Origin of the sequence: Vibrio chagasii (genome assembly GCA_041879415.1) — a bacterium.
GTDB lineage: Bacteria > Pseudomonadota > Gammaproteobacteria > Enterobacterales > Vibrionaceae > Vibrio.
The window spans coordinates 749730-1211102 of sequence record CP090851.1 but is presented as its reverse complement, the minus strand read 5'-3'; the positions used below and the strand labels follow the sequence as shown (position 1 = coordinate 1211102).

Below are 461373 nucleotides of genomic sequence, written 5' to 3'. Positions count from 1 at the left end.
CCATATCATTCCTGCTATCAAGGCTGGTCGGAAAGTCGTAACCAATGTCACCTTAAACGTGCCCTATTTTCAGAAAGTCTTTGGCAATGACGTCTTGGACTTGATTGAAGTTGTTGATGGTAAGTTAAACCAATATGGCTCGATGGATAGACCGTTTTCAAAGCTTGAGGACTACGTTAACGACTGGAGGGATGCTGATAACAAAGGCCCCTTATTTGTTATCGATGAAGCTCATATGGTTTTGCCGAATAAGCAACTCGATAGCAAAATCCTTGAGTTCTATTCTCTTCACGGCCACTACGGCATAGACATCATCTTACTGACTCAGAATCTTAGAAAGATTCATAAAGACGTTAGAGATATGGTTGAGATGACTTACTACTGCGCCAAGAATACCGCGTTTGGTAGTAAGAACACTTACACGAAAAAAGTGAGAATTGGTGCAACGACCGAAGTCGTTAATGAGGAACAACGCAAATACAAGAAAGCATTTTTTCCCTTTTATCAGTCTCATACGCAAAGTAGTGGCAGCGTAGCCGAAGCGATGAGTAACGACATTAAACCAATTTGGCATCGTTGGCCGTTTTGGATGGGTGGAACCTTGCTTGTCTGCGGAATCATTTTCAATATCTACGCTTGGTCTGGTAGCGATAAAGAACTTGAGCCTGTTCTTAAACCTGAACAAAGCAATGTTATCGCCCCTGCTAAAGTTTCAGTTCCTGACGGTGTTCCAGGTCAAACCTTAAAGCCTGTAAAAAAGTCTTCTGGGTTCGGCCCACTCGATGACTTTGATTTATCTGTTACTGGGTATTCACGTCAGACAGCTTGGACAGACGTCTCACAAAACCTCGTCGATTTCCAAAACTCATTCATGCGTATCTATATCGAGGTTCGTCAGAACGACAGTAAGCTTTTTACGTTTGACCATTCAGAGCTCATTGAGATGGGTTATGGCTTTAAGGTTTTGGCTGATTGTGTGTATCGCGTTACTTGGGGAGAGTCCGTTAGGATTTTAACTTGCGTTGAGTCTAAGGATGATAACCCTATAAATGATCCTTTTGATTTCGGTAAGGCTGTAAAAATATAGTGATTGTCACCCTATTCCAATACGTATGATTTAGAAAGAACATATCTTATTGATATTTCTCACATATCCGACCGACTGATAAAGTAATCCTAATGCCTACTCATACTGGATTAACTCATATGGAATTTGTGTTTATCATTGTCTTTCTTCTAATACTTGCTGTTGCAAAAGTACAGTTTTTTCCCATAAAGGGTGACCATTCACATGCAACTCACGATCACACCACACCATCAAATTACGAGTATCAACCGATAAAGAAACTCGCTACACCAAATGAGTTAGCTTTTTATCGAGCACTGCTCGTTGTCACGCAAGGAAAACATACTGTGTTTGCCAAGGTCAGGATTGCTGACCTAATGACACCAAGGAAAGGAGTGCATGATAAAAAGACATGGTGGCGTGCATTCAACGCTATTGCAAAGAAGCATGTGGACTTCGTACTTTGTGACCCGCTAACGCTTGAAGTGAAGTGTTTGATTGAGTTAGATGATTCAACTCATAATCGACCAGATAGAGTAGCGAGAGACAAGTTAGTTGATATGGCCGCAGCTTCCGCAGGGATTGAACTTAAACACTTCAAGGTGGAAAACAAGTATGACTATTTTGAGCTAGAAAAAGAGTTATATGGACTCAGCGACACGCCACAACCTGAAAGCATTTATACTCAATAGATATCGCTGAACAAGCCCCGCAGGGATAAGGGCACTCGATATGGTTCTGGGGTGCACTGTCCCAAATGCCCGATAAGTAGCGAAGCGTAGCTGTTTTATTGAAACCACATCACCGCCCTTCCTCATTGCCAAGATCACCCTAGCAGAGCCTCACAATACCAGTGGGGCTTTTTGCTACTGCAACCCATAGAACTTCCAACGCTTATGCTTTCGGTATGTTTGGTTCGCAGCTCGTTGGGAGGGACCCGTTTCGTCGGGAGGGTCCCAACGAGCTGCGGGCCAACAACCCCCGTGTTGTATCACGGGGGTAAATTCGACCTATCTATCAGCACTCACCTAACCTGCTCTAGTTGCAAGCTTGCGCGCTAGTTCTTAATTTAAACGAGAAAAACATTCTTTATTTTTATCGTTGGATTTCTGCTATACCCCACTGTTTTTAAAGAAAAAAATCCGCTAATATTTGCTTAATATAGTTCTAGTTAGAAAGAAAATTTCTGAATCCATCATGCAAAATTCTTATCTAGCAGCTTTCAATACATTAGGAGTTGAAATAAATGAGTGATAAAAATTTGGTCGAATGGTACATAAAGTCTCAGCCAGTGTTCAAAAGGTTATCGAACAAAGTTGAGTCTTTTTTGATTGAATATTTTGAAATGAACTCCATTGGATATCACATAGTTACTTCTAGAGTAAAGTCTATTGATAGCGTAAGAGAAAAAGGAAAATCGACGAAGTACACGGATCCAATAAATCAGATTCAAGACTTCGCTGGCATTAGAATTATTACCTATGTAGAGGATGAAGTTACAACAATCAAAGAAATTATTGAGAATAACTTTGATATTGATGAAGCAAACAGCTCTAATAAATCAGAAGCCTTGGGGGTTGATAAAGTTGGTTATCAATCTGTTCACTATGTTGCAAAGTTAAAAGAAGACAGACTAAGACTACCTGAGTATAAGCAATACGAAGGCAAGTGTTTTGAAATTCAAATCAGGACGATTCTACAACATGCATGGGCTGAGATTGAACATGACCGTAACTATAAATTTAGTGGTAAATTGCGTGATGACCTTAGTCGAAGATTCAAAATACTTGCTGGAGTCTTAGAGCTAGCCGATAAAGAATTCAATGCAATCTCTAAACAAATTGATGAATTATCAGCTAGCGTAGATGAAGGTGCAAGGACTGGGAACTTGGATATACAAATATCTTCAACGACACTAAGTCAATATTTACAGACAAGGTTTGCGCCGTTAATTGAGGAGTTGGGTATACCCGGACACGATACCGACGGTATTCTCATTCAGGAATTGCGTCATTTTGGAATCGATACATTAAGTCAACTAGAAGCGATAATTCCTGAAGATATTGAAGATTTCTACATAGCATCCGCTAATGGAAGTTTGCATGAATGGGGTATGGTACGAAGCCTGTTGATTTTACACGATTACAAAAAGTTTGGTGAAATGATGTCGGCAACCGATGGTCACGGTGACTGGTGCACCTCTAGAACCCATAACGACCTTGAATTCGAGATGGAATATTACAAAAAACATGGGGTTGATTGGGACGAGTTAGAGAACAAGTACAACTTCGCTTTTGATCGGGATCATGACGAAGTTTTCTAAACAGCAACAAGATTAAAGCCCAACGATTAGAACTTTCAATTCCACCGTTGGGTTTTATTTTCTTGTCTACTACATAATAATCTTAACTAACGTTTATCTCTTAATGTTAGCTATTGCCCTAGCTAATCCAAGAAGATGTGTTGAGGTTTTAATCTCGAGTTCTGATTGAATACCCAACAATGCTATCCCTGCCAAAATTTGCTGTGGCCTCACCACTTGGCCAGTTGGCAATTCCATTCGGTCGTATAACATTTTGAACTGTTCCCAGTCTTCACTAATGCTTAGTTCCCGACCCTTTGCCATTCTCATGAGCCTTTTACACTCTGGAGGTATTGGGTTTCCTTCATCCCAACCTGTGACAGTTCTCACAGATTTAAAACAGAGTTCAGCGACCTCTTCTTTGGTCATTTGGCATTCTAATTCTCGAAAAATGTAATTCTTACTCATTTCGCGATACTTCACAGATAAAACCTCTAAATACAAGAGGTTGCACTGAGTTAATCAGATATGCACCATTGAACATAAGCAGACATAATACGCAGTTATCATATGTGAAATCTGAGAGCTTTACGAGCCTTATCCCTGACAGATTTCACGTACAGAATCACTTAATTCACTCGCTTATCCATTTTTATGGGTTTGACTACACGTTGAATCAAACTAACTCGCGCCATCTTGATTACATCAGCTAAAACCTCGTACGGAATCTTTACGCAGCGCCTTTTCAAATTAACTCTTAACTCTTTAACTCTTTAACTCTTTAACTCTTTAACTCTTTAACTCTTTAACTCTTTAACTCTTTAACTCTTTAACTCTTTAACTCTTTAACTCTTTAACTCTTTAACTCTTTAACTCTTTAACTCTTAGATGCTATCCATCCAATATTTAACTTTCTACAACCGATGGCTACACATTGCTTGTGTAAGTTATGAAAGTAATCGTAATCCTATTGTTGTGCTTTCAGATTTCACACACGCCACATACACAACATCTAGAAACTTGGTTTCAATTGAGAATCCTGGTTCATCTTCCAACTGCAACTGATAAAGTATTCAAAAACTCCAACACATTACTGAACCCAATCTGACTTGCTGATGTGGACTCTTCAAGTTGAGTTCGTTTCAAGCTCTATATTCGCGTAGCTCTCGTTACTTAAGGTTCCATGAACTTGTCTCTGAAACCCAAATGAAATTATGAACAAGCTACATTGAATTCAAAGTATATGCGTAGTTAATTTCACAGGTTGCAAGTTAACAATAAGTGACAACGCAACGCATTTCCTATTCACCACGTTCTGGAGTGATCAATTGCACCTTGTCTTACAACTGCGATGCTGATACTTCTATTATCTACAAGCTTTTAAAATCAGATATTTAGACAGGTTTCGTATTAACTAAATACATCTTTTGTTTGATAACATGTTCGGGAAATCAATAACTTACTATATAAAAGGTTTTATATGAAAAGCAGTATGGTCGCCCTATCACTATTCTCTATTTTCGCAATGGACTCGTACGCGCTTGCTAGTGACAAAGAGAACTCAAAAGAGCTTGGCCAATTCTATATTGGCGCGGATATCGGCTTGTATAATGAAACCGAATCAGAATATCTTGGTCGTTCAATTGAGGATTCGTCAGACCTGTCTAACCTAAGCTATAACCTAGTTGGAGGCTTCGAATTCAATACACATGACGTTGTTAAATTGGGGCTGGAAGCCGAATATCGCAAACTTGGCAAAGTAACTTATAACGAGATAATGGATATCGAAGGTCAGGCTTTCTTCGTCAACGTAAAGCCGAAATTCATTGTTGAAGGCGACGTATTAGATTTGTACGTGTCCCTGTTGGCTGGTGTCGGATCTATGGATATGGAGGTCAAAGCTTTGGGAGCATCTGCGTCTAAATCTGAAGCAGCATACCAAGTTGGTGCTGAGCTTGGTGCAATAGTTTCAGATAATATCGACATTCACTTTGGCTACCGAAATGCACGCGTTGAGATCGATAGTGTCGATATTTCATCGCAAACCGCCTACGTTGGAGCTCGCTACAAGTTTTAATCCCTTCAAATAACCGATATTAACCCATTTGAGTAAAGCCGACTTTATAAACTAAAACGTTACGTTGTATCTTATTTAACATGAACCTAGAAATCTTAAGGGCCGATGTATGGCAAAATAAACCACCTAAACAGGCCACTATTTTGTGTTTAAATTTTGATCTATCAAACAGTTATAATTAAAAATAAGGTGATTAAGCAATCAAATGCTGTGCATTCGGACTTGCATTACCTATTAAAGTGTTAACATCAGAAAATGTTGTAAACTAGGTGTTTGATATGTTGCCTAAACTTTATAAGTTCAGATCGCTCCACGATAGAAACATACAATCGATATCCGAATGTTCGTTGTGGTTTGATTACGCTAAATCCTTTAATAACCCTTTTGATTCTAACCACATCTTCAGCCAATGCCTTCAAAATGATTTTAAGGTGATGTGTTTCTCACAGTCCAGCGACCACCCAATACTGTGGTCTCAATACGGTGATAACTTCAAAGGCATGTGTATTGAGTATGACCTTAACTGTTATGAGGGTGACGCAAACCTAAACTGCTTCGAGGTCCAATATGAAGACCACCCAAGCAATATCTGTTTACCCTTATTAGAGAATTTACCGCCATTACGCTTAGGCACCGAGCTCTTTAAGGTGAAGCATTCTAATTGGCGCTATGAACGAGAATATCGCTGGGTACTACCTAATGAAGAGCTCGTCGGCAATAAACTGTTTCTCAACAAGCAATGCCTAACTTCAGTCATTCTCTCAGAGCACGCTCCAGCCGATAGAAAGCTAAAACTGTTAATGACATGCCAACGCTTAGGTATTCCAGTTAAACAAGCAATAGCCAAACAAGACTCATTCACCTTTGAAGTCGTTTGCTAAGACGTACCTATGATAATTGTCATTATAAACAAAAGTGACAGTGCAACTTAAACAAAAAGAGCCACATCAATTGTGGCTCTTTTTATTACATCTTATCGGTTATTTTACCTGGTACCCTATTCTGCATTTGCTCAATCGTCGTTGCTGACATTTGAACATTCGAGAACCAATAAGGTCTGTGCTTAATATTAAAGAAATCACTGTTGCTCAATGCTTCAAAAATTGAGAACTTTCTTCCTTGAGCTAATGCAGCTCCGTAGAGGGTTCTTTCTAACACTGGAACATCGTTCACTTCCTCTAATAGAGCTCTCTTTATAAACTGGTTGCCAGGACTCCAATCAATGAATTCAACAAGCTTCTGAAGCAGTTTCAACTCAAGTTGCTCTACCATAGACTCCAGAAACTGAGTATTTGGAATGACTTCAGCACAAGCGTAATATTCTTCATGCCTGTCGCTGGCATCTCGATAACCGAGCATAGTTTTCACCAAGGCATCTTCGAAAGTTGAAGAAAAGTGATTACAAATCAAGAATAAAGGTAACACTCTCAAAACGCCAAGAAGGATGCCAACGTTCGGATCTTTAACGGACGTTTCTTGTAGTCTTATACGCGTAGCATTCGAAGTCACCACCAAGTGTTGCCAAACCTTTGGCACAATATGCTTGATATTGCCGTCGTTCCACTTGATCAACTGTTGGCTCATCAATAATGGAAACAACAATCGACAGTTTTCTATACCAATTTGCCTTGCTGCAACTTTAGGGTCGAGTATGATTTTCGATTTCTTGCCGTATTTCTCTGTAAACTCACGATTGGAAACAAACTCAACAAGACTAGAGCTGAGTCCCCGGCTCTCGGATGAAATTTTGTGTAACTTGGAAAAGTTTAAAGATGGAGAATACGCCACACTCGCAAACTGATTGTAATCTGGCAGCTGTGTGAACAGAGAGCTTATCAGTGTACCTTGAAGCTTCTCTAACATGAGCGCTGAAGCCGCGTCACTCACATCGTCAATAACGTAACGCAGTGTTTGTTGTTTGGCCGCTACCTTCTCACGTTTGGCATTAACTCTATCTTGTTCACAACGCAAAAGAATACGTTGGTTATGTGAGATTCGGTCTGCCTCATTAAAGATGACGCTCTCGCAGTATCTATTTTCTAAGCTAAGTAGCGTATCGACCGTGGATTGGTCAAGTTTATACTTTTCAGATATCAACCACTTAGTAAAACGAGTCTCAACGTTAATTGAAACTTTTCTAGAGATCTCTATGACTTCTGGGGTGTAATTTTTATTTGCTAGCAACAACCGAGACTTTCCTTTGCCCTAATCTTCTTTTTGGCAGCATATGCCTACTTTATAAGTGAGCTAAATATTAATAGAAATTAGAGATTGGTTCACGAAATTGTTTCATTAAAATTATAGATATTTAGTTATAGTGCATCAGATGGTAGTTATTCTGATATGTGGAGACGAATATATTTCTCAGGAAAACTGTACTTAAACTTTTTACGCTTGGGCAAGTGCTTTTTAGCCTCTTTACAGATTTTGCTATCCCCAGATGTTCTAACCTTTTTGATTCGTGCATAGCCTTTGGCATGCTTCATCTCAATCATAAGGTCACAATACCCTTCTAGCTCAATATGGCTCTTGTTGAGATCTTTAAGCACGGTGGCTTTGATCTTTTTTGCGACTGGATTAATCAAAGAGTCGTCTGCAATTGCTAATAGTGGCAAACAACACAATAAAAGTGCTAGATATCTCATACTGTTCTCTATTCTTGAAAATTGAAAACAGTATGAAGACAATAGAGAGGTGTTTAGGACTAACTTAGTATGGTGTTATATCAGACAACACGTAATTATCAGAAATTACGCTTTCTTTGAGCCTTTCGATTTAAATCCGTTATGCGGGAATACATTACGAATCCTCTGTTGCACACTTTTAGGCACATCCTTGGTGAACTTCAGATTGTAACCAGAGCGCTTCGCGTACACTTTCAGCTCACCTTTGAACGCATTATTGTGGCCAATTTCTTGAAGGTTATGTTTAAAACTCGGTGGTAGATGACCTTTGACTTGCTCAATAGCCCCATCATTGAATTTTATTTTTAGCACGGGCCTATCGACAGCAACCAGCCAAAATATCAATATTGCACCGATTAAGATTACATACATCATGAGGTCACCATTAATGTTGATGGTTATTTATCGTCAGAGAGGAGCTTGCTTAAGTCTTCTTTAAGGCTCGTTACCGTTTTACTCGCCTGTTCGCTACGAGATGCTTCACTTACCAGGTATTCGATGGCGTCAGACAAGGTGCACCCCAACTCATTCGCTCTTTGAGATAGCTTTTCCCACACGCGGTAATCGAGGTCGATTGATTTCTTTTTTGTGTGAACCTGCTCAGCGTTAAAATGGCGTTTTCGCTTCGCTCTGATCGCTTGTTTAAGCTTATTATCGAGCTCTGGAGACATATTGTCAGAGATCCATTCAAGTACGCCAGTTGGTTGATGCTCAAGCTTTAACAGCGCTTGTATTGCGACCTCAGCTTCACTTGAATCAATATGGCAGGTGATCGATTCGCCTTCTTTCCATTTTTTGACCAGATAGTTCCATTTCCAACCACATTCCAAGTTTTCAAGTTGCTGATATTTCATGTCTAATCTCGCGTGTTAATCCTAGTGACAGCGTAACCCAAAACAGGCTATTTAACAATTATTGTCTTGAAAGAATAGACTAAGATCATACTTATATTCGCCCCGTGATTGATCGCGTTGATATAGAGCTACAAGCGAGATCAGTTTTTCTATATACTCCCTACCTTATTATCCTAATCAGAAACCTAAATGACTCAAGTAGATTGGCGACATGTTACGCCTCAGTACGACGAATATAACGCTCAATTAGAGCAATTCCATGACATCTCGCCTCTCCCATTCTCAGTTATTCAACACCGATTCAGAGATGCGTTAACTCGCTTTGTCCGTTTATCTAACCTTTCACGCGTATTATTGGTGAATTCCCCGGACAACTCGATCTATCGCCAAATGATCGTTGAATCTTTAGTTGCTGAATTAGATGACGATACAAAGCCGGTTATCAAAACCGAATCTTTGAACGCAACCTCTCTGTTTGATCAAGTTCAATCACGTGATGGCAAAGTTGTTGCTACGAAACCCGGTTTACTCGCTAGAGCGAACAATGGGTATCTGATTGTGTCAGCCAACTTGATTCTTGCTAATCCAGGAAGCTGGTTGCTATTAAAGTCAGCACTGCTTGGTGAAGCTGTGGAGCCAATCAGCAGTAACCCTGAGCACTTGAATCAATCACCAACGCTTCCTCTTACATACAATATTAAATTGATTGTCGTTGGAGACCGATCGCAACTCGGTGACCTTGATTACTTAGATAGCGATATTCAAACTGGTTTTTGTCTTTTCAGTGAAATTGAACAAGACATCAAGCTATCTGAAGAAACTCTGACTCAATACCTTGGCTACCTTAAGTGGCTTGTGCAACGTTATGATCTACCAAACATTACACAAAACGCGTTAACGGCGATTTTGACCGCTGGCGCACGAGAAACGGAAGATCAAAATTATATTCCACTGTGTCCAATTTGGCACAACGCATTACTGAGCGAAGCACTGGTTGAAGCCAACAACGGTGAAATTGACATCCACCATGTCCAACAAGCTCAACAACACAGATACAATCGAGAATCATACCTTCCAGAGCGCGCTCTAGATGACATTCGTGATGGCCAAGTCATCATTGAAACCGAAGGTGAACAAGTTGGCCAAGTAAATGGCCTCACCGTCATCGACGTTCCAGGTCACCCAATCTCTTATGGTGAACCAGCGCGTATTTCATGCGTAATTCACTTTGGTGATGGCGACATTTCCGATGTTGAACGTAAAGCAGAGCTTGGTGGTAACTTACATGCGAAAGGCATGATGATCATGCAGGCATTTGTTAGCAGCGCATTAAACCTTGAAGACCCATTACCATACGCTGCATCAGTCGTGTTTGAGCAGTCGTATTGTGAAGTTGATGGCGACAGCGCATCTCTCGCAGAGCTTTGCTCTCTAGTAAGCGCACTGTCTGAGTACCCTATCGACCAACAGATTGCTGTAACAGGCGCTGTCGACCAGTTTGGCCGTGTACAAGCCGTTGGTGGCCTTAATGAGAAAATCGAAGGCTTTTACCATGTTTGTAAGCACCAAGGACTCACTGGCAAACAAGGCGTCATTCTGCCGAGATCGAATCTAAGGCATCTTGCTCTTAAACCAGACCTTATCGAAAGCATCAAAAACGAAGAATTTCACATCTGGTCTGTGTCGAATGTAGACGAAGCTATTCCTCTAATTATGAACAAACCATTTAGAGATGATGAAGAAGAAAGCGTTCTTAGCAAAATCGCGGAACGTATTGAAAACTTTGAAAGACATGAGCACCCAATGGGAATTGTGGGACGCATCAAAAACTGGTTTGTCTAGTACTGATCGGACTTGTTTAGCGTACACCTGTTCACTAATATGCACCTATCAAAAATCGGAGTAATTGATAATGCAAAACAAACGTGATTCTTACACTCGCGAAGAGCTTCTAGCTTCAAGCCAAGGCGAACTATGGCCACAAGGTCCTCAACTACCAGCACCAAACATGTTGATGATGGACCGCATCACTAAAATGTCTGAGACTGAAGGTGATTTCGGTAAAGGTTTGGTTCTTGCTGAGCTCGATATTACTCCTGACCTATGGTTCTTTGATTGTCACTTCCCTGGTGACCCAGTAATGCCTGGTTGTCTAGGTCTAGACGCTATGTGGCAGCTGGTTGGTTTCTACCTTGGTTGGGTTGGCGGCGAAGGTAAAGGCCGTGCTCTAGGTGTCGGTGAAGTTAAATTCACAGGTCAAATCTTGCCTACAGCGAAAAAAGTAACATACGAGATCCACATGAAGCGCGTTGTTAACCGTCGCCTAGTTATGGGCCTTGCAGATGGTCGCGTACTTGTTGATGGCAAAGAGATCTATGTTGCTAAAGATTTGAAAGTTGGCCTTTTCCAAGATACGTCAGCATTCTAATTAGATAGTTAGATTTAAATAAAGCAGCCAATGGCTGCTTTATTTTTGTCGTCAAGATATTTAGTTATAGTGCACTAGGTCCTGATTTAAGGTATGAGCCTACTAAATCCACCAGCAATGAATGAAACATGAATATCATAGAAACATTGCTCTTGGCCGTTTGCAAACTTTACCTCCCCTTAAACTAACAAGGCTCTATTGTATGAAACAATGGAGCCTTGACCTGAATTCGTTGCGCTCTATCTACTTGTAGAGACCTGCTTGTTTGTCATCTCTGGCATCTCGCCAACCACCTAACCAATAAGACCGAGAATCCATTTGGCTATATGGGCAAGCTTCTTGTGACCTACCGTTTAAACCAGCTTTATAGCCTTGAGATTGTGCTCGTTCTAGTCGATCACGCTTTTGTCTCTTCATAGTGCAGTCCTCATACGGGTATTTCGATTTACTAACATACAATGATTACAACTTTGCGGAGTTTTTGTGACTCCAAGTTTAAGAATCGACCAATTTTTCGATTTTCTCAAGGCGAAAAAAAGCCCGAGTTCAGAATTGTGAACTCGGGCTCAAGAGAAGAAATTATTTAAATTTTCTACGGAACCCTAATAGACCAAGCACAGTCAAAGTTAACCAACCAAGGCTACCACCTTGACGATCGACTTTCTCTGAGTCGGCACTACGAGCTACGACACTATCAGTGTCAGAGCCGGTGTCATACCTTGCTCCCTTGATTGGGATAAGCTTAACCGCTACAACTTTTTCAACGGCATTAGATGACGCGCCACCACAGTATGAGTTATGTGAGGTTGTATCATATGGCTGGTCTTTACCATCGACTGTACACTTAATAGCCGTTGCAGAAATCACACCAGCATCATTGATGTCCGTTGCGTCAATGATTCTAAACTTATTGTTATCACCAGAAGCATCACCATCGTTAGTTAGATCGTCTAACCACCATGCTTTACCGCCAAAAACATCAACACGACGAGCATCAATTGAAGAAGGTAAATTGTATGGGTAGATAAAGCCTCTGTGCCTACGCTCGCTACCGTCAACTTCACGAGTCGTTTCAGCATCTATCTGTCCAACAATCTCGTTGAAATTATTAACTGCCTTAGCTTCACCACTAGAACCATCAAAGAAGATACCACCAGTTAAAAATTCAGCTTTAGGATCTGCAGCATTTTCAACGACAAAGATCTTATTGCCTGCACTACCATTCTCTGGCACATAGCCATTACGTTTGGCATAACCAACTGCGAACAAGTTATCGTTAATGTCGGTCGCCACGGAGTTACTGTATCTAGCATCGTCGTTAGATGAACCAGACTTAACCTCTGCACCGCTAATCTGCGTAGTTGTCCATTTTGCAGTATTGAGTTCTAAAGAGTCACTAACAAAAACACTGGCATTCATATCTTGCAGGTCACCATTACCATCAGCAGTGTTGTAGCCTACACCATAAAAGATATCTACCGTTGGCTGATCAGCTGTTTGCGTAATTGCAATCGAGCGCATACTGCCTTGAGCAAAGTAATCACCTTGTTGAGCGTTGCCACTTCTAATCCAATCTAGCTCTTTTGTTATGTTTCCATCCCAAATTGCAGCCTTTGAACTAAACGTTGTATCCGAAGTATCTGTGCCTGGGCCTTTTGTCGACACACTACCTACATTGTACACCGTGCCGTCACTAGCTTTGATAGCACGCCATGCACGAGTTTCAGAAGTACCTGTTGGTCCATTTGGTGTCGTTGTGAACATCGCATTATTACGAACGTTCCCGTCGGATTTAACACCCAATGGCTTAGCATCGTCATCTAATGAATTAATTACGGTGTTACGGCTGTCAAAAGTATCGCCACCTTCAACAAACGCTTTAGCATTTACGTAGGTAAGATCGTTTCTTTCCTTGCTCCAAGTATCATTCCAACGATTTTGAGCCCAGCTTTCGCATGTAGAATATCTAAGCTCACGATAACAATAGTTTTCAAAATCTTCGAACTCTTGGATATATTGGAACGGAGCATCCATAGCAAAGGGCACTTCTTCACGATAGCTAACGGCTTCAAGCGTATCTCGTGTTTCGCCTGCTAGTACATATGATGAACATGCTTTGCCATCAATGTTGTCCCCACCAAAACAACCTAAAGTAGCCGTAAGGTCTTGTGCTATTGTAGGAAATGCTGCTGGCTCAATCGCTACACCAAAGATTTCAGATGCACCGGTAATCGAAGGAGTTACTTCAACTACCTTATACAGCGCAGCGTTGGCATTAGTTGCAGCCAAAACTAGTGCTGCAACTGTTGTTAGTTTAAATTTAGTACAAGTCATTATTACTTCTTAACTTTCCTGTTGTAGTGCCTCGAGCTCTTCCCAGCGCTCAAATGCAACTTCAAGCTCCTGCTCTGTTGCAGTTAGCTTATCTAAAACTGGCTGTGTCTGCTCTACAGATTTCGAAAAGAAGCTTGGATCGTTAACTTCTTCCTGCAGAGCTTCAATTTGTGTTTCCAATTCTTCTAAACGTTGTGGTAACGCTTCTAGCTCTCGCTGTAGCTTATACGATAACTTCTTAGGTTTAGCTTTAACTGGTGCAGTTTTGGGAGTTTCCTCAACTACTTTCGCTGGCTTTGATGGCTTTTCAACCTGTCGGTATTCAAGCGCCTGCTTTCTTTGCTGTTGAGCATCGTGGTAGCCACCAACAAATTCTTCAATCACGCCGTTGCCTTCGAAGATCCAACTTGTCATCACTGTATTATCTACAAACTGACGATCGTGGCTTACTAAAAGAAGCGTACCCTGATAGTTGGCAAGCAAATCTTCTAAAAGTTCCAAAGTTTCGATATCTAGATCGTTGGTTGGCTCATCGAGAATCAGCAAGTTGTTCGACTTAAGGAAAATACGAGCTAATAACAGACGGTTTTTCTCACCACCAGACAGCGCTTTAACAGGAGTACGAGCACGTTTAGGAGAGAATAAGAAATCTTGTAAGTAGCTAAGCGCATGACGCTCACGGCCACCTACTGTTACTTCTTGCTTACCATCCGCTAGGTTATCGATAACCGACTTCTCTGGGTCAAGGATTTCACGGTATTGGTCAAAGTACGCCACTTCAAGTTTCGTACCGCAATGCAAACGACCTGAATCAGGTTTTAGCTGGTCAAGAAGCAACTTAAGAACCGTACTCTTACCACAACCATTCGGACCAATCAGTGCAATACGATCGCCACGCATGATGTTGAAGCTAAAGTCTTTAACGATCTGTTTGCCTTCGAAGCCAAAGTTAATGTTCTCAGCTTCAAATACAATCTTACCTGAGCGCTGTGCATCATCGATCTGGATAACCGCTTTGCCCTGCACTTCACGACGATTCAAACGCTCTTCACGTAGCTTTTTAAGTGCACGTACACGACCTTCGTTACGAGTACGACGAGCTTTGATGCCCTGACGAATCCATACTTCTTCCTGAGCGAGCTTTTTATCGAATTCAGCGTTCTGCATCTCTTCAACACGAAGCGCTTCTTCTTTCTCAACTAGGTAATTTTCGTAGTCACCAGGGAAAGAACTCAGCTTACCGCGGTCAAGGTCTACGATACGTGTTGCCATCGATTTAATGAATGCACGGTCGTGCGAAATAAAGATGATTGAGCCGCGGAAGTCTTTCAGGAAGCCTTCTAACCATTCAATAGTAGCAACATCCAAGTGGTTAGTCGGTTCGTCTAGTAGAAGCACGTCAGGGTCACACACAAGCGCACGGGCAAGAGCTGCTTTACGTTGCCAACCACCAGACAGGTCTGTCAGTTTAGTTTCCGCAGTCAGCTTTAGAGCGCCCAGAACATTAGTTACACGGTCTTCAAAACGCCATGCATTAGCGTGATCCAGCTGTTCTTGTACACGAGTAAGGCGGTTTAGATTCTTTTCACTAGGGTCGGTTGCGATCAGATCAAGAAGATCATGATAGATCTTTAGCTGCTCGCCAATCTCTGCAAGGCCACCAGCCACATAATCATAAACTGTGCCTTCTTCGTTACGCGGTGGATCTTGTTCCAAGCGAGACACAACCACATCTTGTGTGATTTGCATCTTGCCGTCGTCCATGATGATGCTGCCAGAGAGCACTTTCATCAACGTAGACTTACCGGCACCATTGCGCCCTACTAAACAAACACGCTCATTTTCTTGCAGTGCGAAGTCTGCACCGTCTAATAATGGGTGATCGCCAAACGCTAACTGCCCATTATGAATTGTAAGTAATGCCATTCTTCTTTAACCAATCATTAAGTTCTAACAAGCCAAATGGCCAGTTAAGCTCTGAGTGTTGAGAACCGTCAGAGCTTTCAAATTTGAGCACGGGAATAGTGACCCCGTAACGGGAAAAGAGCTCATCATCGAATGCAATATCAACAACATTGACATGATGACTAATGTTTAACTGTTCCGTGAGTTGGAATGCCATCTCACATAGATGGCACCCTTCTGTACTGTATAAAGTCAGCACTATATATCCTTATAAAATCTCTTAATTACTTGTGGGTAATCAACCAGCAGTTATGAATATGCTTATTACGAGAGAAATCTAGAGGCAATGTCTTAGCAGAGATGTTCTGAGCTTTAAGGCCTAGCTCTTCTAAAGCTTCTAAATCCATTTTGAAGTGACGTTTATTGTTAGAGAAAACAATCGTACCTTCTTCACGAAGCAGACGCTTTAGGTTCTCCATCAGCTGGATATGATCACGTTGAACGTCGAAAGATTGATCCATACGCTTCGAGTTTGAGAACGTTGGAGGATCAATGAAGATCAGATCATACGAGCCTTGCTCTTTAGCCAACCATTGTAAGCAGTCAGCTTGAACAAATTGATGTTGACGACCTACACGGCCGTTAAGCTCCATGTTCTCTTTCGCCCACTCTAGGTAGGTATTAGACATATCAACAGTAGTTGTAGAGCGTGCGCCACCCACTGCTGCATGTACAGATGCACTACCTGTATAAGCAAACAGGTTTAGGAAATCCTTGCCTGCCGCCATTTCACCGATACGACGACGAGTAATCTTATGATCAAGGAATAAACCTGTATCTAGGTAGTCGTGAAGGTTAACAATCAGCTTAACACCGTATTCGTTTACTTCTAGGTTCGATGAATCTTGAGAAAGCTTCTGGTATTGAGAGCGGCCTTTTTGCTTCTGACGAACTTTCAACACAACGTTATTGGCTTCAACACCAGTCACTTGAATAGAAGCACGGATGATATCGGTTAGACGACGCTTTGCTTTCTCCTCCGGTACATCTTTAGGTGCAGCGTATTCTTGAATAACAAGGTGACCTGGATATACGTCAATCGCTACATTGTATTCAGGTAAGTCTGCATCGTAGATACGGTAACAATCTAGTTGCTCTTTCTTAGCCCACTTGCCAATTTTGCCGATGTTCTTCTTAAGGCGGTTCGCGAAATCAGGCGCAATCTGCTGTTCTTGCTGCTCTGTTGGACGCTCTGACATAGGACGATCGGAAATTGAGTAGTTCTTCTGGTGACACGGTAACGCACCATTGTTCAATTTGAACTGTTTATCTGCACGCATACGCAAGCAGCTTAAAAGCTCGTCTGAGCTAGAGAAGATAGATGCGTTACAGCCACCAAACTCCGCCTTAAGCTGTGCGCCAAATGCGGTGTAAAGTGCAATCAAGCCAGGCTCAGTACCTAAACGCTCACCATAAGGTGGGTTTGATACAACCACGCCATTGTCGAATTCAGCAGGACGCTTAACAAGTGCAGCATCGCCTACTTCAAATTGAATTAAATCTTCAACGCCGGCACGACGCGCATTGTCACGTGCAGTCTTGATCATTCGCTCATCGTTGTCATAGCCGTAGAACTTACACTCTACTTTCTTCACACCACGGCGACCTTGAACATTCGCTTCTGATTTAACTTCAGCCCATAGCTCTGGTTCAAAATCTTCTAGAGCTTCGAAACACCATTTCTGACGCTTAACACCCGGAGCCATGTTCGCAGCCATCATTGCCGCTTCAATCACAAGCGTACCTGAACCACACATCGGATCTAAGAAAGGTTTTGTTGCGTCCCAGCCACTACGAAGAAGAATCGCTGCAGCAAGAGTTTCACGCAATGGTGCGCGACCTGATTCAGGACGGTAACCACGCTGGTGAAGACCGCTACCGACCATATCAAGGCCAAGAATCGCTTTGTCACGGTGTAAGCGAACGTGAATACGAACGTCTGGGTTTTCTTTGCTAATAGAAGGACGAGGTAATGACTTCTTCTCGAAGCAATCGACGATAGCGTCTTTCACTTTCATCGCGCCATATTGGCTGTTGCGGATTTCACGGTTAGTACCATTAAAGTCAACCACAAAACGCTTAGAGCTATGGAATTGATTAACCCAGTTAACCGCAGTGGTCGATAGGTACAAATCCATGTCGTCCTGACAAGTGAATTCAGAAAGGACACGTACAAATCGAGAAGCCAAACGACTCCACAAACAACAACGATAAATTTGCTCATTGGTCGCTTTGAATTTAACACCTGCCTGAACAGGTTTTGCGTTTGTAATCCCTAGTTGGGTTAGTTCTTCAACTAATAAATTCTCAAGGCCGTTTGAGGTAACCGCTAGATATTGATTCATAGTGTTCTTTTATTGATAAAAATGAGCTCGATTATACCTGATTTTGTTACCAGAGCATCACTCTAAACTCGTCTTTTCATTGAATCTTTCGACTAACTGGCTAGCAAACACTCATTACTGAAGCGATCGCTTACCCACATCCCCTTAAAACATAAGACCTAACGAACTCACTCGTTTAACACCCGATTTCCGAGCAATTCGCCATTGTGAATTAATATTCACCCCAAAATTGGTATATACCAAATAAAAAATAAGGGTGAAATTTAGCTACAAAAGAACAAAAACAGGGAATAAATATGGGTAAATTACACTTTTGGGGAAGTAAACAAGGTGAAATTAACGTAAAAAAAATCGTCTTAACTTCACTATTTTGATGGTTAATGAGTGATGCATTTATCAGGGTGAGGTTTTTTAGGCACAAAAAAATCGGCTATTAAGCCGATTATTTGGAAGGTTTGGTGAGGATGTTCGCTGCTACGTATGGCCGAAATGATGTATTAAATTTGAGTTAGCCAACCATCGCAATATGATGAGATTGATGCAGAATCGCGTTAGCATCAAGCATTCTATCGTGCATCACCTTGATCGAGTCACCAAAGCGTAATCCCTTTGAAGGAGTCAGCAGGAACTCTTCTAGGTCTACAAATGCACATAAGCTCGCACACTCGCCCACTTCTAACACGATGAAGTAACCAAGGCTATGCTCGTTATTCATTTGTACAATATCCCCTTCCTGAGGATACTCATGGCCTGCGCCTTGAGGTGCGAAGAACCAGCTCTTTGGTTGTACAGGTTTGTGGAAACGCTTAGCAGCCACGCAGTAAAGCGCTAGTTCTGCTTGGCGAGGCTCAGATAGCTCTAAGCCAGAAATTTGTTCTTTGAAGGTTTGGTATGAGGATGCGTCATCAACGGTGAATTCATTATCTCGAAACGCGCAGTCCACCAGCTTATTGCGGACCAGATTCGTTTTGAAAATCATATCCTCTCCGAGGTTTAGCATTAATGAACATTGCTGCTCATCGTAATACCAACTCCATGTATCGCTAGGTTTAAGCATCATTTCGTCTCACACTGTTGAACCATTCCATTAGGTAAAACGCAAAATTACCTTCAATTGCAGTAATTTTACTGAGCAATAGGCAAAAAAAAAGAGGAAATGAATTCCTCTTTCTTATCGCTTTTCTCTACAACTCAGGGAGTTACAGTGTCTCTTTTAGTAAGACGATGTCAGTTTATAGATACTTTTAGATTAGTGCTCTATAACGACTATAGTTGGTGAACTACAGGTTTTTGACAATGTCAGCTACAAGGCGTGGACCTTTGTAGATGAAACCAGAGTAAACTTGAACAAGCTGAGCACCTGCCATCATTTTCTCTTTTGCAGCAACATAAGAGTCAACACCACCTACCCCGATGATCGGCAGTTTGTCACCTAGCTCTTGGTGAAGTTTACGAACTACTTCAGTGCTACGAGATTGAACTGGACGTCCACTTAGGCCACCCGCTTCGTCGCAGTGTTTCATGCCTTCGACAATTGAACGATCCAAAGTCGTGTTTGTTGCGATCACACCATCGATCTTGTTTTTGATCAATGATTCGCAAATTTGGCTGATTTCATCATCACTTAGATCCGGTGCAATCTTAAGAGCTAGAGGAACATACTTACCATGCTTCTCTTCTAGTTCCGCTTGTTTTGCTTTAAGTTCAGACAACAAATCATCAAGTGCTTCGCCATATTGTAGAGAACGTAGCCCTGGTGTGTTTGGTGAAGAGATATTTACCGCAATGTAACCCGCGTATTGATATACCTTCTCCATACAGATCAAGTAGTCTTCTGCGCCCTTTTCAATTGGCGTGTCTTTGTTTTTACCGATGTTGATGCCTAAGATGCCATCGTAGTTTGACTTCTTAACATTCTCAACCAGGTTATCTACACCTAGGTTATTGAAACCCATTCGGTTGATGATACCTTCAGCTTCAACAAGACGGAATAAACGAGGTTTATCGTTACCTGCTTGTGGACGCGGAGTAACAGTCCCTACTTCTACAAAACCAAAACCCATTGCGCCAAATGCATCAATACATTCGCCGTTCTTATCTAGGCCTGCCGCTAGGCCGACTGGGTTTTTGAAAGTAAGACCCATGCACTCGACAGGTCGGTGAGGTAATTGTTGGCGATACAAAAGATCAATAGGTGTGCCAGTAAAGCGCTTGAAGTTTTGAATTGCGAGATCATGTGCCTTTTCGGCATCAAGTTGGAAAAAGCCAGTTCTGGCTAGACGGTAAAGCATTGTGCCTCCGATAGAAAAAAGCCCCGTGTAAACGGGGCGATATTATTTACTTATTTCCCCAACTATTCAATCTATTACTGTCTGTAGGGGTAAGATAATCGAGTTTGCTAACGAATGAGCTTCTTTATTAAGCAAACGTTATCGTATATTTAGCATATCGAGCACCTTTACTTCACTTTCCAACGAATCGCTTTAGTGCCCCGTGAATTGACTAACACTTTCCAAGCTCAAACCAATCGCACCCAAAAACGAAAAAGGCAGACCAAATGGCCTGCCCTTTAGTACTGTCTATCTAATCGTTAGTCTTTCGACATACAGTTTAGATTCAGTAGCATCAATTCACGCAACGCAACTGAGAACTTAGCAAACTCATGAACAGAACCCACTTTGAATTCGTTCAGGATGCTTTCCCAGCGGTGTAGAGAAACAGAGTTGCTTTCCATCCACTCATCTAGCGCTTTAATCACATCAAGATCAGAACCACAACCACAGTTAAGTACTTGGCCTGTTAGCTGGCGTTGTTGCCAATCCAGATCTTCTCTGAATGCAGCACGTGCCAATGCTTGCCAGTTGTTATCGACTGCTTGACCATTGATTTGCTTCAAGAACCAGTGCAGAGACAAACGGTCGCCCAGATTGAAGTAAAGTTTAGACGCTTGTTGCACTGTTTTACCCGTTTCACGAGCCACTGTAGATATATCCAGTGCTGAGTACAAGCTAGACAAACGCGCAACTGAATTCGCTAATTCAGCGGTTACGCCTTGCTCAATCCATACTTGCGCCATTGCTTGATGCTCTTCTACTTCTGCAGCAACTAGATTTTCATCCAGTTTCTCAGTAATCGCTACTACATCGCCTTGGTAAAGTTCAACTAGTGCTCTCACAGATTGCTTGCCAGTACGGTTTCTTAGCAACCAACGAGTCAAACGGCGCAGTGTACGACGTACATGGTACAGCAACTCATATTGAGCCTGTGAGCTAGAGATATTATCCAATTCACGGATACTCTTTAGCACTTGACCCAAACCATAGATTTCACGTGATGCCGCGTAAGCATTGGCAATATCGACGATGTTTGCGCCCGTCTCTTCTTGCAGACGAGTGATGAAGTTACAACCCATCTCGTTAACCATTTGGTTAGCAAGTGCAGTAGCAATGATCTCTGCACGCAGTGGATGGTTATCCATGTGTTGAGAGTAGTTACGGCGTAACTCAGTTGGGAAGTATTGCATCAATTGTTGGGCATGGAACTCATCATTCGCAATATCGTCGCTCACAAGATCTTCTTTCAGAACCATCTTACCGTAAGCGATCAATACAGATAGCTCTGGTCGAGTCAGACCTTGACCTTGCTTCTCACGCTCTAACAGAGTTTCGTCATCTGGGATGTATTCTAGGCCACGATCCAGATACCCTGCTTTCTCCATTGTGTGAATGAAGCGGATTTGCTCTTTAACTAAGCTCACGCCTTGGTGTTCAGTTACCGAAATAGACTCAGCTTGGCAGTAAGCGTCATCAAGTACAATCTCACCAACTTCATCTTCCATTGACTCTAGAACTTGGTTACGTTGCTTAACGGTTAGATCACCATTAGACACCAAGCCATTCAAGAAGATCTTAATGTTAACTTCGTTATCTGAACAGTCAACACCACCCACGTTATCAACAAAGTCTGTGTTCACTCGACCGCCGGTAAGCGCATATTCAATACGACCCAATTGAGTCATACCCAAGTTACCGCCTTCACCAACAACTTTTGCTTTCAAATCGCCGCCATTGATACGCAACACGTCGTTAGCACGGTCGCCAACATCAGTGTGAGTTTCACTTGAAGACTTAACGTAAGTACCGATACCACCATTCCACAGTAGATCAACTTCCATCGACAAGATCGCTTTGATCAAATCATTTGGCGCCATTGATGCTTTCTTGGTACCCAGCATTTTCTGAATTTCAGGTGTTAGAGAGATAGACTTCGCTCGACGAGAGAAGATGCCACCACCCTGAGAAATCAGTTCTTTATTGTAATCTTCCCAGCTTGAGCGAGGTAGATTGAACAAACGATCACGCTCTACCCAGCTTGATGCTGAATCTGGATTCGGATCAATGAAGATGTGCATGTGGTTAAATGCCGCTTGTAGACGGATGTGCTTAGATAGCAGCATACCGTTACCAAATACGTCACCCGCCATATCACCAACACCGATAGCAGTGAAGTCTGTAGTCTGGCAGTTAATACCCATTTCACGGAAGTGACGCTTAACCGATTCCCAACCACCTTTTGCTGTGATACCCATCGCTTTGTGGTCGTAGCCGTTAGAGCCACCCGAAGCAAACGCATCACCTAACCAGAAGTTGTACTCTTCAGATACTGAGTTCGCTAAGTCAGAGAACGTTGCTGTACCTTTATCGGCTGCAACAACCAAGTACGGGTCATCTTCATCATGACGAACAACGTTCTTAGGTGGGATAACCTCACCTTCAATGATGTTGTCTGATACGTCCAGTAGTGCACGGATGAAGCGCTTGTAACAACGTTGCCCTTCAGCAAAGATCTCGTCACGGCCAGACATAGTGTGCTGACGTTTACAAACGAAACCACCTTTTGCACCTACAGGTACAATTACAGTGTTCTTAACTTGTTGTGCTTTAACTAGGCCCAGAATCTCGGTACGGAAATCTTCTTGACGGTCAGACCAACGTAGACCACCACGAGCCACTTTACCGCCACGTAGGTGAACACCTTCAATATCTGGTGCGTATACGAAGATCTCAAATGCAGGCACTGGAGCCGGGATATCTGGAATTTCGCTTGGTCTCATTTTCAGAGCCAACCAAGGTTTAGCTTGCTTGTTCTCGTCTACTTGGTAGTAGTTAGTGCGAAGCGTTGCAGTGATCATCTCCATGTAGCGACGAATGATACGATCATCATCCAAGCTTTCTACATGATCGAGTTGCTCAGTGATCTTCTTGATAAGATCTTGTTGCCCCTTCGCGCTACCCTTCAGTTTCGGATCAAAACGCTTACCAAATAAGCTGACTAGACCTTTAGCTAAATCTGGGTAATGAGACAAGGTGTCTTCAATGTATTGTTGACTGAATGGGAAACCCACTTGACGCATGTAACGAGCATAAGCACGTAAAATTGAGATTTCACGACCAGATAGACCCGCACCAAGTACCAAACGGTTAAAGCCATCGCTATCTAATTCACCAGCCCAGATTGCTGCAAATGCTTGTTGGAAAAGATCGCGAGCTTCACGAAGATCAATCGTTTGGTCACTCTTATGAAGCATAGAGAAATCTAAGATCCAATAAGTAGTACCGTTAGTCTTACGAACTTCGTATGGTGATTCACCAATAACGCGCAAGCCAAAGTTTTCAAGCATTGGCATCACATCAGAAAGGTGAATTGGCTCTGCACTGTGGTAGAACAGTTTTAAGCGCACTGCTTTCGAGTCTGCCGCTTCTTCCTGAGGACGGTAGAAAAGCATACCAAGTTTATTATCTTCACTTAGTGCTTCTAAACGCTCGATATCTGCAACAGCAGAACCTGGCATCATGTCTTCTTTGTACGAACGTGGGAATGCACGCATGTACTCTTTCGACAATGGAAGACCTTTGCTCTCACCAAAGTTTGCAATGATTGATTCAGATAAGCGGTCATCCCACGTAGACGATACTTCCATTAAATTTTGCTCGATTGTTTTCACGTCCACATCCATGTTGTTGTTATCAACACGAACAATATAGTGTGTTCTTGCCAGAGGGCTTTCAGAGAAATACGTTGTAAATTCAACTTCTTCTTCACAGCCAAAGTATTGCTTCAAGATGCGCTGAGTTTGGCGACGAAGCTCGGTGTTGTAACGATCTTTTGTTACGTAAACCATACAGCTAAAGAAACGGCCAAACGGGTCTTTGCGTACAAACAAACGCAGAAGATCACGATCTTGCATTTGTACTACACCGGTACCTACTTCAAGTAACTCTTCTTCTCGAGCTTGAAGTAGTTCATCACGTGGGTAGTTTTCAAGGATATTGTGCAGTGCTTTGTATGAGTATGAACCCTCACGGTAACCACTTGCATCCAAGATTCGTTCTACTTTCTCACGAACCAGAGGAATCGTTTCAACGGTTTGGTTATAAACCGCAGAGGTGTAAAGGCCAGTAAAGCGATGCTCACCAATAACCTTACCGTTCTTATCAAACTTCTTAATACCGATGTAATCATTATAAGCTGGGCGGTGAATGCGTGAAGCCGTGTTGCCCTTGGTTACGATAAGTACGTATGGTTTTTTCGCTTCTAGACGTGCAGAGTCAGAAAATTCAGACAACTTAACGTTACGTACACGATCTGAATTCGCAAACAAACCAAGACCTTGCTCCTTGGTCGGTTGCAGCTCAGTATCGCCATTAACTGAAACTAGGTCATATTCCTTATAACCCATGAATGTAAAGTTGTGTTCACCTAACCAACGAAGAAACGCCAACGTCTCATCGAAACGTTGGCCGTCTACTGGAATGCTGTCTTTCTGCTGCTCAACCTGATCTGTTACTTCTTTCAGTCTTTCAACCATTTTAAGCCAGTCGTTAACCACTAAGCTTGTATCGGTGAAAATGTCTAGAAGTTCTGTTTTCAATGCCGTCATTTCAGCTTTGCTGCTCAAACGGTCAACCTCAATATGGAATAGAGATTGGAAAACACCCTCGCCACTGCTCACACCCACTACACTTCCTGAATCAGAACGAGAGATTTGTGTTGGGTTGTGCAACATAAGGTGAGAAGAAAGGTCTAGACGAGTAAGTGCCATTTTTACAGAATCGACAAGGAATGGGCTGTCTGGTACCACGATCTCAACGATAGTGTGAGTAGACTGCCAACCTTGACGACTTACCGTCGGGTTGAAAACGCGTACCGAGATTTCGTCGGCTTTCTTTTCGTTGATGTGGTGCCATAAGCTAACTACAGCACCATATAAATCGGATTCGTTTCTCTGAGTCAGATCGTCGTGAGAAACGTTACTAAACAAGTGTTGAGCAAGTTGAGTTACGAGAGGTCGATGAGCAAGGTCAAGTTTGTCTTGAATCAGCTTGTAAACTTTTTCAAGTAAAACTGGAACCACAGTTTCACGTGCGGTCATAGTCACACTCCACAATTAGAATTATATTTTATTATTAGGGGGATCACTTAATCTGGTGTTTGAATTACGCCGTTGAGCGCTTGTCTACTAACGAGTTAAGCAAAGGTAATGCATTCATTTATTGTAAAAGCATTATTGAAAAATGGTTAATTGTTTTAACTGTGGTAGGAGGTGAAATGTTTGATTATGTGATTAAGATTCCTTTTAACTCACTAGGCATGCCAAGCTTTACAGAGCTTCCAACTTGATAAACTTATTTTTTTGGTCAGTTGTCAGCCTAAATTGCCCTCTAACCCCTATTTGTGTAAGAAAAGGTCTGAATCGAGTTGCAGGTAACTGTATGCGCAATCCTGTTGTTGTTATTACTTGAACTTGACTTGCCGCACCCGAATAACTGGCCAGAAACTGCTGATATGAGATGTTAAGTTGGAAAATATAGTGATTCATACGATACCTGTATAAATGTACAGTACCAGTGTTATTTGGCACTTAACGATGTCTAACTGTAAAAACGTTCGGTCTGAAAAGCTTGGGAGTTAACTTTAGCTTACCTAAATGTCGATCCCCCATAAACAAAAAATCAGTGGTAGATACTCTCTACCACTGATGAATTTTCTATATGAGTAAACCGCTTCTTAGCAAGCTGCTTACACTATTGAGTTCTTCACTTAAGCTTCTAGTGCTTTTGTTACTTTCTCAAACAGGTCTTTTGCAAGATTATCCATGTTCTTCAGCGTCTCAAGCTCTGTTTTGATAAGTGCTTGACGCTCGTTATCATACTTACGGAACTTAAGCAGTGGATCAATCAGACGCGAAGCAACTTGCGGGTTACTGCTGTTTAGTTCACGCAAGATCTCACCAGCAAATGCATAACCCTGTCCCGATTTATCATGGAATTGAACTGGGTTCATGTTGAAGAATGAACCGACTAAATTACGCGTACGGTTAGGGTTCTTCAAGCTGAATGCCTGATGTGACATAGACTCTTTGATTACTTCAAGTGCATTTGAACTTGGGTTGGTACCTTGCAGCGCAAACCATTTATCCATAACAAGACCATCATGCTTCCACTTGTCGCTGTAATCTGACATCAAGCTTTCACGACAAGGCAATTTTGCACTGTTAGCGGCGCCCATTGCAGCCATCGTGTCAGTCATGTTGTTTGCTGTTTTATACATCTCAACAACCAAGTCGTTACCCTGCTCTGTATGAGCTAAGTAGCTTAGACAAACTTTACGCAGAGTACGCTTACCAATTGAGTCGTGATCAATTGTATAGTCCGTTAGCGCATGGCTGTGATAAACCGCAGCCAACTCATCTGCAAGCTCTGCTGCTAGCGTCACCTTCATCGAGTTAAGCACTGACGCGACAGCATCAATATCAACACGCTCATACCACCCTGACACTTCATTGTGGCTTGGTAGTGAAAGCATTTCTGCGATGAATGCCGGTTCTAGCGAGTCACTCAATAGTACGCCGCGGAATGCATCAACAACAGATGCTGATAACTCAAACTTCTGACCTTGTTGAACGTTCTCAACATTACTGCGAATGTATTTAGCCAATAGCATTTGACCCGCATCCCAGCGAGAAAACTCATTGCGCGCATTCACCATTAAGAAAATAAGCTCTTCATCTGAATAGTCGTATTCAAGTTTTACTGGTGCAGAGAATTCACGAAGCAATGATGGCACTGGTTTCTCGCTTACGTTCTCGAACACAAAAGTCTGTTCAGCTTCTTTCACATCTAACACATTGTGAACAGGCTTACCGTTACATTGTAACTCAATCACATCACCTGTCGCTGTGTATAGTTCGATGTCTAGAGGAATATGCAGGGCTTGCTTTTCAGCTTGCTCATGCGTTGGCGCGGTTACCTGGCGAGTTTTTAGTGTGTACTGTTTTTTCTCTGCGTCATAATGGCTTTCAACAGACAGCGTCGGTGTACCAGATTGGCTGTACCATAAACGGAACTGAGACAGATCAACGCCCGATGCATCTTCCATTGCGGCTACGAAATCTTCACACGTTGCTGCTGTACCATCGTGGCGTTCGAAGTAAAGCTTCATACCTTTTTGGAAGCCTTCTTCGCCCAGTAATGTATGAATCATACGAATCACTTCGCTGCCCTTTTCATACACTGTCAGAGTGTAGAAGTTATTCATTTCTATCACTTTTTCTGGTCGAATTGGGTGAGACATTGGGCTCGCATCTTCTGCAAATTGTGGACCGCGGATAATACGTACGTTGTTGATACGGTTTACTGCACGAGAACCAAGATCTGAAGAGAACTCTTGGTCGCGGAATACCGTTAAGCCTTCTTTCAGGCTCAATTGGAACCAATCACGACAAGTCACTCGGTTACCAGTCCAGTTGTGGAAATATTCGTGACCAATTACCGCTTCAATACCTAAGTAATCGGTATCCGTTGCTGTTTGGTCATTCGCTAAAACAAACTTAGAGTTGAATACGTTGAGACCCTTGTTCTCCATCGCACCCATGTTGAAGAAATCAACCGCTACGATCATGTAGATATCAAGGTCGTACTCTAAGTTAAAGCGCTCTTCATCCCACTTCATTGAATTAATCAAAGACACCATTGCATGGTTTGCACGGTCTAGGTTGCCTTTATCAACGAAGATTTCTAGGTCGACTTTGCGGCCAGATTGCGTGGTGTAGGCATCGCGAAGTACATCGAAGTCACCAGCTACTAGTGCAAACAGGTATGCTGGTTTCGGGTGCGGGTCTTGCCATTTAACCCAGTGACGACCATTTTCTGCCTCACCTTCATCAACACGGTTACCATTACTTAATAAGAATGGGTTTTCTGCTTTGTCCGCGATAACGGTAGTCGTGAACTTTGCCAGTACATCAGGGCGATCCATGTAGTAAGTGATACGACGGAAACCTTCAGCTTCACACTGAGTACAGAACGCGCCGCCTGATTTATAAAGGCCTTCTAGTGCCGTGTTCCCTTCAGGGTTAACTTCAGTAACGACAGTTAGCGTAAATTCTTTTGGAAGTTCGTTTAACGTAAGTTGAGTTTCAGACTGTTCGTATTGCGACCACTCTTGACCATCGACCAAAACAGAAACCAACTTCAAGCCTTCTCCATCCAATACTAATGTCGAGCTGCCTTTCTCTTGCTTAACACTAGAAACCGCTGTGATGATGGATGCTGAATCGTACAAATCGAAGGTGAGATCGATTTCAGCAATAGTGTGAGATGGTGATTGATAGTCTTTACGATACTTGGCTTGAGGTGTATGTGCCATGACGAGTTCCTTTTGATCGTTATACGTAATTATTTTTAACTGTATATATCTAAAGGTTGAGCGCCGAGAACACAAGGGGAATATTGAAAAAAGGAGGCATTGTTAAAAAATGCCTCCATGTTTTGCTATGTTATCAGTCAAATCAGATAGGAACGCCTAATAAATGACCTGAGAACCATATTATCAACAAGCTTGGATTTCAGAGACCACATCGACATTTAGCGGATACGGTTCAGCACCGCAAACATGTCTCCCTCCTCACCTTGGAGCGTTAATACATCACTGTTTAGCGTGTAACGAGTACCATGTTCACCATCTTCGTAAAGCAGGACCAGTTGATCCCCTTCCGTGTAGTAGACACCGCGACGAACTACTTCGCTGCCCGCATCATCAGAGACACGGAACATGAATATAAAGTCAGGCTGAAGGACCAAATCCATCTTTTGAATATTGCTCGCTCTTAAGTCACTGCCGGACAACTCCGCACTCGACCAAATCCCCGCCAGTGCGTTAGGTAATGCTTTGGTAAACATCACGCCATTGAGATTCAGCATATTGTGATTACTACTATATGAGTAGACTTGCGGCTCAGATGTATTCAACCCCAGGATGATCGTATCTTCATTAGCATTATATAAACCTTCCCAATGATCGACACTGTAGTCTTTTTTCTGGATATCAATCGTAAATGAGTAATTTGAATCGAGAGTCAGCTTGATTGCTCTAAAGTTTTCAGTGCCTTGCTCTGGATCTGGGTTCATTAAATACCAATCACCAAGCAACAGAGGAAGGTCAAAGTGGGATAGATTACTATCGCTTTTTGATTGTTGACCATTAGAAGCAGCTTCGCTCCCAAAAGCAGCGAAACTTAAACAAGATAAAAATAATAGAATCCATTTCATAAGCGTCCCCTCGTTTTCTTTAAGCTTAGGCACGTAATGAATAGAAAGCGAAAAAATATGATCCAAGTCACTAAATTTTAAATGCGAAGTAACTTAAATGTCATTATTAACCAAACGAAAATCTAGAAAGCTCACGGGGAACTCCCTCGCTAATTTTCAATAAAAGCCAAAATAAACAATTAGATAGAGTCACATCAGACCGAATAGATACAAAAAAAGCGAGCCTAAGCTCGCTTTTTAGTTTCAACAGGTAATAAACCTATTTGTTGATCATATCTAGCATGATTGCAACCGACTCATCAAGATAAGCGTCTGGCGCTTCATAATCGTTAGGAACATCATCCAACGTTTTAAACAGCTCTAAATCAGCAGCTTTTTGACGTTGATTGATACGTCCTAAACGAAGTGCTTCCGCATCGTCACTCTCTTGTTGGCGAACTTTTTCATTCAAAGAAAGTTCGTTGTCGTCTTTATCTGCCTTATATTTTTCAATATCTTGCGCGATAAAGCCAAATTCCATGTCTGTCGCGATACGAGCTCGGTGTTTAGCCGTTAACGCAGCTATCTGCTTATCGTTACGTTGTAACACTGAGTATTTCGCTTTGTCGATACTATCCCAAGGTAGTGCATTATCTTCAACACTTTCACCAGTATCTGCTGGATCGATCGGCGTTGGGTAAGCAATATCAGGGACTACCCCTTTGTTTTGCGTACTGCCACCGTTGATACGGTAGAATTTCTGGATTGTGTACTGAACATAGCCCAACTCTTTATCGAATAAATCATAAATATGATTCAAAGAGCGGTGCTGTTGTACCGTTCCTTTACCAAAAGAGTTTTCACCTAGAATAATCGCTCGACCGTAATCTTGCATTGCTGCAGCAAAGATCTCAGATGCCGATGCACTGTAGCGATTAACTAAAACCGTTAGCGGTCCTTGGTAGCTAATCTTACCATCGGTATCACTGTTCACTTTGACACGACCATAGCTGTCACGAACTTGGACAACAGGTCCCTCTTTGATAAATAGACCAGAGAGTTCCGTTGCTTCGGTCAATGCACCGCCGCCATTGTTTCGAAGATCGACAATAATACCTTCAACACCTTGCTCTTTAAGCTCAGTGATCAACTTGTCGGTATCTTTCGAAAGACCAACGTAGAAGCTTGGTACTTCTAGCACACCAATCTTCTTACCGTCTTTCTCGATAACTTCTGATTTAACAGCGCGGTCTTCTAGACGAATCTTGTCACGGACAATTGTGACAACGTGACTTTTTGCATCTTTACCATCTGGCAAGATCTGCAGCTTAACTTTGGTCCCTTTCGGGCCTTTGATAAGTTGTACTACATCATCTAAGCGCCAGCCGATAACATCAACAATCTCTTCGCCATCTTGACCAACACCAACAATGCGGTCGCCATCACTCAACTGTTTACTGTTAGAAGCCGGTCCACCAGCAACTAAAGAACGAATAACGGTGTAGTCGTCTGTCATTTGAAGCACAGCACCAATCCCTTCCAAAGATAGGTTCATCTCAGATTGGAATTGCTCTGCATTTCTAGGAGAAAGATAACTAGTATGAGGGTCAACCTCTCGCGCAAATGCGTTCATGTAGATCTGGAAAGCATCTTCGTTATGCGATTGCGTGATACGCTTCATCGCATTGTTGTAACGCTTTTCCAAAACTTCTTGAATTTCTGGCCACTCTTTACCAGTCAACTTTAGATTCAACGCATCATATTTAACGCGTTTTCTCCAAAGCTCATTCACTTCAGCGATATCTTTCGGCCACGCAGCCTCACTGCGATTCAGTTCAATAGTTTCATCGGTATCGAACTTGATCTCGTTATCGAGCAAAGACAGTGCATACTGAAAACGTTCAAAACGCTTCTGCATAGACAAATTGTAAACATCGAAAGCAATCTGGTTGTTGCCTGCTTTTAACTGGTCATCAATTTGTTTAGATGCCGCAGAGAAAGAGTCAATATCAGCTTGAGTGAAGATATTACGATTGTAATCCAGCATCTCTAAGTAACGATTAAAGATAGCTTGAGAAAAATCGTCGTTGAGATTGAAGTGTTTATAGTGGGAACGAGTAAATCGAGAAGTAACACGTTTACTAGCAGTTTCGTGTTGGACCTCAGGAGCGAGTAGAGGTAAATCGTCCTGATCTAATTTGGCTTCAAGAGCCTGAGCTGAAGCTGCTAGCAAAAAGCTAGCAGCAATCAGTGTCAATTTTGAACGGCATTTCATGCGTAGGAGTATCTCCTTTAAGCGCGCAAGTGCTCCGCTTTAACAACCATTTGTAGGCCGTTTGCTAACTGAACACGTACATCTTCCTTATTGATTTCAACAATGGTCGCAGCCATGTTTCCTTTACCCATGTTCACATTTACTTCTTTGCCAGCGATGAATTCGTCAGCGTTCAAAGCGCGTGTTTCTACAGGCTTTTCTACTTTTGGTGCTTTAGGCGCTTGGCGACGAGGCTGTGGAGCTTTCTTCGCCTTAGGTTTCGCTTTGCCTTCTTCACGAGCTTTTTGTGCTTGCTCTTTACGACGAGCTTGAACTTTAGCTTTGCTTTCTGCAAGTGTAGCTTTAGCGTGCTCAACGTGCTCTTCTTCTAGTGTGCCACACGCGTTGCCGTCTAGGTCAACACGCTCTGCACCAGCTTTTACGCCGTGCAGGTAACGCCATGATGATGTGTACTGTCTTAACGCTGCACGAAGCTGAGTCTTACTTACTTTTTCGTCTTCATTTAGACGTTCAGCAAGATCTTGAAAAATACCAATTTTAAGTGGCTTCGCTTCACCTTCTAAAGTAAAGCATTTAGGGAAACATTCAGCAATATATGCGATAACTTCTTTGCTGTTTTTTAACTTTTCAGTGTTTTCCATGTGGGTTCCTGGTTTTTGCGGTTTTCCGCGAGCATTAAGAAAATATTTTTACGTATTATAGAGAGATGCTTGGGAAAAACCACAGTAAGAGAATAATTTATGCCTTGTTCGCGTGCGAATTAAGCAGCTTTTCCACTTCAGCCATGAAAAACGTCAGTCCTTCCTCGTCAATTTCGCTAAATCGACCAACATTTGGGCTATCGATGTCAAGTACACCCGCTACTTTTCCATCAATCGAAAACGGAATCACGATTTCGGAGTTACTTGCAGCGTCACAAGCAATGTGACCCTCAAACTCATGCACGTCGTATATACGTTGAACAGAGTTCGTTGCCACTGCAGTACCACATACACCACGGCCAACAGGGATACGTACACATGCAGGTTTACCTTGAAATGGACCAAGAACCAATTCATCGCCCTTCATTAAGTAAAAGCCTGCCCAGTTAAGATCGTCAAGTTCCATCGACAGTAATGCACTGATATTTGACAAATTTGCGATCATATCGGTTTCTGATTCGATTAATGCAACGGCTTGTTTGGTTAAGCGATGGTAATGTTCTATTTTCATTATTAACTTCCAATTAAATTGTGACTTCCATTATTAAGAGAACACAGTAGAATGCGACCACCCACCTAAATAGGACTTATTCTCATTAAAATGACCAATTCAGATGACACTATTAGCCGTTCTTGGCTGATAACTCAAGTAAAAAAACACAAGTCCAAACTGGTGTTTGCCAACATCATCGCGGTGCTCGCGACACTAATCAGTGTCCCTATCCCGCTGCTCATGCCACTTATGGTGGATGAGGTACTTCTCGACAAGCCAGCATCTGGGCTTGAGATGATGAACCATCTGCTGCCAACCTCAATGCAAACGCCTACTGGCTATATTGCGTTGACTCTTTTACTTGTCATTTTGATGCGCACTGTCAGCCAAGGGCTTAATATCCTTCAAGGACGTCAGTTCACTCTAGTCTCTAAAACCATCACTTATAAGATGCGCAGCAAGATGATCGACAAACTTGGTCGTATCAGCATCAGGCAGTACGAGACAAAAGGCAGTGGTGGCATCAATGCTCACTTGATCACAGACATAGAGACCATCGATAAGTTTATTGGTTCAACACTGTCTAAATTCCTAATCAGCTTTTTAACTGTGTTCGGCACAGCGATCGTTCTATTGTGGTTAGAGTGGCGTTTAGGCCTGTTCATTCTACTGGTCAATCCTGTTGTCATTTACTTCTCACGTAAACTAGGTAGTAAAGTTAAGCACTTAAAGAAACACGAGAACCAATCGTTTGAACGTTTTCAAAACCGATTAGTTGAAACACTAGACGGCATCTATCAACTGCGTGCAGCTAACAAAGAACGTATTTTCCTTGATGAACTCAAAGTTCAAGCGAACCAAGTAAGAATCGATGCTGACAAATATGCATGGCAATCAGAAGCCGCTGGTCGAGTTTCTTTTCTGCTCTTCTTACTAGGTTTTGAACTGTTTCGCGCGGTAGCCATGCTAATGGTGCTATTCAGTGACTTAACCATTGGTCAAATTTTTGCTGTATTCGGCTACCTGTGGTTTATGTTAGGCCCGGTACAAGAGCTGCTCGGTATTCAATTCTCTTGGTATAGCGCTAAAGCAGCGCTGCAACGTATAAATGACCTTCTACAACTAGAAGAAGAGAAGCGCCCAGTCAGCAAAGTGAACCCGTTCAGTGATGATGAAGAAGTGACAGTCGACATTGATAACGTTACATTCTCTTACACATTAGAAAACACTGTTTTAAATAACCTCTCGCTGCACATACCTGCTGGTAAAAAAGTGGCATTGGTTGGGGCTAGTGGTGGCGGCAAATCCACGCTAATCCAATTGCTGATTGGGGTTTATCAAGCAGACTCTGGATGTATTCGCTACAACGGTGAAACCACCGATGACATCAGTTTTGATATTATACGCAATCAAATTGCTGTTGTTTTACAACAACCTATACTCTTCAACGATACATTAAGGCATAATCTGACCCTTGGTGCTGACTACGATGAAATGTCGTTGTGGCGCGCGCTTGAAGTCTCTCAAATGCAAGACGTGATCAAGCAGTTGAGTAACGGCTTAGATACTCAAATTGGTAGGAACGGTGTTCGCCTTTCAGGTGGTCAACGACAACGTCTAGCCATTGCTCGTATGGTGCTGAGCAATCCTAAGTTTGTTATTCTTGATGAAGCAACATCAGCATTAGATACGGCAACAGAGTCTGCACTGCATAAAGCGTTGAGTGAGTTTTTGAAAGACCGCACAACTTTAATCGTGGCTCATCGCTTATCAGCGGTGAAACAAGCCGATCTAATCTATGTTTTAGAAGATGGACAAGTCACACAGACGGGAACACATGGTGAACTGGTTGAACAACAAGGACTTTATCAAACACTCTATGGCAGTGTGCAATCGCACGCCTGATAGTTATTGTCCTAGCCACATACACCACACTTCTAAACTGACATACCATTCAATGCGGGAGGTCGCATGACCTCCCCATCGGTAACCCAAGGTTTATCAACGACCAAGCATCAAAGCGACAGTAGCTCTGTCCGTTTGTGTCAGGGCTGTGAGCTTCCTATCAACAAGGTGGACATCCCACTAGGAAAATCCGCCTATTGCCCGAGGTGTGGTACCCAGCTTTACCGAGGTGGCACCCCTAGCCTTTCTGGAAACCTAGCAATCGCGATAACCTGCTTGTTGCTGTTTATCCCGTCTCACTTTTTCGATTTCATTAGCATTCGTCTTATTGGGGTGATGATTCCCGCTACGCTGCCATCCGGCGTATTTACCTTGATGAATGAAGGTTTTCCACTGCTCGGCTTACTCATCCTATTCTGTAGTTCAATAGCGCCGTTGCTCGTTTGTAGTTCTGTATTAATCAGCCACTTCTCGCTTCGTTTTGGCTTCTTTACACCGTTTCGCTACTCGCTGGTCATCATTCAGACCTTAAAACATTGGATGATGCTGGATGTGTTCTTAGTGAGCGTGGCGATCTCCTGTTTTAAGCTACAAGACTACTCTGACATATTTGTTGGTCCCGGTTTAATTGGCCTGATCTTACTCCAGCTATTTAGCGTGTTACTGGTGAGCCGAATTAGTGTTCGCCGCTATTGGGAAGCGTGGGCAAAAGAATCGGAATATAGTTTTACCAAAAACAAGAACGTGCACTGCCACAACTGCCACCTTTCTCAGCCTGACGGTCACGCTTGTGTTCGTTGTCATCATGCTTTGTATCACCGCAAGCCTTACTCGATCCAAAAGACATGGGCACTGCTTTTTGCTGCCGCCGTTGCGATTGTGCCAGCGAACGTGATTCCTATATCTATTCTTATTACAAACGGCCAACGACTCGAAGATACGATCATTTCAGGTGTCGCCTCTTTGATTAATAGCGACATGTACGGCATCGCTGCCATCATTTTTATTGCGAGTATTGTCGTTCCCGTGGCCAAAATTCTTGGGCTTGCTTACATATTGATTTGTATTCAAATGAAACGAGCGCTTTACCACAGACAACGCATGACCATCTATTTTATCGTGAAATGGGTGGGGAAATGGTCCGTTATGGATCTGTTCGTTATTTCGATCATGATGACATTGGTCGACCGTGGACAAATTTTAAACTTCACACCAGGTTATGGTGCAGTCGCTTTCGGCGTGGTTGTTGTTCTAACAATGCTGGCAGCGGAAAGCTTAGATCCTAGGCTAATTTGGGATAACTATACCTCTAAAGATGAGTCAGTGAATGAACGACAATAACCAATCACAAACATCATATTCACCGGAAGTCAGAAAAAACAAAGGGATTTCTCCTTTGTGGATTCTGCCGATCCTCACCGTTGCACTTGCTGGCTGGCTAGTCATGAAGTCAGTCCATGATGCAGGCCAACGTGTGCAGATCTACTTCTCAGATGCGGCAGGCTTAGTCGCAGGACGCACCACGATTCGCTACCAAGGCTTAGAAGTGGGTATGGTCCGCGATATTACCCTATCGAAAGACTTATCTAATATCTATGTTGATGCTGATATCTATCCGGAAGCAAAAAAGCTGTTATCTAAAGGCACTCGTTTTTGGTTAGTGAAGCCGACCGCAAGCTTATCTGGAATATCTGGGTTAGATGCGTTGGTATCCGGTAACTACATTGCAATTCACCCAAGTGAAACGAAACAAGAACCAGAAACTGTTTTCCAAGCTTTGGAGTCTGCACCTTCTGACTTGTTAGCTGCCGATGGCTTGAACATATCACTGACTACAAAAGATTTGGGCGGCGTCTCTGTTGGCTCTCAGATTGTTTATCGTAAAATCCCAATCGGTGAGGTCTACAACTATCAGCTTAACGAAAGCGGAAAGTCAGTCACGATTCAAGCGGCTATTAAAGATGAATACAGCCATATCATTACCGACCAAAGCCGTTTCTGGAACGTCAGTGGCTTAGGTGCAAGTATCGGATTTTCTGGTGTTGATGTTCGCTTGGAAAGCCTAAGCGCTCTGTTAGGTGGTTCTATCGCCGTAGACTCACCTGGAGATGGTCAGCCAGTTGAGATGAACACCAAATTCAAACTCTACCCAGATCTAAAAACCGCTGGTCGTGGTATCTCTATTAAGATTGCTGTCCCTGATGATAATAAGATCAGTGCAACTGGCGCTCCAATCATGTACCGCGGCATCGAAATCGGTCAAATTACCGACTTATCACTCAGCGAAGGTCGTGAAAATGTCATCGCATCTGCAGCTATCCAACCTGCGTTCAGTGATTTCCTTAACAGTGGCAGTAAGTTCATCCTCGAAGAAGCTGAACTATCGCTGACAGGAATGAAGAACATCGCTAACTTGGTGACGGGCAACTTCTTAACGCTAGTGCCAGGTGAAGGTGAAAAAGCACGACGTTTCACTGCGATTCGCAAAACGGAATATAGCCAAGAGCAAGAAAAATCCGTTGCTATTCGCCTTACCTCGAACAATTCTTTTGGTCTCGATGTAGGCACACAACTACTCTATAAAGGCATACCTGTTGGCTCAATCATCAAAGTAGGTTTAGTTGATGGAGTTGGTACCGGAAGCGATAAGCACGAAGTGTTCATGGACGCGCTGATCGACAATCAATACGCTCACCTTATCAAAAGTAATAACCGCTTCTTCGTAACCGGCAGCGCGAGCGCTGAACTGACAGAATCAGGCTTAAGTGTGACCGTCCCACCAGCAAAACAGCTACTGACAGGCTCTATTAGCTTCGTGAGCGAGGGTAAAGATCAAACAAGAGAAAGCTACCAACTTTTCCAAAGTAAATCACTCGCTGAGATTGCAAAGCTCAACCAATCGGGCTCTAAGACACTAACGTTGTTCGCAAGTGAGTTACCATCAATTTCTAAAGGTAGCCCACTACTCTACCGCAACCTACAAGTTGGTAGTGTGAGTGATTTTCAGCTTGCTGACGGCGGCGTAAGAATCCAAGTTACCATCGAAAACCGCTACACACACCTACTAAACAACAATACCGTTTTTTGGAATCGTTCTGGTGTTGAGGTCGACGCGTCTTTATCAGGCATCAGTATCAAAGCGGCACCAGTGAAAACATTAATTCAAGGCGGCATTGCGTTTGATTCACTACCGGGTATCGACAATAAACTCGGTGATGTTTGGAAGCTCTATAACGACTCTAAATCTGCGCGTAAATTTGGCCGTGCCATCACGATTACGTCGTCAGGTGATCAAGAAGTCAGCAAAGGCACGCCAATTAAATATCAAGGCGTCAATGTCGGTGAAGTGACTTTAGTCGTTCCCAATTTCACTAAAGGTGGCATTGAGATTACGGCTCGTATCCTTCCTGAGTATGTCGATAAAATAGCCGTTGCTGGCAGTCATTTTTGGCTAGCTGAGCCGGAGATTGGTTTGAACGGGATTAAGAATGTCTCTTCTCTGATTTCTAAGCACATTAAAGTTGAACCGGGTAAAGGAAACAAAACCACAGCATTCAAGCTAAGTAATGGTCCAGTTCAACCTGAAGGCAAGATTTTCACACTACAAAGCGAGAGCCGTGGTTCGGTATCAGAAGGTACGCCAATTCTGTTCCGCGAATTAGAAATCGGTACAGTGATTGACGTTCAACTTGGTGAGTTTGCAGATCGTATTATCTCTACGATTCAAATCAAACCAGAGTTCGCTTACTTAATTCGTGCCAACAGTGTGTTCTGGAATGTATCAGGTGTAGATGTATCTATCGGCTTGTCTGGTGCAAACATCAAGGCAGGCACTGTCGATAGCTTAATCAGAGGTGGCATTACTTTCTCAACACCGCCAACCGATGAACTGCAGCCTTTGGCAGAAGAAGACCAGTCATTCTACTTGTACCCTAAAGCGGAAGACGAGTGGAAATCGTGGAGAACGGCCATCCCTCGTCCATAGGCTTGACTCATAGCTCCAGTCCTCTGAGCGAATAACCGACAATTCACATCTAAATGCAGCCCTAGGGCTGCATTTTTATTGTTTAAAGCAAATTTGGTTTAGGACAGCCTCATTTTGCTTTAAACTGCTCGCATTCACGCTAAAAATCGAGATACCCATTTGCACGCTAACGTATATATCCCAGAAGAATTCCTTACTCATATTGAAAGCATTATGCCTAGCCATTTAGACATGGCTTCGTTTGTCGCTTCTTGTCAAAAGCCACTTCGTAAAAGTATTCGAGTGAACACTCTCAAAATCAGTGTTGAAGACTTTCTGGTGCGCGCAAAAGATAAAGGTTGGGAACTGGAACCAGTACCTTGGTGTGAAACGGGTTTTTGGATCACGGCCGATGAAACTGAAGCGCCACTAGGTAACACTGCCGAGCACATGTCTGGTTTGTTCTACATCCAAGAAGCCAGCTCAATGATGCCACCGTCAGCTCTTTTCCAAGGTGAAGAGAACTATCAAGCAGTTCTAGATACCGCTGCGGCTCCAGGTTCTAAAACCACTCAAATTGCAGCGCTGATGAACAACCGTGGTGTGTTGGTTGCCAATGAATACGCAGCAAGCCGAGTTAAAGTGCTTCACGCTAACATTGAACGCTGCGGTGTAAGAAATGCAGCACTCAGTAACTTTGATGGTCGTGTATTTGGTGGCTGGTTACCTGAACAGTTCGACGCTGTATTGCTAGATGCACCCTGCTCTGGTGAAGGCACAATTCGTAAAGATGCCGACGCAATGAAGAACTGGACGTACCAATCGGTTGTTGAGATTGCAGACACGCAAAAAGACCTCATTGAAAGTGCATTCCACGCTCTTAAACCTAATGGTGTATTGGTCTACTCGACATGCACGTTAAGCACAGAAGAAAACCAACAAGTATGCCATCACTTAAAAGAGACCTTTGGTGATGCAGTGGAATTTGAATCTCTAGAGTCCCTATTCGATAACGCGAAAGCAACCACAACAGAAGAAGGCTTCCTACACATCTTCCCTCAGGTATATGACTCTGAAGGCTTCTTCGTTGCCCGTATCCGAAAACTAGCTTCTGTGACACCACCAGAAGTGAAGAAGCGTTTAGGTAAGTTCCCATTCGAGAAGGCTTCGAAGAAAGCACAACAAGAAGTTGCTGAGCAGCTTTTAAGTGCACTAGATATCGAGCTGCCATCAGATACTCAGGTGTGGATTCGTGACAAAGACGTCTGGTTATTCCCTGAAGCATTGGAGCCAATGATCGGTGAATTCCGTTTCTCTCGCATGGGCATCAAGATCGCAGAAACCCACAAAAAAGGCTACCGCTGGCAACACCAAGTGGCAACGACACTAGCCACTGGCAACGAAGCTAACATCGTTGAACTCACTATCGAAGATGCTCGTGAGTGGTTCATGGGTAGAGATGTTCGCCCGGAAGGCTTATCTGGCAAAGGTGAAGTGCTGGTCAAATACAATGGCGCAATCATTGGCCTTGGTAAGTGGGTTGGCAATCGAGTTAAAAACGGTCTGCCACGAGAATTAGTACGTGATAAGAACCTGTTCTAGCCACAATTCCAGCCCTACCGCTGAATAGGCAGATAGGCGAACAAACAAAAAGCCCAAACAACGTACGTTGCTTGGGCTTTTTCTATTGAACTTAAGTCATGCGATCTATGCAAAAAGGTCTTCGAAGCACGCTTAATTATAAAACCATCAATTCAAGTCGCTATTTTCACAGTCAAAAATCGCATATTGGGAAAATTAAACTAAACTACATCTAGTAAATAAAGAATTGAAACGATTAGCGTAGGCTCTTCGGAGCCCTTTCCCCTAAGCCCAAACAGGAAAGTTTGGGCTTTTTTTTGACCGAGGGTTTGGCTTATTTAGCTAGGCTGATGCCTTCTTTATCGATAGAGATCTTGCCAGCCTTGTACAAACCACCGATGGTCTTTTTGAATGTACCTTTGCTGGTTCTGAAAGCAGAGAAGATCGCTTCAGGTGAGGACTTATCATTCAAAGGTAAAAAGCCGCCTTTCTTCTCAAGCAAGTCTAAGATCTTAACGCTTAGGTCATCCATCTTAGCTACACCCACTTTCTGAAGAGAAAGGTCAATCTTACCGTCTTCTTCACGAATGTTTTTAATGTAGCCTTTCAGCGTTTTACCAATAAACAATTTACCGATAATGTCAGATGGGAAAATCATGCCCCAGTGCTCGCCATTAACAATCGCTTTATAGCCTAACTGACTGCGTTCAGCGATGATTAAGTCAACTTGCTGGTTGCGTTTGTAATTCGCCGGAGTGTTGTCTAACCATTTGTTAAACTTAGTTGTACCTACAATACGGCTAGATGCTTTATCAATGTACACATATACTAAGATTGACTGGCCTTCGTTTAATCGACCACGTTGTTCGCTGAAAGGAACCAGTAGGTCTTTACCTTTCACGCCCCAGTTCATGAATGCACCGGTGCTGTTTACACCTTCAACAGTCATCAAGCCAAACTGGCCAACTTGTGCGATAGGTTTTTCAGTCGTTGCAGCGATCTGGTTGTCAGAATCAATGTATAAGAACACATCTAACTTTTGACCAATTTCAACACCTTCAGGAGTAAATCGTTTCGGCAGCAACACGGTTCCATAGTCGCTAGCGTCAAGGAATACACCGAAATCTGCTTGTTTTACTACTTCTAAGTTGTTTATTTGACCAATATTAATCATCAAGATTGTCTCTACTTTAAATTTGGCGGAGATTATACGTGATCTCTGATATGCTTTCGCTAGTTTCATTCATATTTTTACATTCTAGGAGCCATCGTTGATCACCGTTGATAAACAAGATGCGATAACACTCAAAATTAACCATGCAATGGCTAAGACAAAAAAGCTCGACATGGACGTTTATCTATTCATTCCCGGTGAACTTGGACTCACTCCAGAAGTACTTTCTGAGAGCGCATTTTTCTATAGCTCAATCACTCAAAAACGCGCGTACTACAGTGATAAAACACTACTGCCTCTGGTACACAGCCGTTTGGCAAAACGTGGACGACTCTCTACCACTCAATACCGTGTAAGTTTGAGCTTGTTCGCCTATCAATATGTTATCGCATTAGATAAAGCCGTTAGCAGCTTAAACAAGAATGATAGTGACGACGTAACGGCAGACGAAGTGGATGAAGTTATCGAACTGGCTTTAGACATATTAAAGAAGCTGCGTCGAAGTATCCCTTATGAAGAAAACTTAAAACGCTACTACGCCAATATCGACAACTACCTATCTTGGTACACCGAGCAAAAATTCCTATCGCTAGTGTCACACATGCCTCGTGGTAGCGAGTATTCAACCATTAAAGAGCGCCTTTTAACCCTTTGCGATAAAGAGACCGCTCATAGAAAACTGAACCGATACAACTCAGCCAAGGTACGAGAAGACGTAACCCGCTTGAGTAACAAAATGCGCTTACTGCGTCGTTTAATTGAGCACCCTATCGTACTCAAAGAGAAAACCACCTCGATGGGTAAAAACGTGAAACGAGCCGTGAAAGGTGTTGCGACAGGCTTAGTGATGGTAGTTGTAACCACAACGGTTATCTTAGCCCGAGATTTCCTTGGAGAGATTACCGCTTCTTTCATCGTCGCGATGTCTTTTATCTATGCGCTACGCGAGATCTTCAAAGACGATTTAAGAGATATTCTTTGGCGCTGGCTTCGTAAAGGCAAGCCAAAGTGGAAACGCCGTTATTACGATCCAACGACCAATAAGTCAGTTGGTCATAAACTCGAGTGGTTGGACTACGCAAGCTTTTCTAAACTCGCAGACCGCATTCAGTCGATACGCAAGAAACGTGTGGTGCAGCGTGAAGAGCAAATCTTGCATTACCGCTCGCATACGGAGATGTCGACATCAACGTTTATGAGTGGCTATGAGGAAACGCGGGAAACCTTATCGATCAGCCTAAGAGCGCTGACACGCTTAATGGATAAGGGCTCAAATAAGATTTATCGATTGAACGAAGGCCAAGTGAGTCGAGAGTCCGTTGAGAAGCGTCATCTACTCAACCTAATCATCAAAGAGAACAACCACGACAACGAACCAACTTACTATCGTTGGAAGATCGTCATGAACCGTTCAAAGATTGTCGATATCGAACAAATCACACAAGAGTCATAGTGCTAAGACGAATGTTACTATTACGGTATGTGGATATACATTCACATACCGTTTTTTTTGGTTTGAATCCCACCCAATGTCATATGAACAGCTACTTGTGACTACTTTCTAGATGGGATCTTTTTGATAGAAAGCGTGAGCGTAAATTCTGCCATCGGCTCATCGCCATGAAGAGACGGGCATGTTGCGACAATGGTTACTGGCTGATTCACTCGCTCCCCGGTCGACATGGTTTCTGCCAGCATAGTGTTGATCAACTCACCATCAGTGCAAGTGAAATGCACATCACCTTCAGGGCGCTTCAGAAAGTTACCTGTCACCTCTTTAAACGCCAAAGAGATCTTCTCGCCTTGCTGCTGAGATTTACTCATCGCAAGAAAGCCGCCTGCCACATCCGCACCCACAGCTAAAACACCAAAGTACATGCTATTTAGATGGTTTTTGGTCCGCCTTCTGAGCGGAATTTTCACCTCTACACGCTCGTTATCGAGTACCAGAAGCTTTGGTCGACACAGCCAGATGAGTGGGACTTTGAAAAAGCCAAACATGCTTAAATAGAAATTTGCTTTTTGTAGAGGGGTTAACATTCGAATCACCTAGCCTAATTAGTCATCAGACCAGTTAATCGACTAACGATTTAAATGTCAAAAAAATGTTACAAAAAAGAGATATCATCACACAATGATATCTCTTTTATCCTCAAGGCGTTAGCACTTAGCATCAACTCATAAAGCAAGTTGATTAATTAAAGCAATAAGCTAAATTATGCCGTCACAACGGTTTCAACACCTTCAAGATCAGCGATGTAACCTTGTAGGCGCGGATAATCAACCAAGCCTTGCGTCACAAGCAAAACGGGTTTCTTAGCGTTCTGTGTCGCTTTTACAATCATGTCTAGCAACGTAATTACCGCTTCGTTTTGTGGGTCAAAAGCATGTTGCTGCGCTTCATTCTGCTTATCAACACCAAGTGTGAAAGACGCTAGGCTGTCGACATTCACTACCACACCATCAAAATAATGCAGTAGACGTTCACTCAGTAGAACCGCAGATGGCACATCGCATGAGAACAACACCTTCAAGCCATTCAACCCACGAGGCAAACCTTGTTCTGCAAGTAAATCGATGATCTTAGCCGCGTCGCTTAATGCGCGCACATAAGGAACCACCACTTCTACATTAACGCCTTGTTCACGCAGAGTCTTAACTACCTGACACTCCAAAGCAAAGGCTTTGCTGTACTCTTGTGTCGCATAACGCGCAACACCACGAACACCAAGTGCTGGGTTTACTTCTTCCACTTCGCAATTGCCGCCTAACAGCGAACGAAAGCCGTAGCTGTCAGCGTTGCTTAACGCGATACGTACAGAAGCATGATTTGGTTGAACTGCCGCTTGAATCGCCGTAACTAAGTTAGAAACGAAATGCTCATCAACGCTTTTGCCACCAAGAATGGCGTCTAGAGAGGTTTTCTCTATATCAGAAAGTGTATCTAAATGGCTTTCAATACTTGGATGGTAGAAGACACGATCCATGACCAATTCAGAGAGAGAGACGTATAAGTGGTTAGAATTATTATTATCGTTATAAGAAGGCAGCACATCGCCTAAGACTAGTTCTGGGTGCAAAGTGCTTTGATTTTCTTGAGTCATTGCTGCTCCAGCATTTTTATGTTGTGTTCAAACGAAAATACCGATAGCTGCCTGTTAATACAAGTGAAAATCCCGTATTTAGCGTCGGGCTGCTGATAAAAATAAGAATATTAGTAATAACAGAGATAACTTTGACTTAAGAGAGTTTATTCCTCGGTTCAATTCCGTTATCTTAACCACTTCGCAATAGAATAAAAAAGCTATCACATGCCATTAAAAACTGATGAGTTGAGAACCCAAGCTCTGGGTCCTATGCCAACTCCTGCCGAATTAGGCAACGCACACCCAATTACTGACGACGTTGCTGAGCGTATTGCAAATTCTCGCCGCCAAATCGAAGATATCCTAACTGGTCGTGATAACCGCCTATTAGTTATCGTAGGCCCTTGCTCTGTTCACGATACAGAAGCGGCACTTGATTACGCTGAGCGCCTGAGCCAAATTCAAGAACAATACAAAGACGAATTGTTTGTTGTAATGAGAACCTACTTCGAGAAACCGCGCACGGTTGTAGGTTGGAAAGGTCTGATTACCGATCCAAACCTTGATGGTTCATACGCACTGGAAACAGGTTTAAACAAAGCACGTCAGCTTCTGCTTGATATCAACAAGCTTGGCCTAGCAACCGCGACTGAGTTCCTTGATATGATCACGGGTCAATACATTGCAGACCTAATCACTTGGGGCGCAATTGGTGCTCGTACTACAGAATCTCAGATTCACCGTGAAATGGCTTCAGCACTGTCTTGCCCTGTTGGCTTCAAAAACGCGACAAACGGCAACATCAAGATCGCTATTGATGCGATTCGCGCATCACAAGCTTCTCACTACTTCTACTCACCAGATAAAAATGGTCGTATGACGGTTTACCGCACTTCAGGCAACCCATACGGTCACGTCATTCTACGTGGTGGTGATAAAGGTCCAAACTTTGATGCAGAATCTGTTGATAACGCATGTAAGCAACTTGCTGAGTTCGACCTACCTCAACGTTTAGTCGTAGACTTCAGCCATGCTAACTGTGAAAAGCAACACCGCAAGCAGTTAGACGTTGCAAAAGACATCTGTGAACAGATTAAATCTAACAAAAATCAAATTGCAGGCATCATGGCGGAAAGCTTCATTAAAGAAGGTAACCAGCCAATGACGGATATCAATAACCTAGAATACGGCAAGTCGATTACCGATCCATGTCTAAGCTGGGAAGATACCGCGACAATGTTAGACATGCTTGCAACAGCAATTAAAGATAGAAACTTAGCTTAAGGAAATAACACAATGCCATCATTTGACATTATCTCTGAAGTAGAAGCAGTAGAACTACGTAACGCTGTAGACAATGCTAACCGTGAACTATCGACTCGTTTCGATTTCCGCGGTGTTGACGCAAGCTTTGACTACAAAGATGAGTCGGTAAAACTGACTGCTCAAGACGATTTCCAGCTTAAGCAAATGCGCGATATTCTTCGTAGCAACCTAACGAAGCGCAATGTTGATCCTAACGCGATGGAAGCGAAAGCAGCAGATCAAACAGGTCGCACTTGGCACCAAACGGTTATCTTTAAGCAAGGTATCGAAACTGATGTTGCAAAGAAAATCGTTAAGCTAATTAAAGATAACAAGATTAAGGTTCAAGCGTCTATTCAAGGTGAAAAAGTACGCGTAACAGGTAAGAAGCGTGACGATCTACAAGCTGTAATGGCACTAGTTCGTAACGGTGAACTTGGTCAACCTTTCCAATTCGATAACTTCCGCGACTAATTGGGATTTGAGCAACCACGTTTATCCGTTGCTCTATCCTAGTCACAATTTGTGTTCGAAATAGCAAAAAGCCACTTCCTGCGAAGTGGCTTTTTATTTATCTGGCTGTTTCGTTAAGCATATCCCTAAGCAGCAATGACAATCCCTAGACGGATATGACTTCTATAAGTGCCATGCTTATTAGCTTCAGCTTAGAACCTTGGCAGAAGAGAGCTTCAAGTCTTTTCCTACCAAGAGGTTAAATTCAACACTCGCTGGTGGGATGAACACACATACTCTTAAGTTTTCAGCTTTTGCTTGCTCAAGCTTAGTCGAGAGCTCTCCGCTATTAGCATAGCTTTCTCTTTCTGCATCACGACGACACAGGTCCACATATTCAAATGGGCACTCTGTGGGAGCCAGTACCAATTCAGCTTCCTGCATTAAGCGTAACGCCTTCATGGACAACAACTCGACATCTTGTTCAAATTCGATCCAAGTTACCTGCCCTTCGCTATCAACGCCTTCTGTCAGCGCTTGTTGGTAATGCGCTTCTAATTGCTCTCTATCCGTTACCTGCTCGATAAAACTGGATGATAAAAAGCGCTCCCAAAACTTGCGACGTTCATCGACGGTAGGAAACGACTCTTTGATCGAGTTGCGTTTTGATGCACCAAAGTCAGCGAGAAGACCGATATTCTGAGGTAATACTGTTTCGAGTTTTTCTCTAATATTTCTCACCAAAACAGGTGATGCACCACCACTGGAGATCGCAATTTGGATTCTTCCACGATTTATCATTGAAGGTGTAATGAAGTCGCAGTATGGCAAATCATCAACCACGTTGACTAAAATACCCAGTTTCTTTGCATCATTATACACTTGATGATTCAAGCTAGGGTTGTCTGTAGTAGCCCATACTTGAAGGTATTCTTTAGAGATGATTTGTGACGAGTAAAAATTTTGCACCCAGTGAAGTTTGTTCTCATCAACAAGCTGTTGTAAGTAAGGTGCTACCTTGGGAGACACTAAAGTGACATCGGCGCCGGCTCTCAGCAAGCTGTCCACTTTACGGCAAGCAACCTCACCCCCACCGACCACGAGAATAGGCTTATTCTCTACATCCAAAAACATTGGGAAATAACGCATGTTCTTCCTTGAGATGACTTCAATAACTATTCAACCATGCTACCAAATTTGGAGCATATTAATAACTATCGAAGTGCAATAAAAATATTTATTGACCAAATTTCAATCTTTTTAAAGTTTAATCTTTCACCAGTGTGAGATTCATTCAGGATTTTTATCTAGTCGATTATCAATATAAAAATCTAAATCTTGTTGCACCAACAGTGTGAACCTTTTCACTATTTACATTCAGTTAACATTTGGTCATTCTAAATGTGTTCGGATTTGTGATTTCATTCAAAAATCTTTTTAAATTATACATTTGTGAAACTACAGATCCTTTCCTAACCTTATAAACAGTTGATTAAATCGCACACAGTTTCATTTGCAAAATGCAACTCGTTTGATTTGAACAACAAGGTCATAGAAAACGCAACACATATAGAAAAACTCAAATGAGCACGAGTATCAGGTGTCACCTGGTTAACAAGGAAGGATACAAATGACAAATAAACTAACACTTCTTGCTTCAGTAGTAGCTGCATCAACTGCGATGATGGCAACATCAGCATCAGCGGCAGAAAGCACTCTGGACAAAGTCACATCTCAAGGCTTCTTAACTTGTGGTGTAAGTACAGGTCTTCCAGGGTTCTCTAACCCAAACTCAAAAGGTGAATGGGAAGGAATCGATGTTGAGTATTGTCAAGCTCTTGCAGCGGCTGTACTCGGTGACAAGACTAAAGTTAAGTATGTACCTCTAACAGCAAAAGAGCGTTTCACTGCGCTTCAATCTGGCGAAATCGACGTACTGTCTCGTAACACAACATGGACACTGCATCGTGACACGGCTCTAGGTCTGAACTTCGTAGGCGTTAACTACTACGATGGTCAAGGCTTCATGGTTAAGAAAGATCTTGGCCTAACCAGCGCTCTAGAACTTGATGGCGCTTCTGTATGTGTTCAATCAGGTACAACGACTGAGCTAAACCTAGCCGATTACTTCCGTAACAACGGCATGTCTTACAAACCAGTGGTATTTGATACAGCAGCACAAACATCTAAAGGTTTCGACGCAGGTCGTTGTGATGTGCTAACGACTGACCAATCTGGTCTATACGCACTTCGCTTAAACCTAGCTGATCCAAAATCTGCACAAGTACTTCCTGAAATTATCTCTAAAGAGCCTCTAGGCCCAGTTGTTCGTCAAGACGATGACAAATGGTTCAACGTTGCTAAGTGGACACTTTCAGCAATGGTTAATGCGGAAGAGTACGGTATATCTTCTAAAAATGCTGACGAAATGCTTAAGTCAAAAGATCCAAACATCAAGCGTATTCTTGGTGTAGACGGTCCTAAAGGTAAAGGTCTTGGCATTCGTGACGACTGGGGTTACCAAATCATCAAGCAAGTTGGTAACTACGGTGAGAGTTTCGAGCGTACTGTTGGTACAGGTTCTCCACTTCAAATCGATCGTGGTGTAAATGCGTTATGGAATGCGGGCGGCTTTATGTACGCTCCACCAATCCGTTAATAGCACACGACGTGATTACTTGTTCGTAAACGTTGCTATCAAGCCTTTTAACTCGATAGCAACAACCCGAAAAATGAATAATTGAGTAACACGATTTAGGGCGGTTTTTCCGCCCTAAATATTAAATGGATTTGAGGTTATTGCAGTATGAAACCTAACAACACTCTTACTCCTTCCCAGGAAAAGCCCGAAGCTAAAAGTGCTAACCTGTTATACAACCCGACTTTTCGATCTGTTGTTTTCCAGATCATCGCCATCGGAGCACTTGGCGCCTTCTTCTATACTATCGTAAACAACGCCCTTACCAATCTGGAAGCCCGAGGCATCGCCACTGGTTTTGACTTTTTGAGTCAAGAGGCGGGTTTTGGTATCGGCCTTACCCTCGTCGAGTATGACGAAACCTTCTCATATGGTAGAACTTTCGTTGTCGGCTTATTAAACACCGCTTTGGTATCGGTACTAGGTATTATTCTAGCCACGGTACTTGGTTTCACTATGGGCGTCGCTCGACTGTCATCTAACTGGTTAGTGAGCCGTTTTGCAGCGGTATACATTGAAATCTTCCGAAATATCCCACTACTACTTCAAATCTTCTTTTGGTATTTCGCGGTTCTTCAAGCTCTCCCATCGGCAAGACAAAGTCTCAGTTTGGGTGAAGCTATCTTCCTAAATGTGCGTGGCCTTTACCTACCTGCTCCTATTCTTGAACAAGGAAGCAGCTTCGTTATCGGCGCGTTAATTGTTGGCATCATTGCCACCATCATCATTAATATTTGGGCTAACAACAAACAGAAACTGACGGGGCAACAAACCCCAATGCTTCGAATCGCATTGAGCTTAATCGTTGGTCTACCTCTGGTTGTCTACTTTGTTCTTGGCATGCCAATCTCGGCGGAATATCCAGAGTTGAAAGGCTTTAACTTTAGAGGTGGTATCAGCATCATCCCTGAATTGGCCGCTCTTGTATTGGCCTTGAGTATCTATACGGCATCGTTTATCGCAGAGATCGTACGTTCTGGTATTAATGCGGTTAGCCACGGTCAAACAGAAGCTGCGATGTCTCTAGGTCTTCCTCGAGCTCGCACATTAAAACTGGTTATTATTCCTCAAGCGCTGCGAATCATCATTCCACCGCTAACCAGCCAATACTTAAACCTCACTAAGAACTCTTCGTTAGCAATGGCTATTGGCTACCCTGACTTAGTTTCTGTGTTTGCAGGTACGACTCTCAACCAAACAGGTCAAGCAATCGAGATTATTGCCATGACCATGGGTGTATACCTAACGCTAAGCTTATTGACCTCTGCGTTAATGAATATCTATAACCGTAAAGTAGCATTGGTGGAGAGATAATATGAGCACACATCAATTTCAACCGGATCTTCCACCTCCCGCTAATACCGTTGGTGTAGTCGGTTGGTTAAGAAAGAATCTCTTTAATGGGCCAATCAACAGTATCGTTACCGTTGTTCTAGGTTACATCGCTTTCTCACTACTCTGGACAACATTCGATTGGGCTTTCCTAAATGCAGACTGGGTCGGAACAACACGTGATGCTTGTACTAGTGAAGGGGCTTGCTGGGTGTTCATCAGCGTACGTTGGGATCAGTTCATGTATGGCTTCTATCCAGAAGCTGAACTGTGGCGCCCTCGCCTTTTCTACGCAACATTGGCTATCTTTGTCGCGCTATTAGCCTACGAGAAGACACCTAAACGCACTTGGATTTGGTTATTCTTCGTAAACATCTACCCATTCATCATTGCTGGCTTGCTATACGGCGGTGTATTTGGATTGGAAGTTGTTGATACGCACAAATGGGGTGGCCTACTTGTTACGCTTATCATTGCGTTAGTAGGTATCGTTGTGTCACTACCGATTGGTGTCGCATTGGCGCTTGGCCGTCGCTCTGAAATGCCGATCATCCGTAGTATTTGTACTGTGTACATTGAAATTTGGCGTGGTGTCCCACTGATTACGGTGCTGTTCATGGCATCTGTAATGCTGCCACTATTCCTTACTGCGGGTTCTGAGACCGACAAGTTATTCCGTGCGCTAGTAGGTGTGGTTCTATTTAGTGCCGCTTATATGGCCGAGGTTATTCGTGGTGGCCTGCAAGCTATTCCAAAAGGACAGTACGAAGCTGCAGATGCTCTTGGTCTAACCTATTGGAAAAAGATGGGGCTGATTATTCTTCCTCAAGCGCTGAAAATCACAATCCCATCAATCGTGAACACATTCATTGGCTTGTTCAAAGATACCAGTCTGGTACTTATCATCGGTATGTTCGATGTACTGGGTATTGGTCAAGCGGCGAACACCGACCCTGAGTGGTTAGGCTTCGCAACAGAAAGTTATGTATTTGTCGCGTTAGTGTTCTGGGTGTTCTGTTTTGGCATGTCGAGATACTCGATATGGCTAGAAAACAGACTTCACACCGGTCACAAACGATAGTTAATAAGATCAAGGACGTATTATGACGCAACAACTAAACCCAGAATCGCAAGAGTTAATGATTGAACTTAAAGACATGAACAAGTGGTACGGTGAGTTCCACGTTCTTAAGAACATCAACTTAGAAGTTAAAAAAGGCGAAAAAATCGTTATCTGTGGCCCTTCTGGCTCAGGCAAATCAACGATGATTCGCTGTATCAACCGATTAGAAGAACACCAAAAAGGACACATCTTTGTGTCTGGCAATGAGCTGACTGAAGATCTAAAAAACATCGAAGCCGTTCGTCGTGACGTTGGCATGTGTTTCCAGCACTTCAATCTATTTCCACACCTTACGGTACTAGAGAACTGCACCCTAGCCCCTATCTGGGTGAAAAAGATGCCGAAAGAAGAAGCTGAAGCCATTGCGATGAAATACCTAGAACGTGTAAAGATACCAGAGCAAGCAGACAAGTTCCCAGGTCAGCTTTCTGGTGGTCAGCAACAGCGTGTAGCGATTGCACGTTCTCTATGTATGAACCCACAAGTAATGCTGTTTGATGAACCAACATCAGCGCTCGATCCAGAAATGGTTCGTGAAGTTCTAGATGTTATGGTTGAGCTGGCAGAAGAAGGCATGACCATGCTTTGTGTAACGCACGAGATGGGTTTTGCTAAGGAGGTTGCCGATAGAGTTATCTTCATGGATGCCGGGGAAATCATAGAAGAGAACAACCCTGTCGACTTCTTTGAAAATCCGCAGTCAGACAGAACGCAAAACTTCTTAAGTCAAATCTTACACCATTAAGGTGTTATGATGCATAATTAAGAAAGGCGGCTGAGGTCGCCTTTTTATTTTTCAAATTGATAGTTGGTTTATAGGAGGATATAAATAGGTAACGCAAGTATAAAGGTTAAACATCGGGTGTCCGTGGCACTTTGATATCAGCATAAGACATACTTTGTTACACCTTCAGAAATACTTAACCAGCTATTTTGATTATTATTTTAAGTATACAAGTGGACTGTAAGACTTGATTTTTCGAACTTTCAGCCCCATAAATGTACTAATAACTATTGAAGTCACCTTACGAGGAAGATTATGAACAGCCCTATGTTTTCACGCACAGCATCTCAAGAAAGTGCTCTGCAAACCAATAAAGTGTTGCGTAATACCTACGCACTACTGTCTATGACACTACTTTGGTCTGCTGTTGTAGCAGGCGTATCTATGGCGATGAACCTTCCTCGTCCTGGTCTTATCATGATGCTAGTTGGTTTCTACGGCCTACTTTTCCTAACAGAAAAGAACCGTGACAACAGCATGGGTCTAGTCTTTACGTTCCTGTTTACAGGTTTCCTAGGCTACACCATCGGTCCAATCTTAAACATGTACGTTGGCGCAGGCATGGGTGATGTTATCCTAACTGCTCTAGGCGGCACGGCATTAGCATTCATGGGTGCATCGGCTTACGCTCTTACTACTAAGCGTGACCTATCTTTCCTAAACGGTATGCTGCTAGCAGGTTTCGTCGTGCTACTTGTAGGTATGGTTGCAAATATCTTCCTACAAATGCCAATTCTGTCATTAGCAATGAGCGGTATGTTCATCCTGTTCTCGACTGGTGTTATTTTGCTAACAACGCAAAACATCATCCGTGGCGGTGAAACTAACTACATCTCAGCGACAGTTAGCCTATACGTATCGATCTACAACATCTTCATCAGCCTACTAAGCATCCTAGGCATCATGGGCAGCGACGACTAATCACTCGCCTAATTGAAGAATATCTAGCCCAAGAGCCCATCTCTTGGGCTTTTTTGTATCTATAGGATCAATATTTATCAAGATCACTACGATATCTATTGAGAAAGGTAAACTTGGTCATGTACCCTATCCAAATAGTTAATTGGATTCTGGACTAAACATGTTTGAATATAACGGCAAGCAAATCGAAACCGACGCTCAAGGCTACCTATTGGATTACACACAATGGGAAGAAGGTATGATTGAAATTCTTGCACAAGACGAAGCCATTGAGCTTACGGAAGCACACCTAGAAGTCGTGCATTTTGTAAGGAGCTTTTACGAAGAGTTCAACACATCCCCTGCGGTTCGCATGCTTGTTAAAGCGATGGAAAAAGCCCACGGTCCTGAAAAAGGCAACAGTAAATACCTGTTCAAATTATTCAAAAAAGGCCCAGCGAAACAAGCGACTAAACTTGCAGGCTTACCTAAGCCAGCAAAGTGTCTGTAACAACAGATTACTGACTAGCTCAATCAAATACTGTAGTCAGTTAGCTACAGTATTTGAAACTCCCCGATACGCACATTGCGCTTTTCATCTTCTCCCAACCTTTGCTTAACCACACTGTCTACCGATGCGCTGGCAGGACCTACTTGCAACCATTGGTATAGCTTGTCTACCTGGCCACTTTCGCCAACAGCCAACACTTCAACTCGACCATCATTTAGGTTCTTAGCGTACCCTGAAATGGCTAACTTCTGAGCTTGTCGACTGGTGTAATATCGAAAGCCGACACACTGAACTACGCCTGATACGACAAATATAGATTGTGAATTTTTCATAACGTTGCCTCATAAATTGCATGAATGATATAGTTGAGACTCTATTCATTCACCGCTTATTGGTGGACTTACTTCGAGTATAACGATTATGAAAGAAATCCCATTTCGTTGGATTGATAAATATCTCATTCACCTAAAAATCCAAGAAAAGTTCTATCTCCTCTTTTTATTACCTCTTCTCGCTCTTGTTATATTAACTCTCGTTTTAGATAGTGCAGCGGATTCATTACTGGCCCACCTTTATCAAGAAGAATTACTCTTAATGAAGGGGCTTATCGAAGCTGGTCAACTCACCAAGGAACAAGTTGCTCAACTGGTTAATAGCTCCGAAACTATCTCCCTTGGTTATGGCGTAGGCTCTGTTTCAGTTATGAATGGTGCATTTAGCTTGGTTGCTAACCACGACCAAAACCTATGGTCTGCGCTCTCAGCGACACAGATATCGATCATTGCGGTAACTCTAACTTTGATTGCACTTGGTGTTTACTACATCATGACTTTCATTGGCGGAGCAATGTTCTCTATGAACAAAGCACTGAGCACACTCGCGAATGGTGACCTAACTTGTCGTATGAACTATTTCCCTGTCCGTGATGAGTTTAGCGAAATCGCAATTACTATCGACAAAGTTGCGGAACGTGAGCAAAACATGGTGCTTTCGATTCAAGAGTCTGTAGCGCTCATGCAGCAAATCAGTTCTGACCTAAATCAGTCGACACAACAAAGCTCAGATATTTCAGGCAATCAGCAAGAACACTTGAACAGCTTAGCAAGCGCTACAGAGCAAATGGCTGCGACAATTCGTGAGGTAGCAACCCTAGCTCACGCATCGAGTTCACAAACTATGGATGCTCGTGGTGTTGCACAAAGTGGCCAAGTTAAGGTTTCAAACACGCTGGAATCTATCTCTAACCTATCTCAAGAGATTCAATCTGCATCACAAGCCGTTGAAGAGCTGGACGCAAACGCAGCGCAAATTGATGAAGTCGTGACAACCATCAATGGTATTTCAGAGCAGACCAACCTACTTGCATTAAACGCCGCTATCGAGGCTGCTCGTGCGGGTGAACAAGGCCGCGGTTTTGCGGTTGTTGCCGATGAAGTTCGTGCACTTGCCGGTCGAACTCAACAAGCAACGGTTGAGATCCAAAGCATGATTGAATCATTACAACGTAACAGTCAGTCGTTGACAAAGCTGATGGAAGTGACGGTTAACAACGCAAATGAAGGACAAACATTGATGTCTGAAGTGAATGTTGAGATCGGTTCGCTCGCTGAAAAGAATCAATCAATTTCTGATAGCAGTACTCAAATCGCGACGGCAGCTGAAGAGCAAGGTGTTGTTGCTGATAACATTGCACAGAGCGTCGAAGAGATTCGTCACCAATCTGATAGCATCTGTGAAATGATCAGCAAGAGTAATTCTAATGTTGACCAGCTTCGTAAGCAAAGTGACACGATGGAAGGGTTATTGACAGGCCTTAAGGCATAATCTTGGTCTTTCAAAGGCAGTATTTCGAATATTGCTATCTAACTGATTAAAATCATGACAAGGGCTGCTCACGCAGCCCTTTCTTATTTGCTTTTCACCTGCACTTCCCCGACAATACCCCTCCTTCAAATTCAACAAACAGAGTAAATTATGACTCCTTCTATTCATCTAGCGAAAGGCCGTGACAAATCATTACGCCGTAAACACCCATGGGTATTTTCACGCGGTATCGATAAAGTCGAGGGCGAGCCAAAACAGGGTGAAACGGTAGACGTATATGCTCACAATGGTCAGTGGTTAGCGAAGGCTGCTTACTCACCATCTTCTCAAATTCGAGCACGTGTTTGGACATTTGAAAAAGAAGAAATCAACAAAGCGTTCTTCGTAAAACGAATTCAAGACGCACAATCATTACGTGAAGACATCATTGAACGTGATGGCCTAACGGGTTACCGCCTGACCGCTGCGGAATCAGACGGCTTACCAGGTATCACCATCGATAAGTATCAAGACTACTTGGTTTGCCAACTTCTCAGCGCAGGTGCTGAATTCAACAAAAGCGTATTGGTAGAAGCTCTAATCGAATGCTTCCCAGACTGCAACATTTACGAGCGCTCTGATGTGGCGGTTCGTAAGAAAGAAGGCTTAGAACAGGTAGTTGGCGTTCTTCACGGTAAAGAGCCACCAAAATCTATCGTCATTGAAGAGAATGGCGTTAAGATCAGCGTAAATATCATGGAAGGCCACAAAACAGGCTTCTACATGGACCAGCGCGACAGCCGTAAAGAGTCTATGAAATACGTAAAAGGCAAAGATGTCCTTAACTGTTTCTCATACACTGGCGGTTTTGGCCTTTACGCACTTAAAGGCGACGCCAAGCGTGTTATCAACGCTGACGTATCTCAACTCGCACTTGATACAGCGAAATTCAATGCTGAACTTAACGAGTTTGATATTTCCAAGAAGCGTGCCGTGTTCCTTAATGCCGACGTTTTCAAGCTACTGCGTGAGTACCGTGACCAAGGTACTAAATTTGACGTTGTTATCATGGACCCACCAAAGTTTGTTTCAAGTAAGAACAACCTAACGTCAGGTGCAAACGGCTATAAAGATGTAAACATGCTAGCGATGCAGATCCTAAAACCAGGCGGCACGCTACTCACCTACTCTTGCTCTGGCTTAATGGGTACAGACCTATTCCAAAAAATCATCGCAGACGCAGCGATTGATGCAGGCAGAACCGTTAAGTTCGTCGAGCGCTTCGAGCAAGCAGCTGACCATCTAACAGACACGGCCTACCCAGAAGGTTTCTACCTAAAAGGTTTTGCTTGTAAGGTGCTTTAAGCTATCTAGCTTTAAATAACCAATTGATAAAAAGGGCCTTTCGGCCCTTTTTTATTATTGGTCTGGTAACTGTTTGAACAACTGGTTCATTAGGTCGTTCAATTGTTGCCCCGTCACCTCTCCTGAGCTCAAGCCAGAAACTTGGTTCGCTGCACCATCAAGGACAATCGTTTGTGTATCTCCTGTATGACCTGCTGATTCTGAAATCGTAATAACCAAATCGTTTCCAGAAGCCTTTTCAATAACAATATGTTCTAACAGGTCACTCATCGTATTCTCATTCGGTAATAACTGAGAAATATCTAAGTGGTCTTCATCGAGAGTAAAATCAGTTATTGTATCGACATCATTCTGGAATGGCTGATCAACCCACTGGAACAAATCGTCACCGTCATCCCCTGTTAAGATATCATCGCCAATACCACCAATAAGAATGTCGTCATCACCTTCACCTCTCAAGTGATCGTCGCCTGCTCCACCAATAACAATATCCCTGCCACTACCAGCTCGAATATAATCATTTTCAGAACCACCATCTAAATAGTCGTCACCAGAACCACCTGATATCAGATCGATGCCGGCTTCACCCAAAATCACATCATTACCAGAACCTCCTTGACCGACATCAGCCCAACTCGGTGCTACATAAGGAGACTCTAGCGTACCGTCTTCAGTATCCCCTTGATAGATTTGAGAAACATCTGCCTCGACAAACTCTACAGCGTCTTGAACATCAAATGCCGCATTACTGCCACTATCACCTAAGTGAATAATGTCATTGAAATCGCCACCTTCAACATGATCATTATCACCACCTGTTACTATTAAATCTGAGTCATCGGCAAGTTGAGGGGTTTGTTGCCCTCGTTCAACTTTTACGCCATTAACCGTTATAGAAGGTTCTGGCTGGCTTTGCCAATTGTCGCCATGATTACTTGAAACAGTCCCTTGTGGCATATAAACCGCATTTATGCCGTGTCCGTCAGATATTGTGTTACCGCTATGCGCTGTTATCGAAACCGACATAGTAGCACTGTCACTATTTCCATTTTTATCCGTTGCAGTGTATGAAATTTCAACGACATCACCGGCGTTAGCATTAACATTAGGTACGAACAATACTTGTCCATCAACGATTGATACTTGGCCAAGCGCAGGATTTAGCAATGTTACGCTTGATAGAGTCAAAATCGATGTCAAAGCATGTGGGTTGTAGTCATTGGCCAATACATCAATCAACACCGGAACCAGTTCCGTAGTAGACTCATCATCGTCATTAGCTTCCATCACCGGAGCTTTTATATTGAAAGTCATGCTACTGCTACTAGTGTCCCCATCGTTATCTGACAACTGATAATCGAAATCTAACGAAATATCTGAGTCCACTACTGCAGCAAAGAATTGGTAAGAGCCTGTGGCCATATCCAAAACCAATGTGTGACTATTATCGATAAATATAGAAACTTGGCTTCCATCTATCGCTGTACTCACACCAGAATCAAAACCAGAAACAGAGGCTCCGGTACCATTATAACTAACCGTCACACCACCAAAGGTAACTTCAGATACGTAGCCGCCATCTGCACCGAAACCGCTTATGGAGCCATTGCTACCATCATTAACCACTTGACCGGATATAGGATCGACAACAGATTGCAAAATAATAGGAGGAAGCTGAGTAATGTCAGGAACCACTACCGCTCCGATCTCGCTATCGGTAGCACCATTGTACGCTATATCCTCTAGGTAAGTGATTGGCACGGCTTCACCCATACCGTAAGCAAGTGCTGTAATGTCATTGGACTCTACAAAGCTCTCCCAACTCGATTTTTCAGAATCTGTTAGGCTACCGCCGGAGTTTGGTGCACCGTCTGACAAGAAATAAGTTATGTTTGAAGGATTGCCATCAACCTTTCCAGTGTCACCCCAGTGATCCATAGCCGCATCAATAGCAGTGTCGTAATAAGTTGCACCGCCAGCAGCCAAATTATCTATCAAGTCAATAGCTTCTTTTACAGACATCCAACTCGTACCGCTCGCTCCACTTTGCGCATCAGAACTACCTGAGAATGTGACTATTTGTACCTGTGTAACACCTAAGCTTTGGTACTCGCTAAGTAACTGCTTTGCCGCATCTTGCATAATGGATAGACGAGACTCATTAGTAACCGTCGAACTACCAGTTACTGAATCCCAAGCCATCGAACCAGATACATCTAAAATAAGCTGTACGTTTGCTCCCGCCTTAGCCGAAGGCTGCAAATCATTAATTATTGGCTGTGCAATTGGAGTATCGTCGGCAATAGACAATGATATGGTGCCGGTTTGACTGCCATTGCTGTTCGAAGCAACTACTCCAATATCAATCGACATTTGGTCTAGCGGTGTATTGCCATCCAAATGATCAACGGGTCCACTCAAACTTAAGTCATAGTTACCGGCATCATCGATAGTCGCAGTTACAACTACTGAACCATTGGCACTACCGACAAGCGTTTGCCCGGCGTTCGAAGAAATCCAAGTAATACCATGTCCATTTGATGTATAGCTTTCAGAAGGTTCCTGCAAAGTAATACTGTCAGCATAGAGTATATCTATATTCCCCGTAACAGACTGTGTCGCGCTAACGTCTTCAGAAACATCACGCGAGACACTTGTCACTTCAGGAGAAGGTTTCACGATAGATTCCGTCTCAATCGTAACTTGCGCTGTTGAACTCTCTAAGTCACTAGAATCTTCTGCTTTGTAATCAATGGTCTCTGTAACTTTTGCATCAACTACGTCAACGCCTTTAAAGGTAATATTTGAATTTCTATTAGGGTTTGATGATCCATCTTGAGTTGTGAAAACTCTTAGTTCAGTAAACGGAATAAACCCACCATTACCATCAGGAATCGAGACATTAACAGTGGCATTACCGCTAGAATCAATGGATAACGTATACTCGTTTCCAGAATTGGAATTATTTTCGGTATTGAAGTTAAACGTACCAACCACGTTACCAGCAGAGTCCAGAGCTACTACATTAATTTCGCCGTCAGCTGTACTACCAGCAAAGTAGTTCCCATAAACGCTACCGAAACCTAGATTAGCAGACAAAATTTCCGCACCACTATTCCCAAAGTCGACAGAAATAAACTCTTTAGACGTTACATCTAACTCACTACGACCGCTCTTGTTGGTAGAAACACCAAAACCATCTTCAACACCACTGCCGTCATAGTTCAGATAAACACCAGGGTTACTCACAACATCGTTACCAACAGGTGAATTTCCGGTGTATGTACCAACAGAAATCGAAATCAGATCGTTAAAATAAGAAATCGATGTACTTCCGTTTGATGTGTCAATATCAGAAGCAAGATCAGCTGCACTAAAGCTAAGCTGCTCAGCAATATCTGAATCTACGACATATTCAAAATTATCAGCATCGCCATACTCTTGACCAATCACAACTTCTGTTTTAGTACCATCATCTGCTACTTCATACAAAGTGCCGAAAATAGGTTCACTCTCGACAATTACCGAAGTTTCAATGCCAGCGGCGTCATCTTCTTCGTCGCTAGTATGTGGCGCGAAATAGACTGTTGTTGAACTGTTAGTTGTGGTTTCAGTGAAATCGTCGGCTTCCGGCGCGTCATTCACGTCCGTCACCACTGGGGTGTCGCTGCCTGTGCCTGTCAGGCTGCTGTCGTCGTTCTGAGTCACCGTCAGAGCGATGGTATCTAAGTCTTCACCCGCATTGATCGCATCTACACCCGCTTGCGTCAGCACCACTTGGCCGCCAACCAACTCGTAGTGGTTGTTGCTGTTTGTGCCCGGCGTGAACGTCACGGTTACCGCATCGCCTTCTTCGTCAGACGTCACGTACGTGCCCGCTACATCGCCCACTGCTGCGCCAGCGTCTTCTGTGAAGTCGTTCGCTGTCACTGTGATTTCCGGCGCGTCATTCACGTCCGTCACCACTGGGGTGTCGCTGCCTGTGCCTGTCAGGCTGCTGTCGTCGTTCTGAGTCACCGTCAGAGCGATGGTATCTAAGTCTTCACCCGCATTGATCGCATCTACACCCGCTTGCGTCAGCACCACTTGGCCGCCAACCAACTCGTAGTGGTTGTTGCTGTTTGTGCCCGGCGTGAACGTCACGGTTACCGCATCGCCTTCTTCGTCAGACGTCACGTACGTGCCCGCTACATCGCCCACTGCTGCGCCAGCGTCTTCTGTGAAGTCGTTCGCTGTCACTGTGATTTCCGGCGCGTCATTCACGTCCGTCACCACTGGGGTGTCGCTGCCTGTGCCTGTCAGGCTGCTGTCGTCGTTCTGAGTCACCGTCAGAGCGATGGTATCTAAGTCTTCACCCGCATTGATCGCATCTACACCCGCTTGCGTCAGCACCACTTGGCCGCCAACCAACTCGTAGTGGTTGTTGCTGTTTGTGCCCGGCGTGAACGTCACGGTTACCGCATCGCCTTCTTCGTCAGACGTCACGTACGTGCCCGCTACATCGCCCACTGCTGCGCCAGCGTCTTCTGTGAAGTCGTTCGCTGTCACTGTGATTTCCGGCGCGTCATTCACGTCCGTCACCACTGGGGTGTCGCTGCCTGTGCCTGTCAGGCTGCTGTCGTCGTTCTGAGTCACCGTCAGAGCGATGGTATCTAAGTCTTCACCCGCATTGATCGCATCTACACCCGCTTGCGTCAGCACCACTTGGCCGCCAACCAACTCGTAGTGGTTGTTGCTGTTTGTGCCCGGCGTGAACGTCACGGTTACCGCATCGCCTTCTTCGTCAGACGTCACGTACGTGCCCGCTACATCGCCCACTGCTGCGCCAGCGTCTTCTGTGAAGTCGTTCGCTGTCACTGTGATTTCCGGCGCGTCATTCACGTCCGTCACCACTGGGGTGTCGCTGCCTGTGCCTGTCAGGCTGCTGTCGTCGTTCTGAGTCACCGTCAGAGCGATGGTATCTAAGTCTTCACCCGCATTGATCGCATCTACACCCGCTTGCGTCAGCACCACTTGGCCGCCAACCAACTCGTAGTGGTTGTTGCTGTTTGTGCCCGGCGTGAACGTCACGGTTACCGCATCGCCTTCTTCGTCAGACGTCACGTACGTGCCCGCTACATCGCCCACTGCTGCGCCAGCGTCTTCTGTGAAGTCGTTCGCTGTCACTGTGATTTCCGGCGCGTCATTCACGTCCGTCACCACTGGGGTGTCGCTGCCTGTGCCTGTCAGGCTGCTGTCGTCGTTCTGAGTCACCGTCAGAGCGATGGTATCTAAGTCTTCACCCGCATTGATCGCATCTACACCCGCTTGCGTCAGCACCACTTGGCCGCCAACCAACTCGTAGTGGTTGTTGCTGTTTGTGCCCGGCGTGAACGTCACGGTTACCGCATCGCCTTCTTCGTCAGACGTCACGTACGTGCCCGCTACATCGCCCACTGCTGCGCCAGCGTCTTCTGTGAAGTCGTTCGCTGTCACTGTGATTTCCGGCGCGTCATTCACGTCCGTCACCACTGGGGTGTCGCTGCCTGTGCCTGTCAGGCTGCTGTCGTCGTTCTGAGTCACCGTCAGAGCGATGGTATCTAAGTCTTCACCCGCATTGATCGCATCTACACCCGCTTGCGTCAGCACCACTTGGCCGCCAACCAACTCGTAGTGGTTGTTGCTGTTTGTGCCCGGCGTGAACGTCACGGTTACCGCATCGCCTTCTTCGTCAGACGTCACGTACGTGCCCGCTACATCGCCCACTGCTGCGCCAGCGTCTTCTGTGAAGTCGTTCGCTGTCACTGTGATTTCCGGCGCGTCATTCACGTCCGTCACCACTGGGGTGTCGCTGCCTGTGCCTGTCAGGCTGCTGTCGTCGTTCTGAGTCACCGTCAGAGCGATGGTATCTAAGTCTTCACCCGCATTGATCGCATCTACACCCGCTTGCGTCAGCACCACTTGGCCGCCAACCAACTCGTAGTGGTTGTTGCTGTTTGTGCCCGGCGTGAACGTCACGGTTACCGCATCGCCTTCTTCGTCAGACGTCACGTACGTGCCCGCTACATCGCCCACTGCTGCGCCAGCGTCTTCTGTGAAGTCGTTCGCTGTCACTGTGATTTCCGGCGCGTCATTCACGTCCGTCACCACTGGGGTGTCGCTGCCTGTGCCTGTCAGGCTGCTGTCGTCGTTCTGAGTCACCGTCAGAGCGATGGTATCTAAGTCTTCACCCGCATTGATCGCATCTACACCCGCTTGCGTCAGCACCACTTGGCCGCCAACCAACTCGTAGTGGTTGTTGCTGTTTGTGCCCGGCGTGAACGTCACGGTTACCGCATCGCCTTCTTCGTCAGACGTCACGTACGTGCCCGCTACATCGCCCACTGCTGCGCCAGCGTCTTCTGTGAAGTCGTTCGCTGTCACTGTGATTTCCGGCGCGTCATTCACGTCCGTCACCACTGGGGTGTCGCTGCCTGTGCCTGTCAGGCTGCTGTCGTCGTTCTGAGTCACCGTCAGAGCGATGGTATCTAAGTCTTCACCCGCATTGATCGCATCTACACCCGCTTGCGTCAGCACCACTTGGCCGCCAACCAACTCGTAGTGGTTGTTGCTGTTTGTGCCCGGCGTGAACGTCACGGTTACCGCATCGCCTTCTTCGTCAGACGTCACGTACGTGCCCGCTACATCGCCCACTGCTGCGCCAGCGTCTTCTGTGAAGTCGTTCGCTGTCACTGTGATTTCCGGCGCGTCATTCACGTCCGTCACCACTGGGGTGTCGCTGCCTGTGCCTGTCAGGCTGCTGTCGTCGTTCTGAGTCACCGTCAGAGCGATGGTATCTAAGTCTTCACCCGCATTGATCGCATCTACACCCGCTTGCGTCAGCACCACTTGGCCGCCAACCAACTCGTAGTGGTTGTTGCTGTTTGTGCCCGGCGTGAACGTCACGGTTACCGCATCGCCTTCTTCGTCAGACGTCACGTACGTGCCCGCTACATCGCCCACTGCTGCGCCAGCGTCTTCTGTGAAGTCGTTCGCTGTCACTGTGATTTCCGGCGCGTCATTCACGTCCGTCACCACTGGGGTGTCGCTGCCTGTGCCTGTCAGGCTGCTGTCGTCGTTCTGAGTCACCGTCAGAGCGATGGTATCTAAGTCTTCACCCGCATTGATCGCATCTACACCCGCTTGCGTCAGCACCACTTGGCCGCCAACCAACTCGTAGTGGTTGTTGCTGTTTGTGCCCGGCGTGAACGTCACGGTTACCGCATCGCCTTCTTCGTCAGACGTCACGTACGTGCCCGCTACATCGCCCACTGCTGCGCCAGCGTCTTCTGTGAAGTCGTTCGCTGTCACTGTGATTTCCGGCGCGTCATTCACGTCCGTCACCACTGGGGTGTCGCTGCCTGTGCCTGTCAGGCTGCTGTCGTCGTTCTGAGTCACCGTCAGAGCGATGGTATCTAAGTCTTCACCCGCATTGATCGCATCTACACCCGCTTGCGTCAGCACCACTTGGCCGCCAACCAACTCGTAGTGGTTGTTGCTGTTTGTGCCCGGCGTGAACGTCACGGTTACCGCATCGCCTTCTTCGTCAGACGTCACGTACGTGCCCGCTACATCGCCCACTGCTGCGCCAGCGTCTTCTGTGAAGTCGTTCGCTGTCACTGTGATTTCCGGCGCGTCATTCACGTCCGTCACCACTGGGGTGTCGCTGCCTGTGCCTGTCAGGCTGCTGTCGTCGTTCTGAGTCACCGTCAGAGCGATGGTATCTAAGTCTTCACCCGCATTGATCGCATCTACACCCGCTTGCGTCAGCACCACTTGGCCGCCAACCAACTCGTAGTGGTTGTTGCTGTTTGTGCCCGGCGTGAACGTCACGGTTACCGCATCGCCTTCTTCGTCAGACGTCACGTACGTGCCCGCTACATCGCCCACTGCTGCGCCAGCGTCTTCTGTGAAGTCGTTCGCTGTCACTGTGATTTCCGGCGCGTCATTCACGTCCGTCACCACTGGGGTGTCGCTGCCTGTGCCTGTCAGGCTGCTGTCGTCGTTCTGAGTCACCGTCAGAGCGATGGTATCTAAGTCTTCACCCGCATTGATCGCATCTACACCCGCTTGCGTCAGCACCACTTGGCCGCCAACCAACTCGTAGTGGTTGTTGCTGTTTGTGCCCGGCGTGAACGTCACGGTTACCGCATCGCCTTCTTCGTCAGACGTCACGTACGTGCCCGCTACATCGCCCACTGCTGCGCCAGCGTCTTCTGTGAAGTCGTTCGCTGTCACTGTGATTTCCGGCGCGTCATTCACGTCCGTCACCACTGGGGTGTCGCTGCCTGTGCCTGTCAGGCTGCTGTCGTCGTTCTGAGTCACCGTCAGAGCGATGGTATCTAAGTCTTCACCCGCATTGATCGCATCTACACCCGCTTGCGTCAGCACCACTTGGCCGCCAACCAACTCGTAGTGGTTGTTGCTGTTTGTGCCCGGCGTGAACGTCACGGTTACCGCATCGCCTTCTTCGTCAGACGTCACGTACGTGCCCGCTACATCGCCCACTGCTGCGCCAGCGTCTTCTGTGAAGTCGTTCGCTGTCACTGTGATTTCCGGCGCGTCATTCACGTCCGTCACCACTGGGGTGTCGCTGCCTGTGCCTGTCAGGCTGCTGTCGTCGTTCTGAGTCACCGTCAGAGCGATGGTATCTAAGTCTTCACCCGCATTGATCGCATCTACACCCGCTTGCGTCAGCACCACTTGGCCGCCAACCAACTCGTAGTGGTTGTTGCTGTTTGTGCCCGGCGTGAACGTCACGGTTACCGCATCGCCTTCTTCGTCAGACGTCACGTACGTGCCCGCTACATCGCCCACTGCTGCGCCAGCGTCTTCTGTGAAGTCGTTCGCTGTCACTGTGATTTCCGGCGCGTCATTCACGTCCGTCACCACTGGGGTGTCGCTGCCTGTGCCTGTCAGGCTGCTGTCGTCGTTCTGAGTCACCGTCAGAGCGATGGTATCTAAGTCTTCACCCGCATTGATCGCATCTACACCCGCTTGCGTCAGCACCACTTGGCCGCCAACCAACTCGTAGTGGTTGTTGCTGTTTGTGCCCGGCGTGAACGTCACGGTTACCGCATCGCCTTCTTCGTCAGACGTCACGTACGTGCCCGCTACATCGCCCACTGCTGCGCCAGCGTCTTCTGTGAAGTCGTTCGCTGTCACTGTGATTTCCGGCGCGTCATTCACGTCCGTCACCACTGGGGTGTCGCTGCCTGTGCCTGTCAGGCTGCTGTCGTCGTTCTGAGTCACCGTCAGAGCGATGGTATCTAAGTCTTCACCCGCATTGATCGCATCTACACCCGCTTGCGTCAGCACCACTTGGCCGCCAACCAACTCGTAGTGGTTGTTGCTGTTTGTGCCCGGCGTGAACGTCACGGTTACCGCATCGCCTTCTTCGTCAGACGTCACGTACGTGCCCGCTACATCGCCCACTGCTGCGCCAGCGTCTTCTGTGAAGTCGTTCGCTGTCACTGTGATTTCCGGCGCGTCATTCACGTCCGTCACCACTGGGGTGTCGCTGCCTGTGCCTGTCAGGCTGCTGTCGTCGTTCTGAGTCACCGTCAGAGCGATGGTATCTAAGTCTTCACCCGCATTGATCGCATCTACACCCGCTTGCGTCAGCACCACTTGGCCGCCAACCAACTCGTAGTGGTTGTTGCTGTTTGTGCCCGGCGTGAACGTCACGGTTACCGCATCGCCTTCTTCGTCAGACGTCACGTACGTGCCCGCTACATCGCCCACTGCTGCGCCAGCGTCTTCTGTGAAGTCGTTCGCTGTCACTGTGATTTCCGGCGCGTCATTCACGTCCGTCACCACTGGGGTGTCGCTGCCTGTGCCTGTCAGGCTGCTGTCGTCGTTCTGAGTCACCGTCAGAGCGATGGTATCTAAGTCTTCACCCGCATTGATCGCATCTACACCCGCTTGCGTCAGCACCACTTGGCCGCCAACCAACTCGTAGTGGTTGTTGCTGTTTGTGCCCGGCGTGAACGTCACGGTTACCGCATCGCCTTCTTCGTCAGACGTCACGTACGTGCCCGCTACATCGCCCACTGCTGCGCCAGCGTCTTCTGTGAAGTCGTTCGCTGTCACTGTGATTTCCGGCGCGTCATTCACGTCCGTCACCACTGGGGTGTCGCTGCCTGTGCCTGTCAGGCTGCTGTCGTCGTTCTGAGTCACCGTCAGAGCGATGGTATCTAAGTCTTCACCCGCATTGATCGCATCTACACCCGCTTGCGTCAGCACCACTTGGCCGCCAACCAACTCGTAGTGGTTGTTGCTGTTTGTGCCCGGCGTGAACGTCACGGTTACCGCATCGCCTTCTTCGTCAGACGTCACGTACGTGCCCGCTACATCGCCCACTGCTGCGCCAGCGTCTTCTGTGAAGTCGTTCGCTGTCACTGTGATTTCCGGCGCGTCATTCACGTCCGTCACCACTGGGGTGTCGCTGCCTGTGCCTGTCAGGCTGCTGTCGTCGTTCTGAGTCACCGTCAGAGCGATGGTATCTAAGTCTTCACCCGCATTGATCGCATCTACACCCGCTTGCGTCAGCACCACTTGGCCGCCAACCAACTCGTAGTGGTTGTTGCTGTTTGTGCCCGGCGTGAACGTCACGGTTACCGCATCGCCTTCTTCGTCAGACGTCACGTACGTGCCCGCTACATCGCCCACTGCTGCGCCAGCGTCTTCTGTGAAGTCGTTCGCTGTCACTGTGATTTCCGGCGCGTCATTCACGTCCGTCACCACTGGGGTGTCGCTGCCTGTGCCTGTCAGGCTGCTGTCGTCGTTCTGAGTCACCGTCAGAGCGATGGTATCTAAGTCTTCACCCGCATTGATCGCATCTACACCCGCTTGCGTCAGCACCACTTGGCCGCCAACCAACTCGTAGTGGTTGTTGCTGTTTGTGCCCGGCGTGAACGTCACGGTTACCGCATCGCCTTCTTCGTCAGACGTCACGTACGTGCCCGCTACATCGCCCACTGCTGCGCCAGCGTCTTCTGTGAAGTCGTTCGCTGTCACTGTGATTTCCGGCGCGTCATTCACGTCCGTCACCACTGGGGTGTCGCTGCCTGTGCCTGTCAGGCTGCTGTCGTCGTTCTGAGTCACCGTCAGAGCGATGGTATCTAAGTCTTCACCCGCATTGATCGCATCTACACCCGCTTGCGTCAGCACCACTTGGCCGCCAACCAACTCGTAGTGGTTGTTGCTGTTTGTGCCCGGCGTGAACGTCACGGTTACCGCATCGCCTTCTTCGTCAGACGTCACGTACGTGCCCGCTACATCGCCCACTGCTGCGCCAGCGTCTTCTGTGAAGTCGTTCGCTGTCACTGTGATTTCCGGCGCGTCATTCACGTCCGTCACCACTGGGGTGTCGCTGCCTGTGCCTGTCAGGCTGCTGTCGTCGTTCTGAGTCACCGTCAGAGCGATGGTATCTAAGTCTTCACCCGCATTGATCGCATCTACACCCGCTTGCGTCAGCACCACTTGGCCGCCAACCAACTCGTAGTGGTTGTTGCTGTTTGTGCCCGGCGTGAACGTCACGGTTACCGCATCGCCTTCTTCGTCAGACGTCACGTACGTGCCCGCTACATCGCCCACTGCTGCGCCAGCGTCTTCTGTGAAGTCGTTCGCTGTCACTGTGATTTCCGGCGCGTCATTCACGTCCGTCACCACTGGGGTGTCGCTGCCTGTGCCTGTCAGGCTGCTGTCGTCGTTCTGAGTCACCGTCAGAGCGATGGTATCTAAGTCTTCACCCGCATTGATCGCATCTACACCCGCTTGCGTCAGCACCACTTGGCCGCCAACCAACTCGTAGTGGTTGTTGCTGTTTGTGCCCGGCGTGAACGTCACGGTTACCGCATCGCCTTCTTCGTCAGACGTCACGTACGTGCCCGCTACATCGCCCACTGCTGCGCCAGCGTCTTCTGTGAAGTCGTTCGCTGTCACTGTGATTTCCGGCGCGTCATTCACGTCCGTCACCACTGGGGTGTCGCTGCCTGTGCCTGTCAGGCTGCTGTCGTCGTTCTGAGTCACCGTCAGAGCGATGGTATCTAAGTCTTCACCCGCATTGATCGCATCTACACCCGCTTGCGTCAGCACCACTTGGCCGCCAACCAACTCGTAGTGGTTGTTGCTGTTTGTGCCCGGCGTGAACGTCACGGTTACCGCATCGCCTTCTTCGTCAGACGTCACGTACGTGCCCGCTACATCGCCCACTGCTGCGCCAGCGTCTTCTGTGAAGTCGTTCGCTGTCACTGTGATTTCCGGCGCGTCATTCACGTCCGTCACCACTGGGGTGTCGCTGCCTGTGCCTGTCAGGCTGCTGTCGTCGTTCTGAGTCACCGTCAGAGCGATGGTATCTAAGTCTTCACCCGCATTGATCGCATCTACACCCGCTTGCGTCAGCACCACTTGGCCGCCAACCAACTCGTAGTGGTTGTTGCTGTTTGTGCCCGGCGTGAACGTCACGGTTACCGCATCGCCTTCTTCGTCAGACGTCACGTACGTGCCCGCTACATCGCCCACTGCTGCGCCAGCGTCTTCTGTGAAGTCGTTCGCTGTCACTGTGATTTCCGGCGCGTCATTCACGTCCGTCACCACTGGGGTGTCGCTGCCTGTGCCTGTCAGGCTGCTGTCGTCGTTCTGAGTCACCGTCAGAGCGATGGTATCTAAGTCTTCACCCGCATTGATCGCATCTACACCCGCTTGCGTCAGCACCACTTGGCCGCCAACCAACTCGTAGTGGTTGTTGCTGTTTGTGCCCGGCGTGAACGTCACGGTTACCGCATCGCCTTCTTCGTCAGACGTCACGTACGTGCCCGCTACATCGCCCACTGCTGCGCCAGCGTCTTCTGTGAAGTCGTTCGCTGTCACTGTGATTTCCGGCGCGTCATTCACGTCCGTCACCACTGGGGTGTCGCTGCCTGTGCCTGTCAGGCTGCTGTCGTCGTTCTGAGTCACCGTCAGAGCGATGGTATCTAAGTCTTCACCCGCATTGATCGCATCTACACCCGCTTGCGTCAGCACCACTTGGCCGCCAACCAACTCGTAGTGGTTGTTGCTGTTTGTGCCCGGCGTGAACGTCACGGTTACCGCATCGCCTTCTTCGTCAGACGTCACGTACGTGCCCGCTACATCGCCCACTGCTGCGCCAGCGTCTTCTGTGAAGTCGTTCGCTGTCACTGTGATTTCCGGCGCGTCATTCACGTCCGTCACCACTGGGGTGTCGCTGCCTGTGCCTGTCAGGCTGCTGTCGTCGTTCTGAGTCACCGTCAGAGCGATGGTATCTAAGTCTTCACCCGCATTGATCGCATCTACACCCGCTTGCGTCAGCACCACTTGGCCGCCAACCAACTCGTAGTGGTTGTTGCTGTTTGTGCCCGGCGTGAACGTCACGGTTACCGCATCGCCTTCTTCGTCAGACGTCACGTACGTGCCCGCTACATCGCCCACTGCTGCGCCAGCGTCTTCTGTGAAGTCGTTCGCTGTCACTGTGATTTCCGGCGCGTCATTCACGTCCGTCACCACTGGGGTGTCGCTGCCTGTGCCTGTCAGGCTGCTGTCGTCGTTCTGAGTCACCGTCAGAGCGATGGTATCTAAGTCTTCACCCGCATTGATCGCATCTACACCCGCTTGCGTCAGCACCACTTGGCCGCCAACCAACTCGTAGTGGTTGTTGCTGTTTGTGCCCGGCGTGAACGTCACGGTTACCGCATCGCCTTCTTCGTCAGACGTCACGTACGTGCCCGCTACATCGCCCACTGCTGCGCCAGCGTCTTCTGTGAAGTCGTTCGCTGTCACTGTGATTTCCGGCGCGTCATTCACGTCCGTCACCACTGGGGTGTCGCTGCCTGTGCCTGTCAGGCTGCTGTCGTCGTTCTGAGTCACCGTCAGAGCGATGGTATCTAAGTCTTCACCCGCATTGATCGCATCTACACCCGCTTGCGTCAGCACCACTTGGCCGCCAACCAACTCGTAGTGGTTGTTGCTGTTTGTGCCCGGCGTGAACGTCACGGTTACCGCATCGCCTTCTTCGTCAGACGTCACGTACGTGCCCGCTACATCGCCCACTGCTGCGCCAGCGTCTTCTGTGAAGTCGTTCGCTGTCACTGTGATTTCCGGCGCGTCATTCACGTCCGTCACCACTGGGGTGTCGCTGCCTGTGCCTGTCAGGCTGCTGTCGTCGTTCTGAGTCACCGTCAGAGCGATGGTATCTAAGTCTTCACCCGCATTGATCGCATCTACACCCGCTTGCGTCAGCACCACTTGGCCGCCAACCAACTCGTAGTGGTTGTTGCTGTTTGTGCCCGGCGTGAACGTCACGGTTACCGCATCGCCTTCTTCGTCAGACGTCACGTACGTGCCCGCTACATCGCCCACTGCTGCGCCAGCGTCTTCTGTGAAGTCGTTCGCTGTCACTGTGATTTCCGGCGCGTCATTCACGTCCGTCACCACTGGGGTGTCGCTGCCTGTGCCTGTCAGGCTGCTGTCGTCGTTCTGAGTCACCGTCAGAGCGATGGTATCTAAGTCTTCACCCGCATTGATCGCATCTACACCCGCTTGCGTCAGCACCACTTGGCCGCCAACCAACTCGTAGTGGTTGTTGCTGTTTGTGCCCGGCGTGAACGTCACGGTTACCGCATCGCCTTCTTCGTCAGACGTCACGTACGTGCCCGCTACATCGCCCACTGCTGCGCCAGCGTCTTCTGTGAAGTCGTTCGCTGTCACTGTGATTTCCGGCGCGTCATTCACGTCCGTCACCACTGGGGTGTCGCTGCCTGTGCCTGTCAGGCTGCTGTCGTCGTTCTGAGTCACCGTCAGAGCGATGGTATCTAAGTCTTCACCCGCATTGATCGCATCTACACCCGCTTGCGTCAGCACCACTTGGCCGCCAACCAACTCGTAGTGGTTGTTGCTGTTTGTGCCCGGCGTGAACGTCACGGTTACCGCATCGCCTTCTTCGTCAGACGTCACGTACGTGCCCGCTACATCGCCCACTGCTGCGCCAGCGTCTTCTGTGAAGTCGTTCGCTGTCACTGTGATTTCCGGCGCGTCATTCACGTCCGTCACCACTGGGGTGTCGCTGCCTGTGCCTGTCAGGCTGCTGTCGTCGTTCTGAGTCACCGTCAGAGCGATGGTATCTAAGTCTTCACCCGCATTGATCGCATCTACACCCGCTTGCGTCAGCACCACTTGGCCGCCAACCAACTCGTAGTGGTTGTTGCTGTTTGTGCCCGGCGTGAACGTCACGGTTACCGCATCGCCTTCTTCGTCAGACGTCACGTACGTGCCCGCTACATCGCCCACTGCTGCGCCAGCGTCTTCTGTGAAGTCGTTCGCTGTCACTGTGATTTCCGGCGCGTCATTCACGTCCGTCACCACTGGGGTGTCGCTGCCTGTGCCTGTCAGGCTGCTGTCGTCGTTCTGAGTCACCGTCAGAGCGATGGTATCTAAGTCTTCACCCGCATTGATCGCATCTACACCCGCTTGCGTCAGCACCACTTGGCCGCCAACCAACTCGTAGTGGTTGTTGCTGTTTGTGCCCGGCGTGAACGTCACGGTTACCGCATCGCCTTCTTCGTCAGACGTCACGTACGTGCCCGCTACATCGCCCACTGCTGCGCCAGCGTCTTCTGTGAAGTCGTTCGCTGTCACTGTGATTTCCGGCGCGTCATCAACAGGCAACACCCCAACATTCACAGTAATAGTATCTGTGCCGCCGTTTCCGTCGGTGACAACAACAGTGAAGCTATCGCTTCCGTTGTAGTTTTCATTTGGTGCGTAGGTCCAATTACCGTCTTCATCTACGACGACGGTGCCGTTGGATGGATCGGTGCCTTTAGAGAAGTTTAATGAATCACCATCAGTGTCTGATGCGGATAGGCTTCCGCTAACTGGAGTATCTTCGTCGGTAATTGCAGATACACTATTGCCAAGTGGATTACCATTGGCGTCTGTGATGATTGGCGTATCGTTCGTTGGGTTAACACCAACATTTACGGTGATCGTGTCAGTACCACCTTGGCCATCGGATACCACAACAGAGAAACTATCATCACCATTGAAGTCGTCGTTTGGAGTGTAAGTCCAGCTTCCGTCACTGTTTAAAAGAACGGAGCCATTGTCGGGAGATTGTGACAAGCTAAACGTAAGAGCGTCATTATCGTCGTCAGAAGCACTTAATGTACCGCTTACAGGGGTATCTTCATCCGTTGTGAAAGAAACAGTATCTCCGACAACGACATTGTTGGAATCTGTAAATAGAGGGGCGCTATTTGATTGAGTTGAAGATTCTGAGATAGAGCGATAGGCATCAAGAAGACTTAAACTTTGGGTACGAGACATGCCCAAAGCCTCAAAGCCTTCAGTGACGAATTCGGTATCAGGGATAGTTTCTTCGCCATCTCGCTCAATGGTGCCACTGGTACCTAAACTTGAACCATTTTGACCGGCAGCAGTTGCAAATTCTTCACCTAGTTCAGCGGGATCTTGGCCTTCTTCTAGAGCCTCAAAAATGTTCGCAATATCTTGGTCTAGTTCAACCTCACCGTCTTCTGGTGAGAAGCGCTTCGCGGATACGTCAGGGCTATTTGATTCATTTAGAGATTCAAGAATGACATCTCCCGCCTGAAGTGGCTCGCCTTGTTCTAGGACTTTAATCGTACCATCTATTGAAATAACGATGCGCTGACCAAGTGCCAATGCACCGCCTAGATTCAATGTTGTAATGTCCATATTAACCCCTAAAAACCCATCTTTTGCTGTTAACGTCAAAATAGTGACATCTTTTTTATAATATTAGTTAAAATATAACACCTAAAATCATATCATTCATAGTTATGAATCTATTATTTAACAACCTTAGATGTAAGGTAATGACAATGATCACAGCAAGTGACAATTTAGGTGCTTAAAACATCAATATAAGTTACTGTGTTAGCGAAAGATAATGAGAATATTAATATAAGATTTAAGTGCCCAAAAACAACATAAAACGCACAGCGATCGGTTAACAAATTTACAACCATTTACGGCAGCTTCTAGAGCGAACGTTATTTTTTTGGCGGTTCACCTAAATTTGGTGTCTTTATATAGTAAAGCTCAGATTTTGGTGTCAGTCCATTTGGGGAGATGGAAATTGAATTGCACTCAAGCAACAACATTAGGATTAGCAATAGCATTAAGCTTGCCTGCTAGTGCACAAACCTTAGAACAGGCCGTAGCATTTACTTTAGAAAGTAACCCTGAGATCAAAAGTGCTTACAATGAATACATTAGTAAGCGTTACCTAAACGATGCTTCTGGTGGAGCCTACCGACCTAGTATCGATTTAGACGGTGGCATAGGATACGAACACACAGACCTTGCCACAAATACCGATACAACCGACCTGACTCGTAAAGAAGCAACGATCACACTAACCCAACTAATATGGGATGGCACTAATACATCGAACGATATCGACCGTACAGCAGCCGATGCTGAGTCGGTACGTTACCAGCTACTATCTAACGCTCAAGACATCGCATTAGAAGTAACTAAGGTCTACCTCGACGCAGTGAAGGCCTATGAAGTGCTATCACTTTCCGAAAGCAACCTAGCTACGCACAAGGAGATATATAGTGATATTCGTAAACGCGTTGAATCGGGGATTGGCTCGACAGCAGATATGTCTCAAGTAGAAGCTCGTATTGCAAAAGCACATGGCAACCTACTGGCGGCTCAAAATAACCTGTTTGATACCCATACTCAATTCAAGCGACTTGTTGGTCAATCTCCACTAGGTCTCACCTTCCCTCGCGCTGATGCGGGAGCTATTCCATACACAATCGATGGTGCATTGGCAAAAGCATTCAATCAACACCCGGTAATCAAGATAGCGCAAGCCGACGTTGACTCTGCAAAGTTTCAGTATAAGCAATCGAAAAGCACTAACTACCCAACCGTGTCTTTTGAGGCCGCTCAAACCTGGCGTGATGATGCCGGTGGTACAGAAGGCAGTAGTGATGAGTTCTCTGCAATGGTTCGCTTGAGGTACAACCTTTACAACGGTGGTTCAGATCAAGACCGCGCTGAAAGTGCTGCCTACCAACTGAATAAAGCCAAAGATCTCCGTGAAAGCACTTATCGCAATGTCGAAGAGAGTTTGCGCCTTTCCTGGAGTGCGCTTGACCTAACCGTTCAACAAAAAGAGTTCCTATCTGATCACGTAGACTCGGCATCAGATACCGTTATCTCCTATGAGAAGCAGTATCGCATCGGTAAACGTACCCTTCTCGATTTGCTCAACACCGAGAATGAATTGTTTGAAGCTCGTAAAGGCTATTTAGATGCCAAGTATGACGAGCAATACGCAAAATATCGCGTGATGAACGCAACTGGCAACCTACTTACCGGCTTACGAGTTGAGATCCCTGAAGAATGGAATGAAAAGGTGGAATATTAATGAAGCTAACAAACACGGTTTTATCGCTTTGCTTCGTGGTTGTATCTACCCATGCTTTAGCTGACAACAATGAGGATGAATTTGAGTATCGTGCGCTTCCGCCTGTCACTCAAATTTACGATCTGCAAGATGACGACAACGATGGCGTTATCAATGCGCGTGATCTGTGTGCTGATACGCAGATTGGTGCAGAAATAGATAACGACGGTTGTGGTTCATATTTCGAGTCGTCGGAGAAGAAAGAGCTCCATATACTCTTCGCTAATAACTCTACAGAAATTAACCCAGCTTTCCTTAACCAGATACGCCAGATGGCTGCCTTTTTGAAGCGTTACGAAAGCACCACTATTGAATTGCAAGGTTACGCCAGTAAGGTAGGTAATGCCGAACATAATCTAAAGTTGTCAAAAGAGCGTGCTGCCAACGTTAGACGCGCACTTATCAGTAACGGCATTCAACCTTCTAGAGTCAACATCGTTGGCCATGGTGATGTTGAGTTCAGTAGCAATGACACTGAAATTAACCACGCACTTCACCGTAAAGTCGTTGCTTCTGTTGCCGGGTTTAAAGGAAATATCAAAGAAGAGTGGCACATCTTCACTAAGATTAAGAAGTAACTGTCGTCGCACCTAACCATACTGAAACGTTATCTTAAGTTAACGTTTCAGTATGGTGATAATTCCTTGAATAGCATGTACCTAAGCCGTCTATAATGTTAATCTTGCCACGTTATCAACATAGAGAATTAATCCATGAGCAAACTAACAGCTGATACTCAAGCAAATCTAGAACTTTTCGTTTCTGAAACTCAAGAAACTAAACTGGTATGGGGCCTTCGCAACGAAGAAGGTTGGCTAGCATGTGACTCAAGTGAATTCGAAAACAGCGAAGTGATGCCTTTCTGGTCTTCAAAAGAAGATGCTCAAACTCACAACGTTGAAGAGTGGGCTGACTTTGAAGTACTAGAAATCCCGCTAGACATCTTTGTAGAAGATTGGCTACTAACTCTTGCTGAAGATGGCGTACTAGTAGGTGTTAACTGGAACGAATCTCTAGAAGGCAAAGAGCTTGAGCCTTCTGACCTAGCGAAATTATACATCTAATTTCAAGTATCGGCCGTACGAATCGTGCGGCCGATATCTCTCTGATAAAACTGAATAAATTAGAGATCTAGTTCGCAATACCTCTCACAAATACCCCTCATAATTTGAAGCAAGATCAAACTAACCATAGAATATCGTTCTTTATCCTGATTGATAGTTACTTGTGACTCGTTCGATTTTCCTTAGCTTTATATTCTTGGTTAGCTTTGCAACCCACTGCCAACCAGTCACTCCAAGTCACTCTTCAGACTCATCTATCCCTTTGCCAAATACGGCTGGTATCGACACTCCAAATGCTGATTGGAATGCACTCTATCTCACAACATTGAGTCACTATCCTTCACGTGCACTTACCATGCTTCAAACACGCTACATGAGTACAAACTCGTATGGAGAAAAGCTCTACCTTTCAGGTCTGTTATATCAATACATGAGCGAGCGAGATCAACCATTTTATGGGATTGCATCTAATGACAGTGAATATCAAGCCATAGAGCAAGCGTTTGTTGCTGCTCTCGTTGAAGACAGTCAAGGACAGTATGAGCTCGCACAACAACGCTTCCTGATGCTGTTAGCAAAAATGCAATCTCGTAGCGATTCAACCGGTAAAGCACTGCTCAAGTACCAATTATGTCGCTCCCTAAACGAACAAGCTAAATACCACCAAGCAAACTACTATTGCTCAGGGCTTGAATCCGACTTACATGATGCCATCGATCCTGTGCTGCCCAAGTTCATTACTTATCGGGTCATTGCTAACAATCATCATTTTCGTAGTGACTACCATACAGCGTTGAATACCTATCTCTCTTTGATCAAGGCATTTCCAAAAGGACATGATATCTCTGGGGTTTACAACGATATTGGTAACTTACTCAAAGAGCTAAAGCAGTATGAAAAATCAACTCAATACCTAGAGGAAGCGCTTGCCCTAAGAGCCGATGCTTCCGGCATAATGAAGGCTCAGGTTCATCACAGCCTTGCTGATCTCTATTTAAATCAAAGCCAAAGCGACTTAGCGATTCATCATTTTGAAAAAGCGCAGAAATTACTAAGAGAATCATCACATAACTTCGGCATTGCACTCACTAGCTTAGGGCTCGGGAAAGCCTACACGCAAACACAAGATTATGATTTAGCACGAAGCTATTTAGTAGAGTCACTCGAGGCAGCCAATGAGTTGAACAATGATGGGATTCGTATCAATGCTTATTTGGCAGTCAGTGATATGTTCGAAGAGAAGAAGCTGATGGCTGAGGCAATTAATTATGCCGAACAAGCTTTGAGGCTAGCGGAACAGGTATCAAGACACAAATACACAGCTCAAGCTCTGCTTCAATTATCTGAAGTACACAAAGCGCTTAATGATTACCAACAAGCGTTTATCTATTATCAACGATATTCATCCATTCAGATGGAAGCGCGAGATACAGACAACCGGCTCGCACTAGAGGCGCTCGATATTGCCCATACCAAATATGAACAAGAACTAGAGAGCTCCTTATTGCTTCACCAAGCGAACATTGACCGCCTTCATATCGAGAAAATGGAGCGCCAAAGCTGGGTTTACAACATCATTGTAATTCTCTTGTTGTGTGGTGCGAGTTTTATGGTGTTCGCGAATAAAACAATTCGCTCAAAAGCTGCGATTGACGCTATGACCAAAGCGTACAACAGAACTGAAATCATAAGACTAATTAAACGGGTCAAGCGTTCTCAAGAAACAAATAAGCAGCATGTTCTAATCCTATTAGACCTAGATAAGTTTAAGAAAATCAATGATGAACATGGTCATCCAACTGGGGACAGAGCACTCGTCCACATTAGCAGACAAATCAGAAAGCACTTGATGAGTGGAGAGTTGTTTGGTCGTTTAGGTGGTGAAGAGTTTGTAATAATGCTGACAGACACCACTCCATCGGAAGTAAGAGAACGAGTCGAAGAGTTACACTATGTAATCTCAAGCACCGTTTTTCTATCAGAAAGTAAAAAGCCACTTAATGTAACCGCGAGTTTTGCTTACTTAGCAACCTCAAACGCATTAAGTGACTTCGATGAGCTCTATTCAGTGCTTGACCAAGCTCTATATCAGGCAAAAAGTAACGGCCGAAACTGCATTATTGATGCGTATAACGACCCCATTGACCTGCGTGAGATTATTTATTCTCAGCCTGCTTACGAACCAGTTCAGCCATAATAGATTCGCGATCACTTAGGTAGTCATTGAGGCCAACTTTTCTCAGTTCACATGCAGGGCAATCGCCACAGCCATCACCGATGATACCGTTGTAACAAGTCAGGGTTTTATTACGCACAAGCTCAAGAGCTGAGTATTGATCAGCCAAGGCCCAAGTTTCAGCCTTGTTTAACCACATTAGTGGCGTTTTAATATCCAGCTCCTTGTCCATACCTTGCACTAACGCAGAGTTCATCGCTTTTACGAAGTCATTACGACAATCAGGGTAACCAGAGAAATCCGTTTCACATACACCAGTAATCACCGTTTCTGCGCCGATTTGATATGCGTAAATACCAGCAAGCGTTAAGAACAGAATGTTACGACCAGGGACAAACGAATTCGGTAAACCGTTCTCTTGCAGTTCATGAGAAACAGGAATATCGTCACGAGTTAAAGAGCTGATAGCTAGCTCATTTAATAGAGTCACATCCATCACTTTGTGCGCTTTTACGCCTAACTCTTTAGCTAATGATTCAGCAACTTCAATCTCTAGTTTATGACGCTGACCATAGTCAAACGTAATCGCATGAACTTCATCATACTCTTTTAGTGCTTGAACTAGACACGTGGTTGAGTCTTGACCACCACTAAATACTACAACTGCTTTTTTCATTTCTATTCCTACCTAAAACTGACGAGCTTTCTACAACGGGTAAGCACTCTGCAAAGTTAAAAACTATGCGATGCTCAAGTACTTATGAGTTTGAATTGATAAGCGCCAATTACGCTCAATGCAGGTATCAATACAAAGCTTCGTCGCACGATCTTTTTGGCTAATTGGTTGTAGAGCAATCACAGTATCGTCGGATACTTCTGCTCGTTCCAGTAAACCATCAAGTTGCTCAATGTCCTTACCTGTTCCTACTGGGTGCTTAATTTCGTTAGCACGCTGTAAAGCGCTGTCTAAGATTTCCAGTTTCGCTTTCATTGCCACCTTAGGTGACACCGTAACCCAAGTGTCAGGTGTGGCTTTGACTTCTGATGTACCGCTAGTCTCAATTTGGCAGCGACAGCCGTGTTTCTCAAATGCTTCAGTAAGAGGGACAAGATCATAAATACATGGCTCACCACCTGTAATCACAATGTGTTTAGCAGTGTAGCCTTGTTTAATGTATTCATTCACGATTCCTTGAGCATCAATAGAAGACCAAGTCGGTGAATCCTCTGTCTTAACCATGATATCACCAAGGCTAGTCTCGTCTTCTGGCAAAGCTTCCCATGTCTGTTTGGTATCACACCAAGAGCAGCCTACAGGGCAAATTTGCAAACGAACAAAAACAGCAGGAACGCCGGTAAACACGCCCTCACCCTGGATGGTTTCAAACATTTCGTTAATCTTGTACAACTTTCCCTCAGCTCAATCATTTGATGAAATTAATCAACCGCAGACCTTAAAGCACTTGCCTCTTTTGGTCAAACAAATGAGTACTGATAAATCACTTGATCAAAGCCCTAGCCTAGCGTTTGAAGTTCCCTTATCCTTTCGCCCATTAGATTTCGTTAGCTTTTTATTTTTAGTAAGGAACAACATGTACAAACTGATCGCTCTTGATATGGACGGTACGCTGCTCAACAGTGACAAAGTAATTTCTCAAGAGAACAAAGACGCAATTACCAAGGCTCGTGCTGCAGGTGTGAAGGTCGTTCTAGCTTCTGGGCGCCCTTTAGAAGGCATGCAGAGCAAACTTGATGAGCTTTCAATTAACGGCGAGGATGACTTTGTACTCTTCTACAATGGCTCTATGGTTCAGAATGTAACAACAAAAGAGATCATTCATAGCGAGATCAGTAATGGTAAAGCGGCAAAAGAAATCGCAGCACTTGCCGAGCAGCTTGGTGGCTATGTCCATGCATTCAGCAAAGTTCATGGTTTAATTACACCTGAGAACAACGAATACACTGGCATTGAAGCGCGCATTAACGGCTTAGAGATTACCGAGTTCGATTTTTCTCAATTGGAAGACGACCACGAAATCATTAAAACCATGATTGTTGCTGAGCCAACCAAACTGACAGACATCATCAGCAAATTGCCACAAGAGCTTAAGAATCAGTTTACTATTGTTCAGAGCGCACCTTTCTTCTTAGAGTTCTTAAATCCTAACTCAAACAAAGGTGTCGGTATTGAAGCCATTGCCGAACACTTAGGTATTACAGCCGAAGAAGTGATCTGTATGGGCGATGCTGAAAATGACCATCATATGCTGGAATACGCGGGCCTGGGCATTGCAATGGACAACGCGATGGAAGAAACCAAGAAAATCGCTGATCATATCACTGCAAGCAACGACGACCATGGTGTAGCGGTCGCGATTGAAAAGTTCATCTTCAACTCTTAACGATTAGATGCCATATCATTGATACTAAAAAGGCTGTGCACTGCACAGCCTTATTTTGTTTAACAGGTCATTCGCTATTTTCTTGCCCAAGGCAAACGAAATGCCACAACACCAACCAGAATCAAGATAGGGAAACGCAGCGTATCGACGACAAATGAAGCGATACCACTAAATGAAACAAAGCTCCCCGCCCAGCTAATCAACAGATTTCCCGCTAACAACATCACCATAACACCAAGCACGATCTTAAATGAGAACTGGCCGGTTAAAGGTTTAGAATCCGTTAACGTTACCAAGCAAGCGATGGTCATTAAAATAGCGACCCAGAATGAGAACGTTGGCAATGGCCAGATAACCGTAAGTACGATTGATAGCAGGCATAGGCCCCACCACACGCCTTTGGAACTCAATAGCACACTAATATCAACATCGGGTTTACTATCTAGTCTCACTATATGCCAAGTCGTTAAGGCGCCTAACAAACCACCCATCAAAACATCACTGAAAAACGCACTGCCTGTGTAAGCTTTGAAAAGCATAATCCAAAGTAGCCCAGCAAGTACTATCAGTATCGATTTCTGTTCAAAAAGACGTTTCAACTTCCACAACACCAACAAAATCAAACTCACCCATAGCGCTGCCAACAAACTTGGAAAACTGTAACCACTGCTCATAACTAGCTTCAATGTTGGAAGATAAGCGTGTGGGCGTGGGAAACCGAACCCTTGGTGGGCTATCAAAGTCAGCAGTGTCACCGATATCAAAGTGAAACCGAACTTCAACGCAAAATTGCGACCAAAATGCCAAGCGATTAATGGCAAGATCACAATGAAAGCCCATGGTTTTGCGAGTATATCGGTCAATAGAACCGTATTAGAAAAGATACTAGGTAGGTTATCGAACATGTTTTGCAGCGAAACAATCCAACCTAGTTCAACTTGATGAACTTTTGGCGCTGCGCCCACCAGCTCCGTTACATAAGTCACAGGTTGGTTTGTAGCAGAAAGAAACAATTCATTAATCTCAGACCACTGCTCTGGATAACGGTATTGATTTGCTGGCAATGCAGTCGGAGGAAGTAGCATCGCCCTACTCACTTCCACTCCATAATGAGGAGCGAACCAAATGGGAAGCTCAAAGCCACCCAACTCATTTCGAGCTTGATAGCTGATGACTTCAGAATCAGAGATACAATCATAAACAACCGCACTGTCGGTGTAGCCGAGTACATCACCGACCGTTACAGATAGCCCTGCTTCTTCCCAAGTTTCACGTTGCGCTGCAATAGCTGGATCTTCACCAGAAACAACAGTGCCTCCCGGTAAAGACAATTGCCCAGTGATCAACTCATCAACCAACACAATTTGGTTATCAGCGCGTACTACACACAATGCGCCCGCAATATGATCGGGCAAGATGTTGTTCGCCCAAACGGAAGTAGTACTCAATAGAGACAGAATAAGAACCAATAGATATCGAATAACCAACGAATTTACCTACAAATAATAGAAGAAATTGAGACTGCTATCGCAGTTGAACTATTGTAATGAAACACACACAAAATCGCTGTCTATGTTTTGTGCAAAGCCTTTCTCATCCATTGAATGTGAGGTGTGAACCCCATTTTTTGATAGAAGTCCTTGGCAGGCGAATTAAAATCCCAAACCTCGACGAACACTTGAGTGACACCATAGTCATCAAAAGTGGATTCAATACGTTGAAACAACATCTGCGCCACGTCTGCTTTACGGTATTCAGGAAGAACAAAAAGCTCATCAACACTCCCCATTTGAACCGGCTTGCTCACTGTAGAGATCAGCTCACAAAAGTGTCCTGATATGAACCCAACGATTAGCTGGCCTTTGAGCGCCACATACACTAAGCACTCTGGGTCATCTAAGTACCTTGCAATACTCTTTTCCTGCTCAATCTCTTCTGCTGTTTTAAAGTGCTCAGGGCAGGCAATATGATGGTGGTGGTGAAGATCAAACATCAACTCATTCAGTTGATCTAGATCGGTGTGTGTTGCGGCCCTTAAGGTGACATTCATGACGAGTACAGTTCTCAAACGAGTTAATATCTAAATTGAGTCTAGTTTACTTGCCATTGATATCTATACAAGTGATTGAAATAATTCGTGCTTTGGAGAGGATGTTTTAGATACGAAAATGACCACATTATCGTGGCCATTTAGTCTTGAGTTGGTTCATTCCAGAACTTATCGAACGAGTGCTATTACATTAAACACCATCATCCTGTTTTTCTTTTTTAAGCTCTGCAAGCTGTTGCTCTAACTCAATCAGCTTAATTTCGGCTTCAACTTCAGCGACTCGCTTCTCAGCGTCAGTTCGATTATCTTGTGACAAGCCATCAGCTATAACTTGCGTTCTTTGAGCATTTCTAGCGTCGTCTGTATCTTTCATAGAACCAGCAACACCACCAGTCACACCACCTAATGCTGCGCCCTTTACCGCTAAGCTGGCATCTCCAGTCAGTGCACCTGCTGTTGCTCCCAATAAAGCACCACCTACCGCACCACGATTTCGAGCAGCGTTCTCATTTTCATTGTCCATTGCTGGTGACGCGCAACCAGAAAGAGTCGCAACCAAGGTAGCTAAAAGAATAGGTTTGATGAATTTCATAGGAGTCTCGCTTCGTTCTTCGTTTGGATTGAAGCCATCTTAAAGAGAAGCGTAAATCAGATAAATAAAGCCACGTTTAGACAAAACATAATACTCAGCTATGTATTAGCCAAACAACACATAGTTAGCAATCAAGGTATAGTTATCTTTCAAGCTATGGTTTCGATGCCCCTCATTTTTCGAAAATAAAAAAGCGACCAATAAGGTCGCCTCTTTCATTTCTGTTTAACCGTACTTTTAGCCTTTGGACCAAAAGTTTTGCATATTCTCTGCTGTCGGTGGTGGTCGTACGCCACAATCACGATAATGGTACTTATCACCGATTCCGAGTATCTTGCCGTTTTCTTCATCAATCATCGCAGCGACTTGAACACCATCCTCCTCGTGACGAGTCAGTACAACAATTTCACCCGCTCTTTCCGCTCTAACTGCGCCCAGTATTTGATATTCGTAACGACCTTTCCTTGAATTAACGATCATTTTTGAGTTAATAGGATCAGCGTCATACCCAGCACCAATGTCAAACACCGCTTGGTACAAGTTAACTCCCGTCTTCGAGATACATTGGAAGACCTTAGGGTGGCTTAAGGGCTCTAGCAATGCTCTACTCGCTTCATCCTTTGAGACACCTGCGTTAGCTAAACTACTAGCAAATAAAGTCATTAACAAAAGATAAGCTCGCATAAAAAAGACCTCATTATTGGTTTGATAACAAGGCCATAGTAAACACGTTAGATCAACAGATGAATAAACAAGAGTTTAGATAAAGCATAACGAGTTGTTATGCTTTACTCATTGAGAAATAAAAGCCCATTCTATTTGCCTAGCTTTTCAGCTATTTCCGTTAAGCTTGTTGGATCATCAATCGTCGAAGGCACCACATACTGTTCACCCTCTGCTATTTGTCGGATGGTTCTACGCAAAATCTTACCCGAGCGAGTTTTAGGCAACCTCTCGACCACCAAGGCTTGCTTGAAACAGGCGACAGCACCAATTTCATTTCGGACCTTACCGACTAACTCCGTTTGAAGGTCATCGCCGTCCACCTTCACACCGTCTTTTAGCACAACTAGCCCCAGCGGTAGCTGACCTTTAAGCTCATCGTGAATACCAACCACAGCACATTCAGCAATTGCAGGGTGACCTCCAACAATCTCTTCCATTTCACCAGTAGACAAACGGTGCCCCGCCACATTTATCACATCGTCGATGCGACCCATGATAAATAGATAACCATCTTCATCAAGATAACCGCCATCACCCGAGACATAATAACCTGGGAACTGGCTCAAATAACCAGATTCAAACCTATCGTGGTTGCGCCATATCGTAGGTAAGCAGCCAGGAGGAAGCGGTCGTTTAAGTGCAACGAAACCTTGCTGGTTAGCTTGTGCCGGATCGCCCAACTCATTGAGGATCTCCACTTGATAACCGGGTACAGGCTTGGTTGAAGAGCCCGCTTTCACAGGCAAAGACTCAAGCCCCGTCGGATTTGCGGAAATCGCCCAACCCGTCTCGGTTTGCCACCAGTGATCGATAACCGGTTTGCTCGTGTGAGATTCGACCCAGTCCAATGTTGGCGGGTCTAAACGTTCACCTGCCATGAAAATAGACTTGAGTGATGATAAGTCATACTTGTTGAGCAACTCTCCTTCGGGATCTTCCTTCTTAATTGCCCGGAAGGCCGTTGGTGCCGAGAAAAGCACATCGACAGTATACTCTTCACACACGCGCCAGAAAGCACCCGGATCAGGCGTCCGCACTGGCTTACCTTCAAACAGAATCGTGGTGCAGCCATGAATCAGTGGTGCGTAGACAATATAAGAATGCCCAACTACCCAACCCACATCGGAAGCCGCCCAAAACACCCCGTCTTGCGGCATATTGTAGATGGTACTCATCGAGTATTTCATCGCTACCGCGTGACCACCATTATCACGAACCACGCCTTTAGGTTTGCCCGTTGTACCAGAGGTATACAAAATATATAACGCATCCGTTGCCAAAACAGGTACACATTCATGAGGCTCAGCGCTAACAACGGATTGTTGCCAATGTAAGTCGCGCTCATGACTGAGTTCTGCTAGGCATTGTTCCCTTTGGAAAACTACGACTTTCTCAGGTTTCCAACGGCTGTCCATGATTGCTCGGTCAACCATCGGTTTATACGGTAGAACTTTGTTGATTTCGATACCACAAGACGCAGTCATCAACACCTTCGGCTCGGCATCTTCAATTCGTACTGCGAGCTCATGCGGAGCAAAACCACCAAACACCACAGAGTGAACGGCACCTAGCCTTGCACATGCAAGCATTGCCATTGCGGCTTCAGGCATCATTGGCATGTAGATCACCACACGATCACCCTTGGTTACGCCTTGCTCGGCAAGCATTCCTGCCGTTTTTGCCACTTGTTCGCGGAGTTCATTATAGGAATAAGAGGTCTTGATGCCCGTTACTGGCGAATCATAAATAAGCGCAACCTTGTCACCGCGTCCATGTTCACAATGATAATCCAGCGCTAACCAACAGGTATTCATTACCCCATCAGGAAACCAACGTTCGATACCATTCTCATCGGCTTGTAAGATGTTTATTGGTGACTCAAACCAATCAATGGCTTGCGATTGTGTTTTCCAGAAAGATTGCGGATCGTTAAGTGACCATTGATATTCAGTGTCGTAACCCGTGTTACCGTCTATTCGATTTGTAGCAGACATAATGTCTCCTCCATGATTTGTCCATTACTCCAAGCGCCTAGCGTTAGCCGGCTCACTTGAGTGCACTCTTCTCTGCATGCTCAGCTGTTACTGGAACAGCTACAGCATCGTTTTATTTAGAAAAAGGCACACGAATGGCACCTTCCATGATCACTCGGGCACTACGACTCATAATCGCCCTCTCTATCTTCCATCCATTCTCAGTCTGCATCGCTTTAGCACCCACCTTTAACGTTCCTGATGGATGACCAAAAGTCACAAAGTCACGAGAGCCTCCTCCCGCCGCTAAATTCACTAGCGTACCAGGCACACTCGCAGCTGAAGCAATCGCAACCGCAGCTGTGCCCATCATGGCATGATGCAGCTGCCCCATAGACAAAGCACGGACCAAAAGATCGGTGTCAGCGACGGCAACTGCCTTGCCACTTGAAGCTTGATACGCTTGAGGTTTGGCTACAAAGGCCACCTTAGGGGTGTGCTGGCGTGATTCCGCTTGTTCTAACGAATCAATAAGCCCCATCGCAACTGCGCCATGCGCTCGGATAGATTCAAACATTTCTAGGGCTTTTGGATCACTGTTGATATCTGATTGAAGCTCTGTGCCTTTATAGCCAACCGATTCTGCATCAATAAAAATGGTCGGTATTCCCGCATTAATATAAGTCGCTTTGATGCAACCTAGATCTGGGACATCTAAGAAATCGACCACATTTCCTGTAGGGAACATTGACCCACTCCCATCTGCCGGGTCCAGAAAATCGACCTGAATTTCAGCGGCGGGGAAAGTGACACCATCGAGCTCGAAATGTCCCAACTCTTGGACTTCTCCATCTACTATAGGCACATGAACAATAATGGTTTTCTCTATGTTCACTTGCCATACTCGTACTTCGACCACTCCGTTTTCCGGAATACGACTTGAATCGACCAAACCACTGTGAATGGCGAACGGACCAATTGCCGCAGACAAATTGCCGCAGTTACCACTCCAATCGACAAATGGCTTATCAATGGCTACCTGCCCAAAGAGATAATCAACATCGTGACCAGCTTTACCACTCTTCGACACGATGACGGTTTTGCTGGTGCTGGACGTCGCGCCTCCCATACCATCGGTTTGCTTACCATAAGGATCTGGGCTGCCAATAACACGCAGAAGAAACTCGTCTCTCGCTGCCCCCGTAACTTGTGCTGCTTCTGGTAAATCATTCAAGCAGAAGAAAACACCTTTGCTGGTTCCTCCACGCATATAAGTTGCCGGGACCTTTATCTGTTTAACTTTCATCACAGGCTCCTATTGCGCGAGAAAGTCTTTGGCAAAGCGTTGTAATACGCCACCTGCGCTATACACACTCACTTCGTCTGCAGTGTCTAATCGGCAGGTCACGGGCACATCACGCTTTTCACCGTTTTTACGAGTAATGACCAACGCCAAATCTGAACCCGCTTGGATGTCGCCATACACATCGTAAAGTTCAGTACCATCGAGTTGTAAGGTGTTGCGGTCCGTCCCCTCTTTGAATTGCAGAGGTAAGACGCCCATACCGACTAAATTGGTTCTGTGTATTCGCTCAAAGCCTTCAGCGACGATCACTTCAACACCCGCTAATCGCACGCCTTTAGCCGCCCAGTCGCGTGATGAACCTTGTCCATAGTCTGCGCCTGCGACAACAATCAAAGGTTGTTTACGGTTCATGTAGGTTTCTATCGCTTCCCACATTCGAGTCACTTGTCCTTCAGGCTCCACTCGTGCCAATGAACCCTGCACCACGTTCCCTGACTCTTTGACCATTTCATTGAACAGTTTCGGATTAGCAAATGTTGCTCTTTGTGCCGTTAAATGATCACCTCGGTGAGTCGCATACGAGTTAAAGTCCTCTTCTGGAACATCCATTTTTGCGAGATATTCACCTGCCGCACTTGATGCAAGAATCGCATTTGATGGTGACAGATGATCGGTGGTGATATTGTCACCTAAAATTGCTAGAGGTCTCATACCAGCAAGGTTTCGTTCACCTGCGAGCGCACCTTCCCAATAAGGCGGTCTGCGAATATAAGTGCTCTTAGGTCGCCAATCGTATAGCGGCTCATTGCTTAGCTGCTCATCATCTGGCTGGAACATTTTCACGTAAATTTGTTGGAATTGTTGTGGTTTTACATGCTCGCCAACAACCGCATCGATCTCCGCATCACTCGGCCACAAGTCACTTAAATAGATAGGGTTGCCGTTGCTGTCTACGCCTAGGCTGTCCTTCTCGATATCAAAACGAATCGTGCCAGCCAAGGCATAAGCAACCACCAATGGCGGTGACGCTAGGAAAGCTTGTTTAGCATAGGGATGGATTCGACCATCAAAGTTTCGATTTCCTGATAACACCGCAGTGGAATAGAGGTCGCGCTCAATGACCTCTTGTTGAATTTGCGGATCCAATGCCCCGCTCATACCATTACAAGTCGTACATGCATAGCCGACAATGCCGAAACCCAACTGCTCCAGTTCTGGGAGCAAACCTGCTGACTCTAGATAGAGCTTGGCGACTTTAGATCCTGGCGCAAATGACGTTTTCACCCATGGCTTACGAACCAAACCAAGTTGATTGGCTTTTTTCGCCACTAGTCCCGCTGCTACCACGTTTCTTGGGTTACTGGTATTGGTGCAAGAGGTAATCGCGGCGATAATTACCGCGCCATCTGGCATTTGCTCTTCGCTATATTGTTCAGCGTGTTGCGCTTTCCAAGAGGCTTGACTGATACCTTGCTGGGCAAGTTTACTGGTTGGTAAGCGGCGATGAGGGTTCGAAGGTCCTGCAAGGTTTCGCTCAACTTTCGATAAATCAAATTCGAGTACACGCTCATATTGAGCCGAATCGAGATCATCCGCCCACAGTCCGGTTTGCTTAGCGTAAAGCTCTACTAACTCTACCTGCTCAGGCTCACGACCCGTCAACTTAAGGTATTGAATGGTCTGTTCATCGATGTAGAACATGCCCGCAGTCGCCCCGTATTCAGGCGTCATGTTTGAGATAGTCGCACGATCACCAATAGTCAGTGCACGAGCACCTTCACCGAAGAATTCCAAGTAGCTTGAAACTACTCTTTCATTGCGAAGAAACTCAGTAATAGCAAGCACAATATCGGTTGCTGTAATGCCTTCTTGTCGCTGACCGGTAAGTTTAACGCCCACAATATCTGGCAAACGCATCATCGAAGGGCGACCGAGCATCACTGTCTCGGCTTCCAATCCACCTACACCAATTGCAATGACGCCCAGCGCATCAACATGAGGTGTATGGCTGTCGGTGCCAACACAGGTATCTGGGAACGCGATACCTTGTTTAGATTGAATAACCGGAGACATCTTTTCCAGATTAATCTGGTGCATAATTCCGTTACCCGCAGGAATCACACTGACGTTTTTAAACGCCGTTTTACACCATTCAATGAAATGAAATCGGTCTTCGTTGCGACGCTCTTCAATTGCGCGGTTTTTATCAAACGCTTCGCTGTCAAATCCTGCATGTTCGACAGCTAAAGAGTGATCCACAATCAGTTGAGTTTCGACCACTGGGTTTACTTTGGCTGGATCCCCACCTTGGTCAGCAATCGCATCTCTTAAGCCCGCTAAATCAACTAAAGCGGTTTGACCCAGAATGTCATGACACACGACACGCGCTGGATACCAAGGAAAGTCTAAGTCGCTCTTGCGCTCGATGATTTGTTTCAAGCTATCTTCAAGAGCTGCTGGATCACAGCGTCTTACCAATTGCTCCGCCAATACTCTCGACGTATATGGCAAGGTCTTATAGCTACCCGGAGATATCGCGTCTACCGCTTCACGGGCATCGAAATATTCTAAGCCAGTTCCCGGTAGAACCTTTCTGTATTGGCTATTTTCAACGCCTATATTTTGATCAAGGCTCGGGGGTTTCTCAATGTTCACATCAGACATACATACACCATTATCTAAAATTCTATTCATTGGCTCTCAAGGACAACTCGATATATGAGTCGCCTTGAGACAAAAGGATTAACGTAAATGAATAGGCAACCAGTCTTGATGCTCTGGCCCGGTGTAGTCTGCACTTGGACGAATGATGCGGTTGTTTTCTCTTTGCTCAAACACATGTGCCGTCCAACCGGTAAGGCGACTCATCACAAAGATAGGCGTAAATAGTTTGGTAGGAATATCCATGAAGTGATAAGCAGAAGCATGGAAGAAATCCGCATTACAGAACAAGCCTTTTTCACGCTTCATTACCGCTTCAACGCGTTCAGATACCGCGTAAAGCTGCTCGTCGCCAACTTCTTGTGCTAGCTCTTTTGACCAACGTTTAATTAGCGCGTTGCGTGGGTCACTCTCACGATAAATGGCATGACCGAAGCCCATAATTTTGTCTTTGTTAGCAAGCATCTTCATGATATTCGCTTCAGCTTCATCGGCGGTTTTCCAATCTTGGATCATTTCCATTGCCGCTTCATTCGCACCGCCATGTAGAGGACCTCTTAATGTGCCTATCGCTGCAGTTACACACGAATGAATATCTGATAGTGTTGATGCACAAACACGAGCTGCAAAGGTAGAAGCATTAAATTCATGCTCTGCGTAAAGCGTAAGCGAACAGTGCATGACCTTCTTATGCAGTTCACTCGGAGCTTTGTCCGTTAGCATCTTCAAGAAGTAGCCACCTAAACATGATTCGCTTTGATCCTGTGTATCAATTCGCGCACCATCGTGACTGAAGCGATACCAATAGCAGATAATGGCAGGGAAAAGTGCAAGCATACGTTCTGTTGCCGATAGCTGCTCAGAGAAGTCAGATTCTTGCTCTAAGTTACCCAACATTGAGCAGCCTGTTCTCATCACATCCATAGGGTGAGCGTCAGCAGGGATAAGCTCTAAAGCGTCTTTCAACGGTTGAGGCAAGCCGCGTAAACCAATCAACAATGTTTTGTAGTCGTCTAACTCTTTTTCACTGGGTAAATGACCTCTCAATAGCAGGTGAGCTACTTCTTCAAATTGAGCATGATTCGCAAGGTCGGTTATGTCATAGCCACGGTAAGTTAGACCCGTTCCTGATTTGCCAACCGTACATAGCGCCGTCGACCCCGCGCTTTGCCCTCGTAGACCGGCACCACCAATCGCTGGCACTGAACTTGTTTGTTGGTTTACTGCTGAAGCATTATCGACAGTTGCTTTATCACTCAAAGATACAGACATGATGAACTCCTTCTCTGGGTTAGCCGCCCTGCACTCTTTGGTGCTGACTATTTATATTCAGTGACCGCAACTATCTCATTCGATTTCACGGACCCGATGTGACTAACTAACCATTCACGTTATTGGATTAAGTTGATGTTTTAATGTTTGAAACTGTGTTTATTCTTCACTCGAAAACAATTGATCCAGCTTGTTCTCGTAGTCGTGGTAATTCAGATGTTCGTAGAGCTCTTTACGAGTTTGCATTGAATCCAAAAGTGCTTCCTGATTACCTTCAACTAGCAAGTGCTTATAAACATTCTCTGCCGCTTTGTTCATTGCGCGGAATGCACTGAGTGGATAAAGCACCATGTCGACATGAGATTGTGCCAGCTCTTTGCAGTTGTAGAGTGGTGTTTGTCCAAATTCAGTGATATTGGCCAAGATTGGCACATGCTTACCTGTTGCTGATTTGAGCGATTCAGAGAACTTTACATATTGGTCGAGCTGGTTCATCGCTTCAGGGAAGATCATGTCAGCACCCGCTTCAACACACGCAATCGCGCGTTCAATCGCACTGTCTATACCTTCTACGGCCAGAGCATCGGTTCGAGCCATGATCACAAAACTCTCATCAGTTCTAGCATCTGTTGCCGCTTTTACTCGATCGACCATCTCCTGTTGGCTAACAATCGCTTTGTTTGGTCGGTGACCACATCGCTTCTGAGCCACTTGGTCTTCCATGTGAATGGCAGCAGCGCCCGCTTTTTCCATCGCTCGAATGGTTCGTGCAATATTAAACGCCCCACCAAATCCCGTATCAATATCCACCAGCAAAGGTAAATCACATGCGTTGGTAATGCGTTCCACATCCACCAACACATCGTTCAATGTGGTAATACCCAGATCTGGTAAGCCGTAAGACGCATTGGCGATACCTCCACCAGACAAGTAGATAGCCTGATGACCTAAGTTCTTTGCCATCATCGCGCAATACGGATTCACAGTGCCGACGATCTGCAGTGGATCATTGTCTTGTACAGCTTGGCGGAACTTCGCTCCTGCTGATAACTTCATAATGACGCTCCCTGTTTAATGTTGATTTTGTAAGTTTTTAATCCATGTCTTTAGATTGAATTTGTTGTTCGATAAGCAGACGACTACCGGATATATGTCGTCGCATCAGCATTTCTGCTAGCTCTTCATCACGGTTACGAATTGCTTGTAGGATATATTTATGTTCATCAAGCGCCTCTTTTGGTCGAGACTGTGCACGTGGCGATTGATAGCGATACATGCGTAACAAGTGGTAAAGCTCATCACACAGTAGAGAAATAAGTTTGCTGTTGCGGCTGGCTTTAATGATTCGATAATGGAAATCGAAATCGCCGTGTTGATGAAAGTAGGAAGACCCCTCTACTTCATCGATATGTTTGGAATGTGTCGACAATAATCCTTCAAGCCCGATAAGCTCTTCTTGTGTGATATGTCTTGCTGCTAACCTTGCAGCCATGCCTTCTAGAGCCTCTCGAACTGCGTAAAGCTCAAGTAGCTTGTCAGCAGAAAAGGTAATCACTCTTGCGCCAACATGAGGAATTCGCTCAATCAGCCCTAACCCTTCGACGCGCATAATCGCCTCACGCAATGGGCCTCGACTTACCTCAAAGCGTTTAGCTAACTCGGGTTCAGAGATCTTGCTGCCCGGCGCTAAGTCACCGTTGACTATCGCTTCAACCAAGTATTCCGTCAGGCTTTCTGACTTAGTATTTTCTTTGTCACCAACACGCGTTTTTGTGTTAGCGCTTAAGGTAAGATCTTTTATCGCAGTATTCATATTCACTCTGCTCACTTCTCATTGTCGAACTAAAACTGTCAACAACTTAACAACATGAACATAAAATACACGATCAAATTGTCGACAATCAAGATAATTGTCGACAATTTAGACTAAGGTAGTATTTTATTTAAGCAACGAGAGCAGGCTATCACGAGGCGACAATAATCAGTAACCAATTGTCTTATATAGATAAATATTTTGAGTAACCAATCCACTTCTATACTTACGCTCAAACAAGCTACAAAAACCTGTCGACAATTAGGCCTCAATTAGGAAAACAAGCGTTATTTGCCTATATCAGCATGCCCACCAAAATGCAGACATAAAAAAGGCGTACCCATGTGCGCCTTTTCTTCATGAAGCTATCTAGCACGTAGCTAGGCTATCTGACGAGTCACTTCTAGATATTTATTGATATCTACAAAATCAATTTGCTCAGGTTTCAAATACTCCTGCGCATAACGAATATGCGTACCACTCGTTAGGAACAGCCTAAACAGTTCGAGATCGATGTGCTCATCTAATGCCATTTTATACATGATATCGACGGCAACACTGATAGGCTTCGCTTTCTTATAAGGTCTATCAGCAGCAGTCAACGCCTCAAAAATATCCGATATAACCAGGATACGTTCTGGAATTGAAAGGTCTTCAGCAGTCAGCTTTCTTGGATAGCCTGTACCTTTAAGAGTTTCATGGTGAGTGGAAGCATAACGCGGTACACGGCTTAACTCTTTCGGGAATGGCAGGTTTTCAAGCATTTTGATAGTGCCCAACATATGCTCATTGATTTTGAATCGATCTTCAGCCGTCAAGGTGCCACGAGCAATACACAGGTTGTAGACCTCACCGAGATTATATAGATGTTCAGGCACATCCATTTTTATCTGATGTTTTGGATCGAACTCTAATGGTCGGTCTCGTTTCACTATATGTTCTGGCCTATCACTTAAAAGCTGCTCTATAGCAGGTAAGTTTGAGCTAGGTACCCGATTCATCACCTCTATTGGCGATAAACCCAATTGGTCATCAAAGTTACGCGTCCAAGTTGTTTCAGCGATAGAACGAATACGCGCGACCTTATCATCACTCATGAATTCACCACCCACATTAGATGTCGCGATGAATGCAAAATCGTCTTGTAGCTTTTGCTTGGTTACCGCTAACTCTTCAGCTATCTGATCCGTTGGTAACTCACCTTCCAGTTGCTTGCGCAAAGCCGTAATTTCTGCGTCACGCCAAAGCACCTCAAATCGTGTTCTCACCTCATGAATACGGTTATAGTTTGCTTCTAACTTAGAGCCTTTATCGACGATATGTTCAGGTGTTGTGATCTTTCCGCAATCATGCAGCCACGCAGCAATTCTAAACTCACGACGTTCATCGTCATTTTCAAATTTAAAGTCTTTGAAGTAGTCTGATTGAGACTTTTCAGCCGCTTCTGCCAACATCAAACCGAGCTCTGGCACACGGTTACAATGCCCTGCAGTGTAAGCAGACTTGTCATCGATGGCTTGCGCGATAAGTTTAATAAAGGATTCGACGAAGGCTTCCTGCGTTTGTTCGTGCTGCTTTATTTCCGCAGCCATGTCTTTAACCGCGACAGATAGCTCCCATACTTCTTTTATGCGGGTATCAAGCACCCTCACGCTATCATAATCGCGCTGTTTCACTTTGTTGGTTTCAGCTTCAAGCTGGCGTATCGGCCGAACAATCGGCGCACCAAAGATCCACGCAACAGGCAAGGTAAGGCTCATTAACAGAACTGTCACACCGATCGAAGTCGCAACTCTCTTATTAACTGCGCTGTATATCTCAGCCTCGGGGATGGCTACCGCAAAGTATTCTGAGTAATGCTCACCCGTATCGATCTTCTTCAAATATAGATGTTTAAGTTCACCATTGAGATTTAGCTCAACCATCTCACCTTCAACAGTCGCTGTTGCCGTTTTTTCATAGAGCTCCGTGTAAGGAATCGTCGTACCAGCATTCAAAGCATGATGATCAAACCACTTTTGAGCTAACGCTATTTTCTGTTCATCAGTAAGCGACTGGATGGCTTGGTTGATGATAGGTAACAGCTGTTGGTGTTTATTCTGCAAAACGATATGGAATTGATTAGGATAGTCTGTTTTTAGGTCAAGCAGCGCTTCACTTACTTTCAAGTTCTGATGGAAGAACTTATCCAATGAAAATGACAGTACAGGCTTAACATCAATTACCGCAAAAACCTCTTCGTTGTCGACAGCGTCTAGCGCTGCCTCAATATCCGTAAACTCCAAAAGCCTAATATTTGGGAAGTCTGACCTTAATTTCGGTGTAATTGACCATCCAGATAAAATGGCGACGCTCTTACCATCAAGCTCTTGGTAGTTGATTACGGCTGGAGCATCACGCTTCGTGACTACAGCAAACGGTAGTTCATAAATCGGGTCAGTGTATAAACCGATAATGCCATTACTTTCGTAATTTTGAACCGAGTGTAAGCCATCAATACTGCCCTCTTGGAATTTGCCAGTTAACTCCGCCCACGAGAAGCCATTTACAAATTCGAACTGAACTCCACTCATCTCACTGATCATTTTCAATAGATCAATCGCATAGCCGTGTGGTTTTCCTGATACCGAAAAATCCATCGGCCCCCAGTCACTTTGATTTGAAAACAATAGAGGCGATGTATTGTCTATTATGGTTTGTTGCTGTGCAGACCAGTTAATTTGGCTAGCTTGAGGGAGTATGTTACTCGACTGATAATTGCGATTAGACGCGATGATGTTGCCTGACCTTGAATAAAGGAAAGACTCAACTTTACTGTCTTCATCCAAATCCAACGCACTCGCAGAAAGCTTACTCGCTAACGAAGACAAAACAATATCAATCCCTATCACATGTTGAGTGTCGCTCACTGCTTTGGATTCAAACGCTAATGAATATGTTTGGCCTGTGATTTGAAGGTGTTGAAATAAATAAGGCTGGGTTTTCTCGACAGTCTCGGTATTGGCAGAGACATACCAAGGTCTTGTGGTTGGAAAGTAGTTGCTTGGCTCTGTCTTAGAATCTCTAAGATTAAAATCCAAGTCATAGTATTTAGTGGTACGAATCCTACCTTGATCTTGGTTACGGATTTCAATGACTACCCAACGGTCGCTATTCTGTGCACCTATCTTATCTCTAACATGAGGTGATGATTCCAAGTTAATAATTTGGAAAAAGTTGTCGTTAGATGAACCGATATAAATGCTGTAGAAGAGAGGATTATCTTTTATCGCCTCAGACAGAATCCCACGCGATTCTTCTCTGGATATTTGATGGCTGATAGATCGATGCACAGCAGAGAGCAAGCGTGCTGTATTAATCGCGTCTGAGTCGACGTTACCTATATAGTCACTTAAGTCTTGAGACACCATCGTCAGTTTTGACAAGGTATGCTCAGTCGCCATCTTTTTACTGAAGTAATATTGAAGTGATACAGCAACAATTGCCGTAAGTACCGTTGCAAGTAAAAACATCCCGCCAACGGTCACCCGTAATGAGATTTTTGTGTTTGTCATTATTCTATCCTTGAATAACCACTAGCTTAGAAATGTAACACGCTAGCAATATCTCTATTATTACTACGCGATTCCACCTCTATCAACACATTATTCTATATATTAATTAAGATATCCCTATATCCCTCTCTACGTCGCAATATTCTTGAATTTAAATGACAGTTAACAATATAAATCAACATGCAATTACCACAATTAAATTAATGGCATTTGTTTTCATAAAATAGAAAGACCTCACGCCTTTGTCATTACAGCTATTATATTATTTACTTTATGCTATAAATTTAGATATAAAACATTAACATTTAGTCAGTTCGTTAGTATTGACATGAACTTATGTCGAGACACCTTCGAGCATTATCAGGCGAGCCTATGACGGATAATTTCTCCCCTTCTGCCAGTACCATTGTGGCAAAAGATTCTAAAAGCAATGAGCATGCAGTCAGCGAGTTGACTATTTCTGAATATTTATCGAAGCCGTTTAAAATAGAATTAACGCTCATATCTAAAAGCTTTGTTATCGACGACCAGCTTGGTCAAAAGCTCGCGGTTACACGATTTGTCAATGATACCGATAACCTAACTGCTACCCGAGTGTTCAATGGTATTGTTACGCAAGTTCAGCTGTTGGGTATGGACAGCAACCTGCAATATTCGAGTTACCGCGTCACTCTTAGACCTTGGTTCTGGTTGCTAAAACACACCCACTCATTTCGTGTATATCAAAGCCAATCAACCAAAGACATCGTTTCAGACGTATTAACGCAAGCGGGCTTTAGCGGATCCTTCAAAACAGGAACCATGCCCTCTTCTAAACGAGAATATTGTGTCCAATACAATGAAAGTGACTTCGACTTTGTCAGTCGTTTATTAGCGGAAGAAGGCGTTCATTATTTTTTCCAACACAGCGATTCTGATCACTTGATGATGCTCCAAGACGCACAAAGTCCATTTCAAAAATCAGATGCCAGTAAAATGGATATGATTGAGACGCCTTCCGGCAGCAATCCTTTTATAGATAAATGGATGCCGCAAGGTCAGTTTCATGGTGCAAGTATCGAGCTCACTGCTTATGACTACTCACAAAGCAAACTGGTGAGCAGTAAAGAGAAGAAATCGAGTCACAAGATCGCGAACAACACCAAATTAACCAAACAATACTATCCAAGCCTTGGTATTACCGGTGGAATGGAAGACCTTGCCAGTAACCTAGTCAAACGACGTATTGAACAACTAGAGCAAAACTATCAAACCGTCCACGCAGAAGCACAGCATGATTCATTCGAACTAGGAACTTGGTTTTCATTGTCGTCACACCTAGATAAGTCTCAGCTTGGCGACTATCTCGTTACTGAGCTCCGTATTAGTTACAACAGTGACAACCATTGTGAAACAAACCTCTCACTGATCGACACTTCAATTCCAAATTACCCGACGCCGAGAGATAAATCCAAAATACACGGTTTACAAAGCGCTGTAGTTGCAGGAAGCACCGCTGGTGAAATTAACCAAGATGACCAAGGTCGAGTTCGAATCCAGTTTCATTGGGATACTGAAGCTTCAGGTGACAAAACCAGTTGCTATGTCCGTGTCGCTCAAATGATGGCAGGCAGCGGCTATGGTGCACAGTTTATTCCGCGAGTGGGACAAGAAGTCTTGGTGAGCTTTATCGATGGAGATCCAGACCAACCTATCATCACCGGCAGTGTCTACAACAGTAAAAATCCACCACCTTACAAAGAAGCAAACTCAACCAAAACAGGCATCACCACCAAGCTAAGTGGATTAGCCAATGAACTCTATTTTGATGATAAGAAAGACAATGAACTCATGTACATGCATGCCACCAAAGATTTCACCAAGGAAGTAGAAAACAACCTAACTGAAACCATCAAAGGTGAATTGCTTCAGAAGACGACCAAACAAGTCACAGTCTCTACAGAGGACAACTACACACTGACTTCAGACAAAGCGATCAGCGAAAAAGGTAAATCCATCTCGTTAGAAGCCGATGACAAAATTGAGCTAACCGTTGGATCAAGCAAAATTACTATGTCTTCCTCTTCGATTAGCATTGAAGCCAGCAACATTGACATCAAAGCTAGCAGCGCACTCAATCTTGAAGGGATGAACGTGACCAGCAAGGCAACATCGGCGAACAAAATATCTGGTGTAACCACAGCACTCGAAGCAACAAGCTCTAACAGTATCAAAGGCCTTAGCGTGGCGATTAAAGCAGATACTACCCTTTCCGCTGAGGGCTCACTGAGTGCCGAGTTTAAATCTGGCTTAAAAGGTACATTTGATGGTGGTGTTATGGGCGAGCTAAAAGGTGCGATTGTTAAGGTGAATTAGCAGATTCAAGCCGCTAATACTTAAACCGGACCGCAGCACAAATTTAGGTAGAACAAAAAAATGTATAAAAAGATTCCGTATCAAACAGGCCGGCAATTAATCGATCGGTTCTCTAGCTCAGACGAAGCTCAGGCACTGATCGATGAAGATCTCAGCATCAACGACTCCATTGAAGCTCTGTTAAAGAACGAACTTTACTTCGACTTGGTTCAACTTCTTGCTCACGGGCTTCCCGTTCGTGAAGCTATTTGGTGGGGAGCGCATACACTCGATGCAAGAAATGACGTGTGGTCTACCATGCAAAAGCAATGTATCTCTACAGCAAAAGCGTGGGTTAAATCGCCATCAGAAGAGCAAAGGCGCAAGAGTGAACTATTCTCAAACAAGCTCAATTTAAATTGTGGCCCATCCTGGTTGGCGCAAGCGGTATTTTGGAACGGAGCTGGCAGTATTGTGGCACCAGATTTGCCAACGGTTCTTCCAGATCCTTTTCTATACTCTAAGGCAGTAGCTGGCGCGATTAACCACTCGGCAGCGCTACCAAATTGGGACAAAACAGACGAGTACTACAAAAAATCCATCGGTATAGCACTTGAGCTTGCCAAGGGAAGCAAAGCATAGGAGTTACCGATGACATTAGCCGCACGACTCACCGACATGCATGTATGCCCAATGCAAACACCTGCTGTCCCCCCTATCCCGCATGTTGGCGGGCCAATCAGTGGGCCCGGTGTTCCGACTGTTCTGATTGGTAATATGCCCGCAGCAACACTCGGCGACATGTGTGTCTGTGTTGGTCCTCCTGATAGCATCATCAAAGGCAGCGCGACAGTTCTCATTATGAGCAAACCTGCCGCTCGTATGGGCGATACCACAAGCCACGGTGGCACTATTGTCTTGGGTATGCCAACAGTGATGATTGGAGGCTAAACACCTTACATTTCATAGGGTTTCACAAAACCGTGACATCGGTCCACTTTTTTAGATGAAGTTCAAAGTTTTAAGTAAATATCTATTTTACATGAGACTTTTCACAAAAAAGCTCTAGAATTAATAAATGTTAACAAGTGTTTACGAAACATAAGGAATATGTATCAAATGTGACACTTTGTGCGATCGGAATAACAAATAGATTTTTTACAGGATGTATATGACAGAAATCGCCGACCTACTTGTTCTAATCTCGGATGATGCGCCCTCTGGCTCTTATTTGAAATTAGATCGAAGTGCCTATCGCAGTTTAAGAAACGTTTACAATAGCGCTCAATCGTCGTTCAGACAGTTAGTTGAGACACCTGATGCATCCTCAGATCCAGCCTTGGTTGACGCCAACACAGATAACTGGGCTGAGCTACGAAAAGTCTCAGAAGAAACACTCATTTCTCAGTCGAAAGACTTAGAAATATTAGGTTGGTATATTACCAGTCAGCTTTTTACTGCTAGCCCATTCGAAAACCTTGCTAATACTCTCCCTGCTTTAAACCAATTTATCGACCAATTCTGGGATACGCTAAACCCGATGCCACCAGAAGCGAAGCTAAAAGCTTCAGATGAGGCTGGAAAAGCAAAAGAGATTGCAGAATTCAGAACCAAGCCCTTACTTCAACTCGTTGGTGAGTCCGTTGATACCAGCTCTGTTTATGTGCCTTTTCAAATGCTCGACTTCTGTGCTGGCGTTACCTATGGCGATTACTTGATTGCTGAGCGTAAAGGCAACATAAATGAACTAAAAGAATCCGCTTTAGGCGCATTTGACCAAAGCGTTTCTGAAACGCTTTTTCAACTGGCAAGTATCTACAACGAACTAGAACTGGTAGAGAAAAACTTGGCGGAAAAATGCCAAGCAGTAGGTGCAACCCTAATCAGTTTTAACTTCATCAAGACTAACGTCCGCGACCTCATCAAGGCGATACACTTCCTAGTGGGTGAAAAATTCGCACCTTGGCCTTTAGATGACGATTTCCATGTGCTCAAAGCCTCGTCAGAAGTCGCAGTAGAAAGCGATTCGATACCTGCGGCATTAGAGCAAAGTGATGTGGCCCCTATTGACGCTAATTCAGCGACAACAGTCAGCCAAGATTTCGGGCAAGCAGCCCAAACAAATCAAGCACAATCTCATGCGTCAAATGTTCAGTTAACTCAGAATCAAGTTCAAGCTGTCGTTCAGAACGTATCGAGCATCAACGGTATTGTGAATCGTGATCATGCCTTCCAAGAGATTAGAAAGATCGCCGAATACTTTAAAGAGACTGAACCTCATAGCCCTATCGCATTCTTACTCGAGCGCTCTATTCGTTGGGGATATATGAGCTTTCCTGAGTTGCTCCAAGAGATGATTGGCAATGAACAAAATGTGATTGCCCAAATCAATCAAATGACCGGAATGGACAACCTAGACAAGATGGATTTGTCAGGTAAATCGGTTCCTGTAATGACTTCTGCTCCGGAGGCAACTCCGCCAGCAAAACCGACTATTGAAGAGCCAGCGAATGTAACGTCAGTTCCCGATAGTTCAAATAGCACCACAGATACAAACCAAACATCTGAATCTACTTCCGACTCATCATCGAGCAGCCTGCAAGATTTTGAGTGGTAAAGCACATTAATGCGTCAGCAAGGAGAAAGTAATGGCTTCTATTTTTATGAGAATTGATGGTACGACACCAAAAGGTGCAGCAACCGTAGAAAAAATCGGCGGCAAAGATGGTTTCTTTGCTCTTGATAGTATTTCTTGGAGCGCTGTTCGTGGTGTTGGTATCGATGTAGGTAATGCGAACAATGCGGACCAAGGTATGGTTGCTCTTGGTGAAGTCAACATGACTCGTGGCTGTGATGGTGCAACACCACATCTAACCACATTCTTATACGCGCCAGGTCCAGAAGGTCGCACTGTTGAAATCGTGATGACAAAACCAAACCGTGAAGGTTCTGGTGCTGATCCATACCTAATTCTAACGCTAAAAATGGCTCGTATGTCTAGCTATAACATGTCAGGTACTGACGGTTCCCTTCCAAGCGAATCTTTCAGCTTAACCTACACTGAGATTTCTAAGGCTTACTACATTGAAGCAGACGGCGGTAAGATCGAGAAAGGCCCTGAGGTTGGCTTCGATGCTACTACAGCTAAAGTCACTTCGACTGCTAAGTAATTAAACAAGGAGAGTTACCGTGGCACTAAATTCCCAACATAAACGCGTAAGTAAGAACCGCGTAAGTATTACCTATGACGTTGAGACTAATGGCGCTGTAGAAACCAAAGAGCTCCCTTTTGTTGTTGGGGTTATTGGTGACTACTCAGGCCATAAACAAGACAAAGAAGAAGTGGAAGATCGTACCTTCTACAACGTTGATAAAGACAATTTCGACACAGTAATGAAGCGCGTTGGCCCTGAACTATCCCTAAAAGTAGATAACGTACTTGCTGGTGATGATAGCCAATTTGAAGCGAACCTTAAGTTCGATTCAATGAAAGACTTCGAACCTGAAGCGATCATCGAACAGGTTGAACCGCTTAAGAAACTTGTCGAAACCCGTAATCAACTGAAGGTACTTCTTTCGAAAGCCGATCGTTCTCGCGACCTAGAGAAACTGCTGAAAGAAGTTCTACAAAGTGCAGATACGATCAATGCTCTTTCTGATGAGCTTGGCATTAAAGAAGAAGGAGCTGAGTAATGAGTACTGAAACTGAAAATCAAGCGCAACCGGAAGCTGCTGAAGGCTCACTGAGCTTTCTAGACCGTGCGATTGAAGCTACCACTCAAACTCCCGCAGACACCACCAAAGAGCTGTTTTCTGTTCTAACAGAGCAGGCGCTTTCAGGCACAGTGACGTGGGATAAAAACGTTACAAAAACCATCGAAAACGCGATTTCAGAGATCGATAAAAAGCTATCCAAGCAACTGTCTGAAGTGATGCAGCAAAAGGATCTGCAAAAACTAGAAGGCTCTTGGCGTGGTCTACAAAAACTGGTTAAAGAAAGCGAACTTGGCCGTGATCTGAAAATCAAAATGGTCGATTTCACCCAAGAAGAGCTGCTTGACCAATTTGAAGATGCACCTGCAATCGACCGTAGCCCACTATTCAATGCCGTTTACCAAGGTGAATTTGGTACAGCCGGCGGTGAACCTTATGGAACCTTCATTGGTGACTACGAGTTCAGCGCAAAAGATGAAGATGTTGCACTACTTCGTTACATGGGCGAAGTTGCTGCTGCCTGTCACGCTCCATTCGTTGCTGCTGCAAATGCAGAAATGTTCGAGTTTAATGATTTCCAAACCTTCTCTGAAGGTAAACCTGTTGCAGCGGGCTTCGACTCCCCAGCTTACGCAGCATGGAACTCATTCCGTGAGAGCGATGATGCGCGTTACGTAACACTCACACTTCCACGAACTCTTGCTCGTCTACCTTATGGTGGAAAAGGCTTGAGTACCGATGTGTTTGCTTACGAAGAGCTCGATACAGATATGGATGGCAACCCTAAACCTAAGAGCAATGATCAGCTAGTTTGGTCAAATGCAGCATATGATCTTGGTCTTAAAATGACTCAAGCTTACACAGCTTCTGGTTGGTGTACTTCGATTCGTGGTCTTGATAACGGTGGTAAGGTAGAAAACCTACCAAACCTAACGTACAAGTCTGAAGCTGGTGACCTACTGCAACAGTGTCCAACTGAAGTAAACCTAACGGATGAGCGTGAAAAAGAGCTGTCTGATCTTGGTTTCCTACCTTTAGTTCACTATAAGAGTTCAAACTACGCCGTGTTCATTGGCGGTCAAACTACACAGAAGCCTAAAACCTTCACTGACCCAGACGCAACAGCAAACGCTGCGATCTCTGCTCGCCTACCTTATATCATGGCAAGTAGCCGTATCGCGCACTATCTGAAAGTAATGGGCCGAGACAAGCTAGGTTCGAACCTTGAAGCTCCAGACATTAAGCGCGAGCTGCAACTATGGATCGACCAGTACACCAATGCTGGTGCAATTGGTAACGAGCAACGTGCAAAAACCCCTCTTTGTGAATCTCGCATCGAAGTGGTTGAGCAACCTGGTAAGCCAGGTGCCTACTCTGCAGTCGCTCACCTAAGACCTTGGCTACAACTTGAAGAACTGACCACCTCAGTTCGAATGGTTGCTAAGATTCCTGGCTAATAGGGATTTGGCCGGAGCAATCCGGCCAAAATTTTGTATGAAGTTAAATACAGAATGGCAAAACAAATTCAACCAATTAGATGACACAGATAATTCCTTTTTAAAAGAGGCTTTATCTCTGCTATCTGAGCTAGACCAACACTGCTTGCGCTCTAAATCCTCACTAATCTCATTGATATCAACACTGATATCGAAAATCGATAGCACACTCAGTTTACAACTCGATGAAGTTATCCATGATTCGGAGTTTCAAAAGCTAGAACGTAATTGGCTTAGCCTGCAACAACTCGCCTCCCTACCCGTTAGCTATCAAAGAGCACATGTAAAGCTTCTTGATATGAACTGGGAAGAGATATCCAGCGACGTTAACCAAGCATACTCAACTAAATCCAGTGACCTGTACAACAAGATAGGCAACAACGAGCTGAATACTTTAGGGGGACATCCGTTTGGTTGTATAGCTTTTAGCCACCCTATTTCTATGGATATCGATTTTGATGCTGAATACGACGACTTGTTTACCTTGGAGCTACTTGGAAAATTAGGGGAAGCGACACTCTGTCCAATGCTGTTTTCTCCAGTGCCTACTTTTTTTGGTGAGAGCGGCGCGGACTGGCTTTCAGATATCGAACGTATCAATAAGATTCTTTCAGGCCCCGATTACACCGCATGGCAAGAACTCCGTGCTAAACCGAGTTCTCGCTTCATTGGTATGGCGCTACCTCAAGTTAGAATCAGAGAAGCCTATAAAAATCGAAGAGCCGGGTTTATTTATAACGAACAAGGCAAAGGTGCGTGGGGGTTAGCCAACATGGTGCTCGCTACCACTGTTATGCGAGAGTTCCACCGCGTGAATTGGTTCGGTTTTTTAAAATCTCGCTGGAACGATAAGCTTCAAGGCGCGGTTATCAATCTGCCTGCGAACCACTATTTCGAGAGTTACCTACAAAAGCCAGTCACCGACATTAGTTTATTCGGGCAACTATCTAACTTCTATGCGCAAAGTGGCTTCATTCCACTTGCTAAAAGCCCATTAACTGACAAATTCTACTTCAACGGTAACAATTCGATTTGGCAATGTGGGCAAAGTGACAACGACAAAGTCCTTACTCAGATCCAAACCACACTGATGTCCTGCCGAATCGCGCATTACTTAAAAGTTCAAGTAAGAGAGATGATCGGCAGCTTCAATAACGCGACGGAGTGTGAACTGTTCTTAACGCACTGGATAGAAAAATTCTCAAGCAACGTGTCGTTTGCTAACGAAGAAACTCTGTCGAAATACCCATTGAGCTTTGCCAAAGTGAGTGTCACAGAGTCGAGCTCTCAATCTGGCAGCTTCGCTTGTACTTTGCGCATTGTGCCTCAATACCAGTTTGACTATTTCAGTGGTGAAGTGGTGCTAACTACCGACCTAAATGAGGTGGCGTAATGAGTTTCTGGACCACCTTTGTTAGCGATTCCAAACCGTACCAAGATGCTGAGATAGAGGACATCAAATTCCATCTCACCAAACTGTTAGAGGCAGAGGCTTCGCTAACTGACATTGACAACCGATTAGTTGAAGTAAACCGTTCGAATTTGAAGTTTGGTATCGAAGATATTCAGTTACTCAGTGCAACACTAGAAAAAACACAACTCACGCTAAGAATCGAAAATTGGATTAAAAGCTTTGAGCCACGCTTACACAACATTTCTGTCGAGCTTGGCGAGCGAAAAGAAGGCGATAACTCATTGTCGTTCAACATCATCGCCAAAGTAAAAACCAGCCATGGTGAACAAGACCTTATCTTTGATTCAAAAATCGCATTAAGCGACTTAACGACCTCTCTGGAAGAAGATAACTATGACTGAACCTATTATGCGGTACTTTGAGCAAGAGCTGGCGTTTGTTCGCCGTTCATTGGGACAGTTTGGTCAGGAATATCCTACACACGCTGAAAAGCTCAATATTCATCAGGGTAAAATCGAAGACCCAAGCATGGCTCGTCTACTTGACGGTGTTGCCCTTTTGAATGCAAAAGTCGAAAAGAAACTCTCGGAGCAGTTACCAGAAGTCATCGAAGGGATTCTCGGTGTTTTGTACCCTTCGTACATTCAAACCGTACCGAGCGTTGCGTACCTTGAGCTGCTAGCCGAAGATGGTCCCATTGAATCCAGTACTTTGCCAAAAGGTTCACTGTTTTCGAGCACCAACACCAAAAACGAGTGCCTATTCAGGACCGTTGATGAATTGAAAATCTCGCCGTTTAGCCTAAGTAACATTAAAGCTTTAAGCGCCCCATTTAGTTTCAACAGGCCCAAAACAGCCAGTCAAAGTAACGCTGTTGTCCAAATATCACTCAGCACTGGTGATCCAGAAACTCACTTCAGTCACTTGGAACTCAATGACCTAGACTTCTTCGTCAAAGGCTTTGAGAACAACGCAGACTCTCTCGTTGAATTGCTACTCAACAACACCTTGTCGATTTCGATCTCTGATAGTGAATGCGCTCAACACGTCACCCTTGATAGCCACCAGCTAAAGAATCGAATCAGCGACCTAGAATTTAAGTTTCTACCCGAGCACGGCAATCAGTTCACTGGCTACCAACTGATCAACGAATTCTTCTTTTTCAAGGAGAAGCGTCAGTTCTTTAGGCTCAAGAACTTCGCGAAATACGCGAGCCAGTTTGATGAATCGGAAATCGTGATCAACTTATTTATGTCTTCACTGCCGTCCGAATTCATCCGCTTGTTCAATAAAGATGTTATCAAGCTAAATGTTATGCCTGCGGTTAATCTGTTTGAGCAAACCGGTGAGCCTATTTCTTACGACCATCGAACTCTTTCAGTTCCCGTCAATGCCGATGCTCATAGCGACAACAATATCGAAATCATTGAGATTCAAGATGTTTACGAAATCACACCTAATGGAGAAATCCCATTAGTCCCTCTCTTTAAAGAGAAATATGCTCATAATCAGCGATACGATTATTGGCAAAGTAAACACAATCACTTTGGTGAAATGAGCATTGCGATATCACTTTCAGATACGCCAACGGCTGAATTCAGCAAGCTACTTGGTACGCGCTTACTGTGTACAAATGGTAAGCAAGCCTGCGGTGTGAGTGGCACTTTAGAATGCCTAGAGAGCATTGATTTACCTGGTGATTTTTCCCCTATTTATCCACCTTCAGCACCAATCACTAAGGAAGTTGATCAGAATGTTCACTGGGAATTTATCAGCTTATTGAACACCAACTTTTCGTCTTTAGTGCAGTCAAGCAACCCTGTAGCCGACCTTAAACACATGCTGAGCTTATGCAGCCGAGAGCAAGTATCAAGTGCTGAAATTCAGATGATTCACTCAATTACGTTTAATTCGCAAGTTTCTGCGATTCGTGTGCTGGGTAAAAACGTCTTCTCACCCGGTACCGAAATTGAATTAACTTTGGATGCAACAGGTCCCTACTTGGCATTTGCTGATGTACTAAACCGTTTCTTCCAACAATTTTGTAGTTTTGACCGATACATTCAACTCAAGATCCGCATCTATGGCCGAGATGGTATCGTCAAAAAGTACCCTAAAATCCATGGTAGCCAATTGTGTTTGTAACAGTGCAAACGTCCGCTAATGTCCAAACCGGACATAGCCAAAGTGCTTGTCATAAGGAGGCGCGATGAAGCCTTTCGTTCAAGATCTTGCTAATCAGCCTGAAAAGTATGACTTCACTCAGGCAATGAGACGATTGGAACAGTTACAAGCACAAAGCACCACACCGTTTCAGATTCAATTAAAGTCTGAAGCGATGCCAACTGGTAATCCCCAAGAGATTCAGTACTTCTCATTAAAAGGGAACAAGGCAAAGCTCAGATTGGCGAAACAAGCGCTTTCAGGCGTCAAAGGTGTCATACCCAATTATATTTACGAAGAGTTATTAGCGGCGATACACAATGAAGATCATTCGTTACAGGACTTTTTGGATGTGTTCAATCAGCGACACTATGAGATTACCTATCGAACCAATGCTCGACGTTGGTTATTAGTAGAAAGTGAGCAAAACCCAAAAAAGACAGCCTTGTTAAACCACTTTGCAGCGCTTGGGAAAGAGCACAAAGAGTACCTGCAATACTCGCTTCTTTTGAGCCAGCAGAGCCGCAGTTTGACTACGTTGAAGAAGATCCTGAATGACTATTTCCCCTATGCCATTGAAGTGGAGTGCAAAGCGTTTGAAAGACGTTTATTGCCAGCAGACTCGCTAACTCGGATTGGTACAGATCGTGATTTTAATAGTCGCTTAGGCCAAGGCTTTTTAGTCGGGAGAACCTGTCTCGCTCACTTCAATAATCTGAGTATTTTTGTGACCCCGAAAAACCGTAACGAGTTTCTCGAGATCCAACAAGATGACCAATTTGCTAAAGCCGTATTGTCTTTAACGCAGCATTACTTAAAAGACAGCACACCAGTTGCCATTTATTTGAACGTTAAACGTTCGTACTTAACCAGACCGCGTTTATCAAGCAAGGTTTCTATAGCCGCTCGATTAGGTGAAATCGACTACCTTGCACCTGAACGTAGCCCTAATGAGACCGTAAAGATTTTGCTTTTGTAGTTCATAAATACGGAATATGTAGATTATAGAGATACAAGGAATTGACTATGACACAAGTAACTCTCACTAACTTAGTAGGAAAACTTTCTCCCGAACTCAAGCAAGCGCTAGAAGCGTCTGCGGGTGCGGCAATGAATCAAGGTGTTGGCGCGATAGAGACTGAACACTGGATTCTTCAGCTTATTTCGCAAAAAGATCCCAAGCTGATGGCTCTGTGTGAATCGCAAAAGCTTTCGTTAGACGCCTTGGTTAATGAACTGACGAAGAAAGTTTCCATATTGGCGAAAGGGAATGAAGGTCAGCCTACATTGAGTCATGGTCTCACGGAGTTAATCAAAGATGCTTGGATGATTGCATCGGTTAACTACGGTCACGGAGAGATCGTCAGCTTGCATCTAATCCAAGCACTCATGCAGCAAAATGTTTTAGGGGTAAGTACCCTACAACTCGAAACACTAAGCAACGTGTCACTCGAGTCTCTGCAAGGCTTGATCAAGAAAACTCCGATTGCACGCAACACAGCCTCTCCTTCAGCTAGCGGCTCTGTTGATACTACTCCAGCGGGTAACGATGCATTAAGCAAATACACCGTTAACCTGACGCAACAAGCACTCGACGGAAACATCGACCCTATTTCAGGCCGTAATGCTGAAGTAAGAAAAGCGATTGATATCTTATGTCGTAAGCGTCAGAACAACCCAATTATGGTCGGTGAACCCGGCGTAGGTAAGACGGCCGTTGTCGAAGGTCTAGCTTTAAGAATCGCGGCAGATGAAGTACCAAGCGCATTGCAAGGGGTACAAATCCACTCACTTGACCTTGGGTTACTTCAAGCGGGAGCTAGCGTTAAGGGTGAGTTTGAGAACCGTCTAAAAGATGTCATCAACGAAGTAAAAAGCTCTGAAGTGCCAATCATTGTGTTCATTGATGAAGCACACACGCTTATTGGTGCTGGCGGCGCAGCAGGACAAAACGATGCTGCTAACCTTCTCAAACCAGCACTAGCTCGTGGTGAATTCAAAACCATTGCCGCGACAACCTGGGCCGAGTACAAGAAGTACTTTGAAAAAGATCCAGCACTAACACGTCGATTCCAAGTCGTCACCATTGAAGAACCCAACGCAGAAGATGCAATGCAGATGCTTCGCGGCGTAGCGGCTTCACTGCAAGCTCACCACGGCGCATTTATCGCAGAATCGGCAATCGAAGCTGCTGTTAACTTATCGATTCGTTACCTTCCAAGCCGTCAGTTACCCGACAAAGCGATCAGCCTTCTTGATACCGCCAGCGCCCGAATTGCCTTAACACAAGGGGCTAAGCCAGAAGTGCTGGAAACACTTGAACAGACCATTCGTTATCAAGAAAACGAGAAGGCAGCACTAGAGAAAGAAGATGCCCTATTCTCAAACAGCGCTGAAGTAATCGAAGAGCTGACACAATCAATCGAAGAGAACCAACAGGCACTTGCCGCGTATTACACGCGCTGGGAGAAAGAGATTGAATTAGTTGATCAAATCAAGACTGTTCAACAAGAGATAACCGAAGAACAGGAGCAAGATGCCGTCGATGCCACTAAACAGAAACAACTTGATACTCTGAGAACCGAATTAGCAGACCTACAAGGTGAAGAGCCTTTGGTTTATGCGATGGTTGACGACAACACCATCGCTCAAGTGATTGCCAATTGGACAGGTATCCCGGTTGGCAACATGATGAGTGATGAAATCGCTAAGCTGCTTACCCTTGAAGACGAGCTTAATACCCGAGTTATTGGTCAAGATGTTGCTAAGAATGAGCTTGCTAAAGCGATTCGTATATCCCGCGCGGGTTTAACCGATAACCGTAAACCTATCGGTGTGTTCTTAATGTGTGGCCCAAGTGGTGTGGGTAAAACCGAAACCGCCATGGCACTCGCGGAGCAACTGTACGGAGGTAGCAACGACCTTACTGTAATCAACATGACTGAGTTTAAAGAAGAGCATAAGATCTCTATGTTGCTTGGCTCACCAGCGGGTTACGTCGGCTTTGGTGAAGGTGGTGTGTTAACAGAAGCGATTCGACGCAATCCTTACTCAGTACTGCTGTTAGATGAAATGGAAAAAGCGCACCCTGGCGTACATGACCTGTTTTACCAAATCTTCGATAAAGGCCATATCAAAGACAGCGAAGGCCGAACGGTTGATTTCAAAAACACCATTATCATCATGACCTCTAATGCCGCTGATCAAGCTATCTGTGATGTCTGTGCTAAGACTACAGACCGCATAGACAACGACGAGCTACTGGAAGCGATTCGTCCCGACTTGCAACAGTACTTCAAGCCCGCTTTCTTAGGCCGAGCTACCATTGTCCCGTACTACCCGCTTAATGATGAAGAACTAGCGAAGATCACCGAGATATCGCTTAATCGCATCAAGAAGAAGCTGGCAGAACAATATCAAGCGTCGTTCACATGGGATGCTGACTTCATTCAGTTTGTCGTGGATCGTAATACAGACCCAACAACGGGTGGCCGTGCTGTCGAGCAAATCATTAACCGCTCTCTGATGCCTAGGTTGGCTGAAGAGTGTATCGGGCGTTTAAGCCGCAGCGAACCGATTACTCATGTATCGGTCAGCGCGACAAACAACAGCGCCGATTTCGATTTAACGATTAAATAGGCCTTAGCTAATGAGCAGTAAGACTAGCCAAACCTTGACCAAAGCATCGTTACTTAACCTGTCGCTGCGGGTTAAGTTGATGTTTGCCATCATGGCGGTCTTGCTGTTTTCCATTGCATTAAACGCTACACTGAACTATTTCAATTTTGAAAAAAGACTGACTGAAACGTCTGATTCTATCTATGAGATAGTCTTAGAGGAGACTCATAACGATATTAACCAAGCGATCAGCTTAGGCTTACCTCTATCTGCCATCTCCAATATTCAGAATATGCTGGATCGCCGCCTCCAAATTGTTGATGGTATTAACGCTTTGGTGGTTGTCTCTACCTCTGGAGAACAACTGTTTGGTACCGGAGAAGGAACTGAGCAAAGTGATCGTCAGCTATCACTTGATATCACCAACTCTTTTGGCTTAGTCGAGGGGCAAGTAAAACTCTACTACTCCACCACCCTATTAGAACAGCAAAAGACCTTCTTACTTAAACTTCAGTTTCTCTATTCTGCAATTTGGATTCTGCTTTCATGTTTGGTTGCCTTTGTCGCGTTGAAATACTTATTGGAAGGTATTGTTAGTAGAGTAAAAAGTGCAACCGCCATCTTTGAGTCTGAGCCCGGTTCAGATAAGTTGCTGCCAACGATCACACAAGCTCACAAAGCGCTTCAATCTCCGAACTCGTTATCCAAGTTTGAGAAGTTTAAAAACAAACACTTTCCCGTGTTTATTATCTCCCTCGCAATCTTACTTACTATCATCGCCAACTTAGGGGTTTCATACCAATCTCTCGATAAGTTTTCTCAAATATACGAAATCAAGCTTGAACAGAAATCGAACCTAATTGGTGATTCACTAAATCAAATGATAAAGGGACTACTTGATAAGGGAGTACCTGACGACAGGCTATTTGGTTTAGAAGAAGAATTTGCGTTCTTCGTCGATCACCACAGCGAAATTCTATCGATTAACTTTCAAGGGCAACCTGGAACAACGTATCGCTATCCTGAGGTTTATGTAGAGCACCCTTCTATTCGCGAGTCTACGTTCACGCTCAATAACAGCCATACGATTCAGTTGAATGTTACGACTGACAACAATTTGATCATCAACCTGCTCAAAGAGAGCGTCATGGATATGATCACCGTGTTGGTTGCCTCTTGCCTTGTGGTGGCCGAAATCATTCTGTTCATGTGTAACTTCATGATCATCTCACCTTGGAATCAGGTAAAGCGTGTCTTTATGCTGGTCAACAGAGACATTGTGAATCACCTTGCTAAGATCTCGACTCGAGATGAGATTGGTAAACTACTCAATCTCACCAATAAAGCGATCACCAAACTGAATCCCAACCAACCATCTCAAGATATTGATAAACAAGATTTTCGATTCATTCGCTTGCCGCTATTTTTATTAGTGTTCTCTGAAGCCTCTTCGCTGGCATTTTTTCCAACGTTTGTCTCTTCATTAGAAAATACCACAGGCTGGATACCTGAAAACCTTGTGACCAGTTTACCTATTTCTCTATTCATGCTGTGCTGGGCAATCTCACTGCCATTCGCAGGCTATTGGTCAGACAAAGTAGGTAGAAGGCATTCGTTAATCACGGGTGGACTCATTACGTGTATCGGCTTAGTGGCTACCGCTTTCATTCAATCACTTGAATTGTTGTTGATCGCTCGTGCCTTTACCGCGGTTGGTTACGGCATCGTGTTTATTTCAGCTCAGGGTTATGTCTCTGATACCACCAATGACTCGAACCGGACAAAAGGCATGGCGACCTTCCTGTCGTCGTTCTTCTCCGGATCCCTATGCGGCGCTGCGATTGGTGGCATCCTTGCGGAAAAACTCGGCTATTCAGAAACCTTTATGCTGGCTGGATTGTTAGCCACGCTCAGCGTGCTGTTGGTCTATGTATTCTTTGAAAAGTCCAATAGCAGCAATTCAAGTAAACCCGTCAAGTTGCAAGACTTCAAACTGCTGTTGAGTAACAAGTACTTCGCGTTAATTACTGTCTTCAGTGCTATCCCCGCAAAGATAGTCCTTACAGGCTTCCTTTATTACATCTGTCCTGTCTACCTGCAGTTTCTTGGGGAAAGTAGCTCTGTATCCGGTCGCGTAATAATGGCTTATGGCCTCGCGATCATTCTAATCTCACCGTTGAGTGCTATTTTGGTCGACAAGCTCAAAAACAAAATGGCGTTTATCTTCATTGGTGGGCTACTGTCTGCGCTCGCCCTACTCAACTTCTATTTCTTCCAAGGTACACTGGGGCTACTTCTGATCGTTATTATCATTGGTATTGCACACGGCATCTGTGTTTCTCCTCAAATACCTTTAGTCATCGACCTACTTTCTGGACAAGGCATCGAGAAAGGTAAAATCATCGGTATCTTTAGGCTTACAGAGCGTATCGGTAATATCGCAGGGCCAATGTTAGCCGGCGTAAGCTTAAGTATTTTCGGTTACGACCAAACCATTATTATATTTGGTGCTTCCCTACTCGTAAGCTCATTAAGCTTGATTCTGTTCTTCTCAATCTTTCTTAAAGCTGACAAACATAAGCTAGGAGTTCAATCATGAAAATGATCGTGTTCATTCTAAGCTTTATTTTGATGACTCCTGCAGCGTTTGCTAATAGCGCTGAAAAACACGTCATTCTTTTGTTATGGCGGGGAGTAACTGATGCTGAGCAAGGCTTCATGGACTATTTATCTCAGCATGTGGATGTGCGATTCACGATATTAGATGCCAACCGAGATAAGGCAGCACTCAAGCAACACATCAAAGATTTAGAATATAAAAACGCAGATCTTATCTATTCATTTGGTACCACTATCACACTGAATTTATTAGGTACTTACTCCAAACCTAGTGATTTTAGAACAAACAATACGACACCAGTCGTGTTTAGTATTGTTACCGACCCCGTCGGTTCTAATTTAATTTCTGATTTATCTTCGAAAGATAGAAATTTTACGGGTGTCTCACATATTGTCCCTCATGAAATACAGTTCAAAGCCATTGATAAACTAAATAACATTTCTAGCCTTGGGGTTATCTATAACGCTGATGAAAATAATTCGGTTATCACCGCAAATAAAATGATGGAGTTATCGGAAATTTATAATAAGCGTGTTATGTTGTACCCATTAAGCATTGATAAAAGTAAGTCAAACAGCGACTTAATTAACCTCACGATAAATAATATGAAACGTGATGGTGTCGATATGGCTTACTTACCACCTGATTCATACATCATCACCCAAGGAGGGGAAGTCGTATCAGGGTTACATTCGAAGGGTATCCCAACATTCTCGGCCACTGAAAGTCCGATAAGAAAGCACCAAGCCTTGTTTGGTATCGTAAGTCGTTACTACAACGTTGGTCAGTTTGCGGGATACAAAGCGAAGAACATTTTGAAAGGAACTCAAAAAGCTTCAGACATACCAATAGAGTCACTCAGCCAATATTCTTATATTGTGAATATCGAAGCCGCACAGAAGCTCGACTATTACCCGCCAGTGTCTATATTGAAAATCTCTGAAGTGATAGGAAACTCTAATGATGTTAACTAGAGCCTCTACCATCAGATTATCGTTAGCCACTCTTATCCTCTCGGCATCTTGGTCGATGAGCGGTTTCGCTCAACTTAAAATTGGGCCATCAAGGCTTTTACTAACCACTCAAGATTGGCCGCCCTACCAAAGTTATGAAAACGCTACGATGCAAGGCATTGCTTTAGACAAAGTGAAGTGTGCCTTGGGCAAGATGGGACAACCCTACCAGCTAACAATGACTACTTGGTCTGATGCACAACTGCGTGTTCATAGTGGCAGCCAGCATGGATTTTTCGTTGCGACACAAACATCAGAACGTGATGAGTATGCGACGCTTTCCGCTCCAATCGCTAAACAGACTTTGAATTGGTATTTTGGTCCGGGAGTGGAACCGAAGGTTGATGAATTGTCAAAGTTAAACCTCAACTTTTCTGCCAAATTTGGCTCAAACAAATGGTTTTGGCTAAAACGTAACGGATTTAACGTCGTTAAGCAGCCACGAGATGCTAAAGTATTACTAAGACTTTTAAAACAAAGGGAAATTGATGTTGTTTTAGAAGATGAGTTGGTATTCAAACGGGAGCTAGAACATGCCTCATTACCACTCGATTACTTCAATTCGACGAACTTAGATACCAAGGATATGGGGGTCTACTTTTCGAATCGATTTCTTAAAACCTACTCAGGTTTCCTAGGCAGTTTTAACACAGCCATATCCAAGTGCAAGGAGTAGCCATTGTCCATCAGTGTCCACATGATTTCTGTACCTGCTGAAGAGGTTGTTTCCTCTAGAGTGTCGTATCTGCCAGAAAGTGGCGGAAGCTTAGGTCGTTCTCCGTCATGTGATATTGCGCTTCCAGACCAAACAAAATGGATTTCTCGTACTCACTGTCAGCTGTACCCAACGGATCGCGGTTACGTGATTAAGGACATCAGTAACAACGGCGTTTCGTTAAACGACAAATCACTGGCAAAAGAGAAAGAGTACGTTATTACTGATGGCGACATCATCAAACTAGGTGGTTACACACTGCTGGTTAGCCTATTAAGTACCCCCAAGGTTGAGTCAGCGAACAGCAAACAGGATGACACTTTCATAGAACCTTTCAATTTAAAACTGGATGACAGCGACACTGACTTTCTCGATGAGGCACCAGAAGTTACATCCACAAAAAAAACATCAAACTTCTCTTCAAAAAATGTGTTGAGTGATGACCCGTTCTCTTCTGACCCATTTGAGGATCTGGACGATGAAAAAGTTGTTCCCAACATTGAAGTGGACGAAATCGCTCATGGTGACACCAGCACCCTATCCTCTGCAGAGTTAGAGTATTTGCCAGTCAATATCGAGAACAACACTCGAATTGAAGAATCAATCGACAAGCTCATTACCCTAACCGAGAAAAATCAGCAGTATTTACAAAATCCACAACTGCAGCAAAAAGCCTTATTTGATGCGTTAGAGCAAACGGTTGATCAGTTCTTAAACGAATTTGCACCAACGCAGCTTGAGAGCCAATTTAGCGAATACGTAAGTAGCGGCATTTTTAGCAATAAAGATAAAAAGTATTGGAAGATCTATCGTAAACACTTCCAACACCGCCAAGACAACGGAGATTTCAGACGTCAGTTCAAAGCACTGTTTATGGAGAACATGCAAAAGCAAAGTGAGGAGAGAGAATGAAAAGGCTCATACTCTTATCCCTTTGTTTACTCGTCGCAGCATGCTCGTCATCGGACCCTGCTCCGGTCGTGACTCAATACTCGCTTACGGTAAAAGCAGACGCGACAATCAATCAGTACAACGACGATCAAGCCAACCCAGTTGTGGTTAGGCTTTACCAACTAACGGATCAACAGCTGTTCAAGCAACTGCCATTTATTGATTTATACAATAATGACTTGCAGTTGCTCGCGGCAAACTTGGTTTCAAAACAGGTGTTACCGATCGTCTTGCCAAACTCTGAACAAACGGTGACGTTAGATATCAATAAGAACACGCAATACATTGCAGCACTGGTTGAATTTGCAGATTACCAAGATGGCACGACCAAAGCCGTCCTCATGATGCCCACCGATCCAGAGCAAACTTTAGAGTTAACGATTACAGGGAAGAAAGCAGAGCTAGCCGTGATACAGCCAGACTCTAGCTGGTGGCAAATCTTTTAGTAAAACAGCCAACCAATAAAAATTATAGAAAAGGATTTTACGTGGACGCTTTCAAAAAAGTAGTGTGGCAAGAAGGGATGTTTATTGCACCTCAGCACTTTCAACAGCAAGACCGCTATGTGCAAAACTACATTCGTCAGAATATTGAAACACTGGCTGGGTTTGCCCCTTTCTTTGGCATCACCGAGTTAGTACTTAACCATGATCTATTAAAGATCGGTAAACTCTCAATCCCGAGTTGTTCCGGCGTGTTCCCTGATGGAACTCAGTTTAACCTCAAGCAAGAAATCGTTGTCGATATTCCACAAGGCACTATTGAAACCGTGGTCTATCTTGCACTGCCAATCTCTTTGCAAGGTAACAATGATTACAGCGAAGATGGTCAAGAGCAAAGCCGTTACATCACTCGTTCAATTAATGTTTTCGATACCTCAACCTCAGAAAACGCCAGCGTCGAAGTTGATGTCGCACAACTCAACATCGGCCTCAAGTTTGCAGGAGAAGACACCTCTGGTTTTACCCTAATTCCGGTCGCTAAGATTCTAGAAATCAGCGATTCCGACGAAGTGATGTTGGATCGTGCCTTTATTCCAGCTTGTTTGCACTATGGCGCGTCGACGCTGCTTAGCGAACGAGTCAAAGAGATTCATGCACTGGTAAGTAACCGTGCTCAAAACCTTTTGAAACGCATCGAAGCTGGCCAAGGGCAGAAAAGCCCGCAGTCTATGATGCAAGACTTCCTTTGGCTGCAAACGCTCAACACGTGGTTACCGTGGTTCGAATTAACCATTAGCAACACCAAGTACCCGACTCACGAGCTGTATTCAAAGCTAAAGCAGTTTGAAGCTCAAGTGATGGCACTAACACCAGCGATCCCCGGTCAATGTCAGCCCCTAAAATACGATAAGCTTTACGACAACTTTAACCCACTGTTTTCAAGCTTAAGAAACCTGCTGACTCTCGTTCAACAAGATTCTGTCATCGAGTTCAAATGGGACATATCTCTGTTTGAAAAACGCCGCTTACTTCGCACCCTTATCAAAGATCCAAGCAGCGTATACAACCGTCGCTTCGTTCTGAGTGTGAAGTCCGATATCAGCAGTACAGAGTTAAATGAACTGTTCCCTATTTCAGCTAAACTGAGCAGCAACAACAAGATTGTAGAGCTGGTTCGAAGCTCCCTGTCTGGCATCTCATTAACCCCACTGCCTATTGCGCCAAGTGAGCTCAAGCCGATGCAAGGCGTCGCTTATTTTGAAGTCGATACCAAAGACAGAAACTGGCTCGATATGCTCGACACTCGCGATGCCATTGCGCTGCATGTTGATGCTCGGATACCAACTCTCGAAGTTGTTCTTTACGCGTTGAGATAATAGCTATGGATTATTTAGACGAAGAAACACTGGTCATCGATAAAGCGTCAAAAGGCTCTGCTAATACAGGGGCTGACCAGGCTTTCTCTAAATTAGTCGCGGTGCACTCCAGCAGCGCCCAAGAAGAGTTTCTGCGTCACTTTGATAAAGCAGAGAATCAACTGATCAATATCAGCAGTGATTTACTAACCAAGACACTCAAGATCTCAACCTTATCTGAACCAGATGACTTAACCGTTTTCCGTGAGCAACTTATTCAGGGCATTAACGACATCAAAGCTCAAGCGACCGAGTTAACCTACCCTGTTGCAGTTATCGATAAGCTCTGTTTTTTGTATGCCGTGGTGATTGATGAGTTCATCATTTATACCGAGTGGGGAGAGAAACGAGGCTGGGAAAATAAAACCCTACTGAGTGAACTGTTTGGTATGCGTAACGGTGGTGAGCTGTTCTTCTCTGTTGCCGAAAAAGCCGCGAGACAGCCTCACAAATTAATTGATCTTCTTGAGATCGTTTATCTCTTTATCAATATCGGGTTCAAAGGACAATATCGGGAAGGTGGTGCTGAGCAACTAAAGGCATTTGTCCATCAATTAGAACAGACCATTAGCCAGTATCGCACTGTTAGCGGTGTTCACTGCCGCACTAAAGTTAAGCTCCCAGAAGTAAGAAAGCCGACTCGACGTAAGCGATACTTCATTACCAGTTTGTTTTTCTTTTGTCTGATAGCAACCAGTATTGGGCTCACTGAGTTTTGGTACACCAAGACTCATACCCAGCGAGCTCGCGATTTCACCTTTTTACCTAACTTTAGTGAGCGCTACGTCTTATCTGGTGAAGTTAAAGACATCGTATTTATTAGCCAAGACAACGATCTTGAATCACCACCTCGTCATGCAAGTAAAGCTCAAGCGGTTGAGACATCACAGGTTACCAGCTTAGCGCCAAGCACGGCGAATTGGTTGGTTCAATTAGCGACGTTCTCTAGTAAGAAAAATGCCCAAGCTTTTATCAACAATCTGTCGCCATCAGCTTATGAACCAATCATCTCGCCGTACAAGAAATACTACCGAGTGATATTGAGAGCGAGCACCTCAGAAGAAGCGAGAAAAACCAAAGCATGGTATGTCGAAAACGACCAAATAAATGCCATTATCGTTCGCACTTCTGCGCATGACTTAAACAAGGAAGAGTCTAACTGATTATGCCGGATGCAAAACCAAACAAGTCAGGTAACGTAAAGAAAACGGTAGGTATCTCTGCTCTAGCCTCTGTCGCGTTTTTTACTGTCGCTTCTAGCGTCATTCTTTTAACACCCCTCAATGCTTATCTGGTTTGGGCCCTTGCCACGGCTGCCATTTTATCAACCTTGGTTGGTGTCATTTGCTACTGGGTAGTGATCAAGCGCAGCGCAAAATCACAAGAAGAGTCACTCGACAAAGAGCTGATTCAGAAACGACAAAAGCAGCTGGCTAACCATTTCAACCGTATGATCAGCGGACAAAAACGCAAGACACGTTTAACCAGCCGATATGACCAGCCTATCTATTTGCTGTTAAGCCAAAATCCGAACAAAGACAAAAGCATCATCACGCAAATGGGTTATGAGGCGTATAAGCTTGACGACTTTGGCAATGACATCGAATTCCCTATCCTATTTTGGGTTAGCGAGCATTCGATTTTAGTCTCTATCAGTATGGGTGAAGACCAACACCCTGAATATTTGAAAACTCTGTGCCAATCTCTCACCGCGTGGCGACCAAGACAAGCGGCTAACGGCTTGCTGCTCACGACTGACGTGTCATCGCTATTAGAGAACAACGAGCAAATTACCCAACAGGCTGATGAACTCAAGTCGACCATTAAGACATTTAACCAAGCGTTTGGTGTTAGCCTACCGATTTATAACGTTATCTCAAACATGGGAAGTATCAGTGATTTCTGTCAGTTCTTCTCGGCTTTTGATGAGTCAAAGAGAGACGAAGTGTTTGGCGCGACAGCCCCGTATTCCAAACACGGCGGTATCGATGCCGATTGGTTTAATGATGAATATGACCACTTAATCAGTGAACTGATTGCCAATATGAGCAATGCACTTGCTGGGCAGTTGAATCAAGATTATCGAAACTCCATCGCGAGCGCCCCATTCCAGTTTGGTTTATTGAAACAAAACCTGTGGTTGTTTTTAAATCGCCTATACCGCGGAGAACAACTCAGCGATGCACTTCAGTTTAGAGGGTTTTACTTCACTCATGATGGTCAAAGCTCCGCACAATCAGACTTACTGGCAAGCACTGTCTCCTATTCTGTCGGTCACGAGCACTATCAACAGAACGAGCAAGTCCCGGTAAACCAAACCTTGTTTGCCCAATACTTGATGACGCATGTGATCTTGGCAGAACACGAACTGGTCGGTGTGAACAAACGAAAAGAGAATACCCTGCTTGTTAACCAAGTGCTGTTTACACTCTCTTGGATAGGTTTGCTCGCCGCTGTGTTATTGGTGATTAAGTTTGATTTTGATTTCCAGAACCAACGTGAGACCAGAGCCGATGTGATGCTTGAGCGTTACAAAGAAGCAATATCTGCATCGCCGTACGACATTGAGAACATGGCCGATAACATCCCGAACCTGTTCTCACTACAAAGAATCTACAACCTCTACAATCAACCAGAACCTTGGTACACCTTACCGTTTATGCCTAACCCAAGTATTAAGGCAGAGGTCGAAGAGGCGTATTTCGCCGAGTTACAGCAAGTTCTAATCCCTTCAATGGAAAACACGCTGGAGAAAGATCTCTTCGTCTATGTGAACTTAGAAGATCAGTCACAAACCCTCTCTTTGCTGAATAACTATCGCTTACTCTTCAGCAAAGACAGAACCAACGTACAAGAGCTTAAAAATTACTACGTTCGTACGCTGCAAGATCAAGGTGAAGCCGACAGCGTCAACATTGCTCAACTCGAAGTGCTGTTGGATGACATCTTTGCCCGTAATCTGACTCCAGTTAAATCAAACCATGATTTAGAAAGTTTAGCTAAGAAGGTCATCACTCAAACCGGTATTGAGACGCTGCTGTACGAACACATTCAGAGCTCACCAGATTACTCAAAACGTGTCGATATTCGTGGTGAACTGGGTGATAACTTCAATTCGGTATTCAAATTCTCACCAAGTTTTGCTGGTTACCTAGTTCCATATATCTACACACCGACGGGCTTTAATGAACTCGACTTATCGGTGAACTCCCCGACTTTAATGTCTGCATTACAATCTTATGAAGGTGTGGCGGGCGCGTACCCGAGTGCATTGGAGCTTCACCGTATTAGCCGAGAACTCAAGCAGACTTACCAAAACGATTACATTAACTATTGGCGTGACCTAATTCGTAATGTTGAAGTCAAAGAAGTTGCCGACCCGACACAGTTAAAAAATGCATTAACTAGCCTATCTGAAGCAAGCAATAACCCAATCGTTAGCTTGTATTCAACGATTGCTAAATACACCTATGTGGAGCTTGAAATCCCCGCTCAGGATGACAAAAAACAAGACCCTGCAAGCATGCCGATTCAAGATCCTGATAAAAAGGAATCCGCTCGTCAAATATCACTCAGTTTCCAAGCCTACAAAAAGCAAGTTACCGCTAGTGACCAAGGTAAAAAGCCAATAGACAACCTACTTACAGCGTTTATCAACGCGAATAAGTGGGGATATAAGTTTTACGAGGCCAAAGAGCCGCAGAAGGTCGCCTTTGATACGCTATCTGCGACTCTACAGGCTGGTAATCCTATTGCTTCACTTGCGAGCTTATCCAGCAATCACTTAGAAGTCGCTGAAGAGCTGGTGAACAAAGTGGTTCATCAAAGCAATGAAACCGTGATGTCACTGGCTCATGACTATCTGAATACTGCTTGGTCGAACGAGATCTATCAGCCTTATCAACAACGTTTGGCTTCGTTTTATCCGTTCAATCGAAAATCAAAATCTGACGTGAGTGTTGCCGACGTTAAAGCCTTCTTCGTGACCAATGGGATTGTCGATAAGTTCCACCAGACGCGCCTCAATGGCTTTATCAAGAACAGTGATGAAGCGCCCTATTTGCCGGGTTTACTACCGGGGACTGGGTTGTCAATTACACCTGACGTTTGGACAATGATGGATAAAGCAGCCGATATCAAAAGTGCGCTGTTCTTGGCCGATCCGTCCAATGTGTTGATCAATTTCCAATTGAAAGCCGTCGATATGACACCGAACATCACCGAGTTTTCCATCATCTCAGATAAACCTATCTTTACTTACCGACATGGCCCAACGCTGTGGAGCCAACAATCATGGCAAGGTGATGCGAAGTTCATCGAAAAACTCGGTGTTCAACTCAATGCTCAAGACTCAACCATAGGCCAAGATACTGTGAAAGGTACATGGAGCTGGTTCCGCTTATTTGAGCCAAACGTGAACTTTACGTCTGCTCAAAACACCCAAGTTGAATTCGTCTATGGAGACAGTAAAGTGAAGCTCACCATCAAAACCCAAGGGCAATCAAACCCATTTGTCCCAGGGTTCTTCTCAGGGTTTTCTCTGCCAAGTGGAATTTAATAGCGCTCCGTCTAATAGCTCGCCCTCCCCATCAAGGCGAGCTGCACCCATCGAAGATGATGCCTCTTCTAACCAGACGAGTTCAACTGATGAACAGCTCAGACGTGCGATCCAAAAACATGGTTATACCGACCTTGCTCGCTTAAGCTCGCGAGTATTTATAGCTCAGCATCGTAGCTGGGGATTGGTCACTATCAAATATGCTCATGAACTAAAACACCGCCACTATCTAAAACAAGAGGCAGAGTTTCTCTATTCCAACACAGATTTGGATACACAAGGCACTTACCCAAAATATCTCGACTACTTCTCTAACTACCAACAAGACTTTCTAGTACTTTCCTACATTAGTGGTCAAACACTGCGGGAGATACTAAACGACTCAAACCTACCTGAGTGTTCGTCTTTTCAATTTATTAGCTCACTAGAAACCGCTATAAACCAAATCCATAGACTTGGATTCGTTCATGGTGATCTTAAGCCATCCAATATAATCATGAGTGAACAAGGACGGGCGCATCTTATCGACTTTGGGTCTGTCACCCAAATGGGAACGGATAGAGAAAAGCTTCGCTTTAACAGCTACACCCCTCGATATTCTAGAGAGCACACTATCACGAGCAAATTGGACGATTGGTTCGCACTCGCGGTGATATTGGAAGAACTTTCGAATATAGGAAGCTTACCGAGTCGTTATCAGGTCCTTCTCAAACAACACCGCTAACCCAACGGTATCAGCAGACACAAAAAAGCGGATGACCAATCATCCGCATTTATTCTATTTCAGGAAAACTGATTTTCGTTATAGTTATTCAGGAACCAACAGAGATTCCAAACCACCAGCAACCGTCGCTGCGAGTGCTTTAGGCGCTAGGCTCTCTTTTACACTCTCTTTGATCGTCGTGCCATTGAAGAAGTTTTTAACCTGCTGTTTTCTTACTGCTTTAGTAAATGCTTTTTCATCTGTTCCCGGTATAAAGTTAGGCTCACCGCGTGCAGCATTGAGCACCTGTTTCACTCCTGGCTTATTACTCTCTAACGCGATTTCACTATTGGCGATAAACGCCTTCGCCTCTTCTTGCAGAGTAGCGTAAGCACTCAGGGTCGACTTCTGGAAAGACAACTTTATAACAGAAGGATCCGTGTTCACTTTAAAACCAAACTTTCGCTTAATTCTACGCGTTAAACGAGTCTTCATGTTTGGTGGTGGTGGCGTAATGTCGGTTATTGATAAGAAGTTATATGGAGAGCTATAACACGGCATGCACACCATGTATGACGCAATCACGGGGATCTCTTCCATTTTCATCTTGAACCAATCACGGAAGAAATTAGCGCCGATCACGTCTCTCTTTTGATTAAGCATCAGACACTCTTGCTTAAACTTACGAAACTTTCTTTCCATTACCCATTTGTCGTATAAGCCGCGGAAAAAATTAAAAATAGACAGAACCGCTTTAACAATACTGGTGACAGTCGCACCGATACCAGAACTCGCTAGGTTAATTGCAATCACACCACCATGCGCCAATGCGATCATTGAATCTTGAACAGCAACAGCACGGATCTCACCACGAATTTTATCTATTACATCGGCGCCCACGCGAGTGGTTGTCATCGAACTCAAATGGCGAGTCTTATGATTGTTTACCGCTTTACCTAAAGCGGAGTAAATTCGACTGGCTGCCTCTTTGATATCATCAATAGCAGGTGCTAAATCTGCGAAGATCTTCTTAACCAAGCTAGGGATCATACTTAGTATTTGGGCTTTGATATCATCCATCGCAATGCTGGTGATGCTCTTCGCATAATCTAGGAACTTCTCTTTGATTTGCTCGGTAATATTTTCAATCATCCCTGCGAGGCTTGTTCCACTCCCTGTCACAGCCTCTGTTATTGTACCGGTTAAACTATCTACTTCTGTTGCCGCAGCCACGGCAATTTTAACTTTGTCGATTTTGGTTACACCCACCAAATCTGCGTTCGCGAATAGCGATAGCATATCTTTCTGAATGAGAGTCAGCCCACTATTTGGCATCACACGTTCTCCCTGTAACAAGTCCACGGTAAATTCGAAAAGTTACTTGAACGACTAAGTACCTCTGAAAAGCTCGAAGTTCGTAAACTTCAACTCGAACAATTCAACCCTGATCGCACTACGACACAATCCATGCAGTTATTCTTTGTTAAATAAAGGTTAACATATAAAATATCTATTCATATTAAGGAAGTCTATTTTTTACTCTCAGATTCCAAAAACCACAATTAACCCTCCGGAAATCATGCATTTCCACCAAATTCCACTACGCTTTATTAGCATGGAATACAGCAATCTGATTAAATTTTTTAGGGACGAAAAATGAATCAAATTACGACAGACAAGCCTATTGTTCTGGTAGTCGACGATATCCCAGATAATATCCATACCCTCTCAGGGATCCTAAACGACGAATTTAAAATCAAAGCTGCTACGTCCGGTGCAAAAGCTTTAAAAATCGCCTCTTCTTCACCGAAACCACACCTTATTCTTCTTGATATTATGATGCCGGAAATGGATGGCTATGAGGTATGCCGCCGACTTAAAAGTGACCCGGTCACTGCGGATATCCCCGTGATCTTTGTTACTGCGAAAACCGATGTCGTCGATGAACAAAAAGGGTTTGAACTTGGCGCCGTTGATTACATCACTAAGCCAGTCAGTCCACCTATTGTGAAAGCTCGTGTGGTGACTCATATTTCTCTCTATGACCAAAACTTAGCGCTTTCTCAAAAAGTGAGGCAGAGAACAGAAGCGTTAGCCATGAGTAGGCTCGAGATTATTCGAAAACTGGGGCGCGCCGCGGAATACAAAGATAATGAAACTGGTATGCACGTTGTACGAATGAGCTACTACTCCAAAATTCTTGCTCAGCAGCTCGATGTTAGTGATGAGTGGGTCGAACTTCTGTTCCAAGCTGCACCAATGCATGACATAGGTAAAATTGGTATCCCCGACTCTATTCTTGGGAAACCCGGAAAGCTCGATGCGGACGAATGGGCAATCATGCAAACCCATGTCACCATTGGCGGCGATATCATTGGAGACAACGACTCTAAGCTACTGATACTCGCTCAAGAAATTGCTCTGTACCACCATGAAAAATGGGATGGCAGTGGCTACCCTCACAAACTTTCAGGCGAAGATATCCCACTAAGCGCACGTATTGTCGCTATTGCCGACGTATTTGATGCGCTCACCAGCGAACGACCATACAAGCAAGCTTGGCCAATCGAAAAAGCGATAGGCCTGATACAAGAAGAAGCTGGCCAGCACTTTGACCCTAACTTGGTGCCGATCTTCATTAGTAAGCTCGACGAGATGCTCACCATCAAAGACTCTTTTACTGATGAACTAGAACACTAAGTACGCTGGTACTTTATGAACACAGGTACTTTATGAATACTGTTTCTAAATTTGCTACTGACTCAAAAATAATCTTAGTCTCCTTTCTGGTTGCTGCCATCGTTGTGTTTTCCGTTGCTGTTGGCGCCTGGATCAACCTCAATAATCGATTAATTGGCGTTGAAGAGTACGCCTCTAGCACCAGATTATTGACTTCCCTTGATAAGCTGCGTGTTTACGAGCTCTCCTTCAGCAACGATTACAACGAACAAGTCATTGAAGAGTTTAATCAAGAAGCAGAACACACCATCCAACTCGCTAACGAATACGAAAGCGAATATGCTGCATCGCTACCTGTTGATTTGCTCACTAAGTACCTGATGCAATTCAAAGAGTATGTCGACATCATCAAGATGAGCCAATCGACTAGAACACTCATGGATGAGCGTTCAAACGCCGCAACAGAGCTGCTACGGGATATGAGGGATCTACATAATCAAGCCATTAATCAAAACAGTCAGAATATAAGGGCACTAAGATTAACCAGCGAAGACCTAACCAACGTCGCCCTAAAAACCAGTCAACTAACCACTCTTGCGGTCAACATACAAAACCTTGAGAAAGAGTACCTGCTCAACGGAAACCTAAAGACCTATTCCTTGGTCAAATTTGAGATGCAAAAAGCTTCACAGTTAGTTTTGGAGCTGCAAGAACAGATCTTAGATGACAAAGGGCAGCAACTTTTAGACATCATTGATAAAGCAAAAAATCGCTACTACACAAACTTAGTCCAGCTCCAAGGCGTACCAGCCTCCTCAACTAAGCTAAGAGCGTCACTCATCAATCAAGTCACACTCAGTGGTTCTGAATTTTCGCGCTCGGTTGGATTACTCTATCAAGCCAAGCAGAGCCAAGTGGCTGAGCTAAATCACCTCGTTTCCCAATCCCAAGCAGAGCTCTCATCTCAATTACTCATAGGGCAAGATCTGCTGGCTATTCGCACACTATTAAGTCGTTCGAATCGATTCAACCGAGACTTTCTGCTTGCCAACTCTAAGGAGCAAAAGCTAATCGCTGAAAAGGTTTCAAACGTTATCAACCAGTTGCAAGCTAAGTCGACTAACGCCCAGCAGCTTCTCGCTCTATACGCACCTAACATAAAAGTGACGGCGTTTGATGAACGCATCAGTGTTTATGAGTCTCAATTTATGGGCTTAGTTAACTCGCAAATACGAGGTCATCAATTACTGGATAGTATGGATAGCAGCTTCGTTGAACTGCGCGACTTTGTATCACAGCGCCACTTAGCAGAGAGTGTCAATGTTAAAGATTCCTCTAGTGTTACCTTCCATCTAGCAGTCGGAGGCGTCATTTTCTTCGCCATTATCTTGCTAATGGGGTTACTCGCCAACAAAGCACATTCGGCTTTAGAAGCCTTCGCACACAGCCTAGCCGAAGCAAGAGATGAGGCCGATGCCGCAAACCAAGCAAAATCCGACTTCCTCGCTAATATGAGTCACGAAATTCGCACACCAATGAACGCCATCATTGGCATGAGTTATCTCGCATTAAAGACTGATTTAACCAAGGCGCAGCGTAACTATATTCACAAAGTGAAGCTCTCGTCCGATACCCTACTCGGTCTAATCAATGACATTCTCGACTTCTCGAAAATCGAAGCCGGTAAGTTAGATATAGAAAACGTCGATTTTCATCTCGAGAATGTACTCGATAACATCACCAATCTAGTCGGCCTACGAGCATCTGAACGAGGGCTCGAACTACTCATCCAAGTTGATAGAGACGTACCAACCAACCTTATCGGTGACCCACTCAGATTAGGACAGATACTGATCAACCTCAGCAATAATGCCGTCAAGTTTACAGAGAAAGGCGAAGTGAAAATCTCCATCTCAGTTGCTGAAAGACAAGGGGATAATATCAAGCTGAAGTTTGCCGTTTCAGATAGTGGTATTGGTATGACGCAGGAACAAGCAGACAAGCTGTTCAACAAGTTCACTCAAGCCGATAGCTCTACAACACGAAAATACGGAGGTACAGGCTTAGGCTTAGCGATCAGTAAGGAGCTTAGCCAGCTTATGGGTGGGGACATTCAAGTCTCGACTGAGCTTGGCAAAGGTTCAACCTTTTCCTTCACCATCTCAACACGCGTGAGCCATTCAATTACACAAAACCGCATTGTAGTACCAGCCTCGATTAATCACTTAAGAGTGCTTGTGGTTGATGATAACGCGAGTGCTCGTTTAATCGTCGGCGATATCTTAGAGTCCCTAAAATTAACGCCAACACTATGCGCTTCTGTCGATGAGGCCATTGTAGAGCTACATTCAGCTGACGATAAAAGTGAGCCGTTTGATTTGATTATCTCAGACTGGAAAATGCCTAAGCGTGACGGGGTTGATCTACTTGCAGAACTGAACAAAGGCTTGCCCCTATCGAAAGCACCTAACATCATGATGCTTACCGCTTATGGCCGCGAAGAATTAACCGAAGCCATCACAGAACGAGGGTTCAGCATACCTAGTATATTGGATAAACCCATCACCTCATCGCACCTTTACGACTCCATCGTCTCGCTTTATGGACTAGATTCAGACCGAGTATCACGTAGTGAATTGGAGCAACAAAATCAACTTGCGAATGTTCAGCAACTCGCAGGCGCGAATATCTTGTTAGTTGAAGATAATGAAATTAACCAAGAGCTGGCAACCGAGCTTTTAGAAGGGCAACAGATCCAAGTGACGGTCGCAGAGAATGGTCAGCAAGCCATAGACCTTTACCACAAAGCAATTGCTGATGGCGCCCCTTTCGATGGCATTTTAATGGACTGCCAAATGCCAGTTATGGATGGTTATGAAGCAACGCAGTACATTCGTAACGAGATAAAAGACGTTAAAACGCCTATTATCGCCATGACCGCAAACGTAATGGAACGAGACAAAGACAAAGCGCTTAATAGTGGTATGAGTGACATCATTGCCAAACCGATCGATGTCGGATCAATGTTCGCCACATTAGCGAACTGGATTTCGCCGGCTAATCCTGTGCAGTTCACAACACCCACTCTACCATCCGAGACTAAATCACAAGATGCAGTTGTAACGCTGCCTATCATAGATGGTTTAGACACTGACATGGGATTACTACGAGCCAGCAATAACCACCAACTGTATTGGAAATTATTGCATCGCTTTGTTGAAGCCTATTCGGACCAACAAGCTTTAAACACTGAACTCACGAGCAGTGCCCAAGCTCGCTATTTACACACTCTAAAAGGCGTTGCAGGTAACCTAGGCGCGACTGAGTTGCACGCGCTATGTGAGAAGCTTGAGTCGAAACCTGCAGACTCGGAACTCATGGAACAAGTGATCACAACGACTGTCGAGTTAAGCCAAGCGCTGGCACAGTCATTCGATAAGTCAAACCCACCTGCTGATGAAAATACTGAGCAATCACAGAATATTGATTCAGTATCTGTGTCGACAAACATCGCGCTGTATAAAGCACTACTCGAAGCCGTCGCCAATGACGACACTGAAGCACTGACCATCGTTCTAAACATTGAGAGTAGCGCTGAGATTGGATTATCAGCCTCAGAGTTCAAGAAACTAGAAAACTCGTTAGAGGAATTTGATTTTGATACAGCTTCTGAAGTGCTAAGAGGCTCCTCCTTAGCCACTGAAACTTAAAGATATTAATCAACGATGAATCAATAGGTAAAGAGAGCTCAGTTAGCTCTCTTTTTTTATTCCTAGATTACCGATATCGCGACATCTCAAAGCTTTCACCCTCCGTGAACTTTATGAACTTTATTCACCCAATGTTCTTTATCCTCAATATCGCCGCATTGAAGACATTTTGTTAACACGCCGTTAACTTTAACTTCATCTGCTTAGCAACACCTAAGAGTGATGTTTAGCAGCTAGATATAAAACATAAGTTTCTCTCCATTGAAGAGATCCCCTACATAAGGAACGTGAACCATGTTCAAGGCACTGAAACCTACTCTTGCGGCTTCTATTATCGCAGCAACCTTTTCTTTCAACACTTTTGCTGCAGACGTAGAAAAAATCCACTTCCTAATCCCTGGCGGCGCTGGTGGCGGTTGGGATATGACAGCACGTGGTACTGGTGATGTACTGGTGAAATCAGACATCGTAGAAAATGTCTCTTTCCAAAACCTATCTGGTGGCGGCGGCGGTAAAGCTATTGCTCACCTAATTGAAACGGCACAACGTCAAGAAGACACATTGATGGTGAATTCTACCCCTATCGTTGTTCGCTCGCTAACGGGTATCTTCCCTCAATCTTTCCGAGACCTAACACCGGTTGCTGCAACGATTGCTGACTATGGTGCGATCGTTGCGTCTGCGGATTCTAAATACAACACTTGGGAAGACGTAGTAAAAGAGTTCGAAAGTAACCCTCGTAAGGTAAAAATCGCTGGTGGCTCTGCACGAGGCAGCATGGATCACCTAGTGGTTGCAGCGGCATTTAAAGGTGAAGGCTTTGATGCTAAGAAAGTTCGTTACATCGCCTACGATGCTGGTGGTAAGGCGATGGCAGCACTGCTTTCTGGTGAGACACAACTGCTATCAACCGGTCTTGGTGAAGTACTAGAGATGTCTAAATCTGGACAAGTAAAAGTACTGGCAGTAACGGCACCAAAACGTCTTGAAGCGGCACCAGATATCCCAACACTAACTGAGTACGGCAATGAAACTGTATTTGCGAACTGGCGTGGCTTCTTCGCGGCTCCAAACACTAGCCAAGCGAAAATCGATGAGTGGAACGAAGCGTTAGGCAAAATGTACAAAACCGATGAGTGGCAAGTGGTTCGTGACCGTAATGGCTGGATCGATAACTACAAAGCTGACAAAGACTTCTACGCCTTCTTAGAAGATCAAGAAAAACAGATGGGCGACCTAATGCGTGAGCTAGGGTTCTTGAAGTAACCAATAACGATAGAGGGTCATAGTGCCCTCTTACTCTTTCCTTGTTTCGCCGTACATGAGTTTACTAAAACTCCTTTGTTTATTCGTAACGTATTACCAAAGCTTGCCGATTCGTTGTACACGCAAGTGGCTAAAGCAGCACTGTAATTCGCTTACCTTCGGTTAGTGATCCCAGACATTACTCATTAACTCGCTCATATACGGCTTTTTTACTTTCTACACACCCCAAATGGAGTTGGATATGTCGGACTTACCAACCAAATTTTTTAGCAAAGAGTCTCTGCTTTCGAGTGATCGTCTCGGCGCAATGATCTTCCTGCTAGCGTGCTTGTGCTACGGCTACCAAACTACCCTAATTCCGCTATTTCCCGGTGATGAGTACGAACCCTTTACCGCGAGAACATTGCCTACCCTGCTGACTTTCATTGGTATCGGCCTTTCACTGATTTTGCTTGTTACTGGCCAACCAGACAAAAAGCTTAAGTGTGAAACCGCGCCTTTGAACTGGAAACTACTGATTGGTTTCTTAGTGCTAATGGCGTTTTACGGCGTTGGACTGACATACCTAGGCTTCGTTTTAGCAACAAGTTTCTTCTTGCTTGCTGGCTTTTACCTACTGGGAGAGCGCCGCAAGTCAATCTTGTTTGGCGCATCGTTTCCTTTCGTTATCGCGTTCTTTCTTCTTTTAACTCAAGGCTTAGATATCTACCTAGAGCCTGGTTTAATCTTCACTCTTTGGTAGGGACAACATTATGTTAGACGGAATTTTACAAGGACTTTCGACCGCCGTGATGCCAATGAACATCATGATGGTTATCGTGGGCTGTTTCGTTGGTACCTTCATCGGTATGCTTCCAGGATTAGGTCCAATCTCAGCGATTGCTTTGATGATCCCTATCACCTATGGTCTAGACCCTTCTTCTGGCCTTATCTTGATGGCAGGTGTTTACTATGGCGCGGTATTTGGCGGCTCGACGTCATCAATCCTAATCAACGCTCCAGGTTGTTCTTCAACAGTTGTAACCGCTTTCGACGGCTACCCAATGGCGCAAAAAGGCCAAGCAGGTAAAGCTCTGGCACTTGCGGCCTACTCCTCTTTCACAGGTGGTACGCTTTCAGCGATAATGCTTTTGATTGCAGCTCCGGCTTTAGCAAGCGTATCACTGAGCTTCCAGTCTTCTGACTACTTTGCACTGATGCTATTAGGTCTATCTGCTGTAGCAGCATTTGCTGGCCCGGGTCAGGTTATCAAAGCGTGGATGATGACTATCTTAGGCTTAATGCTATCAACCGTAGGTATCGACAAAGGTGTTGGGGTCGAGCGTTTCACATTCGGCCTAACCGACTTAATGGACGGTTTTAGCTTCCTACTACTGGCGATGGCAACCTTTGCTCTGGGCGAAACCTTAATGGGCATTCTTAAACCAGAAAAAGACACCAGTGCTGAAGAAAGCCAAAAGATGTCTGATATCGGCAGCATGAAAGTGACCAAAGAAGAGATCAAAGAGGTCGCGCCGGTTTCAATTCGCTCTTCAATCCTTGGCTTCTTTACAGGTGTATTACCGGGCGCAGGTGCCACTATTGCTGCATTCCTAAGTTACGGCATGGAGCGTAGCCTTGCACCAAAAGACAAACAGAAAGAATTCGGTCAAGGAAGCATTCGCGGTCTTGTTGCTCCAGAATCAGCAAACAACGCGGCTTCAAGCGGCTCGTTCGTACCACTGCTAACGCTTGGTATTCCTGGCTCTGGTACAACAGCTATCATGCTTGGCGCGTTAATCGCTTACGGTATTCAGCCTGGTCCTCGTCTGTTTGTTGAGCATCCAGATGTATTCTGGTCGGTAATCATCTCTATGTACTTTGGTAACATCGTACTGGTTATCTTGAACCTACCGCTTATCCCGTACATTTCTAAACTGTTGGCTGTACCGAGAACCGTATTGCTACCAATGATTTTGTTCTTCTCAATCACAGGTGTTTACTTGGTCTCTTTCAACACCATGGATGTATTTGTGATGCTGATTATTGCGATGGCAGCCATTGCATTGAGGCTGGCTAACTTCCCTCTCGCACCGCTACTGCTTGGCTTTATCTTAGGTGGTTTGATGGAAGAGAACTTAAGACGAGCACTGATGATCAGTGATGGTGAACTGAGCTTCCTTTGGGAAAGACCAATTACAATGACATTTACGATCCTAGCCGTGTTGGTTCTTGCAAGCCCAATTCTAGTTAAACTCTTCAAGAGCTTTAGAGCAAAACCTGTCGAGGCGTAACCAACATTCACACATAGTGCAAAATACGAAACCCAAAAGGAGCCTCTGGCTCCTTTTCTCTTACCCACCGCAGAGAATAAACACAACTCCAAGATGGTAGCAAACTCACAAACTCACGCTTTTAAAGCGCTCAGCTCTGATATTCTTAACAAAATAAAGTAAGGTAACCAGTCATTTAACGCGTTGGATTCAAAACTATGGATTGGTTGATTCTATTTTTATCAGGAGTAATCGGTGGTGTGCTTAACTCTATTGCTGGAGGAGGCAGCTTCATAACCTTCCCTGCTCTATTGTTTGCTGGCGTCCCTCCGATTGCGGCCAACGCCACGAATACTTTCGCCTCTTGTGCCGGCTACATCAGTGGCGCATACGCTTTACGTCATGAGATTCAGTCCGGTACCAAGCAACTCAAACTCGTTATCGCTTTATGCGTGCTAGGTGGCGGTATTGGTGCTTTCTTGTTGTTGCACACGCCAGAAGCTCTATTTACCCAGTCTGTGCCTTGGTTACTGCTTTTTGCCGCACTACTGTTTACCTTTGGTGGGACACTAAACAAATGGCTTAAGCAAGCAACCGCGAAACACAAACACGCCACCAGCGCTGGGGCATTTTTTTCAGCACTATTACTACTGATTGTTTGTATCTACGGAGGCTATTTCAATGCGGGTTTAGGCATAGTGACATTGAGCTACTTGGCTCTGGCTGGCTACACCAATATTAATGTTATGAATGGCATCAAGTTACTGGTTTCGGCTTGTGCTTCCCTCGCTGCGATAGTCTTTTTTATCGTCAAAGGTTCGATTGACTGGCCATCGGGTATAGCAGTTTTAATGGGAACCTTGGTTGGTGGTTATTACTCAGCCAAAGTCTCTCGTCGTATTCCACAACAATACGTTCGAAATACAGTGATCATTGCTAGTTTCTTAATCACGGCCTACTTTTTTTACGCCAGTTAAACGAAGAATTTTTGTTACTCATGTAAGAGTGACTATCTACACAACGTTACTCTCGAACTAGCCAGACTGCTATTCTATTGCTTATATAATAGCCACCTTGGAATGTGTGAATACCGTCATCGAATTAGTAAATTTGATATTAATTTAGGCTATTTTTTAGCCTTTACTATGAACAAAGTGGGATAATTCTCCTGTCGAAAATGAGACTTCATTAGGAGGCGTTATGAACATTAAACTCGGTCATGTCATGTCATCAAGTCGACTCATTTGCTTTGTCGCTTTTCTTGCCGCAACGTTCGCGTGGATCTTAAAAATGCCTGCTCTGTTTTCTGTATCTGCGCTTTTCTTACTGGTCAGCGCCATCGTTTATGTCGTCGATATCTGGAAGAACCAAAAGAGAAATCGCGAAGCTTAAGACTTAACAGCACTAAGCTGAATACACGAAAAAAGGAGCGCTTAGGCTCCTTTTGTATTTTGTGTTCATCGCTTTTTAGGCGTAGCGCTCGTCTCTAGAGGCGCCCCATTTATCGACGCCTTCTTATTAACGACGCTTTCTTATTATCGACGCTTTCTTGTTAACGACGAAAATTACGACCGTTGCCGCCGCGACGAGCTTTAAATGCAGAAGCCGCTTTCGCTTGAGAAGCTTGAATCGACTCGACTGTTAGCTCCATAGGCTCACGAGGTTCTAGCCCGTGGCGGAATGTACGTGAACGCGGAGGCATTTGGTATTCAATGTCTGACGCTTTAGGCATACGCTTGAAACGGTAAAGGTAGAAGTTTTCAACCTTTTCACGAGCCCACTCTGTCTTCTTAAGGTATTTAACAGCACTTGCGATAGTTGGCTTAGTGTTAAAGCAGTTCATACGCATTGCCGCATCTAAAATCTCCCAACCATAATGATCCACTAATTCAGTGATCATGGTTTCAAGCTTTAAGCCATGCAGTGGGTTATTTCGTTGCAGTTCGATTCTTTCTTCTTCAGTCATAACATTACCTTTTTCAAGGCAGATCAACGCCTTGAATATACGCGAGAACACCGTCATCACTGACCGCTTCTTGCTCAATCACTTAGGCATTATGTCCATTGCCCTTATTTATGTCGTTATGATGGCATAAAGCGCGTCGGTTATCCTATTTATCTTTTCATTTAATTTTAAAACGTTCATTAAATGCTCTGACACTCAACATTTGTGCTAGCTGTTGTTTGGACCTACACAAACAAAAGTGCGAGTTAACAAAAATGATGAGAACAAACTGAAATAGCCTTTATTTTTTTATTGTTATTATCTTTTATCCGCACGCAGTGCTATGGTTTGAGTAACGTCGAAAAATAAAAATACCCCTACTAAACAATGATATAACTATAAATAAAGGTTGGCTTGCAACATGTTTGACTACTCCCAGATCAATAGAGTAGCCGCACAGGATAAGGACATTATCGCCATCGTAGATGACCTTTTCCGGCTAGCTCGTGAACATTACCCCTCATTATCACGGCTCTCGGTCATATTATGCAGTGACAATCGAGCATCGAACTATTTTGTGTCAGATGCCCTGAGTAAAGAAGCTGAACATCGTTATATTGATCTAGAAATAAAACCAGAATCAGCGTTGTCCCGATTAGCAGAATCTCTCGATACTCGCATCATTCACGATCTCAGTTCGACTCCACTAACAGAGCAAACTTGCCATTTATTAAAGCTCGGCCATCAGAGCAGTTACACAACCCCTATTCACTATCAAGAACATAATCTTGGGTTTGTATTCGTGAATGCCTCATCGATTGGGTTCTTTTCTAAATCATCAATACAATGCGATATGGCTTATCTCACTCAAGTCATCTCAAGCTTGTTCATTCAACTGTTCGAGCGGCAACGTCACTTCCAATCTTCCTTAGCCATTGCACTGAATATGGGACACGCTCGCGATCCGGAAACCAAAGAGCATCTGATTAGAATGGGCAAATACAGTGAACAATTGGCTCGGACCCTGTCAAATACAAACACAGAAATTACCCACCAGTTCATCCATCGTATTCGCTTATATGCGCCCTTTCACGATATCGGGAAATACCGAATTCCAGATAATGTATTGTTCAGTACCGAGCGTTTCTCCGATGAGGAAAAAGCAATAATGAACAACCATACGTTATATGGGGAAGACATGATTAACGATGTGGTGTCGCTATCTCACCACAGTTCAATGTGTTTAAAAGAAATTCGGTTCATCAAGAATATCGTTCGTCATCACCACGAAAGGTTTGACGGTTCAGGACTACCCGACGCCTTAAAAGGCCAAGCCATACCGTTGGAAGCCAGAATAGTGACCTTAGCGGATGTGTTTGATGCGCTGATGAGTAAAAGAGCCTATAAGCGAGCATGGACATTAAGTGAAGTGATGGAATACATAGAGGTACACAACGGTTCGATGTTTGACCCACAGTGTGTCAAAGCGCTGAAACAGAACCTCGACTACTTCCTGTCAATTAGAAAGCAATATAACGACGATATTCAACCCCAAGCCATGACAGCTTAGTTAGGGCGTGTTGTTCTTTCGAGCTGGTTTTTGCAGCGAGTTGCTGGGTATTTGTACAAGGCTGAGGCTTTGACGTGTAGCTAGCCTACATGAGAAGCCGATAACGCAGTAGAAATGACCAGCAAACGCTGCCCGAAGGGTTCGAGCTGGGCGCCCCCGCAAAAAGCGTTTTACTCTTTGTTGAGGGAGATTTGCTTAGAATGACTAGGCTACTTCCCCCTCGCCGCGATTAAAACGCTTTTGACTAGGCGTCCCCATCCGAACAAAATTTAACCACGAAAGATCAACACGGCCTAGTACTTAACCTGCAAGATCTCAATTTAATATCAAGCGTTAACTAAACCACACACAACAAAAAAGGATGCCAATTGGCATCCTTTTGATTTCTAGCTTTCACATTTAAAAGCATCTGAGCTCTTAACAGCTTCTCACTACGATTATACGTCGTAAGTTGTAGAAGCAGTGTCGCCGCCTGTACCAGTCCAGTTTGTGTGGAAGAACTCACCACGTGGACGGTCAGTACGCTCGTAAGTGTGAGCACCGAAGTAGTCACGTTGAGCTTGAAGCAGGTTAGCTGGTAGACGTGCAGTTGTGTAACCGTCTAGGAAAGATAGCGCAGAAATCGTACATGGCATTGGGATACCAGACTCTAGAGATTTCGCTGCTACTTTACGCCATGCCGCTAGGCTGCTTTGTAGGATGTTTTTGAAGTACTCGTCAGAACCTAGGAACGCGATGTCTGGGTTTGCTTCGTACGCATCACGGATGTTGCCTAGGAATGCAGAACGGATGATACAACCACCACGCCACATTAGTGCTACGTTACCGTAGTTTAGATCCCAGCCGTTCTCGTTAGATGCTTCGCGCATTAGCATGAAACCTTGAGCGTAAGAGATGATCTTAGAAGCTAGTAGAGCTTGACGTAGTGCATCAACCCACTCTTGCTTGTCACCTTCAACTGGAGTAATTGTCTTGCCGAATAGAGTTTCAGCTTCAACACGTTGATCTTTCAATGCAGATAGGCAACGAGAGAATACAGACTCAGAGATAAGCGTTAGAGGAATACCAAGGTCTAATGCGTTGATACCTGTCCACTTACCAGTACCCTTTTGGCCTGCAGTGTCTAGGATTTTCTCAACTAGCGCTTCACCGTCTTCATCTTTGTAGCCAAGGATGTCAGCAGTGATTTCAACTAGGTAGCTGTCTAGCTCAGTCTTGTTCCAATCAGCAAACACAGCTTGCATCTCGTCAGCAGACATACCTAGGCCATCTTTCATGAACTGGTAAGCTTCAGTGATAAGCTGCATGTCACCGTATTCGATGCCGTTGTGTACCATCTTAACGAAGTGACCAGCACCGTCGTTACCAACCCAGTCACAACAAGGCTCGCCAGCGTCAGTTTTTGCAGAGATACCTTGGAAGATTGGCTTAACCGCTTCCCAAGCTTCAGCTGCGCCGCCTGGCATGATTGAAGGACCGAAACGAGCGCCTTCTTCACCACCAGATACACCAGTACCGATGAAGTGGATGCCTTTTTCACGACAGTGCGCTACGCGACGGTTAGTGTCTGGGTAGTTAGTGTTACCACCATCAATGATGATGTCGCCTTCGTCTAGAAGTGGGATTAGGTTGTCGATGAACGTGTCTACAACGTCACCAGCACGAACCATAAGCATCACTTTACGTGGCGTTTCTAGTTTCTCTACTAGCTCTTCTAGAGAGTAAGCACCAACAATGTTAGTACCTTTAGCTGGGCCTTCTAGAAACTCGTCTACTTTCGCAGCAGTACGGTTGTGAGCCACAACTTTGAAGCCGTGGTCGTTCATGTTTAGGATAAGGTTCTGACCCATTACTGCTAGGCCAATTACACCGATATCACCTTTCATTATTTATATCTCCTTGCGGCTAGTCGCAATTATGCGATAGCACTTGCTGCATTTGAATCTAGGAACCACTCTGTTTCACCAGTTTTAGACTGGATTTTCGCTGCCGGGTAAGGCAACTCTGAAGCAGGAGTAGTATGAATTTCTTTAACGATCTCAACTTTACCTGCACCCAGTACTAGGTAGCTGATTCGTTTTGCTGCTTCTAAAACTTTCGCAGTTTTAGAAACACGGATTTGACCAGACTCAGGGTGAGAAGCCAGTACAGACAGGTTCTCATCTTGGTAGTTTGTTGCACCGGGGAATAGTGAAGCAGTGTGGCCATCTGCGCCAACACCTAGCAGAATCCAATCGAAAACAGGTGTGCCGTTTTCACAAGGAATCACATCAGCCATCTCTTTAGCAAATCGCTCAGCTTCAGCTTTTGGCTCATCTTCACCACGAATACGGTGAATGTTCTCTGCTAGAAGGTTCACGTTTGAGAAAAGTAGTGCATTTGCTTCGCCGAAGTTGCTTTCTGCATCATCCGGTGCAACACAACGCTCATCACCCCACCAGAAGTGAAGGTTGTTCCATTGAATGCCTTCTGCGTATGGCGCTTGAGCCAATAGTTTGAAAAGCATTTTAGGTGTACTACCACCAGACAGTGAAATGTGAACAGGCTTTCCCTGCTCGCTGTACGCTTTCATTTCGTTTGCTAGGTTTTCAACAACTAGCTCTGGCGTTTCAAAGATCTTGTGGTTGATCATAGTTCGCAGTAATCCGTGTCTGTTAAGTTTTTGCATGGGAAACGCCATGCGCGGCCATCACGTTGCAGAAGTTCATCCGCTTCCTGTGGGCCCCAAGTACCACAAGCATAGCCAAACAGTGCTTGAGGATCTTGTTTGAAGTCTAAGATTGGTTGAACGTACTTCCAACATGCTTCTACCGCATCGGTACGTGCAAATAAAGTTGCGTCACCGTTTAGCGCATCAAGAAGCAGACGTTCGTAAGCTGTTAGCATTTGAGTTTCTGGCAAGTCAGAGTAAGAGAAGTTCATTTTCACTTCTTTTGCTTTGAAGCCTGCGCCTGGCTCTTTCAAACCAAAGCTCATCTGAATACCTTCGTCCGGTTGGATACGGATAATCAGTTTGTTCTCTGGTGCATCTTGACCAAATACTGGATGCGGCGTGTTCTTAAAGTGAATCACGATTTCCGTCACGCGTGTTGGTAAGCGTTTACCGGTACGCACGTAGAATGGCACCCCGTTCCAACGCCAGTTATTGATGTGCGCTTTCAGACCAATGTAAGTTTCAGTACGAGAGTCATCTGCAACACCGTGCTCTTCACGGTAACCCAACAAGTGCTGGCCGCGAACATCAGAAGCAGTGTACTGACCTAGCACGAGATCTTTACGTAGGTCTTCTTCTTCAAGAGGCTTCAGACACTGAAGTACTTTAACCACTTCATCACGAATAGAGTCAGCGTTAATTTGAGCTGGTGGTTCCATACCAACCATTGCTAGTACTTGTAGCAAGTGGTTTTGGAACATATCACGAACAGCGCCAGAACCATCGTAGTAGCCGCCACGTTCTTCAACGCCAAGGAACTCTGCACCTGTGATTTCAACGTAATCAATAAAGTTACGGTTCCACAGTGGTTCAAACATCGCGTTTGAGAAACGAAGCACTAGAAGGTTTTGTACCGTCTCTTTACCTAAGTAGTGGTCGATACGGTAGATCTGGTGTTCTTGGAAGTGATGATGGATCTCTTCATCTAACGCTTGAGCAGAAGCTAAATCGTAACCAAATGGCTTCTCGATGATCAGACGGCGCCAGCCATTCGTTTCATCGTTTAGGCCATGCGCAGCAAGGTTTGCTGGGATAACACCGTACAGGCTTGGCGGCGTTGCCAAGTAGAATAAAGTGTTGTGGTTTTCGAATTGGTAGTCTTGCTCAAGTTTGTCTAGACGTTGTGCTAAACGAGCGTAATCGTCTACATCTGAAGTGTTGATCGCTTGGTAATGCAAATGTTCAATAAATGCATTCAGCGTCTCTGGTTCAGTTTGCTCCATTTCCTGAAGAGACTTCTTCAGCTTCTCACGGTAAGACTCATCGCTGTACTCAGTACGGCTCACTCCAAGAATCGCAAAGGATTCTGGTAGTTGATTGCTAGCATACAGGTGGTACAAAGCAGGAATTAACTTACGGTAAGTTAGATCTCCCGACGCACCAAAAATAACGATGCTGCTGTTTTCAGGTATTACCATCATCTTTCCTATAAAAACAAGGTTTTTAGTATTCGCTAAAGGTATCAGCGACATACGAAAATAGATAATAGGTCTTGGCTATTACATCAATAGCAAGTGCCTATTACACTTGAGAATGCGTTTGGTAAACGAGGGTGAATGCTATCACCACTATTCGGGACAGTATTGTCTATGAGTATTTGATTTACATCAACCACTGTGAAGGCAATCGATTAAATATTGACTCTTTTCGAACAAAATATAATCGACCATAGATTTTTCAAGGGTTGAAACAGAAGCAAATCGGCATTCTCGAACATTGTAATCGAGAAAGAATGGCATCTGGTCTGTGGAGTGAGTAGAGAGAGGTGAAAAAGAAAGTAAAACCAGCTTATTCAACTTGGTTTTACACATAATGAGGAATAAAGGTTATCTCTTAAAAAGAAGGATAGATACGCTACCTTGTGGCTTTGTTATAGCAGCGTTCAGGTCGTCCCACTGTACCGTAATTCAAATCAGCGGCTAACTCTCCGGTGGTAATCAAGAACTCAAGATAACGTCGTGCTGTAGTTCGGCTTGCACCAATGCGTTCACCTGCCTCATCAGCCGTGATGTTCGCAGAATCTGCCTGTTGAAAAATCGCGCGAATCTTATCGAGCGTTACGCCATCGATCCCTTTAGGCAACGTCGATACTTTTCCAGAGTCGGCTTTAGCATTGGCTTGCAACATCTTATCGACCAAACCTTGGTTAAGATCTGACACACTCTCGAACTCTTGTTGCTGTGACTGATACTTCTTCAGCGCAGCTTCCAAGCGAGGAAACATGACTGGTTTCAATAGGTAATCCACCACACCACCACGCATCGCTGTCTGTAAGGTATCCACATCTCGGGCTGCAGTGATTAAAATTACATCACACCCTTGGTTGTTACCTCTAACATGATTAAGAATATCGAGCCCACTGCCGTCTGGCAGATAAACATCTAAAAGCACTAAATCTGGCTTTAAGATATCTAGCTGCATTAATGCTTCTGAATGGGTGGTCGCTATTCCGACAACATCAAAACCTCCCATCTGCTCTAGATAGCGATGGTGAAGTTCTGCAATCGCAATATCATCTTCAATGACCATGACTCTCGTGATTGCGTTCATTTAAGTTCTTCCTTTAACCATTATTTTTCCGTCACGGTGATCTTCATAGATTCACTCGTGCTCTATTGTTCTTCTTTCGGCAAATACACTGTCATGCGCGAGCCAAAGTCGTTGTTGTCGACCATTTCTAACTGCCCTTGATAGCGGTCAGTGAGCTGCTTAACCAAATACAAGCCAACACCGCGGTTTTGTTTGGCTTTACTCGACACCCCTTTTTCAGTCAGCGCATCGGTTGCCAAGTGCTTGGGTAATCCACATCCTTTATCTTCCACTTCCACGATGATCTCGTTACCAAAATCACTGATAGATACTTCAATCACTCGACGTGAAGGGACAATCTGCCCCTCTTGTTTTATCGCTGACATCGTCGCATCAAAAGCATTGTCAATCAGGTTACCAAGAATAGTGACAACGTCATCAGCGTTCAGCCAATTTGGTAATGCCTCTAGCCTAGACCCCTCTTCAACTTTGAGTTCTAAGCCTATCTCTCGTGCGCGCTCGGTTTTGCCTAGCAACATGCCCGCAATCAGTGGATCTTTTACCGTTTCTCTCAAGAACTCGATAAGGCTTTGATAGTGCGCTGTTTCTTGCCCAATCAATTGCTGAACAGATTCCAACTCACCCATCTGGATCAAGCCACTGATCGTGTTTAGCTTGTTCTTATGCTCGTGAGTTTGTGAGCGTAATAAATCGGCATATTCTTTGGTTTGCGAAAGCTGATCCGTTAAGTCACTAATCTCATCGCGCAATCGGAAACTGGATACCGCCCCTACCACTTCACCCGCTACAATGATGGGGCTTCGGTTGGCGATGATTCGTTTGTTATTGAGATACAGCTCGACGTCATGATCAGTATCACCTGTCGATAACAGCTGCTCCAAGTCACTGCCAGCCAATACATCGGAAAGGCGCTGTTGATTAAGGGCGGATTCTCTGTCGATAGATAAAATATCGCAGGCGCTCTTGTTTATTGAGCGCAAAATTCCATTCTTATCGATACTCAAGATGCCCTCTTTAACCGTACTCATAGTCACATCAAGTTCGACATATAGGCGGCCGATCTCTTCGGGTTCAAACCCCAAGATAGCGCGTTGGAAACGACGAGAAACGTAGCTTGAAATAAGAGCGTTAACCGCGACAACCAGCAATGCCATCACAATCAAAAAAGCCAAATAAGGTTCTATTCTGTCTTGGAGGGAATCTAAAAGATAACCGACCGAGACAACACCAATTATCGTGCCATCAGCATCTTTTACCGCTGATTTACCACGTACTGAAAAACCCAGAGAGCCTTTCGCGGTCGACACATAGGACTCTCCATGCACCAAGGCCTTTTGGTTATCGCCGCCTCGCATTGGTTTGCCAAGCCTATCGTCATAGGGGTGAATCAAACGAACGCCCTTCTCGTCACCGACAACGATAAATGCAGCACCAATCAGCTGAGTAAGGTTTCTGAATTTGGCTTGAGTTTCTTGTGAAAGAATATGAGGGGCACCGTGAGAATTTAAGGTTCCATTTTCTTGAATAATACGTGTCACAAGCGGTGACTCAGCAAGAAAATCAGCAACACCGAGCGCTTTCAGGCCCATCTCTTGCTCTTGAGATTGTTTTATATAAGCGAAGCCTGCCGCTGAAAGTATCAACAGTTCAACAAGGCCAGTGACCGTCATGATAATCAGCAACCTTTTTCTGAAGCTGATACTACTCCATTTCATATAAATCCGTCCCTAGTACTTAGCTGGCAATGTTAACACTAAGTTAATCACAGCACCTTTACGCCAATCCGAATTTGTGACTATTGCTCAACTAAATAATTAACCAAATTGTTAATTGATATTCCTTTATGTCCGACATTCGCGCCAATCGTTCACATTTAGAACGGATTAGCTAAAAAAACCAAATATTCGAACAAATATTGAGCTAGATCACTAAGGTTTTAGGTGTTTTTTAGGTTGTTTAAAATAAATACAATTATAATGGTTGCATATGAAGGAGTTTATTGTTGCCAAGCTATACGTTGCAACTTTAAGACAGCGTTTTAAACAAGACTGTCAGTTAACAGAAAGGTAACAACTCTTCACTCACTGGACGTATCGATAAGTAAAAGTTGCGCGCTCGCCGTTACGAATGATGAACAAACGGATCAAGTATTCTCCCCTATTCATCCATCGCTATTTCACAACCGGCTAGTTTGGCAACGAAGAGGTGACTGATAAAAAGCAGCCCCCAACAATAAAGCATTGATGAGCAGGAAGTATCGATCAGTGGCAACGTCCAATAGAAACAGGATAAAAAACATAACGTATAAACATTGTTGAAAAGGAAACCAGGCAATGAAACGCGATACTTTTGGAATCTGCCTTACAAAGGCTATGCTGTTCAAAAACTTACAATCTACTTTTACTCATGTCAGAGCATATGAGAAGAACGAGACTTCCCCTCTCGATCTAAAAGTGTTGTTAGCTTTCCCGCAAATGTCAGGTAGAGATTTATTACAAACGATGCAAGGTTCACGACAATTGGTGTGGCGTGCCGATCACCATTGCCCAAGCTTTAAATAGCACCCTCCCTTTGTAGTAATTTCTTCTATACTGAACTTAAAGAGCACGATTCGTCGTGCTTTTTTTGTTTCTTTGTCTTAAGCCGCTAAATCCTTAATAGCATTCACATTATGTTAACGATTGATTAGGTTATTTGCCTACATGAGGTAATCTGTTCAAGACAAATGATGATCCCCCTGTTAACATTAGAGTTAATACTCTAATTTGGTAATTAATGCAGATGACCAAACCGACATTCCGATGCCTTGCGATTGCCAGTATCCTTTTCGGTACTATCAGTACGCCAAGCTATGCTGCCCCGCTCACTTTTTCTGAGGCGTGGCAAATTCTCCAAGAGAACAACAATTCTCTTGCAGCTCAACAAGCTAATGTTGAGCGTTATAATCATCTCCAAAATGCAACTGGAAGCCTCAACCTGCCTTCAGTAACGCTAGGTGCTAACTACACTCACCTTGACAGTGATGTGACCATCAATGGTGAACAGTTCGCTGATAGCCTGAGTGGTGTACCAAATTTGGGAGCTATCGGAAGTATTCTGCAGCCTATATTAGGTGGCGTTACCTCAACGATTACCGAGCAAGATATCTTCAGCTCTTCTATTCGTGCAGTATGGCCTATTTTTACAGGTGGTCGAATTACCGCAGCACAAACGGCTGCTGAAGGTAAAAGCGAAGAAGCGCAAAGCCAACTCTTGATGGAAAAGCAGGCTCGCTACGAAGACTTAAGCAAATACTACTTCTCAGTGATCTTAGCTGAAGATGTCGTAGAAACGCGTCGAGCAGTCGAAGCTGGCTTAACTCAGCACCGAGATTTCGCTATCAAGATGGAACAGCAAGGGCAAATTGCACGAGTAGAACGCCTTCAAGCAGACGCTTCTTTAGATAAAGCGGTAGTGGAACGCACCAAGGCTGAAAATGATCTTAAGATTGCTCAATTAGCCCTTACCCAAATTCTTGGTCAAAGCCAAAGCGTTGAACCTTCAGAGCAACTGTTTATCAACAAAAACCTACCTCATATGGATGTGTTTATTGATCAAACATTGATGACTTATCCGGGCCTAAAAATTCTCGATGCGAAAGAGAAGCAAGCAAGTAGCTTAATCAAAGCAGAAAAAGGCAAGTACTACCCAGAGGTTTACCTATACGGAGATTACAACCTCTATGAAGACGATTCACTCGCCAGTGAAATGAAACCCGATTGGTTAGTCGGAATCGGTGTGAACGTGCCATTACTCGACACTTCAGGTCGTTCAGACAAAGTGGCGGCTGCGCACAGTGCAGTATCGCAAGTTAAATTCCTTAAGTCGCAAGCGAAGCAAGACTTAACCGTGTTGGTGCAAAAGACCTATCTCGAAGCAAACCAAGCTATTGAAGAAGTCCAAGGGCTAAACTCTAGCTTATCGCTAGCTCAAGAAAATCTGCTACTTCGCAAAAAGGCCTTCACTCAAGGGCTCTCTAACTCGTTAGAAGTGGTTGATGCTGAGCTATACCTTGCGAGCATCAAAACACAGCAATCCGCAGCACGATTTAAATACCTAATCTCTCTCAACAAGCTTTTAGCGCTCAGCAGCGAGATGAATGCTTACTCGAGTTACTTAACTTCTTCTGTTACGTCTGATTTCGACTCAAAAACAGACACCGTTAGCCAGTCAAAAGGATAATTCATGAAACCTATTAAGCCTCTTCTTCTATCTATAGTTGGTATCGGCATTGTTGGCTGGGTCGGATACAGTTTTTACCAAGCGTACCAACCTCAGCCCGTTAAGCTTCAAGGCCAAATCGATGCTCAGCAGTACAGCATCTCTTCGAAAGTACCAGGACGAATTGACGAAGTATTTGTGCGTAAAGGCGACTCTGTTGAGAAAGGTGAGTTGATCTTTTCTCTTCTGAGCCCGGAAATTGACGCTAAGTTAGAACAAGCTAAAGCTGGTGAAAAAGCGGCGGGTGCTCTGGCTCAAGAAGCAGAAAATGGTGCACGTACTCAGCAAATCCAAGCGGCCAAAGACCAATGGCTGAAAGCCAAAGCAGCCGCTGATTTAATGGAAAAAACCTACCAGCGAGTAAACAACCTTTACAATGATGGCGTAGTCGCCGAGCAAAAGCGTGATGAAGCCAAGACACAGTGGCAAGCAGCAAAATACACAGAAAGCGCAGCTTTCCAGATGTATCAGCTAGCACAAGAAGGTGCTCGTGATGAGACCAAAGTGGCTGCCGCTCAAAAAGCATTGATGGCCGCTGGTGCAGTCGCTGAAGTCGAAGCTTATGCAAAAGACACACAGATCCACAGCTGGTTCAGTGGTGAGGTATCTCAAGTGCTACTGAGTAGCGGAGAGTTAGCGCCACAAGGGTTTCCAGTTGTCACTGTGATCGATACTAAAGACGCATGGGCGGTACTTAACGTTCGTGAAGATATGCTCAAGCACTTTGAGAAAGGCGCACAATTTGAAGCTTACCTACCCGCTTTAGATAAGTCGCTGACTTTCCAAGTGACGCATATTGCTGTTATGGGTGATTTTGCAACTTGGCGCTCAACCGATGCTGCGCAAGGCTTTGACTTACGTACATTTGAAGTAGAAGCACGCCCTGTAGATACAAGCGAAACACTGCGTATGGGTATGAGCCTCGTGGTTGAGCTTTAGGTGACGTATGTCTGCTAATTCTCACTTCCCAGAACATCACAAAGCGAAAAGCAATTTGCTTAGACAGTGGGCTATTGTACGTAAAGACAAGTGGCTGCTGTCGTGCTTAACTTGGATACCCTTGCTGCTTACTGCAAGTATCTGGCTGATCTTCTCACAAGGCATCGCCCGTGACTTACCTGTTGCTGTGGTTGACCTAGAACACAGCCAAATTTCACAGCAGTTTACTCGCTTAGTCGATGCCTCACCTACCCTGCAGGTCACTCAGAAATACAGCTCCGCAAGTGAAGCAGCTAAAGCCATGATTGAACGTGATATCTACGGCTATGTTGTTATACCTAGACACTTTGACCGAGATCTTTACCTTGGGCTAAACCCGCAGGTATCCGTGTTCTACAACAGCCAGTTTATATTGATTGGTAAACTAGTGAACTCGGCTCTACTGCAAGCTCAGGGCACGTTCAACGCTCAACTCGAAGTGATTAGACAGCTTTCACATGGTGACACCACGGTACAATCTGCATTGGGGCAAGCTGTCACCGTACAAAGCCAAATCACGCCATTGTTTAACAAGAACACCAGTTACGCTCAGTTCTTGGTATCTGCCGTAATTCCTGCTTTATGGCAAATCATGATTGTAGTGGGAACAATTTTGATACTGACTGCAAATGTACGCGCGCGTGGGCTTCAAGCATGGCTATCTCACTCTTCTGTTAAAGCACTCGCATCGACACTAACCCCTTACGTTGTGCTGTTTTTGGGGTTCGGTATTGCCTTTAGTTTTTGGTTTTATCGCCTTTTAGAGTGGCCATTTAACGGCAGCTTTATGGCATTAACCATCGCACAGTTACTGACGGTTATTAGTTGTATCATTATGGGTTGCTTGTTCTTCTTCTTGACGCTTGATCCAGCAAGAGCAATGAGTTTTGCTGGCGCATTTACGGCACCAAGTTTTGCCTTTATGGGAATCACCTTCCCTGTCACAGACATGAATACGGCTGCCCAAGGTTGGAGAAGCCTACTGCCTGTTAGCCATTACATTGAAGTACAAACGGCTCAGTCTAGTTACGGTGTGAGCGCTGCGCAATCGCTGATGAACCTCACTTCAATGTTTTGGTATGTTATTCCTGCTTTTATAGTGATCTTGTTGATTAAAAAGCACTTAGCGCAAGCAGCACAGTCGACACAAGTAGAACATCAAGGAGTAAATCAATGAGCTTTACTCAATTGCTGAAACAAGAATTACTGGCGGTTCTTCGCAACCCTGTTGTATTACTGACGGTATTTGGTGGCGTGGTCTTTTACTCATTCTTGTACCCGCTACCCTACGCCAATCAAGTACCTCAACAATTGAAGGCATCAGTCGTGAACCTAGACAAGAGCCAAAGTAGCTACCACTTGGAGCGAATGGTCGATGCGACCTCTCAAATTGATTTGGTTCGCCGTGATTCCACTATCGCTGACGCGAAACAGGCTGTGCTTAACCAAGAAATTGGTGGGTTCATCGTCATTCCTGAAGACTTCTACAAAGACCTACTTTTAGGAAAAAGTCCAACGCTCTCTTATGCAGGCGATGCATCTTACTTCTTGGTTTACGGCACTATAGTTGAAGGGCTTGCGAAGGCAGGCGGCACGTTAGCAGCACAAGTCAAGGTCAGCCACCTCTTAATTGAAGGCGTGCCTTTAGAATCCGCAGCCAAGGGTTATAGTGCATTTAGCTTGAATCTAAAACCTACTTTCAATAGTCGTATGGGATATATCGATTACGTGGTTCCGGCTGTCTTTGTGTTGATCCTTCAGCAAACTCTAGCCATGGCATCCGGGTTGATTGGTGCGACACAAAACGCCCAGTCTACATTCGGTTACTGGAGTAAAATCTCCCCAGCAAAACTTATCCTTGCTCGATGCTGTACCTTAGTGGGCATCTACTATTTGTTATCGATGTACTACTTCGGCGCCAGCTTTTCGATGTACGGCATAAACCAGCTAGCCGCTATCTCACAGATTTTAACCTTGTTACTGCCCTTCTTGTTGACTAGCTGTTTAATCGGGATTTTTATCGGAGAGTTAGTACCAAGAAGAGAACTCGTAACCGTGGTTGTACTGATCAGTTCAATGCCGCTCATTTTCTCCTCTGGTTTCATTTGGCCGATTGAGATGATGCCAGAATGGCTCGTGCTGTTATCACAACTGTTCCCAAGTACACCAGCGATTCAAGGGTTCTTAGCTTTAAACCAAATGGGCGCCTCGTGGCAAGAAGTGGCACCTCAATGGACGCTGTTATGGGGGCAAGTCGCTCTATGGGGATCGTTATTGGCACTCAAGCTCTACCACAAGTCGAGCAAAAGCGTCGTTAACCATGCTACCGACCATAGCCGTTGAACCGATTAACTCATCAAAAACCAAAAGCCCTAATATAGGGCTTTTTTATTACCCTCAAAACTGAAAATGGCCCTAAGTTCTTACGACCAATCACCTCCAACCCACCTTTCCTGATTTAGCCTACTGAGATAACAACATTACAACTCAGGTTTATCAAAAGCCGTTTCAAACATAGTTACAGAGCCAAGATGAGACCATTCATGCTATGAGTCTTGCTATTTTATATGCTTTTTCCAACTCAAAAATCATCGACTTATTCCTAAAAGACGACAAAACACGAATAATTGTAAATTTATTGTAAAAATTTCTTTGACGCCATTCGTTTTATGTATAGGGTTATCAATAAGACGTGGTAAGCCGAATATCATAGTCTTAATGGTGCACGTGCCGAAAGGATATCCATATAAAACGTGATTAATAGTTATATTTATTTCGCATTTCGACTTGGCTCCAGAGCATTTTGTCGCTACCGAAGAGATAACTAAGCTATTGAAATATAAAACAAACACAACAGAAACAAACATAATTTAATAAAAAGACAGGGAAAACCATGAAAAACATAAGAGAATTATTTTTTGGGTTTATATTATTGTTTAGTTCCAGTGCATTTGCAGAAGAAGGATCATTTAATCAAGCTATTAGCAATTTAAGTCAAAGTGTTGATGGATTTTTCAACGAATACACAGGATGGTTCGTTGGATTAATATTTAAAAGTGTACCGGTAGGTGAAGCTAATTTCCCTATCATTGTAGGCTGGCTATTACTCGCAGCTATGGTCTTCACAGTTTATTTTGGTTTCGTTCAATTTAAACGTGTCGGTATGGCTATCGATATCATTAAAGGTAAATACACCGACCCTAAATCGAAAGAAGATGGTGAGGTTTCTCACTTTCAAGCACTCACCACTGCTCTGTCAGGAACCGTGGGCCTAGGTAATATTGCCGGTGTTGGTGCAGCCCTTGCGATCGGTGGTCCTGGTGCAACATTCTGGATGATTTTGTGTGGCCTTCTAGGGATGGCTTCTAAATTCTGTGAGTGTACTTTAGGTGTTAAATACCGAACTATCTTGCCGTCAGGTGTTGTTTCGGGTGGTCCTATGTACTACCTCAGCCAGGGCCTTAGTGAAAGAGGTTTAGGCGGACTGGGTAAAGTACTGGCTATCGGTTTCGCACTCATGTGTATCTTAGGTTCACTGGGTGGCGGTAACATGTTCCAAGCTAACCAAGCTCATGCAATGCTAACGTATGCGTTTGATATCCCAAGTGAGTACGGTGTTATCACTGGTCTTGTACTAGCAGCTCTTGTTTTCTCTGTAATTGTTGGTGGTATGCCTTCTATTGCATCGGTAACGGAAAAAGTAGTTCCTTGGATGGCTGCACTATATATCGGTATGGCTGTGGTTGTTATCGGTTCTAACCTAGATCAAGTTGGTCCTGCATTCAGCGCAATCTTTACAGGTGCATTTACTGGTGAAGGCGTCGTTGGTGGCTTCATTGGTGCGTTAATTCAAGGTTTGAAACGTGCTACCTTCTCGAACGAAGCGGGTGTTGGTTCTGCGGCTATTGCTCACTCAGCAGTTAAAACAAAAGAGCCAATCACTGAAGGCCTAGTGTCACTGCTAGAACCGTTCGTTGATACAGTAATCATTTGTACTATGACTGCATTGGTTATCACTATCGCGGGCTTGAACACAGGTCCATTCGATGGTTCAGGTTTAACAGGTGTAACTCTAACTGCGGCATCGTTCACTGAAACTGCAGGTTTCTTCAAATACACATTAGCACTAGCCGTTATCATGTTTGCATTTTCTACTATGATTTCTTGGTCGTACTACGGTCTTAAAGCATGGACTTACCTATTCGGTGAAGGAAAGGCTACGGAACTGGTTTTCAAAGTGATGTTCTGTGTGTTCGTTGTAATTGGCGCAACAATCCAATTTGGTGCGGTAATCGACTTCTCTGATGCAGCTATCTTTGCAATGTCTATCTTTAACATCCTAGGTCTTTACTTCTTGATGCCTGTTGTTAAGAAAGAACTGCAATCATTCGTTGCTCGTGTGAAATCAGGTGAAATCAAAACCTACGAAAAGTAATCACTCGCTAATTAACACTGTTCTAAAAACTTTGGTAATACCCTTTGCTTGAGAAAGCGAGAACAGGACATTAGCTTAATGAAAATCCCTACCAGCTTTGCTTGTAGGGATTTTTTGTACCTAAATTTTCCTGTTCACGCTGCTCAGAATCTTGGCATACTTGTATACGCTCAACCACCTCTTCTACCTCAATCATTTCACGTTGTGCTAATGGCGAATTACAATCATCGAAGCAATAAGCTACGGTGCAGTTCTCACACTGATATTCATTCATGGTCTATCCCTCCCCATCGTAATGACATGACCAAAGAACAACAGGCCGTGTGTTCATCCTAGAACAGAACCACTATGAGGCTGACAACGTCTATAAATATGCGCGCAAAGTCACCAAATACCCAACTAGTCACATAAAGCTGTTAACTATGAAGCACCAATCACAAATGGCGGAGAGGTAGATGCAAGTATTCTTAGTAGAGAGACACATTCTTCTCACCACCTAGCAACAACAAAAAACACCCACACCATTTGCATGATGTGGGTGTTTAAAATTTAAGAGTATGACTTAGCGTTTAACCTACAAACCCATCTCTTCAGTTAGGGCTTTGATTTGCTCAAGATCCATGGTGTGAACCTCAATCATTTGTCTAATGTCGCTGAGACGTGAGTTCGCGTTATCTTGCTTCTCACAAGCGTCAGACTTCGCATCCCAAGACGTACCATCTAAGAAAACATCACACGCCTTCTTCAATGATCCTAGGTTCTGCTCAATGGTATCTCTTTCTTTCTCAAGCTTTTCTAGCTCTTGAGAAATCTGTAGTTCTTTGCGGAAAAGCTCGCGAGAACGCTCAAACAAAGTCGACTGCATATCTGCCTGACGGTTTAGCTTCTGGTTATCTTGCTCTGTTTTATCTAATGTCTGTTTCTGCTCGTTTAACTGCTGCTCTAGTGAGTAATTTGCTTTCTCTAACACGGCAGATTGCTTGGCAAGATCTTGAAGTTCTTTTTGATGCGCTTCTGCTTGCTCAGCCAAAGCCGCTTCAACCTTAGCATCAATTTCAGTATCAACTTCCGCCACTTTCGCTTCAACAGAAGACACCAACTGTGTTTTGCTTTCACTCAATTCTTGATAACGAGCTTCGAGTACCTGATAAGTGGATTCCCACTTGGAAGCTGTCACTGTAGAACCAATCAAGCCACCAAGAGCCAAACCAATAACGGCAGCGATACCGATATAGAGCTGACTGCGCTTATCGCGTTCTTCAATAACAACCACTTCATCTTGTTCGCTTTGTCCAGGTTGCTGGTTCACTAGCGGGTACTCCCAAAAATATGTTAAACGTTACGCGGTCACTGGATGGTTAAGTTATATCAAACAGTGCTAACGAGTTAATTCCGAAATCATTAGGCTGGCAGTATACAAAAGGAAGCTACTAACGATAACTATCACCACCCATTTTTGTACTTTTTCGTTTGTCCTATAACGAAACAGTACAAATGCCAACGCCAATAAAAAAACAATCGCTATTAGTCGAGTCATAACTCCTCCTTGTTTCTCTATTTTATACCATTTAAATAAGCAAGTTACGTCAGAGTCGCGTTGTTTAATCATTTAGTTGAACAACATTTGTTCAAACAGATATTTTGTAGCTGACATCACAATTTATATGATCTAGGATACGCCTACAGATTATCTGATCAGTCAGGTAATTGTTCCAATGAAGACTGCAGGAGAGTGGTTTTTAACTAAATATTAACATTTAGTTAGATTGACCCGCCGAAGAAGTAAATCTTTCAGGTGCTTTATGCTGGAGAAATCCGGAAAAGTGAGGACTGTCGTTGGAGGAACCTCTGGAGAGAACCGTTCAATCGGTCGCCGAAGGAGCAAGCTTAGTGCCCATCACTTATCTAACAGTGATTCGCTAAGTGAAACTCTCAGGCAAAAGGACAGAGGAGTGGAAAGCAACAAGCCTTAATTAACAAAAGAATTCTATCTAGAAATCCGTATGTATTAAGTGGTGCTACCGATCCCTGCGATCTGCACTGCCTTCCCTCTTCTCCTTAAATTTTTAATTTATTAAGGGGAATCTATGAACCACCTACAAGCTACACTACAAACCATCAACCAATTCGTTTGGGGACCACCACTGCTTATTCTGCTAGTGGGTACAGGTATCTACTTTACTTTTCGCTTAGGCTTACTCCAGTTTAGACACCTCCCAACCGCGCTAAAAATGGTGTTCATCAAAGACAAATCTGGTACGGGTGACGTATCAAGTTTTGCCGCTTTGTGTACCGCGCTTTCAGCAACTATTGGTACAGGTAACATTGTTGGGGTAGCGACCGCAATCAAGATTGGGGGCCCTGGTGCCCTCTTCTGGATGTGGCTTGCCGCGTTATTTGGTATGGCGACTAAATACGCTGAGTGCCTTCTTGCCGTGAAATACCGCAGAACCGATAGCAATGGTGAAATGGTTGGCGGCCCAATGTACTACCTGCAATACGGAGTGGGCTCAAAAATCTTGGCGGTAATGTTCGCTGTATTCGCTTTAGGCGTAGCCTGCTTTGGTATTGGTACCTTTCCACAAGTAAACGCAATATTAGACGCTACAGAAATCTCATTTGGTGCTTCACGCGAGATGTCAGCGGTCGTACTAACAGTGTTAGTAGCAGTTGTTACATTAGGTGGTATTCAATCTATCGCTAAAGTGGCTGGAAAAGTCGTTCCAACTATGGCGGTTATGTACATCGTCGCATGTTTAAGCGTTCTGGTTTCCAATGCAGATCAACTGCTGAATGCCGTTACTCTTGTTGTTACCTCTGCGTTTACTAATACAGCAGCAACAGGCGGTTTCTTTGGTGCGAGTATCATGCTGGCAATCCAATCTGGTATTGCTCGCGGTGTGTTCTCTAACGAGTCTGGTTTAGGTAGCGCACCAATGGCTGCGGCGGCGGCAAAAACAGATTCATGCGTAAAACAAGGCCTTGTCTCTATGACAGGTACTTTCTTCGATACCATCATCATTTGTACGATGACAGGTTTGGCGCTCATCTTAACGGGAGCTTGGCAGACTGACTTGTCTGGCGCTGCAATGACCACTCATGCATTTGCTGTTGGTCTGAATGCAGACACATTAGGCCCTATGCTAGTGTCTGTTGGTTTAATCTTCTTTGCATTTACCACGATCCTTGGCTGGAACTACTACGGCGAGCGCTGCGTTGTGTTCTTGCTAGGTACCAAAGCAGTTTTACCTTACAAGGTCATCTTTATTGCGCTAGTCGCGTCTGGTGCATTCTTGAAGCTTGATATGATCTGGATAATGGCAGATATCGTGAACGGCCTAATGGCTATTCCGAACCTAATTGGCCTTATCATGTTACGTCATGTGGTTATCGAAGAAACTAAACTATTTTTCAAACCACTGAACACTTCAAGCGACTATAACGCAGTAAAAGCTTAAGTGAGATAATTGTTTGAATAAAAAGCCCGCACTTAATGCGGGCTTTTTATTTATTAAGTTAATCAGGCAAGTAAATTAACTAAAACATTACTTAAATAATTACCCCAAATATTATAAGACCTTTCAAGACATCTTATCGCTATTAAAATGAAAGCTTAATTAGGCATTACTTATATTTAATGATTATTAAATATTGTGTATTTTGGACAAACCAAAAAAAGATCAGAAAAAGTAACATGTGACTTTAATTCATATATAAGTCAGTTTATAGTCGCAAACATTGTTGAGATAATTATAATAAAAATAAAACGTTGGCTATATGATCAAATTTGACCCTATAACAAATCGTATTTATAACGACGATCGTTCTATTAAGATTGGATACAGAGAGAGCCGTGTTTTAGAACTACTACTTAAACACGCACCCGATATTGTGAGTAAGGTGGACATTATTAACTACGCTTGGGGTAGCGAGTTCATAGGAGACACCTCTCTTGCGAAAAGTATTAGTTTATTACGCCAGAGATTCGTTAAGCTCGGAGTAAAAGACTCACCAATAGTAACAGTACCTAAGGTTGGCTATCGCCTCATTGAGCATTGTGTTTATATCGATTCTGCAGATGATGATCCAATCATGACAGCGCCAGAGGAAGTAGCGCCAGTAGTTCAGCCTAGCAACGAAACCGCTCCCTCCTTAATAGAGGAAGACAGTGGACATCAAACACTATCGGTATATCGTAAACTCGCCTTTTCTAGGAACCTAGCCTGTTATGTAACTGCGGGCGTACTCGTGGCGATATCTATCGTGTTAGCACTCAGTAAGTTTCACGAAAAGAGCCTTCATGAGGTTAAACCATCAGACAGATTAACCGAGTATTGGATAGGTCAACTCCAGATATTTCAAGACCCTCAGATGACGTTAACACCTGAGTTGAAAAGACTGCTTACCAAGTATCAGTGTGACTGCATTGCGTATATTAGCGAAGAGCCAGGTTATTCTGAGCTTGCGATACTCGATAAGGTGACTCGTAAATCAGTAAACATTTTTTACGAACCATCACAGCTAGACAAAGCCAGTAAAGAGATTGAACTGTTCCTAGAAAGGGGGTCGTTATGATGCCGTTTATTGCTGTTTTCTCCGCATTAATCTTATTGGCTGGTGTGTGGAGTATTCCTGACTCGCATACACTTGAAGATCACAACTACCAACACAGTATGATCGACCTACTAGCCGAAGATAACGTATTACGCAGTGATGCGTTCACCAAAATTAAGGACAACAAAGTACTTCATATCGTCTCCATTCAAGACGATAAGATACCAAACCCTATCGTGCTTCGCTTCCAAGGAAGTGCGGGATACTCGAAGTCGTTTAGTTTCGCGATAGCAGGCACTATAGACTTACTGTCTGTGCAAAAAATCAATGAGGCCATGAATGACAATCTATTATCGCCTTACCTTTTGCTTAACAATGATCCACTAACGTTGAATATTGATATTTTGAGCTCCAATGAAGCATTTGCCATTATTCGAAGTTGTAATAGCGGTCGTACTCAACTTTTAGCCAAGCGTTGATTCAACTCTCTAGGTTAATCTAAGTAATCTTCTGATATATTGTTTTCAAATGGATTTCGGCTCCGTCCGAAATCCAAACTTTTCTCACTCCCCGGCTTACCCTACTTTACTTTCTTAATTCTGACATGTCTCATAATTGAAACTATTCACATAGCAATGAGTTTCAATTACGAATTGACTCCTTACGATAAAAATAATTATACAAACAATATTTGAAGCAAGATCTCATTATTACCCTTATATTGATAATTAAGATTAGACGATATTAACTAAGCTACACCTCATACCAAACCTCATACCAAAAAGTATTGATTAAAGAATAATTCCCACTATCCATAACCTTTTAGATCTATATATATTCTTCGAAGACTGTTATTTACTGACAACTCATAGCAAAACTAACGGTGTATTTTCAACGTCAAAATCATATTGACGTAAAATACAATCCATCACGTGGCAATTTCCTAAATTCGCTTTGATGTCAGCCGAATAACCTTTAAGCCTGTTACATTCGTTTTCATCAAAAAACAAAAAAATCAAAATAACCCACTGAATTTATTGGTTAATTTAATTCAATCATTTTCAGTATCGTTACTTTTGTCAGTATGGAAAAGTGAAATGGTCCTGTTAAAGCACGACACCAATCGCATTACCAATATAAAAATGACAAATGAGGGGATTGTTAATGATCAGTAGAAAAAAAAGCATCTTAGCTGCAGCAGTATTGTCGGTACTATCGACCGGAGTAAACGCAAAGATATACCCAGACCAAATCGTACGTGACCAACTTGGCGAAGATGTATGTCGCTCTGGTTATCGTCCGTTAGACCGCTATGAAGCTGAAGAACATAAAAGCTCACTGCAAGCACGTATGGGGACTTGGGACATTGTTGGTCTATTGGGTAACTGGGTAATTATGGGACCGGGCTATCACGGTTTGATCAAGCAGGATGTTCCGAACGGTAAGACCTTTTGCTACCCAAACAATGACCAATCAGAAATCCCAAACTACCCTGCTAAGTCAATCGCTGAAGGCAGTGAAATTGATGTTGAGTACGGCCTAGTCACTGATCGCAAGGACTTCGTTCGCCCGCTAAGTTACTTAGCTCACCATCTAGGTTACGCCTGGGTTGGTGGCAATAATAGCCCTTATGTTGGCGAAGATATGACGATTAACCGTTCTGGCGATCGCTGGGTTATTCAAGGAAACAACAACGGTTCTTGTAGTGGTTACCGCTGTGGCGAAAAAACAAAAATCATCGTAGATAACTTTACCTACACCGTTAACGACGATAATTTCTGGCATGGTGATGTAACAGAGTCAGACCGCGAACTAGTAAAAACTGTATACGCAACGGCAAAGAACTACAGCAATGTTCCTCAGCAAGTGGTTGTTGATTTAAAAGTCGACGAATCAACAAACTGGTCAAAGACAAACAGCTATGGTTTTTCAGAAAGCGTTCAAACAGAGAATACGTTTAAGTGGCCTTTAGTTGGCGATACCAAGCTCACTATTAAGTTTGAAGCGAACCAAAGCTTCTCAAACTCTAACGGTGGCTCGACTAGCGAACAAGTGACGCTTCAAGCTCGCCCTATGGTTCCAGCGAATTCAGAATTGCCGATTCGTGTAGAACTTTACCGTTCAAGCATCGCTTACCCATACCGATTCAACGCTGACATTAGTTACGATGTTGAATTCAACGGATTCCTTCGCTGGAGTGGTAATGCATGGCACACGCACCCAGATAACCGCCCTACTAAGCCACACACCTTTACTATGGGTCGTGCTAGCGATAAATCCGCTGATATCCGCTATCAATGGGACCACCGCTACATTCCTGGCGAATCAAAATGGTGGGACTGGGGCTGGGCTATTAAAGAAGCCGGTCTGTCAAACATGCAGTACGCAACAGGCGGAAGCTTACGTCCTTTCCACTCTTTCGTCTCTGGTGATTTTTACGCAGAATCACAATACGCAGGTACGATCGAAATTGGTCAAGCTAAACCATTAAATTCAGGTGGCCTACGTTCTCGTAGCGCTATTGAAGGCGAGAACCAAACCACAGAACAGATTGGTGATATTGATGTGACCACGAACTTTGATGCTCAAGAACTGAGTGACTTGGGCTTTGAAGGCGCAGAGTTCAATGTTCGTCTAGCTGACTAATATAGCCATCTAAATACACAGTAATAGAACACCTGCTGTGTAATACGATAAAGCCCACGCTAATTTGGTAACAAGAACCTCGCGTGGGCTTTCTTTTATTCATAAGAGATCAGAAACTAAGCTGGCTTTTCCATCAGAAGTTTAACGCCTAACCCCACCAATACCATACCGGTTACGCCTTCCATCCACTTCATGAAGCTTGCGTTCTTTAGTAGATTTTTAGCTGAATTTAACGCGCCAGCCAAACCGCACTGCCAAAGCATAGCGATGATAAAATGAACCGAAGCCATTAACATAGACTGCAGCAACGGCGAGCCTTCAGGATTAACAAATTGAGGTAAAAACGCCAAATAGAAGACAGCGGTCTTTGGATTCAAAACGTTAGACAAAAAGCCTTCTCGTAGCGATCGTTTGGCACTGTAGGCTTGTTGAGTTTGCTCGCCTACTTTCAACCCACCACCGTTTTTCATCAATGCACGTAAGCTACTTAAACCAAGCCAGATTAAGTAAACGGCACCCACCATTTTCAAGGCTTGAAATAGCTCTGCCGATTGAGCAAGAATCGCAGAAATACCGACGGCAGAGAAAAAGGCGTGTACATATAGCCCAGCACAGATACCAAAGCTCGTCATGCATCCGTCAGCGAGGCCTGCGCGGCTGGTATTGCGAATCACCAATGCTGTATCCAAGCCAGGCGTTAACGTTAAAATAGTGATGGCAATCAGAAATGCCTCAAAGTTCAAAATATCCATATCATTATCATCTTTGTTCAGCGATCTATCATCAATACCGTTTATCTGCGCAATTCGCAAGCAACAATTGCCACCAGCTATACAAGTCACTGATTTTGTGCACAATGGTACAGTTTAATTTGTTAAGAAATAGTAAATTCGAGCCATCGTATCGCTTGATACTATTATTGCTATATCTTCGGCTGAGAAGTACAGCATTAGTCAAAGCGAAGCCGTAATAAAGTACATGAGAAATGAACCTTATCGATCTTCGGTGCTAAGGGGCATTCAACGAAACCAAATTAAGAGTAGTCAAATGAGCGCATTCAAAAAACTAGTCGAACACTCTCAAAAATGTTCACGTTTTCAACATCTAGCTTCAATTTGTGGTTGGGACCAAGCGTCAATGATGCCAGCAGGTGGTAACCAAGCGCGTAGCGAAGCGATGGCAGAACTTTCAGTTCATATTCATGGGTTAATGACTCAGCCACAGCTGGCCGATTGGATCTCTGACGCTGAAAACGAAGACCTGAATAATGAACAACAATCATCGCTTCGTGAAATCAAACGTCAATGGCAGCAAGCGAACCTACTTCCTGAGAAACTGGTTGAAGCTAAGTCACTAGCCGGTTCAAAATGTGAACATGCATGGCGTAGTCAACGTGGAAACAACGACTGGGTTGGCTTCGAAAAAAACTGGCGTGAAGTGGTCGAACTATCTCGAGAAGAGGCTCAAATTCGTGCCGATGCAGCTAACCTAACGCCTTACGATGCAATGCTAGATATCTACGAACCAGGTACTAGCTCAGCATCATTAGACATCTTGTTTGCGGATGTGAAAACTTGGCTCCCAGGTCTCATTGATGATGTCATTGAAAAGCAATCGAGCGAGCAATTTAATGCTCCTAATGGCTTTTACGCCGCTGAAAAACAAAAAGCACTAGGCTTAGAAGTCATGAAGTTACTTCAATTTGACTTCAATCACGGCCGATTAGATGAAAGTGTTCACCCATTCTGTGGTGGTGTGCCTTCAGATGTCCGTATCACAACTCGCTACGATGAAGCCGAATTCGTACAGAGCTTAATGGGCATCGTACACGAAACAGGACACGCGCGTTATGAACAAGGCTTGCCAAAGCACCTAGCAGGCCAACCTGCTGGTCAAGCGCGCTCTATGGGTATCCATGAATCTCAGTCTCTGTTCTTCGAGATGCAAGTTGGCCGCAGCGACCCATTCATCGGGCACTTAGCTAACCTAGCAGGACAACAGTTCTCTGGTTCTGAATTTGAGAAAGATAACTTCCAGAAGATCTACACTCGCGTTAAGAAAGACTTCATCCGTGTCGATGCTGATGAGCTAACCTACCCTGCACACGTTATCTTACGCTATGAAATTGAACGTGACCTGATCAACGGCAAAATCAAGCACACTGATGTGCCGGAGCTATGGAACAGCAAGATGCAGTCTTACCTAGGTTTGAGTACGGAAGGCAACTTCACCAACGGCTGTATGCAAGATATCCACTGGACAGATGGCGCATTCGGCTACTTCCCATCTTACACACTAGGTGCAATGTACGCGGCTCAGTTCATGGCTTCAATGAAGAAAACCATCGATGTGAACTCAGTAATTGAAAGCGGCGACCTATCCCCTATCTTCACTTGGTTGGAGTCAAATATTTGGAGCAAAGGCAGCCTACTCACCACCGATGATTTGGTAAAAGGTGCAACAGGTGAAACCTTGAATGCGCAATACTTCAAAGATCATTTGAGAAGTCGTTACCTTTAATTAACGCATCAACACAGACTGTATAAAACAATAAATGAAAAGGCTGAGCAGATTACTGACTCAGCCTTTTTCATAGTAAAGTGGATCTATAATATCCTATAGATTCAGAGCTTTACCTACATTACTTACCTTTCAACATATCGAAAAAGATCTCTCTCGACACAGGTGTATTATCTCTGTGCGTCTCATACAAAACGTGTTCTTCAGCGTCTGCAGACTTCGATAATTTAATGCTCCACAATGCTTTTAGTTGGTTAGGTACGATCGAGTAACGAACATCAATAACCCGAAGCGCATCATTTGGATCTTTTGAGATAAAACCATTCGAAAACCAGCGGAAACGCTCAATATCTTTTGCTTGCTGTGAATTAGGGTCGAGCCATGGGAAATCCCTATTAACATTGAGTTTCGCAATAGACTCTCCGGGATATGTCTTGACGGATGTCCCTACTCGCACCGCATCCACGTAATAATGGCTTTCTGTTTCATACACGACTTTCCAAACCAAAGTATTCGCAAAGCTTGGCTTAGCATCAAGCCGAATAGGGACATGCTGCCTTTCTTGCGCTAGCTGCCACCCAATGGCTTCTGCTCTATCACGTTGTATCATCCCCAACGTTGGATAAATTAGTGCCCAAGCAAACGCAGCGCGGGCTAGCCATGGAGTTCGTTTCCATGTCGCCAACACCAACAATATTAAGATAGGAATAGTGTAGACAGGGTCGATAATCGAAATAGTATTCCAAGCAAACCGCTCATTAGTCAGCGGCCAAAGCAGTTGAGTTCCGTAAGTTGTGCAGGAATCTAACAATGCATGTGTGCCATAGCCCAATGCACAGTATAACCAGCCTTGTTTAAAAGAGAGCCCGTACCTTTTTGCGAATAGAGGATACAAAACCAGAGCGCAAATCAAACTGCCAAAGGGGATAAACAGGAGCGAATGGGTAAACTGTCGATGAAACTCCAAGGCTAACAATGGATCACTATCAGAGCGAATAAGCGCATCCAAATCTGGCGCCATTCCAGAGAGCAAACCTAAAGCCCCTGCGACCACCAAGTGTTGCTTTTTACTCGCCGATTGTGACAAAGAAGCGCCTAGCACGCCCTGCGTTAACGGATCCATAAATCACTCACTTTTAGCAGTCCCTTAATCTGAATACGTACATTTAGCTATAGCAACGAATCAGGTTAAACAACAAGATTTTATCAACATACTCATAGACATAATTGTATAAATGTAGACTGGCAAACAAAAAGAGCAGCCTGATGGCTGCTCCTATTAAATTTTCACGACTGGTTTCTAATCAAAGTAATTGTGTCGCCTTACTCAACAATAACTCCCAATCAGATGACTCAACCTGCCCTTTTCGAATATTCACCTTGTGGTAGCCTTTTTTGGTTAAGGATTTCACTTCAATAATAGAACGACCAAACACAGACTTTCTAACCACTAGGTTCGCTTTAATACCATGCAAATATACGATTCCATCATCTAAAGACAAGTGGCTTCTCCTGAGCCTAGAGGCAATCGCATAAAACGCAACCATTATGATGATTGAGGTAATGAGAGGAAAAAACTGCAATTCAGTTTGATAAAAGTAGCGGATCATCAAAGATACGATCGTATAGGTTACAGTCATTGATAAAACAACACTCCATCGTGGCCCATTACTTTTAAATGAGATTTCCCGTGCCATTATAAATTCCTTTGGGTCAGTGTTTGAGCACATTTGAGATATTTATAAAACAGGATGATTTTATTATGAGTAATGATGCATTAAAAGGAGGAGAGCATGTTATTGGAGGACTCGGTCGCAATTAGACATTTACATGGTATTTCACACCTAAATGTCTAATCAAGTCATCAACCGGATAAGCACGAACTGTCTGACACTAACGAGCCACCATGCTAACCGCAATAATCACCAACAATACAGAGAAGATCTTCTTAATCGTTGGAACGGGTAAATGGTTTGTCGCCTTTGCCCCCAAAGGAGCGGTGAACCAAGACGTACACACGATACCCAATAACGCTGGTAAATAAACAAAACCTGCAAATCCATCAGTTAAAGCAAAGTGGCTGCTGCCCGAGGTAATGTAACCGATAGAGCCGAATAGCGCGATGACAATACCACATGCAGACGCACAGCCGATCGCCTTTTTCATATCAACTGAAAAGAACGTGAGCAAAGGAACGAGTAACGCACCGCCACCAATCCCTATCATTGCAGACAAGCCGCCAGTAATGGTTGTCAGAACCGTTAATACACCTTTATTCGGCAGCTTTCGTTCTTTTGGCGCATCGCTTTTACTGCTTAAGAACATCTTAACTGCGATAAGCACCACACTGACCGCAAACACAATACGAACGACCTTTTCCGGCAACAAAGCCGCCATAAAACCACTAACCAAGGCACCAAGTGCTACGCCGAGCATAATCCAAGGCGCAATGTTCCAGGGCACATTTCCATTCTTGTGGTGAGCAAGTGCAGAAGAGGTTGAAGTAAATAGAATCGAGGCCAATGAAGTCGCAATTGCAGCAACAACCACTTGTTCAGACGGTAAAACATCTAGATACAGTAAAATGCTGCTTAGCACAGGCACAATGATCAGCCCCCCACCAATACCTAACAACCCGGCAAGAAAACCCACACCACTGCCTAATAACGCGCAGTAAAAAATCAACAACAGCAAATCACTCATTTCATCCCTCTTTTAATTGAATAAACCATCTTAAATAACCCAATATAATTGTGGTTATATTTCCATGAAGATAACTAATATAACTGACACCAGCTTTCATTTTCAAACAGATAGATCATGAATATTCCTCATGTTGATTGTGAAGTAATACCATTGTTAATCACAGCTCTGTCCAAGTATAAAAATACTAAGCGAATAACTTAATACAAATTCTTAAACGAAATAGCCAACACTCTTAATACGGTTACAAGCGAAAATAACGCAGTGATATAAAAGACCGAGAGTAAGTCAGACAACGAATTGGGAAGTCAGAACAGTATGAATAACGAATTTAATTTTACGATTAAGAGCATCAGCCTCGACGAAAACTACACACCCGCAGACAGTACACGTATCACAACGAACTTTGCTAACTTGGCTCGCGGTGAAAGCCGCCAAGCGAACTTGCGTAACGCATTACAGATGATTGATAATAGCTTCAATGCCTTAGCTCATTGGGATAACCCTAATGGTGACCGTTACTCTGTCGAACTAGAAATCATTTCAGTTGATATGGACATCGAAAGCAACGGAGAAGCATTCCCTTCTATTGAAGTGCTTAAAACCAACATCCTTGACAGCCAAACTAACGAGCGTATTGAAGGGATCATTGGTAATAACTTCTCTTCTTATGTCCGAGATTATGATTTCAGCGTTTTACTTTTGGATCATAATAAAGGCCAAGATAAATTCAGTATTCCAGCGGACTTTGGTGAATTACACGGCAAACTTTTTAAATATTTCGTCAACTCACAAGCTTATAAACAGAATTTCAAAAAACCACCTGTTATTTGTTTAAGCGTATCGGATAATAAGATCTATCATCGTACCGAAAATCAACACCCAGTATTGGGTTTTGAATATCAGCCGAATGAGTCTTCTTTAACGGAGCAATATTTCAAGAAGATGGGATTAGAAGTTCGCTATTTCATGCCACCAAATAGCGTAGCTCCGTTAGCATTCTATTTCTTTGGTGATTTACTCAATGATTACTCTAACTTGGAATTAATCAGTACCATAAGCACCATGGGAACTTTCCAAAAGATCTACCGACCTGAGATTTACAACGCAAACGCTGTTGCAGGAAAACGCTACCAACCTAACTTGAAAAACTCGGACCACTCACTGACTCAAATTGTGTATGACCGCGAAGAGCGCAGCAAGCTGGCTATCGAACAAGGTAAGTTCGCAGAAGAACATTTCATAAAGCCATACCAATCGGTTCTAGAGAACTGGTCCGCCAATTACGCGCTATAACGCGCTTTTGGGGAAATTAAAACCGATTTGGACAGCGATTAAACGCTTCTAGCAACCTACGGACAGGCAGAATTATTTATGAAAACACTATTACCGACTTCAACAGCAGGCAGCTTGCCTAAACCATCTTGGCTAGCACAACCTGAAACACTTTGGTCTCCTTGGAAACTGGAAGGCAACGAACTAGCGGATGGCAAACAGGATGCACTGCGTGTATCGCTTCACGAGCAACAACAAGCAGGCATTGATATTGTCAGCGACGGTGAGCAAACACGCCAACACTTTGTAACGACTTTCATTGAACACCTTAACGGTGTCGACTTCGAAAAACGTGAAACCGTGAAAATCCGCGATCGTTACGATGCCAGTGTCCCAACCGTCGTTGGCCCGGTTTCACGCCAGAAACCGGTATTTGTTGAAGATGCGAAGTTTCTGCGCCAGCAAACTGACCAACCTATCAAGTGGGCACTTCCGGGGCCAATGACCATGATAGATACACTTTACGACGCGCATTACCAAAGCCGTGAAAAGCTGGCGTGGGAATTTGCCAAAATCCTAAACGAAGAAGCAAAAGAACTAGAAGCTGCCGGTGTAGACATTATTCAGTTCGATGAGCCTGCCTTTAACGTGTTTTTCGATGAGGTGAATGATTGGGGTATCGCTTGTTTGGAAAGAGCCATTGAAGGGCTTAAATGTGAAACCGCAGTACACATTTGCTATGGGTACGGCATCAAAGCAAACACAGATTGGAAAAAGACATTAGGCACAGAGTGGCGCCAATATGAAGAAGTATTCCCTAAGCTACAGCAATCAAACATCGATATCATCTCGTTAGAGTGCCATAACTCTCATGTACCACTTGAACTGCTTGAGTTAGTTCGCGGTAAAAAAGTGATGGTTGGCGCAATTGATGTTGCCACGGATTCTATTGAAACACCGGAAGAAGTGGCTAGTACTCTAAGAGAAACACTTAAGTATGTTGATGCAGACAAGCTCTACCCTTGCACTAACTGCGGTATGGCTCCCCTACCTCGCGACATTGCCTCTGCTAAGCTGAATGCACTCAGCGCCGGTGCAGAGATAGTGCGTAAAGAGCTTTCCGTGTAACGCTGATCAAAACCTATAAAAGCGAATCCTTCAAGCTTAAGTGTCACTCGATATTTAGGCTTTTTCTTTGATTAGTAAGTTGCGGATTGAAAACTCAATTACCAAGTTTTATCCAAGTCTTTTGCGTACAAAGAGATAGCTCGTTGGTACTCTTTAATCGCCTCACTATTGGTTGTGGAAACCAATAACTCGAGTAACAGAGATGTCGCATCTTTATGACGACCTAAATTGTAGAGACACATCGCGTAAAACGGCTGAACTTCAAGGGATTGAGGGTACTCAGACATCGTCTGTTCGAAATAGCTTAAAGCCTCAGTATACTGACCTAGGCTTCGGTAAGTGCTTGCTAAGCCAAACAATGCGTCAAAGCGCTCTACCGAAGAAAGCTTCCCTTGCAGCGACAAAACATAATGCTCAATCGCCTGCTGTTCCTTGCCTTGATTATCGTATGACCAGGCTATCTGTAGGTGTGCTTTGGCTGCAAAATTTTCATCACTTAATAGTGTCGCCAACAAGTCTCGCGACTCTTGATATTTCTGTTCTTTTCGAAGCGCGATGGCTTGTGAGATAGTTGTTTCCATTCTTAATACCTGATAGCTCTGCGGTTGGGATACACGCGCTTCTAATTTAAGCCTAATGAGTTACCTAGGCAGCATAAGCAGATTAGTGCACTAAGTAAACGATGCTAGCACACAAGCAAAGTTTGAAATATTGGTTTACGTACAACCTAACCCAAAAAACAACACCAAGTTCGACACGCGAAAGTGATTCGACTCTTCTTAAGTTATGGACCCTCGTTTACATTTAAATAGCTATGACAGCGCCACAGTCGCCTCAATTTCAATTCTTAAATCAGAGTGAATCAATTTAGAGACCTCGACTAGAGAGCAAGCTGGAAGATACTCTCCATAAAAGTCGAACAATAATTCTCGAATACTGCCTAGTTCAGACATATCACAGATAAAGATCGTCAGCTTAATAAGATCACTGACTGCTCGCTGTTCATGCTCTAGTATTTGCTTGATCTGACTAAGTATCTCGTTCGTCTGCTCACCAATTCCTTGATCCTGTGTACTTGTCCCGTAAGCTGTCAAACCAGAGACATAGAGCGTATCGTTGTGCTTTGTCGCGTGAACATAAGGCCCAGCAATTGATGGTAAGCCTTGATAATTTATACGTTCAACCATGTCTTTTCCTTTATAGTTCAGCTAATTGCAGCTCCATTTCAACAAGCCCTTTCACTTCAGAAATTTTTGTAAAACCTTTTGATTGATAAAGCTTAATAGCGGGGTTCTCACTGAACACACGTAGCACTAACTGAGTCGATGCTTGATTGTTCGCATGCTTTATCACTAAATCTAAGCACCTAGAACCAAAGCCCCTGCCTTGGTATTCGGCTAATATCTGTAAATCTCGAAGGAACGTTGTCTCAATGGTATAGCTGAATCGAATAACTCCAATACGAATATCACCTACATAGACTTCATAGTTATCTAGCTCATCCCAACTGCGTAAAAACTGGTCATGACCCCAAACGATTCCACGCGTATCGTAGTAAGGCGCCATATTCGTTTTGGTTATCAGTTCTGCGAATTTTTGGTCAGACCCTTTGACCAACTTGACGTCCATATTGTGCCCTTTACTCTAGTTCATATGTAAATGCGACATTGATAAGTGCCATACATATCGATTCATTTTTAGGTGCATTTCGGCTTCATAGCCTCCCATTTGTCTTCTAACAAATTGGGCAGATTTTCACAGTTGTATAGATAGCTAAGACTGTCTTTACAATACGCAGTAAGCACTTCAGCTAACTGAGTTGATGCTTTCTCGTTGTCTTTGAGTTTTCCATACATCATTAAAGCCGTTTGGAAAGTGTCTTCGTCAAGCTCAGACGGTTGTTTCGATAACATGCCCAAGGAAACAGCATCAAGAGAGAGGGTCAATGCGATAGCGTCTCCTTCATCTCCCTCTAATTCACAAGCGCTGTAGCGCGCTAACCAGTTTGATGTTTTTATCAATGGAGCAAGATCATCTGTGTTCGCATATTTATAGGTTTCAAATCCTTGTTGTACGACAGCCTTGTGACTGTCTTGGATGCTCTCAACATAATCGGCCAGCACATGTAAACTCGCATATGCGCCTAATCCGAACGCCACAATAAACACAGCGATTAATCTGATCACTTATCTCTCCTCAAAGAACCTTATGTCGATTAGTTTTAAGCGACGTATTGCGCTCACAACCTTACTTGCCGTCGACCTTTTCTATAAACCAGCTCCCTTGGCACGGGCCATTGGTTAAATGCCAACGACCATCAAATCGCTTGCCGCTGCCAGTTGCTGAAAAGCGATAATCCCACTGGCGATGTTTGGCATATAACCGTAATGCACCGCTTTCAGAAACCCAACCCTCTAATGCTGTTCCGTTGTAGGTAAGCCTCAAAGTGGCTTTACCTTCACGAATGGTTCCGGTGATAGTTGTTCGCTCACACATATTATTGCCAGTGGTGTTAATTCGGCGACCTAGCCACTCACCATCAAAGTCAGTAGACGGCACAAAACTCGGATTATCAGGAAGTTTAGGAAAAGACTCGGAATTGCTGGACCCAAACCATTGGAGTTCGCGGCCAACGAGGAAGAAGACAACAAAGCCAATTGAGACAGCGATGACAAATCCCTTTTTCATAATCTAGTCGCCTTCTTATAAAAACTAGAAGAACCCTAACATAATGAAAATTAATGAGTTAGCCAAAATAATATCAACTTTGATGTATAACACAGATTGCAGTTTAATCTATGTTCAACCGGCTAACGGATTCTGCACCTTAGGTTGAGCGCCCTTCTGGAAAAACGCTTAACTCGGCCTGTAATTCACACCAGTTCGCTTTGTATTTTGTATAAATCTGAGCATCAATTGTGACAGGAATATCGACATCGAACGTTGATATCGCCAAGTCGATATTTTCAAGAGGTTCACCTTGCCCCCTGAAACCAAGGCTTGATCCACAGTTGGAGCAGAATGTTCGTGTTGTGCCGTTTGATGCGACAAACTCTTTCAGTCGATCTTTACCAGAAAGCCAGTTCAAGCCTTGTACACCAACTAACGTCCCGAAAGCGGCGCCATGAAATTTTCGGCACATTGAACAATGACAATTTGCTACTTTTTCGCTGAACCCTTCAACAGAAAAACGAACACTGCCACACAAACACGAACCTTTAAAAACTGCACTCATCCTGAGTCTCCTTCCCTTTCCTACAGTGTGTTAACCCACTGGCTATTGCGGGCTTCTAACCATTTAACGCATTACGCCAATATTGCACCGTTTTATCAGACACAGAACCAGTTTCATTCGCTGCTGCGATCAAGAAGTCACATAAGTTAGTCGCAATCTCTTCATTGCCTAATAAATATAAACTGCGAATAGCCCGTGTCAGTCGAAGTTGGTTGTGGTCGTGACTCTTCAACCATACATGGTTGGCTGGGCTAAGTGGCAACAATGACGATATCTCACTTTCGTCTCGCTGCATGCCCCAAAACTCAAGCATCAGATCAAGCACTTGTAGATGAGCTGTACGAAGTTCTTCTGAGTTCGCAAAAACTGCCCTATCTTCCTGAGTAACCAACGGTGCATGTTGATTAAATTTAGTCCCTTCATCGATAGGGAAAAATACTTGAATATACTTGTGATCGTGCTCCAACCAAAAGTGATTATAAGCTAACAACTGTTCAATATTACGACCAAATTTGTCTGGCACTTCACCAGAGATAAAGCGAGCAATCTCACTCATTTTAAAGTCCTACCGATTATATTTTGCATGCGGTTTTCCACTAAATGCGGGGGCGTTGGGGTCAAAATCTCAGAAGAGCCCACTGATGCTATTAGAGATTTATTCTGATTGATAACCAAACCGAGCCAAGTAATGCCAGACCTTCTTTACGTCTTGTTGGTCATAACCTAGCTCTGTCACGGCTAACCCCAGTATTTTCGCATTGATCTTGCCGTTTACCGCTAACTTTTTTGCGAGCTCTATAAACGACTGACCACGATAATCTGGGTAGCGGCTCATCTCTTCTATGCTTAACTCGTAGCCATTATGCCACTTTATCGGAACGCCCAATTTCACCGCACGTTCTTCAATAATCGACGAGCGGTAAATAGGGTCTAATACAAGGCATTCAATATCGTCTTTCAGAGAGATAACCCCATGAACATGTGCCTCAATATAATCATCAAGAAAATCGACATTCGATGACAATGCTTTATCAACTAATGCCTGCACACGGCTAGAAACGGCGAAGTCATCTGGCTCAAAGAAGCTGTCGGGATAGCAGAACGTGGTTCGTTCCAAGATCTCCGCTTTCATTTGGAAGTAGCAGGATCCAAAACGAGGTGACGCACCTGTTTCGTAATTTCGGTAGTTCAATGCACCATATTTCGGCCTAAGCGTATTCGGAGCATCATCATACGCACCGTCAAACACTCGCTTTTCCCATAACCAACGGTCACCACCTAGATAAGCCGTCATACCACCATTACTGGTACCTGTTTCAAATTGAGACTTCAAACAACCATCTTCAGCCATCGCTTCGAGCAAAGGTTTATTGTCAGACGTGTAACGATCGGGATGAAAGTTGATCGTCACCGCGCAACTCGTTAAACAATCCGTGCCTTGTGATTTCAATCGGATGTTTTTGATTGCTTGCTCTACTGCGTTGTCAGCCATGAAATCTCCTATGTTTGAGAAAGATTAGCGCGCCATTAGTCAAGAATGTGTGACGCTGACCATTAACTTAAATCATTAAATTACAAACACAAAGCTCTATCTGACTATGATAAACATGTATAGAGAAAGGACTTATCTTACCTAAGCTTGGTCGAGCTTTTCCCGCGCTAACGCTTCCTGCTGTTCAAGAAAGCGGAAAAAATTGCTCTCGCTAATAAACGGGTTATTCGAACCATCGACATTTCGTTTCTCACGATTAGCAAATAGATGATTCTTATGTGGATGATTAGACAGATTCACACTCACAACTGGCGGCTGCAAAGCAATCTCTCGGACTCTGTCCATACTCTCGAAAAACTGCTTCGCTAGCTTAGGATCTCGTGCGTTAATACTGTGTCCGCCAACTACAAATGCGCGATGTGATATACCCTTGTCCTTCACCATAAGATCTATTGAATAGTCCCCTTCCGTGTGGCCGGGTGTAAGGTAAAACTTAAACTCGGCTTCACCAACGCTAAGGCTGCTACTGTCTTGCACAAATAAGTCTACCTCGGGAGGCAAAAAGGTATTCTTACCGCTGCTTTTGTTGGCTTGAGCAATGGCTAATTCATAACCCTTCTGCGTCATCACAACTTTTGAGTCATATTCAGATTGAAGATATTGCGCTCCACCAGCATGATCAGAATGACCGTGAGTCACTAAAATGTGCGTGATGGCCTTATCTTGTAACCCAAGCTTTTCTAAATTGGTGGGGATCCACATCGAATAAGGGAAATCGAGTGTATCAATAAGAACTAATCCCTTTGTAGTCTCTACCGCATAAGACGAAACCCACCGGTCTCCAACGTAATATACGTTATCGAACATTTGGAAAGGCTCCACATAGCCGTTTTTAAGCGACATTTCCGGAACATTTTCAGACGCTATTACACTGGTCGAAACCAGTATAAATAAGCCAATAAGTAACTTTTTCATTTCCTTTCCTAGATTGCTGACATTGCATAATGTTAGCTGCAATATCCTAATTAAATTTACTGATCTAACAAACGACACTGATACTCTGCGACACATTTTAGCTCTGCTGTATGCTCAGGGAATCGTTCGTGAAGAAAACACAATGCATCCGCTAGGGTTATCTGGTGTAGATTCGACGTATACCCAAAAACCAATCGGTGTACGTTGCCATAGAGCTCATCTGAATTATCTGAGCTTTCACACTGCGCCCAGATAGCTTGATCAATTTCATCGTCTGGATCTTCCAATGGGCTATTGGCCTGTCGATAGAGATTAGAAAGTATCGAGTCATATTGCTCTTTCGACAGCTCTTCCTTGCAACGCAATATCCACGTAAGCGTAATGAGGTTGTGCCCAAAGAAACCAAACTGTTTGAAGCATGCTTGTAATACCTTATCGAGATCTACAACTTCACTTGTGTCAGTGCTTCGGTCGTCATCAGAACGGGTCGATGTGACAAATTCGGTAAAGCGGTTAAGGAATGCTGGAACTTGAGACGGCTCTAACTCACGGTAAACACGATTCAGCGCCAATAAGATAGTCACATTGTGGGAAAGGTATTCGCTGGTTTGAGAAGCCTGCGAAACGTAATAAGAGAAGATATCTTCAAAGCCCTTATTCTCATACCACTGCATTAGAGCGGCATACGCAGCTGGGTATACCCCGTTTTCCAATATCCTGTGAATACGAAAATCTGAGAACTTTGACGCCTGCACCGTTGCAGAGTACTCACCTAAAACTTCAATCTCAGTTTGGTTTATCAGCTCACTCGTTTTAAGCCAGACATTGTCTGATTTAGCGAAATAAGCATTCAGATAATTTGCCGCCAAATAAGCTTTTAAAGAATGAGGTTGATGGATACTGGCACTGCTATAAAGTGCCTTTTCCAATAGTTGGTCGCTTGTCATGTTTCCTCCGTGAAACCGAAGCTTAGAAATTAATAAATCATATTATACGGAGAGTACATTTGCCGTAATGCACAGTAGAGTGCCATGCATTACGATTCAACCAAAAGAGATTTATATCGGCGACTTAATTCGTCAGCTTACTCAAGAGCAATTTGGTTTTTACTTGATACGAGCAAATAGCCGATTAGAGGTCGTATTACGGGCTTCAGTTAACAGCTACTTCATACCGGGTCTAACTGCTTTCTAGAAATTAATCACTCGCTGCTGTGCTCCTCCATAAAAGGAGTCAGCTTTTCAATTAGCAAATGTTGCTTATTTTGAGCTTCTTCCATGCCAATTTGCGCTCCAAGCTTTGCAAGCTCAGGCGACTGTTGAATAAGTTTCTTTCCAACAGGTGTACCATAAAAGTCAATTATCTGTTTCATCTCTGACATCGTGAAATGATTTGAATACAGCTTTGCCATTTCAATGCGCATTTTTACTCTGTCCATATCATTCTCAAACCAATCTCTGTAAATCCCTTTAAGTTCTTCTGTCTCTTGAGCATTCAGCTTGAGTTTATTAGCTAACTGGTTAACGATTGGCAACATAGCCTCAAAGCCGCCTAACATTTGCTTATCCACTTCAATGACGGTCAACAGCTTTTGCGCGGTTTCAAATTCGACGGTTTCATTTGCTTGAGCAACTGAAAAAATGAAAATTGATAAAAATAGACTAAAGACCTTAAACATATGGTTCCCTTTAATTTTTAGAACTTAATTCTGTATATTTACTATTAGTTATTGGAGTAAATGAGACATTATCCATTATATCCGGCGAACAAATTACTTTAATTAACATTTATAACAAGGGGTTACGCAAAAATAGCTTAATTTTGCAATTCAAGTCATAGATTACCCTACCAACGCAAGGCTTAATTACAAATACGTCATTAAATTTTGCGATACATATTTTAATTACTATATCTACAATAGTTATAGCCACAGGCCTTGTTGTTAATATTGCAAATAAGAAAACCTGTTCAACAAGTTGAAAAACACTTTAGCATGATTGAAACAAGTCAAAATTTAATAACATCTTTCACTTCATATAATTACAACAATAATAGAAACACCCCCAATAAAAACAATTTGATCAATAAGAGTTTTTGTAAACTTTGAATTACATACACTAAAAATGAATCTCTCAAAAAAACTTGTCACAAGTCGATATGCTCTTCCAATCTTGATTCGCAACACATGGCATTTATGTGTTGCATATAGACTTCCTATTTAGCCGTTGGGAAGAAGGAGTTTATATAAAATCAGGAACAAGAAATGAACCAACAACATCAACTAAGCTGGAAAATAGCAGCCATTCTTGGTACGTCTTTCGGCTTTACTGCACACGCAGCAGAAATGGTCAGAATCGAAAATGATACATTGCTACAACAAAGCCTCGTCGCACAGTCGAAGAGTGTTGCCCCACTTGAATTAGGTTTTTCTGAAGTTAAACGGGTGGTATTGCCCAATGGGAAAACCAAAGTACGCTACCAACAAACCCACTTCGGTGTACCTGTCTTTAATACATCAGTTGTCGCCACCCTATCTAAAAATCAGCCTTTTCAAATATTTGGTTCGATGGCACAAGGGATCAGCGATGATCTCTCAAGCATCGCGCCTAAATTAAATAAAGAACAAGCCATCGAAGCCGCATTGTCCTCCCACCGTTCGTTTACCGTGGGCAAAAAGTCGATTGAAAACAAAAATGCTAAGTTGGTTGTGAGACTCGATGAGAATCAAACTGCTCAAATGGCGTATTTGGTCGACTTCTTTGTCGCTTCCAATTACCCAGAACGTCCTTTCTTCTTTATTGACGCCATGACGGGGGAAGTCCTTCAAAAATGGAACGGCTTAAATCACGCCAAAGCTGTGGGAACCGGACCTGGTGGTAACAGCAAAACCAATCGATATGAATATGGCACTGACTTTCCGGGGTTCTCGATTGATAAAACCGGAACCACATGTACGTTAGAAAACGACGCAGTGAAAACGGTCGACTTAAATAACAGAACGTCTGGTAGTTCAGCCTACAGTTACAACTGTAGCGACGACGCCAACTACACAGATCATAAATACGTGAATGGCGCCTACTCTCCCCTTAACGATGCGCATTATTTCGGAAACGTCGTCTTTGATATGTACAAAGAGTGGATGAACACATCACCTCTATCGTTCCAACTCACTATGCGTGTTCACTACAGTACCGACTATGAGAATGCCTTCTGGAATGGCTCATCCATGACTTTTGGTGACGGCAAAAATACCTTCTACCCATTAGTCGACATCAACGTCAGTGCGCATGAGGTAAGCCATGGTTTCACTGAACAAAACTCAGGTCTGGTCTACAGAAACATGTCAGGCGGTATGAACGAGGCCTTCTCCGATATCGCAGGCGAAGCGGCTGAATACTATCTGCGTGGAAATGTTGATTGGATTGTTGGTAGTGATATCTTCAAATCAGAAGGTGGATTGCGTTACTTTGATCAGCCTTCAAAAGATGGACGTTCAATCGATCACGCCTCTGATTACTACGATGGTTTAAACGTTCACTTGTCGAGCGGTGTTTATAACCGAGCATTTTACCTTTTAGCCAACAAATCAGGCTGGGATGTACGCAAAGGTTTCGAAATATTCACCGTCGCCAACCAACTGTATTGGACTGCAAACAGTACCTTTGATGCCGGCGCATGTGGCGTAGCTAAAGCAGCTGCAGATATGGGTTACACGGTTGCCGATGTGGAAGATGCGTTTAATAGTGTTGGCGTCAACGCAAGCTGCGGCCCTACCATTCCGGGTGACAATGTACTCACCAAAGGGACGCCTATCGCGAACCTAAGTGGCAACAAATATTCTGAAAGCTTCTACACATTCTCCGTAGATTCTGCATCAAGCGTAACGGTGGCAATATCTGGCGGAACTGGCGATGCAGATCTGTATGTAAAAGCAGGCAGTAAGCCAAGCACTTCAAGTTATGATTGCCGCCCTTATCGTACCGGTAATAACGAGCAATGCAGTGTTAACGCTCAGCCGGGCGTTACCTATCACGTGTTACTTCGCGGGTACACAAATTACTCTGGAGTGACTTTGCGCCTAGATTAAGCCTATGCACTTCGATTGCTGACACATAGTTAATTGCTTATAGGCGACTAATACAAAAAACCTCCGATTACGCTATACGTGAACGGAGGTTTTCATTGTTTAAGGGCTATGCAATAGTACTAGATAAGCGAGAAACACAATAAATCAGCTCCCTCGCTTAGAGCTTAACGAAAGCTTGGGATAATGGCCGGTATGCCAGGTAGAAGGCCAACCAACGCCATCACGCTTGTTAGTACAATGAACATAATGCCAGGCAACACCCAACGGCTCATTTTACTCAGCTCGCCACTACGCTCTTTACATCCAACTAAGCCTAAGTTGTCTAACAGCATGGTTAGAGACCAACCAAATGCTGGGTTAACAAGTGCTGAAGAAAATACAACGATCGCTGCCGACTGGGTGGTCTTCCCTTCACGTGTCATCTCCATTCCAGCTTCTAGCAATGGTACAAAGACCCCAACAATAAGTGCAACACAAAGCACTGGTTGCCAGATAGCTAAATCCATTGGATAGCCCCAAACAGCGGCTATGATACAGAACAGAGCCGTCAGCAGAGCACCAGCAGGAATCGGACGCTTAGCAATCGCAGCCGGTACGATGTAAGTACCCCATGAAGAAGTAAAGTTAGTACCACCGAGCAAAGAGCCGAACGTCTGACGAATTGAAGCTGTGGTCATGGTGTCATCAATATTCATATGTACTTTTTCGGTACGCTCTGGATAGCTGATTTTTTGGAATACTTGATGCCCTAGGAAATCTGGAGACCACATCGCTACCGCTAGAATCGCGAATGGCAGTACTACCATGAAGTGTTCGATCGACGGTAGGCCTAGCATCCAACCTGTATCTTCTCCCCACCAATACATAGGGTGCATGTTAGGTAAGCCTGGCTCAGTGTGGAAAGCAAATGGCGCACCCATAGCAAATGCAATCGTACCACCCAGTAAGCAGCTAAGAGGCACAGCTAACCAACGCTTACGGAAGTGCTCCAATAGTGCGTACAAGATAATGGTGCAGAAGATCACGACGAAAGCGATGTGGCTCATGCCGATTCCGTCCGCCCAAGCGAACAGCTTCTTCACTTGAGAAGCGGTTCCCACAAAACCAAGGTAAAGTAACAGTCCCCCACACACGCCTTTACTGGTGAGGTTAGCCAACATACTGCCGCCTTTACTGATGGCTAACAGCAAGCCAAACGCACCAATCAGCAAGCCAAAGGCCATTGGGTGGCCTCCAGCAGCAACCACAATAGGGATTAATGGAATAAGTGGGCCATGGGTACCTGCGAGGTTAGCTGTTGGCAGTAGAAAGCCAGAGAAAAGAATGATGAAAACAGAGGCGATGAGGAGCTCATAACGCACGTTTTCTAGAATGAAGTCTTCATTTAGCCCAAGAGCACCAGCGAAAGTTGCGGCAATAGCACCAACCATAACAACCTTACCAATGGTCGCAGCCATCGCTGGGATGGTGTCTTCTATCTCAAATCGATAATCTTTAAAGGGCAAATTCGGACGCCATCGCTTTGGCGACATAATTTGCAACTCGTGCTCTAAATACTGTTCACGTGAGTCAAACTCAGAGCTTGGTTTATGTTGTTGTTCGTAAGAGAGCTCATCCTCATTGGCTTGAGGTTTATCTGTTCTTATATGTACGGACTCTAAAGTACTGCTCATTTTGATTCCTTTCTTTCACACTCTAAGGTGCGTTGTTCCAACAAACGTTATTTAGTCACGGTACGATGTTTGATGCAGCGTCATTTATATATCCCCCATAACCAACTCGGCATATCCAAATTATTGACAGGTCAAAATCACTATTAAAACTGAAGACCGCCCGTTTCTAAGTGAACATCTAAAAGCCAAATGTAGGGGCATTTATTTATATAAAGGACTGTTCAATAAACATAAGATACCGTTACCTCACTAAAAAATAGTCTTTATAATTCAGTGATTAATACTCTATACCAAGCACATACGAACAAACAGACGTTGGTCGTTAGACATTAGTCGTAGCGTACGTAGACTCGCTGAACAGCTATAGGTAAGGAAGTTCGACCTATTTATAAACAAACTACGTCAATAAAGACTAAATAACGTTCAAAAATAGGCTGAGTGGTTATCTAAAGGGATGACAAGACAACTAGACTAATGGATAAGCTAATACACTAGGCTAGATAAACACGAAGGGAATTTATATTTTAGACAATGGCGTTTTAGCACCAAACACTAAAACGCACATTAGGATTGAATTATTTATTGAAGAAACCTGATAGCACATCCGCTGCTCGCGTTATTGCCTTTGGTTTGTAGTAAATATTGGCTGCCGTTTATGGCTTTGTGGTTAAACAGAGTACATCACTGTCGCTTCACCATCGACGGCGACTTCACCATTCGCGCTCAATACTTGAGTAGATATCACAGCGATAGGTTTGTCTTCACGCACGCTGATCACTTCCACCTTGGCTGTGACAGTTTCGCCAACAAAAATAGGACGAAGAAACTTCAAGGATTGCCCCAAGTAAATGCTGCCTGCGCCCGGCACTTTAGAAGCCAACAAGCCAGAGATAAGGCTCGATGCCAACATACCATGCACGATTGGACGCTCAAATTGCGTGGTTTTAGCGAAATCTTCATCTAAATGGATTGGGTTGTAGTCTTCCGAGACGCTGGCAAAGGCTACTACTGTTTGCTTATCTAACGTCTTTTCTATGGTGGCAGTCTGGCCGATTTCTGGCTTCATTATGCGGACTCCTTTTCCATTTCATTTTCTTGAGCGATGACATCTTGAATACGCTGCTTCACGTATTCACCTGGCGCATCCAGTTCCCCTTCTAGCTCACGAGCTTCAATCATTTCGGAGAAATTGCGCTCATCAACCCAGCTTTGCCAATGCGACCACCACGAGCCATGGTGCTTGTCGGCGCTGGCAAGCCACTGAGGTGGTGTTTGGTCGTTATCATCATTGGTCCAAAAACCATATTTATTGGAATCGGCATGGTTCATAGGCCCTGCAATATGGCCGCTCTCGGTAAGTACAAATTTATTGTCTCCACCTAGCAGTTTTGTGCCTTCAAAGTTGCCGTCCCATAGCGCGATATGATCATCAATAGCAGAGAGAAAGTAAGCCGGCGACTTTACTTTACCTAAATCAATCGCCACACCATCGATCACCAATTCACCTTTGGCTAGTCGATTCTCAAGATAGCACTGACGTAGCAGCTGGTTATGGGTCGCAGCAGTCACGTTGGTGTTGTCACAGTTCCAATAAAGGAGGTCGAATGCCATCGGGCTCTCCCCTTTCAGATAATTGGAAATGTAGTAATTCCAATACAGGCTGTTTTCACGAAGTAAGCTGAATGACACGGCCATTTGGCGGCCATCCATATAACCACGTTGGTTGTTTTGTGCTTCAATACTGCTAATGATCGGATCATTGATGAAGACCCCTAACTCACCTGGCTTTTGGAAGTCGAGGATTGTAGTCAGCAGAGTGACCGATTTAATTCTCTGTTTACGACGTTTGCCAGAAAGGTAAGCCATGGCTGCGACTAAAGTGGTGCCACCGATGCAGTAACCGATACCGTTAACTTCTCGCTCGCCTGTGACACTTTCAATGGCATCAAGTGCAGGTAGCACGCCTTGAGTCACGTAGTTGCCAAAATCGACGTCTCGCATATGAGCATTAGGGTTCACCCAAGAGATCATGAATACTGTGTGGCCTTGGCTGACCAACCACTTCACATAGGAGGTCTCTGGATTGACATCCATAATGTAATATTTGTTGACGAACGGCGGTACGATCAGCGTCGGACGTTTATAGACTTGTTCTGTGGTCGGCTTATATTGAATCAGCTCAAACATGTCATTTTGAAAGACGATTTTTCCAGGCGTTGAGGCAATATTCTCCCCCAGTTTGAACTGGTTTTTATCCGTCATTCGAATATTCAGCATGTCAGCACTTTGTTCTAAGTCCTGACGGAATTGCTTCATCCCCTGGATCAGGTTTTCACCCTTGCTCTCCATAGTCAGCTTGAGTATCTCTGGGTTGGTCGAAACGAAGTTGCTTGGCGACATCGCATTCAAATATTGTCGAGTGAAAAATGAAAGTCGAGCTTTGGTTTCATCGTCCAGTCCATCTGCGTTCTCAACTGATTGTTGAATGTTGTCACAAGCAAGTTTGTAACTCTCTTTGATGTAACGATACAGTGGCGTGTCATTCCATGAAGGGTCACGAAAACGACGATCCGTCTCTTTGATTTGTTCTTGAGTGCCGAGGATACAATCGTTAAGTAGATTAACTTGCTGCGCCCACCAATTCATCTGTTGCTCAACCATATTGGTTGGGTTCTGAGTCATTGAGCCAACCCACTTAGTAAAATCTTCCGATTGGGTTTTCATCAATGTTGATTGTGTTGGCTGCCCTAGATTGTCCATCCAGGCTTGTCCGTATTGGGACATGAGGTTCATCATACCTTCAAAGGGCGATTTATTTTCCATTCTGACATCCTTGTTAGAAGTGATGCTGAGAGATGGCGTGCTAGACGTTACGCTCCGCCATCAACCGACAAACAATAAACTAAGCACTTTTCGCGGTCTTTACCGCAGAGGCAGTAAGCTCGTCAGCGGCAGATTTAAAGTCTTGACCAAGTTGAGTCAGCTTTTGGCTATCTTCCATGAGTTGCTGTGAGATCTTACTCGCCACTTCCATCTGTTTTGAACCATAAGCTGGAATATCTTGTGGCTGCTTTAACGAAGCTAAGCTCTGCAAAGACTCATTACCTAGCGCGCTATAAGCCTGAAGGCTATCAAGCTGAATCTTGGTCAGTGTCTCTATATTCTTAGTCACTAGTTGATTGAAGTTGTAGAACGGGTTAGTTACAGACTCTAGCTGCGATGTGAAAGCCTTAAATGTTTCCTGAGTAGACATAATTTCATTCCTTGTACTGAGCAGATCGAAGAAGTAAATGTGCGCTTCCTATGCAAATTTGATTTAAATTTGTTGCGCAACAGTTAACATATTGATCAAGATCAAAGTGAAAGTCATCCCGTTAAATGCCCGATAAATCGCTCCATAAATCCATTAATTTAAACATTTGTTTGAATTTTCGGTTCGGATGCTCATCACCCTAAATAGGTAAGTGGGTTCAAAGCGAACTCAATATGAACTGCGTTTAATACAACCTGCTCAATTCAGGAGATGAATTGACAGAAATGTGAGATTAGTCACTTTGTTGCGTGAGATTGAATGAGGTTGTTCAGGACAGAACAAACCAAATAGGCTGCTAAACATGAATACTCAAGCTAGAATTTTGTAACCAGAGCGGGAGAGTTCATATTCAGAATAAAACGGGCTTTTCACCCAAGGAAGAGCTCAATGTTAACGACAAGAACTCACTTTAGATGCCTGCCGCCATCAAGATGCAATGTTCTTCCTGTCATGTAACGACTGGCCAGTACATACTTGATGCCATCAATCACTTCCTCAAAACCCGCTTCCGCCGGAATCAAAGCTTTTTGCAGAGCTTTAGCCTTATACGCCTCGTCATCATGATCATTGAATTTGATCATAGCTGGTGAGACAGTGTTTACTTTCACGTTGGGAGCCAGCATCGCCGAAAATGAAAGCGTTAAGTTATTAAGCGCAGCTTTGCTTGCCGCGTAAGCGATATGTTTTTTACTGCCTTTTTCGGCGACATAGTCACTGATGTGGATGATATCTGAGGTTTGATCGCCAGACATCAGCAGGTCTTTGAGCGACAGATTGATAAGGTATGGTACGCCGACGTGAACTGCCATCATCTGATTCATAATTTCTGAAGCGTTCTCGCTCGGGTCTTTCTTATTCTCTGGCTTCCAATCAGAGGCATTATGAACGATGGCTCGAAGTGCTCTATACTCTTGCCCTACATAATGCAGAAAGTCCTCTACGCTGCTTTGCTGGTAAAAATCGACGTACTGTAGATCTGCCCCCTTATCACGCAGCTGTTGCAACTGAGGATATTCGCTACGAAAGGTACCAATCACTTGGTACCCATCAGCTAGGAGTTGCTGAGCCAGTGCGAACCCTAATCGCTTCCCTACTCCAGTTATCAGAATCGTCTCACTCATCGTAAAAACTCAGCTCTAGTTTGAGGGTTAGTTTTGAAAATGCCACCGAGCGCCGTTGTCGTCGTTTCAGAGTTAGCATCCATAACGCCTCGAGACTTCACGCAGTAATGCGTCGCTTTAATAGTTACTGCTACATTTTCTGTTTCTACGAGAGTCTGGATGGCAATCAGAATCTGTTGGGTTAAGCGCTCTTGAACTTGCGGGCGTTGCGCGAAGAATCGTACAATTCTGTTTATTTTCGACAGGCCAAGTATCTTAGATTCCGGAATGTAGGCCACTTGAGCCAAACCGTCGATAGTAATGAAGTGATGCTCACATGTGGAGGTTAAGTCGATGTCCGACACCTTAACCATCTCATCAACCGACATCTTGTTCTCTATCACGCTGATTTTTGGAAAGTTGTTGTAATCCAGTCCCGAGAATATCTCATGTACGTACATCTTTGCGATGCGGTGCGGCGTTTCTGCAACGCTGTCGTCGGTCAGATCCAAACCCAACGTGCTTACCACTTCCGTTAACAGTCCCTTGATACGATTGTATTTTTGGTCGCTGTTCATTTCACTCGCGGTCATCGGAGTTTCAAGCCCTCTCGCCAGTAGAGCTGTTCTTACTTGTTCTGCTTCTGTACTCAACATTGGAGCGCTCCTTAGAAGTTATTATCTTGGTCTGCTTCATAGCTCAGCGTGAGCGAAACGGAGTCGGCAAAACGCAGCGCGTGAGGTTTATCAATTCTCACTTGAGCGTACCGAACCCATGGATGATCAATGCAAATTCCAAGTACGTCGCTAGTTAGCTTTTCTAAAAGCAGAAATCTTCCAGACTCGACATGATGGATGATCTTCTTGCAGATGTTTTTGTAATTAAGGGCATTGTCGACGTCATCAGAGAGGCACAGGTTATTAGCTGGATAATGAATCTCTGCGTTTATAACAATATCTTGCTGCTTGGTTTTCTCTTCCTCGTTGAAGCCGATGAAGGTTCGTAGTCTGAGGTTTGTGATGGTAATAATGGCGTTGTGGTTCATAACAGTTTCCATTCCGTCGAAAGTGATATCAGGTACGTGCTTGTTTTAAGAAAAGATCAAATAAAGGCCTGATTATAAGAGCCTGCGGTTTTTGACAGCTCTGAAGGCATTACGTGAGACTGAGCTCGAAAGGGATTGAATTGGTTTTCTGACTCGACTGGTCAAAGTTATTCCAAAGTTGTTGGTACGAGATGTTTAGGACGGGATGGTGAGCATTCGCGGCAAGGTCGACTAACGGACGAAGCACGAAAGCGTACTCGGTGATTTCACCTCTGGGTAATTCTACCCCGTCGATAATGCCCACTTGATCGCCGTAAAGAAGGATATCGATATCCATGGTTCGTGCTGCATACTCTTTAGACTCGCGTTGGCGACCGTTATCAGATTCGATTTGATGAAGCGTTTTAGACAACTCTGCGATAGGAAGATCACATTCAAACCCCACAACGAGATTGAGGAAGTTGTCTCCTTCAAAACCGACTGGCTCGCAATCGTAAAACTGAGAAATTTGCAGTGGAGCAAAGCGATGGTTCAACGCTTTGAGAGATTCCGTGATGTGGTGTTCGCGATTGATGTTGCTTCCGATGCTGACATAGACGTTGGCCATAGTATTTCTTCCTTTTTAAGTAGCCTATACGTCCTACTCGCTTTGAAGATCAGCTATATGTCGTTTAATGTCGGAGCGATACTTATAAAGGTTTTGTCGAAAGTTGGCCTACACCCTTAACTGCAGTGCATCATCGCCCGGTTGAGAGCGACGACACGCTAAACGACAAGTATTACTCACTTAACTGTTTGACTGATGTCCAGTCTTCTTGGCTAGCTTTTGCATCGCCTCTGCGAACGTTGTTGTTCCACCTTTCGCCTTAACTTGCACAACCTTGTAACCCATGTTTTCTAGCGCTTGGCGCTCTGCCAATACTGCTTGGTCGTTTTGCTGGCTACCTTGAGCTGGCTGATGAATGTAACACCCTTCTAGTTGACCATCTTCGACCAATTGGTGGTGTTTCAGTGCTTGGATATCAAAATTCATAAGTCAGTCTTTTCATTTAAATTGGAAGTCTATGTAGCAAAAGCCACCAGCATTATTCATGCTGTCATTTGTACCATAAGGCACTTTATACATGAAGAACGGATCGAATGACCAAGACGTCTACTCACATAACTGGGCGTTATCTTATATTTCGGAGCTCAAGGTTAAAACTTCGCTAGTAAACAACTCTCTTAACCATTGATTGACGATGTCATCATTACGATTGCTGTGCCAATAAACACTGAGTGAAGGCTTGATGTATTCAAAAGGAAGCTCTAGAAGCTTAATTTTATCTTTATCAAAATAGGCGTTTGCGACACCTTTGGGGAAAGTAGCTATCCAATCACTGTTGTAGATGGTGTCTGAGAAGTCTGCGATGGAATTAAGCTTTCTTGCCACTTTACGATCCGCAAAGATCGGACTGTGAAATTCAGTTAACTGATTCACTCGATAGTTATCGTGTGTGAGCATGACATGCTTTGCTGAAAGGTACTGTTCAAGAGTCACTTGATCGCTGATCTGAGAATGGTTTTGGCTGCAGACCATACACAGCTCGTCGCCCCAAATTTCCTGGCTCAACAAGGTTGGATGCGCGTTGGTTAAATCGACCACAAGATCGATCTTCTTTTCTCGAATGTCAGTCGCCATATCCTCTTTGATATTCACGACTTCGATAACGCACTCTGGAGCTTCTTCCTGAATCCTATCTAATATTTGAGGCAAGATCACACTGCTTGAAATGCTCATCGCCGCAATTCTAAATGTGTAACTGCACTCTTTCGGTTCAAAATCATGCGTTTCAGGCAATGAATGAGAGACAAGCTTATGTGCTTGCTTAAAGACAGGATACAAATCATTAGCGACTGGTGTCGGCTCAAGCGTGTACGACTTTCTTACGAACAGCAGATCACGATATTCATCTCGAAGCTGCTTTAAATGAGCGCTGAGGCTAGGCTGAGATATATTGAGCCTTTCTGCTGCGTACGTTAAGTTTCCTTCTTCATATATCGCAATAAAGTAATAGATGAGGTTTAGGTTAAATCGTTTCATTCGGGCTCTTCAGGCAGTCATTTAAATGAATAAACGTAGAAAGTAATTTCGTTTAACTGACTCGTTATTATCACAACCTAATTCCATACTTCAGTTAGGGTTATGACAGAGCTTTGTTAAAACCTTCTAACGAATATGGCTTAGCCCACCACCAATATGAACGGTAAATTATGCAAATAACGGCGCTAGTTCTTTGGTTTATATAAAGATATAGGTTTTTCTGATATCTAGTATAGGCGACGCTTTATACTAGAAGATTGATGACTTTGACATAATCATCGGCTCCTTAATATACGTCTATAGAAATAAAGAATGATGAACCGATTTGTAAAACCGATAATTATATCAGCGAGCCTTGTCACCTTATTTGGTTGTGTAGGTAGTAATGCCGTAACGGGCAAATTGATGGAATTCAACGTAAAAGCCGTTGATAACCGTTATGCTCGTGGTGGCTTAAACATGCTTCTAGCCCCTGCCTACGGTATCACGGTTGCTGCCGATTACATTGTGTTTAACTCACTAGAATTCTGGACAGGCAAAAACCCAATCAACAAAAAGCCGCACATTTTTGATACTAAAGTTGATACTTACATCGACATTAACGACCAATTAGATGAAAGCTTAACCGACGCGCCTATCGACCCATTGGCTAAGCACGTCATTGATCACAGTGAGATGAAAGTTATCAATCAAGATGAAGTTGCTATCGAACTCACGTACAACGACGGCACGCGTGCAACACTAACTGGTCACCGTTTTGGCGATGAAGTCCACTACTCTCTTGATAACCAAGTTATCGCAAAAACCAGTTTAGAAGAGATGCAGATGTACATGGCTTCTGCGGAGCAATCATAAGCTCATATTGAGTGATTAAAAATAACTAGCAATTGTCAGTGCTTATAACACGAAAAGGGGTAGCAGAACGCTACCCCTTTTTTTGACTCATTATATTAATCAGGCACTTGTTAATAAGCAAAGTAGTCAGACAGTCGCTTGATATTCAATTGCCTTGTCATATTACCTAACTGCTCTTCTCGCGTGTCTTGAAATTCATCTAGGCGCTGATAAATCGTAAAATAACGACTTATATTAGCGACATACTTTACTGGTTCTTGGCTTATGTTCTCTCTTGCGACAACCTCAACGTGATTAAACCATTTATTCGGGTTATACCCTTGCTGCGCCGCTAATTTTCGCATTCTTCGTATTTTTGCTGGTCCAGCATTATAGGCAGCTAAGCTAAAGTAAATCTTATCGATGTCAGCTATTTCAGGCTTATCAAAGTACCTGTCATGAATAAAGCGTAAATACTTGCTTCCAGCATGGATGTTACTTTCTAAATCGTGCACATTATCAATATCCACATACCAATCCCGCGCCGTTTTAGGCATCACTTGCATAATACCCACGGCACCACGGTGCGACACTTTCGAGTGGTCGAGCCCTGATTCTTGAAAAGCCATCGCTAGAAGAATGAACCAGTCGATATCGTACTTCTCACCATACGAGACAAACAGAGCTTCTAGTTTATCTCGTTGTCGGTTTTGCTGTGGGTTAGAGGCGCGACTCATCCATGAAACGCTGTCTAAATAGCGATTATCAATCACGTTCCCGAGTAACGTGCCCTGTTTCGATTCTTGCAAATACTGGTCTATTTGGGCTTTCAGTTGAGGACTATTCTTACGAATGGCCCACGCGATATCTGCATCTTCTCTAAAGGTGATTGCCTCATGGATCTTAATGCCCTTCTCTAAACTGTCCCACAATTCCAACTTATGGCTGTCGACAATGGTTGCTGTGATCTTCTCACTCTTAATCAGCTCAAGGAGTTCAAGGTCTTGGAGGTTCGCGTTGAGTAAGTGAATATAGATGGGTTCCATGCCCTTTTTCTCAAACTGTTGATTCAATTTTTGAACGCTACTGATGTAGCTAGAATCCTGCTTAAGCCACACTTCTTTACCCTGTAGTTGTGTGACATTGCTGATTGAAGGCTTAGATAGGCTTGTGACTAACACCTCATCGATATCGCGGCGAATGGGCATGCTGAAATCCACCAGCCTTTGACGCTCTTCGGTTACTGTAAGGTTCGCGATAGCAATATCGCCCCGCCCTTGATTTAACGCTTCAAGTAATTCGCTTCGCTCTACCGGAATCACCTTAACGCGCAGCAGTGGATCACTCAGTTTAAGTGCCTGATCAAAGTAATAGATTTGCTCGGCCAAAATCCCTTTCGGCTTACCGTTTTCAATGTGATAGAAACCGATGTCACCAGAGACTAAAACACGTACTACGCCTTTCTCTTTCAAAGCCGAGAAATCACCAACATAGGATTCAAGGGCGTTATCTGGCACTTCTAAACCGAAAGCGGACTTAGAAAGAATAGATATAAAGATCAATGCCTTTGATAAGCGTGAAGCGCCTTTAAAGTTCGTCATATGCAGTATTCCTATAGCGCCATTTCTAATGCGATAAAGCCAAAAACCTCAGTAATACTTGTGCAATGTAGGAAGTGTTTAACGCGAAGCAATTTAACGAGAGGAAGTCGCCATAACGTTGTTCAGTGAGGAGTGGATTGATCTTAAAAATAACGTAGTGCGCCGATCAGATCATTTCATCGCGCTAGTGATTAAGGGAGTCGAATTATACCGAAAACTCTCTCTTCCGAAATACGGCCGAGACTATAGTAGATATAGCGTAATCCTATATCGCTTTTTGGCGCCAATAGAGGTGATTCTAACGTTCCTCAAGCAGCCCTTTCCGCTTCTATTGCAACTTGAGTAAACAACGAGTTATCGATTCAACCTATATCTTATATAGGCTACGGCACATTAACCCCGCCGTTTCTCGCTTGCATAATACCGCCGAAATTTTCTTCCCATTGGAATCACCATGTTAAAAAAATCACTGTTGGCTATCTGCTGTTTCACTGCCCTCTATGGGTGCGGATCTCCTTCTCACAACCCCACACAAACGCAAGTGGATAAGCTCGCCAACAATTTGGATATGTCATTCGAGATCGTCACTAACTATGGCAAAGAAAACGGCATCGCTTGTGCTGAACTCCAGGCCGATTACGCCTCTTGTAACTTGGTCAATATCGTCCTTACCAATGAAGGCTCACAAGTGGACCTTAAAGATTGGTCGATCTATTTCCACAGTATTCGTCCCGTGCTTGAAAACCGCAACAAAGAGTTCAAAGTCACCCACATCACTGGTGACCTTCATAAAATAGAACCTAGCGACAACTTCACTGGTTTCCAAAAGCACAAAACCCACACAATCCCGATCATATCCGAAGCGTGGCAAGTCTCTTACACCGACTTTATGCCTCGTGCTTTCGTTTCTGCTCAAGGCGCAGAAGCCAAAAACATCGCTTCAACTGATACAGAAGATCTCACTATGTTCGTTAACGGTTTAGACCAGTCACAAGTTCGTTTCTCGATTGAAGATAATAACCCTCGAGCGACAGCGGAAACTCGCTTTGAACACAACCAAGACATTATATTCAGAGAATCAACTGGCGAGATTTTACCGACACCGAAACACGTAGAGTACACAGGGAGTTACTTGCCGATTATTCAAGGCCTTAATTTGGATGCCCTGCCAGTATCGGATGACACCAAGCGTGCTATCACTAATCAAGCAGACATGATGGGCATTACTAACTTAAAAAGCGGCATCGACATCAATGTTCAATTTCAAGACACCGACTTTATTTCCGATAAAGAGAGCTATCAGTTAGAAATCACCTCAGACAGCATCAACATTATTGCTAACGATGAGATTGGCGTGTTCTACGCGATGCAGTCGCTGCTTAATGTCTACGATCCATTCTCACGCTACACCATCCCAACCATGAAGGTGATTGATGCTCCTAGGTTTGAGTACCGTGGTTTCATGGTCGACGTCGGCCGTAATTTCCATTCGAAAGAGACAATATTCAAAACTATTGAGCAGATGGCAGCCTTCAAAATGAATAGGTTGCACCTTCACATGAGTGAGGATGAAGGCTGGAGACTTGAAATACCTGGGCTTCCAGAACTTACCGAGGTTGGCAGCCAGCGTTGCTTTGACGAAAACGAACAGCAATGCTTAATGCCACAGCTTGGTTCCGGGGCACATAGCGACAACTTTGGTTCAGGCTACTTCAGCCGCCAAGATTACATCGACATCTTGAAGTATGCCAAAGCGCACAAGATTGAAGTCATTCCAGAGTTTGATATGCCCGCACATGCTCGAGCGGCAGTCATGTCAATGGAGGCTAGATACCACAAATATATGACGCTTGGGGACACCGAAAAAGCAGAGCAATATCGCCTACTCGATCCTGAAGATCAGTCTAACGTCACAACGGTACAATTTTACAATCGCCAAAGCTTTATCAACCCATGCCTTGAGTCTTCAAAGCAGTTTGTAAGTAAGGTCATCACTGAAGTAAAACTCATGCACGAAGAAGCTGAAATGCCACTCACTCAATGGCATTTCGGTGGCGATGAAGCAAAGAACATAAAACAGGGTCACGGATTCCAGGACGTTAACGACACTCCCGAGGCTGGCAAAGGACAGATTAACCTTTCTAAAGAGCACAAGCCCTATGAAAAGTCACCTCAATGCATCGCCAAAATAGAATCTGGTGAAATTGAAAGCCAAGATAAGCTCCTGAGTTACTTCGCCACCGAAGTTTCTAAGCTATTACAAGAACAAGATGTAACAACATTCCAAGCATGGCAAGACGGCCTAAAGTATGTCGAGAATTCAGAAGCGCTTGCGACAGATAAGGCGCGAGTCAATTTGTGGGATACGGTTTTCTGGGGAGCAAGCGACAGTTCTATCCAACTGATTAACGATGGCTATCAACTAGTGCTGTCTAACCCTGACCATATCTACCTTGATATGCCTTACGAAGTTGATGAGCATGAACGCGGTTATTACTGGGCAACTCGAGCGTCAGATACTCGAAAGATGTTTTCCTACATTCCAGAAAACTTGCCACAAAACGCTGAACTAGCAAAAGACCGAAATGGTGACTCTTACACAGCAAAAGGAAGCCTAACACCAAATGACGCCGTTTATGGGATATCAGCAGCACTCTGGTCTGAAACAGTCAGAACAGATGAGCAATATGAATACATGGCCTTCCCTCGCCTAATGGCTGTGGCCGAGCGAGCGTGGCATAAAGCAGAGTGGGAATTGGATTACCAGCCAGGTGTTGAGTATTCAGATTCTACGGAGCACACAGACTTAAACGTCTTGAGCGATGATTGGAGTCGATTTGCCAATATTTTAGGTCAGCGTGAGTTAGCAAAGGTCGAGATGAGAGACATTAACTATCGCTTACCAGTACCCGGAGCAAAGATCTCACAGGGCAAACTACACATGAACTCTCAATTCCCGGGGCTTAACTTAGAGTATTCAACCGATAATGGGGAGTCGTGGCACCTTTACCTAAACGCGAGCAAGCCTTTAGTAGACTCTAACGTTTTGATTCGTAGTTCATCTAACCTAGAGTACAGAACAAGTAGAGTGACTGAAGTGCTATATCAGCCAACAAAATAGTCGAACGCTACTTTCCAGTTGAACCACAAAGCCTACTCTAGAACGAGTAGGCTTTCTTTTTCTTGGCTCACCTGCCCCTCCTCCATACACCATAATAGTTAATAATATTGTTATTTATATACTGAGTGGTTTATAAGCTAGAAAATATCAAGTTAGCGTTATATAAATTTCAATCAAATAAATTAAATTGAGATCTTGTGCTGCAGACTGACACAAAAAAACATGACTAGGTTTTGCACACATTCATGTGATTGATAGGTTAATCCTTGTAGGGCAAAAGCTCTATTAATGATAAAAATTAAAATAAGGATTATTTATGAGACCATCTTTTTCGATCAGTATGGTGCTTGCAACAACAGTGGTTGGCTTCCAATCTTATGCAAACAATATCAACACAACACACTCTGTTTCAGATCCACTTTCAATCGCAAATAATGCCGCCGCGCAAAAGCAATCATTGGCGCTGCAAATAAGTGCTCGCTATGCCGATCTTGAGTCTTCTTTGAAAACTCAAATCACCGAAAAAAGCCTATCGACTCCTTTAGACAAACTGAACTCGGCTCAACCCTACTCCGCCTTTTCAAGCAAAATGCACAAAGCCGATTCTAGTTATCGAAAACTTAAAGGTATCGATGAGTTTAGTGATTCAGTGTTAGAAATTAGGATGGCTGACGAAGCCATGGTTGAAGCATGGAAAAATGGTGAAAGCCCGCTGTTTGCTTACGAACCATCGGGGGATGATTCGAATTGGCAATACATCGAAGCTTACGATGTGTACGGTCAAGTTCATGAGTTAGATGTGTACCAAATGCCCGATTTTCCGGTGTTTGTGATTGACAGCAACGGTGCAGAGGAGCTCAAAGCAGGGTTAATGACCATGCAAGCTGAAATGAAAAAGCAAGGCACCGATACGCTACTTAACTCAGACAGCAGCGACAGCACTAGCAGCCAGAACAAAGAACCTCAAAAGCAGACACTATTTAGCGGTGCTGCACGCTCTTTGGCTGAATCGGAACCTGAAGAATTGAACACGACGCAATTAACTAAGATTCGTTTAGCTATTGATAGAGAACCATGGATTTCAGGTAAAGCAGAGATTTACGCTATCGTCACTGGCGTAGATTCAAGTCGTGTCGCGCCTCAAATTGATCTGATTGAGATGCCCTACTTGGACTACGACAAACAGACGTACTACCCAAGCCAAAGTATCATATTCTGGCCACGTTACCGCTGGGGGGCTGCAGATATGATCTTGATGGAACATGACGACGGGACCAACTATAAAGACCTAGCTAAGCTCCTGGTGCAAGCCGCGGAAGAAATCCTGAAAATGATTCCAGATCCAGAAGTACAGGGTTATGCCATCATCCCTCAGATCACCAGTAAGATTATTGATGTTATTCCTGAAGGTGTGCTTGTGAACGATGATGACTTCGTGGATGTGTACTACACCTTAATGCAAAACACACCTTATGTTGACCGTCCTGGAGCAGGTGGCAATGCTGTAGCTTCCTTCACTCCGGTCACTATATTGCCGACAGAATAACGCGAGACTCTTAAAACTGAATAAAGCGCATAGGCCTTTGTCTATGCGCTTTTAGTTTTGTTACTTAGAGAGAATAATCAAATACGATGATGTCATCCAATAGTGGGCGAAATACCTCTTTCAGTGCATCGTGCTCTGGATGCGGTAGATAATTTTGTCGCGCTGCTTCATCAGCAAACGTCATCAAGACAGAATGACTGTAACCTTGGTTCTTGTTCTCTGGACTATCATTTAGCCCCCACTCTACTGAAGTTACACCTTCAACCTTACTTGGCATTGCTTCAAACAGCGCCTTTAGCTTTTCAATCTCTGAAAGCTCCGCATGTTCTTTGAATTTTATCAGTAAAATATGACGTATCATCTGCTCTTCCTTTCCACGCTTAACTAATGCAGCTCAACCTTTAACAGTGACCAAAATGCCACACGTCACACACCATGCCAAGGCTTGTTAGTTACTAGCCTGCCATTAGAAGATTCCCATAACGAAAAATGCTGCACCCTAAGGCACAGCATTTTTCATGACAATGGTAGAACATTTAAAGTGGTAAGCACACTTTAAACGTTAGTCACGACGACCTGTAAGCTTGATCGCTTGGTTTTGATCTACGTTCTTTTGGAATTGGATTCCGCCATTAGAAGCTTCATTTCTTCCTTCGAGAACTAAGTCAGACTCTACACGTTCAGCTTTCACTTGATTGCCTTCACTTCTTGTCATATCGATAGTACCGGTATGTGTACCGTTAGCAGCAAAAGCAGTGTTCATTGAAAGTGCCATCAAGCCAAGTGCAAGTAACTTATTCATACATCACCTCGTTGTATTTCTAATTATCTGTTCGTCTAATATCTGTGTTGCTTTGTTGAGGTAACTTTAGCGACAGAGTGATAACGACACGAGGAAAAGCGAGATTTACCAAATGGAAAATCAAGGGATTAGCGATCTTCTGACGTTGTCCTGTCTTAGAAGTTGTGCATTACCACTATGATATTAGAGTCACATGATTTCTGGCGGCTTAGCGCACAGAGATTGCTGCCTATAAAAGGAATGATTTGGAGAGCCTGTGGACATCAACCTCGATATTCAAAATATCCTCGTCATCAAGCGGATGTATGAGCTTCGTAATGTGGGACTGGTAGCAGAGTCGCTAGGAAAAACTTCTGGAGCGATCAGTAAGAACCTTTCAAAGTTAAAAATCCAACTTAACGACCCACTGTTTATTCAAACCAAACACGGCTTCGAACCCACGACCTTTGTTGAAAATAATATCAGCAACTTTGAACAGATATTGAGTAGCATCGAGGCCATCAAACACCAAGACTTCTCTCCGAATTCTTACAAAGGTGACATCAAGATCTACGCGAACACCCTATTTTGGGAACGTTTCGGTTCGAAACTCTACTTTGCTCTGAGTAAAGCAGCGCCGCACGCGAACTATTCGTTCGTAAGATGGGGAAGTAACGCTAGGAATCAACTAATTGACGGCGAAGAAGCGATAGCGGTTCATTACTTTGATGAAACCTTGCCGCAGTCGATTTCTCAAATGGAGTTCGGAAAAGGAAAAGTGGTGTTTTTTGTAAGAGAGGACCACCCCGCAAATGACTTTATGTCACTCGCTAACTATCCAATCATTCTTTTCAAAACACCAGGATGGAATGACAACAAGTACCCTATTCTTGAGCGCCTCAGGAACATAGGTTTCGACGTCAACCCAAAGGTCGAAGTCGACCACCCAGCAATGATTCACGATGTGGTGACCAAGTCCGACGCTTTTGGTATCACACTCAGTGGCAGCGTACCAGACGGCTGCCGCAGCATGGATCTTCCGGAAAAATTAACGATAGATGTGAGCTACGTGATGAGCTGCCGCCGCTCTCAAAAAGATGCACCGTTGAATCAGTGGTTATTTCAAATACTGAAAGCAACCCTGAAGAATAAGCAAGCTTAGGCCGAATCAAATCACCTCAGACGCCCCATAACAGTTATCTCAACTCCAGAACTTCACGCGAAAAAGAAAAGGCTCCAAAGGAGCCTTTAATTATGGTTCTGATGACTATTCGCTTATTTTATTATTTTAAAATGCTTCTTCGAGCGTTGGCTGACTCTTTTTTTCAGCTGGTTTCTCATGGGTTTCCACCTCTTTCAAACGTGCAGTGAAGTGTCTTAGTACAGGTGGTTCGTAAACAAAATCGAGCCCTTTCACTTTGCTCGCGTTCTCTTTTACTTTTTCGAACGCTTCAATAATGAAGTCCATATGCGTTTGAGTGTAAGTCGCGCGTGGAATGGTTAGGCGCAATAGCTCAGCAGGACATGGATGCTGATCGCCTGTTGCTGGGTCGCGCCCTTGCAGCAAAGAACCAATCTCAACGGCTCGGATTCCCGCTACTTTGTACAACTCACACGCTAAAGCATGGGCTGGGAACTGACCTGCCGGAATGTGTGGAAGCAATTTACCTGCATCAACAAACGCAGCATGACCGCCCGCTTGTTGGCACACAACACCAATCGCTTCTAGGCCATCCACCAGGTATTGCACCTGACCGATGCGGTACTCCAACCAATCTTGGCGCATTCCGTCGTATAGCCCAACCGCAAGGCGCTCCATGGCACCACCCTCTAAGCCACCATAAGTCGGGAAGCCCTCTTGCACCACACACAAAGTTCGGCACTCTGTGTACACATCGATGAAGGAGTCGTCTTTAAAGCACAACAAACCGCCCATTTGCACCATCGCATCTTTCTTAGCGGACATGGCTAAACCGTCTGCGTATTTGTAAGATTCGCGAGTAATTTGTTCGATAGTCCAATCTTGATAACCCGGCTCTCGCTGCTGAATAAAGTAAGCATTTTCAGCGTAGCGAGCCGAATCCATGATGACGGGAATATCATACTTCTGAGCAATCTCGTATACGGCTTTGAGGTTAGCGATAGAAACAGGCTGTCCACCAGCCGAGTTACAGGTAATAGTACTCACAATGTAAGGGACATTGGCAGCACCCGCTTCTATGATCGCCTCTTCCAATTTGACGATATCGAAGTTGCCTTTGAAGTCAGCATTCACGGAGGTATCAAACGCTTCTTTGGTGTAAACGTTCTTGGCAACGCAGCAATTCACTTGAGTGTGGCCTTGCGTGGTATCGAAGAAGTAATTCGACAAAGCGACCATTTTGCTGCGGTCTAACCCCTTTTCCATCTCACGCTTTTTGATCAGAACCGGAATGTAGATCTGCTCTGCACCGCGTCCTTGGTGAGTCGGAATGGTTAGCTCATAGCCGAAGATATCTTTCACCGCATTCGACAGTGCGTAGTAACTACGACTGCCACTGTACGCTTCATCGCCCATTAACATCGCCGCTTGCATACGTTGAGTAATTGAACCCGTGCCGCTGTCAGTCAACAGGTCAATAAACACATCATCGCTATCGAGTAGAAATGGGTTCATACCCGCTTCGACGATCGCTTGCTCACGATAAGCGTAAGTCGTTCTTTTTACTGGTTCTACAACGCGAATACGAAACGGTTCAGGTAGATGTTTGAAGTTTTCCATAATAGTACCTTTCAACAAACTCAGTATTCCATAATGAAGAAATATTAAAGGAAGAGCCTAAGTTCATTATTTTTAGATGTCACAACTCACCACTATTTTTATTTGTCGCACCATCACACTCGTGACAATTACGATAAAAATTAATAGCGAGAAATAAATTATTGAATCAATGAGATATTGATTGTGATCCTATTAATAACGACCAAGATATAAATAACGATCAGCAAGAAATACAGTTCACGAACTGGTTGTTCCATTGCTTGTCGAATATCTTAAAGACAGAATTAACAGGATTGGCAAAGCCAGAAGGCTCTGCTGGGCGTGTGACGCCAAGAGGGTACTACTCTGAAGAAAGGTGGAACGAGAGCTGATGATCTAAAGTATACCAAGCTAACAGGGTTAGCCATGTTGTTGATTGCCATTTCAGATACATGTTCACAATATATCCCTATGTTGAAATCAAAGTGGTCCGAAATTTAAATATAGTGCAATTATTTTATAAATAAAGACGATTAAGGCATAAATGTGATCAATATTTAGAATCACAGCGTAGCTCTTTATTGTCTTATATCACCCTATTATAAGAGTGACTTAATGCACTATTACACTAGTTCGTTAATTTAAAGATAATAATAAGTTCAAGCATTAAAGGTTTAGAAATATAAAAAAATTTGTTTACCAAAGCGATATTACGGCTTAACCAATATCGCTTTGGTATTGTTGGCTATTTTTTCTTAGTGACTTGTTTTATCGTCATCTCAGCCAGTTTAGGCGTTGCGGCTTTCAATGCGCTCGGAGCAACCTTCTTACCCGCTTTCATGGCTTTATTAAGCTGGCCTTTTACCGAGGTTCCTCTATTGATTGCTTCGAGGCGCTGACGATTTCTCTGCACGTTATTGGCGTCTGCGATGTGTTCGATCAGTGTCTGTTTCAAAGCCTCTAAACCAAACTGTATCTTTTCTGGTGAAATCGCTAGTGGTAAAGCGATATCAGGCTTCAGAAGTGTTTGATTGTATTCAAGCGCCTGAACAATGATCTTAGCTTTTGCCGAAGTTGGATTATCCAAATCGTAAGGTGGCTGCCACTCTTCCACAGGCTTTAACCGATCCACTTGGTTGACGATGGTGATCACGATAGGCTGCTTGCGCGAGATATTCTTAGGATCCTCATAAAATGCATCAAACTTATCTTTAAGCTGTTTATCCAGTTCACGAGCAGACTGATTCGCTTTAAGTACCCATAACACCACATCAGCTTGAGTCATCTCTTTAAGCATCACAGCTTCGGTTTTAGCGTTTCCATCCAACCCTTGAAGATCAACCACTCTCACATCGTTGTCATCAACAAATGCGTTGTAAACCGTAGAGGTATCCGTTGATGGTAGAACATCCACCTCGGCCACCATTTCCTCTTTGAGAGCATTGATAATCGACGATTTACCAGAGCTAGTTTGCCCTACCAGTACAATCCTCACTGGTTCTAATTCAGGAGCGAAACGTTTCTCGTCAACTTCTGAAACATCAGACGCTTTTAACACTTCATCTTCAATGCTGAAACGCCCACTGTATAAATCGATCGCAACGGCCGCCACTTCATCGAGCAAGGCTTGTTTCGCTGCATATTGCATGTCATCCACAACGCCCTTTGTCATAGAGGCTGTCGCTTGCTCACGACCTAAGTCAGAAATAACCTTCAATGGATTCAAATACAGGTTTTTAAGGTGATTACCCCAAATCGCCGCTTTGAAGATCTTTTGCCCCAACTCACCATATTTGTCATAGGCTTCATAGCCTGCCTTGATGTAAGAAACCTTAAGGTACTCAATACCCGGTATGTGTTCTTTTACCACCACTTTGTATCGACGGCTTACCTCTTCAAACAGCTTGAGCCCTTCTGGAATTGAAAAATCGAGCGACTTCTTACCAAACTTTTTGGCGACGGACTCCAGTACCTGCAAACCAGTTTGGTCTAGATTACCCCACTCAATATCATCGACCAATTGTTGACGAACGTAATGTTTCGAGTCGTTCCAGATCGACAGTTCAGCTTGAGACCATTCATTTGACGCCTTGACCAACGCATCGTCGATGTTGTGACTTGAAAACTCAGTTTTGGCTTCATCTGTTGTATTTTTTGCCGCATCACTGTTAGTTGAACTCCGTGAAGAACGGCTAGAGATGTATAACGGAATCGTGAACAGCAAGGTACTCACAGCAATCGCTATCGACATTTCCAGTAGATAACCATACTTGATTGCCAAGAACAGGCCAAAGCCCATCATGATGATGCTCGGGAAGATTGCCGAAATCAGAGCGATGCCCCAACGCCCGCTCGACAACACGGCGAGCAATCGAAATAAGTTCTTAATTTTCTTCATAGCCCGACGCTGCCTTACCTTTTTTCAGGGATTCTTTATAGATTTTTTGCATCTCTTGTTCAGAAACTTCTTCGCCTCTGTTCTTATGATAAAAGTAGTAACATGCCGCTCGGCCAAGACCATAGCTGGTACCAAAACTCATAGCCGCAGCGGCGATGGCACCAACCGTTTGTCCATAAACAGGTATCAACTTAACCAGTTGCCGTGTACCAAGCTTCACTCCATATTGCACCGCAAAGCTACTGCCTAAAGTACCAATAAGTTCACTAAAAACTCTCTTATTCCACTCAACCCCATATTGATTGGCCAAACTGTGAAGCATTTTCGCTTGAATCGCAGGCACAGACACCAAGCCCACACCTGGAACTAAGTCGCTAGCCGCTGCACTTCCCGCATACCAAAGCACTTCATTTTCGACCTTGTCAAAGTTAGCTTCTTCTTGCGTAGCGTGTTCTTTGTCTTGCACCATCATCCCTATAACAGGGAGTATGCTGGTCAACCGTTCTAGCAATAATTCGAGGTTATAGACATCATCCTTGTCGCTCTCAAAATCAACCGCGACTGTTTCAAAGCCTTTGCCCCAAACCTTCTCTACTTGTTGAGTGTTAAATTGAACTTGCCTTGCGCGGTCTGGTTCTTGAGAAGACAACACCGCCGTATGAACGAGGAGCAAGTGCTTAATTTTCTTTTGCTTCTTAATCTGTTTCAGTGCAGACAGTACCGCCGATTGCTCTGGCTCATCCGCTTTCATCACCACCACTAACGCATTACCCGCTTGACCAATTTCTTTTAGATCTTCGTCGGGTTCATAATCTGCTTCGCCCAAGCCACGAGTATCAAGAAAGCGCATCACAGGTTTGTCTTGAGGGAAAGCATACGACATTGCTGTCATGGTACATGGTGCAAATCCGTTTCCGACTTCCACCGAGGAATCACCTGTGACCGCTTGAATAAACGATGATTTACCTGCACCCGTTTTGCCGAGCAGCCACAAAGTTGGCAAATGTTTACGTTGATATTCGTGTGCCTGAGTTAGGTCAGGATTCTTACTCGGATTAATGAAGTCTTTGACTTGTTCAAACATGATTAGGTTAACTCTCACTTGATGTTGAGGTTCGGGTTGGTGACAAGTTGCGATGAGCTATATAATCTTGATATCGCATTCAACTTACATTTGTTCATCTACGACGATTTGCAATGCTTAGGCGTTTGTTTTTATGAGCTTATTTTAGTACATGCGCGTCTATTGCGTATTGATATAGGCTCCAACCTACTGCTACGGTTTGTGCGATAAATCAAAACCATCGAACAAAAACTCAGAGAGCTCAAAAAGAAGTATGGAACAAATTTATTTAGCGGGTGGTTGCTTGTGGGGCGTACAAGAGTTCATTAAGTATGTGCCCGGCGTGATAAGCACAGAAGCAGGTCGTGCTAATGGACGTTCTCAAATAAAGGATAACCAAAGCAAACCAAGTGAATACGATGGCTACGCAGAGTGTGTACAAATTGAATTTGACCCAGGCCTCACCTCAGTAACGGCGCTAGTGGGCCACCTTTTTGAGATCATTGACCCTTACAGCATCAACAAGCAAGGTGTTGATGTAGGCGAAAAGTATCGAACTGGCGTGTACAGCACCGAAGCCAAACACTTAACTGAAGCGGAACGCTATATCGCATCACGTGAAGACGCCGAGCGCATAGCTGTTGAAGTGCTGCCATTGACCCATTATGTTGCCAGCGACGATATCCACCAGCATCATTTGAGTCACTTCCCTGAAGATCATCACTTATGCCATATCCCATGGGCTCTTCTGCATAAATACAAATCATAGTGCAAAGCTCAACCTTGCGTCCTGTCTGCATCTACCATCTGTCCAGAACCTCTTCGCAACTCCGTAGGTGAACTGGATCAGTTTCAGACGAGCCCCTACGTCAAAATTCACTTCAAAAAGTTCCGTTCCCGTTGCCTTCAATAATGAAAACTTGAAACCCAGTAATAGATACTGACAGTAGTTACGAGAAGTGAAATGCTGTTAACACATTGGTTACACTTTCCTCCCGTCCAATAAAAAGGTGTCATTATGAAGAAATACATCCCAATATTGATTGCTCTTAGTACGATGTCCTCAATGAGTTACGCAGCGACTCCACGTGAAGATGCTGTAGACTATTTACAGATGCGTAAAGGCGTGGCTTATCAAGTAAACCACTCAAAGCCCTTTACCGGTCAATTTGAAGAAAAGTTCGATAACGGTCAGATCGCTACTCAAGCCCAGTTTGCCGATGGTCTGGAGCTTGGGTTAGAAACCAATTGGTATCCAAATGGACAGATCGCTTCCAAAGTGAATTACGTCAAAGGTCAATTGCAAGGTAAAGCAGAAACTTGGTATCCGAATGGGCAGAGAAAAGCAGAGCTAAACTACAAAGACAACGAACTTTCGGGCGTCGCAACTCGATGGTATCCAAATGGCGAAAAGAGCCTCACTGCAGAGTACAATGAAGGGCTAAAAGATGGCTTGGTGACCGACTACTACACGAATGGCAATAAAGCGACAGAAGCAAAATTCGATGATGGCGAAATCGCTAACGGCAAATTGACCCGCTGGAACCTCAACGGGGATAAAGTAGAAGAAGTGACCTTTAAAGATCACCTGGTCACATCTAAACAAGTTTGGATGCCCACACAAAGCTAATTCCTGTCATTGTTGAGAGGATATAACAACGCTCACCGCGTTAGCGTATACGACTTAACCTGAAACCAACGAGCATTCGTTTACTAACTTTTGAATGCTCGTATTGCCTTCCTATTTAACACTTTCACGTTTTATCTACTAACACCAAATATCAGAACTTCGCTCAAATTATAAAACGTGACTTACCATGCAAGACAGCGCACTCTCCTAGATGCCGTGCCTAACCTACTCTTATAATTAAGTACTTTGTTTAATAATCAGGGGTTTGCTTAGTCTGAAGCAAACCCACCGTTATAGTGGGAACTAATTTATGACAACCTTGAATGAACAGTTAGCAAACCTGAAAGTAATCCCTGTAATCGCTATCAACCGTGCTGAAGATGCCATCCCCTTAGGCAAGGCACTAGTTGAAAACGGTATGCCATGTGCGGAGATCACGCTACGAACAGAATGTGCTATCGAAGCGATTTCTATCATGCGTAAAACGTATCCGAACATGTTGATCGGCGCGGGTACTGTACTGACTACAGAGCAAGTAGACGCATCTATTAATGCGGGTGTTGATTTCATCGTTAGCCCAGGTTTCAACCCTCGTACCGTGCAACACTGTATCGACAAGGGGGTTGCAATCGTGCCGGGAGTGAACAATCCAAGCCTTGTTGAGCAAGCAATGGAAATGGGTCTCCGCACGCTGAAATTTTTCCCGGCTGAGCCTTCAGGTGGCACAGCAATGCTCAAAGCCTTAACGGCCGTGTATCCGGTTAAGTTCATGCCTACTGGCGGTGTTAGCTTGAAAAATGTAGACGCGTACCTTTCTATTCCTTCTGTATTAGCATGTGGCGGTACTTGGATGGTACCAACTAACCTTATCGACGAAGGTAAGTGGGACGAGCTTGGTAAACTAGTGCGAGATGCTGTGGATCACGTTAACGATTAGTCAGTTTTGACCTTTATGTTAAGCCCTTCTGTTGTGGGGCTTTTTATTTAAATTTTAAATCAGTTTCTAAACTGGCAAAACAACACATTTACGGATGACTCATCACAAAAAACTCACTTAAATTTAATCCTATTTCTACCATTTTTAATGGTTTGATCTCTTTCTCAGATTGTTTCTGTTACTTTGATTACTACTACAAACACAACAGATAATTACAATGACAAAAACATCACTATTGCTTGCTTCTATGGCACTTGCACTATCGGGAGCAGCACAAGCTGACCAACTCGAAGACATTCAAAAATCAGGCACACTACGTGTCGGTACTACGGGCGACTACAAGCCATTTTCTTACTTCGATGGTAAAAGCTACTCAGGCTATGACATCGACGTCGCACAGCACATTGCAGAGCAATTGGGCGTAGAGTTACAGATCGTTCGTACTACATGGAAAGATCTCATTACGGATCTTGATAACGATAAATATGATATTGCGATGGGTGGTATCACGCGCAAAATGCAGCGCCAACTAAGCGCAGAGCAAACTCAAGGCTACATGACCTTTGGTAAGTGTTTCTTGGTCGCTAAAGGTAAGGCAGAACAATACAACAGCATTGAGAAAGTAAACCTCTCTTCGGTACGTGTTGGTGTAAACATCGGTGGCACTAACGAGATGTTTGCAGATGCCAACTTGCAGAACGCAAGCTTCACACGCTACGAGAACAACTTAGATGTGCCGCAAGCCGTTGCGGAAGGCAAAGTTGATGTGATGGTAACCGAAACCCCGGAAGGCCTATTCTACCAGGTGACCGACGAGCGCCTTGAAGCGGCTCGCTGTGAAACACCGTTTACCAACAGCCAGTTCGGTTATCTGATTCCTAAAGGTGAGCAACGTTTGCTGAACACTGTGAACTTCATTATGGATGAGATGAAACTGAAAGGCGTTGAAGAAGAGTTCCTGATTCACAACTCTCTTAAATAGTCTTCTAGTCTTCTAGTCTTCTAGTCTTCTAGATAAAGAATAGGCCAGCATTGCTGGCCTATTTCGTTATTTTAATCCGCTCTCACTATCGAGCCGATCAGAGCGAAAAAACTACCCATGAGTAATAACATTCTGCTGCACGAGCGCATCCAGAATATCTGAAGGCATGGTGCCGCTTAACGTCAACTGAGGCGCGAGGTCTTCAACCACAATCACTTGCTCTGTTGTACCTAAGCCATCAGGGTTAATGGTTAACTCAACATCATTCCCTTCTAACTTGGCATCAACATGCTGAAGCAATGTCGCCATATTCACATTCGCGTCTTTCAGTTCAGGTAATACCTCACGTAGGTCAATCTGGTCACCCTCGGCTAAGTTGAAGTCAGTGATCGTATCTTCGACACCATCCTCAATGTTCAGCCAAACAAATGAATCCATACCATCGCCACCAGTCAAGATATCCGAACCGCCGCCACCAATAAGCGTATCGTTGCCATCACCGCCAATAAGGGTGTCATCACCAGCTCCACCTTCAAGTCGGTCATTACCTGATCCCGCAGTCAGATCTGTTGCATTAGCCCCAGCCAGTAACTGCACATCATCGGTCTCACCAGCCAAATTAATATCGACCGCATTCGACACAATGTTCACATTTAGGTCGATTGCCGCCGATGTGGCTGTATCGTTGTTATCTAGCTCTTCAGAAACCGCCTCAACTTTAAGCGTGTAGCTACCTGGAGTTTGAGAAAGCCCAAGCACTTGCAAACTTTCAATGGCATCAGCGGTCGCCATCCATACCCCACCACCGAGATCCGTTACGGAGCCGACGTCACTGGTGATTTGAGCGCCCGCTGGCACATCACTGATGTGCAGTGTTAGCTCTTCAGTAACGTCTGTTAGAGCTGCGATGATGCCAACCAAAGGAACACCACTATTACTCACCGACTGACTCGCAGTGATGTTTCTTACGTAGTTAGAGGCCGGATCAATCGTTAAGCTTGGCGCGTTCGCTACAGGCGTCACCGCAATGTTATAAACAACAGGTGCAGTTTCAATGGCGATACCAGAAGGATTACCACTGTCTTTAGCGGTGACCTCTAGGCCGATGTTGTTGGTTGGAGCCAAGCTTGCATCAAGGTAAACCCCATTCGGGCTGGTCGGTGTGTCAATCAAGGCATTCAGATCGCTCAGCGTCCCTACTAACGTCACCGAACCACTATTGTCACCATTAACGGTCACACTAGTACCAGCAGGTAGTGATACGGAAAGCGTTCCATAATCAACGGTCAGCGTTACTGTCATCAAGTCATTAGCAAAGCTATCGACATAATCAGGGTCACTGACATTAATACCACTGAGCAGTTGTCCTGCGTCTTCATCAATCAGAGTGGTGACACTGTCACCACTAACAACAGGAGTATCGTTCACACCTTGCACAACGGCAGTGATTTCACCGGTATCTGTTAGGAAGTCATTAACGCCATTCGTCGTCCCGTCATCCTCTACCGTATAAGTAAACTTAACATCACCGTTGTATTCATCTGCTGCGGTAAATACCCAATATGGGCCAGTAATCGTAGGATCATCCGCACCACCCACGTTTTCGAAGCGTTGTAGTGTGCCTTGACCTTGATCGAGCACCAGATTGGTCACGGTAATCGTGTCGTTTTCTGGGTCTGTCGTCGCTGCTATCAAATCCTCTTCTTTGATGATCAGCTGACCTTCTTCAAGGATGGTGCCTAAATCGATATCCGTTGCATCCGGCTTATCATTCACTTCCGTCACCACAACGCTGATTTCAGCACTGTCAGTTAGGAAATCATCCACACCATTTGTCGTGCCGTCATCCTCAACGCTATAAGTGAATTTAACGTCGCCGTTGTACTCATCGGCTGCGGTAAACACCCAATATGGGCCCGTAATCGTAGCATCATCAGCACCACCCACGTTTTCGAAGCGTTGCAGTGTGCCCTGACCTTGATCGAGCACCAAACTAGTCACAGTAATGGTGTCATTGTCTGGGTCCGTGGTCGCCGCTATCAAGTCCTCTTCTTTGATGATCAATTGACCTTCTTCAAGCATGGTGCCTAGGTCAATATCCGCCGCAACTGGCTGGTCATTAACCTCGGTGACTTCAAGGCTAATTTCAGCACTGTCAGTTAGGAAGTCATCCACGCCATTGGTTGTGCCATCATCGATAATGGAGTAATTAAATTTAACATCGCCGTTAAAATCGTTGTCAGCGACAAATAGCCAGAATGGACCGGTAATCGCTGCGTTATCAGCACCACCAGCATTTTCAAAGCGCGTTAACTGACCTTGTCCCTGAGTCAGAGTGACGCCTGTTACCGTGAGGTTGTGGTTTTCAGGGTCAGAACTTGCTGCAATCAAATCACCTTCAACAATGACTATCTGACCATCCTCAGCAATCGAGCCTAAATCAACGTCTGTCGCGATAGGCGCGTCGTTTACTTCCGTCACCTTAATCGTGAAAGTCGTCTGGTTAGTCTGTGCAGTGTTCGGGTCAGCTGGGTCAATAAGACCATTGTTACCGCCGTCATCGAGCGTTGCGTTGATTGTCACCACCCCACTCTGGTTGAGGTAGTTCTGATCTGGATCCGGTTTGAAGGTCACCGCACCATTGGCCAATGCCGTATTGATGTCAGCTTCTTTACCCGTGATGACCAGTGAACCGTCAGGTTGCAGTACAAACGTTACATCCGGAGAGCTTGTAAACTCAAAGACGCCCTGTGCTCCTGGCAGTGTTTGGTCAATCTCCAACGTCAGCGTATACGGTGCATCTGGGTTATCAAAACTTGCGTCTACGTCGTAGATGCTGAAGTTATTAATCGCCACACCAGCTGAGTCTTCTTGCGTTTCAATGTTAGTAACGTTGACGAACGTTGGTTGATCGTTGATAGGATCAATCACTAAATCCACATCGAAGCTGGTTGGAGTACCCAGGTATTCAGTGTTGTCAGCATCAGTGTCCACAGAGCGAACCGTGATTTGCAATGGACCTGTAATACCCAGCGCATTACCTGTATCGCTATTGTGTTGACCAGAGTTGAATACGATCTTATCAAGTGACTGAGCAGGCACGTCCAGCGTCCAAATCTGTGTCACCGGATCGTAGCTAGCCAAAGTCGTGCCGTCTGGATAGTAGATAGAGGCATCTTGAGGTACACCAGCCACCTCTACACGAAGTGTCTCTGGCGCATTTTCGATATACGTGCCGCTGCCTGTTGCAGACAGCTCTTTATCCAAAATAGTCGCATTGATTTCGATATCAATGTTTTGGCCTTCATTGCCAGTAACAGAATCCGTTGGATTGGTATCAACATCATCCCCCACAGGCACCACATGCAACTTAAAGCTTGGCAAGTTCGAGGCTGCAGTAGGTACGCCTAACAAGGATTCTTGAGTAAAGACAGCAACGCCAAATTCCGCCGTACCACTGAAGTTTTTAGGCGGTAGGATCGAAATCTCACTCAAATCAAATGACAACCCTGATGCTTGAGGGAGTTGAACACTCCACTCACCACCACCATTGTTCTTCACTGTATATGCGGAACCCGGATCTGCACTCATTAAGAAGCCATCTGGCACACCAGTGAACTTAATCGAAACGAACTGCTCTGAGCCGTCTAGGTCAGTGAGCGCAATGGAGACAGGTCCTGTTCCCGATAGAGAAATAGCTTGATCTTCATTGCCCGTGATCTCAATGACATCAGGATCACTACCCGGCCCTGTTACAAGCACATCATCAACCACAGGCACAACTTCAAAGCTAACACTGGTATTGAACGTATCAGTATCGGTTGCCGTTCCGACTGGAGACGAGGCGTCATTGTAGGTAGCAGTATCGGTTATTGTTCCGCTGACATTCACTTGTACTTGGTTAATGTCGTTACCTGTTGGGTAATTGGGAGCAGGACGGAACAATACATTGTCCAAAGCACCGGCATTAATTTCCGCTTCATTGAAAGTCACAGACGTACCAAGCGATACACCCGCGCTTGTGTAAAACGCACCAACACTTGTGTCATCCAAAGTCAGCGTAATAGATGTGAATTTTTCGTCACCACCCTCAACTCCACTGACTTGGTCAGTAATGGTTGTGCTGAAATCAAGCTGAATGTAAGTATCTTCGTAACCCACCGGATCTTGTCCAGGTTGACCATCAGTATCGACAGGATTAAACGAGTCATCGAGCGAACCTACAACCGTTACATCAATGTCCGGGTTACCTTCAACGTCAGGAGCGACTTTAATGACGACATCGGTCACCAAGGTTTTCTCATCACCAGACAGTGTATCTTTGGTTACTATTGTGATTGGTAACCTAAAGTCGCCAGAATAGTCAGCAGGCAGGTTAAGTAGCAGACCAGAGAAATCCGTTGGAACACCCTGATCGACGGTTGTTTCAAATACATACTTCCCGTTTACGAAGTCAACATCACTGCCTCCTCCTAAACTGATTGGGAAAGTTATTCCTGGCGGGATGGTCACAGAGTCATCAATAATGATAGTTACTTGGTCTGTTGAAGCGTCTTCACCGGAGAATGTGATCAGACTATTTAGTGCCGTTCCCAAGTCTAACTGTGTGTCTTCTACAGCATCGACAACGCTATCTGGTGTCATCGTAATATCTGCAGCCACCTCGTTCCCGCCAACAAGCACTTCTGGGAATGACAAGTTCACCTCACCTTCCCTCTGAACCGCAGCTGATGACTCAGTTTCAGCGCCATCGCCTCGATCAATCACGGTACTGTAGATGGTCATCTTGATGTCATTGAAAACGCCTGGAGTGCCAGAAACTGGCGGAAACGCGAGACCGTTTGGTGCACTAATACTAAACAGGTCTTCATTGGTTACCACCCAACGGCCATTGCCTTCATAAGCGGCGCCAATAACAAGTAACTGATTGAGGACAGCATCTGATAACGCCGAGTCGTCCACATTGGTCAGTTGAATAACTAGCTGGTCAACTTCTTCGATAGCAGACGAAGCATCAGTTTCTTGATATCGAATAACAAACTCATCCGTAACCGATGTGTTATCGCTGTTGGTTGTGAATTTGAGAACACCCGTTAGAGCATCCGCGACCACTGTACCCAAGTCTGTAAGACCAGCGACCTCATCGACAACCAGCTTGTTGTTAGCATCTTCAGGCTCAACCACAGGTCGCACACGAACATCAATCGAGCCCGTGATTGTTGCTGTTGCAATACCCTGACCTGGGTCAGTTGCATCAACATATTCATGATCGCGTTCTTCAATCATGACAACCGTATTCAGCGTAAAGTCGGTGCTCGAATCTTGTTCCGGTGTTATCTGAATAAAATTATTGTTCAGTGCTATCTGGGTGAACGCTTCTGGAGTCTGCCCACTCTTAGGTGTGATGGTTAGCGTTCCGGCTACAGCATCGTAGTTCCAAATCACATCACCGTTTACAACCACACTTGCAACACCACTTGGAATACCACTGATAACGATTGAAGTGAAATGCTCATCATCGTCAATGTAATCAGTGCCCTCTGGGTGCCAATCAATGTTGATCGCCGTATCTTCATCCCCACGAGTCACCGTATTGTAGGTTGCAGAGGTATCAATCCTAGGCTCAACCAATACTCGAACTTCTTGGTCAAAGGTAAGCGTATGACCATCATTCTCGGTCACGATCACTTTACCTTGGATATGGATATTCTCTGTCGATGAATCAACAGGTCTAATACGGATGCCTGAAGTTTTCCCCGCTTCAGTGATGTTCGCTTCGTAGATAGGTTTAGAGAGATCAGGGCTACCGCCCGGTCCCGTTTCATAACCAACAAAGTTCAAGTCAATCACGGTACCATCGCCATCTTCCAGAATAACGCCGTCAGGGATGCCAGAAAGAATAACCGTTATCGACTCTGAGCCATCGTCAGGTAGTGGTGTTGTTCCGCTATCTGGTCTTCTCTCGCCAGACAATACAGTGAAGTCGAGTTCAGCGAAGCTATCGCCATTTTGACTCTCTTGAATTGTGGTTTGAACACCTGATGTTGTGCCATCGGTGATTGCTGTCCAAGCCGTACCGTTGGTACCGCCATAAGGAATATCGGCAACACCTTTAACCTCAACGTTTACCGTTTTAGTTCCTAAGATTTCTTCATCAACCTGAGGCCCAGAAGAAAGGTTCGCGGTATCTTTGACAACACCGGTAACCTCAAACGTGAAGTCAACATTGCTGTGTTTAGCAGGAACGATCTCTACATTGGCTAAATCGGAATACGCCACTTCCTGATAATCGACACCGTTGATGGTGATTGTAGGAACAGGAGTAGTGGTTCCGAGGAAATAAAGCACCGCACCTTCGGTTATATTGCTGATGCGAACAAACAACTCTTCGGAGCCATCAGTGTCCACCGAGCCATTCATGGTGATCACTTCATCCAACGTAAAGGCATCTTTGTTCGCCAGAGGTCCTAGGTAGTCTGGATCATCAATATTGTCTTCATTAATACGGATTCGGTTAACGCTGAACGAGCCAGGGTCCGCATCAGCTGTCACATCAATGATAATATTTTGCTCTACAGAGCGAGCCGTTGTCTTATCATTTGCCCCTCCGTTGGCTGCGTCATCGTATGGATTACGCGTCTCTTTCGTAATTGCGGTTGCTTTGAACTCAATTTGCCCAGAGAAGTTATCGATTGGATTAACCACGGTGCTATTGATATCTGCGGCAGCAATCGTGTAGACACCATTGACTGGCGTTAACACATTGCCATTTTGATCCAACAGCTCAAACTTCCCGTCACCTTGAACGGCTTCTAGCTCATAGGTAATCGTCTCAGTATTACTATTATCTTGCGACTCTGCGTTCAGCTGAAGTGTCACATTGTCTTCATCTTCATTCACTTGATATTGATACGTACTATTCGCATCATCCCAAGTGGCAATATCCGCTACCGCTTCAATCTCAATTCTGAAGTTTGAATTTACTGTATGATCAAGTGTGCCGTTGTTATCAATTTCAAGCTCGTAGTTGATTCGCACACCATTGTCATTTGAACCGTAGTTTTGGTCTGGAACAAAGAACAAGTTATCGATTGTCGCGATGATGTCTAATGGCTGGTTCGTGCTTGGAGCAAAGCTCTGCTGCATTTGTGGCGGACCAAACAAGATATCACCGTTTGGTTCAGCGACTAACTTGTGATATTCCACGCCATCAAAGTAATAGAACGTCCCTCTATGATTACCACTTTGAATCGTCAGTTGGCCGATAGACTCGTTATTATCTTGGTCCTTCAGGTTAACCTGCAGCGCAATTTGTGCTGGTGCATCAGGCAAACCGCTTTGGTTATCTTGAATATTCTCTACGCTTGGAGCATCACCCGTTGCGTAAGGGATTGTCGAGTCTCTACCCGCATCCTCAAACGTAGTCACCTTGAGCGATACTGCTGATGACTCTTCATCTGTGATCGTAATATTCAAAGGCGTTGATGACGTATCCAAATCACCGTCTGTCGCAATCACATTGATCGAGAAGTCGATGGTGTCTCCATCATGATCCAGATAGTTGGTCGCTCTAAACTCCACCTCACCATTGGAATTTATGCGCAGTCTACCAAGCTCACGAGTATCGATGCCGCCACTACCATCATCGGTTTGTTCATACACTCGTACCTGCTGGACACCACTGTTTAAATCAAAGCTACTGCTGTATGGCCCATTGTTTCCTGTGCGGAACACGATGTCGGCGCCATTGCTGGTAATGCCCTCTATGCGAGTCAGCGCTGCATCATCCGCACCCACATCCGTCGCATTGGCAAACATGTTAACTTTGGAGTTGCCATAACCTTGACCCTCAACTCGCGTGATCGATTGAGTGGTCACCAATGGAACATCATCGGTTACCGTAATAGTCAGGTCGATCGCGTTCGATTTGTCTTGGTCAAAATCTTCAGCCACGACAGAGAAATCAAGATCTATGGTGTTTTCATTCGCGCCATCAGGGTGCTTAAGTGGTTTAAGCAGCTCAAATTGATAGCTGTTGTTTGAGGTATCAAAAATGATTTCAAACACAGGCTGATTGCTGGTTACCGTCTGTGCTACATAAGTGAAAGTTGTACCGCTTTGTGAAACAGGCAGCCACTCTAGGCTTTCTCCATCAGAAGTTAAGCCTGCAATCACTAAGTTTTCATCGACCAATTCGTACTTAACAACACCATCAGCACCTTCATCAACTGTGAATAGCCCGTTAATAATGGTATCTTCGGATTGATCCGATCCAATCCCAGCAAGATCATCTTCATCAACCACCGTCTCACCCGTTGGCGCACTCATCACTGGCACATCATCGAGCACTTCGATCGGCAATACATACTGATTAGAGTCATCACCGTCACCATCAACTGCAACGACATCAAATGGAATCGTTAAGGTATTGGAATTCGGGCTTGTTGGATGGTTTAGAGGACCTAGCAACGTAAACGTATAAGAGCCGTCATTCGCTAGCGCGAGCGTGAAGATAGGAGTTCCGCTTGTCGTCGTACCTTGATAGGTCGTTGTGTTCGCAGCTCCAGTGACTTCTGTAATAGAAATCGCTTCAGTTCCAGAGGTCAATGTCGCTTCAAGCGCAGAGATATTACGCAGTTCGTAAACCTCTACTTGGTCAGCACCTTCTGTGGTAACAAATGCGCCTGTTGCTTGAGAAACCACAGATCCAAGATCATCCTCATCAACCACAAATGTGCTGGTCGCTGTCGTATCGGTAATGACAGGCACATCATCGGTGATAGTAACGGTCAAAGGTTTCATCACAGAATCGGTATTGTCTAGGTCGACCGCGATCACTGGCAGAGTGAATACTTGATCGTTGTTGCCTTGTACAGGCAGATGATCGAGCTCTTCCAATAAAGTGAACGTGTATTCGCCCAGCACCGCACTACTAAAAGTGATGGTAAAGATATCCGTTTGAACACCTCCACTTTCAACGAAACCAATATAGGTTCCGCTGTTGGCTGGATCTTCTTTAAGCTGAACTACCAAGCCATCCGATTTCAAATCACCAGACGTGTTGAACTGAGTGGTATCAATACGGAAATGGCTCACATCATCACTTCCCGCAGTGAAAGTAATGGTTTCAGTTTGGCTCACAGGTAAGCTCGGAGATGAGCCATCCACAAGATTCGCTTCTTCCAATGCAACCGTTGGCACCGTATCAATTACCGGTGGCGCACCATCTGAAATCGTCAGCGTCACTATCGAAGTAACAATATCGCCGTCTTTGTCTTCTGATGTCACGGTAATCGTCTTAACGATATCACCACCAGAATGATTCAGATTTCGATTAGGCTCAAAGCGCACATCGCCTTCAAGCGTGATAAACAACGAACCTTCCGTAAATACGAACTCTTGCTCACCAGTGTTGGTTTGCACCAGAGACTCTTCAGGCTGACTACCATAAGTAAATTTAGTTATGGTAGCGCCATCAGCACTTTGCGCAGGCATCACATCAAATGTCGTTGTGGTAGGCGTGCCCGTGCTTGGCTCTGTGATGCTAAGAGCACCAGATTGCATTAATTGAACGTCATCACTGATGGTCACAGAAAGCGGTTTAGACGGTGAAATATCGCCATCGGTATCTTGCGCATATACCGACAAGTCAAAGCTGAGATCGTTGTTTCCTAATCCGTCGACATGATCCAAACGCTCTAACAAAGTAAACGTGTACTCACTCGGGGTAGTGTTATCAAATTCTAGGGTGAAGATAACTTTCTCCACACCCGAGCCATCCGTGGTGAATGCTATGTAATCACCGGAACCCGCAGGCTCTTCACGCAAGCTCAATTCAAGGCCATCAGACTTCAATACACCGCTGGTATTAAACAACCCTACTTCGACGACAATCTTCTCGATGTCATCACTGCTTGCGAGTGAAGTAATGGTTTGGGTCACACTGACTGGGCTGCCACTCGGCGTTGAACCGTCAGCCAGTAAGCTTTCAGACAAGCTAACACTCGGAACGACATTCAACGTTGGTCCATCACCATCAACAATAGTGAGTGTGACCGTTGAAGAAGAAATATCCTTATCAAAATCAGATGAAGTAAATTCAATCAGCTTAACTATGTCGCCTGCAGAGTGGTCAAGATTGCGATTTGGTTCAAACCTTACATCACCATCCAAGGTGACAAACAGCGAGCCTTCAGTGAAAACAAATTCCTGCTCACCGCTAATGCTCTGATCCAAAGTAATCGCAGAGCCACCGTCATAGGTGAACTGTGTAATGGTTGCCCCATCAGCACTTGGCGTAGGCAAAACATCAACAGTCGAGGTTGTTGGTGTGCCAGTATTTGGCTCTGTGATGGTTAACGTGCCATCTTGCATCTGTTGAAGGTCATCTTGAATGGTGACAACAACATCACGCTTAACTGAGTCATCACCATCAGTATCAACCGCATAAACAGGCAAGTTGAAATTAAGGTCGTTATTAAGCGCGCCATCAAGGTGATCGAGTGCCTCAATCAGAGTGAAGGTGAACTGACCTTTGTTGACACTATCAAAATCAATGGTGAATACATTAGTTACATTACCGGCCCCATCATCAGTAAACCCGATGTAGTCGCCAGGTGAAGCAGGATCTTCTTTTAGCTGAACAACAAGACCATTTGATTTCAGCACATCACCTGGGTTGAATTCGCTGGTCGCGATTCTAAAGTGGCTTAAGTCATCACTACCCACGGTGTAGGTAATGGTTTGTGTTGAACTCACCGCAGAACCACTCGGCGTTGAGCCATCTGCTAGGTTCACTTCCGATAAGTTCACGCTAGGAACAACATCGATAACCGGATCAATCCCATCTTGGATCGTTAATGTGACATCCGCGGTATCAGTATCGTTATCAAAGTCGCTGGTCGTTACCACAATCGTTCTAACAATATCACCCGCTGAATGATCCAGATTTCGATTTGGCTCAAAACGAACTTCGCCTTCAATCGTGATGTACAGTAAACCATCGGTTACGGTAAACACCTGCTCTGTCGATACATTCGGATCCAAGGTGACAGCAGTACCACCATCGTAAATAAATTGGGTGACCTTTGCTCCATCAGCACTTTGAGTCGGCATTACATCGATGGTTGGCGTAGTTGGAGTACCTGCCACGAGATCAGCCAGTGAAGGCTCAACAATATTCAATGACCCGTCTTGTACACCTTGTACATCATCGGTAATAGTCACTGTCATTGGTGACATCGCAGACTCATCACCATCGGTATCCACCGCTATCACAGGTACATCGAAGTTTAAGGTGTTGTTCTGCAAGCCATCCGCATGATCCAACGCTTCAAGCAACGTAAACGTGTATTGCCCTAAATTGGTGGTTGAGAAGCTGATCGTGAAAACGTTGGTTTCTACGTTAGCACCGTCTTTCACAAAGCCAATGTAGTTACCAGAGTTCGCTGGCTGTTCTTTAATCTCAACCTCTAAGCCATTCGACTTCAAAGCCCCCGAAGTATTGAACTGAGCAGGGTCAATTCTGAAATGACTAACATCATCACTGCCTTCGGTATAGGTAATCACTTGAGTCATCGATACTGGATTGCCCGTTGGCGCAGAGCCATCAGCCAGATCGACTTCAGAAAGACTCACGCCAGGGATGACGTTGATGATTGGTAGATCGCCATCGGTAATGGTTAGCGTGACTGTCGAAGTCACCACATCACTATCAGAATCACTTGAACTGACGACTATCGACTTAACGATGTCCCCGCCCGAGTGATTAAGATCGCGATTTGGTTCAAAGCGTACATCGCCTTGCCGCGTGATATAAAGTGAGCCTTCAGCAACTACAAACTTTTGCTCACCCGCATCACTCTGGTCAAGCGTAAACACTGTGCCATCGTAATTGATTTGGGTAATAGTTGTGCCATCAGCCCCTTCTTGATCAAGAACATTGACGGTCGTTGTTGTCGGCGTACCCGCGGCTAAGTCAGCCACTGTCGGCTCTTCAATGCTGAGAGCACCATCCACCATGACTTGAATATCATCGGTAATCGTTACAGCCAGAGGCGACATCAGAGAGTCATCGCCATCACTATCGACCGCGTACACAGGCAAGTTGAACGTTAAGTCGTTATTCCCTTGAATCGGTGTATGGTCAATCGCTTCTAAAAGCGTAAAGGTGTATTCACCTAAAGTCGTACTGCTAAATGCAAGTGTGAAGACTGTGGTTTCTACATTTGAAATATCCGTAGTGAAGCCGATGTAGTTACCCGAGCCAGCAGGCTCTTCTCGGATCTCAATCACTAAGCCATCAGACTTCAGAGTACCGCCAGTATTAAACTCACTCGGCTCTAAGCGAAATTTTACAACATCATCACTTTGGTTAGTAAAAGTGATGGTTTCTGTTTGGCTAACCGCACTACCACTTGGTGATGAGCCATCAGCCAGATCCGCTTCTTCAAGAGCAACACTCGGCACCGCATCGATAGTCGGGTTATCGCCATCGGTTATGGTCAAAGTAACGGTTGCAGTGACAGGATCCTTATCAAAGTCATTGGATGTCACGACGATGGACTTAACAATGTCTTCGCTCACGGAATGGTCTAAGTTACGGTTGGGCTCGAAGCGCATCTCACCTTGAAGGGTGATGTACAACTCACCTTCTGTGAAACTGAATTGCTGTTCGCCTGTGATGCTCTGATCCAACGTTTTAACGATGCCACCAAAAGAAAACTCAGTAACCGTTGCACCATCAGCACTTTGGTTTGGCATTACATCAATGGTATTGGTTGTTACCGTGCCATCTGCCAAATTCGGCTCAACGATATCTAGCGTGCCATCTTGCATGATTTGAACATCATCGCCGATGGTTACATTAAGTTGAGACACTAAAGAATCATCGCCATCGCTGTCGACCGCATAAACCGGAAGATCAAAGCTCAGATCATTGTTCGCTAGGCCATCTGCATGGTCTAACGCTTCCAATAAAGTAAAGGTGTATTCACCAAGAGTCGTAGTCGAGAAGCTAATCGTAAACACTGGAATTTCAGCATTTGAACCATCAGTAATGAAGCCGATATAAGTGCCCGGGTTCGCTGAATCTTCTTTTATCTCGACCACAAAACCATTCGATTTCAGTTCGCCACCAACATTGAACTCGGTAGGTTCAATACGGAAACGGGTCACATCATCACTTTGATTAGTAAAAGTAATCGTCTCAGTTTGACTTACAGCACCGCTACTTGGCGCTGAGCCATCAGCAAGGTTGGTTTCAGACAGAGTAACACTTGGCACCGCATCAATGGTCGGGATATCACCATCAGTAATCGTCAGGGTGACTGTCGAGGTCACAGTGTCCTTATCGAAATCGCTTGAGGTGACCTCGATCTGTTTAACGATGTCTCCACCAGTATGATCGAGATTGCGGTTCGGCTCGAAGCGAACGTCACCTTGGATAGTGATATACAGTGAACCTTCAGCAACAACGAACTTCTGCTCACCAGTATTATTCTGGTCAAGCGTTAATACGGTCCCGCCATCATAAGTAAATTGTGTGATGGTCGCGCCGTCTGCCCCTTCTTTGTCAAACACATTAACGGTAGTTGTCGTAGGTGTACCCGCAGCCAAATCAGCAACTGTTGGCTCGACAATATTGAGAGCTCCATCTTGCATGACTTGAACATCATCACCGATGGTCACATTCAACTGTGACACCAATGAATCATCGCCGTCGGTATCTACCGCATAAACAGGAAGGTTGAAGCTAAGATCGTTCTTAGCTAAACCATCCACATGGTCTAATGCTTCTAACAACGTGAAAGTGTACTGACCGAGGGTAGTACCAGAGAAACTGATCGTGAACACGTTGGTTTCAACGTTCGAACCATCAGTCACAAAACCGATATAACCACCTGGTGTGCTTGGGTCTGCTTTTAGCTCAACCACCAGCCCATTTGATTTAAGCGCCCCACCAACATTGAATTCTGTAGGTTCAATACGGAAACTCGCCACATCATCACTTTGATTGGTAAAGGTAATCGTCTCTGTTTGACTGACTGCGGCACCGCTTGGCGTAGAACCATCACTCAAATTAGTTTCAGATAAAGTAACGCTCGGTACATTATCAATCGTCGGGATGTCACCATCGGTAATAGTCAACGTCACCGTAGAAGTAACAACATCACTATCTGAGTCGCTTGAAGTCACGACTATCGACTTAACGATGTCTCCACTTGTATGGTCGAGGTTACGATTTGGTTCAAAGCGCACATCACCTTGCAGCGTGACATAAAGCGAACCTTCAGCAACCACAAACTTCTGCTCTCCCGTATTGCTCTGGTCAAGCGTAAACACTGTGCCGTTGTCATAATTGATTTGGGTGATGGTCGTACCGTCTGCCCCTTCTTGATCAAGAACATTCACAGTCGTGGTTGTCGGCGTACCCGCTGCTAAATCAGCGACAGTCGGCTCTTCAATCGTAAACGCGCCATCTACCATGACTTGGATATCATCGGTGATCGTCACAGCAAGTGGCGACATTAGAGAATCATCGCCATCGCTATCAACCGCGTACACTGGCAAGTTAAACGTTAGATCGTTATTACCTTGAATTGGTGTGTGATCAATCGCTTCTATAAGCGTGAAGGTGTATTCACCTAAAGTCGTGCTGCTGAATGCAAGTGTGAAGACAGTAGTCTCGACATTTGAAGTGTCTGTGGTGAAGCCGATGTAGTTACCCGAACCTGCAGGCTCTTCTCGAATCTCAATCACCAAGCCATCAGATTTCAAAGTACCGCCAGTATTAAACTCACTCGGCTCCAAACGGAATTTTTCAACATCATCACTTTGGTTGGTAAAAGTGATAGTTTCTGTTTGGCTAACCGCACTGCCACTTGGTGATGAGCCATCAGCGAGCTCCGCTTCTTTAAGTGAGACGCTCGGTACCGCATCGATTGTCGGGTTATCACCGTCGGTGATGGTCAGAGTAACCGTTGACGTTACTGGATCTTTATCGAAATCACTTGAGGTGACCTCTATCAACTTCACGATGTCTTCACTCAAGGAGTGGTCTAGGTTACGGTTTGGTTCAAATCGCACCTCACCTTGCAGCGTGATAAATAATTCACCCTCTGTGAAGCTAAATTGCTGCTCACCCGTGTCATTTTGGTCAAGCGTTCTAAGTTGGCCGTCATAGGTGAACTGAGTAATCGTCGCGCCATCAGCACTTTGGTTTGGCATCACATCAATGGTGTTAGTGGTCACCGTGCCATCAGCCAGATTAGGCTCAACAATATCTAATGTGCCATCTTGCATGATTTGAACATCATCACCGATAGTCACATTCAGCTGGGATACAGCAGAATCATCGCCATCGCTGTCTACCGCATACACCGGAAGATCAAAGCTCAGATCATTGTTTGCTAAGCCATCTGCATGGTCCAACGCTTTTAATAGGGTAAAGGTGTATTCACCAAGCGTGGTGGACGAGAAGCTAATCGTAAACACTGGAATTTCAGTGTTTGAACCATCAGTAATGAAACCAATGTAAGTACCTGGATTCGCCGCGTCTTCTTTTACCTCGACCACAAAACCATTCGATTTCAGTGCGCCGCCGACATTGAACTCTGTAGGCTCAATACGGAAGTTCGCCACATCATCACTACCAGAGGTAAAAGTGATCGTGTTGGTTGCACTTACTGCACTTCCACTTGGTGCAGAGCCATCAGCTAGATTGGTTTCAGATAAAGTAACAGGTGGAATCAGATTGATTGCCGGGTTTTGACCATCGGTAATACTTAACTCAAGCGTTGATGTATCAGTGTCACCATCACCATCTTCTGCTAAGAATGAAAACTGTTTGATGATCGTTTCGCTACTTGAGTGGTCGATATCTCGAGCAACCTCAAAACTGAAATCACCGTTAAGCGAGATAGTGACCACTCCCTCAGTGAAACTGAAGGTTTGAGGAGCATCTGGCAGTAAGCTTTGATCTAATAAATAATCAACACCGTCGTAGTTGAATGATTGAATTGTCGAACCATCCGCACCTTCGAAATTGAACAGGTTATACGAGACAACAGTATCGCCAGCTAAAGTTGGTTCAGTAACAGATTCAACCTTATCAACCAGTTCAACGACATCATCTTTAACGTTGATAAGAATCTGGGCAGCTTCTGGAGTACTTGAACCACTGGATAACGCCGATCTATCGCCATCGGCATCTACTGCATAGATAGGCAGTGCAAAGGTTAAAAGTGCGTCTTCAGCACCTTGATGCGACAATTCTTCATAGAGGTTAAATTCATAGCTACCCAACGATGGGCTATCAATTTTTACATCAAAAACCGTAATTCTTGCGCCATTAACCTCGACATAGCCTTCGTACGTTCGCACACCATTGGTTTCATCAACCAGTTCGAGTAACACAACCTCACCGTTAGATATCAGTGTGCCGGCGGTATTAAACTCTGCAGGTTCAAGTTCATGATGATCGATAATGTCACTATCAAAAATTTCTGAAGCGACACTACCACTTCCTGAGACCGTTGCCGTTCCCTCTTGAGAACCGCCAACAATACCAGCTTCATCAACATCAATACTGTCGACATTGGTAATGACTGGTTTATCGCCATCAGAAATAGCGAGGTTGATGGTATTGGTTACGACATCTTGGTCAAAATCGGTAACCGTGATTGGCAAAGAGAAAGAAAGCGAATCAGTGCCGACTTGCTCAATTGGTCTCAACTGCTCAAATCGATAGGTACCGTCAGTATCTAAGCTAACGGTTAAAATAACATCGCTGCTACCTTGGATTGACAGTGTTATGGTACTTCCATCAGCAGACAAAGATGCAACGGTCGCCTGATTATCACTGAGCACACCATCAAATTGAGCAAGTGCGCTTGAGTCAAAAACAGCTGACTGTAGATTATCGCTACCAATATTTGAAAACGTGCCCTCAATTGCAGCACTGCTTGTTTCAACGTTGTCGATAGACACGCTTTCGGCAGACGGATCTACCCCATCAAGGACGGTTACTTGCGCATTAATCGGTGTGACGAGCTGATTACCTGCGGTGTCTTGGCCCTGTATGTCAAAGGCGATGTTGATTTGGTCACCCGTAAAGGAAACCTGTCCGCCACCAATCGACGGAACATGATCTATCGGCTGAGAAATGGTTGTCGTCAGCGATAATTCAATGTCATTTCCGACACTTACGGCATCAATATCGATGCGCAGCACTTCATCTGTACCTTGAACACCAATAATCGAATTAGAGGCTGAATCATACGTAAAAGTAACCGGTTGGCCACTAGAGGTAATGTCGCTGTTGAGTTCACTAAGGAGCGAGGCGAGAGAAAGTGTTTCTGGAGCAAAAGAATCTGGGTCAAGCGCTAAACTACCCGCAACAACGGTATCAGTAACCGTCACCGATTGAGGATAAGTATTTCCGGAAATGGAACCTTCGGTCAGTGTTTCAGCGATGGATTGACCACCCGATGAGAGCGTGATCGATCTAAGCTCTTCCCTATCTTCATCAACAGATTGATCTTCTAGGCCTGAAGTTTCAAAGAAGGTTGAAGGACGAGTTTCTGTATAGTTGTAATCAATGGTGACAAAGCCTGCATTTGCAGAACCTAAACCGCCACCGGCTGCGGTAGCTTCTAAAATTTGAGTTGGATCGGCACCACCTAAAATGGCTTCTTGAATCGCCGCAAGATCTTCATCAGTGAATGAATCATCAGCAGCTTGCGCCAAATCGATATTCACCTCTCCGGCGATCGGTGCATCTGCCCAAGCCAAGTCTTGATCGACACACCCAACACAATTGCCTTCAACCTCAACAGGGCCGCTAGGCAAACCTATTAGGAGTTCAGCATCATGCGCGGTAATAACAATCTCATTTTCACGGATGATATCGCCAACCGAAACTTTTCTGGCACTGCCGTCAGGCTTAACTACAACCACATCTCCACTGGTAGCTTCAACTACCACAGTCTGACGCGAAACTTCGATATCCATATATCCCCCGATGTCACAAATCGCTTCTTAAGAGCAGTGAACATTGTTTGTAAAAGCAATTTCAGGTTTTCATTAACTTATATCTCGCTCTTCGGAACACATTCAAACGGTTCATCGAAGAGGTACAAAAAGAGATTAAATTTCACCTGTTTTTTTATAGTTTACTTACCTTTAAGCCTAGTCTTCCCCATAAAAAATGCCATATCTGCGTGAGTAGAGCTCTTCTTGCAAATTTGTCTATTTTCCAAGGGTTTCCAGAACACTAGTTAAAAGTTAGTAGGGTGCTGATTTATATGCAAATAAACTCACAAAAATATACACCTCTCAATTTCATAAATTTATACCGCAATAAAGTTAACAAATCATTAGCGAAAATAAGGCATTAATTGAAGTGAGCTATACATCAACAACTAAACAGCAACTATTCCCATCTTTGAGACAACACGCAGGCTATCGCCTCTAGAAAACCATAAAAACACAATAAAATAGGTTGCATAATAGATGTTTAGCAGAAGATTACCCAACCTTCAGCGTCAGCGTTATCACCTTTGCGATAGCTCAGTCAGTCAAGCGGTAGAAAAAACAAAAAAGCCCACCAAGTAAAACCTGGTGGGCTTTTAAATCAGATAGCAACGCTACGCTTATAACAGCGGCATTTTATGATTTAGCTAGACGATTCGCCGTCCAAACATAAAGCAGCTCAAGCGCTATCGTAGCACCTGCTAACGCTGTGATGTCACTTTGGTCATACGCTGGAGACACTTCTACAACGTCCATACCAACCATGTTGATACCCTGCAAACCACGGATGATTTTCAGAACTTTATCGGAGTTCAAACCACCACACACTGGCGTACCAGTACCCGGCGCAAAAGCAGGATCAAGACAGTCGATATCAAACGTCAGATACACTGGCTTATCACCAACAATATCTTTCACTTGAGCAATAATCTCGTCCACACTCATGTCATTGGCTTGCATCGCATTAATGACGTTGAAACCATGGCCTTCTTGTTTGTACTCAGTACGAATGCCGATCTGCACCGAATGTTCTGGCGAGATAAGACCTTCGTTTGGTGCATGGTAGAACATGGTGCCGTGGTCGTAACGACTGCCTTGGTTGTAGGTGTCAGTATGTGCGTCGAAGTGAATCAACGCCATTTCACCGTACTTCTTACCATACGCTCGTAGTAGAGGCAGTGTAATGAAGTGATCGCCACCTAGACCTAACAGAGTTTTACCGCTATTTAGAATCGCATCAGCTGCTGCTTCCAAACGCTGAGTTAGGTCTTCTGCGTCACCGCAATCAAACACAAGGTCGCCAGCATCAATCACCGAGGTATGTTCAAATACATTGAAGTCCCACGGGAATTTCTTACCTTCCCACGCCAAGTTTACCGATGCACGACGAATCGCATCAGGTCCCATGCGAGCACCCGGGCGGCCAGATGTCGCCATATCTAGCGGCGCACCCAACACAACCACATCAGCGTCGTTGTCGATTGGGTTTTGCACCAACGGACGACGCATAAACGTCATCGCATTGGAGTACAGCGAGTAATCTGGTTTCGTAAATAGATCGTTCATTAAAAATCCTCAAGATAGGTGTAACCCATCAAGCCTTGCTCTAACTCTTCAAGTACGCTTTGCTGCTCTTGCGCTGGTACTTTCGCCGTTACCAATTCTTTGTAGTTCTGACGAATTAGGTCCATATCAATATGAACGTAACGCATCATGTCCTCTACTGTGTCGCCTTCGTTGATGTAGTCAATGTTCGCTTCTCCGCTCTCATCAACATTCACCACAACACTGTGCGTATCACCAAATAGGTTATGCATATCACCCAAGATCTCTTGGTACGCCCCTACTAGGAAGAAGCCCATTAGGTATGGTTCATCTGGGTTCCACGCTGGCACTGGCAAGGTTGTTTCAATGCCTTGACCATCAACATACTGGTCAATCGTACCGTCAGAGTCACAAGTGATGTCCAACACCACAGCACGACGCTCATCCGCATTGTCTAAACCGCTCAGTGGCAATACAGGGAACACCTGATCAATACCCCAAGCGTCTGGCAATGACTGGAATAACGAGAAGTTCACGAAGAACTTGTCCGCTAAACGCTCGCTCAACTCATCCAAAATTGGACGGTGGTAACGGTTCTTAGTACTCATACGAGTGCTTAGCTCGTAGTTGATGCGCAAAGACATCTGCTCAGCCCAAGCACGATGCTGAAGGTTCAGCATACCGGTCGCAAATTGGTTGTGCGCTTCTGCAATATCACTCTGCGTGTCGTTGTAGATCTCAATCAACGCACGGTCGTCGTTACCAGCATCAAGTTCTAAGAAGTTCTTCCACATGTTGTTAAGCAACAGTGGTGCATCTGCTTCTGGCGCTAGCATGTCTTCCGGTGAGTAGCTTTCAGTACCAATCACGTTGGTGATCAACACAGCATGGTGCGCTGTCAGTGAGCGACCAGACTCCGAAATGATCACAGGTTGTGGCTGATTGTAGACCTTACAAATGTCTCCTACCGTCATCACGATGTTACGAGCGTACTCAAGCAGGCCGTAGTTCATTGAGTTTGAAGATTGGCTACGTGTGCCGTCGTAATCGACAGCTAAACCACCACCAACATCTAAGAACTTCAGTTGAGCGCCAATATCACGCAGTTCACAGTAGAATCGAGCCGCTTCACTCACACCATTGCGCACATCACGAATGTTCGCCATTTGCGAACCAAGGTGGAAGTGCACGAGCTCTAGAACATCCAGCTGGTCTTCTGCTTTCAAGCGCTCGATAACAGTAAGCACTTGTGATGCAGACAAGCCAAACTTCGACTTCTCACCACCACTTGCTTGCCATTTACCTGCGCCTTGAGAAGCAAGACGGATACGTAAACCCAAACGAGGTTTCACACCCAGAGCTTTCGCTTCAGAAAGAACAAGATCAAGCTCAGACAATTTCTCTAGAACGATAAAAACCTTGTGCCCTAGTTTCTCGCCAATCAGTGCAAGGCGGATGTATTCTCTGTCTTTGTAACCGTTACACACGATCACAGAGCTCGCTTTTTGAGCCAGCGCCAATACCGCTAATAGCTCAGGCTTGCTGCCCGCCTCTAGGCCTAGCTGCTTTTGCTCTAATTGAGCTTGGCTCGCTAAGATCTCATCAACCACTTCTTTTTGCTGGTTAACTTTAATCGGATAAACAAGTAGGTAACGGTTGTCGTACTGATATTCTTCGATCGCTTGGTTAAATGCGTTACAGATATTGTGCACACGCTGATGCACGATTTGAGGAAAACGCACAAGAGCAGGTAAACCAATATTTCTTTGCTCTAACTGTTTTACGATCTTACTTAGTGGGACTTGATGATCCGTTTCGCTCGGTGATACATACACTTCACCGTTGTCATCAATGCCATAAAAACCTTGGCTCCAGTGCTTTACGTTATACTCAGCACGGATGCGTTCCAAATTAACCGAATTTTCCAATTCTAGAGACCTCACACTATAGGGCCATCGACAGAAGATACCTCTTTGGAATAGCGAGGTATAACCCAACAAAAACGTTCAAATACGATTTGTTGGCTGCATTAACCGATATTATTAAGAGCGAGTCCAACCATTGATATTTGTGGTTACGATTACGTTTTTTTATCGACAGATCGACTTAAAGTGACAACTAAGGAATTACAAGGTTTTAGGGCAAAAAACAGACTGAAGTGCATTAAAAATAAAGCACTTTCTAACAAAAATTTAGGTGAATAAAATAGCAATGACGCCTAAAATTCTTAGCTAATTTGGTGATGTTAAGTCAGGGTTGTGACAAATATCGGCACTTCACTATCACTACTCTCGCTATCACCAAGATAGTCAGTATCCTGTTCTTCCATACCTATTGATGAGTGTTAAATCATGTCCGAAATGTACACCACCTACGCAAAGCAATACGACTCTGCTGCTCGCGATAATATTTATAATGCCCTACTAGAACGCCCATCAACCATAGCCTTACTAGACGATGTTAAAGGGCTCGATATTGTCGACCTTGGTTGCGGTTCAGGTATATACGCACAATGGTTTATCGACCAAGGTGCCAACAAAGTCACCTGTACCGACCTATCTCAAGATATGGTTGACCTAGTGAACGGAAAACAAATCCCCAATGTGACCGCATACGCGCAAGATGCTGCTCTTGGTTTACCTAAAGAAACAGACAACAGCGCTGATGTCATCGTGTGCCCATTGGTACTGCATTACATAGAAGATCTAAAGCCTGTCTTTGATGACGTTTATCGCGTTTTGAAACCGGGCGGCTACATCGTGTTTTCCACTCATCACCCATTTGCGGATTTCGAGTGCACCCTCTCAGGTAACTACTTTGAGCGCGAATTCATTCAAGAAGAGTGGAACACGGTTGGAACACCCGTTCAGGTAAGCTTCTACCGCCGTTCATTAACGGAGCTTTGCCAAGCTGTCAGCCAATCTGGCTTGCTGATTTCACAAATCACTGAAGGCACAATCGACGAGAAAGCCAAAGCCATCTCTGAAGAAACGTACGAACGCCTATCAAAAAACGTTAACTTCATCTTTATGCGTTGCGAGAAAGTTTCAGCCTAACCCGAAAGCACATCGCGTGTGCCTTTAACGACACCAAAGGCACACGTTCACTTCTCACAAATCAGTCACTTCTTCCTGAATACCCGCTTTTCCGTTGTTGGGCCCACTTAGCTCAATTGCCAGTTCATTGCACAAAAAATAAACTTTTTTCGTCCATATCTTGTATTCGACCATAACTTCTTGTAATTTTAACTGACCAACCAATCGGTCAGCATTCGAATTTAGGGGATACTATGAGCCATAATCTAGACCTTGAACCAAACACGTCGAGCACCAACGACATGGATCAAATATTCAACCGACAGCAAGATCACTACCGTAACAACGTTAATCCAAAGCTTGAGCAGAGACGAAATGATCTCTCAGTCTTGAAAAAACTATTAATGCGCTACCAAGAGCAGTTAATTGAAGCGGTATCAGAAGATTATGGCCATCGAGCAAAACACGACAGCTTAATTGCTGACATCACCCCCTCCCTACACCAAATTAATTACAGTGATAAAAATCTTAAGAAGTGGTTGAAGCCTTCACGTCGTAAAGCCGGCTTGATGCTAACACCAGCCAAGATTACTGTGCATTATCAGCCAGTAGGTGTAGTTGGCATCATCGTGCCTTGGAACTTCCCAGTGATGCTCTCTTTGGGGCCTCTCATCACAGCATTGGCAGCAGGTAACACAGCAATGCTCAAGATGTCTGAGTTTACTCCTGCAACCAACCGTGTTTTGAAAACGATGTTGGCCGAAGGTTTCAGTGAAAAACAAGTGGCGATCATCGAAGGTGAAGCCGACGTTTCTGCTAAGTTCAGCCAGCTGCCGTTCGACCATATCCTTTTCACAGGCTCAACCTCTGTTGGTAAGCACGTAATGAAAGCCGCAGCTGCTAACCTAACGCCAGTGACACTAGAACTTGGCGGTAAGTCTCCAACCATCATCGCACCAGATTTCGATGTCGCAGACGCGGTTGAACGTATCCTGTTTGCCAAGAGCTTAAACGCAGGTCAAATCTGTGTCGCACCGGATTACATCTTATTGCCACGAGAGAAGGTCGATGCATTTATCACCGCTTACAAGCGCTACTTCAAAAAGCTCTATAAAGCAGGAATTGAGAGCAAAGACTTGACCTCAGTGGTTAACATGCGCCAGTACAATCGATTAAAAGGGGTAGTTGAAGATGCGAAGTCAAAAGGTGCCGTGATACATACCGTTACCGAGCAGGCACAAGACGACGTGAACCACAGAATGACACCGCACCTTCTCACCGAAGTGAATGATGACATGGTGGCAATGCAAGAAGAGTTGTTTGGCCCTGTGCTTCCTATCGTGCCTTATGATTCGATTGACGAGGCAATAAGCTACATCACAACAAGAGAACGTCCACTTGCCTTGTATCTAATGAGTCACGACAAGAAAACCCAAGACCGATTCCTATCGGATACACACTCTGGCGGCGTTTGTATCAATGACTCTTTGGTGCATGTGGCAGCGGAAGATGCGCCGTTTGGTGGTATTGGCCCTTCAGGCATGGGACACTACCACGGCATTGAAGGCTTCAAGGCCTTTAGCCATGCAAAAACCGTGTTGACTCGAGGCAAGATCAACTTCACTAAGTTGATGCACCCTCCATACAACAACCCAATCAAGAAAATGATGTTCAAAGTACTGAATCGATGATTACAAAAAGGCAAAAAATCCTAGATGCTGCGCTCCTACTCTTTTCCCAACAAGGGTTAGAGGGCACATCTACAGGGCAAATAGCGAAGACCGCTGGTGTAGCAAAAGCGACACTGTTTCATCACTTTGAGAACAAATCTCTACTGATTGATGAACTGTTTCGTGAACTTAAAGTAGAGCTATTTTCTACTCTGGCTCAACACACAGAAATCGCTGAACAAAATCGCTATCAAGCCTTTAAATTCATGTGGATGACCGGAATTGAGTGGGCGTTAGAAAACCCAATCGCCATGAAATTCTTCACCAATGTGCACTTTGACCCAACGACTCAAACTCGTGAAGTCATTGTTTCGCAGATGTTTGCGTCACTCGATGACATCATTTTGAAAGGACAGCAAGCCGAAGAATTGATGGTGCTAGACATTAATCTCGTTAGACACTTCATCCATAGCCACTTTTTGATCTGTGCGAACTGGCTTGTTGATCAACAAGAGCCGCAGACAGAGCAGTCAGAAAAGTATATCAACGACAGTTTTGATATGTGCTGGCGTGCCATTGGTGGTCAAGCGCAGCCGTCCTGTTAGCTAGACTATCAGCGGGCTATAAGCTAAATACCCTGCCATTAAGTAGCGTCAGATTTCATTGAATCAATAAAAGCGTCTCATCGGCGCTTTTATTATTTGGCTACGTTTTAATCACCTTACCCTGTTGACTTTTTAAGCCCGCATTCAGTACCATTCCACCATCATTTCAAAAGAGAATAACGCCATAATGAAGTACTAACATCCTGACATCCGATTTATTTTTTAAAAATCATTTGGACACTCGGGGTTAGTGGGCGTTACTTCGTCATCTATTTTCGCGACATATTAAACTCTTAAAGATCCGCCGATTAACGGCCTGCATCTTCCAGAGCAGACCTAAAAGACAGAAACCATCTCAATACCACTCTCTCTCTTTCATTGGTCATCTATCTAAGTAACGTCTTTGGCGATCTGTTGTTAGCATCCAGCTGGAGCTTGCACAGAAAAGCGCCTCGCCCCTTTTACTCGTTTATACGTAAAGGGAGGTATTTTTATGCCTACTATCTTAGCCAATAATCTCTCATTTCAGCTCGATACTGGTGAGTGGCTATTTAAAGACATCACCTTCAATTTGAACTCGCGACTGACTGGCTTGGTTGGAAGAAACGGAGCCGGAAAGTCGTTGCTACTTTCATTACTCACAGGGCAAACACAGCCGACATCTGGGAGTTTGTCTAGACAAGGCTCGATTGGTTTCTACTCACAATTGCCCTCAGAACTTTTGGATAGCACGATCAGCATTGCTGATTTCTTAGGTATCACGAAGAAACTCAATGCCTTGCACGCTATCGAACAAGGCAGCTGCGAGCTTCAACATTTTGACATCGTTGGTGACGGTTGGGATTTGCAAGAAAACACTCAGAGGCTGTTAGCCAATCTGAAAATAACCAGCGAGTTGGCCACGCCATGCAACACATTAAGCGGTGGGCAACTTGCCCTTTTACAGCTTCATCAACTGTTTACGTCAGACCACAACATACTGATTCTCGATGAGCCGTCAAATCACTTAGACAGTGACGGACGCAGCTGGTTGATAGAACAGTGCCAACAGTTTGAAGGCAAAATACTAATGGTTAGCCATGACCGAAGCCTGTTGAGACACATGGAAGGGATCTACCACCTCAACAGTTTGGGGTTACGTTTCTATAAAGGAAACTACGATGACTACTTCAAACAAATGTCGAATCAGGCCGATGCACTAGATAAACAGATTGCTCATCACCAATCAGAAAAGAGACGACTGGAGCGCCAAGCTCAAGCCAACAAAGAAAAAGCACAACAGCGAGAGGCGCAAGGAAACCGACTGCGAAAATCCGGCAGTCAGCCCAAGATCTTACTGGATGCGATGAAAGACAAAGCCGGACGAACACAAGCAGCGTCAGCCACGAATCAAAGTAACTTAAAGGAGCAAAATCTAGATAAGCTTCAATCTCTTAAAGAACAAAAAGAGCAACTGAAACCGCAGGCCTTGTATCTACAACAGAGTAATAGCAAGAAAAAGAACGCGCTATTAACTGTTGAAGATTGCCGACTTGAATATGGGTCTGGTACTGCTATCAATTTTTCTCTGTCACAAGGTGAACGCTGTTATCTAAGCGGCGCAAACGGCTGTGGTAAATCGACACTGTTAAAAGCGATTCACAACGAACACTCGCACTATACTGGTACTATCAAACGCTTAGGAGCTACGGTATACCTTGATCAACACTTTGGTTTGTTAGATACCCAGAACACTATGTTCGATAGCCTCATGACACATAGTGACGGGCTCACAGAAAGTGAAGCTCGGACATTGTTAGCAGGCATCGGCTTTAGGCGTGATTCTGTTTACCGCAAAGTCGCTCACCTGAGTGGTGGAGAGAAAATGAAGCTAGCGATGTTGATTGTCAGCCATAAGCAAGACTCCCCATTACTGCTGCTTGATGAGCCAGACAATCATTTAGATATCGACTCAAAGCAGATATTGGCGTCAGCTTTGCGTGAATACCAAGGGGCTTTTATCTTAGTCAGTCATGACTTGGATTTTGTTGAGGAGGTCAGCGTTAGCCATATGCGTATTCAGCTTTAACCTTGATATCAACGACCGCGAAGCTTAGATAGGCGAGTATTGTTGCGGATACTCGCCTTTCTCGATTGAGACAAGTACACTACGCGCCTCGAACATCTAATCATAAGGCTAAGGTTTGCATACTCTAGAACAATTAAAATCAGGGCAACTTAAAGGTATTAAGCGCTTAAAGCTATCAGAAGGTCTCACTGAATTTCCATTAGAAATCTTGGATCTCGCCGATTCACTAGAGATTCTCGATCTTTCGGGAAACCAGCTATCAGACTTACCTAAAGAGTTATCACAGCTTACTCACCTGCGTATTATCTTTGCGTCTAATAACCTATTCACGCACCTTCCTGACGTTCTTGGGTCACTTCCTAAGCTTGAAATGATCGGTTTCAAGACTAACCAAATCAAAACCGTAAGCGAAACGTCTCTGCCACCTCAATTGCGCTGGTTGATTCTGACCGACAACGTCATCGAAGTTCTACCGAACTCACTGGGTGAAAGACCACGACTGCAAAAGCTAGCACTCGCAGGCAACCAGCTTCGCACTTTACCTGAGAGTATGGAAAAGCTATCCAACCTCGAACTGGTCCGCTTGTCTGCAAACCAACTGACTGAATTCCCAGAGTTCCTTATCAAGCTACCAAAACTGGCTTGGCTAGCGTTTGCGGGTAACCCGTTTTGCAAACACCCTAGCAGCTTAGATAGCGTTCCTGCGGTTAGCTCTCAAAGCTACTCGCTGAATCAAGTACTTGGCCAAGGCGCATCTGGCGTGATCTCTCACGCAAGCTGGCTAAACAGCGACTTTGATTTCCCACAGGAAGTGGCGGTTAAAGTGTTTAAAGGCGAAGTCACCAGTGACGGCTACCCACACGATGAACTGGAAGCGTGCCTTCAAGCTGGTCACCACAACAATTTGGTAAAGTCTATCGCCCAAGTAGAGGAACAAGATTACCTAGCTTTGGTGATGGAACTCATTCCAAGCAGCTACTACAACCTAGGGCTACCACCAACACTCGAGACTTGCACGCGTGATACTTTCCCAGAAGGTTTCCAGCTTTCGATCTCGCAAATAGACAACATCGTGACTCAGATGATCGATGTATTTAATCACCTGCATGACAACAAGGTTTGTCACGGTGATTTGTACGCGCACAACACCCTAGTCAATGAGAAAGGCCAAATGATCTTTGGTGATTTCGGAGCGGCGACCATCTACGGTTACCTAACTGAAGAGCAGCAACAAGGCATTCGACGCATCGAGGCTCGCGCTCTCAAGTACTTTATTGATGACCTACTAACGGTTTGTGCCAAGCAAGATGTTGAAAGTGAACTGCACTCACACCTAACAAACTTTGAAGCGTAAACGCAGCAGATAAAGCGAGTTGATAGAGTGCTACCGCTCGGTTAGCTTCGCACAAACAACAAAGCCAACAGTGATGTTGGCTTTTTGCTTTTTTCAGGCTCGCTCGCTTAATCAAGCTCGGCGAAAAGAGTTAACGCTCAGCTTGCACCAACTTCAGATACGAATGAAGCTCGCCGTTCTTATATTCCACCGCAGAGTGGATATTTAAGTCAGCCCTAGCCACGGCCGCAAATTCATATTGGTTATCGCCTTTAATAATCTCAGCGTGCAGTAAGCCGTCTTTTAACTGCCACCGCCCTACCGTCTTGAAGCGGTCAAACAAACGGTACTCGGTTAGAGTTCCATCCGCTTTAAAATGTACTTCAGTAATGTAGCCAGCCGGACAGCTTTTTACCCAAACACGACTTTCAATATCACGGATAACAAAATTGCGCTTAGTTTCGCGCCAAGCCAAAAAACCTTCGCTGTCATACAGAGATATATCGAGATCGGCACGAGGAATTAACGGCTGATCCATTTGCTCGCGACAATAAAGCTGAAGTAAGATTTGCTGTTTAGTGTCACTCGATAACTCAGTCATTAATCCTTCCTATCTATCCAAGAAAAGCACTACAGGTTCGTTGCTAGCGATTAAACCAGCTCGTAAGAAACGACGTAAAGCTGAGAGATACCTGGGTAGATATCTTGAATCACATCTTTCAACACTTGCAGCGTCATGTTCTCTTGTTGTGCATGAAACTCACCCAGCTCATCAAACAAAATCGGTTCTACGCTGATGATCTTGAGATTACAGAATACGCGCCCTTCTTCTAACGTTGATACTTCAACAACGCTACCCGGTTGGTAATCACGCTCTGATTCATCGCGAATGGTGATGGTCTTTTTGCCAGAAAGGATGTCAGCTTCAAAACGTTCGAAGAACGTCATAGTGGTTGGTGCGGTCATTTGTTCAGTCGCTTAACATTTAAAGGTTAGGTAGATGTTTATATACCAGAATGCCTGTTCAAGCGAATAAAAATTAGATGCGAGATGCGAGATGCGAGATGCGAGATGCGAGATGCGAGATGCGAGATGCGAGATGCGAGATGCGAGATGCGAGATGCGAGAGAATATGGCAAAGATAAATTACAGGCAATAAAAAAGGAGAACCGAAGTTCTCCTTTTCTTAAACCTTAAAGCTAACTCTAAATTATAGAGATGCTTTCGCTTTTTCAACTAGAACAGCGAATGCTGCTTTGTCGAATACTGCGATGTCAGCAAGAATCTTACGATCGATCTCGATAGATGCTTTCTTAAGACCGTTGATGAAACGGCTGTAAGATAGACCATTTTGACGAGATGCCGCGTTGATACGTGCAATCCAAAGTTGACGGAATTGACGTTTCTTGTTACGACGGTCACGGTAAGCGTATTGACCAGCTTTGGTAACTGCTTGGAAAGCTACGCGGTAAACACGTGAACGTGCACCGTAGTAACCTTTAGCTTGTTTTAGAACTTTCTTATGACGTGCACGAGCTTGTACACCACGTTTTACGCGAGGCATTATGCTTCTCCTAAACTAAACGAATTTATAAACTAAAAAGAATTAAGCGTATGGCATCATACGTAGAACTTGAGCAACTTCACACTTAGGAAGGATCGAGTTCGGACGTAGCTGACGCTTGTTCTTAGTAGTACGCTTAGTCAGGATGTGACGTTTACCAGCGTGCTTAAACTTAATACCACCAGCAGTTTTCTGGAAACGCTTAGCAGCACCTTTGTTGGTTTTCATCTTAGGCATGATGAATAACTCCGCATTGTTGAGTTGTTAATAACATAGTAATTAGGGCGAATAAAACCCCGCAACCAGAGGCTGCAGGGTTCAATTACTTGCAAAGCCGTTAATTACTTCTTTTTAGGGGCCAATACCATGATCATCTGGCGACCTTCAATTCTCGTTGGGAAAGATTCGACTACTGCAAATTCTTCAGTATCCGCTTTCAAACGATTAAGAACGTCAACACCGATGTCTTGGTGAGCCATTTCGCGGCCACGGAAGCGAATTGTTACCTTCACTTTGTTGCCGTCTTCAAGGAAACCAGTCAGGTTGCGTAGTTTTACCTGATAGTCTCCAATATCAGTTCCAGGGCGGAATTTAACTTCCTTAATCTGAACCTGCTTTTGCTTTTTCTTCTGCTCTTTCGCAGCTTTGCTCTTCTCGAAGAGGAACTTACCGTAGTCCATCACACGACAAACTGGCGGCTCGGCGTTAGGGCTGATCTCTACTAGATCCATACCAGCTTCATTTGCAGCTTCCATCGCTTCTGCGATTGATACTACACCAACAGCTTCGCCGTCTGCGCCAGTTAGACGCACTTCACGAACGCCACGAATGTCACCGTTTAAACGGTGCTGGTTTTGTTTGGCCGGTTGTTGGCCACGTCTTCCGCCTTTAATAGCTATTCCTCCAGATTGAGCTTACGGCTTGAAACCTCAGCTTGGATGTATGAAATAAAGTCATCCACTTTAAACTTGCCAAGGTCTTTACCTTTACGTGTACGTACTGCAATTTCGCCGGCTTCCATTTCTTGGTCACCACACACAAGCATGAACGGTACACGTTTCAAAGTATGTTCGCGAATTTTAAAGCCAATCTTCTCATTTCTCAAGTCTGCTTTGACTCTAAATCCACTTTTTTGCAGTTTTTTCGTAATTTCTTGTACATATTCAGACTGTTTGTCTGTAATGCCCATTACAACTGCTTGTTCTGGCGCCAACCACGTTGGGAAGAAGCCAGCGTATTCTTCAATAAGAATACCGATGAAACGCTCAAGTGAACCTAAAATCGCGCGGTGGATCATAACTGGCGTGTGACGCTCGTTATCTTCACCTACGTAAGTTGCACCTAAACGCTCTGGTAATGCAAAATCGAGCTGCACTGTACCACATTGCCATGCACGGTCCAAACAATCATGCAAAGTAAATTCAATCTTAGGTCCGTAGAACGCACCTTCGCCTTCTTGAATCTCGTATGCAATCTCCATTGACTCTAGTGCTAGCTTAAGGTCAGCCTCAGCACGGTCCCACATTTCGTCAGAACCTACACGTTGCTCTGGACGAGTAGACAGCTTAACAACGATATTTTCGAAACCGAAAGTTGTGTAAGTGTCGTAAACCATTTCAATACAAGCTTTAACTTCTTGTTGAACTTGGTCTTCAGTACAGAATACGTGAGCGTCATCTTGAGTAAAGCCACGAACACGCATGATGCCGTGAAGTGCGCCAGACGGCTCGTTACGGTGACATGAGCCGAACTCAGCCATACGTAGCGGTAGATCACGGTATGATTTAAGACCTTGGTTGAAGATCTGTACGTGACCCGGGCAGTTCATTGGCTTGATAGCGTATTCACGGTTCTCTGAAGACGTTGTGAACATCGCTTCTGCGTATTTGTCCCAGTGACCAGAACGTTCCCAAAGTACACGGTCCATCATTAGTGGGCCTTTTACTTCTTGGTAATCGTACTCAGTCAGTTTTTGACGTACGAACACTTCTAGTTCACGGAAAATAGTCCAACCGTTGTGGTGCCAGAACACCATGCCTGGTGCTTCTTGCTGCATGTGGAATAGGTCCAATGCTTTACCAATCTTACGGTGGTCACGCTTAGCCGCTTCTTCTAGACGAACTAGGTGAGCTTTAAGCGCTTTTTTATCATGGAATGCAGTACCGTAGATACGTTGAAGCATCTTGTTGTCACTGTTACCACGCCAGTAAGCACCCGCTACGTTTAGTAGTGTGAAGTGCTGACAGAAACCCATATGCGGTACGTGTGGACCACGACACATATCGATGTATTCTTCATGGTGGTATAGGCCTGGACGGTCGTCTTTAGAAACGTTCTCGTCTAGGATTTCCATTTTGTATGTTTCGCCGCGAGCTTCGAAAGCATCACGCGCTTCCTGCCAGCTAACTTTCTTCTTAACAACCTGGTACTTGGTCTTCGCTAGCTCTTTCATGCGCTTTTCGATCTTTTCTAGATCTTCTTGCGTTAGAGAGTGCTCAAGGTCGATATCGTAGTAGAAACCGTTATCGATGGTAGGACCGATCGCCATTTTCGCTTCTGGGAAAAGCTGCTTAACCGCGTGGCCTAATAGGTGAGCACAAGAGTGACGAACGATCTCAAGGCCATCAACTTCATCTTTAGCTGTGATGATTTCTAGGCTTGCATCGTTTTCGATAAGATCACAAGCATCAACACGCTCGCCGTCTACACGACCAGCAATGGTTGCTTTCGCAAGACCAGGACCGATTGATAGGGCAACATCTAGAGTTGATACAGGGTTGTCAAATTGACGCTGACTACCGTCAGGAAGAGTAATAATTGGCATTATTTGTCCTTTACAGTGGTGTTGCACACCAAGCAACACATGAAAATGTTTAATATATGTCTTTCAATCAACTAGTACGCTGATTGGGGATATATGCATAATAAATATACCCACGGAGAAGCAAATACAGATGCCTCGCTCGTGGGTATCAGAGCATTGTAACGAAATAATATGAAATAACAATGACGGAGGGGAGCTCCCGACACTTCTGTCCCCTTTATCACCCGGCTTACGTAGTCTCGAATCGCTTCTTTTAAGCCTCCACAATGTGAAGCGCCTTTTCACAACGAGCCAAATCAACTTGGCTATTTCGGTTTAGTCATTTCGAACTAAGCTATATAGGTGTGCCGAAATAAGGATGAGGTATGTATGGGAAAACGAGGGACTTTTCTATCGCTTACATCACCCCTGCCCTTCATAATGCTCACAGCGGCCTGCGTACCGAGCGCTTGGGCCAATAAGGATTACGGGCCCTTAATCAGTTATACCCAAGCGCCACTGCAATCCGTTCGACTCACTCCGATGCTTCGCTCCGGTTTCCCACTCGAAGAGGACAAGCTCGAGCTGTTTACCTCTTTAACAGCCGCCAGTATCTGGGCCAACTCCCGCGACTATCATTTAGATTATTATCAAAACCAACTTCAAACAGGGCTACGATGGCAATTAACCTCTGACTGGCAAGTAGAACTGAATTACCGCTGGCTTTTCGCCGCCAACAACCACCTCGACAAAATCACCATCAACTTCCATGAACTGTTCAGCATCGACCAAGCCGGACGAGATCGAAAAGCCAGACATCAATTCGACATCTATGCTCCAGAGCACGATATCAGCATCCGAGACTTTTCTGGCGACACACTGACCAGCGCTTTCACTCTCTACACCCAATATCAAATAATAGAGAAAGAGAACCATGGACTATCTGTTGGTGTCTCGCTTTACCACAACAACGTCAGTCACGGAGCGTTTAAAGGAAGCAGCACAGAACAAAGCGCTCAACTCAACTATGCATACCAACTCGATATCAATACCTTCTATTCGAGCTTGGGATTTGCGAACCAGTCTAATCGAGATTCAGATAACGGCTTTACACATAAAAAGGTTACATGGTCTTGGTTGGGAGGCTATCAGCTAACACTCATTGAAAACCACGAATTGCATATAGAGTATCGTTGGTACGAAGGCGCTGATTACGGTGACACCGAACTTTCGCAAGCAGCCAATGAAATGATGTTTGGCTATCGCTATGTGATGCCACGCTCGGCAGTCGAGGTCTCCATCATCGAGAATGTGTTTAACATGGACAACTCCACCGATGTCGCCTTTCAATTGGCTTACCGGCATCAGTGGTGAACCTAATTCAATTGAAGGTGATGGAATCAAAAAAGCCGAACAGTTAAGTTCGGCTTTGAAATCGTATTACCTCTATTAATAGACAGAGCGACGACTAACAGAGAGACAGCTACGCACTCATGATTCTTGAAACTGCGTTGCAGATATCCGAGTCGGCCGCGTTAGCAGGCAGAGTAAATGAGATGTATTGGTCACCACGGAAGCTTAGTGAGCGGTCAATTTCGGCTAAGCAGTGCACCATAGAACCATCTACGATGAATGACAGCTCGATTTCTTTGTTATTCATGAAGCCGCCGCTGCGAAATTCAATCTCTTGGTAACAACCCGAACGTGAAGCGAAGGTGTTCCCTTTCAAGTAGCCCTTCTCTACGTCGGCTTTCACCATTGCCATACCCGAAGCTTCAACACCTTGAATGATTTTCGCGACTGTTGGCAATGGGTGAACAGAGATGAAATCACGGTCTTTAGGATCAATCGCGAAGCCGATATCTAGGTTGGTTTCTACCCAAACATGGCACTGATTCATTTTTGCGTTCAACGCAGTCACTGGCGTTTCATCATTAAGCTTAAGACGGAATGGCACCAACTTAGTCTCGCCGGGTTGAATCACAAACGGCTCTACAGCTTGAATACGGCCAAGTGAAAAGGTTTCGTAGCTGGTGCTATCTTCTGTTTCCACTTTCACTTCTGTGTTGAGCACCAAGTTAATCATGTCGATTTGTTGCTCAACATCACCACCAATGATGTGAACGTTGCCAGACAACTCGCCACCTTGGAAAACGTCAATATTATCTAAGACGGTATCGACCTTAGCTGCACCTATGCCTAGCGAGGCCTTTAATTTCTTAAACATATTCTTTCCCTTTCTAATCATCTGATTTACGAATAGTTGTTGCGTGACAATTTGCGACACTTGCCCCACAGAATCAAGACATTTGCGCTATCTATGTTGAACAAGCTCACATCCTCTGAGGAAATGTTGAAATCGTGAAAAAATCCGTTACTCTATTTGTATAGTCAAATAAGGTTTCATTATGTCGAAAGCGCCGCTCTACCTGCAAATAAAACAGTTCATAGACGATAAGATCAGCAATGGTCATTGGCCGGTTGGCTATCAAATCACCACCGAACTCGAACTCACAGAGCAGTTCAACGTGAGTAGAATGACGGTGAATAAAGCCATTCGAGATCTTGTGTCTGAAGGCAAGCTCATTCGAAAACCAAGGCTAGGCACATTTGTTTGTGAGCCAGAAGAAAAAGCACAATCTCCCCTACTTGATATCAACAACATCGCGCAAGAGATCAAAGACCGTGGCCAAACGTACACAAGCCAAGTGATCAAGCACGATAGCATCAAGGCTGATGAAAGCACCGCTACACGGTTAGGTGTGATGATCAATGCGGAAGTCTTCTATAGTGAAATCATCCATTTCGCCGATAACACACCGATACAACTAGAAGCTCGCTGGGTAAACTCGCAAGCAGCTCCCCAATACTTAGAGCAAGACTTTTCAACCTCAACACCGAATGAATACCTTTCCAAAAGTTGCCCGTTGAGTGCGATTGAACACACGGTCGAAGCCATCATTCCAGACTCCAACATCCGTCAGGCATTAAAACTAATGGAATCAGAACCTTGCTTACTTCTCAATAGAAGAACATGGAGCAAGGAGCGCCTTATCAGCTTTGCATTACTCTACCACCCAGGCTCTAAGTACAAATTAAGCTCTAAGATAGTTTTAGATTAAAGAATATCATCCTGATCGCCGATCACATTTTTGCAACATCAACTTGATTCGGGTCAGTATTTAGCCTATTTATTTGTATATACATTTATTGTTTAGCAAAGATCTAGGTGATTATGAATTTGATCCTCAAAAATGCGCGAGTGGTTTCGATGAGCTCGGGAGTCGACGGTTACCAACCTTCTTCCCCGCAAGATATCGTTATCGAAAACGGTAAGATCGTATGCCTGTCACACTCAAGCGATGAGTCACTTCATTGTGATACCGCGAGTACTAGCCGCTCTGTTGATCACATCATCTACGACTGTAAAAACAAGCTCGTTACCCCAGGGTTGATTGATTGCCACACACATCTAGTGTTTGCAGGTAATCGTGCCAATGAATTTGAACAACGCTTAAATGGTGTCTCCTACACCGACATCGCAAAGCAAGGCGGTGGTATTTTAGCGACGGTAACGGCGACACGAGCCGCACAAGAAGCCGAACTGGTTGAGATGGCGCTGCCTAGATTAGACGGTCTGCTAAGAAGTGGTGTCACCAGCGTTGAAGTAAAGTCTGGCTATGGCTTAACGCTTGATGACGAACTTAAGATGTTACGCGCTGCTAAAGCCTTAGAAAACCACCGTCGTATTAAGGTCACCACCACACTACTCGCAGCACACGCTGTACCACCAGAATATAAAGAACAACCCGATCGTTACATTGATCTGGTATGCCAAGAGATAATCCCCAAGGCTGCACAGCAAGGTTTAGCCGATGCAGTCGACGTATTCTGTGAGTCGATCGGCTTCAACCTAGAACAAACCGATCGTGTATTTGCGGCTGCTAAAGAACATGGGCTAGCGATCAAAGGCCACACAGAGCAGCTTTCTAACATGGGCGGCAGTGCGCTTGCCGCGAAATACGGTGCTCTGTCTGTCGATCATGTTGAGTACCTAGATGAAACCGGAGTAAAAGCACTGGCGAAATCAGGAACAGTCGCCACCTTATTGCCGGGCGCTTTCTACTTCTTGAAAGAGACTCAACAGCCACCAATTTCCCTACTTCGTGAGCACAACATCCCAATGGCAATCGCGACCGACTTAAACCCCGGCACTTCTCCTTTTGCTGACTTAACACTAATGATGAACATGAGCTGCACCCTGTTTGGCACAACCCCAGAAGAAGCATTACGCGGGGTAACTTGCCATGCTGCCGCTGCCATTGGCGAGTCGCAAAACAGAGGCAAAATTGAAGTGGGTTACGCTGCTGATTTGGCTATTTGGAATATCGATCATCCTGCCGACTTAAGCTATCAAGTTGGCGTACCTCATCTGCATAAACGCATTGTTAATGGCGAGGTATGTCATGACTCAATCTAAATCCAACAGCATTAACACAGTATCCACTACTCACAACTTTGTATGGACGGGACGCAATGATCTTGAAGATGGTGAGCTCGGTACTCGTGTTCATCACATTACCACGCAAGTACAAAGTACTGATTTAAATAACGGACTTAATGGCAACACTGTTGCCTTGGTTGGTTTTGCTAGCGATGCCGGAGTGGCAAGAAATAAGGGGCGTGTTGGCGCAAAACAAGCACCTAATTTGATTCGCCAAGGGTTAGCTAATATGGCTTGGCACAATGATGCACGCATTGCTGATCTTGGCGATATTGAATGTAACGACGATCAATTAGAACTCAGCCAAAAGCAGTGCGCTACTGTGATTGCCAATGCGCTATCAACCAACAAAGTGATTACCCTTGGAGGTGGTCACGAAGTCGCTTGGGCTTCTTTCCAAGGCCTCGCTGAGCATCTTCACAGAACTCAACCAGAGCACAAAGCTAAGATAGGTATCGTTAACTTTGATGCTCACTTTGATCTTCGTGAATTTGAAAGCGACATCGCTGACGTCAAGCCAAGCTCAGGCACACCATTTAATCAGATTAGCGAATACTGCAATGCATATCAGTGGCCATTTCAATACGCGTGTCTCGGTGTGAGTGCCGCCAGCAATACCAAAGCGCTGTTCAACAAAGCCGACCAACTTGGTGTGTGGTACGAACATGATCGCGATATCACCCAAGTAAACCAAATTGCTCAACTGGTTAAGTTACAAAAATTCATCGCTGATTGTGATTACCTCTATCTCACAATTGATCTCGATGTATTTCCTGCGGCGACCGCGCCGGGTGTCAGTGCCCCAGCGGCAAGAGGCGTTAGCTATGAAGCGCTCGCGCCTTTCCTAGAACAGATTTTTAAACACAGTGAGAAACTCATTATCGCGGATATTGCGGAATACAACCCAGGCTACGACGTGGATGGCCAAACGGCTCGATTAGCGGCTCGTTTGTGTTGGGATATTGCCAGCGCAATGGCCAGTGAATAAGCCAGCTATATAGATAAATACAACTACAACGATATAACGTGAAACAGAAGGAATTTCAAAATGACGGAACACCACAACAGTGACCCTCGTCTCGACACGAATCGCGAAATTCGCGCACCTCATGGCACCACTTTGCGCGCAAAATCTTGGTTAACAGAAGCACCACTTCGTATGCTGATGAACAACCTAGATCCTGATGTGGCAGAGCACCCGCATGCACTGGTTGTGTATGGTGGTATTGGCCGTGCAGCACGCGATTGGAAATGTTACGACAAGATTGTTGAAGTATTAGAGCGTTTAGAAGACGACCAAACACTGCTTGTTCAATCGGGTAAACCTGTAGGCGTGTTCCCGACTCATAAAAACGCACCTCGCGTATTAATCGCTAACTCGAACCTTGTTCCACACTGGGCAAACTGGGAACACTTCAATGAGCTCGATAAAGAAGGCTTGATGATGTACGGCCAAATGACCGCAGGTAGCTGGATCTACATCGGTTCACAAGGCATTGTTCAAGGTACTTACGAAACCTTTGTCGCTATCGCGAAGAAACACTTCCAAGGCGAAGCGAAAGGCAAATGGGTACTCACTGGTGGCCTTGGCGGCATGGGTGGTGCTCAACCTCTTGCAGCGACCATGGCTGGCTTCTCAATGATTGCGGTTGAATGCGATGAATCACGAATCGATTACCGCCTACGTACTGGCTATGTCGACAAGAAAGCCACCAGCTTAGATGAAGCGATGGCTATCATTAAAGAGTCTGACACTCCTATTTCTGTTGGCCTGCTAGGTAACGCTGCGGATGTGTTCCCTGAGTTAGTAGAGCGCAACATCACGCCAGATGTCGTGACAGACCAAACCTCTGCCCACGATCCTCTGAATGGCTACTTGCCTCAAGGTTGGACGATGGAGAAAGCAGCACAAGAGCGCACCATTGATGAAGCGAAAGTCGTTAAAGCAGCTAAGCAGTCAATGGCGATTCAAGTTCAAGCGATGCTAGACCTGCAATATCGAGGCGCTGCAACCGTGGACTACGGCAACAACATTCGACAAATGGCACTGGAAGAAGGCGTAGAAAACGCGTTTGATTTCCCAGGTTTCGTTCCGGCTTATATCCGTCCACTGTTCTGCGAAGGCATCGGTCCATTCCGTTGGGCTGCACTGTCTGGTGACCCAGAAGACATCTACAAAACAGACCAAAAAGTAAAAGAGCTGATTCCAGATAACCCACACCTGCACAACTGGCTAGATATGGCTCGTGAACGCATTCAGTTCCAAGGTCTACCGGCACGTATCTGTTGGGTTGGCCTGAAAGATCGCGAACGCTTAGGTCAAGCCTTCAATGAAATGGTGAAAAATGGCGAGCTGAAAGCGCCAGTCGTTATTGGTCGTGACCACCTAGATTCAGGTTCGGTTGCAAGCCCGAACCGTGAAACAGAAGGCATGATGGATGGTTCAGATGCGGTATCAGATTGGCCTCTATTGAATGCACTGCTAAACACTGCAGGCGGCGCAACTTGGGTTTCTTTACACCATGGTGGCGGCGTTGGCATGGGCTTCTCGCAACACTCAGGTATGGTGATTTGTTGTGACGGCAGTGAAGATGCATCACAGCGTATTGCTCGCGTACTTCACAATGATCCAGCAACAGGCGTTATGCGTCATGCGGATGCGGGTTACGACATTGCTAAGCAGTGTGCGAAAGAACAGAAACTTGATTTACCTATGCTGAACGAAGAACTTCGTCGCCTTTAATGTCTGGAGAGAACATGTTGAATTTATTACTTAAACCAGGGCATCTAGGTCTATCTGAACTGCGTAAAATCAGCCGCAGCCCGGTGAATTTGTCGCTAGACCCTGCAGCTATTCCAGATATTGAAGCAAGCATGCAGGTTGTAGAGCAAGTGATCGCTGAAGACCGCACTGTCTATGGCATCAACACGGGCTTTGGCTTACTGGCGAACACCAAGATCGCCCCAGAAGATCTCGAAGTTCTACAGAAAAGTATCGTACTTTCTCACGCAGCAGGCATCGGTAAGTTCATGTCTGACGAAACCGTGCGCTTGATGATGGTACTCAAGATTAACAGCTTGTCTCGTGGCTACTCAGGTATCCGACTCAAAGTGATCAATGCCCTTATCGATCTAGTGAACGCGCAGGTCTACCCTTGTGTGCCACAAAAAGGCTCGGTAGGTGCATCAGGAGACCTTGCTCCCCTCGCCCACATGAGTACCGTTCTACTTGGTGAAGGCCAAGCTCGTCACAACGGTAAGATCATTACTGGTTTAGAAGCGATGAAGATCGCGGGACTAGAGCCAATCACACTCGCTCCTAAAGAAGGTTTAGCACTACTCAACGGTACGCAAGCATCCACCGCATTCGCTTTAGAAGGACTATTCGCAGCAGAGGACTTATTCGCGTCTGCGACGGTATGTGGTGCTATGTCTGTTGAAGCTGCGCTAGGTAGCCGCCGCCCATTTGATCCTCGTATTCACCGCGTTCGTGGTCACCGTGGGCAAATGGACGCTGCGCTAGCTTACCGACATCTGCTCGACCAGAAGAGTGAAATTGGTGAATCGCACACGTGTTGTGAAAAAGTTCAAGACCCTTACTCACTGCGTTGTCAGCCTCAAGTGATGGGCGCGTGTCTGCAGCAGATCCGTAACTCAGCAGAAATACTGATGGTTGAAGCGAACTCCGTATCGGACAATCCACTGGTCTTTGCGGACGATGGTGACATCATTTCGGGTGGTAACTTCCACGCAGAACCCGTTGCTATGGCTGCAGATAACCTAGCCTTAGCTATCGCTGAAATCGGTAGTTTGTCAGAACGTCGGATGGCACTGCTGATTGATAGCGCGTTAAGTAAACTTCCACCGTTCTTAGTCGACAATGGCGGCGTTAACTCTGGCTTTATGATTGCCCAGGTTACCTCAGCAGCACTAGCTAGTGAGAACAAAACACTGGCTCATCCAGCTTCTGTAGACAGCTTGCCAACGTCCGCCAACCAAGAAGATCATGTGTCTATGGCAACCTTTGCAGGTCGTCGTCTTCGTGACATGGCAGAGAACACTCGTGGAATCTTGGCGGTTGAGTATTTAGCAGCAGCGCAAGGATTGGATTTTAGAGCTCCAAATCTATCTTCACCTCGAGTAGAAGAAGCGAAACAGATCCTGCGTGAAAAAGTCAGCTTCTACGACAAAGACCGCTACTTCGCACCAGATATCGAACAAGCTAACTTATTGCTCAAATTGTCTGTGCACAACCACTTAATGCCTGAAGGTATTTTGTGTAGCTTCTAAGTCGTCAAATAGCACGTCATATAAACAAGGGCTATCGATTAGCCCTTGTTGCATTGAGCCAGTCACCATATCCCCCGTAAAATCCTCACATACCATCCAACGTATTTATCTAATTGACTGATATATAAGCAAAGTTAACTGGATAGACCATTAGATCGAAGTTAGTTAGCTATAATCCATCCCAGATTTGATGACTAATAGCGATACTATGTTTCTGAAACCTTACTTTTCTACTGAAGACAATCAATTTCAATTCACTCGTGAACAAGCAAGCCACTTTGCTAAAAAAGTAGCCGGCGATTTCAACCCAATTCACGATGAAGACAACAAGCGCTTCTGTGTTCCTGGCGATCTTTTATTTGCGGTTCTTCTGCAAAAAGAAGGTATCAGCCAAAAAATGCGTTTTGATTTTTCAGGTATGGTTGGTAACGGTATTGCGTTAAGCGTTGATAACAAGTGTGAAAAAGAGAGCTCACTTATCGATGCAAATGGTAAAGAGTACCTACACATGTCTTGTGAAGGTGAAAAGAGCCACGATCAAGCATTCATCGAGCACGTAGTAACAAACTACGTTAAGTTCTCTGGTATGAACTTCCCTCACATCATGGTTCCTCTAATGGAAGAGCAACAAATGATGATCAACTGCCAGCGTCCTCTTGTGATTTACGAAAGCATGGAAGTTGAGTTTTCTCGCCTAGACCTTTCTCACCCAGAAGTTGAATTCTCTGGTGCGACTTTTGACGTTGAAGGCAAGCGCGGCATCGTGACTCTGAACTTCGATTTCAAAGAAGATGGCGAAGTAGTCGGTAAAGGCGTGAAGCGCATGGTAGCAAGTGGCCTTAAGCCATACGACCAAGCTTCTGTAGACGACCTAGTAAACCGCTTCAACGAGCGCAAAGAGATGTTTCTAGCTCAGTTCGCAGCAGCCGCTTAAGTAAGCTAATACCGAATCAAAAAGCCCAGCTTGATATCCTCAAGCTGGGCTTTTTTCATTCTACACAATAGATATTAATTTAAATCACAGGTATTTACTGAGTCCCTTCCCTCTTTGATGACGAAAGCGACTTACGTATCATAGTGCCACCTAACAGCATTGCCAGCCAATACCAACCCATTGAACCGCCTGTCTTTTTGATAGTTGGATCTTCCACCAAACTTAACTCTTTAATCTCATTACTATAAGCAAAGTTCTTAATGGTCACTCTGTCATGCCCTGCAGAACCCACCTCATCTTTGCTGTACGCAATCATGAAGCTATTGTCTTTAGCTCTAGCCATTGGCAGTTCAACAGTCCCTGATAATTGCCCCGCAAACGCGCCGACCTCAAAGCCGTTAATGTAGATCTCCATATAGTCATGCTTTTCTTCAGAAAATACGGTGAGATCCAAAGACACGGTACCAGAGGGGATACCGTCCACAATGAATGCAGTGGACTGGCTATTTCCAATATCCGGTGAAGCTATCGTATTCCCTTCTACATCCCAAGCTTCTGTGCTGTAGACAGCATTCTTAGGTATCGTGACGAGTGCATTCACCGTATCAGAAACCTTATTTGCGCCAATAGCATATGCCTTTGATATCACTACACCCGCTAGTGAGTCGGTTGACACCTTGATACCAAAATCATGGTTACCCACTGAGTCTATGTTGTAGCTTACAACCACATCACACCCTTCATTCGGTGATAAGGTCGCACAACTATTGCTCTTTATAATCGCACTACCATTGTAGGTTATAGGATCGTTTGTACCGGCAGCCAAAGATACGTTGGTTACGTTAATCTCTTGATCAGATTTGTTCGTAAATTCAAACTTGTGTTCAATCGGCCCCAAAGGTCGAGCGCCTAGCATCGCTTTAGTTCGGTAACTAAAGCCTGCCGTCTTCTTACCAATCCACTCGGCAAAGTGACTAATGTTGGTATAAACACCGTATGCCTGTGGCTGAGCGCAACCTTCTCCCCAACTCACAAGACCTAGCTGTTCGAAGTGACCATTGGTGGACAACATGATTGGGCCACCGCTATCCCCGCTGCATGAATCGCGGCCGCCTTCTTTGTAACCGGCACAAAAAGCATCAGCGCCAATATCTGCATATCCATCTCCTTGACCAAGGTTGCAATCGCTCTGACTAACTAACGGAACATTCACTTGATGCAACTGACTCGTGGATGAGTATTGCTCTTGCGATGAATTCTGGTCACCCCAACCTATGACGGTTAACATCTGACCTGCATTCAAGTTATCACGGACATAACCATCGACAAGACTGACGGTAGGTTCCGCAGGTTTGTCGCTAAGCTCAATAATGGCGATGTCATTACTCGTAGGCTCTTGAGTATAACTTTCATGAGCATAAATTTGCTCAACAGAGTAGCGGTGCTGATCTACGTCGGGCGAAGAAAGATCAGAGACACCAATGACAACCTCAAAATCTTGGTTGCTGCTTGCTTCGATACAGTGCGCTGCTGTGAGTACATATCGCTCACCAATGAAACTTGCACCGCAGAACTGCCCTTCGTAGGCGTCCATATTTTTTGAAACAAGCGCGACCATGAATGGCCAACTACCTTTTGTCGCTTCGTTACCATTGATAATTTGAGGGGAGATATCTGCCAATACCGGCATTGAAGATAGCCCAACCGCATAAATACTTAATGGCAGCCATTTTGTCTGGATAACTTTCATTACCTAACCTTTCATTTGTTTTAATAATGACGGGCAGGTTATTTGATAAAAAATAAATATAAACGGTAAGCACATCAAAATATGGCTTACCTTGAAAACGTAACGGATATTAGTGGTTGGCTAACTCATCACCGCCACAAAATTAATCAGACCCAACGCCTAACCTTTTGTTTGTAATCAACATATTCGGCACCGAATAATTGCTCTAGTGCTCGCTCTTCTGGTTTGATTTGGAACTGATTGATACCACGTTAGAAACGGAAATTGGTGGTAGCGATAACCGTGAATTCAGATCAATAAAGCCCAGCTGATTTCATCATGCTGGGCTTTTCGCGTTTAACTACAGTTGATAAGTTGGCTATCAGTCTTAAGTTAACGTCAGTAGTATAGTTTACTGATCACCTTTCATCTTCAGTGGTGAAAATGACTTACGTACAATCGCACCGCCTAAAAGGGCGATTAGCCAATGCCAAGCCAGTGAACCACCGCTGCCACCACCTGAGCTTTTTGCATTCTGCGTGCCCTCGGACTTAGATATCTTTATCTCATCGGTATACGCAAAGTTAGTGATCGTAACTCTGTCGTCCCCACCAGAAAAGGCCCCATCTTTCACATATTCAATCATAAAACTATTATTAGTATCTCGAACTAACGGGAGGTTTACTGAGCCAGAAAGCTTGCCCGATACTCTGTCGATTTTTTTACCATTAATGTAGATCTCAACAAAATCATACTGCTCTTCCGTCGATACAGTAAGATCAAACGAAACCGTGCCACTAGGGATGCCCTCAACAACGAAGGTTGTTGATTCACCATTACCAATGGGTGGTGAAACTATAATTCGTCCTTCTACATCCCAAATTTCAGTATTATAAGCGCCACTGTGAGGTACCCCCCCTAAAGCAGCCATGGCACTCGTTGTAATGCGTGCCCCTATTACAGAAGCCCTTGAAGTAACAGTACCTACTAATGCGTCAGTTTGAACATCAATGCCAAATTCATGCTCACCAACAGAGTCTATATTGTAATTAACAATAACTTCGCAAACTTGCCATTGAGACATAGCTAAACCCTGGCATCCGTCATGAGCGATGACTACATTCGTAGCAGAAGTAGGAGAAACTTGAGTAACTACAACTGTTTGATCAGATTGGTTATGAAATTTAAATACGTGAGAGTTTTCTCCCAATGATCTTACGCCTAGCATTTCGGTTGGACGGTAACTAAAACCCATGGTTTGCTCATCAATCCAATCGTCAAAATGACTGATATTGGTATAGACACCGTAAGCGTTAGCCTGTGCACAACCTTCTCCCCAACTTACAATACCCAGTTGTTCATACACGCCATTGGTTGATACAACTATTGGGCCGCCACTGTCTCCCTGACAAGAGTCGTAACCACCGCCACTGTAACCAGCACAGAATGCGTCATTGCCAATAAAGGAGTAACCATAGTAGGGAACACTATTACATTGGTACTGGTTAACCAAAGGAACATTGACTTGATACAATTCACTCTTCGATGAGTACCCATCGGATGCGTCCTGATCACCCCACCCCATAACCGTTAGCATTTGGCCGTCATTCAAGTTGCCACGAGTATAACCATCAACGAGATTAACCACAGACTCTGACGGTTTTTCTACTAGCTCAATAATAGCTATGTCATTGCCTGTCGCTACAGAGTTGTAATATTGATGCACGTAAATATTTTCAACAGCATACCTATGCTGTGCAGCTTGTGATGAAGAAAGATTGGATACACCAATCACGACGTCTAGATCTTCACGACTATTACCTTCCACACAGTGAGCGGCAGTTAATACATATCGCTCACCAATGAAGCTCGCACCACAAAACTGACCGTCATAAGCGTTCACGTTCCTTGAGACCAACGCAGCCATAAATGGCCAATTTCCGTCTGTCGCTTCTTTACCGTTTATAATTCGAGCTGAAACATCTGCCAACACCGACGTTGAAGACAGACTCACTGCATAGATACCTAGCGACAACCATTTAGCCTGAACCATTTTTATTACCCAGCCTTTTATACATTTTAATAATGACGCGCAGGCTATTTTATAAAAACACAATATGAAACATTGGTTATATTGTTTTGTGATAAAGCTCAACTAAATGATAACAATTCTTATCTAATTGTTTAATTGTTTTTGAATCCACATCAGACCCAACGCCTAACCTTTTGTTTGTAATCAACATATTCCGCACCGAATAATTGCTCTAGTGCTCGCTCTTCTGGTTTGATTTGGAACTGATTCATGTAGATAACAAAAGCAAAACTCAGCAAGACGCTGAAGATATTCTGGAAGAAATAACCAAAGCAGAACAGTAAAATGAAAAGGCCCAAATACATTGGGTTTCGCGTGTATCCAAAAACCCCGCTATCAACGACGGTAGAGGCGGTTTCGACTTTAATTGGGTTAACGGTAGTTTTCTGTTTTCGGAACTCCCAAACACTAGCCAATCCAATAACTCCGCTCAAAACTATTCCAACGCCAAGAACAATCAGTTTAAACGGCATCCCTATCGCACCTGTACTCAACTGTTGCGCACTGAAATAAGAGGCGACTAAAACCAATATAAACAGAGCAACTGGTGGGACTTTCAACTCAAGAAATTTCATAGCTTTCCTTATTAACAATTCCATTGTTAGTTTAGAAAAAAGCCCAGCAATTGCTGGGCTAAATAGTTTAAAGAATTTGTGCGAGTGCCTGTAATGGGTGGGCGAGCTTCTCACCTTCAAAACGCTTCACTTGGCTACGGCAAGAATACCCTGTCGCTAAACAACGCTCTTTTGGTAAGTCTTGAATCCTTGGCTTCCAACTTAAACCGTAGATGTCTTTCGACATTTGTAACTTATCGACCTCATGTCCAAACGTCCCCGCCATACCACAACAGCCAACAGGTACACTAGTAAGTGCTGCTCCAAAGTGTTGGAAGATAGCACCCCACTCTTTTTCAGCATTTGGCATCTTGGTTTTCTCTGTACAGTGAGAGAATAAATACCACATTTCTTCACTTGCAGAGCGCGCTTCATAGTCACCGAGCGATGGTAATAACCATTCATGAACAGTGAGTACATCAAAGTCACCACGCTTATCTGCTAAGATCTCGACATATTCGTCGCGATAGCAAAGTACCAAAGCTGGATCCACACCCACTAGCGGAATACCAATATCTGCGACCATCGACAAGAAATCAGAAGTGGATTTCGCCTCGCGGGCAAAACGACTTAAGAAGCCCTTGATGTGCAACGCCTTACCATTTGGTTTAAACGGCAGTAGCACAGGTGTTTTGCCAAGCTTTTGAGCCAGAGTGACAAAATCTTCAACCACCTCTGCATCATAGAAGCTAGTGAACGGATCCTGGACGATCAAAACATGTTGCTTCTTCTCTTCCGAAGAGAGCCCTTCTAGATATTGAATATCGAAGAGTTGCAGCTCTTTGCTTGCCAGACGATTTTTCAGCGTAGGCACCGACATCAGCGGCGCATCAACATAACCGACCGTTTTCGCAGTTGCAGATTGAACCCACTTTTGATCCAATGCCGCATTGATAACTTTCGGCGCTTTCGCCATGAGTGGCAGCATGGTTTCAATGTTAGCCACCAAGTAGTCTTTGGCAGGGCGTTGGTAGCGTGAGTAATAGATGTTTAAGAATCGTGAGCGGAAGCTTGGTACATCAACTTTGATCGGACACTGACTCGCACACGCTTTACATGCAAGACACCCATTCATCGCCTCATGTACTTCGTGCGAGAAATCGTACTCGTGGCGTTTGTTCATGGTATTACGAACGCGCTCAACCATAGTTTTGACCGGAGTATCGTCTTTTAGTGCTTCTTGCTCTAAATCGAGAATATCCACGCCTTGCTCAGTTAGCTGACGCAACCACTCTCTGACTAAACCGGCACGACCTTTTGGTGAATGTCGACGGTCAGCAGTCACTTTCATTGACGGACACATTGGCGAGCTGGTGTCGTAGTTAAAGCACAAGCCGTTACCGTTACACTCCATTGCTTGCTTGAAGCTGTCGCGCACTTGAACGTCGATCTGGCGATCATAAAAGCCACGCTTGGTGTCGGTCACTTTCACCAACTCAGCGTCACTTTCTAAAGGTGTACAGATCTTGCCTGGGTTCATCTTATTATGTGGGTCGAATGCCGCTTTAACACGTCGAAGCTCGGTAAACAGTTCTTCACCGAAGAAGTCAGGACCGTACTCAGAGCGGAAGCCTTTACCGTGCTCACCCCACATTAAGCCGCCATATTTCGCCACCAGCTTAACCACTTCATCAGAGACTTCGTGCATCAAGGCTTCTTGCATAGGGTCACATAGGTCAAGAGCTGGACGTACGTGTAGAACACCCGCATCAACGTGACCAAACATGCCGTAATTCAGCTCTTTCGAATCAAGTAGCACTCGAAATTCAGCGATGAAGTCAGCCAAGTTTTCAGGTGGTACACAAGTATCTTCAGCAAAAGCGACTGGCTTAGCACGACCTTTCGCCGCACCTAATAGGCCTACCGCTTTTTTACGCATGTTGTAGATTCGGCCAATGCTCGCCAAATCACTGCATACTTGGAAACCAATCACGCCCGCTTCTTCGCTCTCAACCATGGTTTCAAGTTTGGCTGTCAGCGCTTGAACTTGCTGTTCAACTTCCGCTTCATCTTGACCCGCAAACTCAACCATGTTGATGCCAAGCATCTCTTTGTTAGGAACGTCCGTCAGCAGGTCACTCACAGTGTGCCAAACAATATCTTGCTTCGCTAAGTTCAATACTCTTGAGTCCACCGTCTCTACAGAGAGAGCCTTCGCTTCAACCATGAACGGTGCGTTACGCAGGGCAGAGTCAAACGTGTTGTATTTCACGTTAACCAGAGTTCGCGCTTTCGGGATTGGAGTTAAGTTTAGCTTTGCTTCAGTAATGAAAGCTAAAGAACCTTCTGCGCCACATAGCACGCGAGTAAGGTCAAAGCTGTCATCGTCATCATTGATAGCATTCTTGAGGTCGTAGCCCGTCAAGAAGCGGTTTAATGGTGGGAATTTATCGAGGATTTGAGCGCGTTTTTCACGACACACCGCTTCGGTAACCGCAAGCGCATGATGAGCAAACTCACCCTCTTGTGGTAAGCCATGTGATAAATCAGACTCTAGACACGAACCATCGGCAAATACCGCTTGCAAAGACAACACATGGTCAGATGTTTTACCGTACTTCAATGACCCTTGGCCTGATGCATCAGTGTTAATCATGCCACCAAGTGTCGCTCGGTTACTGGTTGAAAGGTCTGGAGAGAAAAAGTAACCATAAGGGCGAACCGCGTCGTTCAATTGATCCTTAACGATACCCGACTGAACTCGTACCCAACCTTCCTTCTCATTAATCTCAAGAACCTGATTCATGTAGCGTGATAAATCAACCACAACCCCTTTAGTTAAGGATTGTCCATTGGTTCCGGTACCGCCACCACGAGGAGAAAAAGTTACGCGTTCATAAGCAGATTTAGAACCCACTTTACCGATAAGCACAACGTCGTGTGTTGTTTTGGGAAGAATGACAGCCTGGGGCAGTTGCTGATAGACACTGTTATCAGTCGCGACCGCCAAACGGCTAGAATATTGAGATTCAATGTCGCCAGTAAAGCCCGCTGTTTTTAGTTCATCTAAAAAGCGTACAACAACTGGATCGACATCAGCATTGAGTTGAAGTCTTGGTAACATTTGCTTCCTGCCCCTACTTCGCTGATCCTATCAGCATTGGGTTATCTGAGATTTTTAATAATTTTCTTTGAATTTCGTCACTTTACTACTATTAAGATCATATAAAAAGGTGATCAAATCAGAATCTCAGTGCAAGAATGGAGAAATAGTCACTTTCGTCTTAATTCAGTAACAATATATTGAATAACATTTTGTTTAAGACATCTCCACGAGCACATCACAATGAAAAAAAATAAAACAGTCACTACTGAAGACATTCTTCTTAAGCTTTGCCAATCAGTCTCAAGCGTACTTACTTCAGCGACGGCTTCTCAGGTGTCCTATTCAGCTATGGTGCAGAAGATCAACAAGACAAGCCTAAAGCCAGACTTTGGTTGTTTTGTTCTTTTTGACGGCGGCTTTTCTGGTCTTGTTGTCATCAATTTTACGTCGAAAGCCGCATTAGAGATCTACACCAATTACATGCGTAACATGGGCATGCCTGAAAATGAACTAGCAGTGCTGCATACATCTGATGAGGTCGGTGATGTTCTAGGTGAGCTAATGAACCAGCTAGTTGGTGATTTCACTAATAAGATCCGCAAAGAGCTGCAAACCAACATCACACAAAACCAACCAAAAATGCTGGCACTGAACAAACAAGTAAACCTGTCTGTTGATACCAACCTTGATCGCCCACAGGCTCGTCGTGTGACCTTCTCAACTGAAAACAACAACATCTTCTACCTTGAGCTAGCTATGGACAAAACTGAGTTCATCCAACTAGAAGAATTTGAGATTGCAGAAGACGAGTGCCCAGATAGCATTCTTGAAGCAACTCAGAAAAAGATGCAGGAAGGCAATAAGCCAACACAAAGTTCAGGCAACGATTCAGCAGCCGATCTGCTTGATGAACTGGGTATCTAGTTTGCGAATGCTCTAGTCATTCTAAAAAACCGTGTCACGAACGCCATCTATCCTCTTGATGGCGTTTTTATTTCTGCTCCAAAGTCCGTTTTGCTTAATTAATTGTTACCAACCCAACTCGCCCACAGAGTGAGTTTTGCTTTCTGTTGCCCGCCAAAACATGTAAAATGTCGGACTTTTCAAAATTTGCGGTAATGATTAAGTAGTCGATGGATAAGAAAAAAGCCCTAAAGAAAATAGCTAAGTGTCTTGAGCTTGGTAATTCTGCTAACGTCAACGAAGCTGCCAATGCAATCAAAATGGCGCATAACTTGATGCTGAAATATGGTCTTGAGAAAGACGATATTGAATTTATCAAGATGGGCAAGACTCAATCCACGCACCTATTACCCGCAAATATCAGTTCAACACTGCTTCGTGTTATTCGTGGTATTAATACTAAGTTCGGCGTAGAAGCTGTGCTGCTCAACCACAAAGGCCTTAAACGCGTAGAGTTCATCGGTGAAGCCGATCGTGCCATCTTTGCAGCCTTTGCTTTCGATATCATCTACCGTGAACTCAATGAGCATACCGGCCAGTTTCGTAACAGCTTTGCGGGGTCTGGTACGGGTACATTAGAAGTAACCCGTCGCGTAAATTCATTTGTATCAGGTTGGGTTGAAGGCGCACTTGAGAAGCTACCAACGATCACGCCAGACGAAGAGTCGAACAACAAGATCAATAACTACATCGATAAAGAGTTCAAAAATATCGACCGCGAAACCTTCAAACAACAGCTTAAAGAGGCGATGAAAAATCTCACTGCTGATTACGAGGTTGGTTTGAAGAAAGGTCGTAAATTGTCTGTTAATCGACCAGTTGCCGGTGCACAGGCACCTAAAAAGATATCTAAATCATAGAGCTTCTTTACATTGCTTCAGCGTATTGATAAAAACCATCAATAGGACCTATAGGACTATATGTTTGTCATTCGTAATCCATACGTTTGACAGAAGTACATGATGGAGAAAATACGTTGAAAAAAATCACACTAGCCCTAGCGCTTACTGTCGCACTTACGGGTTGTCAGGCAACTCAACGCCAAAACGCTACTACTGGCGAATCTGAGACTAACTCTGCAACTCAAGGCGCTCTAATTGGTGCAATCGCTGGTGCCGTTGCTGGTGCTGCTACCGGTGACTCTAAAGACCGTGGTAAACGTGCTCTTATTGGTGCTGCCGGTGGTGCTGCTGTTGGCGGTGGTATTGGTTACTACTTTGACCGACAAGAAGCTGCACTTCGTGAAGAGTTGATGAACTCTGGTGTTCAGGTAGAGCGTGTTGGCGAAAACCAACTTCTACTTCGCCTTGAAAACGGCATCGGTTTCGATTCTGGTTCTTACGCGCTTGAATCAAGCATTCACAACACACTTCGTGGCGTTGCTAGTATCCTAGTTGAATACCCAGACACTAGCCTAGTGATCGAAGGTCACACTGACAGCACTGGCAGTGAGTCGACTAACCAAATCCTTTCTGAGCGCCGTGCTGAATCTGTTCGTGCATTCTTGATCTCTCAAGATGTCGCTGCAGGCCGTGCCATTGCACGTGGTAACGGTGAGCGTTACCCTCTATGTGACAACAACACGTCTCAAGGCCGTGCTTGTAACCGTCGCGTAGAGATTCAAATCTTGCCACTTAAGTAGCACGATTAAAGCCCAGTCTCCTTTATCTATTGAAATAACCGCTATATAGTGGCTTGTCAGTCGTATAGCTTATTTAAAGCTGTACGACTTTATTGTTCACTAAATAGCGTCTTGATACTGATATCGGCACTGGGCTTTTTACGAGACTTATCTTTTGCTTTTCCTATCCAATTTTCGATCACCATCGCCCCTGAGACCTCTGCTTCTGAGCCTTGTTTTATTGCTTTCCTCCCTCGCCCACGCGGCAAATAAAAGTGAAGAAAGTAACGCAGCAGATTCATCACCTAAAGATTCAGTATCACAATATCAATTGGCACAGGCGTATGAACTAGGAGTTGGCGTCCCTCAGAACATCGATGATGCATTCTATTGGTATTCACAATCCGCGGAAAACGGCAATGCGAATGCACAGTTTAGATTGGCTGAACTTTACTTGGCAGGAACGGATGGAAAACCCGACAACAAATTGGCCTTGGAATGGTTTATCAAAGCCGCATTGCAAGGGAACAAGCGAGCGACAGTAGAAATCGCCAAGCTCTACGAATCTTCCTCAGAACGTGAGCTACTCAGCCCGCTAGACGCGGCACAACTTTGGTATGAAGCAGCATTACCAGACAACCCAGACGCAGAAGATGGCTACAACCGTGTTCTTGAAGCACAGTTCAATCAACAACGTGCAAAACAGATCTCTTCAATCGAGCAGCTCGACGAGGGTAACGGCTCTGAAATAAACAACAGTCAGGGGTTGCCTCAGCAAATACAATCTAACCAAGTGCAATCTAACCTCTCCAGTTCTAATCTCTTCAGCTCTAACCTAAGTGGCTCTGACTATATGATTGGTACGGCATTGGCGTTACTGATTGTTATCGTGAGTATCGGCTCGACTCTGGTGATCTCGCGAAAAAGAGAGATTCTGAAATCCAGTGACTTGGGAACGCAGAAGCAGGTGCTCGAAACTCAACTGAGCGAAAAGAACCGCACCATTAAGCAGCAAAAGCGTCAATTGCAGACCATGTTCAACGAACTGAAGAAACAAAAAGGCCCAAAAAGTTCGAACAATTTACAGCTAGCTTGTGCGCTATTTGGCTACACGCCGAGTTCTATTCCTAACCAGAAAAGCATTAAGGTGAGATATAAACAACTATCGAAAATTTATCACCCTGATGGTCAAGGATGTGATGAAGAAATGAAACGTTTGAACAGCGCGCTAAAAACCATCTTACAAAGTGTTACGAAATCGTAAACAATTACACACCTTTATCTTTCCATCTCACAGAGATATCGATTTTATTGGTGTTGCAATCGATCACCCTCTCAAAAACGAGTAACAAACTATTAACTAATAGGTCTCTGTTGTGTCATAATTTGCGCCGAAAATACACCTGACTTAAACAGGTGAGGAGAGAATATGTTCACAATAGAAGGCGTTTGTGATTGGTGCAAAAAGCCAAGCCTAGTAAAAAAGCACGACTACCTAGATGGTAAGTGCCATCATGCATGTAAAGACTGCAATGATATCGCGACCATGGATGTTCGCCAGTTCAATATTGGTGAGATGGAAATGAGAGCAAAACTCTCCCAAGCAACACTGAGATAAGCTACACCGTTGAAATATAAGAAAGCGCCTTAGGCGCTTTTTTTGTGTCCAGCGTTTATCTTCTTATCTTCTTATCTTCTTATCTTCTTATCTTCTTATCTTCTTATCTTCTTATCTTCTTATCTTCTTATCTTCTTATCTTCTATACAGGTGTATACAGTGGTTTTGACAGAAAACTACTGTATACACCTGTATAAAGCTCACATTTTTTTCCATTTCTGAGACAAAATAGAAAAATCATTCAAATTTAATTTATCTAATAATTTCAACATCTTAATTACCAAAATATCATTTCAACATAAGAAATCGTCCAATAATCCCGCAAAAAACGCTTGATCTTATAAGCAACAAAAACTACTGTATACACATACAGCATGTATATAAGGACAGCAAAATGATTCAAGCACACGTTAAAGCACAACACTCTAGCCCGCTAATTCACGGCGCATTTGCATCAGCTTCTCGCTCAGCTCATCATTCAACTGATGAAGCGTTATTTGCAAAAATGGCGTTGCTGTCCAACCAACATCAATGGCTACTATTTACGGCTCAAACACCAAGACCATCTGCTAAGCAACTGCAGAAACATAACGTATGCTGCGACCGCGTTATTCATATGAAAGCTTCTCACCAAATGACCGAAGCTGAAACAGTAGAGAAAGCAATCCGCTCTAAGAATGCGAGTGCGATCGTTGCTAGCGCGTCAATTGATCAATTTAGCCAACAATACTTAAAAACATTAGGTATGCGTTTCCAATGTGAGGTTTTCTTCATGGATGCGAACTCCGAGCGCATTCACTAAGCAACATCGCTCTACTAGATAGCTCAGTAATATAGTCCAAATATACTGCCTTCCCCTGCCCTACGATTCGCCTTAAATTTGGAGGATAGTTAGGCAGGGGTTTTTATTTGAACAGTAGATTTAGCAAACGTTTGCTTTTTCTCTGGAAGCAAACGTTAGATTGGGTATAATGCCCGTCTAATCATGTGCACATTGCACTTCTCTGTATGACGTTTGATAAAAGATAGGAATGTCTAAATGAGCCTCGCTGATCAAGTTCTTGCCGTAAATGATGACCTCCCAATCCGCACTGATAAACCTGTCCACAGTGGCAAGGTTCGTTCGGTTTACTGGTTAACTGAAGAAGATAGCCAACGACTAATTAAAGAGAAAGGCTACGACGTAGCACCTGATGCTCCTTTAGCTATCATGGTGATCAGTGACCGTATCTCTGCATTTGATTGTATCTGGCGTGGTGAAGGCAACCTGAAAGGTGTTCCTGGCAAAGGCGCAGCGCTTAATGCTATTTCTAACCATTGGTTCAAGCTTTTTAAAGACAACGGGCTTGCTGACAGCCACATTCTTGATATCCCTCACCCATTCGTATGGATTGTACAAAAAGCTCGCCCAGTAATGATTGAGGCGATTTGTCGTCAATACATCACAGGTTCTATGTGGCGCGCTTACGCAAATGGTGAGCGTGAATTCTGTGGTATCGAAATGCCAGAAGGTCTAGAGAAAGATAAGAAACTACCGGAGCTTCTTATCACTCCTTCAACTAAAGGTATTTTGAAAGGCATTCCTGGTGTACCAGAAGCGGACGATGTAAACATCACGCGTCAGAACATCCAAGATAACTTTGCAGCATTTAACTTCTCACAAGAGAGCGATATCGCGCACTACGAGAAGCTATTGAAAGAAGGCTTTAACGTCATCAGTGACGCACTAGAAAAAGTCGATCAAACCTTCGTTGATACCAAGTTTGAGTTTGGTTACGTGAACGATGCACAAGGTAACGAGAAGCTTATCTACATGGACGAAGTGGGCACACCTGACTCATCTCGTATCTGGGATACAGAGCAATACAACAATGGCAACATCGTTGAAAACTCAAAAGAAGGTTTCCGTCAGTTCCTACTTAACTACTTCCCTGATGCCGATATTCTACTGAATAAAGAGCGTATGCCAGAACGTGAAGCGCTAGCGCGTGACAATGAATTGCCATTGGATGCACTGATGTCTCTTTCTCGCACTTACCTTGATATCGCAGCAAAGATTACTGGCGCTGAGATTGTACTGAGCGAAAACCCTAAACAAGAGATCATCGACGTATTGCGTGCTGACTACGGGTTAATCGATTAATCATCATGTTGATTTAAACACCGTTACGATACAAAAAGGGCCTCAACATTGAGGCCCTTTTTAGATGTAGTTTTCAGTCTTGTTTGAGCATCGCTCTCACTGGTACAAGGCTTACAGTCGAATAGTAAACTCTTCTCCAGTATTACCTGCAATCACTAAATGACTACGCGATTCGATGTACTCGATCTGCTCTTCTTCAAGAGAATATGGCATCACTACTTTGAGCTCATTGATACCTTCTAATTTGGCAAGCTTAAGCAAAGTAACGATGTTCGATTCATCACTTTTACGTGTAGACATCGATTTTAGTGCCATTTGCCATAAGCGATCTTCTGGGCTTGCTAGCTCTTTGATGCTGTCTCGCCAAACGGTACTGAACACTGGAGCGATTGTGGTAAGTGCTTCCAGAAAAGTCCATTTTTTACTGCACGAGGCGCCAAGAAAAGTTGTGTAATCAAACTCTACACGCGTCTCTTTCTGATTATCCATGATGTCCCCCGACACTTTGGCAACACAATATACTCAATATCTATCAACTCTTTCTTTATAGCAATAGGATATAGAAGAATGGTCTTTTATGACCTTTTGATTGGTTAAAATGGCATATAAAAATCAAATTTGTAACATAATCACCACTGAAAAATCATATATGCGCCTATTTGATTAATATTTTGAAGATAAAACTTATCTATCTATTTTATATCAATAATTCGGCTCGCCTTTTTGTACTGAATACGCCAGCCAGACCAAGTCGGTAACTCCCATCGTTTCGGCGGCGATTTTCTACTACCCGACTGATAATGAACGTAAACCAGCTTTCTTCCGACAAGGTACTCAACCTCCAAGTTCAAGTCAGCAAGAGTGAGTGAGAACGGGTACTTTTCAGCGAACTCTGTGTATAGCCAACTAGGGATACCTTCAAAAGGAATGTCCGAGGCATCAAACATTTCAAGCTCAGTGACATCAGTAACTCCTAGCACTTCAAGCTGCTCAATAAACCACGATTCAAAACTCAGTTGCTCGATATCGGAGGTAAACTTGGTTTGCTCATCCAGCCCAAGTTTGACGTACAGCTGCCAATGCTTGATCTCTCGAGTGCGAGCCTCAGCAAAACCAGGAAGCTGAGTACCAGTTACCACCAGATCCACGATAGGCTTTAAGGACAACTGACCTTCTGCTGCAACCAGTTTTGTCGTGATTGTGCGACCTGCGTACACCAAATCCATCTCGGTAAACACACCATCATCATTGACCACGGTTTCGCCCTGTTGCCATTCGCCAAGTTCCGCTTCGACCATCAGATCAAGCACAATTGGTGCTGTGGTCGTTGCGAGAGTCAATGTCTGCTTAACTCCTCGCCCGGGAAGGCTGTGTGTATCAAACACCAACATAGCCTGCGCATTATCAGGAAAGCGATTTTGTCGACCAAGTACTACCTCTAGTGACCCGTTAGCAAACGCCTCTCTTCTTTTTAAACGACGTACAAACACCAACTCAGGATGCAGCTTAATGATGGTTTCAAGTAGGGCCGTTCGTTGATAGCGAGACGCAACTTCCAACTGAGGAAGCTCAAACACTTCACGCATTTGCTCGGCAAGCCCTTGTGCTTCCGCCAAAGCTTGTTGGTCGATTTCAAGGTGCGGATAATCGCGACCACGCACAATCTGAATCAACAAGGTTAAATCACAGCCCTCTTTTTCTTGCTGAACGAGCGCTTCCAAATGTTCAACATTATTGGGTAACTGATATAAACGAGCAGGGACAGACAATGCAGCCGTTAGATCGACCATCGCCTCTTTCAATGCTTTGGTTTTAATACGGGTAACAATGTCGGCATACAAAGCATCAATCGGCAGCGGGTAAAGCTTTTTTCCGTGCTCGGTAATTTGATGGTCGTCGCCAATCGCTTCCATCGTCAGCAAGGTTTGTGTTGCGCTGTGTAGCGACTTTTCTGGAATCGGATCGAGGAAAGACAAACTCTCCAAAGTGAAACCACTGCATGCCGCCGCCAACATCGGCTCAGTCAGCTCTTCACGCTGCAATTCTGGTGGCGTGACTAGCTCTAATGCTGCATGTTCGCCATACAAACGAATACAAACTCCGTCCATTACCCTACCTGCACGGCCCGCTCGCTGCTTGGCACTCGCTCGAGATATGGATTTAAGCATCAAGGTAGTTCTGCCGTTACGCTGAACGGTTCTTCTCTCTAATCCCGAATCAATCACCACACCAATATCGGGAATGGTCAGCGAGGTTTCAGCCACGTTAGTCGCGAGAATAACCTTACGCAAAGCATCGCCATCGTCCTTAGCCACATTGCGACCAGATAGCGCGAGATCTCGCTCCTTGTCACTCACCGAGGCATGCAATTTAACAACTTGCAGATCCGGATGTTTTGCCAACGCTTGCTCACACTGCACAATCTCTTTCTTGCCCGGAAGGAAAACCAAGATATCGCCGTGCGATGCAATAAGTTGATGCTTCACTTCTTCAGCGATGCGTTGCTCTAGATGTCGACTATCCGGCAAAGCTCTAGATTCATTTGCTCTGTGCTCGATATCAACCTGATAAGTTCGCCCCTCACAACTGATCCTGTTCGCTTTTAGATAATCAGCGAGACGCTCCCCTTCGATGGTTGCCGATGTGATGACCAAACGATGGCTCGCCTTCTGTTTGAGGATCGCCACCAGCAAGTCGATGTCCCAACGCCTTTCGTGAAATTCATCCACCACAATCACATCAAACCCGGCTAGTCCATCTTCCGCTAACCAACGTAAGGCAATGCCGGGCGTGACAAACACTACATCAGTCTGCTCGTTGTATTGCGCTTCAAGCTTGATGGCGTAACCCACTTTGCTGCCCAACTTCTCACCCGATTCTTTCGCTAGAAACTTAGCTAGCGAGGTACAAGCGATTCTTCTTGGCTCAACCACCAGCACACGCCCATGTTGAGATGCCCAAATTGGCAAGCGCGTTGATTTACCCGAACCGGTTTCAGCCTCTACAACAAGGTGAGAATCGGCGATCTGTTGATGGAAAGTACTTTGATAGCTATCGATGGGAAGTTGAGACATAAAAAGAGAGAGCCGCGAAAAAATGTGAGCAAAGTATAACGAATTATGACGTTAGAATTCGATAACTGTGGGATAGGAGAAAGAATATCATTTTGTTTGCCAAGATCGGGGAGAAAGTATTTACAATTGAATAACTAAACCGTTATCATTTTTCAGTTACCCTTTCTCCCATATTAGGCATCCAATGAACAACGATAAACGCCCTCTATATATCCCTTATGCTGGTCCTGCTCTACTAAGTACACCCCTTCTAAACAAAGGCAGCGCATTCACTGCTGAAGAGCGTAGCTCTTTTAACCTTGAAGGTTTGTTACCAGAAACAACGGAAACAATCCAAGAGCAAGTTGGACGTGCATATAAACAATATTGTAACTTCGAAAGTGATATGGATAAGCATATCTACCTTCGTAACATCCAAGACACTAATGAAACGCTTTTTTATCGTTTAGTTCAAAACCACATCTCTGAAATGATGCCTATCATTTACACGCCAACGGTTGGCGCAGCATGTGAGAACTTCTCAAATATCTACCGTCGTGGTCGTGGTCTGTTTATCTCTTACCCGAACCGCGATCGTATCGATGATCTACTGAATAATGCGACAAACCACAATGTTAAAGTTATCGTGGTTACGGACGGTGAGCGCATTCTTGGTTTGGGAGACCAAGGTATCGGTGGCATGGGTATTCCAATCGGTAAACTAGCACTGTACACAGCGTGTGGCGGCATCAGCCCAGCTTACATGCTACCAATCGTACTTGATGTTGGTACAAACAACCCTCAACGTCTTGCTGACCCAATGTACATGGGCTGGCGTCACCCTCGTATCACAGGTGCTGATTACGATGCATTCGTTGAAGAGTTCATCCAAGCCGTTCAACGTCGTTGGCCTGATGCGCTAGTTCAGTTCGAAGATTTCGCACAGAAGAACGCAATGCCTCTACTTGAGCGCTACAAAGATCGTATCTGTTGTTTCAACGATGATATCCAAGGTACTGCAGCTGTAACTGTCGGTTCTCTACTAGCGGCTTGTAAAGCAGCAGGTAGCAAACTGTCTGATCAACGTGTGACCTTCCTAGGTGCAGGTTCGGCGGGTTGTGGTATCGCAGAAGCGATCATCGCTCAGATGGTGTCTGAAGGTATCAGCGACGAGCAAGCGCGTTCTCAAGTTTACATGGTTGACCGTTGGGGCTTACTACAGGAAGGCATGCAGAACCTGCTTGATTTCCAACAGCGCCTAGTTCAAACCAACGCGAACACGAAAGACTGGGAAAGCGATGGTACAGGTTTCTCGCTACTAGACGTTGTTCGTCACGCTAAACCAACAGTATTGGTTGGTGTATCTGGTGCTCCGGGTCTATTCAGCAAAGAAGTGATCAAAGAGATGAACCTTCACTGCGAACGCCCTATCGTGTTCCCACTATCGAACCCAACAAGCCGTGTTGAAGCAACACCAAACGACATCATTCGTTGGACAGATGGCCAAGCACTAGTAGCAACAGGTAGCCCATTTGAGCCAGTGGTTCACAACGGCACAACTTACCCAATCGCTCAGTGTAACAACAGCTACATCTTCCCAGGTATTGGCCTTGGTGTGTTGGCTGTGAACGCTTCACGCATCACTGACGAAATGCTAATGGAGTCGAGCCGTGCACTTGCAACGTGTTCGCCACTAGCAATCAATGGTTCTGGCGCTCTACTTCCACCACTGGAAGAGATCCACACAGTATCTAAGAAGATTGCTTTTGCTGTTGGTAAGAAAGCGATTGAACAAGGTGTTGCACTAGAGATCACTGAAGAAGCACTACAACAAGCGATTGACCAGCACTTCTGGCAGCCGGTTTACCGTCGCTACAAGCGTACTGCATTCTAATAGAGCGTACTTGTTCTCAAATACCACGCTTACAAGAGCCCCTGCCATTGCAGGGGCTTTTTTCTTTACATTGTCTTGTCTTTTTAACTGATTTTTCTCATTTTTATTTGGTATTATCGAGCACTCAAAAAATAATGCTCAGTCAAAGGACTATGCCGAGAGTGAAATTCAATTCTCACATTTGCCGAAACTACTTACTAAAAGCATACAAAAAGCTGCAAGGTTTTCTGTATGGCGCCTTCCTAGTGTTCTTAGTAGGCAGCGCTGCGGTGATTGCGATTGATTATTGGGTTTCGTGGCAAGCGGAAGACCGCATCATCTATGACATCGATGAGGTGCCAGAAGTTGAGGTTGCCGTCGTACTGGGTACCAGCAAATACTTAGGTAGAACGCTCAACGACTATTACAAACACCGCATCGAAGCGGCCATTGAGCTGTTCGACCGTGAAAAAGTGGACCAATTCCTATTGAGTGGCGACAACGCTCACCGTTCTTACAATGAGCCGTGGACCATGAAACGCGACTTGTTAAAAGCTGGCGTTCCTGATGAGCGTATCAACCTTGACTACGCGGGCTTTAGGACCTTAGATTCGATTGTTCGTGCGAAGAAGATCTTCGATACCGACAACTTCCTGATCATCACTCAAAAATTCCACTGTGAACGAGCGCTATTCATCGCCAACTCGTATGACATTCACGCGCAATGTTTAGCGGTTTCCGGCCCAACTCACCACTCCGGAACATCCATACGTTTACGTGAAGTATTTGCTCGCACCAAAGCCTTCCTAGACCTGTATATCATGGGTACAACCCCGAAATTCCTTGGCCCGAAAGAGCCGATTCAATCTAGCCCAAAACAAGAAACATCACCAATTCCAAGCCCTATTTCAACCCCTTCAGAAACCGATGTGTAGAAATCTACACATTTTGAATTTGTTGCCTCACATTTCCCTACTGTTACACAAAAACACACCAACGCTCCTTTATTAACTTAAGTAACATTCCCTCAACAAAGCCCAACCCTACATGAAGTCAATATTCCTCGAAAAACAATAAGCACGGCTCAATGAAGCAAGTGCATCAATAAACGAGGATAAACAAAAGGAGCGCCTTATGACGGCACTTGTTACTACACTGAAACACTGGTTGTTTACCCGCAACAGCATGATATTAATTGGTAATTTCACGCTATTCGCACTCTTGCTCAACACCCTTCCTTTCGAATCACAAGTCAATACTGGTTTGAGTATTCTCGTGTTCGTTGCAGTTCTATGGTTAACCGAAGCTATTCATGTCAGCATCACCGCTCTGCTTGTTCCACTCTTGGCTGTCCTGTTTGGTGTCTTCAACACGCCCGCTGCATTGGCGAACTTCTCTAACCCAATCATCTTCCTATTTTTGGGTGGTTTTGCTCTTGCTGCTGCGCTCAACAAGCAAGAACTTGATAAAGCGATTGCCGACAAAGTACTACTGATTGCAAAAGGCAGAATGTCGGTCGCGGTATTCATGTTATTCGGTGTGAGTGCTGGTTTATCGATGTGGATTTCTAACACAGCAACAACCGCAATGATGCTTCCTCTTGTTCTTGGCATCATGAACAAAGTAGACCAAAGTGAAGACCGCAATACTTACGTGTTCGTGTTACTGGGTATCGCTTACTGTGCGTCTATCGGTGGTATCGCAACGCTAGTAGGTAGCCCACCGAACGCTATCGCTGCTGCGGAAGTTGGTCTTAGCTTCACTGAATGGATGGCACTTGGCCTACCAATCTCGATGATTCTATTACCAATCGCAATGTTGATTCTTTACGTGATGACTAAGCCAAAACTTAACCATAAGTTCGAGCTAGATCACGCGCCAGTAGAATGGACAAACAGCAAAAAAATCACACTGTCTATCTTCCTACTTACCGTGACTCTGTGGATTTTCGGTAAGCCAATCAACGCAATGATCGGCGGCTTCTCTAAGTTCGATAGCTTAGTTGCAATTGGTGCAATCGTACTACTTGGCGCTTCTCGAGCGGTGGAATGGAAAGATGTTGAGAAGACAACCGACTGGGGTGTATTGATTCTATTCGGTGGCGGTATCTGTCTAAGTAACATCCTTAAAGCAACTGGCACCAGTGTATTCCTAGCGCACTCACTAAGTGGCTTCTTAGAGACAGCAGGTGTTCTACTAACGATTCTAGCGGTAGTCGCATTCGTAGTATTCCTAACAGAGTTTGCGAGTAACACAGCAAGTGCAGCACTGTTAGTACCAGTATTCGCAACCATTGCTGAAGCATTAGGTATGTCGCCAGTTATCCTGTCTGCATTAATCGCTGTCGCTGCATCTTGTGCCTTCATGTTACCTGTTGCAACACCACCAAACGCGATTGTATTTGGCTCAGGTCACATCAAGCAGAAAGAAATGATGCGAATTGGTATGGTTCTAAACCTAGTGTGTATCCTGGTGCTAACACTGTTCGCTTGGATCTTCTGGTAAGAAGTAAACACTGATAAAGAGAGCTGCATAAGCAAAACCTCTGACAAAACTGGCTGCAGTCCCCCGCTCAGCCAGTATAAAAATGCCCACTCAATGTGAAGCCATCATTTACTTTAGGTATCACTAAGCGGGCATTTAAAAAGAATAATAAAACGATTTCCCTTTTTGGTGGCTCCTCGCCACCTTTTTTGTTTGGGTATTTACATCCCTATCATGTAATCATTCCCGTTCTAAAAGCCCCCCTCACGCCACACTTGGCACTACACGCGTCCAGCCGATCAGCAACATAGAGGCGCACAGCACCCAGACCACTGTTGCCAGCGACAGAGTCGACACTAAGTTATAGCGATAGCTAAACACATACACAGCCCCTAAATAAGCCGCATATGGCACCAGAGAAAACAGGCCAAACAATGCGGTAGTACGCAGCTCTACCATGGTTTGCTCTGTGCCGACAATGTAATGAGCAATCAAGGCAAAAGTAGGAAACAGAGGGACAAGCCCTGATATGTAAAAACTCTTACTTTTCGACAACAGTGCAATCAACAAAACCGCTGCGGCACCAAGCAAACATTTAAAGAACAGTGAAATCATTTCAATACGTTATCCAAACAAACCAACAAAAGCTTTAGAGAGTAAACTCATACAGCGCGCACAAAAACGCCACACGTCACATATGCACGTGTGGCTTATAAAGTAATCAAAACAATTTGCAGATTAGTGGCTCAAGATCACCTGATTGCGCCCTGAGTGTTTAGCTTGATAGAGCGCCTCGTCAGCGCGAGCGATTGTCTCTGTCACCCTCTCTTGCCTCATTTCAGCAATACCGATACTGCATGTCAGCGGGTCACCATGAACCCATAAATGCTGGCTCACCAATAATCGAATACGTTCCGCCTTACTCTGTGCTTCACCTGCCTCAGTTTCCGGGCAGAAGATGATAAATTCCTCACCGCCCCAACGGACTAGCTTATCTGTTGGGCTGATTGCACTGCCGACCACCATGCTAAACTCTCGTAGGATGTGGTCTCCCATTTGATGGCCGTACTTGTCGTTCACACTCTTGAAGTAGTCGATATCGAGATACAACATACTGAGCTTACTATGGCCTTGTTTAACATGTTGCGACTGCATCTTCAGCCAGTCTCGAATCGCATGTCTATTAAGGATTCCAGTTAACTCATCACGGTGAGCCATTTCAGAAAACTCAAAGTTTTGTTCTCTCAGCGCTCGGTTAACGTTTTTTAGGTGGTGATGTCTTTTCTCAGCAATCACCATACGTTTGCGCGAGTTGTGTAACTCTGAAATTAAGAATACGGTGCCAGTGCCAACCCAAACAAACAGCAAGATTAGGAACAAGCTCTCGCCGGTAATGTACGAGCCTTCAAATTCGATACTGCGAATAACAATGCGATGATGCCCAAGTTTTGCGCCCGAGGCTGTCGCGAACTCCACCATATTTACATTGGAATACTCAGGAGCAGAGTACTCTAGCGCAACGTCATTATCCGCTAGCCACCATGTCATCACTTGCAGGTTCTTAATCGGTATTTCAATCACGCCCCCATCGACACCTGGCGAGAATTCCATGCCATTGTACTTATGCGTATATTCATTATCCGGAACCGAATAAGCAGGGTTGTAGTTTCTCAGGTAGGTTCGTAAACGACCGCTAGAATCCGCTTCCGCATGGTAATCAATGTTAACTCTAAAGGTGTGATATTGAGATAGATTAAGACCAACCGTGATGTCTGGATTGATACGAATCGACAGGCCACAGTAAGGCCAAGGGTACTCAGACTCTTTCAATTCACAATCGAGAATGTACTGACCATTCTCAAACGATAATTCAGATGTGCTAACGCCTCGATCAACCTGATCACTGGTCGCGATAAACTCATATTTATCTGGCGTAATTGCTGTTATCACGCGATTTCCGCTCACACGGTAGTACTGCACGATGGCAAGCGTCGCGATAACTAAAAAGATGACTATCTTATGGATCCACTTCACGTCTAAGCTTCCGGCTTATATCCCTATCGTTGGGATTTCACGATATAAAATAAGTTACGTAAATTAGTGATCTTAATGCCAATAATTCACTGAAAAACGTTATATCACGGCTGAACAAAATGTCATACTATATTTTTATGCCTATATTTCATTCGGATTATTTACGTCGAGAATCAAGTAATATTGCGTATAAAAACAGGTACCATTTGTTATACTCATCGCATAATCATCGTTAGCCGTATTGCCTGATTACAAGGCAAGCGAGCCAACGAAATAATAATCAAAATACAATGAGTAATGTCATGTCTTTATTAGCGAAAGGAACACTCAAGAAGATGAGTGCTTCCCTGGATGGCGCGGTAACCTACCGTTTGCCTGTAGGCGAAGAGTTTGTAGAGCTAAACCCTCTGATTGGTAAAACCATCAACCTAACTCACACTGGTAATATTTTTTGCTGCTCTTGTGGTAAGAAAACGAAGAAAAGCTACTCTCAAGGCCACTGCTTTGTATGTATGAAAAAGCTGGCAAGCTGCGACATGTGCATCATGAAGCCAGAGACTTGTCACTACGATGAAGGCACTTGTCGTGAGCCAGAATGGGGCGAAGCAAACTGCATGGTTGATCACTTCGTTTACCTATCGAACACATCAAGCCTAAAAGTGGGTATTACTCGTCATACGCAGATCCCTACCCGCTGGATTGACCAAGGCGCAACACAAGGCCTACCGATCCTTAAAGTAAAAACTCGCCAAATCTCTGGCCTGATCGAAGTTGAGTTAGCAAAACACATTGCTGATAAAACTAACTGGCGCACACTGCTGAAAGGCGATGGCGACGACATGGAACTGGTAGAGAAAGCAAAAGAGCTGCTTCCACTGGTTGAAGATAAGATCCAAGAGATCAAAGCAAAATTCGGTGACGATGCTATCGAAGTGTTGAGTGAGAACATCACTTCACTAAGCTACCCAGTTGAACAGCACCCGGTGAAGATTGTTTCGCATAACTTTGATAAGAACCCTGAAGTATCTGGCGTGCTGCAAGGCATTAAAGGCCAATACCTAATCCTAGATACGGGCGTGATTAACATCCGTAAATTTGGTTCTTACGAAGTTGAGGTTTCTGCTTAAACAGCGGAGCACCATGAAAAGTGAGATACAAAAATGCCCTGAGGCTTCTGCTTCAGGGCATTTTTATTTCAGATGAGACGATCCGCTTTAAAAAATAACGAGAAAAGACTAGAGCGCGACCATATCCCCATCTACACAGTTCTTGCCATTGGCTTTAGCGCGATAAAGAGATTGATCGGTGAGGTTAACCAGAGCATCAATCGTCATGCCATCTTCACACGCACGGCTATCGCTCACTCCAATACTGACACTCGAATTGAATCGAATCTGCTCATCAATTTTGAATTCAGCTTGATTAAACTGTTGGCGAATTTGTTCAGAGATTTCACATGACATTTCTGCCGTCGCATTCGGAATGAAGACAATGAACTCTTCACCACCCCAGCGACCCGCGACGCCGCCCACACTCTCGACACTACGCTTGGTAATATTGGCCAAGGCACAAATCACCTCGTCACCGACCATGTGACCGTATGTATCATTAATCGATTTAAAATCATCTATATCAAGCAGCATACACACGAGATGATTTTCAGAGGCCATGTGCTCTCTAAACCACTCATAAATGGCCCGGCGATTGAGTAAGTCCGTCATCTCATCGTAGTGCGCTTGATGCACGAGCTGTTTTTCCAACATCACCTTTTGGGTGACATCTTCAAGCACAACCTGTACGGCTGGCTGACCTTCCCAAATAATCGCATTGTCATAGATATTAAAGAAACGATGGACACCATCTAAACCAATATTCTCTACCACATTACTGGTGCCTGATGGTTCACCGGATATCACCGCTTGATAACGCTGACAGATACTTTCTACATTTTGTTGTGGTACCAAATCGAGAATAGAATCGAGCTCCAATACCTGCTCAATCGACTTACCACCTTGCAGGTTCACCCAAGACTGATTGACCATCAAAGGTTTGAAATCTCGGTGCACCAATATCCCCTGCCCAGATTTCATAATCATGTCTTGATACATCTGATCTTGCTTGCGCATCATATTCTGCAATTGAATCGCAGGGCTCAGATCGATCACCGTCACCTGTAATGCAGGTCTTCCTTGCCATTCGGTCACATGATCAATAGAAAACACCGTAAACTCTCTGCCATTGCGGTCCACATTGGTAAAGGTGTGGACTTGAGGGTCGCGTTGACCACTGACGGTTTCAAGGTAGTTTTTGTAGGCAGCGACATGAAAGTCTTCTGATATGAGATCAAGAAAGCTATCTATTTGGGACATTAACTCTTCTGGAGATTGGTACCCATAAATACGAGCGTAGTTGGCATCAACACTAACCACATTCATATCTTGAATAATAATTACGCCGTACGTAGATTCGAAATTTATTGAAGACATTACCAACTCCGCACTCTAGCTATACTTCATCACTGGAGCATTACAACATATCCCACTAACCCTTCCACAGAATCTTTCAAGCATCAGGGGACATTAATATACCATCTAGTATATCGTACTGTTGGTCGCTTCTCTACAAATCAATCGCTAGCACGAGTTACCAAAAGTAGACAAGCATCTCAATCTGATTACGCGCGCCAAAAAACAAAAATAGATAACCTATAGCAATGTAATGATTAAGTTTTCTATCTTTTGCCTTCCTTAGTTTCTATCTGCCCTAGCTTCTGGCTTCTGGCTTCTGGCTTCTTAGCTTAGACTGCACTACTCATCCCAATCAGAAAAATAAGAGACCAAGAAATCTATCGCTAGCCGTGCTCTCTGAGGCAGAAAGCGTCGGTTCTGATAAACAATCCAACTGCTTGTACCCGAGCCCCAATACTCTTCTAGCACAGGAACCAGCTTGCCATTAGTTAGCCCGCCATTAAAACTGCTTCTAGGAAGGTACACAACGCCGAGCCCCTCTTCACAAGCTTTCAGTACCGCGCTTGAATTATTACTTCTCCAACGACCATGCACTCTTACCGCATTCAATGGCTTTCCATTTTGCTCAAACAGCCATTGGTCACTATTGGCAATAATGCAGCTGTGTTGTTTTAACTGTTCTGGATGAGTGGGGGCGCCATATTGATCGATATACGCTTTACTCGCCGCCGCAGCCATTGGGCGATCAACCAACTTTCTTGCCACCAGCCCTGAGTCATCTAACCGACCGTAACGAATCGCGAAGTCGATACCGTCTTCAATAAAGTTCACCATCTTGGTGTTGAAGTTCATTTCAATGGTTAGATCTGGATGAGATTTTGCAAATTCCATCAGTGCTGCCGCAACATGATTCTCGGCAAATGCGCCCGCGGCACTAACACGCAATGTACCGCTCAGCTGAGTCTGTTGAGACGTCACTTGCTCATTCGCTTGTTGTAGCCCAATCACTAAGTCTTTGCACTGTTGATAGTAAGTATGTCCAGACTCAGTCAGGCTTACCATGCGCGTTGAACGGGCAAGCAAAGCCACCCCAACTCGCTCTTCTAACCTTGAAACTTGTCGACTCACATGGCTGGTACTGCGACCTAACTGCTTAGCGGCCGCAGAAAAACCGTGGCATTCGGCAACCGCAACGAATTCGTTAATCCCTTCAAAGCTATCCATACTTAACCTACTCGCGTTTTATCTTTGCTATATAGCAACAATGTTTTGCCTTTTAAGAATATTATCACCTAAATGATTTGGAACTAGTATTAGATGTAACAAGACGGCGATAGCTAAGTAACAGTGCACAGGTTAACACCAAGCACGAGTGCTTAGAGAAAAGCGCCAACATCTAACGAGAAGAACAGCAGCTCAAAGGGACGAATCATGAAAAAAATACTAATTCCAGTGACTAACCACGCGACACTTGGCGAGACAGATCAAGCGAACGGCACTTATGCTCCAGAACTTACCCACGCTCTGAAAGAGATCTTGGCTGCTGGGTTCGAATACGACATCGCTTCTATCAATGGTGGCAAAGCACCGCTGTACGGAACTGATATTGAAGGAGATACGGTTAATGCTGAGATCTTGGCGAATGATGACTTCCAAAACCGCATTAACAACACGATTCCAGTAAGCCAAATCAATGCAGACAGCTATGATGCGATCTTCTACCCAGGTGGTTTTGGCCTGCTTTCAGACCTAGCGTCTAATGAGCAATTCGCTAGCATCGCTGCCAAGCATTATGAAGATGGTGGCGTTGTCGCGGCAGTATGTCATGGCCCAGCAGCCCTGCTACCTATCGTATTGAGCAATGGCGAAACACTTCTGAGCTCTAAATCAGTGACTGGCTTTACACGTGAAGAAGAGATCGACTTTGGCACCATCAACGACATTCCATTCCTACTGGAAGAGTCGCTAGCTCATGGGGCAGCACGTTTCAACAAGGTTCAACCTTGGCAAGAGCTTGTGATTGTTGATGAGCGAGTAATTACTGGTCAAAACCCGACAAGCGCACACGCTGTAGGTGTCGCAATTGTTGAGCACCTTTCTTAATCGAGTAATAGCTTGATGGATCTATAGCTTGACTGACTCAACTACACGAGTCCCCTAAATAAGGCTAAAAAAAAGAGCATACTTCAGACTCAATATTCTTGAGAGAAGTATGCTCTTTTCTAATTCTGTAACCCGCTTTTAGTTATTTCTAACAATGCCCTCGAGCACGTTGAACAGTAAGTCTATTTCTTCAATCGAGTTGTAATGCATGCAACCAATACGCACTACGCCCTGCTCTTCAATACCCAGCTGTTTCACTAAACCTAATGCGTAGAAGTGTCCGTTCCACACACAAATATTATGCTCGCCCAGCTTCTTAGCGATGAACTCTGGTGAGTGATTATCAAAGGTGATGGCGAATGTTGGCGTTCTTAGGTTCGAATCAAACTCCGTCTTACCGTAGAGTTTAACCCCTTCTAGATCGCCCAAGCGTTTCAGGAAGTACTCGCTCAATTGGCTTTCATGCTTGTTATACAACGCGTAGCTTTGCTCTAGGCGAGAACGTAATGAGTCGGTTGGCTCACCAAACTGTGCCAAGTAATCCACCGCAGCAATCACACCCGCTAGGCCTTCAAAACTCTGCGTTCCTGTTTCAAAACGACCAGGGCCGATGTTAGTGGCAGGCTCAACCTTGTATGGCTGTAACGTATGTAGCCATTGAGGCGCCACGTAAGCAATACCAACGTGAGGGCCAAAAAATTTGTAAGCCGAACACGCTAAGAAGTCACAGTTCAACTGCTGAACATCAATCAAGTGGTGTGGTGCATAGTGAACGGCATCAACATACACCTGAGCGCCGTGTTGGTGTGCAAGCTCGATAACTTTCGCGACATCAACAATTGAGCCCGTGGTATTTGACGCAAAGGTCACGGCAACCAGTTTGGTTTTCTCGTTCAGTAATGACTCAAAGTGTGCCATGTCTAGGCTGCAATCTGACTCGTCGACACGAACTTGGCGAACAATCGCGCCTTTGTCGTCTGCCGCTTGCTGCCAGCTCGATACATTCGAGTAGTGGTCTAGCGCAGTAACAATCACCTCGTCGCCTGCTTGCCAATCGCGGCTGATCGCTCGGCTAAGCTGAAATGTCAGCGAGGTCATGTTGGCACCAAACACAACATTGCCTGAAGATTCGGCATTCAGTAAGGCTTGCACCGACTCTCGCGCTTGCTGCATCAAGCCTGTGGTCTTCTGGCTCGAAAAGTAGTGGCCGCCTAAATTAGAGTTAAAGTGGCCAAGGTATTCTGTCATCGACGCAAGCACATTCTCAGGAACCTGAGAACCACCCGGGCCATCAAAAAAGGTAACTGGCTTACCGTCGTGGTATTGGCCTAGCGCACTGAACTGCTGGCGTACATCATTAAGAGTGAAGGACATTGCGCGCATCCTTAGCCGTTAGAACAAACACATCCATGTAACCCATCTCATCGTGGTCTATGGTGCGAATTGGTTGTGCGTTGTGCCATAGCTTACTATCTGCAAGCATTGCGACTTCGCCATCTTCAAGCACTTTTCTAAAGAACGGTGCTTCATGAGAATCTTGGTACAGCATGATTTCGCCGCCAACAATGTTATGACGGTTCACGCCAATTAACGCGATGTGGTCGAAGCCATCTTGGTGGACACCTTCTGGCGCAACCTGTGTCTCTTCATAAATGGCAGCGATACGAATTTGGTGGATTTCTATTTCTTGTCCGTCTTCAAGCCCGTTAGTTTCAATAAACAGTTCACACATCTCTTGCATGCCTTCACTGCTCAAAATCGGAGCTTCGATTGGCTCGAATTGACGAACAACATCACCTTGAAAGTGATTGATGTCTTCAGACTGAACGAAGTTATGTTTGTCTAGCTCAACGACTTGTCCATTACTGAATTCAACCACAGAGTACCTTCTCAATCGGTACTGTCCGTCTGCGTGCTCTGTGCTAGGTAGCTTAGAGAAAGAAGGTGACAGCTCCTTAACCGCGTGGTTACTGAGATGGGTAATATGTAGGGTGTTTTCGTGAGCGTGTAACATCATCGACTCCTTAATGATTGTTAATTTACTTTCAATATTTAACGTTTTGTTTACATAAAGGATACTTGAAGATCTTGCCAAATCAACAATAAACAATCATTTATCCCGCCAGAAATAAAAATTCAGATAGTAAAACCAACTTTAAAATCAAAAGCAGTGCATAACACCAGAATAAAAGATGACCAGCTCTTAAAACTAGCACACATCACTAGCCAGTTATAAACACCTTTAAAATCAATTTTAGCGATATTATTAACTAGCGCGCTGTGTTTGTTATTTTGTCAGCGCTTACCGACTAATACGCCAGCTGCGGCATCTAGCCTCATCCCCCTATTTCGACATACTTTATTTGTATGTTTTTGCACATCGAAATACGACCTACCTATCAGTGGCCAAGCTATTGATTATTTACACAACAAACTGGAATTGGTTAATTTATGAGTACGCCAGAATCCACACGCCTTTGCTTGCGCGTCTGGAACAGGTCGAGTTCGGGGGGAACTCGGCCGCCCCAAATGGCTCATCTCTTTTAAGGGAGTAAGTTGATTGTTCTTTTAGTCTCGAAGATGGTTGAAGTGGAATGTTGCGGGAGGGGTTTGAAGCAAGAGTATAAAGCGTTGGAAACCACTAAGGAAATGGATGTAAGTTACAGGTAAAAAACGTAATCAGAAACGCTAAGTATTCATGAGTAACACGTTTATAATCCGAAGTGAGTTGGAGTTTCAATTACCGCAACGCTTCCCTCAAGGTCAATTATTCATTGTAGCTGTATAAAAGTAACAGCAGTGTAAAGAGCACTACGGAGGAGATAGCAGTGCTGCTACATTTTCTAGGCCTTGCCCTAAAAGACGGGATGAGGATACCTTTAGACGCATAAAAACACGAAAAACGTGTTTTTATGCTGTTACGTTTAGTGGGCAGTTCAAGGCCTTGCAATTAACTATTGTCTTAATGACGTGGCCGTGTCGTGGTGTCAGGTCCTAACTTAGAGTAGAAAAACATTTATGCTGTTCGAGAAGCTTGTTAACCATACTTAGATTATTAATTCTAAACCTGTAATACTTTTTATCAGCTATTGGACAATTTTTATTATCAATATCTTGCTGAGGTCTCGTATCTATATGCCATTTGTTTTTCAATATCCAAAAATAAGCGGGTTTTTTTAGAATAAACAGTTCATCGCTTCCATTTTCGATTCCAAAGTCTTTGCGTATAGCATCTCTTTCCTTACTTTCTTGTCTATCCTCATGAATTACTAGCGAAAGTGGTATTTCTACGCTCCAATCTGGGTCATTAGCTAAAGTTTCGTGAGACTTCTGTTTTAGTTCTTCAGTGTCTCTATGTTCTTCAACTTCTAGCATTCGCGAAAAATGGAAAAATTTAAATTTATTTCTTAAGTCATTTTGTTCAGAGCGATCGTAAGCTCTAAACATCCAATGCTCACCGTCATGTAATATATTCAGAGGCACAATCGTTCTGCTTGAATGATTGGTGCTGTTTTTTGAGTAGTACTTACATTGTATTGCATAGCCGCTACTGATTGCTCTAGTAATGCGCTCTACATGATTAATGTTCATCTGATGAGGGAGCGTGTTTATTTTTTCGTAGGGCAAGATCGCTTTATCAGTATCAGCAACTTTATTCTTGTTAAATCCGTGTGCCAGCATCCCCATTGCCATCTCTGCGTTCCACTCGATGAGCGGCTCATAGCCTTTTTCTATTGTATTGACTCTGAGTGAGCGGTTGTAAGACATGTTGTTTGGTCGCTTTTTAGCATATTCGGCCAAGATTTTTGAGGCGGCAGCATCAGAAAGGTTAAACAGTTCAGTTATATCGACGCGTTTAATTGAACCAGTAAAACGTAGCATGAAGTCGATGAAAATAAGTCTATCTGCGTTGTTTTTATCTAAATTTTTCAATTCATTATATGTGTACATTTTGCAGTCATCATGTTGTTTGTTTTATGTGTTTAATTATACACAATGTTCGCTATAAATACATATAAACACTTGCGCACTTATAATTATTATAAGTGCACTTGCTATTCTAGTTGCAAAGTAGTATGATGCCTATGTTGTCAAATAAGAGGAGTAATAGCAGTGGCTACTAACGGTAAAGCAGGCGATAACCGCCGTCATGGGATGGTTCGCGAACGTTCACAAACTCAAACACCTTCGGGGCATTGGGTGAAGCGTGATGCGAATACAGGACGTTTTATGAGTGTTAAGCAAGATGGCACGCCATTTCGCGGCGTCCGAAAAGAAAAGTAAAAAGGCACTTTCAGTAAAATACTAAAAGTGCCTTTTTACAGTGAGGTGAATTATAAGCACCGTTGGCGCGGTAAGCTTATAAGGCCCAACACTAAGAGGTTTCAAGCCCTGTAAGAAAGGCCGATTGCTCTGATTTGTTCCGCAATCATACCTTTCTAACGTGTTCACCTCAATCATTGAATTCCCTCTTTCATCTTTTTTGGGAGGAATCTCTGATGAGTATTCGTCAAAAAGTAGTGCAAGTATGTGCTTATATGCGTCGTCGTAATGGGCGTCTTGAGTATGTCTGTCAGCATCTACGTTCTTTGCCTGGCGCATAGAAGAAACAATTACCGGGAGTCTTTAATGGGCTCCCTCTTGAAAAGCACAGTTAGAAAGGAAAGAACGATGTGCAGAAAAGATCTATTGAGAGATATCTCAAACACCTTTGCTAGTTTTGGTTTTACTGAGAGTAACAGTGGAACCGCTATGACCTACCAATCTAATGTTAGGTATCCGAGTATTTTTGCAGGTAAGAATGACTATGCTCATTTTATCGTGCATATGCCTAATAGTACTATTCAAGTAGTTGCTAAGTTCCAAGAGTCATCAGGTACAGCAATGGAAAAGCTTGGTTACACGGCATTTGATGCTGAGAGAACCAAGCATGACGCATATTTGGTTGTCTGTGGAGGTCAAGAGTTACTGCGAGATCGCCGTGCTCTCGATTTCTTAAATGAAAAACGCCATATAGCTCCTAAACTACAAGCATTAACAGTTAATGGTTTGGGGGATTACTTAGTCAATGAACTTAGTTCAGTTGCGGCTTAGGGCGTTTGAAAACCGTTGATTATCTAACCGAACGCCCGAAATCAAATGAGTTCGAAGCGTCCGTTTTGAACACTTGAAAACACGAAGCGGTTTTGAAAGCCGTCAGAAATTTAATTTTAAAGAGGAAATATGGATACCGTTAACAAGATTATGTTGGTACTCAATAATTGGTCATTTATGGTAATTTTAGTTGTCGCTGTTATTGCTTTAATACTCAAAAATCAGCGATGCGGAACTGGTGAATGGGCGTTGTTTGGGGCATTTTTAGTGGTGATCGCAGTTACTACATACTCCATAATACCGAACAACAAAGTATCGGTTTTTGACTACCCTAATGTGCTCATCACTTCTGTGTTTTTTCTAGCACTAGGCGCACGTTTTATTGGAGAATGGCTTACTGAGGATGCCAAAGAAAACACTAAAAAGGCCCGAGAAGAAAGGGAAAAAAAGAAACTTCGTCAAGAAGAGAAAGAAAAAAAGCGCGAGCAGCGAGAGTTGAATGAAATCGTGTTGGAAGCCCAAAATGACACAAACACCAAATAGCTTGGTAATGTAATGAAAAAGCCTGCAAAAGTGCAGGCTTTGTGTTTTATAAAAGCAACCAGATACTAGTTTAAATTAACAGTGACATTACTACACCTTTATGTGGTCACTGTCATTTCTCCGCCAACCGCAAAATTGCCCCTCAAGAAACAGTAAACTCTTAGTCATCATCCAAATCCGAACATCCACAGCCAGCAGTTCTACAGCGCCCCTGCAAACCAACTTATCAGCATCATTCGTACACTCATCAAATGTCTTATCGTCTAACTTGATTACCAGTTCACTCCTTTAGGTTCACCGTATAGTAAGTTTGATTACTGGCATGATATCTCATCTAGTCGACCGAACGCAGCCACGAAAACGTTTGTCTCGAATAAGTTCTAAACTATAACGATTAATTACACTTCAGCCCTTGTTTACACTTTTATTGCCTCCATATTTTCCATACAATCCTAAGCGATTATAAATTAAAACAAATTCAATTTCGGAGTCCTCATGAGCGACGTAAAGCACTGTAATTTATTGATTCTTGGTTCTGGCCCTGCTGGCTATACAGCTGCAGTTTACGCTGCTCGTGCAAACCTAAACCCAGTTCTTGTTACAGGTATGCAGCAAGGTGGTCAGCTTACAACCACAACAGAAGTGGAAAACTGGCCGGGTGATGCTGAAGGTTTAACAGGCCCAGCACTGATGGATCGCATGAAAGAGCACGCAGAGCGCTTTGAAACAGAGATTCTGTTCGACCACATTAACGAAGTCGACCTATCAAACCGCCCTTTCCGTCTTAAAGGCGATTCTGGCGAGTACACTTGTGATGCGTTGATCATCTCAACAGGTGCATCAGCTAAGTACCTAGGTTTAGAGTCTGAAGAAGCATTCAAAGGCCGCGGCGTTTCTGCTTGTGCAACGTGTGATGGTTTCTTCTACCGCAACCAAAAAGTAGCGGTTGTTGGTGGTGGTAACACGGCAGTTGAAGAAGCACTTTACCTATCTAATATCGCGTCTGAAATTCACCTGATTCACCGTCGTGACACGTTCCGCGCTGAAAAGATTCTTGTTAAGCGTTTAATGGACAAAGTAGAGAACGGCAACATTGTTCTTCACACTGACCGCACGCTAGACGAAGTTCTTGGCGACGATATGGGCGTAACAGGCGTTCGCATTAAAGATACTCAGTCTGACAAGACAGAAGATATCGACGTAATGGGCGCGTTCATCGCTATCGGTCACCAGCCGAACACTGAAATCTTCAAAGGCCAAGTAGATATGAAAGATGACTACATCATTGTTCAGTCTGGTCTGGAAGGTAACGCTACACAAACAAGCATCCCTGGCGTATTTGCTGCAGGTGATGTTATGGACCACAACTACCGCCAAGCGATCACTTCTGCTGGTACAGGTTGTATGGCTGCTCTGGATGCTGAACGCTTCCTAGATGGCCTTAACGATAAGTAAATCTGAGATTGCAGATTTGATTATCGACGCTCTCGCCTTAGTAGATGCAGGGCGTCATCACATTTTGTTGTAAATCCCTAAAGCCCAGTGGTATATCCACTGGGCTTTCTTTTGTATACTAGCCGCCCTCAACGAATAATAATTATCATTAAGCCTTCATAATGGATAAGAAAAAACAACGCAGCTTGAATAAGTGGCTTAAGCAACAAAGTAAGTTAGCAAAACGCTGGCTTATGATTGCGATTAGCCTTGGCGTACTTTCAAGTGTGTTTTTAATTGCTCAAGCAGCGCTTCTCGCCTCTATTCTTCACCAGTTGATCATCGAGAATGTCGATAAATCTGAACTGGTTGGTCATTTTGCTGGCTTGGCACTCTCGGTCGTTGGCCGTGCGGGCTGTACATGGGGTCGTGAAATCGCAGGTTATCGCTGTGGTGAACAGATCCGTGTCTACATTAGGCAGCTCATTCTAGACAAGCTTCGAGAACTTGGCCCTGCTTACATCAAAGGTAAGCCTGCCGGTACGTGGGCAACGCTGTTGCTAGAACAAGTTGAAGACATGCAAGACTTCTTCTCACGCTACTTGCCACAGATGTCTTTGTCGGTACTGATTCCATTCATTATTTTGGTTGTAGTATTCCCAGTAAACTGGGCTGCCGGCCTTATCTTCTTACTGACTGCGCCACTGGTACCGATGTTCATGGCATTAGTGGGGATGAAAGCCGCAGACGCAAACCGTAAGAACTTTAAAGCGCTTCAGCGTCTTTCTGGTCACTTTTACGACCGTTTGCAATCAATGACAACCATTCGTCTTTTCGACCGCACTAGCTCTGAAACAGAAGTATTGAAAGGTGCATCTGAAGTGTTCAGAACGCGCACTATGGATGTATTGAAAATCGCTTTCTTGTCGTCTGCAGTGCTTGAGTTCTTCACGTCTATCTCGATTGCGATGACAGCAGTTTACTTTGGTTTCACTTACATCGGCGAGCTTAACTTCGGCCACTACGGTGTTGGTATTACGCTATTCGCGGGTCTGTTTATCCTTATCTTGGCGCCAGAGTTTTACCAACCTCTGCGTGACTTAGGTACTTTCTACCACGCGAAGCAACAAGCGGTGGGCGCAGCCGAGAGTATTGTTGAGTTCCTAGAAACCGACATCACTAAGGTTAAATCAGGTGACACTCAACTAGACCCAGCTCAAGGCATCAATATTGAAGCTCAAGATCTGAAAGTGCTGAGCCCTGAAGGTGTTCAACTGGTTGGCCCTATCTCGTTCGCCCTGAATACTCGACAATCGACGGCATTAGTTGGCCCAAGTGGCGCGGGTAAGACAAGTTTGATTAATGCCATTCTTGGTTTCATGCCTTATGAAGGAAGCTTGAAAATCAATGGTATTGAACTGCGTGATTTAGACTTGGCATCTTGGCGTAAGACCATAAGCTGGGTTGGTCAAAACCCACTGTTGCTTCACGGCAGCATCCGTGACAACGTCACTCTAGGTAAGCAAGATATTACAGACCAAACGGTTCAAAACGCACTAGACCAATCTTTTGCTAGTGAGTTTGTTAATGAGCATGGCTTGGACTACATGATTTCTGATCGTTCTGGCGGCCTGTCTGTTGGTCAATCTCAACGTTTGGCGTTGGCTCGTGCGATGATTCAAGACGGTCAATTCTGGTTGCTTGATGAACCTACTGCTAGCCTAGATACTCGTAGTGAGCAGCTAGTAATGAAAGGCATCAACAGCAACATTGAAAGTCGCACTGCCCTGCTTGTGACGCACCAACTGGCTCCTCTTCAATCGGTCGATAACATTATGGTTATGCGCGATGGTGGCCTTGTTGAACAGGGTCATTACGCACAGCTTTCGACTGCGGGTGGTTTATTCGAAGAGATGCTAAACGCGAACTTAGCTCAACAAGACAATAAGGGTAATTTAGATGCGTGATTTACTGCCTTACCTGAAACTCTATAAAAAGCATTGGTTTGGCCTATCGCTAGGCATGCTACTGGCTTTTGCTACTCTGTCAGCTTCTATTGGCTTGTTAACGCTATCGGGTTGGTTCATTTCAGCTTCTGCGGTTGCTGGCCTGACGATTGCACGTGAAACCTTCAACTACATGCTACCGGGCGGTGGTGTTCGTGGTTTAGCAATGAGCCGTACTGCGGGTCGTTGGGGTGAACGTGTTGTAAGCCACAATGCGACATTCAAACTACTGACTGATTTACGTATCTTCTTCTTCAAGAAGCTGGCTCCGCTGATCCCAGGTCGTATTTCAAACCTTCGTGACGCTGACCTACTGAACCGCTTGGTTGCTGATGTCGACGCCATGGACCACGTTTACTTGCGCTTAGTAAGCCCTGTGACGGTTGGTGTGTTTGGTATCTTCTTCCTGACTCTGTTCTTGATGTGGTTCGATACCTCGCTAGGCCTGATCTTAGGTTCTATCCTGCTTATCATGCTGTTGATTTGGCCAGTCTTGTTCTACAAGCTGGGTAAGCGTAACGGTGGTGAGCTTACGCAGAACAAAGCGGATCTTCGTGTTACCACTCTGGATTGGATTGAAGGCTACAGCGAACTGACTCTGTTTGGTGCAGAAGAGCGTTACCGCAACGCGATTCTAGAAACTCAACAGAAGCTAATGGCGAACCAGTTTGTGAACGCTAACCTAACCGGTATGGCTTCAGCAGCGCTGATGCTGTTCAACGGTTTGACACTGGTTCTGATGCTTTGGCTAGCGGCTGACGGCGTGGGTGGTAATGCACCTGATCCGTTTATTGCGCTAATGGCGTTCGCAACCATGGCAAGTTTTGAACTGTTAATGCCAATCGCAGGCGCGTTCCAGCATTTAGGTCAGACTCTGTCTTCTGCACGTCGCTTGAATGAAGTGATTCTGTCCGAGCCTGAAGTTCAATTCGCGGAAGAAAAACTCGACATCAACAAGCCGCTTGATATTACGTTCTCAAACGTGACGTTCAACTACCCTGACTCTGAGCGCAGTGTTCTGAACGCTGTCGACCTAACGATTCCGGCAACGAACAAAGTGGCGATTGTGGGTCAAACGGGTTCTGGTAAATCGACACTGATTCAGCTTCTAACTCGCTACTGGGATCCTAAGAAGGGTTATATCTCTATCGCGGGCATTGAACTAACACAATGGAACGAGTCACAACTGCGTGAATCGATCAGTGTGGTCAGCCAGCGTGTCGACATCTTAAATGGCAGCCTACGCGACAACTTGTTGATTGCGAAACCAGATGCCAACGATGAGCACCTAGCTAACATTCTTAAAGACGTTGGCCTAGAAAAGCTGCTGGAGAACGATGGTCTTGATAGCTGGTTAGGTGACGGTGGTCGTCAACTGTCTGGTGGTGAGAAGCGCCGTGTTGGTATTGCACGTGCCATCCTTCATGATGCCCCTATCCTGCTGCTTGATGAGCCAACAGAAGGCCTAGATAAGCAAACAGAGCAAAGCATCATGGCACTGTTTGAGAAGCACTTTGAAGGCAAGACGGTTATCTTCATTACGCACCGTTTGATCGGTCTGGAAGCGATGGATTCTATCGTTCTGATTGAACAAGGTGAGATTGTAGAGCATGGTTCTCACGAGACATTGTTGAACGAACAAGGACGCTATTTCCAACTTCGTCAGGCAATCTAGTCGCCTCATCGATGACAAAGAAACATCCAAAGCCCGAGTTCATACTCGGGCTTTTTTATTACCTATCGATTTTTCTGTATCTCAAGAGGCCCCCCTCCCATTCTACTCACCGTCACGTTCTCGCCTTAAACGAACAAGAAATAGCCTCAAAGTAATATTCAAATCATGAGCTTAAGCAAAACAGCTTTAATGAATCACTTTTTAAACCATAAAGCTAAAAACACACCAAAACCACACATTAGCAAACCGTGTACTTTCGGTTATTACTTAAACAATCCAATAGATAAAAATATCAGCACTAACACAAGCACTGTTGCTAATCAGGAGTTAAACGTTGAAACGTATTTATCTAGCAGGACCAGAAGTATTTCTAAGTGACGCTGTCTCAATCGGTGATCAAAAGAAGAAGATTTGTGAAGCTTATGGCTTCGAGGGTATTTTCCCACTCGACAATATTCTAGAGTTGAATGAACCTAGTCCTCAGCAAAATGGCTTAAAGATTGGCCGCGCTAACGAAGAGCTTATTGAGAGCTGTGATATCGTCATCGCCAACATGACCCCTTTCAGAGGCGCGAGCTGCGATGTGGGTACAGCCTATGAGATGGGCTTTGGTAAAGCGCTAGGTAAAACGGTACTTGCCTACAGCAACAACTCCGATCTTTTCCTAAAAAGAAACCTAGACCAACTGCCAAATGCTAAGCAAGTCGATGAGCAAACCTATGTGGATGGCATTGGTATGACGCTAGAAAACTTTGGCTTAATTGATAACCTAATGCTAGATAACGCAGTATCAGGCCCGATAGAATTAGAGAATGTTGGCGTGTTTTATGATCAAACAGACGTGTATCGTAACCTACGTGCATTCATCCGTTGTCTAGAACAGCTAAAGAACGACGCTAAGGCTGCGTAAATCGCTATCTAAACTGAATGACATTGATTCTCCCAGCATCCTCAACAATGCTAGGAGAATTTTTTGTAAATATAGAGAGGAAAACTATGAGCGAGATTTGCATGATGTCTCTTACAAAAGACGAAGTAGCGGAACGTAAAGACTATGATGCGATCAAAGCGTCATTTGATGATTTATGGTCTTCGATTAACTCAAACGAAAACGCCAACGTTAGTATTTGTACCAGTGAAGGGACTTGTCTTTTTGTAGATCGAGAACAACAGCTCTACAACATTAAGCTTGGTGTTGATCAGAAGGAAGGATATGTATCGTGTAGAGTGAACCAAGTTGAAACTGAAGAGGTTGAGAGGTTTCTCCATGCCTATTGCACCTACAGCAAAAGCCAATTGATTCAGTTAATCCAAGAAAGCAATTCAGAAACAAAATCAAAAAGAAATTCAGAAAACGAACTGTAATCATCGATTAGAATACTGATAGCCCTCCCCCAGCGTCTAAACCGTTCAATCCAGAGTTATTCAAATACAACTCACTCATATCGATATCACTAGCCAAAAAGCTAACCTCCCACACGAGAGGTTAGTGAACCGAAGAGTAGTAGTTCAGATAAGGGAAATCGACAGATTGGTTATTTTGAGCGCGGTTTCAGTCACTCGGTGATTTAAGCGCTTTTACTCGTTATTCTGGTTTTCTTATTGAGGTAGGTGTTTAGCCTGAATTTTTCATCTGGCGTGACAACACCTTGGTCTAGCATGTTTACGGGATAAGATTTAGGGAAATCTATGTGGTAACCCTGATAATAATCAGCCCCATACTGAGCCGCAGCACGTAAGTTATCTACGTTCTCAATCCCCTCAAAAATCACCTTGATACCTTGTATCGTCGTAATGGTGTTCAGTTCTTCCAAAAGGTTGTCATCTTGAGAGCCGCTCATAGCAAATTCAATCAACATATCACGGCTCACTTTGAGGTAGTCAGGCTTCACGACTGCCATGCGGCTATAACCCGCCCAGCCAGAGCCAAAGTCATCCAGTGCGAACGAAATACCTATGTTTCTGAGGTATTCAGTACCTCGATGTAAGCTCTCTATGTCAGCTAAAGGGCAATAGTCCTCAACAATTCCCACGACGATTTGACTCAAGTCTACCTGCTCCTCCTTGATTAGCGGGAGGTATAAGCTGTTTAAGTCGTTCCCGTATGAAAAGTACTTAAAAAAGCATGGGGTAACATTGAGAAACAGCTTCAGATCACGACCATAGATGCTCGAGTTCCGAAAATTTCTCAAGTGCATAATGTTCAAGAAAAACTTAAATCTAAACTCAGACTTCTCACCGAAGTCCTCAAGAATTTTATAGAAGCGTTTAACGTTTACCTTCGCACCTTGCATCTCTACTCGGCATATCGCCTCATAGCCAAACACATTTTGGTCAGCGTCACTAATCGACTGAAAGACACTATGCACTTTAAATCCAAGAACCGACGTCTCGTATCGACGGTGTTCAGAGTTCCACTCAAGCATCAGTTAGTCTCACTTGGATTGTGCTGGATTGCATAGCGGGCTAATAGAATCCATTAATATCGCTTCAGCTTCTTCCAGTTCCATTTTTTGGGCAAAGGCTAGCTCTTCTGATATCAAATCCTTGATGTGGTCTACTAAGACTTGGCGATCGTCTTCTGAGATTTTCTTGCTCTGAAGGTGACATAAGCGAACCAATAAGCTGATGACATCTAAGCCTTTGGATTCAACACAAGCTACCTGTTTATATTCTTCAATGCTGCCTAAAACACGTGTAACACTTTCTTTTGATACGACTTTCATCTTCACTCCCAAAAACAAACAACGTTATTAATAATCCCTATATCTGTTGATGTTCTATCCGTGAATTATGCGTCTATCGTACTTGCGCCCAACCTAAACCACATCATTCAAAACTCACTAAAAACACACCAAATATAAATTCCACACATTTTTCAAACGAACTTGATTTTTGATAGCCAAAGCGATGAAAAAAAATAGAATCGACGACAAGTTGGTCTAGGCGTAATAACAATAAAAATAATTAATTTGAGAGAAGTAGAATGATTAATGATAATTCACTTGTAATTAATGATGAGTTACATATAAACCTGAGCGATCGTTCGATAATGAATATCGAAAATAAAACCTTAATCAAATTAAGGCCAAAACCATTCCGTGTTTTACTCTATTTGCATAACCACAATGGTCGATGTGTGAGTAAAGATGAGCTTTTTAGTGAATGTTGGAATGGTGCCATTGTCTCTGATCAATCTCTAACCAATACGATCAGTACGTTAAGAAAGTCGCTCAAAACGATTGGTATTAAAAATACAAAGCTCACCACTGTAAGTAAAGCTGGCTATTTACTTGAGAAAATATCCAATGAAGAGCCATCAGAACCCCATCTACCTGATGAAAGCAATTCACCGACTGAAACCAGTCTAACTTCCGAAATCCAGGAAGATGACACAATAGCCGCTGCTGCAATAGATGGAGCAACGAGCGAAGTCTCAGTAGCTATCGAAGTGACCGATAACCAAGAGTTGCCGAATAAACCCCACGAAACTTTGGTTTATCTTAAAAAGCTATTCATGTTAATGCTGGCCATTACTTCCTTGTCACTAATTAGAGGTTGCTATAACACAAATAATATCAACAAAAATATGACTCAGCGTTTGGTGTCCACTGAAAATATCTCATATAACCTTGTTGATCATACGGGGATGTTAGACCTTGAAAATATGGAGGGAATAATCCGAGTAAGCTCATATAAGGATTGTAGAGCTAGACATATTGACATAACAGTAACTAAAAATAGCGAAGGTGTTTTTGAGACCGACTTTTCGATAGTTTATAAGAATAAAGCCCATAACTACTTGCATTCATACAAAATAAAAAATGACAGCTCTGAAGTTAGGATATTACAAATATCCAAGATACTCAGCTTATGTAAACTCTCATTTTAAATAGGGTCTTATTCTCTTAGTCGTTGATATTTTATAATAAAATCGAACGGTGTGATTTTCATTATCTGTTGGTTTGAACAAACCGCATCTTATTTCGCTAGAGTTCGCTGCGCTTGAAACTGAGCTTAACTAATATAATTCAAGAGACTCAACATGAAAAAAACGCTAATCACGCTAGCGGCACTGATTCTAACCACAACGGCTGGTGCTGCGGACTACTTAACAACCAGTGAAACGGCTCCAACAGGGAAAGACAATACGCTGACTTTATACTACGAGACAACGTTCAACCTTGTCGGTAATAGCTTGGCTGTTGGTGATTACCTGCCTTCAGTGACATTGATGACAAACAAAAACCAGCCGTACGATACCACAGCAAAAACAGACAAAGTGCGTATCTTTAGTGTACTGGCTTCGATTGACACACCAGTATGTAACCAACAAGCTCAGGATCTGTCTAACTTTGTAAAAGCAAACCCTGAACTGACAGATAACATTGAATTCATCGGCCTAAGTGCAGACACGACTTTCGCACTGGATCGATTCAAGAATGAGAAAGGTATTACAGACAACCTAACTTTGCTTTCAGATGCCAAAGACCACGTTTTTGGTTTTGAATCCGGCACACAAATCAACGAACTTGGTTTACTTGCTCGTAGCACATTCGTTGTCGATAAAGACAACAAAATCGTTCATATTCAGCGAGTTCCAGAGCTGACTATGATTCCAGATTTGGACAAAGCTGTTGAAGTAGCGAAAAAATACTTCTAATCCAGACTTCAGTAGTGGGCCATTATGCCGCCCACTACTCTCCCACCCGATTTCCCCGCCCTAGCTTATCTCGCCAAGTCAACCAATCGCTTGAACCAATTGCCTATACAAATCTTTAATGCGTCATTTGTAAGTAATATCAATACATAACTTACAAAAGCTTACTAAGAGAAAATACCATTTCTTGTAACATGCGAGCTTTATTGCTTGCAGATAATTTGGTTCTCTATGATAAATAAACTCATTATTCCTACTCTTGTTGTTACAACAATGCTTACTGCGTGTGGCGGCGGAAGCGGTGGCGGTAACAATAACAGTGCTTCAAAAAATGTCATTGACGCATCTAGCGCCAACTCAGTGGTTAGCTTGGGCAACAATTTCTCGCTGCAATTCAGCGTAAAGTCGATTAAAAATGGCGCAGACAAAAACGTGAACGTTGATATTACTCAGTACGGTAATAATCTAAAATCGAGCGGCAGTTTTGCTCAAGTTCATGGTATCCCAGAGCGCAACTATAAGACTCAAAATGACGCAGACATTACGTTTAAAGTGACGGCAACAAACTCGTCTGGTAAAACGTATGATGTTGAAAAATTTAACATTTACTACGAGAACTTCAACTCAACTACAACACCAGAAAAACTTGCTGTTGCTAAAGTCGAAAACAACATCAAGAACATCGTTCTCTGGAAAAAAGCCGACACCGTAACCATCAACAAGCAATTCATCATCGATAGCACTGGCGACAAGTTTAATATCGACCAAATGAGACCGATGAACCTTTACGTGCGCGTGGGTAACACCCTAAGTAACGCTATCCAATTTGTTCCAAGCTTTGCTCAAAGTGCTTCAGAGACGTTCGCTCGTGTTCCAACAGGTGATTGTTCTGTTATTTTAGACACAACAGGCGACTTGCTTAACAATGGCATCAAGCAACGCAGTTGTGTAGAAGCTCATGGTTACAAGATCCCTTTACTGATCGAAGACAAAACACAGAATGACGGCACGGCTAAAGTTGCGCACGTTAAGAAGATCATGCAGTACTACCTTGATAACTTCCCAGCTGAAGTGACCAAGGCTATCTACGACAGCAAAGCTGCGATGGCGTTCTTTTACGATGATGATTGGTCTAAGAGAGATGCGGGCGATTACTTAGATGAAAACTACCGCTTCCAAGATCTATTCGCGACTGAAACGACAGATACTACAGCAGGCGAAAACAAGCCGGGGTTAGTGACAAAAAGAGACGCTGCGTTTGAAGAGATCATTCACTTTGTACACGACTACGGTGTGATGAATTTGGCGGTACAATCACCTTCATCAAAGTGGGGTGTGATGCAAAAAGAACTCGATGAGCTGAATGAAAAAGCGATTCTTGCGGGCTCTTACTTTCCAAATGGAAAAGACTCGACAATCGTTGAAGCTGACCTAGACGCTGAGTCATACGATCAAGAATACCTAGCTTACTCTCTGTATGCTTACTACGACGTAAACTACAAAGGCTACAGCGCTCAAGAGCTAAGTTCCGCGACATTCACAGAGCTTCAAAAGAACGACCCTGCGATGGTGAAGTTTATGGAGAAGTACTTCCCTACTCGCGCCAATCTAAAAGCGAAGTTCCCAGGTTACCCGAACAACTAGTTCTCGATGCCTAAGCCTCCAAATAAGAGGCACAAAAAAGCCGAATGTGATTATCACATTCGGCTTTAAATTTACGCTTTAGTGCTTACAGCTTGAAGCGACTGATTTCGCTCTCTAGCTCGTGAGACAGTTCAGACAGCTGAGCTGCTTGCTCTGCCGCTTGGTGTGCTTCGTCTGCTAGCTCGTTAGATACGTCACGGATTCCCTCTGTGTTACGAGTAATCTCAGACGTTACAGACGCTTGCTCTTCTGCCGCAGAAGCAATCTGTGTTGCCATATCGCTGATACGTTCAACAGCAGCATGAATTTGCGTTAGGCTTGCAGCCGCTGAGTTTGCGTCATCAACACTCGTTTCAGCCAAAGTACGGCTGTCATTCATGATGCTAACCGCTTTGCCTGTTGTACCTTGTAGCAATTCGATAGTCTGTTGAATCTCTTGTGTTGAACCGTGTGTACGTTGGCTCAGAACACGAACTTCATCAGCAACAACCGCGAAGCCACGACCTTGCTCACCTGCACGTGCCGCTTCAATCGCTGCGTTAAGTGCAAGTAGGTTTGTCTGTTCAGCGATGCCTTGAATGTTAGACAAGATAGCGTTGATGCTATTACCGTGCTCTTCAAGCTCTAGGATCACATTAGTTGCAATCTGAACTTCTTGAGCAAGATTTTGGATTGAGCTTTGAGTCTGTGTTACTTGACCAGTACCGTGCTCACACGCACCAACCGCTTCAGATGAATTCTGTGCCGTATGGTCTGCGTTACCCGCGATCTCTTGTGTCGCCGCTGCCATTTCGTTGACAGCCGTTGCAACCATGTTGATCTCGTCTTGTTGCATCTGGATGCGAGCGCTACGCTCTTCCGCTTGTGATGCAGTTTGACGCGCTTGGTTACCCAATGCAGCAGACACTTCACTTAGCTTGATCACCATTGTGTGCATGTTGCCCACAAAACGGTTGAAGTTTTGTGCAAGCTGACCAATTTCGTCGTCGCTCTTAGGCTCAAGACGCTGAGTAAGGTCACCTTCACCTGAAGCGATTTCTTCAAGTGCCGCAGAAACTCGGTTTAGGTCGCGGAATAGGAAGCTCACCAACCAAGAAACCAGTACGATCACGATAAGCGTAATCACTACAGCAGTCATAATGAGCTGAGTAAGTAGTGTTGAGTGGTTTGCTTCTTCAGTCGCTCGGTCCATCTGAACCGCGAAGATCCAGTTAGTGTTCGGTACTTTCGTGAAGTAAAGCAGCTTCTCAGCGCCACGTTCTTTAATGATCTCGATGCTACCAGTACGCACTGCGTTCTCGATGATTGGCATAGAGATGTCATTAGAAAGCTGACTTACTGGCTTCAGGCTTAGTGCTGAATCTGGGTGCGCTAGGAATGTGCCGTCAGACGCATCGATTAGCATTGCGTAAGCATTGTCACCAACATCTAGGCTGATTACGTCGTTAACCAATTGGTCGATAAGTACGTCCGCACCTACTACGCCAACAAGCTGACCATTGTGACGAACGGGTTCTGCGATGGTTACTAGTAGTGCTTTAGTGATTGCATCTTGGTAAGCCGTAGTAATGATCTGCTTACCTGCTGCATTTGCTTCTTGGTACCAAGGGCGTTGACGTGGATCGTAATCTGCACGATTACGTTCAGGGTGTGAACGGTACATGCCACCTTCTGGTGTACCTAAAAAGATATCGTCAAAACCACCCGCTACGCGAGCTTGCTTTAGGAAAGGAACAACATCGCTTTCTCGTGAAAAGTCATTAAATGCTGATGCGATATCCGTGCGAATACCAATCCAGTTTTTAATACCTTCAGATGCTGCTTCTGATACGCTTTCAGCTCGTAGGTATACGCCATTACGAGTCTGTTCAAATAGTTGGTTTGCTGATAGCCAGGTCAACGCTGTTGCCATAACTATAACAGCAGATAGGCTAGCACCTATTAACTTCTGTTTTAGTGTTAGTTTCATGTCAAAGTTTCACGAGTGGTGGGAAATCCCGCGCATACTACCCAATATCAGTATTAAATTCGAGCGATTTCACAATTTAATATCGTAATATATTTTTATGTAAACCATAGTCTTAGCTTATGCCAATTAGTTGGCATATCGCCAAATTCAAGGCGCTATTAACGATATGGTTATTACAATTTTTGTCAGCTTCAGTACGGTAAAATAGGTATGAAGATTAGACAAAAAATAGATGTAAAAAAGGCAGGTGATTCTCTCACCTGCCTTTATTCATTGTTTACTTCAAACGCCTATTCATGCATCTGATTTTAGCAATAAGCGTTAGCGTTTTTCTGTACACATACCCATTAGCAAGCTCACACACATCAGCAACAGAATGATGGTGAATGGCAGTGCCGTCGAGATAGCACCAGCTTGTAGAGCTTGTACTGCTTCAGTACCGCCAACCCACAACAACGCCACTGCAATCGCACCTTCAAGGAACGCCCAGAAAACACGTTGAGGCACCGGCGTATCCACTTTACCACCAGCGGTGATGCTATCGATAACCAGAGAGCCTGAGTCAGACGATGTAATGAAGAACACTAGAACCAATACCACTGCAATGATTGACAGCAACGTACCAAACGGCAGTGCATCAAACATCTGGAACATCGCTAGCGATACGTCGGTTAAGCCTTCACGACCAAGTGTACCGATGTTATTTACGATTTGATCGATCGCCATACCACCAAATACTGACATCCAAATTACTGTCACAGTCGTTGGAACAATCAGAACTGCTGTGATGAACTCACGAACCGTACGACCTTTAGATACACGTGCGATGAACATACCTACGAATGGTGACCATGAAATCCACCAAGCCCAGTAGAATACCGTCCAACCGTGCAACCACGCTTGGTCTTCACGACCGTGAGGGTTACTCAGTGGAATGATGTTCTCGATGTACGCCATTAAGGTTGTTGGGATAGAGCCTAGTGTTACTGCATAACCGATTAGTGCCACTAAGATAAGCAGTAAGAAGGCTACCAGCATGTTGATGTTACTGATAACTTTTACACCGCCATCGATACCACGAAGTACCGATACGACCGCGAGTAAAGTCACCACTGTAATCACGATAACTTGTAAGCCCAAACCAGCTTCAAGGCCAAATACGTGTTGAATACCACTTGCTGCTTGCTGTGCACCTAGACCTAGCGACGTCGCCAGACCAAATAGAGTCGCCAGTACCGCCAGAATATCAACAACGTGACCAGCCCAGCCCCATGCTCTATCACCTAAAATTGGGTAGAAAATAGAACGAATCGAAAGCGGTAGTCCCTTGTTGTAAGAGAAGAATGCTAACGAAAGAGCAACCACGCCATAAATCGCCCAAGGGTGTAGACCCCAGTGATACATGGTTGCGCCTAGTGCTAATTTAGCTGCTTCTGGTGTGTTCGGTTCAACGCCAAGTGGTGTCTCAAACCAACCTGTGTAGTAAGCCGCTGGCTCAGCCACACTCCAGAACATCAAACCGATACCCATACCCGCTGCAAATAGCATGGATAGCCAAGACATGAATGAGTAGTCTGCCGTTGCATCAACGCCACCAAGGCGGATTTTACCAAACGGAGAAACGATCAAACCTAAGCAGAAGATTACAAAAATATTGCCTGACCAGATGAACAGCCAATCGAATGAATTGATGATTTGCCCTTTAACGCCATCCAGTGCTGCTTTCGCCGATGCGGTATCCGTAACCAAAACACCAATCAAAAACAGAGCAATCAAACCTGCACTAATGCCAAATACTGGGTTGTGGACATCGAAACCCCATTTTTGAACATTATCCTGACCAACAGTGTAATCGGTACTGTCGATACTGTATTTATCTATACCTTTAGTCATTATCCCTCTCTACGGAATACTACTAATATCCCTTACTTACCTGTGACCCAATCACAAACTCGACCCTACAATCCAAGTAGTACAAGCTGTTGTCACATTAATTCAAATACTTGGATGTCTGAAGTTTAGCAGGTTAACTTGTTGTTTTCAGTAAACCTGAATCGGTTCGTTTGGTTTTCATCCAATATTCACGTAAATACTCAAATTACTGATGAAAAAAAAGCCGAACATGTCGGCCTTTTGTTTAATATTACTTTTAGCTCAAAGCATTTTGATGTTTAACCAATTGATTTTCTGTTCGTAAACCTAGCAATAAGCTTAGGCACATAAGCAATAATATGAACGCAAATGGAAGCGCCATAGAAACCGTACCGGCTTGTAATGCTTGGATAGATTCTGTACCACCAACCCACAACAGAACCGCAGCAATCGCACCACCAATTACCGCCCAAAAAACACGTTGAGGAACCGGTGAATCTACTTTACCGCCAGAGGTAATGCTATCGATCACTAGAGAACCCGAGTCTGAAGAGGTGATAAAGAACACCATAATCAAGCCAATCGATACCACAGATAAAACAGAGCTCATTGGCAACGCATCGTATGTGTGGAACAGTGAAAGCGTAATATCTTGTAGGCCATTCATGCCTATCTCACCGACTTTATTCGCAACTTGGTCTATCGCGATGCCGCCAAAAATCGCCATCCAGATAATGATCACTGTTGTTGGAATAAACAGTACTGCGACGATAAATTCACGAATCGTACGGCCTTTAGAAATACGCGCGATAAACATGCCTACAAATGGTGACCAAGACATCCACCACGCCCAATAGAATACCGTCCAACCTTGCATCCAAGTTTCATCCTCACGACCATGTGGATTACTTAGAGGAATAAAGTTTTCGACGTAACCCATAAGCGCCGTTGGGATAGCTTTAATGCCTGCCATACCACCAGCAATCGTCACGAAAATCAGCAAGCCTAAAGCCACCAACATATTCACATTGCTTAGCACCTTTACGCCGCCGTTGATGCCACGCACAACCGACATCGTTGCCAGAAAAGTGACCACAGCAATCACAACTAGCTGCATGCCAATACCGCCATCAGTACCAAACACATGGTTAATGCCACTTGTCGCTTGCTGCGCGCCTAAGCCTAATGAAGTTGCTAAACCAAACAGCGTTGCGAGTACCGCCACGATATCAACAATATGACCGAACCAACCCCAAGTTCTGTCACCCAGAATCGGGTAAAAAATCGAGCGGATTGAAAGAGGTAAACCTTTATTGAAGGTAAAGAAAGCGAGTGCAAGAGCAACAACAGCGTAGATAGCCCAGCCGTGTAAGCCCCAGTTATAGATGGTTGCACCCAGTGCAAGCTTAGCTGCTTCAGGTGAGTATGCTTCGACACCAAGTGGCGTTTCATACCATCCAGTAAAGTAAGCGACTGGCTCTGCAACACCCCAGAACATCAAACCAATACCCATTCCTGCGGCGAATAACATCGACATCCAAGAAAGGTTAGAGTGCTCTGCTTTGGCATCATTGCCACCAATACGTATCTTGCCATACGGGGAGACAATGAGGGCAAAACAGAAAATAACAAAGATGTTGGCTGCCCACATAAAGAACCCATCGAAGTTGCCGATGACTTTCCATTTTATACCATCAAGTGCAGATTTCGCGGTCTCTGGCTCTGCCACCAAAAGTGCCAACAGGAAGATGATGATCGACCCTGCACTAATACCAAATACAGGATTATGTACATCAAAACCCCATTTCTGAACGTTATCTTGTCCTACGGTATAATCAGTATTCTCAATACTATATCTATCCTTAACAGACTCCATGTTTCCTCTCTAACTTTGCAGAGCTCGGTTTGCAACATTGCATTCGGCACTTAAATTTCGAAAGGAAGAATATCAGCCTGTCGCAAAAATACTAAAAAAACCTCCATAATGGAGGCCTTAATTACACATTTAGTAATTAAATTACACATTTAGTGTAATTTAGCGTAAGATCAATCCACAAGCCCACAATTGACAGCGTACTTGGCAAGCTCTGCAGTAGAGTGAATGTCGAGTTTATGCTTAATGTTTTGTCGATGGGTTTCGACAGTTCGGTAGCTTATATTCAGCGCCTTCGCCACCTCTTTACTGCTCTCCCCTTTCGCCACTAATTTCAGTACCGCTTCTTCACGTCGACTCAGTGGATTCTTCACAGATGGTGTCGGAGTAATTGGTTGAGTGAACAAATTTTGAGTCACTTTTTCGCAGAAATACGTCGATCCTTGATTCACCGTTTTGATGGCTTGAACCATTTTTTCGGCAGAAATTTCCTTCAACATATAGCCGACTGCACCCGACTGCATCACCTTCATAATATATTCACGGTTGTTATGCATGGTCAGCATCAGCACCTTCGCTTGCGGGTTTTCTTCTTTGATTAGGTGAGTGGCATCAATACCGTTCATGATAGGCATACTAATGTCCATCAACACCACATCTGGACGTAAGGTCTTAACCATCTCAACCGCTTCTAAACCGTTGCTCGCGGTACCAATCACGCTAATATCAGGCTCGAGTTCCAATCTCGCCATAAAGCCATCAAGTACCACTTGGTGATCGTCAGCAATCACAACTCGAATAACTTCACTCATTCATTAATCCCTCTAGTGTCAGTAACACTGTAATTTCCGTTCCGAAGCCAACCTCGCTCATCAGTTCAAAGTCGCCCCCGATAAACTCCACTCGCTCACGCATGTTTCTTAGGCCAATCCCTCGCTTTTCCATCGCCTTATAAGTATTAAAACCAACACCGTTATCTTGAATAAGCAATTGCAGCACATTGCCAATTTGCTGCGCGATGACCGTTACTTTGGTCGCTTGTGCATGTTTCTCTATGTTGGTTAACGACTCCTGAACCACTCGATACAAGGTAGTCGCCGCCTCTGACTTTAACTTGCCCGGTTTAGTCGCGAACAAGGTTTCTACCTCAATCCCCGAGTGCGCTTGAAAGTCTAAAAGCAAAGACGACAAAGCGGCTTCCAGACCAATATCATCCAATGAACTTGGACGAAGTTGATGCGAGATATGCCTCACTTCCTCAATGGCTCTCATCAGCGAGTGCTGTGACTTATTGAGGTGAGCTTTAAGCTCTTCACTCTGTAACTTATTACCAAGTAGCTCCAAATGGCAACGACTCGACACTAATAATTGATTAATACCATCATGCAGCTCGCGCGCTAGATGCTTCTTCTCGTCTTCTTGAAACATCACCGTCTTATGAGCCAGTTCTTTCAAGTTGTTATCGGCAATTCGATGTTCATGCATGTTGATGGCTAAAGTCAGCACGATGATCACCGCCACGGTAACACTCAAGATCACCACGATAGAGAAAAACGTGGTTTCAATGTTCTTGTTGATCGCAGCCTGCATTGAAGCGACTTCTTGATGCACATCTTCAATGTATAAACCAGTACCAATCATCCAATCCCAACGTTCCAACCAAGCGGCATAACTCAGCTTGGATACAACCTCCCCTGTGGAAGGCTTTTGCCACAAGTACTGATGAAAGCCTCCTCCGGTTTGTGCTTCTCGTAATAAGGCTTCAATTAGGAAATCGCCATCTTCATCTTGAAGTTGCAGTAAATTCTGGCCGATCAATTCCGGCTGTATTGGATGAACAAGATTGGTTCCGTGGCGATCGTAAGCGAAGAAATAGCCATCCGCGCCATACCTAAGTTTAGACAATATGGCTCGAACTTCCGTTTTGGCTTGGGCTTCTTGAATATCGGGATCGTTGTAGATGTGTTCGATGGCGTCGAAAGCGAGATCGACAGTGTCCTTGAGTGCATTTTCACGAGACTTAATCAGGCTATCTCTGAAGATCTCGACCTCTTTATCACCCAGGGTTTTAGTCTGGTGTAATGAGATCCAACTAATGCTCGCCGTAACTAGCAGCAACGGGAGTAGCGTCAGCAGAATCAGCTTGGCTTTTAGAGGCATTCCTTTTCCTCACGAAAAACGGCTTATTGAACATCAATAAGCCGTTTTATTTTAGCAATTTATAGATAGCCGTTGAAACATATCGTTCACATTCTTGGCGTCACTCACATTCCATAAAACGCAGGGAACGCGAGAAGTGACCCAAGTACGAGTATCTGAATCACAATGAAAGGCATCACACCTCGGTAGATGTCTTTAGTCGTTACGCCTTTTGGTGCCACGCCTTTTAGGTAGAACAAACTAAAACCAAATGGTGGCGTCAAGAAGGAGGTTTGTAGGTTCATTGCAATCAAGATAGCGAACCACGTCATATTGATGCCCATTAACTCAGCAACAGGCGCTAAGATTGGCACGATGATGAAACAGATCTCTACGAAGTCGATGAAGAAACCCAGAATCAAAATAACCAGCATGGTAATGATCAGGAAGCCCCACTTCTCACCAGGAAGCTGTAGCATCCACTCTTCAACCAGATAGTCACCGCCAGTATAAGTAAACGCCATCGAGAAAGCGGTCGCACCCAGCAAGATGGCAAAAACCATCGCTGTTACTTTTACGGTTTCTTTAGAGGCGTCATATACCATTGACCAACTAAACTGACCGTATAGCAATGCAAGTATCATCGCACCCGCGCCACCTAATGCGGCAGACTCTGTTGGCGTCGCCACACCCGCAAAGATAGAGCCCAGTACTACTATGATTAACGCGAGCGGCGGAAGAATCGCTTTAAGCGCATCAATCACTTCTTGTTTACGGCTGATTGAATCGTCACGTTCAATTGGTTGAGCGGCTTCAGGGTGCAGTTTTGCGTATATTAAAATGTAAACAATGTACGCCCCCACCAGCATCACACCCGGCCAGATAGCCGCCTGAAACAAGTCACCAACCGGTACACCAAGTACATCACCGAGTAGAATCAAAACAATAGATGGTGGGATGATTTGACCTAAGGTACCAGAAGCACAAATGGTACCGCAGGCTAAGCCTTTGTCGTAATTGTACTTAAGCATTACTGGCAAAGAGATAAGGCCCATCGCAACAACAGAAGCACCAACCACGCCGGTTGAAGCAGCAAGTAACGAACCTACTAGTACAGTAGAAATCGCGATACCACCACGCACACCACCAAACAAGCGGCCCATAGACTCAAGTAGCTGTTCAGCAAGTTTGGTCTTTTGCAGAACAAGCCCCATGAAAACGAATAATGGAACGGCCATCAGTACCGTATTTTCCATGATCGATTGAATTCGATATGGCATGAAAGCAAACATCTCTATGCCTTCTGCCCACACACCAAAAATTAAGGCGATACCACCAAAGGTAAACGCAACTGGGAAGCCAAGTAATAGTGCAAACAAGGCTACAAAAAACATTACTATTCCAATCATGTTTAGCCTCTACTTATGATTTGCATGGATAAGGTACGGATTAAAAATCTTGTTGAGTGAGTGCAGGATCAAACCTACGCCACTCAATGCCATCAAGAAGAACGACAACGGGATCATAGCTTTGATGATCCATCGATATGGCAAACCACCGGGATCGCCTGAGGTTTCACCCAGTTCATAACTCTCTTTGGCAACATCAATACCGAACCAAGCGACGAGTAAACAAAAAGGAAGAAGAAATATAAGCGTACCTAGCAGGTCAATAATGGCTTGTGCTTTGAAGCTCAGTTGCTCGTAGAACACATCGACTCGAACATGGCCACCCGCTTTGATGGCATATGGCACACCTAATAGGAAAACAGCAGAGAACAGATGCCACTCCATCTCTTGAAAGGCAATTGAGACATCGTTGAATGCATATCTCATGACAACGTCATACACGACGTTGGCGATAAGTAAAATAAACAACATACTGGAAAGCCATCCCAGTGCATCACCGATACGATTAAATATGCGTTCAATATAAATTAGACTTCGCATTCCCGACTCCATGGAATTTGAAAAGACATCGTGCAGCTGAATTAACAAGCTGTAGGACGTAGAAAAGGTTCTTGAGCGTAATACAGGTTAGTTATTATTTTTTAAATGAACCCTCGGCTTATTCACTCATAAATACTTAATAAGAAAAGCTTTGGGTTCATTTAAATTTAGTTCTACAAGGGGCGATTATTTCGCTTGGCTATTTAGATAAGCTCTGTGTGAAATATCCGTCCATGAACGTACTTGCTCTAGGTAAGCAGCTTGTGAAGCTTGAATCTCTTTTGCTAGCTCATCTTTCTCAGCATGGGCAGCAAGTAGACGGTCGTTCGCTTCTTTCATTGCAGACATAACCTCTGGCGGGAAGTCTTTCACTTGTACATCTGGGTACTCAGTTTTCATAGAAACCCAGTTCTTACCACTTTCGTGCGTTGCTTGTGTGTACATGTCGTAAGCCGCTGTACGCATTGCAACACGCAGGATTTCTTGTAGATCTTCAGGAAGCTTGTTCCAAGTGCGTTTGTTCACTAGGAATTGAAGCTCTGAACCCGGCTCGTGCCAACCTGTGTAGTAGTAAGGCGCGATTTTGTGGAAACCCATTCGCAGATCCAGTGAAGGGCCTACCCACTCTAGCGCATCAATCGTGCGACGCTCTAGAGATGTGTAAAGCTCACCTGGGGCAATGTTGGTCGGTTTAGCGCCAAGCTCTGCTAGGATTTCACCCGCAAAACCAGGGATTCGCATTTTCAGACCTTGTAGATCTTCAACACTGTTGATCTCTTTTTGAAACCAACCACCCATTTGAATGTCCGTGTTACCACCAGGGAACGACATCAAGTTATGTGGAGAGTAAACCTGCTCCATCAACTCCATACCGCCACCGTGGTAGAACCATGCGTATTGTTCTGCTGGCGTCATACCGAAAGGCATAGAAGTGAAGTAAAGAGTGTTTGGAACTTTACCTTTCCAGTAGTAAGAGCCTGAGTGACCCATGTCGTATTGACCAGACTTAACCATGTCAAAAACGCCTAGAGGGGCTTTGTGTTTATTCGCTGAATCGATTCTGATTTGCAGTCGACCATTCGACATTTTCTCAGCCATCGCCGCCATATTCTTCGTAGCGTCACCGAAAACTGGGAAGTTTGGTCCCCACGTTTCAGCAAGTTTCAAACGGTAAACCTTATCCGCAGCTGTTGCACCAGTAGCGACTAAAGCTAAACAAGCCGCAGCGGTTACCGCTACGTTTTTAAAAACTCGTGTGAGGGAGTTAGAAATGAGACTCATGTTCACGTCCTTTGTTGGGTTAACACTCTTTCTTTGAGCATTTTTTATGATTCAACATAAGAGTGCACCGCGATGAGGCAACAAGATATCAGGGAGAGCACGCACGAATACTCCGCACAAAGATACGTATTAGACCAAAGAACTAAGTAGAACTACGTAGGAGTTAAATGACCAGTGCCAGTTTTAAAGGACTAAGACTATTCACACGAACAATGTTTATTGATAAATACCTAAGTAGTTACAATGAAGCTGTATTAACAATTGTTTGCTATTTCGTGATGAAGCTCTATTCATCGCTTTAGTTTCGGGGGAAATTATCGGTGTTTTGTTCGAGATTCGCCCTACTTTGGTGCTTACTGATGAGAGGCTAAACCAGACGTCAAACTAAACAAGCGAACAAGAATTTTGGAAGGAATATAGGAGCGAGCCTTGTGTTGCAGATATAAAAAAGCCTCGATAATCGAGGCTTAAAAACTTAACGAAGCGAATATCATCCCATGGGATTAGATAGCTTTGTAGATAACCTTGTTACCTGCTAGCTGCTCTTTCGCTACTAGGTTTTCTTCAAGAAGTTTTTTCAATGCGCCTGTTGCCCATGAAGCTGCTTTCGCGTCTTCTTGACCAGCTGCTAGGCCGATACCTTTAGGGTTAATGCCTTCAGCATTGCTAACAACGATGTCTAGAACTTGTTGTTGCTTAGGAGTCAGTGCTACTGCAACTTCTTTAGTTGCTGCTACTGTTTTCTCTACCGCTGGTTTTGCTGCTACAGTTTTTTCTGCTACAACTTTCTCTGCGACAGGCTTCGCTTTTTTCGGCGTTGCCACTGCTTTAACTACAGCCGCTTTAGTGCGTTTCTGCAGTTTAGCCTGCACCTTACGCTTATGAGCAAGTCTCATTGAATATTTCTCCAGTTCACTGCTCTTTTCGCAGTGGTGAAAATTTGAAGCGCGATTTATACCAAAAAACAGGAGCTATTTGTAGAGTGAAGCGCCGAAAGTCGACGAAAAATACCGATATTGTCTACTAGCGTCTATTATTTAAACATCGACTTATCAATTCAGGGTCATATACACTGGTTATCCATCCAGACAAAAATATGAAAACTTGGTGTTGCCTATGGACACTCGTCATCTCACTAATTTCTCTTTGCCTTCGTTCACTCGAGCATACCGTATTCTAGCTGTTATTTTGGGCTTTATTTGCTTCATCATTGCACTCTATAGCGATAATCCAAAGTTACTGATCGTAGGCGCTTTTTGCATTATTACGTTGCTTGGAGCAGGCTATTATTTAATGCTACGCAGCCGAGTGATGTTCACACTCACTCCAACACATTTTCAGCAGCACTTTTATAAAGGTGGATGGGTTTTAAAATGGAGCAATATCCAAAAAATCGGCTTGTGTACTTATGAACAAGATGGCTGGCATCAACCTCTTCCTTGGATCGGTATTAAGGTCAAAGATTACTCACCCTACTTGGATTCCATATGCCCTAAAATCACCTGCGAATTACTGCTCAGCCAGCGCGCACTTTTGTACTTGGGAGCCAAACAAGCGGGTAAGGAGTCGAACTTTGAAGACATGGTTCTCGACTCTTCGCACTACCACACTCGCTGTACCGAAGCCGGCTGTGTAGAGCTAAGTAAATTTAAAGAATCAGAAAACACTGAAGAGCGCTATTTCAGTGACAACCAAACACAAGCAGCATCTAAACCCTCTAAAGCATCAAATGACGAGAAAGCCGTCATCAAAGATTATTCTGGACTACAGGCGATGCTCGCTAACAGAATGAAATATCAGCGAGGTTTTCACGGCTACGATATCTTTATATCAACCAATGACCTAAATATTAGTGGGGAAGAGTTTGTAGGCTTGGCTCGGCGCTACCTAGCCGCTGCCGAGCGTGTTTCTGATTAACCCCCAAAAGGCTTAGAAAGTAAACCCGCAAGCTAACCCACGATGAACCATAAAAAAAGCTTAGCTTTCAGAAGAAAAGCTAAGCTTCATTTTCAATCGCTCTGATGCGCTATGACAGACTTAGTATAAAGGCATCTCATCGGCTACGAATGGGTTTGATGCACGCTCACGACCGAATGTTGATTCAGGACCATGGCCAGGAACGAAGGTTACATCGCTGCCTAGTGGCCAAAGCTTGGTCTTGATCGATGTGATAAGCGTGTTGAAATCGCCTTGTGGGAAGTCAGTACGACCAATGGCACCATTAAACAGTACATCACCAACAAACGCTAAACGAGCTTGCTCGCTAAACAGTACAACGTGGCCTGGTGTGTGGCCCGGAGTGTGAATCACATCGATGACTTGGTTACCAAACGTTACTTTGTCGCCCTCTTCTAACCAAGTATTTGGTTCAAACGCTTTACACAGTGGAAAACCGAACATTTGGCTTTGATTCTCTAGGCCTTGTAGCCAGAAGTTATCTGCCTTATGTGGGCCAACAATCTCTACCTTCAGCATCTCAGAAAGTGGTACCGTACCACCCACATGATCTAAGTGACCATGAGTCAGCACCAAGTTCACTACCTTAACGCCCAGCTCTTCGATGATTGCAGCCAGCTGTTGAATGTCACCACCTGGATCAACAACGATGCCTTCCATGGTTTCATCACACCACACAATCGAGCAGTTTTGAGCGAAAGAGGTAACAGGTACAACTTGATACTTAAGAGACATATACAAACCTTAGAGGGCAAACTGAAATTTGGGCAAACTATGACATTGGATCTCTACTTTGACAAGTACCTACCGCTTTGCTCACCCATTGAGTCTTGCTCTACCAAGTTCGCACAGGGCCAGTATCAATGTGGATGAAGTTGCTACGAGCATAGTAACCCACTCCACCCGCTTGTAGGCTTCTTGCTACGTCTCTCAACTCTTTCAAATCAACACCATCAATACGGAAATCGATCGCTTTACCAAGCATGTGGTAGCTCTTTTTAGCGACACCGCTCGACTTAGAGCGTAATGCTTCGTTGGTTGCTGGAGAGCGATAGCCAGAGATGATCTGAACTTCTTTTTGAATACCTAAGATATTTTGAATCTGAGTGATTTGATCAAAAAGGTTTTTATCCATTGGGTGTATTTCGTTACGGCGGAAGTCACGACATAGTTTGCTAAGGCGCGCCATCTCATCACCAACATAGTTAGTACCATCGAAATAGCAGCTCTCTAACCTTTCACCGGTGTGGAGGTTGTTCATGCTAATCGTTCTTGGTTGATCAGGGTATGAAGCAAAGGCAATAGAAGGAGTAAGTGAGGCAACAACAGCAGTACCACCAGCGTAAGTCAGGAACTGACGGCGTGAAAATAAACTTTGAGACATACAGCAAGAAAACCCCATTAGATCGAACAAAAAACGCACGATACATAATGGAAATTGCTGCGTCAACGCACAAAAAACGTGCAAAACGTTAGTATTTGTAACCTTTGCACGGTTAGTTATTGATACTCATTATAATTTTATCAATAGAAGGTTAGTTGTCATTTTTTGGTCAAGATCACCATTCTATGCATATCTGCCATTAGCCACCCTGTTTATCGTATTGATAAATGTCGCCACGGTACTGTATGCCCTCTTCTTCAAACAACACAGTTTGGTAAATAATGTGTACCGGAATTCGCTTCTTGAGTCGAACCTTTGTATTGGGAGCAAGTTCATCATCCTGATTGGGTACTTTCTTTACCTTAGTCGCAAATAACAACTCCGCGAGTTCCTCGGCATGCTCAACACGAATGCAACCTGAGCTATAGGCGCGGAAGTCATCGTTAAACAAGCTTTTACTTGGGGTGTCATGGAGATAGATGGCTCGCTTGTTGGGTGTATTGAACTTGTACAAACCTAATGCATTGCTAGAGCCTGCTTGTTGGCGCATTCGATAAGGGAAAGAGTTGAAGTTGATTGTCTGCCAATCAATCTCGGTAGTGTCGACGGTTTCCATCGAACGCCAACCATCGATCACTTGAAAATTGTGTGTTTCAAGATAGCTCTCGTCGGCTTTTACTTTTGGCAAGATATCTTTAACCATGATTTTCCATGGCACATTCCAAGTCGGGTTTAAGATAACCGAATCAAGTTTTATCTCTAAGAGTGGCGTTTTTCTCGATTTTCTTCCGACCACGACTTTAGACTCGAAAACCTCTTCCCCGTCTTCCCAGTACTTCATATCAAAACTAGGTACATTCACCACAATCAGTGAATCTCTATTTCTTGGCCATAAACGGGCACGCTCGGCGTTCAATGCCAGGGAAGTGAGTCGATCATCAAAGCCCATGTTGATCCACTTGATCGTGTCTGGTCCGATAATCCCGTCCGCGGTAATCCCATGCATGCGTTGAAAAGCTTTGGTCGCGATTTGCAAGTCTCGATCAAACCGAGGGGAGTCGACAGCGATCATTGAAGTATCTACGCCAACCAATGCAATGCGCTCGACCAGCGTTGCTTTGTCTGAAAGCTTATCTCCCAAGCGTTTTAGGCCTTTCTGGTGGTAACGTTCAATACCAAGCTCAGATGCCGTGTTTAAAACAGAATAGGTTGCTTTGAATTGGTCAAAATCGCCAACCGGTGGCGCGTAAGACAACACCATCTCCAATAAGTAATCATTGGCGACGCTGCTTTTAAGTCTCATAACAATATGAGGTGAAGGCGCGGGCAATTTAGAGTGCAGCTGCCCAGAGAAATACCACTCCTTACCTATGATTGGCGCATTCTCAACGTAGCTCAGATAGTAGATGAAGGTGTCGGTGAGCAGTATGTCTAACTCTTGCCACTGCTGGCGAGATTGGTACTGACGAATCTGTTTGAGCTGTCGTTCGAAAAGCGGTGCCATCTTCGCTTGCTCAATCAGCGATAACTGGAATTCAAACGCTTTAACAAGCTCTGGAGAGTCCCACAAGAATGGAAATGAGGTGTCTTGATAAATACTCTGGGTGAGTTCGGGATAGATAAGCATGAAAGAGAGCTCTGAATCTGCCGGAATAAACCGACGCTCCTCAGAACTCGTATAGCTCCATGTGTTCATGGAAACTAGCAGCAATAATCCACAGAAGTATTTCGCTAACATGCTCACTCCACCTTTATCCATCCCATAAGTATGGCAAAGAAATTGGAGTCAGCATGTTATTTTTAGATGACGTTATAAATCAGATAGAACTCCAGTGGTTATCCCACTGAATGGAGGATTGCTGTATTGATTTCTCATATGGTCTGCGTTGACTAACGACACTCCCCGCCCCAGAACTCAGTCTAAATTCCCCATCAAGAAGCACTGCACCGGAAGCATCAGACAGTGCCGATAGCTCCACTAACTCTTTGGTTTGTTTAGACCAAATACCGTAGCAATTACCTCGTGGAGAGGTGGCGATAATCCAATCATCGGATGCTGCGATACTTGCAATGTAATGATTAAATCGCGCCCATTGCTCTGGCTCTGCGTTCAAAGATTCGAACTCGCCGCCTTTTGTATGCATAGCCAAAAGTGAAGGATATTCATCAGGTTCGCCACGATATTGCTGACCACAAAGTACAGTCTCAGCCCCGTCATGCGCTAAGTGTCGAATACTTAATTTCTTATCCAACAATTCAACCTGATCAAGCAGTTCACCTTGCGATGAAACATAGCTCAAACTAGGCTGCATGGAATCCAAATTTTTCGGTGTTCGGCCATCAGTGTGTACACCGCCAACACCGATAGCAAGATTACCATCCGGCATGATGATCACCTCGTGAGGGCCAATGCCAAAACCGGTGAATTCTTCGACCTTACGATACCCTTGTGCGACATCATAGACGCCAATTACGCCTTGGCTCGTGTCCGTTTTCCCTTCAGTCGCATACAGTAGTGTGCCGTCTAACGAGTAAACGCCGTGACCATAGAAGTGACGGTTGTTACCCTTCACTAACATTTTTATCTGCTCACCACTTTTGTAGTCAAACACCATAAAGTAGTCACCTGGGCGACGAGCAAACACGACTGCATGGGATGACGTTGGACAGATGGCAACACCATGTCCACGCTCGGGGATCGGTAGCTGAGCCAGTGGCATGCCATATTCATCAGCGACAACCGCGGAATACTGGTCTCGACCATTAAGCGCGCAACCAATCAACTGAGGTTTGTTCGATACGTTTTCACCTGAACGGCTTGCACATCCGAACGGCAGCACTGGGACAGCAGCACACCCAAGTGCTGCTTTCAGTAAGTTTCTTCGTGTAGTATCAGTCACCATCGGTAGCATTAAATCCTATTACCACGCCCAGCTCTATCGCTACTTCTTCATGAATCAGGTACTTCAAACGTTCTAGCTTGTTGTACTGAGTCAGAACCTCTCGGTAACCTTCTTTGCTCTGCAGTAAACTGAACAAGCTCGAATCCGTTGGCCAAGTCTCTAATGTCAGTGCGAACTGATCAGCAACACGATCAGCCAAATCATTGAGCCCTTTCTCTCTCAGCAAGCCATCAAGGCCGTTACCGTCAGCGAGATACAATTTCTCTAGAGCTGCAACATTCGCTTTTAGTTGAGTCATAGAGGTTTGCGCTCGCCAAGATTCTGAAAAGTATGGACGCGGATGACCAATTTTTGCCATCGGGCGGCTTAACTTCTTCATGCTGTAATCAAGCTGGTTCGTCAAAAGAGCGATGTATTCCGACTCCCAACGCACCTCGTCCAAAGCAAGCCATGGGTTAACTTGCCAAGCTGCAGCAATTGAAGCTGATTTCATTGCCAAGTTTTGTGCGATAGCTTGTGAAGACAGACAACCCGATGCCTTATCTTTAAGCAATGGTGATTTCTGGTCATATAGCGCCCACTCCAAAGCACCCAAGCCTTGAACTGTCACACTTTGCTGTGCAATTTCGTCTTGCGTCCAAGCTTTATTCTGTTGCGTCAACTGACGCATTTTAAGGCCCGTCGTGTTCTTTTTGTCTGGCCAAAATTGAACATTCCAGCTCTCTTCTAACGCCGCTGTTGGACCTCGCTCTTGTCCTTGCAGTGCCATCCAACTATTCATGGTGAGCTGCCACTGATTTTTAACTGCATCTAACTCAACGTTATTTGTTTCACAGTAGCCCTGCATCAAGGCTTCTAATTCGCTCGATTGCTTAGCGAATAGTATTGCTGAATCAAATTCCTGTTGATACACACTACGACTAATATGACTTGTCGTGTCGGCTTGATAAGACACACCGTTAACCTCAGACGAAGCAGCTTGTTCCCCTGATGACTGACAGCCTGCCATGGCTAAAACCGACAAAGGCATTAACAATAATTTTTGAGCCATGCTGTTACCTTACTTCCTAATTTTTCTTGTAATTATATGAGTTCATTAAATATGAAAACTACCGCTGCGCTCGTATTTCTACAAGTTCAGCGGTAGTCAGTCATTTATTCGCTTACTTGCTTTACTCATCAAGCCTCTGGCTCAACTGAGTTCAAGTTAGCTTATAGTGAATCTAAGAACGCTAGCAGTGCTTCACGTTCGCTACGAGTGAGTGACAACACTTTCTGTTTCGCTATCTCAGCTTCACCACCGTGCCAAAGTACCGCTTCCATCACGTTTCTTGCTCGACCATCGTGCAGCAAGAAGGTGTGGCCATTCACTTCTTTTGTATAACCTAAACCCCACAATGGTGTAGTTCGCCACTCACGCCCATTCGCTAGATACTCTGGACGATTATCCGCTAGGCCTTCGCCCATATCATGTAGCAGCATATCGGTATAAGGGCTGATTAACTGGTCAGATAGTGCTGGCAAACCTTCGCGCTTGGCTGTACGAATTTCAGCTTGGTGACAGCTTTGGCAACCAATGTCTTTGAACAATTTTTTGCCTTGAATGACTGCCGGATCATCAACATTACGACGGATTGGAACCGCCAAATGTTGAGAATAGAACTCTACGAAGTCGAGGATGTTATCACTCACTTCTGGCTCACCGCCATTTGGAAAGTCATCACAAGTTGATTGAGCTGAGGTGCAGTTTTCGTTCGGGAATAAGCTACTCGTTAAGCCCAAATCACCGTTAAATGCTGCCGCATTTTGCTGCATCAAGTTTGGCTGACCAGCTTTCCAACCGAAACGTCCCAATGCCATTTCGTTTGTGCGGACATCAAGAACGTAATTGGCTTTACCTGATACGCCTTGGTTATCCGCTGCTTGTTGCTTCGCGAAACCAAGAATCGTCTCTTGAGGAATACTCTCGAGCAGGCCTAAACCAATCATCGGTGGCGCAACACGAGCTGAGAATTCTGTTTTAGGGTGCATTTCACCGAAAGCAAGTTCAGTGATCTTTAAAGAAGGTTTACGCAGAGTAACAACCGTGCCGTCTTTAAAAGTAACTGGCACATCTGTGTAACTGATGTTCACCTTGCCCTCTGGTTTTACCCCTTGAAGTGCAAAGTCTTGTAACTGACCGCCGTATGTTGGCTCTGGAATGCCACCATCGCGAATAAAGGCTTGTCGCTGCTCAGGTGTTTCAGCTGGAATACTAAGACGAACCAACATAGACACGGCGTTCTCATCGCCTTTTTCTGGCGCGTGGCCTCGCCCATCTTTGATGTGACAGTTTTGGCAACCGTTGGTGTTAAATAGCGGGCCTAGACCATCACGAGCGTCAGTTGATGATGGCGCGGGTACCCAAGGATTTCTAAAGAAGCTGTTGCCTACGCTGAAATCTAAGCGCTTGCTCATTGGCAAGTTAGCAGCAGGAAGAGAAAAAGCATTCGCCCCATCTTTCTTCACGGTTGTTTTACCACCGGAGTAGGTTTCATGGGCGTGTAATGGAGATAAGAAAAACAGTGCAGTTAAGAGTGAGGCTGATAGATACGACTTCATACAGTGCCTTGCTGAATTTTTGATTTTAGTTTTTATAAGGAAGTGGCTTTTTTTCTTAGCAAACAATTAAGGGCTCAATCAGAGCCCTTACATTTGTTCCTGGCTCGGGTTCTTAGAACTCGTGGTCAGCCGTGTCTGGGTTTAGGCTATCAATGCCAATCACACCAGCAGCACGCTCAATTGCAGCTGTTTGAGATACTAGAGCAACAATTGTTTTGTTTACTAATGCATTACCTGCAGCGTTGTCAGCAGCAATTAGCTGGTCAAAGTGCTGGTTGTTTTTCTCAGCCGATGTTACTAGTTGGCCTACTTGTGCACGTGCTAGGTCAAACTGCTTTTGAATCTCTTTCGCAGCTTGCTCATCTTTTTGCTCAACTAGGTCAAATAGGCTTGGACCTGAAAGAAGAGTACCGTCTTCACGCTTGTATAGACCCGTGTAAACGTTGTAGATGCCTTGCTCGTTGTAGTAGTGAGAGTTGTGCGTGTTATCAGAGAAGCAATCGTGCTCATCTTCAGTAGAGTTCGCTTCTAGAGCTACCTTCATACGCTCACCAGCAAGTTCACCTAGAGAAAGTGAACCCATGCCGAATAGCATTTTACGTAGACCATTTTCGCTTGACTCAGAAAGAAGCTCTTGACGGTAGTTACCTTTCTCGCCTTTAGCCCACTGCTTTTCCATCCACTCTAGATCTTGAACTAGTAGCTCAGCAGATGCTTTTAGGTATGCGCCACGACGGTCACAGTTACCATTTGTACATTCAGCACCAACAACGAAGTCAGTGTAAGCACGCTGACCAGCACCTGCGTTTGTGCCGTTTAGGTCTTGGCCCCAAAGTAGGAATTCGATCGCATGGTAACCAGATGCAACGTTCGCTTCAGAACCACCGATCTCGTTAAGCTCTGCAATCAATTCAGGCGTAATGTTCGTCGCGTCTACTGTCGTTTGACCGATTTGGAACGTTTTGTTTGCAACGATGTTAGCACTTGCGCCCTCGTTACCTAGTTCGTATTGGTAATCAGAAGAAACGTAATCAATCAGACCTTCATCTAGTGGCCATGCATTCAGTTGACCTTCCCAATCATCAACAACCACGTTGCCGAAGCGGAATACTTCTGACTGTTGGTATGGTACGCGAGACTCAAGCCAAGCCAGTTTTACTTTTTCGAAGTTGCCAGCAGAAGGAGAAGCTAAGAAGGTATCAATAGAAGAGTTCAACGCTTTTGCTGTGATTACTGAGTCTGCAAATACCGCGTGAGCAATATCTGCGTAATGTTCTACAACTTGATCTTGAGTTACTGCAGCGAAAGAAGAAGCAGAGGCAAAAATGAGTGACGAAGTTACGGCTTTTGTCACTAAAGATTTGATAGTCATGAAGCATCCTTGTTGAGCTTTAAATTATTATTCGTAGTAATAGTGCAAACCATTATCATTTACACTACGGATTTGAATAATACAAACTTACAATTTTATTGCAAGATAAATACAAAAAAACCTCACATATGTGAGGTCTTTAAACATTTTTGTGTTAGGCACAACAAGTAAACGGGCTAGATATCCAGGTTATGCTTACCGTGTGAGACTTTTGCTTTAAGGTAATTTTCGTTGCCAGATTTGATATGGGCAGACGTATTCACCACTTCTTCTATCTCAATACCGTAAGACTTCAGTTCGTTAATCTTCTTAGGGTTGTTCGTGACCAAACGAATCTTCGGGATACCTAGAGCACGCAGCATCTCAGCCGCTTCAGTGAAATCTCGCAAATCATCACCGAAACCTAGGTGGTTATTCGCTTCGTACGTGTTCATACCTTCACTTTGAAGACGGTATGCATCGATCTTATTGTATAAGCCAATACCACGACCTTCTTGGCGTAGATAAAGAATCACACCGCCAGTTTCGCCCATGATTCTGATGGTTTCATCTAGCTGCTCACCGCAATCACAGCGAGAAGAGTGGAAAACATCACCAGTAAGGCACTCAGAGTGCATACGAACAAGAGGAACATCTTGTGTTTTATCTGCTGATTTAAATATTACAGCAACATGCTCTTTATCTGTTTTCAATCCATGAAAAGAGAGTAATTCAGCATCAATACTGCTTGTTACCCCTACTTTGAAATCTATTCTGGCACGCACTTCCGCCATAGTTATACTCACTTGAAAATTCGATGTATTTAACAACGCTACATTATATGTCTGGGCAATATTTTGTAGCTAACTATCTAATGATAGACACTATGAGGCTGTTAACAATTTTTTTCAAGGTCGATGGTGACAAAATTGTTATATTATAACAACTATTCTTCCAGGTAAGAAAAAACCCCACATTGGAATGACCAACATGGGGTTATAAATGAATCAGTTGCGGCGAATCGCGCTCGTTTTACCGAACGATTAGCTTACTTGAGTCTGTTTCCAAATCACAAGTTGAACCCAAGCATTTTCCAGCTCAGCTAACTCTTCTTGCGTCAGAGTCGAGATGCTCGATTTCGCACTGTATCTTTCTGCCCATTTATCTGACTGGACATGAGTATGGAACTCTTTTTTTAAATTTGAGATAACGTTATCCACAGACACATCCTTATATAACAGTGCTTAGCCTTTATAATCCTTTAATGTTACAAAATACAGTTCAATTGGTAAACAGTAATACACAATTTTTATGAGCGCTTTCTAACACTTTTTACTGATAAATATATAAATAGCAAAAATAATAGGCTTGGTAGCAGCCAAAGTAATAAGTTTGAAACGCTCATCGCTGGTTTATAAAGTACAAACTCACCAAACCTTTCTGTCATATATTGAGTAATTTCATGATTACTCTTCCCTGCTTTCACCATATTAAATACAACAAGGCGTAAGTCCTTCGCAATCGGAGAGTTTGATTCAATCAGGTTCTGGTTTTGGCATTGAGGACAGCGCAGTGTCTTTGCTAAAGCAATGGCGCGCTGTTGTTGGTCGGGGCTTTCAAACTCAAACAGTTCAACTTGAATACTGGTGCTCTTATCACTGGGAACAAACAAATCTTCTGCGGATGCGGGTAGACTTATCGTGATAATCATAGAGACGAATAATATTATTTGGGCTAAAGATCTCATTATCCATCCACACCATCAAAATAAAAAGCAAGCTCATCTTGCCACACGGATTCGTTAATTACGCCCATTAACTTCTTCACAATATTTCCTTTAGCATCAACCAAGTATGTCTCTGGAGTCCCTATTACACCAAGTTCGAGCGCTAACTTACCTTGAGGGTCGCTAATCACTTTTGAATAAGGGTTGCCATCATTCGATAGCACATTAATAGCAGCGGCCGAGTTATCTCTGTAGTTAAGTCCAATAATTGGAATACCTTGGTCTTGAAGCTCCAATAAATACGCATGCTCCGTTTTACAGATCCCGCACCATGATGCCCATACATTGACCAGTTGATAAGCGTGTTGTGTAATGTCCGCTCGCGTTAGCTGCTGATTTGCTTTGATGCTTTGACTATCTACTAACGCCGTCGATGTAAATTCAGGGAACACTCTTTGTGATGTCGATACTGTGGTGGTTTGCTGTTTATTCTCTAATGCAAACAAAAATGCCAACACCACGATCAGTGTCAGTGTAATGAGCACGATAAGCTTGTTACGAACGTTGGTATGCATACTGTGACGCCTTAACGGTTTTCTTTTTTCGATGAGTCAGTGAAAGCAATCCGCCTAAGATAGAAATCAGCCCACCGAACCAAATCCAACGTGCATACGCCTTGTACTGAACACGAAATGCATACGCTGTTGAATCGACTTTCTCTCCCATAGTGATGTAGACATCGCCATGCCAGAACCACTTCATAGCAGGCTCACTCATGTTCATCACTCTGACTTGATAGTGTCTTCTCTCAGGATTGATAGAAAACGCTCGCTCGTCCGTTCGCAACGTAAGCATCGCTCTTTCAGCCGTAAAGTTTGAAGCGACATAGAGCTCAGTGTCCTGGTGTGAAAGCGTCCAATCCATGAACTCTGCCTGCTCCCCAGGACTCAATTTATAACTGCGTTCAAAAGAGTGGTAACTGTTCATTGCAGCCCCTACTGCTAACACAGCGACGCCAACATGCGCTAATGTCATTACCCACACTTTACGTTGAAACTTAGAATCGCGTGTTACCACTAGTCCGTAAACATGAGTAAGGACTACCCAAAAGGCGAGTGGCCATGTCAGTAGTACCATCACTTGGATCGTGCCTACTTGCAAAATGTAAGTTAGCAAGCCAAGTCCGGAGGACAACAAAGCAAGACACGCAATCACACCTTTCGATGCTTGAGGTTTAATACTGAGCAATGGTGCTAACCCTATCACTCCCATCGCAAGCAGAGCCAATGGCGCAATAAGAAGATTAAAGTAAGGTGCGCCCACAGAGATGTTTCCGAGGCCAAGCAATTCAAAGACCATTGGATAGAAGGTACCAAACACCACCACCGCCGTAGCCAGTACAAATATAAGTACCGCGACTAAGCTCAAAAAACTTTTGCTCGCAAAACTAGTGATTGGATTCGACTCGAAAGATTCACCACGAACAATAAGAAGAGAAAAGGAACTCACTAACACCAAAACCAGTATCAGCAACAGCGCGATACCTTTGGTTGGGTCAACAGCAAAAGCATGAACGGAAGTGAGAACGCCAGATCGAACGATAAAAGTACCGAGGATACTTAAACAAAACGTAATGAAAGCAAGGCTAAGTGACCACTTCAGCAACTGTTGCTTACCTTTAGCAACGCCCAAACTGTGCAGTAGAGCGGTTGATGTTAGCCAAGGTAATAGGCTGGCATTTTCTACCGGGTCCCAGAACCACCAACCACCCCACCCTAGCTCGTAGTATGCCCACCAAGAGCCAAGAATGATCCCCGCTGTTAAAAAGATCCAAGCGACTAAACACCAACTGCGACAATGAGCGACCCAATCGAACTCAATCGGATCCACCAGCAAAGCGGCCACAGCAAATGCCAATACAACAGAGAAACCCACATAACCCAAATACAATAGAGGTGGGTGGAATATCAAACCAACGTCTTGCAGCATAGGGTTAAGATCGCGCCCTTCAAGTGGCAAGGTGGAGTTCAATTCAAACGGATTCGAAGCAAACAAGGTGAACCAGGCGAATATCGCGAGTAATACATTCATCACCCACAATACGCGGCTCTGATACTCCGAAGAGTAGTGCTTTTGTAGGGCAATCACACCCGACCAACAGCTAATGGTTAACACCCAAAATAATAATGAGCCCTCATGCCCAGCCCACACAGCCGCCATCTTGAAGAAGGTGGGTAATTGGGTATTAGAATGCTCTGCAACATAGAGGATGGAAAAGTCGTCACTGACAAAGGCATAGCCAAGTAAAACGATAGCGCCAATGGAAAACAAAGCGCTTGAAAGGGAGAAACTGCGAATTAGAGCCACATTTTGTGCTTGTTTAGTTAGCATTTGATACATCGAATGCACAGCGATAATGCTGCTAAGAACAGCGACCAAAATTAAACTAAACAGCCCCAAAGAACCGACCATATCACCTCAATCAGGTTCTACCTAAGCAGAACCAAGTAAAACCATAGTTAGCTTCTTTACTCAAAGAAACAAAGAATTAGTAAGCAGATGCTCAGTATCCAACATCTGCTTGCTAGGGCGTGTTGACCTTTCGAGGTTAAATTTTGTTCGAGATAAAAGCGTTTTAATCGCGGCGAGGGTGAAGTAGCCTAGTCGTTCTAAGCAAATCTCCCTCAACAAAGAGTAAAACGCTTTTAGCCGAACCCTTCGGGCAACGTTTGCTGGGCATTTCTACTACGTTATCGGCTTCTCATGTAGGCTAGCTACACATCAAAGCCGCTGCCTTGTATAAATGCCCAGCAACTCGTTGCAAAAATCAGTTCGAAAGGCCAACACGCCCTTATAACTTGAGCGAAATTAAGCTAACGTTAATTGCCCTGCATAAAGGACAAACGTTCTTAGCATTAATACGCCCATCAGGCTCAGTGAAGTAACCGAGAAAATATACACAGTACTATGGCGAACCGATGTTGGTGTTACAGCATTAAGCAACAAAGGTAGAACCATGCCCACACCTATCACTCCATACCAGAACCAACTTGCCCAGAAACCACTGCCTATGGCGTTCCATACTGCTTGCTCACTTTGACCACCAGCAAATACTAACCCAGTAAAGAAAGTGACAAGAACAAACAGTTCAAACATCACAACAGGACGTTCGAAGCCGTGGATCCAAGAAATACTGGCACTATGTGGTGACTCCTTAAATACCAATACACCGAATAGAATACATGCTGCCGCTCCCGAGGATAAACTCGAGAATAAGAACAAAATAGGCAACACTGGGTTATTCAGCATTGGGAAGGTATTTAGTGCAGAAAGTAAGAAACCAGTGTAAGCGGCAAGCAATAGCGCAAGTACTGCCAAGAATATTTCAAAAGCGTTCTCGAAAGATTCTAGTTTGCCAATCCAGTTGCTGACAAAGTCTAGTCGACCTTTTAACCATGCTTGATCACTCAAGAATACGGCAATCTGATTACGGAATATAATGCCGATCCAAACAAATAGGATCACCATATACACTTGGAATAAGATCACACCCATCGACATCACAGACGTTGGATTATAGAAGATCATGATCTTCCAAAACGATAGTGGTTTCGTCAGGTGGAAAACCAAGATCAATAAGCCTGAAATTATCCCAAATGGCGCTAGAAATGCCGTTGCCTTTAAAACACCATTATTTGCAGGATCCCCATCAATCACCTTTCTTTTAAGGTAGATCGAGATCATGACAGCCCCCGCTGACATACCTGCTAAAAATAGATAAATAGCAATGATCCAATCCCAAACCACGGTGCCTGATTGGAAAGCTGTAGCCCATGCACTCATAATCAAATCTCCCCTTTTTGGTGTGGCACTTTATAGAGTTTTGGCTGGGTACCTAGATAAGCTTTATCTCTGTAAACCACCTCTGATTTAAGCACCTGATTAATCTCACTCTTAGGGTCATTTAAATCGCCAAATATCAGCGCATTGGTAGGGCAAGATTCAACACAAGCAGGCAATTTACCTTGTGCTAGATTGGTATCACGACAGAAGTTACATTTGTCGGCCGACTTATTTTCAGGATGGAAGAAGCGCACTTGATATGGACAAGCAAGTAGACAGTAGCCACAGCCCACACACTTCTCTTTATGCACATCAACAATGCCTGTCTTCTCATCTTTGTAGGCCGCCCCTGTAGGACAAACCATCACACAAGGAGCGTTATCACAATGTTGGCAAGAGTTACGAGTGAAACGGTAATCAACATTTGGGTACTCGCCTTGAGGCTCGCTCTTAATAATTTCTAATCGCGATACGCCTTCAGGGACTTTGTTCACTTCACGGCACGCCTCAGTACAGGCAGTGCAACCAATACACGCAGTTTCGTCATGAACCATTCCGTAACGTTTAGTACCATCTTCCTGTACATTAGCCAGTGTTTTACGGCTAGTGACTGCTGCAGTGCCCACAACACCCGTTGTGAAGATCACGGCACCCGCGCCAGCTAAAAAGTTTCTTCTTGAGCAGCTCATAGATTACTCCTCTTCTTTCTTCTGGTTGAAGTCTGAATGGCAATCCACACACAGCTTAATGGTTTGCTTCTTATCTAAGCCAAGCACCTTCGCTTCACTCGCATGCACGTCGTGACAGTTTGAACACGTTAAGTTTTGTGCGTGTACATCATGAGTCCAACTCGCTTCGCGTAGATCATCAGGCTTGTGGCAATCTATACACTGGCTGTTGGCATCTAGGATTAAGCTAGGGTCGAGGAAAACCTTTTCAGTTCCGGGTTGTGATTGAGCCGCACGATACTTCACCACCTCAGGTGCGCCATCACGGTGATCGGGGCCAATAGAACTATGACAATCGGTACAATTCACTTCACGACCAAGTAAAGCGTGCGCACTCTCACCGTGTGAACCAAATACCGTTTCTTTAGAATCTTTATGGCATTGAACACACTTGTAATCTTTGTCACGTATTAATTCGACTTCATGTCTTGTTGACTCCCCTACTGGCGTAACAGCGGGCTCCGCAACAGCATGAATGGAATAACCATAGAGGCAGAATGCTAGAAGGGATTTAAGCATTATGACTATGGCCAATTTAATATTGCCCATTTTATCCTTTCCTTATACCGGCATTATTTAACTCTCAACTAAATAATATTCCGGTTAAACAAAAGTACCCTTAAACGATATTATTACCGTTTAAATGATATCAATTCTTATTTTGGATAAGCCACAACGCTTTCTATATTTAGGATATACCCCTAATTGGGTAATGCGAAATATGCAACGGGTAATATGTGAACACAATCACCCTATTTATTACAGGGGCATGCTCGCTAATTCACTGTTATATATGATAATAATTCTCAATTAATTTCTTTCCACCTACCACTCACATACCCCTTTAGGGTTATATAAACTTCAACGTGATTAAAGTCACTACCATTAATTGATCTAAAACAAGCAAACATCCGACTCGTAACAAAATGTGTTTATTTATGAATTAATATAAACAGCAATTCTCCAATTCTTAATTTGAATAGCAAACTCACAACGCTTGGTATAAAAATCAGTATATTGGAGATATCACTGTGAAAAAGCATTGGATACGTAATTCGGTCACAGCACTATTAATGGTTAGCGCGTCACTCGCAAGCGCGACCAGTTTTGCTGCGTCTGAACAAAAAGAAATTGGTGATCCTCGTAACGACCAGTTCGAGCAAAACCACCCTGATCAATATCATTCATGGAGACAAACGTCTGAGAGCGAAGCCATTGAAGACGCACTAAAAGAAGATCCAAACATGGTTATTCTATGGGCTGGCTACGGTTTCGCGAAAGACTACAACAAAGCTCGCGGCCACTTTTATGCGGTTGATGATGTAAGACAAACCCTTCGTACTGGCGGACCAACCGACGAAAACTCTGGCCCAATGCCAATGGCGTGTTGGAGCTGTAAAAGCCCAGACGTGGCTCGTGTAATTGAAGAGCGTGGTGAAGACGGCTACTTCGAAGGTAAATGGGCTCGTCTTGGCAGTGAAATTGTCAATCCTATTGGTTGTGCTGACTGTCATGATACTCAGAGCGAAGGCTTTAAGAATGGCGAACCAGCACTAAAAGTTACTCGTCCTTATGTTGAACGTGCATTCGATGCGATCGGCAAGAACTTTGAGGAACAAGGTCGCTTTGACCAACAAGCTTCTGTTTGTGCACAGTGCCACGTGGAATACTATTTCACAGGTCCAACGAAAGGCGTTAAGTTCCCTTGGGATAAAGGCACTCGTGTTGAACAGATGGAAGAGTACTACGATGACATTGGCTTTAAAGATTGGACTCACAAAGTCTCTAAAGCACCGATGCTAAAAGCTCAGCACCCAGGTTACGAAACTTGGCGCGAAGGCATTCACGGCAAGAACAACGTTGCTTGTGTTGACTGTCATATGCCTAAAGTGACGAAAGAAGATGGCACCGTTTATACCGACCATAAAGTCGGTAACCCGTTTGACCGCTTCGAAGACACCTGTGCTAACTGCCATACTCAATCTAAAGAGACCATGCGTAACATCGTTTCAAGCCGTAAAGCGCAAGTGCTAAACATGAAGCTTACTGCTGAGAAGCAAATCGTAGCCGCTCACTTTGAAGCTGGTGCAGCATGGGAAGCAGGTGCAACAGAACAAGAGATGGCACCTATCTTACAAGATATCCGTCATGCTCAATGGCGTTGGGACTACGCTATCGCATCTCATGGTGTTCATATGCATGCACCAGAAGTTGCTCTAGAAGTTCTAGGTACAGCTGTTGACCGTGCAGCAGACGCGCGTACTAAGATTGTTCGTCTATTAGCGAAGAAAGGCATTACCGATCCAATCGAGATTCCAGATATCTCAACCAAGGAAGCGGCTCAAAAAGCGCTTGGAATGGATATGGATAAAATGAATGCCGAGAAGCAACACTTCTTAGACACTGTGGTACCTAAGTGGGAAGAGCAAGCTGAAAAGCGTGAAGCTAGCTACGAATACTAGTTCCTCCAAATAGACCAATAAGAGAAAACCAGTCACACTACAATAGTGTGGCTGGTTTTTTTAGATTTGGGCACGCTCAACCGTCCCAACTTCACATTACCTTTTAGCTAATTCAAGGAACAAAGAATGAAGCACTTACTTTCGCTTTCAGCATTATGCATCGCATTACTTAGTTCAGGACTTCATGCCTCTGAACGAGCAGAAACAGGGTGGGAAATGATAGAGGAAGGTGCGCTTATCGTTGATGTCAGAACACCGGGAGAGTTCAAGCAAGGGCATCTAGATAATGCGATTAACTACCCTCTTTCTGAGGTTGCAACGCACTTTGCTAGCATAGACAAAGCTCAGCCTATCGTTTTGTATTGCCGCAGTGGTAACCGCTCAGGACAAGCTTACCAGTATTTGAAAGCTCAAGGGTTTACACAGATCCACAACGCTGGCGGTCTAATTGAGATGCAGGAAAGTAAATAACTTAGAGGTTTGAGGTGATACCAAGTTTAATGGATCATCTGTTTAGCTTGGTTGATCGAATGAATGATAGAGACACGATCAATACCTTTCTGGTTAGAGTCTAGGATTTGAGTCCATGCGTCGATCGCTTGTTGATAGCGCATGCTGATAAAGTGATCGGTCGCTATCAACATCAATGCCGTACGATCGTTGGGATCAAGATTCATAGATTGCTTTAGTAGTCCTTTCACATCATCACTCATCGCCTGTGAGCTCAGGTAATATAAGGCGCTCGCTTTAGCTGCGTAAAGCCCAGAAGGCGCCTCTGGATCTAAACGAATCGCGTAGTCGTAACAGGTATAGGCTGCGTCAAACTCCCCTTTTTGCATATAGACACCACCTAATTTAAACCACAGGTCTGATTGATTAGGATCTTGCTTAAGGCTTTGTTGAAGTTCATTTTGGAAGTCTGTTGCCGTGTAACTACTGTCGTCATCAGAAGAGAGTTGAGGAGTCACTTGCTTCATCTGCGACCAAATCAGAACGCTGGCTAGTATTGCAACAAGTGAGATAACAAGATTACCTTTGAGATTATTGGTATTTCTGTTTGATGCAACCACGATCACCACCAAGAACAAGCTCATTAGCAGCAAAGCAATCAGTAACCAGATATCCATTCCACTCTCCTTTCATCGACCTTTTTACTCTACCTTTTTCTCACTAAAACAATATTGATCGAGGTTTAGCTATTGGCTTTTAAACAAGTCACCGGCGAATTTTAGGTAATAAAAAACCGAGCACAACGGCTCGGTTTTTTGTCTCAACTTCTTAAAGAAGTGAAAGATTACTCAGTGTCTTGCTCGCTATCAGAAGCGTCTGATGCTTGCTCTTCACTTGACTCAGAAACCACTGGTGTTTCAGCGTTTGCTACTTCAGCTTCGCCTTCAACTACCTCTGCTTCTTCTACTTCGTCGATACGTTGTAGACCTACAACATTCTCGTCGTCAGAAGTACGAATCAGTGTTACACCTTGAGTGTTACGACCAACTTGGCTCACTTCCGCAACGCGAGTACGTACTAGCGTACCTGCGTCGGTGATCATCATCATTTCATCGCCTTCTTCAACTTGAACTGCACCAACAACTGGGCCGTTACGTTCAGAGACTTTGATAGATACTACACCTTGCGTTGCACGGCCTTTCGTTGGGTATTCTGCTAGCTCAGTACGCTTACCGTAACCGTTTTGAGTCACAGTTAGGATATCGCCTTCGTTAGAAGGAACAATCAGTGATACCACTTGATCGTCTTCTGGTAGCTTCATACCACGAACACCAGAGGCAGTACGGCCCATTGCACGTACTTTGTCCTCGTTGAAGCGAACAACTTTGCCCGATTTAGAGAACAGCATGATGTCGCTATCACCGTTAGTGATGTCAACGCCAATCAATGAATCGTCTTCACGTAGGTTAACTGCGATTAGGCCGTTAGCACGTACGTTTGCGAATTGATCCAGAGATGTCTTCTTAACAGTACCGTCACCGGTTGCCATGAAGATGAACTTGTCGTTAGAGAACTCAGATACAGGCAGAATAGCCGTAATGCGTTCACCTTCTTCTAGAGGAAGAATGTTAACGATAGGCTTACCACGAGCAGTACGACTTGCTAATGGTAGTTGATAAACTTTCAGACGGTATGTCTTACCACGCGTAGAGAAACATAGGATGTTGTCGTGAGTATTAGCAACAAGCAGACGCTCAATGTAATCCTCATCTTTCATCTTAGTTGCACTCTTACCTTTACCACCACGGCGCTGAGCTTCGTAGTCGCTTAGGATTTGGTACTTAACGTAACCTGCGTTAGAAAGCGTTACTACTACGTCTTCTTGAGCGATTAGCTCTTCCATGTCGATATCGTGAACCGCTGCTGTGATTTCTGTACGACGCTCGTCGCCATAGATTTCACGTACCGCTTCAAGTTCTTCACGGATCACTTCCATCAAACGCTCAGTGCTTGCAAGAATGTGCATTAGCTCAGCGATTTCTTCTAGAAGTGCTTTGTATTCGTCTAGAATCTTCTCGTGCTCAAGGCCAGTTAAGCGGTGAAGACGAAGTTCTAGAATTGCTTGTGCTTGTGTTTCCGTTAGGAAGTATTGACCATCGCGGATGCCGTATTGGTCTTCTAACCAATCAGGACGAGCTGCGTCAGTACCTGCACGCTCAAGCATTGAAGCTACGTTACCAAGATCCCAACCACGAGACACTAAGCCAATCTTAGCTTCTGCCGGTGTTGGGGCGTTCTTGATAAGTTCGATAACTTCATCGATGTTAGCAAGTGCTAGAGACAATGCTTCAAGGATGTGTGCACGGTCACGCGCTTTCTTCAGTTCGAAGATAGTACGACGTGTCACAACTTCGCGACGGTGGTCAACGAAGCACTTAAGCATGTCTTTTAGGTTAAACAACTGTGGTTGGCCATTGTTTAGAGCAACCATGTTGATACCGAAAGTCGTTTGCAACTGAGTTTGTGCGTATAGGTTGTTCAGAACAACTTCACCCACAGCGTCGCGCTTACATTCAATAACAATACGCATACCATCTTTATCAGATTCGTCACGTAGAGCACTGATGCCTTCTACTTTCTTATCTTTAACCAGTTCAGCAATTTTCTCGATCAGACGAGCTTTGTTTACTTGGTAAGGGATCTCAGTAACGATAATGGTCTCTTTACCATTCTTGTCAGCTTCGATGTCCGCTTTTGAACGCATGTAAACTTTACCGCGGCCAGTCTTGTATGCATCTACGATGCCTTTACGACCACTGATAAGTGCTGCTGTCGGGAAGTCAGGACCAGGAATGTAGTCCATTAGCTCATCAATCGTGATTTCTTCATTATTGATAAGTGCTAAACAGCCATCAACAACTTCACCTAGGTTATGAGGTGGGATGTTGGTAGCCATACCTACTGCGATACCAGAAGCACCGTTTACCAATAGGTTAGGAATTTTTGTCGGAAGAACTGCTGGGATTTGTTCAGTACCATCGTAGTTCGGTACGTAATCCACAGTTTCCTTATCAAGGTCAGCCAAAAGCTCGTGAGCAATTTTCGCCATACGAACTTCGGTATAACGCATTGCAGCCGCGGAGTCGCCATCGATAGAACCAAAGTTACCTTGGCCATCAACTAGCATGTAACGCAGTGAGAACGGTTGAGCCATACGAACAATTGTGTCGTATACAGCACTATCACCATGCGGGTGGTATTTACCGATTACATCACCTACTACACGAGCAGACTTTTTATATGGTTTGTTCCAATCATTACCTAGTACATTCATCGCGAACAAAACGCGGCGGTGTACTGGTTTTAGGCCATCACGCACATCTGGAAGGGCACGACCAACGATGACGGACATCGCATAGTCTAGGTATGAACCTCTAAGCTCATCTTCAATATTTACGGGCGTGATCTCTTTCGCTAGATCGCTCATAGAGCCATTTTCCCTCTATAGTCAGATCGTATATTTGAATACGTATAAGACCGAAAAATATAACACAAATTTACCTACGGAGGCATCACTTTCCCTATCCTTTTACCATCTTGTGACCCTTGTAGCCAATCAATTGATGAGAAATTGCACCTCAGCATCATATCTCGCTGAAACATGGTCACTTTACATCCAATAAATTCGCAAAATTGTAGATCTTCTGGTCAGCACGAAAAGGCAAGTTATAATGCCTGCAATTTCATGGATGCATTATTTAACTTGGAAATGCCGATTATGACTAAATCACAGAACGTAGACCCAGCAGAAATTAAGAAATTCGAAGACATGGCGTCGCGCTGGTGGGATCTCGAAGGCGAGTTTAAGCCTCTACACCAAATCAACCCGCTTCGCCTAAATTACGTGCTAGAAAAAACCGAAGGCTTGTTTGGTAAGAAAGTCCTCGATGTTGGCTGCGGCGGCGGTATTTTAGCAGAGAGCATGGCTGTTGAAGGTGCAGTAGTCACTGGCTTAGATATGGGCAAAGAGCCACTAGAAGTAGCTCGTCTTCATGCTCTAGAAACCGGCACCAAGCTAGATTACATCCAAAGCACGATTGAAGACCATGCAGAGCAAAACCCACAAACTTACGATGTGGTGACATGTATGGAAATGCTGGAGCACGTTCCAGACCCACAATCTGTGATTACTGCTTGTTCAAAATTGGTAAAACCGGGTGGACACGTGTTCTTCTCTACGTTGAACCGTAATTTCAAATCTTACTTGTTCGCTATTGTTGGCGCAGAGAAACTGCTTAGAATTGTCCCTGAAGGCACTCACGAGCATGACAAGTTCATTCGCCCAGCTGAACTTATCAAGATGATAGACAACACCCGACTTCAGGAATTAGGCATCACTGGCCTACACTATAATCCGTTAACAGACAGTTACCGTTTAGGGCAAAACGTTGATGTTAACTACATAGTTCACACTAAAAATTTCGCCTAACGAATATCAATAAATCAACCGCAAAATTTTTTAATAAAAAGACTAATGAAAAGAGTTGCAATTAACATAACTTTGCGACTTTTTTCAGTCTAAATTTCGTGCGCCAGCTTCCATTTTGACCACCTAGATTTAAATTTAATCGCCGAAAATCCATCGCTCATTTTGCCCAAAGATCAAGGGATTTTTTTTTATCGGCGTGCAAAAATAAAGCATCCTTAAAAGGCGAGTTTTATACAATCAAGTGACATCTAACCTCATCAGTTAGTGGTCACTTACAGTTTTTTTTCAATCCACCACTTATCCACAAGCAACCCCATTTCTTTGCCTTGAAAAATATCAGTTGTAGCACTATCTTGTAACCCAACAAACAAATGACCCCTATATGTTGTGTTTGAACTACAATGTATGGGTAGACCAAGATCACAAAGCCGAAACGTAATTTACAAAAATTACACAGAAATAGACAAAAACACGGCCTTGTTCAGTTTTGTTAGGGAAATTAAGCAGAATGAACCAACAACTTACTGTTACTAAGCGTAACGGGCGCAAAGAAACGATCGATTTAGAAAAAATCCATCGCGTGATCACATGGGCAGCTGAAGGCTTGCACAATGTTTCTGTATCACAAGTAGAATTGAAAGCTCACATTCAGTTTTACGATGGCATTACCACTACTGATATCCATGAGACAATCATCAAGTCAGCAGCGGATCTAATCTCTGAAGAGACTCCAGATTACCAATATCTTGCAGCACGTCTTGCAGTATTCCACCTACGTAAGAAAGCGTACGGCGAATACGAGCCACCTGCTCTTTACGACCACGTTGCAAAACTGGTTGATATGGGTAAATACGATAGCCACCTAATGGAAGACTACACGAAGGCCGAGTTCGATGAACTTGACTCGTACATCGACCACAAGCGTGACTTAGATTTTTCTTACGCAGCGGTTAAACAGCTTGAAGGTAAATACTTCGTGCAGAACCGTGTAACGAAAGAAATCTACGAGAGTGCTCAGTTCCTTTACATTCTAGTTGCTGCGTGTCTATTCGCTAAATACCCGAAATCGACTCGTCTTGACTACATCAAACGTTTTTACGACGCATCGTCTACGTTTAAGATTTCTCTACCTACACCGATCATGTCTGGTGTACGTACGCCTACTCGTCAATTCAGTTCTTGTGTACTGATCGAGTGTGGTGACAGCCTTGATTCTATCAACGCAACTGCAAGCTCAATTGTTCGTTACGTATCTCAACGTGCTGGTATCGGTATCAACGCAGGTCGTATCCGTGCACTTGGTTCTGAGATTCGCGGTGGTGAAGCGTTCCACACAGGCTGTATCCCTTTCTACAAATACTTCCAAACAGCAGTAAAATGTTGTTCTCAAGGTGGTGTTCGTGGTGGTGCAGCAACGGTATTCTACCCACTATGGCACGGTGAAGTTCAGTCTCTACTAGTACTGAAGAACAACCGTGGTGTTGAAGAGAACCGTGTTCGTCACATGGATTACGGCGTACAGCTGAACAAGCTTATGTACTCTCGTCTAGTTCAAGGTGGCAACATCAGCCTGTTCTCACCATCTGACGTACCTGGCCTATACGACGCGTTCTTCGAAAACCAAGAGCGTTTTGAAGAGCTGTACGTTAAGTACGAAAACGATCCGTCAATCAAGCGTGAAACAGTAAAAGCAGTAGAGCTATTCTCTCTATTAATGCAAGAGCGTGCTTCTACTGGTCGTATCTACATTCAGAACGTTGACCACTGTAATACACACAGCCCGTTTGATTCTGAAGTTGCACCTGTTCGTCAATCTAACCTATGTCTAGAAATCGCGCTGCCAACTAAGCCGCTTTCTAACGTAGAAGATGACGAAGGCGAAATTGCACTATGTACGCTTTCAGCATTTAACCTTGGCGCAATCAACGAACTGGATGACCTAGCAGAGCTTTCTGAACTGGTTGTTCGTGCTCTAGACGCACTTCTTGATTACCAAGATTACCCGCTTCCAGCAGCATACAAGTCGACAATGAACCGTCGTACTCTAGGTGTAGGTGTTATCAATTACGCATACTACCTAGCGAAGAATGGTGTTAAGTACTCTGACGGCAGTGCAAATGGCCTGACTCACCGTACTTTTGAAGCGATTCAATACCACCTACTAAAAGCGTCTGTTGAACTAGCGAAAGAGCAAGGCCGTTGCCCATCTTTCCACGAGACTAACTACGCAAAAGGCCTACTGCCAATCGATACTTACAAAAAAGATATCGACTTAGTATGTGATGAGCCTCTGCACTACGATTGGGATGAGCTACGTGAAGAGATCATGGAGCATGGTCTGCGTAACTCTACGCTAACTGCGCTTATGCCTTCTGAGACCTCGTCTCAAATCTCGAACGCGACTAACGGTATCGAACCACCACGTGGTTACGTATCAGTGAAAGCATCGAAAGACGGCATCCTGAAGCAAGTGGTTCCAGATTTCCTAAATCTTAAGGAGAACTACGAGCTACTTTGGAACATTGGTTCTAACGACGGTTACCTACACCTAGTGGGTATCATGCAAAAATTCGTTGACCAAGCTATCTCTGCAAACACTAACTATGATCCAAGTGTTTACGATAGCGGTAAAGTACCGATGAAGAAGCTGCTTCAAGACCTACTGACTGCTTACAAGTTTGGTGTTAAGACGCTTTACTACCATAACACTCGTGATGGTGCTAAAGACGACCAAGGCGACGCAGTAACAGTGCCGGAAGAAGATTGTGAAGGCGGCGGTTGTAAGATCTAAACCGCAGTAAAATATTAAGACCCCAGAGAAGTTATCTTCTCTGGGTTTAAAGCATTAACAGGGTTCGTTTTATAACGAGTCTTTAAAGGATTTGAGGCATTTATGGCTTACAGTACTTTTTCTCAGAATAAAAATGACCAACTAAAAGAACCAATGTTCTTGGGTCAGTCGGTTAACGTTGCACGTTACGACCAACAAAAATTCGAAATCTTCGAGAAGCTTATCGAGAAGCAGCTTTCTTTCTTCTGGCGTCCAGAAGAAGTAGACGTGTCTAGCGACCGTATCGACTACAACAAGCTTCCTGAGCATGAAAAGCACATCTTCATCTCTAACTTGAAGTACCAAACACTGCTTGATTCTATCCAAGGCCGTAGCCCGAACGTTGCCCTACTTCCACTAGTATCACTACCAGAAGTTGAAACTTGGATTGAGACTTGGTCTTTCTCTGAAACGATTCACTCTCGTTCGTACACGCACATCATCCGTAACATCGTGAATGATCCAGGCCTAGTATTCGACGACATCGTTGAAAACGAAGAGATCCTAAAGCGCGCTAAAGACATCGCGTTCTACTACGACGACCTTATCCAGCTTACTGCGGATTACCACCGCTACGGTGAAGGCAACCACAACATCAACGGCGAAGACGTTAAAATTTCACTTCACGATCTGAAGAAGAAGCTTTACCTATGTCTAATGTCTGTAAACGCACTAGAAGCAATTCGTTTCTACGTAAGTTTTGCATGTTCATTTGCATTCGCTGAGCGTGAGCTAATGGAAGGTAACGCGAAAATCATCAAGCTAATCGCTCGTGATGAAGCACTTCACCTGACTGGTACTCAGCACATGATCAACTTGCTACGTAACGGTCAAGATGACTTCACATTCATGCAAATCGCAGAAGAGTGTAAGCAAGAGTGTTTCGACCTATTCAAGCAAGCGGCTGAACAAGAAAAAGAGTGGGCAGAATACCTATTCAAAGATGGCTCTATGATTGGTCTAAACAAAGATATTCTTTGCCAATACGTTGAGTACATCACTAACATCCGTATGCAAGCTGTTGGTCTTGGTACTGCTTACCCAGAAGCAACATCGAACCCAATTCCATGGATCAACGCTTGGTTATCTTCTGATAACGTACAAGTTGCTCCACAAGAAGCTGAAATCAGTTCTTACCTAGTTGGTCAGATCGACAACGAAGTAAAAGCTGACGACTTTGAAGGATTTGAGCTGTAATGCCAACAATCAAAATCAACAAGCTAACTTCAATTGAATCTAACCCTTCAAATACGCTATTGGAAACAATGGAACAGGCAGGGCTAGAGCCAGAATACAACTGCCGTGATGGCCACTGTGGTGCTTGTCGCTGTACATTAGATTCTGGTGAGGTTGAGTACGTTGGTTTTGCTATGGCTTACACACAAGGTAACGAGATTTTGCCTTGTATCTGCAAAGCGAAATCCGATCTGTCGTTGAGTAACGTGATTCATCGAAACAAGCAAAAGCGCGCTTAATTCGTTCGACTTGTTTCGAATCGCGTCAATTACGCGGCAATTCGAAAGCTTGAAGAAGTACAGCGAAATAGGGTCCGCCTCCTCTAGGAGTGCGGACCCTTTTTGATTTTAATACATGATGATTTGAATACCTTTGCTTTCAATACTCGCTCAACCACTGATTACTGAGACTTCCTATCAACAGCGACAACACTCAGGCCCTTCTTAATGAGTGAGACTCAACGTCACTGAACCGATGTAACAAGCGCTTCTACACTCTCCACAGCCATTACACTTATCTAAAGCGACGCTAGGCAGTTCACCAGCTTCAATCTTTATCGCGCCCGCTGAACAAGCAGTCTGACAGGCGTGACAATCCATTTGCATGTAGTTATTACAGCTATCAGCAAAGTTAGGTTTTAAATCAATGTAAGGCGCTACCGTAGGGTGAAGTGCACCAGTCGGACACGCTTCACTGCATTTGTTGCATATTGAACAGCTGTTGTAATCCAAATTGAGCAGCGCACTGCCCTCTTGTATCTCAATGACACTATTTGGGCACGCTTGCTCACACAAGCCACAGCCGTCACACAGACGCTCAAACAGCACCTCATCAACGGCTCGTGGTGGCCTAGAATGTAAGCGCTGTGATTTCTCTTCATAACTGGCTGCGGCTTTAACAGGTTTAGACAACCGAGTTAAAAAACCACGCCTATTTGAATTTATTTGCTCAGACATTAATCAATATATAACTTTTTATTAGAAACGCTTAATTTATATTCAGATGTTAGGTAATTAAGCCAATCAATTACACTAACTGATAATTTCTTATAAAAAGATAGTTCTGACTTTTTATTTAGAAGTTCTAGATATACAAAAGACCAAGTTAATAAATGAGATTCAAGCAATTCACGAGCTGAATTTATATTATTATTTTCTAACAAATAGGCGTGAGCGAATAACATTAAACCAAACTGATCTTCGGGCTCTCTTAAACCGGTATCTAATTCTATTTGGTTTAATTCTAAAAACTGTCGATACGCGACCGTTGATTCGCCAAACACAACGCGGTCTTTATCGAGGTAAACCGAGCCCCAAGGTGGTGCTGGCATCTCTCCAACCCCTTCAAAAAGGCGGCTAAACTCTGCTGTTAAGTCATCTTCCTGTTCATTTTGAAGGGCTAATAAACAATCTTCTGATAATACTTGGTTTTCAACGAGAGCCTGAACAATATCTATTAACTGCTCTTTACTTTTTGCTTGATAGAATATTGAACCAAGTAATTTATGCGTATCGATAATCATTATTATTTACATCGTGATAGGTTTTAAAACTAATTATATAAATTAAAGCATTTCATTCTTTGATCTAATTTATACATTCAATTCATAAACTTTAAATTTCATACTTATTTGACGCTTATCAATCAACATTTAAATATTAAAAGACAAAAGCAAAACTAACTATAAAGTGCTATCCATCAATAACAATAGGCATCTTAGAATGACGAATAAGAAAGAATCTGGGGTAATGAATCTTACTCGAAGAGGCTTCATGAAAGCTTCTTCTGCGGTAGGTAGTGCAGCCGCACTTGCGGGCGGTATTGCTTTGCCTTTCAAATCCAAACCAGTAGCTGCTGCAGTTGCTGAGAATGTGGATGAGAAAATCGTATGGAGTGCATGTACAGTAAACTGTGGCTCACGCTGCCCGTTACGTATGCATGTACAAAACGGTGAAATCAAATACGTAGAAACAGACAACACGGGTACTGACGAATACGGTCATCACCAAGTGCGTGCATGTCTACGTGGTCGCTCTATGCGTCGCCGTGTTTATAACCCAGATCGCCTTAAGTACCCAATGAAACGTGTCGGTAAACGTGGTGAAGGTAAGTTTAAGCGTATTAGCTGGGAAGAAGCTTTTGATGAAGTCGCTAGCACCATGCAACGCCTTATTAAAGACTATGGTAACGACACCATCTATCTAAACTACGGTACAGGTACACTAGGTGGCACGGTCACGAAATCTTGGCCACCAGCACAAACGCTGATTGCTCGCCTTATGAACCTAAGTGGTGGTTACCTAAACCATTACGGTGACTATTCAACCGCGCAAATCGCGAAAGGCTTGAGCTACACCTACGGTGGTTGGGCAAACAACAACTCTTTCTCTGACTTAGAGAACACTAAGCTTAACATCCAATTTGGTAACAACCCTGCTGAGACTCGTATGTCTGGTGGCGGTCTGATCCACCACTACGTAGAAAGCAAAAACAAATCAAACGCTAGAACGATCATCATCGATCCACGTTACACCGATACTGCCGGTGGCCGTGAAGATCAGTGGATCCCAATTCGTCCGTCTACAGATGCTGCATTGGTTGCGGGTCTTGCGCACGTGATGATCACTGAAGACCTGGTCGACCAACCGTTCCTAGACAAATACTGTGTCGGTTACGATGAGAAGACTCTTCCTGCATCAGCGCCTAAAAACAGCGACTACAAATCTTACATCTTAGGTTTAGGTGAAGACGGCGTAGAAAAAACACCTGAATGGGCTTCTAAGATCACGGGTATCCCAGTCGATACTATAGTTAAACTTGCTCGTGAGATGGGTACAGCGAAGCCGTGTGCTATCCACCAAGGTTGGGGGCTGCAACGTACTGCGAACGGTGAGTTAGCTTGTCGCGCAATCGCAATGCTGTCACTACTAACAGGATCTGTGGGTGTATCTGGCGGTTCTACAGGTGCTCGTGAAAGTGACATCAACATTCCGTTTGTACGCTTCCCTACTGTGCCAAACCCAATTGAAACCTCCATCTCAATGTTCATGTGGACAGACGCTATTCACCGTCACCACGAGATGACCGACATCACTGACGGTGTTCGTGGTGCAGAGCGCCTGAAAAACCCAATCAAGATGATCTGGAACTATGCAGGTAACTGCATAATCAACCAACACTCAGACATCAACAAAACCCACGCGATTCTTCAAGACGAAGATGCGTGTGAAATGATTGTTGTGATTGATAACCACATGACCTCTTCAGCGAAATACGCTGACATCATCCTGCCTGACTTAACCACATCAGAGCAAGACGACTGGTGTATGGATGGTAAAGCATCAAACATGCCTTACTTCATCTACGCACAGAAAGCGATTGAACCTCAGTTCGAAGCAAAATCTATCTACGAGATGTGTACTGAGCTTGCTAAACGCATGGGCGTTGAAAAAGAGTTCACTGAAGGTCGTACTCAAGAGCAGTGGATTGAGCACCTTTACGCAGAAACTCGTAAGAACGACCCAACATTGCCAACCTTCGAAGAGATGAAAGAGCTGGGTATCTATAAGCGTAGCTATGACCACCACTACATCGCTTATGAAGATTTCCGTAAAGATCCTGAAGCGAACCCACTAACCACACCAAGTGGCAAGATCGAGATCTACTCAGAGCAACTGGCTGAGATTGCGAAGACTTGGAAGCTAAAAGAAGACGAAGTGATTCACCCACTTCCAATTTACGCGGACTCTTTCGAAGGCCATAACGATCCACTAGTAGAGAAGTACCCGCTACAACTAACGGGCTTCCACTACAAGGCTCGTACCCACTCCACTTACGGTAACGTTGCAGAGATCAAAGCTGCTGCACCACAAGAGTTGTGGATCAACCCAATCGATGCAAAAGAGCGCGGTATTGAAAACGGCGACATGGTCAGCATTTTTAACGACCGTGGTGAAGTTCATATTCCAGCGAAAGTGACACCAAGGATTCTTCCTCGAGTTGTCGCGCTAGGTGAAGGTGCATGGTACGCACCCGATGGTCAGAAGATCGACCATGCAGGCTCTATCAACGTGCTGACTACTCAGCGCCCGAGCCCACTTGCTAAGGGTAACCCTCAGCACACAAACCTAGTTCAAATTAAAGCGCTAAAGAAAGCATAAGGTAGGTTGGAATGAAACAATACGGCTTTTACATTGATTCAAGTAAATGCACGGGTTGTAAAACCTGTCAGCTTGCTTGTAAAGATTATAACGATCTCGACATCAAAACGAACTACCGTCGCGTCTATGAGTACGCGGGCGGTGGCTTCACTCAAGATGGCGATACCTGGGTTCAGAAAGATGTCTTTTCTTACTACCTGTCTATCGCTTGTAACCACTGTACTAACCCTGCGTGTGTGAAAGTGTGTCCTTCAGGCGCAATGCATAAACGCGATGAAGACGGTTTGGTTGTGGTTGATGAAAGTGTGTGTATCGGTTGTCAGCACTGTAGCAATGCGTGCCCTTACGGCGCACCACAATACAATGCTAAGAAAGGTCACATGACCAAATGCGATGGCTGCTACCAACGTGTCTCTGAAGGCAAACAACCTATCTGTGTTGAGTCTTGCCCACTTCGTGCATTGGAGTTTGGCGAAATCAATACACTTCGCGAGAAGTACGGTTCTGGTGCTGATGTTGCGCCGCTTCCATCTTCTACCGAAACCTTGCCAAACATCGTGATTAAGCTGAACAAAAACGCGAAGCCGACTGGCGATACCAGTGGTCACCTAGCAAACCCTAAGGAGGTGTAAGATGATTTTTCATGAGTGGTCTTTGATCTTCTTTACGGTATTAGCTCAAACGGCTGTCGGTGGCTACCTGCTTATTGGCGCACGTGCACTGGTACTTAGTCATGACGAAGAGAAACTAAACAGCTACAAGATTCCAATGTTCATTCTATGGGCATTAATGGGTCTTGGTTTTATGTTCTCGACAACACACCTGGGCTCTCCACTGCGCGCGTTTAATGCCTTTAACCAGCTAGGTTCGGCTTGGTTGTCTAACGAAGTGTTCTTCGGTGCGGCATTCTTCGCCGTTGGCGGCCTGCAATGGCTACTGTCTGTGGTTAAGAAAGGTGGCCTTGCTATCCAAAAAGCACTGATGGTTGGCGCTATGGTGCTGGGTGTTATCTTTATGTACGCGATGATCAACGTATACATGATCAACACAGTACCTACGTGGGACAACATCTACACACCACTGAGCTTCATCATGACCATGGTTGTGGGTGGCTTGCTGCTATCTCAGTTCGTGATTGTATTTGCAAACGACAGTCGCTTTACGGTTGACCGTAACATCACGATGCTGGCTGTAATTGCTGTTGCGATCAGCTTGCTTGTGACTGTCGGAAAACTGAACTTAATCGGTGACATCCAAACTTCTGTAGCAAAAGCTTCAGAGTTGGTTGATGGTCTAGGCAGCTATGTGATTCTTCAAGTTGCATTGCTAATGGCAAGCTTACTGATTTGGATTCTACCTATGCTCAACAAAGCAAAAGTGAATCCAGTAAATCTAGGACTAGCATTGGTGCTGTTCTTAGCGTCAGAGTTAATCGGCCGTGGCTTGTTCTACAGCCTACATATGACAAGCGGTTTGTAATCACAGACTCCTTACTTGGTTATCTAGAAGGCTAGATAAACTAAAGGCCCAACACCTATTTAGATGTTGGGCCTTTTTATTTGCTCTGTCTTAACCTTAGTTCAAGAGGCCTTAGCTCAAGAGAACTTGGTTAGTGACAAAAGCGGCTTACTTGATGATCGCTGAAGGGATAAACATATCCTTCACGCGTTTTACTGACGAGTAATCACCAAACATAGGTTTATTGTCTAGATGTCTTCTTAGCATGTCCGCAGCGACCGTTTTGATGATAGTGCGTGCATCTTCGCGCTTATATTGGCGGTAAAACTCCAGCACTTGCCCCCACTCACCCGCTTCGCTCGATAAAGCAACACTAAAGGTATTACCCTCTAACTTACCCGTGACTAAGGCTAACTCAGTGCCGCACTTTTCTCTTGTCGCGCCAGCCAGAGCAAACGTTGCGGCTAGTGGGTCGTTCTTTTCAAGCTCGCTCTCTTTTGGCTCTGCCATTACCCAAGAGTGACCGAAGCAATCTTCAACTTGTTCATTCGATTGTAGCCAAGCCGAAAGTGCACCTTTGGTTGATACTTCCGATACCGACAAGGTTTTCTTTTTATCCGCCATAATATGACCGATATGGTCGATCATAGGCTCATCAACACTGACAACGTTGCTCTCTAGCAGCTTGTACACCATTTGCAGTAGCTTAACGCGAGTTTCTAAATCCGACTTAGGCCCAAACAGTTTCACTTCAATAAACGGAAGGTAAGAGCGATAGCCCAGTTCATAACCTTCAGGCAGTTTCAATTGGTCTAACACATCAGAAATACCAGACTCGGATAAACCAAAGGTAAACAAACGGCTGCATTCAGACGCGACTACTTGAGGATAAGTGCGAGCAAGATCAGGGATGATTTCAAAGCTCACCATGCGCTTAAACTCACTCGGTACGCCCGGTGTGAAATAGAAAGTCGCATCGTTAATCTTCAGCTTGAAGCCACATGCAGTACCAACAGGGTTATCGACGATTTCTGAGCTCGCTGGCAGCAAAGCTTGCTTTAGGTTGCTGTCTGGCATCGGCATGCCACGTCCAGAAAACATCTCTTCCATACGCTTTAGCCATTCAGGAAACATGACTAGTTTCTGCTCTGACGCCGCCGCAGCAGCCGCCGCGCTCATATCATCGGTAGTCGGGCCTAATCCACCATTCACGATAACCACATCGTAGTTAAAGCTCAGCATCAACAACTCTTCGACTAAGGCATTCATTTGGTCACCAACAGTGGAGCGTTTAGCCAAAGCAAAACCATGTTGGTAAAACTCAGCTGACATCCAAGCCGCGTTCGTGTCTACAATGTCTCCGTGAAGAACTTCTTCACCTGTGCTTAACATTGCGATTTTCGTCATGTTTCTATCCCTTGTAGTCATAAAAAGACGCTGCATTATCTACAAACTGGTCTATGTTTGAGTTTGAGCTATTTTGCTTTTTAACAAATATTAATAATGTTAAATCTAAGGTTTTCTTAGGAAAAGCGATAAATTATTAGTTCCCTATATCAGGCATTTAATGGATAATTGTGACCCTGATCAATTCGAAACTTTCTCATGGAGACCCTTGTGGCCAAATCACCGTTACTAGCAAAGGTTACTGCTGCATTTTCAATGCTAATGTCAGTTAACTCGGTTGCAAGCCAATACGACTTCGACCAGCCAATCAACCTTTCTTATTCGGATGAATGTGCTCAAGATTACTGTGTAAATGATAGCTTGTACACCTACAAGCCTAGTACCAATTACGCACTGAGCGAATCTAGCGAAGAGTATGATTTCTCAATCCAACAACCAAAACACCTTTTGGTCAGTGAAGAGAAAGATTGGGATTACCTAATGGGTCAAACTTACACCATTCTTGGCTTAAGTGTGGCGACCGTTGGTTTAATGACCTTCTTACCTGAAAGTATCACTAAATGGGACGACGACCAACGTGACTTAAGTAAGCTAGGTCAAAAGTGGAAAGATAACGTATCTGAAGGCCCAGTGTGGGACCGTGACGAACACTTCCTAAACTATGTAATGCACCCTTACTTTGGTGGTGTTTACTACACAGCTGCACGTCACGCAGGTTACAACGAGTTTGAATCTTTCATGTACTCTTGGACGATGTCGACATTCTTCTGGGAATACGGTGTAGAAGCATTTGCTGAAGTGCCTTCATGGCAAGACCTTTTCATCACACCTTTCTTTGGTGCGGTTGTGGGTGAAATAATGCTAGAAACCGAGCAAGACATAATTGCTTCAGGTGGTGAAGTGATGGGCTCTCAAACCATGGGTGACGTTTCTCTATTCTTCCTAAACCCTGTTGGTCATATCCATTACTGGGTTAGCGATGCATGGGGTGGTGACGCAGAAGTTAACCTGAACACTAACCCTTGGTGGGATAACCAAGATGCCGCGAAATTCGCTTACGATGCTGGCGCGCCATACGATTCTCAGTTTGTTGGTATGAACTTTAAAGTAACCTTCTAATACAACAACCTGATTGCTTTCGGTAATAACCAAAACTTTTCTAAAAAGCGGCTCATAAGCCGCTTTTTTTGTGCCCTACTCTTCATTCTCTTTTTTTGCGACGCAGCTTAGTTTCAAAAATTGACGCAGGTCAAACATTGTTCGATGTAAACTTCTACACTGAAATTAAAGAACTTTATCGCTTAATATCAAACATTTAATTAGCAATGATTAATTGAGACTTTGGGGGCTGATATGAACACTACATTTATCGTAAACTTTATCGGAAAAGCGTCACCAGCGACGATCAAGCAACTCGCTGCGGTGACTCATGAAAACGACGGCAAGTGGCTCATCAGTAAAGTGAATTTTATTGAAGACCAAGTAGCAGGTGTGCTCAAGGTTCAGCTTCCAGCTATCAATGAATCGATTGTTAAAGAGGCATTCAGTGCTAACCCAGATCTGATTGTTCAATTCGTTGATTCAGACCATGCACATAATGTTCAAGATACCATTCACCATCTGAGACTCGATTCTAACGATCGCGCCGGTATCGTTAATGAAGTCACTCACGTGCTCGATAGACAAGGTATCAATATTCTCGATATGGATTGCCAACGTGTATTTATTGCCGGTGGTGGTGGTGTCAGTTCAAGCCTATTCACTTCTAAGATCGCGGTGAAGCTACCAATTGAAGTGCAAATCGATGACGTGGTCAATGAGCTAGAAACTCTCAGTGAAGATACTCGAGTAATGGTTGAGAACTAGCCAGTAGCAGTGAGTGGTTACTATTGCTATTCATGACTCCCTAACAATAAAAAGAGCAGCACCTGGCTGCTCTTTTTTTCTAAACCTGCGACTCAATTACTTCACTGACCACTGTGACAATGAGCGTTTAAAGTCTTGATAGCCAAACTCATTCAGCTTTTGTACTTCGCCATTGCTGCGCTCACAGTAGATTGATGGCATCTTCAGGCCGTTGAACCAGTTTAGCTTCACCATGGTGTAACCTGCGCTGTCCAACAAGTGAAGTTTTTGACCAATCTGTAGTGGCTCATCAAAGCTCGCCTCGCAGAACTGATCACCCGCCAAACATGAACATGAACCAATCACATAATCATGACTGCCGTTTTCAGACGCTTCTAATACCGATGCTGGTTCATTGTAGATAAGCGTATCAAGTCGATGTGCTTCGGTTGCAGAATCCACAATCGCCGTTTTCTTCACGTTCTCAACAATATCAACCACAGTCACAACTAAATCCGTTGTTTTGGTGATGATCGCTTCTCCCGGCTCGAGGTACATTTGCACGCCGTGCTTTTCAGAGAAGGCTTTTAGCGCAAGGCCAAGCTTCTCAATATCGTAGCCCGGCCAAGTGAAGAATACGCCACCGCCCATGCTCACCCAATCTAACTTATCTAGGTGCTCACCAAACTGCTCAGAGATTGAATCAAGCAGACCAATGAAAGCATCAACGTCTTTATTCTCACAGTTCATGTGGAACATAACACCGTCAATATCTTCAAAAACCTCAGGCTTGATATGATCCGCTTGAACACCTAAACGGGAAAACTGACGCGCAGGGTTTGCTAGATCTTGCCCTGCGTAGCTCACACCAGGGTTTAGACGTAGGCCCAACGACGCCTTGCCTTCAACGATATGACGGTAAGCGGCCAGTTGGCTTTGCGAGTTGAAGATCATCTTATCGCAGATGTCAGCCACTTCTCTCACGTCATCTTCGCTGTAACCCACACTGTATGCGTGCGTCTCACCGCCAAACGTTTCGTGACCAAGCTTTACTTCGTATGGGCCAGAGCTTGTCGTGCCGTCCAAATAAGGCTTAATGATGTCAAACACACCCCATGTAGAGAAGCACTTAAGTGCCAGTACTAACTTCACACCTGAAATGTCTTTCAGCTGCTTAGCTTTCTCTAAGTTCGCGATCAACTTATCTTCGTTGATCATGAAGTAAGGCGTTTTTAGTTCGTTGTTTTGCATGTTAATACCTTGCAGCCCTCGAGTTCACGAAGACACATGATAATCGAACAAAGCCGACGCGGATGCACCGGCTTATCATTATACGTTGTTGTCATTCCGAGCGAATTCGCAGAACTTTGCCCTTGTAGCTAGGACATCGCGCGGAGTTTACGAATGTAAATGAGCACGATGGACAACGCAACGAGGGCAAAGAGCCAGAATTACTTCAAAGTATGGATTAGAGGTAGACCCTGCCTCGGCTCTAGCTCTTGAACATGCCAATCTAGACCAATTTCAGGCATGGTTGCTAGGAACGGGTCTGGGTTCAGCTGTTCCATGTTGAATACACCTTTATCAGCCCATTCGCCACGGAAGAACTGAAGTGCAGCGGTAATTGCCGGAACACCTGTAGTGTAAGAGATCGCTTGGTGTTCTACATCTGCGTAAGCAACTTCATGATCGGCGTTATTGTAGATAAACACACTGCGCTCTTTACCATCTTTCTTACCTTGCACCCAAGTACCGATACACGTTAAGCCTGTGTAACCCGGAGCAAGAGACGTTGGATCTGGCAGTAGCGCTTTAAGAACGTGCAAAGGCTGAACCACAGTACCATCGTGTAATGTTAATGGATCTGGACTTAGTAGGCCGATATCACGCATGCAGTTGAAGTAGTTTAGGTACTTATCACCAAAGCCCATCCAGAATTCGATTCGCTTAGCTGGGATGAACTCTTTCATAGAACGAACTTCATCGTGCGCCATTGAGTACACTTTGTGAGTGCCACAGTTCGGGAAGTCAAACTCAAGCATACGAGAGTGACAAGGTACTTGCTTCCACTCTTCATTTTCCCAGTAGAAAGAGTCACCTTGGATCTCAAGCATGTTGGTTTCTGGGTCAAAGTTTGTCGCAAACTTCTTACCGTGGTCACCTGCGTTTACATCCATTACGTCGATCGTGTCGATCTCATCGAATAGGTGCTTTACCGCGTGCGCTGCAAACACTGAAACCACACCTGGATCGAAACCTGCACCAAGAATACCTGTGATGCCAGCTTCAGCGAACTTCTCACGGTAACCCCACTGCCAATCGTAAGCTTCTGGTACTTGCTGGCCTTCAGAACATAGGTCAACCGCTACCGATGTATCTAAGTAAGACACTTTTGCTTGATAACACGCTTCCATGATTGCCATGTTTACCCAAGGAGGACCAGCGTTGATGACTAGATCTGGTTTCACTTCATTAATCAGAGCAACAAGTGCATCAACATCGTCAGCGTTTACTGCGCGAGCTTCTAGTTTCTTAGTTGAATCTTTAAGGTTGTTCTTACCTTTGATTGATTCGATGATTTTTTCACACTTCGCGATGGTACGAGAAGCGATTGTGATATCACCCAGTACTTCGTTATTTTGTGCTGCTTTATGTGCAACAACCCAACCAACGCCGCCTGCACCAATTTGTAGAATAGCCATAGTATTAATTATCCTTGTTGTTCTGCTAGCTCTGTAGCTAGAGTTTGAATTTTGTTAATGAGAGATTGGAAATCTGAAGTCTTTAAGCACGGATTCAAGATCGTGAATTTAAGCGCGCTTTTACCATCCACTACCGTTTCACCAAGTACCGCAACGCCACGAGTCAGCGCTTCTAGTCTTAGTGTCTGATTGAGCTTGTCTAAATCTAAATCACCGTTTGCTGACAGCTTGCTATTTGGAGTAGATCGGAACAGCACTGTTGATAATGACGGCTCCGCGAGCAGCTCCAAGTCAGCTTGGTTTTGAATCAGGTCTGCCACTTCTAGCGTTTGCTCAAGAAGATGATCGTACATGTCGCCTAATTGCTTTGGCCCCACGCTCTGCATCGTCATAAAGACTTTCAATGCATCAAAACGCTTGGTGGTCGCGATAGACTTGTCGACTAAGTTCGGCAGTTCATCGTGTTCACGGTTTAGGTAATCTGCGTGATGCAGTAGGTACTTAAAGTTCGCTTTGTCTTTCAACAACACCGCGCCGCAGCTGACTGTTTGATAGAAAAGCTTGTGGAAATCGACACTCACAGAGTCCGCTTTTTCAATGCCTTGTAAGCGAGCCTTGTGGCTACTCAAAATAAGCGCGCCACCGTAAGCACTGTCGACATGGAACCAAAGGCCCTGTTGGCTTGCGATATCTGCAATCGCATCAAGGTCATCGATCGCACCGTGGTCGGTTGTACCTGCCGTGCCAACTACCGCAAAAGGAATCAGCCCTTGCGCTTTTAGCGCTTTCACTTCTGCATCTAATAAATCTGGTTTGATGGTGCCGTTTGCGTTTGTCTCAACACAGCACACTGCACTCTCGCCTAAGCCAAGTAGTGACGCAGATTTTTGAACCGTAAAGTGAGATTTGTTTGAACACAAGATACGAAGCTTGCTCGCATACTCCGGCAGACCTAACTTTTGAATTGAGTGACCGTTGTGCTTATCAGCAACCCAGTCTCTCGCGAGCAATAAGCCCATTAGATTACTTTGCGTGCCGCCACTGGTGAAAACACCGTCCGCTTGCTCGCCAAGTTGGTACTTATCACACATCCAATCGACCACGCGCTGTTCAACGTACGTTGCAGCCGATGCTTGGTCCCATGAGTCCATAGATTGATTCAGAGCGGCGATAATCGATTCCGCCGCTACCGATGCGATGAGAGGAGGCGTATGAAGGTGTGCAATACAGTCTGGGTGTTGCACAAAGATAGAGTTAGCCGCGACTAGATCAGCGGTACTGTCCACAACATCAACCAAAGCGTGCTGGTGGTTATCGAGATCGACAGCATTGATAGCCGCTTCTAGCACTTTTGGATCAAGTCCTGAATAAGGGGTTTCAACCTGCTCAAAAACCGCTTTCATCGCCTGAGTGGTTTGGTTCATCACGTTGGCAAACTCGTCACTACCACGAGGGCCAGTATGAATGAAATGCTTATTCCATTCTTGGTTTGGCTGTTCACCACAAGCTCGCTGTTCTTGAACACCGCCACCAGCCGCAATGATGGCTTCTTCCATCACACCTAGAGCAAAATCAATCTGTTCGAAAGAGATAATCATCGGTGGCAGGAAGCGAATCACTGAGCCATCACGACCGCCTTTCTCAACCATTAAACCGCGCTCTAGTGCTGCACGTTGGATCGCCAGCGTCAGTTCGCCATCCGATTTCGGCTCACCAAATTTATTAAGTTCACCGTTTGGTTGCTTGATCTCAGCGCCAAGCATCAGGCCTTTACCACGAACTTCAGCAATACAGTTCACGCGAGATTGGATTTTTTCTAGACCTTGACGTAGATATTGGCCGGCAATCTTTGCATGCTCAACCAAGCCGTCACGCTCGATGATTTCTAACGCTTTCGCACCAGATACCATTGCTAATTGATTACCACGGAAGGTTCCTGTGTGTTCGCCCGCTTTCCAAGTGTCGATACTCTTGTCAAACACAAGCAATGACATTGGAAGTCCGCCACCGATCGCTTTAGACAGACACAAGATATCAGGGTTAACGCCCGACTCTTCAAACGCGAATCGATGACCGGTTTTACCGACACCACACTGAATTTCATCAAAAATCAGTAGGATACCGTGTTCGTCACAGATGTGACGCAAGCCTTGCAGCCAAGACGCAGGAGCTGGAATCACACCGCCCTCACCCTGTACGGGCTCAACGATCATTGCAGCTGGCTTCATGATGCCAGACTCATCATCGTTCAACATGCGTTCGATGTAACGAATACTTGCGTTAGCCCCTGCTTCTCCGCCAATGCCAAACGGGCAGCGTAGGTTGTAGGGGAAAGGCATAAAGTGCACGTCAGACATCAAACCGCTGCGACGTTCTTTTGTGCCTAGGTTACCCATCATGCCCATGGTGCCATTAGTCATGCCATGGTAAGCACCGCGGAAAGCAAACATGGTATTGCGACCTGTGGTTTGTTTGGCTAGTTTAATCGCCGCTTCAACAGCATCTGCACCGGATGGACCACAGAATTGAATCACTGAGTTGTTTGAAAACTCTTGAGGAAGAAAGGCTTTCACTCGCTTGATAAACGTCTCTTTTGCTTGAGTCGTGATATCAAGAGTTTGGTATGGCAAACCAGAATCGAGTTGGTCTTTGAGTGCTTGGTTAATTTCTGGGTGGTTATAACCCAGAGAAAGTGTACCCGCACCGGCTAAGCAATCTAAAAATAGTTGTCCACGAGTATCTTCAACCAAGGCACCGCATGCTCGCTTGATAGCAATTGGTAGGCGTCTTGGGTATGAGCGAACATCCGATTCGTGCTGCTCTTGCTCAAGCAAAATAGTATCAGGTGTTAGGTCATAGGTACCCTCTACGATAGGAACCATAGTTGAAAATGAATTTGCGATAGTGTTGATATCGACTTCAAAGGCGGTAGTCATAAAAATTCCCTTGAATATGTTCATACTCACCTCCAGCAAACACAAATACACACCAGCCCTCTCGATTAACAAGAGTTCTTAATGAAATACGCATATTGTCTAGAAATGAGATATAGCTGTACGCCCGCATAAGTCAAACGACGAATACGAAATTAAGCTGCCTTAAGACAGTGAGAAATTGTTAGCGCGAGCTCAAGGTTCAGTAATGCTACTGTTTTGAAGAATTGGACATTTTTGCAGGATCGGGCAGCTATGAGGAGCTGGTCCCTTTGGAAATGCAGAGCTGATTAGCAATGTTGTAGTTAGTATGTTCAATGTTGGGTTTCCCATTAGCATGGCGAACTGCGCCATAAGTATCCCGTCTATCAGCTAAAGGACTAGCCGATACCTACCCTACGTAATGTCCCAATCAGCAAGAATGGTCATTACGCGTATCCCCCAGAAAGCAATCGCGGCTCTTTTTGAACATCGGCCGTTCCGAGATTGCGCGGGAAAGTAACATAAAGTGAAACGAACTATCAATAGTTTTTAAGAAACGCTTAATTAATACGCGCAGTGAGTGAGAAATTGCTTTAAATATCACCAATGTAAGTTTAAAAAGCGAGATCCCCGGTTCGTTCGTCCCTCACGCCCGAGGATGACGGTGTGGGTATATAAACGCTGTTAGAGAAGCTTTAAGCCGCTTTCGGTAGATGATGACAAACTAAGTACCCAAAAGGTGTGTTACGAAGGCTTCGAGCTTAATCCTTTTTCGTCATTCCCTAGCGCGAGGTACGAGCTCATAGGGAATCTCGCTTTTAAAGTTCTAAGTGATAGAAATGAAGTTTGATTACGGGTTCGAACAAGGAGAATACTGATATGGAAACGCTGACGACAGAAACCAAAAAGCCCAAACATTTCGATTCGGGCTTCTTAATTTGGATAGACGCGGCCGGCTAGGACACGGGGTCAACTCGTGACCTAATGTCTCAAATTACTTTAGTATGTTTCAGATGCAAAAAGCTCGTCATTTCTAACGAGCCTTTTCTAATTGGAACGACGCGGCCGGCTAGGACACGGGGTCAACTCGTGACCTAATGTCTCAAATTACTTTAGTATGTTTCAGATGCAAAAAGCTCGTCATTTCTGACGAGCCTTTGCTAATTGGAGTGACGCGGCCGGCTAGGACACGGGGTCAACTCGTGACCTAATGTCTCAAATTACTTTAGTATGTTTTAGATGCAAAAAGCTCGTCATTTCTAACGAGCCTTTTCTAATTGGAACGACGCGGCCGGCTAGGTACACGGGGTCAACTCATGACCTGATGTCTTAAATAGCTTTAGTGTGTTTCAGATGCGAAAAAGGCTCATCATCTCTGATGAGCCTTTTCAAATTGGAGCGACACACGAGGTTCGAACTCGTGACCTCAACCTTGGCAAGGTTGCGCTCTACCAGCTGAGCTAGTGTCGCATTTGCTTTATCGAGATAAAGACTTGTAGATGGTGCCCCGGGCCGGACTTGAACCGGCACAACGCGAACGTCGAGGGATTTTAAATCCCTTGTGTCTACCAATTCCACCACCAGGGCACGCAATTCTTTATTGCGATGCCGATTACTGAAAAGTAAAACACCATCTTATGTTGACGCCAATCAACATACAAAATTTGGAGCGACACACGAGGTTCGAACTCGTGACCTCAACCTTGGCAAGGTTGCGCTCTACCAGCTGAGCTAGTGTCGCATTTCATTATTCTTCTCTTAAAGTAGAGAGATAATGGAGGCGCCTCCCGGAGTCGAACCGAGGTCCACGGATTTGCAATCCGCTGCATAGCCACTCTGCCAAGGCGCCTTAGTAGCTCCAATCGAATCGCTCATTGCCATCCTCTTGGGTACGGGATGCATTCTACGGATTCGAGCGGATGAGTCAATAATATTTTTGTATTTTTAATTCGTTTGAATAGATTTCATACTAAACGGGCTAAATAGCTGACTTTATGTGCAAAACACACCGTGTATCGGCTATTCAAAAGAGATCTATATCACATTAGATATCCATTATTGATTATTTGACCTTAGGTTAAAGATCAAAAAAGCGAGCCTTAGCTCGCTTCTTCATCAATGGTGTTTTTCGTCTAACAAATCGTCTTTGGCAGCCATTAAGTATTGTGCCATCGACCAGTAGGTTAGAATCGTTGCAACGTACAGAGCAATGTAGCCAACCCAAATCATCCAATCGTCATAGCGCCAGATAAGCACCCACAACGCAAACATCTGAGAAACCGTCTTAACTTTACCGACCCAAGAAACCGCGACGCTTGCACGTTTACCGATTTCAGCCATCCACTCACGAAGTGCGGAGATGATGATCTCTCGAGCTATCATGGTCACAGCTGGGATAGTGACCCAAATTGAGTGGTAATGCTCGGTAATCAAAATAAGAGCCGTAGCAACCAGCACTTTGTCTGCGACTGGGTCAATAAAGGCACCAAAACGAGACGTTTGCCCTAGCTTACGAGCAAGCATGCCATCTAACCAGTCAGTAAAACCCGCTACCCAAAAAACCATCGCAGCAGCAAAAGGAGCCCATTGGTAAGGTAGGTAAAAAACAACAACGAATACTGGGATCAAAAATAGTCTCAGTAAGGACAAAATGTTAGGTATATTCAAACGCATATTATTGGGCTCTTATTAATTGCGCTTTAATGGTGCGGGATTTTTACTATTGTTTCAATGCTTGATAAATGTTTTCTGCCAAAGAATGACTAATGCCCGGCACTTTGGCTATTTCTTCAACAGTTGCACGCTTGAGTTCTTGTAAGCCCCCCATGTATTTCAACAAAGCTTGGCGACGCTTCGGTCCTATCCCTTCAATTCCTTCCAAGGCACTGGTTCGACGCGTTTTACCGCGCTTCGCTCTATGCCCTGCAATCGCATGATTATGGCTCTCATCACGAATATGTTGAATAAGGTGCAAGGCTGGTGCATCACTTGGCAAATTAAACTCTTCACCTTCAAGGGTAATGAGAGTTTCTAAACCAGGTTTACGCGTCACGCCTTTGGCAATACCCATCATTCTCGGTCTGAACGGCCAATCCCCCCAATATTGAGAGATAATCTCATGAGCGCGATTAAGCTGACCTTTACCACCATCGATAAAGATAATGTCTGGGATTTTATCAACATCAAGCTGCTTCGAATAACGCCTCTCAAGCGCCTGAGCCATTGCTGCATAGTCATCACCACCGGTAATGCCTGTGATGTTGTAACGACGATACTCAGGCTTAACAGGGCCTTCTTGGTTGAACACCACACAAGACGCAATCGTACTTTCACCCATGGTATGACTGATATCGAAACATTCCATGCGCTTAATCGCATCCATCGACAGCACTTCTTGAAGCTCTTTGAAACGCTGATTAATCGTCATCTTGTGATTAATCTTAGTGGTAATCGCCGTTAACGCATTGGTATTCGATAGCTTAAGGTAGCGGCCACGAACACCAGAAGGATTAGTATTGAAGTGGATCTTGCGACCCGCTACTTCACATAAGGCTTCTTGAATAGGAGTGACGTCTTCCATCAAATCAGCGTTCAGAATCAAACGAGTTGGAATAGTCCTCGCTTCATTGTGCGCTAAGTAATACTGGCTTAAGAAGCTAGAGAAAACCTCTTCACGCACTGTATTGTTTGGGATCTTAGGAAAATGACTTCGACTGCCCAAGACTTTACCTTGGCGAATCATCAAAATATGAATACACGCCACGCCATTCTCTTGAGCAAAGCCCAACACATCCATATCTTCCATGGAATCGTCAGATACATATTGCTGCTCTTGTACTCGTCGAATCGCTTGGATCTGATCACGGAAAGTCGCAGCTTGCTCAAAGCGCAGCTCACGGCTTGCTGTGTCCATCTTCTCGATAAGCGTTTCAAGCACTAACTTATCTTTTCCTTGCAGGAACAAACGAACATAGTCGACCAGTTCGCTGTACTCTTCATCAGAAATGATTGAGCTGACACATGGCGCAGCGCAACGACCAATCTGATACATCAAGCAAGGACGAGTTCTGTTGGCATAAACCGTGTCTTCACACTGTCTAGCAGGGAAAATCTTTTGGATTAGGTGTAGCGTCTCACGCACAGCGCCGGAGTCAGGGTAAGGACCAAAGTATTCACCTTTTTTCTTTTTAGCTCCACGATGCATCGATAAACGAGGATGCTTGTGACCACTAATAAAAATATAAGGGTACGACTTATCATCACGCAGGAGCACGTTGTATTTTGGCAGATACTGCTTGATGTAGTTATGCTCAAGGATAAGAGCTTCGGTTTCCGTATGCGTTACAGTGACATCGATCTTGTCAATGTTGCTGACTAAAGCGCGCGTTTTTTCACTGTCGACTTTTTTACGGAAATAACTAGAAAGGCGTTTTTTGAGGTTCTTTGCTTTACCGACGTAAATAACGACAGCCTCAGCGTTATACATTCTATAAACGCCGGGCTGCTCGGTTACTGTCTTGAGGAATGAGACTGAGTCAAACAAGTTGGTCACTATACGATCTCAGTGTTAAAGGGTCTCAGTATCTAACATTCCATGTCTAATCGCTAAGTGCGTTAGCTCTACATCGCCACTGATATCCAGTTTGCTGAACAAACGGTAGCGGTAACTATTCACTGTCTTAGGACTTAGATTGAGTTGTTCTGAAATATCCGTCACTTTCTGACCTTTGGTAATCATCATCATGATTTGAAGTTCACGTTCAGATAAGTCTGCGAATGGATTTTCAGACGCAGGCGAGAATTGGCTCAAAGCCATCTGCTGCGCAATTTCTGGTGAAATGTATCGTTGGCCGCTGTTGACCACACGAATTGCATTGACCATTTCATCCGGACCTGCCCCTTTAGTAAGGTAACCAGCAGCTCCAGCTTGCATCACTTTAGTTGGAAACGGATTTTCCGTATGAACAGTTAAAACGATGATTTTAACATCAGGGTTGAAACGCAAGATTTTCTTGGTTGCTTCTAAGCCACCAATACCAGGCATATTCATATCCATCAAAATAACGTCAGTATTGTTTGTACGACACCATTTTGCAGCATCTTCACCGCTTTCAGCTTCCCCTGCTACGTTCATTCCACGGACGTCTTCAATAATACGTCGTATCCCTGTGCGAACCAGCTCGTGATCATCTACAAGGAAAACATTTATCAAACTTGTATCTCCACACTATTAATTGGCTCTGCAACCACTGTGTCGTTTCATCTGTTTGAAACAATCGGACAAAGGAACAGTGGATCGCAGCATTGAGTACATCTTAACTTAATTACTAAAGAAAAGCTCTGTTGAATATGTGCTGAAACACTAACTTTAGCAAGTACTTATTTATAAAAAGGTACGCTAAAAACACAAGCTTTCACTAAAAATCAACTAGTTAAAACAACACCCAATAAAATTACATAAGATAAAGATATTTTCAATACCATTAAATGGCCATTCTCGACAATTTCACTTTTTTGCTTACAGAGTCCCGTTATTTACTGCTACTAACGAGTATTTAATGACTATCTTTGCAGCCTATTGTGCGTAATCTGGCGCTAGATGGTAGTATTCACTCCCCCGTATCAATAGGTTATTACATTGGATATTCAGCAAGGCTTTGTACTTACAAGACAGGCGAGAGATTTTTCAGGGCGCACACAGATCGACTTGTGGTTAAACACACCGGAAGGCCCTACTCTTCTGACTATTCAAAACGAAAAGCCAGTGTTTTTTGTCGCTCAATCTGATGTACCCGCTTGCGAGTCGATTGCGGCCAAAGAGTCCATTGAGTGCCAGTTTAAACCTCTTGAGCTCGCAACTTTCGAGCAAACCCCTCTCGCAGCTTGTTATACAACACTATCGAGAAGCAGCTTTGGATTATCACAAGCCTTCAACAATGAAGAAATCCAGACTTTTGAGAGCGATATTCGCCTTGCGGATCGATTCCTAATGGAACGTTTTATCAAAGGAAGTATCGAGTTTACTGGCACGGCTGTACAAAAGAATCAGCATCGTCGAGTCTCCAATGCCAAGTGCAGAGCAGGCAATTACTTACCAACATTATCGATGGTTTCTCTGGATATTGAATGTTCAGAGAAAGGCGTGCTCTACTCCATTGGATTAGACAGTCCAATGGATAGCCGAGTGATTATGATTGGCGAGCCACAACAAGCAGAAACCAATATCCAATGGGTCGCGAATGAAAAAGCCCTGCTTGAAGCGATGATCGCATGGTTCTCTGAATTTGACCCAGACATCATCATTGGCTGGAACGTCATCGACTTCGATTTCAGGCTCTTGCACAAACGGGCGGAATGGAATGAAGTTAAGCTCAATATTGGTCGAGATAATCAACCTAGCTTCTTCCGTAGCTCTGCACAAAGCCAACAAGGCTTCATAACCATTCCCGGGCGTGTCGTTTTGGATGGTATCGATATGTTGAAGACAGCCACCTATCACTTTCGTTCCTGGTCGCTTGAGTCGGTTTCACGGGAACTGCTTGGTGAAGGTAAAGATATCCATAACGTCCATGATCGCATGGATGAAATTAATCGAATGTTCAAGTTCGATAAGCCTTCATTGGCTAAGTACAACCTGCAAGACTGTGTGTTGGTAAATCGAATCTTCGAACACACCCACCTACTCGATTTTGTTATTGAGCGCTCTCGCTTGACCGGAGTTGAGCTAGACCGTGTTGGCGGCTCTGTTGCAGCCTTTACCAATTTATATTTACCTCAGATACACAGAGCAGGCTATGTTGCCCCTAACCTAGAGCCTGAGAACTGGATTGCTAGCCCCGGTGGCTACGTGATGGACTCCATCCCTAATCTTTATGACTCGGTATTAGTTCTCGATTTCAAGAGCCTATACCCGTCCATCATTCGTTCATTTTTGATTGACCCTATGGGGCTAATCGAAGGGTTAAAACTGGACATCGGCCCTGCAGAAGACCAAGCCGTTGATGGTTTTCGCGGTGGGCAATTTCACCGGACCAAACACTTCTTACCAGAGATGATCGAAAACCTTTGGGCTGCACGTGACGTTGCAAAGAAGAACAACGAAAAAGCCTTCTCTCAAGCCATTAAGATCATCATGAACTCTTTCTATGGCGTGTTAGGTTCATCTGGTTGCCGCTTCTTTGATACTCGGTTGGCGTCATCAATCACGATGCGTGGTCATGAGATCATGAAGCAAACCAAGGTTCTGATCGAAGACAAGGGCTACCAAGTGATTTATGGGGATACCGATTCGACCTTCGTATCCCTCAATGGCAGTTATGACCAAGAGCAAGCCGACGAGATTGGCCATCAACTGGTGGCTTATATTAACAACTGGTGGACTGAACACCTGAAAGAGACCTATAACCTGACCTCAATTCTTGAACTAGAATACGAGACCCACTATCGCAAATTCCTGATGCCAACCATTCGTGGTTCGGAAACTGGTTCGAAGAAGCGCTACGCAGGTTTAATCAATCATGGTGACCAAGAGAAGATCATTTTCAAAGGACTCGAAAGTGCACGAACAGATTGGACACCACTGGCACAACAGTTCCAACAAACCTTGTATGAAATGGTATTCCACGACCAAGATCCGACCGACTACGTCAGGCAGTTTGTTGATGAAACTTCAGCAGGTAAACATGACGATTTGCTGGTTTACCAAAAGCGTTTGCGTCGCAAGCTGCATGAGTATCAAAAGAACATTCCGCCACAAGTTCGGGCGGCTAGAATGGCAGATGAGGTCAATGCAAAATTAGGACGCCCACTTCAATACCAAAACAAAGGACGTATTGAATACTTAATTACCTTGAATGGCCCAGAGCCTAAAGAGTATTTGAAGAGTGGTATCGATTATCAGCATTACATCGATAAGCAGATTAAGCCGGTGGCTGAAGCGATTTTACCTTTTATTGGATTAGATTTTGAAAGAGTTAGCGGGCAGCAATTAGGATTATTCTAAGATTCTTGTCTGAGTTTAATCAGAACAAAAAAAGCAGAGGAATGTTCAATTCGCTCTGCTTTTTTTATCTCTGTAGAGTATGAAGCTTTACCCTATTCGAAATTCAGTTTTCTGGTACTGCTTAACCAGCCATTCCCCAAACCCATCCAGAATGCCGATCACTGAACGTTTCGGAATCGGTCTACCTGAAAGTAAAATACCCAGTCTTTGAATTTCGACTTCTCTGTCTGGATGATATTTCAGGAACTGCTGACCACACTCGACAGGATTATCGAACCAAGACTTGTCACGGTACATCACCAAAGAGTAACTCGCTCGCAGCAGTTTCTTAGCGATGATCACTTGCGCTGCGACTTGCTGCTCAGGCGTTGCTGATCGTGCAATTTTGTTTCGATATACCGCTAACCAATTTTCAACGTCCATATTCCAATGTTTGGCAATTTCCCAACTGGTTTCGAAATCACCATAACAATCTGAGAGATCTTCACCGTATACACAAACCGATAGGTGCTTGAGCATAAAGCCCCACGTGAAAATGTTATCGAAGTCGACAACGTCACTCACCAAAGTGGTTTTTATTGCCACCTGAGTGACTTGAGGAAAGCTCTTTTGAAAACGCCATTTAATAGTGTTTAACAACGTGGTTCGCTGATCAGGGAACGGACGGTGTGTCACCACAACCACATCAAGATTCGAGCGACCAGCTACGGCTTGCTTACGAGCAACACTGCCATAAATATAGACACTGTGAAGATTAGAACCTAGCCCACCTTTTAAGAAGGTAATCAGATCGTTAACCACAGGTTGGAATTCAGGTTGAAAAGGCTGTGTAGGGTCAATAACAGGTAACTGCATAGGTCGTTTCGGCAAATAAAATCATGATTTAACTGTGACTCTATGATCGCTTAGGTGACTTTATGATTCAAGCTATTCCTATTTATAGCATCTCCGAGATATAATCAGTGGATAGACCCACTAAGGACAAACACAAAATGCCTAGAGCAAGTGAAATTAAAAAAGGTTTTGCTATCACTGTAGAAAGCAAAACAGTCATTGTTAAAGATATCGAAGTAACAACACCAGGTGGCCGCGGCGGTCAAAAGATTTACCGTTTCCGTGGTAACGACGTAGCAACTGGCGTGAAAACTGAAGTTCGCCACAAGGCTGACGAAATCGTTGAAACTATCGACGTAACTAAACGTGCAGTAATGTTCTCTTACGTTGATGGCAACGAGTACATCTTCATGGACAACGAAGATTACACACAATTCATCTTCAACGGTGAAACTATCGAAGACGAACTACTGTTCATCAACGAAGACACTCAAGGCATGTACGCTATCCTTATCGACGGCAACGCTGCAACACTTGAGCTACCAACATCTGTTGAGCTAGTTATTGAAGAAACTGACCCTTCAATCAAAGGTGCATCGGCGTCTGCTCGTACTAAGCCTGCTCGTCTTTCTACAGGTCTTACTATCCAAGTGCCTGAGTACATCGCGACTGGCGACAAAGTAGTAGTAAACACTGCTGAACGTAAATACATGAACCGCGCAAGCTAAGATATTTATTATGACCGAAGCTAACGACCTAATGTCTTATGACGACGCAATTGATACTGCATACGACATCTTCCTAGAGATGGCACCCGATAACCTTGAACCTGCAGATGTGATTCTATTCACGGCTCAGTTTGAAGACCGTGGCGCTGCAGAGCTTGTTGAAACAGGTGATGATTGGGTTGAACATGTTGGCTTTGAAGTCGACAAAGAAATCTACGCAGAAGTGCGCATTGGTCTTGTGAATGAAGCTGATGACGTTCTAGACGACGTATTTGCTCGTATGCTAATCAGCCGTGACCCAGAGCATAAGTTCTGTCACATGCTGTGGAAGCGCGACTAATTCGACTGCTGACGCTCAACTTCATGAGTACACAAGCACTCATGTAAACGAGTTAAAAATCTAGCCGAGCCACTTGCTCGGCTATTTTTATCACGCTACGTACCTGCATGAGAGCTCTCTTTCATTATCAACTTTATATTCACTGATATGACCAAAGCAAAAACAGATACACAATCTAAAGGCTATGCCTGCATTGGCCTAGTTAACCCAAAGACACCTGAAAACGTAGGCTCTGTAATGCGAGCGGCTGGCTGCTACGGCGCTAACTCTGTGTTCTATACAGGCACACGCTACGATCATGCGCGAAAATTCCATACCGATACCAAAGAGAAGCACTTAGAGCTGCCACTGATTGGCGTTGAAGAGCTGAAAGACATTATTCCAGTCGGCTGCGTGCCTGTGGCCGTTGATCTGATTGAAGGTGCGAAGCCTCTACCTGATTACAAACACCCACCGCGCGCGTTTTACATTTTTGGTCCTGAAGATGGCACGCTAAAGAAAGAGATCACTGATTTCTGCCGAGACACGATTTACGTTCCAACCAATGGCTGCATGAACCTCGCAGCATCTGTGAACGTGGTGCTTTACGATCGCTTGGCGAAGGGTGACAACTTTTCGAATCATAAGTAGAAGATACGAGATACGAGATACGAGATACGAACAGATTATAGATGCGTGTAAACGGGATAAGAGATGCAAAAAACACGCATACTGTCGTTTATGGCAGCATATTTTCGTTACTCGATTACTCGCATCCCTCATCTTCTATTTCTTCAGACGTAAAAAAACCTGCTCAATGAGCAGGTTTTTTAGTATTCAGTGCTTTAAGACAATAAAGCTATAAGCTTGAGAACTTACATCATTACTGACGAGTTCTTGGCTTAGCTGGTTTAGCCGGACGACCGTTGTTTGTCTTTGGCTTGCTTTTGTTCGCTTGAGGCTTGCCTTTCGCTGCTGGAGCACTGCGACCTGAATCAGGTGTTGTAGTACCACGAGTAGCTGGCTTCTTGCGTTTAGCCTGGTTGCTACGGCCTTTTGGCGCATTTGCGCGCTCTTCGTGACGCTTAACAGCGCGACGAATTTTCTGGCTACGAGAACGCTCACGCTTGCGAGAAGTGTTTGAAGGATCAAGGTCCAACAGCGTCTCTTTCTCAGGCTTAAGTTCTACAAGCTCACGCAGGTAGTTTACTTCTTGAAGATCTAGCTCTTTCCAACCGCCACGAGGCAGTTTCTTATCAAGGTAGATATCACCGTAACGTACACGTTTCAGGCGGCTTACTGTTGTTTCTTGTGATTCCCAAAGACGACGAACCTCACGGTTACGACCTTCGTTAATCGCTACGTAGAAAGTATGGTTCATACCTTCACCACCAGCGTAAACCACATCTTCGAAACGAGCCATGCCGTCTTCTAGTTCAACACCGCGCACAAGGTTCTTAACCTTCTGCTCAGTAACTTCACCAAATACACGTACTAGGTATTCACGCTCAACCTGACGGCTTGGGTGCATTAGCCGGTTTGCAAGTTCACCATCGGTGGTGAAAAGCAAAAGACCAGACGTGTTCGCATCAAGACGACCAACCGAAATCCAACGAGAACCACGGATCTTAGGTAGACGATCGAAAACTGTGCGACGACCTTCAGGATCATGACGAGTACATAGCTCACCTTCAGGCTTGTAGTAAGCAAGTACACGACAAACCACTTCTTCAGACGCTTTACCTGAAACAGTATGGCCATCGATACGGATCACTGAGTTTTCGTCTTCAAGACGCTCGCCCAGTTTCGCAACTTGCCCGTTAACACTTACACGGCCAGATTTGATTAAACCTTCTAGTTCACGACGAGAACCGTGACCAGCTCGCGCTAAAACCTTCTGTAATTTTTCGCTCATTTACTCTTTTCTACCTAATTGTCGTCTTCACAGACGTCGAATGAATTTTTCGCGACCAAATCGCGGTCGCGTATTATCGCAAATTACCTACCAAAAAGCACTTGTTATTTACTTATGGTAGGCGCTCTGTATCGTTACAGACTGTTAACCAGTAATGCGATTATTCAAACGGCGCTGGATCACCGGCACCACGGCGTAGAATGACAGCATCATCGTCGCTGAAGTCAATCACAGTGGTCGGTTGTTCACCTAAGTAGCCACCATTCAAAATAACATCAACAGCATGTTCTAAGCTGTCACGAATTTCTTCTGGATCCGACTCTGTTGTCTCATTACCCGGTAAGATAAGAGACGTAGACATCAATGGCTCACCCATCGCTTCTAACAGGTCTAAAGCGATCTTGTTGTCTGGCACACGAATACCAATGGTTTTACGTTTCGCGTTCATCAAACGCTTTGGCACTTCTTTGGTCGCTTTAAAAATAAACGTGTAAGCACCTGGCGTATGAGCCTTCAGCAGACGAAAAGCAACGTTATCTACTCGGGCATACAGTGACAGTTCAGACAAGTCACGGCATAACAAAGTGAAGTTATGCTTGTCGTCGATACGACGAATCTTACAAATACGTTCTAGTGCTTGTTTGTTCTCAAGCTGACAACCCAGCGCATAGCCTGAGTCGGTTGGATAAACCACTACACCGCCGTTACGAACAATCGCAACCGCTTGGTTGATTAAACGTGCTTGTGGGTTATCTGGGTGTACATAAAAAAACTGGCTCATTATTGATCCTCGTTATCGAATCTCTCGACTCTATCATCAGAAGGAGCTGCTTCACCTAGATACTGTCATCGTTATCCGACGGTGAAACTGTTTGAAACTCCCAATCTTTCCATACTTCTTCGACCCCAGAAGGTAGCCAGAGATTACGTCCAAGTTCCATCCAAGGAGATGGATAATGGAAGTCACTGCCTTGGGAGGCTAATAGTTTGTATTGTATAGCATAATCGGCAAGAGTGCGTCTTTCTTGTTGTGCTTGTTGAGGCTGTGCCACTTCCATCGCGTCACCTTTTGCTTCTACAAACGCAGTCAATAGACGCTTAACCCACTTAGCGGTAAAGCCATATCGGCCTGGGTGCGCTAATACCGCTTGTCCACCTGCGGCGTGAATGGCCGTGACAGCATCACTCATTGAACACCAAGTTGGCGGCACATAACCTGGGGTATTACGTGTTAGGAACTTCTTGAATACTTGCTGCATGGTTTTCGCGTAGCCGTTATCAACCAACCATTTAGCAAAGTGAGCGCGGGTGATCGGTGCATCGCCAGCAATCAGCTTCACCTCTTCAAGCACCCCTTCACGCGTTGCTTTTTCAAGGCGCTGAGCAATCAGTTCTGCACGGCCAATACGGTGCTGCTTCTGTTGCTCAATGAGAGCTTTCAACTCTGGTGACTCAGGGTCAACGTTTAAACCAACAATATGGATATCTTTGTTTTGCCATACTGTGGAGATTTCGATGCCGTTAATCAGCTGAATTGGAAGATTGTTATCCGCAATATAGTTGCGCGCTTCAGCAAGCCCATCAGTCGTATCATGATCTGTAATCGCTAGCGCTTCGATGTTAAAGCTCAGCGCTCGGTCAATTAGCTCAGGTGGAGTAAGTCGGCCATCTGAGGCTGTTGTATGACTATGTAGATCAATTCTCATATATTCTTTTTCATTGTTTTCAATTTTTATCGTTATATTTGTGTCAACACACTTGACCCGCAAGCAGAAAACTAGTTAACTAGTACACAAATACGAAGTGTCACATTTGATAGGTTCACCATGTTACAAGAATTTAACCAAGACCATAAAGATAAAGTTTTAGAACTTTCTTCAGTAGAAGCAAGTTCAGAGCTTAATTGGTGGCGCACTTGGACAAGTTCTTGGTGGGCTAACGTATACTTCTAATTAAACAGTTTGTTTATAAAAAAGTTATCACTAAGCCCGCTTCCATAGCGGGCTTTTTAATTTGTCGAACATCTCACATTCAACTGACTAACAAATCATCGAATTGACCATATTCTAGATTGGGTGAAAGGTATCTTTATGCGACTATGTACGGCAGGAAATTTAAAGAATCATAAAGGAGGTCTTGTGAACAAGGCCATTGAAATCAAAAAGCTGGGAACTATTGAGGTCATCAATACTTCAGTTCCTTACTCGCAAGATCCAACCAGTGTTTTCCATACCTTGTGTGAAAACAAAACGGACAGTTTGCTGTTGGAATCTGCTGAGATTGAATCTAAACAGAACCTGACAAGCCTACTCCTTATCGACTCTGCTGTTCGCATTGTATGCCGCGAACATGAAGTAACCTTTCAAGCCCTGACGAAAAACGGTCAAGCGCTTATCGAACACCTAACTCAAAACGTAAAAGCAGAGATCAAATCTGACCTTACTGATAACGTTTTGACGCTCACTTTTGTGGAGCCTAGTAATGAACTGGACGAAGACTCTCGCTTAAGAGAAGCCTCTTCTTTCGATGCACTGCGTTTGGTTCAACACAGCTTTGAGCAAGACGCTAATAACAAACATGCATTGTTTATGGCTGGCCTATTCGCTTACGACATCGTAGCGAACTTTGAACCACTAGGTGATGCTGAAGCAACCAATAACTGCCCTGACTTTGTTTTCTACGTCGCTGAAACCCTGCTTCGCTTCGACCACCAAGAAAACCAAGGCCTGCTTCACGCAAGCTTATTCGCTCAAGACGACAGCATCAAAGCACAATTAACCGAGCGTTTAGCTGAAATTCAAACGCAATGTCAGTCACTGAAAGCAATCACGGAAGTGACGCCATTAGACAACGTGGAAGCAGTACCAAGCGTTTCTGATGAAGATTTCTGCCAAACCGTTCGTGACTTAAAAGAGTACGTAGTAAAAGGCGATGTGTTCCAAGTCGTACCATCACGCCGCTTCACGCTTCCTTGCCCTGCTCCACTAGCCGCTTACAAAGAACTTAAACAAAGCAACCCAAGCCCTTACATGTTCTACATGCAAGATGAGCTGTTTACTCTGTTCGGCGCTTCTCCAGAAAGTGCGCTGAAATACGAAACCGAAACCAACCAAATTGAGATCTACCCAATTGCTGGTACTCGTCGTCGTGGTAAGCGTCCTGACGGCCAAATCGATTTCGATCTAGACAGCCGTATCGAACTTGAACTGCGTACCGACAAAAAAGAGAACGCAGAACACATGATGCTAGTCGACCTAGCTCGTAACGATGTGGCACGCATTGCCGAAGCAGGCACTCGCCACGTAGCAGATTTACTGAAAGTCGACCGCTACAGTCATGTAATGCACTTGGTTTCTCGTGTTGTTGGTCAGCTGCGTGAAGATTTAGACGCGCTGCATGCTTACCAAGCTTGTATGAACATGGGCACGCTAACAGGCGCACCAAAAATCCGTGCAATGCAGCTTATCCGTGATGTAGAAAAAACGCGTCGTGGTAGCTACGGCGGTGCGGTAGGTTACCTAACAGGTGAAGGCACGTTGGATACTTGTATCGTAATTCGCTCTGCTTACGTTGAAGATGGTGTGGCACAAGTACAAGCCGGTGCTGGCGTGGTGTTCGATTCAGACCCACAAGCAGAAGCGGATGAAACTCGCGGCAAAGCTCAAGCGGTTATCTCAGCAATTCAAGCAGCACACACTAAAAACATATCTAACAAGAAGGAGTCGTAATCATGGCTGATATTGTATTCATCGATAACTTCGACTCGTTCACTTACAACCTTGTCGACCAATTCCGCTCATTGGGTCACAACGTAAAGATTTACCGTAACAACATCTCTGCAAAGGTTGTGGAAGCGGCAATCAACGAACTAGACAACCCTGTTGCCCTGCTTTCACCAGGTCCTGGCGCTCCAGCTGACGCGGGCTGCATGCCTGAGTTGATTCAGCTGCTAAAAGGTAAGGTGCCAATGATTGGTATTTGCTTAGGTCACCAAGCTATCGTTGAAGCTTATGGCGGCACCGTTGCAGGCGCAGGCGAAATCATTCATGGTAAGGTGTCGATGATGGAACACCAAAATCATGCGACTTACCAAGGCTTACCTTCTCCACTGGCTATTGCTCGCTACCACTCTCTGGTTGCTACGCATGTATCTGATAGTCTAACGGTAACGGCTGAAGTCGATGGTCTGGTCATGTCTGTGGTTCAAGAACAAGACAAAGTATGTGGATTCCAATTCCACCCAGAATCAATTATGACAACCTACGGTGCAACGCTTCTAGCGAACGCTATCGAATGGGCTCTTGAGAAACCTCTCTGCCTTGAGAAGAAGGCCACTCTTGATAAAAAGACTAACTAGGAAACGATCATGGAACAGATTAATAAACTTTACGAACAGCAGTCTCTTACTCAAGAAGAAAGCCAACAGTTATTCGACGTTATCATTAAGGGTGAACTAGACCCAATCCTGATGGCTTCTGCACTGACTGCTCTGAAAATCAAAGGTGAGACGCCAGAAGAAATAGCCGGCGCTGCGAAAGCACTGCTTGCTAATGCAAACCCGTTCCCACGCCCTGATTACGACTTTGCAGACATCGTTGGTACCGGTGGCGACGGTCACAACACCATTAATATTTCGACGACTTCAGCATTTGTTGCCGCTGCTTGTGGTTTAAAAGTTGCGAAACACGGTAACCGCAGTGTATCGAGCAAATCAGGCTCTTCTGATCTACTGGATTCATTTGGTATCAACCTAGCGATGACGGCAGAAGACACTCGAACTGCTGTCGATGAATTAGGTGTAGCGTTCCTATTTGCTCCGCAATACCACGGTGGTGTACGTCATGCGATGCCTGTTCGTCAAACCATGAAAACACGTACCATCTTCAACATCCTTGGCCCATTGATTAACCCTGCTCGCCCTAACATCGAACTAATGGGTGTTTACAGCAAAGAGCTAGTGCGCCCTATCGCGGAAACCATGCTGCAAATGGGTATGAAGCGCGCAGCAGTTGTTCACGGTAGCGGCCTTGATGAGGTAGCAATTCACGGCGAAACCATGGTTGCAGAAATCAAAGATGGTGCGATTCACGAATACACCGTGACACCGGCTGACTTTGGTTTGAACACTCACCCTCTTGAAGCTATCAAGGGTGGCGAGCCAGAGGAAAACAAAGCCATCACAACCAATATCCTTACGGGTAAAGGCACTGAAGCCCAAGTTGGCGCAGTGGCCGTGAACGTTGCTCTACTGATGCGTCTATTTGGTCACGAAGACCTAAAAGCCAACGCACAACAAGCCATTGATGCGATGAATTCTGGCAAAGCGTACGAGCTTGTACAAAAGCTTGCAGCGCACGCCTAACGAACGACGAATTGAGACAAAGAACATGACACAGACTACCGATAAACTGTCGACCCACGTTTCAGTTAAAGAAGCTGAAATGGCGGAAGTATTAGCAAAAATCGTTCGTGATAAATACCAGTGGGTTGAAGCGCGTAAACAAACTCAGCCTCTTGACGAGTTCAAAGCCGCTTTAACCAACTCAGACCGCAGTTTTTACGAAGCTCTGAGTGGTGAACAAACGGTTTTCATTACTGAATGTAAAAAGGCATCACCGTCGAAAGGTTTGATCCGTGACGACTTTGACTTGGACTACATTGCATCGGTTTATAACAACCACGCTAACGCAATTTCAGTGTTAACCGACGAAAAGTACTTCCAAGGTGACTTTGAGTTTTTACCAAAGGTTCGCAGCATCGCTAAGCAGCCGATCCTATGTAAAGACTTCATGGTTGATACCTACCAAGTTTATCTCGCTCGTCACTACTCAGCAGATGCGATCTTGTTGATGCTATCGGTGTTGAATGACGAAGAGTACCAAGCACTTGCTGAGGTTGCTCATTCACTGAACATGGGTGTGCTTACAGAAGTCAGCAATGAAGAAGAGCTGCACCGCGCAGTGGCTTTAAACGCTAAGGTGATCGGCATTAACAACCGTAACCTGCGTGACCTGTCGACGGATTTGAATCGTACGAAAGAACTAGCCCCACTACTTCGTGAACTAGCACCTAATGCAATCGTAATTTCAGAGTCTGGCATCTACACACACCAGCAAGTACGTGACCTTTCAACATTTGCCGATGGCTTCCTAATTGGTAGCTCTCTTATGGCAGAAAAGAACCTCGAACTGGCCGTTCGCAAAGTAACGCTTGGCGAAAACAAGGTATGTGGTTTAACTCACTCCGATGATGCAGCAAAAGCGTACCAAGCAGGCGCGGTATTCGGTGGTCTGATTTTCGTTGAAGCGTCTAAACGTCATGTAGATATTGAAGCGGCTCGTTTGACGATGAGCGGTGCACCTTTGAACTACGTCGGCGTGTTCCAAAATCACAGCGTTGCGGACGTAGCTAATACAGTTTCAGAGCTCGGTTTGTTTGCTGTACAACTGCACGGTGATGAGTCTCAAGCGTACGTTGATGAGCTAAAACAATCTCTGCCTGAAAGCGTTGAAATTTGGAAAGCTTATGGTGTTTCTTGCGATGCTGAGAGCGCGTTACCGGAATTACTGGAAAGCAACGTGACTCGCCATCTGCTAGATACTAAAGTGGGCTCTCAAACAGGCGGTACTGGCCAAGCATTCGATTGGAGCCTGATCAACAACCAAAGTGCGATCATGTTGGCAGGCGGTCTAAACCCAGAAAATGCTAACCAAGCGGCTAAGTTGGGCTGCTTAGGCTTAGATCTAAACTCTGGTGTTGAATCTGCTCCAGGTAAAAAAGACGCAGACAAACTGCAACGCGCTTTTGCAGCGATTCGTAATTACTAGTCTGGCTTCTAAAAGCAAAAACCAGAACTAGAGCTAGAAAGCGGAAACTAAAACATATTTGTGAGCTTTGCCTTTGCGAAGCTCAAACAAGACTAAATGACTTGGGGTGAAGACACTCCAATAGAATTGAAGGAATAACACAATGGCTAAACTCGATGCCTACTTCGGTGAATACGGTGGTCAATACGTACCGCAGATCCTAGTGCCAGCACTAGACCAACTTGAACAAGCATTTATCGATGCGCAAGCCGATCCTGAATTCCGCAGTGAATTCATGACGCTACTTCAAGAGTACGCAGGTCGTCCAACAGCGCTAACGCTGACTCGCAACCTAACTAAAGGTACAAAGACCAAACTTTACCTAAAACGTGAAGACCTACTTCACGGTGGCGCACACAAAACTAACCAGGTACTTGGTCAGGCTCTACTTGCTAAGCGCATGGGCAAAAATGAGATCATCGCTGAAACAGGTGCGGGCCAACACGGTGTAGCGACGGCTCTTGCTTGTGCTCTATTGGGCCTTAAGTGTCGTGTTTACATGGGTGCAAAAGACGTTGAGCGTCAAAGCCCGAATGTATTCCGTATGAAGCTAATGGGCGCAGAGGTTATCCCGGTTCATTCTGGTTCAGCAACACTGAAAGATGCGTGTAACGAAGCTCTACGTGACTGGTCTGCAACTTATGAAGATGCGCACTACCTGCTAGGTACGGCTGCAGGTCCTCACCCATTCCCAACCATCGTTCGTGACTTCCAACGTATGATTGGTGAAGAAACCAAGAACCAGATTCTTGCACGTGAAGGTCGCCTTCCAGATGCAGTTATCGCTTGTGTGGGTGGCGGCTCTAACGCTATCGGCATGTTCGCTGATTTCATCGAAGAAGAAAGCGTTCGCCTAATCGGTGTAGAGCCAGCTGGTAAAGGTATTGATACCGACCAACACGGTGCGCCACTAAAACACGGCAAGACGGGCATCTTCTTTGGTATGAAAGCGCCACTAATGCAAGATGAGAACGGCCAAGTAGAAGAATCTTACTCTGTGTCTGCAGGTCTAGACTTCCCTTCCGTTGGCCCACAGCACGCTCACCTAAATGCAATTGGCCGTGCGGAATACGACAACGTAACCGATGACGAAGCACTAGAAGCGTTCCAAGCAATTGCTCGCAACGAAGGTATTATCCCTGCTCTAGAATCATCTCACGCCGTTGCACACGCGTTGAAAATGGCTCAAGCGGAACCTGAAAAAGAGCAACTTCTGGTGGTTAACCTATCTGGCCGTGGTGATAAAGACATCTTCACTGTACATGACATTCTTGAAGCGAAAGGAGCACTATAATGGATCGCTATCAATCACTCTTCACTCGCTTAGCTGAAAAGAATCAAGGCGCATTTGTACCATTCGTAACGGTTGGCGATCCTAACGCTGAACAGTCTCTTAAGATCATGGAAACTTTGGTTGAAGCAGGTGCTGACGCCCTTGAACTTGGTATCCCATTCTCAGATCCACTGGCTGATGGTCCAACAATCCAAGGTGCGAACATTCGTGCGTTAGATTCTAAAGTAACGCCGGATGTGTGTTTTGATCTTATTGGTCAAATCCGCGCGAAATACCCAGAGCTACCAATCGGCCTACTGATGTACGCAAACTTGGTTTATGCACGTGGTATTGAGAACTTCTACGAGCGTTGTGCGAATGCTGGTATCGACTCGGTACTGATTGCAGACGTACCAACCAACGAAAGTGGTGAGTTTGTTGCGGCAGCGAAGAAGTTTGGCGTTCACCCAATATTTATTGCTCCGCCAACAGCGAGTGATGAAACGCTTAAGTCTGTTTCAGAACTAGGTGGTGGCTACACTTACCTACTTTCTCGTGCAGGCGTAACTGGCGCTGAAACTAAAGCAAACATGCCAGTAACCGCACTGCTTGACCGTTTGAACAAGTTTGATGCGCCACCAGCACTACTAGGTTTCGGTATCTCAGCTCCTGAGCAAGTAAAAGAAGCTATTCAAGCAGGCGCTGCCGGTGCTATCTCTGGCTCAGCCGTTGTAAAAATCATTGAAAACAACGTCGAACAACCAGAAGAAATGCTTAAAACACTGGCAGAGTTCGTTGCGCCGATGAAAGCGGCAACACAGAAGTAATGGTTAGCACCTGCTATACACGACGTTAAATTCAAAAGGCGCCACAGATGTGACGCCTTTTTTATTGCAGCCAGAAACCCTGGCTAATCATCGGATTTCATCGCTTTCTTAATCGCAGCCTCACTGAGCGTCGCTTTTATTGGATCAGTGATTTTATCCACTAAATCGACAGGCATAGGAAATACGATGGTGGTGGTACGCTCATTCGCCACTTCGGTCAATGTCTGCATATAACGCAATTGGATGGCGTTAGGCGCTTTGTTTAGCACATCGGCGGCTTCTCTTAGCTTGGTGGATGCTTCAAGTTCACCGGTCGCGTGTATCACCTTAGCTCGGCGAGAACGTTCAGCCTCTGCTTGTTTAGCCAGAGCTCGCACCATACTGTCATCCAGATCGACATGCTTGATCTCAACGTTGGCGATCTTGATCCCCCAGTTATCAGTGTGCTGATCAAGAATCGATTGGAGATCTCTGTTGAGCTCTTCACGTTCAGACAACAGTTCATCTAATTCATGCTGACCTAAAACTGATCTCAGTGTGGTTTGGGAGAGCTGACTGGTCGCCTCAAGATAGTTCTCAACATTATTGATCGCCATCTTAGGATCCAGCACTCTGAAGTAAACCACAGCGTTAACCTTCACGGACACGTTATCTCTAGTGATCAAGTCTTGTGTGGGAACATCCAATACAATGGTTCGTAGATCGACTCGCACCATTTGTTGAATGAAAGGAATGATGATAATTAACCCTGGCCCTTTCACGTCGTAAAAGCGCCCAAGGAAGAAGACCACTGCACGCTCGTACTCGCGTAGTACTCTGAACATACTGGCGATCAGCAAGACAACCAGCACGATGACAATACCTATAGTGTGTATAAACATAACCGCCCCCTAGTGGTAACGATGACTCAACAATGAATAAGTCCTTCGAGTTAACCCTCTCATTAAGCACTAACCAGTTTTCGATGATGTCTCATCAGAAAGAGCTTCAACATCTAAAGAAAGTCCTGTTAGCTTGGTGACTCTGACACTCTGCCCTACTTGCAGCTCACTAATGCATTGGGCTTGCCAAATTTCGCCAGCAACAAGTACTCTACCCGCGCCAGGAAAACCGCTGATCACCTTACCTGTCTCACCGACCACTGCTTCCATCCCAGTGGTCACAGGCTTGCTTCTTACTCGAGCTAACATAGAGAGTGTTACGACGATAAAGGCAACGGAGAACAAACTTATCCCGATAATTAGCGGTAATGCGATTTGGTAGCCTGGTACTTCAGTGTCCATCAACATGATGGAACCGAGCGAAAACGCAGCAACGCCCCCCAAGCCGAAAATACCAAAACTCGGACTAAAGGCTTCGGCGACCATCAAAGCAATACCGAGCAAAATGAGGGCGAGACCTGCATAGCTCACAGGCAACATTTGTAAGGAATACATAGCCAATACCAAACAAATGCCACCAAGCACTCCTGGCAAGCCGACACCTGGGTTATAAAACTCAAGTAGCAGACCATAAATACCAATCAGCATTAAGATGTATGCAACGTTCGGATTCGTTATTACCGAGAGCAAACTAAAGCGCCAATCTTGCTCTCTCTCGACAAAGGCCACGTCATTAAGTTCTATGTTCTGGTTGATGCCACTAATCATGATGGTGCGGCCGTTACTCATTTCGACCAACTGTTGCAGGTCGCTGGCAATGAAATCAATCACATTCAACTCAAGAGCATTCTCGGAATCCAAACTCGCCGCTTCTCTTACCGCTTTTTCGGCCCACTCTTCATTTCGGTTGTGAAGCTTAGCTAAGCCAACAATGTAAGCCGAAGCATCATTAATCACCTTCTTCTCCATCGCGGTAGTGGCTTTTACTTGCTCGGAGCTCTCTTCTTTCATTGAGCCTTGCTCATTATCTGTGGTGATATCATCATTATTGGCGTCATCTTGAGGAGATAACGGATTAGTTGGCGCCTTCCCTCCGCCAAGTGACACAGGAGTGGCAGCCCCCAAATTTGTCCCGGGAGCCATAGAGGCGATGTGACTAGCAAGTAAGATATAAGTCCCAGCACTTGCCCCCCGTGAACCTGCTGGTCCAACCCAAGTAGCAATCGGAATGGGTGAAGTGGTAATGGCACGAATGATGTCACGCATCGAAGAGTCTAGTCCTCCAGGCGTGTTCATTTTTAATATGATGAGCTTTGCTTGCTCATCGTGGGCTTGCTCTATCTCTCTTGTTAGGTAATCACTGGTTGCTGGGCCGATACCTCCATTCACCTCAATCACCCAAACATCATCGGCTTGAACATTTACCGAGCTGAACAACAGAAGAAATGCGAACAAGTACTTTAAAATAAAAGTCATGTCTCTCTCCTTACAACTGAGATGCTAGATAGACGTTTTATTTAAAGCGCAAAGGTAACATCTTGGTAATAAATCGATACCTTAAGCATAGTTCAGGCTAAATTTCGCACAACACACTCGCTTAAGTTCACCACCTTCTACCTGCTCAAAAAAAGCTCCAACTTGAAAAGGAAATGTTAATGGATGTTTATCATTACCAAATAACCAGATTCATTCACAAAACACGCACTCATAACACATTTATAAATCAACCCAATACCACTCTAAGAAAAAACCAAAGCAAACGTTTGCTTTGGTATAAAAAAACACCAAACAACGTTGGACCTACAATTTTTGGCGTACTTTCATCTCAGCTCATATTGATAAATGTAAAGGATACGTGTAAAACTCCTCGCGAAATATTTATCCAATGGTACAACGTACATTGGTAAGTAATTCTGGGAATTTTATATTTAGTAGCACAGAGGTTATGGAAGTGTTAAAAGAAAAGAGTTTACTAAGCAATATTGGCGTTCAAGTCGTTATTGCAATGTTCATCGGTACCCTAGTCGGTGCAATGATGGGTGACAGCGCAACAATGTTCGCTCCACTGGGTGCAATCTTCATCAACTTGATCAAGATGCTGGTTATCCCTCTAGTTGCGGTTGCCCTAATTTCAGGTGCAGCAGGCCTAGGTAATAGCTCATCTGCTGGTAAGGTTGGTATCACAACCCTAGGTTACTTCGCACTAACGTCTGCACTTGCTGTAGCGCTAGCGCTTGTAATGGGTGAAGTATTCGAACCAGGTCGTGGTATCGATGTTTCTGGCGTAGAAGGCATGTTCTCTTCTGAGTACGCTGCGAAAGGCGAACTGCCAACGTTCTGGGCAACCATCACTGGCATGATCCCTACCAACGTTTTCCAATCATTGAACGAAGCAAACATTCTGCAAATCCTAGTTTTCTGCTTGTTCTTTGGTATTGCACTTTCTAAGCAAGCGAAAGAAAAACGTGAGCCTATCATCAATGGCGTAAATGCGATTGTTGACGCGATGGTTTGGATGATCAAGATAATAAAAAGTAAAGTTTAGCGAACTTTAAACCCACCTAACCTTCTGTATATAAAGATAAAAATCAAAAATATTCTTCAAAAAAAATATTTCTAATTTTTATTTTCTTTTCAAACACAACACTCTAAGAGGTTCAGGACGTGTCGCAAAGCAAATCTTTAATGAGCAATATCGGCTTTCAAGTCGTAGTTGCAATGGTCGTTGGTACGGCTGTAGGTGCTATTTTGGGCGAATCAGCTTCAATGTTCGCACCACTAGGCGCAATTTTCATCAATCTAATCAAAATGCTTGTTATCCCTTTAGTTGCTGTTGCACTTATTTCAGGTGCAGCAGGTCTGGGTAATAGCACAAACGCAGGTAAAGTAGGTCTTTCGACTCTCGGCTTCTTCGGTATAACTTCCGCACTTGCTGTTGCTCTTGCGTTAGTGATGGGTGAAGTATTCAAACCGGGTCTTGGTATAGATGTTTCTGGTGTTGAAGGTATGTTCTCGGCAGAATACGCTTCTAAAGGTGAGTTACCATCTTTTTGGGCTACCATAACAGGTATGATCCCTACCAACGTTTTTCAATCACTTAACGAAGCAAATATTCTACAAATCCTAGTCTTCTGTCTATTCTTCGGTATTGCACTATCTAAGCAATCTAAAGAAAAACGTGAACCTATTCTTAATGGCGTGAATACTATCGTTGATAGTATGGTTTGGATGATTAATTGTGTAATGGTCATAGCTCCAATTGGTGTATTCGGTCTAATGGCTGACGCTGTAGGCACATTTGGTTTCAGCGCACTAATGGTTGTATTTAAACTATTCGTTGTTTATGTCGCAGCAATCCTTATCTTTGGTTTTGTTGTTTACCCTGCGATGGTTCACGTTCTAACTAAAACATCAGCAAAGAAATTCCTTGTAGCGATGAAGAAACCTCAAGCTGTTGCTTTATCTACTGCTTCATCAATGGCAACTCTACCAGTGACAATGGACACTGTAGAAAATGAACTAGGGGTTAAGAATTCTACTGCTTCATTTGTTCTACCATTAGGTGCAACAATCAATATGAGTGGTAATGCAATCTATTACGGTCTTGTAGCTGTATTCTTTGCACAGCTATTCAACATTGACCTTTCAATGGGTGCATACATTGCAATTATCGTAACGTCTACTCTCGGAGCTGTGGGTCAAGCAGGGGTCCCTGGACCTTCATTCTTAGTTGTTGCTGTTCTATTGGCAGCAGGTATCCCAATCGAGGGTCTACCGCTTCTTTTCGCTCTTGACCGAATCTTCGATATGATCAGAACTGCTTTAAACATCACAGGTGATGCAGCTTGTGCGGTGATTATTGACGCAATTGCTGAAGAAGAAAAACAAGAAGAAATGAAACATCAACAAGCTTAATTAATATTAAGTATTAATTTCAAAAAGCCACTCTTCGGAGTGGTTTTTTTTGTTTTTATAGTGTCGCTCTACAATACTTTAAAAGCATTAAAATATTTATATATACTAAAAACCTTTATTTATAAGGATTCTTCAATAGCACAATAATATTCTTATATTGTATCGCTTTACAACAAATAAAAACATGATATAAATATTATATAAAATAAGGAGAATGATTATGACAAATATGTATTCACAGTTTATGAAAGAGTTAAAGATAGTAGTTAAGTCTAAAGGTTTTAAAATTGATTTTAGAGTTCATAAGACGATTGATAATTTCAACTTAAATTACTTTGATGTTCAATTAGTAATTGAAGAAATGTATAAGCTAATAGAGAGTAAGTTGGACACCTCACTTTCTCACACATATAAACTTGATTGGGAAGTTGAGAATATCAGAACACAATCACTAAAAGATTATATAGAAAGCACTTTATCACATATCGAAAATCAAGAAGAAATAGTAATCAAATAAATATACATAAAACACAGCTTGAACAAAGGAGAATAAATATGTTAAATGAAGATACTTATAATTTTTACAGAAAAAAAGAATTAAGCTTATTAATCACAACTTTAAAGATTGAAATAGAAAATAAGTTAAAAAATGGTGAGTCAAAAGAGGGATTTACAGAATTAAATAAAAGAAAATGTGAATATGAGCTTGAGTTAGCTCAACTGAACATGAAAGACTATGAAGGAGAATAATAATGAAAGAGTTTAAAGAAACCACAAAAGAATCAAACCTATATTTTATCAATGCAGCAGAGCTAGATTTTCCAACAGAAAAAGAGTTTCAAAAATATTATGCTCAAGATACTATTGATAATTGTTGCTCATTACCTAGTGAAATGAGAGAAGAGTTTGGTGAAGAATATGATATAGACAATGAAGAAGTTTATGAACATTTCAAACACCTTGCGTCAGAACAGTTTGAAAAATCCAGAAAAGAAATGGAACATATTGTATTTGATAAAAGTGATCTGATTAATTCAACTGTTATTGAAAATCGCAGCTTTGGCAAAAAACACAAAACGACTTTTGAATATTGTAGTTTTGAAATTAGCAAAACGATACTGGAAGGTTTAGAGTATGATTTTGAAGAGTTTGACATTGATACTGAAAATAGTTTCTATACAGTAATTGCATTTCAATCTAACAACACTCTATTCTTTAAGTATGAAGATAATGTTTTTACAAAAGAAGAACTTTTAGAATACCTTAAAGTTGAAGAAGGTTACTCTTTTGAAAACTATGATGAAATCTTGTTTGAATCTTCTTTTAACAAAGCTATAGATGAAGCAATCGCTTAAAGGGTTGCTTCTATGAACATAAACAAACAAAAATCAAGAAAAGAGAAGTTAGAGAGGTTAAGACTAAAACATTTTGTAGAGTTTATCTATGAATCAAACTCTATTAGGACAAAAGAACAAATTTTGTTAGCAAAATCTAGAGTCTCAAATCAAGCATTGACAAAGATTCTCATAGAAATGAATCTTGTAGAAAAACAAAAAGATCGTGAAAGTAATTATTTCCCCTACTATCGCATTTCTAAACAACTTGAAGAGCTTCTTTTTAATGAACTATCAAACCATAAAGACTTTAAACAATACGTAGAAGGCAGCACAATATAAGTGCTGCTTTTTTTATTAGTCAAAACCTCTTTCGCATATAAATGAAAAGCTACATTCCGCATAATAATCACTCAAAATAAGAATTATTAAACTAATCACTCCCTTTCAAAAAACACACATTCTAAAACAAAAAAACAATACAAATCAATTTATCAGCAAAAATATCAACGTTAATTATTTGACATTTATCATTGTTGTGTAACAATGATTATATAAATGGTTTTGATATTATATAAATTAATTTTATTATTTTAATTATCAATATAGCGATATTCAATTTAGTAATGTTTAATTTAGACCTCCTTATATAACCTCCTTATATAAGGAGTAACAAAAAAACAGCACTTATTTAGTGCTGTCTTTTTTGGTTTTTTTGGTTAGTCATAAAGTTTCTTTTCTAAATCAGTCCAGTTATGGCGTTCAGTGGTATCACCGTGACCTAGTTGACCTTTGTTGTTATACCCTGTCGATTTAAGCGTTCTACTTGAATCTACTAGGTATGTGAAAGAGTTACCTGCCCCAACAACTTTTACATCAGTATGAGTTAAAGTGAATGTATGTTTATCATTCATATTGCCTAATCCTAGTTGTCCTCCCCACGAAGAACCAACCACGTATAAATCACCATCTTTTATCATATAACCTGAATCACCGTTCGCTTCTAGCGTTGTAAATCCTGTTACGCCTGTAGCTTTATAAGTGTTTTGATTGTTTGTATGACCTAGAGCTAACTGACCGTTGTTATTCTTACCAACTGAATAGATCTCGCCATTTTTAACCGCATATGAAGAGCCTATCATTGCTTCAATGTCAGTCACTCCATTTAAGCTTGTTGCTGTGAATGTTTGAACTGAGTTTGTTGAACCTAAACCTAGAGCACCGCTATAGTCCGATCCTGTAGAGTAAATCGTTCCATTCACTAAAATTTGACCAAAACTTCCACCTACTGCAACGTCAGATACTTGATAAGTAGTCTGTGTAAAGCGAGATTTATCAGTTTTGTTTCCTATTCCTAATTGCCCTGCATTGTTATTACCCACAACGTGCAAGTTTCCGTCTTTAATCGCATAAGCAAAGTCAGTTCCTAGATCGACTTGAGTAAAATCTTTAAAGCCTGTGGCTGTGAAACTGTTAATGTTGCTCGTATGCCCTAAAGCAAGTTGACCATCACTATTCTTACCTGCGCTAAGTAACTCATTGTCTTTGACGATATAACTAAAATCGTAACCTGCATAAACGTCAGTAGCGTCTTTAATACTTGTTTTTACCCACTCATAACGATGATTTGTATCGCCTAGACCTAATTGACCAAACTGATTATCACCAACTACCCAAACATTACCTATTCCATCTAGAGCTACTGCGTGGTCATAACCTGCTGCGATTTTGACAAACTCTACATAGATAGGTTTTGTTCCTACGGCTTGTTCAGATTCTTGTTCTATCAACGTTTGATAGTCAAACTCGGTATGATTGAAAGATTCTGAACCATCAGAATATTGATAGTAAATGTCTCTTTCTCTTACTTGGTCTTGTTCACAGTCTCTAGACTTTGTATAAACATCATCTAATGGCATTGTTGATTCGTGAGGATTCCATTCTGTGCAATCGTAATGAACACCATCGTCAACCCATACAGACCATTCTTCAGCTCTTTCACCTACTTTTGTAGGTTCACCACTAACTTCATATTTCCCTGTAGCTATGACATAAAACTGAGCGTTTGCAGTGAAGCTCATTGCTATAGATAACATTAAAAATGTATTTGTTCTCTTTTTCATATTAAGTCCTTTATTAATAATTTATGTTTATTCCATAATTTTTTAGAATTATTTCTATTCTTGAGTAAAGATCAAATTCATTTGCACAAGTAGATGTATAAAAATCCTTTCCTAACTCATAAAACTCTTTTCTACATTTCAGAATCTGTTGTTCATCAAGACTTTCCAATTCTTCTTTACAGATAGTTAAGATAGCATTTGTAAAACATTCCACTTCCTTAATTAACATGTCAGACTCTATCATTTCATATCTTTTAATCATTAATTTCTCCTATATTTGATTATTACTTTCAATGTATATCAAAGAGCGGAACAATCAATCATTAAAATATTTTTACAAGCAAAAACGAGCAATTTAAAATTAATCTAAGTTTAAAAAATACATTAGATAAAAGAAAAAACCATACTTCCGTTCTTTGATAAAAAAACAAACTATTTACAAAACTATTTTATTTGTTTTATTGAAGTTATTAGTAACAGAAAAAGGACTTTAATATGAATAAAATAAAAACATTAATTACTTGTCTGCTCGCTTCAGTAGCTTCAACTTCATTTGCAGCAAGTAACATCGGAGACACAGCAACAGCAATCGGAACACAGATAAACGCAGTAACAACAATGATGGTTTTAGCCTCTACATTACTAGGCATTGTCTTCTTGATTATTGGTGGTTTAAACCTGAAAAAACACGGTGATAACCCTCAACAAGTGCCACTAGGCAAGCCGTTGATTTTCATACTTGCAGGAGCTTTATTATTTGGTTTAGGTTCTACTTCAGACGTAATGCAAAAAACCTTGTTCGGTGATAGTTCAAGAGACGGAAACGGAAAAGGAGGATTCAACGACTTTTCTTAATCGTAATTAGTTAAAACATTTCCTTTAAAATTGGCTCTACCTAGTAGAGCTTTTTTTGTGGTTACTAGTAACCAATCTTAAAATTACTAGTAATTAATTTTTAATTTACTAGTAATCTCTAAACTAATACTGAAGAAAAACATCTAAAACAAGCAATTATTCAATCACAGCAAACATATATATATCTGTAACTATTGATTTTTTTATTATGCTTGATATAAAAATATTATACACACATTAAATATGGAGATACATTATGAAAAACGAAAAGTTAAAACAGCTAGTAAGTCAACTGGAAGAATCAAGAGATAGATTCATAAAAGAATCTGTTGAGACAAAATCAATCTTTGGCTCAAGAATGATACTAGAAATTGCGGATTCAAATATTGAACAATTATCTTTGTCTGTTTGTCATAAATTGAATATAAATTCAACAAACGTTAAAGGGTTGGAGAAGTTTAATAGAAATACAAAGTTTCAGCTTGAAGAAGCGTTAAGAGCATAATAAGAAAAGGACTATTATAATGAATCACTCAGAAAAAAATATGAAATCTCCTCTAGATGAGATTTCTACAATAGATACAACCTTAAATGATTCAGCATACTTCATTACTTTTTCCAACTGCTCAGAGTTGTGTTTCGAGATCTCAAAGGAAATACAAAACTACGGATTCTACGGAAATATCTCAATAACAAAAGATGGTTTGTTAAGTAGTTTTATCAAAGCGTACAATTATGAAGAAAGAAGAATTTGTGAAGCTAAAGTTCTTTTTGATGAAGCTACTCAATCATTCACTGTTGAAAAGAGTGAAAACAACAAAGAGATTGAACTGTTAATTCAATCAATTCCTGCCATTGTACAAAAGCTATTGAGCGATTCTTCGTATCGAACAGACCTATTTGAAACTATGAGACGATAACATTCCATAACATCAGACCTTTTCAACAGGTCTGTTTTTTTACTCGTAAAATTACAATGAACACCATATCAGTTTACTAGTAAGAGACTCCAACAATTACTAGTAACCAAAACCATCAATTACTAGTAATTCACTTTAAAGATTACTAGTAAATACGAAATAAATTACTAGTATTTTTCCAACTATTTTAGATTAATATTTTCCTATGCTTTAGTCGAAAAGTGCCTAAAGTCAAATAAAAACAATTAAACAAGATAATCCCCTTCAATTCTGAGAACTTGATTAAGTTTTAAAATATGAGATAAAAAATAAAGATATTGGAAGAGGAACTTATTATGAAACATTTAAGAGAGAGGTTACTTAAAGAAAAAACAAATGGTAGTTTTTCATTTGGTAATGTTCAAGGTCTGTGTTGGTCAGATGAAATAAAATTTTTTGTGTCACCTCTGTTTTACACTGACTATGAGATTAAAGAACATTTCAATCAAATACGAATTGATTCAATAGTTGAAAATGAGAAACAAACTATCATCTTTCCAAGAGAATTAACAACTCTGATCGTCAATCAAGTAAATCACTACCTTAGTGCAAACAAATCTAAATTTAACTCTATTGAGCATCAAATAGAACAATACAGAAAAGATACTGAAAATAAGCTAAAGAATGAATTAATCGAAATAAAAGCACAGCTAAAATATTGCAATAAGAATCTTGCTAAAGCAATCTCTTTGATAGGAATAGAAAATCTAGAAACTATAAAGACAATTATTTCTAAACTTAATGCAGGTATAACTAGATTCAGTTCTGATTTATGCAAAACCGAAGAAAGTTTAAAACATCTTTGTCCAGAAAAAGCCGTATTAACTAGTTCTGAACACAACTTTTATAAGCATTACAGAAAGATGTTAGAAGTTAAAAAGACTTTCAGCTAAATGAAATGCTTAATTAAGAAATACCACATCGTGCAGATGAATAAATCAACTAAAAAACACTCCATCTTAGGAGTGTTTTTCATTTAAAGTGAACAAGCTTGAACAGCGTTTGCTTGTGATTGAGCTTCATCAAATTGTATCTTTGATGTTCTAACACCATAGCAAAAATGAGAGTATCTATCAGGGAAGTCAATGATCGGCACATAACCGAAGAAATCAGTTGGACCTACTTTGATCTGTGCCTCACGCAAATTACCAAGATTTCTTAGGTCAGTAAGAAACGTGTATCGAATATCAAGCGTTCCTAAATATCGAACGTTTGGCATTTTAATTTCTCTTAGGCTCATTGCACCTAAAAATTCAACGTCAAAGGGTATTCCATAAAGGTTTCTAAGATTTGGAAATGAGATCTCTTCAGCATTTGGATTTAATCTAATTTTAGTACCCGTGATGTAATAAAGATTGGACATATCTATTTCTTTTAAGAACGGATTATCAACAACAACATCACCGTAGATTACTTGGATATTAGGCAATATGAAAACGGGATCAGTCGCTCCTTCTCCAATGCCAGGTTCTGCACCACCTTCAGGTAGTTCACCTGAACCTCCCTCTGGTAACTCACCTGAACCTCCTTCGTGCCCGTTATAATTGATATTAACTTCTTTTAAGTATGTAGCAGGAATCGAGTCATAGCTCATCAAGTAACGAACTCTACTACCATCTATATTGCAAGATCTTGCATTAAACACTAGACCATCAATACCGTCATATGCTGCTTTTAACCATTCATTTTTAGTGAAATCACAGTTATAGATATTCCACATCTTTACAGTTTTTAAAGCTCCTTTTGTGCCTAGCAATGTGAATGAATCGTCCTGAGAACAACCATTGTTGATGTAAGTGAATGTGCCGTTGAATTCATCACCTGAAAGCTCTACATCACAACCATCATCACTCGTCACTGTGTTGGTCGTCAAAAGTTGTGCGTTTAATACTTTATAAGTTCCTGTCGTTGATTCAGGAGCGTCTTTCGTTACTAAGATTTCTGGTTGATCAGAGCCACCTATAGCCACGGGAACGTTTACAACTGCGTAGTAAGCAGCTTGAGAATATGCAGTGAAAAGTGTTGTTGTAGCTATCATAAGTTCTTTTAATTTCATTTTATATATTCCTTCTTTAATTATGTGCTTATACATTTAAGTACCATTTAATTCATTATATTCAAGAAATAAAACAATCATTTTAAAGTCAAACACTTAAAAATAAAGCTAATACTAAAAATATTAAATGAATAAAAAACCATCGATCATGAAAATATTATAATGATAAAATTAATTTTCAAGAATAAAATTATCTTCAACTAAAATATTCACAACCTAAAACAAAAAATAAAAACTCGTTCTTCGACAAGTTTGACTAAAAAAAACGTGATGTTTAACTATTCATATAACAGAAAAGGAAAATTATAATGAATAGTCTTAAACAAAACATACAGGCAATGTTTATATTGCTTGTAACAAACTTCACTTACATTACATTTGCTGCGAACCCTACAAGCACACAATCTAACCTAAGCAAAATGCTAGGTAATATCTTTGGAATGATTGATATTCTTGCACCTGCGCTTGGAATAATGTTAATGATAATTGCAATAGTAAAACTGAAAAATAATGCTGATAATCCGAACAATCCTAAAAACGTTACAAGTTCAATTGTTATAACTTTTATCGCATCAGCTTTATGTTTCAACTATCAAATGAGTCTAGATTTATTTGTCAAATCTACATTGGGTGAAAGTTCTGCTTATTGTTCAGCATTTAATGAAACAAGTGCAGCTTGTTTTGATCAAAATGCCTCTGAATTGATGAAACCTTTAGAAGAATTTCTTGATGAAAAAGGAACAAATGGAACACATAAAAAAGAGTTACTAGAAAAAGCCAAAAACATTCTAGAGATACTGCAACTTGTAGCTATTGGATACTTTATTAGATACATATATGAATTAAAAAAGAAATCAGAAGGTGCTTCACAGAAGGATTATCCAGAAATTATTTTAATGCTAATTGCTTGTGCTCTAGTCGCAGATTTACCACACACAATAGAAATGATGACAGAAACTTTAAAATACGCTGGGTTTATTAAGTAGGAGGAAGTATGTTAGACAACGTTTTAAAAGAAATTATTTTACAAGCAATCCCTAGACGACACAAAGACCATAGTAAAGTTTTTATGCTCTCTAATGAGAGCTTTAAACGCAAAGCAAAAGGAATTAACTTTGCTAATTTTGACATAGTGTTGGGAAATACACATAAGTTTAGACTAACTAAAATAGATGAACAGTATTGCGTAAATCGAATCTTTGATAACTACGTTGATGATTTAGTCATTACATTAACAGAAGAAGAACTTACAACACTTCGAAAGGCTTTAGATGTTCAATAACTATATACAATCACATCAGAAATGAAATGACGCTCAAAGAGCGTTATTTTTTTAAACAAATCTCTGCCCTATCACCTGCAAGGTTGTGCCAATGGTGGCTGATACTAGTAACTGAGAAGTATCTTACTAGTATGCTTTTGAACTTATTACTAGTAATTAAAAACGAGAAATACTAGTAACTTGTAGATTATTTCAAATGTTTTTTCCTTTAAAATCAATCTTTTTCAAGATTTAACAAACACAAAAAACATTTAAAAATAAACATTTTTTATATGTTTGCACAAATCAAATGGTCCTGATATGTTTACATAAAAGAAATGATTGATATGTTATAAACATAAACACATTAAACATTAGAGGAAAAAAGATATGGCAACTTCAATAGCATTAACAAACGGTAAAGGCGGTGTTGGCAAAAGCACAGCAGCAGAGCAAATTAACTCATCAATTCAAGACTCACTGATGATTTCTCACGACTCTACTTCAAACTTGAGTTATAAGAATCAAAACAGAATTATTGTTGCAGAGAAAAAAAACATTGAACCGAAACAAGCATCTATCTTTGAATCTTTCGAAAGAAAACTCAAAGACGATGGTTCAATTGAAGTAATCAATAACTTTGAAACTTACTTTAATTTTATACAAAAGAACAATGCAAATGCTGTATATGACCTTGGAGGATACGATTCAGCAGACCACCGTGTTATCTATTCAATCGTTGATCATATCTTAATTCCAACAGGACTATCAGAAATCGACCTACAAAGTCTTGAGACGATGAATGAAACTCTAAAACAAGTTTCTCAACAAACAAATAAAAAGATTGTTGGTAAAGTCTTTGCTTGCCGCATACATCATAGAACGAGTAAAAGCAGTCCACGATTTATAAATTTAATTAAACGAGTAGATTCATTTGAGTATCTTGAACTGCTTGATTCTGTCATATACGAAAGAGCAGATTACGTTAAAGCAAGTGATCTTGGGTTTTCAGTTCTAGAACTGCCACAGACAAAACATAGTAGAGCAGCCCGTGAAATCAAAGCTCTTGTAAATGAACTTAATATATCAACAAAAGGAGAACAACTATGAACAACGCTGACTTGCTAAGAGCACAGATTACTGATTCAAAACCAATAGATTTAAAACAACTTAGAAAGACTGTTGGTAAAGATGCAGCATTAACTGATAACACTAAAAATCCAAAAAAGAATAAGCCTCTAGATCCCGAAACATCTACTGCTAAAAACTTTAACCCTGCGTATATGAAAGTAGGCTTAAATAACGTTCCAATTGAAATAAAGATATTACTTGAGGAATTAAAGGAAAAGGAAAAACTGATTAAAGAAAAAGAAAAAAGTCTTAAGTTAACTACAAAGGAGCAAGTCTATATTTCTGGTGTAGAAAAGGAATGCAGAAGACTAATCAGAGCAGCAGATAAAAAAATAGAAAAACTATATGGTAAAAACTATAACTCGAAAGATTAATTGAAATATGCGAAGTCTTTTTATTTAATCTTTGAGTAACTAAAATTTTAATTTTAGTAGTAGAAAAATCAAACATAGGAGATAATTATGATTACTACAAAACAAATTATAACACTTGCAACACTAGCGTTCGCTTCACAATCATTCGCAGAATGTGTAATAGACTCTAAGTTCATAGAACAATCTTGGAAAAAAGAAAACATCCCTACTCTTGATTGTCCTGATATGGACATAACTGTTATGAACAGCTCTTACAAAAGCCGTTATGCACAGTTCGGTAGAGTTAAAAAAGACATTACTATTATGATTTTCCCTGAAACAGAAGAACAGAAATCAGCTATCAAACGTATAGATCTTAGTGAGTTACCTAACGATCACGCTTACTCTCTATACATTAATGATAATCACAATCTTGAAGAATTGAAGATAGGTGAAATCAAACGATTTAAGCAATTGCATATGAAAGGCAATAAGATAGATGATGTTAGATTTTTAGAATCCATAACATCAGGTGAGATTTATATCACAGAAAACATAAAACATTTTCCTAAAAAAGATTCACCTTTTTGCGAAGCAATGAAAAATAGACAGTTAGCGTTCAATCAAAATGATACTAATGTAAGAAATGGAAAAATTGCTTGTGGCATTGAAATTAAAGAAAAATAATCTAGACAGTTAACAAGAAGCACTTAGGAAAAAGTGCTTTTTTTGTGTCTGTAATTCCTAATTATTCCTTTTTGTTTATTGTAATATCATAAAAATATGATATAGAAAAATAGAGAGAAAAAGGAATTTATAATGATTAATTTAAAAGGAATATTACTAACTATATCATTTGTTTTTGTACTGTCTGGTTGTGATGTAAAAGAATCATATAATGACGATAGTTGCATAAAAACATTGAATGATTTAAGAATAAATGGTGAATATAGTTATTCAAAAGCGACTGGTGACGTTTGCCACTCGTTAGACATAAGCGCAAGAAAATATAAATCTTCTGCTTCTTCAGAAGCATTTATCTATCCGTATTCAGAGAATGCTTTCTTACACGAAGATACAGCGCAGCGATACAATACTCAAGCAATTCAAAAAAACGAATCTGCACAGTCACAGATTAAAAAGAAAGAAAAAATAATGAATCTAAGTCTTGTTTCTATTCCATTGCTTATTTGTCTTGTACTATTTTTGCTACATACATACTTCTATCAAGATAAAAAACAATCAAAAAAAAATAGTGTTATTCAATTCATTCTTTTTTTCTCAATTCTATGGTTTTTAGTCTTACTTTTTACTTATGCAGAATACGCACAAATCGCACAAGTTCGTTCTAGCATTTGGTCGGCAAACAAAGTAGCAAGAATTACGATGATTTCTGAGTTAAAGAAAGATGAACGAACATCTACTCAAGTGCTTGCTAACTCAACTGACAATGAAGCACTAAAAGACATTATGGACTTCAACAAGCTTTTTACGTGTATTAGCAATAATCAAATTTATCACATTGAAACTCGCCAATACTGGTTTGATCATTTTAAAACGGACAAAGATTTAAGTGAGTTTTACTATAGAAAAAACGTACCATACATTATAGACGTTGATAAAAGTGATGAAAGGAAAATTGGCTATAGACTCGGTAAAGTCGGTCAATTGGTCGGTATTGAAGTAAAAAACTGTGGTGATGTTAAATTTCCAGTAATGAACATTTCAGAGTCTTTGTTTGATAAAATGATTAAAATTAAACTTAAAGACATACTGCATAATGCTATCACACAAAGAAAATATGCAGAGAATCTTGAACTAATAAAAAATGCTTATATTACTGAATATGGTTCGACAATTCCTGTTATTCGAGATTATGAAATAATTATTGATTTCTTCAGTCAAGAATATTTAAAAGGTGTAATTTTTGGTTCAATAAAAACAGAAGGAAAATACAACAAACAAGTCGTTATTGAAAGAAACTTTGACAACCTTTATGAACTACAAAGTAACTCAGAAAAAATAGTTGAAAATATAAAAGGTGAAAGATGTATTGCTAATGGTGAGTTTCTTAAGAAAACAAAAGAATCTGTACAAAAATATTTTCAAGATTCAGACGAAGATAGAATGATTCATCAGTTTGATTGTGTGTCATTTGAAAATGATACTGTCGCACCTATCTCTTCATTTGCTTATAGATATGAAGACAATGAATCTATAGTTAAGTCTTTAGTTGAAGATTATAGATCTTCTAGCAATGCTTTAGCAAAACAACAAGGCGAATACCTAAAAGCTGAGTATGTTAAAGTTGCTAAAGGACATCTCAAAGCTTTAGAGGGCTTTACTAGTCACGAAATGCGCCTAGTTCACTTATATAATCAAGGTGGTGAAGCTCAATCTGAGTTCATTTCTTTCATAAAAAGAAAATCTAATGAACACACGAAAACTTATGCTCGTCTGATTGATGTTTCAATGTTCGACATTTCACAAGCTTTACCTGATTTCACTGCTGACGATGAGCCGATGGTCGAAACGACTATCTCGATGGTGAATGAGCATTTAGCTTCATTGATAGATCAGATTGATCTAGATATAGAGAATATGTCTAATGACATCACTTCAACGATGCTTGAATACAACCTTGATGATTCAACTTTGTTAGATAACGCTCTTGAAGGCAATACAAAAGCGATTAAAGCAAGTTTTACTAACTATGCTGATAACGCTGCAAGCAAATTGAACAGAATAAATAGGTTCGTGTGCAATGGTGACGTAGAAACTTGTAATGACGTTCAAGATGATTTTGACGGTGTAAGGGAGTGGAATCAATCACTGAACGATATGAGAGAAGAAGGAACTAAGTTACTTACTGTCGGTTTGACCGCATACGGTGCAAGTACAGCTATTTCAGCTTTTTTAGATTTTGGAAAGCACAACGATAAAAACAATATAAAAGCGACATTTGGTAAAAGTTCAAAAGTGTTGGTGTTTAAGTCTCTGATTGATGTAATCAAAGCTGGTGCAAAACTTGTAACATATCTAGGTGCAGCTTTAATCATTGCAAGTGCAATGATGGAATTCATCTACTTCATTCCATCTATTGTGTCTACGTTCTACTATGCAACTCAGTATTACTTCTTTGAGTATTTCATATATTCTGCAATCTTCTTTCTTTCTGTCTCTCTTATGACAAGTTTTTCTGTTGAAAAACAAAAGAAGATGTTATTGAGATTTATTATGATGTATTTTTCGCCAATTTTCATGAGTGCGATAATTCCAATTGTAAGTTATCTGTTTTTTATATTTGTAGAATTAATACTCAATTACTTACCAACGATTTCAAGTATGAACCTAATTGATAGCGGTGATAGTTTAATTACGAAAGTAATAAGTTTGATATTTGGTTATTTTGCATTGATCATTGTCGTTCCGTTTGTGATTTTATTTATGTACAAGTATATTATTAGCAGCGCAGCTCAGGTTATGTCGCACATATCTAAAGAGAATTCATTAGCTCAAGGTAGTCAAATGCTAGACAGAGGTAAAGATATTGCAATGTTTGCCTCTGGTGCAACCGTAGCTAAAAAAGTTTCAACAATTGATAAACAAAATAAAAGAAGAAAAAAACAAGAAGAGAAAAACAAACGAGAGGAATAATATATAGCATTACCTTGTCATATCACATTTTTATGATATAAAAATATTATGGCGAGGTAATGATATTATGAACGATAAAGATAACTTAAAAACACAAACAAACAATAACACAAACAAGGGAAATAATTGCAATAAGAAAGGATTCTTTACTTCTATTCTCACTTTCTTTGTTTGTTTATTGTTATCACCATTTAGGTTTTTGAGATTTGTTCACACTCCGCAAATCAAAGTTATTTCTAGAACATTTAATAAATGCAAAAAATTTGATATTAGATACACTATACTTTTCTTTGTTTGTTTTATCTTTTTCTTTGCAAAAAACATTTCAGCAAGTCCAACGATTTCACAAATAGAACTTCCGATCATATCAGAATCACTTGCATTTCTGTTTGGTAATGAGAATATTGGAACGATTAACGAATCATACATACCTGCTGAAGCTAATGTTTATATTGGTTTGTTGAAAGAAACGTCAGACGCTTTAGCTAATGGGCTTTTTCTTGCACTTTTCATATGGTTTCTCGCTCAAACTATTATATCAGCAACACTCAATGAATTTAATGTACATACCGCTAAAAGAGCATTTATAGCATTAATTTGCATAATTTTTATGAACATAACATTTGAAAGAGAAGTGATGTTAGAAAATGGTCAAGAGAAATTTATTAGTGAAGAGACAACTATACCTACACTTTTTCAAACATTCTTCGCTGACACGTTTCTAGAACTTGAATTGTTTGTAACTGACAAAGAGAATGAGACATTCAAGATTCAACCTATAAAAGTAATTTCACCTGAACATTTTGCATTAGAATTCTATGACTTCACAAATACATATTTGCTAGGTATAGAAACTAGCGATAAGTTAACTGATACATTAAGTATTGAATACAATGCTGAACAGTATCGAGTAGAATTCGCAATGGGAGGAATAACGAAAAAATACACATTCAATGAAAATGTCAGATACAATCAAGAATCTACAAGTTTTAAATTTGATCTGAAAAAATTAGAGAAAGAACTTGTAATTGATTATTTCCAAGCAATGATTGCACACGCTCAAAAGGTTAAAGACCAAATTGAGAATGTAGAGTTTACAGGTTTTGTCGATGATGGACAAACCGCAAACTTTCAAAATGGTTTCAATAAATCTTTTGAATCAATTGCATTTGAAAATCCTGTTATTTCATATTGCCCTACTATTTATGATTATGATTTAACAGGTGCAGACGAATATACACTACAAAGATTTATGCAAGTTGCAGCCTCTTGTGCTTCTATAGATTTTTTTACTAAGCAATATAAATCTGATGATTTTGATATATACGAAGTATATACAGATAATTACATACTCGATAACAGATACGCATTGCTTTACATTTTTGATGAATTAGAAAACAATGACGAAAAGAAGATTTTGTCTCCAAAAGAATTCACTTGGAACAAATTAGTCAGTAAAGCAGATAAATATTGTGATTATTCTTATTTGTTATGTGCTGAAATGATAAAAGTATTAGTTCATTATAATCCTGATTATAGAGATAGACTAGGTGCTCTCTATGGTGTTCTAGATATAGTTAAAGATCCAGTTAATTTACTTTTAGATGGTTCTGATGATTTGTTACAGTCTAGAAGTATTGAATCATCTACTATAGCAAACCTTTCTTATTTAGATTTTGTTAATGAAGATACTGCAATTGAAAATATAAAATTCACACTGAATAGAGAACAGAAGAAAGAACTAGTCTTTGATAATCTCGATCTACTGAATCTAGAGCATTTATTTATACCATCGTTACAACAGATATTTAAGAGTGTCTATAACACTGATTTAACTTCACCATTTCAAAGAATGATTACTTGTTTAAATTATCCTAATCAGCTTAAAAATGGCGTAATGTGCGACACAACCACAAATGAATTTATGATGTTGAATGCTTCTGCAATCAGCACAGGTTTAACAATTTATATAGGTTCTACAGCTCAAAAGTTATTACCAATATCTGATGGTGTAGGCGGTATTGTGATAGGTGGGGCAAGCAAACTAGCTAAAACAGCAGCACATTCAGCTAGTATAGCAACAGCCGTTGTAACACCAATCTTTGCTAATCAATTAGTGAAAGAAAATCCGTATTCAGCGCAAGAAACAGCTCAAACATTGCTAACTTCCTCTTATATTTTGAGTTTTTTCAAATTAGATTTTTCTCAAATATTTTCTTTGTTAGGTTCGTTATTGATAAGCAGTGGATTCTCAGGAATTAGCTTGATCTATTGGGTGAAAATATATTTTTGGCTATATATATTTTCTAGAATATTCGAATTCATAATCGACTCAAATCTATTTTGGCTGATTGCTTTTAAAGAGACAGTAGAAGAACAAGAATATGGATTAATTGCAATTGCAATTGAGCTATTTGTAGAAACTATTTATATCGCTGTGTTGGTAATGTTTGCGTTAGATTTACCAGACATTCACGATAGAATGTTATATTTCATTTTATCTGACTTATCAGAATCATTAAACTTGATGAGCCTATCAATTTCTAATTTTGTTTCTGAAATAGTGCCATTTACATTCAAGATCGTATTCTATTGCTTGCTAATGATCGGAACACTTCAAGTATTATTAGCAGTATCAGAAAATACTATCACAGAAGCAAAACAAAATATAAAAACCTAATTACTTTAAAATATACAAGGAGTTTACAATGAGTAATGAAATTAAAAACGAAGAACAAAACAACGAAGAACCAATCATTCAAGAAAATGATGAAAATCAACAAGACAACATTGTTGAGAATGTCACTATAGAAGATGAAGAAAGTTCAAATGAAGTACAAGAAGTACAACTAGGTATCGATCAGGATAATGCTCAACTCAAAGAGAATGAACTAGATACCCTAGCAAAAGAAGTCGTTGATGATAATCTAGATTACATTTCTGAACTAGATGATGATTTAAATTTTGATAATAAAAATCAAGATGAAATAAAGAAAGCGATTAAAAAGCAAAATTCTAGAAGGAAGATTCTCGCAGAGCGTCAGAAAACTTTTTTACTGGACAACGGTTTCAAACTTAAAGGAAGTGACGTAATTCACGATAATAAAAAGGTAATGAAGCTAAAACGTAATCCATTAACTCGTTCAGTGCGACAAGCTATGCTAGGTCCTTCTCCTAGCCCTGAAGAAATTGTAGCTGGACTAATGCTTGTTAAAGATAAGCATATCGCTAACTTTCCATATTCAGAACAAGGTGTACAAAATTTTGAAACAGCTCTCAAAGAGATTGTTGAAAAAGATTACCTTGATATTGATAAGATCACTATAGATGAAGATGTAGATCAAGCATTCAAAGACGCTTTAGAACGTGTTAAGAATGATACTGTGAAACTTGGTTCTGACAATAAGGTTGATACTCCAAAAAAAGATTTAACATCAGAAAATAATGCCAGAATTGGAAAAGACGATACTGAAGATAAAAAACAGTCCAAGAAGAATACTGTCTTAGATGATTCTAGAGCTGAAGCATTAAATGATATTACTGATGAAACTGAGCAACAGTTACAAGAAAATGTTTCAAACAAAAACAAATCACAAAATAAGAACAAACTTCGAAGATAGGTCTATGAAGAAAACATTGATACGATTAGTTTCAATGTTTTTTATTGTTTATGTTGACAAAAAAACATTCTTACCATAATGTTTCTCTAACGAACTACTTCAATGATTCAATGAGAGATACGTTATGTCAGCACAAGTTACTTTCGATCCACGCACGATGTCACCTGAAGAGCTTCAAGCACAACTTGAAAAGGCTCTACAGATTCAAAAAGATTTTTCTGAGAAAAAAGAAAAAATTGAACAGTCAGTTGAAAGCCTATTATCACTTACTGACGCAACGGAAATCGAAATTGCTTTAGACCTTCTTCTTCCTTTTGTAACAAAGAACATCGACAAAGCAGATTCTAAACTGCGTGATCGTTTATCTGTTCGTATTGATACTAGTGAAGATTCAACTACATCTACTAGCGTCACTCGTCCTAAAGGACAAACATACCAACTTTACAAAGTTGACCAGTTACAAGAAGAAGCTCCAACACTTTATACATACCTTGTTGATAATGAAGGTGCGAAACCTCTAGAATCTGACGAAAACCTGCTTGTGGTATACCGTAAGCGTTTCAAAGCTGATGCTAATGAAGCTGCAAAAGCAGATGGTTTCGATAAAGCTGTAGTTGCACTAGATAAACTGTATGAGCGTGAGTTAAAGGTCAAAGCAGGTGAAGAAATTGAGAATATCTATGCTCTTACCGTAACTGATTTTAATATGCGTTAATTTCTATTGAAATTAAGAAAACCGCCTTTGTTGGCGGTTTTTTTGTCTTAATCAAACTGATTCATTGCTTTAGAAAGAATTGCTTTCGCTATAAATACTGAGGGGTGATACACCTCAGCTTTTATAATGTCATAGTTGGGGTGAGTATCAACTAGATATGCTTCTCTTCGCAAGCAACCTTCTACAACAACATCTAATCCCGAATTGTTTATGTTTATCGCTCTCGGTAACTGTTCAAACCTTTCTGCGACTATCTCATTTATATCTTGATATTGTTGATTGTCTTTTTCTTTTAGTGCCTTATGCAACATCTTTACTATCTGATAGTTTAAATTTATTTGTCTTAATTCTTGATCATACTTTTCTTTGAGTTCAGGATTGCGTTCTAACAGTCTTAAGCATTCGTTTAAACTTTCAAAGTGTTGGTTATGAGCAACTAAAACAGGGTTTCGCTTAATCAATAAATCTATTAAGTTAGGTCTACGTAAGTCTTTAATTGAAGTTAAACAACTATTATCTAATATGTAAGCCACCGCTTCACGATTAATTTTTTGATATTCCTCTACAGCTTTCTTAAAGCCTTCCTTATCGTTTCTTTTTACTTTATCAATTGCTATTAACTTTCTTCTTGTACGTATTTCATATTGATATATTTTATCAGAATCTAATCCTAGAGCGTTATAAACTAACTCTGCCCTATTCTTATCCGTTATCGTATTTCTCTTTCTAAAAGCCCTTTCGTAAAGATTAATTTGATTTATTCTTTCTTTATCGTTCATATTTCACTCTCCTTGTTTGTTACTTTCATTAAATCATTAGCCTTTATTAAGTCAATTATTCTACTTTGATTTTATAGACATACAGAAAAACAAAAAATTGTATACCCCTTTTTAAAGCTATTTTATTGAGTAAGTACACAACTTATTTACAAACATAACTTCAAAGAACGACAGAGGTTATTTTCTTCAATATTGAAAATTATTCCATTAATGTTTTAATTTAGATATATACACAAGATTGGAGATCAAGATGAACTTAAAAAACTTTGATGAAGACATCACTGATGTTCTTCAAAACATTGAAAGATTGCAGAAAAGAAATGCAAAAGGATTTTGTATTAAAAGCGTAAATTGGAATGGACTTCAACTACGTGTTGATAGTAAGAATAAAACAATTTATATCACAAAGTTTCCAGACAGTTTTTACACTGCATCTAAAACGCACATTAGCAAAATATCAGAAATAATTGATAAATTTATTGCACATATAACGACATGTAATTTAGATGATGGACTTGAAGATGTAAAAATTCTCATAGACAAAGATAGTGAAGAAATACAAAAGCTGTACGTTTATGAAGTTTTAGCCACTATCAAAGCTTTAGTCCTTGAAATAAAGAGGGAAAAACAAGGGTTTTACGCTGATGAAGATTTGACAGGATTGAAACTCAGCTTTCTTAGAAACACAATAACGATCAAAGCATATCCTGATTGCTTTGAGAAATACAGAAACGTCTCTACCACTTATCAGAAGCTGCAAGTTTCTTTCACTAACTTGATACAGTCTTGTATCAAAAAAGAGCGTCATAACGAAATCGAGGTTCGCTATACAGAGCTTCCATTGGCTATCAAAGAAAAGGACGGTGTTGATCGAGATACAGCGATTAAAAACGCTGAGTTCGAATACAGATTGAAACATATCAATAGCAACATCGCTTTTGCTTTCAAGTTCGAATCTAACGTAGCAAAACGTTCTATAGGTTTCTCATACGTTCCTGACCGAATTTTTCTAAACAAATTGAAAGAGATTCTTCACCCTTCATATGCAGCCCTTTTTGACGAAGTACACGAATTTGATTCTAAAGAAGTCTATGTAGACGCACACAATGGAAAGATACACGTTTATGATAATCCTAAAATGAACGAAGCTTTAGCTTACATTGTTAACCACTACTGCAGAAAGAAGTATCACGTTGATAGTTTTGAATTGCCGCACGTTCTTATTAAACTTATGCTTTTGGGTTCACCAACAGTTGATATTGAAGAAATATCTGAACAGTTGGAGACAGGTTCAGATCAAGAAAGAATTGAACAAAATAGCATTTTTGAAGAAGAAATCTTTATAGAACATTTTGACCATTTCAAAATCACTGAAAAAGTTAGAGAGCTTTCAGATTATGTCGTGAACAATTTTAGATTTTTAGAGTATTACAGTTATAAACGAAATGGTAACAAAGATATTATAGAAGGCGATAAGAATAGAGTTCTTATTAATTCTGTAATAAGTGATTTCTCAGAGACGAAAGGAAAGCGAACAAAGCACTTGTTACGATTCTATTCAACTCTGGCTTTGCAAGAATTACAAAAAACTTATTTAGTTATGTTTTATGAGTTCTATCATCAGTATCACATTAAAAAAATACCCGATGATCTCTTTACAGTAAAGAAAGAAAAAGACAGCAAAGGAAAATCACTAAAAAATAAAAACTAGTGAAACGTTGACTTTCCAGTTCAATTTGATATATCTATATATATTTAAAGTTTTTAAACTATCATTATTAAGTTCTAAGCCAAAAAAACTCTACATTATGTAGAGTTTTCTTTTTATAGTTTATTTCTAATTCTATTTCTATTCGTTTCATCTTGCACTTGTTTACTTACAGGTTTTGTTGAATCTGAATTTGTAAATTGTTTATAGAAATCATCAAGTTTCTTTTTACTAGCATTATCCATACTTTGGGATAATTCATATAATTTACCTTTATTTTCTATAAAATACTCGGCATCGATCTTTCTATTAAATTTTATTTCTTTCACATTATGATTTACAACTAAATCAATAATTTGTTCGTTAAGCTTTTGCTCAATTTCATCCTTATACGGAACAAAGCTTTCTTTACCTAATAAGCTAATCCCCATTGATTCTGTAAAGTTATAACTTTTATTCTTTATTCTCTTATAACATGTATTATGCTTTTTATCCATTTGTACGATTTTGGTTTTAACCTCATTTGCTATCATATCTTTTAGTCTTGAATCATTTTCCATCATTGGATATTCAACAACAATGTTTCGAGTATTTTTATCAGTAGAAAACAACAGTTTAATGTGTAACTCTCTTAAATGTTGATAGTCTCCATTCAGTTCAACAGGAAATACCCTTAGAACTTCTGTATCTTGCAAGTTCTTGCTTTGATCTACAAACACATCTAAGAGTAAAGCAGCAGCTTGTTTAGGATAAACATCAGATAATGAAACTCTACAACTATCGTTTTCTCCCTTAGTTACCTTCATCAATGGCTTACTACCTTTTTTCAGCACAAAACCATTTCTTTGCTCTATCATTACTGCGCCTAGATACTTTAGATAGTCTTGTGTCATTTTCTGTCTGAATAGCTCAAATTTAACTGTGTTATCTTCATCACCTTCTTGAACAATGTGAACTCTTTTTCTACCATACCTTATGGATTTTGGTACTGAAGACATATACTTAATATTGTGCTGTTCAATATCTTCAGACTCTAGGCTAAACAACTCTAGTAGTGTTTTACCGTGATATAACTCATTCACCATAAGAGAAGATTTTAGAGCTGACAGTGTTAAATTCTTACCCGATTTGAAGTTATTAGTAGACATTACAATGTAAGACAAACCACCTTGTTTTGTCAGATCCATCATCAATCCATCTTTCTTCATTCTTCGTGCAAAGACTTTGAACATTGTCTTTCTAATACGCTTATGCTCAGATTCAGGTGAATCAGAAAGCTTATCGTTCATTTGTTTAACGATGTTGTCATAGTTCGATTTTACAATTTTTTCTACTTCGTGAACTTTTGTAAACGTGTTTTCATCATATGTTTTTCTTTCTCCGTATGATCTAAGCATTTTACGTAACTTTGGATCACGGAAGCTCTCAATATTGAATATAGATGTAGTATTCATAAATGAAGTCGTTGAACTTTCAAACGCTAGATTTACAGCATTTTTATTTGCTTTTATTTCCCTTATGCCATTAGCTTTCAAAAGATCTTGTAGCTTTTCAGGATTTGATAAACCTTCGGCATATGTTTGTTTTACTAACGCTTGTAACGCACGATAATCAGCTATACCTTTTGACAAAGAGTTATGATGTGAAATGCGCTGTCTTAGATATTCTCTACGTTGCTGTTTCCCTTCAATTTTATCCATACCTTCAGCAATGCCTTGAAGTAAAAATTCTTTGTATTTCTTCTCTATTTTCAAATGAGCCATTTTCTTTGCATTTCTGAAATCTCTACAATTCATTAAACGATTAGTCACAGGATCAAACGGTGGCATATAGCTATGTATATGGGGATTAGCTTCACCTTTGATATGAAAATTATCCATTGCTATTAAATCTTCTATCGTTGTTTCCCAACCATCAACGTCTTGACCAATCTTTTGATCTCTTTTGATTTGATTAAAGAAACTACAAATAATCTCATCTTTTATTTTCTTCATCATCATTTTTGTTTTGAACTTATCACGGTTACAATGTTCCAACATTTTGTTGTATTCGTCTTTTGTAAAAGTTACATTCAACTTATACATAAACAGTTTTTTAGTGTCTAAGCATTCTCCGTGTTCATCTAAATATTTTTCTAAAGGGCTTTTATTAAATATAAACCTTTCGTTTAAAAAGTTTTTTTGGCGTTCAGCTTCTTCAAAACAAGCGGCTTTTAGCTCTTTAGGACTAAGATTCTTCCCCTTCGACTTTAGCCATTGACCAAAATCCGTAAGGCGTGGATTCATACCCATAAACATATCACAACGATTTTCACACAAACGACCTGTTTGTTCGTTCCTCACGTTGTAGTAAATATGATTTCCAAAATCAGCAGAACCTTCTACATTGTCTGTTTTCTTAACAAGTCTTTGCTTTCCGTTCTTATCTAATTCAATGTGGCTCTTTTCTTCTTTTCTAACTACATTGAAAGTGTATGGCACTTTCTTCATTTTTAATATCATAATATCTTCTCCTATATTTATTATTGAAACATAGGATTCTCTTTTTTCAACACACATATAGATAAATTTTCTTTTCATATATTGATATATCATATTTTTATGATAACAATGATATTATTAGAACAAGGATTTTAAAATGAACGAAAAAGAATTTATTTGGAATGCAATTATTGAGAGATTTGATGAGTCAAAATTAGAACAAATAGAGTTTGCAAAGGTTATTAGTGAAAGTCAGTCAACAGTAAGTTATCTACTCTCAAATCATAGAAGATTTAAAATCGAGACACTGAAAAAGATTTTAAATAAGGTCGGTTATATAGTCGTTTGCAATCAATGCAAAGAAGATTCAAAAGAATTAACCATAAACATTGTAATAGACAAAGAATTAAATGATAAATATTTCAACAAAATAAACTCTTTAAATAAAGGACAAAATAATATTTAATTTGACAGTTTGTTGTTATGATATATATATACTTATGTAAGACTTTATTTCATTTAGTTTAGTCTCTTATGTTTGTGTGTGCGTAGACCTTTTTCTGTTAGGTTTACTAGATCAGCTCTACTACGGTAGAGCTTTTTTATTGTCCCAAAAGACTTAGAACACCCATTTTCAGCACAGAAAGCCGTTGTTTTAGCGACAAAACCTTGCGATATGAACCCGGTGTGAGATACTTCAACACTAGGTATCTGTGAACTATATGCTGCGAATAACGACTTGAAATGACTCTCTACCCTACCTTTAACTTAAGCGATGACCAAAGAAAATGGTTAGATGAGTTGGTATCAAGCCAAGTGAAGGATCTAGGTATTTATATCAGGTCACTAAAGCGTCTTAACGACTTTGCTTCCATCAAGCCAGATCAGCCGCAAGACCAACAGTTTATTGATGTTTTTTTAAACACTTATTTGTTTAATTTAGTTAGCACTGGCAAGTTAAAACCGACTACTGCAAAAGCTTACTACAACGTTTGCTTTAGGTTTATCACTTGGCTCACGAATGATAATCAGCTTAAGAAACAAAATGTTGAAAGAACATTCTCTACTGTCATTCTAGGCAACATAAACAAAGAATTGAATTTCAGTATTTTACTTTCTGAGAAAAGTGCAATTAATAGATGTTCTATTGAATTTAAATTAATTCTCCTAATCATCCTGAAAGAAAAACATTTGAGAATAGAAGATGTTATCTCATTATCAACTGACAATTTAGAACTTATAAAAAACGTTAGATTAAAAAGTGTTTTGAAAAATTATATTTTTTCAAATAGACGTTCATCACGATTAGAAAAGGTTAGAAGCGAATTACCCTATAATAGAGTTTTCTATAGTCAAAGAGGCGAATTGTTCTCTTTAGATTCTTTCCGAAGTCGTTTGTCAGATCTAAACAAGATTTTAAAAAGTAACAACGTCCATATAACTTCAAAGGTTCTTAGACAATTCTCCATTACCGATGAAGAAGTATGTGTATTGATTAATGGAATTATTAATGAGTAAAAAAACGCAGTTAAAAGCATTGGTTGAGAAATATCAAAATGATGTTGATTATTATCGCTCTGCCAAATATAACGAAACTCAACTAAGAACTGATTTTTTGGATCAGCTCTTCTCAATACTAGGTTGGGACATAACTAACGCAGCAGGAAAGCCGACAAACGAACGTGAAGTGTTAGTTGAAGAGGGTTTAAAGGCTAGAGCTGGCGATAACACTAAAAAGCCTGATTATACCTTTAGATTATTTTCTGAACGTAAATTCTTTCTTGAAGCCAAAAAGCCTAGTGTCGATGTATCAACTGCTATCGATCCTGCTCTACAAGTTAGACGTTATGGTTTCACTGCTAAGTTGAAAATTTCTGTCTTATCAAACTTTGAATATACCGCAATCTATGATTGCTCTAACCAAGTAAAAGAAACAGATTCAGTAACAAATTCTAGAATCAAACTGTATCACTTCACTGAACTGGTCGATAAGTTTGATGAGATTAACAATCTGATTGGTCGAGAAAGTGTTTACACTGGTCAGTTCGAAAACGAATGGTCAGAAATTGAAAATAAGATACTAAAGTTTAGTGTTGATGACCTATTCCTTAAACAAATAAACGACTGGCGTTTGCGTCTTGCAAATGAGTTTTTGCACATAAAAAATGAACTTTCAGAAGAAAAGTTGAACGACCTTGCTCAGAATTACATTAATAGCATTGTTTTTCTTCGTGTCTGTGAAGATAGAGACTTAGAAGAGTACGAAACTCTTTATCACTTCGCACAGGAAAAAGATTTTAAATCTTTAGTTCACAAGTTAAATGCATCAGATAAAAAGTATAATTCGGGATTATTTGCACTTGAATACATTGATGAACTAATTAATAATAAAGACTCTTGTATTTGGAGTATTATCGAACAATTATACTTCCCTCAAAGTACCTATTCTTTCTCTGTTTTCTCTTCTGATATTTTAGGTAATATCTATGAAATTTTCTTAAGTGAGAAAGTTCGTGTTGATGAACTTGGAAACGTTCAAATTCAACCGAAAGAAGAACATATTGATCGAGATGTTGTTACTACTCCTACCCATATAGTAAAAGAGATCATTAGAAATACAGTTGTTGAATACTGTAAAGATAAATCAGATATTGAGATTTTGAACTCTAAGTTTGCCGACATAGCTTGTGGTTCAGGTGCATTCATCATTGAAGTATTCCAATCTCTTCAAGATATTCTTGTAGATTATTATTTACAACACGATAAGTCTAAGCTTCAACAACTTTCAGAGCATACATACAAACTCAAGCTTGACGTAAAAAAGGAAATTCTTTGCAAATGTATCTTTGGTATTGATAAAGATTACAACGCTACAAAAGCTTGTGCTTTTGGTCTACTTTTGAAGCTTCTTGAAGGCGAAACAAAAGAAACCATTGGAAACAACACGCCTATTCTTCCTGCAATCGAAACAAACATATTGTTCGGTAATAGTTTGATCGATAGTGGCGATAAAGTTAAACAAGACGACATTTGTTCGATTAATCCTTTTGAATTTTCGAACTATCAATTTGATGTGATCGTTGGCAATCCACCTTATATGGCAACTGAACATATGAAGCAGTTGACATCTAAGGAGCTAAACATCTACAAAAAGAAATATAAATCTGCCTTTAAACAATTCGATAAATACTTTCTATTTGTTGAACGTTCAATGCAAGTTCTTAAAGATGGTGGCTACTTAGGTTATATCCTACCTTCTAAGTTCATAAAGGTAGGTGCAGGTAAAAATCTACGTAAGCTATTAGCTGACAACAAATATCTATCAAAATTCGTTTCTTTTGGTTCACATCAAGTATTTAAGAACAAAACAACTTACACTTGTTTATTGTTTTTAAACAAATCAGATCACGATGAATTTTCTTTCTCTGAGGTAAAAGACTTTAAGAAATGGTTGACTCGTGAAGACAAATCACTTCTATCAAGTTCATATCAAACAAGTTCACTTGATTCTGATACTTGGGTTTTAGAAAAGAAAACAAACGACATTTTGAATCGGATGTTCTCAAAATCTGAGCAACTAGGCGAGATCGTAGGAAAGAGCAACGTAGCGAATGGCATTCAAACAAGTGCTAATAAATACTATATTCATAAAGAAATAAAATCTGAAAATGGATTTGTATATTTCGAGTATGATGGTGTTGAATACCATATCGAAAAAGAACTGACTCGCCCTTACTTTGAAACTAATCGTTCAGGTGATGATAGTTTTTATAGTTATAAAGATGTTGAGCCTAATTCATTTGTTGTTTATCCATATAAAAAAGTAGGCGATAGAATCCAGTTTATTGAATACGATGATCTTAAACGTCACTACCCTAAGTTGTTTGAGTTTCTACACGTTGTTAAAGTTCACCTGAATGATAAGAAACGTTCAATTAAACCCGATCCTACAGGACCCGATGAGTGGTATAGATACGGACGCAGCCAAGCTTTAGAGAACTGCGATGTTGACCAAAAACTGATTGTTGGAGTTCTATCCAATGGTTATAAATACAGCATTGATAACCATAGAACTTTCGTATCTTCTGGCGGAACTGCGGGTTATAGCATTGTCAACGTCCCTACTGACGTTAAATATTCTATCTATTATATCCAAGCAATTCTTACATCAAAGTATCTTGAATGGTTCGCTTCTATTTATGGTGAGATTTTCAGGGGTGGATTTGTCGCTCGTGGGACAAAGGTTCAAACGAGAATGCCTATTCCGACTATTGATTTTGATAAACCAAAACAGAAAGCAACACACGATAAGATTTGTTTACAACAGCAGTCTTTGAATAGGCTATATGGCCAAGTTCAAAAAGCAGGTGATAGAGAAAAAATCATTCTCGAAAGGCAATTTGAACAAGAGAAAGTCAAAATGGACGATTTGATTAAAAATCTCTTTGACTTAGGGGATTTAGATTCAGAAATTCCAACAGTGGAAGAGCTTTACAAAAGCCTGTAAGCATCTAAGATAGAATCAATGCGGCGTGTTAGCTGCATTGATTCCCTTCTCTATACTTTTACTTGCGTAACCTTCTGTCTCTGAGCTTTTTCCATATCTCTACAAGCTTTTCATTCTCTTCTTGAGTAAAACCAAGCTTACCTAAGATTAACGAACCTTGTTGACGAATGACATTTTCTATCTGACCTTCTTTGATCAACTGATTAAGTTCATCAGCATTATGTTCAAGCCCTTCAACAACAGGTATATATAACTTTTCTATCTCAGATGGAACAAGTTCTAGAACACCGCCACCGTAAAACCGCCCTTCTAATTCAGCAGTTATTGCGGTTAGAGGATTCAAAAAACTACAAACTAGGTTTTCTGGGTTAGTGACAGTCGAGGTAATTCTATAAGCGGTATCAGTAGTGTACGCCCCAACTTTGTTATGAATTAAACGTGGTGCATCGTGACAACGTTTTAGCATACCTATTTCTGTGCTATACACTGAAGGAACTTTAAACCAAGGCTTGCGTATACGGCACTTATAGCGTTTGTGATACTCTTCTGCTTCGCCTAATGCTATGTAGCTTTTAACTCTTACAGATAGGTCTTCATACTCTTCATCTATGTATAAGAAGTTAGTCGGTAAACCTTGATTTTGATTTTCAATATGTTGCTGTTCATCATAGATAATGCCAGGGCAATGTTGGCTTCTACCGAACATAGGGTGAGAAAACTTATCTAGTTCATAAGTTGTAACTGTCTCATTATCCACAAGAAAATATTTGTTAGCACCAGTTACTATACCAACATCAACTTTGGCTATATCTTTAAACTTACGAACATCAGTGTGAGCGATTACTTTTTTTATTAGCTTAAGCTCGTCAATATCAAGAGTAGCTTTTGTCCACTTTCCTTCAACTGTTTCACCGTTGATTCCAACCGTATTATCAAAAAGGATATCTGGATCGTCTTGAAGGAATTCAAAACCACTAACACTTACGATACCAACGCCTTGTGACGGTTCATCAGAATCTTTCTTTTTCTCTGCAAGGATAATCACCGCACCTTGTAACGTGTCTTCAAACCAAATTTCTTTAGGGTCGATGATCACAATCTTTGAGCAAATATGACCTAAATAGCTTCTCAATGACTGAGCGTGCATTACGTGACTAATCTCAGAAGGAATGACCATACCCATTCTTCCACCCTCTTTAAGAAGTGCTAATGAAGATAATAGGAATGGGACCCAAGCATTAGTGTGTTTGGTAAATTTAAGATCAAGTTGCTCGAAGACCAATTGAGCTTGTTCTTGAAAATTTTTCTCAAGGAACTGGTAACGGATAAACGGAGGATTACCTAGCACACCTTCAAATATCGGCTTTTGCTTCTTGAGCTGTTCATTCGCCCAAACAAGAAAATCACCTTCTGTAACAGTGGCATTATCAAGGTTGTTTAACTTACAGCGTTCAAGAGCCTTAGAAGCCTCTGTATCGAACAATTCAAAACAAGATAACTCGATACTAGCGTCACAATCATTATTAGCTACAGCTTGAATAAACACACCATCACCACAGCTCGGTTCGAGTATGGTTTTTGGGTTGTTACTTAACACCCACTTTGATACATAATCAGCTAGATTTTGTGGTGTGTAATAGCCACCTCTTAATTTTTGTGAGGTTTGATCTGCTTTAAACTTCATCGTCTACCTTCGAAAAGCTTTGAATTAGCTCGGATTTTTTTTCTTTAATGTGTCTTTGTGCTTTGTCTACGAACCAGTCTTTCAACGTTTGCTGTTCCATCGCAAGTATTGAATAAAGAGCTTTCTTTAGTTCAGGTTCAACTTCGAGCACTATGCGCCCTGATTCACCTTTTGCCATAAGAGCACCTATGTAATGTTTGTTATGTTACATAGCATACATTGGTTTGGTCTGGACCTAAAGAGGAAATGGAAACTATTTCCATTGTTTATATTATGAACAAATGATTTTAATAAGGTAGAAAAAAGCCACTGTTTAAGCGGCTTTTTCTAAGTATTATTAGTCATAAAACATGCTCTTTATCTTTTGAACTTACGTTTTGCTTTAACGTCCTGATCTAAAGTGTTATCGACTTCATTCTTGTTCAATGCCTTTTTAGATGATTCTAATATTTTATCTTTATTAGCGTAATGATTAGCTTTAGAAAGATCAGTCATTCTTTCTAAAAGTGAATCTTTTGAAGTGTTGTTATCTGAAGCAATTTTTTTAAGAGTTGCTGAATTAACTACATCAACTTTATTTTCTTTGTCAATGACAATTAAAACACTATCTTTTCCAATCTTGCTTTGAAAAGATGTGATTAACTTATCATCTATGATTTTCGCTTCTTTTACCTCAACTGGAATGTTAAGTTCTTCTCTATTTCTAAGCTTTTTAGCAAAGTATTCATTTTTTGTTCTTTCAATCACTTGTTCTTTTACTGAATCTCTGTACTCTTGTGCAAATTTGTCTACTTTTGGAGCATCATAAGTAACACCTAATTTTTTGTATATTTGTTCTTCTAGATATTCTTCATCATCGAAATGAATGTAATATCCTACGTCATTTGTATAGAACTTGTAGTCAAACCAATCACCTCTATCTGAACATCCGTCACAATGAACAGTAAATGTAATATCGTTTTCCTTATCAATGAAAGTTGTTGATAGACAGATTTGTTCTTCTTCGAAATCTCTAAATGTATTACCGCTAATTGGGCAATGATTTACCTTAGAATAAAAATATGGGTAATAGTTAACCTCTTCATCTTGCTTTATAATGTTATCTTTTTTTATTATCATAAGTTACCTCGTTATGCTTAATTAGATTGAACGTCTTTTATTAAGAGTTCGTTTAGATTTGTTCGTTTCACTCAATCCTAGATTTTCTTTATTCTGACATTTTGAGTTTTCAACAATTTCTCTTCTATTGATATAGAAATTAGTTGTAGCCAGATCAGAAAGCCTTTCTTTCAGAACTGATTCAGCAAGACCTCTTTCATTACAAAGTTTTTTAAAACACGACAAATTAACAATCTCTTTATTATTTTCAGTGTCCGTTATCATTAAAAAACTATCTTTACTGTACTTACTTTCAAACGATGTAATAAGCTTATCATCTATCAATGTTGCTTCTTTTAGTTTTACAGGAATGTGCATATCAATACCGTAATTCATATGATGTGCAATAAAATGAAACTTAGCTAAGTTTTTCATATCATTTTCGCAAGCTTTAAAATAAAGATTGAAATATTTGTCGTGAGTATCATAGTCGTAATCATTTAAACCATAATTTTCTATAAGAATGCTTCTAAATAATTCTTTATTTTCAAAACTAACTTCTAGATCAATCCATTCATCAGAATCATTTTTACAAATAGCGGTAGCTGTCATTTCAAACTCAAAGTCATTCTCAGTATCAACCACCATTGCATTCAGTGTTAAACTTATTACTGACTCATCAATCGCTTTATTGTTCTGAGAGTGATGGTCGAACACTACTGATAGTTTTTCGGTTATTTCTTTACTTTCAATTCTGTGCGGTTGTTTTGTTGATAAGAATATTTTGTTAAACATATTTACTCTCCATTTTTGTTTAGTTATATACATTTTAATAGCACATTAAGTACATCTTTCAAGCTTCCATCGTTCTTTGAAATATTGATAATCATAAAAAAGCTGTTATATCTATTTAAATCAAAGAAGGAGAATTTCAAATGGATAAAAAAAGAATTATATTTTACTCAAAAAATACACTTAACGGTGCGGTGTGGGGAAAAGCAGGAAATCGTAAAAAATCACCGATTGTCGCAAATACTCACTTTCTACTATCGCTAGGAATAACTAACTACTTACTATATACATATTGTAAAAAGTATAAAGTAGACATAAAACGTTCGGTTAACGAACAAAATCTATACTATCTAGATAAAGTTCTTGATGTTTACAATAGTAGAACTAGTAATAATTTAAGCTATGAAGTTATCAAACTTGAAGACGATAGCAGCGAAATTGTTTTCCAAAACTCCTGATTAGGAGTTTTGTTTGCATTCTTTTATTTGTTCTGCTCTGCCAAGCATAAGAAACTCATTATATTCAGCAACTTGACGGTTATAGTTTTTATCCAATCTATTTCTTAAGACTGGTGATGAAATCCCTTGATAGTTATCTGCAATTGCATTGTATGATTGATCTAAATGCACCTTCTTTTCAAATACGCAAGCCTTTAAAACTATTAGTTCAGAGTGTATCTCTATAACTGTTGACGCTGCCACTAAGCAGCAAATAGTTAACACTGTTCCTATGACTATTTTTTTCATTTTCCCTTCCTTGTTTTCATATAATATTAGATAGCACGATAGTTTATTTAATCAAGTGCATTAATTAAACATTTACATTTAACAACAAAAAAACACTTTAATTACAGTTAAAATAAATTTACGTTACTAGTAGATTTTAAAAAGAATTACTAGTAAACGTCTTCAACAATTACTAGTAACCAATAAAAGTAGATTACTAGTATTGATTAAATTATTTTTGATGCTTTAATGATTTATGTAAGCACATAACATTATAAAAGGAGTTAAATTATGAGCACATACAAAAACACTAAAGATAAAGAATCAAACATTAACAAAGGCATAGGCTTAGTGATGCTTGGAGTGTCAACACTTACAGTTTGTTCAATATTTCAAATATTAAACTTAGGCGAATTTTCATTAATACCTGTTGGTTTGCAGCAGTTTGTGATTTTAGCTTTTACAATAACTAATCTTGTTATTATGGCTAAAGTCATAGACATTCTGTTAAAAGAGAACGAAAGATTATCTAAAGAAAATTCTTTGAACAAAAAACTTGCTGATGAAGTTCAGAAGGAACGAGATTTTGAAGAATTGGAAAGAAATGATTAACGGTACTATTCAGAACATAAAAAACCACTCAATCGAGTGGTTTTGTTTGTGCTATGCACTTAGTTTAGCTCGTTTGGTTTGCTTCTGCTCTACCTCTTGAGAAACGTCCTGTTTCTGTTCTGCTTTTGCCTTTAAACGCTCTTGTTCCTGCGCTTGTAGAACAACCCTATTTGTTTCAAAGCTCAAAACTGTATGCTCTTTCAGATCAGATTTAAGAGCTGCGCTATACTCTGAGATTGATTTTGAACCTCTGTGATTTTTTGCAAAATCTGTAAGGTGTTTCTCGTTGATAAACGTGTCTTTATCAAGGTCTTTAAGATCTACCTCTACTATGAAGCTCTTGTCAGGTTCATTAACTGAACGATAAGTTTGATAGATAGTATCGCCTGAGATTCTAAGATCAGTCGCTTCAAGTGAATTAGGTAGTTTCTGTTCAAGCTCTAGCTTTTGCTTAAGTTCATATTCATATGTTTCTTGTTGTATGATATTCGCACGTTTAACACCGTTATAAAATAGCGGAATCATATGAGTGTAATCTTTTCCATATGCAGATTCATACCAAGGTTTGATATAACCAACGTGCTGTGAAATTGTTGGTATTTCGTTTGTAGCAGCAAGGATAAGCGCACCTGACTCGGCCATAACTTCCTCACTAGCATATGCTTTTTTAAAGTTTTTATGACCTTTTGGAAGGAATACATCTTCCTCTTTCTTACCCTTTGGTCTACATCGCACCGCTAAACTGTGACAAATTTCGTGACCAACTATCGTAAATCTCGATTCTTCATTATAAAACTGATGTGGTAAAGGGATCACAATGTGATGTTTTGCAGGTGAATAATGCGCTGAATCAGATTCTCTTTCAATAACTGGTAAACCTGCTCCTTTAATCATATTGTTTGTTTTTTGTCGAAGATAAGCATTACGTAAATCATCACTCAATTCACGTTCAGGGCGATTGAAATCAGGGTCATTATCAAATACTTCCTGTTTTATTAGTCCTTTTAGATGTTCCATAGGAATGACTTTCCCTGCAACTTTAGTATTGTAGTAAATTGCGTAACCTTCTTTTTTAATCTCATCGTCAGTAAGGTCATTTAACCTTTTCAATTCCTCTTTATCGTCTAGCTTTCCTTCTCCATCTGTTCTGTAGATTATTTTATTAGTCTTATAGACATTCACTTGAGGTAAATCTTTAATTGTTTTAATCAAGTCAAAATCTTTTGGAAGATTTTCAATGTTCTGTTTGATCAGTTGTTGTGTAGACGTTCTTGAAATCCATTTATTTACTTTTAAATTCAATTCTTGAGAAGCTAGAATCAAATGAGGTATGTTTATAGGTCTGTAATGTTCACCGTTTGTTTTATCGTATTTTAAAGGAAGTGAAATGTTTCTATCAAATCCTACCTTTACATCATTATCAGAATACGCTTCTTGTTGAGAACATAACAAATCTAATAATCGTTCTCCAAGTAAGTTATTATTGTAATCGGATCGTGCCTTTGCTGCTTTTCGCTCTTCTTGTGGTGTAAGACTTCTACTCTTGTTCCTTTTATTTCCCGTTTTTTTATATGCCATAATTAATCTCCTTTTTAATAGCCAGATACTATAATGCTTATCATGAAATGATTTTTTTACAATCTAAGCAAAGGAGTTCTTGTTTTGTTTTCTTGCATTTACTGTATATTTTGAAAAATAAATACATACACAAAGAAGAATTATAATTACGGACAGATAGCAATAAAATATTTTTACCACAAACAATTGACATTCAATTTAATTTTGATATAAATATAAACAACAAGGTATATTGATTTTTAAATTAATGTTTATTGTGAGTTAACCATACTTCTTGAGTTCCTAATATCTTTATCGAGATATGGTTAAGTGAGACAAGGATAGTCCATAAGAAGCACCTCTAATGAGGTGTTTTTTAGTTTAAGGGATTAAAAAAAACCACTCGTTTGAGTGGTTTCCTATTTAGTTTCTAAGTTTTGAACGATTCTTTTGTTTTTGTTCATCATCTTGAGTTAACTCTTGCTTTTGACTTTGTTCTTTACGTTGCTGTTCTTCTTCTTTCAAAGTGGAACTGTTAGATATAAAGCTTAAAATCGTGTGTTGCTTAAGTTCTTCTTTAACTGACTCTTTATAGTCTGATAAGCTTTTAGAACCACGATGATTTTTACAAAACTCTGTAAAATATTTTTCGTTTACAATAGATACATTATCTTGATCTTTTAAATCCACTTCAAAAATGAACTTTTTTGAACTGTCATTTTTTGATTCAAATGTTTGATAAACTTTCCTACGTTCAACTCTAATATCTGAAACTTGCAATCCTGAGTGTAGGTTTAGACTTGTATTGTCTTCAAGAGATACTGAAGATTTTTGAGCGTGATACATATCTGTGATTACGTTAGAAAAGAACTTGTTTTCTGTTTGTAGTTCTCTAGTAATCAAATCTTCATTGATACGCACATAATCAAGCGAATACACATCATCATTTGAAATGATGAAATAATCTGATTTGAAATATGAATCTAAAACTTCAGCGTGAAACTCACAACGATTTGGTCTTTCTTTTTCCCATTCAACAACAAGCTTTTGGTATTCTGGATTTGATTTATCTACTTTAACAACTTGTAAATCATCATCAAATGCGCTTATATATCTACTTCCTGTTCCATAAGTTCGTTGGCTTTGTATGAAACCTTGAGCTTTCCTCGTTGTAAAATCTACTTTGCACTGTTCTTTTATTTGATTCAATAACTCATCATCTTCAATATTGAACTTATCTTTTAGTTCATCTATTGCCAAAATGTAATTATTTATTATGACAAAATTTTCCAACTTTGGTGTGATCAGTTCTGCTCTTGTGTTGCTTGCAATAGATGATAAATAAGTTCTATATTCTAGTTCTGGTCCATTTGTGTATAAAGTTTCTGTGCCTTTAACTTCAAATAATTCTTTTGTTCCAACGATTTTTGAAAGAATATGATCACTATCATATTTTTTTATTAAAGATTTCGGAGCGTCAGAAAAAGCATAATATTCTGAATCTGAACTCAATCCACAATGATAAATACCTTTTTTCTTAAAACAAAGTAAAAATGGATCATCGTCACCATTTATATAAAGCTTGTTTATATCGCTCAAATCAGGAAATGCTTCACTCTCTTTAATACAATTCTCTAAGTTCATATACACTCGGTGATGATTACGAACATCAATATCCTGAAAACCTGCTAACGAATCTTTTGTGAAAAAAGTGGATTTGAAAGAAAGAGGGTTGTTATTTTCAAGAATAAAAATACTACCACGTTGTTCTTTAATGTCTTTTAAAATCTCAACACTTTCTCTGTCAATAAAGGTTTTTAAATCTTCATTACTTCCTAAAACATCCAAATCAGAATGTTTTGCTAGTAAACCTCGATACAGATCACCGCTAGTATATGCTTCATCTTTTGCTTTCAAAGACAATTCTATATAATCTTTAAAAGATGTAGAGTATCTTTTCCTGTCTTTTCTGAAATAAACATTTAAGTCCGATGGGTTATCAATTTCATTAAGTTGTATTGCCATACTTATCTCCTATATATTATAATTTAACAATATAAATATTATATCATACAAATAATATTTTACAATAACATTAGATAAATATGATACAAATTATTTAATACCACTTTTAATGAAATAAACCTTTTAAAATACAAAAAAAACCACTCAAGCGAGTGGTTTAACATTTATCTTCTAAGTGTTGAACGATTCTTTTGTTTTTGTTCATCGGGATTTTGTTCAGCTCTTGCTTCAATACGCTCCTTTCTTTCTGCCCTAGCCTTTAATCGCTCTTTTTCTTCAGCTTGAAGAAGAACACGGTTAGATTTGTAAGTTAAAAGAGTATGGTCTTTTAGATCTGCTTTAATTGTAGAACTAAACTCTGACATACTTTTTGAACCTCTATGATTCTTGCAAAACTCAGTGAAGTATCGTTCATTCGTAATAGATACTTTATCTGGGTTGTTTTTATCAACTTCTATCGTAAAGCACTTATCAGGATCGTTAGCGACTCGATAAGTTTGAAAAACGGTATTGCCTTTCACACCTCTAAGCTTTGCAGCTTCTAAACCATTTGGAAGTTTTTGAGATAGTTCTTGTCTTACCTGACGTTGCTCTAAGTCTCGATCTACCGTGTGCAATGCAACATCAATAAAATCATCAATTCTATGATCGTCATAATCTATGTTGAATTGATTAGAAAGTTGTTCTTTCAGACAGTCGTGCTCAAACTCACTAATTCGTGAACAAAGCTTACCTTCACTACCAGGTTCTACTCTTACAATAACCAGTATGTCATTACGCTTATCAGTGACATAAACTAAATGCGGATCATCAGATGTTGGAATTTCACTATCTAACGCTTCATAGCTCTGTGGTTCTACAGAAAACCTAGCGTTAAACGTGTCTAGCTCTAACATTATCGCTTTAGCAGAATCACCAATAGCAGGAGGGTTTTCTTTATAAACTCGATATGTTTTGCCGTTATGCTGAGTTAAACCAAGTTCATTGTTTTCACGAATACCATAACTTATATCACCTCTATCTGATTTGAAACTTGGAACTAACTTTTCTGAGTGAAAATCAAATGTTTCTTTGACTTGGTTAAACAATGCTCTTTCTTGTAAAGCTTTTTCAGGTAGAACAATAATCAACTTAGATTCTTTGTTAATTAAAAAACCATCACTATGTTCAAAGTCTCCATAGTGCATTTTACCATTAGTTAAATCACTTACTTGACTAGCAAACGCTTTATGCTCTTCATTGTTGTGCATAAACTCAACTTGATACTGTGGCATAGCAAGTTCAAGCTCAACACCCTTTTGTTTTTGGAATAATCCTTTTTCTTCAATTTCCATATAAAAATCCTTTTCTTCTAATTTTCTAACTATTTCACCATCTTCTATGTAGAACATTTCCTTTGTTCTAATTTTTTTTAGCGATAGTTCGGGTTCACGGTCTGTAATATCACCTGAAATAATATCTTTTTCTTCAGCTTCAAAGACAAACAAGTATTCTTGTTCTGCTAATCCCGAATAATAATCAAGAACATATTCTTTACTTGTTCCAACATAGATACCTTGTCCGATCCATTCCCCATTCCTGACCTAGACCAACATCTTCCAATTCGTAACTAAGGCGAGAGTTTGCGCCTGACCTTATTTTTCCTGTGTCTTCATCAACAGGCATAACTTTGTAGCAAATGAATGTCATTAAATACTCCTTATGTTTTATCTATTCATAAGTATTTCTTACCACATATTAAAATACTTTCAATCTTGTCTAGGATTTGCCCTTAAAAACGCTCTAAAAGCTTCGCTTAGATTTGTTTCTGAGGTGATTAGTCTCTTTGTTTGAGTGCTCTATCTGGCTGAAAATGCGTGTTTTTTGGTCTAAATGGGGCTATTTCGATGAAATTTAAAATTTTTATTAAAAAAATTGAAGTTTTTTATTTCTTTAATAATAAAGAAAAAGATTTCGTTGCGGCCTTATAGGACCATGCTTGCAGGGAATTGTTTGTTTTTTATTGTGCAAAAAACATTTGACAAATATGTTTTTGTAAGATTTTGGGGTATTGATCTATTAAAAATATATTTGATATAATATGAACATCTTAACGGCAACGGAAAAAAGTTATGATTTAAACTAAACAATATTTGGAGAAAACATATGAATATTATCACAAAGAAAATTGAGGAAATAGCAAACAAACATAATAAAAAGCCTTTCTATATTTATGAGTCATTGATCGAAATGACTTATCAAATGCTTGTAGTTAGAGACTTTAAAGACCGTTTTAACTGGCTTCAAGAAGACTTCTTAGACTTCCTAGTTCTCTACATAGAACAAGTGGATCAGAATCCATTTGAAGACCTCTTAGGGTTTGTCTTGTTTGAGATTAATGCTCTAGACAAGAAAAGCCTAGGTCAATGCTTTACACCGCCTGATATAGCTCGTTTGTTATCAAAGTTGACCAACAGCTATGTTGAAGGAGAATCACGCTCTTATGGCTCGTTTAGCGACATTTGCTGCGGTTCTGGTTCTTTAGTCTTGGCACAAATGGAAACAATTCACGAAACCAAGCAACACAACATTAAAGTGATTATCAATGATATTGATGAATTGATGGTTAAGACTGCGGTTGTTCAGATTTTAATGAATGAAATGCACTTAGATTCTGATGAAATTATTCAGCTTAAAGCATATCGCTCAAATGCTTTGCTTGAATATAAGAATGGTAAAGACGTTATCTTTTCGCCATACATGAATCAGATCACTGATGAAGATGTTGTAGAGATTCTTGAAACAAGTTCTAAGCCTAACTTTGATTTGCATAGAAGAGTTTTGGATATTCTTGAAGATCAGCCTAAAACACTTAAGGAGGCTGCTTAATGAGAATCTTAAACGAAAAAGATGTATTTCAGTTCAACTATAAAAAAGAAACAATGGGCAATCTTTTAATAGATGACCTAAAACAATTTAAGCATGTTCATCAATTAGATAAAGAGTGCTTTGAAAGCTTCATAAAAGATAAAGAAGATGATGAACTAGAAGTAGTTTTTGATTGCCCTGAAACCTTTTCAAGACTGAACAAACTCGAAATTGATTGTATTGATTTGTATGTAGTTTTGGACGATTGCGGGTTTGATGGTTCAGAAGAAGATTTAGAAGAGTTAGTAACGGTTTTCTACTCTTTACTAAGCCTTGATAGATTTAAGTTCCACACTGACTATCGGGATTTTGAAGAAGAAAATGGTGACGCTATAAATTACGATGCACATACATTGCTTTGTGCTTTAGAAAATACTAATTGTGAAAATGAGTATTGTTATGATGTATCGAGATTATATTTTTTCATTGATTATCTAGACCAATTAATCAGACAGAACTATGAGTATATTGAAGGAGAAGATTTTGAACCTGAAGAACTTACTCTTGAATATTCTATAAGTCACTAAGGAAAAATAACCCAAAATTGGAGAAATCGAATTTAAAATTAGGAGAACAATTTGAACAAAATATTATTAAACAAATCTGAACGTTATGCTTTCGGTAAGTGCAAAGAACAGGAAACTGAGACATTTTACTTAACAAAACCAATTAGTGATTGTTATGAATTAATCTCTGAAGATGAAGAACACTACATTATTAACTTCATCTTGTTTGATAAAAGAGAGATCAGAATCTATCACTCAAACGTGTTTGTTAATAAAGAATCTGGCGAGATTTACGATCCAGAGAGCAAGATTCTCAATCATAATGAATGTGAGAAGTTGAACATAGGTCTTCAGTTTTTTGAATATCATTATTTAAACGAGTTAGATGAACTTGTAGATTTATCAGATTTTGAATCTGTAGATGATATATTTGATGATTATGATGATTGTTGGAATGAAGAACTAACTGAGAAAGTTTGGCACTTATGCCAAGAAGAACAAGATACTATTCTTATTTCTGCCGTAGCTGAAATCTACAAAGACATTACAAAGAATCGTTAATCATTACTTTAGAGAAGTAAGATATGAAAAAATCAGGAACTAAATTGCAAAAGGAGTTTGCATAACTAAAAAAAAGAGAGAGAAATACAATGAATACAGTAGAAAGATTCAATCAATTAGAAATAGAAAATCAAAACATTTGCACGTTACTAAACATACTTGAAGAGAATAATGAATTAGAAAACTATCTTTCTAGATTCCTCATTGAAAAAATCGAGTTTATGGAAATACCAGACTCATGTAACGGTTTTATTTGTGTTTCGTCACAAGATGTAAAAGACGCTAAACAGCTAGGATACAAGTTAATTAATAAAGATATTTTCTTATTATTCGGCTTAACAAGTTTCTTGAAACAAGAACAGCTTGATTTTGCAAAACAGATTTGTGACAAGATTAAAGCAAAGAAATATAAAGATATTGGAAAACACATCATAGTTCAGTTTCAAACACATTACTTTATTGGAAATATGCAAAATGAAGGTGTCGAAGTTATACAACTTTAAGGATTTAACGAAACAAGGAGGTTTCACAACTAAAAAACAAAAGAGGTAAACAAATGAAATATTACAAAACAACTAATTACTTATACATTGCTAACGATTCAGATTATGGTTCACATATCAGACCTGAAGAATATCTAAGAATCTTTGAATCAGATTACTGTGATTTAACAGAACTATTCTCTCTGATTAATGACTTTGAAAATGTGGTTCATTTAGATTCTAATCAAGTGATAAAGATCGATGGTGAGGTTATCAATCAAACATTCATTATCGCTCATAATTGTTTCAATCCTCACCCAAACACAAGATTTTATGGAATTGACATAATCAATCAAAGAGTTTTTGAACCCTACTTCATATTTGATTGCTTTGATGGGAAAAGATATTGTTTGCACGATTGGGTTATTGAAAACTTTCAGAACACGTTATTTTTGAATCTACCATTTAATAAACTTAAAAAGTTTTGGTTAAAGTCAGATAGTGATGAACAGTTCAATGAATTGTTAGAGATACACTTCAACAATCTTAAACAAAGTATCTTCGAGCACATTGATTATTCAACTGAAGAACCAACTGATGAAGATATAATCTTTATAGAAAAACATCATTTCTTCAAGTTGTTGCGACAAAAAGACTTTATAGAGTTTAGCGAAGATGCTCTAGGAATTGATCTAATATCATCATTTTATGACGATAAAATTATTGAAGAATAAAAACTAAGGTCTAATTATGATTAATCAGGATTTTACTGCAAAAGGAGTTTGCATAACAAAAAATAGAAAGAGGTAATAAAAATGAAAAAAATTGAATTTAAAAAAACGACTAACATTTTCGAGATTTGCAAGAAACTAGCTATCTCTAGTTTAGAGATAAACGGAAAGAAGGTTTCTGCTACTTCCGTCAATCTTCATGCAAAGCGTTATAAGAAAGCACTAACTAAGGGTATGAAGCAAAACGATAAAGCCTTTCTTTATGTTATGCGCTGCGCTGATACTGGTGAAGAACTTGGTTCATACTTCTCTTCCGTATCAGGCATTGATAGCCGTTTGAGCTTCCTTAACAAAGTGTATGTTCAACCTGAACATAGACACGAAAATTACTTCACTGACCTAGTGAATCACTTTGAAGAGAATCATCACGGAATCAAGCTTGTAGAGACTCTTCCTGAAGAAGTTGATTTGTATAAAGAACTCTATGCTAAATGGGGTTACACCAAGTCAGCAGCTAACATAATGCCTAATTCTTGGGTATTAGTGAAAGAGCGTGACATAGCAGCTCTACAGACGATTTGTGATAACGTTGGTAAAGCTTATGCAGCATAGACCAGGAGTGACACTAGAAGTCGAAAATGACGATGGTAAGTGCTTCTATTGTGCCAGTGAAGATTTCACGACAAAGCGAGTAGATACCGAATACGTAATGGAGTTCTACTATCACCACTGTTGCAGCAAGTGTAACAGTGAGTGTAACAGTGAGTGGAGCTACAGCCCTTTCTTTGGTGAGATCTACTATCTTCGTGATGAAGAACTTGACCAGAAAAGAAGGTTAACAAAAAAATCTTAATCACCATTATGTTTCTTAACGTTGGAATGAGAAAATGAAACGGTTAAAAGTTATCTGGTAAAGCCCTGCACATTTTGTAGGGCTTTTTTAATGTGTTAAAATTCGTCCATCTTTCAAGTAACCAACATCACTTAATGTCTGACAAGTCGTATCATAAACTCATACAAAACACTTTTGAGAACACCCTGCTTCACCTTTACTTTCAAGTGAATGCTTCTACAAGCTTTGTCAAAGAAGATAAGCGAAACAAGATCATCATCGACTTTCTCAAACCTAAACTTAAACAACCTCGCTATGGCTTGATTAAGAAGAAAATCAAGACGATCTGTTTAATGAAGAATAAGTTTGGTTCTATCGAGAAGCACTTAGACAGCATTTTGAGCCAATACAAAACGGTCATAGCAAAGAACGATGTAGAAAAGCTCTACAGCGTCTTAGAGACCTTTGAAAAGTCTGGGCTTGAAACAATGCTCATTGAAGAAACTCCGACTCAACAGCCTGACGTTGTTTATCTAGATCGAGCACACATAGACAATTGCTTTGATGATGAGAATAGACAAGTTGCACCTATATCACTGTTTATTCATACAGTAGAACTTGGTGAGTTCACAAAGTGCCTAGATGAACAGCTTTACTTCAAATATGAAGCGCACCAAGTGAATGAAGAATTGAACAACTATCATTATTTGCTTCATCCTGTTTCTTAAAAAAACGGTTTAAAAAGCACTGTGTTGGGAAACAGTGCTATTGATTCAGATAGTATTATTTTTGGTTATGCTCTGCTGCGATTTCATCTTCAACAAGCTGAATTGCAAGCTCTTCAAGAACTTTGTCATTAATGACACTGACTGGAATGTGTGTTGCACCCTCTTCAAACAACATCATTAGATAATTTGGATCACCATACAGATCAGTAATGAATGGTAATTCAAAAAATCTTTTCACTTGCTGAACGTCTAGCTCTGCAAGCGGTAGATGTGAGTTAGTGCCTGAAGGACTTAACTTAGTAAAGAAAAATTCTGATTTGTTCAATTCGAACACATCAAGATCTACAAGTTTATTATAATGTTTTTCAGTTAACTTGTTTGCGCCATTAATATTTAAATAATCTGACACTTTTTCAACTTTGTCAGTTTGAGGATTTACCAAATAGACGTAGAACAAATCTTTAATGTTTTCGAGTTTCATCTTTAAGCCTTACAAGTTTTCATTATTGATTATATAATACACTAAAAGTTATGATTCTTAAAGTAACTATTTATCTGATGTATTGCTATTGAATTCTTTTATCAAGTTGAAATTATTTATTGCTGTGCGTCTAAGTTGTTGTTTAACAATCTCTGCTCTTTTATATAATTCTTCAGAAGTAGCCTTTTCGCTTTTTGCTAGTTCGTGATAGTTCTTTATTGCAACGTTCAGATCATCCATATTTCTTTTGAAGTGACTTATATATTTTTTCGAATCGGAATTTACTTTATAATGAACGACATTCATATCTTTAATTAAAGACATCATAAAGTCTACATCAGTTCTTGTTGTTATCCTTGATGTATCTGACGCTTCTATTATGAGTTTTGCAATTTTATTGCGAAAATAAATTGCAGTTTTCTTTCCTTTTGTGACGTTATCAAGTTCACTGGATGCTTTCATTAATGCAAATATGATTTCATTATTATTGATATTAAATGCTTCAAGTTCTTCAGTTGTTAACTCTTTAAACTCATTTGATTTTCTTTTAAACTCTTTACTTGTATAAAGAGACATATTACGTCTTTTCAATCCTGATGCTTTCAAACCTCTCTGAGCTGAATTATGGTCATTTAAACTACCAATGAACTTATTTATTTTATTGAAGAATTTTGAACTTTCGTCTAATTCAACTTTGTTAGCAATTGAGATTTCAGTGTCGAAAACAACTATCGTTTCTTGTAATATTCTTAAATAGCACTCACAGAAATGTGGTGAGTAAATTGTCACTCCAAAATCACCTGTTTCAGTAAATCTAAGATTTGACTTTTCATCATTCGATACTGACTCTATATCAACTATATGAATGTGATTTATAAGCTCTTGTAAAGTTTCAAACTCATACTCTGAATAAGGATTAGAAGTGTCTAATTGGTTCTGTGGTGTTCTTGAAATGAAGCGTGAATCAATATCGTGTACTTGAGCTTCTAAACTAGGGAAAAGACGACTAAAAAGAATTACATCATCACGTTTCAAAACAAACTCTTTTCCTTTGATAAGACCGTCAAACAGACGGCTCTTATTAGAAATTTTCAACGTTCTCAAAAGCTCTTTGACTAGTGTTTCAAATCTGTTTGATGAGTAGTAGTAAACCCTCTCTGTTTTCATCTTAACACCTCACTTTACTTCTTTGCTGTAAGCTCATTGATCAACTGTCTTATTCTACGTTGAGACATTTTGTCGATAATTGCATTCAACATTAAATCTTCTTTGGTGTATTGCTTATGAAGCGCTGCTTTTCGTGTTTGTTCAAGCAATGCGTTTTGTTTGTGAAGACTCACCTTCAAACCTTCATTAACTGCGTTACTAAGTGTCTCTTTGCAATAACTTAAAAAATCTTGAAGGATTGTATTACTTGCACCTTGATAGCTCTCTCTAAAACTTTTGAATGGCTTATATAAAGTCGGTTTCTGTACTTTTAAAATTAACTCAACATTGTCTATCATTAGATGTGCGTTTTTATCGTCTAAGGTTGCAAGTGATATTTGATATGGCGCAATAGTTTTTTCTAACCATTCAAGATCTTTCTCAGAGAATTCTGTATCGACTTTAATTACTTCATAGCCTTTTTCAACTTCCTTTAGGGTCGGACATTTCACTACTTGCTCTTCATCTTTTATAACTGTATGTGTTATTTCATTTTGCTGTTGTTCGTTATGATTATTTTCCATAATATTAATCTCCATTTTTTAATTACTACTACCGTAATGTTTGAATCACATTCAAACATACAGGCTATAATCTAGAATGAATAAACACCTTCATATGATTTCAACTCTTAATAACTTACTCATTCTTCTTACCTATTAATAAATCATTATTAAAATATTAATCAATAGAACAAACAAAACTTTCTTCAAACCGACCGCTAGGGAGTAAATTATACATAGCTATAATTTAATGAGTTCTGCGCTCACTACAATTTATTGTTGAGTGTGAACCCTTGTCTTGCAATGAATTTTAGGCTTGTGGTTGTCCAGTTTTTTTTGGCGTTTTTCTGATTTTTTGAAAATTTATTTTCGTTGTTTTGAACTTTTGTTATGACTACTTTTATTTTATTTCTTTTAGATATAGCGTTTTAATATTTAATGTTAGATTTCTTGCCTTGCAAGTATTTTGATATGTGAGATATTAGATAAATAAGTGAATACAATTTAAATATAAACGAGGAAGATAGTCGGCAAGCCGAAAATATTTTACTGATGTGTTTAATATTAATATTTTTAGAATTATCTGATTGAAGTTAATTATAAACCTCGAAATTATTTAAAGAGTGTTATTGCAAAATACATAAGAGGTTTATATGAAAAAATATTTAATAATGATAATGATTCTATTCAATATACTGTCGTTCAGCACTAGCTATGCTGATGATGAAGAATGTATAGAAGGAAAATTTGTTTCTTCAAAAATAAATAATTTCAACGAAGCGGATTTCAATTCTCCACAAAGCTATAAAGCGTGTGGTATGTTCTTGCACCAAAAAGATCAAAGACACGCAGCTTCTTTAGAATTGATTGTTGATAAAAAGACTATTGAAAAACATAAAGAGTTTCTTAGAGATCTAGGTGAAAACCCTGATTGGTTAAAAGAGCAAATGAAAGATTCAGTTGGTCTTAGTGAAGTTATCGAGACATATAGTTTTTTAGCATACCCTGCTTTCATTTTATTTCTTCTTGCACTTATTATTATCGGAGTCGTTAAAAAATATTCAACAGCAAAGTCTATCATTGCAGCTTTGATTTCGGGTTGTATTTTTTTCGGAATAATTCATCATAAAGATTTGTATTTTTATGGTGCAACCTATTTTGTAGCTTCCTCAAACTTCATCATCTATAACGGTGGTGATCACGACACAATAAAAAACATTAAGAACACAGATACTTCTTTGGTTATTCCTGCTTTGAAACAAAGCAATTTAGATATTACAACTGGAATCAACTTCATCAACTTGATAAATGTTGTAACAAAGAATGAAGAGTTTTCTGATCTTTGGGGACAGCATATAGAAATTGACAAACCAATTTTAACAGTCGGAATGGATATTTCAGATCCGACAATAGAAGAGTTTTTCGATTATTGGAATGTATGTAGTGAAACAAGTTTTGTTGTACCAGATGATGAAATTAGTTTGCTTTTCAGTAACTTTAACTTCACTAAAATCACTAACAGGGCTGATTATGTTTCAGGCGCAACAGACTCATCAAAGTACAACTGTCACAAGGATCATTTTGGAAGACAAGCTGTAGGTCTTAGCGTAATAAGTAATGTTCATAATGTAGTTAAAAACTTTATAAAAAATAACTACCCACATTATCTCGCAACTGACGAAACCGTTTTAGACAGTATGCGCTCTTCATTCAACAAACAAATTGGAGAGTTACTATTAGAACTAGAGAAAACTGAAGACTTGGCTTCACTGAATTCAAGCACTATACAAACTAATCTTTTGCTTGCAGAACAAGCAGCATTAGAAGTTAGAGAAACAAATCTGGTTCTTGAAGATACTCCTTCTTATAAAAATCTAGTTCGAATAAATCAATCTAAGATGGGTAACATATTCGATTACAAACAAATTGAAGGTTTAGATACATTCGCTTCGGTTGCTTTTTCAGGTATTAAATCATTCGTGTATAACTATGCTGAGTTATACAATATGGACGGTGAAGACGATTCGATGATTGATGATAAAACAATTATTGGAAGCACATACATTGATGAATATGTAACTAAAACGATGGAACTTGCGCTTGAGTTAGAATGTGCAAAAACAATGGGTAGCGAAAAAGAATATGAGCTTAGAAAAAAATACGCTACTCACTTCAATCAAATGGATAATGACACAAAATTAAGAAGAACTGGATTCTTTAAATTTAGCACACATTGTTATCGTTTTATGTCAGACAATACTATTCAAGCAGGTGGTGAATTCGAATCAATTGATGTTTTAACAGAGGTTATAAAAGATAGGTTTCTTGCATTAAACATTTTCTTTTCTGCGAGACAAGAAGCAGCGAACAAATTAATAGTTAGTAACGATGAACTTATCAGCGAATTAGCATTAGACGCATTAAACAAAATGTCAGGAAGTTTACAAGATTCTTTGAGTACCTATACAATTACTGCTGAATTAAATCATAAGCTTCATACTTCATTGAAAGCAGTTCAAGATACCTTGACGATTGAAACAAGATTAATCAGCTTTGATGTTACTCAACCAGATTACTTCTATAATTTTCTAAAGTATCCGAAAAATGCGGAAACTCAAATTGAACAGAAGTCGCTTAACAAATACGACTTGTCGGAGTTTTTTATTTACCCTGCTACATCATTTGTCGAAAATGCAGCGTTGTTAAAAGAGAATAAAGAGAGTTCTTTTTCAAAAGCATTGAAAGCAGAATGTCCGATAATGAAAGATGGTGAATGTGCTGCAAACTTATTAATCTTGAACGCTGCAAATTTAACTCAAGCTTACGAGACAGGTGTCAATTTGGGACTTACTGATCTTATTTCAAGTTCAGCAAATGGTATATGTAATGCAGGTGGAAAAAATGGCGGTGTGACTTTCGGAAAATCCAACCCTTTTACTGCTGTAGGCTGTGCAGGTGTAGGCGCATTAGATTCTGTTTCTGATACATTTGTTAAACCTCTATCATCAACCTACTTAGCAACGGCTGTAGTCTTGTTCGCTATCGACAAATTGCCGACTTTGGGAGATATTGGCTTGCTATTCGTTTCTGTTCTTATCTGTATAACGAGTTTTCTTTTCGCAATATTCATTTTCTGCTTTGAAGTGCCATACAAATTGATTCAATACATATTAGCTGATGAACAAGACAAAGCACGCTGTTGGAATGATTTCATTTCACTACAAATGACCGTTACTGCTTTTAAAAGTATCGTAGTTGGTTTGTGCGCTGTCCTAGTGTCGCTCTATTTTGTAATGTCTATTCTAAGTTCTTCAAACATTGGCGGCAGCGTATTTGATATTCTATACAGCGATTATCAGTTTTCAGCTTTCTCAGCAATTACGTTGTTCTTCGTGCTTTGTGCAGTAGTAGGTTGGCTAATACTAGCAACGTTTAAAGATATATTTCTAAAGATTTACAACGGTATCGTAGAGCTGTTTGGTGCAAAGGTCGTTAGTTTCAACTCTTCATCGTTCGGACCAGGAGCGTTCATAGCGGTAGGTTCTTTCGCAGCAGGTAAGCTTTCATCAATGCAGCGAACAACTGACGAACATATGAATGAGCTTAAAGAGCCTAAGAAGAAAAATGGTAATGGTAGTAACCGTTCTCCTGATTCACCAAAACCTAAGAATGTAGGCGGTGAGAAAACTAATAAAACCGATGACATCAAAGATAAGTTAGATTCAAAGTCTAATAAATCTTCAGATAAAACAAAGGAAAAGACAGAAGATAAGAAGAAAGAATCAAAAACTGACACTGAAACTGGTAAAGGCAAGTTAGACAAATGGAAAGATGATGTTGATGAATATCATAAAACAAAAACTAAAACGACAATAAACAGAACAGGTGAAGAAAGAACAAAAGATGCTCTGAAAGATCACTATAAATTTAGTGATAGAAACAATGAAGAATAGTTAACTAAAACATTGTAATAAGATAAAGGTCCAGATAACATAATTACATAAACTAATTGTCTTATCTGGATTTTTTATGAAAATTTCAAAAACAACTTACAATTTTGCACATAGAAGAAATGTAGATATAATTGTTGATGAAGATACTATTTCTTTTTATCCATTAGATGATGATTGCGGTGAACCTGCCTTTTGCTATTCAATCCAAGAAACAGGACTATTTTTTAAATCTAACATATGGTTAAAGCTAGAAGTTAAAGAAGATCTTCCTCTCTGGATTATGAACGAAAAGATGTTGAGAAACTTGATAGACTTTGTTTCACCTCACTTAAAAAATTAGACCTTAATAGTTCTTTTTTATTGGTCTTTTGTAACTAAATCAATATTCCATTTTAATAACCATTCTAAATCTCATACACTGAACCTCGCATTTTCTTGTTAAATATGCGTAGTCTTTTAATAAGAAAGTGGAGGAACAAAAATATTATTTTTGTAGAACTTAATGTTTACAATATATTGTTAATACTACTTAACCAAAAAATCCTCAAAACTTTTTTACACCTACCAAAAAATTAGCATTAAAATATTGCCTAAATCTACCCACTTTCTAACATACCGTTCTTTGATTAATTGAATAATTTCCATTGTGTGATAAACATACATTATACACGACAAGGAACTATCTATTATGAAAAAGCTACTAACAACAATTACGATACTTCTTACATTATTCTCAATGTTTAGTTTCGCTGATTCTCCAAGTCCTGACAAAACATATGATGAATGTCATATAGATAGTAATAGAATAAGCGAGATCAGAAAACAAACAAATGATTGTGTAACTGAGGAATTATCAAAAGACACAAAACAAGGAAACTTACTTAGAAGGTTAACTACTCCTGACGATTTTAGCGAAACTCAAAAGACCATTATGTTTTTTGTAGGTCTTGCTGCAATTGCTTTGATAGTAAAGGTTGTACATTCATTAGTAAAAGCGACTTCGAATGAGTCGTTTAAAGAAATGACTCAGAATAAATCAAAGACGGTTTTTACATCAATCATCGTTATATTTATTGTATCAATCATTACATCCGAATCTTCTTTAAAATCTTCACATAGATTAATAAATGATTCACTGTGGAGTATGCCGTTAAATATGTACACTTCACTTGTATACATTAAAGAGAAGATTAATCCTGTTTTAAAAACAACTATCAGCGCTTCTAAAAGTCAGATACAAGATAAAGTATTAAGTTTTAATTCTGCCATTGTTGATACACAACTATGTGCAATCAGTTATAAACAAGAATTAATTTCATATCATAACACTAAAAAACTGAAGAATGAATTTGATAAATTAAATAGTGTTGATGAGATAGTTTGTATTGATGAGTTCGTTACAGATAATTCTTCAAAATCATATCAAGATCTGGGAAATACAACTTTACTAAGTTCAGCAATTCGCCATTGTTCACAAAAGTTCGGTGTGTTTTATCAAGATTGTGGTGGATATAAGCTTGAAGCTGATTTACAACCGCTAAACAAGGCTTTTGAAGCAAGTATCGAACAAACCGTTGCTTTCACTAATGAATACGTTGGGATGACCTGTAAAGCCTCTTTAGAAGCAGACAAAGAAGGTAACGAAGCATTTTGCTTAGAATACAAAAATGGTTCAGTTAAACCATTAGACTCAGATTTAACAATGGAAGACATTTACCCTCTGTTCAACAAAATAAACATAGAAGCTGCTGAAAAGGTTTCATCAGCTTTAATAGGAACTGAATCACAACAAGGCTTAAAGCTTAAAGATATAGAATCTAACACCAAACTTTTATCAATAATTGATCTGACGACAAGATTTTTTTCATCTGGTGATCGTTCAAAACAGTATCAAACATTAATCACTAATGAGTTATCAAAGATTAGTATAACTGAAAGTAAAACTAAAATGCTTGATAACGGTTATAAGGTTAAAGATAAAAGTTTAGACGATATGGTTATTCTAAATGCTGAAGATTACTTTTTTAAAATTAATGGGGAGATAAGAATTCTATTTGATAGTTCTAGCTTATCTCGTTCTGCAATAAATGATAGTTTCAATTTTTTGAGTGATTATAAATTAGCATTCGGAAACTACACAGATGCTAAAGGTGAAAAAAATTACAAAGTAAACTTCAATAGTTTAAGTCAACATAAAAATTACGCAGAGCTAATGAATGTTCTAGCTTCTATCAAAGTTTATGCAAAACTAATGTTAAACAGTAATTCTTCAATTGTATTTGAAATGCTAAATGTTTTTTCGAACATAGCAATGTTAGTTCTTAATTTTGAAAAAATATTTGTTTATATAGTTGCAGGTCTTTTTGTTGGTGCAATCGTAATAGCTGTTATAGATATTATTGTAAGGTTTCTTATCGAATCTCTTTCTGTATATTTCATTGGTAAACCTATAGAGATAGTCGCAAATACAATAATTCAGTTCATAATGCTTGTAAGTGCTAAAACATATGTTCCGATCTTAGCATTACTAAGAAATGTTCTAATGATTTCTACGATTATTCAAGTTTGTAGCTATACAGTTTTAGCAACTTCTAACGCAGCAGGAATGCTTTTGTTAGTTGTCGTTATTAAGATCATTAACGTTGTGTATCTTACAAGTTCAGTCTTTTGGGTTGGAAATTACTTATCAAAAACATTGAAGACAACAGATCACGGATTAAGCGGTAGTATGTTCGTGAAATATTTAAGAAAATACGGAAGAGTATAAAAAAGGAATTTATAATGAAAAAATATATATTAACAATATCAAGCATATTATTTGCAAGTATGAGTATAGCAAAAGAAGTAGATTTATCAAAATATAACGAAGATTGTAAAACTCGATACGAAAATTTAGTAAATAGAAAAGGCAAATCAGATTTTAATGGAGTCTTTCTAGAATACAAAGATGAAGACAAGATTATGACGAATTTAAAGCGTGTTTACTTTAATCCTGACGCTGATGTAAGCATTAGAATCGGAAATTCCTTTAAGGACTTAACAATATATGATCTGACGGTATCTGATTATTCCTACACGTTTTATGATAAGTCAGCAAGAAATGGAAAGAGAAGAGGTCATAAATGGGTTTTCGAAAGGAAAAACTTTGATACTTATGAGTTAAAGATCTTTGAAAAATCATCTTACAGTAGAAATAAAGATAGAACTTATACTACACACTTTGAAAAGCCTTTAAACCTTAGTTCAGACGCTAACATAGAAAAATTCGTTCTGGTATATGAGAGAGGTTTTGATCAAGAAGAGTTACTTAAATCAAGATATACCATTTTAAAAGATTGCTTAAAAAGATAAAATAAAAAAAGATTATGGCTTTTAAAACATAATCTTTTATTTTAAGTAATTTAATTTTAATATCATTTTGTTAGCTCCTAAGAGTTTTTAAGAACAAACAAAGCTTCTATTGCAGTAATAGCAAGAAAAACACTGATGTAAGCATCATTTTGCAACGCTGCACCTAGCACAATTGCTGTTGTAGCGAAGATGAATCTTGCTTTGAACGTATTTTTAATACGTGTAAAATAAGTTGATGGAAAATTTAAAACTTTTGACATAATGAAAACCTCTTTTTTTAATTTCACAAAACTTTGATTAAAAAAAGGAAATTGAATTATGTGTTTTAATTTACCACATCTATCAATGCGTTAGAGTTTTAATGATCAAAGCAAGTTAATCAAAAATTACTCTGCTATCTTTTTTAAAATGCAAAGTGCGATCTCTATTATAAAAACAACCATTGTTTATATAAGATCTAAAACAATCATATAATTTGACTACTTCTTATTTATATTATAACGATCTAAATAATAAAAGTCAATATTATTTATATGTTTATCGCACTATATCTTTATTTTATTTAGTTTGCAAACAAATTTCAGTGTTTAGAAGTTTACAATTACTAGTAATATTAAAAAAAGATACTAGTAATTATCTTTAGTGGTTACTAGTAAACAAACATATCAGTTACTAGTATTATCCAACTGTTCATTTTCTTTATTATCCATATCTTCTAACATATTCATTGATTCTTCTCTGATACGCAGTAGTAAAGTTGTTCTATCCATAAATTCCATTTCTTTCTTCGCATAGTTTTTGAAATGTCTCTTAAAATTATGTTTAACAAACAAAAATGGTATGAAGGCAAAGAAGGTAATCAATGTTTGAAAGCTTGTTGGAGTGAGAAACTGAACGACAATCCATATTGTTAGAAACGCTATGACGAACTTTGTCTTTTGCTCGTATGATAAAGCCTCTTCAATTTCGCCATTTCTCCACAAAACGAACAAAAGAAAGCTTAGAAAAATCATAGATATGAGAAAGAGATTCATTAACTTAAAATGTATTTCAAAATCAAGGTTTGATAAAGCTAGTACATAAAACGCTGCTAACAAGTTCGCAGTAGCAAAATTAAGCTCTTTCAATTTCTTTTTACCGTTTGTGTAAAAATTCTTTCTTACTTCTTCTTTTTCATTGAATAATCTTTCAATCTCTAATTCTTGAGTTTCAAATCGTTCTATGTAAAACTTTTTGTATTTTTTTATTTTACTTTCTGAATCTGTTTCTTCTGAGTTTCTTTTTAACATAACAATTCCTTCTTAAGTTCTTATACTTCTTGTTATAGCACTATTGTAATGTTCGTCAAAAAATCAAAGAACGAAATTGGAAATATTCTTTTATGTTAAGGTAATTCTTTGTTTACTTCTTATTTATTTAATTTTGAAAATACTTGTAAATAAAATGGTGTATCGTCTTGTTCTGCTCTTACAGATTTAGATAAACGTGAATCGAAAACACTTTTATCTATAGTCCCGCTTTGTTTGTAAGTAGGTTCTTTAAAAATCTTTCTTACTGTAGCTTCTTTAATTTCTGTAATTACATATTTAGAAAATACCTCTAAGAATCCATTGCTCATCTTGTAGTTTATGATCTTATCAAACAATAAAATACCCTTGCTTTTTAGCGTCTTAAAAGCACTATCTATACTTTGATTTGTATTCTTTACTATACCGAACATTTGAGCAATTCTTTTCTTCAGTAAATATCTTTTTTTCATTTTAGATATAGATCTTGTATAGATAAAAATACTCCCTGCAATACCGTTAGATTGAACTTCTCTTAAATCTTCATTTTGAATGTAAGTTAATGGATTTGTTCTTTTACTTAGTTCATCCATAAACTTATTAGAGATTTTAAACGTTATAGTTCTATCTTTTTTGTTTACTTTTAGCGTTTCAAATATGCTGAATGATTTTCTGTTTAATGTGATTTTTTGTTCTGGATTAAGATACTCAACAAAAGTATCTAAATGAGCTTCTACAGCTCTAATTCTGTGATTCTCTCTTGCTTTAAGGCACTTCAATAACTTGCTGTGTTTACCATATTTTACCGTAATTTCATCATCTTCGTTAGACTTATCTAAAGCTAGATTATGTTGAGTAGTAAGTAAAAAGCTGAACAATGGTAAACCTATCACCAAATTACAATGAACTGTATTTAAACTAACAGTTTCGCCCTTTGTCATTGTGTAAATAGTTCCGTTTTGTTCAATATTCTTTCTGAAAAACCCTGATTGGATAAGAAATGTTGGTAGGTTTAAAACTTCGTGGCTTAAGCCGTTTTTGATTGAATTGATTTGTTGAAACATTATAACTTCCTCTTAATTGTATAATAATATTTTTAAATTAAAGATAGATATAATGTTGACTTTCTAAAAAAGTAATGTAATTTATATTTATAGAAAGATTGTCCGATCTATCTTAATCAAAAAGCTCATTTCGCCAATGGGCTTTTTTTTCGCCTGTAATATATCTTTTATCATTAAACGAGATTAAATCAAGAGCAAAGAAATAAATAATTTATGTAAATATAAATATTTTTCTTATATTTATTCCTTTATTTCCATTTCAATTTCGCTATAAATACTTTAATACTAATTAAATGTATGCTTTTCAACTAATCGTTACACTTACCTTTCCAACATTTAGAAATTCTTTTCTTTTAAGTCTATGTTTTTAACGCAGTGGCGAAAGAAAATCAGAGATTTTCAGTTCTGTAGAGTATAAATATTGAATGATTAAATACTTTGAAATGATTCAAGGTTATTTTTATCAGAATCGGAGCGCAGCGACTTTCAAAAGTTTATGTTGTGTGGTCTTAAAGTTATTCTAATTAACAGAATAATTAAAAATTCCTTTGACTTTTTCGCCCGTGATAATTTTTTATCACTATATCCCTTCTTTAAGATCTATCTCTATAAAGTTTATCTCTATAGTGAAGGGAGTTGAAAAGCACAACACTTCTTTTCGTGGGGTGTGTAAAACCACAACACTTTTCTATTGGGGGGTGTTTAAATGCACGACACTTGCGAAAATCCGATTTTTGGAAAAGGGCTAAAAAATCCCTAGTTCTAGGTAAAAAATCGACCTTCACTTGATTGGACATTTTTGAATTGATACATTGTTAGAGTCTCATAGCGTGACGAAACATAGTGAACTGCCATAAGGATATGGCGCAAACCATAAGGAAAGTGAGAGTTGAGAAGAGACACATACGTTTTACGTTTGTTGTATCTTTAACGTCAAACGGATTTTGACGAACCGTGGCAACCCATTGATTTAAAGGAAAATCATTTATGGCAAGCCAAAAAACTTCACCATTGTCATTCACCACGCCTCGACCTGTTAAAGTCCCTTTTCGACTTTATCAAAATGAGAGAAAAGATGTGATTCTTATCGATCTTGACGTTGCAAAACGATTTAAGAAAGGTGAGATAACCATCAAAGAGGTATTAACTCACTATGAAAAAGCGAGTTAATTTCCTGTCCCTATGAGACTTTCCCCTATACGTAAACATTATCAGCTTCATCAAGTTCACTAAGTATCTCAGCCAATACATCAGGATTTTCTTGATAAAATTTAGTTATGAATTGATGTTCAGGATATCGCCCTTCTTCTAATCCTTCTAAATAGTCAAAAGGCAATATTTCATATTTAGAATAGTCTACTGCTTTTTTCGTGCTTATGGTTGGAAGAATGTTATACAGTTCTTCTCTTTCAAGTTCACGATCTAATGGAATAAACCTAATATAATCATCTCTAAACTTAACAACAATCATATTTCTTCCAAAATAATTGTTCGGGTTGTCTTTATGATAAATATAAAGTTCTGAAATAACTTTTTTTAGTTCAATGTTTAATCTTTCTCTTAAACTAACATTCTCTTGTAGTTGAACTGAGTCAATCAGTTCATAAACCTCTTTACTGACAATATCACTCTTAATCGAACGTTTTTTCAAATCAACTAGCTCAAGTTCATTTTGCTCTTTTTCATAAGTAATGACTTTTATACTATTCTCGATTTTCACATACTGATCTTGCGCTTTTTCTAGTAGTGTTGGAATTGTAATCTTGCTTAGGTTCTCAACAAGTTGTTCCAACTCCTTGTTTTTCACTTCTATCTCTTGTTCGTAAGTGAGCGCATTTACTTCTAATTCGCTAATACGTTCCTTTAGTTTATTGTCGATTTTGATTCCCAAGATTCTATTCATATCGAGGTTACGACAATAATTAAGAAGATTCTTTTCAAACCATTTGTATCTGAAAGTATATGATTTACATTTCTTAGAGCGTGATAATCCACAAACTAAATTGTGGTGTCGTCCCTTTCTATTATCAGCGACATAAACATAGCTATATCCACATAAAGGACATTTTAAGAGTCCTTGAGCTATGTTTTGCACTTTTTTAGTAGGTTTGGTCTGAGATTGTTTACGCTGCTTCATTTGCTGTTTTAAGCGCATATACTCAACTTCGTTCAAAAGTGCAGGATAGAAACCCTTAGCTGTAAAAACAGGGATTCTTACTTTTTTACCAAGTGATTTTTTTTCATATAGACCTTGCTGAACATCTTTCTCAGTAGGATAGTAATCTTGATGGAAAATCAAATTCCCTATGATTGACTCATTATCATCACCTGAAAGTAGTTGATAGAACGTATGGGTTTGAAACCCTTTAGCTTTTTTTTGACGCTCCGTAAACTCTACCTTAAGTTCACCATTCTCAATTTTTTCATTCAATCGTCTAATGCACGATGTTAAACCGTGACCTTCCATCATTCGATTCAAGAAATACAGCATTGCTTCTTTATGCTCTTCTATGAACTCGAACCCACGATTATCAGCTTTTGGACGTAACCACCAAGGACAAGTTTTTGTCGGGTTTAACGGGTATTCTACGCCCTCTCTTTCATCTTCTGGTAGTTCAAAGTAGTCAATTACAACTTGTCGCTTCTTCGACCAATTAGCCCTATGACGCATTTCCTTCATTCTTGATTCGTTGTGTGAACGAGATAATGTTAGAAGTGCAGAAAACAGATCGAGCATTCCCATATCTGTTTTCAAAGAATTGAGTGAGTAGATTTTCTTCTCATTTTCTGCAACAACTACGATGTTGCAGTATTCAACAAGGTCTAAGAAAAGTTTGTTTGCTGTATGTAGATCTGCCCTAGAAAGACGATCCAGTGATTCAATAAACAAGAAAGTGTTTATCTCGCCTTTCTCGTTATAGACTTTAGGTAGCTCACCAGAATTAAACTTAGCGATAATCTCTGAAAGACTACCCTTCGTCATATTTTTACCACGATACGCTGAAATTCCTCGGTCTTTCAGTGATATTATATCTTCCACTGGAACACCGTGTTCTTCACAGAAATCTAGAACATATCGTTGTGTTAACTCGTCTTGACGATACTCAGACAAACCTTCTTTTTGAATGTTCGTTGAAAATCGTGTGTAAGTGATAACAACTGGTCTTAGATCTTCTGTTGCTTGTGCTATCGCTGAAAGGCGCATATGGCACTAACCTCTTCCTAAAGCTCATCTTTCCAACAATAGTAATATGCTAAACTTTGCTTGTCACTATTAACAGGCCGTACAGCTCCAACGGTGTCCTTTCTGCCTATCCTAACAAGTAAAGTTAGCAATATTATCAATTTAAAACAGCAACTTAAAAACACCCACCATCGCTAAACTTTACTTATAATGTCTTCTTATTGGTGCGAGTTGTCACCTCTGCAAAAATCTCGGCCTAAGAGTTGTGACCTTGATCACTCCCCCACTTTTACTATCCCTGTCTCAATATTAATTAAATTGCATACTTTTCTAGTGCCAAATCTGGTTGAATAGGTCTAAGTCTTTTTAATATCAGTGAGGTATAAAATGCTGTGCAGCACACAAAGAATGGGGATTCGGTTTTGCCTTAATGAAAAAGGCGAATTGATTGATTCAAAAGAAAGTAAAGACTTAACAGCTCTTTGTCGTGTTTGTGGTGAACCAGTAAAACGTGAAGAAGATTTTCAGCTCTTTCAACACATTGATAAGCAGTGTGAGCACCTTGTTCTTTCTGAGGTATGTGAACGATTAACTTCTTTACTGTCTGACGAGCTTCGATTATCAATCCCTATTGATTACTCCTGCACGAACAGCATACCTGTTGAATTGAGTCACTGTAGCTTACTTGTCGATACTGATACTCGCCCTCTTATCGAACTGACACTTCTCGATAACCAAGCAATATACCTAACCATTGCGCTAGAAGATTCAGAAGTGGATCAAAAGCAGATTCGCCAACTCAGAACCCGATTTGAAAGTGTCATTGAAGTAAACCTTAGCAACTTAGCCGTTCCATCGACTGACTTTACTACGTACCTCAAAGAGAATGTTTTGAACTCACAATTTCAAAAACGTTGCTCTTGGCTGTCATTTAATCCTCTTCACCCATTAGCACGAAACATCGCCTCACTCGAACACTCATCAATTGAGTCTGAACAACAAAGAGCATTGAGCGAACTCGAACAGATTAACGAAAGAGTTAACCTAGCCAATGGAACATTACACAGAATCAAAGCTGATACTGAAACGGCACAACACAATCTAACTCGATACCAAAACGAAAAACGTAAGTATGATTTACATATAAATATCGAAGATTTGAAAAAACAAGAACAGGATTTACTCACTAAGGTTTCTAACCTCAAACGTCAAAGAAGCGAACTCTACAACGGAAAAACATCATCGAAAATTTCCGAAGAAATTACCGAACTTAGGCAAACTTACGCTACTGGTAAGCGCCTCATTGAAGATCAAAGACGTGAAAAAAGAAGTCTGAATACCGAAATTAAACAGTTGAAAGAGCAAATAGAATCTTCTGATCAAGACATACTTAACGCTAAATGGCTCAAGCGTGTTCTCGAAAGGTTTGACTGTACCTTTGGAGATTTAGAACAAGAACTTACCCAAATAGTGCAACTATCTGAATCCATTGAGGACTATGAGAATCGGTCCAATCGTGCCAGAAATGCTCTTTCAGAACTTGAATCAAAGGTCGAAAAAAAGCAGAAAGACCTATCCGAAGCCTTAAAAGGTATTGAGTATTACAACAAAGAAAAATTCAAATTGTTCAGAGAACACAAAAAGCTTAAAGATCTGGTTGAGAATGGTGATGTGTAATGACTACGACTATCAATAAACGGCTAATCACTCACATCTATGATCCTCACACGCACGACATTATCGAAGTAGCTGATCAACTCGATAATATTGAAGAGGGAGCACTTCATAGAAAAAGAAACCTCATAGAAGATGGTTTAAGGAAATACCTTTGTGCCGTGTGCTATCAGCCTGTAGCACTTCGCAACCGAAGACGTGCTATTAACCATTACACCCACAAGTTTAAAAATGCTGAGTGTCCATTACAAGAAAAAGACTCTGTTTTAAAGAAAGAGCAAATGCTTGCGATGAAGTTTAATGGTCAAAAAGAGGGAAAAGCTCATCGTGAATCAAAAGAGTATATCTATGACGCTATTAGAAATGACCGACTGAACAGATTTTCAGATTGTAAGGTTGAAGCTACCTTTAGAGATTCGTGCGAAGATCCAACTCAGATAATGAGTAAAGAGTGGCGAATACCTGACGTTTCTTCTTACTATAACGATTCTGGTAAAACTAAACGTGTGGTGTTTGAGCTGCAAATGAGCACTACGTTTATCAGCGTTATAGCTGCCCGTGAGCACTTCTATCAACGAAATAATACCTATGTGATTTGGGTGCTATTGGACTTTGATGGTAAGCGATTCACCGACCTAGATATAGCTTATCGAAATCGAGCGAACGTCTTTGTATTGAGTCGTGAAGCGAGGGCTAAAACTGATGAAACGGGTGAACTTTGGTTTGATGTTCACTGGCGAGAGCCGTTTATAGAGAACAACGAGCTAAACTACGAATGGAGGAATAAGGTTATCCCTTTCTCAGAACTGACTTTCCACGACTACTATCTCAAATCTTACTACAAAGATGTTGAAATAATGGAGGGTGAACTGAAATCTCAGTTAACCCTCGCAAAACGCAGAGATAACCCAAACATTTGCCCTAACTGTAAGGCTTCTACAAAAAATTTAGTCATAGATGGAAAGAAAAGGTGCATTGCATGTCTTAGCACTAAGTAGGGGGATGAGAGCGGCTTAAGTTTACAGACTATGGTTGTAAACACCCACGGGCTAACCCGTGGTTCTTGTATGCTTAGAATAAACAGGCTATATAGCCATTGTAAATTTCAAATCCTACATCAAGGATAAAAATACGTTTATTGTCTTGCTAATAATTTCAATTATTATGAATATAATTAACATACCTTTCATTGTAATAATCATTTGGCGTTCCTTCAAATACAATCTTTCCACCATTGACTCCCGAACCGGGACCGATTTCGATTACATAATCAGACTCTAAAAATGCGACTTCTTTATGTTCAATTAAAACTATTGAATGATATCCATTAGAATAACTCTTTATGAATCTAATCACATCAGCAGCCGTATTGTTATCAAGACCTGAAGCTGGTTCATCAATAATAATTATCTTGTTTTTTGTATTCCTTTGCGGCAAGTTAATTAATAGCTTGATACGCTTTAACTCTCCTCCAGATAATGATTTTGTCTTTCTATTTAAAGAAAGATGCCCTAGGCCGAGTCTTATTGCATCGGAGCAAATTCTATCTATAGAATGTATACCTAACAATAACAATTCGGATAATGTCATTTCATATATTTCTCGAATAGAATGGCCATTAATTTCAAAATCTTCCGCTTCTGAAGAGAAGAGTTTCCCATCACATTCTGGACAGGTTATTTCTATATCGCTATCAAAACTTCTATTGATTTTTATTACGCCTTTTCCTGCACATTGCTTACATACTATTGGACTTGATTCATTTATATTAAAATAACTATTTTCTAGATTGTATTTCTGACTAAATATGGAACTAATTCTTTTGTTCAATCCTGTTAGAGATGCTACAGATGATCTGACATTACCTTTTATCAAATCTTGAGAAATATATGATACATTATTGAAATTTTCGTTTATAAATTTAGCTAAACTTGATTTTCCAGAACCCGATTTACCAACAATAGTAGACATGGAATTTATTGGTAACTTTAAAGTTAAGTCTTTTATGTTGTTTATTGTAATTCCTGACATCTCAAAAAAATTAAGTTTTTTATCAATTTCACTAAGTTCCAAATAACACTCTTTTTTAGATTTATTTTCGACTATATAGCCACCTAAATGACCTGCACTAGGGCCAATTGTTATGACGTTATCAGACCGTGACATAAAATAATCATTATGCTCAACTAACAAAATTGTATTGCCATTCTTCTGAATATTCTTAATCCTATCAAATAGCATTTTATGGTCACTCACGTGAACTTGTGAAGACAACTCATCAATGACAATTAAAATCCCTGTAATCTCTGAACTACATAGTTTTGAAAAATTCACCTTCTGAAGTTCACCACCAGACAAGGAGGGAATTGTTCGATTAAATGACAAATATGACAAATCTGAGAGACATAATTGCTCTATAAGAGTAATTAAAGGCGTATTGGTCTTTTCTTTTGATTTTATCACATTTAGTATTTGACCAATATCTTTTGTTAAAAAGTCAACAAAATCTACACCATATACTTTAAAATCAATATATTTATCTAACCTTATCCCTGACCCAAGACATTCTTCACACTCTTTCTGTTTTGAAAATTTAATCGCCAAATCATATTCTGACTTCTTGCTACTCTTCAATAGTTGATTTAATTCATTTAAAACTCCAATGTATGTTAATTTTCTTGAACGTTTTTTTCCTTGATGAACAAAGTTTATAGGGAAATTTCTCTCCGATATGTTATATAATAACTTCTCTTTGTGAACGTTCGATAATTCTTTGAAAGGTGTTGTAGTTGATATTCCGTTAGCCTCACAATAAGCGATTAGTAAATTATGTTTTTTATTGTTCCCACTTGTTACCCAAGGTTTAAATGGGTTCTCGCACATTGTTTTATCTTCATCAATTACTAATTCAAGATCTATATAAGATGATAATTTTCTACCACTACACATCGAACACTGGTTTTCAGGTTTGTTTATTTTCAAAAGAGAGTGATTATGATTGAAGTTTTTATCTGATATTAACGAAGTTAATAAAGAAGGGATATTCAAATACGTGTATAATGATGATCTTGGATTCACATTGGAGTTTTTTTGTTTAAGAGCGACAGAAGGCACTATGTTTTTATAAGAATCTAAAATAAAACTCGGTGATTCATAATAACCACTCTCTAGAGATCTGAATTCATTTTTACATAGTTCATATAATGTATTATATGCTAGTGATGACTTCCCTCCACCACTGATACCAATCAATGATGTTATTTCTCCTTTATTTAATTTAAAATCAATATTCTTTAAATTATTAGTTTTAACACCGACTAGCTCAATATGACCACTCATAAAATCACCTAATTATATAGACCATTGTTTCCACACCACTCACAATTAACATTTCTTTCTACGGAGTGTTTATTGATATCCCTTTCTCTTACATTAAACTCAATCCTCGAATTAGCGTTTGATATACAATCGTACTTTCCTGAAATTATTTTTAAAGCATCTATTGTTGCTAGTGATGCGGCGATGCTACTCAAAGGTGAAAAACTGCCAATCTTACGATTTTTTCTAGCTAGCTTTTTTACACCATTCAAATCAGCTTCATTTATCTTTTGTAAATGTTTCTCGAAACACATAACACAAGCTGTTCGATTAGGAATTACTGTTTGTCCAATTAGCGTCAAATGTAAATTATAACCGCCACCTACTATATGTGGTATTTTATTTTTCATGCAAAATTTTGCAATTATTCTTGTCGTTTCATCTACACTCGGCTTATCAGCACAATTAATTACTAAATCATATTTTTCAGTGTACTTACAAAAAAAGTCTGGGGTTAGTTTCTCTTTAATTTTATTTACTTTCACATCAGGGAATACACTACGTAGATTTTCTGATAAAACATCTACTTTGTATCTATCAACATCTTTGTTAAAAAACATACCTTGCCTATGAAGGTTTGAAATTTCAACCGTATCATCATCTACTAATGTAATATTCTTTAAACCTGATCTTATGAGAGATTCTGAAACCCAAGTTCCTACTGCACCTAATCCTACAATCATAACTTTACTAGTGTTAATCATTTTTAATGATGAAATCACATCACTTGTAGAAGAGCAGTAATCCTCAAAAAAGTTGATTAACCTGTATTGATCGGACACAAAATCATCAGGGTATTCACAATCAACTTTGATTAGTACATTTTTTTGGGATAAAAATAAAATTAGTTCAAACAAATCATCTTTGCTTATATTTTCATAAACTTCCAATACATCTCTGACAGTTTTTTTACCATCAAAACAAAACAACAAATCAACAATATATTTATACTCAATTGTAATCTTAAATTGTTCTCTAAGGTTAGAAAGAAAAACATCTAAAACGTTATCATCGTAAACGAGTGCTATAGAAGATTTTAATCTATAAATATCATTAATCACAGAAACTACATCCTTCTTGCTTTTTCATTTCAAACCAAGTTTGTTCACATCGTTCTATAAGGAACTCTCCTCTTTTATTGACCTTATTACTACCATCTGAATTACCTAATAAAAAATCAATAATATTCATACAAGCAAGACTACTACTATACAATGTTTGTGCAAATGTACCGCCAGCACCTCCTATCAATATATCATCTCGACTTATTGACGATGAATTATTTAGCCCAGAGTTATAATTATATTTAGGTTTCCAATTTTTTAATGCATTACGAAATGTATTTGAACAACAATCAATACACGGTGTTATTCCTCTATAAATTAGCTCTCCCGAACTCATTAAGTGAGCATCAAAGCCTCCTGCTACATAAAGACCAATATTCTTGTCCCATAGATACCTACCAACTTTTACGCTAATGTGTCCAATGTATGGCTCATCTGCCGTATTGATAACAAGATCTATCGAGTTATCTATTAGACTATCTAAGTTACTACTTGGTGTGATTTTATCTCTAATTTTGTTTATATTAGCCTCAGGATTTATTTTCCTTAAGTGTTCCTCTAGTGCATCAACTTTATATGAATTTATATTGGATTCATCAGCGTAAACATGCCTCACAAAACAACTTTTATCAATGATTTTATAATCGACTAAAGTCAAATTTAATATTCCAGCTCTAATTAATTGTGATGCAATTGAACCACCAACAGAACCACAACCTATAATAACTATATTTTTTTGCATTAATTTATATTGAGATAGTTCTCCCTCTTGTTCAGGGATAAGGTCATCAAAATAGTTAATTTGCCTAGAGTATCGAATTCTTTCCCAATCACTAATATAATCACTAGAATCAATAACTTTGATTAAATCTTTATCTAACAAATAATCTAATAAATTTTCGATTTCTGTAGTATCTACTAATATTTTATTTTCTATCAGTATATCTTTTAGTGGTAGCGAACCGTCTAGCGAAGAAAGGACTGCTAGAAAGCTTGAATCTATCTCTATCGTTAACTTTTCTCTGGTATTTATTTTGTAGAATTGCACCCTAGTACAATCAACACTATCTGTAGAAAATGTGTAGACATCAACACTGTCTTTAACTTTATATTTCTTATTTAGCATAAAAAAAGGCTAGCACTTGCTAGCCATCTCCTACTCAGTTCAGTAGATTAATATTGTAGAACACCTGCGTTTACTTCCAAATACTCATCCCAAGCCTTAACGCTATCATCTGTTGACTTAACATCGTTACGTGTACAAACTCGTGTACAACAATCGCTTCGACTACCAGAACAACCATCCGAATAAGTAGCGTTTGCTTCTACATCATTAATTTCTTTAAACTTTAAACTCACTTTCTTCATTTTTATTCCTTCAGGATAAGTTTTGTAATCTAGAGACTCATTATGAATAGCATCGTAAAAACATCTCACAATTTCGACTGTCCGTTATACAACAACACACACTTACATATTGTGATACTAATCACATAATACCTTCTAGGTTGAGTTAGCAACCTAAAACCACAAACCAATTACGTTGGAAGGACTACTGATAACTGATTAACACTAAATTCGGTGTCGATATGCATAATCCGTTTTATCGACCTATGAATGCTCATCGGCTAAATTTTACTTATAACTATTAACAAGGTAATGATCATCGCTCCACTTGGTGTATTTGGCCTAATGGCTGAAGCAGTAGGTACATTCGGTTTTGGCGCACTAATGGTAGTGTTCAAGCTGTTTGTTGTTTACATCGCCGCTATCCTGATCTTCGGCTTTGTTGCTTACCCGCTAATGATTCAAATCTTCACTAAGACTTCAGCTAAGAAGTTCCTAGTTGCAATGAAGAAGCCTCAAGCGGTTGCTCTTTCAACAGCATCTTCAATGGCTACCCTGCCTGTTACCATGGACACTGTAGAAAACGAGCTTGGTGTACGCAACTCTACGGCTTCGTTCGTTCTACCTCTAGGTGCAACGATCAACATGTCTGGTAACGCGATTTACTACGGCCTAGTGGCTATCTTCTTCGCACAGCTGTTCAACATCGACCTATCTATGGGGGCTTACGTTGCTATCATCGTAACATCAACACTAGGCGCAGTTGGCCAAGCAGGTGTTCCTGGTCCTTCTTTCCTAGTTGTTGCTGTTCTTCTCGCGGCTGGTATCCCTATCGAAGGTCTACCTCTGTTGTTCGCTCTAGACCGTATCTTCGACATGATTCGTACAGCACTGAACATCACTGGTGATGCAGCATGTGCAGTTATCGTTGACTCTCTAATTGAAGACGAAGCGAAAGAAGCTGAGCTACAAAAGCAACAAGCATAAATTTCGATTACATCGGAAAACAAAAAGCCACTCAATGAGTGGCTTTTTTACGTTTTAAGATAAGGTCACTGCTGAGCTAAATTCTTAGACTTCAGTCTTTTTGATGCTCTACATATCGCTCAGTATGCGTAGCTATTTTCTTTCTTAAACAAGCTCGCGATAACTTCTTGATAGTGCATCAAGTTAAATGTCGAACTCTCAGAGTTGTACTTTTGCTGTCTTGTTTCTAAATAAGGTTGAGAAACCAGTGAACTTACCAGCATCTGATAATAATGAAAGTTGGATTCGTTACAGCCATCAACTAAATAAAGGAGGTTTTCAAGAGTTTTGTGATAGATGAAGCCGAACTTAGATTCTTTTAACCTTTGCACATTGTCGTGATTAAAAGAGTTACCACCAAGGGTGAATAATAAAAATATATTTGGCGCGCTTTCCCAAAACTCAATAAGCTCTGAGATTAACTGTTGTAGCTGTACCCCTTCCACTCTTTGATATTTTGAAAACTGTTCCTTAAATCGATTTGTATGCTCTTCAATGAGCTGGTCAAAAAGCTGTTCTTTATTATTGAAGTAATAAAGAATTAAAGCAGGACTTACCCCTGCAGATTTGGCAATAGAGCGAATTGATACTTTATTATAAGGCTGAGAAATAAATAACTTTTCTGCTGCACTTAATATTTCTTCTCTTTTTTCTTTTGGCATCAGATTGTATCCCACCCGCTTGTTTACATTTACCACACATTTTATAACTCTAAGAAACAATCTCAATATGAAAAAACACACATTAAGTACACCGTTAGATAATCAAAACTTAGAAATCTAAATTTAATGTGTGTTTTAAATAATGTAATTAAAATCAAACTGAATAATTGCTCTAAGAAACAATAACATATAGCTAAGCAATATCATGTAAGGGTTAAGTAAGGCTAGCTATCTTAAATGTAAGGACGATCAGCTTAAACGTAAGCCAATGTAAGAGTGGCGCTCATATTGAGCGCCACATATAAAATTAAAGTTTTAAAATCACTTTAACTGAACTATCGACTAAAGATTCATCGATATAAGCAATCGTATTAGTTGAGCTAGCAACCATGTCTTTTGCTAGGCTTTCCTGACCAACAGCCTTAGGTGGTTGACCTTTACCCGTGAATACGCGTTTTGCCCAGTATGCTTGCAACTGCGCTTCGGTTTTTTGGGTGATAGCTTGGTGAAATTCACCTTTCTTTGGGTGTCCGTCTTCCAAATCAACCGCTTCGATTTGTAGTGACTTCGCCTTTCCTAAGTACAACTTCTTAACTGTTGAAGCATCAAGCTCAGACATAGCAGGGTTACCAACTACAACTAGACCAGCAAATGCGTTCATGCTGCTAAGAAGAGCAGCGGCTACTAATGTTTTTTTCAACATGATTCTCTTCCTTAAAATACCGCATCAACTTTTACAGTGTACAAAATGTTATCGTCGTTCTTATATTCCGACGCTACACCACCATTCGTTGAACCAAAGCCGGTTAGGTAACTAATATCACCTTTTAGCGCAATATTCGGTAGGAAGTCCCAACGAGCGCCAATGCTATATGTTGTGCGCTGTGTGTTTAGCTTGTCAGCCAATGCTTTTGCTGAACCGTATGCGTATTTCGCAGACGCACTGGTTGGATTTTGAAGTACATTTGCAAGCTGACGGTTTGCTTCTGCATTTCGCTCGTCATCGTCCTGCGTTTCCATGTGTGACACGGTAATGTAAGGCGTTACTTCATCTAGACGGTATGCTGCTGTTAGGTATGCTGCATCCACATCGTAGTAGAACCCTTCAACGGTTGTGCGTGTCACTTCTGAAACCAGCATTAGGTTGCCGTTTTCGTATCGACCACCAACACCGTAAAACTTCGCTTTCTCGTCATCAAACGTTGAATTCAATACAGGCTTGCTGTTTACATTCCAGTTCGTTGAAGAGCTGATCACAGACTGTGCGTAAACAGCACGTAGTGTCCAAGTATCATCAGTCCAGTTAACTACACCACCAGCAATGTCATCAAACTGTGTATCAGCGTTGTAGCTATGCTTTGATGCCGACAGCTTCTGTGAACCGGCAAAGCCTTGGAATGAAAGAGTGCTGTCATCTAGCTCCACATCATAAATGAAGTCACCACCCGTTAGAGAGGTAAGCACTACTGAACCGTACACTTCATTAGGTACTCGTACACCAACTTGTGCATAACCCACTTCAAGATAATCAGAGTACATGAACAGTGGTAAACGTAATTTACCACCACGTACCGTTAAGTTCGGCGTCACTTTGTGGCTTAAGAATGCCCACTCAATATCTGGAGACCAGTTCTCTTTTTTATTACCACGAGCAACCATCTGAACAACGGCTGAAGTTGACTCATTAACTTCGAACTCACCTTGTAAACCAAACAAAGAACCTTCATCAAAACGTACTTTATTCTCCGACTTCATGAAGCCGTGGTTTTGATTACCTAGTTGCATGTTCAAAGATGCAAAACCATTAAAACTAAATTTATCAGCAATTGAGTTTTGCTCTTTCGCTTCAAGGATAGCGACCTTTTTCTCTAGCTCGGCCAATTTTTGCTCATCTGAAGCATGTGCAGCAAAAGATGCCGCAAGCGCCACTGCTACAGGCAATAAGCGAAATGGGGAGTTAGTCATTATTGTTCTCCGTTATACTTTGAATTGTGATGTTGATTTACTCAGCTCTGTCACGATGCCACTCAATTGGTGGCTCAGAGCTTCTAGTTGATCGGTAGACTGAGACACTTGGTGAGAGCACTGTCTAAAATCATCCATATGGGTATGAATTTGTTTTGAAGCGCGAGCTTGATGCTCTGTCGTACTCGCTATCTGACGGTTCAGCTCAGTAATTTCTTCGACCTGTCCGCTAATTTCTAATAGGTAATCACCGGCGTTTTGTGCATCCCCAACCGCTTGAGAAGAGCTGGCGAGACCTTGGTCCATCGCACCTACCGCCGCATTCGAACCCGACTTAAGCTCACCGAGTAAGGCATTAATCTCGGTTGCTGATTGTTGGGTGTTATTGGCGAGCACACGTACCTCATCAGAAACGACTGCAAAGCCGCGCCCATGCTCTCCTGCTCGAGCTGCTTCAATCGCCGCGTTTAGAGCCAAAAGATTGGTTTGCTCGGCAACGCTTTGAATCGTGCTTAGAATTGAACCAACGTTGCTCGCATTCTTGTCCAGCTCTTTCAATTTGGTTGCGGTATCACGAATATTGCTCGCTAGTTCTTCTATCTCTTGGCTTGTTTTCAGCACCACTTGGGTACCCGTTTGAGCACTGGTATTCGCCTTTTGAGCTTGGGAGTCTGCATGTGATGCAAAGCCAACGACTTGTTCAATAAGAGCAATGATATTGTTAACGGCGTCAGTTACTTCTTCGATGTGATCACGCTGGGTGCTGTTCAGCGCTAGGGTTTGGTTGGACTCAGTACGGATTTTGTCACTTACAACCTCAAGTTCTTGCCCAATGCTCAACGTGCTTGCAATAATCCCCTGAAGCTTTTCAATGAACTGGTTAACGCTTTGCACTAAGGTTGCTATTTCATCTTTGCCGGAATAATCGATACGAACGGTTAAATCACCATCTCCCGTTGCGATCGCTTGCATCTTCTCAGTAACAAGCAGGATTGAACTGATAACAGATTTGAAAATCGCATAGCCCACGATAAAGACAGACAAGACAAAGAAAACGCCAAGCCAGATAGACTGCTGAGCAGCATCGTTTGCGGCATTCTCTGAGTGCAATATGGTGTTTACTACATTTTGACTCGCTGATGAGCGAAGTGTTTCACTTGCCGCAAGTAATGAATCGTATTCAGCAGTGAGCGTATTCGATCTTGCTGTCAGATTCTCGAAGGAATCATTCAGGTTAATAAAATCTAGACTTAACGCGTATGCGGAATCCGTGTACTTTTTTAGCGAGCTCGACAGTTTGTTGAATGCTTGCGCCTGTGAAGGTAAAACATTGGCACCTTTACTCGCTTCAACTTGAAGTTCAGAGGATATTTGGCGCGCATAGTCGAGAGCCTGCTCATCTTCCATGATCACAGCAGCTTCGAACTGCTGTTGAACATTGGGCAGCAGCGAATGAATTTTAGTGGCGTGCTCTAATGCAGGGTAATAACTTAATTCTAACTGAGTTAGTCGTTGGCTATTATCGCGGTGAATAAAAACATTGATGGTTATTATCGCCGCTAAACTGAGCGAGATAATAGATAAAAGAACGACGAATTGTACTTTTATATTGATATAACGAGACAGTAGCATAAGGTTCTATTGAATTAGCGCAAATTGATAATTATGTTACCGCCAGTTCACTTTTATCGGTGAACACATTCACTAAACAAATATCACTTTATGTTTAAATGGCTCCCCTATTATCCCTACGCCAGTAAATTGAACTCGGTTATTTTCTTTTCCCAGCTACTTTTCCACTCAGGCAGTTGATCAGCTGGCATTGGACGTGCAATAAAATACCCTTGAGCTAGTGTGTCTTTATTACTCATTGAACGTATATCTTTCCAAATTGATATATCTTCAATACCCTCTGCTACAGTCGTTAAATCCAATAATTTAGCGAGGTAAAGTGAAGCTCTCACAATTGCTCGACTAGAGCGGCTTTGCTGGATGTTTTTAACGAAGTCGATATCCAGTTTCAAAGCAGAAAATGGCAGGTCCTCGAGTTGTTTCAGTGAGGAGTAACCCGTTCCGAAATCGTCAATCGCGAGCGGAATACCACGCATACATATCCTTGTTGTAGACGCTAAAGCAAGCGCAACACTTTCAACTAGGTCGGACTCCGTTAACTCTAGCTTGATCTGCTCAACATCTAACCTACCGTTATCGATAAGCTTAAAGATATGATCGACAATTTCACCGTCAATCATATCTTTCGCTGTTAAGTTCAAAACAAACCTGCGGCTACATAGGAAGCGTTGATCGTTAATCGCTTGCTCAAGTAACTGCTTCAATACATTCAGCATTAACCCTGAATCAATGAGACGCGTCAAAAAGAAAAATGGACTGAGAACACCATAATGGGGATGTTGCCAGCGAATTAGAGATTCACTCTCCTTCCATTCTCCCGTGTGAATACAGACGATGGGTTGATAGTGCAAAACCATCTCATGGTTCTCGACAGCCTTTACGATGTCCTCATCAGTGATCACGATATCTCGATTTGATCTTGAAGCCGACTCTGGTTTTTTAGTATCCCTACTTACCAACTCTAGTAGCCGGGAACGATCAATCGGCTTTTCTAACACACCCAATAAATTGAGATTAAATGCCTTACACATTTTACTAGCGGCATCGAGCACGGTTTGGTTTTCAGCACTCGTTATGATGATATTGCCCTTGAAGTTCAAATTAGCTAACCGTTTTAGCAATTCGATTCCATCTATCATTGGCATATTGAGGTCACACAATATTAGGTCGACCGAAGACTGTTCAATGTGGTCTAACGCCTTACACCCACACTCGAAAGAATAAACCTTACCGACACTCAAGCTGTTCAATACCATGGTCATGACATTCAACTGAAAGGGGTGGTCTTCGATTACAACAATATTTTGATCCATAGTGTTCCCTCAGCCTATTGAGCATACGTGGAGTAGAAGCTTTGTAACTTCTGCGTTAGTCGCTCCACTTCATGGAAATACTCTAAGTACCCACCTCTTTGGTTTGCAGAGGCATCTTCTAACTGTTGCAGTTGGTCAGCCATCTCGGTACTGCCAACCATCTTCGCTGCACCTTTCATTTTATGGGCAACTTGTTTGATCTCATCGAGGCTCTCGCTCTCACATGCAGCGAGTAACAAAGGCAAGTCTGAGCAGTGGCTCTGAATAAAATCCTTGATGATCTGATCGATAAGGTCCTGATCCCCAAATAACTCCATTAGGTTTTGAATATCAATGGGCGCAAGGCTAGGTTCAACGCTCGCATCGTTGATCGCTAACTGGCTAAAAGCCGGTGTGCCTTTCATAAGATGCTTATTGATCGTGTCACCAATCACTTTTAGCTTGGTAGGTTTAGACAAAAAGTCATCCATACCAATCTCAAAACATTTGTCGTTTTCACCCTTAACAGCGTTTGCTGTCAGTGCAATGATAGGCAATCGAGGTATATTCTGACTTTGCTCTTTCGATCGAATCTGTTTCGTTAGCTCATAGCCATCCACCTCAGGCATATGACAGTCTGTGATAAGTAAGCCATAGTCCTGTTTATCGAGCGCCGCTAGCGCTTCTCTACCGTTGTCCACCATATCGGCATGAAAACCTAGCTGCTCGATCTGCTTAATAATGATCTGTTGGTTGATTGGATGATCTTCCGCAATCAGTATCAGCCTATTATTTTCCATCGCCGATTCGCGTGATTCAGTGCTTAATCGTAAGTTGTTTTCTTCCTTTACGACTTCTTCGATAAAGGTTGGATTATTGCTTAAGCAGTATCTTAGCTGTGAAGGCAGTAATGGGTTCGCCGATAAATTCCAACCTAACTTACAAGGTGCAGGTGAAAGCATTCCATGTTCGCTTAGACAGATAAAATTCACGCTCTCGTCAGGAGAATCAATACTCTGCGCAAGCTCATGAGGGACGAACACAAAACCAGGCTCAATGGTCTCTACCCAATGCGCTAGCTCTTTCGTGGTTTGCACGCTCTTTGTAATTACCTTAATACCCCAAGATGCCAGGTAGCTCTCCAACTCTTGATGCTGCATGAAGGTTTTGGTGAGCAAAGCGACTTTACCTGTCATGTCTTGATGTTGGTTATCATCAAGTGATGTTAGAGGTACTGAGATAGTAAATGTTGAGCCTAAGTTCACCTTACTTGTCACGTTCAGCGTCCCGCCCATTTGCTCTATCAATTGCTTTGAGATAGTCAACCCAAGGCCAGAGCCACCGTACTTTCTCGTGGTACCTTCATCGGCCTGCACGAACGGTCTAAATAGATTTCGAATATGCTCTTCGCTAATGCCGATTCCGCTATCGAAAACTTCAAAACAGACTTGTTGTTGGCCATCGTTTTGACTGACTAACTTCGTCGTTAAGCCAACGGTTCCATGCTCAGTAAATTTAATCGCATTGCTCAACAAGTTGTTCAGTACTTGGCCGAGACGGATGTCGTCCATCAGTACCGAGTCTTTTAACTCAGGGTCTAGCCAGAATTTGAACTGCAACCCTTTGGCGTGCGCCTGCCTTGCTTGCAGTTGAGTGACTCTAAGAGTCAAGGTATCCAGACTTGCAGGCTGGTAATCCAAAGTCAGCTTACCTGCCTCAATTTTAGAGAAATCAAGGATGTCGTTAACGATGTGCAATAAGTTATTAGCGGACTGGCTTAGCGTTGTATGAATCTTTTGTACTTCATGACCCACTTCATACTGCTCAGAAAGCTCTAACAAACTCACAATGCCACCAAGAGGCGTTCGGATCTCATGACTCATGTTAGCCAGAAATCTCGATTTCGCTTCTGTTGCAGCAATCGCACTCTGCCTTGCCTGAGTGAGCTCTTCTTGCTGCTGCTTTAGCTCGGTAATATCCGTCAGTACAGAGTCCCATTCGTAGTAATGACCACGATCGGATATTTTGCTTTGTAAGTTAAGCCAGCGATTCTGGTTATCGATATTGACGCCAATATCCAGACTCAACTTTCCATCTTTGTTGCCACAACGTATTTTTCGAATAAGAGTACGGCGATCTTTCGCATTTAACGGCGTAAAGAAGCTCGTTGGAGATCGGCGTAGTTGAGATGGCGTCAGCCCAAGAAGTTCTTCGATCCCATTACTGATAAACACGAACTCGATATCATGTAAGCTTCGCTTAGGCTGGATATGTTGTATCACCGCACCGTGTAAATTGTTCGCGAGTTTTTGGACGCGGTCATCCGCACTTTTAGCAATTTTTTTCGCTTCATACAACTCAGTCAAATCATCGAGAATCGTTACTGAACCTTCGATACTTCCATTGGAAATGTACGGACACTTCCAATATGCATAGTGCTTACTGCCAAATGGCGAAACCACCTCTTTTTCCAAACGAGGCAAAACATTCCCTTTGTGGATCATGGCGTCTTCGTCTGGATTGTTAATGATTGCTTCTTCTATTAAGTCAAAATCCTTAAGCGCCCTAGCCACACTGTTGAAACTCACAAGTTGGTTTTCTAGATCACGTACCACAATTGGAAACGGCATTGCGTTGAGTAGTGAACGCTCAAACTCGACTTGATGCTTCAACGCAGACTCAGCACGCTTGCGGTCCTCAACCTCACGGCTTAATTTCCAGCTCCATGCCATGATCGCCATGATAAGAACGGATGCGACAGAAATAAGAATGGCAGCACCCAGAATCACATCTTTAGTGTCAACTCCAGATTCGTAAGAAACATCTAACCAATTCTTTTTAATTTGCTGGAATTTATGATGTGGAATCGCAAAAAGCGCTTTATTGATGATGTTTCCTAATATCTCTTGATTAGCTTCCACGCTGTAAGCGACAGGAACATCATTATCTTTTGACAACAGGCTAATTACTCGCAAGTAGCCTGAATACTGTCCTTGAAGCAGTGGAGATGCGAGATATAAAGAGAGCATTGCAGAATCAACTTGCCCTTTATCAACCGCCTCTAATACTTGCTCAACCGAGTCATACTTTTTTATTGGGCAAGCTTCGCAATAACGCTTGGCCAATTGGGCGCCAACGCTATCGTCAGTAGTACCGATAATCGCGTTCTGGGAAAGCTCACCAAACACATCGACCTTGTTACTGTCGCTTTTACCAATTAGCGCCCACGGCTCAACCATAAAAGGTTTCGAGTAAAGGTGACGATCGTCCACACCAGCAAAAGGAGTCGCTTTAGTGTGGATAAGGGGTAGAGAAACCGTATGTAAGTCGTTTCCTTCGATACCGAAGTCATTTTCAAAAATGAAATTTAGCCCCGTAAGTCGAGAGATCTCATTCAAGATATCAATAGAGATACCATCAGGCTGCCCTTCACTGTTCACAAATGAAATAGGCTTGGAGTCTCGAATGTACGACACATAGATATTGGGGTTCAGTGTTAGGTATTGCTGCTCCTTTTCCGTCAATAACAACTTATTTTTACTAACAACCAGTAATAGACGCCTTTGTATTTCGTTTAACCATTTCTTATGAATACTAACGATTTGATTAGGCTTATCTTGGTTAATTGAAGTATTGATGATGTTCAATAGCTTCCTATTTTCAGGAGTATCAAGTAGAGCAATAACGTAGTTATTCAGAGGCAAGCCATCATGTAAATTCACAGACAGCGATGCATCATAGGGGCTATTCATCAGCTTACTGTGTAACAGTACGCCATCATCCACAATTGCGAGCACTTTCTCACGCGCAACAGCAGCTATCGCATCCTGATATGATGAATATGATTCAAATGAAGAAAATGGAAGTAAGGACTTCACAGACGATGCATTGCTTGAGTTTTCAAAGTAAGCAAGCTTGCGCCCTTTCATGAGCAAATGACTCTCAATAGGTTCACTGCTCAAACTGATCATTCGGCTCGACAAGATCGGTTTCGAGTAGATAACACCACCACTTGAAACATTTTGCTCTGCAGTAATAATGGCGTCCACGTCACCCGTTTTTAGCATATTGTTGAGCTCAGACGGTGACTGGTAACCAACAAACTCAACACTATCAAGTCCATCTTTCACGTAGAAATCAACTAAGTCCGGCAATAAACCCGAAACCTCTCCTTGTTGCGATTGAGCATAAGGAGCAAAATCTGAGGTTTGAATTCCTAGTTGAATTGATTCATTAGCTTGTGCTTTTTGTGATGCGAAAAACACCAATGTAATCAAAGAAAATAACTGAAAGAAAAAGATACGGTACATGATAAACCTGACGTTATAGCAGCAGCGTACTTTATAACGTCAAGTTCACAGCCATTCAGCAAGTAGCGTTAAACAAAATATGGATACTGTTTAATAAGCTAACCGCACACCCGAGCAGCAAGAGTTTTCGCATACCGATATAAAAGCTTTTCTAGCTTCATAAGTTTCTCAAATTGAAACTCTCCGGCTTTCGCATGAATTCAACTTCAATTGTCTAATCACCAAGCCTAACCCCCATAAAACAAACGCTTTTCAGTATGGAAACGAAACTGTTTGACTCAACAACAGCACATTAATTCTCAAAATGAAGGCGAAAATTGCCTCTCAAAATAAAACTATTACCCAGCAGCTACGTATTGAATCAGTGGGAACAGAGAACAGAGTCATTTAACTAATTGAAAAAGTGATTATTTCAATTTGGCACGGGAAATGTTCCGGAAAACTAGACAAAATGGCATTTGATTTGCTTTGTCATAGATAACCCAACCAATATACAGCAGGTTGCATCACTTCTTATCACTGCAGCTTGTCACGGAGGATAGGCTATGACCTTACAAAGACACACGTATTACGGCTTGATTCACCACGGAATTAAAACCCTATTAATGGACAGAGTTGGCCACTTTACTGAACGCGAATATCATGAGTATCTTGACCTTACGACAGGAAAATCAACCTGTTTCGCGATGAGTGAACAAGAATTAGAAAACACCTTAGATAACCTAAAAAGTGAAGGCTACCTCGAAGACATCAAAAAGCTAATTCCTCGTTATCAAACAACACCAACCCGTTGAATTTCAGCCAAACATCGTCAGTTTAGTACCCAATTGTCTCGAGCTATTTAGCATCGAGGCAATTTTGGTTAGACTGTCGGTAACTCAACTAACCGGATATTCAGTCCACATGAAACAGATTCTTGATTTCATCCCTCTCATCATTTTCTTCGCGCTCTACAAGATGTACGACATCTATACTGCTACCGGGGCATTGATTGTCGCTTCTGCACTTCAAATCGTTTTGACGTACTTCATCTACAAAAAAGTAGAAAAAATGCAGGTGATAACGTTTCTGATGGTCGCGGTATTTGGTGGAATGACCATCTTCTTACACGACGACAACTTCATTAAATGGAAAGTCACTATCGTTTATACCTTATTTGCTATTGGCCTAACCGCAAGCCACCTAATGGGGAAACCTGCGATTAAAGGCATGTTGGGCAAAGAAATTACACTTCCGGATGCGGTGTGGGGCAAGATCAACTGGGCATGGACACTCTTCTTCACTCTATGCGCAATCATCAACGTCTATGTTGCTTTTAACCTACCATTAGATGTGTGGGTTAACTTCAAGGTGTTTGGCCTGCTAATAGCGACATTACTATTCACGCTGCTTACGGGTGTCTACATCTATAAGCATTTACCAAAAGAGCAACAGCTCCAAAAAGAGCAACAAGAGCTAACTGATAAAAATACTGACGAGAAGTAACCCCAAGGGGTGAGTCCTCATTCCGTTTTTGTTACAATTCTTGTCAATATGCTATACCTAGCGGCCAATGATACTCGTGATCATTGGCCGTTGGCTTTTTTGTGTTGCGGAAACTGGTCAAAATAAAGCCTATTATTTAATGTAAATCGCACTAAATCATTGGCTATCTGATCTCTGTTGTTCATTGCGCTCGTTTGCAAATGCGCTTCACCAACACTTCTGTTTTTATTTAGATAATCAATACCACCAAGAGTACAACAATGACGATTCAATCAACTTTGAACCCAATTGGTTCCCTACTTCTTCGCACATTAGCGATGCCTTCTGATACCAATGCAGCAGGTCAAATCTTCGGTGGTTGGATAATGTCTCAGCTCGACCTAGCGGGCGGCATCTTGGCAAAAGAGATCTCTAACGGCAAGATAGTTACCGTGTCAGTATCGAGCATTGAATTCAAGCAACCTGTATCCGTTGGTGACGTGGTATGTGTTTATGGCGATTGCACTAAAATTGGTCGTAGCTCGATGAATATCGACTTGGAGGTTTGGGTGAAGCCGGTACTGGATCACGGCATTGGCGACCGCTACAAGGTATGTGGTGCAACATTCAACTACGTAGCCGTAGATGAAAGTGGCAAGCCTCGAACCATTAAGAAATAACCTTTTAACTACGGCAATGGTCTTTAGTTTTAATCAATGGAATTACTAAAGACCATACAAGTCTCTCGCACCAATTCACAATTTCTTATCATTAGCTCTTCCAATACCAATTAGTTCGCGTAAATTAGCAAGATAGCTATTTTATAATCTCCCCAATTCAGTGAAGTAAAATAAGGATATACCAATATGTGGTACGTGATTTTCTCTCAAGATGTCGAAAATTCATTAGAAAAACGCCTCAGTGTTCGCCCACAACACCTAGAACGCCTACAAACACTTCACGATGAAGGCCGACTATTAACAGCAGGCCCAATGCCAGCGATTGATTCAGATAACCCAGGCGAAACTGGTTTCACAGGTTCAACGGTAATCGCTGAGTTTAACTCTTTAGAAGACGCGCAGGCGTGGGCAGACGCAGACCCGTACATTGATGCAGGCGTCTACCAAAATGTCATCGTAAAACCATTCAAGAAAGTATTTTAACGTGAAAAAATGGATTATTAGCTCACTGGCGGCAGTTCTGCTTGCAGGCTGTGCTTCAAGTGAGCAAGACCAACAAAGACAACTCGAGATGATGGCGCAGCACCGTGCTGGCGTGTTATCTGCAGGCCTGCCAATTGAGTATGGCCCACTGTCTGTTATGCGAGTGCTGGCAAAAAACACCGTGATCGAAATCATGATGATTTACAACCAAGATGCTAAAGGTGCTAAGCCTTTAAACCAAGTTGTCGATATGAGTGTGAATAGCTACTGCACCAACTCAGAGGTAAGAGCAAACCTAGATATGGGCTTGGCTTACAACATCAAGATTCGCAATACACGCGGACAACTGATGGTCGAGAAGCTTATCAGCAAAGATACGTGTCAGACCGACAGCTAGATTCAAGATTCGACCAAATATAAAACTAGAAGGCCTCGCATTTACGAGGCCTTTATTTTATTGAACAATCAAAATCCTAGACTGAACTATGCCTCAACAGATTCCCACTCTTTGCGTAGTGTTTTGGTTGCTGAAACAAGATTAGTCAATGCCGCTTCCGTCTCCGCCCAATTACGAGTTTTAAGACCACAATCTGGGTTTGCCCATAAGCGTTCAGCTGGTATTTTTCCCGCCGCTTTCTTAAGCAGGCTAATAATCCACTCTTGTGATGGGATGTTTGGTGAATGAATATCATAAACACCTGGGCCAATCGCATTCGGGTAGTTAAACTCTTCAAACGCTTTAAGCAGTTCCATATTCGAACGAGACGTCTCAATAGTAATCACATCAGCGTCTAATGCGGCAACTGAGTCGATAATTTCATTGAACTCGCTATAACACATATGAGTGTGAATCTGAGTCTCTGGTTTAGCACTCGCCGCGGAGATCTTAAAGGCATCAACCGCCCACTCTAAGTATTCTGCATGGTCGCGTTTTTTCAGAGGCAGACCTTCACGAATAGCAGGTTCATCAATTTGAATAATGTTGATCCCTGCATCTTGCAAATCAGACACTTCATCACGCAGCGCAAATGCCAACTGATTAGTGATCTCTTTACGCGAGATATCCTCACGCGGGAACGTCCAACACAAAATAGTGACCGGGCCCGTTAACATGCCTTTCATCTGCTTAGATGTCAGTGATTGCGCATAAGTCGACCACTCAACCGTCATCGGTTTTTCACGTTCAATGTCCGCTACCACAATCGCAGGTTTCACGCAGCGAGAGCCGTAGCTTTGTACCCATCCAAACTTTGTTGTTTGAAAGCCAGCTAAGTTCTCTGCAAAGTACTCCACCATGTCGTTGCGTTCCGCTTCACCGTGTACCAACACATCCAAATCGAGTGCTTCTTGGCGCTTCACCGCATCTGCGATATGACCTTTTAGTGCAGTCGTGTATTCCGCTTCACTCAACTTCCCGCTGCGATAAGCGCTGCGCTGAACACGTATCTCACCAGTCTGTGGGAAAGAGCCAATCGTAGTCGTTGGCAGTAATGGTAAACCTAAAACTTCCGACTGATGTGCTGCTCGCTCTGGGTAAGGAGCACTACGGTCAGCTAGTGCTTTAGTAATCGTGTTGAGGCGAGCCTGTACCTGTGGCTTATTAACATGGGTTGCACTCTTGCGAGCCACAATCGGCTGGCTATAAGTCTCACACGCTAAAATGGCATTTTGATCGCCGTCTAGCGCCGCACCCAACAAGCTAACCTCTGTGACTTTCTGTTTAGCGAAAGCAAACCAGCTCTTCACTTCTTCGCTGAGTGAATCTTCTAACTCTAAATCAACGGGACTATGAAGCAGCGAACATGAACTTGCCACCCACAGCTTATCGCCTAGCCTCTCTTTCACTGGTCGCAGTAACTCAAGCTGAGTAGCCAAATCTGCTCGCCAGACATTGCGTCCATTAATGATGCCGGCAGACAGCACCCACCCTTCTGGCAATTGACTTACGACTTCATCAAGCTGCTGTGGCGCTGCAGCTAGATCGATGTGCAATCCGTTAACAGGCAGTTTGACGATTTTATCTAAGGTGTCTGTCACCGAGTCGAAGTACGTGGTTAACAGCAATTTCACATCACCTTGAATGACTTGATAAGCTAGTTTGAATGAATCGGCCCATTGTTTTTCAAGCTCAAGGGCAAGAATTGGCTCATCGATTTGAACCCACTCAACTCCCAACTTGGCTAGCTTAGCCAAAATCGCTTGATAGGCTGTTAACAAGCGAGGCAATAGGGTTAAGCGATCAAATCCCTCTTCCACCTCTTTCCCTAAGTACAAGTAAGAAAGTGGGCCAAGAAGGACAGGTTTCACCTTATGCCCTGCTTGAACGGCTTCATTCACTTCATCGAACAATTGAGGCCAGCTCACCTCAAATGAGTCATCTTTACTGAACTCAGGAACGATGTAGTGATAGTTGGTATTGAACCACTTAGTCATGTCTGACGCTGCAGCGCTGTCTTTTGTGCCTTCAGAAGCATGTTTCCCACCACAACAAGCGGCTTCAACTTGTGATTGCCCGCGCCCCACTCGGAACAAGGTATCTAAATCAGGGAAAGCTTTCTCCTCTTCGCTACCACCAGCATGACGCTTGGGGGCGTGCCCTAAAAGTAAAGTCGTTGTCAGTACATGGTCGTACCATGCGAAGTCACCCGCAGTTGCAAAGCTAAGATTCGCATCAGCTTGTACATTCCAGTTACGATTTCTCAGCTCGCTGCCTAGTTGTTTGAGTTCAGATTGATCAATTTCCCCACGCCAGTATTTCTCTAGTGTGAATTTGAGTTCGCGTTTTTCACCGATACGTGGGTAGCCAAGAATATGCGTTGTTGTCGTCATGAGCCGATTCCTTATTCAATAATTATTAGTATCTTTTCAGACTGCCTGTTGAAAATTGCGCCTTCTCAAAAAGGCGTCTGGATGGCTAAACTATCTACCGAATCAGCTCCATGAACAACGTCCAAATATTCATCTTGTTTATTAAAAATATTCATCATCAAGCAGTCTGAGATTAATTTAATCAAATCCATCTGGACATCTAGACGTTTACAAATGATAAAAAACCCCGTAGGGTGATTATTAAGAAATATTGAATTAGCTTAGGGAATATGAGGAAAACTCATGATAGAGCTTAAACATCTGCGAACATTGACGACCTTAAGAGACAGCGGTTCACTCACCGCAACAGCAACCTCTCTTCACCTGACTCAGTCGGCGCTTTCTCATCAATTGAAGGACCTAGAGGCGCGTATTGGTGGGCAGTTGTTCCTACGCAAAACTCGGCCTGTAAAGTTCACCTCAGAGGGTGAGATCTTGCTAAAACTCGCTGATGAGATTCAACCAAGAATCGCCAAAGCAGAGAATGAACTCGCGAGTCTGAAGGAGGACGTGAATGGTCGCCTGCACATGGCGATCGAGTGTCACTCATGTTTTCAATGGTTAATGCCTGCTCTGAAGGAGTATCAAGTTGCTTGGCCAAGCGTGACTCTCGATTTCTCGTCCGGTTTTGGCTTTGAGCCCCTACCTGCGTTAATGGCTGGCGAGTTGGACCTAGTGATCACCTCAGATATTCAGCCTCGCTCTGAGATCCACTATGAGCCACTTTTCGATTTCGAGATGCGATTGATCACAGCAATTAACTCACCTTTGGCTGAGAAGCCAAGCATTGATCCACAAGATCTTAGCGATCTCACGATGCTATCGTACCCAGTTCAAAAACAGCGTTTAGATGTGGTGAAACACTTCTTGCAACCTGCAGGTATTGAACCGAAGAAATGGAAGCAAGCAGACAACACCTTGATGTTAGTGCAAATGGTATCAGCCGGGTTAGGAGTTGCAGCCTTACCAAACTGGGCAATCAGTGAGTTTTCAAGACAAGGGCTGATTGCTAGTAAGCCGCTGGGTAAAGGACTTTCAAGAAGACTGTTTGCTGCGGTGAGAAATTCAGAGAAAGACAAGCGTTACCTGCAAGCATTCTTCAGCACGGCAAGGCAGCAGAGTAAGAGCCACCTGGATGGAATTGAAGTTGTTTAGCTATATAAACTATTAGAGCTATACAAAAGTACAAAAACAAAAAAGTCACAGATTACCTGTGACTTTTTAGATTCCGCAGCATTGATTTAGCGATACCTGTTCATTCGCGAAACATAGATTATCTTGCGTATGATTTAAATTGGTTCGTCAGTGGATCGTATTGATAGCCGAGCATGTCTAGCTTACCTACGACACTTTCTATATCCATTTCATACATGCTAATCAGTTCTTCAAAACTGTCACACTCTAAGCGCAGCTTTTCATTCACTATTCCCAGCAAGATAATACTATCTAGGCTTTTGACGTTACTTAAATCCATCTCGTACTCCTTACGAACACTCTGACTAGAATTAAGTTTAGAACGCTTAATCGCCCCACGCTAAAAAACAGATCACACTTCTTAATTCACAGAAATGCTTACAGTGCCCAAATTGGTGTTAGGCCAACGACAGCGGCTAACAACATCAGTAGTGACACCGTAAGTTGCACCTTCTCTGGCGTTTTAACAAACAGTAGGTGCCAACACCACACCACGATTGAAGAGATAAGTAGTGCGAAGCTGAACAACAATGCTGAGATAACAGGTTCTAACTGAGCTTCAGAAAGTGAGTAAACGTTCACAACCGTCGCTAGTACTACCAACATTCCTGTTAATACACCTACAACTGGCAAAACACGGTGAAACGCTTGTAAGCGCGTTCTTGCGATAGTCAGCAATAGATGAGCAAACGCCGCACCTAACAAAACCACCAACAGTAATGTCGCAATAATGCCGACCACCGTTGGTTGTTCAAATGCTTGAATAGCAACATAAGACAGCGCTAAACCACACGCTAAATACATCACCCAAATCGGGCCCGAATCACGTGTTTTCTTAGTCTGAACTTGAGAATAGAAATAAAAGATTGCGAACACGACAAGAAACGCTTCGACCTTGACTGAAGCCACGGCTAACCAAAGTACGCCAATCGCTGGTAGCATTTTGTGGATACGACCACGTTGCCCAGGGCAAATATCACCCTTTACCAGGATCAGAGTTAAGATCAGTTGAGCTCCTAATAACATCGGAGCAAATTGCAGTAATAATGTTTCGACCATTGTGGATCTACTTATCTAGACTTATTTTCGCGAATAATATCAAAAACTGCTGCGAACACTAATCAAAATCACAAATTAGCGACGTTATTCAAGGCTTCAACTATGCTGTTGGTTGGCTCTTTTGTGGTTTTTATCAGCAAAATGACGAAAGACGCCAAAACTAACAGGGGCATGTTCTTCTGGCTAGTCAGGGCGCATGCCGCTATAATTCCCGCCTCAAAAATCAGAGGTCGAAATATGTACAGCGATATCACTCCTATTCACGAACACAAAAAATACTGGGCCGAGTGCTACGGAACAGCACCCTTTTTGCCTACCAGTAGAAAGGAGATGGATGCTCTTGGATGGGATAGCTGTGACATTATTATCGTAACTGGTGACGCTTATGTTGATCACCCGAGCTTTGGTATGGCTATCATCGGCCGTCTTCTTGAAGCTCAAGGTTTCCGCGTGGGCATCATCGCTCAGCCAAAGTGGGACAATAAAGATGCCTTCATGAAGCTAGGCAAACCTAACCTATTCTTCGGCATCACTGCGGGCAACATGGACTCCATGATCAACCGCTACACCTCTGATCGCAAATTACGTCACGATGATGCGTACACACCAAATAACGAAGGTGGTAAGCGTCCTGATCGTGCAACTCTGGTTTACTCTCAGCGTTGTCGTGAAGCCTACAAAGGCACACCTATCGTATTGGGTGGTATCGAAGCGAGCTTACGTCGTGTAGCACACTATGATTACTGGTCGGATAAAGTTCGTCGCTCTGTACTGTTTGATGCAAAAGCGGACATCCTACTATTTGGTAACGCAGAGCGTGCTCTAGTAGAAGTAGCACACCGCCTTGCTGATGGCGAAGATATCTCTAGCCTAACAAACATTCGTGGTACGGCGATCAATCTGCCTGCTGCACCTGAAGGTTACAAGATCATCGACTCTTCTCGTATCGAAAAGCCGAACAAAGCTTACGTACCAGTAAACCCGTACGAAGTGGAAACGCAATGCGATACCAAAAAAGACGAAGAACCAAAAGCGCAGCCAATTACGATTCGTCCTTCTCGTCACGATGCGAAGACGACAGCAGTACGTATTCCAGCGTTTGAAAAGCTTAACAACGACCGTATCCTTTACGCTCACGCAAGCCGTATCTTACACCTAGAGACAAACCCGTATTCAGGTCGTGCTTTGATTCAACGTCACGGTGACCGCGAGCTTTGGGTTAACCAAGCACCAATCCCTCTAGCTACAGAAGAGATGGATTACGTGTTCGGTCTTGCTTACAAGCGTGTGCCTCACCCGATGTACGGCAAAGCAAAAATTCCAGCCTACGAGATGATCAAAACTTCGGTGAACATCATGCGTGGTTGTTTTGGTGGTTGTTCTTTCTGTTCAATCACAGAGCACGAAGGTCGTATCATCCAGAACCGTTCGAAAGAATCTATCTTGGATGAGATCGAAGACATCAAAGATAAAGTACCTGGCTTTACTGGTACTATTTCTGACTTGGGCGGCCCTACGGCGAACATGTATCGTTTAGGTTGTTCAGACCCGAAAGCAGAAGTGAACTGTCGTCGCCCATCGTGTGTGTTCCCGAAAATCTGTGAGAAACTAAACACAGACCACAAACACACCATCGACCTGTACCGTTCAGCGAGAAAAGTACCAGGCGTTAAGAAGATCATGATCGCTTCTGGTGTTCGTTACGACTTGGCGATTGAATCACCAGAATACGTGCGTGAGCTTGTAACGCACCACGTAGGTGGCTATCTGAAGATTGCTCCAGAGCATACTGAAAAAGGCCCTCTGGATCTGATGATGAAACCGGGTATGGGCACTTACGATCGTTTCAAAGAGATGTTCGAGAAGTACAGCGCTGAAGCCGGTAAAAAACAGTACCTAATTCCTTACTTCATCTCAGCTCACCCGGGCACAGAAGATGAAGACATGCTTAACCTGGCATTGTGGCTGAAAAAGCACAACTACGAGTGTGACCAAGTACAGAACTTCTACCCATCGCCAATGTGTAACGCAACGTCGATGTACTACTCAGAGACAAACCCTCTGAAACGCGTTAAGTACAAAAAACGTGAAGATATTCCTGTGCCAAAAGGTGACCGTCAACGTCGTCTGCATAAAGCACTGCTTCGCTACCACGATCCAGAGAACTGGAAACTGATTCGTGAAGCGCTGATCGACATGGGTAAAAAACACCTCATTGGTGATAAACCAGGTTGCTTGGTTCCTGAGGATGACTTTGATGCTCAAACACCAGCGCAGCGTCGCAAGTCTGGTCGTCACGGCTCACAACGTTTTGCTACTAAGCACAGCAAATCTCAACCAGGTCTAGGCGGCGAGAAGCCACGTAACCACTCTAAATCTGGTGGCAACAAGCCTAAGCCAGGTGGCAAGAAGCCTAACGGTAATAGCAATGGTGGCCAAGGTAACGGTGGCGGCAATGGAAACTCTCGTAAGCCAACAACGGGCTTCATCAAAAAAGGACCGGGCGGTCAATCGCAAGGCAATGGCAAACCAAACCGCAATAAAGGTGGTAATGGCCAAGGTGGAAAACCAGCAGGTAACGGAAAGAGCCGTCAGCGTGCCGCACAACGCTAATCTTGTAAGCCGATACCATTAGCGAACACAAAAACACAAAGCGCAGCTAATTAGCTGCGCTTTTTAATGTCTGTTATACATGACTAATCAAGGTTTCACTTGGCTATATGATTACAAAGAGTTTAACGAGTAAAGACCCAATATTGACTAAATAGGTAGTTAGTCACCATACCGACCAAGATACCAACTGCCATTGCGATAAAGACAGCGCCAGTAAACACTGGCAGTAGTTCTACCATCAACTTAAAGCAAAGTAGGTTAGGTACCGCTGATATCGATGCGGAGAACATGAATTTTTGCCACTGAATCAGTTTATCAGACCAACAACCCTGCCCCTTGAACCCAAAAGTCAGCACGCGATTACCAAACCACGTTGTCGTTGCAGCAGCAATGAACGAGCCTATTCTCGCCGTCATTAAAGGCAAACCAACAATGTAATGCAGCAACGCAAATACCGCACAATCAACAACAAACCCACCAGCACCAACCACAGCAAATCGAACCATCTTATGATGGGATTGGAGCTTTTGACTGTGTGCCTGAAGCTTGTTGTTGACCATTTGCAGTCCTGAGTTAACGCTGAACATCACTTTCACTTCGGATGTGGCTCAACGACAGATTGGGTTTGATGTTTTGGCTATGACAAGTGAATAAAGCACGCTTTATTTTAACCGTTGGTTCTAAAATACAGGTCAGCGCATTTTCTTTTATCTTGGTTTCTACTTCTGCCCTTTTACCAATCAAGTAGAACTTGTCGATGCCATCTAGTTGCTCGATATCGAGCAGTTTCTTTGCTTGCCCGTGGCTATAAAACTGACCGGAGAATGGTCGCTTACCCACATAGAAGCTTGGCGCAGAATCCGTAATCTGTTCAAAGATGATACGGTCACTTTTCTCGTTTGCCTTACCTAGGTTTAGGTAAACCATCGCAATCATCAGCAACACTGGTAGAACCAAAGCCACGCTGGAGAACCACTTCTTATCTTTTTCCACTACGAGTATAGCAACCAACAAACCAAGAGCAGGAATACCTGGTAACACGTAAGCAGGAAGAATGTTACCTGCCATGGTGAATAGAATTAGAGGTGAGATTAACCAACACACCAGAAATGAAAACAGTCCACGATTTTCAGCGTTAATTTGAGTGATTTTGCTGCGACGAGCGAACGCTAAAACAGGTAAAACAATCGACCAAGGCGCGGCGGCTTGAATCCAGAATACCCAGATCATACCTCGCGTTTCATCATGAGCAGAACCATAAAGATCCCCTTCCCAGCCGCTTACTACAAAGCGTTTGAAATGTTCACCAACGATGAAGTAATCAATAAACCCTGGTGTCGCGATCTCAGCCATGATGTACCACGGCAACGCAATAGCTAACATGACACCGATACCAGACAACAGCGGGAAACGTTGCCAAAGAACTTTGAAAGCGCCAATAAACCCGTGTTGTAAAACTAGCCAAGGGAAAACCGCGATACCCATGATAACAATCGCAACAGGACCTTTTGCAAGTAAGCCTAGTGCCAAGCCAATAAAACCGATATATCCCCAATTTCTATTGGTCTTATCGCTTCCTTCTCCCTGCCAACACAAATAGAAACCTAACATCGCAATCGTCATAGACAAGGTTAACGCCATATCAGTCATTACAGCGCCAGCAGCAATCGAGAAGATTCCACATGTTGCCAATACAACAGCAGTAACTAAAGCGCTCTGGCCCACTCGTTTTGCCATATACGCGGTCAATAGAATCGTCGCGACACCAGCTAACCAATGGGGTGCACGAACCGCAAATTCATTCAGACCAAATAGCTGAATACCAGCCGCACTCATCCAAGTAAACATTGGAGGCTTACCCCAGAAAGGAATGCCGTAATCGAATTGTGGGGTTAACCAATTTCCCGTTTCGATCATCAATCGGGCCATTTCGCCATAACGTGCTTCCGTGGTATCCATTAGCGGATATGTCGCTAGGGATAAAAGCCTTAGAACCAGTGCAAAAGCCAGTAAATACCATAGGTGCGTTCTATTCAGGCTCATGCCGATTCCTCTAGTTTAAAGTGTGTTTTTAATGCGGGTGTATCAACCACAGATTGGATCAAATACAAAGGACGATTCTTGGTTTCAATGAAGATACGACCTATGTATTCCCCCATTAAACCGATACTCAGAAGTTGAATGCCACCGAGGGCAAGTTGAACCACCATCATCGATGGGTAGCCTGTGATTGGCTCACCAAACATCATGGTTTTGAAGACAATAATGACGCCGTAGATAAATGCGCTCAGTGCGACTAAACCACCTACTGCCGTCGCAATACGCAGCGGTCGAATCGAGAATGACGTAATACCATCCATTGCCAACCCGATCAGCTTGAGGTAGTTCCACTTAGTCTCACCGCAGAAACGTGCATCGCGATTAAACTGAATAGTCGCTTGGCGAAAACCCGGCCAAGAGAAAATGCCTTTCATATAACGATTACGTTCTGGAAGTTGGTTTATATGGTCGACAACTTCACGGCTCAGAAGTCGGAAATCCCCCACATTCTCAGGAACGTCAATCTTGGCAGCCGCATTCATCACTTTATAAAAGCTCACCGCTGAGAACTTCTTAAACCAAGTTTCTCCATCACGTTGGCGACGTTGCATGTTGACCACGTCATAGCCTTCACGCCATTTGGCAATCATTTGAGGAATTAACTCAGGAGGATCTTGCAAGTCTGCATCTAATAAGATCACCGCTTGCCCGCGACAATGCTCTAAGCCAGCACTCATCGCCGACTCTTTTCCGAAGTTGCGGCTCAGTCCAATCACAGAAATAGAACTATTAATAGAGGTAAATGAGCTCACCACGTCTAAGCTGTTATCTTTACTGCCATCATCGACATAAACAATCTCACTGGTAATCGGCAAGCTATCTAACACCTTGGTTAGGCGCGAATGAAACTCTTCCAGCACCTCTTGTTCATTATAAAAAGGCACAATGATAGACAAAGATATCGCAGGGTGAATCTGCGAAGGGGACACTTTAGGTCGGCTAATATGAAGTTCAGACATGATACGTTCTTCTATTTTTTAATCTGAAGCCAATTTACGCGCCCATAAGTGAAAGTTATGTTATTGACATATTTTTCACGCTCGCCCAGGATAATGTTACTGTCTATTTCTGTATGAGAATCAAAATGAAACGAGTTCTATTAGTCGAAGATAACCGTGAAATTGCAGGTGTATTGTTTGATTATTTTGAGTGTATTGGGATGGAACTCGATTATGCAGACAACGGAGAGCTTGGACTGCAACTCGCAATGGAAAACTCATTTGATATCATTATTTTAGATCTCATGTTGCCGAGAATGGACGGCCTAACGGTTTGCAACAAACTGCGAGACCAAGGTAACGCAACACCGATCCTGATGCTGACTGCACTCGATAGCCGTGAAGACATGTTGAAAGGCTTTGACCACGGTGCGGATGACTATCTCACCAAGCCCTTTGACTTAGATATTCTAGAAGCAAGAATGAATGCACTGGTGCGCCGTTACCGTGGAAAAGTGGCTTCTTCTAAGCTTCAATTTGACGAGCTCACCATCGACCAGAAAACCCGCAAAGCTTACCGCCAAGACAAGCTGCTTGCACTCAACCCAACCACCTATACTATTCTTGAAATGCTGTGCCAGAATGCACCTGAAGTGGTTACGCGTGAAGATATCTCGTACAAGCTATGGGAAGAAGACGAGCCGAATAACGATGTATTACGCAGTCACATATACCAACTGCGTAATCAACTCGATAAGCCCTTTGATACCCAGATGCTGATTACCGTTCCTAAGGTTGGATTCCGCCTGGAGTCTTCCAATTGATTCTCAATGTTCTCACTAGTACAAAAACCCTGACAGGCCGATTGGCATTGTTCTTTGGCTTAATGGCCGTGATTGTATCGGCATTCGTCTATGTGGTGTTCATCGCGGCACTGTATCTGTCTGAGGACAGAGTTGGTGAAAGACGAATCCTGATTGACCGCAATTACGCTGTTGGCTTGTTTCAAGCGGGTGAGAGTGGCGAGCTAAGAATTGATGAACTGACCATCGCCTATAACGATCCAGCGCTCATACCTGCCGACTACTACAAGCTTATCAAAGGTAAAGAGAACTTCCTTGGTGAAGTTGGTGAAGAGCCAGACTCGCGCATGGTCTATGTCGGAGAGTACACAGATCAAGGTAAAACCTATCCCATTATCCTGCTTTCCGAAATAGATCGCGTTGAGTTTGAAGTCTCTGAGTTGGTGTACGCCACCACCTTTGTACTAACCTTACTCTCAAT

General features: G+C 42.7%; 365 protein-coding genes, 4 tRNA genes, 2 pseudogenes, 1 riboswitch and 1 other annotated feature (2 of these 373 running past the window's edge). Of the genes and pseudogenes, 186 read left to right on the top strand and 185 right to left on the bottom strand.

Translation table 11 applies throughout. From position 1 onward, the window contains the following. From L0991_05210 to L0991_05200, 3 genes are all read left to right on the top strand, one after another. Positions 1-1087, top strand: partial view of an assembly protein gene (locus tag L0991_05210; protein XGB63467.1) — the 3' portion only. It extends 59 nt beyond the left edge of the window; only the last 1087 of its 1146 coding nucleotides appear in the window; the start codon falls outside the window, past its left edge; its stop codon occupies positions 1085-1087. Between the two features lie 92 nt (positions 1088-1179). After that, the gene (locus tag L0991_05205; GenBank protein ID XGB63466.1) at positions 1180-1758 is read left to right on the top strand and encodes a DUF2726 domain-containing protein; all 579 of its coding nucleotides are present in this window, start codon (positions 1180-1182) and stop codon (positions 1756-1758) included. A gap of 554 nt (positions 1759-2312) precedes the next feature. Beyond that, entirely contained in the window at positions 2313-3389 is a 1077-nt protein-coding gene (locus L0991_05200) for a hypothetical protein (GenBank protein XGB63465.1), read from the top strand. Between the two features lie 93 nt (positions 3390-3482). Here L0991_05200 and L0991_05195 read toward each other — a convergent pair whose 3' ends face one another. Further along, positions 3483-3851, bottom strand: coding sequence for a regulator (locus L0991_05195; GenBank protein ID XGB63464.1), 369 nt, complete (start codon positions 3849-3851; stop codon positions 3483-3485). A 997-nt stretch (positions 3852-4848) separates the two neighbouring features. Here L0991_05195 and L0991_05190 point away from each other — a divergent pair. Continuing rightward, positions 4849-5445, top strand: coding sequence for a porin family protein (locus tag L0991_05190; GenBank protein XGB63463.1), 597 nt, complete (start codon positions 4849-4851; stop codon positions 5443-5445). Positions 5446-5723: 278 nt separating this feature from the next. Then, positions 5724-6326 carry a DUF2971 domain-containing protein gene (locus tag L0991_05185; protein XGB63462.1) on the top strand — a complete coding sequence of 201 codons (603 nt, stop codon included), beginning with the start codon at positions 5724-5726 and terminating at the stop codon, positions 6324-6326. Between the two features lie 85 nt (positions 6327-6411). Here L0991_05185 and L0991_05180 read toward each other — a convergent pair whose 3' ends face one another. The 4 genes from L0991_05180 to matP all read right to left on the bottom strand — a co-directional run bounded on the left by L0991_05180 (position 6412) and on the right by matP (position 8983). Continuing rightward, positions 6412-7632, bottom strand: coding sequence for a hypothetical protein (locus L0991_05180; protein XGB63461.1), 1221 nt, complete (start codon positions 7630-7632; stop codon positions 6412-6414). 146 nt (positions 7633-7778) lie between these two features. After that, positions 7779-8090, bottom strand: coding sequence for a hypothetical protein (locus L0991_05175; protein XGB63460.1), 312 nt, complete (start codon positions 8088-8090; stop codon positions 7779-7781). A gap of 105 nt (positions 8091-8195) precedes the next feature. Next, the gene (locus tag L0991_05170) at positions 8196-8504 is read right to left on the bottom strand and encodes a DUF3634 family protein (GenBank protein ID XGB63459.1); all 309 of its coding nucleotides are present in this window, start codon (positions 8502-8504) and stop codon (positions 8196-8198) included. 23 nt (positions 8505-8527) lie between these two features. Continuing rightward, positions 8528-8983 (bottom strand): macrodomain Ter protein MatP, encoded by a 456-nt coding sequence (gene matP, locus L0991_05165; protein ID XGB63458.1) that lies wholly within the window; start codon positions 8981-8983, stop codon positions 8528-8530. A gap of 189 nt (positions 8984-9172) precedes the next feature. Between matP and L0991_05160 the strand changes: the two genes are divergently transcribed. Both L0991_05160 and fabA read left to right on the top strand, forming a co-directional pair. Beyond that, positions 9173-10825, top strand: coding sequence for a Lon protease family protein (locus L0991_05160; protein XGB63457.1), 1653 nt, complete (start codon positions 9173-9175; stop codon positions 10823-10825). Between the two features lie 70 nt (positions 10826-10895). After that, complete coding sequence (gene fabA / locus L0991_05155) at positions 10896-11411, top strand: bifunctional 3-hydroxydecanoyl-ACP dehydratase/trans-2-decenoyl-ACP isomerase (GenBank protein XGB63456.1); 516 nt, start codon at positions 10896-10898, stop codon at positions 11409-11411. Between the two features lie 243 nt (positions 11412-11654). On the opposite strand, the gene rmf is transcribed toward fabA, so the two are convergent. From rmf to L0991_05085, 14 genes are all read right to left on the bottom strand, one after another. Next, positions 11655-11828 carry a ribosome modulation factor gene (gene rmf / locus L0991_05150; protein XGB63455.1) on the bottom strand — a complete coding sequence of 58 codons (174 nt, stop codon included), beginning with the start codon at positions 11826-11828 and terminating at the stop codon, positions 11655-11657. A 162-nt stretch (positions 11829-11990) separates the two neighbouring features. Beyond that, positions 11991-13745 carry a DUF3466 family protein gene (locus L0991_05145; GenBank protein ID XGB63454.1) on the bottom strand — a complete coding sequence of 585 codons (1755 nt, stop codon included), beginning with the start codon at positions 13743-13745 and terminating at the stop codon, positions 11991-11993. A 9-nt stretch (positions 13746-13754) separates the two neighbouring features. Further along, positions 13755-15671: an ABC transporter ATP-binding protein gene (locus L0991_05140; protein XGB63453.1), complete on the bottom strand. Its 1917-nt coding sequence runs from the start codon at positions 15669-15671 to the stop codon at positions 13755-13757. Beyond that, positions 15649-15867 (bottom strand): thioredoxin family protein, encoded by a 219-nt coding sequence (locus tag L0991_05135; GenBank protein XGB63854.1) that lies wholly within the window; start codon positions 15865-15867, stop codon positions 15649-15651. The genes L0991_05140 and L0991_05135 overlap by 23 nt, the downstream gene beginning before the upstream one ends. 67 nt (positions 15868-15934) lie before the next feature. After that, positions 15935-18055: a bifunctional 23S rRNA (guanine(2069)-N(7))-methyltransferase RlmK/23S rRNA (guanine(2445)-N(2))-methyltransferase RlmL gene (rlmKL, locus tag L0991_05130; GenBank protein XGB63452.1), complete on the bottom strand. Its 2121-nt coding sequence runs from the start codon at positions 18053-18055 to the stop codon at positions 15935-15937. 508 nt (positions 18056-18563) lie between these two features. Continuing rightward, the gene (locus L0991_05125; GenBank protein XGB63451.1) at positions 18564-19115 is read right to left on the bottom strand and encodes a cell division protein ZapC; all 552 of its coding nucleotides are present in this window, start codon (positions 19113-19115) and stop codon (positions 18564-18566) included. A 220-nt stretch (positions 19116-19335) separates the two neighbouring features. After that, positions 19336-20346 (bottom strand): quinone-dependent dihydroorotate dehydrogenase, encoded by a 1011-nt coding sequence (pyrD, locus tag L0991_05120; GenBank protein ID XGB63450.1) that lies wholly within the window; start codon positions 20344-20346, stop codon positions 19336-19338. 299 nt (positions 20347-20645) lie between these two features. Further along, positions 20646-25487, bottom strand: a complete 4842-nt coding sequence (locus L0991_05115) for an NAD-glutamate dehydrogenase (protein ID XGB63449.1) — start codon at positions 25485-25487, stop codon at positions 20646-20648. A gap of 228 nt (positions 25488-25715) precedes the next feature. Next, positions 25716-25934 carry a DUF2835 domain-containing protein gene (locus L0991_05110; protein XGB63448.1) on the bottom strand — a complete coding sequence of 73 codons (219 nt, stop codon included), beginning with the start codon at positions 25932-25934 and terminating at the stop codon, positions 25716-25718. Positions 25935-26155: 221 nt separating this feature from the next. Further along, positions 26156-28762, bottom strand: a complete 2607-nt coding sequence (gene pepN / locus L0991_05105) for an aminopeptidase N (protein XGB63447.1) — start codon at positions 28760-28762, stop codon at positions 26156-26158. Between the two features lie 218 nt (positions 28763-28980). Then, positions 28981-29664: a hypothetical protein gene (locus L0991_05100; protein XGB63446.1), complete on the bottom strand. Its 684-nt coding sequence runs from the start codon at positions 29662-29664 to the stop codon at positions 28981-28983. A gap of 259 nt (positions 29665-29923) precedes the next feature. Beyond that, entirely contained in the window at positions 29924-31918 is a 1995-nt protein-coding gene (gene prc / locus L0991_05095) for a carboxy terminal-processing peptidase (GenBank protein XGB63445.1), read from the bottom strand. Between the two features lie 17 nt (positions 31919-31935). Further along, the gene (gene proQ / locus L0991_05090) at positions 31936-32559 is read right to left on the bottom strand and encodes an RNA chaperone ProQ (protein XGB63444.1); all 624 of its coding nucleotides are present in this window, start codon (positions 32557-32559) and stop codon (positions 31936-31938) included. A gap of 97 nt (positions 32560-32656) precedes the next feature. Then, complete coding sequence (locus L0991_05085) at positions 32657-33130, bottom strand: GAF domain-containing protein (GenBank protein ID XGB63443.1); 474 nt, start codon at positions 33128-33130, stop codon at positions 32657-32659. Positions 33131-33220: 90 nt separating this feature from the next. On the opposite strand from L0991_05085, the gene L0991_05080 reads away from it, so the two are divergent. From L0991_05080 to rsmF, 4 genes are all read left to right on the top strand, one after another. Then, positions 33221-35017, top strand: coding sequence for an ABC transporter ATP-binding protein/permease (locus L0991_05080; GenBank protein XGB63442.1), 1797 nt, complete (start codon positions 33221-33223; stop codon positions 35015-35017). A 66-nt stretch (positions 35018-35083) separates the two neighbouring features. Then, on the top strand, positions 35084-36358 hold the full coding sequence (locus L0991_05075) for a paraquat-inducible protein A (protein XGB63441.1): 1275 nt from the start codon (positions 35084-35086) through the stop codon (positions 36356-36358). After that, positions 36345-39002 (top strand): MlaD family protein, encoded by a 2658-nt coding sequence (locus tag L0991_05070; protein ID XGB63440.1) that lies wholly within the window; start codon positions 36345-36347, stop codon positions 39000-39002. The genes L0991_05075 and L0991_05070 overlap by 14 nt, the downstream gene beginning before the upstream one ends. Positions 39003-39161: 159 nt before the next feature. Next, on the top strand, positions 39162-40583 hold the full coding sequence (gene rsmF, locus L0991_05065) for a 16S rRNA (cytosine(1407)-C(5))-methyltransferase RsmF (GenBank protein XGB63439.1): 1422 nt from the start codon (positions 39162-39164) through the stop codon (positions 40581-40583). A 313-nt stretch (positions 40584-40896) separates the two neighbouring features. Here the strand turns inward: rsmF and L0991_05060 are convergent, their stop codons facing one another. After that, the gene (locus L0991_05060; protein XGB63438.1) at positions 40897-41805 is read right to left on the bottom strand and encodes a S1-like domain-containing RNA-binding protein; all 909 of its coding nucleotides are present in this window, start codon (positions 41803-41805) and stop codon (positions 40897-40899) included. Positions 41806-41833: 28 nt separating this feature from the next. On the opposite strand from L0991_05060, the gene L0991_05055 reads away from it, so the two are divergent. Continuing rightward, positions 41834-43189, top strand: a complete 1356-nt coding sequence (locus L0991_05055) for a hypothetical protein (GenBank protein XGB63437.1) — start codon at positions 41834-41836, stop codon at positions 43187-43189. A 101-nt stretch (positions 43190-43290) separates the two neighbouring features. On the opposite strand, the gene L0991_05050 is transcribed toward L0991_05055, so the two are convergent. Both L0991_05050 and L0991_05045 read right to left on the bottom strand, forming a co-directional pair. Continuing rightward, positions 43291-43776 (bottom strand): DUF4442 domain-containing protein, encoded by a 486-nt coding sequence (locus L0991_05050; GenBank protein XGB63436.1) that lies wholly within the window; start codon positions 43774-43776, stop codon positions 43291-43293. Positions 43777-43952: 176 nt separating this feature from the next. Beyond that, positions 43953-44840 carry a phosphoenolpyruvate synthase gene (locus L0991_05045; protein ID XGB63435.1) on the bottom strand — a complete coding sequence of 296 codons (888 nt, stop codon included), beginning with the start codon at positions 44838-44840 and terminating at the stop codon, positions 43953-43955. Positions 44841-45047: 207 nt separating this feature from the next. On the opposite strand from L0991_05045, the gene L0991_05040 reads away from it, so the two are divergent. Next, positions 45048-46106, top strand: a complete 1059-nt coding sequence (locus tag L0991_05040) for a 3-deoxy-7-phosphoheptulonate synthase (GenBank protein ID XGB63434.1) — start codon at positions 45048-45050, stop codon at positions 46104-46106. A gap of 12 nt (positions 46107-46118) precedes the next feature. Next, on the top strand, positions 46119-46601 hold the full coding sequence (locus L0991_05035) for a YajQ family cyclic di-GMP-binding protein (GenBank protein XGB63433.1): 483 nt from the start codon (positions 46119-46121) through the stop codon (positions 46599-46601). 186 nt (positions 46602-46787) lie between these two features. On the opposite strand, the gene L0991_05030 is transcribed toward L0991_05035, so the two are convergent. Then, the gene (locus L0991_05030; protein ID XGB63432.1) at positions 46788-47729 is read right to left on the bottom strand and encodes a siroheme synthase; all 942 of its coding nucleotides are present in this window, start codon (positions 47727-47729) and stop codon (positions 46788-46790) included. 481 nt (positions 47730-48210) lie between these two features. Between L0991_05030 and L0991_05025 the strand changes: the two genes are divergently transcribed. The 6 genes from L0991_05025 (at position 48211) to L0991_05000 (ending at position 53928) form a co-directional block, all read left to right on the top strand. Next, complete coding sequence (locus L0991_05025) at positions 48211-49239, top strand: amino acid ABC transporter substrate-binding protein (protein ID XGB63431.1); 1029 nt, start codon at positions 48211-48213, stop codon at positions 49237-49239. 147 nt (positions 49240-49386) lie between these two features. Next, the gene (locus tag L0991_05020) at positions 49387-50592 is read left to right on the top strand and encodes an amino acid ABC transporter permease (protein XGB63430.1); all 1206 of its coding nucleotides are present in this window, start codon (positions 49387-49389) and stop codon (positions 50590-50592) included. 1 nt (position 50593) lies between these two features. Next, complete coding sequence (locus tag L0991_05015; protein ID XGB63429.1) at positions 50594-51691, top strand: amino acid ABC transporter permease; 1098 nt, start codon at positions 50594-50596, stop codon at positions 51689-51691. Positions 51692-51713: 22 nt separating this feature from the next. Beyond that, positions 51714-52478: an amino acid ABC transporter ATP-binding protein gene (locus L0991_05010; protein ID XGB63428.1), complete on the top strand. Its 765-nt coding sequence runs from the start codon at positions 51714-51716 to the stop codon at positions 52476-52478. A gap of 294 nt (positions 52479-52772) precedes the next feature. Next, positions 52773-53438, top strand: coding sequence for a Bax inhibitor-1/YccA family protein (locus tag L0991_05005; GenBank protein ID XGB63427.1), 666 nt, complete (start codon positions 52773-52775; stop codon positions 53436-53438). Between the two features lie 160 nt (positions 53439-53598). After that, positions 53599-53928, top strand: a complete 330-nt coding sequence (locus tag L0991_05000) for a TusE/DsrC/DsvC family sulfur relay protein (protein ID XGB63426.1) — start codon at positions 53599-53601, stop codon at positions 53926-53928. Between the two features lie 44 nt (positions 53929-53972). Here the strand turns inward: L0991_05000 and yccX are convergent, their stop codons facing one another. Continuing rightward, positions 53973-54260 carry an acylphosphatase gene (yccX, locus tag L0991_04995; GenBank protein XGB63425.1) on the bottom strand — a complete coding sequence of 96 codons (288 nt, stop codon included), beginning with the start codon at positions 54258-54260 and terminating at the stop codon, positions 53973-53975. An 88-nt stretch (positions 54261-54348) separates the two neighbouring features. Here yccX and L0991_04990 point away from each other — a divergent pair, with 88 nt between their 5' ends. Together L0991_04990 and L0991_04985 are read left to right on the top strand one after the other, a co-directional pair. Then, the gene (locus L0991_04990) at positions 54349-55752 is read left to right on the top strand and encodes a methyl-accepting chemotaxis protein (GenBank protein XGB63424.1); all 1404 of its coding nucleotides are present in this window, start codon (positions 54349-54351) and stop codon (positions 55750-55752) included. Between the two features lie 150 nt (positions 55753-55902). After that, entirely contained in the window at positions 55903-57096 is a 1194-nt protein-coding gene (locus tag L0991_04985) for a class I SAM-dependent methyltransferase (GenBank protein ID XGB63423.1), read from the top strand. A 54-nt stretch (positions 57097-57150) separates the two neighbouring features. On the opposite strand, the gene L0991_04980 is transcribed toward L0991_04985, so the two are convergent. Beyond that, the gene (locus L0991_04980; protein XGB63422.1) at positions 57151-73848 is read right to left on the bottom strand and encodes a tandem-95 repeat protein; all 16698 of its coding nucleotides are present in this window, start codon (positions 73846-73848) and stop codon (positions 57151-57153) included. A 403-nt stretch (positions 73849-74251) separates the two neighbouring features. Between L0991_04980 and L0991_04975 the strand changes: the two genes are divergently transcribed. The 4 genes from L0991_04975 (at position 74252) to L0991_04960 (ending at position 78859) form a co-directional block, all read left to right on the top strand. Then, on the top strand, positions 74252-75559 hold the full coding sequence (locus L0991_04975) for a TolC family outer membrane protein (protein ID XGB63421.1): 1308 nt from the start codon (positions 74252-74254) through the stop codon (positions 75557-75559). Continuing rightward, positions 75559-76176, top strand: coding sequence for an OmpA family protein (locus L0991_04970; protein ID XGB63420.1), 618 nt, complete (start codon positions 75559-75561; stop codon positions 76174-76176). Before L0991_04975 ends, L0991_04970 begins: the two co-directional genes overlap by 1 nt. A gap of 135 nt (positions 76177-76311) precedes the next feature. After that, positions 76312-76662, top strand: coding sequence for a DUF2750 domain-containing protein (locus tag L0991_04965; protein ID XGB63419.1), 351 nt, complete (start codon positions 76312-76314; stop codon positions 76660-76662). A 163-nt stretch (positions 76663-76825) separates the two neighbouring features. After that, positions 76826-78859, top strand: coding sequence for a diguanylate cyclase (locus L0991_04960; protein XGB63418.1), 2034 nt, complete (start codon positions 76826-76828; stop codon positions 78857-78859). Here L0991_04960 and queC read toward each other — a convergent pair. Next, positions 78819-79514, bottom strand: coding sequence for a 7-cyano-7-deazaguanine synthase QueC (gene queC, locus L0991_04955; GenBank protein XGB63417.1), 696 nt, complete (start codon positions 79512-79514; stop codon positions 78819-78821). The two genes, L0991_04960 and queC, sit on opposite strands and share 41 nt — an antisense overlap. Positions 79515-79577: 63 nt before the next feature. Further along, positions 79578-80228 carry a 7-carboxy-7-deazaguanine synthase QueE gene (gene queE / locus L0991_04950; protein ID XGB63416.1) on the bottom strand — a complete coding sequence of 217 codons (651 nt, stop codon included), beginning with the start codon at positions 80226-80228 and terminating at the stop codon, positions 79578-79580. A gap of 202 nt (positions 80229-80430) precedes the next feature. Between queE and L0991_04945 the strand changes: the two genes are divergently transcribed. After that, a complete protein-coding gene (locus L0991_04945) occupies positions 80431-81240 on the top strand; it encodes a Cof-type HAD-IIB family hydrolase (protein ID XGB63415.1) in 810 nt (269 codons plus the stop codon). A gap of 74 nt (positions 81241-81314) precedes the next feature. Here L0991_04945 and L0991_04940 read toward each other — a convergent pair whose 3' ends face one another. The 11 genes from L0991_04940 to L0991_04890 all read right to left on the bottom strand — a co-directional run bounded on the left by L0991_04940 (position 81315) and on the right by L0991_04890 (position 97187). Continuing rightward, complete coding sequence (locus L0991_04940) at positions 81315-82727, bottom strand: phosphatase PAP2 family protein (GenBank protein XGB63414.1); 1413 nt, start codon at positions 82725-82727, stop codon at positions 81315-81317. Between the two features lie 83 nt (positions 82728-82810). Further along, a complete protein-coding gene (locus tag L0991_04935) occupies positions 82811-83290 on the bottom strand; it encodes a GNAT family N-acetyltransferase (GenBank protein XGB63413.1) in 480 nt (159 codons plus the stop codon). A gap of 190 nt (positions 83291-83480) precedes the next feature. Continuing rightward, the gene (locus tag L0991_04930; protein XGB63412.1) at positions 83481-83882 is read right to left on the bottom strand and encodes a glycine zipper domain-containing protein; all 402 of its coding nucleotides are present in this window, start codon (positions 83880-83882) and stop codon (positions 83481-83483) included. A gap of 237 nt (positions 83883-84119) precedes the next feature. After that, the gene (locus tag L0991_04925; GenBank protein XGB63411.1) at positions 84120-84566 is read right to left on the bottom strand and encodes a hypothetical protein; all 447 of its coding nucleotides are present in this window, start codon (positions 84564-84566) and stop codon (positions 84120-84122) included. A 131-nt stretch (positions 84567-84697) separates the two neighbouring features. Then, complete coding sequence (locus L0991_04920) at positions 84698-86602, bottom strand: propionyl-CoA synthetase (protein ID XGB63410.1); 1905 nt, start codon at positions 86600-86602, stop codon at positions 84698-84700. Positions 86603-86714: 112 nt separating this feature from the next. Continuing rightward, on the bottom strand, positions 86715-87887 hold the full coding sequence (gene prpF, locus L0991_04915) for a 2-methylaconitate cis-trans isomerase PrpF (protein ID XGB63409.1): 1173 nt from the start codon (positions 87885-87887) through the stop codon (positions 86715-86717). Positions 87888-87896: 9 nt separating this feature from the next. Beyond that, the gene (acnD, locus tag L0991_04910; protein XGB63853.1) at positions 87897-90551 is read right to left on the bottom strand and encodes a Fe/S-dependent 2-methylisocitrate dehydratase AcnD; all 2655 of its coding nucleotides are present in this window, start codon (positions 90549-90551) and stop codon (positions 87897-87899) included. Positions 90552-90629: 78 nt separating this feature from the next. Next, complete coding sequence (prpC, locus tag L0991_04905; protein ID XGB63408.1) at positions 90630-91820, bottom strand: 2-methylcitrate synthase; 1191 nt, start codon at positions 91818-91820, stop codon at positions 90630-90632. 159 nt (positions 91821-91979) lie between these two features. Continuing rightward, complete coding sequence (gene prpB / locus L0991_04900) at positions 91980-92876, bottom strand: methylisocitrate lyase (GenBank protein ID XGB63407.1); 897 nt, start codon at positions 92874-92876, stop codon at positions 91980-91982. Between the two features lie 37 nt (positions 92877-92913). Beyond that, positions 92914-93633 carry a GntR family transcriptional regulator gene (locus L0991_04895; GenBank protein XGB63406.1) on the bottom strand — a complete coding sequence of 240 codons (720 nt, stop codon included), beginning with the start codon at positions 93631-93633 and terminating at the stop codon, positions 92914-92916. Between the two features lie 380 nt (positions 93634-94013). After that, a complete protein-coding gene (locus L0991_04890; protein XGB63405.1) occupies positions 94014-97187 on the bottom strand; it encodes a transporter substrate-binding domain-containing protein in 3174 nt (1057 codons plus the stop codon). 372 nt (positions 97188-97559) lie between these two features. On the opposite strand from L0991_04890, the gene vgrG reads away from it, so the two are divergent. The 21 genes from vgrG (at position 97560) to L0991_04785 (ending at position 124365) form a co-directional block, all read left to right on the top strand. Next, on the top strand, positions 97560-99542 hold the full coding sequence (gene vgrG / locus L0991_04885) for a type VI secretion system tip protein VgrG (GenBank protein ID XGB63404.1): 1983 nt from the start codon (positions 97560-97562) through the stop codon (positions 99540-99542). A gap of 60 nt (positions 99543-99602) precedes the next feature. Next, positions 99603-100163, top strand: a complete 561-nt coding sequence (locus L0991_04880; protein ID XGB63403.1) for a hypothetical protein — start codon at positions 99603-99605, stop codon at positions 100161-100163. Positions 100164-100172: 9 nt separating this feature from the next. Then, the gene (locus L0991_04875; protein XGB63402.1) at positions 100173-100472 is read left to right on the top strand and encodes a PAAR domain-containing protein; all 300 of its coding nucleotides are present in this window, start codon (positions 100173-100175) and stop codon (positions 100470-100472) included. 220 nt (positions 100473-100692) lie between these two features. Then, the gene (locus L0991_04870) at positions 100693-102138 is read left to right on the top strand and encodes a type VI secretion system ImpA family N-terminal domain-containing protein (GenBank protein XGB63401.1); all 1446 of its coding nucleotides are present in this window, start codon (positions 100693-100695) and stop codon (positions 102136-102138) included. 31 nt (positions 102139-102169) lie between these two features. After that, entirely contained in the window at positions 102170-102691 is a 522-nt protein-coding gene (locus L0991_04865; GenBank protein ID XGB63400.1) for a type VI secretion system tube protein Hcp, read from the top strand. A 19-nt stretch (positions 102692-102710) separates the two neighbouring features. Then, positions 102711-103214: a type VI secretion system contractile sheath small subunit gene (gene tssB, locus L0991_04860; protein XGB63399.1), complete on the top strand. Its 504-nt coding sequence runs from the start codon at positions 102711-102713 to the stop codon at positions 103212-103214. Further along, on the top strand, positions 103214-104692 hold the full coding sequence (gene tssC / locus L0991_04855) for a type VI secretion system contractile sheath large subunit (GenBank protein ID XGB63398.1): 1479 nt from the start codon (positions 103214-103216) through the stop codon (positions 104690-104692). Before tssB ends, tssC begins: the two co-directional genes overlap by 1 nt. 37 nt (positions 104693-104729) lie before the next feature. Then, positions 104730-106124, top strand: a complete 1395-nt coding sequence (locus L0991_04850; protein XGB63397.1) for a type VI secretion system contractile sheath large subunit — start codon at positions 104730-104732, stop codon at positions 106122-106124. Beyond that, positions 106124-106546 (top strand): type VI secretion system baseplate subunit TssE, encoded by a 423-nt coding sequence (gene tssE, locus L0991_04845; GenBank protein XGB63396.1) that lies wholly within the window; start codon positions 106124-106126, stop codon positions 106544-106546. Before L0991_04850 ends, tssE begins: the two co-directional genes overlap by 1 nt. Beyond that, entirely contained in the window at positions 106539-108290 is a 1752-nt protein-coding gene (gene tssF, locus L0991_04840; protein XGB63395.1) for a type VI secretion system baseplate subunit TssF, read from the top strand. Before tssE ends, tssF begins: the two co-directional genes overlap by 8 nt. A 64-nt stretch (positions 108291-108354) precedes the next feature. After that, positions 108355-109287 carry a type VI secretion system baseplate subunit TssG gene (locus L0991_04835; protein XGB63394.1) on the top strand — a complete coding sequence of 311 codons (933 nt, stop codon included), beginning with the start codon at positions 108355-108357 and terminating at the stop codon, positions 109285-109287. A gap of 47 nt (positions 109288-109334) precedes the next feature. After that, positions 109335-111947: a type VI secretion system ATPase TssH gene (gene tssH, locus L0991_04830; GenBank protein XGB63393.1), complete on the top strand. Its 2613-nt coding sequence runs from the start codon at positions 109335-109337 to the stop codon at positions 111945-111947. Positions 111948-111957: 10 nt separating this feature from the next. After that, a complete protein-coding gene (locus L0991_04825) occupies positions 111958-114525 on the top strand; it encodes an MFS transporter (GenBank protein XGB63392.1) in 2568 nt (855 codons plus the stop codon). Continuing rightward, positions 114522-115520 carry an ABC transporter substrate-binding protein gene (locus tag L0991_04820; GenBank protein XGB63391.1) on the top strand — a complete coding sequence of 333 codons (999 nt, stop codon included), beginning with the start codon at positions 114522-114524 and terminating at the stop codon, positions 115518-115520. The genes L0991_04825 and L0991_04820 overlap by 4 nt, the downstream gene beginning before the upstream one ends. Further along, positions 115507-116235, top strand: coding sequence for a transporter substrate-binding domain-containing protein (locus L0991_04815; GenBank protein XGB63390.1), 729 nt, complete (start codon positions 115507-115509; stop codon positions 116233-116235). Before L0991_04820 ends, L0991_04815 begins: the two co-directional genes overlap by 14 nt. A 3-nt stretch (positions 116236-116238) precedes the next feature. Then, positions 116239-117186, top strand: coding sequence for an FHA domain-containing protein (locus tag L0991_04810; GenBank protein ID XGB63389.1), 948 nt, complete (start codon positions 116239-116241; stop codon positions 117184-117186). Next, a complete protein-coding gene (tssJ, locus tag L0991_04805) occupies positions 117183-117671 on the top strand; it encodes a type VI secretion system lipoprotein TssJ (GenBank protein ID XGB63388.1) in 489 nt (162 codons plus the stop codon). Before L0991_04810 ends, tssJ begins: the two co-directional genes overlap by 4 nt. Positions 117672-117712: 41 nt before the next feature. Next, positions 117713-119044 carry a type VI secretion system baseplate subunit TssK gene (gene tssK / locus L0991_04800; GenBank protein ID XGB63387.1) on the top strand — a complete coding sequence of 444 codons (1332 nt, stop codon included), beginning with the start codon at positions 117713-117715 and terminating at the stop codon, positions 119042-119044. Positions 119045-119049: 5 nt separating this feature from the next. Continuing rightward, positions 119050-120246, top strand: a complete 1197-nt coding sequence (gene icmH / locus L0991_04795) for a type IVB secretion system protein IcmH/DotU (protein XGB63386.1) — start codon at positions 119050-119052, stop codon at positions 120244-120246. A gap of 2 nt (positions 120247-120248) precedes the next feature. Further along, a complete protein-coding gene (tssM, locus tag L0991_04790) occupies positions 120249-123641 on the top strand; it encodes a type VI secretion system membrane subunit TssM (GenBank protein XGB63385.1) in 3393 nt (1130 codons plus the stop codon). Continuing rightward, complete coding sequence (locus tag L0991_04785) at positions 123631-124365, top strand: AarF/UbiB family protein (protein ID XGB63384.1); 735 nt, start codon at positions 123631-123633, stop codon at positions 124363-124365. The genes tssM and L0991_04785 overlap by 11 nt, the downstream gene beginning before the upstream one ends. Positions 124366-124449: 84 nt before the next feature. Here the strand turns inward: L0991_04785 and L0991_04780 are convergent, their stop codons facing one another. Beyond that, positions 124450-125682: a hypothetical protein gene (locus L0991_04780; protein ID XGB63383.1), complete on the bottom strand. Its 1233-nt coding sequence runs from the start codon at positions 125680-125682 to the stop codon at positions 124450-124452. A 318-nt stretch (positions 125683-126000) separates the two neighbouring features. Here L0991_04780 and L0991_04775 point away from each other — a divergent pair, with 318 nt between their 5' ends. The 7 genes from L0991_04775 to L0991_04745 all read left to right on the top strand — a co-directional run bounded on the left by L0991_04775 (position 126001) and on the right by L0991_04745 (position 135643). Beyond that, positions 126001-127044 (top strand): two-component system response regulator, encoded by a 1044-nt coding sequence (locus L0991_04775; GenBank protein XGB63382.1) that lies wholly within the window; start codon positions 126001-126003, stop codon positions 127042-127044. Positions 127045-127076: 32 nt separating this feature from the next. Then, positions 127077-130733 carry a response regulator gene (locus L0991_04770; protein ID XGB63381.1) on the top strand — a complete coding sequence of 1219 codons (3657 nt, stop codon included), beginning with the start codon at positions 127077-127079 and terminating at the stop codon, positions 130731-130733. Between the two features lie 294 nt (positions 130734-131027). Next, positions 131028-131999, top strand: a complete 972-nt coding sequence (locus tag L0991_04765) for a tripartite tricarboxylate transporter substrate binding protein (GenBank protein ID XGB63380.1) — start codon at positions 131028-131030, stop codon at positions 131997-131999. A 241-nt stretch (positions 132000-132240) separates the two neighbouring features. Beyond that, complete coding sequence (locus tag L0991_04760) at positions 132241-132741, top strand: tripartite tricarboxylate transporter TctB family protein (GenBank protein XGB63379.1); 501 nt, start codon at positions 132241-132243, stop codon at positions 132739-132741. 10 nt (positions 132742-132751) lie between these two features. After that, positions 132752-134272, top strand: a complete 1521-nt coding sequence (locus L0991_04755) for a tripartite tricarboxylate transporter permease (GenBank protein XGB63378.1) — start codon at positions 132752-132754, stop codon at positions 134270-134272. Positions 134273-134469: 197 nt separating this feature from the next. Continuing rightward, positions 134470-135228, top strand: coding sequence for a sulfite exporter TauE/SafE family protein (locus L0991_04750; GenBank protein XGB63377.1), 759 nt, complete (start codon positions 134470-134472; stop codon positions 135226-135228). A 223-nt stretch (positions 135229-135451) separates the two neighbouring features. Then, positions 135452-135643 carry a hypothetical protein gene (locus L0991_04745; GenBank protein XGB63376.1) on the top strand — a complete coding sequence of 64 codons (192 nt, stop codon included), beginning with the start codon at positions 135452-135454 and terminating at the stop codon, positions 135641-135643. A gap of 160 nt (positions 135644-135803) precedes the next feature. Here the strand turns inward: L0991_04745 and L0991_04740 are convergent, their stop codons facing one another. Next, positions 135804-136217 carry a VF530 family DNA-binding protein gene (locus L0991_04740; protein XGB63375.1) on the bottom strand — a complete coding sequence of 138 codons (414 nt, stop codon included), beginning with the start codon at positions 136215-136217 and terminating at the stop codon, positions 135804-135806. A gap of 400 nt (positions 136218-136617) precedes the next feature. Here L0991_04740 and L0991_04735 point away from each other — a divergent pair, with 400 nt between their 5' ends. Then, the gene (locus tag L0991_04735) at positions 136618-137766 is read left to right on the top strand and encodes an HD domain-containing protein (GenBank protein ID XGB63374.1); all 1149 of its coding nucleotides are present in this window, start codon (positions 136618-136620) and stop codon (positions 137764-137766) included. Between the two features lie 437 nt (positions 137767-138203). Here the strand turns inward: L0991_04735 and gnd are convergent, their stop codons facing one another. The 5 genes from gnd to L0991_04710 all read right to left on the bottom strand — a co-directional run bounded on the left by gnd (position 138204) and on the right by L0991_04710 (position 144699). Then, positions 138204-139652 (bottom strand): decarboxylating NADP(+)-dependent phosphogluconate dehydrogenase, encoded by a 1449-nt coding sequence (gene gnd / locus L0991_04730; GenBank protein ID XGB63373.1) that lies wholly within the window; start codon positions 139650-139652, stop codon positions 138204-138206. Positions 139653-139681: 29 nt separating this feature from the next. Next, on the bottom strand, positions 139682-140398 hold the full coding sequence (gene pgl / locus L0991_04725) for a 6-phosphogluconolactonase (GenBank protein ID XGB63852.1): 717 nt from the start codon (positions 140396-140398) through the stop codon (positions 139682-139684). Continuing rightward, positions 140395-141897, bottom strand: a complete 1503-nt coding sequence (zwf, locus tag L0991_04720; protein ID XGB63851.1) for a glucose-6-phosphate dehydrogenase — start codon at positions 141895-141897, stop codon at positions 140395-140397. Before zwf ends, pgl begins: the two co-directional genes overlap by 4 nt. 436 nt (positions 141898-142333) lie before the next feature. Further along, on the bottom strand, positions 142334-143029 hold the full coding sequence (locus L0991_04715; GenBank protein XGB63372.1) for a response regulator: 696 nt from the start codon (positions 143027-143029) through the stop codon (positions 142334-142336). Between the two features lie 62 nt (positions 143030-143091). After that, positions 143092-144699 (bottom strand): sensor histidine kinase, encoded by a 1608-nt coding sequence (locus tag L0991_04710; protein ID XGB63850.1) that lies wholly within the window; start codon positions 144697-144699, stop codon positions 143092-143094. Positions 144700-145362: 663 nt separating this feature from the next. Between L0991_04710 and L0991_04705 the strand changes: the two genes are divergently transcribed. From L0991_04705 to L0991_04680, 6 genes are all read left to right on the top strand, one after another. Further along, positions 145363-145590 carry a hypothetical protein gene (locus L0991_04705; protein XGB63371.1) on the top strand — a complete coding sequence of 76 codons (228 nt, stop codon included), beginning with the start codon at positions 145363-145365 and terminating at the stop codon, positions 145588-145590. A 214-nt stretch (positions 145591-145804) separates the two neighbouring features. Further along, positions 145805-147250 carry a TolC family protein gene (locus L0991_04700; protein ID XGB63370.1) on the top strand — a complete coding sequence of 482 codons (1446 nt, stop codon included), beginning with the start codon at positions 145805-145807 and terminating at the stop codon, positions 147248-147250. 3 nt (positions 147251-147253) lie between these two features. Next, the gene (locus L0991_04695) at positions 147254-148228 is read left to right on the top strand and encodes an efflux RND transporter periplasmic adaptor subunit (protein XGB63369.1); all 975 of its coding nucleotides are present in this window, start codon (positions 147254-147256) and stop codon (positions 148226-148228) included. Positions 148229-148235: 7 nt separating this feature from the next. Continuing rightward, a complete protein-coding gene (locus L0991_04690; protein XGB63368.1) occupies positions 148236-149444 on the top strand; it encodes an ABC transporter permease in 1209 nt (402 codons plus the stop codon). Continuing rightward, a complete protein-coding gene (locus L0991_04685; protein XGB63367.1) occupies positions 149441-150610 on the top strand; it encodes an ABC transporter permease in 1170 nt (389 codons plus the stop codon). Before L0991_04690 ends, L0991_04685 begins: the two co-directional genes overlap by 4 nt. Before the next feature lie 550 nt (positions 150611-151160). Then, a complete protein-coding gene (locus L0991_04680) occupies positions 151161-152702 on the top strand; it encodes an alanine:cation symporter family protein (protein XGB63366.1) in 1542 nt (513 codons plus the stop codon). Between the two features lie 88 nt (positions 152703-152790). On the opposite strand, the gene L0991_04675 is transcribed toward L0991_04680, so the two are convergent. Continuing rightward, positions 152791-152976 (bottom strand): hypothetical protein, encoded by a 186-nt coding sequence (locus L0991_04675; GenBank protein ID XGB63365.1) that lies wholly within the window; start codon positions 152974-152976, stop codon positions 152791-152793. 300 nt (positions 152977-153276) lie between these two features. Next, positions 153277-154011 carry a chromosome partitioning protein ParA gene (locus tag L0991_04670; protein ID XGB63364.1) on the bottom strand — a complete coding sequence of 245 codons (735 nt, stop codon included), beginning with the start codon at positions 154009-154011 and terminating at the stop codon, positions 153277-153279. A 529-nt stretch (positions 154012-154540) separates the two neighbouring features. Next, positions 154541-154660, top strand: a riboswitch (glycine riboswitch). Positions 154661-154789: 129 nt separating this feature from the next. Here L0991_04670 and L0991_04665 point away from each other — a divergent pair. From L0991_04665 to L0991_04650, 4 genes are all read left to right on the top strand, one after another. Continuing rightward, positions 154790-156160, top strand: coding sequence for a sodium:alanine symporter family protein (locus L0991_04665; protein ID XGB63363.1), 1371 nt, complete (start codon positions 154790-154792; stop codon positions 156158-156160). A gap of 319 nt (positions 156161-156479) precedes the next feature. Further along, on the top strand, positions 156480-157277 hold the full coding sequence (locus L0991_04660; protein XGB63362.1) for a winged helix-turn-helix domain-containing protein: 798 nt from the start codon (positions 156480-156482) through the stop codon (positions 157275-157277). Then, entirely contained in the window at positions 157274-157735 is a 462-nt protein-coding gene (locus L0991_04655) for a hypothetical protein (GenBank protein ID XGB63361.1), read from the top strand. The genes L0991_04660 and L0991_04655 overlap by 4 nt, the downstream gene beginning before the upstream one ends. A 685-nt stretch (positions 157736-158420) precedes the next feature. Next, on the top strand, positions 158421-159902 hold the full coding sequence (locus tag L0991_04650; protein XGB63360.1) for an aerolysin family beta-barrel pore-forming toxin: 1482 nt from the start codon (positions 158421-158423) through the stop codon (positions 159900-159902). A gap of 116 nt (positions 159903-160018) precedes the next feature. Here L0991_04650 and L0991_04645 read toward each other — a convergent pair whose 3' ends face one another. Further along, positions 160019-160654: a LysE family translocator gene (locus tag L0991_04645; GenBank protein XGB63359.1), complete on the bottom strand. Its 636-nt coding sequence runs from the start codon at positions 160652-160654 to the stop codon at positions 160019-160021. A 295-nt stretch (positions 160655-160949) separates the two neighbouring features. Here L0991_04645 and L0991_04640 point away from each other — a divergent pair, with 295 nt between their 5' ends. Then, positions 160950-162422 (top strand): carboxypeptidase M32, encoded by a 1473-nt coding sequence (locus tag L0991_04640; GenBank protein ID XGB63358.1) that lies wholly within the window; start codon positions 160950-160952, stop codon positions 162420-162422. 121 nt (positions 162423-162543) lie between these two features. Here the strand turns inward: L0991_04640 and L0991_04635 are convergent, their stop codons facing one another. The 3 genes from L0991_04635 to L0991_04625 all read right to left on the bottom strand — a co-directional run bounded on the left by L0991_04635 (position 162544) and on the right by L0991_04625 (position 165125). Continuing rightward, a complete protein-coding gene (locus tag L0991_04635) occupies positions 162544-163545 on the bottom strand; it encodes a metal-dependent hydrolase (protein ID XGB63357.1) in 1002 nt (333 codons plus the stop codon). 181 nt (positions 163546-163726) lie between these two features. Next, positions 163727-164062 (bottom strand): hypothetical protein, encoded by a 336-nt coding sequence (locus L0991_04630; protein ID XGB63356.1) that lies wholly within the window; start codon positions 164060-164062, stop codon positions 163727-163729. Positions 164063-164315: 253 nt separating this feature from the next. Further along, positions 164316-165125 (bottom strand): sulfite exporter TauE/SafE family protein, encoded by an 810-nt coding sequence (locus L0991_04625; protein XGB63355.1) that lies wholly within the window; start codon positions 165123-165125, stop codon positions 164316-164318. Positions 165126-165443: 318 nt separating this feature from the next. Here L0991_04625 and L0991_04620 point away from each other — a divergent pair, with 318 nt between their 5' ends. Together L0991_04620 and L0991_04615 are read left to right on the top strand one after the other, a co-directional pair. Next, the gene (locus tag L0991_04620) at positions 165444-166421 is read left to right on the top strand and encodes a DUF1852 domain-containing protein (protein ID XGB63354.1); all 978 of its coding nucleotides are present in this window, start codon (positions 165444-165446) and stop codon (positions 166419-166421) included. Positions 166422-166499: 78 nt separating this feature from the next. Next, positions 166500-167528 (top strand): methionine synthase, encoded by a 1029-nt coding sequence (locus L0991_04615; GenBank protein ID XGB63353.1) that lies wholly within the window; start codon positions 166500-166502, stop codon positions 167526-167528. A 98-nt stretch (positions 167529-167626) separates the two neighbouring features. Here L0991_04615 and L0991_04610 read toward each other — a convergent pair whose 3' ends face one another. The 11 genes from L0991_04610 to L0991_04560 all read right to left on the bottom strand — a co-directional run bounded on the left by L0991_04610 (position 167627) and on the right by L0991_04560 (position 174908). Further along, on the bottom strand, positions 167627-168109 hold the full coding sequence (locus tag L0991_04610) for a tetratricopeptide repeat protein (GenBank protein XGB63352.1): 483 nt from the start codon (positions 168107-168109) through the stop codon (positions 167627-167629). A 231-nt stretch (positions 168110-168340) separates the two neighbouring features. After that, positions 168341-168715 (bottom strand): RidA family protein, encoded by a 375-nt coding sequence (locus L0991_04605; GenBank protein ID XGB63351.1) that lies wholly within the window; start codon positions 168713-168715, stop codon positions 168341-168343. 10 nt (positions 168716-168725) lie between these two features. After that, on the bottom strand, positions 168726-169157 hold the full coding sequence (locus L0991_04600; protein ID XGB63350.1) for a GNAT family N-acetyltransferase: 432 nt from the start codon (positions 169155-169157) through the stop codon (positions 168726-168728). 68 nt (positions 169158-169225) lie between these two features. Further along, on the bottom strand, positions 169226-169714 hold the full coding sequence (locus L0991_04595) for a hypothetical protein (protein ID XGB63349.1): 489 nt from the start codon (positions 169712-169714) through the stop codon (positions 169226-169228). A gap of 61 nt (positions 169715-169775) precedes the next feature. Continuing rightward, complete coding sequence (locus tag L0991_04590) at positions 169776-170216, bottom strand: hypothetical protein (protein XGB63348.1); 441 nt, start codon at positions 170214-170216, stop codon at positions 169776-169778. 139 nt (positions 170217-170355) lie between these two features. Further along, positions 170356-170763, bottom strand: a complete 408-nt coding sequence (locus L0991_04585) for a GFA family protein (GenBank protein XGB63347.1) — start codon at positions 170761-170763, stop codon at positions 170356-170358. 55 nt (positions 170764-170818) lie between these two features. Further along, a complete protein-coding gene (locus L0991_04580; GenBank protein XGB63346.1) occupies positions 170819-171319 on the bottom strand; it encodes a hypothetical protein in 501 nt (166 codons plus the stop codon). 99 nt (positions 171320-171418) lie between these two features. After that, the gene (locus L0991_04575; GenBank protein ID XGB63345.1) at positions 171419-172255 is read right to left on the bottom strand and encodes a DUF3626 domain-containing protein; all 837 of its coding nucleotides are present in this window, start codon (positions 172253-172255) and stop codon (positions 171419-171421) included. 141 nt (positions 172256-172396) lie between these two features. Further along, a complete protein-coding gene (locus L0991_04570) occupies positions 172397-173230 on the bottom strand; it encodes an MBL fold metallo-hydrolase (protein XGB63344.1) in 834 nt (277 codons plus the stop codon). 56 nt (positions 173231-173286) lie between these two features. Then, complete coding sequence (locus L0991_04565) at positions 173287-174177, bottom strand: hypothetical protein (GenBank protein XGB63343.1); 891 nt, start codon at positions 174175-174177, stop codon at positions 173287-173289. A 254-nt stretch (positions 174178-174431) separates the two neighbouring features. Next, the gene (locus L0991_04560; protein XGB63342.1) at positions 174432-174908 is read right to left on the bottom strand and encodes a DUF2059 domain-containing protein; all 477 of its coding nucleotides are present in this window, start codon (positions 174906-174908) and stop codon (positions 174432-174434) included. 585 nt (positions 174909-175493) lie between these two features. Between L0991_04560 and L0991_04555 the strand changes: the two genes are divergently transcribed. Next, positions 175494-177317, top strand: a complete 1824-nt coding sequence (locus L0991_04555) for a M4 family metallopeptidase (GenBank protein XGB63341.1) — start codon at positions 175494-175496, stop codon at positions 177315-177317. A 164-nt stretch (positions 177318-177481) separates the two neighbouring features. On the opposite strand, the gene L0991_04550 is transcribed toward L0991_04555, so the two are convergent. The 10 genes from L0991_04550 to L0991_04505 form a co-directional block, all read right to left on the bottom strand. Next, positions 177482-178990: a DUF3360 domain-containing protein gene (locus tag L0991_04550; protein ID XGB63340.1), complete on the bottom strand. Its 1509-nt coding sequence runs from the start codon at positions 178988-178990 to the stop codon at positions 177482-177484. A gap of 667 nt (positions 178991-179657) precedes the next feature. Then, positions 179658-180056: a MaoC family dehydratase gene (locus tag L0991_04545; GenBank protein XGB63339.1), complete on the bottom strand. Its 399-nt coding sequence runs from the start codon at positions 180054-180056 to the stop codon at positions 179658-179660. Continuing rightward, a complete protein-coding gene (gene phaC / locus L0991_04540; GenBank protein ID XGB63338.1) occupies positions 180056-181813 on the bottom strand; it encodes a class I poly(R)-hydroxyalkanoic acid synthase in 1758 nt (585 codons plus the stop codon). Before phaC ends, L0991_04545 begins: the two co-directional genes overlap by 1 nt. 79 nt (positions 181814-181892) lie before the next feature. Next, positions 181893-182243, bottom strand: coding sequence for a phasin family protein (locus tag L0991_04535; GenBank protein ID XGB63337.1), 351 nt, complete (start codon positions 182241-182243; stop codon positions 181893-181895). Positions 182244-182707: 464 nt separating this feature from the next. Then, positions 182708-183424 carry a dihydromonapterin reductase gene (gene folM / locus L0991_04530; protein XGB63336.1) on the bottom strand — a complete coding sequence of 239 codons (717 nt, stop codon included), beginning with the start codon at positions 183422-183424 and terminating at the stop codon, positions 182708-182710. Beyond that, entirely contained in the window at positions 183421-184059 is a 639-nt protein-coding gene (gene folE, locus L0991_04525; protein XGB63335.1) for a GTP cyclohydrolase I FolE, read from the bottom strand. The genes folM and folE overlap by 4 nt, the downstream gene beginning before the upstream one ends. 11 nt (positions 184060-184070) lie before the next feature. Continuing rightward, a complete protein-coding gene (gene folX, locus L0991_04520; protein XGB63334.1) occupies positions 184071-184448 on the bottom strand; it encodes a dihydroneopterin triphosphate 2'-epimerase in 378 nt (125 codons plus the stop codon). A gap of 109 nt (positions 184449-184557) precedes the next feature. Then, positions 184558-185055, bottom strand: coding sequence for a 2-amino-4-hydroxy-6-hydroxymethyldihydropteridine diphosphokinase (folK, locus tag L0991_04515; GenBank protein ID XGB63333.1), 498 nt, complete (start codon positions 185053-185055; stop codon positions 184558-184560). 180 nt (positions 185056-185235) lie between these two features. Next, complete coding sequence (locus tag L0991_04510) at positions 185236-185481, bottom strand: hypothetical protein (protein XGB63332.1); 246 nt, start codon at positions 185479-185481, stop codon at positions 185236-185238. A 144-nt stretch (positions 185482-185625) separates the two neighbouring features. Next, positions 185626-186531 carry a LysR family transcriptional regulator gene (locus L0991_04505; protein ID XGB63331.1) on the bottom strand — a complete coding sequence of 302 codons (906 nt, stop codon included), beginning with the start codon at positions 186529-186531 and terminating at the stop codon, positions 185626-185628. A 312-nt stretch (positions 186532-186843) separates the two neighbouring features. Between L0991_04505 and L0991_04500 the strand changes: the two genes are divergently transcribed. Beyond that, positions 186844-187386, top strand: a complete 543-nt coding sequence (locus tag L0991_04500) for a DUF3332 domain-containing protein (GenBank protein ID XGB63330.1) — start codon at positions 186844-186846, stop codon at positions 187384-187386. A 110-nt stretch (positions 187387-187496) separates the two neighbouring features. Here L0991_04500 and L0991_04495 read toward each other — a convergent pair whose 3' ends face one another. After that, entirely contained in the window at positions 187497-188966 is a 1470-nt protein-coding gene (locus tag L0991_04495; protein XGB63329.1) for a transporter substrate-binding domain-containing protein, read from the bottom strand. Positions 188967-189420: 454 nt separating this feature from the next. Here L0991_04495 and L0991_04490 point away from each other — a divergent pair, with 454 nt between their 5' ends. Both L0991_04490 and L0991_04485 read left to right on the top strand, forming a co-directional pair. Further along, positions 189421-192087, top strand: a complete 2667-nt coding sequence (locus L0991_04490) for a carbohydate-binding domain-containing protein (protein ID XGB63328.1) — start codon at positions 189421-189423, stop codon at positions 192085-192087. Between the two features lie 316 nt (positions 192088-192403). Continuing rightward, positions 192404-193633: a DUF3103 domain-containing protein gene (locus L0991_04485; GenBank protein XGB63327.1), complete on the top strand. Its 1230-nt coding sequence runs from the start codon at positions 192404-192406 to the stop codon at positions 193631-193633. Positions 193634-193697: 64 nt separating this feature from the next. Here the strand turns inward: L0991_04485 and L0991_04480 are convergent, their stop codons facing one another. Next, positions 193698-193994, bottom strand: a complete 297-nt coding sequence (locus L0991_04480) for a Dabb family protein (GenBank protein XGB63326.1) — start codon at positions 193992-193994, stop codon at positions 193698-193700. Between the two features lie 201 nt (positions 193995-194195). Beyond that, positions 194196-194435 (bottom strand): hypothetical protein, encoded by a 240-nt coding sequence (locus L0991_04475; GenBank protein XGB63325.1) that lies wholly within the window; start codon positions 194433-194435, stop codon positions 194196-194198. A 256-nt stretch (positions 194436-194691) separates the two neighbouring features. On the opposite strand from L0991_04475, the gene L0991_04470 reads away from it, so the two are divergent. After that, on the top strand, positions 194692-195576 hold the full coding sequence (locus L0991_04470; GenBank protein XGB63324.1) for a LysR family transcriptional regulator: 885 nt from the start codon (positions 194692-194694) through the stop codon (positions 195574-195576). Between the two features lie 126 nt (positions 195577-195702). Here the strand turns inward: L0991_04470 and tnaA are convergent, their stop codons facing one another. The 3 genes from tnaA to L0991_04455 all read right to left on the bottom strand — a co-directional run bounded on the left by tnaA (position 195703) and on the right by L0991_04455 (position 200636). Next, positions 195703-197175 carry a tryptophanase gene (gene tnaA / locus L0991_04465; protein ID XGB63323.1) on the bottom strand — a complete coding sequence of 491 codons (1473 nt, stop codon included), beginning with the start codon at positions 197173-197175 and terminating at the stop codon, positions 195703-195705. Positions 197176-197899: 724 nt separating this feature from the next. Beyond that, positions 197900-199552 (bottom strand): 50S ribosome-binding GTPase, encoded by a 1653-nt coding sequence (locus L0991_04460; protein XGB63322.1) that lies wholly within the window; start codon positions 199550-199552, stop codon positions 197900-197902. Further along, positions 199539-200636 carry a GTP-binding DUF697 domain-containing protein gene (locus L0991_04455; GenBank protein XGB63321.1) on the bottom strand — a complete coding sequence of 366 codons (1098 nt, stop codon included), beginning with the start codon at positions 200634-200636 and terminating at the stop codon, positions 199539-199541. The genes L0991_04460 and L0991_04455 overlap by 14 nt, the downstream gene beginning before the upstream one ends. Before the next feature lie 253 nt (positions 200637-200889). Between L0991_04455 and L0991_04450 the strand changes: the two genes are divergently transcribed. The 4 genes from L0991_04450 to L0991_04435 all read left to right on the top strand — a co-directional run bounded on the left by L0991_04450 (position 200890) and on the right by L0991_04435 (position 204164). Continuing rightward, a complete protein-coding gene (locus L0991_04450) occupies positions 200890-201384 on the top strand; it encodes a peptide-methionine (S)-S-oxide reductase (GenBank protein XGB63320.1) in 495 nt (164 codons plus the stop codon). A 249-nt stretch (positions 201385-201633) separates the two neighbouring features. Further along, on the top strand, positions 201634-202245 hold the full coding sequence (locus L0991_04445; protein XGB63319.1) for a toxin-antitoxin system YwqK family antitoxin: 612 nt from the start codon (positions 201634-201636) through the stop codon (positions 202243-202245). A gap of 310 nt (positions 202246-202555) precedes the next feature. After that, positions 202556-203182 carry a bifunctional 4-hydroxy-2-oxoglutarate aldolase/2-dehydro-3-deoxy-phosphogluconate aldolase gene (locus L0991_04440; GenBank protein XGB63318.1) on the top strand — a complete coding sequence of 209 codons (627 nt, stop codon included), beginning with the start codon at positions 202556-202558 and terminating at the stop codon, positions 203180-203182. 217 nt (positions 203183-203399) lie between these two features. Then, positions 203400-204164: a transporter substrate-binding domain-containing protein gene (locus L0991_04435; GenBank protein XGB63317.1), complete on the top strand. Its 765-nt coding sequence runs from the start codon at positions 203400-203402 to the stop codon at positions 204162-204164. Between the two features lie 111 nt (positions 204165-204275). Here L0991_04435 and L0991_04430 read toward each other — a convergent pair whose 3' ends face one another. The 3 genes from L0991_04430 to speA form a co-directional block, all read right to left on the bottom strand. Then, positions 204276-222176 (bottom strand): retention module-containing protein, encoded by a 17901-nt coding sequence (locus L0991_04430; GenBank protein XGB63316.1) that lies wholly within the window; start codon positions 222174-222176, stop codon positions 204276-204278. Between the two features lie 657 nt (positions 222177-222833). Beyond that, the gene (gene speB, locus L0991_04425) at positions 222834-223763 is read right to left on the bottom strand and encodes an agmatinase (protein XGB63315.1); all 930 of its coding nucleotides are present in this window, start codon (positions 223761-223763) and stop codon (positions 222834-222836) included. Further along, positions 223763-225652, bottom strand: coding sequence for an arginine decarboxylase (speA, locus tag L0991_04420; protein XGB63849.1), 1890 nt, complete (start codon positions 225650-225652; stop codon positions 223763-223765). Before speA ends, speB begins: the two co-directional genes overlap by 1 nt. 441 nt (positions 225653-226093) lie before the next feature. On the opposite strand from speA, the gene L0991_04415 reads away from it, so the two are divergent. The 5 genes from L0991_04415 (at position 226094) to L0991_04395 (ending at position 232474) form a co-directional block, all read left to right on the top strand. After that, complete coding sequence (locus L0991_04415) at positions 226094-226798, top strand: class I SAM-dependent methyltransferase (protein XGB63314.1); 705 nt, start codon at positions 226094-226096, stop codon at positions 226796-226798. A gap of 233 nt (positions 226799-227031) precedes the next feature. After that, positions 227032-228468 carry a coniferyl aldehyde dehydrogenase gene (locus L0991_04410; GenBank protein XGB63313.1) on the top strand — a complete coding sequence of 479 codons (1437 nt, stop codon included), beginning with the start codon at positions 227032-227034 and terminating at the stop codon, positions 228466-228468. Continuing rightward, positions 228465-229052, top strand: a complete 588-nt coding sequence (locus tag L0991_04405; GenBank protein XGB63312.1) for a TetR/AcrR family transcriptional regulator — start codon at positions 228465-228467, stop codon at positions 229050-229052. The genes L0991_04410 and L0991_04405 overlap by 4 nt, the downstream gene beginning before the upstream one ends. Before the next feature lie 493 nt (positions 229053-229545). Beyond that, entirely contained in the window at positions 229546-231120 is a 1575-nt protein-coding gene (locus L0991_04400; GenBank protein ID XGB63311.1) for an ATP-binding cassette domain-containing protein, read from the top strand. A gap of 115 nt (positions 231121-231235) precedes the next feature. Further along, the gene (locus L0991_04395) at positions 231236-232474 is read left to right on the top strand and encodes a leucine-rich repeat-containing serine/threonine-protein kinase (GenBank protein ID XGB63310.1); all 1239 of its coding nucleotides are present in this window, start codon (positions 231236-231238) and stop codon (positions 232472-232474) included. 130 nt (positions 232475-232604) lie between these two features. Here the strand turns inward: L0991_04395 and L0991_04390 are convergent, their stop codons facing one another. From L0991_04390 to thrS, 6 genes are all read right to left on the bottom strand, one after another. After that, positions 232605-233054, bottom strand: a complete 450-nt coding sequence (locus L0991_04390; GenBank protein ID XGB63309.1) for a hypothetical protein — start codon at positions 233052-233054, stop codon at positions 232605-232607. Positions 233055-233104: 50 nt separating this feature from the next. Next, complete coding sequence (yqfB, locus tag L0991_04385) at positions 233105-233419, bottom strand: N(4)-acetylcytidine aminohydrolase (protein ID XGB63308.1); 315 nt, start codon at positions 233417-233419, stop codon at positions 233105-233107. 244 nt (positions 233420-233663) lie between these two features. Next, on the bottom strand, positions 233664-234017 hold the full coding sequence (gene rplT, locus L0991_04380; protein XGB63307.1) for a 50S ribosomal protein L20: 354 nt from the start codon (positions 234015-234017) through the stop codon (positions 233664-233666). A 42-nt stretch (positions 234018-234059) separates the two neighbouring features. Then, the gene (rpmI, locus tag L0991_04375; GenBank protein ID XGB63306.1) at positions 234060-234254 is read right to left on the bottom strand and encodes a 50S ribosomal protein L35; all 195 of its coding nucleotides are present in this window, start codon (positions 234252-234254) and stop codon (positions 234060-234062) included. A 104-nt stretch (positions 234255-234358) separates the two neighbouring features. Further along, positions 234359-234910: a translation initiation factor IF-3 gene (gene infC, locus L0991_04370; protein XGB63848.1), complete on the bottom strand. Its 552-nt coding sequence runs from the start codon at positions 234908-234910 to the stop codon at positions 234359-234361. A 2-nt stretch (positions 234911-234912) separates the two neighbouring features. Continuing rightward, on the bottom strand, positions 234913-236841 hold the full coding sequence (gene thrS, locus L0991_04365) for a threonine--tRNA ligase (GenBank protein XGB63305.1): 1929 nt from the start codon (positions 236839-236841) through the stop codon (positions 234913-234915). A gap of 420 nt (positions 236842-237261) precedes the next feature. Between thrS and L0991_04360 the strand changes: the two genes are divergently transcribed. After that, positions 237262-238194: a DUF3187 family protein gene (locus L0991_04360; GenBank protein ID XGB63847.1), complete on the top strand. Its 933-nt coding sequence runs from the start codon at positions 237262-237264 to the stop codon at positions 238192-238194. Between the two features lie 109 nt (positions 238195-238303). On the opposite strand, the gene L0991_04355 is transcribed toward L0991_04360, so the two are convergent. Beyond that, entirely contained in the window at positions 238304-239047 is a 744-nt protein-coding gene (locus L0991_04355; protein XGB63304.1) for a sporulation protein, read from the bottom strand. A gap of 181 nt (positions 239048-239228) precedes the next feature. On the opposite strand from L0991_04355, the gene hutC reads away from it, so the two are divergent. From hutC to L0991_04325, 6 genes are all read left to right on the top strand, one after another. After that, positions 239229-239942 (top strand): histidine utilization repressor, encoded by a 714-nt coding sequence (hutC, locus tag L0991_04350; GenBank protein XGB63303.1) that lies wholly within the window; start codon positions 239229-239231, stop codon positions 239940-239942. Positions 239943-240055: 113 nt separating this feature from the next. Beyond that, positions 240056-241300, top strand: a complete 1245-nt coding sequence (gene hutI / locus L0991_04345; protein ID XGB63302.1) for an imidazolonepropionase — start codon at positions 240056-240058, stop codon at positions 241298-241300. Next, on the top strand, positions 241287-242312 hold the full coding sequence (gene hutG / locus L0991_04340) for a formimidoylglutamase (protein ID XGB63301.1): 1026 nt from the start codon (positions 241287-241289) through the stop codon (positions 242310-242312). Before hutI ends, hutG begins: the two co-directional genes overlap by 14 nt. 60 nt (positions 242313-242372) lie before the next feature. Beyond that, on the top strand, positions 242373-244067 hold the full coding sequence (locus tag L0991_04335) for a urocanate hydratase (GenBank protein ID XGB63300.1): 1695 nt from the start codon (positions 242373-242375) through the stop codon (positions 244065-244067). A 14-nt stretch (positions 244068-244081) separates the two neighbouring features. Then, positions 244082-245614, top strand: a complete 1533-nt coding sequence (gene hutH / locus L0991_04330) for a histidine ammonia-lyase (GenBank protein XGB63299.1) — start codon at positions 244082-244084, stop codon at positions 245612-245614. A gap of 208 nt (positions 245615-245822) precedes the next feature. Next, on the top strand, positions 245823-246548 hold the full coding sequence (locus tag L0991_04325; GenBank protein ID XGB63298.1) for a DUF3581 domain-containing protein: 726 nt from the start codon (positions 245823-245825) through the stop codon (positions 246546-246548). A gap of 94 nt (positions 246549-246642) precedes the next feature. On the opposite strand, the gene L0991_04320 is transcribed toward L0991_04325, so the two are convergent. The 4 genes from L0991_04320 to L0991_04305 form a co-directional block, all read right to left on the bottom strand. After that, positions 246643-248298, bottom strand: coding sequence for a serine protease (locus tag L0991_04320; protein XGB63297.1), 1656 nt, complete (start codon positions 248296-248298; stop codon positions 246643-246645). Between the two features lie 391 nt (positions 248299-248689). Further along, positions 248690-250330: a trypsin-like serine protease gene (locus L0991_04315; GenBank protein ID XGB63296.1), complete on the bottom strand. Its 1641-nt coding sequence runs from the start codon at positions 250328-250330 to the stop codon at positions 248690-248692. Between the two features lie 152 nt (positions 250331-250482). Continuing rightward, complete coding sequence (locus tag L0991_04310; GenBank protein XGB63295.1) at positions 250483-250944, bottom strand: isoprenylcysteine carboxylmethyltransferase family protein; 462 nt, start codon at positions 250942-250944, stop codon at positions 250483-250485. Positions 250945-251011: 67 nt separating this feature from the next. Further along, positions 251012-254047 (bottom strand): FAD-binding oxidoreductase, encoded by a 3036-nt coding sequence (locus L0991_04305; protein ID XGB63294.1) that lies wholly within the window; start codon positions 254045-254047, stop codon positions 251012-251014. 222 nt (positions 254048-254269) lie between these two features. Between L0991_04305 and L0991_04300 the strand changes: the two genes are divergently transcribed. From L0991_04300 to L0991_04270, 7 genes are all read left to right on the top strand, one after another. Next, positions 254270-254953, top strand: a complete 684-nt coding sequence (locus L0991_04300; protein ID XGB63293.1) for a DUF3334 family protein — start codon at positions 254270-254272, stop codon at positions 254951-254953. A gap of 209 nt (positions 254954-255162) precedes the next feature. Continuing rightward, positions 255163-255852 (top strand): DUF2786 domain-containing protein, encoded by a 690-nt coding sequence (locus L0991_04295; GenBank protein XGB63292.1) that lies wholly within the window; start codon positions 255163-255165, stop codon positions 255850-255852. A 116-nt stretch (positions 255853-255968) separates the two neighbouring features. Further along, entirely contained in the window at positions 255969-256634 is a 666-nt protein-coding gene (locus tag L0991_04290) for an OmpA family protein (protein XGB63291.1), read from the top strand. 154 nt (positions 256635-256788) lie between these two features. Then, a complete protein-coding gene (locus L0991_04285; GenBank protein ID XGB63290.1) occupies positions 256789-257877 on the top strand; it encodes a J domain-containing protein in 1089 nt (362 codons plus the stop codon). Positions 257878-258042: 165 nt separating this feature from the next. Next, positions 258043-258231, top strand: a complete 189-nt coding sequence (locus tag L0991_04280) for a hypothetical protein (GenBank protein XGB63289.1) — start codon at positions 258043-258045, stop codon at positions 258229-258231. Between the two features lie 394 nt (positions 258232-258625). Next, positions 258626-259033: a hypothetical protein gene (locus tag L0991_04275; protein ID XGB63288.1), complete on the top strand. Its 408-nt coding sequence runs from the start codon at positions 258626-258628 to the stop codon at positions 259031-259033. Positions 259034-259270: 237 nt separating this feature from the next. Then, positions 259271-260374, top strand: a complete 1104-nt coding sequence (locus L0991_04270) for a phosphoribosylaminoimidazolesuccinocarboxamide synthase (GenBank protein XGB63287.1) — start codon at positions 259271-259273, stop codon at positions 260372-260374. Between the two features lie 111 nt (positions 260375-260485). Here L0991_04270 and L0991_04265 read toward each other — a convergent pair whose 3' ends face one another. Both L0991_04265 and L0991_04260 read right to left on the bottom strand, forming a co-directional pair. Continuing rightward, entirely contained in the window at positions 260486-260863 is a 378-nt protein-coding gene (locus L0991_04265; protein XGB63286.1) for a transporter, read from the bottom strand. 203 nt (positions 260864-261066) lie between these two features. Then, on the bottom strand, positions 261067-263448 hold the full coding sequence (locus L0991_04260; GenBank protein ID XGB63285.1) for a DEAD/DEAH box helicase: 2382 nt from the start codon (positions 263446-263448) through the stop codon (positions 261067-261069). A 184-nt stretch (positions 263449-263632) separates the two neighbouring features. Between L0991_04260 and L0991_04255 the strand changes: the two genes are divergently transcribed. The 3 genes from L0991_04255 (at position 263633) to L0991_04245 (ending at position 267805) form a co-directional block, all read left to right on the top strand. Next, on the top strand, positions 263633-265321 hold the full coding sequence (locus L0991_04255) for an NAD-dependent malic enzyme (GenBank protein ID XGB63284.1): 1689 nt from the start codon (positions 263633-263635) through the stop codon (positions 265319-265321). A gap of 161 nt (positions 265322-265482) precedes the next feature. Next, a complete protein-coding gene (locus L0991_04250; GenBank protein XGB63283.1) occupies positions 265483-266235 on the top strand; it encodes a YdcF family protein in 753 nt (250 codons plus the stop codon). A gap of 199 nt (positions 266236-266434) precedes the next feature. Continuing rightward, positions 266435-267805 (top strand): DASS family sodium-coupled anion symporter, encoded by a 1371-nt coding sequence (locus tag L0991_04245; GenBank protein XGB63282.1) that lies wholly within the window; start codon positions 266435-266437, stop codon positions 267803-267805. 243 nt (positions 267806-268048) lie between these two features. Here the strand turns inward: L0991_04245 and L0991_04240 are convergent, their stop codons facing one another. Then, the gene (locus L0991_04240) at positions 268049-268399 is read right to left on the bottom strand and encodes a GlpM family protein (GenBank protein XGB63281.1); all 351 of its coding nucleotides are present in this window, start codon (positions 268397-268399) and stop codon (positions 268049-268051) included. A 123-nt stretch (positions 268400-268522) separates the two neighbouring features. Beyond that, positions 268523-269818 carry a GGDEF domain-containing protein gene (locus L0991_04235; GenBank protein XGB63280.1) on the bottom strand — a complete coding sequence of 432 codons (1296 nt, stop codon included), beginning with the start codon at positions 269816-269818 and terminating at the stop codon, positions 268523-268525. Between the two features lie 302 nt (positions 269819-270120). Between L0991_04235 and L0991_04230 the strand changes: the two genes are divergently transcribed. Beyond that, positions 270121-270945: a DUF2797 domain-containing protein gene (locus L0991_04230; GenBank protein ID XGB63279.1), complete on the top strand. Its 825-nt coding sequence runs from the start codon at positions 270121-270123 to the stop codon at positions 270943-270945. A gap of 108 nt (positions 270946-271053) precedes the next feature. Here the strand turns inward: L0991_04230 and L0991_04225 are convergent, their stop codons facing one another. Further along, positions 271054-272304, bottom strand: coding sequence for a sensor domain-containing diguanylate cyclase (locus L0991_04225; protein XGB63278.1), 1251 nt, complete (start codon positions 272302-272304; stop codon positions 271054-271056). 321 nt (positions 272305-272625) lie between these two features. Beyond that, positions 272626-273510, bottom strand: coding sequence for a LysR family transcriptional regulator (locus tag L0991_04220; protein ID XGB63277.1), 885 nt, complete (start codon positions 273508-273510; stop codon positions 272626-272628). A 207-nt stretch (positions 273511-273717) separates the two neighbouring features. Here L0991_04220 and L0991_04215 point away from each other — a divergent pair, with 207 nt between their 5' ends. Next, the gene (locus tag L0991_04215) at positions 273718-274389 is read left to right on the top strand and encodes a type 1 glutamine amidotransferase domain-containing protein (protein ID XGB63276.1); all 672 of its coding nucleotides are present in this window, start codon (positions 273718-273720) and stop codon (positions 274387-274389) included. A 138-nt stretch (positions 274390-274527) separates the two neighbouring features. Here the strand turns inward: L0991_04215 and L0991_04210 are convergent, their stop codons facing one another. The 3 genes from L0991_04210 to L0991_04200 form a co-directional block, all read right to left on the bottom strand. Next, positions 274528-275763 (bottom strand): cysteine desulfurase-like protein, encoded by a 1236-nt coding sequence (locus tag L0991_04210; GenBank protein ID XGB63275.1) that lies wholly within the window; start codon positions 275761-275763, stop codon positions 274528-274530. After that, complete coding sequence (locus tag L0991_04205; GenBank protein XGB63846.1) at positions 275747-276403, bottom strand: 2OG-Fe dioxygenase family protein; 657 nt, start codon at positions 276401-276403, stop codon at positions 275747-275749. The genes L0991_04210 and L0991_04205 overlap by 17 nt, the downstream gene beginning before the upstream one ends. A gap of 980 nt (positions 276404-277383) precedes the next feature. Then, positions 277384-278340 carry a WYL domain-containing protein gene (locus L0991_04200; protein ID XGB63274.1) on the bottom strand — a complete coding sequence of 319 codons (957 nt, stop codon included), beginning with the start codon at positions 278338-278340 and terminating at the stop codon, positions 277384-277386. 162 nt (positions 278341-278502) lie between these two features. Between L0991_04200 and L0991_04195 the strand changes: the two genes are divergently transcribed. The 8 genes from L0991_04195 (at position 278503) to L0991_04160 (ending at position 286506) form a co-directional block, all read left to right on the top strand. Beyond that, a complete protein-coding gene (locus L0991_04195; GenBank protein ID XGB63273.1) occupies positions 278503-278673 on the top strand; it encodes a hypothetical protein in 171 nt (56 codons plus the stop codon). A 387-nt stretch (positions 278674-279060) separates the two neighbouring features. Beyond that, positions 279061-279483, top strand: coding sequence for a hypothetical protein (locus L0991_04190; GenBank protein ID XGB63272.1), 423 nt, complete (start codon positions 279061-279063; stop codon positions 279481-279483). 129 nt (positions 279484-279612) lie between these two features. Further along, positions 279613-280026: a hypothetical protein gene (locus L0991_04185; GenBank protein ID XGB63271.1), complete on the top strand. Its 414-nt coding sequence runs from the start codon at positions 279613-279615 to the stop codon at positions 280024-280026. A 495-nt stretch (positions 280027-280521) separates the two neighbouring features. After that, positions 280522-281481, top strand: a complete 960-nt coding sequence (trxB, locus tag L0991_04180; GenBank protein XGB63270.1) for a thioredoxin-disulfide reductase — start codon at positions 280522-280524, stop codon at positions 281479-281481. A gap of 161 nt (positions 281482-281642) precedes the next feature. Further along, the gene (cydD, locus tag L0991_04175) at positions 281643-283427 is read left to right on the top strand and encodes a cysteine/glutathione ABC transporter permease/ATP-binding protein CydD (GenBank protein XGB63269.1); all 1785 of its coding nucleotides are present in this window, start codon (positions 281643-281645) and stop codon (positions 283425-283427) included. Then, positions 283420-285141: a cysteine/glutathione ABC transporter ATP-binding protein/permease CydC gene (gene cydC / locus L0991_04170; GenBank protein XGB63268.1), complete on the top strand. Its 1722-nt coding sequence runs from the start codon at positions 283420-283422 to the stop codon at positions 285139-285141. The genes cydD and cydC overlap by 8 nt, the downstream gene beginning before the upstream one ends. Positions 285142-285475: 334 nt before the next feature. Continuing rightward, the gene (locus L0991_04165; protein ID XGB63267.1) at positions 285476-286051 is read left to right on the top strand and encodes a nucleoside 2-deoxyribosyltransferase; all 576 of its coding nucleotides are present in this window, start codon (positions 285476-285478) and stop codon (positions 286049-286051) included. 86 nt (positions 286052-286137) lie between these two features. Next, the gene (locus tag L0991_04160; protein ID XGB63266.1) at positions 286138-286506 is read left to right on the top strand and encodes a hypothetical protein; all 369 of its coding nucleotides are present in this window, start codon (positions 286138-286140) and stop codon (positions 286504-286506) included. Between the two features lie 203 nt (positions 286507-286709). Here L0991_04160 and L0991_04155 read toward each other — a convergent pair whose 3' ends face one another. Both L0991_04155 and L0991_04150 read right to left on the bottom strand, forming a co-directional pair. Beyond that, positions 286710-287567 carry an EAL domain-containing protein gene (locus L0991_04155; protein XGB63265.1) on the bottom strand — a complete coding sequence of 286 codons (858 nt, stop codon included), beginning with the start codon at positions 287565-287567 and terminating at the stop codon, positions 286710-286712. Positions 287568-287576: 9 nt separating this feature from the next. Then, the gene (locus L0991_04150) at positions 287577-287867 is read right to left on the bottom strand and encodes a hypothetical protein (GenBank protein ID XGB63264.1); all 291 of its coding nucleotides are present in this window, start codon (positions 287865-287867) and stop codon (positions 287577-287579) included. A gap of 260 nt (positions 287868-288127) precedes the next feature. Here L0991_04150 and L0991_04145 point away from each other — a divergent pair, with 260 nt between their 5' ends. From L0991_04145 to L0991_04135, 3 genes are all read left to right on the top strand, one after another. Further along, positions 288128-289033 carry a winged helix-turn-helix domain-containing protein gene (locus L0991_04145; GenBank protein ID XGB63263.1) on the top strand — a complete coding sequence of 302 codons (906 nt, stop codon included), beginning with the start codon at positions 288128-288130 and terminating at the stop codon, positions 289031-289033. Positions 289034-289186: 153 nt separating this feature from the next. Continuing rightward, positions 289187-289804: a peroxiredoxin gene (locus tag L0991_04140; protein ID XGB63262.1), complete on the top strand. Its 618-nt coding sequence runs from the start codon at positions 289187-289189 to the stop codon at positions 289802-289804. A gap of 228 nt (positions 289805-290032) precedes the next feature. Continuing rightward, the gene (locus tag L0991_04135; GenBank protein XGB63261.1) at positions 290033-291445 is read left to right on the top strand and encodes a hypothetical protein; all 1413 of its coding nucleotides are present in this window, start codon (positions 290033-290035) and stop codon (positions 291443-291445) included. 85 nt (positions 291446-291530) lie between these two features. Here L0991_04135 and L0991_04130 read toward each other — a convergent pair whose 3' ends face one another. The 9 genes from L0991_04130 to L0991_04090 all read right to left on the bottom strand — a co-directional run bounded on the left by L0991_04130 (position 291531) and on the right by L0991_04090 (position 303424). Continuing rightward, entirely contained in the window at positions 291531-293414 is a 1884-nt protein-coding gene (locus L0991_04130) for a methyl-accepting chemotaxis protein (GenBank protein XGB63260.1), read from the bottom strand. A 321-nt stretch (positions 293415-293735) separates the two neighbouring features. Further along, positions 293736-295307: a BCCT family transporter gene (locus L0991_04125; GenBank protein ID XGB63259.1), complete on the bottom strand. Its 1572-nt coding sequence runs from the start codon at positions 295305-295307 to the stop codon at positions 293736-293738. Between the two features lie 256 nt (positions 295308-295563). Continuing rightward, the gene (locus L0991_04120; GenBank protein ID XGB63258.1) at positions 295564-297162 is read right to left on the bottom strand and encodes a BCCT family transporter; all 1599 of its coding nucleotides are present in this window, start codon (positions 297160-297162) and stop codon (positions 295564-295566) included. Positions 297163-297332: 170 nt separating this feature from the next. Beyond that, on the bottom strand, positions 297333-297971 hold the full coding sequence (locus tag L0991_04115) for a response regulator transcription factor (protein XGB63257.1): 639 nt from the start codon (positions 297969-297971) through the stop codon (positions 297333-297335). Then, positions 297964-299319: a cache domain-containing protein gene (locus L0991_04110; protein XGB63256.1), complete on the bottom strand. Its 1356-nt coding sequence runs from the start codon at positions 299317-299319 to the stop codon at positions 297964-297966. The genes L0991_04115 and L0991_04110 overlap by 8 nt, the downstream gene beginning before the upstream one ends. A gap of 104 nt (positions 299320-299423) precedes the next feature. Then, positions 299424-300707 (bottom strand): TRAP transporter large permease subunit, encoded by a 1284-nt coding sequence (locus tag L0991_04105; protein ID XGB63255.1) that lies wholly within the window; start codon positions 300705-300707, stop codon positions 299424-299426. A gap of 9 nt (positions 300708-300716) precedes the next feature. Next, positions 300717-301247 (bottom strand): TRAP transporter small permease subunit, encoded by a 531-nt coding sequence (locus L0991_04100; protein ID XGB63254.1) that lies wholly within the window; start codon positions 301245-301247, stop codon positions 300717-300719. Between the two features lie 186 nt (positions 301248-301433). Further along, a complete protein-coding gene (locus L0991_04095; GenBank protein XGB63253.1) occupies positions 301434-302528 on the bottom strand; it encodes a TRAP transporter substrate-binding protein in 1095 nt (364 codons plus the stop codon). 503 nt (positions 302529-303031) lie between these two features. Continuing rightward, positions 303032-303424, bottom strand: coding sequence for a MarR family transcriptional regulator (locus L0991_04090; GenBank protein ID XGB63252.1), 393 nt, complete (start codon positions 303422-303424; stop codon positions 303032-303034). Between the two features lie 220 nt (positions 303425-303644). Between L0991_04090 and L0991_04085 the strand changes: the two genes are divergently transcribed. Next, on the top strand, positions 303645-304445 hold the full coding sequence (locus L0991_04085; protein XGB63251.1) for a DUF2982 domain-containing protein: 801 nt from the start codon (positions 303645-303647) through the stop codon (positions 304443-304445). A gap of 120 nt (positions 304446-304565) precedes the next feature. On the opposite strand, the gene L0991_04080 is transcribed toward L0991_04085, so the two are convergent. The 15 genes from L0991_04080 to nrfB all read right to left on the bottom strand — a co-directional run bounded on the left by L0991_04080 (position 304566) and on the right by nrfB (position 319569). After that, the gene (locus L0991_04080) at positions 304566-305219 is read right to left on the bottom strand and encodes an MBL fold metallo-hydrolase (GenBank protein ID XGB63250.1); all 654 of its coding nucleotides are present in this window, start codon (positions 305217-305219) and stop codon (positions 304566-304568) included. Between the two features lie 100 nt (positions 305220-305319). Next, positions 305320-305868, bottom strand: coding sequence for a DUF882 domain-containing protein (locus L0991_04075; GenBank protein XGB63249.1), 549 nt, complete (start codon positions 305866-305868; stop codon positions 305320-305322). Between the two features lie 199 nt (positions 305869-306067). Next, positions 306068-307606: a L,D-transpeptidase family protein gene (locus L0991_04070; GenBank protein ID XGB63248.1), complete on the bottom strand. Its 1539-nt coding sequence runs from the start codon at positions 307604-307606 to the stop codon at positions 306068-306070. A gap of 79 nt (positions 307607-307685) precedes the next feature. Then, positions 307686-308771, bottom strand: a complete 1086-nt coding sequence (locus L0991_04065) for a DUF1513 domain-containing protein (protein ID XGB63247.1) — start codon at positions 308769-308771, stop codon at positions 307686-307688. Further along, positions 308761-309822, bottom strand: a complete 1062-nt coding sequence (locus tag L0991_04060; GenBank protein XGB63246.1) for an iron-regulated protein A — start codon at positions 309820-309822, stop codon at positions 308761-308763. Before L0991_04060 ends, L0991_04065 begins: the two co-directional genes overlap by 11 nt. A gap of 161 nt (positions 309823-309983) precedes the next feature. Further along, positions 309984-311372: a c-type cytochrome gene (locus L0991_04055; GenBank protein XGB63245.1), complete on the bottom strand. Its 1389-nt coding sequence runs from the start codon at positions 311370-311372 to the stop codon at positions 309984-309986. 112 nt (positions 311373-311484) lie between these two features. After that, on the bottom strand, positions 311485-312744 hold the full coding sequence (locus L0991_04050; protein XGB63244.1) for a peptidase: 1260 nt from the start codon (positions 312742-312744) through the stop codon (positions 311485-311487). A 176-nt stretch (positions 312745-312920) separates the two neighbouring features. Continuing rightward, complete coding sequence (locus L0991_04045) at positions 312921-313517, bottom strand: GTP cyclohydrolase II (protein XGB63243.1); 597 nt, start codon at positions 313515-313517, stop codon at positions 312921-312923. Positions 313518-313766: 249 nt separating this feature from the next. Beyond that, entirely contained in the window at positions 313767-313943 is a 177-nt protein-coding gene (locus L0991_04040) for a hypothetical protein (GenBank protein XGB63242.1), read from the bottom strand. An 89-nt stretch (positions 313944-314032) separates the two neighbouring features. Continuing rightward, positions 314033-314473, bottom strand: coding sequence for a heme lyase NrfEFG subunit NrfF (gene nrfF / locus L0991_04035; GenBank protein XGB63845.1), 441 nt, complete (start codon positions 314471-314473; stop codon positions 314033-314035). Then, positions 314470-315024 carry a DsbE family thiol:disulfide interchange protein gene (locus tag L0991_04030; protein ID XGB63241.1) on the bottom strand — a complete coding sequence of 185 codons (555 nt, stop codon included), beginning with the start codon at positions 315022-315024 and terminating at the stop codon, positions 314470-314472. Before L0991_04030 ends, nrfF begins: the two co-directional genes overlap by 4 nt. Beyond that, positions 315005-316921: a heme lyase CcmF/NrfE family subunit gene (locus L0991_04025; GenBank protein XGB63240.1), complete on the bottom strand. Its 1917-nt coding sequence runs from the start codon at positions 316919-316921 to the stop codon at positions 315005-315007. Before L0991_04025 ends, L0991_04030 begins: the two co-directional genes overlap by 20 nt. Before the next feature lie 396 nt (positions 316922-317317). Continuing rightward, the gene (gene nrfD, locus L0991_04020) at positions 317318-318292 is read right to left on the bottom strand and encodes a cytochrome c nitrite reductase subunit NrfD (GenBank protein XGB63239.1); all 975 of its coding nucleotides are present in this window, start codon (positions 318290-318292) and stop codon (positions 317318-317320) included. 2 nt (positions 318293-318294) lie between these two features. Next, positions 318295-318981 (bottom strand): cytochrome c nitrite reductase Fe-S protein, encoded by a 687-nt coding sequence (nrfC, locus tag L0991_04015; protein ID XGB63238.1) that lies wholly within the window; start codon positions 318979-318981, stop codon positions 318295-318297. Positions 318982-318984: 3 nt separating this feature from the next. Further along, a complete protein-coding gene (nrfB, locus tag L0991_04010) occupies positions 318985-319569 on the bottom strand; it encodes a cytochrome c nitrite reductase pentaheme subunit (GenBank protein ID XGB63237.1) in 585 nt (194 codons plus the stop codon). 482 nt (positions 319570-320051) lie between these two features. Between nrfB and nrfA the strand changes: the two genes are divergently transcribed. Continuing rightward, positions 320052-321482, top strand: a complete 1431-nt coding sequence (nrfA, locus tag L0991_04005; GenBank protein ID XGB63236.1) for an ammonia-forming nitrite reductase cytochrome c552 subunit — start codon at positions 320052-320054, stop codon at positions 321480-321482. Positions 321483-321608: 126 nt separating this feature from the next. Next, positions 321609-321953, top strand: a complete 345-nt coding sequence (locus L0991_04000) for a rhodanese-like domain-containing protein (protein ID XGB63235.1) — start codon at positions 321609-321611, stop codon at positions 321951-321953. 26 nt (positions 321954-321979) lie between these two features. Here the strand turns inward: L0991_04000 and L0991_03995 are convergent, their stop codons facing one another. After that, positions 321980-322609 (bottom strand): tetratricopeptide repeat protein, encoded by a 630-nt coding sequence (locus L0991_03995; protein XGB63234.1) that lies wholly within the window; start codon positions 322607-322609, stop codon positions 321980-321982. A gap of 167 nt (positions 322610-322776) precedes the next feature. Next, entirely contained in the window at positions 322777-325419 is a 2643-nt protein-coding gene (gyrA, locus tag L0991_03990) for a DNA topoisomerase (ATP-hydrolyzing) subunit A (protein XGB63233.1), read from the bottom strand. 258 nt (positions 325420-325677) lie between these two features. Between gyrA and ubiG the strand changes: the two genes are divergently transcribed. From ubiG to yfaE, 4 genes are all read left to right on the top strand, one after another. Further along, positions 325678-326421 carry a bifunctional 2-polyprenyl-6-hydroxyphenol methylase/3-demethylubiquinol 3-O-methyltransferase UbiG gene (ubiG, locus tag L0991_03985; protein XGB63232.1) on the top strand — a complete coding sequence of 248 codons (744 nt, stop codon included), beginning with the start codon at positions 325678-325680 and terminating at the stop codon, positions 326419-326421. A 508-nt stretch (positions 326422-326929) separates the two neighbouring features. After that, positions 326930-329212: a ribonucleoside-diphosphate reductase subunit alpha gene (nrdA, locus tag L0991_03980; GenBank protein XGB63231.1), complete on the top strand. Its 2283-nt coding sequence runs from the start codon at positions 326930-326932 to the stop codon at positions 329210-329212. A gap of 102 nt (positions 329213-329314) precedes the next feature. After that, positions 329315-330448 carry a ribonucleotide-diphosphate reductase subunit beta gene (gene nrdB, locus L0991_03975; protein XGB63230.1) on the top strand — a complete coding sequence of 378 codons (1134 nt, stop codon included), beginning with the start codon at positions 329315-329317 and terminating at the stop codon, positions 330446-330448. Further along, positions 330448-330726 (top strand): class I ribonucleotide reductase maintenance protein YfaE, encoded by a 279-nt coding sequence (yfaE, locus tag L0991_03970; protein XGB63229.1) that lies wholly within the window; start codon positions 330448-330450, stop codon positions 330724-330726. Before nrdB ends, yfaE begins: the two co-directional genes overlap by 1 nt. Before the next feature lie 204 nt (positions 330727-330930). Here yfaE and napF read toward each other — a convergent pair whose 3' ends face one another. Next, positions 330931-331443 carry a ferredoxin-type protein NapF gene (gene napF / locus L0991_03965; GenBank protein XGB63228.1) on the bottom strand — a complete coding sequence of 171 codons (513 nt, stop codon included), beginning with the start codon at positions 331441-331443 and terminating at the stop codon, positions 330931-330933. Then, a complete protein-coding gene (locus L0991_03960; GenBank protein ID XGB63227.1) occupies positions 331443-332009 on the bottom strand; it encodes a molecular chaperone in 567 nt (188 codons plus the stop codon). Before L0991_03960 ends, napF begins: the two co-directional genes overlap by 1 nt. Positions 332010-332208: 199 nt before the next feature. Between L0991_03960 and L0991_03955 the strand changes: the two genes are divergently transcribed. Genes L0991_03955 through L0991_03945 form a run of 3 tightly spaced genes read left to right on the top strand, consistent with a single transcriptional unit; the run spans position 332209 to position 336126 of the window. Beyond that, a complete protein-coding gene (locus tag L0991_03955) occupies positions 332209-334647 on the top strand; it encodes a dimethyl sulfoxide reductase subunit A (GenBank protein XGB63226.1) in 2439 nt (812 codons plus the stop codon). Positions 334648-334658: 11 nt separating this feature from the next. After that, positions 334659-335279 carry a dimethylsulfoxide reductase subunit B gene (gene dmsB, locus L0991_03950; GenBank protein ID XGB63225.1) on the top strand — a complete coding sequence of 207 codons (621 nt, stop codon included), beginning with the start codon at positions 334659-334661 and terminating at the stop codon, positions 335277-335279. Between the two features lies 1 nt (position 335280). Next, positions 335281-336126: a dimethyl sulfoxide reductase anchor subunit gene (locus L0991_03945; GenBank protein ID XGB63224.1), complete on the top strand. Its 846-nt coding sequence runs from the start codon at positions 335281-335283 to the stop codon at positions 336124-336126. A gap of 147 nt (positions 336127-336273) precedes the next feature. Here L0991_03945 and L0991_03940 read toward each other — a convergent pair whose 3' ends face one another. Next, positions 336274-337512: a CinA family nicotinamide mononucleotide deamidase-related protein gene (locus L0991_03940; protein ID XGB63223.1), complete on the bottom strand. Its 1239-nt coding sequence runs from the start codon at positions 337510-337512 to the stop codon at positions 336274-336276. Between the two features lie 210 nt (positions 337513-337722). On the opposite strand from L0991_03940, the gene L0991_03935 reads away from it, so the two are divergent. Next, entirely contained in the window at positions 337723-338631 is a 909-nt protein-coding gene (locus L0991_03935) for a DUF3943 domain-containing protein (GenBank protein XGB63222.1), read from the top strand. A gap of 234 nt (positions 338632-338865) precedes the next feature. Beyond that, the gene (locus tag L0991_03930) at positions 338866-339378 is read left to right on the top strand and encodes a transcriptional regulator (protein XGB63221.1); all 513 of its coding nucleotides are present in this window, start codon (positions 338866-338868) and stop codon (positions 339376-339378) included. A gap of 96 nt (positions 339379-339474) precedes the next feature. Here the strand turns inward: L0991_03930 and nspC are convergent, their stop codons facing one another. The 10 genes from nspC to uvrY all read right to left on the bottom strand — a co-directional run bounded on the left by nspC (position 339475) and on the right by uvrY (position 350186). Next, the gene (gene nspC, locus L0991_03925; GenBank protein XGB63220.1) at positions 339475-340608 is read right to left on the bottom strand and encodes a carboxynorspermidine decarboxylase; all 1134 of its coding nucleotides are present in this window, start codon (positions 340606-340608) and stop codon (positions 339475-339477) included. A gap of 200 nt (positions 340609-340808) precedes the next feature. Next, positions 340809-342059, bottom strand: a complete 1251-nt coding sequence (locus L0991_03920; protein ID XGB63219.1) for a saccharopine dehydrogenase family protein — start codon at positions 342057-342059, stop codon at positions 340809-340811. A gap of 8 nt (positions 342060-342067) precedes the next feature. Then, positions 342068-345019, bottom strand: coding sequence for a pyridoxal phosphate-dependent class III aminotransferase (locus tag L0991_03915; protein XGB63218.1), 2952 nt, complete (start codon positions 345017-345019; stop codon positions 342068-342070). Positions 345020-346368: 1349 nt separating this feature from the next. Continuing rightward, a tRNA-Gly gene (locus L0991_03910) sits at positions 346369-346444 on the bottom strand. A gap of 30 nt (positions 346445-346474) precedes the next feature. Then, a tRNA-Leu gene (locus L0991_03905) sits at positions 346475-346561 on the bottom strand. Between the two features lie 78 nt (positions 346562-346639). Continuing rightward, a tRNA-Gly gene (locus L0991_03900) sits at positions 346640-346715 on the bottom strand. Positions 346716-346749: 34 nt separating this feature from the next. After that, a tRNA-Cys gene (locus L0991_03895) sits at positions 346750-346823 on the bottom strand. Between the two features lie 266 nt (positions 346824-347089). Next, complete coding sequence (gene pgsA / locus L0991_03890) at positions 347090-347647, bottom strand: CDP-diacylglycerol--glycerol-3-phosphate 3-phosphatidyltransferase (protein XGB63217.1); 558 nt, start codon at positions 347645-347647, stop codon at positions 347090-347092. A 46-nt stretch (positions 347648-347693) separates the two neighbouring features. Further along, positions 347694-349460, bottom strand: a complete 1767-nt coding sequence (gene uvrC / locus L0991_03885) for an excinuclease ABC subunit UvrC (protein ID XGB63216.1) — start codon at positions 349458-349460, stop codon at positions 347694-347696. 81 nt (positions 349461-349541) lie between these two features. After that, entirely contained in the window at positions 349542-350186 is a 645-nt protein-coding gene (gene uvrY / locus L0991_03880) for a UvrY/SirA/GacA family response regulator transcription factor (protein ID XGB63215.1), read from the bottom strand. Positions 350187-350612: 426 nt separating this feature from the next. Here uvrY and L0991_03875 point away from each other — a divergent pair, with 426 nt between their 5' ends. After that, a complete protein-coding gene (locus tag L0991_03875; protein ID XGB63214.1) occupies positions 350613-352976 on the top strand; it encodes a DNA polymerase II in 2364 nt (787 codons plus the stop codon). 87 nt (positions 352977-353063) lie between these two features. Here L0991_03875 and L0991_03870 read toward each other — a convergent pair whose 3' ends face one another. After that, positions 353064-353831, bottom strand: coding sequence for a nucleotidyltransferase domain-containing protein (locus L0991_03870; protein XGB63213.1), 768 nt, complete (start codon positions 353829-353831; stop codon positions 353064-353066). A 137-nt stretch (positions 353832-353968) separates the two neighbouring features. Here L0991_03870 and yeiP point away from each other — a divergent pair, with 137 nt between their 5' ends. The 3 genes from yeiP to L0991_03855 all read left to right on the top strand — a co-directional run bounded on the left by yeiP (position 353969) and on the right by L0991_03855 (position 355508). Then, positions 353969-354538, top strand: a complete 570-nt coding sequence (gene yeiP / locus L0991_03865; protein ID XGB63212.1) for an elongation factor P-like protein YeiP — start codon at positions 353969-353971, stop codon at positions 354536-354538. Positions 354539-354548: 10 nt separating this feature from the next. Then, entirely contained in the window at positions 354549-354878 is a 330-nt protein-coding gene (locus L0991_03860; GenBank protein ID XGB63211.1) for an HI1450 family dsDNA-mimic protein, read from the top strand. Positions 354879-355025: 147 nt separating this feature from the next. Beyond that, positions 355026-355508, top strand: a complete 483-nt coding sequence (locus L0991_03855) for an RNA methyltransferase (protein XGB63210.1) — start codon at positions 355026-355028, stop codon at positions 355506-355508. Between the two features lie 232 nt (positions 355509-355740). Here L0991_03855 and rluB read toward each other — a convergent pair whose 3' ends face one another. The 3 genes from rluB to L0991_03840 form a co-directional block, all read right to left on the bottom strand. After that, positions 355741-356772, bottom strand: coding sequence for a 23S rRNA pseudouridine(2605) synthase RluB (gene rluB / locus L0991_03850; protein XGB63209.1), 1032 nt, complete (start codon positions 356770-356772; stop codon positions 355741-355743). Positions 356773-356932: 160 nt separating this feature from the next. After that, positions 356933-357553 carry a threonylcarbamoyl-AMP synthase gene (locus L0991_03845; GenBank protein ID XGB63208.1) on the bottom strand — a complete coding sequence of 207 codons (621 nt, stop codon included), beginning with the start codon at positions 357551-357553 and terminating at the stop codon, positions 356933-356935. Positions 357554-357608: 55 nt separating this feature from the next. After that, the gene (locus L0991_03840; protein ID XGB63207.1) at positions 357609-358478 is read right to left on the bottom strand and encodes a PHP domain-containing protein; all 870 of its coding nucleotides are present in this window, start codon (positions 358476-358478) and stop codon (positions 357609-357611) included. Positions 358479-358598: 120 nt separating this feature from the next. Between L0991_03840 and L0991_03835 the strand changes: the two genes are divergently transcribed. The 7 genes from L0991_03835 (at position 358599) to trpA (ending at position 365738) form a co-directional block, all read left to right on the top strand. Beyond that, positions 358599-358724, top strand: a complete 126-nt coding sequence (locus L0991_03835) for a Trp operon leader peptide (GenBank protein ID XGB63206.1) — start codon at positions 358599-358601, stop codon at positions 358722-358724. Further along, positions 358671-358785, top strand: a sequence feature (Trp leader region). It overlaps the preceding gene by 54 nt. A gap of 125 nt (positions 358786-358910) precedes the next feature. Continuing rightward, on the top strand, positions 358911-360500 hold the full coding sequence (locus tag L0991_03830) for an anthranilate synthase component 1 (GenBank protein ID XGB63205.1): 1590 nt from the start codon (positions 358911-358913) through the stop codon (positions 360498-360500). A gap of 2 nt (positions 360501-360502) precedes the next feature. Continuing rightward, positions 360503-361129: an aminodeoxychorismate/anthranilate synthase component II gene (locus tag L0991_03825; GenBank protein XGB63204.1), complete on the top strand. Its 627-nt coding sequence runs from the start codon at positions 360503-360505 to the stop codon at positions 361127-361129. 9 nt (positions 361130-361138) lie between these two features. Beyond that, complete coding sequence (gene trpD / locus L0991_03820) at positions 361139-362134, top strand: anthranilate phosphoribosyltransferase (protein XGB63203.1); 996 nt, start codon at positions 361139-361141, stop codon at positions 362132-362134. A gap of 25 nt (positions 362135-362159) precedes the next feature. After that, a complete protein-coding gene (gene trpCF, locus L0991_03815; protein XGB63202.1) occupies positions 362160-363599 on the top strand; it encodes a bifunctional indole-3-glycerol-phosphate synthase TrpC/phosphoribosylanthranilate isomerase TrpF in 1440 nt (479 codons plus the stop codon). Between the two features lie 142 nt (positions 363600-363741). Beyond that, positions 363742-364932 carry a tryptophan synthase subunit beta gene (gene trpB, locus L0991_03810; GenBank protein XGB63201.1) on the top strand — a complete coding sequence of 397 codons (1191 nt, stop codon included), beginning with the start codon at positions 363742-363744 and terminating at the stop codon, positions 364930-364932. Further along, positions 364932-365738, top strand: a complete 807-nt coding sequence (trpA, locus tag L0991_03805) for a tryptophan synthase subunit alpha (GenBank protein XGB63200.1) — start codon at positions 364932-364934, stop codon at positions 365736-365738. Before trpB ends, trpA begins: the two co-directional genes overlap by 1 nt. A gap of 83 nt (positions 365739-365821) precedes the next feature. Here the strand turns inward: trpA and L0991_03800 are convergent, their stop codons facing one another. Both L0991_03800 and L0991_03795 read right to left on the bottom strand, forming a co-directional pair. After that, entirely contained in the window at positions 365822-366619 is a 798-nt protein-coding gene (locus tag L0991_03800; protein ID XGB63199.1) for a slipin family protein, read from the bottom strand. Positions 366620-366688: 69 nt separating this feature from the next. Then, on the bottom strand, positions 366689-368095 hold the full coding sequence (locus tag L0991_03795; GenBank protein XGB63198.1) for a nodulation protein NfeD: 1407 nt from the start codon (positions 368093-368095) through the stop codon (positions 366689-366691). A gap of 469 nt (positions 368096-368564) precedes the next feature. On the opposite strand from L0991_03795, the pseudogene L0991_03790 reads away from it, so the two are divergent. From L0991_03790 to L0991_03765, 6 genes and pseudogenes are all read left to right on the top strand, one after another. Continuing rightward, positions 368565-369140: pseudogene (locus L0991_03790) on the top strand (cation:dicarboxylase symporter family transporter). Positions 369141-369304: 164 nt separating this feature from the next. Then, positions 369305-370534 carry a dicarboxylate/amino acid:cation symporter gene (locus L0991_03785; protein ID XGB63197.1) on the top strand — a complete coding sequence of 410 codons (1230 nt, stop codon included), beginning with the start codon at positions 369305-369307 and terminating at the stop codon, positions 370532-370534. Between the two features lie 220 nt (positions 370535-370754). After that, the gene (locus L0991_03780; GenBank protein ID XGB63196.1) at positions 370755-371051 is read left to right on the top strand and encodes a hypothetical protein; all 297 of its coding nucleotides are present in this window, start codon (positions 370755-370757) and stop codon (positions 371049-371051) included. Positions 371052-371089: 38 nt separating this feature from the next. Continuing rightward, positions 371090-371284, top strand: a complete 195-nt coding sequence (locus L0991_03775; GenBank protein ID XGB63195.1) for a hypothetical protein — start codon at positions 371090-371092, stop codon at positions 371282-371284. Positions 371285-371286: 2 nt separating this feature from the next. After that, positions 371287-371889: a hypothetical protein gene (locus L0991_03770; GenBank protein XGB63194.1), complete on the top strand. Its 603-nt coding sequence runs from the start codon at positions 371287-371289 to the stop codon at positions 371887-371889. Positions 371890-371901: 12 nt separating this feature from the next. Next, the gene (locus L0991_03765; protein XGB63193.1) at positions 371902-372210 is read left to right on the top strand and encodes a hypothetical protein; all 309 of its coding nucleotides are present in this window, start codon (positions 371902-371904) and stop codon (positions 372208-372210) included. Positions 372211-372587: 377 nt separating this feature from the next. On the opposite strand, the gene L0991_03760 is transcribed toward L0991_03765, so the two are convergent. Both L0991_03760 and L0991_03755 read right to left on the bottom strand, forming a co-directional pair. Next, positions 372588-373991, bottom strand: coding sequence for a hypothetical protein (locus L0991_03760; GenBank protein XGB63192.1), 1404 nt, complete (start codon positions 373989-373991; stop codon positions 372588-372590). A gap of 13 nt (positions 373992-374004) precedes the next feature. After that, positions 374005-374253, bottom strand: a complete 249-nt coding sequence (locus L0991_03755; GenBank protein XGB63191.1) for a hypothetical protein — start codon at positions 374251-374253, stop codon at positions 374005-374007. A 233-nt stretch (positions 374254-374486) separates the two neighbouring features. Here L0991_03755 and L0991_03750 point away from each other — a divergent pair, with 233 nt between their 5' ends. The 4 genes from L0991_03750 to L0991_03735 all read left to right on the top strand — a co-directional run bounded on the left by L0991_03750 (position 374487) and on the right by L0991_03735 (position 376698). Then, positions 374487-374846, top strand: a complete 360-nt coding sequence (locus L0991_03750) for a hypothetical protein (GenBank protein XGB63190.1) — start codon at positions 374487-374489, stop codon at positions 374844-374846. A gap of 256 nt (positions 374847-375102) precedes the next feature. Then, positions 375103-375351 (top strand): hypothetical protein, encoded by a 249-nt coding sequence (locus tag L0991_03745; GenBank protein XGB63189.1) that lies wholly within the window; start codon positions 375103-375105, stop codon positions 375349-375351. 19 nt (positions 375352-375370) lie between these two features. Beyond that, on the top strand, positions 375371-375766 hold the full coding sequence (locus tag L0991_03740; protein XGB63188.1) for a hypothetical protein: 396 nt from the start codon (positions 375371-375373) through the stop codon (positions 375764-375766). Between the two features lie 335 nt (positions 375767-376101). Further along, positions 376102-376698, top strand: coding sequence for a hypothetical protein (locus tag L0991_03735; GenBank protein ID XGB63187.1), 597 nt, complete (start codon positions 376102-376104; stop codon positions 376696-376698). Between the two features lie 83 nt (positions 376699-376781). Here L0991_03735 and L0991_03730 read toward each other — a convergent pair whose 3' ends face one another. Further along, complete coding sequence (locus tag L0991_03730; GenBank protein XGB63186.1) at positions 376782-377861, bottom strand: hypothetical protein; 1080 nt, start codon at positions 377859-377861, stop codon at positions 376782-376784. Positions 377862-378169: 308 nt separating this feature from the next. Here L0991_03730 and L0991_03725 point away from each other — a divergent pair, with 308 nt between their 5' ends. The 9 genes from L0991_03725 (at position 378170) to L0991_03685 (ending at position 388598) form a co-directional block, all read left to right on the top strand. Continuing rightward, complete coding sequence (locus tag L0991_03725; GenBank protein ID XGB63185.1) at positions 378170-378847, top strand: hypothetical protein; 678 nt, start codon at positions 378170-378172, stop codon at positions 378845-378847. 8 nt (positions 378848-378855) lie between these two features. After that, a complete protein-coding gene (locus L0991_03720; protein XGB63184.1) occupies positions 378856-379143 on the top strand; it encodes a hypothetical protein in 288 nt (95 codons plus the stop codon). Positions 379144-379512: 369 nt separating this feature from the next. Further along, positions 379513-380232 carry a hypothetical protein gene (locus tag L0991_03715; protein XGB63183.1) on the top strand — a complete coding sequence of 240 codons (720 nt, stop codon included), beginning with the start codon at positions 379513-379515 and terminating at the stop codon, positions 380230-380232. Further along, positions 380229-380627: a hypothetical protein gene (locus tag L0991_03710; protein XGB63182.1), complete on the top strand. Its 399-nt coding sequence runs from the start codon at positions 380229-380231 to the stop codon at positions 380625-380627. Before L0991_03715 ends, L0991_03710 begins: the two co-directional genes overlap by 4 nt. 87 nt (positions 380628-380714) lie before the next feature. Beyond that, positions 380715-381293, top strand: coding sequence for a hypothetical protein (locus L0991_03705; GenBank protein XGB63181.1), 579 nt, complete (start codon positions 380715-380717; stop codon positions 381291-381293). Between the two features lie 132 nt (positions 381294-381425). Then, positions 381426-384263 carry an ABC transporter permease gene (locus L0991_03700; protein ID XGB63180.1) on the top strand — a complete coding sequence of 946 codons (2838 nt, stop codon included), beginning with the start codon at positions 381426-381428 and terminating at the stop codon, positions 384261-384263. 67 nt (positions 384264-384330) lie between these two features. After that, entirely contained in the window at positions 384331-386943 is a 2613-nt protein-coding gene (locus tag L0991_03695; GenBank protein XGB63179.1) for a hypothetical protein, read from the top strand. 28 nt (positions 386944-386971) lie between these two features. Continuing rightward, positions 386972-387883 (top strand): hypothetical protein, encoded by a 912-nt coding sequence (locus tag L0991_03690; protein ID XGB63178.1) that lies wholly within the window; start codon positions 386972-386974, stop codon positions 387881-387883. A 124-nt stretch (positions 387884-388007) separates the two neighbouring features. After that, positions 388008-388598 carry a hypothetical protein gene (locus L0991_03685; protein XGB63177.1) on the top strand — a complete coding sequence of 197 codons (591 nt, stop codon included), beginning with the start codon at positions 388008-388010 and terminating at the stop codon, positions 388596-388598. A 47-nt stretch (positions 388599-388645) separates the two neighbouring features. On the opposite strand, the gene L0991_03680 is transcribed toward L0991_03685, so the two are convergent. Next, the gene (locus L0991_03680) at positions 388646-389377 is read right to left on the bottom strand and encodes a hypothetical protein (GenBank protein XGB63176.1); all 732 of its coding nucleotides are present in this window, start codon (positions 389375-389377) and stop codon (positions 388646-388648) included. A gap of 250 nt (positions 389378-389627) precedes the next feature. Between L0991_03680 and L0991_03675 the strand changes: the two genes are divergently transcribed. Beyond that, positions 389628-391088 (top strand): hypothetical protein, encoded by a 1461-nt coding sequence (locus L0991_03675; protein ID XGB63175.1) that lies wholly within the window; start codon positions 389628-389630, stop codon positions 391086-391088. Between the two features lie 113 nt (positions 391089-391201). Here the strand turns inward: L0991_03675 and L0991_03670 are convergent, their stop codons facing one another. After that, the gene (locus L0991_03670) at positions 391202-393664 is read right to left on the bottom strand and encodes a hypothetical protein (protein XGB63174.1); all 2463 of its coding nucleotides are present in this window, start codon (positions 393662-393664) and stop codon (positions 391202-391204) included. Positions 393665-393722: 58 nt separating this feature from the next. Here L0991_03670 and L0991_03665 point away from each other — a divergent pair, with 58 nt between their 5' ends. From L0991_03665 to L0991_03655, 3 genes are all read left to right on the top strand, one after another. After that, positions 393723-394031: a helix-turn-helix transcriptional regulator gene (locus L0991_03665; GenBank protein ID XGB63173.1), complete on the top strand. Its 309-nt coding sequence runs from the start codon at positions 393723-393725 to the stop codon at positions 394029-394031. A 278-nt stretch (positions 394032-394309) separates the two neighbouring features. After that, positions 394310-395083, top strand: coding sequence for a hypothetical protein (locus L0991_03660; GenBank protein XGB63172.1), 774 nt, complete (start codon positions 394310-394312; stop codon positions 395081-395083). Then, complete coding sequence (locus tag L0991_03655) at positions 395076-398072, top strand: Eco57I restriction-modification methylase domain-containing protein (protein ID XGB63171.1); 2997 nt, start codon at positions 395076-395078, stop codon at positions 398070-398072. The genes L0991_03660 and L0991_03655 overlap by 8 nt, the downstream gene beginning before the upstream one ends. A gap of 58 nt (positions 398073-398130) precedes the next feature. Here the strand turns inward: L0991_03655 and L0991_03650 are convergent, their stop codons facing one another. From L0991_03650 to L0991_03635, 4 genes are all read right to left on the bottom strand, one after another. After that, a complete protein-coding gene (locus L0991_03650) occupies positions 398131-399756 on the bottom strand; it encodes an N-6 DNA methylase (GenBank protein XGB63170.1) in 1626 nt (541 codons plus the stop codon). Next, the gene (locus L0991_03645; GenBank protein ID XGB63169.1) at positions 399746-399934 is read right to left on the bottom strand and encodes a hypothetical protein; all 189 of its coding nucleotides are present in this window, start codon (positions 399932-399934) and stop codon (positions 399746-399748) included. The genes L0991_03650 and L0991_03645 overlap by 11 nt, the downstream gene beginning before the upstream one ends. 179 nt (positions 399935-400113) lie before the next feature. Next, a complete protein-coding gene (locus L0991_03640; GenBank protein ID XGB63168.1) occupies positions 400114-400875 on the bottom strand; it encodes a hypothetical protein in 762 nt (253 codons plus the stop codon). A 21-nt stretch (positions 400876-400896) separates the two neighbouring features. Beyond that, the gene (locus tag L0991_03635; GenBank protein ID XGB63167.1) at positions 400897-401649 is read right to left on the bottom strand and encodes a hypothetical protein; all 753 of its coding nucleotides are present in this window, start codon (positions 401647-401649) and stop codon (positions 400897-400899) included. Positions 401650-401789: 140 nt separating this feature from the next. Between L0991_03635 and L0991_03630 the strand changes: the two genes are divergently transcribed. Beyond that, positions 401790-402104 (top strand): hypothetical protein, encoded by a 315-nt coding sequence (locus L0991_03630; GenBank protein XGB63166.1) that lies wholly within the window; start codon positions 401790-401792, stop codon positions 402102-402104. On the opposite strand, the gene L0991_03625 is transcribed toward L0991_03630, so the two are convergent. Further along, complete coding sequence (locus tag L0991_03625; protein XGB63165.1) at positions 402105-402392, bottom strand: hypothetical protein; 288 nt, start codon at positions 402390-402392, stop codon at positions 402105-402107. Between the two features lie 270 nt (positions 402393-402662). Between L0991_03625 and L0991_03620 the strand changes: the two genes are divergently transcribed. Further along, positions 402663-402983, top strand: coding sequence for a hypothetical protein (locus L0991_03620; GenBank protein ID XGB63164.1), 321 nt, complete (start codon positions 402663-402665; stop codon positions 402981-402983). 51 nt (positions 402984-403034) lie between these two features. On the opposite strand, the gene L0991_03615 is transcribed toward L0991_03620, so the two are convergent. The 4 genes from L0991_03615 to L0991_03600 form a co-directional block, all read right to left on the bottom strand. Further along, entirely contained in the window at positions 403035-404561 is a 1527-nt protein-coding gene (locus L0991_03615) for a hypothetical protein (GenBank protein ID XGB63163.1), read from the bottom strand. 402 nt (positions 404562-404963) lie between these two features. Then, positions 404964-406565, bottom strand: a complete 1602-nt coding sequence (locus L0991_03610) for a hypothetical protein (GenBank protein ID XGB63162.1) — start codon at positions 406563-406565, stop codon at positions 404964-404966. Between the two features lie 164 nt (positions 406566-406729). Then, positions 406730-408052, bottom strand: coding sequence for a hypothetical protein (locus L0991_03605; protein ID XGB63161.1), 1323 nt, complete (start codon positions 408050-408052; stop codon positions 406730-406732). Between the two features lie 46 nt (positions 408053-408098). Next, positions 408099-408254: a hypothetical protein gene (locus L0991_03600; protein ID XGB63160.1), complete on the bottom strand. Its 156-nt coding sequence runs from the start codon at positions 408252-408254 to the stop codon at positions 408099-408101. Positions 408255-408710: 456 nt separating this feature from the next. Here L0991_03600 and L0991_03595 point away from each other — a divergent pair, with 456 nt between their 5' ends. From L0991_03595 to L0991_03560, 8 genes are all read left to right on the top strand, one after another. After that, positions 408711-409433 (top strand): SAM-dependent methyltransferase, encoded by a 723-nt coding sequence (locus tag L0991_03595; GenBank protein XGB63159.1) that lies wholly within the window; start codon positions 408711-408713, stop codon positions 409431-409433. Then, positions 409433-409999 carry a hypothetical protein gene (locus L0991_03590; protein XGB63158.1) on the top strand — a complete coding sequence of 189 codons (567 nt, stop codon included), beginning with the start codon at positions 409433-409435 and terminating at the stop codon, positions 409997-409999. The genes L0991_03595 and L0991_03590 overlap by 1 nt, the downstream gene beginning before the upstream one ends. A gap of 51 nt (positions 410000-410050) precedes the next feature. After that, the gene (locus L0991_03585; GenBank protein XGB63157.1) at positions 410051-410539 is read left to right on the top strand and encodes a hypothetical protein; all 489 of its coding nucleotides are present in this window, start codon (positions 410051-410053) and stop codon (positions 410537-410539) included. Between the two features lie 89 nt (positions 410540-410628). Beyond that, positions 410629-411042: a hypothetical protein gene (locus L0991_03580; protein ID XGB63156.1), complete on the top strand. Its 414-nt coding sequence runs from the start codon at positions 410629-410631 to the stop codon at positions 411040-411042. 53 nt (positions 411043-411095) lie between these two features. Further along, on the top strand, positions 411096-411755 hold the full coding sequence (locus L0991_03575; protein XGB63155.1) for a hypothetical protein: 660 nt from the start codon (positions 411096-411098) through the stop codon (positions 411753-411755). An 81-nt stretch (positions 411756-411836) separates the two neighbouring features. Continuing rightward, positions 411837-412364, top strand: a complete 528-nt coding sequence (locus L0991_03570; GenBank protein ID XGB63154.1) for a hypothetical protein — start codon at positions 411837-411839, stop codon at positions 412362-412364. Next, a complete protein-coding gene (locus L0991_03565) occupies positions 412354-412605 on the top strand; it encodes a hypothetical protein (GenBank protein XGB63153.1) in 252 nt (83 codons plus the stop codon). Before L0991_03570 ends, L0991_03565 begins: the two co-directional genes overlap by 11 nt. 134 nt (positions 412606-412739) lie before the next feature. Continuing rightward, positions 412740-413312 (top strand): DUF2913 family protein, encoded by a 573-nt coding sequence (locus tag L0991_03560; GenBank protein XGB63844.1) that lies wholly within the window; start codon positions 412740-412742, stop codon positions 413310-413312. Positions 413313-413367: 55 nt separating this feature from the next. On the opposite strand, the gene L0991_03555 is transcribed toward L0991_03560, so the two are convergent. The 3 genes from L0991_03555 to L0991_03545 form a co-directional block, all read right to left on the bottom strand. Beyond that, positions 413368-413793, bottom strand: a complete 426-nt coding sequence (locus tag L0991_03555) for a hypothetical protein (protein ID XGB63152.1) — start codon at positions 413791-413793, stop codon at positions 413368-413370. Between the two features lie 66 nt (positions 413794-413859). Then, on the bottom strand, positions 413860-414960 hold the full coding sequence (locus tag L0991_03550; GenBank protein XGB63151.1) for a ribosomal L7Ae/L30e/S12e/Gadd45 family protein: 1101 nt from the start codon (positions 414958-414960) through the stop codon (positions 413860-413862). Between the two features lie 14 nt (positions 414961-414974). Beyond that, on the bottom strand, positions 414975-415523 hold the full coding sequence (locus L0991_03545; protein XGB63150.1) for a hypothetical protein: 549 nt from the start codon (positions 415521-415523) through the stop codon (positions 414975-414977). 632 nt (positions 415524-416155) lie between these two features. On the opposite strand from L0991_03545, the gene L0991_03540 reads away from it, so the two are divergent. The 4 genes from L0991_03540 (at position 416156) to L0991_03525 (ending at position 422806) form a co-directional block, all read left to right on the top strand. Next, on the top strand, positions 416156-419455 hold the full coding sequence (locus L0991_03540) for a hypothetical protein (protein XGB63149.1): 3300 nt from the start codon (positions 416156-416158) through the stop codon (positions 419453-419455). 76 nt (positions 419456-419531) lie between these two features. Then, positions 419532-419795 (top strand): hypothetical protein, encoded by a 264-nt coding sequence (locus L0991_03535; protein XGB63148.1) that lies wholly within the window; start codon positions 419532-419534, stop codon positions 419793-419795. 348 nt (positions 419796-420143) lie between these two features. Next, positions 420144-422222: a hypothetical protein gene (locus tag L0991_03530; GenBank protein ID XGB63147.1), complete on the top strand. Its 2079-nt coding sequence runs from the start codon at positions 420144-420146 to the stop codon at positions 422220-422222. A gap of 14 nt (positions 422223-422236) precedes the next feature. After that, entirely contained in the window at positions 422237-422806 is a 570-nt protein-coding gene (locus L0991_03525) for a hypothetical protein (GenBank protein XGB63146.1), read from the top strand. 77 nt (positions 422807-422883) lie between these two features. Here L0991_03525 and L0991_03520 read toward each other — a convergent pair whose 3' ends face one another. The 3 genes from L0991_03520 to L0991_03510 form a co-directional block, all read right to left on the bottom strand. Further along, positions 422884-423066, bottom strand: a complete 183-nt coding sequence (locus L0991_03520; GenBank protein ID XGB63145.1) for a hypothetical protein — start codon at positions 423064-423066, stop codon at positions 422884-422886. 405 nt (positions 423067-423471) lie between these two features. Continuing rightward, positions 423472-424095: a hypothetical protein gene (locus L0991_03515; GenBank protein ID XGB63144.1), complete on the bottom strand. Its 624-nt coding sequence runs from the start codon at positions 424093-424095 to the stop codon at positions 423472-423474. 119 nt (positions 424096-424214) lie between these two features. Next, positions 424215-425156, bottom strand: coding sequence for a hypothetical protein (locus tag L0991_03510; protein ID XGB63143.1), 942 nt, complete (start codon positions 425154-425156; stop codon positions 424215-424217). 987 nt (positions 425157-426143) lie between these two features. Here L0991_03510 and L0991_03505 point away from each other — a divergent pair. After that, positions 426144-426326 (top strand): hypothetical protein, encoded by a 183-nt coding sequence (locus L0991_03505; protein XGB63142.1) that lies wholly within the window; start codon positions 426144-426146, stop codon positions 426324-426326. Between the two features lie 25 nt (positions 426327-426351). Here the strand turns inward: L0991_03505 and L0991_03500 are convergent, their stop codons facing one another. After that, positions 426352-428361, bottom strand: coding sequence for a recombinase family protein (locus L0991_03500; GenBank protein XGB63141.1), 2010 nt, complete (start codon positions 428359-428361; stop codon positions 426352-426354). A gap of 366 nt (positions 428362-428727) precedes the next feature. Here L0991_03500 and L0991_03495 point away from each other — a divergent pair, with 366 nt between their 5' ends. Continuing rightward, positions 428728-430017 carry a hypothetical protein gene (locus tag L0991_03495; GenBank protein XGB63140.1) on the top strand — a complete coding sequence of 430 codons (1290 nt, stop codon included), beginning with the start codon at positions 428728-428730 and terminating at the stop codon, positions 430015-430017. After that, entirely contained in the window at positions 430017-431012 is a 996-nt protein-coding gene (locus L0991_03490) for a competence protein CoiA (protein ID XGB63139.1), read from the top strand. The genes L0991_03495 and L0991_03490 overlap by 1 nt, the downstream gene beginning before the upstream one ends. Positions 431013-431169: 157 nt before the next feature. Here L0991_03490 and L0991_03485 read toward each other — a convergent pair whose 3' ends face one another. Genes L0991_03485 through L0991_03470 form a run of 4 tightly spaced genes read right to left on the bottom strand, consistent with a single transcriptional unit; the run spans position 431170 to position 435824 of the window. After that, positions 431170-433353 (bottom strand): ATP-binding cassette domain-containing protein, encoded by a 2184-nt coding sequence (locus L0991_03485; protein ID XGB63138.1) that lies wholly within the window; start codon positions 433351-433353, stop codon positions 431170-431172. A gap of 8 nt (positions 433354-433361) precedes the next feature. Further along, positions 433362-434453, bottom strand: a complete 1092-nt coding sequence (locus L0991_03480) for a ThiF family adenylyltransferase (GenBank protein XGB63137.1) — start codon at positions 434451-434453, stop codon at positions 433362-433364. After that, positions 434446-435582 (bottom strand): ThiF family adenylyltransferase, encoded by a 1137-nt coding sequence (locus L0991_03475; protein XGB63136.1) that lies wholly within the window; start codon positions 435580-435582, stop codon positions 434446-434448. The genes L0991_03480 and L0991_03475 overlap by 8 nt, the downstream gene beginning before the upstream one ends. A 47-nt stretch (positions 435583-435629) precedes the next feature. Continuing rightward, the gene (locus L0991_03470; protein XGB63135.1) at positions 435630-435824 is read right to left on the bottom strand and encodes a hypothetical protein; all 195 of its coding nucleotides are present in this window, start codon (positions 435822-435824) and stop codon (positions 435630-435632) included. Positions 435825-436103: 279 nt separating this feature from the next. On the opposite strand from L0991_03470, the pseudogene L0991_03465 reads away from it, so the two are divergent. Then, positions 436104-436790: pseudogene (locus tag L0991_03465) on the top strand (dicarboxylate/amino acid:cation symporter). Positions 436791-436909: 119 nt separating this feature from the next. On the opposite strand, the gene L0991_03460 reads toward L0991_03465, so the two are convergent. The 6 genes from L0991_03460 to L0991_03435 all read right to left on the bottom strand — a co-directional run bounded on the left by L0991_03460 (position 436910) and on the right by L0991_03435 (position 446690). After that, the gene (locus L0991_03460) at positions 436910-437491 is read right to left on the bottom strand and encodes a TetR/AcrR family transcriptional regulator (GenBank protein ID XGB63134.1); all 582 of its coding nucleotides are present in this window, start codon (positions 437489-437491) and stop codon (positions 436910-436912) included. Positions 437492-437798: 307 nt separating this feature from the next. Then, the gene (locus tag L0991_03455) at positions 437799-438194 is read right to left on the bottom strand and encodes a phosphate ABC transporter substrate-binding protein (GenBank protein XGB63133.1); all 396 of its coding nucleotides are present in this window, start codon (positions 438192-438194) and stop codon (positions 437799-437801) included. 11 nt (positions 438195-438205) lie between these two features. Then, a complete protein-coding gene (locus tag L0991_03450) occupies positions 438206-439456 on the bottom strand; it encodes a hypothetical protein (GenBank protein ID XGB63132.1) in 1251 nt (416 codons plus the stop codon). A gap of 12 nt (positions 439457-439468) precedes the next feature. Then, entirely contained in the window at positions 439469-441088 is a 1620-nt protein-coding gene (locus tag L0991_03445) for a methyl-accepting chemotaxis protein (protein ID XGB63131.1), read from the bottom strand. 116 nt (positions 441089-441204) lie between these two features. Next, positions 441205-442401 carry an EAL domain-containing response regulator gene (locus L0991_03440; protein XGB63130.1) on the bottom strand — a complete coding sequence of 399 codons (1197 nt, stop codon included), beginning with the start codon at positions 442399-442401 and terminating at the stop codon, positions 441205-441207. A gap of 14 nt (positions 442402-442415) precedes the next feature. After that, positions 442416-446690: a transporter substrate-binding domain-containing protein gene (locus tag L0991_03435; GenBank protein ID XGB63129.1), complete on the bottom strand. Its 4275-nt coding sequence runs from the start codon at positions 446688-446690 to the stop codon at positions 442416-442418. Positions 446691-447235: 545 nt separating this feature from the next. On the opposite strand from L0991_03435, the gene L0991_03430 reads away from it, so the two are divergent. The 5 genes from L0991_03430 to gspS2 all read left to right on the top strand — a co-directional run bounded on the left by L0991_03430 (position 447236) and on the right by gspS2 (position 449714). After that, the gene (locus L0991_03430; GenBank protein ID XGB63128.1) at positions 447236-447484 is read left to right on the top strand and encodes a hypothetical protein; all 249 of its coding nucleotides are present in this window, start codon (positions 447236-447238) and stop codon (positions 447482-447484) included. Positions 447485-447593: 109 nt separating this feature from the next. Further along, positions 447594-448175: a septation protein A gene (locus L0991_03425; protein XGB63127.1), complete on the top strand. Its 582-nt coding sequence runs from the start codon at positions 447594-447596 to the stop codon at positions 448173-448175. Between the two features lie 260 nt (positions 448176-448435). Further along, complete coding sequence (gene yciA / locus L0991_03420; GenBank protein XGB63126.1) at positions 448436-448834, top strand: acyl-CoA thioester hydrolase YciA; 399 nt, start codon at positions 448436-448438, stop codon at positions 448832-448834. A 186-nt stretch (positions 448835-449020) separates the two neighbouring features. Next, positions 449021-449317 (top strand): YciI family protein, encoded by a 297-nt coding sequence (locus L0991_03415; GenBank protein ID XGB63125.1) that lies wholly within the window; start codon positions 449021-449023, stop codon positions 449315-449317. Between the two features lies 1 nt (position 449318). Beyond that, complete coding sequence (gene gspS2 / locus L0991_03410) at positions 449319-449714, top strand: type II secretion system pilot lipoprotein GspS-beta (GenBank protein XGB63124.1); 396 nt, start codon at positions 449319-449321, stop codon at positions 449712-449714. An 86-nt stretch (positions 449715-449800) separates the two neighbouring features. On the opposite strand, the gene metE is transcribed toward gspS2, so the two are convergent. Continuing rightward, positions 449801-452146, bottom strand: coding sequence for a 5-methyltetrahydropteroyltriglutamate--homocysteine S-methyltransferase (metE, locus tag L0991_03405; GenBank protein ID XGB63123.1), 2346 nt, complete (start codon positions 452144-452146; stop codon positions 449801-449803). Between the two features lie 282 nt (positions 452147-452428). Between metE and L0991_03400 the strand changes: the two genes are divergently transcribed. Then, on the top strand, positions 452429-453340 hold the full coding sequence (locus L0991_03400) for a LysR substrate-binding domain-containing protein (protein ID XGB63122.1): 912 nt from the start codon (positions 452429-452431) through the stop codon (positions 453338-453340). Positions 453341-453458: 118 nt separating this feature from the next. On the opposite strand, the gene L0991_03395 is transcribed toward L0991_03400, so the two are convergent. After that, a complete protein-coding gene (locus L0991_03395) occupies positions 453459-453659 on the bottom strand; it encodes a DUF4250 domain-containing protein (protein XGB63121.1) in 201 nt (66 codons plus the stop codon). Positions 453660-453757: 98 nt separating this feature from the next. Beyond that, entirely contained in the window at positions 453758-454438 is a 681-nt protein-coding gene (locus L0991_03390) for a hypothetical protein (GenBank protein XGB63120.1), read from the bottom strand. Positions 454439-454675: 237 nt separating this feature from the next. On the opposite strand from L0991_03390, the gene L0991_03385 reads away from it, so the two are divergent. Then, complete coding sequence (locus L0991_03385) at positions 454676-457051, top strand: YgiQ family radical SAM protein (GenBank protein XGB63119.1); 2376 nt, start codon at positions 454676-454678, stop codon at positions 457049-457051. A gap of 122 nt (positions 457052-457173) precedes the next feature. Here L0991_03385 and L0991_03380 read toward each other — a convergent pair whose 3' ends face one another. From L0991_03380 to L0991_03370, 3 genes are read right to left on the bottom strand one after another with little or no spacing between them, the layout of a single operon-like run. Next, positions 457174-457638 carry a GtrA family protein gene (locus L0991_03380; GenBank protein XGB63118.1) on the bottom strand — a complete coding sequence of 155 codons (465 nt, stop codon included), beginning with the start codon at positions 457636-457638 and terminating at the stop codon, positions 457174-457176. Further along, the gene (locus L0991_03375; protein XGB63117.1) at positions 457625-459094 is read right to left on the bottom strand and encodes a glycosyltransferase family 39 protein; all 1470 of its coding nucleotides are present in this window, start codon (positions 459092-459094) and stop codon (positions 457625-457627) included. Before L0991_03375 ends, L0991_03380 begins: the two co-directional genes overlap by 14 nt. Next, positions 459091-460110, bottom strand: a complete 1020-nt coding sequence (locus tag L0991_03370; protein XGB63116.1) for a glycosyltransferase family 2 protein — start codon at positions 460108-460110, stop codon at positions 459091-459093. Before L0991_03370 ends, L0991_03375 begins: the two co-directional genes overlap by 4 nt. A 125-nt stretch (positions 460111-460235) precedes the next feature. On the opposite strand from L0991_03370, the gene L0991_03365 reads away from it, so the two are divergent. Then, on the top strand, positions 460236-460913 hold the full coding sequence (locus L0991_03365) for a response regulator transcription factor (protein XGB63115.1): 678 nt from the start codon (positions 460236-460238) through the stop codon (positions 460911-460913). Then, positions 460910-461373, top strand: the 5' portion of a protein-coding gene (locus L0991_03360) for a HAMP domain-containing histidine kinase (GenBank protein ID XGB63114.1). The gene runs 787 nt beyond the window's last position; 464 of the gene's 1251 nt are visible here — the first part of the coding sequence; the start codon lies at positions 460910-460912; the stop codon falls past the right edge of the window. Before L0991_03365 ends, L0991_03360 begins: the two co-directional genes overlap by 4 nt.

Bases quoted from the DNA above. Each gene is read 5' to 3' on its own strand.
- prc (XGB63445.1), bottom strand. From the start codon at position 31,918: ATGAAATGCCGTTCAAAATTGACACTGATTGCTGCTAGCTTTTTGCTA.
- L0991_03940 (XGB63223.1), bottom strand. From the start codon at position 337,512: ATGACGAAAATCGCAATGTTAAGCACAGGTGAAGAAGTTCTTCACGGA.
- tssM (XGB63385.1), top strand. From the start codon at position 120,249: ATGCCGGATGCAAAACCAAACAAGTCAGGTAACGTAAAGAAAACGGTA.
- L0991_03475 (XGB63136.1), bottom strand. From the start codon at position 435,582: ATGCTAAATAAGAAATATAAAGTTAAAGACAGTGTTGATGTCTACACA.
- pyrD (XGB63450.1), bottom strand. From the start codon at position 20,346: ATGCTTTACCGTCTAGCCAGAACTGGCTTTTTCCAACTTGATGCCGAA.
- acnD (XGB63853.1), bottom strand. From the start codon at position 90,551: ATGTCTGATGTGAACATTGAGAAACCCCCGAGCCTTGATCAAAATATA.
- L0991_04055 (XGB63245.1), bottom strand. From the start codon at position 311,372: ATGAAGTCGTATCTATCAGCCTCACTCTTAACTGCACTGTTTTTCTTA.
- L0991_03870 (XGB63213.1), bottom strand. From the start codon at position 353,831: ATGCAGTTACCTGTTATTGACCCTACACAGCCTTTTCAACCTGAATTC.
- folE (XGB63335.1), bottom strand. From the start codon at position 184,059: ATGTTGAGTACAGAAGCAGAACAAGTAAGAACAGCTCTACTGGCGAGA.
- L0991_04610 (XGB63352.1), bottom strand. From the start codon at position 168,109: ATGGAAACAACTATCTCACAAGCCATCGCGCTTCGAAAAGAACAGAAA.
- L0991_03700 (XGB63180.1), top strand. From the start codon at position 381,426: ATGATTAATTTAAAAGGAATATTACTAACTATATCATTTGTTTTTGTA.
- L0991_03770 (XGB63194.1), top strand. From the start codon at position 371,287: ATGAAAGAGTTTAAAGAAACCACAAAAGAATCAAACCTATATTTTATC.
- L0991_05050 (XGB63436.1), bottom strand. From the start codon at position 43,776: ATGTTAACCCCTCTACAAAAAGCAAATTTCTATTTAAGCATGTTTGGC.
- L0991_04310 (XGB63295.1), bottom strand. From the start codon at position 250,944: ATGAAATTTCTTGAGTTGAAAGTCCCACCAGTTGCTCTGTTTATATTG.
- tnaA (XGB63323.1), bottom strand. From the start codon at position 197,175: ATGGAAAACTTCAAACATCTACCTGAACCGTTTCGTATTCGCGTTGTA.
- L0991_03845 (XGB63208.1), bottom strand. From the start codon at position 357,553: ATGAGCCAGTTTTTTTATGTACACCCAGATAACCCACAAGCACGTTTA.
- L0991_03425 (XGB63127.1), top strand. From the start codon at position 447,594: ATGAAACAGATTCTTGATTTCATCCCTCTCATCATTTTCTTCGCGCTC.
- L0991_04735 (XGB63374.1), top strand. From the start codon at position 136,618: ATGTTTGACTACTCCCAGATCAATAGAGTAGCCGCACAGGATAAGGAC.
- L0991_04305 (XGB63294.1), bottom strand. From the start codon at position 254,047: ATGTTACCAAGACTTCAACTCAATGCTGATGTCGATCCAGTTGTTGTA.
- zwf (XGB63851.1), bottom strand. From the start codon at position 141,897: ATGGTAATACCTGAAAACAGCAGCATCGTTATTTTTGGTGCGTCGGGA.
- L0991_05125 (XGB63451.1), bottom strand. From the start codon at position 19,115: ATGATGCTTAAACCTAGCGATACATGGAGTTGGTATTACGATGAGCAG.
- folX (XGB63334.1), bottom strand. From the start codon at position 184,448: ATGAACCACAACGCCATTATTACCATCACAAACCTCAGACTACGAACC.
- L0991_03550 (XGB63151.1), bottom strand. From the start codon at position 414,960: ATGAAAACAGAGAGGGTTTACTACTACTCATCAAACAGATTTGAAACA.
- trpCF (XGB63202.1), top strand. From the start codon at position 362,160: ATGACACAGACTACCGATAAACTGTCGACCCACGTTTCAGTTAAAGAA.
- L0991_04925 (XGB63411.1), bottom strand. From the start codon at position 84,566: ATGCGAGCTTATCTTTTGTTAATGACTTTATTTGCTAGTAGTTTAGCT.
- L0991_04685 (XGB63367.1), top strand. From the start codon at position 149,441: ATGAGCTTTACTCAATTGCTGAAACAAGAATTACTGGCGGTTCTTCGC.
- L0991_03500 (XGB63141.1), bottom strand. From the start codon at position 428,361: ATGCGCCTTTCAGCGATAGCACAAGCAACAGAAGATCTAAGACCAGTT.
- L0991_03495 (XGB63140.1), top strand. From the start codon at position 428,728: ATGCTGTGCAGCACACAAAGAATGGGGATTCGGTTTTGCCTTAATGAA.
- L0991_04115 (XGB63257.1), bottom strand. From the start codon at position 297,971: ATGAGTGAAGTTATTCGAGTTGTGATTGCTGACGATCACCAAGTGGTA.
- L0991_03620 (XGB63164.1), top strand. From the start codon at position 402,663: ATGAGCACATACAAAAACACTAAAGATAAAGAATCAAACATTAACAAA.
- L0991_03795 (XGB63198.1), bottom strand. From the start codon at position 368,095: ATGACTTTTATTTTAAAGTACTTGTTCGCATTTCTTCTGTTGTTCAGC.
- L0991_04870 (XGB63401.1), top strand. From the start codon at position 100,693: ATGACAGAAATCGCCGACCTACTTGTTCTAATCTCGGATGATGCGCCC.
- L0991_03535 (XGB63148.1), top strand. From the start codon at position 419,532: ATGAAAATTTCAAAAACAACTTACAATTTTGCACATAGAAGAAATGTA.
- L0991_05135 (XGB63854.1), bottom strand. From the start codon at position 15,867: ATGGCATTCCAACTCACGGAACAGTTAAACATTAGTCATCATGTCAAT.
- L0991_04875 (XGB63402.1), top strand. From the start codon at position 100,173: ATGACATTAGCCGCACGACTCACCGACATGCATGTATGCCCAATGCAA.
- yfaE (XGB63229.1), top strand. From the start codon at position 330,448: ATGCCAACAATCAAAATCAACAAGCTAACTTCAATTGAATCTAACCCT.
- L0991_05035 (XGB63433.1), top strand. From the start codon at position 46,119: ATGCCATCATTTGACATTATCTCTGAAGTAGAAGCAGTAGAACTACGT.
- L0991_04495 (XGB63329.1), bottom strand. From the start codon at position 188,966: ATGACGAACTTTAAAGGCGCTTCACGCTTATCAAAGGCATTGATCTTT.
- L0991_03690 (XGB63178.1), top strand. From the start codon at position 386,972: ATGAGTAATGAAATTAAAAACGAAGAACAAAACAACGAAGAACCAATC.
- L0991_04090 (XGB63252.1), bottom strand. From the start codon at position 303,424: ATGAGACTTGCTCATAAGCGTAAGGTGCAGGCTAAACTGCAGAAACGC.
- trpA (XGB63200.1), top strand. From the start codon at position 364,932: ATGGATCGCTATCAATCACTCTTCACTCGCTTAGCTGAAAAGAATCAA.
- L0991_03995 (XGB63234.1), bottom strand. From the start codon at position 322,609: ATGGATATCTGGTTACTGATTGCTTTGCTGCTAATGAGCTTGTTCTTG.
- L0991_04920 (XGB63410.1), bottom strand. From the start codon at position 86,602: ATGTCTGCTACAAATCGAATAGACGGTAACACGGGTTACGACACTGAA.
- L0991_04980 (XGB63422.1), bottom strand. From the start codon at position 73,848: ATGGACATTACAACATTGAATCTAGGCGGTGCATTGGCACTTGGTCAG.
- L0991_03400 (XGB63122.1), top strand. From the start codon at position 452,429: ATGATAGAGCTTAAACATCTGCGAACATTGACGACCTTAAGAGACAGC.
- L0991_04275 (XGB63288.1), top strand. From the start codon at position 258,626: ATGATTCAAGCACACGTTAAAGCACAACACTCTAGCCCGCTAATTCAC.
- L0991_04700 (XGB63370.1), top strand. From the start codon at position 145,805: ATGCAGATGACCAAACCGACATTCCGATGCCTTGCGATTGCCAGTATC.
- L0991_03835 (XGB63206.1), top strand. From the start codon at position 358,599: ATGTTACAAGAATTTAACCAAGACCATAAAGATAAAGTTTTAGAACTT.
- L0991_04230 (XGB63279.1), top strand. From the start codon at position 270,121: ATGTCTTTATTAGCGAAAGGAACACTCAAGAAGATGAGTGCTTCCCTG.
- L0991_04935 (XGB63413.1), bottom strand. From the start codon at position 83,290: ATGAATGTCACCTTAAGGGCCGCAACACACACCGATCTAGATCAACTG.
- L0991_04550 (XGB63340.1), bottom strand. From the start codon at position 178,990: ATGAGCAGTACTTTAGAGTCCGTACATATAAGAACAGATAAACCTCAA.
- L0991_03840 (XGB63207.1), bottom strand. From the start codon at position 358,478: ATGAGAATTGATCTACATAGTCATACAACAGCCTCAGATGGCCGACTT.
- L0991_04400 (XGB63311.1), top strand. From the start codon at position 229,546: ATGCCTACTATCTTAGCCAATAATCTCTCATTTCAGCTCGATACTGGT.
- L0991_03560 (XGB63844.1), top strand. From the start codon at position 412,740: ATGTCTGACAAGTCGTATCATAAACTCATACAAAACACTTTTGAGAAC.
- L0991_03745 (XGB63189.1), top strand. From the start codon at position 375,103: ATGAAAAACGAAAAGTTAAAACAGCTAGTAAGTCAACTGGAAGAATCA.
- L0991_05010 (XGB63428.1), top strand. From the start codon at position 51,714: ATGACGCAACAACTAAACCCAGAATCGCAAGAGTTAATGATTGAACTT.
- L0991_03775 (XGB63195.1), top strand. From the start codon at position 371,090: ATGTTAAATGAAGATACTTATAATTTTTACAGAAAAAAAGAATTAAGC.
- L0991_05190 (XGB63463.1), top strand. From the start codon at position 4,849: ATGAAAAGCAGTATGGTCGCCCTATCACTATTCTCTATTTTCGCAATG.
- L0991_04555 (XGB63341.1), top strand. From the start codon at position 175,494: ATGAACCAACAACATCAACTAAGCTGGAAAATAGCAGCCATTCTTGGT.
- L0991_03580 (XGB63156.1), top strand. From the start codon at position 410,629: ATGAATACAGTAGAAAGATTCAATCAATTAGAAATAGAAAATCAAAAC.
- L0991_04600 (XGB63350.1), bottom strand. From the start codon at position 169,157: ATGGACGTCAAGTTGGTCAAAGGGTCTGACCAAAAATTCGCAGAACTG.
- L0991_03435 (XGB63129.1), bottom strand. From the start codon at position 446,690: ATGTACCGTATCTTTTTCTTTCAGTTATTTTCTTTGATTACATTGGTG.
- L0991_05080 (XGB63442.1), top strand. From the start codon at position 33,221: ATGACCAATTCAGATGACACTATTAGCCGTTCTTGGCTGATAACTCAA.
- L0991_04740 (XGB63375.1), bottom strand. From the start codon at position 136,217: ATGACTGAAGAAGAAAGAATCGAACTGCAACGAAATAACCCACTGCAT.
- L0991_04945 (XGB63415.1), top strand. From the start codon at position 80,431: ATGTACAAACTGATCGCTCTTGATATGGACGGTACGCTGCTCAACAGT.
- L0991_04060 (XGB63246.1), bottom strand. From the start codon at position 309,822: ATGGCTCAAAAATTATTGTTAATGCCTTTGTCGGTTTTAGCCATGGCA.
- prpC (XGB63408.1), bottom strand. From the start codon at position 91,820: ATGTCTGTATCTTTGAGTGATAAAGCAACTGTCGATAATGCTTCAGCA.
- L0991_04265 (XGB63286.1), bottom strand. From the start codon at position 260,863: ATGGATAATCAGAAAGAGACGCGTGTAGAGTTTGATTACACAACTTTT.
- L0991_03630 (XGB63166.1), top strand. From the start codon at position 401,790: ATGGATAAAAAAAGAATTATATTTTACTCAAAAAATACACTTAACGGT.
- L0991_04030 (XGB63241.1), bottom strand. From the start codon at position 315,024: ATGCATACCAACGTTCGTAACAAGCTTATCGTGCTCATTACACTGACA.
- L0991_03625 (XGB63165.1), bottom strand. From the start codon at position 402,392: ATGAAAAAAATAGTCATAGGAACAGTGTTAACTATTTGCTGCTTAGTG.
- L0991_04835 (XGB63394.1), top strand. From the start codon at position 108,355: ATGAAGCCTTTCGTTCAAGATCTTGCTAATCAGCCTGAAAAGTATGAC.
- L0991_03395 (XGB63121.1), bottom strand. From the start codon at position 453,659: ATGGATTTAAGTAACGTCAAAAGCCTAGATAGTATTATCTTGCTGGGA.
- L0991_03610 (XGB63162.1), bottom strand. From the start codon at position 406,565: ATGGCAATACAACTTAATGAAATTGATAACCCATCGGACTTAAATGTT.
- L0991_04965 (XGB63419.1), top strand. From the start codon at position 76,312: ATGAGCAAACTAACAGCTGATACTCAAGCAAATCTAGAACTTTTCGTT.
- L0991_03855 (XGB63210.1), top strand. From the start codon at position 355,026: ATGACCAAAGCAAAAACAGATACACAATCTAAAGGCTATGCCTGCATT.
- L0991_04880 (XGB63403.1), top strand. From the start codon at position 99,603: ATGTATAAAAAGATTCCGTATCAAACAGGCCGGCAATTAATCGATCGG.
- L0991_04500 (XGB63330.1), top strand. From the start codon at position 186,844: ATGATGAACCGATTTGTAAAACCGATAATTATATCAGCGAGCCTTGTC.
- rmf (XGB63455.1), bottom strand. From the start codon at position 11,828: ATGAAGAGACAAAAGCGTGATCGACTAGAACGAGCACAATCTCAAGGC.
- L0991_03665 (XGB63173.1), top strand. From the start codon at position 393,723: ATGAACGAAAAAGAATTTATTTGGAATGCAATTATTGAGAGATTTGAT.
- L0991_04640 (XGB63358.1), top strand. From the start codon at position 160,950: ATGAGCGCATTCAAAAAACTAGTCGAACACTCTCAAAAATGTTCACGT.
- icmH (XGB63386.1), top strand. From the start codon at position 119,050: ATGGATTATTTAGACGAAGAAACACTGGTCATCGATAAAGCGTCAAAA.
- L0991_04615 (XGB63353.1), top strand. From the start codon at position 166,500: ATGAAAACACTATTACCGACTTCAACAGCAGGCAGCTTGCCTAAACCA.
- L0991_05175 (XGB63460.1), bottom strand. From the start codon at position 8,090: ATGAGATATCTAGCACTTTTATTGTGTTGTTTGCCACTATTAGCAATT.
- L0991_04255 (XGB63284.1), top strand. From the start codon at position 263,633: ATGAACAACGATAAACGCCCTCTATATATCCCTTATGCTGGTCCTGCT.
- L0991_04750 (XGB63377.1), top strand. From the start codon at position 134,470: ATGGATTGGTTGATTCTATTTTTATCAGGAGTAATCGGTGGTGTGCTT.
- L0991_04240 (XGB63281.1), bottom strand. From the start codon at position 268,399: ATGATTTCACTGTTCTTTAAATGTTTGCTTGGTGCCGCAGCGGTTTTG.
- L0991_03545 (XGB63150.1), bottom strand. From the start codon at position 415,523: ATGGAAAATAATCATAACGAACAACAGCAAAATGAAATAACACATACA.
- L0991_04260 (XGB63285.1), bottom strand. From the start codon at position 263,448: ATGTCTCAACTTCCCATCGATAGCTATCAAAGTACTTTCCATCAACAG.
- L0991_03530 (XGB63147.1), top strand. From the start codon at position 420,144: ATGAAAAAGCTACTAACAACAATTACGATACTTCTTACATTATTCTCA.
- L0991_04630 (XGB63356.1), bottom strand. From the start codon at position 164,062: ATGACTGTAACCTATACGATCGTATCTTTGATGATCCGCTACTTTTAT.
- L0991_04985 (XGB63423.1), top strand. From the start codon at position 55,903: ATGACTCCTTCTATTCATCTAGCGAAAGGCCGTGACAAATCATTACGC.
- L0991_04560 (XGB63342.1), bottom strand. From the start codon at position 174,908: ATGTTTAAGGTCTTTAGTCTATTTTTATCAATTTTCATTTTTTCAGTT.
- L0991_04105 (XGB63255.1), bottom strand. From the start codon at position 300,707: ATGATTGGAATAGTAATGTTTTTTGTAGCCTTGTTTGCACTATTACTT.
- L0991_04580 (XGB63346.1), bottom strand. From the start codon at position 171,319: ATGAGTGAGATTGCTCGCTTTATCTCTGGTGAAGTGCCAGACAAATTT.
- L0991_04660 (XGB63362.1), top strand. From the start codon at position 156,480: ATGATCAAATTTGACCCTATAACAAATCGTATTTATAACGACGATCGT.
- folK (XGB63333.1), bottom strand. From the start codon at position 185,055: ATGGCCAACGTCTATGTCAGCATCGGAAGCAACATCAATCGCGAACAC.
- L0991_03920 (XGB63219.1), bottom strand. From the start codon at position 342,059: ATGGCTATTCTACAAATTGGTGCAGGCGGCGTTGGTTGGGTTGTTGCA.
- L0991_04440 (XGB63318.1), top strand. From the start codon at position 202,556: ATGACAACCTTGAATGAACAGTTAGCAAACCTGAAAGTAATCCCTGTA.
- L0991_04575 (XGB63345.1), bottom strand. From the start codon at position 172,255: ATGGCTGACAACGCAGTAGAGCAAGCAATCAAAAACATCCGATTGAAA.
- L0991_04510 (XGB63332.1), bottom strand. From the start codon at position 185,481: ATGAATTTTGATATCCAAGCACTGAAACACCACCAATTGGTCGAAGAT.
- L0991_04665 (XGB63363.1), top strand. From the start codon at position 154,790: ATGAACCACCTACAAGCTACACTACAAACCATCAACCAATTCGTTTGG.
- pgl (XGB63852.1), bottom strand. From the start codon at position 140,398: ATGATCAACCACAAGATCTTTGAAACGCCAGAGCTAGTTGTTGAAAAC.
- L0991_04825 (XGB63392.1), top strand. From the start codon at position 111,958: ATGAGCAGTAAGACTAGCCAAACCTTGACCAAAGCATCGTTACTTAAC.
- L0991_05040 (XGB63434.1), top strand. From the start codon at position 45,048: ATGCCATTAAAAACTGATGAGTTGAGAACCCAAGCTCTGGGTCCTATG.
- L0991_04480 (XGB63326.1), bottom strand. From the start codon at position 193,994: ATGATACGTCATATTTTACTGATAAAATTCAAAGAACATGCGGAGCTT.
- L0991_03525 (XGB63146.1), top strand. From the start codon at position 422,237: ATGAAAAAATATATATTAACAATATCAAGCATATTATTTGCAAGTATG.
- pgsA (XGB63217.1), bottom strand. From the start codon at position 347,647: ATGCGTTTGAATATACCTAACATTTTGTCCTTACTGAGACTATTTTTG.
- L0991_04645 (XGB63359.1), bottom strand. From the start codon at position 160,654: ATGGATATTTTGAACTTTGAGGCATTTCTGATTGCCATCACTATTTTA.
- L0991_05200 (XGB63465.1), top strand. From the start codon at position 2,313: ATGAGTGATAAAAATTTGGTCGAATGGTACATAAAGTCTCAGCCAGTG.
- L0991_04675 (XGB63365.1), bottom strand. From the start codon at position 152,976: ATGAATGAATATCAGTGTGAGAACTGCACCGTAGCTTATTGCTTCGAT.
- L0991_04320 (XGB63297.1), bottom strand. From the start codon at position 248,298: ATGAAAGTTATCCAGACAAAATGGCTGCCATTAAGTATTTATGCGGTT.
- L0991_05015 (XGB63429.1), top strand. From the start codon at position 50,594: ATGAGCACACATCAATTTCAACCGGATCTTCCACCTCCCGCTAATACC.
- tssJ (XGB63388.1), top strand. From the start codon at position 117,183: ATGAAAAGGCTCATACTCTTATCCCTTTGTTTACTCGTCGCAGCATGC.
- L0991_04890 (XGB63405.1), bottom strand. From the start codon at position 97,187: ATGACAAACACAAAAATCTCATTACGGGTGACCGTTGGCGGGATGTTT.
- L0991_04450 (XGB63320.1), top strand. From the start codon at position 200,890: ATGGAACAAATTTATTTAGCGGGTGGTTGCTTGTGGGGCGTACAAGAG.
- hutG (XGB63301.1), top strand. From the start codon at position 241,287: ATGACTCAATCTAAATCCAACAGCATTAACACAGTATCCACTACTCAC.
- L0991_04120 (XGB63258.1), bottom strand. From the start codon at position 297,162: ATGGAGTCTGTTAAGGATAGATATAGTATTGAGAATACTGATTATACC.
- L0991_03715 (XGB63183.1), top strand. From the start codon at position 379,513: ATGGCAACTTCAATAGCATTAACAAACGGTAAAGGCGGTGTTGGCAAA.
- L0991_04680 (XGB63366.1), top strand. From the start codon at position 151,161: ATGAAAAACATAAGAGAATTATTTTTTGGGTTTATATTATTGTTTAGT.
- L0991_05140 (XGB63453.1), bottom strand. From the start codon at position 15,671: ATGGCATTACTTACAATTCATAATGGGCAGTTAGCGTTTGGCGATCAC.
- L0991_03570 (XGB63154.1), top strand. From the start codon at position 411,837: ATGAAAAAAATTGAATTTAAAAAAACGACTAACATTTTCGAGATTTGC.
- L0991_04815 (XGB63390.1), top strand. From the start codon at position 115,507: ATGATGTTAACTAGAGCCTCTACCATCAGATTATCGTTAGCCACTCTT.
- L0991_03720 (XGB63184.1), top strand. From the start codon at position 378,856: ATGTTAGACAACGTTTTAAAAGAAATTATTTTACAAGCAATCCCTAGA.
- L0991_03445 (XGB63131.1), bottom strand. From the start codon at position 441,088: ATGCTACTGTCTCGTTATATCAATATAAAAGTACAATTCGTCGTTCTT.
- L0991_04445 (XGB63319.1), top strand. From the start codon at position 201,634: ATGAAGAAATACATCCCAATATTGATTGCTCTTAGTACGATGTCCTCA.
- L0991_03915 (XGB63218.1), bottom strand. From the start codon at position 345,019: ATGAACATATTCAAGGGAATTTTTATGACTACCGCCTTTGAAGTCGAT.
- L0991_03725 (XGB63185.1), top strand. From the start codon at position 378,170: ATGAATAGTCTTAAACAAAACATACAGGCAATGTTTATATTGCTTGTA.
- phaC (XGB63338.1), bottom strand. From the start codon at position 181,813: ATGGAAAATAAATCGCCCTTTGAAGGTATGATGAACCTCATGTCCCAA.
- L0991_04850 (XGB63397.1), top strand. From the start codon at position 104,730: ATGAAGTTAAATACAGAATGGCAAAACAAATTCAACCAATTAGATGAC.
- trxB (XGB63270.1), top strand. From the start codon at position 280,522: ATGAGCGACGTAAAGCACTGTAATTTATTGATTCTTGGTTCTGGCCCT.
- L0991_04300 (XGB63293.1), top strand. From the start codon at position 254,270: ATGAAAAAAAATAAAACAGTCACTACTGAAGACATTCTTCTTAAGCTT.
- L0991_04210 (XGB63275.1), bottom strand. From the start codon at position 275,763: ATGTCCTTCACTCTTAATGATGTACGCCAGCAGTTCAGTGCGCTAGGC.
- L0991_03615 (XGB63163.1), bottom strand. From the start codon at position 404,561: ATGGCATATAAAAAAACGGGAAATAAAAGGAACAAGAGTAGAAGTCTT.
- L0991_04710 (XGB63850.1), bottom strand. From the start codon at position 144,699: ATGACGGTCACTGGCCTTGTTGAACTGTTGATACTTTCAGCGGCAGGC.
- L0991_03575 (XGB63155.1), top strand. From the start codon at position 411,096: ATGAAATATTACAAAACAACTAATTACTTATACATTGCTAACGATTCA.
- L0991_04760 (XGB63379.1), top strand. From the start codon at position 132,241: ATGTCGGACTTACCAACCAAATTTTTTAGCAAAGAGTCTCTGCTTTCG.
- trpD (XGB63203.1), top strand. From the start codon at position 361,139: ATGGAACAGATTAATAAACTTTACGAACAGCAGTCTCTTACTCAAGAA.
- L0991_04205 (XGB63846.1), bottom strand. From the start codon at position 276,403: ATGTTACACGCTCACGAAAACACCCTACATATTACCCATCTCAGTAAC.
- L0991_04245 (XGB63282.1), top strand. From the start codon at position 266,435: ATGACGGCACTTGTTACTACACTGAAACACTGGTTGTTTACCCGCAAC.
- L0991_03650 (XGB63170.1), bottom strand. From the start codon at position 399,756: ATGAAGTTTAAAGCAGATCAAACCTCACAAAAATTAAGAGGTGGCTAT.
- L0991_05100 (XGB63446.1), bottom strand. From the start codon at position 29,664: ATGAAATGGATTCTATTATTTTTATCTTGTTTAAGTTTCGCTGCTTTT.
- L0991_03960 (XGB63227.1), bottom strand. From the start codon at position 332,009: ATGATTATCGATACGCATAAATTACTTGGTTCAATATTCTATCAAGCA.
- L0991_03750 (XGB63190.1), top strand. From the start codon at position 374,487: ATGAATAAAATAAAAACATTAATTACTTGTCTGCTCGCTTCAGTAGCT.
- yeiP (XGB63212.1), top strand. From the start codon at position 353,969: ATGCCTAGAGCAAGTGAAATTAAAAAAGGTTTTGCTATCACTGTAGAA.
- L0991_03780 (XGB63196.1), top strand. From the start codon at position 370,755: ATGACAAATATGTATTCACAGTTTATGAAAGAGTTAAAGATAGTAGTT.
- L0991_04155 (XGB63265.1), bottom strand. From the start codon at position 287,567: ATGCTTGAGTGGAACTCTGAACACCGTCGATACGAGACGTCGGTTCTT.
- L0991_04215 (XGB63276.1), top strand. From the start codon at position 273,718: ATGAAAAAAATACTAATTCCAGTGACTAACCACGCGACACTTGGCGAG.
- L0991_03945 (XGB63224.1), top strand. From the start codon at position 335,281: ATGATTTTTCATGAGTGGTCTTTGATCTTCTTTACGGTATTAGCTCAA.
- L0991_04390 (XGB63309.1), bottom strand. From the start codon at position 233,054: ATGACTGAGTTATCGAGTGACACTAAACAGCAAATCTTACTTCAGCTT.
- L0991_03440 (XGB63130.1), bottom strand. From the start codon at position 442,401: ATGGATCAAAATATTGTTGTAATCGAAGACCACCCCTTTCAGTTGAAT.
- L0991_03670 (XGB63174.1), bottom strand. From the start codon at position 393,664: ATGAAAAGAAAATTTATCTATATGTGTGTTGAAAAAAGAGAATCCTAT.
- L0991_04065 (XGB63247.1), bottom strand. From the start codon at position 308,771: ATGGTGACTGATACTACACGAAGAAACTTACTGAAAGCAGCACTTGGG.
- gyrA (XGB63233.1), bottom strand. From the start codon at position 325,419: ATGAGCGATCTAGCGAAAGAGATCACGCCCGTAAATATTGAAGATGAG.
- L0991_03555 (XGB63152.1), bottom strand. From the start codon at position 413,793: ATGAAACTCGAAAACATTAAAGATTTGTTCTACGTCTATTTGGTAAAT.
- L0991_05075 (XGB63441.1), top strand. From the start codon at position 35,084: ATGACCTCCCCATCGGTAACCCAAGGTTTATCAACGACCAAGCATCAA.
- nspC (XGB63220.1), bottom strand. From the start codon at position 340,608: ATGCAAAACAACGAACTAAAAACGCCTTACTTCATGATCAACGAAGAT.
- L0991_04410 (XGB63313.1), top strand. From the start codon at position 227,032: ATGAGCCATAATCTAGACCTTGAACCAAACACGTCGAGCACCAACGAC.
- L0991_04295 (XGB63292.1), top strand. From the start codon at position 255,163: ATGGATAAGAAAAAAGCCCTAAAGAAAATAGCTAAGTGTCTTGAGCTT.
- L0991_03375 (XGB63117.1), bottom strand. From the start codon at position 459,094: ATGAGCCTGAATAGAACGCACCTATGGTATTTACTGGCTTTTGCACTG.
- L0991_03515 (XGB63144.1), bottom strand. From the start codon at position 424,095: ATGTTAAAAAGAAACTCAGAAGAAACAGATTCAGAAAGTAAAATAAAA.
- L0991_03685 (XGB63177.1), top strand. From the start codon at position 388,008: ATGTCAGCACAAGTTACTTTCGATCCACGCACGATGTCACCTGAAGAG.
- L0991_03380 (XGB63118.1), bottom strand. From the start codon at position 457,638: ATGTTCAGCGTTAACTCAGGACTGCAAATGGTCAACAACAAGCTTCAG.
- L0991_04185 (XGB63271.1), top strand. From the start codon at position 279,613: ATGGATACCGTTAACAAGATTATGTTGGTACTCAATAATTGGTCATTT.
- L0991_03450 (XGB63132.1), bottom strand. From the start codon at position 439,456: ATGACTAACTCCCCATTTCGCTTATTGCCTGTAGCAGTGGCGCTTGCG.
- tssF (XGB63395.1), top strand. From the start codon at position 106,539: ATGACTGAACCTATTATGCGGTACTTTGAGCAAGAGCTGGCGTTTGTT.
- L0991_04430 (XGB63316.1), bottom strand. From the start codon at position 222,176: ATGGATATCGAAGTTTCGCGTCAGACTGTGGTAGTTGAAGCTACCAGT.
- L0991_04505 (XGB63331.1), bottom strand. From the start codon at position 186,531: ATGAAACGATTTAACCTAAACCTCATCTATTACTTTATTGCGATATAT.
- L0991_04990 (XGB63424.1), top strand. From the start codon at position 54,349: ATGAAAGAAATCCCATTTCGTTGGATTGATAAATATCTCATTCACCTA.
- napF (XGB63228.1), bottom strand. From the start codon at position 331,443: ATGTCTGAGCAAATAAATTCAAATAGGCGTGGTTTTTTAACTCGGTTG.
- L0991_03860 (XGB63211.1), top strand. From the start codon at position 354,549: ATGACCGAAGCTAACGACCTAATGTCTTATGACGACGCAATTGATACT.
- L0991_04110 (XGB63256.1), bottom strand. From the start codon at position 299,319: ATGCCTCTAAAAGCCAAGCTGATTCTGCTGACGCTACTCCCGTTGCTG.
- L0991_04930 (XGB63412.1), bottom strand. From the start codon at position 83,882: ATGAAATTCATCAAACCTATTCTTTTAGCTACCTTGGTTGCGACTCTT.
- L0991_04100 (XGB63254.1), bottom strand. From the start codon at position 301,247: ATGCGAAGTCTAATTTATATTGAACGCATATTTAATCGTATCGGTGAT.
- L0991_03705 (XGB63181.1), top strand. From the start codon at position 380,715: ATGATTACTACAAAACAAATTATAACACTTGCAACACTAGCGTTCGCT.
- L0991_03595 (XGB63159.1), top strand. From the start codon at position 408,711: ATGAATATTATCACAAAGAAAATTGAGGAAATAGCAAACAAACATAAT.
- L0991_05170 (XGB63459.1), bottom strand. From the start codon at position 8,504: ATGATGTATGTAATCTTAATCGGTGCAATATTGATATTTTGGCTGGTT.
- L0991_04355 (XGB63304.1), bottom strand. From the start codon at position 239,047: ATGTTTAAGAAATTAAAGGCCTCGCTAGGCATAGGTGCAGCTAAGGTC.
- L0991_04755 (XGB63378.1), top strand. From the start codon at position 132,752: ATGTTAGACGGAATTTTACAAGGACTTTCGACCGCCGTGATGCCAATG.
- L0991_04605 (XGB63351.1), bottom strand. From the start codon at position 168,715: ATGGTTGAACGTATAAATTATCAAGGCTTACCATCAATTGCTGGGCCT.
- L0991_03825 (XGB63204.1), top strand. From the start codon at position 360,503: ATGGCTGATATTGTATTCATCGATAACTTCGACTCGTTCACTTACAAC.
- L0991_04095 (XGB63253.1), bottom strand. From the start codon at position 302,528: ATGAGTCTCATTTCTAACTCCCTCACACGAGTTTTTAAAAACGTAGCG.
- L0991_04775 (XGB63382.1), top strand. From the start codon at position 126,001: ATGAATCAAATTACGACAGACAAGCCTATTGTTCTGGTAGTCGACGAT.
- rlmKL (XGB63452.1), bottom strand. From the start codon at position 18,055: ATGAATCAATATCTAGCGGTTACCTCAAACGGCCTTGAGAATTTATTA.
- L0991_04765 (XGB63380.1), top strand. From the start codon at position 131,028: ATGTTCAAGGCACTGAAACCTACTCTTGCGGCTTCTATTATCGCAGCA.
- L0991_03540 (XGB63149.1), top strand. From the start codon at position 416,156: ATGAAAAAATATTTAATAATGATAATGATTCTATTCAATATACTGTCG.
- speB (XGB63315.1), bottom strand. From the start codon at position 223,763: ATGAACGATCTATTTACGAAACCAGATTACTCGCTGTACTCCAATGCG.
- L0991_04895 (XGB63406.1), bottom strand. From the start codon at position 93,633: ATGAATACTGCGATAAAAGATCTTACCTTAAGCGCTAACACAAAAACG.
- L0991_04075 (XGB63249.1), bottom strand. From the start codon at position 305,868: ATGTCTCAAAGTTTATTTTCACGCCGTCAGTTCCTGACTTACGCTGGT.
- L0991_04145 (XGB63263.1), top strand. From the start codon at position 288,128: ATGATTAATGATAATTCACTTGTAATTAATGATGAGTTACATATAAAC.
- L0991_04270 (XGB63287.1), top strand. From the start codon at position 259,271: ATGAGCCTCGCTGATCAAGTTCTTGCCGTAAATGATGACCTCCCAATC.
- nrdA (XGB63231.1), top strand. From the start codon at position 326,930: ATGAACCAACAACTTACTGTTACTAAGCGTAACGGGCGCAAAGAAACG.
- L0991_03455 (XGB63133.1), bottom strand. From the start codon at position 438,194: ATGTTGAAAAAAACATTAGTAGCCGCTGCTCTTCTTAGCAGCATGAAC.
- L0991_03635 (XGB63167.1), bottom strand. From the start codon at position 401,649: ATGTTTAACAAAATATTCTTATCAACAAAACAACCGCACAGAATTGAA.
- L0991_03370 (XGB63116.1), bottom strand. From the start codon at position 460,110: ATGTCTGAACTTCATATTAGCCGACCTAAAGTGTCCCCTTCGCAGATT.
- L0991_03800 (XGB63199.1), bottom strand. From the start codon at position 366,619: ATGTTTATACACACTATAGGTATTGTCATCGTGCTGGTTGTCTTGCTG.
- dmsB (XGB63225.1), top strand. From the start codon at position 334,659: ATGAAACAATACGGCTTTTACATTGATTCAAGTAAATGCACGGGTTGT.
- L0991_05070 (XGB63440.1), top strand. From the start codon at position 36,345: ATGAACGACAATAACCAATCACAAACATCATATTCACCGGAAGTCAGA.
- L0991_03955 (XGB63226.1), top strand. From the start codon at position 332,209: ATGACGAATAAGAAAGAATCTGGGGTAATGAATCTTACTCGAAGAGGC.
- gnd (XGB63373.1), bottom strand. From the start codon at position 139,652: ATGAAAGGTGATATCGGTGTAATTGGCCTAGCAGTAATGGGTCAGAAC.
- rluB (XGB63209.1), bottom strand. From the start codon at position 356,772: ATGAGCGAAAAATTACAGAAGGTTTTAGCGCGAGCTGGTCACGGTTCT.
- L0991_04635 (XGB63357.1), bottom strand. From the start codon at position 163,545: ATGGATCCGTTAACGCAGGGCGTGCTAGGCGCTTCTTTGTCACAATCG.
- tssE (XGB63396.1), top strand. From the start codon at position 106,124: ATGAGTTTCTGGACCACCTTTGTTAGCGATTCCAAACCGTACCAAGAT.
- L0991_04220 (XGB63277.1), bottom strand. From the start codon at position 273,510: ATGGATAGCTTTGAAGGGATTAACGAATTCGTTGCGGTTGCCGAATGC.
- rpmI (XGB63306.1), bottom strand. From the start codon at position 234,254: ATGCCTAAGATGAAAACCAACAAAGGTGCTGCTAAGCGTTTCCAGAAA.
- L0991_04585 (XGB63347.1), bottom strand. From the start codon at position 170,763: ATGAGTGCAGTTTTTAAAGGTTCGTGTTTGTGTGGCAGTGTTCGTTTT.
- L0991_04970 (XGB63420.1), top strand. From the start codon at position 75,559: ATGAAGCTAACAAACACGGTTTTATCGCTTTGCTTCGTGGTTGTATCT.
- L0991_03565 (XGB63153.1), top strand. From the start codon at position 412,354: ATGCAGCATAGACCAGGAGTGACACTAGAAGTCGAAAATGACGATGGT.
- L0991_04715 (XGB63372.1), bottom strand. From the start codon at position 143,029: ATGAACGCAATCACGAGAGTCATGGTCATTGAAGATGATATTGCGATT.
- L0991_03655 (XGB63171.1), top strand. From the start codon at position 395,076: ATGAGTAAAAAAACGCAGTTAAAAGCATTGGTTGAGAAATATCAAAAT.
- L0991_04435 (XGB63317.1), top strand. From the start codon at position 203,400: ATGACAAAAACATCACTATTGCTTGCTTCTATGGCACTTGCACTATCG.
- L0991_04545 (XGB63339.1), bottom strand. From the start codon at position 180,056: ATGAAGCCAGAAATCGGCCAGACTGCCACCATAGAAAAGACGTTAGAT.
- L0991_04140 (XGB63262.1), top strand. From the start codon at position 289,187: ATGAAAAAAACGCTAATCACGCTAGCGGCACTGATTCTAACCACAACG.
- L0991_04485 (XGB63327.1), top strand. From the start codon at position 192,404: ATGAGACCATCTTTTTCGATCAGTATGGTGCTTGCAACAACAGTGGTT.
- L0991_04045 (XGB63243.1), bottom strand. From the start codon at position 313,517: ATGGCGGAAGTGCGTGCCAGAATAGATTTCAAAGTAGGGGTAACAAGC.
- prpF (XGB63409.1), bottom strand. From the start codon at position 87,887: ATGAAAGTTAAACAGATAAAGGTCCCGGCAACTTATATGCGTGGAGGA.
- L0991_03785 (XGB63197.1), top strand. From the start codon at position 369,305: ATGAGCAATATCGGCTTTCAAGTCGTAGTTGCAATGGTCGTTGGTACG.
- L0991_04865 (XGB63400.1), top strand. From the start codon at position 102,170: ATGGCTTCTATTTTTATGAGAATTGATGGTACGACACCAAAAGGTGCA.
- L0991_04080 (XGB63250.1), bottom strand. From the start codon at position 305,219: ATGTCTCTTAAGTATCAAGTTGTACCTGTTACCTCTTTCGCTCAAAAC.
- L0991_04820 (XGB63391.1), top strand. From the start codon at position 114,522: ATGAAAATGATCGTGTTCATTCTAAGCTTTATTTTGATGACTCCTGCA.
- L0991_03680 (XGB63176.1), bottom strand. From the start codon at position 389,377: ATGAACGATAAAGAAAGAATAAATCAAATTAATCTTTACGAAAGGGCT.
- L0991_04070 (XGB63248.1), bottom strand. From the start codon at position 307,606: ATGTTAGCGAAATACTTCTGTGGATTATTGCTGCTAGTTTCCATGAAC.
- L0991_05025 (XGB63431.1), top strand. From the start codon at position 48,211: ATGACAAATAAACTAACACTTCTTGCTTCAGTAGTAGCTGCATCAACT.
- L0991_04405 (XGB63312.1), top strand. From the start codon at position 228,465: ATGATTACAAAAAGGCAAAAAATCCTAGATGCTGCGCTCCTACTCTTT.
- yccX (XGB63425.1), bottom strand. From the start codon at position 54,260: ATGAAAAATTCACAATCTATATTTGTCGTATCAGGCGTAGTTCAGTGT.
- L0991_03675 (XGB63175.1), top strand. From the start codon at position 389,628: ATGAACTTAAAAAACTTTGATGAAGACATCACTGATGTTCTTCAAAAC.
- L0991_03660 (XGB63172.1), top strand. From the start codon at position 394,310: ATGACTCTCTACCCTACCTTTAACTTAAGCGATGACCAAAGAAAATGG.
- rplT (XGB63307.1), bottom strand. From the start codon at position 234,017: ATGCCTCGCGTAAAACGTGGTGTACAAGCTCGTGCACGTCATAAGAAA.
- L0991_05020 (XGB63430.1), top strand. From the start codon at position 49,387: ATGAAACCTAACAACACTCTTACTCCTTCCCAGGAAAAGCCCGAAGCT.
- L0991_04690 (XGB63368.1), top strand. From the start codon at position 148,236: ATGTCTGCTAATTCTCACTTCCCAGAACATCACAAAGCGAAAAGCAAT.
- metE (XGB63123.1), bottom strand. From the start codon at position 452,146: ATGACGACAACAACGCATATTCTTGGCTACCCACGTATCGGTGAAAAA.
- fabA (XGB63456.1), top strand. From the start codon at position 10,896: ATGCAAAACAAACGTGATTCTTACACTCGCGAAGAGCTTCTAGCTTCA.
- L0991_05030 (XGB63432.1), bottom strand. From the start codon at position 47,729: ATGCGTTATTTCCCAATGTTTTTGGATGTAGAGAATAAGCCTATTCTC.
- cydD (XGB63269.1), top strand. From the start codon at position 281,643: ATGGATAAGAAAAAACAACGCAGCTTGAATAAGTGGCTTAAGCAACAA.
- tssC (XGB63398.1), top strand. From the start codon at position 103,214: ATGAGTACTGAAACTGAAAATCAAGCGCAACCGGAAGCTGCTGAAGGC.
- L0991_04325 (XGB63298.1), top strand. From the start codon at position 245,823: ATGTTTCTGAAACCTTACTTTTCTACTGAAGACAATCAATTTCAATTC.
- L0991_04315 (XGB63296.1), bottom strand. From the start codon at position 250,330: ATGGTTCAGGCTAAATGGTTGTCGCTAGGTATCTATGCAGTGAGTCTG.
- L0991_03390 (XGB63120.1), bottom strand. From the start codon at position 454,438: ATGGTCGAAACATTATTACTGCAATTTGCTCCGATGTTATTAGGAGCT.
- L0991_03485 (XGB63138.1), bottom strand. From the start codon at position 433,353: ATGAGTGGTCATATTGAGCTAGTCGGTGTTAAAACTAATAATTTAAAG.
- cydC (XGB63268.1), top strand. From the start codon at position 283,420: ATGCGTGATTTACTGCCTTACCTGAAACTCTATAAAAAGCATTGGTTT.
- nrfD (XGB63239.1), bottom strand. From the start codon at position 318,292: ATGAGTGCATGGGCTACAGCTTTCCAATCAGGCACCGTGGTTTGGGAT.
- matP (XGB63458.1), bottom strand. From the start codon at position 8,983: ATGAAATATCAGCAACTTGAAAACTTGGAATGTGGTTGGAAATGGAAC.
- L0991_03755 (XGB63191.1), bottom strand. From the start codon at position 374,253: ATGATTAAAAGATATGAAATGATAGAGTCTGACATGTTAATTAAGGAA.
- L0991_04050 (XGB63244.1), bottom strand. From the start codon at position 312,744: ATGACTATCAAATCTTTAGTGACAAAAGCCGTAACTTCGTCACTCATT.
- L0991_03645 (XGB63169.1), bottom strand. From the start codon at position 399,934: ATGGCAAAAGGTGAATCAGGGCGCATAGTGCTCGAAGTTGAACCTGAA.
- L0991_04570 (XGB63344.1), bottom strand. From the start codon at position 173,230: ATGAAAAAGTTACTTATTGGCTTATTTATACTGGTTTCGACCAGTGTA.
- L0991_03470 (XGB63135.1), bottom strand. From the start codon at position 435,824: ATGAAGAAAGTGAGTTTAAAGTTTAAAGAAATTAATGATGTAGAAGCA.
- L0991_03730 (XGB63186.1), bottom strand. From the start codon at position 377,861: ATGAAATTAAAAGAACTTATGATAGCTACAACAACACTTTTCACTGCA.
- L0991_05085 (XGB63443.1), bottom strand. From the start codon at position 33,130: ATGAAAATAGAACATTACCATCGCTTAACCAAACAAGCCGTTGCATTA.
- L0991_04025 (XGB63240.1), bottom strand. From the start codon at position 316,921: ATGGTCGGTTCTTTGGGGCTGTTTAGTTTAATTTTGGTCGCTGTTCTT.
- L0991_03760 (XGB63192.1), bottom strand. From the start codon at position 373,991: ATGAAAAAGAGAACAAATACATTTTTAATGTTATCTATAGCAATGAGC.
- L0991_04190 (XGB63272.1), top strand. From the start codon at position 279,061: ATGTGCAGAAAAGATCTATTGAGAGATATCTCAAACACCTTTGCTAGT.
- L0991_03510 (XGB63143.1), bottom strand. From the start codon at position 425,156: ATGTTTCAACAAATCAATTCAATCAAAAACGGCTTAAGCCACGAAGTT.
- L0991_04460 (XGB63322.1), bottom strand. From the start codon at position 199,552: ATGAAGAAAATTAAGAACTTATTTCGATTGCTCGCCGTGTTGTCGAGC.
- L0991_04475 (XGB63325.1), bottom strand. From the start codon at position 194,435: ATGAATAAGTTACTTGCACTTGGCTTGATGGCACTTTCAATGAACACT.
- L0991_03735 (XGB63187.1), top strand. From the start codon at position 376,102: ATGAAACATTTAAGAGAGAGGTTACTTAAAGAAAAAACAAATGGTAGT.
- L0991_05115 (XGB63449.1), bottom strand. From the start codon at position 25,487: ATGACCGCACGTGAAACTGTGGTTCCAGTTTTACTTGAAAAAGTTTAC.
- L0991_03695 (XGB63179.1), top strand. From the start codon at position 384,331: ATGAACGATAAAGATAACTTAAAAACACAAACAAACAATAACACAAAC.
- L0991_03640 (XGB63168.1), bottom strand. From the start codon at position 400,875: ATGATAATAAAAAAAGATAACATTATAAAGCAAGATGAAGAGGTTAAC.
- L0991_03930 (XGB63221.1), top strand. From the start codon at position 338,866: ATGAACACTACATTTATCGTAAACTTTATCGGAAAAGCGTCACCAGCG.
- L0991_05110 (XGB63448.1), bottom strand. From the start codon at position 25,934: ATGAATCACTATATTTTCCAACTTAACATCTCATATCAGCAGTTTCTG.
- hutC (XGB63303.1), top strand. From the start codon at position 239,229: ATGTCGAAAGCGCCGCTCTACCTGCAAATAAAACAGTTCATAGACGAT.
- L0991_04650 (XGB63360.1), top strand. From the start codon at position 158,421: ATGATCAGTAGAAAAAAAAGCATCTTAGCTGCAGCAGTATTGTCGGTA.
- trpB (XGB63201.1), top strand. From the start codon at position 363,742: ATGGCTAAACTCGATGCCTACTTCGGTGAATACGGTGGTCAATACGTA.
- L0991_05005 (XGB63427.1), top strand. From the start codon at position 52,773: ATGAACAGCCCTATGTTTTCACGCACAGCATCTCAAGAAAGTGCTCTG.
- uvrC (XGB63216.1), bottom strand. From the start codon at position 349,460: ATGTATAACGCTGAGGCTGTCGTTATTTACGTCGGTAAAGCAAAGAAC.
- L0991_03520 (XGB63145.1), bottom strand. From the start codon at position 423,066: ATGTCAAAAGTTTTAAATTTTCCATCAACTTATTTTACACGTATTAAA.
- L0991_04695 (XGB63369.1), top strand. From the start codon at position 147,254: ATGAAACCTATTAAGCCTCTTCTTCTATCTATAGTTGGTATCGGCATT.
- L0991_04085 (XGB63251.1), top strand. From the start codon at position 303,645: ATGGACACTCGTCATCTCACTAATTTCTCTTTGCCTTCGTTCACTCGA.
- L0991_03460 (XGB63134.1), bottom strand. From the start codon at position 437,491: ATGCCAAAAGAAAAAAGAGAAGAAATATTAAGTGCAGCAGAAAAGTTA.
- ubiG (XGB63232.1), top strand. From the start codon at position 325,678: ATGGATGCATTATTTAACTTGGAAATGCCGATTATGACTAAATCACAG.
- L0991_03765 (XGB63193.1), top strand. From the start codon at position 371,902: ATGAACATAAACAAACAAAAATCAAGAAAAGAGAAGTTAGAGAGGTTA.
- hutH (XGB63299.1), top strand. From the start codon at position 244,082: ATGTTGAATTTATTACTTAAACCAGGGCATCTAGGTCTATCTGAACTG.
- L0991_04130 (XGB63260.1), bottom strand. From the start codon at position 293,414: ATGAAACTAACACTAAAACAGAAGTTAATAGGTGCTAGCCTATCTGCT.
- L0991_04415 (XGB63314.1), top strand. From the start codon at position 226,094: ATGTCCGAAATGTACACCACCTACGCAAAGCAATACGACTCTGCTGCT.
- L0991_05160 (XGB63457.1), top strand. From the start codon at position 9,173: ATGACTCAAGTAGATTGGCGACATGTTACGCCTCAGTACGACGAATAT.
- L0991_04490 (XGB63328.1), top strand. From the start codon at position 189,421: ATGTTAAAAAAATCACTGTTGGCTATCTGCTGTTTCACTGCCCTCTAT.
- nrfC (XGB63238.1), bottom strand. From the start codon at position 318,981: ATGAGCTGCTCAAGAAGAAACTTTTTAGCTGGCGCGGGTGCCGTGATC.
- L0991_04770 (XGB63381.1), top strand. From the start codon at position 127,077: ATGAATACTGTTTCTAAATTTGCTACTGACTCAAAAATAATCTTAGTC.
- L0991_04150 (XGB63264.1), bottom strand. From the start codon at position 287,867: ATGAAAGTCGTATCAAAAGAAAGTGTTACACGTGTTTTAGGCAGCATT.
- L0991_04125 (XGB63259.1), bottom strand. From the start codon at position 295,307: ATGACTAAAGGTATAGATAAATACAGTATCGACAGTACCGATTACACT.
- L0991_05185 (XGB63462.1), top strand. From the start codon at position 5,724: ATGTTGCCTAAACTTTATAAGTTCAGATCGCTCCACGATAGAAACATA.
- L0991_04590 (XGB63348.1), bottom strand. From the start codon at position 170,216: ATGAAAAAGGGATTTGTCATCGCTGTCTCAATTGGCTTTGTTGTCTTC.
- yqfB (XGB63308.1), bottom strand. From the start codon at position 233,419: ATGACCGCACCAACCACTATGACGTTCTTCGAACGTTTTGAAGCTGAC.
- L0991_04225 (XGB63278.1), bottom strand. From the start codon at position 272,304: ATGTCTTCAATAAATTTCGAATCTACGTACGGCGTAATTATTATTCAA.
- L0991_04625 (XGB63355.1), bottom strand. From the start codon at position 165,125: ATGAGTGATTTGCTGTTGTTGATTTTTTACTGCGCGTTATTAGGCAGT.
- queE (XGB63416.1), bottom strand. From the start codon at position 80,228: ATGTTTGAAACCATCCAGGGTGAGGGCGTGTTTACCGGCGTTCCTGCT.
- L0991_04455 (XGB63321.1), bottom strand. From the start codon at position 200,636: ATGTTTGAACAAGTCAAAGACTTCATTAATCCGAGTAAGAATCCTGAC.
- L0991_03415 (XGB63125.1), top strand. From the start codon at position 449,021: ATGTGGTACGTGATTTTCTCTCAAGATGTCGAAAATTCATTAGAAAAA.
- L0991_03590 (XGB63158.1), top strand. From the start codon at position 409,433: ATGAGAATCTTAAACGAAAAAGATGTATTTCAGTTCAACTATAAAAAA.
- L0991_04000 (XGB63235.1), top strand. From the start codon at position 321,609: ATGAAGCACTTACTTTCGCTTTCAGCATTATGCATCGCATTACTTAGT.
- L0991_04280 (XGB63289.1), top strand. From the start codon at position 258,043: ATGTTCACAATAGAAGGCGTTTGTGATTGGTGCAAAAAGCCAAGCCTA.
- L0991_04565 (XGB63343.1), bottom strand. From the start codon at position 174,177: ATGACAAGCGACCAACTATTGGAAAAGGCACTTTATAGCAGTGCCAGT.
- L0991_04335 (XGB63300.1), top strand. From the start codon at position 242,373: ATGACGGAACACCACAACAGTGACCCTCGTCTCGACACGAATCGCGAA.
- L0991_03505 (XGB63142.1), top strand. From the start codon at position 426,144: ATGGCAAGCCAAAAAACTTCACCATTGTCATTCACCACGCCTCGACCT.
- L0991_04200 (XGB63274.1), bottom strand. From the start codon at position 278,340: ATGTACACATATAATGAATTGAAAAATTTAGATAAAAACAACGCAGAT.
- proQ (XGB63444.1), bottom strand. From the start codon at position 32,559: ATGGAAAACACTGAAAAGTTAAAAAACAGCAAAGAAGTTATCGCATAT.
- nrdB (XGB63230.1), top strand. From the start codon at position 329,315: ATGGCTTACAGTACTTTTTCTCAGAATAAAAATGACCAACTAAAAGAA.
- L0991_05145 (XGB63454.1), bottom strand. From the start codon at position 13,745: ATGACTTGTACTAAATTTAAACTAACAACAGTTGCAGCACTAGTTTTG.
- L0991_04360 (XGB63847.1), top strand. From the start codon at position 237,262: ATGCTCACAGCGGCCTGCGTACCGAGCGCTTGGGCCAATAAGGATTAC.
- folM (XGB63336.1), bottom strand. From the start codon at position 183,424: ATGAGTGAGACGATTCTGATAACTGGAGTAGGGAAGCGATTAGGGTTC.
- L0991_05060 (XGB63438.1), bottom strand. From the start codon at position 41,805: ATGAAACTAGCGAAAGCATATCAGAGATCACGTATAATCTCCGCCAAA.
- L0991_03600 (XGB63160.1), bottom strand. From the start codon at position 408,254: ATGACATTCATTTGCTACAAAGTTATGCCTGTTGATGAAGACACAGGA.
- L0991_04160 (XGB63266.1), top strand. From the start codon at position 286,138: ATGAGCGAGATTTGCATGATGTCTCTTACAAAAGACGAAGTAGCGGAA.
- L0991_04705 (XGB63371.1), top strand. From the start codon at position 145,363: ATGAAACGCGATACTTTTGGAATCTGCCTTACAAAGGCTATGCTGTTC.
- L0991_05205 (XGB63466.1), top strand. From the start codon at position 1,180: ATGCCTACTCATACTGGATTAACTCATATGGAATTTGTGTTTATCATT.
- L0991_04620 (XGB63354.1), top strand. From the start codon at position 165,444: ATGAATAACGAATTTAATTTTACGATTAAGAGCATCAGCCTCGACGAA.
- L0991_03365 (XGB63115.1), top strand. From the start codon at position 460,236: ATGAAACGAGTTCTATTAGTCGAAGATAACCGTGAAATTGCAGGTGTA.
- pepN (XGB63447.1), bottom strand. From the start codon at position 28,762: ATGGCACATACACCTCAAGCCAAGTATCGTAAAGACTATCAATCACCA.
- queC (XGB63417.1), bottom strand. From the start codon at position 79,514: ATGAAAAAAGCAGTTGTAGTATTTAGTGGTGGTCAAGACTCAACCACG.
- L0991_03430 (XGB63128.1), top strand. From the start codon at position 447,236: ATGACCTTACAAAGACACACGTATTACGGCTTGATTCACCACGGAATT.
- L0991_03740 (XGB63188.1), top strand. From the start codon at position 375,371: ATGAATCACTCAGAAAAAAATATGAAATCTCCTCTAGATGAGATTTCT.
- L0991_04135 (XGB63261.1), top strand. From the start codon at position 290,033: ATGATAAATAAACTCATTATTCCTACTCTTGTTGTTACAACAATGCTT.
- L0991_04535 (XGB63337.1), bottom strand. From the start codon at position 182,243: ATGTCTACTCAGGAAACATTTAAGGCTTTCACATCGCAGCTAGAGTCT.
- L0991_04745 (XGB63376.1), top strand. From the start codon at position 135,452: ATGAACATTAAACTCGGTCATGTCATGTCATCAAGTCGACTCATTTGC.
- L0991_03710 (XGB63182.1), top strand. From the start codon at position 380,229: ATGAACAACGCTGACTTGCTAAGAGCACAGATTACTGATTCAAAACCA.
- tssH (XGB63393.1), top strand. From the start codon at position 109,335: ATGACACAAGTAACTCTCACTAACTTAGTAGGAAAACTTTCTCCCGAA.
- prpB (XGB63407.1), bottom strand. From the start codon at position 92,876: ATGAAGTTATCAGCAGGAGCGAAGTTCCGCCAAGCTGTACAAGACAAT.
- thrS (XGB63305.1), bottom strand. From the start codon at position 236,841: ATGCCAATTATTACTCTTCCTGACGGTAGTCAGCGTCAATTTGACAAC.
- L0991_05045 (XGB63435.1), bottom strand. From the start codon at position 44,840: ATGACTCAAGAAAATCAAAGCACTTTGCACCCAGAACTAGTCTTAGGC.
- vgrG (XGB63404.1), top strand. From the start codon at position 97,560: ATGACGGATAATTTCTCCCCTTCTGCCAGTACCATTGTGGCAAAAGAT.
- L0991_05000 (XGB63426.1), top strand. From the start codon at position 53,599: ATGTTTGAATATAACGGCAAGCAAATCGAAACCGACGCTCAAGGCTAC.
- L0991_04655 (XGB63361.1), top strand. From the start codon at position 157,274: ATGATGCCGTTTATTGCTGTTTTCTCCGCATTAATCTTATTGGCTGGT.
- nrfB (XGB63237.1), bottom strand. From the start codon at position 319,569: ATGGGCAATATTAAATTGGCCATAGTCATAATGCTTAAATCCCTTCTA.
- hutI (XGB63302.1), top strand. From the start codon at position 240,056: ATGAATTTGATCCTCAAAAATGCGCGAGTGGTTTCGATGAGCTCGGGA.
- L0991_03490 (XGB63139.1), top strand. From the start codon at position 430,017: ATGACTACGACTATCAATAAACGGCTAATCACTCACATCTATGATCCT.
- yciA (XGB63126.1), top strand. From the start codon at position 448,436: ATGACGATTCAATCAACTTTGAACCCAATTGGTTCCCTACTTCTTCGC.
- L0991_03385 (XGB63119.1), top strand. From the start codon at position 454,676: ATGTACAGCGATATCACTCCTATTCACGAACACAAAAAATACTGGGCC.